This window comes from Jeotgalibacillus sp. ET6, from assembly GCF_029667115.1.
Classification (GTDB): Bacteria; Bacillota; Bacilli; order Bacillales; family Jeotgalibacillaceae; genus Jeotgalibacillus.
In genome coordinates this window covers 1-461,373 of record NZ_JARUIU010000003.1, presented here as the reverse complement: position 1 = coordinate 461,373, position 461,373 = coordinate 1, and the positions used below count along the sequence as shown (strand labels likewise).

Genomic DNA, 461,373 nt, shown 5'->3' with positions numbered 1-461,373 from the left:
ATTGAAATCCGGGAGCTTATCAAGAGACTCCCAAAAGAAACAGGCATGACGATTTTGCTTTCGAGTCATTTGTTAGCAGAAATTGATCAAATGGCAACCACGGTCGGAATCCTTAGAAAAGGGGAACTGATTTTTCAGGACTCTATTGAAACGATGAGAATGTACGCGAAGCAAACCATTTCCCTAAACGTCAGCAGCAGTGAAAAAGCATGGCGTTCGCTTCTTGCAAAAGGGATTAAGGCTGAATTTGAAAAAGGGACCATTTTATTGTCCGAACGCTCCAATGAAAAAGTGGCTCAGGCTGTGTCATCTCTTGTTCAGGATGGGTTTTCCGTTTACCGTGTGCAGGAAGAAAAAAAGTCGCTTGAGGATATTTTTCTTCAAATGACAAAAGAGGAGCAGGCGGTATGATGGGAAGGCTGATGCAGGCTGAATTTATAAAAATAAAACGAAAAGGCTTTTGGTTTCTGGCTTTTCTAGGTGCATTGGGTGTGGTAGCCATGCAAATGGTAAACTATGGCGTTCGAAAAGACTATTTATTCACACAAAGTGAGGACAGATGGGGCTACTACCTTATGAATATTCACTCGTTCACACCCCTTGCCATTGTGCTCGGGATTGTAATTTTAACTTCTTTTTTATCGAGTGTAGAAAATGAGACCAACGCATGGAAACAGATCATCGCACTTCCGGTATCCAAAAGAATGGTGTATCTGGCTAAATTCACGGTACTCGCCATTGTTCTATTTATTTCATCCTTTTTAATGGGCATCTTCACTCTTTTATACGGCCTCTATTTAGGGCTGGGTGAAGCAATCCCCTCCGCCGACTTGATGCAATACAGTTTTTATCCGTATTTTGCAAGTCTCGCCGTGTTGGCTTTCCAGCTCTGGGTGGCAACCGTCAGCCAAAACCAGGCCATTCCAATTACAATTGGGGTCGTCGGAGTGATCTTCGCTTATTCAGCCTCCGTATTGCCTGACTGGATGATCTGGAAATGGCCGTCCCTTATGAATGAGTGGAATGACCCGATGATAAATGTGTGGTGGGGCCTTGGAGCCGGTGCTTTGCTCTATTTGGCTGGAATGCTTGATTTTACAAGAAGGGATGTGAAGTAAATGCTTGCCCTTATGCAAACAGAGTGGTTTAAATTAAGAAAATCAAAAATTTCATTTATTATTCTTGCAGGTCCCTTTATCGCTTTTTTAGGGGGTTTGACAGTTGATTTTACAGAAGCTGATGCGCCGGGTGTTGAATGGTATTTGATCCTGCTGGCAACCAACTTAGCCTATGCACTATTGTTTCTGCCGTTAATCTCTGGTGTACTAGCCAGCACGATTTGCCGGTATGAGCATCAGGAAGGGGGATGGAAGCAGCTTTTGGCGCTGCCTGTAACAAGAGGGAAGGTATTTTTGTCTAAGTATCTTTTGCTTATGGCAATCGTGCTTGTTATTCAGCTGCTTTATCTGGCAGCCCTTTACAGTGTTGGATTGATTAAAGGTGTAACGGAACCTTTTCCACTCACAATTATATGGAAAAGTGTACTGGGCGGATGGGTTGCAACACTCCCTTTAGTCGCCCTGCAATTATGGCTTTCTATTCTCTTTAAAAGCTATGCTGCACCACTCACCGTGAATGTGGTGTTTACTCTTCCGGCAGTTCTTGCGATTAATTCAGAACGCTTCGGACCATATTACCCTTGGGCTCAGCCTTTTTCCATGATGTATATTTCCGGCGATCCGAACGATTTATTTTTTGTGCCATGGGAACAGCTTTTAACCGTAGTGGGTGGTAGTTTTGTAATTTTTTACCTTATGGGATGGGTGTATTTCCAAAGAAAAGCTATATAGTTTTAATGAGAGCTCTTCCGTTGCAAAATCGAAGAGTTTTTTTGTGGTTCAGGTTGTGCGGAAGGAAATCGAATGCACGAGGGAGAATATATGAGTAGAGATGCATGTGTTTATCGTGAATTCGAAAGGGTAAAATTACCATATAGAATGTTGTGATTGAGGAGTGAGTTCTTGAATAAAAGCAGGATAATGATCTGGTCCGTTTTTGCAAGTTTAGGTCTTGCGCTGCTAATCGTTTATTTAGTTGGAAATGAAGATGCTGAAAATATAGAGGCGCAAATTAAAGAGAGACAGGAGAACTTTGACACCGTCCTCAAGGAAAAGGAAACAAGTTATGGAATGCTCGTTTTTTATTCATTAAAAAAAGAGGAAAGAGGCGGCATTGGCCTGGCGCTATTTCAGGAAGAGAGTGAAGGGAATTGGGTGTATCAGGATGGAACGGCTCATCTGTCCAATTTAAACCGCCGCTCATTTCTCTCAGACTACATTGAAATCAACGATGAAACGAAAGTCGTCTACGGCTATGTACATGATTCTTCTATTAATGAGATTGATTTAGTAAAAGAGACAGAGCTTGAAAATGACACGCTAATGGTTTCGGATTCTCATATTGCCTATACCTTCGTTGAGAAAGATAAAAAAGTAAAAATTCAGCCGGTTGATAACTAGATCTGAAGCATATCAAATATTATTGCTCTGCCTGCAACCTTTATGCTCTTTATCCGTAGAAAGTAAAGAGAAAGGGGAGGGAAGAATACAAGTTTGAAATAATCGATATAGAAGGTTTTAAAGGAATCAGCAGTAAGCCGGCTTGCGATTATCACGATGTCATTCACAAGCATGCTGGAGAAGGATGGGAGCTGGTGCAGATTTTTGCACCGGGAATGGCTTCATACGGCAGTGCGTCCTACATAGAAATAATTTTTTCAAGAGAATACGGTCAAAAGTAGAGAAAAGAGGGGAATCGTGTTGGCGCAATCAAAACAAACATGGACAGAAGTAGATTCTTATATTTCAACGCATTTACATAAGGAAGATCCGGTAATGGATCATGTCCTGCAAACAAACGCTGATTCAGGTCTGCCGGCTATCGATGTAGCGCCGAATCAGGCGAAGTTTCTTCATATTATCGCTCTGATTAAAGGTGCGAGGAGGATTCTTGAGATTGGCACACTTGGCGGATACAGTACGATTTGGCTGGCACGGGCACTGCCTGAGGATGGCAAGCTGATTACGCTTGAATACAATCCGAAGCATGCTGAGGTTGCAAGAGGCAATATTGATTCAGCAGGCTTGGCTTCAAAGGTGGAGATACGTACAGGGCTCGCAAATGATTCTCTCGCAGCCCTGCATGAAGAAGGCGCAGAGCCTTTTGATCTTATTTTCATCGATGCAGATAAGGAAAATCTGCCTGACTACCTTAAATGGTCACGCAAGCTTTCAAAACCGGGCACTGTCATTATTGGTGACAATGTGGTCCGTAATGGAGAAGTTGTTAACGCGTCTTCATCTGATGCCAGTGTGCAGGGAGTGAGGCGTTATTTCGAAGAGATGCTTAGCGAAGAAGGCGTCACGTCCACTGCGCTGCAAACGGTTGGAAGCAAAGGGTACGATGGGTTTTCCATCAGTGTTGTAACGTCATAATAAAAAATCCGAATCTCTTTTTAAAGGATTCGGATTTTTTTATTGAGCAACTTCCTGCTCTGTATGTTCAATATGTGCTTCTCCCCAGCTGCACATCACATCAAGAATAGGCTTTAAAGACCAGCCGTATTCCGTTAATGAGTACACTACTTTAGGGGGGATTTGATCATAAACCAGACGATTGACTACTCCATCTGCTTCTAATTCACGCAGCTGCTGGGTCAGCATCTTTTGTGTGATGCCAGGCATGAGTCTCTTCAATTCACTTGTCCTTTTTTCCCCTTTATCCAAATGACAAAGAATGACAACCTTCCATTTTCCTCCGATTACCTCTAAAGTCGCTTCAACCGGTATATTATAAGGCATCTATTTTCTTCCTCTCTTAAAAATGTCATTTGACAAGATTCCATCATCCAGATGATCATACCATCAATTCTTAAAATTCTAAAGAACTTTATAGAATATACATGCTTTTTATATCCTATCAAATATTACCAATCATTAAGTGAATGAAGGATTTTGAGGTAAAAACCCTTAAAAGATAGGCTGTAACCCGAATAAACAGGAACTTTAAAGTACCTATAGCACTTTAAAGTACGTACTTCCTATTTTGTTTCATCCCCCTCATAATCAAATTCAGAAAGACAGCACGGCAGGCGCCGCCGGGTTTATTTAAATGAAAATTTTTATATAAGGGAGGAATTCTTTTATGAATTCTCATGCACATACAATGGATCAATCAAAGATAAAAGGAGGTTTTCCCGCTCTTATGGCATTGGCCATCAGTGCTTTTGCTATCGGGACAACTGAATTTGTACCTGTCGGATTATTATCGACGATTTCGGATGATCTGGGTATTTCGATTACACTTGCAGGTCTTCTAATCTCCGGTTACGCAATGGGAGTGGCAGTAGGAGCACCTGTATTAACGGCATTAACCAGTAAAGTAAGCCGAAAAACACTGCTTATGTCTCTGATGGTAGTCTTCATCATCGGAAATCTGGTGGCAGCCCTATCGGCAAGCTTTTTCCTTTTACTCATTGCCAGATTTATTACAGCTTTCTCACATGGTATTTTCTTTTCAATCGGAGCGACAATCGCAGCTGATTTGGTTCCCTCTCACAAACGTTCAAGTGCGATTGCCTTCATGTTTACAGGGCTTACAGTAGCTACTGTAACAGGGGTGCCGCTTGGTACGTTTATCGGACAGGCGTTTGGATGGAGAGCAACATTTTTTGGTGTGGCTATTCTGGGACTTATCGGCATGGCAGCGAGTGCCATTCTGGTCCCGAAAAATTTAAAAGAAGCAGCTCCTTCTTCATTTAGTGAACAACTGAAAATTTTAACAAACGGCCGTCTCCTTTTGGCATTTTCCATTACGGCCCTGGGGTATGGAGGAACGTTTGTCGCCTTTACGTATCTCATCCCGCTTCTTGAAAATGTAACAGGCTTCAGTTCTAAATGGGTCAGCATTATTTTACTTGCATATGGGGCTGCTGTTGCAATCGGTAATATCATAGGGGGTAAAGCAACGAATAAAAACCCGCTAAAGGCTTTGTTTTGGATGTTTGTCCTGCAAATGATTGTTCTTGTGCTTCTGACATTTGCTGCCCCCTTTAAAATAGCTGGCCTTATTGCCATTTTTCTTATGGGATTGTTTGCTTTCATGAACGTGCCCGGATTGCAAATTCTAGTGGTAAATCTGGCTGAGAAATATGTGCCTTCAGCGGTAAATGTGGCGTCTGCTTTAAATATTGCGGCATTTAACGTTGGAATTGCCATCGGATCTTTTATTGGTGGATTTGCAGTGGATGGCATCGGCTTAATCCACACCCCGTGGATCGGTGCTGTAATGGTAGCGGGAGCTGTGGCGTTGACAGCGTGGCTCCGGCGTCTGGAAACAGAATAGTGGTGAAAAGGGCTGGTGCCTGCATAGGCGGCGGTGCTTATCGAAAATAGGAGGTGAAGGTAACTCTAATAGGTTTTAGAAGGCTGAGACACCATTGTCCAGCCTTCTTTTGTTTCTAATTCTTAAAATCTCATTATCGAAGACATACTCAGAGCTAGTACTCTTGTGTAAAAAACTCTCTGGCAGGATTCCTATAAGAAATGGAAGAAAAAGAGGGATTTGATCTCCTGCTCTTGAATGACTAGAATGGAATTGAACACGTATTTTTTATCAGGAGCTGAGTAGATGACAAAAAATCGACTAGCCGTTACAGGAATTGTTCTATTAATGATCGGCTTAGCTTACTCCTCCTTTGAAGTAAGTATGAAGTATCTGCAAAGCAAAGAAGCTTCCTATATTCCACAGGAACCATACCGGAAAGAAGCCATATTAGAGGAGGATCTGCAGAGACAGGAACCCTCCAGGATGATCTCTCATATCGCACCGTCAACAGAGGAACAGAAGCTGCCGGTGGAAACGGAAAATCATTATATTGTTTATGAAAATTCTCTATTTGTTACGATGACTAATGGAGATACATGGGTTAGAGTACCGGACGACGAAACGGCGGGCTATGCAAAAATCAGCGATTACCTGGACGGGGTCTCCGCTCAGAGTGTCTATCAAAGGGATGAGAGAATAACCGTTGTCTATGGCGGCCGGGGGGTCGAAAACCTATCGTTGATTACGACTCGGGACAGTGGAGAAGTTTGGAGCGTAGGCAGTGTCCCGAGAACGGCCACTGGCGCATTGGACAAAGGGTATGATGAACTTTTTATTGATTTTTTAGAGGACGGAACAGGGTATCTTGCCGCTGTGCCGGAAGACAATGAGACTTTTTTAGCGTTTAGAAGTGTAAATAACGGTGTAACGTGGGACCCAGTCGAGAATAGAGATGAGCTTTATACAGAAATTCTAAAGCATTTTGAGCTGAGTGGGGTGTCTGAATGATTCGAAATCGAAAGATAAAATGGGTGCTGCTGGTCAGCAGCTTTCTACTGTTTTTATTTCAGGCATTGATCATTGGAATTGCAGAACCGCGCGGCTACATCCTTCTTTATGACTGGATAGTTTATCTGGTTAATTACACAATCATTGTCATGATTCTTCTCATTTATATACAAAATTCATTTATAAGATGGACGGTGCGAATGACAGCGGTCATCGTGGTCGTCAGTACAACGGTCTTTTTAGTATACAAAGGGGATGTTCATCTTGTGGTTGACCGATCAGAGGGCGGACGTCATGAGATGATTCTAAAGGAATACAGCTCAAGAAAGCAGGAAACCATCAGCTTGAAGAGAGTGGCATGGGTTTTTGGGAAACAGACGGATGTACTGACTGGAAGCTCAGACTATAAGACACTTAAGAAAGATACCTATAAAATAGAATGGCACTTCGGGGATACAGCGGTTATTACGTACCAGGCATCACCAGATAAGAATTCTCTTCAGCAGGAAGTGGTCAATTTCAGACCGTCTTCTTATGTCAGCTATCAGAATGCTGTCGTGGGTCTGATGGGGGAATGGGTGGATCGCAACCAGCCCGAACATACCCTTCAGGCTGAAGGCAGTCAATTTGTTTATGCCCGCGATGGTGAACTATTTTATTACCGGGCTGTGGATGCAGAGCAGCATGGGATTTTTGCCGTGACTCTTAAAGGCTATGAACAAAACCCGTCTTTGACTATAGTGCTAAGTCCTGAGGCGGAATTTGGCGACAATAACCTAATTGACGGTTCCATTACTATTCATCCTGTCAGCCTTGAAAGGGTGGATAAAGCCGTATTTGAGAGGGAATAGCTCTCAGGCTCCGCTTGATGTGAAGGAGAGAGTAGAGTGGATGGGGCCTCGGGGGCTAGGCACCTGTTGCGTTTTCGAGGCATATAGTAAGGGAAAACGGGAAAGCTGATGTGACGGAAGATGAAGTTTCGAAAGAAAAATACGATGTCCCTGCGCGCAAGCTTCATGATTTCATTCGTTTTATTTTTACTCTCCTCTTTTTTTAGTGTCTGGCTGATCGATAAGCGAATCGAGCCGAGCATTATGAATATTGCCGAAACCAAGACGCATGATATTGCCATTCAAGCGATTAACGAAGCGGTTTCAGAGGAAATGACCTCCACGCTCGACATTAAAGAACTGATTATTTTTCAGGAAACAAGTGAAGGAACGGCCTACAGCTTCAACCCGATTGTGTATAACAAGCTGGATAATGAAGCATCATCAAGGGTTCAGGAGTTTTTAAACAATGGCTATAAAGCAAAAGAGGCGGAGGCGGCAAATGTAAAACTTGAGGATGACATTATTTATTATATGCCGCTTGGGATGACCACCGATAATTTACTTTTATCGACACTTGGCCCAAGAATTCCAATACAGTTTGAAACCATTGGCAATGTAACGACTACGATTGAAACAACGTTGGAGGAAAGTGGAATAAATAATACGTATTTAGAAATATTCCTTGAAGTGGATGTAGAAATGAAGGTCATCATTCCCTCCATGAGCAAAACGATGGAAGTGAAAAATCTCATTAAGCTCGGGGATTTATTTCTAAAGGGGGACGTACCGGAATATTATGGCGACGTACCAGCGATCGCCAGCGGGGAAGATGGAGAATAGAAAAGAGGCTGAGACACCTTGTCCCAGCCTCCTACTTTTTATTCAGGATCGGTTTCCTGCTCAGTTGTTTTTAAGATTTCCAGTGAAACAAGCAGTGTCTGGTAGTTCTCCATTTCTGCTACTGACAGGCGATAGATTCCTTTTTGAATCGAATAGTCTGATGCATTTTCCTCATTATGGCGCTGAATCCATCCGCCAATCGTATCGATATCCTCACTATCGTCAAACTCGATACCGAACTGCTCTTCAAGTTCTTCAAGCAGCACGCGTCCGTTAATATGATAGGTCGACTCGTCAATCTGCTGAATGTCTAAGAGTTCATCCCCGTCAAATTCATCTCTGATTTCACCAACAATTTCTTCAAGGATATCTTCCATGGTCACAAGGCCGGCTGTACCGCCGTACTCATCAATCACTAATGCAATATGAAGGCGCTGGGACTGCATTTGCAGCAGCACTTCTTTTATTGTCGCGGTTTCATGAACAAACAGCAAATCATGTGTGATGTCTGCAACACTGCTGGCTACCCCATTTGCGAAATTGGTGAGCATTTCTTTCACATTGATAAAGCCAATCACTTGGTCTTTGTCTCCATTTTCTGTGACAGGATAACGGGTATATTGATGCTCGTCAAAGATCGGCAGAATTTCATCCTGGTTAAGATACTGGTCAATGGCGATCATCTGGGTTCTTGGTACCATGATGTCTTTTACAGCCCGGTCGTCAAATGCAAAAATATTGTTCAGGTAGGAAAGCTCCGTCTGATTGATTTCGCCGCCTTTATAGCTTTCCGTTACAATAATCTTCAACTCTTCTTCTGAGTGAGCCTGTTCATGACCTGCCGGCTGTACGCCAAAAGCACGTAGCAATAAGCGGGCAGAGCCGTTTAACGTCCAGATCAGGGGTTTCATAATTTGACCAAACCAGTAGAGGGGACGGGCAAGCAAAAGTGTCATTTTTTCTGCGTATTGAATCGCAAGGGTCTTTGGAGCAAGCTCTCCTACGACCACATGCAAAAATGTGACAAAAGAAAAAGCAATAATAAAGGAAGCTGTAGCAGCAACTGTAGCCGGAACATCGAAATTATCAAATACCGGATACAGCAGACGTTCAACTGTCGGTTTTCCAAGCCAGCCGAGACCAAGGGCCGTTACGGTAATGCCAAGCTGACAGGCAGATAGATAATAATCCAGGTCACTGGAGAGCTTTTTTGCAATAACGGCTGTCTTATTGCCTTCTGTGATTAACTGGTCAAGCCGTGAAGACCTTACCTTTACAACAGCAAACTCTGAACCGACAAAAAAAGCGGTCAGCGCAATTAATAAAACGAGTAAAGACAAATTCAAGACGATTATGGGATCCAATATTCTCCCTCAATAAAGAGGGATTCACCTCCGGGTTAGATTACTTTTCATTTAAAATGCTGAATAGTGCAAGTACTATTGATTACAGGACCTGTTCTTAAGTTCACCGTATGAATCAACTAAGCTTTCAATCATTCTTACACAGATGGATGGTTAAGAAGTTCAAGCTTTAGCTGGAGAATTTGGTGATTGTCCATTTCTATTACAGTCCATCGGGCTTTCTCACCATCAATTGAATCCTTTTCTTCAGGTTCATTATGCTGGTGTTGAAACCATCCGCCGATCGTATCTACATCTTCACTGTCCACAAAGTTTAGAGCAAACTGTTCTTCGAGGTCCTGAAGAAGAACACGTCCGTTAATATAATAAGTTGATGCATCCACCTTTTGAATTTCCGGGAGTTCATCCGTATCAAATTCATCTTGAATTTCTCCGACAATTTCTTCAAGAATATCTTCCATTGTCAGAAGGCCGGCAGTTCCCCCGTATTCATCGATAACAAGTGCAACATGCACCCGTTCAGTCTGCATTTTTAATAAAGCATCCTGTAAGGGAGTAATTTCATTGATCAGGACCAGCTCGTGAAGACTGTCTTCAATCGATTGCTCTCTGCGGGCTGCATAATTAGTCAGCATTTCCTTTACATTTATAAATCCTTTGATGTGGTCCTTATCCCCATCCTCTGTTACAGGGTAACGAGTGAAATGGTGTTCATTTATAACGCCAAGCAATTCTTTATGCGTCATATTTAACGTAAGAGTAACCATTTGCGTGCGGGGCACCATAATATCCTTTGCTACCCGTTCATCAAAGGTGAAGATGTTTTCCATATAAGATAATTCTGTTTCGTTAATTTCACCGCTTTCAAAGCTCTGAGCCATAATGATCTTCAATTCTTCCTCCGAATGAGCCTGTTCATGCCCGGCAGGCTGAACACCAAAGGTGCGGAGAAGCACTCTTGCAGAACCGTTCAAGGTCCAAATAAACGGGTACATGATTTTACCAAACCAATACAACGGTGAAGCAAGAAGCAACGTCATTTTTTCGGCAAACTGAATAGCAAGTGTTTTAGGAGCCAGTTCCCCAATCACGACATGCAAAAAGGTCACAATTGAAAATGCCAGTGCAAATGAGATAATGGCTGCTGCAGAACTTGGAATATTAAAGTTCTCAAACACCGGGTGTAAAATCTTCTCCACTGTCGGTTCACCCAGCCAGCCAAGTCCTAAAGCAGTGACAGTTATACCAAGCTGGCAGGCAGAAAGGTAGTAGTCTAAATCTGTAATTAATTTTTTCGCTGTAATAGCACGTTTATTACCTTCTGAAATTAACTGGTCAATTCGTGACATCCGAACCTTTACCACAGCGAATTCTGAACCGACGAAAAAAGCAGTAGCGGCGATTAGCACGGCTACGAGTACTAAGTTTAATAGTAATATACTGTCCAATGAGTTCCCTCTGAATGAGGGATTCACCTCCGGAAATTTATAATAAGGTTAAAAGCTGGGTAATGACTGTAAGTTTATTGGATAATGTAGTATAAATCATTCGTTTCTCAGATGAAGGAGCGTCCTTCAATGATTCTTCTAATTGAGTAACTTTTTGCTGCAGGCGATCGATTTCTTCCTGTACTTCAAGAAAAAGAGGCTCCTGTTCTTGAGAGCAGCCTTGCTGGAGATGCTCTGAAATTTCATCCAGGGACATTCGCTGGCTTTTTAAAAGCTTTATTCTTTCAAGCGTTTGAAGTACATTTTTTTCGTACATCCGGTAGTTTGATTCCGAACGCACTGATGATAAAAAGCCGTATCGAGTGTAGTAATCAATCGTACGGGTGGAAAGGCCGCTAAGTTTAGCAACCTGACCTATGCGAAGTAATTCCTCCCCAAGGGACAACACCTCCAAGATGCGATAGATTAAAGATACCATAGTTTTGAAAAAAGTATACAGTTCTACGTATCGGTTTTAGTAAATATTTTTTAGTAGTGGGAAAAAATGTTTGGAAAGGGCTGACAAAAGAAGTTGTCATTGGAAGATTGGGTGGGGGCAGGTAAGAGGGTAACGGTTAAGAGTGGATTGGACAATTTTTATTAGCTATAGAAAAACCTGCAGCTTGAAACCATCTCTTAGGGTTTCGTCTGCAGGTTTATTTACCTTTACTGATTAATAAGAAGCTTTACTCTTTGTTCTTCACCATATTCTACATAGTCTGCATCAGACGCAGTAGGAATACGAAGTTCGATGGTTTCCAGTTCCTGAACGGTCGATTTTTCAAGTACATAGACAAGAACTCCGTCGTGGGCCACCTGACCCAGGAATTGTGTATCAGGGTGTTCACTCATGGAGTAATCCGTTTGAAGCTGTTCCTTCGTGTTGGTGATGGCTTTTATTCCTGGAACAAAGAAATCCAAATCCTGATCTACGGTGTTTTCAAAGCCCATTGCAATGGCAAACGCATGAATTTCATCGCCAACCTCACGCTCCCATTGTGCAGCCATCATTTCATCTTTAATTTCAATCGAAACAAGTTCAACGGCATCTATTGAAAACTCAATGGGTCCAACTTCACCGGTATGACCCACTTCGGTATCCTGGTAAACGAATGTTACTTTTTGTTCTTCGTTTTCTTCTGTGTATTCTTCCTCAAGAGCACCATCTGTATCTACTTCAACCACTGCACTGCTTGAGGAGTCCTCTGATGATGTTTCTTCTGTTTCTACTGCTTCGTCAGCCGCTTCGTCAGATGACTCTTCTGCTTCTTCCGCTTCCTCTGTTTCACTGCCTTCTGCAGCTTCTTCGTTTTCTTCAGCCGTCTCTGTTTCAGGAGCTTCTTCTGCCTCAGCTGTGTTGTCCGTTTCTTCCTGTGCATCCTCTGAGCTGCAGGCGCCCAAAACCATCATAGATCCCAATAGTGCTGCCATCCAATACTTTTTCATCGTATTCCTCCTACAATATGTAATTAAAATCTATTATATAGTTCCACAGGAGTGGTTATATAAACCTATTAAAAGAAAATATTAGGAAAAAAAGAAAAATCAGGGTAGGAAAAGGAGGGAGTGAATGTGAAAATGAAGTAAGAGCTTTGATGCATGATACAAGGACGAAGAGGAGGGGAATGAATGTGCAGAAAATAGTTCAGCAGGGAGAGGATCAAACCTTGCGATCGAGACTGCTGGCTTTTCAGCAGTTTGACCGAAATTCAATGAAGGCTGAAACCGGCCAGTTTGGAAGCGCCATTTGTTTTAAGGCGGGAGGAATACCCGGGCCTTCTTTTAACAAGGTGAGGCACCTAACTGCTGAAAACAATTTAGAAGATATAGAAGCATGGTTTGGCACAACTTCTTTTCAAATTGAACTCACGCCTGATGAGGCAACCTCAGATGTATTCCGGCTGCTCCGTCAGCATGAATTTTTCCAATCTGGATTCCACGCTTCCTTTATGGGACTTTCTAAAGAAGCAGCAGAAGCAAAGCAGGAAAATTCCATTTCTATTCAGCAGCTGGGCAACGATGAATTTGAGGATTTCGCCCAAGTGTATGTAAAAAGCTTTGGACTGCCCGACAGCATTAAAGAAGGGGTAAGGCATAATAACGAATGCTTAGCGAATATCGATGGATGGTACTTTCTTAAAGCGTTGGATGGAGAGCATATTGCCGGGGTTGCAGCTCTATATGTTGAAAAAAATGTCGCAGTTCTAGCATCGTCTGCCGTATTGCCGTCCTTTAGAGGCAGAGGAATTCAGCGGGCTTTAATCCAAAAAAGAGCAGAATTGGCTAAGAAGGCAGGGGCAGCCTACATCACAAGTGAAGCTGCATTCTCAAGCGCAAGCCATAAAAATATGATCCGGTGCGGGCTGAACCTTGTCTACACAAAAGCGCTCTATGACAAGGTTACATAACAAAAATAAGCGCTCAATAAACTAGCTGTTTCTTGAGCGCCGATCCTTCTATTCATGTTGAATGATATACTGCAGTCCATCGTACGTGGTGGAAAAAATTAGGACATCTCGTTCCAGACTGGTCATCGCGGCAGCAAGGGAAGCTGGGATGCCAACAATAATGCATTTTGAACCGATTAAGCTGATGCAGTCTATTAATTTTTGAAAATAGTGGGTAACGCCATCTTCACCTACATAAACATCATGTAAACTTAAAAGGACATAATCGATCCCGTCTTTTACACAGCGCTCCAAGACGTTCGTAATAAGCAGGTCAAAACGCTCCATATCAAATTCTCCAATTAAGGGAATGGCAATGGCGTTTTTCCACACTTTTAAAATAGGAGTAGAGAGCGCCTGAATCAGTTTTTCTTTTTCTTTTTCCTCTTCAGCCTTCGTGGTAACATCCATCAGCATCACAACATAGCCTTCTATAGAATCTTTCGTTGGCATAATGGGGGTAATGACAATATCAGCGACAAACTGATTTCGAATCGTGATGCGGGAGCGGTGAGGACCTTTTAATTGTTCCATAATTTTGTGCTGATAGTCAGGACGCTGATGAAAGTGGTTCATACTCATTCCGATCATGTCCTGGCTGTCCTGCAATCCAAACAGCGGCGCGACCGAAGACAATAACTTCTTGGCATGTGAGTTCATCCACATCACTGTATATTGATTATCTGCAATAACAATCGTTTCCCCGATGCTGTCTAACGCATTAAGAGAGGTTATATTCTTAGGAATGTTTCCATATGCACTCATGTGTGATCCCCTATTCACTATAAGATCTATTAAAATGGTTATCTGATAACTTGCCATTTTCAGTATAACTCAATACAGAACGAATCTTGTAGTTTAATCCTATGACTTTAAATAAAAAACTATTTTTAGAACCATCTAAGCTGTTTTAAAGAACGGAAAGAGGATAAAAGATCCGGTTAACAGAATGAAGACTGGAAGGCTGATAAGAGGAGAGAGTGAAAAATGAATAAAACAATAAAGCAATTTGAAAAGGCTATTTCATTCATTGAACCATTAAAAAAGTATCCGGAAGCTTTCTTAACCGAACCCATCCAGGACGGAAAGTGGTCGATTAGAGAAATTGCAGGCCATCTTTATTATTGGGATAAGTATAATTTTGAAAAAATGGTGCCAGAAATGGAAGACGGCGTTCGCCTTCCTGAATTTCCTGACCATGACTGGTACAATGCAGAAGGACTGCGTTTCCTTGAAGGTATATCGGCGAAAGCTGTGATCGATTTATTTATACGGATGCGAAACGCATTGGTGGAGAAAATTTCAGCGGTAGATGAGGACTTGAGTTTTACAATAGGCAGCGGAAAACGAACATTTTCACCGGAAAGCTTTATCCGGATGTTTGTCGAGCATGATCGCCACCATTTAAAGCAGATAGAAGGAAAGGTCGATTTGCTGTGAAAAAAATAGTAGCTTTTGAAAGCGCGGAGGAGGGGGCATTATATGAACCTCTTATTTCCCGCATGATGAACCGTTTAGAAGCATATAGAAAATTCCTGGAGAAGAAATTTCGTTTAACTACCTGTCCGAAGGGAGTCATCTGGACAAGCAGCGAGCTGGCAACTGAATTCTTTTCTTCTATTCCAATTCCTGCTTATGCACGGGAGGATTTTATCTACATCACTCCTGATCTGAATGCCTGGCAGGAGCTTATGCTGCGCCAGCTGGAGGACAAAGATCTGCCTGAAGTGCGGGCATATTATGAGCAATTTAGTGAAGATGATTTGTTTGAAATTCTTGCTCATGAACTGACCCATTACATTGACTTATTTGTAGATGAGTTCGATGACGATCGGACAGACAGTATCTGGTTTGAGGAGGGCATGTGCTTCTACCTGCCACGTAAATATGGATTTTCGGAAAATTACTTTAAAAAAATCACCGAAATAGAAGGGAAACTGGCTGAGGCATTTAGCAGAGAGTATGCTCACCGGTCCCTGGATGATTTCGGTTCTGAAAGCTATCAGTCTTCTCTTTCAAGCATCATGTTTGATTACTGGAGAAGCTATTTGACTGTGTTTTCTCTCGTCCAAAGAGTAGGGGGAGATGAACAAAAACTTTTTTCTCTTTACCTCGAATGGGATCGTACCGGAAGACAAACAAGCTTAACAAAATACTTTTCTATTCATGGCTGAAAGCTTCTGCGTTGCAGAGGTTTTTTTTATGCATTTTTCTTTAAGAATGTAAAGGTAACTTGACGTAAAGGAAGCTTTACTTTATGATCGAATGACAAGGAGGTGCGAAAAATTGAAAAACCGATTGGCGGAGTATCGCAAAGGCAAATCCTTATCACAGGATAAGCTGGCTGAGCTGCTGAAGGTGTCTCGGCAAACCATTATTTCAATTGAGAAAAACCGCTATTCTCCGTCACTTCCCCTTGCATTTCAAATTGCAAGAATCTTTCAAACCACCATCGAAGATATATTTATATATGAAGAGGAGGACTGTGACTGATGACTGATTATTATCCGCGTACGTTTTTTATTGCCGGAATTTTTCTGGCGTTTTTTGGGGGCTTATTAATTTTTGCGGGGATTATGGCAGACGCTCCTCCTTTACCCGCTGCGTATATGCAGTTGGCGCTTGCCGTCGTATCTTTTTGCATGAGCTATTTGTATCCGCAATTTAAACAAAAAGATGAAAGAATGAAGGAGATACGTAAACAAGGAGTTTACTATTCTTATTTTGCTATTTTAGGCTACCTTTTTCTTTTTCTCCTTCTTCTTCAATTGAATTTGATTTCCTGGGATGCACTTCTCATCTTGAATGTGCTGTCTGCATTGGCAATTTCAACTGTGTTTGTGTCATGGGTAATTCTTGCAAAACGTTATTAACAGGAGGTGAGAAGATGGAGTGGCTGTTTCCTGTGCTGGCTCTTATAGGCTTTTTATTGCTTTTTTCAGTAACCAGGCGTAATACAAGCAATGGATCTTTATCCAAAAAAGGGTTTATTCAGTTTATGGCAGCTGCTGCAGCGCTCTTTGCAGCAGTGATCGGAATTGTTTATTTTCTCAGCTAAAAAGATTCACAGCGTAGAGAAAAAATGGTTTTGATGGGGTGCCCGAAGAAATTTTATTCAGAGGTGACGGTTGCTTGAGACTTTTGCCAGGCAAAAGAAGTCTCAACCAACCGTCCCTGCTGAAGCGTATACCTTAAATTCAGCAAACCGGTCAAATAGCCTTAAACACATTTGTCCCGCGGTTCTATTTAGAGACTTATGGGATATCCCCAATCATCTGCCCTCCCCGGTCCCCCATTCATGCATCGCTTCAAGCACAGGCTTTAATGTGCGTCCTTTTTCAGAAATGGAATATTCTACTTTTGGAGGCATTTCGTTGTATTGTGTCCGGATGATTAGTCCGTCCTGTTCAAGTTCCTTGAGCTGCTGGCTGAGCATTTTATGGGTAATGCCGGGAAGCAGTCTTCTCAGCGCATTATACCGCTGGGTTCCATCCGTCAAGACATGCCAGAGAATGACGAGCTTCCATTTTCCTCCGACTTTATTTAACGTATATTCAATGGAGCATTTCAGCTTCCCGTTTTCATCAACCTCAATTTCATGTGACACTGTATTGTTCCCTCCAATACTACCTTTTTGGATAGTATCTTCCCAAAAAGTGCATTCTATTTTGTAGAAGAATACCCGTTTATACTAAGGGAGTCAAATCAAAAAGGAGGCAGTGTTTATGACAACGTATCCAAGAAACTTTTCACATATTGGTTTATCTGTGCCAGATTTAGATGCAGCAGTAACATTCTATAAAGAGGTCTTCGGATGGTATATTCTGATGGAGCCATCACCTGTCTACAATGATGATACGCCAATTGGTCAAATGTGCCGTGACGTATTCGGGAAGGACTGGGAGGAATTTCGAATTGCCCACCTTTCAACAGGTGATAAAATTGGCATTGAATTATTTGAATTTCCTCAAAGTGAAAAGCCGGACAATAATTTCGAGTATTGGAAAACCGGCATCTTTCATTTCTGTGTCCAGGATCCGGATATTGAAGGACTGGTAAAAAAAATTCTTGCCCACGGAGGAAAGCAGCGTATGCCAATCCGTGAATACTATCCAAATGATAAGCCATATAAGATGGTCTATGTAGAAGATCCATTTGGAAATATCTTTGAAATTTATACGCACAGCTATGAGATGACCTATTCGCAAGGGGCATACTAAGGCAGCAGGTTAAAAAACCTTTCAAGCCCGGATAACCCTGATGGTCTTCAAAGCCGAAAAAAAGACATTATTTTAAGCTAATAAAACCACCAGTCGCCCTGTTTCAGGATGACGGGTGGTTTTTTAGGTTAAGCTTACTTCGTTATGATAGCCCGAAATTGAATCCTGCCTCTTCAATGGTGCCATGTTATGATAAGTCTTAAGATCTTGCCTCTCGGAAAGGAGTGCGGCCTGGTGAACATACGGCTGAATAAAAAAATCATTAAAGAAAACTGTGGAACCGTCTCCTTCAGCCGGGGGGAGGCTTTTTACCGTTCGAATAAAGTACATATAAAAAGATACAGTGACACAGCATGTGAGGCGGTTGTCTCAGCAAAAGAGGAGTTTTACGTAACCATAAACCAAAACGGTAGTGGCTATGAGGCTTCCTGCAGCTGTCCAACACTTGCTTCCTATGATAAAGACTGTCAGCATACGGCAGCTGTTTTGCTGTGGATGCTAGAAGAAGAGAAGAAGGGATCCCAGGCACTACCTGAATCCATTACGACTGAACCATCTGACCGGCATGAATTAACAGAGGGCCTGATGACACTTTTTACAGGCGAAGCTTCAAGAGGAAGCGGGCAGCAGCCTCATTTTGAAACCCGCAAAAAAATAGAAGTGCATTTCATTTTGTCTCCCATTGCGGTAAAAAAAGGGGAGAACCTGATTGCCGTTGAAGCGAAAATTGAGGACGCTCCCGTAAAAGAAATTCGTGCATTTCTTCAGCATGTAAAAGAACGGACTCCATTCAGCGTTTCATCAACCGTTATATACGACACGTCAGAGCACTACTTTGACCCCGTATCAGACGCAGTGATCTCGCAGCTGGTCGATGCGTTGAAGGATGATACCTTAAATAATGATTCTCTCTATCAAAATATGGCGAACACCGCAGGAACTCATTTAATGGCAATACCGCCTTCTGCGTGGAAAGCCATAAAACCTTCCCTATTGAAATCACCGGATGTAACGCTTGTCTACCGGAACAAGACGGTTCAAGGCCTGCAAGTGTCAGATGACAGGCTGCCATTGCAGTTTGTTTTAACAAAGTCCGAAGATGAGCGCTATCAGCTTGCGATCAACGGAATGCATGAACTGGTCCTTATGCAGCCCTATTTTGCTGTCATAGCAGACGGGGAGTGGGTTGAGCTGAAAGAAGAGGACAGCAAGCGGCTGAATGATTTAAAAAGCATGCTTGATGCGTCCAAAGCAAGCCGCATACCGGTTCCGCCAGAACAAGTCGATCTTTTTTTAGAAAAAGTAGTGCCGGGACTTAAAAAGCTGGGCGACGTTGTACTTCATGGGCTGCCTTCAGGTTCATTTGAAAAAAAACCACTGAAAGCAAAGCTGTATCTTGACCGTGTAAAGGACCGTCTGCTGGCAGGACTCGAATTCTGTTATGGTGAAGTGACGATTAACCCGCTTGAAGATCAAAAACGCTGGACCGGCTCACTTCTTGCCAGGGAGAAAGAAAAAGAAGAAGAAATCCTGCAGATGATGAAAGAAAGTGAGTTTACCGAAACGGACAGTGGCTATTATCTTCATAATGAAGCGCTGGAATATCAATTTCTGCACCATATGGTTCCTAAAATGCAAGGTCTCGTTCAGCTGTACGCAACCACAGCCATTCGAAACCGGATCTTCCGTGAACACGCACCGCCGAAAATCAGTGTAAGGATTAAAAAGGAACGGACAAACTGGCTTGAATTTAAATTTGAAATGGAAGGCTTTCCCGAAAGAGAAATCCGTGCGCTTTTGGCAGCTCTTGAAGAAAAAAGAACGTATTACCGTTTGCGCAATGGCTCTCTTTTTTCCCTGGAAACAAAGGAAATAGACGAAATCAGACGCTTTTTACATGCAGCGCCCATTCAGCCTGAAGAACTGGAAAAAGAGTTTGAAATGCCCCTGGTAAAGGGATTGCGTCTGCTTGACAGCATAGAAGATCAAAATCTCGTACAGCTGGAGCAGTCGTTCAAGCAATTCCTCTCTCAAATGGAGCATCCCGAGCAATTGACCTTTGAACTGCCGGAATCTCTTAAGCCGGTGCTGAGAGACTATCAAAAGAACGGCTACAATTGGCTGAAGCTTTTGGCGGGCTATGGCTTCGGCGGTATTCTGGCAGATGATATGGGGCTTGGCAAAACGCTTCAAAGCATTGCCTATTTAGTATCGGAGCTGCCGGTCATGCGTCAAAACAATCAGCAGGCTCTTATTGTGTGTCCGTCATCTGTTACGTATAACTGGCTGAAAGAATTTATGCAGTTTGCACCGGAGCTTGAAGCAGTTGTGCTTGATGGAAGTGCTGCTGAGAGAGAGGAAATACAAAAGGAATCCGATCCTGTCGACGTGCTGATCACTTCGTACCCCTTGCTTCGAAAAGATGTAAAGTGGTTTGAAGAAAAAAAGTTTCATACCGTCTTCTTTGATGAAGCACAGGCGTTTAAAAATCCTGTCACACAAACAGCGCGTGCGGTAAAAAGAGTGCAGGCAGACCACCGCTTTGCCCTTACCGGAACCCCTGTTGAAAATTCGATTGAAGAGCTGTGGTCGATTTTTCACGTTGTTTTTCCGGAGCTATTTCAAGGGCTGAAAGAATACAGTCATCTAACCCGTAAAACCATCGCCAGACGAGTCCGTCCTTTTATGCTACGCAGAATGAAAGAGGATGTACTGGAGGAGCTGCCGGAAAAACTGGAGCTGCTTGAATCAAAGGAACTGTTGCCGGAGCAGAAAAAACTGTATGCAGCCTATCTGGCTAAGCTGCGGCATGATACATTAAAGCATCTGGATAAAGACACACTCAGGAAAAATCGCATTAAAATCCTGGCAGGGCTGACAAGACTCCGTCAAATCTGCTGTCATCCCGCTCTTTTTGTGGATGGCTACACAGGAAAATCAGCTAAGTTTGAACAGCTTCTTCAGCTTTTAGAAGAATCGAGAATGTCAGGCAGAAGAGTGCTGGTATTTTCACAATTTACAAAGATGCTTGGCATGATCGGCAAAGAATTAACGCTGCAGGGCCGTTCCTTTTTCTATTTAGACGGCAAGACGCCATCAGATGAAAGAGTAGATATTTGCCGGAAATTTAATGAAGGGGAACGTGAGCTGATCCTGGTATCTCTGAAAGCAGGGGGGACAGGGCTGAATTTAACGGGGGCCGATACCGTCATCTTGTACGATACATGGTGGAATCCGGCAGTAGAAGAACAGGCTGCCGACCGTGCTCACCGGATGGGGCAGAAAAAAGCTGTTCAAGTGATTAAGCTCATCGCCCGGGGAACCATCGAGGAAAAAATGAACGAACTGCAGGACAAAAAGCGGCATTTAATTGAAGAGCTGATTGATCGTGACAAAAATGAATCAGCTGCGTTAACAGAGGAAGATATACGTGAACTCCTGCGCGTTTAAATCACAACGGTAAGAGCGTTTGTGAAAGCATCACTGCTCCTGGCCTGTAAAAAAGAGTTTGGGTATTACTAAAAAAGTTTACTAATGAGGGAGTATATATTTATAGGTATGAGGTGAGCGGAGCGGAGGGAGGCGACTCCTGCAAGATATGACGGCAAGCTGAGACTTTACTGGGCCTTGCCCTGAAAAGGCTCAAGCCACCGTCCCTGCGGAAAGCGTCCGGCTGAAGCGCAGTGAACCGGTCAAGGAGCCTAAAAAAAGTTTTTTCCCAGGCTCCTTTTTGGTTTAGGTAAGCTGCTGTTCAGCAAACTCACGGTACAGATCATGGTTTGCCACAAGCTCAGCGTGCGTGCCGATTCCTGTGATTTCACCTTTTTCAATAAAAATGATTTTGTCTGAGTCTACGATGGTGGAAAGTCTATGCGCGATGACAAATGTGGTTCTTCCTTCCATCAGACGCGCGAGGGCCTGCTGAACAATGCCTTCTGACTGGCTGTCGAGGCTCGCTGTTGCTTCATCCATCATCAGGATTTTAGGATCCCGCAAAAATGCGCGGGCAATTGCGATCCGCTGCCTTTGACCTCCTGAAAGCTTCACCCCGCGTTCTCCTACTTCTGTATCCAATCCCTTTGGAAATTCTCTGATAAACGGAGCAGCATAGGCCATTTCGGCTACTTCCCATAAGCGGTCATCTGTAATCTGCTCTTTTTCCTCAAGCCCGTAGCACAGATTTTCACGAATGGTTCCAGCCATCATTGGACTGTCCTGTGAAACATAGCCGATCTGACTTCTCCAGGAATCCATCGAAAGGTCTTCGATCGGGGTGTCCCCAATTAAAATTCTTCCGCTTGTCGGCTCATAAAAACGTTCGATTAACCCAAACATCGTCGTTTTCCCGCCGCCGCTTGGTCCGGCAAAGGCAACCATTTCACCCGGCTGCGCTTCAAAGGAAACACCTCTTAAAATCGGTTCATTTTCATCATATGAAAATGATACACCCTGTACACGAACCGGCTGGTTGGTGATATCGACATCAAGTCCTGTTCGTCCCTTTTCTAAAGGCAGCTCAATAATTTCAATAATCCGTTCAGTTGCTCCTTTTGCTTTTTGGAGCTGAGTGAAGAACATAGCAAAGGATGTAATAGGAAAAACAATCTGGAATAAATAAAGTAAAAAGGCGACGAGTGAACCAGTGCTCATAGAGCCTTCCGCAACACGGATTCCACCATAACCAATGATGACTACAATGACGACCATGACAACCAGGTAAATTAAAGGACCAATCATGGCGAAAATCCGCATTTCCTTTAATCCGTAAGAAAACAGCGTTTGAATTCCCGCAGTTCCTTTAGAACCTTCCGCCACCTCTGCATTGGAAGCTTTCATTAACCGAATTTCACTCAATGTCTGCTGAATACTCCCAGTAAAAACAGCTGTTTCATCCTGAAGTCCCTTGGAAATTTTATTCATTTTCTTTCCGAGGGGCAGCATGATGCCAACGGTCACAGGAACCGAAATTAACATTAACAGTGTCATTCTCCAGTCCATGAAAAGAAGAATGATAACGGCGCCAATAATCGTAATGATCCCTGTAATAAACTGAGGGAAATGCTGGGAGATCAGATCTTTTACAATCCCGGTGTCATTCACTACCCTGCTGACAGATTCTCCGCTTGCTTTTTTATCAAAATAACTGACAGGCAGCCGAATCAGCTTCTTCCACATCATTTCCCGCATGTTAGCTACAACTTTTTGACCGACATAACCAAGTAAATACGTTGAAAATCCGTCCGTCAGCGCCTGAATGATAAAAACGGCTCCGATCAATACAATTAATCCAACACTGAGCGATTCTACTGAAAATCCATCAACAAGTTCGCGTGTCAGCAATGGGATCATTAAACCGACAAGTGTGGTGACTATACTCCCGACAAGCCCGATGGTCAGTGCCGCCTTTGGTATTTTGGTGGATAATATAAGAGAAATAAAAGGCTTTAAGCTTGTTTGTTTTTCTTCCATACCATATCTCCTGACTAGATAAATTTAAACATGATTCTTTTTAACAGCTCTCATTCATCATACCTGTTTTTGTCCTCTTATTCTTCTGATTTGATTGATTCCTAACGAAAATGTGACCTTTTTTCCGCCTCTTTTCACAGGCTGTATAAATGATTCCTTTTCCATAATTGATCCTTGCATCCGCCATTGGGTTTCTTTACCATTAGCATAAGAACATTCACTGGTAAGTACAGTATCATCTGCCGATCGTCAGCTTATTCTTTGACAGGCAGCTGCAGCAAAAAAAGGGGGGAGATCCGATCATTAGTTTGGTTGATCAATTGGCATTGGTCTTAGGCTGGGGCATTATTCTTCTATTCGCCCTTCGCTTATATAAAAAGAAAGAAGAGAACGACGTTTCGATTTGGAAGGCGGTCATCGCGATCGCAGTGGGGCTTTTTTCGTTTTCAATCAATTTTCCTGTTTTCGGTGAAATAATCGGTCTGCCTATTTTTCCTCTGGGCGTATGGATGTTAATTTTTCTATTACGGAAAAGAGAATCGTCCTGGCATCGCTATCGTGCATTTGCATGGCTTGGATTTGGAGCAAATTTCGTTTTTTTAATCCTGACTTTGTTAACTATTCCTGCGCAAAGCCTGATCTATCCTGAGAATCAGCTCACTACATACATCAGCAAGATTGACGATGCTTCTCTTATCGCCCTTCATCCATCCGCTGGCAGCTCAACTCTTAATAAAGAAATTTTTGGTGAGCAGCTGGAAAAATCAAATCCCAAGTCTGTTCAAAGTGAAGAGTGGTATTACGAGACGGAGGTTGACCAGGAGATAGAAGACCGCAGCGAACGGTTTCCTTATCAGCTGGCTGGGGTTTCTGCGAAATGGGGAAGCGGATTTTCTTCTATTGTGTACATTGAAGAAGACGGCAAAGGGTTCTTGGTCACAAATGGTGCAGAGCAGCGGTATTTTCGGACGGACCAATCCATTTTGCAGGGAGGGGAAAATTAATGCGTAAAAAGTGGAAGTGGCTACTGATTGCCGTTCCCCTGATCCTGGTAACAGCCGGGGGCTTATATTATTCAGCTGTGGTAAAAAACCCGGATTCTTTTATGTCGGAGGACCGGATTATCAATGAAATCGACAGCCAGTTTCAAAATGGAAAAACACAAGAAATTTTAGATATTGATTTTTTAACTGACCGGCACGTATTTGTCCCGTTTCGTTCGGACAGAAATCAGTATGGCGTCGCTTATTGGGAGTGGAAGTTGAATGATTGGGAACTTATTTTGATCAGCTCTTCCGGAGAACCCAGTATAGTCACAACTAATGCAGGGGATCCGGCAAGTCAGTACGTCCTCTGGAATCTGCATCCGGATGACGAGGTTAAAAGGGCCGCTTTTTACCTGACCAGAAGGCGCAATTTTCAAGTTTTACAAGGAGAGCAGATGTATACTCCCCGCGTTCAAATGAAAGAAGAGATTGAATTTGAGAAATCCTATGGTTCTATGAAAATCCCTTCAGATTGGGGAACCTATATGACAAGTTATCAAGAGGCTTTAACACGGGAGGGTGGAGCGCCAGTAGACATGTTTAGTAATAATCCTCAGATGCACTTCACCTACGGGTGGATCCCTTATAACAGCCAGAATGAAATAGCGGAACTGAATCAAACAATGGGACAAAGCGGGTTTTCAAGCGGGTATTCTGAAACCATCCTGCAGCTGGATCCCTCAGAATTAGAGTCCGGCTCGGAATAAGGATAAAAGTGAAGGCGCTACTGAACAGCGCCTTCGCTTGTTTTCATTTCGTATGACGATGTGCGGGGCTTCGCTGCTTTATACCATTGATAGCATAAAATGATGATAATCATCACATCAATGGCATCCCCGCCATAATACATCAGCATACCGCCTGACTCTGCCTGTTGGGGAGCCACGCCTGCAGGGGGATTGGCATAGATATATTTCGATAAAATTCCGTGCCCGGCCAAAGCCGCAATTAAAACGACAGCCCTGTAAAGAAAGGGTGTGCGATGGCTGGCTGGATCAATATAAATCATGGAGATAGTAAATAAATATCCCGCTGCAAACACATGAAAATGGATGACAATATGTAGTAGCAGGGAATCGTGCATCGCAGAATAGAGAGTGGTTGTGTAAAGCAGCCACAGCCCTCCGATATTTAATACGGATGCTGTGATCGGATCACTTAAAAAGCGGACCGGCCGGCTTTTTAAAAGTCCGGATGTTTTTCTGCCGAGAGAAACAGGGACCGACCGCAAAAATAACGTCATGGGTGCTGAAAGGACAAGCAAAAGCGGTGCGAGCATGCCAAGCAGCAAATGGCCCAGCATATGAGCCGTAAAATCAGTATGCGCGCGCTCTGCAAGTGGGCCTGTTACAGCCGCGGCTGCACAGAGTACCCCAAGTACCCAAAGCACCGTGCGGTAATTCGGCCATTTTCTGCGCTGCCGGCTTGAAAGAATGGCGGCTGATATGTATAAAGCAATGGCCGCTGCAAAAGGAAGAAACCCTGCAAGGTCCGTCCAAACCCAGCCTGCAGCTTCGTGTGTATGATGATCATGCATATCAGCTTACTCCTCCTACATTTTTGGTCGTGTTTTTGCCACAAGATAGGCGCCAATAATGATCATCACAACTGCGGTTGCATTCCAAATCACATCATAGATCACCACATTTTCAACGTAACGGATCTGGTGGATGCGAAGCACTTTATGCTGAATGGTTCCGTCATACAGCTGAAAAATACCTGCACCTAAAAAAATACCGCCAATCCATCTTTTTTTCCAGAATGCTTTCCGCCTTCTCAGATCTGCAACTAAAAACAGTCCTCCCACAGTAGCAAACCAGCTAAATGCATGAAAAAGTCCATCGGATACCAGACCCACATCGGTTGTAGAACGATCGTAGAAATGATGCCAATGAAGCAGCTGATGAAAAACCGTTTCATCAAAAAAAGCAACAAAGCCCAGACCGACTAAAAACCCTGACCAAAAATTGCGGGCAGAATGATAAGAGCGGTCTTCATGGGCATATCTCCTATCCTTTAACGTTGTCATGAAATCTCCCTTCCCTGTTCCTCTTTTTCTTCCACTTTACCCCATATAAAAAATGTATAATCAAGATATTGCCAGAATAATTGAAAAAAGGAGTGAAAGCAATGGGATCCAGAATGATGCATCTGCTCATCTCCCACCGGGTCTCTCAGCAGATTCGAATAGAAAATAAAGCCTCCTTTATAGCGGGAGGAATTGCGCCAGATGCTGTTTCACCAAAGGAACGCTCCCATTTTTATGAGGGGGAGGTCAATGATTACTCCAGGTCAATTAACTATGCGGGATTCTTAAAAAAGTATGGCCATAACTCACCGTATCTTCTAGGCTATTATTCTCATTTAATCGCAGATGACCTGTGGCTGAAGGGCTTCTATCTGCCGTGGCTTAAAAACAGAATGAAAGCTGATTCATCCCTGTTCACCCGCTACCATCAGGACTTCGGTCTATTAAATGCAAAATTGCTTCAAGTCTATCCCTGCAGCCAGTATTTAAAAAATATATTAATGAAACCGATCCGCACAATGGACTTGGAAGAAGTGAGTCACTCACAGCTCACGGCCTTTATTCCTTCAGCTATCGAAGATTTGAACGCTGAACCTTCGTTAGCAGAAAAACCTCTGCGTGTTTTTACTGTTGATCAAATCGTGGGGTATATTGAAACGGCTGCAGATCAAAGTGTGCAAAAAATAAAACCATTAATTAACGGGTTCCAGGAAAGAGGAATACAGAATGACTGAGCGTTTAGAAGCAGTAAAAGCAGCAGAACAATTTATTAATCTGCATTATCCTCATTGTCAGGCCGCACTCTTAGCAGGAAGTGTCGTGCGAAAAGAAGCGACGGCTGCTTCAGATCTTGATATTGTGATTTTTGATCAGACAATAAAATCTTCTTATCGGTCCTCACACGTTGAAGGGGGTTGGCCCATTGAAGTATTTGTACACAGCATGGAATCCTACAAAGAGTTTTTCCGAAGTGACTGTGAACGCGCAAGGCCCTCTATGCCCAATATGGTCGCTGAGGGGCTGATACTAAAAAATAATGAGGAGCTTAGTGCGATCCGAAAAGAAGCGCAGGCACTGCTGGATAAAGGACCTGATCCTTGGGATAAAGAAACCCTAAAGCTTAAACGCTATTTTCTAACAGACGCACTGGAGGATTTAACCGGCAGCACAAGCAGGGAAGAGGATTTATTTATTGCCGGCACACTTCTTTTTCAGCTCAGTGACTTCATTCTGCGCACAAATCATCAATGGAGCGGGGATTCAAAATGGCAGATGAGGGCTTTAAAACGGTTTGATCCCGACCTTGCTGCTGAATTAGCAGGAGCATTTGATCGTTTTTACCAGAACGGGGAAAAAGAGACGATTGTACGAGTAACGGAGCGGATTTTGAAACCACATGGCGGTCTGCTGTTTGACGGGTTTTCGATAGGACAGATAGATGAATAGGAGGGTTCTCTTTGTTAAAAAACCTCCGTTTCTCACGGTTTATCAATCGATAAATAACAGAAATTTCAAACTTTCCATTGACGGGGCTATCTAGTTCGAATAACATAGTCTTTATTAGAACTATTTACCTATATATCGAGGAGAGATGTTGAAATGACAAGCTCAGTCGGAAAAAAATTAATCACAGCCTTTATTGTGGTTTCCATTATTTCTGCTGCATCCGGTGCGTATTCATTTTTCGTGATCAGAGAGATGAACCAGACCTTCACACAGGTTGCAGATACTTTTTTTGAAGCGAAGTCGTATGCCTTAAAGCTTGAAGGGGTTGTGCATGAACAAAACAATTCGTTTCGCGGGTATCTGTTAACCGGGTCGCAGGAGGATTTGGAAATATTTAATCAGTTGAACGAAGAAACAAACACCATTGCCAATGAGTTGAATCTTTTACTGGAAAATGAAGAATCCAAAGCGTTTTTGGATTCCATTATTCAAAAAAATTCATCCATGCTTGATGTCAGCAGAAATGTAACGGCGATTTATGATGCGACGCCGGAGGTTGGAATATCATTATCTACTAGTGATATGTCACCGCTCGCAGAAAAAATGGCGAATGAAGCCTCTGTATTTGTCGCAGATCTGGATGAGAAAATTAACAGCGATTTAGCAGGAGCTGCCCAAACGATGGAGCAGGCGCGCTTTTGGTCTGTTGTAATTACGCTCCTTGCACTTGCGATTGCTGTAGGAATCGGAGTCCTCTTAACTTCACGGATTACAAAGCCGTTAAAATCAATGAAAACGCTCGCTGAACAGATGGCACAGGGTGATTTAACCGACAATTCCAAACCTATGAAAGGGAAAGACGAAATTGCCGGGCTGCATCATTCCTTTCTGCAGATGAGAGATCATTTTAGAGGACTGATTCATCAAATATCCTTTAGTGCAACACAGGTCGCCGCGTCCTCGGAAGAATTACTGGCAAATGCTGAGCAGACTTCTCAGGCAACGGTGCAAACGGCCGCTTCCATCGAAGATATTTCAAAGGGCTCACATGATCAGATGAATGCATCTAATACGAGTGTACAAAGACTGGGTCTCATGACCACTGACGTTAGGGATATGTCCCAGCGATCAGAAACCATTGAAGGATATTCCGTTCAATCTCTTACTCACGCTGAAGATGGTGGACGTTTAGTAGAGGAAACCCTGAGCAATATGAATGCGATTGATCATTCTGTGCAAGCCTCCGACCAGGCCATTCAGGCGCTAACGTCAAGAGCAGATGAAATTGGAACGATATTGGATGTTATTCGCAGCATAGCCGACCAGACCAACTTGCTTGCGCTAAACGCTGCAATTGAAGCTGCACGGGCTGGCGAGCATGGAAGAGGATTTGCCGTTGTAGCAGATGAAGTACGGAAACTTGCTGAACAATCAGCCGGCTCCACTCATCAAATAAATGAATTGATTGAGGAGATGCAAAAAGAAACAGGTCAGTCTGTTCAAAAGATGAGCGATGTAAAAGAAGAAGTTACACGCGGACTTTCAACCGCAGCCAAAACGAAAGAGAAATTTCAATCTATCATTGAGTCGGTTCAATCAATGTCTACACAAATAGAGCAAATGAATCAAACGGCCCGATCCCTGTCAAACAACTCTGAGGAAGTTACCCAATCTGTTACGAATATGTCCGCTGTAGCAGATGAAACAAACAGCCATTCAGATACAGTAAGCGCTGCAGCACAGCAGACACTTGCCTCTATGGAAGAAGTCACGCAATCTGCTTCCTCACTTACAGACATGGCGGAAGAATTGCAGTCCTATGTAGGCCGGTTCATTCTTCCTCAAGAAGCAGCAGTTGGAAAAGATGATATGGAAGAAGATAATTGGAAAGAAGAAAATGGAACTGCAGATGAAACACTGGATGAGCATCATCATAAAACTGCGTAAACTAAATATAAGAAAAAAACAAGATGCGCGGTCAACTAAAAAAGTTTAAAAAATGAGGATATATTGATTACTAGTAGTAGGTGAGCGGAGCGGAAGGTGGCGACTCCTGCAGAACATGACAGCAAGCTGAGACTTCGCAGAGCGACGTCCAAGAAGGCTCAGCGCTGTCCCTGCGGAAAGCGTCTGCCTGAAGTGCAGCGAACCGGTCGCAGAGCTTGAGACCCTTTTGTCTCAGGCTCTTTACGCTTAACATTTTAATTATGTACTGCCGCTAATTGCTCTTCAATATCCGCTTCCATGTCAATAGGGTCAGATGTACACTCAAAGCGTTTGACCACCTCACCATCAGCGCTAATTAGAAACTTAGTGAAATTCCATTTGATCGAGTGGTCGTCCATCATGTATTCAGGATGTTTTTCGTTTAAAAGCGGGATGAGAACGCGGGCTACAGGATGAAATTTATTAAAGCCTTCAAATCTTTTTTGCCGGGATAAATACGTAAAAAGAGGATGAGCACCTTCGTCGCGCACTTTCACTTTTTGAAATAACGGAAATGATACACCGTAGTTCAGCAGGCAATTTGTTTCAATCTTATCGTTGGAGTCCGGCTCCTGATTATCAAACTGATTACAAGGGAATCCGGCTATAACAAACCCTTTATCCTTATACCGGTCATAAAGCTTCTGGAGGTCCTTATACTGATAGGTAAACCCGCATTTTCCTGCTGTGTTTACAATCAGCACTACTTTTCCCTTCAGGCTTTCAAGTGATTTTTCCTGTCCGTTCATGGCAAGTGCCGAGAATTCATAGATACTCATTTAGCTCACTCCGTTAATAGTATTTTAGTACCGCTACTTTAGACTTATTTAGAGTATACATTGAACCAATCTTATGTGACAAATCTAAGTGTGCAGCAAGTAAAATTAACCTAGGACTATTGGTTTGTTTTTCTAATTTATTCTTATCTAGTTGAAAAGCGGGTAATACATAAGGGTACAATCTTTTCACCGAAAAGGAGGAATTACCATGAAAAAAACAACGAAGAATATTGTAGCAGGTTCACTTATTTCAGCAGGTGCCGCAGCAGCGGTAGTGGGGTATCAGAAAATGAAAAAAACCGACCAAAATGATTTCTTAGAAGATACAGATATGCGCAACAGCAAGAAAATTGATCGTCAGGAAAGCGTTTTTGCTGAGGACACAGATAAAGAAGAAGGCCTGACTAAGCTCGATTCTGCTTATCGCGGAGAATGGCAGGCTAATGGTTTTCCTCAAACGCACGCTGAGCAGCAGGAGCTCGAAAAAGAACAGGCAGAAATCGATAATAATAAATAAAATCAACTATATATGGCTACAGAAAGCCGTCGTTCACTCCGTTAATCAGGAGCGAGCGGCGGCTTTTTTAGTCAAAAAAGTAAGCGGAATATCAATTCAAAGCTTCTTGCTTAGATACAGCACCAAATCATCATCATTTTCGCAGGCTGAATATTGTTCAGCCTGCTGGCCTCTATACCAGACTCCCGATCCGTCCGGTATGTATCCCCGCTTAATATACATCCTTTGGGCGGCGCCATAGCCTGAGTGCAGGCCTACTGCCAGTGTTATAAAGTCATGTTTTTCTTTAGAAAGTGATTCCGCTGCGTCCATGATTTTGCCGCCAATTCCTTTATTCTGAAACTTTATTAAAACGTTTAAATCAATAAGTTCGGAGAAATTTTCACTCGCGAACGGGCCCTTGTCAGCAGAAGGCAGCAAGATGGCATAGCCGGCCACCTGATGATCGATCTCAGCAACCAGTACGGTTATTTTATGGTCGTTTTGCTGCTGATAGTAATCTTCATATAACTCAACAGGCTTATGCCATCCCTGCTGTGAAAAGGCGGATACAAATTGTTGGATATCCCGTTCAATCATGGGACGAATGAGCAAATCGTCTTCCTGAAAATAAATCATAGCCACCTCTCCTTGTCATTGTGATAGTAAAGACCATTCCTAAAGCTTAAGGAAGTCCTGCAAGCTCAATTTTATCATGACAAAATTATAAAAGACTTAATTTTCGAAATATGGTAAGGTTATGGAAAGACGATCGGAAAAGGAGAAGGACGAATGTAAAAACCCCGTATAAATCATCCAACTGAATAAGGAAGAAGGAGCATTTATATGGGGAAAAAATCGTTTCGTTTCTTATGGATCGGACAGACGATGGCCAATGCCGGAGATATTTTGTTTATTGTCGGGCTGATTTCAACCATCTATCTGTTGTCGGGTTCTGCCTTACTTATGGCGCTGCTGCCATTTTTTAATATGACAGCACGGTTTATCAGTGCGCTTTTAGCCCCCTTTTTGCTTGATCGAATGCTTTTGCAGCGGTTACTGGCATTTTCTCAGATGGGAAAAACGGCCGTTCTCTTTGCGCTGGCTATTTTTTCAGGCATTTATTTAACCGAAGAGTTAATTTGGGCGCTGTTTATTTTTGTGGTGGTCATTGCATTTTTAGATGGATGGGCGAGTCCTGCCCGAAATGCCCTGATCCCGAGGCTTGTTGAAAAAGAGGAGCTCGTAAAAGCGAATAGCTTTATAGGAGTGGCGGATCAGCTTGTTCAGCTGGGCATGTGGCCGCTTGGAGCTATTTTTGCGGCATGGCTTGGGGCGCAGGAGGTTGTTTGGCTTACGGTTGGACTCTACATCTGTTCATCCTTCCTGATGGTTTTGCTTATGAAGAGCAGGGAGATAAAGAAGGCAGAAATTGAGCTGAACCAATCCAAATTTGAAGGATTTAAAGAAGGATGGGTGGCGATTGTAAAAAGCCCATTTTTATTCGTGATCAGTGTGTCGGAACTGATTGAATCCAATGCAAATGTAGTATGGATTGCCGCCATTATGTTTGTGTATGTAGCAGAGGTGCTGCAGGCAGGGGAAGAATGGTGGGGATACATTAATTCAAGCTTTTTTGCCGGTCTTTTACTTGGAGGAATTCTTGGCTTACGTTACAGTATGCGCATTGAAGAAAAGACGAGATTTTTGATTATCGTTGGTGCCTTGTTTACAGCCGCCATTACTGTGGTGTTCGCACTGATTGAAAGTCCGCTGACTGCCTTGGTCTTATCAGCTCTATTTGGTTTTTGCAGCCAGTTAAAAGGAGTGGCCCAGCAGACACTTGTTCAAAAAAGAGTCGCTGAACGGCTTCTGCCAAAGGTGTATTCAGCTCAGGAAGCGGCTTACTTTTCAATGTTCGGCCTTTCCACGCTGGGATTCGGCTATTTAACGGAAATCTACGGACCACGCTTTATCTTTTTACTTGCAGGTGGTTTGCTTTTTGCTTCGGCTGTCCTGTTAGTCGTTTTCAGGCGGCATTTAACGGATGCGGGGTCCGGTTCTGAATCTAGTCAGGTGGTGTCTTCATGAGTCTGCTTCGAAATCGGAATTTCGTCGTAATGTGGATTGAGCAGCTGGCTACGATTTTTGGAAACAGGTTTAGTGAGATCGCCATTCCCTTGATTGTTCTTCAGTTGACAGGTTCACCGCTGAACGCCGCATTAGCACTCGTTTGTCAACAGCTGGCTCCTCTGCTTTTAAGTCTTTCGGCAGGAAGCATTGCAGAGGGCAGGTCAAAGAAGAAAATAGCGATGGGAGCAGATGCTGTCAGCTTTCTGACGATGCTGCTGCTTGCGGGTATGGTGCTAATCAATGAATTGACGCTCTGGAAGCTCGGTGCTGCACTTTTTATTCTTGGAGCAGCCGGCGTATTTTTCCGGGTGTCATTTGGAGCAATGGTTCCAGGTGTGGCAGGACGCAGTCGTCTGGTGGAGGCTCATACCTATTTTGAAGGGGCAGATGCGGTAAGCACGTTAGCCGGTCCGGTTCTTGCGGGAGTGGTCCTGTCAGCTTTTGGTGCAGTATGGGCACTCGCAGTGGATGCGGTTACCTTTTTTATTTCATTTTTAGGAATATTGTTTTTAACGGTTTCCGGTACACCAAAAAAAGAAAAGAAAGAGGGGTTGACCTCAAAAGGTGATTTTTCTTTAAACGGAATCAGCTTGTTAGTGAAAAACCCTCTTCAACGGTTTGTGACGTTTAACCAGGCTGTATTAAGCTTTACTACGACCGCAATTACATTAACCGTGATCGTGTACACCTCTTCTGTGCTGGATTTTCAAGAGTGGCAGACAGGATTTGTGCTGTCTGCAGCGGGTGCCGGGAATTTGATCGGCGTTCTATTGCTGCATAAACTAAGCCGGCTGTCCTGGGGGATGCTGTATGGCGGACTGATGGGGATTTCAGCAGCAGGGATTTTTTTGATTATGGGATCCAGTCACATGTATTTCCTGGCGTTGGGCATGTTTTTATTTGATGGTGCGCTGTCTGTTGCATTTGTTATTAATGGCACGGCCAGGCAGGCCATTACACCCGATTCCTTTTTAGCCCGCATAGGAGGAGCCGGCCTTCTTCTCGGGGGAACTGCCGCAATTTGTGGAAATCTATTTGCCGGCGGTGTCTCGGAAAGTGCAGATCCAAGAGCTGTTCTGGGTGTTTGCGGCTTCCTCCTTCTTTTTGCTTCGGTGATTGCTTTTGCCTTTAAACAGGGGAAAAGAAGTGTAAGAGAATTGGAGCCGATAGCCCTGGATGAATGATAGCACGAGAATCATCGAAAAATCTTGAGAGGAATGGTTCCATGTGGTCTAACGAGCTAACGGAAAAACTCGGCATCAAGTACCCAATCATTCAAGCACCAATGGCAGGAGGCATCACCACAACGGAGCTTGTTGCTGCTGTATCAAATGAGGGAGCACTCGGCATGATTGGGGCAGGATATATGACGCCTTCATCCTTGTCCAAGCAAATCAAAGCTGTGAAAGAAAAAACCAGAAACCCTTTTGCTGTAAATCTGTTTGTGCCTGTTCCTTACGCTGCATCTAAAGGCGAAGTGGAGGATGCATACAAGGTGCTGAAGCCTTATCGGGAGAAACTGGGCCTGGGAGAAGAGGAAATTGCAGCACCTGAATATGAAAGAGATGTACAGACGTTTCAGGATTCCATCGAGGTAATAGTGGAAGAAGAGGTGGCGATTTGTTCATTCACATTTAGCCTGCCAGATCAAAGGGTGATCGAGCGGTTAAAAGAGGCGGGAGTAGTGTTGATCGGAACTGCCACCACGGTTGAGGAAGCGAAGGCGGTTGAAAAGTCAGGAATGGACATGGTCGTGGTTCAAGGAAGTGAAGCAGGGGGTCATCGGGGTCACTTTCTGAGAAAAAATGAAGAGAGTATGATCGGGCTGATGTCGTTGATTCCTCAGGCAGTCGACCATGTAGCTATTCCTGTTATTGCAGCAGGGGGCATTGCAGACGGCCGGGGGGCAAAGGCTGTACATGTTCTTGGAGGAGCTGCCGTACAAATTGGGACCGCCTTTTTAACCTGCAGGGAAAGCGGAGCAAACCCTGCTCAAAAAGAAGCCATCCTCCGTACAGGGGAAGAGCAAATGGTTATGACGCGTGCATTCTCAGGGAAATGGGCAAGGGGCATTCAAAATCAATTCATCCATGAAATGAGTGATTTTCAAGTAGACGTGCCGGCTTTTCCGATACAAAACGCGCTGACTAAAGACATCCGCCGCGCTGCATCCCAACAGATGAATACGGAATATATGTCGCTTTGGTCCGGTCAAAGTCCAAGAATGGCAAAGGAGCAGACGGTCAGGGAGCTGATCCATTCCATAACAGATCATAACTATTTCACCTGTACACACAAACGGTAATCTCGCCCTTTTTCGTAACAGTAGCGATTAATATATTGTCCAAATCTTCATTTTTGCTATGGATTTGCTCAAGCAGCCATTTGTCATCTTTGCCGCAGAGCATAAGTTCAGCTCGATTGATTTTGCCTTCTTTTACAACCATGCGCGGCAGCTCAAATGGAGACGAAGCCATTCCCATATCCGCAGGTGTCAGCGGCTGGTATTTAGGATCTGGAAAAACAGAAATAGTTCCTCCAGGCTCCCACAGTGCAAGTGCGACTTTGCTGAAGTCCTCCAGTTGTTCTTTTCGCAGTTCAGCGAGCAGACTTTCCACTGTAATGCGTGCTTTTTTTAAATGGCGGTAATAGATCTGCCCGTTTTCAATGAGCGTAATTGGCGCCGGGTCAACAAGTCTTTTCAATGGTGGGAAGTGCAGCGTTAAAAAAACGCCTGAAAGATACAGAGTGACCAGCACACTCATGGTTGTGATAGATCCAGTCATGCCCAAACCTTCGTCTGACAAAGGGTGGGCAATGATGTTCCCAATTAATAAAGCCATCACGAAATCCATGAATCTCAGCTGGGAAATGGAACGCTGCCCCATGATTTTAGCGATGAGCACAAGAAAGAAAAAACCAATGACGGCTCTAAGTCCCCACTCTAAAATGGAGAGAGATTCCTGACCGCTGAAAAAATCCATTGTACGTTCACATCCCGGAATAAAAGTGTTTTTCGTAGTGTTCCTCAAACAGCGAAAACCATTAAAAAGTAAATTCACTCCTTGACAGCTTGAATATCCTTCTATATATTGAATAAAAATGAAACGCGATGACGAGGATACGAATTTTTCTGAACGGTTTTTAGAGAGGGAGGCCATCGGCTGGGAGCTTCCTGACGCAGCAGAAAAATTTACCCCCTTTGAGCTGTATGGACGAAGGCCAGTAGTCAATACCGCAGGAGCTGCGATAAAGCTGAACAAGCCGTCACTTGATGTTAAGGAGTGACGGGAACTTGGGTGGAACCACGAGTCAAGCACACACTCGTCCCTATTTTAGGGATGATTGTGTGCTTTTTTTAATACGCTTAGTGATGAAAAGGATCTGAAGAATTGTGAACGGCTGAAAAGAGAGGGAAGCCACCGGCTGAAAGCTTCCTCGGCGCAGCTCAATTCTTTACCGCCTTGGAGCTGAAAGAGTGAACCAGCAGTAGCTCTTTCCGCAGAAGCTGCGATAAAGCTTGAATGAAGCCATTTTGATGTATTTTAAAATCAGGATGGAAAGCTGGGTGGAACCGCGGGCTGCACACTCGTCCCTTTTGTATAGGGGATGGGTGTGTTTTTTTGTTGTAAATTTTTATGAAAAGGAGAGATCAACATGGAAAAAATTCAAATTCGGTTCCCGGATGGAAGAGAGGGCAATTATCCACGCGGCATATCCCTACAGGAGGTAGCGCAGTCCATTAGTCCTCAATTAAGGAAAAATGCGGCTGCCGGGATCGTGAACGGGAAGCTGGTCGACTTGAAAAGCAGCCTTCAGGAAGATGCATCGCTTGAACTGGTGATGCTTCAATCCAAAGAAGGGGCTGAAGTGATGAGAAAGACGGCTGCACAGGTACTTGCACAGTCAATTAAACGTTTGTTTAATGGAGTAAACCTTGGGACAGGGCCTGTTGTAGAGAATGGTTTTTATTATGAAGCAGAGCTTGCAGAAACGATTTCTGTTCAGGATCTTGCCAAATTTAAAAAAGAGATGAAAAAAATTATTAATGAAAATCTGCAGATTGAACGTGAAGAAGTGTCTCGAAAAGAAGCCGAAGAGATCTTTAAAGAAGATGATCTGAAGCTTGAACAGTTAAGCGAGTTTTCAAAGGGGGAAATGATTTCGATTTACCGTCATGGAGACTTTGTTGACGTGTGTAAAGGACCTTTACTCCCCTCTACTAAAAAGATCCCTGCCTTTCAGCTCACTCATGTATCCGGAGCGTATTGGAAAGGCGACAGTTCAAATAAAGTACTGCAGCGAATATATGGCGTCGCCTTTTCATCGCAGGAGGAACTGAAGAAACATCTTCACTTTGTAGAAGAAGCCCAAAAGAGAAATCACCGCAAAGTAGGAAAAGAACTTGAGTTATTTATGTTTTCAGAGGAAGCGCCCGGGATGCCGTTCTATTTGCCAAATGGACTGGTCATACGAAATAAACTGGAAGAATTCCTGCGGTCGCTTCAATTCCAATTTGACTATGAGGAGGTGCGCACGCCGATTATGATGAACCAGCGATTATTGGAGCAGTCAGGTCACTGGGATCATTACAAAGAAAACATGTATTTTTCCGAGGTCGATCATCAGAGGTTTGCTTTGAAGCCCATGAATTGTCCTGGTGCGATGATGATCTACAGGGACTCGCTCCGTTCCTATCGTGATTTACCAATTCGCATGGCGGAGTTTGGGCAGGTGCACCGTCATGAATATAGCGGGGCGCTGAACGGAATGCTGCGCGTCCGGTCATTTTGCCAGGATGATGCCCACCTTTTTGTCACTCCGGAGCAAATAGAAGAAGAAATTGTGCAGGTGTTGAAGCTGATTGATCGCGTGTATCATACGTTTGGGTTTGACTACAGCATCGAACTTTCCACAAGGCCTTCTGACTTTATGGGAGAGGAAGCATTATGGGATCAGGCTGAAACTGCACTAAAAAATGTATTGAACACACTCAAGCTTCCTTACCGTTTAAATGAAGGGGACGGGGCTTTCTATGGTCCGAAAATAGATGTACACATTAAAGACGCACTGCAAAGAAGTCATCAATGTGCAACAGTGCAGCTCGATTTTCAAATGCCTGAAAAATTCGATCTCTCCTATATCAATGAGAAAAACGAAAAAAGCCGGCCAGTCGTTATTCACAGGGCTGTCTTTGGGTCAGTTGACCGCTTTCTCGGAATCTTGATCGAGCATTACGGAGGCGCTTTTCCTCTCTGGCTTGCCCCCGTTCAAGTAAAGATTCTCCCTGTATCCAATGAAGCGCATCAGGCGTACGCCAAAAAAGTGTTGAAGCAGCTAAAGCAGCAGGAGATTCGGACAGAGCTTGACCTTCGGGAAGAAAAACTCGGCTACAAAATGAGGGAAGCACAGCTGAAAAAAATTTCTTACCTTCTCGTGATAGGAGATAAAGAAGTGGAGAATGAGACGGTTAATATACGAGTGTATGGCCAGGAGGGAAGAAGGGAGAGTCAAGTAGAGGAATTAATGGCTGAAATGAAAAAGTTCCAGGATCTTAAACAGTAACAAAATTTAATAGCGTGATCATGATTGAACTTCCCACCCTGAATGTAAAACCAGTAAAAAGATAAAAGAATCTTTTTCTGCAACGATTCTGCACATATATAGGGTACATTAAAACGGACTAAAGAAGTGGAGGAATTTAAATGAAATTCAAAAGCAAATTCTCAAAAGGAATCATAGTCCTCAGTATAAGCGCGGTTCTTGCAGCGTGTGGGGGAGAGGAAGAAAACACGGGTGCTGGAGATGATATGAAAGAAAATATGAACCAAATGGAGGAAACAGAAAATTCCATGGATGAAATGGATCACTCAGGCATGCATATGTCAGGATCCGGCGAAGTGCCTGAGGGACTGGAAGAAGCTCAGAACCCGGCTTTTGAAGAAGGGGACACAGCCATTATTACGGAAGCTCATATGGAAGGCATGAAAGGAGCAGAGGCTGTGGTTATCGGGGCTTACGACACTATTGCTTACAGCATTTCCTATGATCCAACAAATGGCGGAGAACGTGTGAAAGATCATAAATGGATCATTCATGAAGAAATTGAAGAGGCGCAGGAAACTCCATATACAGCGGGAGATGAAGTGGAAGTCAGTGCAGACCATATGGAGGGCATGGAAGGGGCAAAGGCTAAAATTGAATCTGCTGAGGAAACAACTGTTTATATGATTGATTTCACGCTGGAATCCGGAGAAGAAGTGACAAATCACAAATGGGTTACTGAAGGTGAGTTGTCTGGTGAATAAGTACTGAATGGAACAGGTAAGAAATGTTGGCGATTCGTTTCGCAAAAATGAATCGACTCATAAATATTTGTCCTCGTTTATCTCTTCCAGGGCTGATTTTAAATAAGAAACTTTAGCAGAAAGCATCCAAAAGGAGGCAGAGCGCGATGAGTAAATATAAAGAAAACAGTATCACATTAACAGGAGCAGTCGGTCTTGGTACCGGTGTGATGGTTAGTGCTGGTATTTTTGCCTTATTAGGACAAGTAGCAGAACTTTCCGGTGTATGGTTTCCGCTAATGTTTATTGCGGGCGGTATCGCTACTGCTTTTAGTGCGTATTCTTATATTAAAATGAGTAATCATTATCCATCTGCTGGCGGGATTGGAATGTTTTTAGCGAAAGCGTACGGTGAAAAAACGATTACAGCCGCAGCTGCCTTATTAATGGCGTTATCTATGGTAATAAATCAAAGTCTTGTTGCAAGAACGTTCGGCACCTATACCCTTCAGTTGTTCGGTACAGACTCAGGAAGCTGGCTGGTACCGGCACTTGGTGTTGGTTTGTTAACCATCGCTTTTCTCATTAATATCGCAGGCAATTCGTTTATTCAGACATTCACTTCAGTTATGTCTCTGCTGAAAATTCTGGGACTCACGATTTTCGCAATTGCAGGCTTGTGGGTCTCTGGCTTTTCATTTGAACCAGCTGAAGTGGGAACCAATGCACCAAATTTGTCCGGTGCAAGTTATATTGCGGCTATTGCACTCACCATATTAGCATTTAAAGGATTTACGACAATTACAAATAGTGGAGCTGAGATCAAGGAACCGAAAAAAAATGTGGGTCGCGCGATTATGATTTCGATTGCAGTCAGCCTCTCGGTCTATCTGATCCTGGCATGGGCTGTATCCAGCAGCTTGTCCATTACTGATATTATTGAGGCTAAAGATTATGCGCTCGCTGAAGCTGCCAGACCGGCTTTTGGAGAATTAGGAGTTTGGTTTACAGTTATTATTGCAATTCTTGCTACAGTTTCCGGAATCATCGCCAGTGTCTTTGCAGTGTCCAGAATGCTTGCCATGCTGACAGACATGAAACTGATACCGCACAGACATTTCGGCATGCCAGGGAATATTCAAAAACATACACTTGTTTATACAATTGTCCTTGCCATGGCACTTACTGTTTTATTTGATTTAAGCAGAATAGCAGCAATTGGCGTAATTTTATACCTTATCATGGACATTATTGTTCATTGGGGCGTTTTAAAAAAGCTAAGAGATAAAGTGAATGCCAACCCGGGGATTGTCCTAACTGCACTATTGATAGACGGTATTGTACTTGGAGCTTTTATTTGGATAAAACTGCAGCAGGATTGGTTGATCGTTGCAGTAGCTGCAGGTATTACTATGCTCACGTTTACGGGTGAAAAGTACTTCTTGAGGTCAGGCGAAGATAAGTAAATCGAAAATATAGGCAGTTCCTTCAGGATGTCGCGGCAAGCTGAGTCTTCAGAGAGTAAACCACAGGAGGCTCAGCACCGTTTCTTCCCCAATCCCAACGCCTAAAGGGCAGTAATCCGGATACAGGCATCTGTAGATTTCAATCCTTAACGGAAGAAGATTTTAGAATAACGATTCAGAAAAGCACTGAATAGATGGTTTACCTGCATTTGTTGAAATCCAGTCCCCTCTTCAATGAATCCATTTATACCCGACGCCCCAAACAGTTTGTAAATGTCTCTCTAATGGAAATCCGGTTTTTCTCAGTTTGTCCCGCAGATTTCTTACATGTGAGTCTACTGTGCGGCCGTCTGTCCAGGCCTCGTACCCCCAAATAAGAACGAGTAGCTGTTCTCTGGAGTAGGCTCTTCCGGGATTTTTAAGCAGTTGTCCAAGTATAGAAAATTCTTTTGGCGTGACGTTAATTTGTTTTCCCTCAAAAGAAAGTTCATGTGATCCTTCGTTCCATATTAACCCTTCGCATTCAATTACTCTGGCAAAATCATCTGACGTTCTTCTGAAAACCGCATGAATTCTTGCGATTAATTCTTCTTCATCAAAAGGTTTTACAATATAGTCATCTGCACCGTGCTGAAGCCCTTTGACAATCTCTTCTTTTTCATGAAGTGCGGTGAGGAGTATGATGGGGACGTCTGAAAATCTGCGAATCTCTCTGCAGGTTTCAAAGCCATCTAATACAGGCATCATGACATCTAAAAGGATTAAGTCAGGCTCCTCTTTCTTAACAAGGGCAATGGTTTCCTCCCCGCTGCGCAGTTTGATGCATTCATATCCAAGAGGATTGAGATAAAGTTCAAGTAAATCAAGCATCCGCTGTTCATCATCTACGAGTGCGATTTTTTTCATGAGGCCACTCCTTTTAAATCAATAGTAATACGTAAGCCGGAAAGTGTATTTTCGGCTGAGATTTTTCCATCGTGGGCTTCGATGATTTCTTTCGTGATGGCAAGGCCAAGGCCAGTCCCGCCCGTTTCTCTATTCCTTGACGAATCAACCCTGAAAAATCGATCGAATAGAAAAGGGAGTGCATCTTCATTTACACCAGGTCCTTCATCTGTGACTGTAATACAATCTTGGTTGACAGTAAGTTTCACTGCTTTACCTGCAGGTGTGTATTTTAATGCGTTATCGATCAAGTTCATGATGACCTGCTCAAACCGATTTCGATCAATTTGTTTCGTAAATGCTGCACCGGTTTTTAGTTGAAGACTGATTTCCTTTTCTTCAAAGACAAGCTGCATCCTGTCAATGATATCCTGGATAAAAGAAGTCATTTCCGTTTGCTCAGGTTGAATCGTAAAACTGTTTTCTTCCATTCTGGCGAGTTCAAATAAATCCTCAATTAATCGCTGAAGACGTTGAGATTCTTCATAGATAATTCCGCCATATGCAGAGTGCTCTTTTTTTAAAAGTCCTGCATAGCCCTTAATGTACGTAATCGGTGTCCTTAATTCATGGGCAATAGATGTTAAAAAAGCTTTACGGGTATGCTGAATTTGATGGAGATCCCCAGATATTTTCGTAATCGCTCTTGCCAGTTCACCAATTTCATCCTTGCGCCTTGTTTCCGGAACGGTTATGACCTGGCCATCGCTCAGTTTTCCAGCGGCTTGTCTAATTGAGAGCAGCGGTTTAATAATAACGTGACTCAGAAAATAAAGACTGAATAGCAAAAACCCAACTGTCAGCAGGGCTGCAACAAAGAAATGACGGTTTAACTCATGTATTAATGACTGAATCTGTTCTGTTGGTTTGAGCATAATTACACTGCCCCCGCTGTTAATTTTGCTGATGCTTGCCAGAAAGGGTTCGTTTCGCCAGTCGTCTTCAACAATTCCTTCATTTTCTGATAGCCATTCATCTTTTATATGTTTAAAGGCGTTGTTGGAAGCACCTGCAACGTTTCCTTCTCCATTCATGATGACTACCTCCGTCCTTGCTTTATCCTCCATCAGGACAACATGTTCAATCGTTTTTTCATCATAATTATCCATTAGAACATCACGGTGACTGTTCCCGCGCTGGAGAAGATTTTCTAGTTCATTTTGGACCTGTTGATTAACAAGAAGGTTGTGCATCACAAACAAAGAAACAACCAAAATGACGGCTATTCCAACCAAATAAAAGAGACTGATTTTCAAAGATAATTTGTTCATTTTACTCACCCTTCCCACAAGACCAGTATACGGGTATTTTGTGCAGAAAATATGCAGAAGCAAACGGAGTTTGATTTTAGATTTTTTTAGAATTACATGAAAATAATCAAATCATGAAATAAAAGTGATATCTTTTTCTCATCAATGTGTGTGTTTATGAATATACACGATTTTGATAAAAGCCGGTGTGTAAATGACGACTAATTTTGATTGATTAGTGTGCATAGGTATTTAAAATTGCTCTTAATGGCGCACAAAAACAGAGCGTCAAATGACAGTATATCGAAAAATCTCATCGTTTCTTTCGTTTAACGGCCATTCCTTTTTCCCTTTCCACCCATGAAGCATGATTCTATCAATTTCTGACTTATTTATGTTGATAGGGAGGAATTTGGAGGGGAAATGTGGAAAGCCAAGTGGGATGTAAATTTAGTAAGAATAACGAAAAATAGGAGCGATTTAATGACCTTTTATATCTGTGAAACATGCGGGGTTCAATATGAGGCAAGTGAACATCCGCCAGAGAAATGCCTAATTTGCGAAGAAGAAAGACAATATGTATCACCTCAGGGGCAGACATGGACGACTCTTGAAGCTTTGAGAAGCGGCGATGTCTATCATAATGAAATTTTGCAGGAGGAAGAAGGGCTGTTCAGCATCACGACAACGCCATCCTTTGGAATCGGACAGACGGCTTATCTGGTTCAGGACCAAGGCTTTAATATGCTGTGGGACTGCATCACCTACATAGATGAAAAAACAAAAGAGGACTTGGTCTCAAAAGGCGGGGTCCATGCGATTGCGCTTTCTCATCCCCATTATTATTCTACTCAGGTGGAGTGGGCAGAGGTGTTTAACGTTCCGATTTACATTCATGAAGATGATCGGGAATGGGTGACAAGACCCTCTGACAGGATTATTTATTGGAAAGGAGAATCTCTGGCCTTATCAGACGGAATAAAGCTTCACCGGCTTGGCGGGCATTTTAAAGGAGGAGCAGTGCTGCACTGGTCTTCTGCCGGGCATAATGGAATTCTCCTGACAGGGGATGTCATTCAGGTAGCAGCAGACCGCAGATGGGTGAGCTTTATGTACAGCTATCCGAACATGATTCCACTGCCGGCACCAACAGTAGCAAGAATCGCAAATCAAACCGCTTCACTCACCTTCGACCGTTTATACAATGCCTTTCACCGTGTTGTAAAAGAAGAGGCAGGTCAGGCTGTGCAGCGATCAGCAAGGCGGTATATTCAAGCGTTGGAAGGCAGACGTTTTACTACATAAACGAGGTGACGGGTTGTTTAGCTACTATGGAAAACTGAGTACAGAGGTATATAATCTGACAAAGCCTCCCGGGCATTCAATCGACGGGGATATTGAGTATTACGCAGATCGGTTAAAGGGTGTAAAGGGGCAAATTCTTGAAGCAGGCTCAGGTACGGGCAGGATGCTCATCCCGCTTTTGGAAGAAGGGCTGAAGGTTGATGGCATTGATTATTCTGAGGAGATGCTTGATTCCTGCAGGGAACATTGTCAAAAAAGAGGCCTGTCACCCCAGCTATATCAAGGAGATTTAAGGGACTTTTTATTGGCTGAGACGTACGACGCAATTATTATGCCCACAGGATCCTTTGCTTTGCTCGACAGCAGGGGGGCAGCAGAAAAGGCACTATCGTTATTTTATCAGCATCTCAATTCAGGTGGCAGAGTGATCATTGATTTGTATCTTCCAGCCTCCTTTCAAGAAGGAGAAGTAACAACAACGGCTTTTGATTTAGGACAAGGAGAAGGCATTACCCTGGAAAAAAAGTCTGTTGAAACAGATTGGATCCATCAGCAAACGGTGACCTATTTAAAGTACGAAAAATGGAGCAAGGGAAGGCTGATTGACACAGAGCTTCAACAGTTCACCCTTAGATGGTACGGACTTGAAGAATTTATCATGCTGCTTGAAAGAGCAGGATTTAAAGAAATTACATGTTCAGCGGGCTACCAGTTTTTGCAGCAACCTTCCCATGGGGAGCAGGTTTTCACGTTTGAAGCAGTAAAATAGGCAGCAAGCAGACTGGGGGGGCGAGCTGGCAGAGCTTATCCCCTGCCTGGAGGAAAAGAGCTTAAAAGAGCCAGCGGAAGAATCCAATACAGGGTCTGTTTACCTATTTTTTATGCAAACGCTTTCAAATTCAACTGAATATGCTATGATTTTTGGAAGAGCTGTTGCTTACATAGAAGAAGATCATCCACGACAATGCAACCGCTTGCACTATCATATAAAAAGGAGAATGATCTGGTATGAAGCGTTTGACTGTTGTGCTGTTATCCTTTGTCTTACTGGTAAGTTTTATCGTCGCACCTCTGCTTTCGGTCCCTCAAGCTATGGCTGAAGAAGCTCCATACGATTCTGTGGTGCTAAGAGGAAGCGAAGCGCCGCTTGATTGGAGCTCAAATCAAAATCCCCTGACGTACGACGAGGAAAGCAAGACGTGGGAAAGTGCGCCGATTTCTTTAACAGGCGGGAAGAAACTGGAGTTTAAGTACGTCTATGATGGTGAATGGATGCAAGGGGATAACTTGGTCTTCACACCTGACCGGGACGGCAAATATGTCTTTATTTTTTACCCGGAAGAAGAGCGGAAAGTGGATGTCCGTCTTGCGGATGACTATGAAGGCAGCATTACGCTGCATCTAACCGTTCCCGATTCCACTCCTCAATGGGCCATCCCGACTGTGGCGACAAATTTAAATGCCTACAACTATGAATTAACATCTCTTCAAAAGGGAGAGGGCGAGAATGAATGGGTTTTAGAAATTGAAGGAAACCCTGGAGAAGAGCTGCAGTATGTGTACGGGCTTGGAGCAGAACAGTACAAAGAAAATAAAGAGGATAAGCGAACCGCTGTTTTCTCAAAAGAAGGAACAATAGTTGAGGATACAGTTGAAAGCTGGATGGCGGTTCCGATTGCGGAGAACGTTACGCATGATTTTCAGCACACCCCTTTTCTGCCAACAAAAAAGGATAATGTAACGGTTAAAACAACAGTCGAGCATTATGGACCGATTGATTCGGGGGCTTTATATTATACAGCCAATGGATCTTCTCCAAACGGGAAGCGGGGAGAGGTCACAAGGGGCAAAGTAGTTGAGTTAAACGTGGAATCAACGACAGAGCAGGCAAATGGTCTTTTCATTACCGTACTATCCGGAGTCATTCCTAAACAGCCGGATCAATCGCGTGTAAAATACAAAATTGATGTGTGGCATTCAGAGGGTGAAGGCTCTCAATTTGCGGACACAAACAGCTTTGATCAAAAAGAGGCAACAGAGTTCGCGTATTATGTAGACACCTTTCAATCACCCCAATGGGCGAAGGATGCCTCCATCTATCATGTTTTTGTAGATCGCTTTTACGATGGAAATAAAGCGAATAATGAGCCTGTGGACCCGGACCTCCCTTATGATGAACAGTTAAAAGGCTGGATGGGTGGAGATTTGGAAGGAGTAAAGAGAAAGGTCCGGTACATTCAGGAGCTTGGCTTTGATACGATCTGGATCTCGCCTGTTTTTGAAGGACCATACTCTCATGGGTATCACCCGACGGATTTTAAAAAGATCGATGAACGCTTTGGCAATGAAAAAATAATGAAGGAACTCATTACAGAGGCTCATAGAAGAAAGATGAAGGTCGTGTATGATTTTGTGCCGAACCACACCTCAAGCGGGCATCCATTCTTTGAAGATGCAAAAGCAAAAGGAGAAGGAAGTCCATTCTACAACTGGTACACCTTCACAGAATGGCCGAATCAGTACAATATGTTTTACGGTATTCCTGAATTGCCTGAATTAAATAATGATAATCTTGCAACAAGACGATATGTTTTAGGAAATGTAGTGCCCTATTGGCTTCGTCAATTAAAATTTGACGGCTTCCGTCTGGATTATGCCAAAGGGCCAAGCTACAGCTATTGGGTTGATTTTCGTCATGCGGTGAAAAAGACCAATCCAAATGCTTTTATCTTCGGAGAAGTTTGGGATACCAGAGAGAAAATTAACTCATATGCCGGAAAATTAGATGGTGCGCTTGACTTTGGTCTGGCAGATACCATGGTAAATGTCTTTGCGAAGGACCGTTCAATGACTGAGCTGAGCAGCACGATAGCAGATAATCTTTCAACGTATCCGAAAGAATATCAAATGGTCACGTTTTTAGATAACCACGATAAACCAAGATTCCTGTTTGAAGCAGGGGGAGATGTAAATAAACTGAAACTGGCTGCAGCTGCACAATTTACTTTGCCGGGCACTCCTGCTGTTTATTACGGCACAGAGGTTGGTTTGTCGCAAAGTAAAGATCATAATCTGGTTCCGGATTGGAAGGATCGCTATTACCGTGAAATGATGCCATGGAAGAAGGAAGATCAGGACCTGGAGCTGAAAGGTTTCTACCAGGATCTCGTGGCGCTCAGGAACAAGGAGCAGGCCCTGCGCACAGGCACCTTTAAAGAAATCAGTGTATCAGAGGACGTATTTGTCTATGAGCGGAGCACGAAAAATAAGAAATTTTTAGTCGTTCTGAACAAAGGGGATGCATCAGGCTTATCGCTTAATACGATCTATAATCAGTCCTCTTTAAACGGTGTAAAGCTGAGGGATGCAATGGACCGGAGAAAGTCTGTCCAACCTAAAAAAGGTGAACTGACTGTCAGGATGCCTGCCCAGTCGTTCGCAGTATACGAAGTATCAGGCAAACTCGAGCAAGCGGCTCCGGATGAAGCCAAAAAATATAAGGAAGTGATCATCAGAGGAAGCGAGCCGTTCAATTGGGAAAACAATGATTTTTCATTGTCTTATGATACCAATGAAAAAGTGTGGAAAACCAAGCCGGTCAAGCTTTCAGCAGGACATAGAGTTGAATTTAAATTTGTCAGGGACGGGGAATGGCTCGAAGGGGACAACCTGGTCTACACAGCTGAGACCGAGAAAGAATATGTATTTGTCTTTAACGCAATGGATGAAAGAAAAGTGGACGTTCGTTAAGCTGGATGGTGTTAATGAAACGGTATTCCTCAATTCAATGCAGTCGCCAGCTTCCAAGGCATTTCTACCGGTATTGTCAATAAAGGAACGAAAATTGAAGTGAAAAAGAGGGTCTGGGACAAAAGTGTCTCAGGCCCTTTGATCGGTTTGCCGGCTCCGTTCAGCTCTTACTATTGAGTAACACTGCGAGGCAGATTACTCACGTATGAATTAGTGTAATTATAACGGACAAACTAATCCTAAATAATAGTAAGGGTGATGAATTTGAAAAAAAGTGTTCTTCTTCTTTTTTTGGGTTTTTTAGGTTTCTTGACTTTTGAAATCAGTGATGACAAAGTTTCTGGAAATACAAACGATCCTCCACAACCTTTCGAGGAAATCTATACTGAAGGTGGATACAAGTCGGTAGATGCAGCAGTAGAAGATTTTGAACAACACTTTAAGCAAGAGATTAAGTTACCGCTAAGAATACCACCAATTAGCTTCACCCATTACTTTGGCAGGTTTAGTAATTTAGATGGTGAGATAAACGATACTTTGGAGGTTGTATTTATAAGTGACCAATTTCCTGACAACCATTTCAACATAGAGATTAGGCCGATTGAATATAAGATTCCGGTCGATAAGTATAAAACAAAAGTAATGAAGTTAAAAAACGGAAAAAACGCAATCTATGTTAATGATCAGAATGTTGCTTTTAACATGCTGGTCTTCGAAAGAGGTAGTTGGCAATATATGCTTAGTATTGATAAAGGTGTGTCTGATGAAGTAACACCAGAAATACTCGTTCAACTGGCAGATTCTATTGATTATTAAGTTAACGTTTTTAATAAACGGGTCGCGATAGTGAAAGAAGCCATTAGCAACCACAAAAATAGGTTGGGAAAAATCTCAAAAAGTTTAAAAAAAGAGACGGTAATGATCAATAGTAAGAGGTGAGCGGAGCGGAAGGTGGCGACTCCTGCAGGATATGACGGCAAGCTGAGACTAAACAGGGCAGCGCCTTGGAGAGGCTGAGCGCCGTCCCTGCGGAAAGCGTCCACCTGAAGTGCAGCGAACCGGTCAAGAGGCTGGGACACTTTTGTCCCTCCCTCACTACATAGTAAATAATGAAAGATTGGGAGGAAACAGCAGCTCAAATGCAGAAGTGAAAAGAAAGGCCATTTTTAAAAACAGAAAGGAGATTCGTACTTGCTCATTCAGGAACAAGCCGTAGAAATAATTAGTGACAGTTTAATCAAAGACGGCAGTGTGCAAGCCATCTTCCTGAAGGGATCGATGGGACGGGGGGAACACGACGAGTTTTCTGATATAGACCTTTATGTTCTGGTGAAGGAAGAAGAAAAGGAAGCCTTCCTATCCAGGAGGGTCAGCCATTTGAAAGCATATGGCGATATTCTTCTCTTAGATGAAGTATGGATCATCGCTCCGCAAATGATTGCTGTCTATAACGATTTATTACATATTGATTTGTTTACAGTCACCTTAAAAACGTTTACAGAAAAAGATTATTTCAGGGTTCTGTACGACCCGTTTCAACTGATGCCCTCTTTTGAATCAACACAAAGCCTTGAACGGGATTACGCAGATTTCATAAATGATATTCACGATACAGCCTGGTTCTTATTTCAATATAAGAAATCTGCGGACAGAGGAAATGATATCTGGTCCGTTCGCATGCTGATGAATGTGATGAATCATCTGTCGTATGTTCTTCTTCAAAAGTATGCACCGCATCGTGCTCAGCTCGGTCAGAAAACGATTGAAACGTCTCTTCCAACTCTTCTTGTTGAAGAGATAAGGGGAATTTTCACATACATTACACCGAGTAAGCATGCACAAGCAGCTATGTTAATCAGCCGGCTTTTAGAAAAAGAAAGAGAGTGGATCGCCTTTCATCTTGAAGACAATCGCCCGCTTCAGTGTTTTCTCAAAGAAATGATTGACTGTCATAACGGTAAATAGGCTTGAAAATTCTATTTTGCTAGAATGCAGGATTAGTATAGAAATACTTTGGCTACACTGACTAATAATAGGATGCAGGTTGACTACGATAATTTGAGAGGAGTTTTATCATGAATCAACAATTAATCAGGGTGGGAACCACTTACTTGCCGGTAAAAGATGTCCAAGGATCTGCTAATTGGTATGTAAAGAAATTAGGAGCTGAACTGAGCTATCAGGATGAAGAAAAAGCGATTCTGAATATTGCAGACCAGAGTTTTTTTCTGGTGAAATCAAAGCCGGGCCAGTCCGCAAATTTTATTGATCACTCAGGCAGGGAACGTTTTTCGATTACGTTTGAGGTGGATGGAGTAGATGCATTGAAGCAGCTTCATGCAGACTTTCAGGACCGGCATATTCCGGTTGGGGAAATAGAAGAACGAGGTCACACGGGACAGAATTTTACCTTCAGGGACCCGTGCGGCAATAAGTTTGATGTATGGAGTGAATTGAGCATTGCGTATAAAGAAAATCAAAAAATGAGCAGCTAGGCTCCGCTGGTTTGTTTTTTCATAATGACATCCAAAATATTCTTCATTTGACATGTAAAGTAAACCTGTTAGTATAAGGGCAAGCAACAAAATAACTGCATATCGTCATTCTGCTGGGGGAGCTATTAAAAGCTGAGACGGATTTTTCCGGACCCTTTGAACCTGATCTAGTTCGCACTAGCGTAGGGAAGTGGAGGCTCTTATCCGGAAGCATCTATTTTCCAGAATCGCCGCCACTTTCTCTACTGATGAGGAAGTGGCTTTTTGTTGTTCAATTATAAATCTGGGGGAGCTAATCATGTCATTTACACAGGAAATTCGCAAAAAAGCAGATCATATCTGGCAGGCAAGCTTTAATCATCCTTTTGTAAAAGGGGTAGGGGATGGAACATTATCACTTGAACGATTTCGTTTTTACGTTATGCAGGATGCCTATTATTTAACACATTTTGCAAAAGTGCAGGCACTCGGAGCTGTAAAAGCAACCGATCTTCATACCACAAACCGGCTCGCGATCCATGCACAGGGCACCTATGAAGCAGAGCTTGGCCTGCATCAGACATTTGCTGAACTTCTTCATATCACAGAAGAAGACGTGGCAGCTTTTGAACCGTCTCCTACGGCGTATGCCTATGCTTCTCATATGTACCGTGCAGGCCAGGGAAGTCTTGGAGATGTAATCGCGGGATTGCTTCCATGCTACTGGCTCTACTATGAAATCGGAGAAAGGCTGAAAATGTGTTCTCCGGACGAACCGATCTACCAGCAGTGGATTGCCACATACGGAGGAGAGTGGTTCAGAGAACTGGTAGAGGAGCAAATTGAGCGCTTGGATGAATTGGCAGTAAAAGCTTCTGAAGAAGACCGGCAGCGCTGGCTTACCCATTTTCTGATCAGCAGCCAATATGAATACGCTTTTTGGGAAATGGCTTATACACTCGAGCAGTGGCCGGTTGCAAATCCTGATCTGTTAAAGAAATAGGAGGTAAATAGAATGTGTGCTTTACAGCTGCACGTCTTATCCACAGGTGGACAGCCGCCTGCCCAATGGATTGAGATTGCGGGATATGTGCATAAGGCTGTGGATTACTTTCATATACGGGAAAAAAGAGCAACGGCTTCTCAATTGCTGGAGTGGGTGGATCTTCTTTTAAAACAGGGAGTTCCCGCAGATAAAATCGTGATTAATGACCGTGTTGACGTTGCGCTCGCAAGGGGCCTCAGCGTACAGCTTGCCTACCACAGTCTGCCGGTAGCTGAAGTAAAAAAACTGAATCCGCTTATTCGGGCAGGTGTTTCCGTTCATTCCCAAAAAGAAGCGGGTCAAGCAGCTGATTCAGGAGCAGACCTAGTGATTTTTGGCCACATTTTTGAAACGGACTCAAAGCCGGGACTTCCGCCAAAAGGGACACAAGCGCTGACCCACACAGTGGAGAGCTGTTCAGCTCCCGTCATCGCAATCGGCGGAATAAAGCCCCGTCACATTCCACTTATCAAAGGGACAGGGGCAGCCGGAATCGCAGTACAATCGGGCGTCATGAATGCGCAGGACCCACTAGCTGCCATAGCTGCCTATCGGGAGGGGGAATTCATTTGATACAGCCGGATGTAACCATCGTTGGTGCGGGAGTAATCGGGGGTTCAATCGCTTATGAACTCTCAAAAAGGGGAGCAAAAGTTTGTCTTGTGGATCAGGGAGAAGCCGGACAAAAAGCTTCAAAAGCGGCTGCCGGCATGCTTGGAGCACAGGCTGAAATGAATCTGGATTCGCCGCTTTATTCCTTTGCTCAATACAGTAAAGCGATGTTTGACGGTTTAAAAGAAGAGCTTCAGGAATGTACAGGAATCGATATTGAACTGGTTCAAAAAGGAATGATTAAGCTCGCCCGAACCCCGCTTGAACAGCAGGACTTGAAGGATCGGGCATTTCAATTACAGGAAGCAAATGAACCGTCATTTTGGCTCGAAGAAAAAGAAATACAGGAACGTGAGCCTGCGATTCAAACCGGCGGCATGGGGGGATTGTGGATACCTGGAGATGGCCATGTGAATCCATCCGCGTTATCCACAGCTTTTGTTCATGGCGCCATTTCAAATGGAGCAGAACTTCTAGACTATACACAGGTTTATTCATTGATTGTGGAAAACGGAAAAGTAAAGGGTGTCATGACCTCTGCTGGTCCAATTAAAAGCGGTCATGTGATTGTGGCCGGCGGAGCCTGGAGTGAGGAACTTTTACAGAAAACAGGTATTGGGCTGAATACGTATCCTGTAAAAGGAGAATGCTTTTCTGTTTTTTCAAAGCAGCAGCTTCTGCAATCGACCCTATTTACAGAGGGGTGTTATATCGTCCCTAAAAAAGCGGGAAGGCTGCTGATCGGCGCTACTGAAACACCGTATTCTTTCAATGAAAGAGTACAAGTGAAAGGGATCATGAGGCTCATGGAAAAAGCAGCAGGATTGCTTCCGGCCCTCAAGGAGGCAAGCTTTGAAAAATCGTGGGCAGGCATTCGCCCTCAAACAGCGGATGGTCTGCCGTATATGAGCAGACATCGGGAGCTGGATCATGTCTGGATTGCGACCGGCCATTACAGAAACGGCATTTTGCTATCAGCAGGGACCGGTGTGTATATGGCTGATCTTCTTGAAGGGCGAAAGGTAAGAGAGGACTGGCTTCAGACATTCAGTATGGAGAGGCAAATTTCTTATGCGGGGAGAGAATGAACATGAAACTGATCATTAACGGAGAGACCGTTGACGTTCCAGATAAAATCAGCGTGGTTGAAGAACTGCTGCACCACTATGAACTGATGGATCGGGTCGTGATGGTAGAGCTTAATAAAGAAGTGATTGATCATGAAGATCATAAAACACAGGCGATTGGGGAAAACGACAGCATTCAGCTTGTGCAATTTGTAGGAGGAGGATGACGGTCATGTTGAAAATAGCGGACAAAACATTTGGATCACGATTACTGCTTGGAACAGGAAAATACCCGGACTTTGAATCACAGAAGAAAGCAGTAGAAGTATCGGAAGCGGATATTCTCACGTTTTCTGTTCGGAAAATGGACATCTTTGATAAAAATCAGCCGAATCTGCTGCAGGAATTGGAGCGCAGCGACTACAGCCTGCTTCCCAACACAGCAGGAGCAAGTACTGCAGAGGAAGCGGTGCAGACTGCACGTCTGGCAAAAGCAAGCGGATTGTGCGATATGGTGAAAGTGGAAATAATCGGATGCTCCAAAACGCTGCTGCCGGATCCGGTTGAAACGCTGCTTGCGTGTGAAATGCTGCTCGATGAGGGGTTTATTGTACTACCTTATACCTCGGATGACGTTGTGCTGGCAAGACGCCTGGAGGAATTAGGCTGCCATGCGATCATGCCGGGCGCCTCACCGATCGGATCAGGGCAAGGAATCATTAACCCATTAAATCTCCAGTGGATCATTGAGCAATCCTCTGTCCCGGTCATTGTGGATGCAGGTATTGGCTCTCCGTCAGATGCGGCGTACGCGATGGAACTGGGGGCAGACGGTGTTTTATTAAATACGGCCGTTTCAGGCGCAAAGGATCCTGTTAAAATGGCGCTGGCAATGAAAAAAGCCATTGAAGCGGGGCGTTTGGGATTTGAAGCCGGCCGGATCGCTAAAAAAACCTATGCCGTTGCCAGCTCGCCTGAAGCAGGAATGATCCAAACATGAACGAAAGATATTCCCGTCAGGAACTTTTTGCTCCTATTGGCGTGGAAGGGCAAAGAAAAATCGGGGACAAGCATGTGCTTTTAATCGGTCTCGGGGCGCTTGGGTCTTCTGCTGCGGATATGCTGGTTCGGGCAGGAATCGGAAAGCTTACGATTATCGACCGTGATTATGTAGACTGGAGCAATCTCGGCCGCCAGCTCCTCTACCACGAGGAAGATGCGGAAAACCATTTGCCAAAAGCAATTGCAGCACAGCAAAAGCTCAAAAAGATCAACAGTGAAGTAGAAGTGGCAGCGCATGTCATGGATGTAACAGGCCCGGATTTAGAAGAGCTGCTTGAAAAAGGAGAGATAGATCTGATTTTGGATGGCACGGATCAATTTGACATCCGTCTTGTAATCAACGATGCTGCACAAAAATATGAGGTGCCATGGATATACGGGGCGTGTGTGGGAAGCTACGGCATGAGCTATACGATCCTGCCCGGCGACACCCCTTGCCTTCACTGCCTGCTGCAAAAACTGCCGCTGCAGGGACCAACATGTGATACAAATGGAGTGATCAGTCCAATCGTTCATGTGGTTACCGCTCATCAGGTGACAGAAGCCCTGAAATTATGTACAGGTGAACTTTCTGCACTGAGAAAAGAACTCGTAACCTTTAATCTATGGAACTATCGCCATCAGGCCGTTCGGGTAGAAAAAATGAAAAAGGACAATTGTCCATCCTGTGGAGTACATCCAACCTATCCGTTTCTTCAGCAAAAAGATGAATTTCAGCTGGATGTATTATGCGGCAGAGATACGATCCAGATTCGGCCTCTTGAAAATAATGCCCGGGATCTCGACACGCTTGAAGCACTGCTTCAGAAAAAAGAGGGAAATACAATTCGAAACGAATATCTTCTTGTGCATCAGGCAAAGCATCGGCTCGTGTTCTTTAAGGATGGAAGAGTTCTGGTGCACGGAACGAAGGACAGGGAAAAGGCCGCTATGCTTTACCAGCAGCTCATATCAACCGGATAAATTCAAGCTGAATATTTTTATTTCCTTAAAAAGGGAAAAGCAAACTAGCCACTTTTTAGAGGGATGAATGATGAGCAAAGGAAAAAATGATCACGAAGACTTGAGGGAATTCGAGAAAAAAATCCATGACTCAAAAAATTCCCCTAAAGACCAGCAGGATAAAGGCCGCGTTCCTGATCAGCAAAACCGTTTGAAAGATCAAGAGAATCAAAGAAGATAGAAAAAAACTCCTTTCCATCACGGAAAGGAGTTTTCGTTTTAAACATACTGCCGATGCAGCATGAGTCAGCCTTATCTATTTCGTATCATCTAAGATCTGCTTAAGCATATCAGACCTTTTCTTCAATTCCGGGGCAATAGAAGGCTTGATGATGACGCTGCTGGATGAGGCAGTCAGTGCAGCATAGCGTTCCCGGCGCTCTCGGATATCATCTAAATACGACTTTTTCTTCAGAATAATATCGTCCATGGGTCATCCCTCCTTTTCTTTATTATACAGCAAAATGCAATGATAGAGCAAAGTGTGCAGTTCATCCCTCATAATCTGATCAATCAGACGATCCATCTCCCGCTCTGGAAAATGGAAGGAATAGATATAAACGGTATGCAGCACTTCCATTTTGATCGCCAATGACACTTGATGATGCCTTATATCTATCTGGAATAAATCCGTTTCTTTTTCGGCCTGACATGCCTTAACGATTGCCCAATTCTGTTTTTCTGTGTCCTTAAGGGAGATCTCCTTAGGTATATCATATGTGTGATGTCCTTCCTTCAACACAAGCAGATCACCCGCTTTTTCAAAAAGACTATAGTCAGAGTAAAGATATAAAATGTCCTTTGTCACGCTGCTGTCGATTGAAGCCTGTACCAGTTTTAATGAATGATCGTAAACACTTAATAAATTGGCTAAATTGGCTTCATAAAATTCTATGTCCTTTATCAGGAGATCACGTTCTTCTGTCAATTTTTCCAGTTTTTCATAGACAGCCTTTAATTCTGTATACGCCTCGATGCCCGTTTGCTGCTCCCTTTCTAAAATGGTCCGGATAGATTCATGCAGACTGTTAAAAGAAAAAGGCGCTGTGCCGCTAAAGGATTGAAAGGACTGGTAAAGAGAAGGATGAATTGCTTTGAAAGCATGCAAATCAAAGAGTTCATCTTTAAAATCCAGCTGTCTGAAGAAGAGGACAATCACTGAATACAAATAAAGAGCAATGCCGATCGCTATGTAAAGATAAGGCTGTGCCAAAATTCCTTCTATCATCGTAATGAAACTAAGATAGCCTAGGGCGCCAAATGCAGCAATCACAATCGGTGAGGAAACAATATTCATCACTCGCTGCACTACATCATCTGTCGTGCCTTTTTTTACATAAAACGCTTTAAAAAAAGGAAGCACCATCCACGCGTACTTATTTCGGTTGCCTTCCCCTTCAAATTTTTCCTGCATGGTTCGTGTCAGATCATCTAGATCCTTCAAACGCTCCAGCATGCCTTTAATATAATGAGGATCCTGATTCATTTTTATCCCCCTCGCGCAATCTTTAGTCTACACTATTAGAGAAAAGCAGCGAACATGTCTACATAAATGGAGTTACAGCAGCTTGTTATGTACTTAATTGAAACAATTCCCTTTTCTATTGACTGTAAACGGAAATAACAGGAAAAAAGGAGGCTCTTTATGAGGCCCATTTCAAAAACACTAGGAATCATATGTAAAGAAGGCAGCGTACTGCTTGAGCAGCAAAACCGAAAGCACTCAAAAGGCACAGGGATATTTTACCGGCCATTAGGCGGCACGATCGAACTCGGAGAAAGATCGGGTGATGCACTGATAAGGGAATTTAAAGAAGAAATTGGGGCAGATATTGAAATTGATTGCTATTTGGGATGTGTGGAGTCCATCTTCCGTGTAGATGACCAAACCGGACATGAAATCATCCTGCTTTACGCAGCTTCTTTTAAGGATCCTCTGCTTTACGAGGTAGAGATGTTCCCTGTAACTGAACCGGGAAAAGAAACTGTGGCAATATGGGTTCCTTTAGAAGAACTGGGAATTGAAACGTGTATTGTGTACCCGGAGGAAACGAAAGAAAAAATCAAAGAATATATAAAAAAAGGCTGAGACACTTTGGTCCCAGCCTCGACAATCATAAAATCAAGTAGTAACAGCAGCTAGTCCTGCTTTATTTAAAAAGTTCCATGGCTGGTTAAAGTGCGGCTGGAAGAAGAAATCGACGAACCCAAGCTCATCAATGGTCATACCGGTTTGAATGCAGACACTTAGCGTATTAATGGCTTGTGTTACGTCCGCTTTTGAAATCACCTGGGCGCCGATAATCTTACGGCTATCCGGCAGATAGCTTACCTTCAGCATCACGTTTTCTGAAGTTGGCATGAATTCAGGACGGTGATGTTCGTTCACCGTGATATTTTCAATGGCAACCTCCATTCCTGCTGCAGAAGTCTCCGTTAAACCTGTGGAAGCCATGAACAGATCATATAGATGAAGACCGGATGTTCCTTGCGTGCCGACGTTTTTAGTTGTTGGTTCTATGACGTTGCGTGCAGCGAGCGTTCCCATCCGCACAGCGTTCGTAGCGAGGGGAATGTACATATGCCCGCCAGTCGGATTGTACTTCACCGCACAGCAGTCGCCTGCAGCAAAGATGTCCGGGTCGCTTGTTCTCATATATTCATCCACTTTAATGGCCCCGTTATCAAGCATCTCGACCTTACCCTGAAGCAAAGAGGTGTTAGGACGGAAGCCGACACACATAATGACAAGATCCGTCTCAACCCGGCCATTGCCTGTTACCACTACTTCTACACGGTCTTTTCCTTCAAACTTTTCTACCTTCTCACCAAGTCGAAGCGCTACCCCGCGTTCTTTGAACGTTTCCTCTACAATATCGGTAAACTCTTTATCGAGATATTTATTTAAAATGCGGTCAACACCGTCAATTAAGGTGACGTTTTTACCCGCCTGCTGGAACGCTTCAACGAGCTCAACGCCGATGTAGCCTGCTCCGACGACTGTAATATTTTGTGCGTCCTTTGCTTTATCAATAATTGTATTCGCCTGGGTGTAATTTTTAGCCAGGAGAATGTTTTCCAGGTTAATGCCTTCAATCGGCGGTGTGATCGGCCATGAACCTGTAGTCATGACAAGCTTATCGTAACGGTCAAAAGTGGTTTCGCCTGTAATCAGATTGACTGCTTCTATTGTTTTTGCCTCTGTATTAATATTTTTCACATCATGCTGGAGTTTTACATTCACGCCAAGAGCAGCAATTTTTTCGGGAGATGAATAAAACAAGCCTTTTGGATCTTCCACCACGCCGCCGACATAAAGAGCAATGCCGCAGGATAAAAAGGATACATTGTCATTTCGTTCATAAACGGTAATATCAGCATCTGGATATAACTGAGCCATATTTGTAACCGCAGCTGTTCCTGCGTGGGTACTTCCAATCACAGCTATTTTCAAGGTGAATTCCTCCTGTAATTTATATTGTGAAATACATCACAATCTCGATGTACATTCATTATAGTATGGCTCAAAAGAAAATACAATAGTTATGCTCAATATTTCACAAACTAAATTTTAAGGGTATATAAAGTTGCTTATGGAAAGAAGAATGGCAATAAAGACGGCGTTCTAGTACACTCTAGAGTAACTTTGTAAAATGCAAATAAGAAAGGAGAGGCAGTGTGCACAACTCAGGAAGAGTAACAATAACGTCCATCCCCAAAGAAAATCGATCAAACTATATGTCCTATTTAATTCAAGCAGATGAAAATCAGCAAATGATTAATACATATATAAACAAAGGAGAGCTGTTTTCAATCAGGGAAGCTGAAAACACGGTTGGCGCGGTACTCTTTATACCCGTTGATGAGCAAACCATAGAATTAAAAAATATTGCCATTGATGCTTCGTCTAGAGGAAAAGGAATAGGCAAAGCAGTCATTGAAGCAGCAATTTTGTTATTCAAAGAAAAGGGCTTCTCAACCTTGATTGTGGGGACTGCCAATTCAAGCATTGAAAATATTGTGTTCTACCAAAAGGCAGGTTTCCGAATCAGCGGTGTGCGCAAAGACTTTTTTGAGGATTATCCTGAAACGATTTATGAAAATGGAATAAGAGCATTGGACATGGTGATGTTTGAACGGAAAATCAGTGAGGAAAGAAGGCTGGATGAATAATGAAAATAATTGAAGCAGCAATAAAAGATAGGGATGGAATCGCAGAGCTTTTTAACGAATATCGCATGTTTTATGGAAAGGAATCGAATAGAAGGGATGCAGGGCTTTTCATCAAAGAGAGGCTCGAAAATCAGGATTCAATGATTTTTGCCGTACAGCAGGGGGAACAGTTTTTAGGATTTGTTCAACTGTATCCCACATTTTCATCCATTTCAATGAAGCGCGCATGGATTTTAAACGATTTATTTGTTTTGGAAGAAGCCAGAAAACAGGGAGTTGCTCAAATGCTAATGAATCAGGCCATGCAATTTTGCAAAGAAACGAATGCCTCGAGTCTTTCTCTTCAAACAGCCCCTGACAACCTAAGCGCTCAAAAATTGTATGAGAAGAATGGATTCAAACGGGAGGAGGAATTCTATACCTACTCATTAATGTGCGAATGAAGCATCAGTAATCAAGCTTTAAGCATCGTTTGTCCTAAGGCTTGACAGGGAAGGGGGAAAGAAAGAACGAAAAGGGGGGAGAACGGTGTTTTTTAATGGCTGGGAAGTAATAGGAAGAACTATACTCGTAGGTGTACTGGCGTATGCCGGGCTGATCGCAGTTCTTAGAATTTCAGGAAAACGAACCTTGTCCAAAATGAATGCGTTTGATCTGATTGTCACAGTTGCTCTCGGTTCCACGCTTGCGACGATTCTATTAAGCAAAGATGTAGCTCTGGCGGAGGGGATGACGGCCTTTTTTGTGCTTGTGGGCATGCAGTATTTGATTGCATGGCTGTCGGTCCATTCGGCTGCAGTAAGCCGTCTGATTAAGTCAAACCCTGAATTGCTTTACTACGATGGTAATTATTGCAGAGTCGTGATGAAAAAGGAGCGTGTATTGGAAGTGGAAATTTTACAGGCTGCGCGCTCAAGCGGTGCTGGTTCTTTAGAAGAAGTGAAGGCAGTTGTGCTGGAAACCGATGGCAGTATTTCGGTTATTCAAAAATCAGAAGAGCAGCATGCTTCTACAACCTTTTCGAATGTGAAGAAGAAAAAGTAAGTATAGTAAGTTAAACGGTGCCGGAGCTGCTTCCGGTACTTTTTAAAAGGAAAATAACGTTCAAAAGCGGGGATTCTATGAAGAAGTGGATAAAATATAGTTTAATGACAATAGCTGCTTTATCATTGACCGTTTTCACTGTTTTTTATGTTTGGTCACAGCAGACCTATCAAGCATCAAATGAATTGGAGGAGTTGGTTCGTCCAGACGATTGGATTGAAGAAGATGGGATTCTGACCTTTCTACCAGAGGATCCAAACGATAAAGGGGTCATCCTTTATCCCGGAGCCAAAGTAGAACCAGAGGCATACGCTTATTACGCAAAGGAACTTTCTGATGAAGGGTACCTGGTTGCCATTCCTTCGCTGAGGTTTAATTTGGCTTTACTGGACAGCAATAAAGCAGCAGAAGTAATTGCGGGACATCCGGATGTGGACACCTGGGTCATTGGTGGACATTCATTAGGCGGTGTTGCAGCAGCTTCTTTTGCGTCAGAAGAAGATCAGATAGCAGGTGTTCTGTTCCTTGCGTCATACCCTGCAGGCTCAGCTGATTTTTCAGGATCAAGTCTTCCGATGCTCTCCCTTTTTGGAGGAAACGATGGACTTACCTCAAAAGATCAAATTCAGGAAAGTAAAGATTTGCTTTCCCAATCTGCAGAGGTTTATGAAATAGAAGGAGGAAACCATGCTCAGTTTGGCCTGTATGGAGAGCAAAAAGGAGATCAGCCAGCCGCCATTTCTGCATTGGATCAGCAGAACACAATGGTGCAAATAACGTTGGAATGGCTTGAAGGAATAGAATAATGCGGTTGGCAATGAAAAGACGTGCACGAATAACCGTGCACGCCATGCTCATTTATTTATCCGATGCTTTATCTGTTAAATCATGGTGAAGTTCTACTGCAGGAACCTTCATTTTTGGAGCTTGGCCTTTTGCCTTAGGAGTTGAAACATACTCAAAATCTCCTGTTCCATCCTGAGCAGATCCCCTCGCCCATGGACCTTCTTTAGATTGTTCTCCTTCAGAGAAGTTAAACAGCTTGTACGCTTCTGATTGAGATTCCAATTCCGCTTCCGGAGGGAATGAAGCTGGAACGACTACTCCATTTTTTTCTTCCAATTCAGCAATCGCTGCCATCCACTGATACTGGTGGTAGCGGTCACGAGCAAGCATTTTGCGGAACGTGGAACGGACACCTTCGTCCTTTGTCATATGGTACAAACGCGAAACCTGTAGACGTCCCTGTGTTTCAGCATGAAGATTTGAGCGCATATCTGCCAGTAAATTTCCGCTTGAAACCATATATGATCCATTCCAAGGAACCCCGTTGGAATTAGTAGGAAGTGCACCAAGCCCGCTTACGATTAATTGCTGGGGATTCACGCCGCCCATAATCGCTGCAACATTTGGATCCTCTGCTGCTTTTGCCTGGTCCTCAGGCGATGCACCGTCAAGAAGCTGACTGATCATGGCACACACCATTTCAACATGGCCTACTTCTTCAGTAGCAATGTCCATTAATAAATCCTTGTATTTTTCTTCTCCACGGCAGTTAAATCCCTGAAAAAGGTATTGCATCATAACCGTCATTTCTCCAAACTGACCGCCAAGAACTTCCTGCACATTTTTGGCAAGCATTGGATCAGGACGATCCACTTTTACTTCATACTGCAGTTCTTTTTGATGACGAAACATGATTGAATTCCTCCTTGAAATGGATTTTACTTTTTGAAAAAAATGGATCTAGTTCAGTTTTCCCAGTATTCTTGAATTCAAACTATTTTCCAATAATAGAAACAAATGGACTAGGTGCTGTGATTAGGGGCAGGATAAAAGAACGGCTGCCGCATTTATAGATTGCGACCAGTTGAGTATTTTGTTATATTTATTACATAATAATTATTATAATCTGTAGTTCAGGAAGTGAAAGTATGATTGAAAGATACAAACCAGCCATTCATTTTAATGATGTAACCTACTCGATCGATGACAATGTCATTTTAAAAAATATCACCGGATCCTTTCCGGAGGGGAAGATTACGACGTTAGTCGGCCCATCAGGAGCGGGGAAAACGACTCTTCTTAAATTGTGCAACCATCTTATCTCAGCTGACTCGGGTGAAATTTATATTAAGGATAAATTAATAGCAAATTATGAGCCGGTTGAACTTCGCAAGCTTGTAGGGATGGCCCTGCAAAGCGCGCCGATGGCAGAAGGAACCGTGTTGGAAAATCTTAATTTGCCGTTGGCTTTGCAAGGAAAAAAACTGAATCAGGCAGATGCGGAGGAATTACTGGAGGATGTGGGACTAGGAAAAGAATTTCTCCACCGCAGCAGCAAAGAGTTATCCGGGGGACAAAGACAAAAAGTATCTATCGCCCGCACACTTGTTAATCGGCCGCAGGTGCTCCTTCTAGATGAAATTACTTCCTCGCTGGATCGGGCTTCCCTTCTTGAAATTGAAGAGTTGATCAGCAAAATTAATCAAAAATACGGAACAACCATCATTTGGATCACTCACAACCTCCAACAGGCCCTGACCATTGGAAACTATACGTGGGTAATGATGAATGGAGCTTTAATTGAAACAGGCGAAAGCAGTCTGCTTGAATCTCCTGTAAATGAAAAGGTGCGCCGCTTCGTGAAAGGAGAAGAAGAATGACCTATCTTACGCTATCCATTACGTTAATTTTTGTCCTTATTCCCTTACTCCTTTCCAAAACACTTCGTCTTGGACTTGAAAGAGATACGATCGTGGCAACGGTTCGTTCCATCATTCAGCTTTTGGCAGTAGGCTTCATTCTTAAATTTGTTTTTGATTCAGAAAGCTTATTTTATATTTTCTTAATGGTGACCTTGATGATTGTGGTAGCTACGCACAATGCCCAGCGAAAAGGAGCCTCCATTAAAGGGATTGCGTGGAAGGTGGGGCTTACACTTGTTTCAATCGAAGTATTGACGCAAAGTATCTTACTCGGCTTTCAAATTACACCGCCAACCGCTCAATACATCATTTCCATCAGCGGGATGGTGATCGGAAATTCCATGGTGCTGGCGATACTATTTTTAAATCGGTTTACATCAGAAGTAGAAGATCATCAGGATCAGACGGAGTTGGTTCTCTCTCTTGGGGGAACACCAAAGCAGGCGATTCACAGTCAGTTGATCAAATCAATCAAAGCCAGTATGATTCCTACCATTGAAAGTCAAAAAACAGTTGGACTTGTCCAGCTGCCAGGGATGATGAGCGGTCAGATTATTGCAGGAGCCGATCCGATACAGGCAGTTCAATTTCAGCTCCTCATCATGTTCCTTTTACTCACTACAGCAGCAGTTACCAGTGTAATGCTCGGTTTTTTATCGTATCCAACATTATTTAATGACAGGATGCAGCTATTGAAAAACAGATGAATAATGGGCACCTTATGAAGTGCAAAAGAGGCTTGAGACAAATCCGTCTCAGCCTCTTTACTGATTATTAATGCTTTTTATAGCAGCATTTTAAAAGCAAAACAGCCAGCAGTATGAAGATCAGGGCACCGAGGATAGCGGAGAAAAGATATACCCCGACGAAAATAGGACCAAGTGGCGGCAAAAGCGCGCTGCCAATCCAGGCCCCGATAGCACCTGCCACAATTAAACTACATAATCCGCAGTGAGGGAGGTGCTTTGCTGCACATGCAGCCACTACCCATCCAATAAATACTCCAATTACTAAAAACAAAAGAAACTCCATTCGTACATCCTTCTTTCTTTTTAATGGTCAAGGACTCAAGGACTAACTGAACAAAATAAACGGGCTAATAAAATAATTTTGGCTTAGGGTGGCTGGATTTTGGAGAGTCAAAGGACGTTAACTTTGAAGCAGGTCCTTTTTCGGATCTCACATTAGAAGTGCATTCATCCGAAAAAGCATATGGGATAAATTGTTTGAATTTCGGAGCAAAAAAATCAGCATTTCTAAACAATTCGTACGGCTGGTCAATTGCTCCATCTTTGTCCCGCTGTTCTTGTAAATGCGCAACGATTATGCCCCCGATATATCTCCCAAGCTTAAGCCCTTCATCATTATCGATTGGAAAATGAACGCCTGAATAAAGACGGCTGATGGCATCTTCTTCCGCGAATCGCTTTAACTTAGAGGATTCGCGTGGGAAAAAGTAGCTTAATACCACCTCCGCGCAGCCTGACATACTGGCATGACCGGAAGGATAAGAAGGAAAACGGGGAGTGCACAATACGGGTTGAAGTGAATGGTCGTATTGAACGGGCCTTGCAGTATCCCATTTATACTTAAGATTCCAAACTACAATCATCGTGTCATTAATGGCCATTTGAACTGCGGCAAGGATTCGCGCAGCATATACAGGGCTTACACCGTAAGTGTCAATTAAACGGTCAATGACTGGGGTCCACTGCTTTGTGGGGACACCGGATCCGTAAAAAACACCGATATTCTCCTGTTCTGTTGTTAAATGATCTAAAGCATGCTGAACAGCCTTGAGTTCTTCTTCAAAATCAATTTGATCCGGATGAAGAATGGGCAAATCAAGCCGCCTTCTGCCATCAGGATTTAAAAAGTCTCCTCGGTTATTACGTTTTAAAAACGTCAACGGCCAGTCCCCTGCAAGAGGGGTTACAGGATCTTTTGGGGGAGTTTCTTCCCCGCCATAGGGTTCCTTTGACCACTCCAAGTATTTTTTCATGTATTTCACCTCCATTCCATGTATTAGTTTATGAACGGAAGGGGGTGCAGGATTGTGTAAAAGAAGTAATTAATAAATATATCGCAGGTGAGATTCATGTCAGAGGTTGTGTATGAACTGATTTTTGATCGTGAATACTACAGATCAGGAGGTGGATACCGTGGCTCAAGATGTATTATGTGAAGTCAATAACTGTACACACTGGAAAAAAGGCAATAGATGCAGCGCTGAAGAGATATATGTTGTCAGTCATAAGGGGAAGAATGCATCAAACAGCGAAGAAACGGATTGTAAAACATTTGAACCTCAAGTATAAGGTTTTGTATAAATAATGAAATCGAGGGCGTTCCATTCCAGTGGAACGTTCTTTTTATGGCAGAAAATCCTTTATTCATGCAAATTCAGTCTATTGTTTGTTACCATAGAGACAGATTGATACGGGGGGATTTAGCATGAAAAAAGCATTAATCGGCTCTTTCTTATTCACAGGTGTGTTATTTTTAGCAGGTTGCAGCGACCCGGTTACGCCTGATGAGCGCCTTGAAGAATACATAAATTTATGGAATAATCAGGAATTTGACCAAATGTACAGTGACTATACATCAGCTGATACTAAAGAAACCTTTACAAAAGAAGAAGCGGCTGACCGCATGGCTGCACTATACGCTGATCTGGAAGTAACAGAGCTTGAAGTGACGATGCCGGATGTGGCGGAGGACGCTGAGTGGGAAGAAGGAGAACCTGCCTCATTTACCGTTCCGATCCGCTTTCAAACGCTCGCAGGTCCGGTTGATTATGAGCAGGATATAACGGTCGTATTTGAAGAAACCGAGGAAAATGAAAATTGGTTTATTCGATGGCAGCCCGCTTTAATCCTTCCTGAACTTGAAGCGGGGGATCAAGTGCGAATCGCCGACACGCCTGGTGTCCGGGGAGAACTTTTTGACCGGAATGGAAATCCGCTTGCTGTAAATGGAACAGGCTATCAAGTGGGAGCCGTCTCGGGAGAACTGACTGATGAAGCAAAAACTGAGCTGGCAGAAGAATTGTCGCTAAGCACAGAAACGATTGACGAGCAGCTCGCACAGGATTGGGTGCAAGCCGGACAGTTTGTACCATTAAAAAAAGTATCCAGTTCACAAAGAGATAAAGTCGCCGACCTGTCTGAACTCGATGGGATTACGTATCAGGAAATTGAAATGCGTGAATATCCCTATGGAGAAGCTGCCTCGCATTTAACAGGATATATTGGCGCCATTACTGCTGAACAGCTAGAAGAAATGGAGGGGGAAGGCTATACAGCAACTGATCAAATCGGAAAGCGGGGCCTTGAGCAGCTTCTGGAAGACCAGCTGAGAGCAGAAACAGGCAGAAGTATTTTGATTGAAAAAGGAGAAGAAGAAACGGTCACCGTTGCCGAGCAGCCTGCAGAAGATGGAGAAGATATCACTCTGACCATTGATGCTGAGCTGCAAAAGACAGCTTTTGAAGCAATGAAAGGGAAACAGGGAACGGCAGCTGCAGTGGACCCTGAAACGGGAGAAACACTCGTGCTTGCAAGTTCTCCAGGCTTTGATCCGGGAGAATGGTCGCTTGGGATCAGCGGAGAACGGTACACCGAGCTTTCTGAGGATCCTGACGCACCGCTATTAAATCGTTTTGCAGCAGCCTATGCACCAGGTTCCACCCAAAAAACGATCACCGCTGCGATTGGTCTTGAAGCAGGAACGCTCGATCCGGAAGAAGGCTATACAATCAATGGATTGGAATGGCAGGATGAAGGCTGGGGAGACTTTGCAGTCACACGGGTTCACGAAGCGCCAAATCCAATCGATTTAAATAAAGGTCTTGTTTTTTCTGACAATATCTACTTTGCGCGTGTAGCATTGGAAATGGGAAAAGAAACATTGATTGACGGACTGGAGAATATGGGATATGGAGAGGAACTGCCTTTCGTGTATCCGATGTCTGATTCTCAAATTTCCAATGATGGATCGATTGGTTCTGAAGGACAGCTGGTCGATACTTCCTACGGTCAGGGAGAAATGCTGACAAATATTCTTCACCTGGCTTCCATGTATGAAACGGTCGTTAATGACGGGGTAATGATGAAGCCTTTACTTTTTGAAAGTGAAGAGCAGGAAGTATGGAAAGAAGGCCTGCTGTCACCCAAACATGCAGAAATTCTACGCGGAGATTTGCGTGAAGTTGTAACAGAAGGCTTCGCAGGTCCAGCAGACATTCCAGAGGTTCAGATTGCCGGAAAAACAGGCACCGCTGAACTTAAGCAGTCCGGTGAGGAATCCGGCAAAGAAAACGGGTTTTTCGTAGCCTACAACCAGGAAGATCCAGCGTTCATCTTGGCGATGATGATTGAAGGAGTGGAAGATGAAGGCGGGAGTACGTATGTATCTGAGCTCGCTGCAGAAGTATTTCAAAATCAGTAGGTTTATGCTTTAGCTAAAAATCAGCAGGGATGTATGAAACACAATAGAAATGGCAAACTACCCTCGAGAACAAAAGGAGGGTTTCACCTATGCAAAATCAACAACAGCCAAACATGCAGCAATCGACTTCAATGTCCCAGCCGCTAAATCACGGAGGCCATGAACTGTTTGATGTCAGTGAAGTGCTATCCATGTCCATTGGGGTAATCGACCAATATACAATCTTCCGTCAGCATGTTAAAGATCAGGAATTGATGCAGATTCTTGACCACCAATTGAATTTTTTAAAGCAGGAATACAATACAACGCTTGAAATTTTTCAAACCGGTGCCAAGCCGTCGCAATCCATAAAAACGTATGATATAAAAATGGATCATGGAAATTCGACCGTTTTTGGCCTTACACAAATGCCGCCGTCAAAGCCAATCCAATCCGTCAATGAAATCAGCGATCAGTCTATTTCAGGGTATATGCTGGGTCATGTTAAATCCGGTGCTTCGCTCAAAGCCATGACAGCCCTCGAGATGACTCATCCCATTTTAAGAAGAGCTGTTGCAGACAGCGTGTCAAACTGGATAGAGATGGCCTATGAACTTTTCCTGTATCAAAACAGACATCATTATTATCAGGTGCCACAGCTATCACAAGGTGACATGCAGCAAATGATAAACGGCTATGCGAAAGCATCGGGACCATCAGGCAGCCAAATGATGCAGTAATATCAAGCTGAAGCACTAAATGCGGAGTGGCAATGAAGCTATAGTAATACGCAATCTATGAAGCCTGGGACAAATTTGTCTCAGGCTTTTTTGACCTTTTCACTGCGCTCTAAGAAGGCTTTAAGCTAAGATCCGCTCCTATCATAATTGTAGTAAAAATTCAGACAATACATTGTAAAGCGCTTCCGAATCCTCTATACTTTGTTTATCCGATACACTAAGATGGTGTGCTTAATTTTGTTATCTATAAGGAGTCTACAAACTGAGGGATGCCGTTTTCCCTCCATAGAACCAGAAATAGGATAAACAAATTGGGAGTGTGAAAAAATGGACGTAGTTACGATAGGAGATGCTATGGTCTCATTAAATCCTATGTCAAAAGGACCGATGAGGTATGTTTCAACGTTTGAACGAAAAGTAGGAGGAGCAGAGCTGAATGCGGCGATCGGCTGCTCAAGACTTGGCCTAAAGACGAAGTGGATCAGCCGTCTTGGAAATGACGAGTTTGGCCGTTACATACTAAATTTTGTGAGAGGGGAAGGCATTGACACATCTGCTGTCACGCTGGTGGACCAGTATCCGACTTCTGTCTATTTTAAGGAAATATTGGAGGACGGCAGCGGCAGGACATTTTATTACCGATCCGACTCTCCAACGACGACGCTTAAAACAGAAGACATTTCTGCCTCCATTTTTTCCGGAGCGAAGCTTCTTCATGTCACCGGAGTCTTCCCTGCTGTTGATAAAGCAAAAAATGTTGAGTTGATTAAACAGGCAGTCGTATTGGCAAAACAGGAGGGAATGCTCGTTTCCCTGGATCCTAATATACGATTAAAGCTATGGAGCAAAGAAGAGGCAAAAGCCGGTCTTACTGAATTACTGCCTTATACAGATATCCTGTTAACCGGAGTGGAAGAAGCAGAAATTTTATATGGTACGGCTGATCCTGATGAAATTATTGCCGAGAGTATCGAGCACGGCATTTCATGGATTGCTATCAAGCAGGGCGAAAGCGGGTCGATTGGCTATCATCGCTCAGAAAAGCTGGTTTCCCCCGCAGTGAAAGCGCGAAAAGTGGTCGACACGGTTGGAGCGGGAGACGGATTTGATGCCGGCTTTATCTACGGGGTGCTGAACGGATGGCCGCTCGAAAGGTCGCTGCATTTTGCTAATACAATAGGGTCAATGGTTGTCAGTGTTTCTGGAGATAACGAGGGTCTGCCTTATCTGGAGGATGTATTGGTACAGCTGGGTGAAAAAGAATCGATTGAACGATAACGCTGAGTAGCGGCAATACTCATAAAAGTGAGGAGGTAAATGATTTGAAAGCTGATGACAGATATAAGCAAAATGCTGGTGAAAAAGCAGCTTCGTTTGTTCAAGATGGAATGATCGTTGGACTCGGGTCAGGGTCCACAATGTACTGGATGATAAAAAAGCTTGGTGAAATGGTTCATAACGGACTCACCATCCAAGGCATACCAACCTCCCTTCAGACCGAAAAATGGGCAAAGGAATTCGGGGTGCCGTTAACATCTTTTGCTCAAAACCCTGTCATTGATCTGGCTATTGACGGAGCAGATGAAATCGACCCGGAATTCAGGCTGATAAAGGGTGGCGGCGGTTCTCTGGTCAGAGAGAAAGTGGTTGCTGCAGCGGCAGAAAAATGTATTATTGCGGCTGATGAAAGCAAAGTGGTCTCTGTACTTGGAACGTTTCCTTTGCCAGTTGAAGTCGTCCCTTTTGGCTTTGAAGCCACTGCACTGCAACTGCGAAAACTAGGCTGCTACCCAAAGGTGAGAAAAAAGGGAAACGAAAGGGTTAGTACCGACAACGGAAATTTTATATTAGACTGCTCATTTACAAGGATTGAAGACCCTGTCTCTCTTCACCATAAAATAAAATTGCTGACAGGAGTGGTGGATACAGGTCTTTTTCTGAACATGGCAGATGCAGTGATCATAGGCAATCAAAGAGGTGCCGAAATAATGGAGAAGCGGAGGGGCGAAAAATGAATTTACTTGAAAAATTGACAGACAGCGGGATAGTGGCGGTGGTCAGGGGATCCAAGCCTGAAACCATTATCGAGATCGCTCGTGCATTAAAAAAAGGCGGTGTTTCAGCATTAGAAATAACGGTAGAAACACCAAAGGCAATGTCAATCATTGAAAAAGCCGCCGCAGAACTTGAAGAAGAGGGAATAATCGTGGGAGCGGGCACTGTTCTTGATGCAGAAACTGCACGAGCAGCAATGTTGTCTGGCGCAAAGTTTATTTTTTCTCCTTCGTTCAATCCCGAAACAATTAAAATGACAAAACGCTATGGGGCAGTCAGTATCCCGGGAGCCATGACACCCACTGAAATTCTGAATGCCTATGAGCATGGAGCAGATATGGTAAAGGTATTTCCTGCAAATGTAGTAGGGCCTGCCTTTTTTAAAACGGTAAAAGGGCCTCTTCCTCATATTCCTCTCATGGCAACAGGCGGAATAGATCTTGATAACGCAGCGGATTATATTGAAGCAGGTGCTGAAGGATTAGGAGTTGGCAGCACTCTGGTGCCCCTGCTGCATAAGGTAACTGATCATGACAAAGAAAAAATAGCGGCACGGGCTGCTGCCTTTGTGAAGATTGTTGCCGAGACCAAAAAAATGAAATGCGCTTATTCTTAGCTTCGTTTGCTGGACGATTTCATATAAATTTGAGCATCCCTAATTCTCATTCATAATGAGCGGAAAATAGGCTCATACTTGTAAAAGTGCAGGTATTTTACTGAAAGGGTGAGGATTATGGAATGGGATTTACTATGGAAAGCCGTCATCATCGTGCTGGGAGGAACGTTTCTATTGCGGTTTGCAGGCCGAAAATCAATTTCCCAAATGACGCTGACACAGACAGTCATCATGATCGGAATTGGATCTCTTTTAATCCAGCCTTTAGCTGGTGAAAATATCTGGACTACATTACTGGTTGGAGCAGTGCTTGTGGTAACACTGGTAGGGATGGAATTTTTTCAAATAAAATCAGATGGTGTTGAAAAAGTGATAACTGGAAAATCTAAGATCATTGTTGAAAACGGATATCTTCATGTAAAGAATTTACGGAAGCTGCGCTTAACAGTGGATCAGCTTGAAATGAAATTAAGACAACAAAATGTCTCGAAAATAACCGATGTGAAATGGGCTACGTTGGAGCCAAATGGGCAGGTAGGCTTTGAATTAAAAAAAGAAGTAAAACCGATAACCTTTGCTGAATTTCAATTGCTTCAGCAAAAAATTGATCAAATTATGCAGCATCTTGGCGTTGTAAGCCATGCAAAAGACCAGAGTACAGAGAGGGCTGCTCAAGATCTTTTTTCAGAAGTTCATCAGCATGAACATTCAGTCAAGCCCCCCAGGCACTTGCAATAAAGGCTGTATAAAGAGAGTAAGGGCATGCTCCGTGAAGTCTTATTTCAGAGCTGCCCAGATCTCAGGTTATCAGGAATCAAAGAGAGCACATGCAGCCAAAGACCATTTACCCCTCATCGTATCGATAGTAATCCTGTGAATGATAGACTTCAAACCCGCATGACTGATAAAGCCCCAATGTATGCTGATGATCAGCTTGAACTTCCAGATGAATTTCCTTTTGGGAGATCGATTGTTTTTGTATGACCTGCTGCAGGGCACTGCGGCCAATGCCTTTTCCCTGATAAATTGGCAAAATAGCAAAGCCGTAGATCCACAATTGGTTGTCTGCCCGCTGAATCCGCAGCTTACCAACGCCGCTGCCTGCATGCTCAATAATGTAATTAGACTGGCCATGCTCCTGCTTTCTAAGATTCCAATGCTGTTCGGCTTCTTCTCTTGTGGTGTCAAATGCTTCGATATCGAGCCTGATTTCAAGCTCCTTATCCTCGTCCTTTGCTTTCCGAACCAGGGCTTGATTGGAAGGGGCTAATGAAACAGGCTGCCATTTCATTTGATACTCGGTAAAAGAATATGCACAAGGCAGGGTTTTTAAAAAAGCTTTCCCTGAAGACGATTCGGCTGGGGTATTTAAAAGAATCTTTGTGTATTTTTTTTGGTTGAAATAACCGGCTGCCTCTTCCATAAAAGAAGTGAACATGCCTTTTCTTCGATGATCAGGATGCACCATCCCACAAACCTCTGCCGTTAACCCAAATCCGTAGACTGCCATAAAGCCAATTAAATCCGTTTCTTTATAGCTTTTATATATTTTTAAACCATCTGGGTTGTCCATTGCGAGCCAATCTTCATTCAGCTTAAGCTGGATGTTATCCTGTTCTTCACAAATTTTCTTCAACACATCGATTTCATTCAGCTCTTTTTTACTTAACATATTGTCACGCTCCATCTTTATTAAACTCTTATTCAGTTTAATTCTATTTGCTTAAGTACTACTTTTGCATTTAGATCTACTGAAACCCAGGTTGATATATCATTCCAGACGTCCTCCAGCCGCTTCCACGAAACGGCAAAATGAATTTGGGCAATTTCTTGTTTTCGGATGGCAGGAAGCTCAACATCAAAACAAAGATCTTTTTCCATACCGACTAATCCATATGATTGAAAGGGTGGCTTAAAGGATCGGTCATGTAAAGAAAGTGGCAGAAAATCCTGAACGCTCTCACGATAAAGCAGTTTTTCTTCATCTTCGGTTCCAAGCGATAAATGCCACTTGTCATCATGCATTGTCAAGGCTTCAAAATGTTCTCCGCCACCTGGTCCAGTGTGGATATGCAGTGAAGGATTCGGGACCAACCCGGTTTTGAATCGAAACGTACGCCCGTCTTCATGCGCCTTCAGCCTCCAGATTCCCGCCATGACTTTATCTACTTGATAAGGAACCGGCACTTCACAAAGGAGGAGTTCCGCTTCAAACCCAGGCTGTTTAAATGAATGCACCATAACTCCGCTGGTGAATTGATACGTGGTCATGGGGGCATCGCGAGTTGTTTGAGAAGAATCAGCCATCCCAGCTTCAAAATAAACAGTGCCAAGAGGTGTTTCAATCCATGTCATTCGATTGAAAACTACCTGAGGGGCGTTCTTACTTGCAAATAGATTCATGGTTTAACCACCTTTTCAATTCTGAATCAGTTAGCTATCCTAATTATACTCAATATGAAAAAAGTAAACCTGTTTTTTAAACATGGTTAGTAAAGGAGGGAAAGGAATGAAGCATCCAATTGACAATAAAATGAATACGGTTTTCGTTCACGTATCGGATCTTAAAACGTCTGCTCAGTGGTACGCAAAATTATTGGGACAGGAAATAAACACGCAAGAGGTTCAGCTTCCGGTATGGAATATGAAGATACAGGGGCATACAGGACTGACCCTGGACGCGGGAAAAGACAGCAAGAAAGTCGTCACACCAAGCCCGTATCCGCTGTTTAATTTTCACACGGATAATCTTGAAAAAGCACTTCAATTTGTAATGGAAGAAATGAAAGTCGAAGAAATAGTTGAGAAAACCGAGATTAGCGATTTTTCCTATTTTTTAATTAAGGATCCGGACGGCCACTGCATTATGATTTGCACTGGGTGAAAAAGGATTTATCATATATGCGGAGCGGTAAATGGCGTACATTACCATTAAAAGATCAGAATAAAAAGAAGGATAAAAAAAGTAAAAAAAGAATGTTATTAAAGAGAAGACTAACAAAGAAGATCTAATTCAAAAAGGAGTGAAAACCTGTGGCACATTCCCTGACTAAAATAACCCCTTTTTTGATGTTTGAGGGGCAGGCAGAAGAAGCAATGAACTATTATGTTTCTATTTTTGATGATTCTGAGATTATTAATGTACAATATTACGGCCCAAATGAATCGGGAGAAGAAGGAACCATTCTGCAAGCCACTTTCTCTCTTAATGGACAGGAGTTTATATGCATAGACAGCAGTGTGAAGCACGAATTTTCATTTACCCCTGCCATCTCTTTTTATCTAAACTGCGGCACAGAAGAAGAAATCACACTTGCTTTTGATTGGCTGTCTGAAGGAGGCAGTGTGTTAATGCCTCTTGCATCCTATCCTTTTAGTGAAAAATTCGCCTGGGTCAGCGACAAGTTTGGTGTAACATGGCAGTTAAATTTAGTAAAAAATTAATCAGCTGATGCTATTAATTTTTGCAATCATTTTAAGACAAAGAATGGAGATAAGTAATTTTAGATCATAAACGACATTTTGAAAAAAATTATAGTAAGGTAGTTTTGAAAGATGGGCACGGGGTATATATTCATTGTAACCACGTAAACCGACGGTGAGGCAGCAGGGAAGTCCCGCAGGATGGAACGCTGTTTTGACGATTTGTAGTGGGAGCCAAAGACGGATTTGCTTTCTTAAAACGAGTATCATTTTTCCTTTCAAAACGGAGCCAGTGAGCCGAAAGAAAGCAAATCTTTTTCATAATAACTAATGAAATGTATGATCGAATAGATGGGCCTTTACCTGATAGGGTAAAGGCTTTTTCATATTTAAAGCGATCGTGTTTTGTCGAAAATCTTTTTAATCGACAAAACCTTTATTACAATTCTTTTGGCTTATATCCCGGGTAATAATGAATAAAAAGGGAAAATACCGACCATCTGCCTATGATAAGAGAACATTTTTTCCGGCTGAATCATTTAGTATAACATTCCACACAAGCTGTCAGTTCAAAATTAAACTCTTCTTTGTCATTTGTGTGCTGATGGATAGTTTCGTTTCTTCCTCTTTTACTCACGAAAAAGGCCCCTGATAAAACAGGGACCTTAATCAAAACATTTGGGACTGTTTACGCTAATGAACTTTTAATCGACATCTCTACAAGTGAACGCCAGCGCGCATAGGCCATTAAAACCTCAGGCGTTTTTTTAATGGAATCTACCATGTTCTGAACTCTCTTCAGCATATACGAAAGAACCTTGCTGCTCGGCTTTTGAGACAAAATTTCCTTTTCAATTGCCTTTATCGCATTGGAGATCTTATTTATATCATGATCCGAGCAGTGTTTACAGTCATTCAGGCGAGTCTCCAGTTGAGAAGAGGCAACTTTAATGCAGTTAATCACCGGCTGATCTGCAGCTTCTACACTCATTTCCTGCTCAAGCTGTTTTTGAAAATAGTTATAGTCAATCATTATAATCTTCTCCTAATCTGTATTTTAATCTTTACATACCTCTTTTTCTCTGTCTCAAAACGGGTATATTTTCCTGTTATTAATATAGTGAAATAGGAAATGTCGAAAATGATAGAATATCCCTTATTTTAGAAAAATCTTCACATGTCTATACAGCAGGAAGAGCTCTTATTGACATTAATTGAAGATCCTTCTACTATTAGTTACATAAAGTAACTGATTGGGATTTTTCGCACAAAAATATAGTTATGATAGGAGAAGTGGAAATATGACCTTTCATCAGCCACCTGCCTCTTTCGTGGGGCAAATAGAATTAATGGTTCGGGATATCGCGCGTTCTTTGGCTTTCTATGAGAGCATAATTGGACTTAAATTAATCAGCAGAGATGAAAAAAGTGCGAAGCTGTCAGCGGATGGCTCAAAAAGTATACTTTCACTTGTGCAGCCGGAGGAAGTAAAGGGAAAAGAGCCGCGTACCACTGGTCTCTACCACTTTGCGCTTTTACTTCCTGCCAGAAGTGATTTAGCTGATTTGATCGCACATTTAGTAAAGAACGGAGTAAAAATGGGCGGCTCTGATCATGGGGTAAGTGAAGCTGTCTATTTTGATGATCCGGATGGCAACGGTATTGAAGTATACAGAGACCGCTCTCATACAGAATGGGATTGGCACGATTCTCAAGTTAGTATGGCAATTGACCCTTTAAACATACAAGAATTATTGAGCGGAGAACAAAAGGAGTGGAGGAAAGTACCGGAAAAAACGGTAATAGGCCATCTCCATCTTCATGTGTCAGAGCTTGGTAAAACGCAGGAGTTTTACAAAGAAGGCCTGGGTCTGGATGTCGTCAGCCGAATTAATGGACAGGCCCTCTTCATGTCATCAGCTGGCTATCACCACCATATCGGTTTAAACACCTGGCAGGGAGTGGGCGCTCCTCCTCCATCAAAAAACAGTGTCGGACTTCATTGGTTTTCTTTTGTTGTACGCGATGAGAAGGAAAAAATGAAGACGGTCGAACGGCTGCAGAAATTAAATTATGCTGTGTATTCTAAAGATGGATGCTTTACTACACAAGATCCTTCCGGAAATCAGATAAAACTTGTTACTAATGAAGAATTCAGCCGTTAAGAAGCAAAAAAGTGAAGGGTCCTTCAGGCAGGAAATTGACTGTTGTTTGAAGAATATAGAAAGGGTACTAGTATCTAACTGTGCTTCTTCATTCACGGAGAAAGAAACATAAGGGAGGAAATGAAATGGATAAAATCAGACTCATTCCTTTTCAGGTTCAGGAAATCCATTCTGTTTCACAGCAAGCTCTGCCAGAAGGCATCAAAATGATTCAGGCTCCCGAGGTTTGGGAGGAAGCTGAGTACGGTGAAGGGCAGGTCATTGCAATCATTGACACAGGCTGTCAGTCTGATCACCCTGATCTGGCCGGGAGAATTGTAGGCGGCCGTAACTTTACAGCTGATTATGGCGGTGACCCTGAAAACTACAGTGATAATAACGGTCATGGTACGCATGTAGCGGGCACAGTAGCTGCTTCAGGCATGGAGAGTGAAGGCATTGCAGGTGCTGCTCCAAAAGCCGGGCTGCTGATTTTAAAGGTGCTGACGGGTTCAGGCAGCGGAAGCTACCAGGGGATTGTTGATGCAATTCATTATGCAATCGACTGGCGGGGTCCCAATGATGAAACGGTCTGCGCCATGTCCATGTCTCTGGGGGGACCTGCTGATCTGCCTGAGCTTCACGAGGCGGTTAAACGTGCAGTTGATGAAGGAGTTGCTGTCGTTTGTGCAGCAGGAAATGAAGGAGATAACAGACCGGATACAAATGAATACGCATACCCCGGCGCCTATGCAGAAGTGATTCAAATTGGTGCCATTAATTTCAACAGGGAGATTGCTCCTTTCAGCAACACAAACGATGAAATCGATCTGGTAGCCCCTGGGGTAAACATACATTCCACCTATTTGGATGGGCAATACGCCAACCTTTCCGGCACGTCAATGGCTACACCGCATGTTTCCGGTGCACTTGCACTGATTAAAAATATTGCTGAAAAACGTTATGAACGGCAGCTGACTGAGGCAGAACTTTATGCGCAGCTTGTTAAAAGGACGGTTCCTCTGGGCTTTCCAAAAACGGCAGAAGGAAACGGACTCCTTGCGCTTGACATCCTGGATCAATTTGATAAAGTCTTTAGAATGTATAATGCATGCTTTGGAAATACATCTGAGAGTAATAATGAAAATAACACAGTAAATGTAAGTTCGAATAGGGACAGCACGTATCGTTAATATAAGGTTAGCGCACCATAAGGCGGCGACAAAGGCAAGCTGAGACCTAAGCATAACGAAGTTTGAGAAGGGATCAAGAGTTTTCCATGCGGAAAGCGTCCGCCTGAAGTGCAGTGATCGGTTTACAGAGCCTGAGACAGTGCCTTGTCGCAGGCTCTTACTACTTCTATTCCAGCACCGGTTAACAGAGAAAAAGCTGCTGTAAGAAGAAGAAAATTAATGTGTTGACAATATACCTATAGGGGTATATAATCAATCTTGTTCAACTAAAGGAGGTACTCATCATGGACTACGATGATAAAGTAAAAAATCGAGTAAAACGAATAGAGGGTCAATTAAAAGGAATTCTGCGTATGATGGAAGAAGAGCAGGATTGTAAGGATGTAATTGTCCAGCTATCAGCTGCCCGGACGGCTATCGATCGCACGATGGGTGTTATCGTCAGCTCAAACCTGGTTGAATGTGTGCGTAAAGCAAACGAGGACGGGGAAGACACTGACGCACTTGTGCAGGAAGCAGTAAATTTACTTGTAAAAAGCCGCTAAAAATAGAAAGGTTGACAACCCTTTTTATTTAAGATAAATTATACCCCGTGGGGTAAATTAAATTTTTTTGAATACTATAATACCCGTAGGGGTAATAGGAGGAATAAATAATGTCAGAACAAAAAAAGAAAACAACTATCGTTTTATTCAGTGGCGAGTATGACAAAGCAATGGCAGCTTACATTATTGCCAACGGCGCAGCAGCTTACGATCACGAGGTGACTATTTTCCACACGTTCTGGGGATTAAATGCCCTGCGAAAGGAAGAGCTCGTACCGGTTAAAAAAGGATTTCTTGAAAATATGTTCGGGCGTATGATGCCCCGCGGCGCTGATAAATTGCCGCTTTCAAATATGAACTTTGCAGGTATGGGACCCAAAATGATCAAGCATGTGATGAAAAAACACAGTGCCATGTCACTTCCGGAATTAATTGATTTGGCAAAAGAGCAGGATGTAAAATTGGTAGCCTGCACAATGACAATGGATCTTTTAGGTCTTCATAAGGATGAGCTTGTACACGGCCTGGATTACGCTGGAGTAGCGGCTTATCTTGGAGACGCTGAAAAAGGAAATGTCAATCTATTCATCTAAAGGGAGGGTTAAAAATGGAAACAGCCTTTCTTATTGTTGCTGTACTCGTAATTGGGTTTATGTTTGTAAACAAAATGGGGTTGTTCGCCAAAGGCATTAAGCAATCCAGTACAGAAGAGCTGGAAAAAGATCTCAATCAAAAAGATAAACAATATGTGGATGTCCGGACACCTGCTGAATTTAAGCGGGGCGCAGTTCCCGGGTTTCGAAATATCCCCTTAAATGAACTGCCCAAAAGACTGAATGAATTAAAGAAGGATCAGGAAGTCGTAGTCATGTGCCAAAGCGGAATGAGAAGCATGAAAGGCAGTACCACACTTAAAAAGAATGGGTTCAGTTCGGTTACAAATATTAAAGGCGGGATGTCTGCCTGGAACGGGAAGGTGAAAAAGCAATGAAACAAATGACGCCTGCTGAGATAGAACAAAAACTTTCAGCAAATGAAGAACTCCATATAATCGATGTAAGAGAAACGGATGAAGTGGCACAAGGCAAGATTCCTGGTGCACAAAATATTCCGCTGGGACTGCTCGAGTTCCGCATGCATGAACTGGATAAAAAGAAAGAATATACGCTCGTCTGCCGATCCGGTGGAAGAAGCGGAATGGCAGCTGACCTGCTTGACCGCAATGGCTACCGTGTTGTCAATATGACAGGCGGCATGCTGGAGTGGAACGGTAAAACGGAGTAAAAACAAAGGAGGAATAGAAAATGATACAAGCAAATGAAGTGCTGGATGCAAAAGGACTCGCTTGTCCAATGCCCATCGTCAAAACAAAAAAAGCGATGAACAGCTTAGAGCCTGGCCAGGTGATTCATATTCAGGCGACAGATAAAGGCTCCACGGCTGACTTAAAGGCATGGGCCGAAAGTGCAAACCATCAGTACCTTGGAACAGTCGAAGAAGGAGATGTACTTCATCATTATCTTCGTAAAGCAAGCGGCGAAGAAAAGGCTGAAACAACACATGAGCCGACAGTATCCAACGAAGAGCTTCAGTCAGCATTACTGAAGGAAGACAGTATGGTGTTGGATGTTCGTGAAGAAGCAGAGTTTGCCTTCAGCCACATCCCCGGCGCCAAATCGATTCCACTTGGTGCACTTGATGAAAAGATAGATGGTCTTGATAAAGATAAAAATGTCTATGTCATTTGCCGTACGGGAAGCAGAAGCGATTTAGCTGCGAAAAAGTTAACCGCAGCAGGCTTTGCCAAGGTCTACAATGTAGTCCCGGGTATGAGCGGATGGAACGGAGAAACAACGTCTATATAAAAAATTTTAAAGAATATAATACGGTAGGGGGTAAAAAAATGAGTGTAACACCAATGACGGCGAAACAGCTTGCACAAAAAGTAATCCGCAAAGAACCGGTCTTTCTTTTAGATGTACGAAATCATGACAGTTTTGCGGACTGGAAAGTAGAAGGAGACAACGTTCAATCCATCAATATCCCTTATTTTGATTTGCTCGATGGGGTGGAGGATGTCATGAAAGAGCTTCCTGACGATCGGGAAGTAGTGGTGGTCTGCGCCAAGGAAGGCTCATCCATTATGGTCGCTGATCTGCTTGCTGAAGAAGGGAAAGATGTCTTTTATCTTCAGGGGGGGATGAAAGCCTGGAGTGAGCATCTAGAGCCGGTTAAAATTGGCGACACAACTCAAGGAGGCGAGATTTATCAGTTTGTGCGGATTGGCAAGGGATGTTTGTCCTATATGGTCCTTTCAAACGGGGAAGCTTCCTTGATTGATGCTACTCGCATGACAGATGTATATATTGAATTTGCTCAATCAAAAGGAGTTCAGATTAAACATGTGCTTGATACTCACCTGCACGCAGACCATATCTCCGGAGGCAGAAAAATAGCGCAGCAAACAGGAGCTTCCTATTGGCTGCCGCCGAAAGATGCGGAAGATGTTCCGTATTCCTATGAAGCATTAGAAGAAGGAAAAGAAATTACGACTGGTTCAACCACCATCCGTATACAGCCAATCTACTCACCGGGTCACACGATCGGTTCTACTTCCTTTATAGTGGACGATGCCTACTTGCTGTCGGGTGATATTCTGTTTATCGACTCCATCGGCCGCCCGGATCTTGCCGGCTTGGCTGAAGACTGGGTAGGAGACCTGCGTGAAACATTGTACAGCCGATATAAAAATCTTTCGGAAGATTTAATGGTTCTGCCTGCTCACTTTATGATTATGGAAGAAGTAAACGAAGATGGGAGCGTCGGAAGAACATTAGGGCACCTGCTAAAAGAAAATCACGGATTGAATATTGAGAGCGAAGCGGAGTTCAGGAAAAAAGTGACGGGGAATCTCCCGCCGCAGCCCAATGCCTATCAGGAAATTCGTGAGCTGAATTTAGGAAAAATCACAAAAAATGAAGAAGAGCAGCGCGAAATGGAAATTGGTCCGAATCGCTGTGCCATTCGATAATACAGGAGGAGAGTTAAAATGAACGTAACAAAAGTATTAGATGCTAAAGGATTAGCTTGTCCAATGCCAATCATAAGAACAAAAAAAGCAATGGCAGATCTTCAATCAGGAGACATCTTAGAAATCCATGCAACAGACAAAGGGGCAAAAAGTGATCTTGTGGCATGGTCTGCTTCAGGCGGTCATGAACTTTTAGACAGTGCCGAAGAGAACGATGTATTCAAATTCTGGATTAAAAAAGCATAACCGTTGCCAGAAAGAAAAAAGGGGAGGACTGATTGTTCTCCCTTTCTATTTTAAGGAGTGAGAAGCGATGGATATAGAATTTATTTTAATTATCTTTTTAATTGGCTTCGTCGGTTCTTACATCTCGGGAATGCTTGGTGTTGGGGGTTCCATAATAAAATACCCCATGCTTCTGTATATCCCGCCCCTCTTTGGTCTGGCTGCATTCAGCGCACATGAGGTCGCGGGAATCAGTGCAGTTCAGGTCTTCTTTGCAACCATTGCAGGTGTGTGGGTTTACCGCAAAGGCGGCTATCTTAATAAAAGCCTGATTGCATACATGGGAGTCAGTATTTTAATCGGAAGCTTTATTGGCGGCTACGGATCCAAGCTTATGCCGGAGGATGCCATCAATATTGTATACGGTGCACTTGCGTTAATTGCTGCTGTCATGATGTTTATCCCCAAAAAAGGCCTGGACGACGTGGCGCTGGATCAGGTCCGTTTTAATAAACCGCTGGCTGCTGCCCTTGCTTTGATTGTGGGGGTGGCTGCTGGAATTGTCGGAGCAGCAGGCGCATTTCTACTCGTTCCAATCATGCTCGTTGTACTCAAGATTCCAACTCGCATGACCATTGCCTCTTCACTGGCCATTACGTTTATCTCATCCATCGGTGCAGCCGTCGGAAAGATCACAACAGGTCAGGTCGACTATTACCCTGCACTTATTATGGTCATCGCAAGCCTGATTGCGTCACCCTTAGGGGCTATGACAGGAAAAAAAGTAAACACCAAAATGCTGCAGGTGGTCCTGGCGATCTTAATATTAGCAACCGCTGTTAAAATATGGACCGATATTTTGTTTTAATTCAGTAGAGGCTGGGGCAAAAATTAAAAAAAGTTAAAAAATGAGAATTTATTTATTAGTAGTAGTAGGTGAGCGGAGCGTCCGCCTGAAGCGAAGTGAACCGTTCGTAGAGCTTGAGACACTCTTGTCCCAAGCTCTTTTTGTGTTCAGAAATTATTGCTACCTATGTTTTGTCTTTAAAAGGGCATATTACACAAGTAGGGGGTGAGTCTTTTGAGCAATCCGAAGAAAAACAGCAAAGCGTTCGTACCGGAGCATCTGGGCACACAATCTAAAAATGCCACAAAAACAAACAAGGGAAAAATGCTGGATAAAACCGGCAAAGAACCGAACGTTACAAATGGATAAAATCAGTGGGGGGTCTTGATATGAGTAAAGGTCAACAGCATGAAGGCGAACATCGGGCAAAAATCAAAAAAATGCAGGAAATGCTAAATAATACAGAGCAAAATATCAAAGATACTGAATTCGCCATTGAGCATGCAGACACCGCAGCAGGCAGAGAAAAAAGAAGAGATAAAAATGCACAGCGTATGGAAGCTGTCGAAGATACACGCCGTGAAATAGAAGAAGAACGTTCAAATCTTTAATTTTTACTGAGGTCGGGACAAATAGTAAGAGGTGAGCGGAGCGGAAGGTGGCGGCTCCAGCAGGATATGGCGGCAAGCTGAGACTTTACAGGTCATTGCCGAAAGGCTCAAACCGCCGTCCCTGCGGAAAGCGTCCACCTGAAGCGCAGCGAAACGGTCAAAAAGGCTGAGACAGTTTTGTCCCAGCCTTTTTTCTTTGCTAAAAAGTGACTGAAACCATCATTTAGATGGTCTGAATCACTGGCTCCCATTTAGCTGTTGTTATCAAGCCTGCGATGTCCTGATGCTTCCATTCGTTCCTGAGGATGCGTATTGATCGTGCCGTCTGCCCGTTTTGAAGCAAATCGTGATTTTGCCCGCGCCTTTCCCGCTTCACCCTTCATCGTCATTTCCGGAAAATTTTTTGCTTTGTTTCTCATGCAAATTCCTCCATTCTGAAAGTAGTAAAGCCTTCTTAGTGTGGTTGAATAAAGCAGAAATATAACCATTAAAACATGGCAATAATAATCCGAATAGCAAGGCGTCCACAAGGAGAAAGTATAAGCAGGGGGGATGCAGAATGGGAAAAGACAGACAGGAAAAAAAGCTGAAAAAACAAAAGAAAGTACAGTCGGACCGGGACCAGGATCTACACTATCCTGGAGCGGCGGGCTCTGAAAAAGATGGTTCAAGGTCAAGAGTCATTGAAGAATAAGTAAAAAGAGCCGTTCCACAAAGTGTGTGGGACGGCTCTTTTTTTAACGTGCAATAAAAAACGGAAGATCCTTTGCACCAGTTAAGCGTGCATAGGTAAACAACTGCCCTTTATGGTGAATCTCATGGTCTTTTCCACTTTCAAGCAAGGCATAACCCGGCATAACAGAGCCGTAAAATTCCACTTGTTTATCGAGCTGTTCATCAGAAAGCGTTTTTAAATCAGCCAATGTTTGCTCGGTGGCAGCCTGTAAATAATCCTGGAGATCCGTAATGGACTCGAATGTTTGATTTCCAGAAGGAGGAGTCAGCTCTCCATTTTGAACGGTTTGAACAAACATGCTTGTAGAGTCTGCAATATGCTGAACCAATACAGATACAGACATCGCTTCTTCCCAAGGCTTGAAAGGAAGATGGTCGTTGTCAATAACGCCAACAAGTTCGATTAATGCCTGTCTGTGTGCCAGCCATCCTGCCATGAATTGATCGATTTTAGCCATTTGAAACCCTCTTTTCTTGTTTGAATGATAAAACCAGTATAATGCATAGAGTCTTTTTATTTCAAAAAATCTGTCCTCATTTATGTTTTTTAATAAAAGATTCGGGAATGGAAAACATAGGGAAAAGACTGGTTTTAAGAATGGCCTCCTCCATCTTAATTACCATTACAATTGTTTATCTGCTTATTACACTTTATTATTTTTTCACTAATAAATCTTTTAAGGACAGTTATTTCAGTCCAGTTCTGTTTTATAAGCTGTTTTTCGTTCTGTTGAGTTTAACGCTGGGATTTGGACTTTTATATTATTTGCTTTCGTTCAACGAACAACTATTATCCATTAATGATCCAAATGGAGATCCTGTTGAAAAAACCTTTGGCAATTTTCTTTACTTCAGTGGTGTAACGATTCTTTCTGTAGGATATGGAGACATGGTCCCCGTTGGTCCGGCGCGTTTTTTCGCTCTCATTGAAGCCAGTCTGGGATTGCTGCTGCCAACTGCTTATTTTATGAAAGCATTAAACTCTTCAAAGGATAAAGAAGAAAAGGAATAAATCATGCTAGGAAAGGGAGAGGTACCGATGGATAAATTAATACCTGTAGCTTCTGTTAAAGCGGGAGATGAACAGAATGTTGTATCGGATGTGTTTATGTATACGAATCAAGTGGTCAATCTCTTTTTCGTAACCCTCGATGCAACAGCCAACTCGTGGGTGCTGGTTGATGCAGGAATGCCTAAATCAGCTGAAAAGATAAAGAAAGAAGCAGAAGAGCGATACGGAAAAGGGACGAAGCCTGAAGCCATCATTTTGACTCATGGTCATTTCGATCATGTCGGCGGTGTGGAGGAGCTTGCTTCCGAGTGGGATGTGCCTGTTTACGCTCATTCTCTTGAGATGCCCTATCTCACCGGCAGGCAGGATTATCCTGAACCTGATCCCACGGTCGATAAAGGATTGGTAGCAAAAATGTCACCTAAACTGTTTCCCAACGAAGCGATTAATTTAGGTCAAAAAGTGCAGTCTCTGCCAGAAGACGGCTCGGTGCCGTTCATGCCTGAATGGAAATGGGTTCATACCCCCGGACATACTCCCGGCCACGTTTCATTATTTAGGGACCGGGACCGGTTTTTGATAGCGGGAGACGCATTTGTAACGGTTAAGCAGGAATCTCTTGTGAAGGTGACGATGCAAAAACTTGAAATTCATGGGCCGCCTAAATACCTCACGATGGATTTTCAGGCAGCGTGGGATTCTGTCCGAGTTTTAAATGAGTTAAATCCCTCGATTGCTGTAACCGGACACGGAAAACCGATGGAAGGGTCACAACTCACGGAAAATCTTCAAAAGCTTGTCGATGAATTCGAAACCATCGCCATGCCTGACCGGTCATAAAAATAAAGCATGTCCACACGAAAAATTCGTGTGGACATGCTTGTTTGTGTGGCTAATGATAGCCGTTTTGTCCATTTGCAGAGCTGGATGTTTTGCCTTTGGGTTTTTGCTTGCTGTTTTGCTTAGTCCCGCCGTCTTTGTTTGCCTTATTGTGTGAGCTCAATTAAATCCACCTCCTGCATGACTGCTTTTATTTTCTCCTCTTAAAAACAGAAGTATGCTGGTGAATGCAGGAAGCGGATGAAAGTGTCTAGAGCAAACAGGAATTGGCTTTAGTGATTATTTTTTCTCATCGCTTTTAAAATAAAGCTTACAATTAAAATTAAAATAATCGCGCCAAGAAGTGCTGGAATAATGGCAATATCCGCGATTTCAGGTCCAAGATCGCCTAAAATCATATCGCCGATCCAAGCTCCAATAATCCCCGCGATAATATTACCAATAATGCCTCCCGGAATGTCTTTACCTAAAATCATTCCTGCGATCCATCCAATTAAACCGCCGACAATCAGATACAATATAAATCCCATATGGTTTCCTCCTAACTTGTTTTTATGGTTTAGCATGTCCGTTCCTCCAGCAGTTATGTATATGTACATAGATCCTGCCTCAGAAGGGAACGCTATTTATATAAAAGGGGGCAATTACATGAAATCAGTAAAGAAATTTTCACTTTTTATTGGATTTATCCTGCTATTGACAGCGTGTAATATAAATGAATTAAGCGAATCGCAGAAAGAACAGCCGGGACATCAAAAAGAAGGAAGTGCCAACGTTCTTGAAAGAGACAGAGAAATTCTGGATAACCGTGATGATGGAACGGAGATTGAAGTAGATGATGGCGGAACAGAAGCGCAAAATGACCCGTGGGATGGAATTGGCGGAAAAGAAACGGATGAAGTTAGAGAATAAAATGTAAGCAGAGGCTGGGACATGATGTACAGCCTCATTCCCTTCACCTGATGGTTTTGCGGGCTGGACGCAAATTTTTCCGATTTCAGTGTAAACAATACTGGAAAATTGCCGACATTATAAAAAGGAACAAAAAACGCAAAAAGGGGTATGTGATCCATTGAATTATTTCTCAGCAGAAACGGTCATCCTAAACAACGAACCATCCAATCAGCTTTCTTTCCGCTATATAGGACCTGTTCAATTAACAGATGAATTTATTCAATTTGCTAAAGAAAACCATTTACATATTGGGTATGAAAAACAACCCTCACTCCGTTCAGCAGTGTGGAAACTGATTATAAAAAAAGAGTCAGCTTCCTCCTATGAAGTCCGTCTCCATGATCTGGAAATTGAAGATCAGTATCGCTATCCCCATGTGATATCGGTTCAGCAGCTTATGATGGAAGAGCTGGTCGTCAGCTTTGCAACGCTTAACGAAGCAAATCATTTAAAGGAGTTAATTCTTAAGGAACTTGAAGAACTCGGTGCTGCAGTAGACGGAGGCGCTCTGGGGTTAAGTAAAACAAGTTAAAAGACGAAAGCCTCTTGGCGTGCAATAAGTAAAGCAGGGGGCTTTAAAATACTGTAATATTTGCACACCCTACATCCTTCTCCCAACGCATTACCCTCTCTTACAAACCGTATTTCATCAACCCTTCTATATACCATGTGTTATTTCACAAATGTTTTTTATTTAATTGCCCTTTCACGACTGATTTTGGGTATAGATAAAGTAGGACAAAATGAAATCAGGGGGCAAAATATGAAGAAATTATCGAATGAATACATTGAAGAGGTAGTAAAAGCCTGCAGACCCTTTGCTTCAAGAGGGTCCGTAGTTGATCATATTCCCGGGCTGGATCAATCGCATCTGACAGATCTCGGGGTTACCATTGTCACACTTGACGGAGATGTGTTCTCTGCAGGGGAAGCTCATCACGACTTTTCATTTCAAAGCATCTCAAAAGTCATCTTGCTGTTGATGGCACTTGAGGATTTTGGGAAGGAAATTGTATTCCAAAAGGTGGGTATGGAGCCGACGGATGATTTCTTTAATTCGATTTCCAATCTTGAGGATTATGAAGGTCAGCGACCATACAATCCGCTGATTAATTCAGGCGCAATTGCCACCGCCAGCATGATTAAAGGAAGCACGGTGGATGAACGGTTTGAGCGCTGCCTCGATTTCATCAGAAAAATTACAGAAAACAAGAAAATTTACATGAATGAAGATGTGTATGATTCAGAAGTGAAAAATGGTGCGCGTAACAAAGCGCTTGCCTATTTTATGGAGAGTACGGGTGTGTTATCCAGTCAGGAATCTGATGACGCACTTGATTTGTATCACCGCATTAACTCGGTTGATATTAATTCACTTGCACTTGCGAAAATGGGCTGCTTTTTATCCAACCATGGAAGACTGATTGGTTCAAAAAAACAGATTATCCAGCCTGAACATGTCCGTACGGTAAAAGCGATTATGCTGTCGTCGGGAATGTATAACGAATCCGGATCATTTGGCGTGGAGGTAGGCTTTCCATTGAAAAGCGGTGTCTCCGGCAGTATAGTGGGTTCGGTTCCAGGACAAATGGGGATCGGAATTATCGGACCGGCGATAAATAAAAAAGGGAACAGCGAGGCGGGAGGACAGGCGCTTCGCATTCTTTCGAGAGACCTCAATTTAAATATTTTTCATGACAGCAATGTGAAAAATTTAGATATTAAATAAGGTTTAAACAGGCCCCTGAACCGTTTGCGCGGTATCAGGGGCCTTTTTCTTATGCCTCTAATTGAACGTTTAATTCCTTGAGTCCTCTTAATAGAAACTGATTAATCCACTGGGGCTGTTCCTGAGACATTTGAATAGAGGGAAAAGCTGTTAAAAGCGATTCCAATGCGATTTTTCCCTCAAGTCTGGCCAGAGGTGCACCAAGGCAAAAATGGATGCCAAAGCCAAAAGCCACATGTCCGGCCGGATTTCTTGTGACATCAAAGGTATCCGCGTCCGTAAACTTCTCTTCATCGCGGTTTGCCGAGCTTAAAGAAGCCAGCACAAAATCTCCCCGTTTAAGCGTTTTTCCGTGGAATTCCATGTCTTTTTCTGACCACCTGGCTGTAGAGAAATCAACAGGACTGTAAAAACGCAGTCCTTCTTCAATGGCCGGCTCAATAAGAGAATGATCCTCCTGGACGGCCTTTAGCTGATCAGGATGCTCAAAGAGGGCAAACATCGTGTTGGCGATAAGATTTACGGTTGTTTCATGACCGGCAATAATCAGGAGAACAATCATGGAGTAAAGCTCGTCCCGATTTAATTTTTCCCCTTCTTCTTCCGCTTGGAGAAGCTTGGAGATCAAATCATCTTGAGGCTGCTCTTTTCGGTCTTCAAATAACTGTGATAAGTATGCGATAAAGTCTTCTACATCTTCGGCAAAGTCAGTCGTCAGGTTATCAGAAGCTGCCAGAATGGTATTGGACCATTTACGGAATTTATGGCGGTCTTCTGTAGGTACGCCAAGCATTTCACTAATAACAATAATAGGAAGAGGGAAGGCGAAATGAGTGATCAAATCGACTGGACCATTTTGATTTTTCAGTTCAGTGATCAGCTCATTTGCAATAGCTTGCATCCGAGGCTCCAGTGCTTTGATCGTTTTCGGATTAAAAAAAGGCTGAACAAGCTTTCTGAGCCGGGTGTGATCAGGCGGGTCGGCATCAAGCATCATGTTCCGGAAGATCCGGATGATTTTTCCTTCATCTCCCTCAGCTTCAGGCGTGACAAATATTTTCGATTGATCTTTAATAAAATTTGGACTTTTAAGCAGTTCTTTTACGTGATCATATTTAGTAATCATCCAGGAAGTCTGTCCACTTTGCTGGTTCATAGCAAAAACAGGATCCGTTTTACGAAGTTGATGGTAAAACTCATAGGCACCTTTTTTAAAATTCGAGGTAAAAATTGTTTCCATCGTTTCCATCTGGTAGTCCCTCCTCTTCTATCTGTTCAAAGTATAAGGGATAGAAGAAAATGCATCAAACAAAATATGGTAATAGAGGGAGCCTTGACTATTTAATTTCTGTTTGCGGAACAGGATTTTCTCTGTATAAAACTGAGCATACAACGTGCAATTTTCAAAAGATAGGAGGATAATAGCGTACGAATTACTGTATTTAATAAACTGAAAATCATTTGACGAGCCTGGCAGCAGTCACTGACTGACAGCCGGGACTATTTGTTTTTCTATAAGAAAGGTCGCTATATATATGAATCTATTATCAGGAAGAAAACGCCTGCAGCTTGCTTTTTTGCTTGGAACGTTAGGAGCCCTTGGCCCTCTGACGATTGATATGTACCTGCCGGCGTTCCCCATGATCGCACAGGAGCTGAACACCAGCGCCTCGGCTGTTCAATTAAGCTTGACTGCCTGTTTGCTTGGTCTTGGGCTGGGACAGCTTGTAATGGGCCCGCTAAGTGATGTGCACGGTCGGAAAAAGCCGTTGATCATTGGGTTGATCTCATTTTTACTCGCATCCCTGCTCATCTCCTTTTCACCGAATATCTACTTCTTAATTGGAGCGCGCTTTCTTCAAGGATTCTCTGCAGCTGCGGGAATTGTTATCTCACGCGCCATTGTGAGAGATATGTTCAGTGGAAGAGAATTAACCAAATTTTTCTCTCTACTTATGCTTATTAGTAATCTCGCGCCAATCTTAGCGCCAATTGCCGGTGCCGGAGTGCTTTCTTTTACAAACTGGCAGGGTGTATTTATCCTCCTTGCTGTCATTGGACTTGTTTTGACAAGCACCATCTTCATCCGGTTTGAAGAAACCCTGCCTGCTGCAGAACGTGTGCCGAGCAATATCGGACAGACCTTTAAGAATTTCAAATCTCTCCTTACGGACCGCCAGTTTGCAGGCTATGCCCTTGCGCAGGGACTCATGATTGCGGGTGTATTTGCTTACGTCTCAGGAACTCCGTTTGTTTACCAGAATGTTTATGGGTTCTCGGATACCCAATTTAGTTTTCTGTTTGGAATCAATGGATTTGGTCTGATCATCGGCACCCAGCTCGTTGGCCGCCTTTCCCATGTTATAACAGAAAAAACCTTCTTGCTGATTGGTCTTTCCCAGGCCTTTATTGTGAGTACCGTCCTGGTTTTTGCTGTGCTTTTAAATGGGCCATTTATTTCGCTGGCCATTCCGTTGTTCTTTTTCGTCATGTCGATTGGCATTGTAGCCACTTCCAGCTTTTCACTTGCTATGCAGACGCAGGGACATATTGCCGGCAGTGCATCAGCGCTTTTAGGGCTGCTGCCATTCCTGCTAGGGTCTATTACAGCTCCGCTTGTGGGAATTGCCGGTGAATACACTGCAGTTCCAATGGGCTTTATTATGCTGACCACCAGCACCCTTGCTTTGCTGTCTTACTTTGGGCTTGCAAGAAGAGGAGAAAAGCTGAGAAAAACTTCATAGTGGGGATTTGAGACGATGAGTTAGTGCTTTGCAGTGCAAAAGGGGCCTGGCCCCTTTTGTCAGCTAAAGGGAACCGGCCCAGTGTAGAGGGATTGTGGGCGGAAGATGCGGTTGTTTTCGGATTGCTCGATAATGTTGGCGGTCCATCCGACCATTCGGCTCGCTGTGAAGGTTGGGGTAAATAATTCAGGTGGAAGGTCTACTGCTTTTAGGATGGCGGCAGCATAGAATTCCACATTTGTGTAGAGTTTTCTGCCTGGCTTGTAGTGATCAAGCAGCCGGAGGGCGGTTTCTTCTACAAAGTAGGCAAGGTCAAGCCATGGGTCTTCTCCTGCCAGCTGTTTGGTCATTTCTTTTAATGCTTCAGACCTTGGATCCGTTGTTTTATATACACGATGGCCAAATCCCATTAGTTTTTCCCGGTTTTCAAGCTTTTCTTTAATCCAATCCTCTGCTCGTTCTTTTGTCTGAATTTCATTAAGCATATGTGTTACTTCACTTGGAGCCCCTCCGTGCAGGGGACCCTTCATTGCACCAATGGCTCCAGCTGCACCTGAGATGAGGTCTGATTCAGTGGAGGCAATTACTCTTGAAGCAAAAGTGGAGGCATTCATGCCGTGTTCCATTGTCAGGATGCTGTAAGCGGTCAAAGCTTTCTCGTGCGTGTCCGTTGGTTTTTTGCCATGAAGCATATATAAATAGTTCGCGATGTGATGAAGGGAAGGGTCCGGTTTAATGGGCTCTTCCTTTTTTAAATGAGCCATTCTTGCTGTAATAATGGTTGGTACCACTGCTGTAGCTCCTATCGCCTGGTCAACGGTTGGCGGCCATGAGAAAAAAGAACTCTCAAGTGCAGATACGCAAGTTCGGATGACACCCATCATCGGCATTTCGGGAGGAAGCGCTTGTAAGATGCTGCTGATATGAGGAGGTAAAGTCCGGTATTCACTAAACTTTTCCTGGATTTTGAGAAGACTGTCCCCATCAGGCAGGCGGCCGTACCAAAGCAAGTGGCACACTTCTTCAAAAGAGTATTGCAAGGAAAGCTTGTTTGCTTCATGCCCCCTGTAAATTAATCGGCCATTTTGTCCGTCAACCAGACTGATGGCTGTATCGGTTGCGATCACTCCTTCAAGTCCTTTACTCCATTTTTCATTACTCATTGAAAACACTCCTTTTTTTCTGCTTAAGATAACCGTAACGTGTTTGAGTGATTATTAATAATAGTAAATTAATGAGATAATGATTAAAAAACGTAATCAATTAATTGGAGGTTTCTCTATGAATATAAGCTGGTTAAGAACTTTTATTACTGCAGCTTCTTGTGAAAATTTTCATCAGACTGCAGAGCTTTTGTATTTATCGCAGCCTACGGTTACCGTGCACATTAAACAGCTTGAAAAAGAAACGGGGATCCGGCTGTTTCAACGCAAAGGAAGAGTAGTGCGTTTAACACCAGCTGGGAAAACATTTTTACACCATGCAAAGTCAATCTTGCTAGAAGTTGAAAAGGGACAAAAGAAAATGGAGCAATTTCGACAGGGGTATAAGAAGACCTTGATACTGGCCGTTTCTCCGCTTATCGCTTCAGCGTATCTGCCGTATTGGGTGAATGTATATATGAAAGAAAATCCCCAGGTTGAAGTGATAATTAAAGTGGTGGAATCAAATCTCATTAGTGAAGAGATTGAAAAGGGAAGTGCGGATCTTGGTTTATCCAGACAGGCAACGAGCCTCCTCGGTTTGACGTGTGAGAAATTATACAGTGAACCTCTCGCAGTTGTCGTTCCACATGACGGGGATGAAAGAGAGAACGCCGCCCCTCTTGATCTGGAAGAGATTATAGAAGACTACTATCTGATTACACATAATCATCCGGAATACTGGGAAGAGGTATTGCTCAAAATGAAAAGCCTTTTTCCTTTCATAAGAACGATGAAAATATCTCAGGTTCATGTCACAAAACGTTTTATTGAGGAAAGAATCGGCTTTTCAGTCCTGCCCCGATCCATTGTACGACGAGAGCTGGCGGAAGGAAGAGTGCTTGAAGTGTTCACGGAAAAAGAGCTGAACCTGCCACTTTCAGCCACTTATTTAGTTCAAAGAGACGGGATGCAAGAGGGAGATGCATTTTTGCAGGTAGTGAGAAGATTAATTTAGATTCTAAAATAGTAAACTTGAAGGCTGCCGTGATGATCGCAGGGTTCCTGACATTGGTGTCATTGGTGTCATTGGTGTCGCAGTATGTCCTGTTTTCAAAGCTTGGATCTGATCGTACCTGCATATTTTATTGAAGATTCAAATTTAAGCTCTGACACAAAAGCATAATATCTCAGGATTCTTCAGACAGGTAAGCAGTTAATTTTCTTTGTTTAGTTTTAAAAAGCCCTAAGAATGCTAAAATCCGGACAAGTTTCATACAAATTCCCAAAAAATGTCCATAAATCGTTTTATAAAATGGTATTTAGAGGAATAGTATACTAAATGGTTTTTTAAGGAGTGTTGAATTATGAGCCGTTCTAACACAGCGATGCTGATTATAGATATGATGAATAAAATGGATTTTGAGGGTGGAGAGGACCTGCTGAAGCACAGTCTTCCGATGGTTGACCATCTCGCCGCTTTAAAGGAAAGGGTTAAAGAAAAAGAAATTCCTATTATCTATGTCAATGATAATTTTGGTCAATGGCAGGACAATGCTGGAAATATTATAGAAGAGTGCATGAAGAATCCTGGTAAAGAGGTAGTTGAAAAAATACTGCCCGAGGAAAATGACTATTTCATTATCAAGCCGAAGCACTCAGGTTTTTTTGGAACCCAGCTTGATATCCTGCTTCATCAGCTGGGCATTGATAATCTTATTTTAACCGGTATTGCCGGAGATATTTGTGTCCTGTTTACAGCCAATGATGCATATATGAGAGAGTATAATCTCTATGTTCCGAAGGATTGCATGGCATCCGAAAAAGAAAGTGATAATGAAAACGCGATTCAGATCATTAAGCGTTCTTTGATGGCGGACACGACTGCGAGCACGGAGCTTGATCTGGAGTCCTTTGTCAGCAAGGAATAAGATGCTGCTTAACTATAAAGATTCATATAACACTGTTTGCAAAAAAGAAACTTGGACGAAACTTAAATGAATTTTAAGAATGAAAAAGTATTTATCGTGAGTAGAAGGAGAGCGTAGCAGAAGGTAAGGTGGCGCCGTCCCCCGCGGAAGCGTCCGCCTGAAGCGCAGCGAACCGGTCAAAGAGCTTGAGACACTTTTGTCCCAAGCTCTTTTTTAGTGATCAATAATTATTCTCTTCTTATGGCTTAATCATGTTTAGGAAACCGTTTACCTTAAAAATTTAAAAAAGTGGTTGATTTCATTATTTAATACGCTATAATAATCATAAGTAAGCGCTTACCCTAATATATTCTATAAGAACAACGATATTTTTTTGTCTATTAGGGTAATCGCTTACTTAAACTAACGTATTAAATTAGGGGGATGGAAATGAAAAAGATTCTTGGAACGGTAGCCATGTCTGCAGCAGTGCTTGGTTTGATGGGGTGTGCTGAAGATCGTTCATCTGGAGGCAGCGGGGGAGACAGTGATGAGTTAAACTTTTGGGTATTTGGAGCGACCAATTATGAAGAACTGGCAGCTCAGTACATGGAGGAAAATCCTGATGTGAAAATTAAGGTAAACTTCACGGAAATGGGAGACTTGCATAATAACTTGTTTACAGCTGTCTCTTCAAACTCGGGTGCACCGGATATTACAATGATAGAAGTTAGTGAGATTTCTAAATTTCTAGACGCGCAGGACCGATTCCATAATTTATATGAGTTTGGAGCGGAGGATGTTAAAGGGGACTACCTGGACTGGAAATGGAATATAGCAGAAAGTACAGACGGTGAATTTTTAATGGGTCTTCCTACTGATATTGGCCCATCCGTTATGTATTACCGCAAAGACGTATTTGAAGAAGCGGGTCTTCCTACAGAGCCGGAAGAAGTACAGCCGCTCGTGAGTGATTGGGCTGGATTTGAAGAAACAGCGAAAATTATCCATGATACAACTGGAAAAATGATGGTTGATACACCTGAAACGCTATTTGCAGCGAAAAGAGATCAGGCACCAGAACAATATTTTAATACAGAAGATGAGTTGATTATTGAAGACTCTCCATATGTAAAACAGGCGTACGATGACACTGCAGAAATGATTCAACAAGATCTCGTTGGTCAAAATGCGATGTGGACACCTGAATGGGGTAACGCAATGGCTGAAGGAAGCTATGGTGCATTGCTGGCTCCGGCCTGGATGGTAGCAAGCATTAAAGGAAACGCACCGGATGCTTCAGGTGACTGGGGAATTGTTCAAATGCCTGAGCGTGCCGGTAACTGGGGCGGATCTTATATCGCGATCCCTAAAGAATCCGATCAGCCTGAAGAAGCCTACGAATTTGTTGAGTGGCTTGTAGCACCTGAAAGACAGCTTGAATCCTTTAAAGACAGCGGAATGTTCCCATCTGCACCTGAGGTATACGAAGATGAAGAATTTGCCAATACATCTGATGAGTACTTTGGCGGCTTGAATACAGCCGAAATCTTTGCTGAAGCAGCAGAATCAGTTGAACCGATCTACATGGGTAAAAATTATTCTATCGTACACGATGAGCTGATGACAGCGCTCACAAATGTGGCAAGTGAAGGAACAGATCCTCAAGACGAGTGGGACGCAGCGGTTGAACGCATCAAATCCCAGCTTGAGCGTCAATAAAGATTGGACTGAAGATCAATGCGCAGTGTGATTTTCGCATTGGTCTTCTTTCTCTTAAAGGAGGGACATCAGAATGAGTGCAGAAGCACATTCACCGAAAAGGTGGAATGAGAAACGAAAAGAATCTTTATCTGGCTACCTATTTATCTCGCCATTCTTTATTTTATTTGCCATATTCGGTTTGTTTCCTATGCTGTTCAGTTTTTATCTTGGTTTTCAGCGGTGGAATGGTTTAGGTGAGATGGAGTTTGTTGGGTTTCAAAATTTTGTATTTGTAATGGAGGATCCAATTTTTTGGAAGTCTCTGTGGAACACGATTATTATGGGTGTGCTGGGAACAGTGCCTCAGCTGATTGTAGCAATTTTTCTTGCGTTCGCCTTGAACTCGGCGCTCGTTAAGTTTCAAAGTGCATTTAGAGCTGCTTTCTTCTTGCCTTATGTAACCTCTACTGTAGCGGTTGCCATTATTTTTGGCGTAATGTTCAGCAGCCAGGACTTCGGTTTAGTCAATGTGTTCTTTAACGTAATAGGGCTGGATAGCGTGAACTGGCAGACAAATGAATGGGGCGTTAAAATTGCGATTGCTGTGATGGTATTCTGGCGCTGGCTTGGGTACAACACCATTATTTATCTTGCAGGCATGCAGGGGATTCCAAACGATTTATACGAAGCGGCTACGATTGATGGGGCGACGGTTTGGCAAAAAATCCGCTTTATCACCATTCCAATGCTTCGTCCAATTATTATCTTTACGATCTTCCTTTCAACCATTGGATCACTTCAATTGTTTACAGAACCGCTCATCTTTTTAGGCGGAAATCTGAGAGAAGAAGGAATTACGGTTGTTCTCTATCTGTGGAGAGAGGCATTTTCAAATATGGCATTTGGAACCGCTTCTGCATCAGCCATCATTTTATTCCTGATTATTATCGTATTTGCTACTGTGAATTCTCTGTTGGCGAACAAAGTATTTAAATAAGGGGGAGAGCCGAAAATGTCCAAAGTTATTTCGAAAATTAGTTTATACGCGGTTTTAGTCATTGGTGCATTACTGTCGATCTTCCCTTTTTACTGGATGTTCGTCATGGCGACCAATCACAACAGCGTGATCAATAGTGTTCCGCCGGCTTATTTACCCGGCCCTGAATTGGTAACCAACTTTCAAAATGTATTAAGCAACATTGATTTCTTCGGTGCAATTGGAAATTCCATTATTGTAGCGACTATCTCCACAATTGGTGTTCTATTCTTATGTTCACTTGCAGGATTTGCATTTGCAAAATATCATTTTAAAGGCAAGAATCTGTTGTTTGGACTTCTGCTAATTACGATGATGGTTCCGCCACAGCTTGGCCTGATTCCCCAGTACTATATTATTACGCAATTGGGATGGCTGAATGATTTAAAGGCTGTAATTGTACCGGGACTCATTGACGCATTCGGTATTTTCTGGATGAGACAGTATATTTCAAGCAATGTACCGGATGAATTGCTTGACTCAGCAAAAATCGATGGATGCTCCCGTATCCGTGTGTACTGGAATATCGCAGTGCCGATTATTCTGCCTGCCTTTGCCACTCTTGCAATCATTAAATTTATGTATATGTGGAATGATTTCTTATGGCCGCTGGTTGTATTGAGAGATGAATCTGTTCATACAATTCAGATCGCGCTTAGAGGGTTGATCGACGCTTACGTGAAGGATAATGGTATGATATTGTCAGGAACTTTCTGGGCTACAATCCCGCTTGTTCTGATCTTTCTTCTCTTCAACAGACTCTTTATCTCCAGCCTGACTCAAGGCGCGGTAAAAAGTTGATTAGCACGGGGAAGAGTACAGGAGCTGACAGTATGACTAAACGATATACCATACAGGATATAGCAGTACTTGCTGGAGTTTCTGCTGCCACAGTATCAAAAATAATGAATAACACAGGAAATATAAGCAAAGCAACGCAGGATCGGGTAAGGGCGATTATTAAAGAAACAGGCTACTCACCGACACATTCAGCGAAGAGCCTTGCTTCGAAAAAAACAAACTTAATCGGCATTGTCTACGCAGGAAAAATCAATGTCGATTTATCACATCCATTTTTTAATCAGGTGTTAAATAGCTTTAAGAGCCAGATTGGATTGTTAGGCTATGACTTTATCTTTTTCTCCAATGAACAATATAAGGGGAATTACTTATCCCGCTGCCGCCACTATAATGTGGATGGTGTACTGATTATTGCCGGGGATGACGTGGAAGATGCGATTGAACAGCTTGATCACAGCTCAATCCCCTGTGTAGGAATCGACATCGAGCTTAAAGGAGAACGGTCAAGCTATGTAATGACCAACAACCTAAAAGTATCTCATTTAGTAGTTGAATATGCATATATGAATTCCATCGAACGGGTAGGGATGATTGGTGGAACACATGATTCAAGAATTTCCATGCTACGTGAAGAGGGATTTAAAGAGGCCATGAAAAAATTCGGTCTGCTTTTGAACGATGAATGGACTGTATACGGTGATTATTATGAAGAATCCGGATACCGCCTAATGAATCAAATGATTGCAAAACAAAAAGGAAATCTTCCAGAGATGATTTTTGCTTTTTCTGATCTGATGGCGCTTGGTGCTGTAAGAGCGCTAAGAGAAAATGGCTTGCAGGTGCCAAATGATATCAAAGTAATCGGCTGTGATGACATTGAAGCATGCCGTTATTCGCACCCCAAGCTCACAACCATCCGTCAGGACAAAGAAAAGATCGGGATTCTGGCAGCAAAGCTATTAAGCGATTTAATTGATAAAAAAGGAAAAACAAGATCCTTGCTGGTTGATCCGGAATTGACAGTCAGAGAGAGCTGCGGGTTGGCTGCAGAGAAAATGTATTAAGGAGGAGTCGAAGGTGATAAAAGGTTTTTTAGGAATCATGGAAATGTTTGCGTCCTTTGTTTTGCTGAACCTCCTGCTTTTCGTGTACTCCCTTTTGATTATCACGTTTATTCCTGCACTGGCAGCGGCAATCGAAACGATGCATAAGTGGAAAAAAGAAGGATTATCTCCTTACTTTATCCATTCTTTTCATACAAGCTTCAAAAAACATGCCGGCAAAACGAGCTTAACTCTTTCAGGCATTTGGTTTGCCGGACTGACCATACTCGCAGCAGATGCCTGGCTGGCTGCCTCCTTTGTAATGGCAATGGCAGATGTCCTTTACGTCACAGCGATCCTGTTTTTCGTGATGTGGCTGTTAATGATGCCGTATATGACGGTACAGACGATGAAAACAGATTTAAATGTGATCGGAATTATAAAGAACAGCTTTTTACTGCTATGGATTGAATGGAAGAGAAGTCTTGCGATGCTGGCGATCTTCGCAGCCTGCTTAACAGGGGTCCTCATCATGCCATTTATCAGTTTGATTACAGGCAGTTTGCTCGCTATATCAATCTATTCAATTTTTATCCCAGTGATTAGAACCTACTATACAGCACCACTTCCGAGGGAGGTAATGGAATGAGTAAGATCCAATTTCCAGAAGATTTTATCTGGGGAACAGCGACAGCTTCTTATCAAATTGAAGGAGCTGCAAATGAAGGAGGAAGAGGTGCTTCTATTTGGGACACTTTTTCAAAACAACCGGGTAATGTAAAAAACGAAGACAATGGAGATGTCGCATGCAACAGCTACCATTTATATAAAGAGGATGTTGCTTTGCTAAAGGAACTTGGTGTATCCACCTATCGTTTCTCTATGGCATGGCCGCGTATTTTTCCAAATGGGGACGGCGAGCTGAGCCAGGAAGGTCTGGATTACTATCACCGTTTAGTGGACGAGCTGCTTGAACATAATATCAAACCGATGTGTACACTGTACCATTGGGATCTTCCTCAGGCTCTGCAAGACCGAGGCGGATGGGAAAGCCGGGAAACGGTTGAGGCGTTTGACCACTATGCAAAAACCGTCTTTTCATCGTTTAAAGGGAAGATTTCAACATGGATTACGATAAATGAACCATGGTGTGCATCTTATCTTTCAAATTACCTTGGAATACATGCACCAGGAAAGAAAGATTTGCAAGCAGCGACAACCATCGCTCATCATTTGATGCTTGCACATGGCCGTGCCGTTCAGTCGTTGAGAGAGATTGATGAGCAGGCGCAGATCGGCTATGCCCCCAATGCCGGATGGTCAGAAGCCTACTCTGATTCAGAACAGGATCAGCAGGCGGTCCGCCGTGCAAATGGCTGGCAGGTTGAATGGTTTATGGATCCTGTCTTTAAAGGAGAATACCCCGACTTTTTGGTCAATTGGTTTAAGGAAAAAGAAAATGTCACCGTTCCGATTCAGGAGGGCGATATGGACGTGATCTCAAGTCCGATCGATTTCGTGGGAATCAATTACTATACGGGTAATGTGGCGCGGTATGATGAAGGAAATGGTCTTTTTCATGTAGAAAACCTCGATTTTAATTATGAGCGAACAGATATAGGATGGCCGATCTACCCTGAAGGCTTCTATCAATTGCTGACATACCTGAATCAGCGTTATGGTCAGGTTCCGATCTACATAACGGAAAATGGTGCCTGCTATAACGATGGGGTTGAAAACGGAGAAGTGAAGGATGACAACCGCATCTCTTACATGAAAAGCCATATCGCAAGCGTCCACCGTGCTATGCAATCAGGTGTGAACGTAAAAGGCTATCTCGCCTGGTCACTTATGGACAATTTCGAATGGGCAGAAGGATACGATATGCGTTTTGGAATCGTGCATGTGAACTTCGATACACTCGAAAGAACAAAAAAAAATAGCTATTACTGGTACAAGAATCTGATTTCACAATCATATTTTGATTTAATCAAAGGGTAATAGTCAGTAATAGATCTTTGATTTATTACTATCTGAAAGCGGCTGGGGCAAATGTGCCTTAGTCGCTTTTAATCTTTCACAGGACTTTAAATAGGATTTGTCATCGTATTCTAAGTTCAGGTAATTTAATTGGAGTTCTTATGTTTTTTTATTCTGTAGTTCTTTACAGTTATAACGGCAAAAGCAATGTAAAAAACCCCTGCCACAACGAACATGGAAGAGTAGTAAATTTGACTGTAGAGGCTGGAGTTAAAGTCTTCCATAGCGTTTGGAACCAAAACCAAAGTAACGATTAATGTTACACCTATCAACGCTATACGATTCTTCATCTACACTCTCCTTTGGAATAAAAGGCAGCTGGAAAAAAATAAAAAGTTTAATGATGAGGCAATCTCTCTTAGTAGTATGAGGTGAGCGGAGCGCAGGGTGGCGACTCCTGCAGGATATGACGGCAAGCTGAGACTTTACAGGGCACGGCCCTGAAAAGGCTCAGCGCCGTCCCTGCGGAAAGCGTCCGCCCGAAGCGCAGTGAACCGGTCAATGAGCATCACACACAGTTGCCCAAGGCTCATTTTTTTATAGAATGATAACAAAACCCCCCATAAGAGTGAAAAGCCTGCCATTCTACCAGCTGCGATCCGATTTTATTGTTAAAGTCATCATTTCGTTGTTATAAGTTACATAGGACACGCATAAAATATACATGAGCAAGTTCTATCTATTAAAGCCATTCTACTATTCCTTTTAAATCTGTATAGACACAATCCGGCTTCAGTCCTAATTCTTCCTGCGGCAGCTCATTGCGGTTGATCCATGCTGTGTGAAAACCAAAGCTCTTGGCTCCGGAGATATCCCATCCATTTGAAGACATAAACAGCACTTCTTCACGGCGTACATTCAGCTCCTCGAGAACTTGATTATAGGAAGCGGGAGAAGGTTTAAATTGTTTGATTTTGTCCACGCTGAGAGTATCCGTTAATAAAGAAGAAAACCCTGACTGTTCTACAAGCGGCTCCAGCATATTAGGAGATCCGTTAGAGAAAACAACCAGTTTCCTGCCTTGAAGTGCGCTGAGCACCTCTTTAACTTCTTTATAGGAATCCAGCTTTTTATACGCATCCAGCAAAGTTAATTCCTGTTCATGTGAAAGCTCCTCCTGCTGTTCCTTTACAGCGTAGCGCAGAGCATCAAGAGTGACCTGATCAAAAGGTGCATATCTTCCCATCACCTGACGAAGAAAAAAATATTCCAGTTGTTTTTTTCTCCAGCCTTGGCTTATTGCTTCCCCTTTATCAGGAAAAAAATCGTCGCAGGCTTTGGTGACAGAGTGTACATCAAAAAGCGTACCGTAGGCATCAAATACAAAAGCTTTTATTTCGGGTTTCATCTATTCCAACTCCTTTATTTTGTGAAGACATTAGTTTGTTGTTCCCTATTTCAGCTTGAAAACACATTTTTAAATGAGGCTGTCGGTTTCCGTGTGAAACGGATGCAGGTTAATGCGGCCATGACTAAAATCGTGACTGGCCTAGATGAAAAAATTGAGTCGCAGGTTGTAACTTTTCGATAGGTCCGGACGTCTGTTAAGTGAGAAAAAGAAAAGGAGAAAAGGGGAAATGGAGATGAAGAAAACGGTCTTTGCTGCACTGGCACTATTTTTTACTCTTGCCAGTATCATCCTTGCATCCAATACGTTTTCTAAAATTGACCACGTAGCCATTCAGTATTGGGATCAGGATACTGGAGAGTATGGAATTCAATCATACATAACAGACAAGTCATCCCTAAAAGTGATTCGCGAGAGCTTGAATAAGGCTGCTCATGAAAAACGTCAGTCGGAAATGTCGCAGTCTGCCAATATAAAAATGACCGTGTTTTACGAGGACAATAAAGAAGAAAAGATTTATTTATGGAAAGAAAGCGGGCAGTTTACGATTTTTACAAGCGGTGATCGAGATGGTACTTACTACTTAAGTGAAGGAAAGGCGAAGGATCGCTTGGAGGAAGTACTAAAATAGTGGAAATGAACAGAAGCGGGCGGACCATCATCCGTCTTTTTTTTTTTGCGAAAATTGGGTCGCATGTTCACATATTTTTCTGACAATAACTCAGAGCTGGCAGTACTGCAGGTATATAATAGAGGGATAAAGGGGAGGGAGTGAATGGGAATGATTCTAAGACAGTCGGTGCTTTCTAAATGGTGCATTGGATTTTTGTTCTTACTGCTTAGTGCGAATATCCTGTTATACCAGCCATCCGTGCTGCAGGCGTTCACACTGGAGATTGAAAAAGGAATGGTGATCGGTTCACTGCTGGACTTCATCATTGTAGCCCCGCTGCTGGCTTACGCTGCTTTTCCCATTTCAAAAAAGCAGGCAGCTGGAATGGCGGTGCTTGGGTTACTGGCAGCTCGATTCATTATTCCAATGGAATATTTTTCTCCGTATACCGTGCTTCTCTATATAGGACTCATAGCAGAAGGCATCTTCATTCTTGTTGAAATGGTCCTGATCATATGGCTGATTCGCAAGATTCCTTTCATTAAAGCTGAGATGAAAAGGATGGATGCAGGTCCGGTGTTTTCGCTTTTGCCAGCTGTCCAAAAAATGACGAAAGACCGCTTGCTTATCCGGGTGATCCTATCAGAAGGAATGATGCTGTATTATGCCTTATTTTCCTGGAGGAGAAATCCTCCCCGTCATGAAGGAACAGTCACACTCCACAAAAACACTTCCGCGATTGCCTTTCACGTTATGATCATTCATGCCATTTTAATTGAGACCATTGGGATTCATTGGTGGCTTCATGACAGATGGCCCGTACTCTCTATCATTTTACTCTGCTTAAATATCTATTCGATTCTCCTGTTTCTCGCCGAAATTCAAATCACCCGCCTTCATCCCGTCGAGATTAAAAATGGAACGATTTATGCTGCGCAAGGTCTTATGAAACGGATTGTATTCAAGTTGGAAAATGTAGATAAAGTGGAGTGGGGCACACAGCCAGGGGGTCATGCGCTAACTTTTATGCTAAAGGATTTTGAGGAAGTGCATCCACAGGCAGTTGTTTACCTGAAAGAGCCGGTTGAAGCAACCATGTTTATGGGGAAGAAGCAGATAGTAACGGAGGTGGCTTTTCATGTAGATGAACCTGAGAGATTGAAGCGGCTGCTTGAAGCAAACCGAACAGAATCAGAATACCGCTGAAAATGAGTTTCGATCATTTACCGCGTGTTTTAGTCAGTGGGAGCAGGCGGGGCGGGAGGTGGACGCTTTAAATGCAACAGCATCCAGTCAACTCTGCTCCAGCCCGCCAGCATGATAAACTGATCCTAACCTTCTAAGTAAGCTTACATATTTTGCTCTGCTTTTATCAGTAAATTGCCTGTTAGTAAAGAAAGTCCTTCCGTCGTGTGGCTGATTTCCTGGATTGATTCCACGATTTTATCTAAATCACGCTTGTTGCGGCCAAACATGTCGAGGTAGTTTTCCATTTCTGTTTTAACTGTGAACAACCCTCTTTTTACTTCCTGCAGCTTTGTTTGAGAGTCTTTATTCGATTGGGTGATATCCTCCATTTGGGAAACGAGCTTGGTAATGCTGGCGTTATTTTTGCCAATCAGTGTGTTGATGCTGTTGCTCATCTCTTTTGAGTTTTCAGCAAGCTTTCGCACCTCGCTTGCCACGACCGAAAATCCTTTTCCATGTTCGCCGGCACGCGCTGCTTCAATCGAAGCATTGAGAGCTAAAAGATTGGTCTGGTCTGCGATCGCTTCGATTCCCTGCGTCATCCGGATAATTTCCTCAGACGTTTCTTTTAAGTCCTGTATGCCGGAAAGAGAAGTATTTACTTTATCAGTCGATTGAATAAATTGCACTTCCATTTTTTCCATCTGTTCTTCATTTTGAATGGTCAGACCGACAAGGTTTTTGCTTGTTTTTTCGGTTTGTCCCGTTTCTTCAAGAATCTGTGCCGCTCTTGAGCTGGTGTCTGAAATAGCCGCTTCAGTCTGCTCAACAGAAGCTGCCACTTCCTGACTGACCGACACAATCTCCTGCTGAAGATTAAGCCGTAAATCATTTGCTTCATTAATTTCCTGGAGCCTGGCATCCATGTACTGGTTAATCACAATCTGCGAGTCCAGATTCATCGCATGTGAAACGGCCTGTATAGCCTGCGATAACATCTCTGGCTGCTGCTGATAATGCTCAACAATCTTCGGAATGATCAGGGTGTTAAAAGCAGAGTAAGAAGCAATAAACCAGGTAACAGGAACAAAATTCCGGTTATGTGTACTGCCCATCCGCTTGCGCATTTGAAGAAAATCCTCATCCATCTTTCCGGTCAGAAGACTGCCAAAATAATCACTGAATACTTTTTTCAGCCGTTCCCGTGTAGATTGATTTTGAGCAATTTTAGCCATTTCAGGACTTTTCATCAAATGATCGAGAACGTTTTCGAGCACCTCATCAAGGATGTATTCCATGAGGGGAGCCATTTCTTTTAATGTATTTACCTGAGCCTGCGTATAGCCCATATAATATAATCTGTCAGACAGACTTTCATCTGCAGCTGCAGCAATGGCTGATTTTTCAGGAAATCCGATTGAGGCATGAAACAGCAGGGGATTCTTTCTTTCTTTCGTAAATGAAAACATAGGCTTCCTCCGATTTTCTTCTGATTACACGCTTGATGATTCAATAAAACAGAGCGCAGTATCACGTTATATTTCCAAAAATAGTATGCTATACGTGCTTTTATACTTAATATCGGAATATTTTTATCATTTTTAACCCTTTAGTAAAAGAAAGCGAAAAAAAGAGACCGGAATTTGCCGGTCTCTCTAAATTTGATTCAAACTAATTTGTTTTATTTATTTTAAATAAGTACGGCATCCTCAGGATTTCTGTTTAAACCAGCGGTAAAAGTCGCTGACATCTTCTTTGGGGACATCGGCTAATTGGCTGACATAAACAGGTTTTGAGCGATTGGAAAATTCGAGAGTTGCCACATTGAATTTTCGCTGAAGCCAGGAATGACGGACTTCAATTTGCTGAACACGCTCTTTCCGGGTTAAAAAGGTTTCATTTGAAAAGCCGCCTTTTCTCGTCTGAATAAAGTCACCGTGTCTTAGGTAGCTGGTGAACAGATAGTCCAGGACGCGGGAGGCAATGCCAAGTAAAAAGACAATCCCCGTTATCCAAATCCATTCACGCTGAAAGATAAACAAACCTGCCCCGACAATCAGCGTCCCGAAGTAAGGAGAAATAAGCTTTAAAAGCAGGACCTTTCTGGGCAGCCTTTTCATATTTTCTTCAATCTGATAATTCGGCAGGAGAATATTAGTTAAACGGTAAGCCTCTTTTTTGGCCATAAACGGATAAAGTGAATTGGTTTCCTGTTTTCCATCACCCATTTTCCCGGCACTTACCAGCTTTACCTCCGCCATATTCAGCATTCTTTTAATCAAAGATTGATGAATTGTAATCGCCTGAACTTTCTTTTTAGGAATGGAAAAGGATGAAGTAGAAAGCACACCTTTTTGGATGTAAATCCGCTGGTCATCTGCTGAGATCTCATAGTTTCCATATTTAATAACCGTCTGAACATAGCCGATCGCAACAGAGAGGATCATGGCAGTAATAAAGAGAGGGATCAGCATCCATAGATGGTCTGCAAAATAGAAAAAAATGTTTTCGGCGGATGATTCCAGACTGAAAAAATCATCAATTTGAAAGTAAACAGCCGCTAAAATAGGGAAAATAGCTAGAAAACTTAAGGAAGTAAATGCCGCCTTTAACGTATCTTTTTTAGTTGAGCGAAAGTAAAGCGTACGATTATAAGCTGTTTCTTCCATTTTTTCTTCTGTTTCTTCTGTTTCCGCTGTATTTTGGTGATTGACTGCCGTTAAAATCTGCTGGGCTTCGTCATTGGAAAGGACGGTAAACTTCACTGAAGCCTGTGCATCGCTTGTGCCGGTTTCAAGAGAAAGAGAGGTTAAGCCGAGCATACGGTGAAGAAAGTTGGTGCTCGTTTGATTGTTTTGTATCCGCTCAAAAGGAACCGTCCGCTGATTTTTAACAAACACGCCTTCCCGGAGAATAATCGATTGATTCGTAATCTGATAGGTTTGAACGAACCATTTCAAAACGATGTGGATCAATGTCCAGACTGCGAAAAAGATAAATGCGTATTTTGCCCATAAAATCCACCCGGAATTGGTTCCGGCTCTTAATACAAATAAAAACAATATAAAGAAAAAGGTATTTTTTATAAAAGAATACAGTTCAAATAACAGCCATGCTGGATGATATCGTTTCGGCTGAGTCATCATTCCTCTTCTTCCCTTTCTGAATCAGTGTCTTTCACCTTAGCAAAAACGGCGATCTGAGAGCGAAGCGCAAGAGCTTCATCCTTGTAAATGGCCGGTATCGTGTGACTGGATGTGGTCGTTCCGATTTTCACATTGTACAGATCATGCCTGCGTAAAAAAGGTCCCTGATCAGTCGTCACATACTCTACCTTCTCCATCGGAATGAGCGTGTGATACTGATTGAATCGGCCATGCTTTAACTGAACGAACTCCTCATCAATTTCATAGCGCCAGGATTTTTGAAGAAAGGATGGTTCGATAAAAATAGAGAAAATAGCTGAAACGACCATTAATCCTACTAAGATGTAAAGGGCTGTATCGATCCACCCTGCCCATTGGTAGACACTGCTGAGATAAAGAAGAACGCCTAAAATGATCAGGACGGCTGTGTGCCCTATGGTATTGGTCATCTGCCAGATTCTAATGATTTTTGAAGAAATTTTACGTGATGGTTCTGTTATATGTAAGTACATTTTTAATTCACCTCTAGTATGATGTACGGTTCAAAAGGAAAAATGTTTCAGAATTGTTAATCCTGTTAGTCCCTTATTTTAGAGAAAATTAAGAAGGGAAGTATGATACAATTAATGGAAAACATAACTGGTTGAGTCTTTCATCAAAAAATCGGGGAGGAAGCTGAATGGAGAGTCCGAAGAACGACCTGTTTCAAGAAGGATATAAGAAAGGTTTTTCTTTTGATCGTGCGTTTCAGGAAGAATTTACGCGTCAATTCATTCCTTTAACGCAAGAAACGGAGCCGGGGTTTTATCCCTTGCGTTCAGCTGCAGGCAGCTACGAAATGATCATTCCGGAAGAAACGATTATTGACAGCATGAGCTATACGCTTGCACCGAGTAAAGATTTTGAATCCTATTTATGCTATATCAATCGCGGCGATACGGGAACGGTTCATCTCAGGATTGCTTTTTTTGCAGCAAACGATCCCCGATTTGTTCCCGACTATCTTGCTATTACGCAATCTCATGCAGGCGAAAAACTGGCATTTGATAAAGTTGCGCTTGAGACAAAGGATGTATATATGGCAAGGGGGGCCGACCAGCGATCAGGTGACCTTGTAAGAACTGGATACATAGGATACGTTCAGCATACAGCTGGCAGAGGCGGAATGCAGTTTTATTATGATTTTTTCAGCAGCCCTTTGACAGAAACCCTGCATGAGGAGTTAAAAACGCGGGAAAAAGCGACGTGTCAGCACATTATGCATTCTGTCGTATTTCATTCCCAGGGCGGTGCCGCAAATGGGTCCTGAAGTGTTGTCTACTGATGGCCTGAGACTTCGTGTGCTGGAAACAGAATATGAGAATCTTCCAAAGCCCCTTTTTAAAGAAAAATTGCAGCAAATATACTATGAAGAAACCCAAACTCCTCTTGAAGCAGAAATTGGAATCCTATGGTCGTCAGAAGTGGAAGCGCTTAAACCGGATACTTCAGGCTATAACGGTACTGCCGTTCATTTTACCTCTCCGCAAATGAACCTGAATCAGCTATATATTATTTCACAGGGAACAATTGATTCAGAAGACTGGTATTACAACATCAGCTCGCTTTTTGGAGGCGGACAGGCGTACCAGGCTGTCAGTGCCCAGATCTTCATGAACCATGCTGTACGTTATTTTTGCGAGAAGTCAGGGGACATTCCGGCAGTGATAGGTCTCGCACACTCCCTCGCCCATAACAATAATGCAGCTGCTCATTTAATCAGCAATGGATTTTATAAGCTCTATAGTGTAAATGGAGCACAGCCGAGCGTCTATCAGCTGGCGATTACGGACCGGAATTTCAGAAGCGGATTAATTGAGGCGTTTCCAGAAATTCTCAAAGACCCAGCCGCTCTTTACACACTTCCTCCAGGTGAATTAACCTTGTTTGCCCAATCCTATTATGAAGAAAAAACGGAAGGAATAGACCAGCTCATATCAGAGGATGACCCTGTGTATGCAATCAGCAGCATCAGGGGATTCTTTACCACAGGAAACGTTCGCATGATGGATACCAATCCCGGAACAAGCGGCCTTCGTGCCATGGCAGAAAAAGTACCGGACAGCTTTGTCTCAAGGCTGCAGCTTCTTGCGCAGGAATACGGCGCTGCATTCAGGGAAGGAGACTTCGTGAAAGGAATAGAAGCACTAACAGGAATTAATATTGCATTATTCTCGGGTGTCCGTCATTTGCATGATGTGGTGAAAATTTATTTTACTCAATCGTCTCAAATCGATGAAATGATCCACAAGATGAACGAACGAATTCCTCCGATATTTCAATTAATCACATCCGTTACACAAAAAAGAGAGAGGATCTGGCAGGCATTCTTTTCTCATTACTTTATTACCGAGGAGCAAAAAAAGCTGCTTATCCTTGAAACAGAAAGATTTGAGGAAAATAACCAGAAGGCAATCGAAATAATTGGGAAATTGCATGCCAGAAGAGACCTAAGCACCTATCCCGTTCTGCCTGCTCAAAAAAGAGCACGCTGGATTCCCGTGACAGATCTATACTTCGGGATACGCTTATATTTTCTGGTTAAAAGAATGAGAACCAATCTGGAAAAAATGGTTAAAACGCTTACGCCTGTTTATTTAGACATTCTGCAAAGTCACACGATTGAGGAAATGCTCGTGGCGCTTGAAAAGGAAAAGCTTTTGTAAAGTGCCTGGGACAAGGTTTCTCAGGCGTCTTTTCTGGTTCACTGCGCTTCAAGTGGACGCTTTATGCTTCGCCCAACTCATTCTAAACTATGTCCCAACCTCTTTTTTCAATTTTTCTCTTTTCCTCCATGCGTATAGAGGACACTGTCTACAGGGAAAGCTTGTGAAATACACAACCCAAGATCGTTTCATTCAGCCGGTTATAATGATCTGAAAAAGGGTAAGGGAAAATAGCAGCTATACTACAGGAATGAGGGTGGAAATATGAACCGTGGAATTATTACAGCAATTTCCGCAATCGGAATTGCACAAGGTTTAAAAGTATTTACAAACAAAAAATTAACCGGAAAATGGGACTGGAAGCCACTTTTACAAACAGGAGGCATGCCGAGCTCCCATTCAGCAGGCGTAGCCTCTTTGGCAGCATACGTAGCGGCGAATCGCGGAACCAGACATATTGAAACCGCGATTGCTGTCGTATTCGGATCGATCGTAATGTACGATGCGCAGGGCGTCAGACGGCACACAGGAGAAATCGCGCGTCTGGTAAATGAACTTGAGGACCATTTTGAAGTGATCTCCGGCGACTATCCTAGTCTGGAATACACAAAACGTGAAAAGGATCTGAAGGAATTGCTCGGTCACCAGCCGATCGAAGTAGTAGGCGGTGCATTGTTTGGCATTCTTTACGGAATTGCAATCGCAAAATTCGAAGATCGAACGCTCGGCAAAATAGAAGAAGCCTTTGAAAAATAGATGGCCGACTACATAACCACAAAGCGGGAGCCTGGGACCAATATGTCTCAGGCTTTTTGGACGGATCGCTGCGCTTCTTTCGCTCATCTTTTCTCTCCAGCTAAGCTGTAAATAACCGGATCACGTTCAGTTGTGCCTTTTTTATTCCTGCGTACGAATCAATCATTCCATAAAGAATTGCCGTGAGGATGGAGGAAAGTACCAGCCAATGAAGCACGTTTAACAATTCGATGCTTGATTGACCCAGCTGATCCTGCATATAGGAGATAAATGCTGGATTAAAGAGGGCAGGCCGGCTTACGATAACCCCAAAAGAGGCAATGAACATGCCATTACGGATCAAATTAATGGATGCGAGGTGCCGTGTCCAATGTCCAATCACCCATTTATAAATGGCTAAAGCTACTTCTGTGGCAATCAATAAAATGATAAGTGGCCAAAAAGACAATAAAACGTCCTCGTTAAAAATAGGTATAGTGCTCTCAAAGCCACCTGCGCCGTTCCGTTCAAATACTGCAATGAGGTGAGAAGCATTAAAATACAGCCCCGCCAATACAGCAGTCCAGATTAATTTACCGATAATTTTTGATTTAGTGATCCTCTTCTTATTGGGAAGGGAGTAAACATCCTTTAAGTCGTCAGGACTCCAACGTGAACCAGAACCTGGCTGGGAAGAGTGATCCCTGATCCCAGCTGATTTTTCAATAAAAGCAAAAACAATTGTAACCCAAAAGAACAGCTGAGCTCCGACAACAAATGACTGTCCGACCACATTAAATGAAGTTTGAAGCAAAAGAGAAACAGGATTTATCCCCCCTGAAAACGACGTAAGAGAGAAAATGATTTGGGTCACGAGAACAACGGTTAATGTCATCATCAGTGAAAGCTTTAAAATAGATAGATAGTGCCCATAATAAGCCGGACCAATCAAAAATTTTGGTCTTCCGGTATAATTGTGGGCAAGTTTTGCGGGATCCCCGAGCTTTGATAGCTGCTTTTTAATCTCTTCCTCCGTCGAATCTTCCGAAAGCATATCCTGAATGGACGAATGCAGCTCCAATGCAATATCATCTCTGATCTTAAGAGGCAGCAGCCGGGTCACTTCATAGACATACAGGTCAATAAGATTCATTTCCTCTATCTCCTTCCAATAATTTCTGAAGCTCTAAAGAAGTTTTTTGCCATTCAGCTTTTAGCTGAGCGGACACTTGTTTTCCATAGCTGCTGAGCACATAATATTTCCTTGGCCGACTCTCGCTTGTATCCCAGGAACTCGTGACTAATTTTTGCTTTTCAAGGCGGCGAAGCAAAGGGTAAAGTGTACTTTGATCAATTGAGATCCCTGATTTCTCTAATCGCTGCACAAGTGAATACCCATATCTAGGGATTTCCAGCTGACTTAAAACCGCTAGTGTCAGCGTTCCTCGCCGCAATTCCGTGGCAAGAGAGGCAAATATTTCACTCATTCCATCACCTCTTTTCCTATAGTGTATGTCGTACACTATTAAGATATTCTCAATAATTTATTCAAGTGATAAAAAGAAGGGGATTGGGTGAAGCATCTCAATAATCTCAGGGCTTCATTTTATAGCCCGTAATGTAATTTGTTTTTCCCCATCACATCTTCGCATTTTCAGCACAAAAAACAGGATGCAAAATAATCGCATCCTGTTGGTAGTAGCTCGGTGTTGCATTATATCAAATCTTTCTTTAGATAATAGTGCTCATGGTCACGGCCGACATTTTTCAGCGTTCCGAAGACTTCGTACCCTAATTTTTCATAGAATTCACGAGCTTGAAAGCTGAGTGTGTCTACTTTAATGAAATCACAGCTTTTGGCTCGTGCGATTTTTTCTGCTTCTTTCATTAATTTGGAACCGTAGCCGGATTGACGTATTTCTTCATCCAAAATCAAAACATGAATTTCAAGCCAGTTCCAGCAGATCTCGCCTAAAAGTCCTCCGTGAACCTCGTTTTGTGCATCCTTAACAAAAAGTGAAACTTCCTCATAGCGGGCCCCAAGATCCTTTGGAAACCGGGCAAGATTATATTCATACAGCCACTTATTCACCTGGTCTTGTCCGCTTTGATTTTTTTCTCGTGTAATCTGCAAGTTCATGAGTTTTTCTCCTTTAATTCACATCGCCTAGGTAAATAGGCAAAGCTTTATTTTTTGTATAAGATGCGATTTGTTCTTTAAGAGTTTTGGGATAAATACGGTAAGAATCCATTTCAGATAAAGCTACCCACTCTATGCCTATTTGATTTGAGTCAGGGGACAGGGGCGTGGGAGAGCAGTTTTCATCCTTCAAATGGCAAATGAAATATACCTCTACCTGATGAACCTGGGAATCGAAGGCGGAATGTTCATGATTTTTGCCGATATACTCCCGGATAAACAGTACTTCGCCGATTTCGATTTCGAATCCTGTTTCTTCCATACATTCTCTTTTTAACGTTTCGTGAAAGGTTTCTCCGTGTTCCTGTCCACCGCCGGGTGAAAGATAAAAGTCACCTTCTTCATCCCTATTTTTCGTGAGTAAGACGCGTTGATTGGATAAAATAATTGCTTTAATTGAACTTCTAATCATGGGAACCCTCCATACTATTTGTAAGCGCTGTTATTTATTTTAAGTCTGAATAGTAGAAGGCACAAGTCTATTTGTAATATTTTAGTAATCAAATAAATAACCTGGGTTAATATGCCGTTAATCTTGATATTTTATAATGAATTTGAAGGAAAGAAGAGATCAATTCAATGGGATGTGAGGATGATGACGTTGCTGCATACAGTTGAAGAACAAAATTCAGACGCACAGGTCCGGCAAAAAGAACAGAAAAAATCAATTAGACAAATCACAGATGGTCTCCGGGATAAGGGAATAAACGCAAAGCTATGTAAAAGAGTTCAAGCTGTCAGCCAGTTTCAGGCGTGACAGCTTTTTGGTGTGAAGCGATATAGCTGGATAATCTGTTTCGGTCTTCGGGAAATGAGAGATCAAGTGTTTGAAACTGGGCAGCATCCTTCCACTCAATATCATAAATTAAACCATCCGGATCCTGAATGGTTTTTTTGCCGCCGGTGATGCGCACAAGAAAATAGTGAACCTCCAGCCGCAATCCGGATTCCAATAGTTCCTTTTTTGTAAATGCGGGTTTAACGATTTCTGCGGTATATCCTGTTTCTTCCTCGACTTCTCTGATACAGCATTCTTCAAAGGTTTCGCCGGCTTCTCTCCCGCCAGAAGGAACAGACCACTTCTTCTTTTCTTCCTTTGTTCCCTGCAGAACCATCAGCAATTCGCCTTTTTCATTTACACAAACCCCAGCTGCACCGTAATAGTCCGCATGTGAGTTCATTCCTCTTCCTCTCTTTCAGGCATATAAGGACAATGAATGAGCAGATAGGCAGCGATCAAGAGACCGAATGACGCAATCAAACCTCCTGCTACTAAAAAGCTTGTTATGTAGCCATTGATTTCAATATCAGATGGAAAATCGCCAATACGTATCCCCCAGGGAGTACTCGCAAAAATAAGAATAAATCCTGAAAGTATACAGATGGCGGAAATGGTGACAAGCCGTTCAAACTGGATACGCAGCATAACAAATGAGCCCCCTTTAAACGTTGAATTTTCTTTCATTATAGCATTTTTTTCCAAGATAATTCGATGAAAAAAGGAATCGACTAAAGAATGAAGGAATTGGCGGCCGGGAGTGGAAGTAGTAGAGGAGATCAGGGGATTTTGTTATGCTTAACCACAAAAATAAAAGAGGTGTTCTATATGAAGAAGATCGCATTAGTAACCGGAGCCAATTCCGGCATGGGGCTCGCAACAACCGTGGAGCTCGCAAAGCAGGGAATGCATGTTGTAATGCTGTGCAGAAATACAAGAAGAGGAAAAGTAGCCTGGATTTCAGCAAAAGAGCAAAGCCGGTCACAGGAAATCACACTCATGCAGGGTGATTTAGGTTCTTTGGAAAGCATTCGCGAGTTTGCAGAAGCATTTAAAGAAAAATTTGATCATCTAGATGTTCTTGTTAATAATGCCGGTGTGGTTTCACTTAAAAGACAGCTGACAGATGACGGATTTGAATCTCAGCTTGGCATCAATCATCTTGGTCATTTTCTTCTGACAAATCTGCTTTTGGAGGAACTGAAAAAAGCAGAGGCTGCCCGTATCGTTGTCGTAAGCTCTGGTGCTCATAAATGGGGGAAAATTGATTTTGATGATCCTCATTTTGAAAAGGGATACAATGTGGCAAAAGGGTATGGACGCTCAAAGCTTGCCAATGTTCTTTTCACAAAAGCATTGGCAAAACGTCTGGAAGGCACCAAGGTTACTGTGAACGCTGTACACCCTGGTGCGGTCGCGACCAATCTTGGCGTTGATCGGAAAACGGAGTTTGGCAAAACGGTTACCCGCGTTCTGAAGCCGTTTTTCCAAACAGCAGAGGAAGGGGCAAAAACGGCGCTGCATCTTGCTACAAGTGAGGACGTGGCAGGCAAATCAGGCCGTTATTATTACAAAATGAAAGAAGTGGACGTGTCAGAAGAAGCGAATAATGAATGGCTGGCAGAAGAGCTGTGGGGCTGGAGTGAAGAGCGGGTAGGACTTTAAACAAGAGAAAGATGGGGGACCCTGGAAATGAATGCGAAATTACTTGATTTTCCCGATCAATTTGAAACAGACCGATTAATCATCCGTTCTGCAAAACCGGGTGACGGTGTTAAGGTTTGGGGATCAGTGAACGCTTCGAGGCAGGAGCTGAAGCCTTGGCTTCCTTTTGCTTCGCATGAGGCGACAGTGGAAGAAACGGAGATTAATATAAGAGAGTCCTATATAAATTTTTTAGCGAGAGAGGACTTACGGCTTCTCGTGTTTTTAAAGGAGACAGGTGAATTTGTAGCTTCTTCCGGTCTCCACCGGATTAACTGGGACGTCCGTAAATTTGAAATAGGCTATTGGATTGACAGCCGAATGAGCGGGCGAGGCTATATGACAGAAGCAGTAGAGGGAATTGCACGCTTCGCTTTTAACTCGCTGAATGCACAACGGGTGGAAATCAGATGTGATGCAGAAAATAGTAAAAGCAGGGCAATCCCGGAGAAACTCGGTTTTAAGCTGGAAGGCATCTTGCAAAATAATGATATAAATCCTGTGACAAAAAAACTGATTGATACATGTGTATATGCCAAAGTTAGGCAGGCTGCGGACTGATGCAGACAGTTTATGTGGTATCAGGGCCGGCGGGGGCGGGCAAATCCACGATTTCAAAAGCACTTGCCCAGACCCTTGCAAGCAGCGCCCGTATCGAAGGTGATGTAGTGAATCATATGGTTGCCGGTGGATATCAGCCTCCTTGGAAAAGCGAGCGTCTGCTCGAGCTGACCTGGAAAAACATCGCTGACCTTTCACGTAATTTTGTACGCTCCGGGATGGATGTCGTAATTGATTATGTGGCCTTTCCGCAAGAGATAATTCGACTAAAACAAAGACTGAGAGAACAAGCAGAATGCAAAATAAAATATATTGTGCTGCAGGTGAAAGAGGAGGAACTGGTCAGAAGAGATCGTCTCCGTCCTGCATCCCAGCAAATGGGTCATCGTTCAATAGAATTGGCCCGTCAATTTGATGAAAATGGAATCAATCAAAAATTTATTCTGGATACAACCGAAATGTCCGAGGGTCAAGTAGATGAGATTTGTCATGAAATCCTTACAAATGATCGCTATACAATAGAAGATTAACCGTAGAAATGAGCTTTTTTTGCATGAGCAGGCTGCAAAAAAAGCTTATTTATTTTGTAAAAAAAGGAAAATAAAATAAATAAAATAAACGAAAAAAACTTAAAATTCTGTGATTAGGTTGCAGGATTTCCTTCATAAAGGTACAATTGAACTAAGTTTTCAGAATTGTTGCGGATTTGGGGGCTCAGAAATGCAGGAAATACTGCAAAAATTGGAGGAATCATATCCTTATTTAAGCGCAGGTCAAAAGAAGGTGGCACAGTTATTTTTTGAAGAACCCAGTGTGATTGCTTTTTCATCTGCTCTTGAAGCAGGAAAGCACGTCAATGTAAGCGAATCAACGGTAATCCGTTTGACGCAAAAGATTGGGTATAAGGGGTACACAGAAGCACAGCATATGATCCAGCGGAAATTGGCAGAGGAGAGATGGCGGAAGATTCAGCCTGAGAATAAAGAACTCAGCGAAGATCAGACGTTTCTTCACAACCTGCTGGATGCGGATATTGCCAATATTTCAAAACTTAAAGAATCGCTGAAAGAAGAAAGTCTATTAAAGGTTGTTGAACACATAAGCAATGCAAGAAAAATCTATGTGACAAGCAATTTTTTCAGTTTTGGTCTCGGACATTTATTTGTTCAGTGGCTCAATATGGCTCTTGATAACTCAGAGATGCTTATGCAGGGAGACACACAGTATTACCAGCAGCTGTCCAAAATTGGAGAGCAGGATTTAGTACTGGCTCTGGCTTTCCCCCGCTACACCAAAAACATTGTTGAAACCGTTCAAACCTCAAAACTGCACGGTGCAACAGTCGTCTCCATTACCGATCAGCCCGATTCACCTGTTGCTCCTTATTCGGACATCGTCTTAGAAGCAGCGATGAATTCAAATCTTAAAATTGACTCCTTCACAGCAGCACTTTCTCTTTTAACGTCTATCATGAGGTTTGTTTCGGTTAAAGATCATGACAAAGTAAATAAAAATGTCCAGCGAGTGGAGAAGCTTTACGAAGAAAAAGAAATTTTCTTTGACTCCCATCATGCAAATCGATTCTGAAAAAGGATAATCTGGTAAAGAAAAAGTCAATTATATAAAAGGGGAGATTACAATGAAAAAAATTACAATATTCGGTACAGCAGCTCTTTCTGCAAGCCTGGTTTTAGCAGCATGTGGAAGCGATGATTCAGAGGAAGCGTCAGGATCAGACGGTTCTGAAGAGGCCGGCAGTGAATTCAACCTGAAGGAAGAAGGACAACTCACTTTTGCATCAAGCGGATTGTATAAACCGTTCAACTACGAAGAAGGCGGCGAACTGAAGGGCTTTGATGTTGAAATTGGAAAGGCAATAGCAGAGCAAATGGGACTTGAGCCGAACCCGATTACAACTCCTTGGGAAACGATTTTACAAGGACTGACCGGCGAGCGATTTGATGCGATCATTGGAAGCATGGCGATCACAAACGAGCGTGCCGAGCAGGTCGACTTTTCTGATCCCTACTATTACTCTGGCGGAATGATTTTTGTGGCAGAAGGAAATGACGAAATCACGTCTGCAGAAGATCTAGAAGGAAAGAAAATCGGCGTAGTTGCCCAAAGTACGTATGATGAAGCGGCACAGGAGTATACAGAGGATATCCAGTATTACAACAGTGATGTTGTCGCGCTGAATGACCTTGAAATTGAGGGCCGTCTGGACGCTGTTATCACTGCAGACGTAGTAGGCTATGAAGCGATGGCTTCCGGTCTTGGCGTAAAAGATGTTGGCGAACCACTTTGGATCGAGCAGGCAGCCATTGCCGTAAATAAGGACAACCCTGAACTGCTTGAGGCCATCAACGAAGCACTTGCAGAAATCCAGGAAGATGGGACTTACGATGAAATTTCTACGAATCTATTTGATCGTAACCTTTTAGATGTGGATCTGGAAGGAATCGAAATTTTAGAATAACAAGTCCAATAGTTAGGAAGGTGCAGCCTCATGCCGGAGATTCTCGTAACATTATATGAAGTATTAAAACGCACGTATCCTGGATTTTTGGATGCAGTTGTCATCACCCTCCAGCTGACCGCAGTTGGAGTGGTGCTTGGCTGCTTGCTGGGACTGTTTTTTGCACTGCTTAAGCTGTCCAAGTCAAAGCCACTTCAGTGGATTGCCAATATTTATATTACAGTAATCAGAGGAACACCTTTAATTGTTCAGATTACATTTTTATATTTTGGAATTGTAGAATTTGTTACTCTATCAAACTTCTGGGCTGGTGCTATCGCTTTAGGGGTGCATAATGGCGCTTATATTGCAGAAATTTTCCGTGGTGCCATTCAGGGCATCGATAAAGGACAGTCAGAAGCAAGCAGCTCACTTGGAATGAGCAAAACACAGACCATGAAACGAATTGTGTTTCCGCAGGCTTTAAAGCGGTCTATTCCGCCTCTTGGCAACCAGTTTATCATCGCGCTGAAGGATTCTTCTCTGGTTTATGTAATTGGAGTAGCAGAGCTGTTCTCCATTGCAAACCGGGAAGCAGCACAGTCCTTCCAGCCTTTTGAAACGTATCTGGTTGTTGGACTTTATTATTTAGTTCTGGTTATGATCTTTTCGTTCCTGCTCCGTCTGTATGAAAATAAACTTGATGTTGATAAGGATTAAGGGGGAGGTCATACATGCTAACAGCAAAAAACATCCACAAGTCATTTGGTGAGCTAGAAGTGTTAAAGGGAATTGATCTACAGGTGGAGCCGCAGGAAGTGGTCGTACTTGTAGGCGTCAGTGGATCTGGAAAAAGCACTCTGCTCCGCTGCTTTAACTTTCTGGAAATGATTAATAGTGGTGAAATCATTATTGATGGCAAACAAATTAATGGAAAAAAAGATAACTTAAACAAAATACGGGCGGAAGTCGGAATGGTGTTCCAGCATTTTAATTTATTTCCGCATAAGACCGTACTGGAAAACATTATTGAAGCGCCTATTCAGGTAAAGAAAAAGAAAAAAGCGGATGCCATTAAGCACGCGAAGCAGCTGCTCGAAAAAGTTGGCCTCTCGGATAAAGCCGATGTATATCCAAGCAAGCTGTCAGGCGGTCAAAAACAGCGTGTAGCCATCGCCCGTTCTCTTGCGATGGAGCCAAAGGTCATGCTGTTTGATGAACCAACCTCCGCTTTAGACCCTGAGCTGGTCAGCGAAGTGCTTGCCGTTATGAAACAGCTGGCTGAAGAAGGGATGACCATGGTCGTCGTTACCCACGAAATGAGATTTGCAAAAGAAGTAGCTGACCGCATCATCATGCTGGATGAAGGGCGAATTATCGAATCCGCCGACCCGAAAACATTTTTCGAAAACCCATCTCATGACCGCACAAGGCAGTTTATTCAGCTGGTGGAGTAGAAGGGAAGATCATATAGAGTATTTGCACGAGTGTAACTTTCGTGCAGATACTCTATTTCTTATGCAATGCAGGCTGTAAGGTACGTGAAGATTTCTCAGCATCAAAGCAGTATTAAGTTTTGTAAAGCCAGCAGTTTGTGTTTTCGCAAATTAGGGTACTTGTGAAGACGGTATAAAAATGTACTTTCCAAAACGGACGCAATTTTCTCCGATTTAAATGGAAGGCTGGGAGGAACCAATGGACATCAGCAAATATAAAGTGGATGGCGATCAACAAGTTAAATTGAAAGAATTCGCCACATCAGAACATCACAGCATTGATGACAAAGAGCTTCGTGAAAAACAGATCCCTGATCGTGTGAAAAAATTAAAGGACCTGCACTGGCGGTTGCACGCTGAAGAGAAAAAAGGCATCGTGGTTGTTCTGCAGGCAATGGATGCGGCGGGGAAAGACGAGGCGATCAGTTATATTTTCTCCAATTTAAATGCACAGGGGTTAAAAACAACATCCTTTCAAAAACCATCAGACACCGAAAAGAGCCATGACTATCTTTGGCGCATTCGTGAAGGACTTCCTGCAAGAGGACAGGTCGGCATCCTGAATCGGTCTCATTATGAGGAAGTCATTGCACCAAGGGTACATGATTTGCTTGGTGATGAAGTCATTCCTGATGATACCGATAAAGAAAAAGTATGGTCACTGCGTTTTCGGCAAATAAATGATTTTGAGCAATATATGGTTGAAAACGGCTTTAAAGTCATCAAATTCTTTTTTAATATGTCAAAAGAAGAACAAAAAAACCGTCTGCTGGAACGTATGAAAGATCCCGAGAAAAATTGGGAGTTTTCGTTCCGTGATGTGGAAGAACGACAGCACTGGGACAGCTACCAGGAAATTTTTGAAGACATGCTGAACCATACCTCCACAGAAGCTGCACCGTGGTATATCCTGCCCGCAGATGATGAGTGGTATTCGCGTTACATTATCACAGAAGCAATGATTCAATGCCTGGAAAAAATAGATCCTCAGTTTCCGGAAATTTCACAGGAAAACCAGGACAAACTGGATAAATACATTAAGCAGCTGGAAGATGAGTAAATTCATTTAGTAAAACCAAGAAAGAAATAATGAATATATATTTATTAATAGTAATAGGTGAGCGGAGTGGAAGGTGGAGACTCCTGCAGGATATGACGGCAAGCTGAGCCTTTCCAGGGCAACGCCCTGGAAAGGCTCAGCGCCGTCCCTGCGGAAAGCGTCCACCTGAAGCGAAGTGAACCGGTCGTAGAGCTTAAGACACTTTTGTCTCAGGCTTTTTTTGTGCAAGCCTGCAGTCAAATGAGGATCAAGTCTCTAAAGTCTGGAACACTATACACTGAAAACCATAGTTTTTTCATGTTTTTAAAATGGATAAGATTTTCTTTCTGAAACGAAAGTGAACCGGTCGTTTTAAAAGAACCTTCTAAAAAGTGCGGAAACTTTCACATTAACTTCACAGGAAATTGGTAAAATAGCCGTATCAATGCGAAACGGGGAATTCACATGAGTGTGCGGAAAATAGCAGTGGTGGATGATGAAGAAACAATGAGAAATCTGATCAAATCGTTTCTGGTTCCAGAAGGCTATCACGTATATGAAGCAGCAAATGGACTGGATGCCTTAACCATCATACGCGCCGAACAGCCGGATTTGATTTTGGCTGACATCATGATGCCGTTCATGGACGGATATGCATTAACTGAAGAAATAAGAAAGACGTCTCAAACTCCGATTATATTCTTATCCGCTAAAGGAGAAGACGTGGATAAAGTTAAAGGGCTGCGGCTTGGAGCAGACGATTATGTGGTAAAGCCTTTTCATTCAGAGGAACTGCTGGCCAGGATTGAGACTGTGCTGCGAAGAACGGATCCTCATTTTAAAAAAGGAGAAGTTGCAAAAGCCGGCCCTGTCTCCCTGGATTTAACGAGTCACCGTGTATTTATAGAAGGAGAAGAAATCCGTCTGACGATTAAAGAATATAAGATGCTATCGTTGCTGGTCACGAATAAAAACAGTCTCGTGTCGAGGGAGTATCTAATGGAAACGGTATGGGGACTTGAATACAGTGGAACGGAACGCACAGTCGACACCCATATTAAAACGCTTCGGATGAAAATGAAGCAGCATGGAGAACGGATTAAAACGGTATGGGGATTAGGCTACAAACTTGAGGTGTGATGGTTGAAAAAAAGCAAATTAAATTTTAGCCGGAAAATTGTGCTGCTGCTTGTTGGCAGTGTGGCGCTGTCATTGGTTTTTTCCTTTGTCTTTTTGTACTTTTTATATAAGGACCTGTATTTAAACACGATTCGTGAATCCGTGGAATATCAGGGACAGCGGACAGCAGCCCATTACCATTACGGCGAGCTGAGCGAAGAAATTATCGAAAAAATTCACTGGTATAACGTCGTTTCGGAATATGAAGTGATCGTTGTGGATGAAATAGATGAGCTGAATGAATCCTTTCCGTACACAATTGGAAACGAGAATCTGGTGACAGAAGAGGACCGTGAATTGCTTCTTCAAGGTGATTCCATGATGAAAGAAGGCTATGTTGAAACGTTCGGAAGAGAAGTAATCGGTGCAATTTACCCGATAAATGACGGGGAGGAAGTCATTGGATTCATTTATATTTATGTCCCGCTCGCCGGTCTTTCCCAGGTGTTTGGAAGCAGTATACCGCTGCTTTTTGGAATCGGGATTCTGTTTTTTCTTGGAGTGGCATATTTAATAAGACGCATTCAAAAATCTCTTTTTCAGCCGCTGGTTTCCATACAGGACTTGTCAAAAGAAGTATCAAAGGGGAACTACGAAAACCGTATTGAGATCAGGCAGATGGACGAGATCGGGCAGATGGCTACCGCCTTCAATGAAATGAGTGAAGCACTTGAGCATCAGGAGGAACGGAAAAAAGAATTTCTGTCCAATGTGGTCCACGAGCTTCGAACGCCTTTAACGTATATTAATGGCTACACGGAAGTGCTGAAAAATGAACTGTACGCTTCTGCGGAAGAAGAAAAGCAGTATCTTGAAACGATTGAACAGGAGGTGGGGAGGCTTAAAAAGCTTCTTTCTGATTTAGTGGATTTAAATCATTTGCAGGATGATTTATTTCACTTTGACCATGAACCCATTGCTCTTGGCGGACTACTGTATGAAACGGCCGACCTGTTTAAGATCCTTGCCGCAAAAAAAGAGATTGAGATGACGTTTGATGTGGACGAAGAGCTGATTATTTTAAACGATGCCAAACGAATCCAGCAGATTTTCTATAACCTGCTGGATAATGCGGTGAAATATTCTCATCCCAAATCTATTATTTTTCTGAATTTGCACCAGGAGGAAAATGACTTCGTGTTTGAAGTGGCTAATAGGGGAGATACACTCTCAAAAGAGGAGCAGGATCGAATGGGAGAACGCTTTTACCGGACGGACCGCGCACGAAATCGGGGCACAGGTGGAACAGGGTTGGGTTTGTCGATTGTAAAAGAAATCGTACGTATCCAGAGTGGCGAATTTACTGTTAAGAGTAAAGATAACGGGCTAATCAACGTGGCAGTCAGGCTGCCTGCTCAAAAGGAGGCACAACAGGAATGAAAAAAAGACTGGCTGGGATGGTCTTAATCGTGCTGCTTAGCGGCTGTTCTCCTTTTCAGGAAAAGGGTCCGACTGTCAGTCCATTCACTTTTGTGAATCAGCACGGAGAATCCTTTGGATTTGATGAATTGGAAGGAAAGGTATGGATTGCAGATTTTATCTTTACAAATTGTGAGACCGTCTGCCCTCCTATGACCTCCACGCTGAGTGATCTGCAGGAGACGCTAAAAGAAGAGGGGCTCGAAGCAGAATTCGTTTCTTTCAGCGTGGATCCGGAAGTGGATTCACCAGAGCGCCTCAAAGGATATTTGTCTGCTTTCACAGAGGAGGATGCCAACTGGAATCTGCTTACAGGCTACACACAGGAACAGATCGAGAAGTTTGCGCTCGATGAATTCCAAACGCTGGTAAGCAAGCCGGATGAAACAGATCAGGTCCTTCATGGTGTGAATTTTTATGTGGTTGATCCTGAAGGTGTCATCGTGGAAGAACTCAGCTTTACAGATTCGAATGTAACGGAAAAAATTGTGAAGGAAGTTAAAAGGCATCAATAATTTAAGAATACTTTCACAAAAGGATGCATATGTGAAGGTATTCTTCCTTTGTTTGTTCATATACATGCCACAAATAAGTGGAAAAATCATTTTTGTGTGTTTTCTTCATAGTTATTTCACATTCTTTTTGTATGGTAGAAAAGAACAAAGGGGTACTTGCAAAATTGAATAATCCCATACAAGAAAGTGAACGATGATAGAAGAACATTAGAATGGAGAAAAAACATGAAAGAGTTAACACAGGAATACACCACTTCACCCTCACCTAAAAAAAGCAAAGCTTCCTGGTATCAGGCAGTTTGGCGCTGGCATTTTTATGCAGGTCTTTTTGCGGCTCCTTTTTTACTAATCCTTGCTTTCAGCGGGGGCGTATATCTTTTTAAACCCCAGATTGAGGGCATGCTGTATCAGGAACAATTTACTGTAAACGAAATGGGTTCTCAGGTGCTGGCCCCGGCAAGCATAACAGCAGCTGTGCAGGAAAGGTACCCTGACGCTGCTATTTCAGCCTATAAGGTGTATGAAGAAGCAGATCGAACGGTTGAAGTAGGGGTAGTGGATAACGGTGTCGCAAAATCAGTATATGTTAACCCGTATAATGGTGATGTACAGGGCGAACTGATTGCGAGCGAAAAATTCACGGAGATTTTTAAAAAACTTCATAGTGAATTAATCGTAGGAGGAACCTTTGCCAACCGGTTAGTTGAGCTTGCTGCGTGCTGGACCATTATTCTCCTGTTAACAGGTCTTTATCTTTGGTGGCCAAGAAAGTTAAAATCAATATGGGGAATTGTCCTGCCGCGTTTTAATGCAAGAGGAAGAACCTTTTGGCGCGATCTTCATGCAGTCCCGGCATTTTGGTTTTCCATTATGATTGTCATCCTGATTGCCACAGGGCTCCCATGGTCTGGTATTATGGGAGAGCAAATAAACAAGCTTGCTACTTCAACAAACAGCGGGTATCCTGCATTTGCTCATTCTTTTGGAGAAAAGCCGGCTTCCACCCTCCGTGCAGAAGAGGTAGCAGAAGATGTTCCGTGGGCCTCTCAAAACGATGCGGTCCCGGTGTCAGCCGTAGGAGAATACCAGACGATTTCCCTTGATGATGTATCCATGATTGCATCTATGGAAAATGTGGCCAAGCCCTATACAATCTCTATGCCTATGGGAGAAGAGGGAGTTTACACCATCGCCACTTCTCATTCGGTGCCTTGGGATAATGCCACTATTCATTTGGACCAATACAGCGGCGGTGTTTTGTCCGATGTGCGTTTTGCTGACTACGGAATAATGGCTCAGGGAATCACAGCGGGGATTGCGCTGCATGAAGGCAGACTCTTCGGCTGGCTGAATCAGGCACTTGGCTTACTTACATGTTTGGCCATTATCGGTATTGTCATCAGCTCCTTTGTCATGTGGAGAAAAAGAAAGCCTGATGGATTGGGTGCGCCTAAAAAGCCGATAAGTAAAAAAGCATCGCGCACGGTCTTCATTCTCATGATCGCAGGAGGAATTTTAATGCCTCTTGTAGGCGTCTCAATTTTAGCTGTAGTACTAGTTGATTATTTAGTTGTTAAAAAAATACCGGCTGTTCATAAGTGGTTTCACGGTAAAGCAGCTTAGAATAGGAAGTGTGTAAGATGAAAAAATGGATGATCGGAACCATTGCGTGTGCAGGGTTGATCTTAACTGCATGCGGAGAAGAAAGTGAACCGCAATCCCAGGAATCAGAAGCGCCGCAGGTAGTTGAAGCGGAGATAGTAATTCCCGAAGATATTCAGGTGCAGGAAGCGTCCAAGCTGCAGGTGGAAATTTCCCAGGGCGGGGAAGCAGTCGAGGATGCAAATGAAGTCATGTTTGAAATCTGGAATGATGTGAAAGGCGAAGAAAGTGAGCAGCACGAAGCTGAACATATCGGAGAAGGGGTCTATGAAATTGACTACACCTTCGAAGAAGACAGCATTTATTCTCTACAAACCCACATCACAGCAAGAGATATGCACGTGATGCCGAAAAAACAATTTACGGTCGGTGAGGTAACAGAAGAACAAATGCAGACTGCAGAAGAAAACGCTGAAAGTCAAAAAAGCAGCCATATGGAATCGGAGGACGGAGATCACAGCGGCCACGATCACTAAAGTGCTAATCTGTCTGTTGGATGGAGAAGTAAGCAGGCTTGGACACCAAAGAGTGTTCAAGCCTATTTGACCGGTTCGCTGCGCTTCAGGCGGACGCTTTCCGCAGGGACGGCGCTGAGCCTTTCCAGGGCGTTGCCCTGTAAACTCTAAGCTTGCCGTCATATCCTGCAGGAGTCGCCACCTTCCGCTCCGTTCACCTCTTACTATATATAAATACTACCACGTTTTTTAAACATTTATGAGTTTTGTCTCAACCTCTTTAACTGTATTATTCCAGCTATCTTCCATTACTATTGCCACCTTATTTTATAAACATTAACCATTATGACGAGTGATCATGTAATGCCTAGATATCCAACAACGTCCATTATCACAAATGGCGTTGGAAAAAGGTGAAAGTATATTTTAAGTTTTAATGAAATTCTCCCTCTTTCGACTAAAGCTGAGAAAAAATATAAAACTTTTTTAAAAAAAGTGATCTAAATTAAAATCCTCTCCGTTTACTTAGTGTATTGAAAAACAGAACATACTAGAAAAGGAGAGTGACGTAAGATGAAGATGAAAAAAATCGCAGCATCCGTTTTAGGTTTATCATTATTGGTACCGGCAGTAGGACAAGCACAGGAGGGGCCAACGGTAAATGACCCGGCAGCAGATTTACGGGCAGATTTGGATTACTTGCTTTCCGAGCACTTTGTTTTAGCAACGAACGCAATGGTAAAAGACTACATGGATGCTCCTGATGCAGAAGCTTACAATCAGGCACTCGATCAAAATGCGGCTGACATGACACCAGCAATCGCTTCAATCTATGGAGATGAAGGTGCAGCAGAATTTGAACGAATTTTCAGAGGCCACAATGATTACACTGCAGACATCGTAGCCGCAGCACAATCCGGGGACGAAGAAGCCCGCGCAGCTGCTGAAGATGAAGTAGAAGAATTTGTCGTTGAATTCTCAACATTCCTCGACACAGCAACAGAAGGAAATCTTCCACAGGAAGCAGCTGAAGAAGTCCTTCGCACACATGAGATGGATGTTCTATCTTTCTTTGACAGCTATGTAGCGGAAGATTACGAAGCAGCTTATGGAACATTCCGTGAAGGTTATGACCGTATGTATGATATTTCAGCAGCTTTATCTGGAGCAATTACTACACAGTTCCCTGATAAATTTGGTGATTACAAAGTAGATTCAGCTACTTCTGAGCTTCGCTCAACACTTAACAATCTAGCAGCAGAGCACCATGCACTTGCTGTAATGGGACTTAAGAGCGGAGTAGATGGCGCGCCTAACTATGACTTTGTTACATGGGCTGAAGATATGCATACACAGGACTTTAAAGCAGTAATGGCTTCTGTTTATGGTGAAGAAGGAGCAGCAGCATTTGAAGATGTTTGGACTGCAAACCATATCGAAGCAGAGGGCGCATTAGTATCTGCTTATATTGCTGAAGATGAAGAAGCAATTACAGCAGCAAAAGCTCAATTTGAAACATTCTCTACTGATTTTGGTGCATTCCTTGGTTCAGCAACTGAAGAAAACCTTCCAACTGCAGACGCTCAAGCAGCTGTATGGGGACATGAAGAGTTGAAACTTGCTTCTCTTGATGAGCACATTGCAGGAGACTATGAAGCATCTGTTAACACATTCCGTGAAGGTTATGCTTACATGTATGGTGTAGGTGAATCACTTGGAAATGCGATCGTAGCACAAAACCCTGATATGTTTACAAACACTGAAATGCCGGAAGAAATGCCAAATGCCGGTATGGGCGGAAGCCAGCAGGGATCTTCTAACATGGTATGGGTAGGCGTTAGTGCAGCAGCATCAGTACTTGCAGCAGCATTCTTCTTCCTTCGCCGTAAAGAAGAACAAGCGTAAACAAAAGATCTCACGATAAAAAATGAAAAAGGCCGGCTGAAATTCAGCCGGCTTTTTTACTTGCAAACAAAATATTCTTCTAAAAAACCAGAGAAGGCTTCGAAATATAAGAGTTGCCGGAAGCCAGTGAATCTGACTTATCCGGCAGCTTAAACCATTTAGTTCTGGCGCAGCTCCACTCTTCTGATTTTCCCCGAAGTTGTTTTGGGAAGATCGCTGATAAATTCTATTTCTCTCGGATACTTGTAGGGCGCCGTCATTTCCTTTGTATGGTTTTGCAGCTCCTTGATTAAGCCCTCATGCTCGAGTGCTTCCGGGTCCTTAAGAACAACAAACGCTTTTACGATGCTGCCTCTGATTTCGTCCGGCGCTGCAACGACTGCACATTCACGCACAGCAGGATGTTTTAAAAGGGCATCCTCTACTTCAAAGGGGCCGATCGTGTAGCCTGAGCTGATGATGATGTCGTCGCTTCTTCCTTCAAACCAGAAGTAGCCGTCCTCATCACGGGTTGCCTGATCTCCGGTTAAATACCATTCACCCCTGAATGCTTTTTGGGTTCTTTCATGGTCATTCAGGTATTCCTTGAAAAGAGCAGGGCAGTCGCGGTGAACGGCAATGTCCCCGACCTCACCCGTTTTGGCCGGCTGGCCGTGCTCATCAATAATATCAACCGGGTTGCCGGGAGTCGGTTTTCCCATAGAGCCTGGTTTGATGTCCATGCTCTGCAGATTGCAGACAAGCAGTGTGTTCTCCGTTTGTCCATAGCCGTCTCGCAGGTGGATATTAAAAGCTTCCACAAATGCCTCCATGACTGGCCTGTTCAGCGGTTCACCTGCTGAAACTGCGCTTTTTAAATGGGGAAGCTGATAAGATTTCAGATTATCTACCTTTGCCATCAATCTATATTCGGTTGGTGTACAGCATAAAACCTGGATCTTTTCGTTTTCTAAAATGGTCAGGTATGTATGGGCATCAAAGCCTCCGTTGTATACAAACGCTGTAGCACCGAGTGTGATGGTCGATAAAAATGGACTCCAAATCCATTTCTGCCAGCCGGGAGCAGCCGTTGCCCAAACAAGGTCACCTTCCTCGACACCCAGCCACTCCTTAGCAGCGGTGCGAACATGAGCGTAGCCCCAGCCATGTGTGTGAACGACTCCCTTTGGATTTCCTGTAGTACCGGAAGTATACGACAAAATAGCCGTATCATCCCGGCTTGTTTTTTCCCCTTCATAAGACGTGCTTTCCTTTGACGCAAGTTCCTCAAAGGACTGCCAGCCTTCTTCCTGTCCGCCGACAATCAGTTTTGTTTTCAAAGCGGGATAATCTCCCTGAATGGTATTCACTTCGGAAGTCGTTTTGTGAAACGCGATTATTCCTTTTGGCTCCGCATGCTCGATCCGGTACGTCAAATCTTTTTTTCGGAGCATTTCAGAGCAGGGGATGGCAATAATGCCGGCTTTTAAGCAGGCGAGATAGCTTATATAAGCTTCAGGTATACGGGGCAGAAGAATAAGAACTTTATCGCCTTTTCCAATCCCCAGCTTCTTTAAGGCAAGTGCAAACTGGTTTGTGCGCCCGATCAGTTCAGGGTACGAGACATCCCGCCGGTTTCCATCTGCATCTGTCCATTTAATCGCCATACGGGTGTCGTCCTGCGCATATTGATCTACTTCTTGTGCAATATTGTATTGTTCTGGTGCAATCAAATGTTGAAACGTCATCATCCATTCCTCCAAACGATCCCCCGTCCTCAACTGAGGCAGCAGCATCCAAGTATTTTCTTTTTCCAGCATATAACCAAATAGATATCCTTACTCTACCTACTGATTGTATCTGCTTTTAAAAATAACAGTCAAGAATGTTCATTGACTATTCTAAAAATAATGACAAATATCATTTTAGACGCATCATAAGTATCATAGGTGAAGTGTAGGTTATCTGACAGATTTTTGATACACTTGTAGAAGAATGCTAGTTTTCAGAGAAGAAGGGATATAGTTGAAAAATACAGTAACACTGGGTTTGTTTTACACAATTGGGTTAATTCTATTGTCTTTTGGAATCTCCATGATGATCCTGGCTGACTTGGGTGCAGGACCCTGGGATGCTTTATATGTCGCGCTTGTTGATCAGATTGGACTGACGGTAGGGACATGGATCTTAATTACAGGATTTGCGCTGATGGCGGTGAATGGGGCACTTATGAGAAAGATGCCAGATTTCTATGCAGTTATTACCATTTTCATTATGGGATTTTTTATTGATTTTTGGCTGCTGTTTGTTTTTGCAGAGCTGCAGGCCGCAGAGGTTCTGACAAGAAGCCTCATGCTCGGAAGTGGAATTCTGATTATCGCTGCTGGTGTTTCTCTTTATCTGCAGGCCAATTTTGCTAAAAATCCAATTGATGGATTAATGGTGGCTGTTCATGTTCGCACGGGCTTAAGCTTATCTCATTCAAAAACGGTTCTCGAGGTAGCCGTTCTGGTTGTCGCATTGCTGATCGGGGGACCAATTGGTGTTGGGACCGTTATTGTGGCGTTCGGAATTGGACCGCTGATCGGACTTTTCTTTGTTCCTGCTCAGAAAATGAAGACACGCATGCTGCTTCAGCCGGCAGTGGAGCAGAAATAATCTCGAGCCGGGGTAACAAGCAACGTAATGAAAGGCCAATAAAAGAGGCGGAAGGTGAAGGGTTTGAAAAGAAAATCGAAGATAGAACAACCTGTCGTTTCCGGAGAAATGGAGAAAGGCCGTTTCAATGACATATTTTCTGAAGAGGATCTATATCTGACTGACGTGGTAATTGAAAATGAAGTCATTGGTCCCGAGACGTTGACTGGTATAGAGCTGACGCGCGTCGTCTTTAAACATGTCATATTTGAAGAAGTGGTTTTTCCCAAGGCTGACTGGACGGACGTAGCCTTTGAGCATTGTGATCTATCAAATATTAAAATGACAAATGCATCGCTGCACCGCGTTTCGTTTCAGGAATGCAAGCTGATTGGAATTGAGATTTCCGAATCCAACTTGCTGCATATATCGGTCGACCAGTGTATGGGGACGTTAAGCAACTTCGTTGAATCCCGTTTAAAACTCGTTTTGTTCCAGGAAACCTCACTGAATAATGCAAGCTTTTATGGAAATGAATTCCTGCAGGTAGACATGGATCGCTGTGAACTTCAGGAAGCGAGTTTTATTGAAATGCCAATGAAGGGGCTGGATATCAGCACATGCAGCTTCGAAAAAATCAATGTTTCGCAAGAGCAGCTGGCAGGATGCACAGTTGCGCCGCACCAGGCCATTGAATTCTCGAAGCTTATGGGACTGAACGTAAAAGAATAATAGCTTGAACACTTAAACGCTGCCATTTTCATGGACGAGCGTTTTTTGTTTTTCATGAATGAACCACCCGTGTGCTTGCAATCAGATCGTGAACTGCCCGCTTGTCTTCTCTGAATATAATAAAGAAAACGCTGACCACAATTGAGAGGCCAAAAGTGATGTAAGACAGCAGGAATATACCTACAACCTCTCTTAAAAACATATTCAGGAACGTCAGCTTTCCATTATCCATCCGTTTAATCTTAATACCGGCCAGCCGTTTTCCAATAACATACCCTGACCAAACAAGCGGTGTGATCGTGTGGTAAAGCTTATACAGGATATCCCCGGTCCAACTATTCATACTAGTAAACGTATATTCTCCAGTAATTAAGTAAATCACAATGAAAATGGGAATAAATACAATGATGCCATCTAACAGATTTGCAAAAAGCCGGGACCAGAAGCCGGCTGGATTTGTTTCGCGATGCATGATTTTTCGCTCCTTTCTTAAAAATTTAACAGTAGGGATTGTTGCCCATAGAAATCCCCGCCTTAAGTAATAAGCGTACTATACGAAATAGGTAAATTAAAGGTTAGTATGAATATACTTACATTTGCTTTTTGCTGAATAAATTTTATAAAAAATAGTAGTGGTACGTACCTCTTTGGGCATGGTAAGATAAGCAGGGAAGATTAAGTAGAAGAGGTGTCACCATGAGAAGTGGGTTCATTATAGGAATGTTTTATTTACTTGGATTATTGCTGCTGTCGTTTGGAATCAGCACCATGATCGTTGCAGATCTCGGAGTTGGCCCGTGGGATGCTTTATATGTTGGATTATCAGAGACAATCGGCTTTACGGTTGGAACATGGGTATTTATTTTAGGAATCATCTTAATCCTGCTGAACGGCTATCTGATGAAGCGGGTGCCGGACTTTCTGGCCATTATTACGATCTTTCTGATCGGAATCTTTATGGACTTTTGGCTGCTTGTCGCATTTGCAGGAATTGAGACACTGGCGATGCCGCTCCGTGCGTTTATGCTTGCAGCTGGAGTTGCGATCATCGGTCTTGGCATTGCGTGTTATTTGCAGGCTGATTTTGCACGAAACCCAATTGACTCGCTGATGATGGCGATTCAGCACAGAACGGGGAAAAGTCTGGCTGTGTCAAAAACCATGATGGAGGTAAGTGTACTCGTACTGGCATTTTTGTTTGGCGGCCCTATTGGACTGGGTACACTACTGGTCGCTTTTTCAATGGGAGCTCTCATTCAGCTCTTTATTAAACCTGTTACGGGAATCCGCAAGCGTCTGACAAACGAACAGGAAGTCGTTTTCAATTAACAGCAGCCTCACAGTTCTAATGAACTGTGAGGTTTTTTGTGATGGTTTTTTATTCCCTTCATACAGTGATAAGAGCACTCATGTGAAGGAGGAAATGGTATGACCTTATGGATTGATGTATCCGTAACAAAACGCGAGCTGACCCTTTATGATGCCAGTGAAGTAATCAAGCGGTACCCGATTGCCGTTGGGAAAATGCTTACACCTACACCAACCGGCAACTATATGATCGTCAATAAAGAAGAAAATCCTGGAGGCCCATACGGTGATATGTGGATGGGGTTATCCAAGCCTCACTACGGCATCCATGGAACAGACAACCCTGCTTCCATAGGAACCGAAGCATCCTTAGGCTGCATCCGCATGTACAACGAAGACGCAGTTGAACTCGCTTATTCAGTCCCGCTCGGAACCAATGTGTATATTCATAAATAGTCTTTTGGGATGGTGGTGAGGTAAAGCATTAAAGGGGCCTGGCCCCTTTAATGCTTTACCTCACCATAATACTCATTTAACCAAAATCCTATTTATAGTCCGAATTACTATTAATAATTCCATTTTTTAACCGATAGGAGGGATGTAGGTATGGGTTGGAGGTGGCTGGATGAAGCTACAGAGAAAGACCTGGTGGATTGTTAGTGTAAGTATACTTGTTTATTTTATTATGTTGTTTTTGGTTATTCATCCTCGGCCATTGTATATGGTGCCCGGTCTGCTGGTCTTAGTATTGGTTCTTTCCTATCTTTTCAATAAGCTGATTGTCTCAAGGGTAGAGAATTTATCCAAACAGCTGAAGAGGATTCTGACATCAAAGGAGCTATCATCACGGCTAACCTGGTCGGGTCATAACCAGGATGAGATTCATCAGCTTGGGAGCTCGATAAACGAAATGCTGGATTCGATAGAGGAAGCGCAAAAGGAAGTAAACCAATTAGAGCGCTGTGATCCCCTTACTGGATTGCTGAATCGGTATGGGCTGCAGGAAGAATTCCATAACCGTCATTTGAATCAGCTCGGAAATATTTCGTTTTTATTTTTGGATCTGGATGGATTTAAGCGGATTAACGATTCACTCGGTCACCAAACCGGTGATGAACTGCTGAAGCAGATGACGAACCGAATGCTCGGAATGCTGCAGCATGATCAGGAACTTCTTGGACGGATGGGTGGAGATGAGTTCGTTATGATTGTTCCTGATATGAGCAAGGAAGAGCTGGTGCATCGCACGCATGAAATGATGAGGTCGCTTAAAAGTGAATATTCACTTGAGCAGGTAAAAACCTATATCACAACCAGTGTGGGGATCAGCCGCTTTCCGGAAGATGGTAATTCTTTTGAGGAGGTTTTTCAATACGCTGATATCGCCATGTATGAGGCGAAGCGAAAAGGGAAGAACCAGATTGTCTTTTACGAAGAGTTGGCACGGGATTTAGACTATAAACATGTACTTGATTTAGAGAATGATCTTAAGTTTTCACTTGATCAAGGAGAGCTATATCTGGATTACCAGCCGATCTATTCTTCAGGAGATCACCTTTTAGTGGGAGTGGAAGCACTGCTGCGATGGAATCATCCGCAAAAAGGGTTGATTCCGCCAAACCGGTTTATTCCCATCGCTGAAAATGGCGGGTTCATCTGTGATATCGGGGAATGGGTTCTAGAGCAAAGCATCAGGCAGGCAGCAAGGTGGAGAGATGCCGGTCTTGGAGAGATCGGCATCGCCATAAATGTATCAAAGCAGCAAATGAAGCAAAAGGATCGCTTTATTATGAAAATGGATAAATGGCTCAAGCAGTATAATGTCGCGCCGTCTGAGCTCCAGATCGAAATTACGGAAAGCGACATCTTTTATTATGACAATGAGATAAGGGAGTTTGCTCAGATTCTTAGAAACAAAGGAGTTCGGGTTGCGCTGGATGATTTTGGAGTAGGAACGTCCTCACTTTTTAATTTAAAGCAGCTTCCGGTAAATGTCGTGAAAATTGACCGGTCGTTTATCCGCTGTGTTCCGCAAGAATCCTTTGATACCACCCTGCTTGCAGGAATCTACCATGTGCTGGATGATCTTGGATTTGAAGTGGTGACTGAAGGAGTGGAGTCGGCCGATCAGATGGAATTTGTTTCAAACAGCAGCTCTTCAATGATTCAGGGATATTATTTCAGTCGGCCCGTATCGCCCCATCAGATTGCGCTTCTGATCCAGCAGCAGCTTGTACGGCAGGAGGCAGCTGCAGGTAAGAAAGTGTAAAAAAGGACAAAATAAAAAAATCCGGACGGACTCGAATTCTTTACTGATTTCGATGATCCGCTCGGATTTTCTTTTGCCTTGATCTTAATTGCTGTTTGCTATACCCAGTGCCTCTTCAAATTCCTCTTCAGTAGACACATTCAACCAGGAGTAAGCGCTATCGCCTTCAGGATCCTCTGCAGTGGGATCCGCTCCGTATTCATAAAGCAAAGCTGCCAGGTCATTGTTCTCATTGGCAACTGCAATGACGATCGGGTAACTGAAATCATCTGCTGCGTTAGGATCAGCACCTTCTTTAAGCAATAATTGAGCTGCCTCGTTTTGAGAGGCATACACTGCATTCATCAAAGCCGTTGAACCCCCGGGATCTGTCGCTTCAAGATCTTCTCCAGCTGCGATCAAATCCTCCATGGTTTCAAGATCTCCGGAGGAAGCAGCTTCGATTAATGGAGTAAGATCTCCGGATTCCTCCCACGCCGTTTCTTCCCAGTCACTTTCAGGAAGCAAGGAAGCAAAAACAGTAGTACCCACTGTGATGGCAAGAAGAACGGAAATATATGCGCCAAACAATCCTCCGAAAAGAAGGCCGGCCCCAACCGCGATTTTTCCGTAGTTTGGGCGGTAAAAAGGAGTAGATTCGTCATTCATAAAGGTACCAACGGATTGAATGCGTTTTGGCAAAATAGGGTGGGTGGATAAGATTTCGCTCATCCACACGGCTCCGTTGGATTCAGAGCGAATCTGTTCAAGATAGGCTTCTTCATTCACTTCACGCGCCATCAGTTTTCCTGCGCCTAAGATCGTCAGCGCACGTTTTGCTGCAGCACCGTCACCTGTCATATAGGCAGCTTCCCGGTCGCACGTATACTCGCACGAACGGCTGTAGGCCTGAGACAGAAACGGAAGAAGCTGGGCAGGCATAAGTAAAATGTTTTTCCACACATGACGCCTCTTAATATGAGAAAGCTCGTGGGCAATGATAAAGTCTAACTCTGCTGCACCTTGCTGTCTTGCAAGCTCAAAAACCTCAGAATAGAGCACCACCATGTTACGGCCGAAAAAGCGGGTGGCAAAAGCGTTTAAGGCGCCTTCTGATTGAATCACAAATACATCAGGCGTTTTCTTTAACCCCATTTTGGAGGACAGCTCCTCTACGCGCTCGTATACATCTCCGAACTGCTGATGGCTGATGCGGATTCCATTTCCGCGAATGGACCCGAGCATCATGGCATTCATGAATAGAACTACAGCTAATACCGCAAGAGCAATTCCAATCCCTACAATCGAAATAATAGCAAGAAGATAAATGATTGCGCTGTACACTGCCCCAATTACAAAATAAATCGTTTCTCTTTCTGACTTTACTGGCCCCGCCGTCATATTCCAAATACCTCTTTTCATGGTTTAATTTTACAACCCTATTTTACTTTAAGGCAGAAGGGGTGCGGGGTCAATAGAGTACGAGACAAAAAAATCCTCCACCATGCCGGTGAAGGATTGGGATGGTGAGTTTCGTTCTTTTGTTCTGTTTGTTTTAGAATCAAGCGAAGAGGTTTTCACTATATCTTCTGCCTGTACTGACCGCCTATTTCGATTAGTTAATTAAAAAGGAAAGCGAATTAAACAAATGTTTGATTGAAAGAAAATTTACTAGATTTCTCTTCTCATTGCCTTCAGCACATCAATCTCTGTAGCGCGTTTTGCCGGACGCAGACCCGAAAGAATGGTAACTAGCAAACAAATTACGACCGCTATCACAATTAGCAGAGGAGGGATGGATGAAAATTGCAGACCTGCAGGCATTTCTTCGTTAAACGCTGCTTCGAGGATCAGAGGAAGCCCAAAGTTCACCAGAATACTAATTACATAGGCGGCAGCAATGCCAATCGCCGCACCAATCAGACCGATGTAGCTGCTTTCGAGCAGAAAAATCCGCTTAATCACTTTAGGACTTGCTCCAATGGCTTTCATGATCCCGATATCCGGCGCCCGTTCTGTAACTGCCATCGTCATCGTATTATAAATGCCGATGGAGGCAATTAAAATGGCGATGGTTCCAATGAAAATCAATCCTGCTTTTGCAATGGTGAACAAGGTGTTCATTTGTTCCATTTCATTTACAATTGAGTAAGACATATACTGTTGATCTTCAAGTTGTTCGCTTACGTTTTTTACACTTTCAAGATCGCTTGCAATAACGGTAACCTGGTCGTAAGGGACTTCTTCAGCTGAAACGTCTTCAAAAGTGGAAGGATCCATTAATGCTGCGCCAGGGGTTCCGGTGAAGGCCTCCAATTCGCCAAGCAAATCGTCGGTTATGTAGACATATTGGTCCCATTCCCACTCGCGGCCAGGTGCCTTCATGACACCCACAATCTTGACATCAAATTCTTGTGTGGTTTCTTGATCACCATCTGTTTTGGCAATCTCCATCGTAAAGGTTTGCCCGATTACATCCCCATCAAATTGCAGCTCTTCTTTGATGAGTCCTTCTTCATTGTAGAATTCATCAGGATTTCCTTCTGCAGGAGTTAAGGAAGGAATAAAATGATGCCCGACCACCACCTCATTGGGCGCTTCTGGCAACCTGCCTTCCGCAAGCTCAACGCCTGAGGCAATCTCAGATGGAAAATGTGCAGCAACAGTCGGAGCATTGGCTTCAAATCCATCAATAGAATAAACCGCATCCTGCTGGACAAATTTCTGACGCGTAACCGCACGTACGCCTTCTAATTCTTCAAACTTAGCAATATCCTGGTCTGTGATTCCCTGACCTTCTTCGCTTCCCACTACCTCAATCTCGTTAATCGTTCTGTTTTCAAGCATATCGCTTACGATAGAATCATGCAGACCAAAGGCAACCGAGGCAAGGACAATTAAAAAGGCACAGCCCATTGCGGTGGCCAGGACGGTCATGAACACCCGAATTTTATTTTTTTTCATATTTTGAAGAATGAATCGAAATTGGTCTTTGATCTTCATGAAAACACCCCGCTTTCTACCATTTTTCCGTCTGCAAGTGTAATGGTCCGATGGCCGATCCCGGCTACTTCATCGTCGTGCGTGATGATCAGGAAGGTAATGCCCATTTCCTTGTTCAGCTCCTGAATAAAGCGAAGCAGATCTTCCTCTGTTTCACTGTCAAGGCTTCCTGTCGGCTCATCTGCTAAAATAAGCGGTGGCTCGAGAACGAGTGCGCGGGCGATGGAGACGCGCTGCTGCTGACCTCCGGACAATTCACTCGGGTAGTGTCCTGAAAAGTTCTCAAGGCCGACTTTTTTCAGCATCTCAATTGTCATTTTTTTTCTCGCCTGTTCACTAATGCCTTTTAAAATAAGAGGGAGTTCAATATTTTGAAATGCTGTCATACTGGGGATCAACTGAAAGTTTTGAAAGATAAAGCCCATATGCTGCAATCGAAACGCGGCAAACTCACTTTCATCAAACTCACTCACTTTTTGATCCTGAATAATAATTTCACCCTGAGTGGGACGGATAAAGCCGCTGATTAAGTTTAAAAGAGTGGATTTACCTGATCCGCTCCGGCCAACAATAGTTACTATTTCACCTGCACGTACATGAAAGGAGATATTCTCTAACACGGACAGTGAGGTTAGATCTCCTTTTTTTCCTAAAGTAAAGTGGTGGGAAAGCTGGTTAATATCAATCATTTAGTACCCTCCTTAAGGCATAATTCCATTTTTGGTGCTGATTTTGGCAAAATGAAAGAAGGGACTCATGCTCGAGTTCCCTTCTTTACTTGTTATGGCAAAGGAAGAGCGTCCTTTATAAAGTCCGGTGCATTTTCTTCAGTAAAGCTCAGTGTGGTATAGCTGCCGTTCTGCGGAACAATTACGGTGTAATCTGTTCCGGCTCCTTCCGTAACGGCAGTATAAATCGCCTGAATTTCTTCGTTATCCGTTGCGATATATTTTGGATCGGGCAGCTGGTTGATGTCCCCATTGTTATATAAGATCTCATCGTATTCCATACTCCAGTCGCCGGTCCATTCCGGTACAACAATCACACTGTCCAGCTCTTCAGGTGCGAGCATTCCTTCTGTGTAATTATTCTCCTTCAGCCATTCGATCGTATTTGTATAATCCATGTAGAGAGAGACATTTGCATGGGATTGGTATTGGTCGTCCAATCCATTAAAGTAAATGTCTCCAAAATAGTTATCGTTTGTTGAAAATTGCCAGCGGCTCGGCGTTTCCCGCACGTCTTTCTCTATGGCATCCATCAGTTCCTGGATTTGAGTCATATCTGTAATTCGAATTTCTTCACGCGAATATTGGAGAGTAAGGCTTAAATAGGTAATTTCATTATTCTTTTGCATTCTGAAAATGGGTTCATTCATCAGCTTGTATTCCTCGTTTCGCCGCAACTCTTCAGTAAGGTCAGCGACAAGTTCATACGGAACCCGGTATTCTCTTGATAATGTCCCGCCGTTTTTCAACTTATAATCAATGGAAATGGAATCGATATTGTAGGTATTTGAAACAGCCACTTCCGTGAGGGTTTCATGGATCGCAATCACCTGTTCAATACTTTCCGGACTCTCCATATACCTGACTTCAGAATCCTGATAAATATTGTTAATACTGACACTTTGCACTTCACTCGCTTCAGGTACAGCATTTTCATAAAACCCTGCAGAAAAGTTCACGGGGATGATGAGAAGAGCAACAAACACCCCATAGATCACAAACCCTTTCCAAGGCCACACAAGACGCAGTGTTTTCTGTAGGATCATTTGAAGAATGGTATACCCGATAAATGCTCCAAGAAAATAACCGACTACCGCCCAGGCAAAGTTGCCCTGCTGAATTTCACTAAAGAAAAAGCCTGCCACGAGCATAGCGAAAAAGGTCAGGACATAGAGAAATAAGTAACGGAAGAAAGGGAAGACGATGGTCTGATCCGTTGCTTCTGACGGCCTTTTTGTGTATGCGATATAAGACACAGCTGTAAACAGGGCTGCAATTAGTGTATAGATGGCATACTCCGTTAAGCTGAAAGGATCGTCCAGCAGCATCGCCAGCCGGACAAAAAACATTCCGTTTGTCATAATATTTTCAGCATAATTAGTTAGCGCAAGACCCTTTACATAATATTGAAGATTATAGAGAACAAGCACAATCAGACCGGCCGGAACAAAAATCATCAAGTACGTAAGACCTGCATGAAGAAGGCCATTACCCACAAACATTCCAATCATGATGGTAAAAATAAATAATAAAAGCACGATAAGAAAAGACAGTCCCATCCAACCGAGAATATCAACAAAATCGTAGAATTGATCATTCAAGAACGGAAGGAGGATGGCAAGCAGAGCTCCCGTTATGAGGAGGGGAGCAAGCAAGGCGGCCGTTCCCGCGAGATAGGTATTCGTTAAAATCGTCTGCCGGGTAAAAGGCAAACCGTGCATAAAATCAGTTGCTGCTTTTTTGGTGGTGAAATTGACAAGAATGATCCCCAGTAAAATAGGGAAGATCGCATACACAATCAATTGAAAGGCAAATGAAAACTCAAACACCGGATTAAACCGATCATTGTAAAAGGAAAAAGAATCTGTGAACTGTCCGCTTGCCACTCTCGTTAAATGATCGATCAGGATGCTGAGCGGAAGCATAATAATAAGAGCCAATGTGAAAAATACGGCTATCCAGGTGATGGATCGTGCCTGCTGCTGAAACAGTCCTTTATTCCACAATAAGATTCCGGATTTCATAGCCGACACCTCCCAGTTCATAAATAAATATCTCTTCTAACGTCAGCGGCAGCAAATCAAAAATGGCCGGCTGATACGTTTCTACATATGCAGTAATCTCATCCACATTTCCTTTTACGATGCATAAGACTACGCTGCCCCGTTTTTCATAATGAAGCACATCCATTCCATCCAAAAAGGTTTTGTCGGGAACCTTTTTAAAAGCGATTTGAAGCTTGTGAATATCCGTTTTCAGTTCATCCATATCCCGTTCAAATAACAGAGTGCCTTTGTGCATGATGCCGACATAATCACAAAAGTCCTCCATTTCTCGAAGGTTATGGGACGATACCAGGAGGGTGAGGGACCGGTCAGCGACATCCTGCAAGATGAGGTTCTTCATTTGCTGACGCACCACAGGGTCAAGACCATCAAACGGTTCATCAAGGATTAAAACATCAGGCATAGCAGAAAGTGTAAGAATAAACGACGCCTGGCGCTGCATTCCTTTTGACATGCGGGAAAGCTTTTTATCCGGATCCATTCGTAAATGGGAGGTCAGCTGCTTGAACCGCTTTGCATTCCAATTGGCATAAACCTCTTCGTAAAAAGAAGCCATTTGATTTAAAGACGTCTGATGAAGAAAATAGGGCTGATCAGAGATAAACAGAACCCGCTGTTTACTCTCAGGGACTTCATAGACAGGCTGATCAGAAACCGTGATGCTCCCGTGATCCTGTTTATAAATTCCTGCAATCATTTTCAGCAGGGTGGTTTTACCTGCCCCATTGGATCCGAGGAGGCCGTAGATTGAGCCTTTCCGAACGTGAAGGGAGAGATCGTGAACGGCTTGCAGATCTTCAAACTTTTTATTCACAGCAACCGCTTTAATCATTTTTATCCTCCCTTTCTGCCACTTTGACTTTTTCAATCAGTTGAATCAGCTCATCCTTTGATCCGCCAAGGAACAAAATTTCACTCACAATTTTCTCTAAATCCTGCTTCAGCATCTCCAATCGCTCCTTATTAGCATCAATCTGAAATGGTGCTACGAAACTTCCTTTGCCTGGTATGGAATAAATAAATCCTTCCCGCTCAAGCTCGCGGTACGCTTTTTGAATAGTATTGGGATTAATGGTCAGCTCCTGTGCGAGACTTCGAACGGAAGGAAGCTGTTCATCCACCTGCATGACATCACGCATCATCAGCTTCTTCAGCTGATCCATCAGCTGCTCGTATATAGGGACCCGGCTACGCGTATCTAACGTAAACATCCGCACCCTCCTCATCTAAAATGTACTATCTGTATTAGTTATTGTAATACGGTTAATACGGTTGGTCAATAGGCAGAAATGAAAATGTTTTACAATTTTTTTCGACAAATAATAGGGAAAGGGCTGGAAAACTTTTGAACTGTACGTTCCTCCTACTATATTCCTGTTCATCCATTTCATTTTAGATTTTAATTGAAAATGAATCTCATTATTATTTATAATAAACTCAACCAAAAAAAGGGAGGCCGATTAATGTTTATCCAAATGAAAACGATACAGGTTGAAGAAGGATATGCGGATCAAATGACAGAACGTTTTGCGGGTGAGGGAATTATTGAGCAACAGCCCGGTTTTATTGATTTAAGTGTTTTAAAGAAAAAGCAGCGGCGCGGTAAAGAAGAAGTACGCGTCATGATCCGCTGGGAAACCGAGCAGGGTTGGAAAGCGTGGGAAACAAGTGAGGTTCATCTTGCCGGACACCGGGAACGAAGAGGGAAACCGGGTCCTTCCTTCATTCTTGGAAGCAGCCAGGATTACTATGAAGTGCTCGGAGGAAAACAGGCGTTTCATGAGAGATAAAGCTTTGATCTCAAGAGATGACGAGGTACATAATGAGCAACGTTATGCACGTAGAGAGATTGGCAGGGAGTGGCTTGGAAGCAGTTGCTCTGGTTGAATGTGAAAAAGGACTTTAAAGAGGAGAATGAACAAGACGGGGGATCCCGTTTTTTCTTCCTTCTTGATTGAGAATGATTTTCAATTAGTAGTCTTTTTGGCCCTTGAAAGGATGAGATGATGAATAGAAAGTACAGGGAAGTTGCAGAAAAAGCATCGTTTAAGGCGTTTTTGAACAGCTATATACAGGAAGTGAAGGGTGAAAAATTTTGGCACAGAAAAGACTGGGAAGCCTGTCATGGAGCTGCCGTATCGTTTCCATCAGAAGAACTGCTGGAGGTCAAGCTGCCTAAGCACCGGTCCTGTCTGCTCGTGGAAATTCTTTACCATTCCAAAGTGGGGACGCATGAGTTTGGCGGGTTAAAGCTTTATTACAATAAGAACTGCATGGAAGCTGAAGCACTAGAGGTCATAATGCTTCTCTGTCAGGAGATGCACGTGCTTGCTGGGCATTGCTCTCATTATGATGAGCTTCTATACCGGCTGCTCGACAGCTGTCAGACGATGGCGAAGATGGTTGAGCACTCTTTAACCCGCAGCCCGCGGCCACATCCCAGCCAGACTTCATTTATTCAAGCAGAACAGTCTCTGACGTTTGGGCACTGGATGCACCCCACCCCTAAAAGCAGACAGGGAATGACGGTTTGGCAGCAGGAAAAATATTCACCGGAATTATCGGGTGTTTTTCATCTGGATTACTTTGCCGTTAACCGGGAGCTGATCAGGGAAGGGACGGCGGGTGAAAAGCCGGCCTCACAGTATGTGATTGAAATGGAAGAGGAGATCGGAGTGCTTGAGAATGAACGGCTGGTGCCGATGCATCCGCTCCAAACCCAATGGCTTCTTCAGCAGGAATGGGTAGCGGAGGCGATGAACGAAGGGTTAATGAGAGTGGCGGGGAAAAGCCGTGATACCTATTCAGCCACTTCTTCTCTGCGAACAGTTTTTCAGGAAGATAGCGAGTGGATGCTGAAATTCTCCATTCCAGTAAAAGTGACAAATTCACTGCGGGTGAATAAGCTTTCAGAGCTTGAAGCAGGTGTGATCATGGCTTCTATTTTTAAAAAGAAACGAATGGCACAGCGCTTTGACAATTTCTCTATTATTCACGATCCTGCTTATTTAACTGTTCAGCATAAAGAGAAAAAAGAGTCAGGTTTTGAAGTGATTCTCCGAAAAAATCCATTTAGCGGGCGTCGTGGTGTCTTGCCTGTCGCAGCGCTTGTGCAAGAAGCGCTTCCGGGTGAGCGTTCAGCCATTTTTCAGCTGGTACATGCGTGTAAAAAGAAAGACCAGTCCATTGAAGAAGCATCCTTGGAGTGGTTTAAAAGCTATTGGAATACGATGATGATCCCACTTATTACACTTTATGAAGAGGAGGGAATTGCGCTCGAGGCTCACCAGCAAAACTGCGTGGTGGATGTTTCATCCGGTTTTCCTGTGCACGGTTATTACCGTGATAATCAGGGCTATTATCTGGCTTCTTCTTACAAGGAGTATTTGCTCCAATTAGAGCCTGGCATTGAAGCGAGCGAAGAATTATTTTACAGCGAAACAGTTATCAAGGACCGCTTTACCTATTACCTATTCCTGAATAATCTATCTTCTGTAATCCACAGATTGGGCGCGGATGGACTAATCCAGGAAAAACAACTCATCCGCTTTGTGAAGCAGGAACTGTCTAAGCTTGAGCAGCGGTTCAATGGGGCAGGAAAGCGCTGGATTCAACATATGTTAACAACGCCATCTCTAGCCTGCAAAGCCAATTTACTGACACGTCTTCAGGATGTGGATGAACTTGAAGCAGCGAATGAAAAAGCCGTTTATATTTCCATCAGGAATCCATTCAGAGAGGAGGCAGCATATGAAAAGATGCAAAACGGATCTTCGGGTCTGCAGACAGCTCATCGAAGCGCTGTTGTTTGAAAATCTTCTTTCCTGCACAGAAAAAGAGGCGGGCGGTGGAATCCTCCATTTTCACATACCGCTTAAGGACGCAGTACTTCACTGTTCCGGGAAAAGGGGGGCATTCGGACGCATTCGGATTGAAGGGGATAGCATGCGGCTTGAAAAAGGAACGAACAGCGAAGCCATTACGCTCGACACATTGTTGAATTCAGCAGATTTTCCGTCCTCTTTTTCACTCGAGCTGAAGCAAACAAAAAAGCTGACCCAATGGAATGAGCAGCATCTTACGCAGCCAGAAAAAAGAAGCAGCCTTTCATATGAAGAGCTGGAGTCCGCCATTTGGGAAGGGCATCCCTATCACCCTTGCTTTAAATCAAGAACAGGATTTTCTCTCGAAGACCACGAGCACTACGGGCCTGAAGCCGGAAACCAGTTTGCATTAGTCTGGCTGGCTTGTCCCAAAAAAGAAGTGCGCAGATCCTTTTCCAATGAGGAGCTGTTTTGGAAAAAAGAGATAGGGCAGGTGTATGACGAGCTTATGGAGCGTTTGGTTAAAAAGGGAGGCCAAAGAAGTCAGTACTCGCTTATACCGGTTCATCCATGGCAATGGAAAGCAGTGTGTGACAAGGTAAAAGGGGCGATTTTTCTGGGAGAAGCGGCTGAATCATACAGAGCTACACAGTCCATTCGCACGCTTTGGAATACAGAGCGAAGCGAGAAAGCGCATATTAAGCTCCCGATGAATCTGACTCATACGTCATCCATCCGAACAATAGCACCACCGGCAGCCGCTGCGGCACCGGCTATTTCAGAGTGGCTGAGTTCCATTGTAAAAGCCGATCCCCTTCTCTCGATAACGACAGTGTTAGAGGAATATGCGAGTGCGTGCTGGGAGCCTGCTGAATGTGACGTCCACCCTGGTGAAATCGGCGTGATCTTCCGTGAAAGTCCGCGTTCTGTCCTGGCAGCGGGAGAGGAAGCCGTGCCGCTTAACGCCTGCAGCTTAACAGAAGGAAACGGGAAGTTATTTATTGAAAACTGGCTGAAGCAATACGGCGTGGAAAAATGGCTGAAACAATTGATTCAGATTGTTATCATCCCTATTTGGCACTTTCTAGTTCGCCATGGCATTGCCCTTGAGGCACACGCTCAAAACGTTGTGCTGATCGTAAAAGATGGCTGGCCTGCTGGAATGGCGGTTCGTGACTTTCATGACAGCATTGAGTATGTGGAATCTTTTTTAACTGAGCCCGAAAAGGCACCCCGTTTTTGGGCTATTCATCCAGATTTTAAAAAAGGAAAGCCTGACGAGTTTTATTGGATGTCTTCAGTTGAAGGACTGCGTGAATTAGTGATAGATACCTTATTTGTTTTTCATTTTACGGAGCTATCAAACGCATTGGAGCAAAAAGGAATTTTAGGTGAATCTTTATTTTGGTCATGGGTGGAGGACGCTCTTGCAGAATATGAACAGGAGCACCCTGAACTTGAAAGCAGAATAAAAGAAATTGACTATCGAAAAAAATGGATACAGGCGGAGGCTTTGCTTTCACAAAAAATAGCACCGTCCAAGCCCATTTATCATACAGTAGTAAATGTATTTGCAGATGAAAGATAAGGAGTGATCGAGATGTTTTACATAGATAAAGAGTATATTTCAATTGAAAAGGCGGAAGCGGCAGAGCGCTGGTTTTCAGCGCTCACATGGCTGAAGGAAGCCCATACACTGCGTGTCGCTGTATGTACCGAAAAGATAGAGGACTGGCTTTTATTCTGCCTGTTTATGAAAAAGAGAGGCGGATCGGTTGTGCCCCTTCACCCTTCCATGACAGAAGAAGGAGCGAGGGCCGCTGCCAAAAAAACAAATAGTCATATTCTTGTCTATAAATCGTTTATTGCTCCCATTGTTTCAGAGCGGCTGGACCGGGAGAAAGAAGGCGTACTCGTTCAAATGAGCTCCGGGACGACTGGGGAACCAAAGGTAATCGAACGGACCTGGCATTCAATTGAGGAGGAGCTGGAACAGTATGCGGCGATTTTCCCGCTTTCCCGTTCAACACCTTCCATCGTTGCCTGCCCGACGACCCATTCATATGGCTTAATCTGCGGTTTTTTTGCCACTCTAAAGCGACAGGCGATACCTGTTGTGATCACAAATCATCACCCCAAAGCGATCCTGTCTGCAGTGAAAAAATGGGATAAGGCGCTCATATACGCTGCACCAGCGCTTATTTACCCACTGGCGCAGCTATCAAAAGAAAAGCTGTTCGCCGTGATGATCTCGGGAAATCTGATGCCTGCAAAATGGTTTAACCACGTGAAGAAAGCCGTGACACATCTTTTGCAGCAATATGGCTGCTCTGAAGCGGGCTGTGTGGCGCTGCATCCATCACCGGAAAGACCCGACGCAATGGGGTTCGCCCTGCCGCATGTAAAAATAGAAGCAGGTACGGAAAATAGTCCAAGTGAGATTATTATTCATAAAAACGGCCAAACGATTTACACAAAGGATCTCGGGGTCCTTACGCAGGCAGGGGAATTAAGGTATGCCGCGAGGATGGATGACATGATTAATGTGGCAGGAATGAAGGTTTATCCTAAGGAAGTCGAAGAGATTCTGCTAGAGAATACGTCAGTACAGGAAGCAGTTGTATATAAAAAAGAAGATAAATGGACGGGAGAAAGGGTATGTGTTCAGCTGGTCGGTTCAAAGGAGCAGGAGGAGGAACTGAAGCGCTATTGCAAAACCAGGCTCGTTCCCTACCAGATTCCTGTAGAGTGGCATTTTGTCTCATCCATCGCTGCCATGCCTAACGGAAAAGTCAGCCGAAAACGATTAGGGGAGATGACGGGATGACACGAAACGAACTAAAAGAAAAGCTGTTTCATTTGCTGAAGGATGACCTTGAAGCGCCGGGCCTGCACCGGTTTAGTGAAGAAGCGAAGTTAAATGAGGACCTGTGTCTGGACTCTGTCATGCTGCTGCAGCTGATTGTGCAAATCGAGCTTGAATTGGGAGTCGAGATCCCTGATGAGCTTCTGATTCCAAAGGATTTTCAAACCGTGAGCACGCTGCTTGATTTTATTGAGAATCTACAGGCGGAGGTGAAGGAATCATGATAAAGGTACATTGCTTTGTCAGCTGTGTATGCGAGGTCATTAAAATACATCACCAAGCCGACCACCGCCCATACTATTTCGGTGTGTGGGATGCCGATTTTGATCTTTCTGAGAATTTCGTTTTATCCTATCACTCAGAAAAAATGGATCATACGTTTTTCAAGGACTGGTACAGCCTGCTGTATGGAATCTCCCTTACAAAATGGTTCAGGGAGGAAGAGACGAAAGAGCAAAATATTCAAACGCTCATTCAGCTTGTAGAAGAAAAAACACAGGACCGTCATATCATGGTGATGCTGGATTTATCGATGCTTCCTGAACGGGAAAATAAATTTCACCAAAGTCCTTTTCCCCATTATGTCATGGTTGAAGCAACAAAGCAGGCTGATAGGTGGAAGATGCTTGATCCGGATTTTCGATGGGAAGGCATACTGCCTAAGGAGAAAATTTTGGACGCGATTCGTGAACCCTCTGTAGCAGGCGGGTATTATTTTGATGCCGCTTCGATTAAAGTTCCGTCAAAAGAAACGGTTGAAGCCTACTTCCAAACCTGCATGAAGAAAACGGAAAATCCTTTGACAGATGCGATAGAAAAAATTGCAGCAGCCTATTCAAAGGGTGCAAAGAGAAATGAGCGGAAGCACCTGGCGGATGCTGTTAAACAGATTCCCGTGCTGGCCATTCGAAAATACGCCTACGAGCACGCCTTTGCGTATTTCTGGCAGCAGCTAGGACGGCCTGAAGAAACATTTGAAGCATGGTGCAACGAAATTGAAAAGCTGGTAAACGGCTTTACAGCGCTGCATTACCGGTTATTAAAATATGCGGTTACAGGTGAAGAAAAACATCTTGAACAAATCCAGGAGCAGCTTATCAAACAGCAGAAGCTGGAATTTTATATAAAAGAAGGACTGACCGACAGCTTTTCGGAGTGGCGTCACAAAATGGAGCGCGGCTCTATTTCGATAGGAGGAATGACTGGATGAAACTGTCTCTTTGTACGATTACCTATCGTCATCACCTACTATCCATGAACGACCTGGCGCTGTTTGCCAGTGCAAATGGCTTCTCGTCTATTGAATTATGGGGAATTCATGCAGAGAATCTATCCTCTCAACCAAACCTGAATGCAGAATGGCTGAAGAAGCATGGATTGACAGTATCGATGATTAGCGATTATCTTCCGCTCCATGCGCCTGTTGACGAGCTGCAACATAAAGTAATGCGTGTCCAGGAGCTGGCTGAACGCTGGCAGACCGGTCATATCCGCACCTTTGCCGGTCAAAAGGGAAGCGGTCATACAACTCCCGCTGAACGGTCCGGCATGGTAAAAAAAATCCGTCAGATCTGTCAATGGCTCGAGGGGGACCAAAAGCTGTTAATTGAAACACATCCCAATACACTCGCCGATACACTCGAGTCCACGATTTCACTGCTGCAGGAAGTGGGTCATCCAGCTTTAGCGATTAATTTTGATGTCCTTCATATATGGGAAGGGAAAAGTGATCCAGTTGAGGCCTTTTTAACATTGGAGCCAGCCATCAAGCATCTTCATCTGAAAAATATTGCTTCACGTGATCAGCTGAACGTATTTGAACCAGCCAATGTGTATGCTGCAGCAGGCGATCGAAACGGAATGGTCAGCTTATTTGAAGGGGCAGTAGATTACACCTGTTTTTTCAGAAAGCTCGCTTCTAAATTGGATTTGCTTCCGGGCAGCCTGGAGTGGTTTGGTCCAAACCCGGATCACGTACTAAAAAAAGACCGCAAAGCTATTCAGCAATTCTTGCATTATCAAAAAGCAGTTATACACATGTGAATAACTTTTCCGAACGATAGGATGTTCTGAACCATAAAAACGTGTATATGTGTATAAGTAATGTGAATAACTCTGATTATTTTAATAACTTTATTCGTCTGACGATTTTAAATTGGATAAAGTGTGGATAAGTTTTACCGGCAATCTGCATGTAATCATCAGTTAACCTCAAAAGCTGTGAAGCCAATTTCACAGCTTTTTTAGTTTGAAGTAAAATAAACCATACAAAAAGAATAGTTAACTTTACAAAAAGTAAAGTTTAGTATACATTGTAATCATACGAAAATCAGGAGGCGTGATACATGGCGATTCGGAATCGGGTTAAAGAGCTGCGCGCCAGGCATGGACTTACTCAGGGTGAGCTGGCCGATCGAGTTGGGGTAACAAGACAGACCATTGTTTCTCTTGAAAAAGGGAGCTATACACCGTCTTTACTGCTCGCAATGAATTTATCGGATGTGTTAGAAGAAAAAATAGAAACCATTTTTTATCGGGAAGGGGACGAATCATGAAAAGAGTGGTCATCGAAACCATTTTGAGTGTCATCTTTTATACACTTCTGGCCTGGGTGCTGAGTACTGCCGTTCAATTGTTCAGGAAGTTTGAGGAGTTTGAAGAAACGAACTGGTCACAGGGAGGGGAGTTTTCCTTTGAGTTTAATGTCATTCCGCTGATCATCTTCAGCTTATTTTCAGTGTTTTATGCCATTTATTCCTTTAAAACAAGAAGTACAAATAAGCGCACGATTGAGTGGATGTTTACATCTATGACCGAGTATAGCGAAGGAGACGAGCGGGAAAGCATCATTACCAGCAAAGCGACACGAGCCGGCTATTATACTTATGGGGTGACAATTCCGATATTAATGACTATTCTGGTTTTTTTACCCTTTATCAGCGATGATTTTCCAATTTACTTATTCTATATGCTTGCGGCCATCTTGAATATCTCAACCATTGTATATGGAATCGTCTGGGTTAAAGAATATAGGAAATAACTTTGGCTCTTTTCATCATAGTGCATATAATAAAACTCTTTACTGTTCACTGAAAATTCAGTATAATAATTCTAACAAGAAAACAGTTGAGTTTCTTTGTCGTACCTGATGCTTAGCCAAAAGAAGCAATTAAATAGATTCTTGGTATCATGCTGTAGGCATTTGAACTGACAGCAAAGCCGAAATGGATCGAGATATCGATTCTTTTCGGCTTTTTTATTTTGACAGCTGTTTTCAGCGCTTTCGAGGAACTAGTTAAACGATGAAATTGGGGGAAAGAAATGACAAAAACCAAAGAAATTCCTACAAAAATTCGATATGTCTTTACCCGTGTAAAAGATTCATTCGTAGAGAACGGTACGATCTATATTTCGTTTTCAGCAAGATTAACAAGAGAATATCCGCAGACAAGATATTCTAGATATGCTGATAATGACCGGATCTGGTTTGATATTCAAGAGTTGAAAGAAAGTCATGCCACCAAAAAAATGACCAGTCTGAAAGAGGGAGTATCCACTTATTTCTTGTCTGAAGACGTGTTTGATGAATTGGTCAAGCTTTCTTCCCATTGTCCTAAAGAGCTCTATCATATCACCCCTATTTTTGAAGGTACTTATTTTAAAAAATTGGCTAAATATGGATGATCGTGCTCGCATACATAGACCACTAAAAAATCAGCCCTTTTCAGGAGCTGATTTTCCGGTTATTTAACTGGAATCGTTAACTGAAACGTCGTTCCGACACCTTTTTCACTGTCAATCTCAATTCTTCCTCCAATTTTATCTACCACACTGTACACCATTACCATCCCAAGGCCTGTCCCTTCTTTTTTGGTTGAATAATACGGCTTTCCGATCAGGGAAACTTCTTCTTCTGTCATTCCTTCGCCTGTGTCTTTGATGCAGATGATGATATACCGCTTTTTAGTGAAAACATCAATAGAGAGAGTACCTCCATTTTCCTTCATGGCTTCAATCGCATTTTTGTATAAGTTAATCAGACATTGCTGAATCTGATTTTGATCAAACGTACGGCTGAGGTGATTTGTAAAGCTGAACTCCAGTTCCACCAGATGCTGGTGAGCGTATGGAACCATAATGTTGTTGACGTATTCAATTTCGCTTTTCAAGTTTGTGGTTACCATGTTTTTTGCTTGCGGCTTCGCGAAAGAAAGGAAATCGCTGATTATTTTCTCCGCTCTTTTTAATTCAGTTAAAGAATACTCAATATATACTTTATCATCTGCTTTAACGGTCTTGGATTCCTTTAACAGCTGGAGGAACCCGCTCGTTACAGTAAGCGGATTGCGGATTTCATGTGAAACACTCGCCGAAAGCTCATTAATCACATTCAGGCGTTCTGATTGCATATATTGTTCTCTTTTTTGATTGTTCGTGATGATTTTTTCAATTAAAACCAGGACGATGACAACACCCGCCACATGCACCGGTACGATATTCGCTGCAATCATCCAGTATTCTTCATTGAGCACCGGAAAAAATGCAGTGAGCGTTAAAAGATAAAAACTGACAACCAAAAAGGACGTAATCCCTCCCCAGATGATTCGTTCTTTAGGAGTTAATTGAATAAATTTTCTGCACCAGTAAGGCACAACGAGTAATACAACGGTTGAGAAAAGAAAAGACTGAATCATCCCTTCTCCGCCCAGAATAAAGCGATATCCATTTAAAAGGATATAAAGAGGAATCGCCACTTTGTAGCCTGAAAACAGGGCTGCAATGATAAATGGAATGTACCTCAGATCAAAATTAAATCCGAGCTCCATTTTAATAGGGAACGTCATGGTCAGGATTAAAGGAAAGGCAGCGAGTAAAAGAAATACACGATGGCTCCGGTAATGGCTCAGACGGTCCTCAAAGAAAATAAGATAAATTAAAACAGGCAGTAAAATAAATAAAAAGTTATTGAGCAGGGTTTCAGTCATCGTTTTCTTCCTTTCATGAATTAGTGAACATCGGGTATGGAAGAAAAAACGGTATGCACTCAATGTGCATCTAAAAAGGAGAGTCTATTCATTTCTAAAAAATAATATTCTTTAAACACTATAGTATAAGCATATAACAGGGAAGGGTTAATGCGCGACAAATTTTATTTGATTTTAATTTTTCAAAGGAGGCAGCGCGTTAATCTTAAAAAATGTACATTGAAGGTAGAAATAAATGCTCTATTTTGAAACGGTGCCGATCTGATTTAGCTAATTTCTTTTGTTCCTTCTGCATTTCAGCTATAATAAACTTTTAAGGTTTATTTTATCTGAATTTTTGGAAATTAGGAGGAAATGAATATGACTGAATCAACAGATCGTAACGCGCCCTTACGCAGTGATGTGAAGAAGCTCGGCTCCATTTTGGGCGAAGTGTTAATTCATCACGGGGGAATTTCTCTCTTAAATAAGGTAGAAGAAATAAGAGAGACCACAAAAAACCTGCGAAAAGAATACAATGAAGAAACCTATAGACACCTGAAGGAAGAAATCAGCGCGATTGAGCCGCCGATGCGTGAACAGGTAATCCGTGCATTTTCCATCTATTTTCACATTATTAATATTGCAGAGCAAAACCATCGTATCCGCCGCTTCAGGCAGTATCAGCTTGACGATGATGGGGTAATTCAGCCTGCTTCAATTGAGAGTGCGGTGGCGTACATAAAAGAAAACGATTTCGCACCGCAGGAAATTCAGCAGATCGTCAATGATCTGTCTATTGAATTGATTATCACAGCCCATCCAACCGAGGCGACAAAACGCACAGTGCTAGAAGTGCAGAAGCGGATTTCCCTTCTTCTCAGAGCGCTTGATAATCCGTATTTAACGAAAAAGGAAAGAAGAAAGTATGATGACAGTTTATTTAATGAAGTGACAGCGCTGTGGCAGACCGATGAACTGCGCCACCGCAAGCCCACTGTCATCGACGAAGTGAAAAATGGCCTCTATTATTTTGACGAAACCCTCTTTGCCGTGCTTCCTGCGATTCACCAGGAGCTCGAAGATAAACTCGAAGACTACTATCCTGACCTCGAATGGACCGTTCCTAACTTCCTTCACTTTGGCTCCTGGATCGGAGGAGACCGGGATGGCAACCCGCATGTAACTCCGGAAATTACATGGGAAACACTGGAACTGCAGCGTAAACTGACGTTGAAAAAGTACGAGCAGGCACTTGTGGACCTGATGAAGCGCTTCAGCCAGTCTATTACACGGGTAGAAGTAAGCGAAGAACTTTTCCGTTCCGTTAACGAGGAAGAACAGGTGTATTTATCAGAGGACGAAGCATGGCCGGTAGAAGGGGAAGTGTACCGGCGCAAGTTTGCAGTGATGCTGAAGCGTGTGCGTGAAGTTGGAAAATCTGAACTCGGCTATCAGGATGCTGAAGAGCTGCTGTCAGACTTGATGCTTATTAAAGAAGACGCAGAAAATCACCAGCCAGACAATCGTAAGCTGAAAACCATCCGAAAAGTCATTCGTCAGGTGCAGCTATTTGGCTTCCATCTTGCGACACTCGATATACGAAATCACAGTGGAGAGCATGAAGCCGCAATAAAAGAAATTTTACAAGTTGTCGGCATTACGGAGGACTATGCTTCTCTTCCGGAAGAAGAAAAGCTTTCCATCCTTGAAAAAGTCCTGAAGGATCCAAGACCTGTGACCCTTTTGCAGGAAGACTATTCAAAAGAAACGCAAGAAGTGTTGAAAGTCTTTCAAATGATCAAAAAAGCGCATGATGTATTTGGCAAGCGTTCAATCAATGTGTACCTGATCAGCATGACACAGTCTTCAAGTGATCTACTGGAGGTGCTGGTGCTGGCAAAAGAAGCAGGGATTTACCGCCTGCATGCTGACGGTACGATCGAGAGCAACCTGAATGTCGCTCCTCTTCTGGAAACGGTGGATGACTTGATTGCCGGTCCACAAATTATGAAAACGTTATTTGACATGGACGTTTACCGCGGTCATCTTGAAAAGCACGGCGACCATCAGGAAATTATGCTTGGGTATTCAGATGGAAGCAAGGACGGAGGTACGCTGACAGCCAATTGGAAGCTATTCAACGCCCAGCAGGAAATTCATGAAATGGCGAGAGAATACAATGTCGGCCTGAAATTCTTCCACGGACGCGGGGGTTCCCTTGGGCGCGGCGGTGGTCCGTTAAACCGCAGCATTCAGTCACAGCCTGGCGAAACACTGGGTCATGGCGTGAAAATTACCGAGCAGGGAGAGGTGCTTTCCTCCCGTTATCTGCTTGGCGACATCGCGTACCGTAATCTTGAACAGGCAGCATCTGCTCTGCTGGAAGCTTCGGCAAAAGCTATCCGGCAGTTTAAGGATGGACATGCTCTTCCTGGTGACTGGAAAGAGGCTATTACACAAAGCTCTGACGCTGCTCTAAAAAAATATCAGGATCTGGTATTTGGAGACGAGGACTTTTTAACCTACTTTAAGCAGGCCACACCGCTTGGCGAGCTGGGAGAGCTAAATATCGGCTCACGTCCAATGAGCCGAAAAGGAAGTCAGCGTTTTGAAGATCTTCGTGCCATTCCATGGGTATTTGCCTGGACGCAGTCAAGACAAATGCTGCCTGCCTGGTATGCTGCGGGTACAGGACTTCACTCATTTGCCTCACAGGGACCGGAGCAGGTGAAAACGTTGCAAGAGATGTATGAAAACTGGCCGTTCTTTAAATCAACCATCAATAATCTTCAGATGGCTCTGTTAAAAGCGGATTTAACCACCGCAGAAGAATATTTATCATTGGTGCATGACCCGGCGATTGCAAAACGAATCTTCGGGGAAATTTCAGACGAGTATGCCCTGACAAAAGAGGTGCTCCTGAAGATAACAGGCAACACTGAGCTTCTTGATCATACGCCTAATATTCAGGACAGCGTGAATCTACGAAATCCTTATGTAGACCCGCTCAATTTCCTGCAGGTTGAGCTGATCAAGAAAATGCGTGAATCTGATGATCACTCAGATGAACTGCTGACAGAAGTACTGCTGACGATCAATGGCGTTGCCGCAGGACTTGTGAACACAGGTTAATTTCTAAAGAAGCTATGCAATAACGTAAAAATCCACTTTTCAATTGAAAAGTGGATTTTTGCTGTGAGTTTTACAGCGGTTCTTCAGGTGGAGTGAATGCTGCAGAATTTGATTGCTTCGATGACTCCATCTGCTCTCTTTGAAGCTGAAGTGATTCCCGCTGTATGGAAAGCTTTTCTTCAGCCCGCTGCTCCATGCGTTTAATGACCCTCACGGCATAAACGATGATAAAAATAAGCAGGGCAAAAGGAATGAGTGTAACAAAAATCCAAAAACCCGCAAAAAGAAGTGGGAGGATTGTAACAAACCAATCGGGTTCAGATGACATGAAGTGATTACTCCTTTCTTTTTGATACACGTTTATAATAATACGAGTATCAAACTGTAAATAAATTGATTTCATTTCGATAACGAAAAAAGAACTCTAATAAAAGAATAAGGTAAATAAGAATATTTTACCATAAAAAACCGATCGTCTTTTGTTTTCAATTTACAAGAAAGATTGAATTTCTCAAATAAGTGAAAAAAATAACGGATTTTCCAAAACCAATCGTGAGTCTGTTCGTCTTTATCATGGAAGGGGGGAGGAGATGGCGCAGCAGGAGCTGGAGGAATCGCTGCACAGGCAGCTGAAGCAGATTTATTATTATTTAGTAAAGATGGGAGCAAAGCGGCAGGATGCTGAAGATGTAATCCAGGACACAGCTTACAAATTCCTGCTGTATATCGACAGCGTGCCTGTTCAAAATGTGGAGGGGTGGCTGTTTCGTGTGGCAGTAAATGGCTACTACGATCTTTCAAAGACCCGTTCAAGAAGAGAGAAAATAATATGGAGATTTTTTGATGAAGACCGGGTGGAAAAACGGACCCCTGAAGCTGCTATTATTACGAATGAAATGAGCAGTGATATACGCAGGGTGCTTGATCAGCTTAAAGTAAATCACCGGGAAATTCTCCTCTTAAAATATTCCGCTGACTTATCGCTTCGGGAAATAGGAAGTTTGCTGAACCTGAAAGAAGCCGCAGTGAAGTCAACGCTTCATCGGGCACGGGCAAGCTTTATCAAAAAATACGGGAGGGGACAGGATGACCAAAGAAACAGAGAATCCATTTGATCAAAAAAGCAATTTAGGGAATTTAGTGAAAAAAGCAAGAAGGCGTTCCGTTATCCAGACTACCATTATCGCTGTTGTCGTCAGTCTGCTTGTGGTATACGGGGGGTTAGCAGGAAGCAAGTATCTGCTGAATAAGAAAATTGAAACTGAATTTGCCGAAGACAGCTTATGGAACAGCATTCATGGAGCAAATCTACGCATGGAAGGGACATCCTACCTTTACTCCCCTTTCTCTGTCACAGCATCGACTAATTACTTTAAGTATATTGATGGGGTTCCCGTTCCGTGGGGGAAAAAGGAAACGGTTATTCCTGTTCTTGGCTCTCCTGATATTACATCTACTATGAATGCAAGCGGATACGCTCAAGTTAACAGCGATCGCATGAACACTTTTGTGAATGGTCATCGTACGATCGGATTTTTTCATCCGGAAGTAACCTACAAAGAAAAATTTGATGATCGCCGTGCACTTGAAAAAATGACAGAGGCTGACGTCGCAGAAATGGCTTTTTCATTTAACCGTGCCTATACGGAAGAAGAAGTACAGGAGGTATTTGGCGATTCGATTGCCTGGATGTGGGTGGATACATTCACAGAAGAGAGGGTTGAAGAACACTCAATGCTAAATGAACAACAATCTTTTCCCTTTCTTACTGATGGAGGAAGTGCTTTTGGATTCAGGGCTGATGGAGGAAGCGGGTCATTCATTTATTCAATTAATAGGATGATTGAGAAAGGGGGATCTTCTAAATCTACAGCTGAAGAAATTAGCAAAACCCTCACATATGGAGAGGACCGGACGCTCACAGAAGAAGATGTTGAGATTATAGGGGTCGTGGTAACAGGCTCATCGGAAGAGTTGCGTGCGTTTAACGATGAGCCGATGATTGCCGCTGCAACACTCGGAGCTACAACAAAAAACTATCTTGAAAATGACTAATTGTTTGCCAGAATCATAGTTCCTCTTCAGCGTGCATACGATTTAAAAAAACAGTTGGAGTGAGCGGGACGATGACAAGGAATCAGACAATAGGCATTTGGTTTGTGATGCTGGCAGTTGGACTAGCGGTTTTTTTCAGCCAGACCCGTGTGGAAGAAGAAAAAGCTGAAGCAGTATTTGCTCAGCTCTCTCAAACTGAACAGGCCGTCTCTCTAAAAGAAGTGCAAGTGTTCAATGAAGCGCTGCTTGATGAAGGCGCTCTATATGAACAGGTTAGAGAGGAAATGAAAAATAAAGGCTACGCTCCTTTTCGGATTATAGGGAATGCCTACACAGCCGACCGGATCGCTCTTCAAGTCCAGCTGCAGGAAAAAGCAGCCACCGCTGAAAACAAAGAAGAGATTCAATTGCTTTTTACCGAATTGATTATAAAAAATGGATTGACCCCTTCACGATTTGATATTGAAGTAAGCTCGATGAATTACTGAAAAAGCCGGTCCGTGTTGGACTGGCTTTTTGCATCTTGCATTTAATTTAAATTAAGACAAATCCATTCGACAAATATTCCCATAAACCTTTATACTATTCTTAATATTAGTAATACTTTGCCTTAATTCAAATAGAAGGAGCTGAGAAACAGATTGGCTACTTTAAGAACGATTAATTATGCAATTGCAGTGTTCGCAGCTGTATTCGGATTCTTTTATTTTTTTATATTCAAATTGACTATTTCTCAAAGTATGATTTTTTCATTTTTGGGCGTGATGACCTTATTGCAGGCTGTCCAAGGGATAAAGGAGGATAAAGCGAATAAAGTAAATTATTTCATGATACTTTGTTCTCTTCTTTTTATATCCGCTGCGGTAGTGCAAGGATAAGGAGGTATACGAGTAATAGAGATCGTAATGATAGAAATCATCCCTTGTATACTAACTGTTTTTTTTTATAACGAAAAGGAAAGAGGCTGATTGTAATCATTGCTTGGTTTAAGAAACGCAATCAAGATCCGGACATCGTGTTAAGGTATGCAAAAAAGAGGAGAGCGGACAAAGACGTTTCCTTGCTTATTCGACGGAACAAACAGGAGCTCATATCCATCAACCATGAAACTTCTCTGCCCCTGGCCAGTACCGTCAAGATCATCCTGGTGATTGAATTTGCACGGCAGGTCAGTATAGGGAAGATTGATGAGAATGAACGCGTACCAAAAGAAGAGCTGTTGAAGTTTTATCTAGAGAAAACAGACGGGGGAGCTCATGAAGAATGGATGAAGGAGTTTACGAAAGAGGACTATTCATTAAAGGAAATTGCGATTGGAATGGCTGCCTACAGTTCAAATGCAAATACAGATTTCCTGTTAAACTACCTTGGAATAGAAGAAGTGAATCAGCTGCTTGAGTCATTGAATTTACATCATCATTCAAGAATCTATCCGCTCGTTTCTTCTTTATACATAAGCAATTATGTGAAGTTCAACGAAAAAATTACAACAAAGAAAGAACTACTGTACCGTATGAAAAATATGCCCATAGAGGAATATATCCAATATTCGCTACTCATTCATAACCATATGGCAAACGAAGGAAAAAAAGAGTATATGGAAAAATTAAATCTCCATTTTGATCTGCAGAAAATCTGGTCTGACCTTCTGCCGTCAGGCTCTGCAAAGGATTATGCAAGCCTGATGGAAATGATTAATGACGGAAATGTATTTGAAGAGAAGATGCAAAGCTGTATAGAAGAAATCCTGGGGTACTCGATTTTTAAAAATGAGAAAAATAGAGAATGGATTGTGCGGGGAGGCATGAAAGGCGGATCTACTTTATTCGTGTATACATATGCTTCTTATATAACGGATAAAGACGGGAATCAAACAGAAATCATTTTTCTCTCAAATAACCTGAACGTCCTGACTTTAAGAAAACTGCAAACGAATTTTAATCAATTTGTGTTAAAGGTTTTAACAAACGGCGAGTATCGAAAGAAAATAAGCAGCGAGTAAAGTTCCAAACACCTTTGCTGCTTTCGCTGACCCTTAACGACCTGTTCGCATGAGCTTCAGCTTCCCAACATATCATGGTAAAAACCAGTAAAGGTGCTGAATGAAAATGAACAGAATTAAGGGCAGTTTACTCGCTGGACTGATCGCATTTTTCTGCGTGATTCTTGCGATTAATGCAGAAATGTATGAAACGATACTGAATATGAGCCTGCTCAGCGGACTTTTAGCGGGAACCTTTCTAGGCGTTTATTTTGGTGAAACGACTAGGCGGGGGCTGCTGGCTTCGTTTTTTATGATTTGCTTAAGCGGCGGATGTCTGGCCTTGATGGTTCCAAACTACACCTACAGCGAAGCCGCAGCTCTCGTCGGTACGACACAGCCCGGTGTTCTTGCAGGGCACGAACAGAAAAAGGTACCAGGTGATTCTCAGGCATTTTCACTGATTCAGCCTGCGTGGCATTATCATATCAGCATGAAAACGGGGGACGAGCTGGTTTCCTACCGCGTAAATCCGGTGACAGGAGATATCACACAACTAGTAAGTGAGCTATAGGAGAATGGTAAATGAAAATTAAAACGAAGAGGTTGGAAATAAGAGATTTTAACACGGAGGACTGGCGGGAGGTTTACCTTTACACCTCAAACAAAGACGTTATGACATATATGCCCGAAGGAGTTCTCTCAAAGGAAGCGGTAAAGGAATTTGTGGATAAAAACAGCGGAGAAGACGCTGAAAAATTCCCGATTATTTTGAGAGAGAATGATCAGTTAATAGGTCATCTTGTTTTTCATCCATATTTCGGAGACCATACATATGAAATTGGGTGGGTAATGAATCCCGCCTATCAAAAAAATGGCTACGCCAGTGAAGCAGCAAGGGCAGTACTTGAATATGGATTTGGCGAACTGAAGCTGCACAGGATCATTGCGACGTGCCAGCCTGAAAACGAAGCTTCCTTCAGAGTCATGGAAAAAATCGGGATGAGAAAAGAGGGCTTCTTTAAAAAATGCATTCCTCATGAAAATGGATGGTGGGACGAGTATTATTATGCCATTTTGAGTGATGAAATGGAAAATTGAAAAACACGGACAGGGAGCCCGTCCGTGTTTTCGTTACAGCTTTAGTGCATGCAATCAGTTGATTACTGAGCAAATTCAATTTTCATTGCCTCAGCCATCAGCTCAGGCATATCTGTGTTGTCAAGAAGACCGTGGAACAATCCTGATCCTGGTCCATAAGCATACACCGGTACGTCTACACCTGTATGAGCTGAAGTGGACCAGCCGACATAGGCACGTTCGCTGACAATCGTATTAATGGTCATGCCGACTTCGCCTTCAGGAGCCGTTTGAATTCTGCCTACTTCTTCTGCTGTTAACTTAAGTCCTGTGTGCTCCTGTACTACTTTGCGTGCATTGCCGCGCTTTTTGTTCAGCTGAGAAGCCATAAATTCACCAGTAGCTTCTACATTGCGAAGGATTTCAACGTTGGCATTGTATTCGTCATATCCGCCAACCGTCATGCCGCCTGTTTCGTGATCACCTGCTACGACAACAAGCGTTTTCTTGTCTTTTTTTGCGAAGGCAATGGCTTCTTCAACGGCTTCTTCAAATGCTTCTGCATCTTTCATCGCCCAGGCAGCATCATGGGCATGACCTGCCCAGTCAATCTGGCTTCCTTCTACCATAAGGAAGAAACCTTTTTTATTAGTTGATAATGTATCAATTGCAGTACTTGTCATTTCAGCCAGGCTTGGTTCTTCGGTCATTTCGCGGTCAAGCTCTGGTGCCATAGGACCGTCTGCAAACAGACCCAGTACTTTTTTCTCTTTGCCGTTCAGTTCCATCAAATCATCTTTATTTTCTACAATGGTATAGCCGTTTTCTTCTGATTCTTCAATCAAATTGCGCTCTTCCTGATTGCCCCCAAGTGATTCAGGAAGGAAATTGGACTTCCCACCGCCAAATAGGACATCCACTTCATTCGCCATTTGTAAGGCAATGGCTGCCTCGCTGCCTCTAGATGGCACATGAGAAGCAAATACAGCAGGAGTTGCATGTGTAATCGTGGAAGTTGCGACGAGTCCGGTTGATTTGCCGGCATCATCAGAAGCTTCTAAGATTGATTCCACTGTGCGGCCGTTTGGTGTCACGCCTACCATTCCGTTATTTGTTTTATGTCCTGTTGCCATAGCGGTTCCGGCTGCTGCAGAATCTGTAACCCAGTTGTCAGAGGAATTGGTTTGCATCATGCCGACAAGAAGAGGATCAAGCACCGTTTCTTCTCCTTTAAAGATGCGGTAATTTGTTGCATAGGCTGCAGAATACCCATCCGGAATCATGAAGATCACGTTTTCGATCTTTGACTTGCCCTTTGCATTTTTAGAAGGGCCTGCTTCTGCTTCATGAACATACGTAACACCTGAAACGACCATGGCTGTACACAATGCGGCTGCTGCAAATCCTTTGAACTTTTTCAATTCAATTCCTCCTATGTAGTCGAATATCTTACAATTATTAGTTTAATAGGACATAATTGAGAGAGTATAAAGAGAGTTTAAAAGATAAGTGAAGTTTAATACGAAAAGATTTCAAAAAGGGTTTCGATGTTAACTTTAACATTTAAAGGTAAATTATAATTTATTTTGGATAATAGGTAGTTTTAACCTTGTAAAAATAATGATTATTATCTATTTAGGAGGTTTGGCGATGGAGCTTCATCCGGAATTTTTAAAAGCAGTACGCTTGTATGCAAAGGAGAAGGGGGAGAACTGGCTTGCTGAACTGCCGGTTCTTATACAGTATGCTGAAGAAAAATGGGAACTGGACGTAAAAGAACCCTATGTGCTGTCGATCAATTATGTGGCGCCTGCCGTAACAAAGGATGGAACAAAAGTGGTTGTTAAGCTCTGTATGCCAGACCATGATGGGTTCAAGGATGAACTGAACGCCCTGCGTGAATTTAACGGGAAAGGCATGGTTCAGCTGCTTGATTGGGATGAGGAAAAAAGGATTCTTCTGCTTGAAAACATTTCTCCCGGCATTTCACTTGCAAATATAAAAGAGAATGAAGAAGCCTGCCGAATAGCAGCGCGCGTGATGAAGTCCCTTGCGCTTCCCGCTCCTTCAGAAACATCCATTCCGACCATGGAAGGAAGAAAGCGATCGCTTGAAAAGATCATGGTTGAGCATCCGGAAGGGGTGGGGCCGATCTCATTTCCCGTCCTAAGCAAAGCCCTTACTCTATTCTCCGATTTACTACATACAGCCGGGCCATCCTTTGTCCTTCATGGAGATTTTCATCACTTCAACGTACTTCTCTCAGGTAAAGAGGAATGGGTGGCGATTGATCCGAAGGGGCTGATTGGAGAAATAGAGTATGATCTGGTCCAGTTTCTTTTAAATTGTCTTCCTGAAGAGAATTTGGAAGTCTTTACACAGAAGAGGGTGAAGATTTTTACAGAGGAACTGGACTTAAATGAGGAAAGGCTGCTTCAGTGGGGGTTTTGCCACGCGGTCCTTGCCACCGCCTGGTCTGTTGACGAGGATGGAGGGGACAGTGAAGGCTTTTACAGGATGATTGAAGTGTTTGAAAGATTAATTGGGGAAACAGGAGCTTCATTTTAATGGAGGACAGAGTAGCAGTATGGTAAAGTAGGAGCAACTATAATAGAATGGAGGTTTTCCTTGTGACAGCATCAATCAGACTTCGATCCGACGCGTTGAAACGATAATTTCATACGTACAAGATCTCTGTTTTCGTGCAGAGTACAAGGGATTAGTCTGTCTGTTTAGAGGAAGCTTTCATAAACGTGAGGTGGAAAAGGGGGACGAATCTGCCCTCTTTTTTTCTGTTCAAAAAAAAGAAAGCGGACTGATTTACCACGTTCTGATGCACAAAACAAAACAAATGAAAAAAGGATGTGCTGAAGATGACCCTGTCAAAAAAGCGTGCAGTGGATCTTGCCGGGAAACATGGATTTAAAGTAAAGGAAGAAACGTTAACGTTTAACGAATCCGGACTGGATTTTCTGGTTGTATTCGCCACAGATGTGAATAATCAAAAATGGGTGCTGAGAATTCCTAGACGAGAAGATGTTTTTGCCTCTACAAAAAAGGAAAAAAACGCACTTGACTGGATTGAGCCAAAGATCAGTTTCGAAGCGCCAAAATGGCAGGTGTGGACAGAGGAATTAATTGCTTATAAGCAATTAAGCGGGATTCCTGCAGGAACGATTGATCCTGAAGCAAAGGCGTATAAGTGGGAGATTGATGAAAAGAATGTGTCCCCGCAGTTTACACAAAGTCTGGCAAAAGCGATGGTTTCCCTCCATCAGCTGGATCCGATTCAGGCCCAAAAAGCGGGTTTGAAAATGGATTCTGCAGAAAATCTGAGAAAAGATATGAAAGCCAGGATGGAAAAAGTAAAAGAGGAATTTGGCGTCGGTCAGACCCTCTGGGAACGATGGCAGGCATGGGTCGAGGATGAGTCTTTCTGGCCGAGGCAAATAGGCGTCTTCCATGGCGATCTGCATGCAGGACATATTCTGATTAATGAAAAGGAGCAAGTCACCGGATTCATTGATTGGACGGAGGCTGGTGCAGGGGATGTCAGCCAGGATTTTGTTGCCCATTATCGAACGTTTGGTGAGAACGAATTAAAAAAGTTACTAAGCGCTTACGAAACAGCCGGGGGTTATGTGTGGCCGAAAATGGCGGCGCATATTCTTGAGCTTGAGGCTGCTTATCCGGTGGCAATCGCAGAGTTTGCTATTAAGTCAGGGATTGAGGAATACCTGGACATGGCAAGGGCCGTTTTAGGTGTGGAAAAATAGGAATGACAGGCACTCGTATTCAAAGGAATCGTATCCTTTAAATACGGGTGCTTTTTTGCGGACTTCCGGTTTACCATAATGATTTTTCTTCATACTCATAGGTAATCCCATCTTCTTCTATTAAATAGTGCATTTCTTCTTTCTCCAGGATGGACATAAGGATGAAAGACTTGTTTACGAGATTTTGATTGTAAGTATGTAAAATGGAGTTCAGCTTTTCGGAATCAAGGGCGGGCGAGCTAACGGCAAGCATTTGATAAATCAAATCCAATTGCTCATTCAGGTAACGTTCCAGCTCTGCTGTTCGTGCATCCCCGTTGTCCATTTGCTCATGGATGAGAAAAAGAGACTGTTGAATCAACTGAACGGTTTCGGAGTCGAGTGGTCCATGCTGTGCGGAGGCGGTCAGGTAATTTACCTGATAGCCCAGTTTAGATTCTATTTCTTCTGCCTGTTGAAAATACGAATGAATCTTTTCATCTGAACCGCTGCCCTTGAAAGCTTCAATTGAAGGAAAAGGCGAAGTGGATGGGGAAAACCATGTATAAGCAGCATAAAGATTCCAGGTTAGAACTAACCCTCCAACCACCCCGCCAAGTACGAAAAATGGTTTTTTCCCTTTTCCTGCAGAATATGACTGATGTGCAAGAGAACCATCTATGTACTCCTGACTTCTCAGGCGGTTGATTTCTTTCATTTTTTTTCTAAATTCGCGCTGACGTTTGTTTAGCAAAATGCTTCTCCTATTCCTCTTCTTTTTGAGACTATTATACTGAATGAAAGTGGATAAATAAATAATAAAAACCATTTATTTCATTAAATATGTGTAAATATATTTAAAACGGATGATGTATACAAGAACCTCATTTCTCGAGCTTCGCCGTCTTTTGAAGTATAATAGTTCAAAAAGAGGGAGGGGTCATGATTGAAAAACCGCATAAAACCGGAGAATGGGCTGGAGTTTGGTCTGTATACGCTTGGAGACCATTTGCCCAATCCTTTAACCGGAGAAAGACTATCAGCAGAAGAGCGGATTCAGGAAATTATCGAATATGCCACACTTGCCGATGAGGCAGGCATTGATTTTTTCAGTGTAGGCGAAAGTCATCAGGAATATTTTGCGACGCAGGCTCATGCAGTGGTGCTGGCTGCGATTGCGCAGGCAACAAAGAAGATCAAAATCGCCAGTTCGTCTACGATTATCAGCACATCAGATCCGGTGCGGGTATATGAAAATTTTGCGACCATCGATTTGATTTCAAAAGGCCGTGCAGAAATCGTTGCAGGGCGTGCGTCCCGGGTTGGGCTTTTTGAGCTTCTGGGCTATGATGTCCGTGATTATGAAGCGATGTACGAAGAGAAGTTTGACCTGCTGCGTAAGATTAATGAAGAAAAAGTCGTGAATTGGAGCGGTGAATTCCGCGCACCTTTAAGAAAAGCTGAAGTCCTGCCGCGTCCCCAAAATGGCTCCCTGCCTATTTGGCGTGCAGTTGGAGGAACACCCGGTAGTGCAATCAAAGCAGGCAGAGCGGGCGTGCCGATGTTTCTTGCCCACTTAGGCGGCGCGGTTGAATCGTTTAAGCCATCAGTGGATGCGTATCGTCAAGCCGCTGTTGAGGGGGGATTTGATCCAGATGAATTGCCCATTGCGACAGCTGGCTTCTTTTATGCAGCCGAAACATCACAGCAGGCAGTCAAGGAAATGTATCCTCATATCAATGAGGGGATGAAAAAAACAAATGGCCAGGGCTTTCCTGAACGGCTTTTTGCTCAGGGAGCGCATCGTCAAAGTGTCATTAATATTGGCAGTCCACAGGAAATTATCGAGAAAATCCTTTATCAGCATGAGGTACTTGGAAATCAGCGGTATGTGGCACAAATTGACTTTGGCGGTGTGCCGTTCGAGCGTCTCATGAAAAATATAGAGCTCATTGGAACAGAGATTTTGCCGGCAGTTAAAAAGTACACGGCTAAAAAATAGCGAAAATCCGCAGTCCGGGTGATGACTGCGGATTTTTTTCTTCTTACAGCGAAGCGTATTTTTTCAATACGATCAGCGGCCAAATGTAATTATAGCTGGGATAATATACATAAAAGTTTCCCGGAAGTCCTGCGCCGGTCGGGTAGCGGTACGCCCAGTCTTTTGTTTTCAGCTGCCGTAATAAGGATTGCATCCCGCGTTCAATGGCGGGGGTTTTTTGCTGATGCACACTGAGCAGGGCGTCGAGTGCCCAGGCAGTTTGAGAGGGCGTGCTTGAACCGAGGGGGACATACTGCATTTCCTGGTCGCTTAAACAGGATTCACCCCAGCCCCCGTCTTCATGTTGAACTCGTTCTATAAAGGAGACTGCTGTTTTTAAGGCTGAATCCTTTTCATTCAGTCCTGCAGCAGACAGGCCGGTAACCGCTGCCCACGTTCCGTAAAGAAACGAAATGCCCCATTTCCCGTACCAGGAGCCATCGGTCTGCTGATTCTTTTTCAGCCAGCGAATGGCCTGCTGAATAGCGGAATGCTGAATAGGGAGACGCGCTTCACTGCTTAAAAATTCGAGTGTACGTCCTGTTAAATCAGCCGTGGAAGGATCAATGGCAGCATGGGAAGCACCATCCATTGGTACGAAGGTGAGCAGCTGATTGGTTTTTCCTCGTTCAAATGCCGGCCAGCCTCCGTCCTCGTTTTGCATGGCTAGAACCCAATTTAATCCCCGGTTAAAAGATTCTTTAAAAGAGAATTCAGAAGACGTGCAGGGTGAGAGTGCTCGCAAGGCAGCAGTTGTGTCATCGACGTCGGGGTGAATGGTGTTGCTGTCTGAAAAGCCCCATCCGCCGGGGGAGGCATTCTCAGCTGTCAGGATCCAGTCTCCGTATTTGTCGTGCTGATGCCTGAGCAGATAAGCTTCAGCTTTTGTCCGCTTTTTCTGAGGAAAAGAAGTATCCCGAAGCGCATGGCAAAGAAGAGCTGTATCCCATACAGTTGAAGTGGAGTTTTGAATATGCCAGCCGTTATCTGTCCGGCAGCGGTGCGTTTTCAATCCTGAGACTGCCTTTTGAATCAGCGGATGCTGCTTTGAATAACCTGCACTTAGTAAGGCATAAATCATGTAAAAGGTAGAAGAAACATAGCTGTATAATGTTCCATCTTCTTCAATTCGCTGCAGCATATAGGTGACAAGGCGCTGTCTGGCTTGCTGGTGAACGAGATGGGGGAGGCCGGCAATCGTTGAAGCTGCCTGATAAATGCCGGAAAGGAGGGAGCGGTACTGCTCATTTTCCTGCTCAGGCATTTGACGAATGTTAAAACGGCTCATATCAGGAATGTCCTTGTCGCTAAGCTGAAAACGGCTGTCTGTTAAAAGGAGAATCGGCGCCATATGCACACGGGCATAGCTGCTGAAATCGTAAAAGGAAACCGGGGAGGATGCGGGAAATAATATGAAGTGGACGGGCAGATGCATCAGGTTAGGCCACGGATATTGCCCGTGAATCGCCAGCATGATTTTCGTCATGGAATGAGCGGATCCAAGTCCGCCCTGTGCCAAAATGAACTGAGCGGCTTTTTGGGCAGCACTCTCACTTTTTGTCCAGCAGCCTGTATATAAAAGCGCAAAATACGCTTCAATGGTAGCAGAAAGGCTTCCTTGATCACCGGGATATAACGACCAATATCCCTCTGGATGCTGAAGGGAAGCAACCCGGGCACCAAGTTCTTGAATCAGATGTTGTTCTCCTGTTAAGGTTTTTAACAGCAGCATTATATTGGTGTCTGACATCAAACTGTTTTCAAAGCAAAAACGAAAACTCCCATCCGGCGCCTGATGTGTCTCAATTTCTTTCATTAACTGCCCGATTACTTCATCTAGTTGCCTCTGCATGTCCACGATCCCTCCGATCTCATCCTTTTTATTTTTATTCTATAAAATCTCTTTTATGAAAATAGCCCAAATCATTTTAATCCCATCATAATGAGGGAAAAGGTATAATAAGCGTGCAAAAGAAAACAATAACAAAACAGCTTATGAAGATGCATTTTACGCCTAATATAAATAGATATCTGCAATTGATAAGGAGGATTCGATGACACAAAGCAACGCAGGTTGGAATTTAAAAAACAGCTACAGCCGTCTGCCGTCTATATTTTTCACTTCACTTGATCCCAAACCGGTGCAATCACCGGAAATTGTTCAGTTTAACGACTCACTAGCCGAGTCACTTGGATTAAGCAAAGACGCCTTGCACAGTGAAGAAGGGGCAGCGATATTTTCGGGTAACAAGGTGCCTGAAGGGTCCATGCCGATTGCGCAGGCTTATGCAGGTCATCAGTTTGGCAATCTGACTATGCTTGGTGATGGACGTGCCCTGTTAATCGGTGAACAGATCACTCCTGAAAATGAACGAGTTGATATTCAGCTGAAAGGCTCCGGACGCACGCCATTTTCAAGAGGCGGAGACGGCCGAGCAGCACTTGGTCCCATGCTTCGAGAATATGTGATCAGTGAAGCGATGCATGGACTTGGCATCCCGACGACACGCAGTTTGGCTGTTGTGAAAACCGGGGAAGAAATCATACGTGAAACGCTGCTTCCCGGTGCTGTTATGACGCGGGTGGCATCCAGTCATTTACGCTTCGGAACGTTTCAATATGCAGCGGGTGTAGAGGAAGGTAAAGAACTGAAAGCACTCGCAGACTATGCAATTGAGCGCCATTACCCGGAGCTTGTGCACGAGGAAAACCGCTACCAGGCGTTTCTCAGAAAAGTGATTGAACAGCATGCAGCACTCATCGCAAAATGGCAGCAGGTGGGCTTTATTCACGGTGTGATGAATACAGATAATATGACGATCAGTGGGGAAACGATTGATTATGGTCCATGCGCGTTTATGGATGCATATGACCCCTCAACCGTGTTCAGCTCCATTGATGCTCAGGGGCGCTACGCCTATGGCAATCAGCCTAAAATCGGTGGATGGAATCTTGCGCGCTTCGCAGAAACACTCTTGCCGCTGCTGCATGAAGAGCAGGAAAAGGCAGTGGAAATTGCGCAGAAAGAAATTGAAGCTTATGGAAAACTCTATCACGAACAGTGGCTCAGTAATATGAGAGGAAAGCTAGGACTTTTCGGTTCAGAAGAGGGAGACGAAGAGCTGGTTGAAGAACTGCTCGGACTGATGAAAGATCATAAATCAGACTTTACCAATACATTTCGCATGCTGACAGATGGCTCAACAGAGAACGAAGGACTTTTTGCTGCAGCTGAATTTAAAAAGTGGGAAACAAAGTGGCAGGAAAGACGTAGCAGCCAGACTCAGTCGCAGGGTGAAGCGAAAAAAAGGATGCAGCAGCATAACCCGGTTGTCATCGCGCGCAATCACAAAGTGGAAGAAGCACTTGAAGCGGCTGTTCGATACGATGACTATACCGTACTCACCAATCTGCTTGAAGTGTTATCAAGCCCTTACGACTATTCAAGCAGTACACAAAGTGAATACTGCATCCCGCGGGATCCTTCAAACGGGCGATATAGAACATTTTGCGGAACTTGATGATAGTGTTTATCCATATGAAACGGAGCTTGGGACAAAAGTGTCTCAAGCTCTACGACCGGTTCACTTCGCGTCAGGCGGACGCTTTCCGCAGGGACGGCGCTGAGCCCTCCTAAAGGCTTTGCCTTAAGGGGTCTCAGCTTGCCGTCATATCCTGCAGGAGTCGCCACCGCTCCGCTCACCTACTACTAGTAATAAATATAACCTCATTCTTTAAACTTTTATGAGTTATGTCCCAGGCTCGTTTTTACATACAGTCGCCTCTTGTACATCAGACTTCAGTTTGAAATAATTGGAGCTTGTCCTATTAGGAAGGAGTGGTTCTCTTGTTTCAACAGGTTTTACAAAAGAACAGCAAACAGGTTTTTATGATTTCACAGGTTATCGTTGCAGCATTACTGGCACTTTCGGTTTATTTATTTTTCACGAAAGAAGCACCGGCAGCCAAAATACTCGCCGCCCTTTCTTTTGCAGGGAACGGGGTTTTATTTGTACTTTCGTTGATTGGAAGCTATCGAATGAAAAGGAATCATCTGTGATACTTGTAGATCTCTCTTTGATCTTCCCTTTAAATGGTATCCTCACAAATAGTCAAGTGGCTCCACAATCTCGCAAAGCTCACTTTCCTTAATAAAATTTGCTACGATAGCTGAATGAGAGGAACCGACTATGAATAAAATTCTGTCCTCTTTCAACTCTGCGAGACGCGCAATATTAGCAAAGAGGATTAAATTCCGTTCATACCACCAGCTAAGCCATTTTATGCCGACATAATAGTTTACATCTCCAATGCGCGCCCAATTAACATACATCCTATGCAGACTCTCAAGCCAGACTGGGTCGTTTAATTCCCTGTAGTACTCTATTACACTTTTGGATTCAGTTAAAGCTGGAATGGTGAGTCCATCCATTATTTCCTTGTAACGCTCAGGCTGGTTCTCTTTTGCCCACTTTTCCACTTCACCATAGCCCATTTCAGCCTCTCCCATCCAATCAACTGCATAGATCTGATTATGACCGAGCTGCTGACCGAGGCGAAAACCAATTTGATCGATCTCATTCATTTCCAGGCTGTGGGTACCGGCTTTATATTGATGGTATTGTTCGTTCAATACCATATTCTTGTCTGCTGGCATCTCCACGGCAATTTTTGTTGGTGCGAATCGTGCAATGTGGACAGTGACTTCCTCAATTTCAGTCTGTCTCTTCTTAGTATGAAGGGTTTCAATTTCAGACATATGAAAACTTCCAAGGACAAGGACCTTAGCTTTTTCTTCTTTCAACCCACTTCCTCCTTACAGAATTAAGATAAAGACATTTTTTACACTTCTTCCCCCCACATTAGCATACCATAACCATCTGACTGATGAAGCGGCATCCACATCACTACACTTGATAAATATATAATAAAAAATGATAAATATTTATTGATAATCAATAAAACTTAAGATATACTATACCCAAAATCAATAGCGAGGATGGGAACGAATGAAAAAGGGGACAATTCATTTTCTTAAGGCTACAATTATGTCGATCGCTGTTACAATCTTGCTTTTATGTATGTTTTTGCTTCCGCAGCAAGCGGAGAATGCGGCGCAACAAGCTCCTGAATTCGCCAGTTTGCAATATCCTGTTTTATTTGGCCTGTATGCGACCGTTGTTCCATTTTTTCTTGCGCTGTATCAGGCGTATAAATTACTGGATCTTATTGCGGACCGCCGCGCATTTTCATCCTCTTCAGCCGCTGCATTGGGACGGATTAAATCAAGTGCGTTTGCAATTATGCTTATCTACATAGCAGGCATGGTCATGTTGGCGATCATGAGTGCCCTGCATCCAGGCATTGCATTGGTGGGTCTGGTGATCTTATTTGCTTGTTTAACCATTGCCACCTTTACGGCCGTTCTTCAAACACTGCTAAAAGATGCGCTGAAATTAAAATCTGAACATGATTTAACGATTTGAGGTGATGAGATGGCGATTGTAATCAATCTGGATGTAATGCTCGCAAAACGAAAAATGAGCGTAACGGAATTATCGGAAAAAGTGGGCATTACTATGGCAAACTTGTCTATTTTAAAAACCGGGAAAGCAAAAGCGGTGCGCTTTTCCACTCTTGAAGCCATCTGCAAAGCGCTGGATTGCCAGCCCGGCGATTTACTGGAATACCAGCCCGAAGAAAAACAGGAAGAATCCTGAAACCAATAAAAGCCTCTTACGTAAATAGTAAAAAGTGGTGGCAAACATGGAAAATACCGTATACTTCTCAGACCAGTTTTTCTCGACAGGCAGAAAGGATATTTGGAATCGTTCGAAAGAAAAGATCGGGGTGCTTGATTTAAAAAGCGCCTTCACTTCTGGTGTTAACGTAGAAAATGCTGAGGGTGAGTTGATGGTGGAGGGAGGGTTTCCTTTCTTATCAGGCAAGTGGCTAGTCAAACAGGGGGATGGCACAGAGCTTGGTGAGGTAAAAGGGATTTTTTCCTTCTTCTCCAAAAGTTATCGCTATACAACAGATAGAGGACGTTTTGAAATAGAATCACCTGCATTTTCAAGAGAGTATCGTGTGGTGGATGAGAACGGGGAAGAAGCGGCCACATTTAAAAAGGTAAACGGATTCTTTCAGGCTCCTGCCTATGAACTAATTAACAAATCAACATCCCTTTTAACGGATGAACTGATTGCAGTGGTCATGGGGGTGAATGCAATTGAAAAAAGAAGAAATGCCGCTGCGAGCAGCGGAGGAGCACCCTCCTAATAAAAAATCCGGCTCAGATAAGACCTGAGCCGGATTTTCTGCTTGCAGAGAAACCAATCCCATTTTAGGGGAGAAGCTTAATATGAAGCGGAGTCGGTATTAAAGGATCAAAATTTAACTATTCTACTGCGCTTTGTTTGAAGTAGTGCAGTCTCATATTCTTGAGCTCAGCCACATACAGATCCCCATTCTCATCAACCGCAATATCATGTGGGATTTTCATTTGACCTTCTTTGTTTCCCCAGTCACCAAATCGGTCTAGTATCTTTCCTTTATTATCTAGTATAATTACCTGACTTGTGAGGTTTTCCTCGGCACCGTTTAAATAGTCACCGCCATCAACGACATAAATTTTACCATCAGTTCCCGCCTCTACTCCAAATGGTCTGCCGATTTCCGACATGTCCCAGTGGTCAAGATAGTTTCCTTTTTTATCAAATAGTTGGATACGAGAATTATTTCGGTCGGCTACATAGATGGTACCTTCGCTGTCACTGGAGATTCCATGAGGTAAGTTTAGTTCTCCGGGCTGATTCCCAAGGTTATTGACCTGCCATTCAAGTTTTCCATTCCTATCAAATTTTGCAATTCTTCGGTTTCTGTAGCCATCTGAAACAGCAAAAGATCCATCTTCCATTACCGTCACGTCGGTTGGTCGAGCAAAAGTATATTCATCCATTAAAACGGGGAAATTTGGAAGTGCGTTTCGAATGCGCAAACTCACTTCAGTACCCGGGTTGTAATCTGTTCCGAATGTCTGGATAAGTTCGCCTTCAGGGCTAAATTTAAATACCTTGTTTAAGGAAACATCTGTCATCCAGATATTATCTTTGCTGTCTATCTCAAGTCCGTGAGGAGATTTAAATAACCCTTCTCCCCATGTTCTTTTAACTTCCTTTGTCTCTCCGTCCAAAACGACTATAGTAGGTTCTTCAATATAGTCCTCTCCGCTGTACTCTCCATCTGCTCTGTGGAAATAATAAATATCTCCTTTAGAGTTCACTGCAACTCCACTTGCTTCCCCAGCTGCATCTTTATCTTCTTCTGATTTGGGCCAAAGTACTTCGCCTGTATATAATTCAGATTTTGAAATTTTCACCGGTTTTTCTTTAAAAATGACTTCTGATCCTCCCTGACTGAACCAAACGATTAGTCCTATCAAGCTAAGTCCAGTTAGCAGTAACACCGTTTTTTTAAACATATTGGTAATCCTCTAACAAATATAGAGTGCTCATTAAAGAGGTTAAATTATAAAAATATTTAACATTTTCTTCAATCCTAGCCTATTTCCATTTTACTTTTCAAGCGGGCTCCAAGGAAGGTTCCCTGGTGGTATTTAAATATAGGTTTTGAGGCTTACTGTGACCTGTTTTTTGTTTGCTCTCTCCTGGAACTAATTTTACAATCATTAGCAGCTGTAATGCGCATGGTAAAAGAGATCACCACTCCTATTTCTATGGAGATAAAAGATTCTAGAAGTTAGTTGTCGGCGGAATCGTGAGTATGAATATTATGCTCAAAAAAACACATCATTACGCAAGATCTAGGAATAGTTGTTCGAGAAATTGATGGAAGTATAAACGAGGTAAATTACATTGCATGGTACAATTTGCAAAATCTTTTTTTAAAATTGAGTAAAGCGGAGCGGAAGAAGAAGCTCAACAGGAAATGGCAAGAATTTAAGATTTTACAGGTCACGTCAAGATCGAATCTCTCTGGAAGCGTCGGCATGAAGAAAATGAACGGGTCAAAGAGCCTGAGATAATTTTTCCAAAGCTCATAAAAAATCCGGCTCAAGTATAACCTGAGCCGGATTTTTTTATTTCCCCAAAATAGCCATAAAAGTTTTAAAGATCAAGTAAAGAGAAAATACGATGATAGCAACAATTGCAATCCAGTTAAAAACGGGTATGAGGCTGGATAAGAATGTTCCGGCTAAAGGAACCCTTAATAATGCGAAACCGGCGATAATACCAGCGAGCAGCAGAAAAATGAATTTGTCCATTGTCATCTCCTCCTCTTTGTAGAGTGTATGAGTGAGCAGAACATTTATGTTCAAATTGTGAGAAAAAAGAAATATATACGTTATGTATTTTTCTCTATTAAACGAGTAAGATGTATGCTTCTTAAGGGAAATTATTCCTCGTAATGAAAAATATCCAGGTGCAGGCGCTTACATATTTTTACAACTTTCTGTATGAGGAAAAGAATACTGTCGACGAAATAAAACCAACAGTAAATTGATTAAAAAGGAGAGCGATGAACGATGGATATTCAAAAACAGCAGCAAAATGGCCAGCCAAACCAGACGCAGGAAAAGCAGCCGGGGATTGAATCCAAGATGGACCCTCGTCCGATTCAGCCGCTTAACTATAAAGGAAGCAATAAACTTGCCGGCCGTGTGGCATTGATTACAGGTGGCGACAGCGGAATTGGCCGGGCTGTAGCAATCGGCTACGCAAAAGAAGGCGCAAATCTCGCTATTAACTATCTTGAAGAGGAACAAAGCGATGCAGACGAGACGAAAAACCTGATTGAAAAAGAAGGGGTTCAGTGCCTGTTAATTCCTGGTGACGTGTCAGAGGAAGCGGTATGCAAAAATTTAATCGACCAAACGGTTGAGCACTTTGGCAAGCTCGATATTCTGATTAATAATGCAGCGATCCAATTTCCAACTGAAGATATTCAGGATATTTCATTTGAACAGTGGGATAAAACCTTTAAAACGAATATGTACTCTGTTTTTCACATGACAAAATTTGCGATCCCTCATTTAAAATAGGGAAGCTCCATTATTAATACAACGTCCATTAATCCATATGTAGGGAATCCTACTTTGATTGACTATACTTCTACAAAAGGTGCAATTGTCGGCTTCACACGCAGCATGGCAGCAAATCTTGTGGAAAAAGGTATTCGTGTAAATATGGTTGCACCAGGTCCGATCTGGACGCCATTAATTCCGTCTACGTTTGATGGAGAATCGGTGGCTGAATTCGGTCAAGACAATCCAATGGGACGCCCGGGACAGCCGGCTGAACTAATGGGGCCGTATGTACTGCTTGCTTCCGATGAAGGCTCTTATATGACAGGACAATGCATTCATGTCAACGGTGGCCAGTTCACATCATCTTAAGCTTGCAGAGGGGAAGGAGCCAAAAGTCCGTCCACCCAAAGGAGAGGAAGCGTATTTTACGGCAGCCCATGAAGTTGTGCTGACGGCCGGCGATCAATACACGATCCCTCCAAATACCAGACACTGGTTTCAGGCTGGAGAAGCAGGCGCCGTAACAGCTGAATATTCTTCTCCTAGCACAGACGGTCATGATGTATTTACCCATCCGGGAATTTAATGCGAAATCAGAACCCCCCTTCAATGGTGAAGGGGGGTTCGTTGTACTTCTCTTTCAAACTGCTGATAAAAATTCAAATCATTTATGGAAATTTAAACATGCTTTTTGTGAATAAGAAAGCAGGGGAATTCCAATATAAATGAAAAAAATGTAGAACACATTCAGAGAATCATAAATTACTGCGGAAAGAGCAGGGATAGTGAATTCAAAAGCGATGCTTCTATATATCTTTTTCCCATTTCTATTAGAATGCTCAATGATTTTAATTAGTATGAATTTATTTTTAACAGGGCACAATGGTTAAAAAAGGGTCAGGAGGATGTCTATGAGAAGGAACCGCTCGAACAATACATCCCCTTCTAAGCAAACAGACGGCAGCCTGGTCATCTCTAAAGATGTGGAACAAAACATCAATCAAATCAAACAATCTCTTGGGGAGCCATTTGACTTTACTAGTAAAATATATTCGTTTAAAAACACTGCTTTCGCTATCTGTTACATCGAGGGAATGATCAGTGTGGAAGACATTGAATTGAACGTGATTCTTCCACTGATGAAGTGGTTTAAAGAAAATGACGCTGCAGAAGACGTTTTAATTAAAGATTTTGAACAGCACATTCAAATTCCAAAAAAATTACAATTTACAACTGAATTCTCAGAAGTGCTTCAATTTCTTCTGAGAGGTCATGTCATTTTATTTGTTCATGCGGGAACAGAGGCGTATTTGATTTCAGATCAGCGCTGGGAAACGAGAAGCATTGAAGAACCAAGTTCTCAAACGATGGTCAGAGGACCGAGGGAAGGGTTTGTTGAAACGCTTTCGGTTAATGCGATGTTAATCAGAAGAAGGATTACGAATCCTAAATTAAGATTTAAAACATTTATCGTAGGTGAAGTCACCCAAACGACTGTCATCGTCACGTATATTGAAGGATTGGTGAACGAAGATGCTTTGAAAGTCGCCTTTCAGAGAATCACTGACTGTAAAGCGCAAGAGGTATTCGAAACGGGAATGCTGGAGGAAATGATTGAAGATAAGGGATATTCGCCTTTTCCTACCCTGGTAGATACCGAAAGACCGGATGTTGTCTGTTCGGCCCTTACTGAAGGCAAGTTAGCCATTATGATGGAAGGAACTCCTTTTGCTATAATCGGGCCGGCCACACTAATTTCGTATTTTCAGACCGCAGAGGATTATTACAATCGTTTTGATTTATCATCATTTTTACGTCTCATTCGTTTTGCCGCTTTTTGGATCGCCTTTGCGCTGCCAGCGACTTTTGTTGCACTTACAACGTACCATCAGGAATTAATTCCAACGGATCTGTTAATCAGCTTAGCTGCTCAGAGAGAGGGGCTTCCATTTCCAGCCCTCATGGAAGCGCTGATAATGGAAGCTGTTTTTGAAATTCTTAGAGAAGCCGGGATCCGTATGCCCAGACCAATCGGACCTGCTGTATCGATCGTTGGTGCCATTGTAATTGGAGAAGCCGCAGTTTCAGCGGGGTTAGTGTCTCCAGCTATCGTCATTGTCGTATCTCTTACAGCGATATCAAGCTTTGCCAACCCTTATTATTCCCTTGCAGGCTCAGTTCGTATGCTGCGCTTTTTATTAATCCTGTTCGCAGCTTCTGCAGGTATTTTCGGGATGTTTATCTTTACGATGATCATTTGCATCCATCTTGTTTCATTAAAATCATTGGGACAACCGTATATGGTTCCTTTCGCTCCTTTTTCTTTGAAAAAGCAGAAGGATACCCTTTTACGTTTTCCATTTTGGTGGAGCAAACGTAAAGAGGGAAGAAACGGGGGATGATTAAAATGAAATTTTACTCCATTATCTTTTTAACTAGTCTACTTCTCTTAGGGGGCTGCAGTGGGCGGAATGAGCTGAACGAGCTGCTGATTCTAACAGGAATGGGGGTAGATGTAGGAGAAAATAATACAGTCATCGTCACATTTCAAGCGGTAAACCCTAAAGCTCAAGCTGGCGGGGATGCTGGGGGAGGCGGAGCCAGTCAAGCTCAGAGCTATACCTTTGAAAGTGAAGGTGAAGATATCATTGAAGCCGTATTTAACGCAAGTGACATATTATCAAGAAAGCTGTTTTTTTCTCATATGTCTTCACTCCTCATTAGCGAAGAATTTGCGAGAGAACGTGGAATTCATGAAGTTTCCGATTTTCTTGAGAGGCATTATGAACTTAGAGATAGTTACTTACTTTTCATCATTAAAGAGACGACAGCTGCTGCAATATTAAATACATTTACACCGCTAGATACCTCCTCCACTAAAAATATAGAAAGTCTCACAAAAGTAACGGGAGGAACTCTAAGTTTAAAAGATGGTACTACACTTGAAAATACCATTAGATGGAGGTTCGGTGACGACAGGGATCCGGTGGTAATGGGGGTCGAAAAAGTAAATAAGCAGGAAAGCTCAACGAATACAGAAGTTTTGAATGAAATCGAAGGGAACAAAAGTTCACTGCGATTAACGGGATTAGCTTTATTTGATAAAGACTACTTAGTGGACTGGCTCTCAATGAAAGATTCGATTGCTTGGGCTATTGTTACCAAAGAATCAAAAGATGTAAAATCCTATATGGTGAAATGCCCTGATGGACAGGGAACCATAGGTTTTTTACTCAAAGAAATAGAAGTTAAAGCACAACCGAAGATCGTTGATGAACAATTGAATTATTCCATAGAATTAGAGGGACATATTAATTTACAAGGAATGGCCTGCACGATTAAATTATCCACTGAACAAGGAGTTAATGAATTACAAACCATCATTAACGAGGAAATGAAAAACACGATACAAACTGCCGTTACAAATGCCAAAGAATCCCAGTTGGATTATTATGGGATAAAGAACCTGTTATCCAAAAATCAACCCAATGAGTGGAAACAAATGAAGGACGACTGGAGTAGTTTGTATGAAAACATGGTGATTGAAATGGATGTAAACTTTTATCTGGAGTCTCCTGGTGCGAGGGTGGATAACAATGAAGGACAATAAACGAAAGCCGAAAGAAAAGCTTATTATCACCTGTGTATGGCTATTTTCCTTCGTCTATATGCTCGGTTATCTTTATAATCAGCCGGTCTTCCCTGTTACTGAAGGGCTTAAGGCTGTCTTTGAACCTATATACTACGACATGTTCGGAGGTTCATGATGAATACTCAAATCACAAAACGTCAATTGTTTATGATAGTTGTTGTTTTCATCATATTCAGCTCGATTATTATGGCGCCTGCCATCACCGTCATCGCAGCAAAACAAGATGGATGGATATCGATGCTGCTTGCTTTAATTATAGGGCTGATGTTGAACGCGCTTTATCTTTTCCTTTTAAAAAAGTATAACTATCCTTCATTATTCGAATTAATGAATCGAGCAGCAGGAAGATGGATTGGTACTTTAATAAACCTATTGATTATTTTTTACGCTCTCCACCTGGCTGCCTTGGTTCTAAGAAATTTAAGCAACTTTATGATAGCGAGCGTGATTCCCTACTCCAACCCTTGGGTGTATCAAATTCCAATTATCATCATTGTCATGTATTCAGCAGTTTTAGGCATGAAAAATTTGTTTCTATTGAATGATTTACTTTTCCCAATTGCCATTTTTCTCACGCTTTTTTCACTGATTTTAATAACCAAGGATTTCTCCTTCTTTGAACTTAAGCCCATCTTTCATTCAGCACCTTCAGAAGTTTTTCACGGTGCCTATAGCACCCTGGGCTTTCCTTTTATTGAAGTATTGATAATAGGTTCTTTTTTTCAATATGTGGAGAAAAAAGAAAAGCTGATGCGTACTTACTTATCTGGTATTGCTGCGGGCGGCCTATTATTAGTGATAACGGTATTTATCATCATTGGAAATGAGGGAGCCTATCTAGCATCAAGACAAACGTACCCAACGTTTTCAATCTTAAGGGATATTGATTTCCTTATAATTTTCGAAAGAGTTGAAATCCTGCTTGCCATCGCATGGTTGATCGGGTTGTTCTTCAAAATCGGTGTATGCTTTCTCGTGGTTATGATGGGACTAAAGCATGTATCAGGTTCCAAAACATACCGTCCCTATCTTATCCCAATTGGCATCTTAATTTGGGCAATGAGCAACCACCTTCACAAGACGGTGATGGACTTCGGTAACTTCGTAACGACAAGCTGGACGATGTACTGGTTTACTCTTTATTGTCTGGTCATAGTTGTTCTTCTAATCGGTTTAATTAGAAACAAACAAAAAAGCTTTAATTCTTAGGGGCAGCAGAAAAGTTAGGTCTATAACCATTTAAAATAAAAATCAGAAACAGCACTTGAATCCGATGAAACTTTAACAAAAGCTTCGGAGATTTGCAGGTGCTGTTTTTTCTTTTACAACGGTGAATTTAAGAGAATATAGCAAAAGAAAAAAGGGATTTTACCAGTTGTTAGGGAATAGAAGAAAAGACAATGATTAATGAGGAGGTTTCGTATGCGAAAGCTGTTTGAATACAACTGGCAGGTGCGTGAAGAGTGGTTTGATTGGTGTGAAACTGTTCCGGAGGAGGAGCTTTTAAAAGAAAGAACGGGAGGAATCGGCAGCATTTTGTATACTCTTTTTCATATTGTAGAAACAGAATACAGCTGGCTGCAGGAGCTGGAAGGAAATCCTGGAGTAGAGGAACCGCCTTTTGAAGAATACAGCAGTTTGGAGAAAGTCAGGAGATTATCAAATGAGTTTCACAAACATGTTGAGCCTTTTGTAAGAGAGTGGACAGCTGATATGGAGACGCTCAGGCTTAGGGTGCCGGATGAAGAAGATGAGGGCTTTACCTACGGAGAAGTAATGCGTCATGTGATTGCGCATGAAATTCATCATATCGGCCAGCTGTCCATCTGGTCGCGTGAGCTTGAACGTAAACCGGTATCGGCCAACCTGATTGGAAGAGGGCTGTTTGGAAAATAAATAAAAGAGCTGCAGTGTGAAAGTAAATACTTAGCAAGAGACTTAAGGAGGACAATGTGTTGTCAGGTTGGAAACAAGAGATGATCAGCACCACGCGTGGCAAATTTGAGGTATTCGTTAAAGGAAGAGGCGATCCTGTTTGTGTAACACACCATTATTCTGAGTTTAACGAGTCAGGGGATTATTTTGCGGACACCTTTTCAGATCAAAACAAAGTGTTTCTAGTAAACTTGAAAGAAGCAGGTAACTCTGACAAGGCAAAGAATCCACATGAGCTAAGTATAGTGGATGCTGTGTTGGATCTTGAAGAAATTAGGAAAGTGTATGGCTTTCCTTCATGGACGTTTGCCGGGCATTCAACGGGAGGAATGATCGGTGTTTTATATGGAATTCATTTTTCCCCTTCATTAACACGCCTGGTTCTTACAGGTGCTGCTGCGAGAAAATATACATCATCGAGTCAGTGTATTTATAATGAAAAACATCAGGATTTTAAACGAATGCAGGAGTTAATCGAGCAGTTAAAAGATAAAAACTTGGAAGATGCGGAAAGAAAAGCATTAACAAAGGAACGAACACAATTAAGTTTAGTGCTTCCTCAAAATTACGATTCGTATTTTGCCCAAAATATCACAAAAAAAATATCAGGAAGAAGATTAAACTTTTTTAGTAGAGAGCAGTTAATTTTTGATGTGACCCGGCAATTACACAGGGTTTCTGCAAAGACGACTATTCTATGCGGCAGACAGGATCTACAGTGCCCCGTAGAGTTTTCAATCGAAATGAGCGAGTTAATTCCATTTGCTGATATACATATATTTGAGCGGAGTGGACATTACCCATTTCTTGAAGAGAAAGATGCCTTTAAGGAAGTGGTAAAAAAGTATGCAGGTGCAGACAAAAGAATAGAGAGAAGGATCACAAAGTGAGCAAATTTTGGTTTTATTTTTGGATTATCGTTATTGCTATCATCGCCATTTTCACAGAAGAAATCGCAACAGTGATGATGCTGTTTTTGGTTTTGTTATCGTTGAATGCCATTCATGCTACGCTTGAGAATTTTTATGAAGATTGGAAGAGAAGGATTTAAAATGCGTTAACACAGGTAAAAAGTAGTAATGATAAAGCCCGAAACTTTAATGTTTCAGGCTTTTTGCTTATCTATTTCTGTTTAAACAGCTTAAGCCTCCATAAAAATATCCTGAAGAGACGGCTCTTCTACATGGACGCCGTATACGTCCACTTTACTCTGATTTAATGCACGTATAATTTCTGCGATCTTTTTTTCGCTGCTAACAGTTATAGAAAGACTTTGATCTTTCATTATCAGGTCTGTGCCCGCACCTTTTAGCCATTTTTTCAAAGTTTCCCTTCCTGAAGGCGAGATGGGAGAGTGTTTCATTTTCACGATCATGGTAGACCTGTAAAAGGATTTTAATTCATCCATAGTCCCGCATTTGATAATCAACCCTTCTCTCATGATGGCAACCCGCGTACAAATCTTTTCTACTTCATCCAGGTTATGAGAAGTCATAAAGATCGTTTTGCCTTGTTTCTGAAGAGAAAAGATTAATTTTTGAATGTGAATAACAGATTCTGCGTCAAGTCCGGATGTTGGCTCATCTAAAAAAAGCAGTTCAGGATCATGGATTATGGCTTGTGCAATCCCAAGCTTCTTTTTCATGCCAAAAGAATATTTCTTTGTTTTTTTGCGTACATGTTCATGCAGCCCCACAGACTTTAAAACCTCTATGCATTGTTCTTTGGACGCAGGATTTCCGGACAGATCCGAAAAAAACCGAAGATGGTCAACAGCTGACAAATTTTCGTAAAAAGTAGAGTAGTCAGGCATAACGCCGATTTTCTTTTTTGTTTCATTCCGATGTCCCCCTGCTCCAAGAATCGAAAAGGACCCGGAACTTTGATTGGCAATTCCCGTCATTATATTTATAAACGTCGACTTTCCTGCTCCGTTTCGTCCCAAAAACCCGAAAATCTCTCCTTTCTTGATTTGCAGGCTGATTCCTTTCAAAACAGCCGTCTTCCCATATGCCTTTTTAAGATCATTCGTTTCAATTGCAATCATTTAGCATTCTCTCCTTTTAAAAAGCTGAGTCGCAATACCGATTAAGGCAGCGGCTAACGGTAAAATAAATAAGTACGTCAGGTCATCCTTTGATAAGTAGTAAAAAGGCGTGATGAACTTGATCCAGCCAAACCAGCTATTGGAACCAAAGACCAGCCAAAAACTGATAATCGGAAAAGCGATGCCGACAATCACCCCTAAAAACATGGTAAAGGCGGGACGGCTGACGATGGTTGAAAGAAGAACAGTCAGAGCTATTTGATACGTAATCAGGCTCATCGTCTGACCTAAAATAAGAGGGCTGATCCGCTGGGAAAAAACACTGATTAATAGAAATGATGCGATTAAGCAAACTATCCAGAACAATAAAATTCCGAAAAACTTACCTGCTACAATAGAAGATTTAGAGGTTCTGGTGACTAAAAAACGGATGGTCCTCTCATGTGTTTCGCGGTTAATGGTATCGTGGGAGAGACCCGTCACAAACAACATACCGAATAATAAAATGAGAAGCATTAAGCCTGCAGAATAAATATTTTCCTGTTCAAAACTTGAAAGCTCTACTTCACTCAACAGGTTTCCGGAATATTTAGCTGAGTAAAAAGAGGTAAGGAATAGAATAGCGATGACGATGATAGACTTGATTGATTTAAATAAACTGAAAAACTCTCTCTTTGCGATTACATACATACATGGTTTCGTCCCTTCATCAAAGTAAACAGAAAAGGAGAAGAATGACTGAGTATGAGGTCCCTTCTTCTTTTCTCTTTTCCTAAGAATAGCATTCAATTCTTAAAGGAAACAAAGCGCTTCCTTAATTTTTCCTTAATTCCTTAAATTGAGAAAGATGGATGATAAAATAGATTAATAGAATCCTTAGATAGGGGCGTAATCATGCAGCACTCTCATTTACTGTTAGTAGACGATGAACAAGCGATTTTACATATGCTGAGTACTATTTTAAGAAAGGAAGGATTTACACAAATTGATACGGCATCCACAGCGGAAGAAGCGCTTGCATCCTGCAAAGTACATACGTACGATCTGATTTTTTTGGATGTTATGCTACCCGGCCGCAGCGGCTTTGAAATTTGCCCATTAATAAGAGAAACAACGAATGCACCCATTTTCTTTTTAACCGCACGCTCTACTGATCTGGATAAGCTTTCGGGCTTTGCACTTGGAGCAGATGATTATATTACAAAGCCGTTTAATCCCTTAGAAGTCGTAGCAAGAGTAAAGGCGCACCTTCGCCGTCACACAAGCAATACGACTGCACAACCTTCAAGGAAGGAATTTCATTTTGGGAGCCTTCATCTGGACACCTCTTCAGGCGAGGTTCGAAAAAAAGGTCGTCTGTTATCTCTCCCTGCTCAGGTGTATCAACTGTTGGTCTTCTTTTGCCAAAATCCCAACCAGCTTTTCAGTAAAGGACAATTATACGAACGAGTATGGGGAGAAGAATTTTTAGGAGAGGACAATACGGTAATGGTCCATGTTCGAAAACTGAGAGAAAAAATTGAAGATGACCCGGGACACCCAAACACGATTGTAACGGTCAGGGGACTGGGCTATAAGTTTGTGCCGAAAGCAGAACATCATGAGTCTTCATAAACATTTTCTTTTACAGTTTTTTTTACAGCTGATTTTTGTCTGTACAGTACTCGTTATTTTAACTATCGCCTTCTTTGGTTTAATTGGTTACAACGTAATGGAAGAAGAAATTATTGAAAACTTAAATGAAGCGGATCAAGATTATATTGCAAGTAATGTAAAGTCTATAGATGACAACGTAATTTTTGAGGAGAAAATAAAAGGGCTTGCAGACCTTCAGGATGGATGGCTTATGGCAGTCAGCTTAGAGGGTGAAGTGAAAGGCTCCTATCAATTATCAGAAAACAAAAGCACATTTTCAAAAAGTGAACTTGCATCCATGATGGCGCAGAATGAAGCAAATGCATTCTGGGAAATAAACGAAGATGATACAACGTATACAGTGCTTTTTGGAAAACGTCAAACGGCATCTAATTTGCTTGATTTAATTAGTAAAGAATGGGATCAAGGTGAACTAACTCTATCAAAAGAAAGTGAGGAACAACTGCAATTGCTTGGAGGATGGATTCAGGTTTTGGATGAAGGGGGAAACGAGGTTGATTTTGCTGGGGAAAAGGAACGAAACGTTTCCTATTCTCTTACTGAGCTTCTCTCCCTTGCAAAAAATGATCCTGAGACAGCTATATCCTATAACGAAGAAGCCGGACAAACACTCATCGTTGGTCTGCCGCCTTCAAAAGAGGGTGAAAGTGAAGAGAAGTTCATTAAACGTATGGGGATCGGTTTTCTCATATTTTCTTTTTTGGTGATGATGATCGTCATGATTGGAGCTTTTTGGTATGCCAGCAAATTTGCCGTACCTCTGCTCACGATCATGAAATGGATTCAAAATCTCGGAAGTGGGATTTTTGCCCAGCCAATGGATAGGCACCAGCGTTCTTTGCTGGAAAATAAAAAGGGCAAACTGAAAAGGAAGTACAGGTTATATAAGGAACTAATTACAACCCTTTCCTATCTGACGAGTACTTTAAAAGAAAATGAACAGCAGCGAAAAAGAATGACTCAGACCCGTGAGGAATGGATCAGCGGCCTTTCACATGATTTAAAGACGCCTCTGTCTTCGATCACTGGGTACGCACAGATGCTTCAGTCAGATCAGTATAGCTGGAACGAAAGTGAGGTTAGAGAATTCGCTGGAACCATGACCGAGAAATCAGCTTATATGATGAACCTCCTGGAGGATTTAACCTTGTCTTACCGCATTAAAAATCAGGCATTGAGTATTGCGAAAGAAAAAACTGATTTAAATGAGTTTGTACGCAGAACCATTATTCATTACATAAATGATCCTAATCATTATGACATCCACTTTACCTTTGAGCCTCAAAATGATGAGGCGAATGTCTTCCTAGATCCAAAGTGGTTTAGAAGAATCATGGATAATATTATCTCAAATGCCATTTCATATAATCCAAAGGGCACTACGATCAAGATCAGTGTGTCCCTTATAGATAAGCATCTGGCTGTGATTGTATTTGAAGATGATGGGGTTGGGATGGACCACCGCACGCTGGATCAGCTTTTTGAGCGATACTACCGCGGGACGAACACAAGTGACTCAGGAAACGGCAGCGGGTTGGGTATGGCAATTACTAAACAGCTCGTCAATCTTCATAACGGAACTATTAATGTCAAAAGCGAGCCAGGAAAAGGAACAACCGTCCGGATCATTTTGCCCGTTGGTGAGGAGCCGCGTGAAGCACTTGAGGCTTAAAAGATCGAATATTTATTCCGGAGTGAATCCTAACTGAAATTCAGGAGCGTTTATGTAGACCTTTCTTTAGTAATAAATGTAAAACATATATGATAAACAGTAAGAATAGATCCATGAGGAGGATTGGATGACGAAAAAAATCGTTATGATCGTTTTTGCAGGTTTAGTCGTTTTTGGTTTAGGGTTGGCAGCGGGTGTTTATTTAGTAGAGGATGAGGTGACGGCGGAGTGGTCGTTTGCGGAAGTGAATGCTGATACTACAGAAACAACCATTGCCTCAAGGTTTACAAATGGTGATCATTTAAACGAAGTAACCAATCTTACCTCGATATTTATGCAAGGTGAGCCTGTGGACGCGCACCCGGAAATTGGTGATGCTCAGCCGGATTATGTTGTCAGCTGGAACGACCCGTCTCGTAAGGTTAGAGTATTCACCTTTTATGTTTGGTTTTCAGAAGAGGGAGGCGTCTATGCCATTCGTCCATCTGATGAGACAGACGAGCCGAGGTACAAAGGATTGAATCAAATGGATGCAGAATTCATAAAAAAGATGGCGATTGAAGGCGCTTAAAGAAAAGAACAAAATGGGGCGGGGAGGTTGAAGAGTAAGTTTGTGTTGGTGCTGCTCACCATAAGTTTAGGAGTCAACCTTTTCATTTTTGGAAGATGGCTCATATTTGAACAATGGTTTGAAGCTACAGACGAAGAAAAAATTGTCTTGAGTGAAATGGTTCAAAAAACGGTGGAGAGTGAAGATTATAAGCGTTTGGCAGATAGTGAGGATGTTATTGCGATCAACACGGATATAAACAAGGTAAAGGGCGGGGTATTTCCCTATTATTTTAATGTGAGCGTACGCACAGATAAACAAACCTATCTTTTCAGCTGCAGTGATGAAGAATGCTCCGCAATGGAAGAATACGGGACAACCTACTCCATCTATAAAGATGAAAGTCCGCGTCTGCCGTTCAGTGAATAGAAATGAAATAAAATAAACGAGAAGGGCTTGAGGACATGGATGCACGGAAGGAAAAATTACAAGCGCATTGTGAAAAGGTCTTAGTTGAGTTAAAAAAGAATTATTGGAAAGAAGTCCAGTATGGGGGGACATTCAGTTCCGTGTGGAAGAGATATTCAGATGCAGTACATATCCTCAAATCAAACGGTTCAGTAAACGAAATTAACATTAGTCAATGGCTAAGACCCGTAGTCGATGAGTTAAGAGAATACCACAACCCCTTAATTGACGAAATGGATCAAGCGGAGACGCTTTATGACAGGCTCACTGAATAAGCCGGATATACGTAGAAATAGATACGGACAGAGGGATTCCATGGAAACATACGGAATATACAAAGGAAAGCAATATCCATTGGCACAAATAGACCAGCAGCTAATATTAAAGAGCACCAAAGAAGAGGCTGGATTTACGAAGTATGTGGATGTATCAGGAAAGGTACACGAAGATCTGTTTGTGAAAGAGTTTAAGAGAAAAGATCTAGAGAAGGTTTTTCAGTTAAACGATATGGCTTATTATAAAGGTGAAAAACTTGAGGTGTTAAATGTGATTAATGACGATACTGAAGAAATTGAATTGTTTACGATGGATAAACGTAAGGCTGAGAAACTCGGCTTTGTTCAACATGATAAATTATCTTTTAGGAAAACGGCAGCCAGAAAAGAAGTGGAGCTGATCAAGGAATATAAAGATATATAGTGCGTTGCAAGGAATGCAGGCAAACAAATTGACTAATCCCTTAATGCAGTTTAATATTTGATACATCAATAATTGATAGATCAATTAGTTGGAGGTGGATGCGATTGGCGGAAGAACGTGCTGGGAAAGAAAGTGTGCTGCTTCGGCTTCATGATATGAGTAAGCGGGTGGCGCCAAAGTTTGAGACGTGTATGGGAATCAGTCAGACGAGGCTTGCGATTTTGCAGCGATTAATGGAAGTGGATGAGATCAGTCAGAAGGATCTGCAGCAGCGTGTAAAGGTTGACCATGCGGCAGTAACACGTCATGTAAAGCAGATGGAGGAGCAGGGAACTGTTTCCCGTCACAAAAAAGCCGAAGACAATCGAGTTACCTTTGTTCGTTTAACAGATGAAGGGCGCAAGCGTATTGAGCATTATTGCGCGGAAAAAACGCATTTTATCAATCAATTATTTGAGGGAATTTCAGAGGAAGAATCTCATCAGCTGGACAAACTCCTTGAGAAGCTTCAGCACAACATAGAATTTATACAGAAACGGGAGATGAACTAAATGAATACAACGAAAGTAAACGACTTTAATGAAATTATTACAGGACGCCGTTCGGTCCGAAGCTACGATCCAACGGTCAAAATCAGCAAGGAAGAAATGAAGGAAATCCTGACAGAGGCTTCTTTGGCGCCGTCATCAGTGAATCTTCAGCCTTGGCGTTATCTTGTTATTGATTCACCAGAAGGCAAAGAAAAGCTTGCCCCAATCGCAAAATTTAATCAGTCACAGGTTGAAACATCCTCTGCTGTGATTGCTGTTTTTGCAGATATGAAAAGTGATGCGTATCTGGACGAAATCTATTCAAAAGCAGTAGAGAAAGGGGTTATGCCTGAGGATGTAAAAGAGCAGCAAACAACGGCCATCAGCGGCTATTTTAAAACGATGAGCTACGATCAGCTGAAAGAAATGAATTTAATTGACAGCGGACTTGTCTCCATGCAACTGATGCTGGTTGCACGTGCCCACGGCTACGATACAAACCCAATCGGCGGCTATGAAAAAGATAAAATTGCAGACACGTTTGGCATGGATAAAGAGCGCTACTATCCAGTGATGCTGATTTCGATCGGAAAGGCTGCGAACCCTGGCTACTCATCTGTGCGACTTGATGTAGACCAGATCACAGAGTGGGCGTAAACGATGATTATTACACATGTTCAATTTCAAATCATGCCCGAAAAAGAAAGTGAATTTCTGCAGGAAATCGCGTCTCTTATCGAAGCGTCGCGTAAAGAAGCTGGCAACCTTCAATATGAATTAGTGAAAAGCTTAGAACAGGACTTCACGTACACGATGATCGAAGTATGGGAGAACGAAGAAGCGGTTCAATCTCATAAAGAAAGCGGCCACTTCCAGGCATTCGTACAAAATGCACCAGCCTATCTTGCGGCACGATTAAAGGTAGAAAGCTATAAAGGAAGCTTAATTGAAAAGTAAACAAAAAACGATCGGACTTAGCGTCCGATCGTTTTTTCTGTTGATGATTTTCACCTTGTTATGTATATCTGACCTACTTACAAATCACATCTTTGCATTCTTCTTTACTTTTAGGAAAGCCTTCTTCTTCGCCGATCGAGCTAAATGAAAGCTCTCCCTGGCTGTCTGAGCTAATGCTTATGTTAAAACCTATCGTGTTCGCTCTTCCTTGGACAAAAATCCCACCCATCGGAGAATCCTCTACAGAGTCGATTTCAATCGTCTCTATTTCTTCATAATTCTTGTTTAAATAGTCTACAGCCATCGTTTCAGCTTCTTCGTATTGATCTTCGGAGTAATTATTTAAAATGGAACAACCTCCAAGAAGGCTAATGGCAGTTATAAGACATATCAATTTAATCCATCTCATGGGTGTTCCTCCATATAGGTAAGAAATGACGCTTTCTATCTCCAGTCTACAGCTGCAGCGGTTGAGCATAATAAAAGCACATAGTTACTTGCACACTTTATCAACACATTCAGGTTTCTTCTCTGGAAACCCTTCGTCTGAAGACAGTGCTCCAATGCTCATTTCTCCATCTTCTGTCGTGTCTATAAGCAAGGTGAATTCTGCATTGCTGATGGCTCCTATAACTTTAATACCGCCCATCTCAGCATCCTCTACCGATTCGATTTCCGGATTATCAGCATCCTGAAAGTTTTTAGACAGAAAATCAATCGTCATCTTTTCAGCATCACTATATTGATCGTCGCTATAAATGCGAGTATCAGCACATCCCGCTATCAGTAGTAAGAGCATTAATAAAGTAAAGTATTTTAAAAAGGACACGTCTGACCACTCCTCACTCATACCTAGGAGAACAAGTTATTTTTGCTACAAAAAAAGGTATGATAAAGAATTGCTGCTGAGGACTGCCTTCTAAAAGGTGATTCTGATTTCCTTCATATATCTTAACGAATAGGATTAACAGGTTTCTGCTTATCATTGAATTTGTATCGACGTGCTTCTGGAATGAGAGTTTGTTCAAAAAATATGTATACGAAGAATTTATCTAATCCATACCTTTTATGACTATTCACAGATCTCATTTATACATTCTTCTTTCGTTTCAGGAAATCCCTCTGATTTCATTATTCCCCCAAAGGATAGTTCTCCTTGATTGTCTGAGTCAACAGAAACACTAAATTCTATACCGTTAGCTGTGCCTCTTACGACAATTCCCCCCATTGGAGAATCTTCAGTTTCTTGAATCGTTACTTCTTTTATATTGTTGTGATTTTTATTAATAAAGTCATTTGCTATATTTTCAGCTTCTTTGTATTGATTATTAGAATAGTTATTAGTCATGGAGCAGCCTCCTAATAAAAAGAATATGAGAATGAAAATTACAGAGTATTTTGTTTTCAATTGGCAATCCTCCTTGCTTTTATTATACTATAAATAGGAAGTAGGTGAAATAAATGGATGGAGATTTGACTGAACGTATGTTAACTGACTTAGAATTAGGTCGGATTTCAATGTTTGCTTATGAAGATAACGGAGAAGTCCTTGAGCTTGCTATAGATGGAAAAATCGTAAAATGGGACATTGTAAACCAAGGCGAACTCAACGACTCCAAAACAGGTCTCCACGGCTATGTACTGGAAAAGGATGGACAGATGGTTGTCGCCTTTGAAGGGACGAAAGTGACGGACAATTTTGGCATTGATGTGGTTGAGGATCTCAATGGCATTGTCCTTGGACATCCCGATTATCCTCTTGAAGAATATGAAAGAAAATATATAGGTACGCCTTCTCAGGATGCTGCGATTGCATCAGGCTCGGCAAAGGTTTCAGGTGAAGGAACGATTATTTATTCTAATGATAACCAATTTGTATCAGCAAAAAAAGAGTTAAACAGGGTAGCGAAAGAGAATGGTTATAAAGATATGGATGAGATGGTTAAGTCGGTGGGAAAAGAAAACGTGACATTTACAGGTCATTCGCTCGGCGGAGGGCTGGCTGAATTTTTTGCAGTGGAATATGATGTTCAGGGTGTCAGCTTTGCTGCAGCTAATACATATAATCTTTTATCAGATGAAAAGAAAAAAAGAGTCGACGACGGAGCGTACAGGGAGCAGATTATTTCTTATGCCTTTCTGACCGATGCGGTGGGAACTTCGGTGGGGGGAGAACGGAAAAACGCACTGGGTTCAGTGTATTACATGAAAGAAGAATCCAATTACTCACTAAATCCCTTCAACAATCACGGACTGAAAAACTATCTGAATAAAGATCAGTTTGATGAAAATGGCTACTACCGCGGGGAAGTATTGATTGGAAAAGGAATAAGGACAGCGCTCTTGTTCTCTCCTTTATATTATAAAAATAATGGATACGGGAATTTTCCGATTGTGATTAAAACCGAATCAATGAAAAAATTAATTAAAGAGATGCAGCTGTTAATGATGGAACTCGAGAACGTGATAAAAGTAATGATTCAATTTCCGGACATGCACGATCAGACGATATCAGCTACGATTTCCTCGTTTATGGGTAAAGCCGGGACCGGTGCGTACAGTGAACTGACGGCTTCAGATGTCACAAACATCGTAAACGATTATGCCAGAAATCATGCATCACCTGCGCTTTTTTACAATGACAGTGAACATGAGAAGGCACTTGAAGAAGCAATGTTAGCGCTTGAAGATACAGAAGAACTAATCAGCAAAATGTATATGATGGCAGCTGACTTGAACAAAGCAGATCAGGTCGTAGCCAGATGGATGAACTAACTAGGGGAGGCGTCTGCCATGAGCATAATCGGTCCAGGTGGAATGAGTGAATATGAAGACGCGTTAAAAAAAGCACAGCTTCGCAGAGAACAATTAGAAGCGCTGGAAAAAGAAATCGTCAGCCGATTAGAAGAAGATGTAGCTGAAATTAAAAATTTCCTAAAGCAATGCGATTCCCTTGAAGAAAATTTCACAAAAAGCTTTCAGGTCCAGCAGGCCATCGAAACGGAATTTGACGGTCAAGCGAGAGAAGCACTTTTACTGAGATTCCAGGCCCATTACCGCTATTTATTCACAGCAGCAAATGAAATAAACCAGACAAAAGCCAGTGTTCAGCTTTATAAAGGCTGGTTCGGTTTTTGGTAGTTTGACGAATACACACCGTAATTACACTTCCCCCAATCCCCTCCCAATGCGCTAGCATTCATCATGAAAGCATCTTCACCATGACAGAAAAATTAATCCCTGTCTTCTAGGTTTTTTAAGTCGTCTTGTAAAATGTAATTTTATTCTATTAAGTTTGTGAAGTGGTGTACTTAAACTAACGAGGGAGGTTAGTTGAAGACCCAGTTGCGATATATCAATAAGTTTAATGGTTATGAAACTTCAAAAAGTGTATCAGTACATTATATAGAGGTGGGGATTTTTTGAAAAAAATAAAGGTCGCATATGTCCTTAACACGATTTTCAGTGGTTTAATCGCTATTCTCATATCTACTTTCTTTGCTGGTGGTACGATAGCAGAGAACTACACTGATGAGACTTGGGTAGCCCCAGAGTTTTTTGTGATTTTACCTATTTGGGTTTTAGGATTTCTACTAGGATTGTTTATGTATAAAAGTAAAAATCCAGGGAAATTTTTGTTTATATCTATTCTGATCACTTGGGCTTCCATTCCGCTTGGAGTGCAACTGGGATTTAGTCTAACTTCATAATATCCCTATGTCTTTAAAATCAGTTCTTAAAAAAAGGTGTGAATGCTCAACAAGAGTCGCTGCTTCTTTCACTAACGACGCAGGTTAATTCAATTAGGAACTTAGAAAGGATAAAAACTCACTTACTAAGTTCAGCTTTCTCTTTCAAAAAAATTATCTGAAAAGTGTAAATTCTACTGAAGTATTCCGTATATAAAGAAAGGAGGAAATCAAGTGTGTAGAAGAAATAAATATAAAACTTATTTCATATTCATTTTGGCTTGCTTACTGATATTTGGTTGCTCTAAGGGGGAAAGTAACGTTTCTAGTAATGCTGCCTCTCCTCCTGTATCCGACGAGAAAGCTGAGACACAAGCTGATGCAAATGAAGTGAAGGCGTCACAGGAAAAGAACATAGCATCAATAAGGGCTGTGCTTGAAACTGAATTAACCGTTCCAAACGAAAGTTACTTGCAAGTCCAACAAAATCTTTCCAATAAATATGACGAGATTTACGCAACTGATTCAGAAGAAACAGTCTATACGGCAGACCCAACCGAAGGTACTCCAGAGAGGGAAGCATATACGGAGTTCTTAAAACAAACATATGAACCTTACTTTACGGAGAACGGATTTGATTTTTACACTTCTGCTTTTGCTTTGACTTTCCATCACCTTGGAGGTCACCCTGAACCAGACTATGAAATCAGGATCCAGAACCTTAAAGTCGAGAAAAGCAATAACCCTCGAGCACCACTCGTATACAATTTTACTGTACTGATAGATTACATTCCAAAGAAGGGTGAACCGAAGCAATTTACCATGACCGGAAATGCCATTTGCCCAGAAGAAGGAAAAATTGGGGAATTGAACTTCAGGGATGATGGTGGACTCCAACAGTATATTATGGATAGTCAATTATAAATGCACTGTCCAAGTACGGTGTTTTTTGTATGCAAGTAAGGGACTTAGCCTGGCAAAAAATTTTATGCACTTATTGAGTAACATTTACAACATGCTGTTTCTTGCAGGGTCAGATCTGATTTACAGGGGATGCGCAACTATTACAAGCGTCTCAGACTCCCATCTAGCCACTGCAATGGGCGTTACAATTCTGTCTGTCATTGCGATTTGGGCTGTATTAATGAAAAAAGCGACTTCCGCGTTTAAATATATGCTGGCATCTACTCTTGCGATTATGGTTTATTTCGTATTGTCTTATCTGATTTTTATTAGTGAATGAGCTGAACCCTGGTTTAAAACACCAAGGTTTTTTGTATTCATGCGAGTGACATAACTTTTGGAAATGTGGGAAAGCTATCAGGTAGAAGCGTAGTGTCCGAGGGTCATTATACACAAGGAAGTGATGTCATATGGCGTTTGTCTGGTTTGTACTTGCTGCAGTCGTTACAATTTTTGCCGCGATGAAACTTTCTACATACGCAGACGTGATTAGTACAAAGACAGGGATGGGCGGACTGCTAGTAGGTACCCTTTTGCTTGCAGGTGCAACGTCTTTACCTGAAGTAACGACCAGTTTTTCAGCAGTATGGATTGGAAACAACGATATCGCAATCGGGAATCTGCTTGGATCAAATTTATTTAACGTGTTTATTATTGCCTGTTTTGACCTTTACTTTAGAAAGAAACAGCTGTTTTTACAGGCCAGTAACGATCATTTATTCACTGCAGGAATTGGCATGCTAATGACATTACTGATTATGATATCTTTAATCCTGCGTATTGACTATACAATTCTCGGATTTGGGATTGATTCACTGCTCATTGCAGCGATTTACCTTGCAAAAATACTGATTCTCGGACGTTTATCTCAAAATAGACAGACACTTACACAACATGAGGATCCGCTGCTAGCCAAAGTTGATTCTTCAGAAAAAATGATGTCTCTCAGATATGCTGTAATCGGATTTATCATTGCCGCGATTGTCATTATGGGTGCAGGGACAATGTTATCCATTATGGGCGATCAGATCGCCGTGATTACAGGACTCGGCTCTAGCTTTATCGGAAGCTTTCTTGTGGCGGCTGCTACCTCCTTTCCTGAAGCAGTGTCTGTATTAGTGGCTTTACGTCTGAAAAACATCAACCTTGCTGTGGGGTCAATCCTTGGAAGCAACATTTTTAATATCTTTATCATTGCAGGTGCTGATGCAGTTTATAGAGAGGGTTCGATCATGTCATCTGTTTCAAGCTCTCACTTAACGACCGCAATCGGTATTTTTATTCTTTCAGGCATTCTGACGTATGCGATTTTGAGGAAAAAAGCAGCATCCGGCTTTAAGTACATGTTGCCATCACTGCTTGCAATAGTTGTCTATTTCGTCTCATCATATCTGATTTTTATGAATAGCTGAGCAGTCGATTTAAAAAAGACGGGACATAAAAATGTCCCGGTCTTTTTGTATCTATTACTGATTTGAGTTGTTTTTAAAGTTACCTACGCTGTCCTGCACATTAGTTTTTTTTATCCTTCTTAAGATAGTAGTTGGCTATGGAATGATTTTGTAGTTTATAGTGTTATAGGGGGAATTGCTTATTTTGAAGCTGAACAGGAAGCTCGTTCACCTCCAAGATTTTTATTGAAAAGGAAAATGTAAGGTAATTTCTTGTTAAGCTAACGGATAGCATTACTTCAATAAACAATGATTGCTCTTCTTATTGATGTATTATAGTGGCATGGTATTTTAAAAAGGCCGTGATGAAATAATTAGGTTTCTATACAATAGAGATAATGAGTATTACTGGACGACGTTATATGTTATGGACCTGGAGACATATTTGACTGAAGTTAATAAATGTTTGTAACTCTTCATACTTTTAAACTTTCTGCTCATCCCCCGTATCTTTTCGTTTTCATCATTCGTTTATAAAGTAGAGACGTGCTGAAGGAGTGATTGTGATGCAGAACAACCGTGTGCATGGAGTAGTGGATTTACTGACGGAGGAAGAATTTCAAGCGCTTTATTCGAAGCTGCAGCGATATTGTCAGGGATTAGCAAGGAATCAATGGGATAGTGAGGATTTAATGCAGAATGCGTTGATGAAGCTATGGCTCCACTATGCGAACCAATCTTTGGTTCCAACTGCTTTAGTGAATAAGATGGCACGCAATGAATGGATTGATACAATTCGAAAACGCAGCAAAGAAATCCTGGAAGCAGATCTAGAAGAAAAGTTTCTGGATGATCCGATCAACAAAATTGAGGATCGTTTCGAGATCACTCAAAAATTGATAAGACACTTAACGCCGAAGCAAGTTGTTATGTATGTCTTGAAAGAGGGATTCCGTTATCAGCTCAGTGAAATTGCGGACATCTTTTCGACCACGGAGACAGCTGTAAAATCAACCATTCATCGAGCCAAACAACGCTTGATGAAACAGCAGAATGAAGAGGGCAGCCCGCTCATTGATCTTTATTGGGAGGAAGAGGAACGTGAGCGTGTTGAACACCTTCTTCACCTCTCATTTAAGAAACAGGATCCAACGGTTTTAATCGAATCTATTCCGTTCCTACACTCCTTAGTTAAAAACTCTATGCACCGCACAAAAGCTCACTCTCGTTCCTCAAGCACTGTTCTTATGGCGGCGTAATAGATTCCGCTTGAAAAAGGAGGAAGCGAAATGAATGTGACACCGTATGTCATTGAACAATCTAGTCGTGGGGAAAGGTCATATGATATTTACTCACGGTTGTTAAAGGACCGCATTATTATGGTGGGGGATGAAATTAATGACGGTTTGGCAAATAGTGTGGTGGCACAGCTGTTGTTTCTAGCAGCAGATGACCCTGAAAAGGACATCTCAATGTATATTAATAGTCCTGGTGGATCCGTAACGGCAGGCTTTGCGATCCTTGATACGATGCAATACATCAAACCAGATGTCAGGACCATTTGCATGGGGATGGCAGCTTCCTTTGGAGCAAACCTATTACTAGCTGGTACAAAAGGAAAACGTTATGCCCTGCCGAACAGTGAAATCATGATTCATCAGCCGTTAGGTGGTGCTAAAGGGCAGGCGACGGATATTGAAATATCTGCTAGACGCATTATCACCCTGCGCGAACACATAAATAAGATTATTGCGGAACGAACAGGGCAGCCCATTGAAAAGGTCGCACATGATACCGATCGTGATTATTTTATGAGTGCCGAAGCAGCAAAAGAGTACGGAATTATAGATGAAATTATTTAATCCAGTGAATGAAACAACCACTGAATAAAGTTATGATCTGCACCCCACTTGTTAGACAAACAACTAACAATTTTGGAGGTGCAGTTTTTTAGTGGTTTTTTAGGGATGAGAATAGAAACGGTTTTCAACATTAACGATGGTTTACTAAATGAAGGACAAAGGAATCTTCCCGACAGGCTTTATTAGGATTAATTCCTGTTGAACTTAGGGGTGTGTTTCTATAGCAAGAAACGCTTTTTTAAATTCAAGTAAAAGGTAGTTTAGTTCAACAAGAAGGGGATTTTGATATGGTATAGAATAAATTACTATATACAAACGATCGATTAATAACCTTAAGGCTGCTGTTAGTTAGGTTGCCGACAGAAATAAAGGATGAGGGAGGCAGTAAAATGGGGAAAGTTATTGTTCATGCGACCATAACACTTGATGGCTTTATGGCCGATCCTGACGGAGGAATTGATTGGATGTTCGGCTTTTCGTCTGTGGACGAAGATGGAGAGCTGGTAAGCAACGTGATGAAAGAATTAGGAGCCATAGTAGGTGGTGCTAACAAAACGCAGACCATTGAGGAAGGGGAGATACCGTACGGCGGTATGCTAAAGATTCCGGTATTTGAGATGACTCATGAGGCTCGTGAACCGATTGAAAGGGACGGCATCACCTATACGTTTGTCGTTGATGACATTACGCATGCAGTCGAAGCGGCTAAAGCTGCTGCCGGTGAAAAGAGTGTAGCGATTCTGGGAGGCAGCATCTCCCGGCAGTGCCTAAAGCTTGGGCTCGTGGATGAAATTCAACTACATGTAGTACCGCTGCTGCTGGGTGAGGGCATTTCATTATTTGGCGGGCTTGGACAGCAGATTAAGTTGGAGCGGATAGAAACAGCTGCCTTTGCGAGCGAAACCCACCTGCGATACCGTGTTGTAAAGTAGGTGAAATTTAATTGGATCTATTATCAAGACATTCAAATAAGATCCTTCCAAAGGTTGAATACCTTCAGTTGGTATTGACCCTCGAAAAGAAGGCGAGTAGTAAAAGGGGATGTTTATGGGTTTATTATCAGGAAAAGTTTCTTTGAGTGAATGTGAACTTAAAAATATATTAACTAAGATTAAACATGGAGATAGCGATTGGCAAGAGGTGGATCGGTTATTGATAGTCATGTCTATGCTAGAGCATATCGGCTCTACAGATGCTGAACTCCGAGATCAATTGATATATACCTCGTTTTACAGATTGATAATTGAGAGTAATCATCTAGAATCTGAACTATTAAAGGAACTATTAAATGCTTGCTTGAGTGAACTGATTTTTAAAGGAATCGGTGAAGAAGAAACAGATACAGTCTTCACAAGAGCGTTTAGTACACTTTTAATCGCATTGATTTTGTACAGAGATAATCAAGAAAATTTTTTATCATCAAGCACAGTTACTGCAATTAAGGAGAACTTAATTACATACATGAACCAGGAGAAGGATTTAAGAGGATACGTCACTGATAAAGGGTGGGCCCACAGTGTTGCACATGTAGCTGACACTTTTGGTGAATTGGTGAAAAATCCAAAGTTAAACACCGATTGCTATCCGGAAATACTAGGGACATTGTGGAACAAGATTCTAATATCCAAAACGGTCTATGTTCACGATGAAGAAGAAAGGTTAATCATACCTATACTTGAAATGCTGGATAGAGGACTGACCGTTCAAAAAATAGAAGAATTAATCCAGCACTTACCGATTAAATTAAAGAATCAAAAGGAGCAGCTAGAGAGTGAAAAGTATTGGTTCTTAGTGTTTAATGTAAAAACATTTTTAAAAAGTTTTTACATTAAAATACATAGAAATTCTAAACTACTAGCACTTCAAAATAGTATTGAACAGGCCCTATCAAAAATGTGTTGAAAAAACCCCTTACAGAATTATGTAGGGGGTTTTCCAATTACATGAGAAATCCTCCATTGGAACTAAGTTAGTATTTTCACAATCCACTAACTTTATAATTACACTTTCTCTAAAAGGATCTTTTATTTGAAAGCCGCTTAATTTCTTTTCTATGCTAATGAAGGTTATAACGTTTTAATCTGCTCGTTCAGGGAAGAACTTTTTTCAATCGCTTGTGATATACGCTCCCAGTATTACTTTTTCTTTTTCTTTGAATAGAACTCCGCTGCTTTTTTGCGGTTTCCGCATAGCTCCATGCTGCACCAGCGTCTCTTTCCTCCTTTAGATGTATCAACGAAATAGAGTTTGCATTCTTCATGATTACACTTCCGGATACGACCGGGAGAGGTGTTTTCAAAAGTAGTCATAATAGAGTCTATAATGTGGTACATTACGTGATCTTCAACCGTTGCCCCTTCAACTGTCATCTTCAATTTTTCACTTTCAGAATGGATGGCCAGGCTTACTTGCAGGCTTTCGGCTATTTTTTTCAATTTATTGGTGGTGTGGAGTGAATGCTCTTCTCCTTGTTCAATCTCAGACAATATAGTGCTACAAAGAGTACGGATGGATTCAAGCTCAACAAGTAAAGAATCCAGTACTTCCTTTTTTTCTAAAGCTGCCAGATCAGACTCTCGGAGTAGATGATTTTCTTTCAGCCATTGAAGAGCGCCTGATGCATCAGCTAAGATGTCAATCTTTTGTTTATTAGAAATGTACGTTGTATTAACAAGGTTAATCCAAGACGTCCCACCTAAAGTGAGTATTGATTGATCCATAATTTATCACCTCAGTACAATTATAACCTCTAAAAACAATTTGACAAGTTAGAAAAGGTGGTGTAGGTTAATTTATAACTTCTAAAATACTTTTTAGTGGTTATATAAAAGATTTATAAATTGGATGCTGTAAAATTGATTGACCTCTTTAGGAGTTCAAAATAAAAGGTATGAGGTGGTAATATGTTAGTTAATCATAAAACGGTTAGTGTTAAGGGCGTGGATATCTTCTATCGAGAAGCAGGTCAAAGGGGAAATCCAACCATTTTGTTGCTTCATGGTTTTCCTTCCTCTTCGCATATGTATAGAAACTTAATACCCGAATTAATGGAGGAGTTTCATGTTGTGGCACCAGATTATCCAGGGTTTGGGAACAGCGGTCAGCCGGATATAAATGAGTTCGAATACACATTTAGTAACTTTGCCTTTCTCATCAATGAATTTGTGGAGCAATTAAACTTAGAGAAATTTAGTATTTACGTACATGATTATGGTGCTCCAGTGGGATTCAGGCTGGCGTACGACCACCCTGAGCGTATCCAAGCCATTGTAACCCAAAACGGAAATGCTTATGAGGAGGGTTTACTGCCCGCTTGGGACCCTGTACGCAGCTATTGGGAAAATCCTAGTGAGGACAATAAGAACAAAATTAGATTCCTTTTATCTGAAGATTTTACAAAGTATCAATACACAAACGGTACTCGCAACCCTGAACATATTAGTCCGGATGCTTGGAATATGGATCAGTTTGTTTTAAATCGTCCCGGAAATGACGAGATCCAGCTTGCTTTGCAATATGACTATAGAAATAACGTAAAACAGTATCCAAATTGGCAGGAGTTCTTCCGGACCCACCAGCCGCCCACACTAGCTATTTGGGGCAAAAATGACATGTTTTTCGGACCAGAGGGTGCTCTGGCATTTCAGAAGGACCTTAATGACTGCGAAGTGCATTTATTGAATACTGGTCATTTCCCATTAGAAGAAGATCTGAAAACAAGCGCTATTTTAATTAAGCAGTTTTTGCAAGAACGTCTATAAGGAATAAAAAGTAGGAACCATTCATTTCACACGTAGCTAAAGTTATTGGAGTAGGAAAATAGCAAAAATAAAAGGAGTCTTGCGAATCAAATTCATTCGTAAGACTCCTTATATTTCTGGTCTGAATTGATTCATTTTGTTTAAGGATTTAACTATTTTTAAGAGTTTTATTTATGATTTTAAGAGTCATTACGGTATTGTTTAATGCCATTATCTTTCTTCAAAAATCCGATTATTAGGATTAAAATTGCTGCAACCAACCCAATAATACTTACTACATATAAAGCTATTTTGTCAGGATGAATAGGGAAGAGGTTGCTTCTTAAAATAATTCAAATCGCATTTATGCAATTGCTTAATTCTTTTGTGCAGCGCTTTCCTTCTTCACTAAAATCATCGGTTGATGAGGATGGAAAGGACCTGTACAATATCCTTATATACCAATATCTTACTAAATGATAAGAGAAGGGGTGAGGCGTATTCGAAAAATAAGAATACTGGATACGATTCAAAAAGACTATAGGAAAAGCAAAGGTTTGTTTCTCTTAAAGTTAGTGATCAATATACTGGCAGTGTATTTTGCCATTCGAGTTCTATATACAGCAATTATACTTGATAATTCTGCAGAAACTAATATAGATTACTTACTTTTCAGTATGCTTTTTTTCTTAGGGTTATCAAATACGGTTCAGTTAGTTGAAATGGTAAGGGATAAGAAAAAGGAACATTTTACGTTACTGCTTGTCTCTACGATCTTACTTTTTGGCGTTAGTGTTGCGATCTTTTTGTCTTCATCAATTGGGGGCGAGGTCTTTTAGCGAAAATACTGAAAATGCAGTGTTATGTTGAGAATTTTGAAGGGATTTCTAAGGGTTTATACGAATGATTGGGTTGAATTTTAGTCTAATCTGAAAGGTGGTTTATTTACAATGTCACAGAACAAAGAAGAGAGCAGTGACAACATAATAACGATGACGAAAGAAAAGTTTTATCTCGTTTTAGGATCCACCATCTTTCTGAGCATAGTTACTTATGGAGTAATAACACAAGTGTTAGAGAGATTATTTTAATATGATTTTGGACTGAACAAAAAGGTAATAGCAAATTGGGTTATGTGCTTCTTCTTGAACGATTAGTCTGTTTAACTGGAGATGTCATAATAGCTGTGGCTATCCTCTGTGGGATTTCTGCAGGAACGTGTAAATAGTTACATAATTTTACTAATTTATAGTTCTTAAGCCATCAAAAGCTTATGAAATTGCTTTTTTAAAAAGAGAATTTCAGCAACTCTACTTTATACATTTTATAAGTAAGATAAAGAAATTAATTGATATTTTTCACTAACTCAAAAGACTCAGTATTATCATCTTGATCCCATGAAACCGTAACATCTAATGACTTTACTTCCGTCGTATCGTCAAACACATCTTCAGGTATTTGAATTCTGAGTGGTTCATTTTCTTTATGGGATTCTGCCTCTAACCCTATTTTTCTTTGACCACGGCTAATATCAACCACGATTTCTTTCAAATTTTCTTCAGCTATTTCATTAGGTGTTAAATATAAATTAGTAATATCCGTTTCTTCATCTAAAATAATTTCTCCCTCCCAGTGATCACTTTCACCGCTGAACATCACTTCACTATTACTGTCAGTATTGTCACAAGCAGAAATCAATGCGAAGAAAATTAAAAGCAGAAAACAAGATAAAATACGTCTCACAGTTCAACCCCCTTAATACTGATCTTGTTAAAAATTGTAACATACAGTCATTTAATCATTTGCTTTATCTACCATTTAGTTCAAGATATTAGTTCAAGATACTATAGAAATAGATACCGTCTTTCTATTTAAAACAAACAGCACCGTATGAATGATCACACGGTGCTGCTGATATCCTAGTTTAACACCACAGGCTGCCAGAAATAGACGAATAGAACGATCACGAAGATGGAGAGGATATTCATCCAGAATCCGGCTTTCACCATATCGTTAATCGTTAGATAGTCCGAGCTGAAAACCGCGGCATTTGGCGGCGTTGAGATCGGCAGCATGAAGGCGCATGAAGCGGTTAATGCCACAATTGCCATTATGGGATAAGGATCAACACCAATGGCAAGAGCCAGTCCAATGCTTACCGGGAGAAGCATATTCGAAACTGCGGTATTAGACATGATTTCAGTCATAAATAGAACAATAGCAGCAAGAGCAATCAAGATGACGATGAAAGGCAAAACACCAAGTCCTTCTAATAATCCGCCGAACCATTCAGTCAGGTTTGACGATTCAAAGGCTGCAGCAAGCGAAAGACCGCCTCCAAACAGCAGCAAAATGCCCCACGGAAGCTGTTTCATATCCTCCCATATCATGAGCCCGCCCTTTTCCTGTTTCGCTGGGAAAAGAAACATAGATACAGCACCGATCATGGAGATCGAGGTATCAGACAGCGTATACGCTTCCGGCAGGAAACCGCTGGACATCCAGAGAAACCCAACGACAGAGAAAACCGTTAATACCGCTTTTTCCTCGTAAGACATCGGTCCAAGCTCTTTTAACTGATTCTTTGCAAAGTCGGAGGAGATGTCCTTTTGGTTTTCCACTTTAAATTGAATTTTGGTCATGTAGAAATACATTCCTGTAAGTAAAATAAGCGTCAGTGGAAAGCCGAATAAAAACCAGTCAAAGAACGTGACGGTGCGGTCTAAGCTGTTTGAGGCAACCGCCACAAAAACAGCGTTTGGAACAGATCCTATAATCGTTGCAAGACCGCCGATGGAAGCTGCATAGGCAACCGTCAGCAGCAGACTTTTTGCAAAGCGGTTGAGCGAGGCCTCATCAAAAAAGTTTTTCTCTTTAATTTCTTCTATTAAGGCAAGAGCAATCGGAAGCATCATGAGAGCTGTCGCTGCATTTGAAATCCACATCGACAATCCCGCGGTGGCAATAATGATTCCGAGGATGATCCGCTGACTGCCGGTGCCGACATACGATAAAATAAACATGGCAATTCTTCTATGTAAATTCCATTTCTGTATCGCGAGGGCAATTGTAAAGCCGCCCATGTACATAAAGACAATCGGATCGGCGTAGGCCATCGCTGCGGTGCTTTGATCAGCGCCGCCAGCAATCGGAAGCAAAAAAATCGGCATCAATGACGTCGCCGGAATCGGCATAGCCTCTGTAATCCACCAGGCAGCAACCCAAAGTGTGACCGCAAGTACGGCCCTCGGCTCATCCCCTAACCCCGTGATAGAGGGGATGAAATAAAAAACAGCAAACAGTAAAGGCCCTAAAAACAGCCCTATTTTTTGTCTGGTCTCCACATGATACTCCTCCTTTTATTGAAAGCGTTTGCGAAAAGGTAAAGGTACCATGTAGCTGGAAAAAAGTAAATATACCTGAATACTAGAATGATAGAGTTGCAGCGCTTAACAAAGGAGGTGCAAAAGGATGAAAGATGAAACCATATGTAATATGAAAGAGTTAGAAGAATCAATTCAAAACGTGCTTAGCATGCTGGAGAAAGAACGGCTGGAGCGGCCTGGTTCGATGGTGGAGCTCTTGATGAAAAGATATCAGACGGCGCTTGTATTGGTTAGGAAATCACAGGACGCATCAGATATAGAGTCATCAGATCTCAAAGTTATTGGAGGTGCCAGAGCCTTTTTGGACAGCAGCAGTGATTACCATCATCCGGTACTTGAAGAGATGTATAAAGTAGAAAAGATAATCAAACGATGTAACGGGGATGACGCAAGGCGGTTGTATGGCGAAAAATAGACTTTTGTTCGCACACCTGCAATCTAAAGAAGGCAAGAAGAACCAAACGGTCGATGAAAAAAACTCAACCAAATGAAGGTTGAGTTTTTTCTTAATCGATCAATTATTAATACCGGCCTCCAAGTGCGGCATCACTTGGCATGATTGCATTGATGCGTTGTAAATCTTCAGAAGTCAGTTGGACCTTTAAAGATTCGATGTTTTCTTCTAGATATTTGATGCGTTTCGTTCCTGGAATCGGCAAAGCTCCGTGAGCCATAGTCCAAGCAATAGCCAATTGGGAAGGTGTGCAATTTTTTTCCAAAGCCATTTCCTTAATCTTATCGACTAATTCCACATTTTTAGAGAAGTTTTCTGGTTGGAAACGAGGAAGACCTCGACGCACATCCGTTTCTTCCAAATCTTCATATTTTTTCAGTTCTCCTGATAAAAACCCTCTGCTTAAAGGGCTGTACGCGATAAAGCTAATACCAAGTTCGTTGACTATCGGTAAAATTTCAGATTCCACTTCACGGCTCCATAGAGAATATTCGGTTTGCAAAGCCGTAATTGGATGTGTCGCATGTGCCCGATGGATTTGCTCAGGCGTTGCTTCTGATAAACCGATCGCCCGTACTTTACCTGCCTGTACCAAATCTGCCATCGCTCCTACTGTTTCTTCTATAGGAACATTGGGATCGACACGGTGCTGATAATACAAATCGATATAGTCAACATCTAATCGCTTAAGACTCTTATCAATAGCCTCTTTAACGTAATCAGGATGGCCAAAGATGCCTTCAAAGTTTGGGCTAAACCCAAATTTGCTCGCAATAACAGCTTGTTCCCGTCGACCCTTCAATGCCTTGCCAAGTAATTGCTCGTTATGGCCATTGCCATATACATCGGCTGTATCAAGCAATGTAACCCCTAAGTCTAATGCGTGGTGAATTGTTCGAATAGACTCCTCATCATTAACTTGACCGTACAATGGTGACATCCCCATCAACCCTAATCCAATAGCTGACACTTCTAAATCGCTTTGACCTAATTTTTTCGTTTTCAACAGCAGCTCATCCTTTCCGGTATCTTTGAAAATTAAGGAATTCATCTAGTTGTAATTCCTTGTATCAAACTATACAAGTTAAAGTCTGCTTTAAGTCAAGGGGTACAATAAAATCAAAGATCCCTTGGGTTTTTTTTAAGAATAATTAAATCATAGAACGTTATTTTCCTGTTTATCTTCTCCAAATGTTTTATCGTCATCGCTAATTGCTTTTCAACCAGCTGCTTGTGATCCGTAAGTGTTTTCCTCCTTTGATCTAATGTATTATCACCAACATGATGCATTGAAAGATAATCTTTGATCGTTTCCAGCGGCATTCCGGTATCTTTTAAAGCCATGACCAGTTCCAGCCATTCCAATTCTTGTGCTTTATATACCCTTCGCCCACTGCTGTTTCGAGTTATTTTTGGCAGGATTCCTTCCTTTTCGTAAAATCGTAATGTTGATGAGGGTATATCATACATTTTTTCTACTTCATTTATAGTATACATAATGAAAACCGCCTTTTACTTAAAGTCCACTTTAATAAAGATTAATCTATTACAAGGAAAATAACAATTCTATGCAAGGCTTTTGCAACAAAACTATTGCATAAGTGAATCATTCATTGCTGTTTGTGAAAAAGCAAAACTCGTGGTGAAGAAATGCGGTACACCTATTAACAATAGAAACAACTAAAACAGGGAGTTGAAGGTTTGATTATGATGGATAGGTTATATATGAACCGGATATGGAGAGGGCAGAAGGTTGTATATGTTTGAATAACTAGATTTATATATATAATCTCCTATTTTCAATCACCTTTTAAATAGATCCTTGTTGAGAGAGTATGGGTATAATGACTTATTTTTCTAGTTTGACAGTTTCCTGATTGCCTGCCTAAACCCCCAACTATAAAATGGAAGAAATAGTCCAACTGGTAAAGGAAGTGAAACAATGTCTCAAACTGTCCGATATGATGCTGAGGCTCTGCAGACAACGATGGAGGAACGCGTGAGCCAGTATGAGAACTTCAAGGAAAAGCTGGTGGTACTGAGGGAAAAGATGTTGGCGGTCACAGAGCTGGGGGATGCGTTTGAAGGAGAAGGCGCAACCAATATTAAGAATTTATACCGTCATCAAAGTGAGATTGTGACATTATGGATTCAACTGGCAGAGCAACAGATTGCGTTTATGGGTGATGTGGGAGCAATGGCAGAGGACCGTACTCTAGGCGGCAACACTTTTATAGATGTTCCTTTTGCAGACACCGATCTCCAGACTGCTCATATCAGATCCACCCAGATGTTAAGTCTGCAGCATGAGGATTTATCCCCTATTCTGTCTGGGATAAGCGACTTGATTTCGCTTGAGCCCTACTCTCCAACCGAGATCGAAATGGCGCTTGAAGACGCCAAACATTCGCGGTTAGATACCGTGGAGACAGTAGAGGAGTACGATCAGTCGCTTGTTAGTGAATATGAACTCTCAGAAGAAGGACAAATCTATCTTTCCGGTCGCTTTAATGAACTCGTGAATGCTACGATGCAAGGAGCATCCATTGTTCCCATGTCTTTTAACGCAGCTTCCATTGAAACAGGCGAGTTGTATCAGGTAAAGGATGAAGTTCAGCAGCGGAGTGTGGACTACATTACCTATAAAGAAGAGCAGCAGCAAGTGCGTGAAGCGCAGGCAAAACAGGCAGAGCTCGACGCCCGTCCATGGTATGAAAAAGCCTGGGACACGGGAACCGTATTTGTAGGGGAAATCAGCGGATATTATGACAGCAAACGGGCTGCAACAGGAATTGACCCTGTAACAGGTGAGGAACTGTCAGAAACGCAGCGCGCTACCGCAGCAGCATTAGCCGCAGCAGGATTTATCCCCGTCGTCGGCTGGGGAGGCAGATTGTTCAAAGGTGGGAAAGCTGTCTACAACACCTCTAAAGGAGTCAATGCAGCCACTCATTCTCTGGATGCCTATAAATCAACTAAATCATTAAGCGCACTCGAAAAAACCGAGTTTGGGATCTATGGTCTCGTCAGTGCGAATGGAATGACGGAATACATGACAGGACGCGATCTGATGGGGAACGAACTGACAGATGAACAGCGGAATGCGAGTTTACTTCAAAGTACGCTTTTACTGGGTGGAACGGCATTTGCTATGAGAGGGACGACAAACGTCATCCAGGATATGAAATCTGCTGGCAGCACGATCTCATCCGGCTCTAGGCACGTCACTTCGCAACTGAGTAATGCAACTACCCATTTATCGACGCTGGCTAACCGGATCGCTCCACAGAATAGTGGGAAAGCGGAGCAGGTCGTGATGGTGAATGGTCAGAAACAACATCTGATGGACGTTGATGGTAATCCTTCAACCTCCAGTCATGCGATTGATGCAGCAGGAGATATTAAAAGAATTAGTGAAGCAGATCAAAAAAAGTTAGAAGGCTGGAACTATGCTCCTAATGAAGAGAAGTATCTAAAGTATAAAGAAACGTTTGATAATCCAAAATATTATAACCAGGAAACAGGGGATATCAACTGGCCTCCGAATGATGGTTTTGAGGGAATTCGTGAAAAGGTAAAACTAGATAAAGGTCATATCATAGATCGATACGGAAACGAAGGTGGCAAGTTTTTATCTCCACAAGGTGTTCCTTATGAACAAAGGGCTCTTGCTTTACACAGTGATGAAATGCCATATCATAAATATGTAGTTAGGCGTCCTTTTAATGTTGAAAGCGGAGACGTTGCCCCGTGGTTTGACCGACCTGGAGGGGGAACACAATATTTTACGGGTACATTCAAAGTACCAGACAAACGTACAGGCGAAATGTATGAAGCTACAGTCGAAAATTTGTTGAAATTACGATATATTAAAAAGATTGACTAAAGAGGTGATTGATATGAATATGAAGCAGGCTGCAGAACTTTTAAGTCGTGAAGGCAAATCTATGATTTATAAGAATAATTCTCTCCAGGAAGATGTTTCACCATATGATAATTACTATCAATTAAAAGAAGATGAACACAAATGGGTATATGGTTTTTGGATGGTAGAAAGACAGAACAATCCATATTTTAAAAAACAAAAAGAATTTAAGACAGAGGAAGAAGGAGCAAAATACTTCTTTTTACAGACGTTATCCACTCATTATTTTTTTAAATATATTGAAGAGTTCATTGATCAGCATCCTGAACTTGATTTAGATGGCGATACCTTTGATGAGAAAAGAATTCAAAAAGCGATGGATTTATTGTCAATTCCATCTACTTTATTAGCAAAGGATAAGAATCAAATAACAAATAGAGCAATAGTATTAGAAAAATCGGGTGATAGTCATACTGTCATTTTATTTGTAAACGACAAAGGAGAAACTGTGAAATCAACTCTTCCCATTGAAAACGATAGTGTTATGTTTTTTGCTTTCAAAACAGTCTATAGCTTATACCTGTTTGAAAACAAAGTATCTCCACTTTTAGAATCCTATAATTTGAGAGATCAATTTACAGATGAGGATATTTTTCGATTTTTCTAAGAAAAACCAACTCTAAAACATTCCTTGATCGGATAACAGCTTGTAGGATACATGATTACATAAAAGGCCAGTTCATTCATTGTGAACGGCCTTTTTTTCAAAAAGATTCCCGCGAAGTAGGTTAATCGAATAATGGTTATGAAATAATCAAAATAACATTCCTATTAAAGAGGTAAATGAATATGAATATGGAACAAGCAGCTGAACTGCTACGTCACGAAGGCATACCGATCATTAATAACAATAATTGTATTCAAGAAGAGGTTCTACCTCACTCGAATTACAGTCAGCTAAAATTAAACAAAGACAAATGGTTATATGGTGTATGGATGATTGAAAGAGAAAATAATCCCTATTTAGATGTAGAGGAAGAGTTTAATTCAGAAGACGAAGGAGCAAAATACTTCTTTATCGATCTATTATCCTCTCATTATTTCTCTAAATACGTTGAAGAATTTATGATGAACCATCCCGAGTTCGGTATAGGGAGGGATACGTTTGATGAACGTGGACTTCTTACAGCCATGTCCTTATTATCAATTCCTTCGTCTTATTTGATAAAAGATAAAAATGAAGCGAAAAACAGGGCGATTTTATTAGACAGAGATGATGACACAACTGTAATCTCGTTAGTAAATCCCAGTGGGCAAATTGCAAAATCTTCTCTTCCAATTAAAAATCACCGGGCTTTGTTTTTTGCATTTAAAGGAATCTATAAATTGTACCTATTCGAAAAGAAAGTGTCGCCGCTTTTAGAACCCTACAATTTGAGAAATGAATTTTCAGATGAGGATATTTTTTCATTCATTTTTTAGTAACAGTAGGCGTGAGTAAATGTCCACATATAAAGCTAGTTCATTCATAATCGTTTGAACTGGCTTTTTTGGGCTATACCTATGGAAATTAAAGTAATCGACGGATTAGCGTTGTAATAGATAATTAAAGTGAAGTGTTTATATTTGAAATGAGTAATGAGGTGAGTGGCTGTGAATATGAAGCAAGCAGCGGAACTTTTAAGTCAAGAAGGGATTTCAACGATTCTTAAACCTAATGTCCTTCAAGAAGAGCCCCGGCCATACGAAAGCTATTATCAATTAAAAAAGAGTGAAGAAAAGTGGCTGTACGGATTATTTATGGTTGAAAGACAAAACAATCCGTATTTAAAAGTAAGAAAAGAGTTTAACACGGAGGAAGAAGGAGCAAAATATTTCTTTATCGATCGGTTATCCTCTCATTATTTTTTAAAAAATATTCAAGAATTCATTTCGCAACATCCTGAAGTTGATATATATAGCGATACGTTTGATGAGGAGGAGCTTCAAAGAGCGATGTCTTTATTATCCATCCCTCTTTATTATCTGGCGATAGAGGAAACGAAAGGTAAGAATAAAGCAATCCGGTTAGATAAAAAGGATGATAATTACACCGTCATTTCTTTTCTAAATGATGAGGGAGAATGTGTGAATTCAACTCTCCCTATTGAAAATGAAAGTCTTCTGTTTTTTGCCTTCAAAACAATTTACAAGTTGTACTTATTCGAGAAAAGGCTGTCACCGCTTTTGGAATTGCATCATTTGAGAGACGAATTCACAGATGATGATATTGTTCTGTTTTTTTAAGAATCTTTTAAATAGGAGAAAAGACGATGTCTCAATGTGAAAAAAGTTCCGTCCAAAACCAACTGCAACTCGTATTAGATCTGGTTCAGTCAAGGATCGAGCAAACACCTCACCCGTATTATCATATGCTTGAAAAAAGAGTCATCATTGCGTCCGATCTAGTAAAGAATGAAAGGGAGGGGGAGAAGGCTTCATTAAATCTGAAGGGTGCATTACGGGCCTATTTAGAGACGAACTTGCCAGATCGTTATGATGATCCGCTTATCATTGAATTAGATCAATTAGAGGTGCTCCTGGATCAATATGCTAAGGATGGTGGATCATGAAGTTCGTTGAGCTTAAAAACACGATGTCCGATAAATACAGTGTAAAGAAAAGAGAAGGAAATGAAGAAACAGTCATCGAACTTTACCCTAATAATCCGGATGGAAGTCCTAATCTTGATGGAGGGTACCATCCGGTAGGAAACCATTCAGAGAAAGAATGGAAACTCTATGAAATTCAAAGAGATAAGAAGTTTTTAAAAGCAGTTTTTCCTCGTGAGGAACCAGGATTATTAGGGCTTTATTTAGCAGTGAAAAAAGTGTATGAACATAAGCAATCTGACTTTGACCGGGAAATGAAAAACATGTTGAGAGATATAAACAAACCTGAAGAGGGCATTGCTTTGTTAGAGCAACAGTTTGATGAAAATCTATTTTCATTTAACAAAGATACAGAGGGCGCTATTACTATTTTTCAAGAAGGTGCCGAATTTAGTGTATCCTATTGTTCCACTTTAGGAGAGTCTGTGCCGATCATGAAGAACAGGCCACTGCAGGGTGCATTTTTGGCTGCTTATAATTATTGCCAACTGCTTAACGTGTTTTCCCATCTGCTTCAGGAGTGGAAGGGACGCCTTCAATTAACAGTGGCAGAATAAGAAAAATTGAAGAGGGTTTTTATGGGGAAATAACGCTCGAATTAGACCCCAATGGAGGAAGTTTCATGCAGGAGTATAAATTAGTAAGCGATTATCGCGACAATGATCGGCTGAGAGAGAGCTTTAATCGTTTAGCACAGGAAACGTTTCAGCTGGATTTTGATCCATGGTTTGCCCATGGCTACTGGACGGACAAGTACATCCCTTTTTCTTTTATAAATGAAGAAGGGGAAGTCATTGCCAATGCATCTATTTACAAAATGACCATTGAAATGAATCAGGTCACGCACCAGGCAATTCAAATCGGGACGGTCATGACGGATAAACGATATCGTAATCAGGGGCTTGCCAAAAAGTTAATGGATCATATTCTGGAGTTGTACCAAGACAGTGTGGATTTTATTTACCTTTTTGCCAATCAATCAGTACTGGATTTCTATCCTAAGTTTGGCTTTACCCGGGCGGATGAATGCGAATACAGCGTATCCTTCAAGAACAGCCAAATAAAAGCGGGGGATAAAGAGTTGATCAAACTAAGCGTGGATCATGACCTCAAGCTGCTGGAAAGCTTCGCGAAAAACCGCTGCATCAGAAACAGTGCGATTGCCGTGAAAGATAATCCGGAACTGCTTATGTTCTATTTTCTTATCGCATTTCCTGATTCCATTTACTACTTGAAGGACCTGGAAACGATTGTCCTCATGGAGCTGGAGGAAGAAGTGCTTCATATTTTCGATGTAATTTCGCTTAAAGAGCAGGATGTACGTGAAGTGGTAAGCCGTGCAGCCGGCAAAACGACTGAACGGATTGTGTTTCACTTTGAACCTGGGGTTATTGATGGACTGAGCGTTCAGAAAAGGAAAAATGATGAGGATGAGTTGTTTTATTTATCCCAGGATTCTTTATTTGAGGGAGAATTTAAATTCCCCCTAACCTCGCATTCTTAAAATCAACCAACAGATCTAACGAAATGATGGTTGACGTCAAAAGCTCCTTATGGCAAAATAATTGTAATTTTAAGAAAAAAGGCTGAGAAGAGAAGAGTAGGCAGGGCTGCGTTGACAAAGAGAACTCCGGTTGCTGGGAAGGAGGGAGACGGGCTTGCTGAACAAAGACTTGGAGCTGCGCAGGGAATCTGTTTTAGCAGAGGATGATGCGACGGGATCTCCCGTTATAGAGATAAGGTATACGCTGAAACCTGGCCGTACCTGATGAGGTTGATATAGTGATGTATCAATAAACTGAGGTGGTAACGCGGAAACTTCCGCCCTCAAGATAATTTTATCTTGGGGGGCGGGAGTTTTTTTGTTGTACCAAAAAAGGGAGGGATTAAATTGAATCCAATATTACTGGAAGTACCGGAGAGAATCGAAACAGAGCGATTGGTGCTGCGGATGCCACGGCCGGGTGACGGAGAAGTTGTAAATGAAGCCATCCGTCATTCAATCCATGAGCTGCGGCCCTGGCTCGGGTTTGCTCAAAGCTTGCCAACTGTTGAAGAAACGGAAATCAACACACGGGAAGCGCATATCAAATTTTTATCCAGAGAAGCCCTGAGATATCTGATTTTTGTAAAAGAAACTGGAGAGTTTGTCGGTTCCTCCGGCTTTCACAACATCAGGTGGGAAATGCCAAAAGTGGAATTAGGTTACTGGATGGATACACGGATGAGCGGGAAAGGCCTTATGACAGAAGCGGTCGGGGCATTGAAGCAATTTGCTCTTTCAGAACTGGGATGCAAAAGGGTGGAAATTCAATGTGAAAAAGAAAATTTGAAAAGCCGCAACCTGGCAGAAAGGCTTGGATTTGATCTGGAAGGGATTCTTAGAAATGAAGACCTGTCTGTGGACGGGAAAAGACTGACAGACACGTATATCTATGCGAAAGTGCAGGATTGAGGAGCGCTTCACAAGATGATTAAAGGCTGCTTTTTCAGTTTTTCAACTGTCTTTAAAAGGGAAAAAGTTCTGTTTTTGTCTTAAAATAAGAGGTTCTGTCGACTCTATTTCGAAATGTTCAAACCCCCTTTATAATAGGGATAACGGGTTTGGGGGAACCAAAAAGCTAAGGGAAATCTTATAAATAGAGAAAAATAGTACGACCTTCCCTTTTGGTATGAAGTACATCAACACAACCACTAAATTCAGTAAAGGCGGTGAAGAAACATGGAAATGCGTCCTGTTAAATCTTCTCTAATTACAGCAGTCGGCTACGATCAATTTAATGAGATTCTGCGCATCCAATTTCGCACGGGGACATTCGATTATTATAGAGTGCCCAAATACATTTTTGAACACCTGATGAGCTCATTTTCAAAATCACGCTACTATGCAAGCTATATAAAAGATTCTTATACCTATTTGAAAGTGGTAAAAGAGCGGGAACTTACGTATTAGATAAAGAGAAAAAAGGTTCGCAAATGAGAGAGAGGGGCTCTCGTTTGCGGGCTTTTTTTAATTAAATTTATTCATACTGTAAAATCAATACTAACCATAAAATACATAATGTAAAAATTTTCAATATGAGGTATAGTGTTCATATAATTACTAAAAAAATGCAATATCTCCATAATCGAATGAAATAATATGACGTTTGTATTACAATATAAGGAGGCTAATATATAAATGATCAATAAAATAAAAGGAGGAATAAACTTGCACATAAATTCCTTTGTGTCGTATTTAGACCAATATAATGTGTTGTCACCAAATCATTCGAAAATTTATGACGAATATACAATAGATCCTGATAAATCTGATACATATTCTTTCACCATTAGAACTAAAATTGAAGAAACTCTAATCCAAAGATTTGAAAACAATCCTCAAAGTATCATATTGACTGGAAATGCAGGCGATGGAAAAACGAGGCTCTGCAGAATAGTCCATGATTATTTTAATGAAGAAAACCTGTTGGAATGGCCTGAAGAGGGAATTGTAGATGTGGTTTTTTCAAAAGGCAAGATTAGAATAGTAAAAGATTTATCAGAATTAAAAGAAGACATTATATATCATGAATTAACTAATCTTCAAGAATATATAAGTAACAATCATGAAAAAAATGTCTATTACTTAATAGCTGCAAATGAAGGGAAATTAACCAAGTTTTTATCTCAGTACGAAGATCTAAAGGGTCTTAGAATTGATGTCTCAAAAAGGTTTAAATCTCATGATAATAACAGTGAAAACTTTAGTATCTATAATTTGTTGAATGTTACGTCTTCTGTTTATGTGGAAAGAGTACTTGAAGAATGGAATAAAGAAGAAAACTGGTCTGCCTGTATTGATTGTTCTATGAAAAGTCGTTGCATAATCAACATGAACCATGAGCGAACTTCCCAACCATTTATACGTAATAAATTAGTAGAACAATATAAACTTTTAGATTTTTTGGATTCTCATATTACGATGAGAGAGATGCTCATTCACATTAGCTATATGTTAACTGGTGGATATACTTGTGTTGATATTTTTAATGCTGATTATAAAGAGCTCGAGCAACAAACCAAGAAGCCCTATTATGAAAACTTTTATGGGCATGGACTCGATGAAAATTCATTTGCTGAAATGAAAGCACTGAAAGTATTTAAGTCATTAGATCCTGGATTGTATTCACATTCTTCAGTTGATGATTTCATAATTAATGGGGATATCAACGGTGATAAAAAGTCAGAAGATACCCACAGAAAGTTAATAAATGACTCCTTAGATTTACAGCTTGGTTATTTTAAGAAAAAATTATCACTGTATAGAGATTATGACATGGAAAAAGACCATAAAATAATTAATGAGTGGATTCCTAAGCTGCGTAGAAAATATTTTTATGAGATGAATAGTGAAAACGAGGCTCAAGCAAATCAACTTCTACCTTTTGAATATACATCAGATTATATATCTATGTTTAACAACCCAAAAAATAGAGCCAGCTTGAAAAAGGATATTATAAATGGGTTGAATAGGGTGTTCTCAGGTAAATTAACAGAGGTATCTAATAGGTACTTGTTTGCAACTAATAAAAACTTAATGATTTATGAGCAATTCAGAGCCAGAGATATAAATATTGAAGAAGAAGAAAATAGAGAAGATTTAGATAGAATTCCGGCAAAGTTTAAAGTGGACGTTAGAGGTGAAGTGGCTTTTGATATGAATCTCGCAGTATTCGAATTTTTAATGCGGGCAAGTGGTGGGGGAACACATAATGTTCTTCAACAAGAGGCAGAAATTTTAATTGATACGTTCAAAAATGAATTGATTCGTATAAGTGAGTCAGATGAATATGACTTGAATATTTTAAGATACGACACAGATAGTGGATTGTTTATAGAAGACGAAATCAGCTTGCTATAAGGGGGGTAAATTATGGTATCGAAAAAAGAAAATCCAGAAGAGCTTTCAACTCAACTGTCTGCGAAGATCTGGGGACATAGATTTAGAGATGGACAAAAGGGTCCAGAATATGTTCTGGAATTTTTAAATGTTCTAAAAGGAACTGATTACGATTTCTCAGCATCAAATTATTCTCGAGTTCGATCTACGGGACTTAGACAGTTTATTTTTGAAGGAAATAAAGAGGGTTCTAAGGATGGAATTGTAAGTTTAACCACGGAGCAAAAGGACTCCCTCTATAAAGTTGTTGAAAATAAAGACAAATTAAATGTAATTCGTGATTTTTTCCGCAATCTGGAAATCCCCTTGACAGATGGAACGGGGAAACCAGCGAATCGCTCTTGGTATGCTAAAACACTTTACCCTTTACATGAATCATTACTATATTTTGAATTAAGAACACAAACTAAAGATGATAAAAAGACATATAGTTTTGAGAGGAATTTCTTTGCTCGTGGCGGGGAATTATATTTTCTAATGTTATCATATGGTACTGAAAATAATCGTTTACTAAGGAGTAATATCGAAGAAAGACTAAGAGAATTATTGAGCAAAAACAAGGCGATTGAAGGTGTAGTAAAAAAAATCACAAATTGTTTAGATGATAATTCTAAATTAAATAATGAGTATTATCCATTAAAAAAAGAACTAGATAGTAACAGGGAATATCCTATGTTACCTACAACAGATGATCCGATTTATGAGGAATTTGCTGAGGAATTTAGTAGATTAATCAATTTAAACATTGATATATATGAGTTATTTGAATTAATGACCAGCCTTATTACTTTTCAACTAGGACGCTATATGCTTAAAAAAAGTACAATTCATGATGAAAAAATCACTTTCTTTTTTGACTGCCTCGATGCCCAGGTTGGCCCTATACAAAAGCTTTCCTCTAAATCTTTTAGCAATAATGAACTTCTAATCAAGAATAAGTTTGAAGATTATTTTAAACATACTTTTACAAGTAAAATTTCGTCAAAGGAATTTGTTGAAAATAATTTAGCAGTGTGGAAGAATGACCCCGCTATTATCATTGATTTATTGGGGTTAAATCGACTTTCAAAAGTTAGGAAAAATAAAATCGAAAAAGTAATTCAAAAATGTAAAACCTATAGTGATGTAATGAATTATCTATTTAATACTGTAAAAGAGATAGTCTCAGACCAACTTAAAAAACATCAACTTAATATTGTAAGGGGTTTAACTAGGGATGGCGGCTATGGAGGTTTTCGAAGGGGAAGTAAATATAGGTACTATATGTCAGACACATTTATCCAGGCACTAGTTTATGCTAACCTTGATCCCCAGTCTCAGGAAGAGTTTCACACATTTTTAGAAAAAATTTATCAAAAGTACGGATTCATCATCGGTGAAATTCAAGCTAAAGAAGATGGGACATATGAAAGCTCTAAGTTAAATGTTAGTTATTTTCATAGGAATGAGTACGCTCTTAGAGAGAAATTAAGACACAATGGACTTCTAGTTGAGTATTCTGATGCAACTGCAATGATTAGAAATCCTTATGAAAAGGCAGCAGGGGTGGTGCAATAATGAGTAACTCGCATGAAATTTTAGGTAATTGGGTTTATCGAATTTTATTGGATCATTTTAATAATCAAAGAAATGAAGGCACTAGCAAACTCTTTATTAAAATAAGTGGATTAACTGAAAAAAATGTTTTATCACTGTTAGAAGAACTTAATCAAAAACAAATGGAATTAGACACATTCTATACCCCTATTATCCGAACAATTAAGGGTGTAGATGGGTATGACCACTTCAAATTAAAAGAGCATGAGACTAGTACCTGGTTAAGAAATTATACATCTACTAATCACGCTCTTATTATTGTTATAAATGAATTAACTCCAGAAGCACAGAGCTTGGAGAATCTATTTTCAATAGATGAAGGTTATTTGCTTTCGAGTACAGGTTTAAACAGCTTATATTCCTTATTGTCTGAGCGTTATAACATGGCTGTAGAAGAAATTGATACTTTACGTGATTTCTTTTCTATGTATAGCAAATTAACAGAACCTCAATTAAGGTTCATTCTGAGGTTTCTTGAAAAAGCGTTAAATCAAAATACCCCATCAATAATTGAAAAAATCCAAACCAATTTACCTGAATTGAATTTGTTTAAAGATAAAGAATTAATAATTGGAACTAAAGGAATTAAAAGACTTCGGGATAACTATTATCTGTCTAATCTTCAAAAACCTAACGGGAACTTAGATACAGAGAAGTTACTAAATAACTTATATTTGTTTGTTGAAACACACGAACAGAATAATTTTGCAGATGAACTATGGAATGGGATAAGTGGTCAAAATTTTGAAAAAGTAATGGTTGAGTTTATTAATCAAAAGAACTATGGAGCCTATGAATATGAATTCTCTACAGTGGAAGCAGCATTAAACTTTAAGACGAAATCTACTTTAACAGAAAAAATAAGAATGGCTTTAATAGACAATAATCCGAATATTTCAAAGCAAGAAAAAAATACTATAGAAGAAGGAATAAATGAAATTGATAGAAATTCTAATCCGGATGCAATTCAAGAATTCTTAGAAGAATTTGAAGAAGAGTTATCGCAGCACAAATTGGATAAAGTTATATCTCGGAGGGTGGAAAAGCTACTGCACCCTAAGGATTATTACGATATTATAGATGCCTTACAATACGAAATATTTGCTCTTATAGATGATAATTTAGAACTCATTGATAAAAGCTCAAGATTTAAATTAACTGTTAGCAATCGAAAATTAACTGAGCAGATGAGAAATACAGTTTTAGTATACTTATCAAAAATATCAAACATCACTCCTTCTATAGAATTCGATATGAATTCTGTTGATAATATTACTCTTGACGAGTCTGCTAATGAAAGTCTTTCTTTTAATTTATTGTTAATAAACAATGACAATACAATTTTAGCAACTGAAAAGTTTAAGGTAACTGGATTTGAAGAGCTGCAATTTCAACTATTTAAAGACTCAATTTTTGAAAATAAAATCCCCTACCTTAAAAATTTCCAAGAAGACGAAGTTGAACTTGTAGATGTTAAAAATGAAATTCAGCTACGTGTTCAAGGATATCTATCCATAAACGAACCAGGTGTACAGGAACATTTTGATATTTTTTCGTCTTTCCTAGATAACTATGTAGATATATTAAAGCAGTTTTTTAATGAAGGTGTTTTTTCGATAGATATTCATCGTTTAAAAACTGAACTTGATGATGTTCTTTCAGGCGTTACAACTTCAGTTGATGTAGCGAATCATATATATCGTTATATTAATTACATTGGAGCAATTGATTCTTTAGATGTAAAAGCAGGTCAGTCAGGATTTAGTCATGAAAGAATATTAACTTTACTAAATCCAATTCGGTTAATAAGTTATATTTCAAGGTTTGAAGTATTAGATAATCAAATACAAGAATGGTTTCAACGCAGTCAAGACGAAGAGTTAGAAGTTACAAATCTGGATGATTATTTAGAACACGTAAATGAAAAAACGCTAAATTTAGCTCCTAGATATTTTTCAAGTGATGGAGACGATGCTTTTTTAATAGAGATAAACGAAGTACTTGGAGAAGGGCAATTTATTTTAAATACTAAGCGATCTGACAACATGGATTACTTGTCCAATGAGTTATCAGAAGAACTAGTGAAAAGCGTTAAGAGCTACTTTGAAGTATATCCTTATGCGAAAGACGGTTTAGATATATTATTTTTGTACTGTCAAAGTGCAGATATCATAACAAAATCTATTGATTCTTTATTTAGAAAGTTTAAAGACCTCAATAAACTTAAAATTACAGTACATTCAACACAGGCAGCAATCATGCATCAAGTGATTAATCAGTGGATTAAAAAAAGAGAAGAGTTTACAAATCCAGAGGGGTTTAGTAAATTTCCCGTGGTTGAAGTTAATGTAATATCTGGAAATAAGATTAACGACATTTCTAATCAAATTGAAGCTCATATGATAGATGCAGATTTAGTAATCCTAGCTGATTATTTTGGACAAAGTAATCAGGTGAAGTATGAGTTTGATAAAATTGATTACAAAAAAACTGACAAGTGGTTGAATCTGATTTTTAAAGAACCTCTGCTTGAAACTGAGCAACTAAAACGTATATCGTATGTAAGTGAATACATGCCAAACGTTTTAAAATCTTTTTATCAGCTTCAATATATTTTCCAAAAGAAAGAAATGTTAGAGGAAGATGAGATTTTTGTCCTAAAAAATAAGATTTCTTTATCAAATTTCTCAGACAATGAGCTTATTGATTATATGCATGATAACTTTAACTGGATTATGTTTATGGATAGGTATTTAGATAAGTCCCTGTTAGAAAAGGCTTCATCTAAAGCTCAGATTATTCAATACAAATCCAAAGCTGGGGCTAATAAGAACTATAAGGTAATAGTTTCATCGTCAGAGTATATTAAAAAATTGAACTCAAATGCTCAAGATTACGAATATTATGATCGGTTAACTAAGAAGCTTTCTTTAGTTTTAAAAAGCGATAACATCGATAAAGATAAAGTGAAAGAAGCAGTGCGATATGTAAAATCAATTTCTGGAGCCTTAGTATTAAAAGCAATCGGACCTGGAAAATATTCTCATGAAATGGTCGCTACCTATTTGAGCAAAAAACATCGTTCGAAAGAATCAAGCAGCTTCCAAGTATGGGCCACATGTGATGAGCTTCCATGGTTCGGTAAAAACAAAAGAAGGCCTGACCTTGTGATTACTACTTTGCATGAAGATAACGGTGAAATCTCGTTAAACTTTGAATTATTAGAGTTGAAATTTGTTAGCCAATCAATATTCGAGAGAGAACGGTATGATGCTATAAAACAAATAGAGTCCGGAAAGAAGCTATACGAAAATCTATTCGATTTCACTAAAAATAAAGCGGATGCTGAATATTGGAGAAACGAACTAGTACACTACTTTATTGAAAAAGAAACGTATAGCCCTGAACAAGCACACCTGTTAAGAAAATTGCAGAGTGCAGAAGTTAGTACTATTAAAGTAGATATTGATACATCAATAGATGCTTATTGCTACACATCTAACCTTTATGAGAATTCTTATGAAATGGTTCAGGAGAATGTTTATAAAGACCTTTTAGATGGTGAGCATACGAATTTTATTTATAATCGAACCTTCATATTAAGTGAGTTAGGTGCAACGTATATAACTGAGCCTGACTACGAAGAACTTTCAGAACCCGATCAAAGCTTTTCGGAAAGCTTGGTCATGAAAAACCACAAAGAGGAGATAGATGAAGAGGAGGAAGCTTCTAAGCCACCGAGTGTTGATCAGAATGAAGATACAGGTTACGAGGAGAAAAAACTTCCTGAAGACAATGATGACGAGACTGGTAATAATGGTCCACCTCTAGAACAAGAACTCAATGTATTTCCTGAAGAACTTGCACTAAAGGGAGTCCAAAATCCGAAAGAAAATAGTGAGAAAGATCACACAGAGCTGAAAAGGAAATATGTATCTGTGATAGAAACAAATTACAACCAGCTTAATTACAATGTCAAAGTTAAAGAAATAATTGTCGGTTCAAGTGTGATTCGGTTTAATCTTTCATTTCCAAAGTCTATTCCTCCTGAAAAAATTATGAAAACAAAATCAAGGATTCAAATTTGGCTACAGTTGGATCAAGAACCCAACATGTTTATAGATAGGCATGGGTTAAATATTGATATTGTACGGGAAGAACCGGAGACAGTTTATTTTGAAGAATTTATGAAAATAGCTAGAGAGCAATTGAGTGGTATTGTAAAGAAAACAAACTTAGTTGCTCCATTAGGGATTGATCCACTAAACAATGTAACGTACATTGATCTTTCAGATCCTACTACACCACATTTATTGACTGGAGGCACTACAGGTAGTGGTAAGAGTGTTACACTTAATGCAATTATATTAGGGACGATGTGTTTTTATGATCCTTCAAAATTGCAATTTGTGTTTATTGATCCTAAACAAGTAGAATTTTCGATATACGAGGACTTACCACATACCCATTCTGTTGTAACAGGGATAGATGAGGCTGTTCTGACCCTCAATAATCTTGTTGAAGAAATGGAAAAACGTTATGGTTTGTTTAAAAAGGAATTTGCTAGTAATTTAGATGAGTACATCGAAGCTACAGGTATTAACATGCCAAGAATTGTTGTAGTATTTGACGAATTTGCCGATTTTATGAGCCAAGAAAAAGAAATAGCTAATCAGGTAGAAAATGCTATTCTAAGATTGGGCCAAAAAGCTAGAGCTGCAGGGATTCATTTAATCATTTGTACTCAAAATCCTAAGTCGGATATTATTAATACAAATATAAGAAATAACCTTGGTGCTAGACTAGCTTTAAGAGCTACTGATTCAATAGCGTCATCTGTTATCTTAGGAGAAGGCGGCGCAGAGAACTTAGGTGGTAAAGGCGATTTCCTAGCTAAAACCTCAAGTCAGAAAGTAACAAGAGGAAAAAGTCCATTCTTGACTCCTGTAGTTAAGCGAGCTTTATTAAAATATTTTATGAGTAACTGATCTTCTTCAAAAGATGCATCTAGATTACATTATCTAGGTGCATTCTTTTCAGAAAAAACACTTCTGGAGAAAAGCTTCCAGTAACGATAATCAAGTATACTAGAAAGTTGGTAATAAAATGGGATTTGGTCAACATCAAAGTTTTTATTTGCGGCCACAATGGTTGTATAAAGGAATGAGGGAAATTTATGATAACCCTAGATTTTTCTACGAAGATGATCACTTTGAAAAGCTAGGTGTAGGTAAAAATATGGCTAAATCAGTCAGATATTGGATGACTGCTACAAAAATTTTGGACGAGGTCAAAAAAACCAAAATAGAACATTATTTAACTGATAAAGGTTCAATTGTTTTAAAGAAAGATCCACATCTACAAAAGAACTTCACTAAAGGTTTACTACATTATTTGTTAGTAACCGATATTAATGTAGCGACTACGTGGTACTGGTTCTTTAATGTGTATAACGAAGAAGTCTTTGATAAAGCTTCATTATCAAAAGAGCTTGAAAATTGGGTGGAAGAAAAATTCAAAAGAAAAGTTTCAATAAACTCCCAAAGAAGAGATATTGATTGCTTGATAGCAACATACTTACCAAAAAACTTCAAAGACGCAACTCCGGAAGACGTGATTAGGAGCCCTTTTGAGGAATTAGGTTTGCTAGCTCAAACGATTAAAACAAATTATACGAAGATGACAATCAGTAATTTTAGTTTAAATCTTATCTACACTGTACTTCTCATATATATGGAAAAGCATGATAAAAACGAACTTAGTATAAATGAATTAGTATATTCACCTGAATTATTAGGCAGAGTCTTTCAATTTTCTCAGAGCGAAATAGTGGAAATAGTCGAAAATCTGGTGAAAGAGGGATTCCCTGTTGTGTTTACAAGGACCAACCGATTAGATATAGTTCGTATTCAAAATAAATACACTTCAATCGATTTTATCAATAAGTCTTTTGCTGAAGAGGTTTTAATATGAAAAAATTTCAACCAAGCATTAACATCAATTACGATATTGGTAAACCCGAACTCTTCGAACAGTTTGTGCCTAATGTTAACCAATTAGATATTTTAGTAGATATTATAAGCGGAGTTACTAAGAATGATAACAATACGCATTTGCTGATAGGTCCATACGGAGCTGGGAAGTCAATGGTGGGAGCATTAGCAGCTTCTATTGTAACGGCTAGGAAAAATAGCAAGTTAGTTAAAGGATTTATAAATAATGTGAGCACGGTTAGTGTGGATACTAAAAAGGTAATTGAATTTGCGGTTGATGCCAAAACGAATAAATGGATTTCTGTTTCTATCACTGGAAGAAAAGGCGAATTCTCAGAAATTATATTAGAAGCGATTACCCAATCTCTACGCAATGAAGGAATAAGTTTTTCTTTGAAGGGTGAGAGTGAAAGTATAATTAAAACAGTTTCGAATTGGGAAAAAGAGTACCCAGAAACTTTTAACAAATTTAAAGTCTACTGTTCAAGACTTAACATAGGTTTTGAAACTTTTATAACTGCTATTAAATCTGGTGAAGAAGAAGCAATTATAAAGTTTAAAAACATGTACTCACAGTTAACATCAGGAGCGGAATTTATTTCTCAAAATAAAGTATCGTTCTTAGAACAGATAAACTATTTGATTCATCAGTTAAGTAATAAAAAGATAGGTATGTTTATTATTTTTGATGAATTTGGAAGGTTTTTACAAACTGTCAATCAAGAGCAAATTTATCATACAATGCAAGATCTCCAAGATTTAGCTGAATTACTAAATAGAGTAAATAATTTTGGAGCGTTATTTATTACTCATACTGGACTTAGTCAATATGCAGCTTCAAATAATAACTTAACGACTACAGAGTTAGAAAGAGTAGAAAAACGTTTTAAAAACCATCGATTAGAAAGTGATCCATCCCTATTTTTTAGATCTGCTTTTAAAATTCTTGAAATGAATCGCGAAGACAGTGGAGCAAATCTGTTTTTAATAAAAGACTTGGAGTACTTAAGAAGTGAAATTTTAAAATATAATCTATTTCCTGAGATGACTCCCCAAGAAATTGACGGTGCAATATTAGAAGGTTGTCAGCCTATCCATCCATTAGCATTAAGATTACTGCCGACTTTATCGAATATACTCGGACAAAATGATAGAACCCTATATACATTCTTAGCTGAGATTGACAAATATTCTTTGGATTCAGAATGGTACTATGCCGATAAGCTGTTTAATTACTTTTACCCGGATGAGTCAGCATTTTATTTAATAGAGGAATTAAAATATCTAAGATCGGCCTATAGCTATCATGTATCAGAAGAAGCAATAAGAGTTATTAAATTTATGACGTTGCTAAAAATAACTAATTCTACTTTAAATATAGATGAAAACTTTTTAGCTTTTTCCCTTGGATTAAGCCAAGATACTATTAAAGGAACTATTAAAGAATTAAAGAACAAAAAACTTGTAAGATATAATCGTTTCGCATCTTCCTATGAACTATTTAGTGGATCTATTATTGAATTTGAACGACTTGTAGAGGAGTATAGGACGTCTCAAATAATTACAAATACTAATCGTGAAGATTTTATTGGTAAATTATTTTCTCAAAATTATTTTTTACCAATTGAATATAACAATGAAAAAAGCATGATTCGCTATATAGAATCCATTTTTTCTTTAGATAGATTTGAACTAAAGAAGGAAAGTACTGCTGATGGAATAGTAGTATATATATTAGATCCAGATTTTGATCCTAAATATGATTTTGAAAATTTAGAGCTTTCTAACGTAACTGATACCCTTTATTGTATACCCCTTGTGAATAGTAAGCTCCTGAAAGAGTATATAGATAAGTATATTATTTTAAATACTATGCTAAAGGATAATTTAATTCTTGAGCAAGATAAAAATATAAGAAATGAGATAGAAATTAGTATAGAAAACACACAGTATGAAATTCAAAAGATCTTGGCACCTTTAGAAGAATTTAATAATATGAAAGCAAATTGGTATTTTAAAGGAAAGCCAGTACAAGGTTTCTTTTCAAAAGAAAATTTTCAAAGCTACTTAAGTGAATGGATGTTTGAAAAATACCCGGATACTCTTGAAGTAAGAAATGAAGGCTTTAATAAGAGAAATGTTTCAAGTATTCAAAAGAAATCGGCTATAGAAGTGTTACAGGGTTTATTAAGACCTACTTTTAATGGGGAACTTGAAATAGAAGGATATGGTCCGGATTATTTAATTTATGCTTCCTTATTAAAGAATAACGGATATAGTTATGAGCATCTTGATAACTTGGAAAACGGTCAATTATTTAAAATGAGACAAGCACTCACACATTATTTAGAACATTATAATCGTGGTAAAATCAGTGATTTGTTTAGTATTTTATTAAGTGAACCTTTTGGGATGAGAAAGCCTATAGTGCCACTATTATGCATTTCTTTAATAAGAGATTATTGGAATAAGATGGCTTTCTATGCCAATGATTTTTATGTAGACCAAATGAATGCAGATTTACTGTATGACATTATTGAACAAGATGTAGATTTTTATGAATATGAGATGTATCAATTGACCAGTAATCAAGAATATGTGCTTAGGATATTAAACGAGACCTTTTTTAATAATTTGCTTCCCCAACAACCAGCAATTATATTTAGCGAGCTGCTAACATGGTTGAGAAAGCTACCAAGAATAACGCAAATAACAGAGGATCAACCTAAGGAAGTTTTATTGTTTAAGAATGCAATAAGACATAGTGAAACTGATCCTTTAGAATCTTTGAGAAGAGTTCAAGCAATAGTTGAAGAAAACTCTAATAAGGTTTTAAATCAGCTGAAAAGCTCTCTAGAAAATCATATCTTTCATTATAAAGAATCAATTAGTAACCAAGTAAAAAGTATTTTAGATGTTGATAATTGGATAACTTGGGGAGAGAATCACAAGCAATTAATTAGTGATAAACCGGTATTACGCCTTGTGCATGATAAAGCAATTAAAAATGAAGACTGGCTATCAGTATTAATTGAAAAAACTGTAGGTTCGAAAATTGAAGATTGGTCCGATGTAACTGGTGAGTCGTTCAAATCTTCCATTAATCAACTTAGCCAAATACAAAGCCAAGAAGGACAAATCACACTTTCAAATAGTGGGAGTGTACTACTAAATATTGAGGAAACTGAACTGTCTGTTAAAGGAAAGACAATTTACAGCAATCTTAATAGAGTTGTTACAGCGGGTGGTAGAAATCTATCGAAAAACGAAGTCAAATATATCTTGTACAAGATTTTAACAGAAATTGAAGAGTAGTATAATGGAAGTATTTTACGCATAAAGATAAAGCATTTTTGATGAGGATAAATTCAATAAAAATCGTCTGTTTCATCAATATGAAACAGACGATTTTTAAATTATTTTATAGGATATGCTTTAAGAAAATGAACATACACAAGGAATAGTATCATCCTTTTCGCTAAGATATTTTTCTACTCCATGTGTATCCATCAACTCTCTATATTCTTTTAGAGTGAATGCTTTACTGTTTCTCTTAAGTATTGACACATCTTTATCAAATTTTTCACGGAAACGCTCTTCCATAGCTTCCTGCTCTGCATACTGGTCAGGCCAAACGTTGTATAAAAGTGCATAATGACCTAATCCTCCTCGTACGCAGCGTCCAGCACAGTTTGCGTGGGAAAATCCTAATCCATACATTCTTGGTAATGCTATTTTCCATTCATCTCTTATAATTTTTTTTGTATCCAGGTCTTCCTTGAAAGTTTCAATCATTGGAAACCTTGTGCTTATTGCTTCAAGTGGATTATGCTCATAAAAATTTTGTAAGTTTATTGCTCTGTGTTGTTCATGAGGACCTATTCCAAAATAAAGAATAGGTTCTAAATTTTGTTCATCCCTTAGTTCTTCTAAATAAACTAATGTTTGCCTAACCTTTAATTCTTCTGAACACTTTGCCATTCTAGAATTACCTAAGAATCTTACATCATGAAACACTTCTTCAGGTGTCCTACCATCTATCCGTGTTGTAATTTCCATACCAATATACTCCGCAACTTCATCCATAAATCTATAATTATCTTCATCTTCCCACAAGGTATCTGTAAAAAATAATATACAATTTTCTTTTCCATACTTTTGAACGATATGATAAGCGATATAAGCTGAAGAAGCTCCTCCGCTAAACATAGCAACATGAACAGGTTTTCGCGAAGTATTTAAATTATCTGTTCCAGCTTTTAATATTCCCAAAGCAGAACGATCTGTGGTTTTTTGAGTTTTAACATTATTCATATTCAAATCTAAAATCACCTCTCTATTTAGTAAGGTTTACTAAATATAAAATTAGAACACATGTAGAATTATAACATTTATGTGACTCGAATTTGACAATACTGCTCATAAACTTGCTAAATTTTAGCTAATATTGAACCGAAATATTCCATAATTAGATTTTAAAAAATCTGTACAATATATCAGTTTTTAGATAATATTATGATTGATCAATCAATCAATCAAAAATAATTATAACAACCTAAAGGAGTGACTCAAAATGTCCACATCAAAAGACCAGCAGCAAAGGATGGAGCAAAAGCGGGCAAAGATTTTGGAGCAGGCTGTTCTACTGTTTTCTGAGCAGGGCTTTAATGATACGACGGTTTCGAAGGTGGCCAAGGCTTCGGGGGTTAGTTTTGGAAGTGTGTTTACCTATTTCGCGACGAAGGAGGAACTGTTTCATCATGCGGTGATGGAGCCGCTGGAGGAGCTGAAGGCGGGGGTACTGGATTTTGATGAAGAGGCAGAGGATGCGTTGGCTGAGATTGAGCGGCTGGTCGGCACTCAAATTCAGTTGTTTTCAAGACTGAGCACCTATTTGCGTTTAGTCGTCCAGGTGATTGGCCAGGAAATCCGTTTTGCCAAGCAGTTTGAGGAATTGAATGCATTCCATGATGAATTTCGCAAAAAACTTTCTTTGTTAATTGTAAAAGGACAGAAGGATGGACAGCTGGAAAAGAGTGATCCGCTATTCACTGCAGGCTCCTATATCAGCTTTTTGATGGGCATTCGCTTAACGACTGTGGATGAGCCGGATCAAGATCTTTGGGAAGAGTTTGCTCCGTTCGCCATCCGGTTATTTGGACCGATACGCTAAGCCGTAATCGGTCTGCTTTTTACCATTAAAATGATTGATCGATCAATCATAAAGAAGAGAGGTGAGCTGCTTGGACTTTTTTACGTTTAACCGAACAATTCAAATCCGGATGATCCTGCAGTTTTTAACGGTGCTCGGGACGATGTCTGTCATGCCGTATGTGGTGATCTTCTTTGCAGAGAAGCTAGGTTCTTTTGTAACTGGGTTTATGTTTATGGGGGTTATGCTCGCAAGTGTCGCCGGCGCTCTGGCAGGGGGAATTGCGACAGATCGGATGGGGAGAAAGAAGGTCATTGTGTTTTCAGAAGCAGTTGTGTTTGCTGGATTTGCAGGTATCGCAGCGGTGAACTCTCCATGGCTTGATCTCCCGTATGTGACATTTGGTTTTTTTGTTCTGGTCAATTTTTGCACAGGCTTGAGCGGTCCTGCGTACCAGGCGCTGATCGTGGACGAAACGAATCCGGATAATCGGAAAAAGGTGTACACCTTTGCCTACTGGCTGAATAATGTGGGACTCGCAATTGGCGGGATGATTGGAGCCTTTTTATTTCAGGACTACTCATTTTACCTCTTTCTCGGAGTCTCAGGGACCATTTTGTTTTCACTGGTCATGACCATCCTATTTATAAAGGACTGCTATGTGGTTCCTCAAATGGAATCCTCACCTGCCGGAAAAAAAGGATCCATTTCGAGTGTGTGGCATATTTATAAAGAAGTGCTGAAAAATCGAGCGTTTGCTGCGCTGGCCGTGGCCAATCTGCTTTTTATTTCTGTTGACGAGCAGTTGACCAATTTTATTGGCATCCGCTTATCCAATGAGATCGCAGACCCGGTTCCATTGGTTTCATTTCTTGCCGTGGAGGTGGACGGGGTCAATTTGCTTGGGATTTTAAAAACAGAGAATACATTGATCGTCGTTGCCATGTCAGGATTCATTGCGTACCTCCTAAAAAAACTCAGGGATCGTTCGGTGCTGCTTTGGGGTACGGTGCTGTATTTTCTTAGTTTTGCCGTGATCAGCTTTCATAACACGCCTATCGTTTTAATCATTGCGATGCTGATCGCAACAATTGGGGAGTTGATGCATATACCAGTGAAACAGACCCTTTTGGCCAATATGATTCCGGATCATGCAAGAGGGGTATACTTATCTCTGTACGGTCTAATGGCTGTCGGCGGTACAGCTTTCGCGGGGCTGTTTATTTTCGGGAGCGGGCTCATTTCGCCATATATGCTGACTGGATTCATGCTACTGGCAGGGGTTGCGGTGGTTGGGATCTATGGACGGCTGATGAAGAATGAGCGAAGGGAAACTGTGGCCAGCATTCAGCAAAAAAGAGCGTACAAAATCACGTAAAAGTAAATTTAATTAAAACTTTTACAAATCCTTTATAAATTGATCGAATTGTCTGATATAATAGATTTACTTTTCAGTTAGAGGAGGATGCGATCATGACAAACAGTAAAAACTTCGTAGTAAAAAAGCAGTCCGGTCACCTTAGAGTGAGTAAGTCCTCATTTGATTTACTGAAGGAACGACATGAAAAAGAAATGAATGATCTATACGAAAGGCTCCAGGAATTACTGGAGGAGTTTAAGACGTGCCATTACTTTCACGAACAGAGGGAAGTGCAATAGATACGAGCTTAGAGCCTGGGATGCACCGGGCTTTTTATTTTGGGTTTACTCGGGATTGACAACACTTTATCCTGCGTGCATACTATTGTTAAAATAATTTTACCGAGTAAATGGAGTGAACAGTCTATGAAGGATATTATGCTTTTAACCACTCTTGACCAGCTAAAAGCGCTGGCAGATCCGTTTCGGACGGAACTGATTCTGCGTTTAATGGAGAAGCCAAAGACCGGTCAGCAGCTTTCAGAGGTTTTCAATCTTTCAAGAGCGCGCATTCATTACCACCTGAAAGAGTTAGAGAAAAACAACTTGATTGAAATTGTGCACAAAGAAGAAAAGAATGGCATCGTACAGAAGTTTTATCAGGCTGTGGCAGGCGGCTTCGTACCGGATCAGTCGCTTATCCCTTATCCAGCCATGACAGAAACCGTCAGACAAATGATGGTCAGCATGCTGGAGCAATCAAAAAGGAGAATTCTCGCTGCTCCTGAAGAGTCTTTACAGGATGAGTCAAGTTCTAAGGATCCTTCAATGTGGAAGTTCAGGTCCAGTGCTTACGAGATTCATGCTAAAGAAGAAGACTTTATGGCGTGGCAAAAGAAGTTTGCAGCTTTGATGGAAGAACTTGCGGTTATACAAAGACCGGAGCCGTCTCCTGATGCTAAACTTTATTATTTTCACGTTCTCGGATTGCAAATAGAAGAAGGGGTTTTTGACGGGAAAAAAGAGGATTCTGAGTAAGGTTCTCTTTTTTTGATCAAACGGTAAAATAAATTTAACCGAATAATATTATTTATTTAAGGAGGGATAACATGAAAAAGGTCAAAGGGATGGAAGAAGGGGCAAGTGCCTCATTAGTGAAGTCAAAATCGTTTAATTTACTTTGGTTCACCACCGTAGCTTCAAGCTTAAGCCTGTCGATGTTTATGTTCATTCAGTCATGGTATGTGGTGGAAGGGCTGGGGATGGAAGCATCTCTCGGGATTGTCCTCGTTTCTTTAACCAGCATGCGGATTGTGTTTATGGTGTTTGGCGGAGTCGCTGCGGATCGCGGCAGGCAATCATTCATCATGTCTTTTTCTGATCTGTCTTTGAGTTTTCTCGTCGTTGCACTTGGGTGCATCTTTTACTTTTATTCTGACATTCCAATCTGGGTGCTTGCGGTAATTGCTGCTTTTTTTGGCGCGATGGGAGGATTGTTTGAGCCGTCCAGAGATGCTCTTTTGCCCAGAATTGTAAAAGCAGAGCAGCTTACGAAAGCAAACTCGATGCTTCAGGGGGCGATCCAGATTGCTTTGTTTACCGGCCCATTTCTCGCAGGGCTTTTGATTAACTTCTTCAGTTACAGTATTACGTTGTTTTTGATTGGCGCATTTTTATGTCTATCGGGGGTTGGGGTTTTATTTATCCGTCCCGCTGCTGAAAAGACGGCTGAACTCAAATCAACAAAACAGTCGTTTAAAGTCCAATTAGCAGAAGGATTTAGCTACACATGGAAGTCGCCTTTATTGCGAGCGCTGTTTATCATTACGATTATTGTAAACTTTTTTATATCGGGACCCTTAATGATGGGACTGCCGCTATTCGTAGAAGGAGTACTAAATGGAACTTCACTGGATTTCAGTTTGGTGCAGGGTGGTTTTACATTTGGGATGATCCTTGGTTCACTCCTTGTAGGGCTTGTGAATATGAATCAGAAAAGAGGAGCGTACGCCTTATACTTCATCGCACTTCAGGGAATCGGGATGCTCCTATTCAGCCAGACGAGCTCACTCATTGCAGCAGCAGGCATCATTGTTTTAATTGGCATGCTTTCACCTGCCATTAACATTCCGCTGATTTCTCTGGTTCAATCGTATGCAAACCAGGAAAAAGTGGGCCGTGTAATGAGTTTAATTCGTACAGGGTCTCTAGGATTAATTCCCCTCTCATACACCGTGACTTCTATGCTGTTAGCAACGGGTATACCCATTCAAACGTTGATGGCGGTGAGTTCTATGCCGTTGCTTGTAAGCGTGGCAATCTTGTATTTTTTATTTCCCGTTTTACGGTCGGCAGATTAATAAACAGCCGGGAAACTCCTGCAAGTCTTCCCATTTCAACCGTCTAAATTACCCATTTTCTATGATAAACTTAATCTATCTTTCTAGTCTTAGGAGCGAACCTCATGATACTTGATAACGACAACGGACTGCTGCTGATGCGCCATGACCATTTAGGGGAGCGGAGCTGGAGAAGTGATGAGTCGTATAAATTAATCTTTTCTCCGTTCGGCAAAGGGATGTATCAGACCCGTCACCGTGACATCTCCATTGAAAAAGGGGAATGCTTAATCATGAACCCCTTTGAAGAGCATAAGCAGCTCATCGCGGAAAAGGAAAAGTTCCTGGTGGAGCTGAAGCCATCTTTTCTAAAGGAGGCGGCGGATCAATTAAATATTCACGTGAGTCCTGAGTTTTCGATGCTTTCTTCTAAGCATCCTCAGCTGCAGCAGTGGATGACGTTTGTCCGCGATTTTTTACTGTTAAATGAAAAAGGTAACCCGGCGATCAATCCGTTTTTTCTTGATAACAGTCTGACCCAGCTTTCCATTTTGATGCTGCAATATGGAGCAGGTTCACATCAGTATGAGCTTCCTCAAATAAACAGCAGGGAACCGGTTCAAAAGGTGGTCCAGGCGTTAAAAGAAAGCTTTCGTGAAGACTGGACGCTGGATGAAATGGCGCGGACAGCCGGACTGAATAAATACCAGTTTGCCCATCTCTTTAAAGAAGAGCTTGGACTTTCACCATACTCCTGGCTGCAGCTTTACCGCCTCATTCGAAGCCAGCATGCCTTATTTCATACGAAGGAATCGATTCTATGGATTGCTCTTGAGTACGGGTTTAAGAGTGTCTCTTCCTATAATCATTTATTTAAAAAAGTATACGGAAAAACGCCTGCTGAGTTTCGAAGAATTCACGGTTTTAAAGAGTAAAGCAGTGAGACTGAATGCAATCATGAGGAGTCCGCTGCCCACCATTAATTGTTGGATCGAAATAAACGTGGCGAGCAACCCATACACCCCCAAGGAAAGAGTGTTGGAAAAATACAAGAGGACCGCATTAGAGCTGAAGGCCCGCCCCATTTTCTCTTCCGGCACAAGAGTCTGAAGAAGATAAACCCTTGCAAGACCTGCGATTGGAATCCCTACTCCAACGATGGCACAACCGATGAAAAAATGTCTAACATCATATAACAAGCCATAATAGGCAATGCCCACTCCCCAGATCACGGCCCCAATTAAATAGATTCGCAGCGTCATTTGCTTTACTACATAAGGCAAAAGAATATTGGTTAAAATCACGACACCGCCAAATACCCCTTGCAAGATGCTGTATAATTCTTCGCTTTGATTACTCATTTCTGCAAGAGCAAGCAAAAGCCCCACTTCCCAAACCCATGTGTTGAAAAAAACAGTAATAAAGGTAAACAGGAACAGCCCTCTGATCACTCTCTGTGATGTCACCCAGGCAGCAAAATCGGTTATGGAACGATAAACTGCTCTGATCGATCTTTTTCCTTCAGCCCTGTGCTCCTTCAGGTGAATTTGTGAGATACAAAGCGCGCTGATTGCATACGTTAGGGCATCCACGGTAAAAAAATGAATCGTTCCCCACACAGTTAACAGCCAAATTGTGAGCAGCGGACTGAGCACCGTAACACCGCGGGTAATGGTATCGTATAAGCTGTTCGCAATCGTCCGGTTTTCTTCATGGGTCAGAAGGGACAAACTGGCTCGGTGAGCGGGATTAAAGAAGCAGCCGATACTCTGAATAAGAAAGCTAACGATAAATAGATAGACATACGTGAGTGCACCAAAATGATAGAGGACCACAACGGAAAGGAGCAGGGGAATGCGGATGAGGTCCAGATAAATCAACAGTTTTTTCTTTGGAACCCAGTCAGCAATCACACCGCCTATCAAACCAAACAGCAAGTAGGGAAGCGTTTCTGCCATGGCAATACCTGTGACGTGCAGTCTCGATTCGGTTAAATCATAAGCTAGAAACAAAAAGGCCATCCCGGAAAGAACGTCCCCAAGTCTTGAAACCCCTCCTGCCATCAAATAATACCGTATGTTTTTATTGCGCCATATTTTTTTATACATAATCATCACCTCAAGCTCTATCATAGAGGGAGATCAGGGGAGCGTCTGTCTGATTATTGCTGTAAAAACAGACAATTTTTCTAACAGGTCAGCCTCTCTGAAATGGAAGGTGAAACCATTTTGTTCTTAAAACGTATGGTAACTATACATAGCTAAACGGATAGAAGAAGGGAGTTTTACTTCAATGATCTGGTTTCAGGCGATCATTAATATCATCCTGCCCGCTTATTTTTTATGGCGGCTGTATAAGGCCGACCATGTCAGCAGGCGTTCATGGTTTGCAGAAGCGCTATTTACAGCGATGTTTATCGGGTTTATTTTTGTCATCAGCCCATGGCATATCTACTTGTATTATTTACGTTACGTTTGGCTGCTGCTTTTTCTCATTGCAGTTATTTCATCGTATCTGAAGGTGAAGGAGAAACCTTTAAAAGGTCCAGAGAAAGATGGCAGCTACAAATTTTCAGTTGGTCTGAGTGTAGTACTCGCAGTGTACTTCGGGTTGTTTTTTACTCAGGGTCTGTCTGGTTATTTCCTTAACAGCAGTGATCGGGACGAAGCTATCGAGCTTGATTTCCCCTTAAAAGACGGCGTTTATTCTGTAGGACAAGGCGGAGCACACACAGCAATCAATTATCACCATTCGCATCCGTCCCAGGCCTATGCCTATGATATTCTTCAAATGAACGGATGGGGCTTGCGCGCGAATGGCCTGACCCCGTCTGAAAATAGCGCGTATCATATATACGGACAGTCCTTATATAGTCCCTGCACAGGAACGGTGACTGCAGCAGTGGATGAATACGAAGACATACCGCCTTTAGAGCCGCCTTCTGAGGTGGAGGAGCCAGCCGGCAATCACGTGATCATTGATTGCCAGGATACAGAGGTCCTAATCGCGCATATCAAACCGGGTACTGTTGCTGTTGAAGAAGGTAATGAGGTAGAGAGCGGTGACATTCTCGGGGAAATTGGGAACACAGGCAATACAACCGAGCCGCATCTGCATATTCACGCAGAAAGAGACGGTGAAGGAGTTCCTATCACATTTGATGGGCGGTTTTTGAAGAGGAACAGTCTTATTTTCAAATAAGCAAATAGAATATTATGTTAAAATAGAAAGTTTTTTAAACAAAACAGAACGTAAAAGTATTTTACGTTAGGAGAGGTAAGATGAGTAAGGATTATAAAAATGATATTACAAAATATCTTACAGAAGAAAAATTCAATAATTGGTGGAAGGAATGTGATAGTGGTTATAAAGAGTTATTAAAGACGTTAAATATACATGCACATGAAAAAATTACTGAAGTCTTTGAAGGGGAAAATCATATATTAAAATTTTTTTGGTATAAGCTTTTAACCAGAGAGAATATGCCAGCTCATCGTTTTGATTGTGATAAAGCCTTTTTTGGTAAACTTAATTTATCTTCCTTTTCACCGTCTGAATTAGTAAATGATTGGCAGACGAATAAAACAAGTTGGAGTCCAGATACAGCAAATTCATATGCGGAACTATTTAAACGCTTTCTCGCTTATTATTTGCCAACTATATTTCAGATTAAAGGAAATTTTAAAGACAAGATTATATTCGAACCTATTTGGACCAGTAACATTTTAAGCAAGATCAAAAGCACAAATGATAATGACTCATATGCAAAAACTAATGCAGCATTTAAAAAGTTAATAAATTGTCATTACAAAATCATTAAGTATGATAATGGGCTGAGGTTATTCAGTTATTATATCTTGTTTCAAGACGAATTGTTCCGTCAAATAAATATGAATTGTGATAAAAATGAATTGCAAATCATGCAGGATTTTGCCAGGCTAACGCATACTCCAGGAAATTTCATTTTAGTGAGTTCATCAATGGAGAATAAAAAAAAGAATAACAAATATGGTGATTTTATAGATTTATATATTAAAGATCAAAATGAAGATTTCATTAAGGGGCAACATCTAAGTATGTACAACGAACCATTATTTATAAGGCGTGAAAATCAGATTTTTCCAGATAAAAACTCTTTCATGACATGCATTGATACTCTTAATAAGAAAATTATTCAAAGAGAAAAAGAGTTAGAGAGATATTATTAGTTTCAATATGTGTGATTCTTAACTACCGTTCCTATATTAACAGATTGAACTAAGGGAGAACTAGGAAGTTGGAAAAGAAATTTCCACATGATTATCTGAATACCTTTTAATTTAGATGACTGATTTTAAAAAATAATGACCGTTTGACCTTACTCATCCGTCAGATATTAATTTAAAAAAATGACAGTAGAGTGAAAAGGGTGAAGGTATAAGGAATCTTCAGTATACATCGGTTAAAGACAAAACTGAAGTTTAGAAATGAGGCGAAATCTATCATTTGTAAGAGGTGAACGGAGCGGAAGGCGGCGACTCCAGCAGGATAAGACGGCAAGGCCCAAGAAGGCTCAGCGCCGTCCCTGCAGAAAGCGTCCGTCTGAAGCGAAGTGAACCGGTCAAAAAGCCTGGGACACTTTTGTCCCAGGCTTTATTTTATTTACCTGAAGGCGATTCTTGGATGATTTTAAGTGAATGAGTTGTGCTAGTACCAGTCTAATAAGTGGTTATTCTACTTCATCCCATTCCGGATTCCAAACCACTTCCCAAATGTGACCATCCGGATCTTGGAAATGACCGGAATATCCTCCCCAGAACGTATCATGTGCCGGGTCCGTGATGGTTGCGCCAGCGTTTTTCGCCTTGGTCATAATTTCATCTACCTCAGCTTTACTATTTACATTGTGACCAAGAGTGAATTCAGTAGGACTTGGACTGCCTGCTTGCACTTTTGTTTCATGCGCGATACTTTGGCGATTCCAAATAGCTAATTTCAGACCAGGTTGTAAATCAAAGAATGCAACAGCCCCATACTCAAATTCTTCTCCCACTATGCCATCAGTTGGGAAACCTAAACCATCACGGTAAAAATGTAACGATGCTTCAAGATTATCTACTCCGATCGTTATGACAGAAACTCTGGGCTTCATCTAGAGCCACCTCCTGTTAATTTGAAGTAATCTTATCCATATCATAAGGCCAGGGTTCGTTCATTACAACTTTAGCTCAAGCCTCCATCCCTACTGAAAGCGTCAGCCAGAAGTGAAGTGAACCGATCCAAGAGTCTGAGACTTCGGGCTCTATTTTTATGTGATGAAGATTAATGCACATTGCTCGATTGAGAACAATAAAGCAGTATGGATCGTAATCTTCATGTGTCATTTGAATGTGCCAGACAGCGGATTTTACTGGATTTGACACGTTTCTTCTAGTCTAAAAGAGGGAAAGAGTACTATTACGACTTGATGATAGGAGTATCAACTATGCTACATACATTAAAGGCAATCCCTGTCAGGACCTATATTTTAATTGTTCTGGCACTTGGAATAATAGGCGGCGGTTTTTATCTTTTTGCAGAGCTTGGTGAAGAGGTGCTGGAGAATGAAAAATTCATGATTGACCAGCATGCAGCTGACTTTGCTGAAAATCTTGCAACACCTGGAGTTACAACCTTTTTCGCATGGATAACTGAACTTGGATCAGTCTGGGCACTGACTGCAGGATCTCTTATCATGCTTGGCGTGCTGTGGTATTTTTATCAGCGCAGTAAGTGGAGAATTGTTTATTTTGTTATTGCAATGGGTGGAGTGACACTCTTAATTAGCGGGCTGAAAGCTGCTTTCTCAAGAGATCGTCCAAACATTTTAGAAGAGTATGATGGAACTGGCTACAGTTTTCCAAGTGGTCATTCCACTGCCCCAATCGTTTTTTATGGATTTATAATCTATTTGATCATCAGAAGTAAACTGAATGCCTTAGCAAAATGGCTGATCAACATCTTCCTTGGAATCTTGATTTTATTAATAGCCTTCAGTCGTCTTCCCCTCGGCGTTCATTACTTTACAGACGTTATCGGCGGGCTGACACTTGGGCTGACATGGCTGGTTACCTGTATCGCAATCCTTGAAGTTACTTTATGGCATAGAGGGAGAAGAGAAAAAAGTTTAGATAATGAAGAAAGCATTGATCGTTAGTGGATGTTAGCGAATAGGCCATAAGTAGATTAGTTGATAATTCTTCAGCGAATAGCGTGACAAATAATAGAGCTTATTTAATCCCTAAAGAATCGTAAGATTGCTCCCTTTTTGTTCAACTTGAACTGAAAGGGGGCTTTTTTAGTTAGTCAGTCATTAATACAAAACAGGGTGAGGCATAACGTATAGAAGTTTAGAAAAAGGTCCAGTATCTACCGTAAAGTAAGAGGTTGGCGGAGCGGAAGGTGGCTACTCCTGCAGAGACTTTGAAGAGCATAGCCCTGAAAAGGCTCAGCGGCGTCCCTGTGGAAAGCGTCCACCTGAAGAGAAGTGAACCGGTCCAAGAGCCTGAGTCCCCAGGCTCATAAAATCAACATTAACTTCAACAGAGGCAAAATTAAAGAGGGTGATCATCCTCTATAAGTCTTTCACGACAAAAACGCCTACGACTTCTTTTGGAGGACAAGCCCTTATACCTATAATGCAGTATGTGGAAATAACTAATTTTCAGAATAAATAGAATTAACCTCTACGATATCCTGTTATCGTGCTAAACTGTAAGTGAAACGTTTCAACTATCTAAACTATTGAGTTTGAAAGGAGCTAATGATGAAAAAATCAAAAGCAGGCGTTATGTTGTTACTGTTTATTTTATTGCTTAGTGTCATTTCACCGACAAATGTTTCAGCAGGCAACTTAGGAAAAGAAAAAGCGTTAAACGCACAATTGAAAGCGATTGCAAAAAAGACGTATCGATATTTTGAAGAAAATACCGATCCAAAAACAGGTATGACCTATGATGAGATTCGCTACACGGAAGATGGCAAAGTAGAGGCCACGCATACCTCACCTACCAATATCGGGATGTATATGATGAGTACTGTATCAGCAGAAGAAATGGGCTTCATTTCGCGAAAAGAAGCGGTTGATCGCATTCAGGTCACAGTTAATACACTAAAAGAGCTGAAGAAATGGAACGGGCTTTATTACAACTGGTATCAGACAGAGGATGGGTCACTGAAAACAGATTGGGGTCAATTCATATCTCAAGTAGATAATGGATGGCTCTCAGCAGGCTTGATCGTGGTCGGTCAGGCGTATGAAGAACTAAATGGACAAACGAGTAAGCTTGTTGAAGAAATGAATTATACAACACTATATGATGAAGAAGTTGGGCAGTTTAGAGGCGGGTATGATGTTGCAGCAGGAAAGCTGACAGATCACCATTATGGATTGCTTTACACGGAGCCTCGTGTGGCGAGCTATATTTCGATTGGTAAAGGAGACGTTCCTTCAGAGCATTGGTGGAAGATGTATCGAACAATGCCAAAGGAATGGGACTGGCAGGCACAAATACCAGAGGGATACGATCAGCAGTATGATGGCATCACGGTGTTTGAAGGACACTATGAATACAACGGTGTAAAATTTGTACCAAGCTGGGGCGGCAGTATGTTTGAAGGGCTTATGCCAGGGATTGTGATGAAAGAAAAAGACCTGGGACCAAACGCGCTCGGACTAAATAATCAGCGCCATGTAGATCTGCAAATTGACTATGCAAAAGAGATGGGATACAAAACATGGGGCTTTTCACCAGCAGCGACACCAGACGGTTACAGTGAATTCGCCGCCACGCCGCTTGGCACATCAGGTTATGATGATGGTGCAACCGTAACGCCGCATGCCACGTTTCTTGCTTTGGATTATGCCCCTAAAGAAGTGATGAAAAATATTAAAGCGTTAAAGAAATTAAATATGTACGGGAAATACGGTTTCTATGATTCTGTTAATGTAGAAACAGGTGAAATTGCAAAAGCTTATCTTGCCCTTGACCAAGGCATGATTATGGTTTCCATCGCCAATTATGTAAATGAGGGCGTCATTCGTGAGTATTTTCACCAAGATCCAATCGGTAGAAAACCGGAGGAATTACTGGAAAAAGAAGTGTTTTCTATACAATAGCTTCGTTTACAACTAGAATCTGAAGAAAAGTTACAAGAAGCAAGGACATAACTTTAAAAGGCAATATATTATTAGCAAGAGGTGAATGGAGCGGAAGGTGGCGACTCCAGCAGGTTATGACGGCAAGCTGAGACCTCGCAAGGCGAAGCCTGAAAAGGGCTCAGCGCCGTCCCTGCGGAAAGCGTCCACCTGAAGCGCAATGAACCGGTCAAAGATCCTTAGACACTTGTCTAAGGATCTTTATTTTAATTAAAACTTGGTCTTTATCATATACATTAAAGAATTCTCATTATCTGAAATGGAAAGTGAAACCATTTTTGTTTATCAATCGTAAGCATATTGTACATAGTTTGATAAGGAGATGATGCAAATGACACGTAATCCATTTTTATCTGTGTGGACACAACCAAAAGAAACCGTCCGTGAGGTGCTCGGAAATAAAGGTTTTGGGTTCACCGTTGCGGTTGCCGGTGCAGCGGGGATTGGTACAGGGCTCGTCAACGTGCAGGATTCCGGATTTGAACAATCTCTTCCGGTGGCAGTTGTGTTTTTATTGGCTGTTTTGCTTGGAGCCGCTGCAGGGATCGCAGGTGCTTTTATTGCCGGAGGGCTCTACACGATGGTGGGGAAATGGTTCGGCGGATCAGGAAATTACCGCCGCATGTTTATTGCCATGGCACCGTGCTACATTCCGCAGATCGCGATTGGTCTGGTCTATATAGTGGTGGCTTTAATTTACGGCGAGCAATTTCTTCAGGCGCCGGATCCTGATACATTCGAAATGACCACGCTGCCAATGAGCACCTATATGATTACGCTGCTTTTATCTGCGGTTTTTGGAATATGGGGCGTGGTCATTACCGCTAAAGCCATCGGGATCGTTCATGGGTTCTCAAGCTGGAAGGGCTTAGGCGTCATTTTATCGGTCGCTGCTGTCATTTTCGTTATCGTATTGATTATCGGTCTTATTGTTCTTTTTTCAATCTTATAGGCCACATTAAAAAACCTGCTGTCAAGACGTTTAAAGTGTCAGGCAGCAGGCTTTTTACATTACATAACGTACTTCTTGAAAGTGATTCATCAGCTTCTCCCAATAATCAGGAAAAATATATTCATACTGCTTAAAAACGTCGGCTGAATAGATCAGCAGCACATCAAGTGTGTGGTTTTTTCGCTTTAAATCGTACAACAGCGCGTCCGGGATCGTGTAAAAAGGATGAAGCTGATAGGGATTTAACACCTTTAGCTGGATCTGATGTTTCCGAACAAAGTCAGTCAGCTGCTTGTGCTGATAGGTGATGCTGCAGGGAGTGAATGGAACGCTGTATTCCTTATTGATTAACATAATTCCTTCCATCACAATGCCTCTCTTTCCATGTTCATGTGTTTACCTGCCAGTATGAACATCAGGGGCAGGACATAAACATGGAAGTCCTTAAAGAAGCTCCAGCTTTCTCAGTACTTTGTAATAGCCAAAAACCCCGGTATAGCCTGTTACATACTCAAGAGAAGTCCACCAGATATTCCAATTGTTTTCGTATCGGATCAGCCCCATTTGAACGAAAAACCATTCCAGTAGAGTAGAAAACAGTATGAAACCCACGATCCAGGCAAGTGAGTAAGCATAGCGCTTCACAAGATAAATGAAAATCGAGGCACAAACAGGCATCACGCCGAGCGCCATGGGCAGGGAAGCGAAATTGGTTTCTGCTGAAAAAGGATACACAGAGGCGAAGCCATAGGCAATCGTCCAGGCATCAAGAGTAAATGTCAGCACCGCTGTAATCGGTGCAATAAGTACAATGATTTTTAAATCGATTTTTAAAATAAAGAGGATGATTGCCCAGGGTACGATAAAAGCGAATAGAGTGGTAAATAACACAGTTGATCACGTCCTTTTAAGTGAGTACTCTATATAAGCAGTATTGGCTAAAAATGGCTTGAGTAGACTCATCAAGGTTTATACACATAGATAGTCTTCTTTTTTTATCTTAAAACCTGAAGGATTCTTCAGCTTGCATGTGGAATGATGGAAGAGAATGGGTGTCCAAACGGAGTGAAAGGAGGGAGAAAGAATGGGTGAAGCAAGTCAATTGCAAAAGGTGTACAACCAGACCAAATATAAGCTGGCCAATCATGGCGTGCGTAATATTCAGGTTTTACAAAAGGCATTTGAGAAAAAGAATGGGGAATTGGAAAGTGATCTGTATGGAACTGGTCAAATCATTGAAGATTTCCAAAGCAAAATGGCCTCATACCTTGGAAAAGAAGACGCCGTTTTTTTCCCCAGCGGGACAATGGCACAGCAAATTGCTTTACGCATCTGGTGTGATGAAAAAGGAGATAAAAAAGTGGCCTACCACCCGCTTAGTCATCTTGAAATTCATGAAGAAGATGGTTTAAAAGAGCTGCATCACATTGAAACGGTTCTTCTAGCGGACCGCAATCGGGTCATTGATCTGAGTGATGTGATGAATATGGAAAACGGAGTGGCAGCTGTACTTCTGGAGCTGCCGCAGCGGGAAATAGGCGGGCAGTTGCCAAGCTTTGAAACGCTCCGGGATATTTCGAAGTATTGCCGTGAAAACAATATCAGGCTGCATCTTGACGGAGCACGGCTGCTTGAAGTTTTGCCCTATTATGGGAAGACTGCCGCTGAAGTGTGTGCCATGTTTGATAGTGTTTACGTGTCTTTATATAAAGGGATTGGCGGAATTGCTGGCGCCATACTGGCAGGTGCTCAGGATTTTATCAACCAATCAAAAGTATGGAAAAGGCGGTACGGCGGTGATCTAATCAGTTTGTATCCTTATATCATCTCAGCAGACTATTACTTTGACATGCGTGCACATAAAATGGAGCAGTATTTTAGAGAATCAAAGGAAGTGGCTGACCAGTTTAATTCCTGCTACGGCATCTCTACACTCCCCGCCGTACCTGTTTCGAATATGTTTCATGTTCACATTGAATTTTCCAAAGAGCAGGTGGAACCAATCTTATTAGAGGTAGAACGGCAAACTGGAATTGGACTGACCAGCCATTTAAAAGAAATAAATAAACAGTCTTGTTATTTTGAAGTCCATATGGGAGATATGTATTCTGAGATTCCGAAAGAACTCGTCACAAGGGCATTTGACTTACTTAATCAACAAATGAAGCGAGATTTAAGCAATGAGGCAGATTATGAATAAGATCTTCTTTGGATTTCTTTTCGTATTCTTTAAAACAAATACAAGTTTCTTTGAGGATGGGACTGCGTTTTATGGTACAAATTTGGTTGGCTATAGTCTGATCTATTTTGGAGTTAAGGAACTGGGGATGAAGAATGAAAGCATACTGAAGACTCAGCCTTATGTTATTTTCATGATCGTTCACAGCATCCTCTTTTTGGGGTTAAATGGTTCAGGCAATTCACCTTTATCCATGGCGCTGGACTCGTATATGGCAGCAATCGCTTTAGTGGGGACCGGTTTTGTCATTGCAGGGATGTTTATGGTATTTGTGATTATTTCCTTTCTTCTTGAAGGGCTGGGAGATGAATTCAGTACAAGAAGGCTGAGTATTCTGTGTGCAGCTATGATGACCATCTTCACTTTAGCGGGGCTGTTTTATTTCTTTTCTCCTGAAATAGCCCAACTTTTAGTAAGTGTTCTCTTGCTTTTGAAGGTCATGTTTTTAGTCGGGTTTTATACTGTGATTCTCGGTAATAGGGAAAGTATCGCTGGGCAGGATTTAAAGGGGTGAATCAACTGTCAACCGTATGGAATACAACTGACAGATTGATTGGTGGAAGTCAGCCGGTAAAGAGAGGAATGACAAAAGCGCCGACAGCAAGCCCAGCGAGAAACAAAACAATTCCATTCAACCATTTCCTGTTATTCATTAGTTTTCCTCCTTAATTTAAGAATATAGTAATTTAATCCCCTTATGTACCAGTAATAAACCATTTTTTGTTAGGATGGAAGTTTACAGTTACTATTGGTATTTTCTTTAAATTCTATATTAATTAGATGCAAGATTCATAATGAAGGCAAGGGGGACGGCCATGATTGAGCTTGCTATAAAGATCGTTGTCTGGTGTGCGATGGTCGTAATTTTATATCGGAATATTTTTTCCGGAAACAAAAAAGAAAGCTGGACGGAAGTGGTTGATGCCAACTCAACACTTACACTGGTCCGTTTTTTGTATCTGATTGCAGGTCTGGCCATTATAAGTTCTTTTTTGTTTCAGATCGAATGGCTGAGCGTTCCTGCTTTAATAGCAATTATCGGAATTTTGATTGCCACAAAGAAGGAAAAGGAAGAAAAGGTGGTGCAAGTTCTTGCCACCGTGGTTTTTGTGGTGCTGATAATGGGCTTTTTCGTCCCAACTCACCGTGACTCTTTCCTGAAACACGTTAGTTCAAACGGAACCTACGAGTGCTTATACGACTTTGAATGTGTTAAAGTCACGTCTATTATCACTTCAGATGACTTGATAAAAACAGAGGCAGAAGTGATGCCGGTCGCGGATTACACCTTTCACTGGTACGGCATTATAGCAACTGGCTCTATGGTCATTGAAGAGGGAGAAGATCAGCAGGAAACGCTTAAAGGATTCAATATTGCAGGATTTTGGATTGACTATTAACGACGAAAGGATGGAACGGCATGTTTATGTTTTTAGTGATTGTGTTATGTGCAGGCGCAGGCTTATTTCTCGTAAGCATTGACCCTTTGCTTGGATTGACGATCGCAGGCGCGGTTGCTCTGGGGTGCTTGTTTAGAGTAATCGATCTCCTAGAAGACATACATAAGGAACTCGTTCATAAGCATGAAAAAGATGATTCCTCATATGAAAGAAAAATAAAGCATTCAGGAGGATGATGGACTGGCTAATTAAACGGAAAGGAGTAAAAAGATGGATTTTAATAGCGTATCACTCATAGGTGTTTTTCTGATCATGCTTGCGATCAGTTCGGTGTTAAACATTTTATTAAAAACGACCAGTAAATTAAATTGGATCGTGACATTCCTTTTTTGCATAAGCTTCTCGGTGGTTTTTACAGCACTTTTTAACACGAATTAAGCGGCAGAGGCTACTATGGAATAAGTTTGTGCAAGTGATTTAAGCCGGAAAGCTTGATCATCGCAGCAAGATGCTTTTCGCTCATGGGTCCAGCTGAAGTGGCTTTAGGAAGTGAAAAGAAATGAAAAATTTCTTTTTCCGGGTTGAACCAGTCCTTTCTTTTTTCAGGAGGGTGGATTTGATTGGGCCAGACGCTTGTAAGAGGGGGACTGTACAGTTTAAGAGGCGTTTTTTGAGCTGTAAACAAGTCGGGATAATAGTCTGCCCTTGAACCGGTATGCGGATTTTTTTCAGCAAACGCAGAACTTCCTTCCAAAACGTCCGTGCTTTTAAACAGTAATGTGTAGAGTGATTTTCCAATATCAATTCTTGAAGCAAGGCTTGAGAACTGCTGAACGGATAACCCGAAAAGCGCGATGCGGCCGGATTGGTCAGAAGGAAATAATATATGGGTCAGACCGAGCAGCTCCTGCATCTGAAAAGAAAAGGACTGAATGACCTTTTCCTGGAAAAATACATTTTCCATGACCTGTTTTTCTAGAAAATGCTGTTCATTTATAATGAGGGCGACTGCAAGAAGATCACGCTCGTGGCTTTTTTGTTCAATAAAAAGCTCCCAGATCGGAGTCATAAAGCTGGATACACCAAAGTGAGGAAGAAGATAGGACCAGTCTTTGCGGTCCTTTTTGCTTTTTTCATACAATAACAACTGAGGGTATGCATCTTCAAAGATCAGGTGATTGGCTTTTTCGAGGAAACGGAAAAAGACGGCTGTTTGATCATAAGACAGCAGCTGGTTAAGGATACTCTTCAAGTCGGCCATGTTCCAGCCGGCGTTTCTGGAAACCATATGGGCAAGAAAGGCCCAATGAAGTTCAGGTGTTCTGCGATAAAGGCTCCAGTAAGCGCGGGTTCTAGTGACATTATTCAGATTGAGCCGGGAGGTTTCCTTTAAAATTGTTTGGACGATGGTGGTCTCTTGTGAAGTGAGGGTGGATACTGGGGCCTTTTTCTGCCATTTCTTATTGAGCTGCAAGCGGTCATGGAGGGAGACGATCTGTATTTCTTCATGTTTTTTTGGGGATGGAAAGAACGACGCCAGCCATTTTCGTACCATCTGATCACACCTCCCATACAGTGTATGGCAGGTCTTTTCAGATCATGAGTGACAATGGTGAAAGGGATTTAAACAATCGTTTGTTTAGGGGGTGAAAGAGAGGGTTATGGGCTGGATTCCCTTCCCGGACGGCGTGCAGGAAGGGAGAGGGCTAATACAAAAACTCAAACAGGGCCGTGTCTTCTTTCATCACTTTATTCCAGTCCGTTAACTGTTCAGTCAGCTGCTGTGCCGTAAGCGATTGAACGACGTGAGCAAACACTTGCATTTTTTGCTCTGCTGTATTGGAAGGGTCCTTGTATGCCTGTTTGTAGTGAGACAGTGCTCCTGCTGATTTCTTAGCAAGCATACATGCATCTCCGGCCATCAGCAGAAATTTAACAAGAGTGAAAGGTGGAAGACCTTCTTTTTTTAACTTCTGGACTCCCTTGAATATCTCAAGAACTTCATCATGATTTCCTCTGTAGAAATGGGTAGCAGCCAGTTCATAGCTTGCGTTCAGCTGACCAATCGGATCGTTCAGTTCGGAAAACACGTTGTAGGCATACGTTACATGCCGGATGGATTCTTCATAATTTTGAAGCAGGCGGTGAACAATTCCGATATTCGTCAGGATCCCGCCTGCATTTAATAAATCGGTTGCGGCTTCATAGTAGTGCAGCGCCTTTTCATAATGCTCAAGGGCCAGTTCAAAAAGGCCTTCCCTCTTCAAGCAAATACCGAGGACCATATGGACTTGTCCCGGTTTGAATTTTATATTGGCTTCATTCGAGTTTTCAATCGCAGTCGTTAATAGCCGGATGGCAGAGCGGTGTTCTCCGATTTTGGCATGCGCCATCCCCATGCTGACCATGAGGCGGATCTGTTCGATGCCATCTATTTTATGCTTAATCACGAGTTTATAAGCCGCCTCCAAATAAAGAAAGCTTTGATCGGTTTGATCCAGCTCAATCAGCAGGTCAGCCAGTTCATTGGCACAACGGATCTTTTCATTAAATAAACGTGTCTTACTGTAAAAGCTGAAACTTCCTTCAAGAAACTGAATCGCTTCATCAGTCTCCTTTGAATAATACCGGCAATACAAACCTCTGCAATAATACAATAGCGCTTTTTCCTGCTCAGCTATCTGATCTGAAACCTTTTCCAATAAAATAAAATCAGCTTCCAGATGACGGCAGGGCTTCCGGTTTGTCAGAAGAAGCTCCATCTCGGCCAGTGTACTCGAAAGATCAATCATATCCAGAACCATTTCCCCGCCAAATAAATCGTCAAGTTCACATTGAAGCCGGACACTATATTGACGAAGCAGTGAAAGAGACGGCTTTACCAGTCCCTTTTCAATCTGACTGATTAAACTGCGATTGGAAATGCCCTTTGCCAGCTCTGCCTGTGTCAGACCCTGCAGTTTTCTATATTCTTTTAGTTTAATAACTGCCTCCATGATGCATTTCACCCCCATGTTAGGATGGTCACCCATTGCTAGATTTCCCTCTATACAGATTTTAAATCCTCTAGCATTCATTTACATAGTTTGGCAGAGAAAATGAATGAAAAACAGAGGAAAGGGTATACAAAAAATAGGGCCAAACCATAAATTCGGGAGGTCTTATGCAATAATGATTCAAACCTGAATGGAAAGCTTTAAAGCGCAGAAGGGCATCTTATTTACGTCCTTCTTATGAATGGAGGAGTTATCCATGAACATTGAACTTAAAAAAATCACAAAAGAGCAATGGGCAGAACAATCAAATGAAGAGTCAATCATACCCCAAGATGAAAATGTGAAAACCGTGTTTTTCGGAATCCACGACGAAGGTGCGAAGATTGGCACCATTTTATATGGTTATGATGATGAAATCACTAACACCTACTGGATTCACGCGATCACCATTGATGAACAGCATCAGGGAAAAGACTATGAAAAAGAGGCGTTAGCATCTATTGTAGATTGGATAAGGGAGAATTTTAAAAATTGTACAGAAATTCGCCTGAACGCTTCAAAAGACGACGACTCTGCCAACGAACTCTATAGAAACTTTGGATTTGTGCCAAGTGGAGAAGAACACGATGGTCAGGACGTTCTGTATTTATCGGTTCAAACAGCGAGTGATTAATATAACCTAAAATACACACCATTCGTCCTGAACATGAGGGATGAATGGTGTTTTTTTGTGGTTAATTTAGAGAAACCATAGTTAACCCCTGTATGGACAAACTGCTGGAAAAAAGGCAGGGAAACAACGAAGAACGTTGTAATACCAGGAGAATCTATCGTTAGTATGAGGTGAGGCAGTACCTGCGTCTACCTGAAGCGAAACGAGCCAGTCAAAGAATCTGAGTCACATAGCCACAGGGTTTTTTAGTGCATTCATGTAAACTAGAGAAAAAGGAGGCGGTTGTCATGAGAGGGCAGTCCATTTATTTGCGTCCATTCGAGGAGAGGGATGCAAAAGCGTTAACAGAGCTACAAACAAGAAATAGAAAATTTTTTGAAATGTTTTCTATGCTAAGGGAAGATTCATTCTACACTGAAAAAGCGCAGATTGAGAGAATCAAACAATTTAAACAGGATCGGGAACTGGATCTTACCTATCAATTTGGGGTATTCAAAAATGAAAACGATGAATTGGTCGGCACCATGAACCTTTTTCAGGTCATACGTGGATCGCTGCAAAATGCTGTTGTAGGATATTTTCTGGATCAGGCCCATAATGGCAGAGGCTACACAACCGAAGCCGTCAAGCTGCTCACAGCGTATGCGTTTAAAGAGCTGAAGCTTCACCGGCTTGAAGCGGGTGTGATGCCCCGCAATATTGGATCGATCCGGGTCTTAGAAAAAGCAGGTTTTCATAAAGAAGGAATCGCAAAAAAGAATGTGAAGATTAATGGCAAATGGGAGGATCATCAGGTGCTTGCGATCATTAATCCCGCTGACACTTAATTAAAACATGACAGGAATCTTCACCAAATCAATTATCCGTCCATCTTCAGCACTTCTTGCGTATACCCAAAGCTCTCCGGCAGATGTCTGGGGGCTTCGTTCAAATTGAATAGGAATAGAGAAGGTGCCGTATAAAGGTCCTCCGGCAGATGCCTGGATAGGAGATTCCCCTGTTACCATCCCGCCTGATGAATCCTTCAGCTGATAAAGAATGCTTCCTTCAAATGCCCGTGCAAAGCCTGACAGCGTTTGTCCTGCAGCCACTGTCGTTCCGGGCCTTGGTGAGGTGACAAGAATATTCCGGGAAGAAGACAGAGGAATCAGCAGATCGTACCCGGGATAGATCACGTCCGGTGACCAGCCTGGGCGATTGAGATTGGCACTGAATAATGCGGATAGTGGAATCCCGAACTGCTTTGCGATCTTAGCGAGTGTATCGCCTTCTTCAACCCGGTAAATAAAAGCGGGAACGAAAACAGGCTGATTGACATAAAGAAGATCAGGGTTCCCAATCTGAGGATTGATCCCATAAATTACGTCGACTGCAGAAGAATAATCTTGTGCAAATTGGTAGAGCGTATCACCTCCATGAACGATTCGGTAGATCACAGCAGGTCCATTTTTTTCAACGACGACCCTCTGTCCGGGAAAAATTAAGCCGGGATCTGTTATAGGAGGATAAAGGGCGTTTGCCTGCTCAATAGCAGATACACTGCTGCTGAATCGATAGGCGATGGAAGTCAGTGTATCACCGGGCTGAACCGTATAAACAAAAAAAGTATTATCCATGATGGGCATCGCAAAACGCTCCTTTTATTTAGGCTTCTTTCATTACCTTATGCAGATGAAGAAAAAATGACAAAGCTGTCTGCATGCAGTTCTCCACCCTTCGATGTGCTTGCTTTTGTTCCTTTTTAATAGGAAAGGGTAAAGAAAGGTAAATGTGTTCAAAAAAGGAGAGTTATAGGATGACTGAAACAAAAAGGCCAGTTGTGGCGCTTACAGGTGCCACTGGATATATAGGAAGTAATCTGCTTGAAAAGATCACGAAGAAAGCAGATGTGATTGCGCTGTCTAGAAGTGGCGATGATAAAGAAGATTCAGAGCATGTCACCTGGCGCTCATGTGATTTTTATTCAAAAGGTGACGCGGAAAAAGGGCTTGAAGGAGCCGATTATGCGATTTATCTTATTCACTCTATGAAGCCTTCTGCCAAGCTGACACAGGCGAAATTCGAGGACATGGATGTGATTTTAGCGGATAACTTTGCGCAGGCTGCCAAAAAGCAGGGTGTCAAACAAATCATTTATCTGAGCGGAATTGTTCCAAAGGACACCAAAGAGCTTTCCCGCCATTTAAAGAGCCGGCTGGAAGTAGAAAAAGTACTGGGGTCCTACGGGGTGCCGGTCTCAACCATCCGTGCAGGACTGATTGTGGGTCCTAAAGGATCTTCATTTCCGATTCTTTCAAAGCTTGTGAAGCGTCTTCCGTGGATGCTGCTGCCAAAGTGGACCCGGACCAAAACGCATCCAATTGCATTAAAAGATGTCATCGGCTCGTTAAAAAACAGCATTGGAAACAAGAAAGTGGAAAATAAATCAGTGGATGTCGGCGGTCCGGAGATTATGTCCTATAAAGAAATGCTGATTCAAACTGCAGAAGTAATGGGCAAAAAGCCAAAAGTGGTGGATATCCCGCTCTTAACGGTAAATCTTTCCCGTTTATGGGTAACACTCGTAACAGGTTCGCCAAAGGAAATGGCGTATCCGCTTATCGAGAGCCTGAAGCATCCTATGGTAGCCCAAGATACGATTGAGGGAATCAGCGATGGCAAAACAACATTTAAAGAAGCGGCACAGGAAGCGCTGAAGGCTGAAAAAGAAGAGGGCGCGGACAAGCCTGCATTTCTTACATCTACTCCAACAGGAAGTGACGTGCGCTCGGTTCAGCGGGTTATGCTGCCGGAGGGGAAAACAGCGAATTGGGCAGGGGAAGAGTATATGAATTGGATCTCCCGTCTTGCCCGGCCGTTCTTATCCGTAGATCTCGATGAGGATAAAAATTGTAAAATCCGTTTGTTTTCAAAAGCAGCTTCTATTTTGGAGCTGACCTACTCAAGTGAAAGAAGCACAGACACCCGTGCACTTTATCTAATTACAGGAGGACTTTTTGCCAATGTCGGTGAAGACAGCAAAGGAAGAATTGAGTTCCGCCAGATTCCCGATACGCAGGAGTGCATTATTGCCATTCATGGCTACAGACCCGCACTGCCTTGGACAATTTACAAATACACGCAAGCCAAAGTCCATTTATGGGTAATGGCCCTGTTCAAACGCCATCTTCAGCATCTGATGAAAAGCGATCAGCATGAAGAAAAAGAAGGACGCCAAAAAACAATCGCAAAAGCCTAGTGAATGCCCGTCTTTGCCTACTATGGCGGAGACGGGTTTTCTCTTCTCTATTAATCGGTACGAGTTCTTTCGTGTATAACTCTATTGATAAATATGTACACGGCGGTGATCAATAAAGGCGTCAGAAAAAGATAACTTCCGGTTCTGTACAAGGTAAGATAAGGGATCAGACTGGCCTCTCCCCATTCAAGCGCCACACGCCAGCCAAGCCCGGCAGCATTTAAAAGAAAGGTAATGGCAAAGACTTTCGGCCAGTTGTTCGTTGGATAAATCCATGCATAGAAGAGGCTGATATAAGATCCAATCACAGCCATTATGGCGAAAAAGATAAAAGAGAAGCCTTCCGTAAACGGGTGAATAAATGTAAAAAGAATGCCTCCTAAAAAGAGTAAGGACAACGAGTTAAATAAGTGCAGAAACGTACGGTTACTTGCTATAGACTGATTTTGGGGTGAGAAAATAGACATAGAAAGCCACTCCATTCCCGAATTGTCTTCTTATTTTCTCACAGATCATTATCCTTGTTCGAACTGTTTTAAAAAAACATTGAGTTCCTTTCTTTCTTTTAAAATACTTGGAATTGAAGTACTATTGAAAATTGGAGGCATCGTATGTAGTTAGTTGGAATTGCCATTTTGATTGTGCTGTATGTTACGACAAGTACAATTGAAAAATCATTAAGATCGATAGAAAAGCAGAATGAACAGGTTATTGAACTGCTCAAAGAGATAAGAGACCGATAAGGGGGAGCCACGAATGTTTGTACATAAAATTGATGAAAACCTTGAATTAAAACTGCCTCAAAAGCACGATGCTGAAGCTTTATTCCGTTTAACCGATCAGTCAAGAACCCATTTAAAGAAATGGCTGCCGTGGCTTGATTTTACAACAAAAGTGGAAGATACAGAACACTTTATTGCAGGAAGCAATAAGCTGTATATCGCCAATCAGGGGCTGAATGCGTTAATCCTTTTTAAGGGAGAGCTTGCAGGTGTTGCAGGCTACAACCAGCTTGACTGGACCAATAAAACGGCAAAAATCGGGTATTGGCTGGGTGAAGAATTTCAGGGTCATGGGATTATGACAAAGACCGCTGAGGCGCTGACACGGTATGCCTTTGAAGAGCTGAACATGAACCGGGTAGACATCCGGGCAGCAGCGGGGAATAAGAAAAGCCGGGCGATCCCGGAAAGACTTGGATTTACCTATGAAGGACAAATTCGTCAGGCGGAGTGGCTGTACGATCATTTCGTAGATCATGCGGTTTACGGGATGCTGCGGAATGAGTGGACAAGCAGGTAAGGTTGGGAAGCAAGCTGAGGGCAGACAACAAATATTATTGAATTTTAATATATGGTACTTTATACCTTTTAAATATATATATATTGTGTAGAAAGACACAAAAAAGGTAGCGCTTCTTCTCTTTAATAGGCTAAAATATAGTTAGATACAGTCGATTAAAAAGGAGAAATGTGCATGAGAGAGACGATAACGACAGTTTCAGATGAATTAGTGGTAAGGGCGCTTGAAAGCAATCTGGCAATCATCCGGTTTGACCGGGCGCAGAACGTAGCCTATGTAAATGATTTATTCGCTCAATCAATGGGCTACACGAAAGAGCAAATGATCGGCATGAACCATCGCGCCTTTTGTTTCGATGCTTTCACCAGAAGTTTAGAATACAAATCATTTTGGCGTGACCTGTGGGCGGGGATCAGTTATCAGGATAAAATTGAACGTAAAGATGCAGACGGAAACCAAATTTGGCTTGAAGCGACCTATATGCCGATTTATGACGATCAACAAAAGGTGATTGGCGTGTCAAAAGTCGCTACCAATATAACTTCGCGTCAGACGGCGGTAACCGAAATGGTAGTAGAACTGCAGGAGATGTCGGTCAAAATGTCAAGCAGTGCAGGCGAGGGAATTAAGCGAAGCGGAGAGCTTTTAACCAGCATCTCGGAAATGGCAAAGGTCTCATCCTCCAATATTCAAACACTCGCAAGCCTGCAGGAGCAATCCCAGTCAATTCAAAAGGTGGTTAACACCATTCGCGATATTGCCGCTCAAACGAATTTGCTTGCGCTGAATGCCGCAATTGAAGCCGCGCGTGCAGGGGAGCACGGAAGAGGGTTTGATATTGTGGCAAAAGAAGTGCGCAAGCTGTCAGTGCGCGTAGAAGATTCAATCATGCAGGTGCGCAATACAATGGAAGGCATTTCTAAAGAGATTAAAACAATCTCTGAGGGAATCAATCAGGCTCAGCAATCCATCACACAGGGCGAGCAGCAAATTGCCAATACGACACGTGATTTGAATGGGATTTCACAGACAGCTGCAGGTCTCGACGAACAGGCGAGAAAGCTGATGGAGATCATTTAACTAACAAAATGCCCGCCTCTGATAAAAGAGAAGCGGGTTTTTAGTTTACTCACAAACAAGAATTTCTCTGGAAAACTTCCCTTTCATCACAACACATCGGTCAGTGATGGTAAAGCCGGCTTGCGCGAGCATTTGATCAATCGATTCAATCGTGACGACGACAAGCCGCTTCGTGAAATGCCGTGCATTTACAAGAATATCAAGCTGTTCTTCCGGTGTGGCATGTGTGTATAAATTGTAGGGCATATCAATAATGGTCGCGTCATAGCTTCCGGTTACCTCATCAATCGGGCCAATGGAGACGTCGCCTGAATAGCCGAAATGGGCGATGTTTTCACGGGACCCTGTTACCACAAGCGGGTTGATGTCACGTCCCACAATGTTGATGCCCATTGAAAGAGCTTCTACAAGAACTGTTCCAATTCCACAGCACGGGTCAATGGCTGTTTTTCCATCTGGCTCTGGCACGGCGATATTGGCTGCGGCTCTTGCTGTGCGCGTACTTAATGCGGTTGAGTATTCCCGGGGTTTTTTCACGTGATTCAGCCAGACGGGTTCCGCTTTTTCATAAAGACCCAGATGCCAGCTGCCTTCACAGGGAACTAATCCAAAGAAAACATCCGGCTGGTGAAGATCCAGTTCCCCCTCTATAATCATGCCTAGATCCCGTTCAATTTGTCTTTTCTGCTCATACTCTATTTTGTCGGATCCGGTTAAATCATTGATTTTGACAAACAGCACTTTAAACGTGGAGCCGCCCATCTTTACGTCTTTTAGCTTTTGACAAAGCTCTTCAAGCGTGCTGCCTTCAAACAGCACCTGGATCCGTTCCTTCACAAAAGGACTGCGGCTTGGGTGAATGTCACGGTCTGTTTTCACTATTTTCGTCTCGGAGTGTTTGCCAAATAATGAGCGCATTTCAAGGTGGCAGAGATCTTTTTCTTCTTCATTGTAAGCATATGTATAAATAAAATCTCCTGTAGCAGGCCATTTGTTCAAATTAGTCCCATCCTTTTCGCTCTTATTTTATAAAGAGCTTTGAGGATTAGTATATCAAGATTCCGGGTGAATGGGGAAATACCTGTGGACATTGAGCAGCAGCTTTATGGGATTCAATTCATTTTAATTGTATTAGAAGGAAAAAGATGTTTATTTATGGAAATAGAAGAAGGGAAATAAAAAAAGGAGTGACTGATTATTAAAAAGACTAGAGTGATGGTTGATTTTCAACTCGAGGCAGAGGATTTTTCTTTAGAGGATGTTACAGCACGTTTAAGCATTTCCCCCACTTTAACCTATAAGAAAGGAGATCTTATCCATCATATGGAGGGATCATCTCCGCGTTTACAGCGCAGTACCCGTTGGCATTATGGAACGGAGGAAGAAGAATCAATTGATGTGAAAGTGCAGCTGGATCGGGTATTGAGCATGCTTCATGGCAAAGAAGATGTAATAAATGCGTTAAAGGAGGAGCTGAATGCAGCATGCACGATAGGGATCGTTATTTATATAGAAGAAGGAACGACCCCTGGACTCCATCTGGATCTTCCGCAGCTTAATTTTATTCACAGCATTCAGGCAGAGGTGGATGTTGACTTATATGCACACCCTTATGCTGAAATGAAATAGAATCGTTATGAAAAGAGGTGGATTGCATGAGCAGACGGACATGGGGCATTATTGGAATTGTCTTCGTGCTGACTATATTCTTTGCGATTATTGGAGCTGTGGCTTTTTTTCTTGAGTCGTGACCATAGAAAGGGAGCATTTTACCAAAGGGGCGAATCTTCCTTCGTCAGTTTGACCAGTAATGGGCTTAATAAAAACACAGTGACATAGCAGAGAAGAAGCAGCGGCAAAGACAGACTAAACATAACAAACAAAGGCAGCAGCAGAGATGGTGAGACAATCAGCATGGATGTTTTTTGCTTTGACGATGCGGTTTGAAATTGAGATTTCTTGCAATAAGGACACTTCATAGTGTTTTTAAAGGATGCAAGCCTCTTAAAGGTATCCTTCCATTTCCACTCTCTTCCGCAATACGCACAGACAGTCATATTCATTCTCCTTTCCATTCATCTTCTACTATCTTCTACGTATACTGATCTGAAAAGTTTCGTTTTTGTATGGTTGCTGTTTCCAAATTATTATTGAGAAAGGAACCGGGATAAAGTAGGATATGAGTAGGGAAAAAGGTATGAAAGGGAATGGTAAAATGAGTTCAATATCAATGAGAGATCGAATCCATTCACTGGATATGATCAGGGGGTTTGCGCTTTTTGGGATTTTGATCGCAAATATGATTGCTTTTAAGACCCCTATTTTTAACAATATGAGCAGTTTGGTTGAAGGAGAGAGTCTGCCTGAGGGGGGGCTGAACGGGGCGCTGACTATTCTGACGGCACTGCTGGTTGACGGCAAATTCTATCCAATGTTCTCGATGTTATTTGGATTAGGTTTTTATATTTTTTACTCCCGTTTAATGCAGCGAAATCTTCCGGCAACGAAGCTGTTTATGCGGCGGCTTGTGTTTTTATTACTTCTTGGAATCGTTCATCTTGTTTTTATCTGGTCGGGCGATATTCTACATACATATGCCATTACAGGATTTTTGCTGCCGCTCTTTATTCACCGTTCACCTAAAGTCATTAAAATTTGGGGTATAGCTTTATTGATTGCAGGCAGTTTATTTTTTACCCTTCTTCTGATCGGCAGCGGCTGGAGCATGGAATATACCATTGCCGAAGGGTTTGAGACGATTGAATCTCTCAAGGCCGAAGAGCTCGCAGCGGTATCGATTATGGCAACAGGCAGTTACGGGGAAATCCTGTCTTTTCGCTTTTTTAATGAAGTTCTGTTTATCTTTTTCCAGGTCCTTCTGCTAGTACCAACCATTTTGCCGCTGTTTTTAATCGGTCTTTATTTCGGTAAAACCGGCATGTTTAAGGATATCGAAGGCAATATCAAAAGATGGAAAAAGATTTTATGGCTCGGGCTTGGCATTGGCGCGCCATTAGTCGGCCTTTCAGCAGCCGTTCAATATAATGTGTTTGACTGGCCGGCATATCTAACTTCTCCAGTTGCAGAGGGCTTGAATATGCTCGGCGGGCCGCTTCTTATGCTGTTTTATGTGGCGCTTGTTGTTCTTGCAACAAGGAAATCTTCCGTTGAAAAAATGCTTATGCCGTTTGCAGCGGTTGGACGCATGGCGCTGACAAATTATTTGATGCAATCGATTATTGCGGTGATCATTTTTAATGGATACGGGTTCGGTCTTTTCGGCCAGGTATCAAAAACGCAGGGCGTAGGGATTGCGATTGTGATCTATGCGGTACAGGTGGTGCTCAGCTACTTGATTTTGAAAAAGTTTAATCAGGGTCCGCTTGAATTTATCTGGCGCAAATGGACCTACGCCGGAGCCAATAAGCAGTCTAAGGAAGCTTAAAGCAAAGAGGCAGGGATACAACTCAAAAAATGACAAGCTGAGCCTTTTCCAGGCCAACACCCTGGAAAAGGCTCAGCGCCGTTCCTGCGGAAAGCGTCCACCTGAAGCGCAATGAACCGGCCAATGAGGCTGAGACACTTTTGTCCCAGCCTCATTTTTAGAAGTATTAAGATCAATTTTACTTCTTCAATTATCATATAATGAAACTTTTATCTTATATACAAGTTTAAATAGAAGTGTGCAAAGGTATAGAAATGAAGAAGTATTTTCCATTTTAACTTCGAGTTTAAAGAAAGGAGGGAAACAAATGCAACAGGAAACAGCTTCAAATTATCCTGCAAATCACGATCACAAGGAAATGACCACCAAAAGCTGGGTTGGCACTCTTTTCTTATTAATGATTCCATTGGTCAATCTTGTGCTGCTGTTTGTATGGGGGTTCGGTTCTGAAGAAGGCCAGCGAAAAAAGTATTCCCGTGCGATGCTGATTGTAACAGGAATTCTTTTGGTCGTTTATATCGTTGTCTTAGTCCTATTCTTTATGTTAGCTGCTGCAGGAGGCTTTTCAACATCTCCTTAAAAGATTTCAGATATGGATGCGTAAAGAGGCTGGGACAAAACTCAAAAGTATTTTAAGAATGAAGAAGTATTTATCAATAGTAAGAGGAGAGCGGAGCGGAAGGTGGCGACTCCTGCAGGATTTGACGGCAAGCTGAGACTTTACAGGGCAAGGGCCTGTAGAGGCTCAGCGCCGTCCCTGCGGAAAGCGTCCACCTGAAGCGCAGCGAACCGGTCAAAGAGCTTGAGACACTTTTGTCCCAAGCTCTTTGTTTGATAGGAATCAAATCAATCGTTACTTTGGAATTTTAGCTTTATACTTTTTTCTTACCTTACTAAGTAATTCCAATTTCTCCATAGCAGGTTCTCCTAACAGCATCGCGATCCCCACGATAAGAGATTCAATAATCATCATGGGAGGCACCATTGAATGGAATTCCCATAATTCCCCGCGCCTTGCAAATAACGTACTTTCTGTCTGACGATGCAGATCCGAGTACAATCGGTCCGTCACCAATATTACAGGACAGCCCACTTCCTTTGCATAATCTACTAAAACATCTGTTTCAGGAAGTGTTTGCACAAATTGAAAGATTAATAAGACACTGCGGGAGGATAAATGAATCATGGATTCAAATAATTCATGTCCGCTTTTGGGCATTACTGTAACAGGCACTCCCAATCGTGATAAACGAAATTGTGAAAGGCAGCCAAGAGACTCAGACGGACCGGGAGCAAAGATGAATAAAGGGTCAGCACGTGAAATCAGAAGAACAGCCTCATTAAAATCTTCTCTTGATACATGCTGGTTCGTTTCAGCTAAATGATTCATTTGTTTTTGGACCATATTTGTCAGCAAATCCTGCTTCTGCACTTCTTCAACTGCGTTTTTAAGTTTATTCTCCGGAGTAACTTCGAGTTTTCTCTTCATAGCTTTTTTATACTCTTTAAAATTCATATAACCGAGAAGTGCCCAACATCTTGAAACCGTTGCAATGCTCACTTTCGCTTCATCTGCCACCTCCTGCTCTGTCATATATGCCACACTCGTCCCCCTTTTATCGAGCACCTGCGTCACGCGGAGCTGTTTCGATGTAAACTGTCCATGTTTTTTCTCCAATGAATTTTGCATGCCGATCACTCCCTTTTACTAGAGTATATCGAGGCAGTGAGAAAGGATGTAAAAAAAGTTTCATTCTTATCAAAAACTTAAATTCTTTTACAAAACCTCAATCTTATTTATATTTTCCCTTTATCTTCATTTCGTACGATAAGCATGTAAGAAAAAAGGAACTGAAAATAGGGAGGAAAAAACAATGGCAGAGTTAGGTCGGCAGCAAATTACTCAGTCTCAGAAAATGATGATCTTTATATTGGCGATGTCCCTTTTTGGACTGGCTAATTTATTCACGGAGTTACTTCCGGAGTTTACGTTTGGTCCAGTGGAATTATCTGTTTCGTATTTTGCTTTTATCCCTCTTACTCTTTGTATTTTGTTTAATCCGCTTTATGCGGCGCTTGGTGCGTCTGTTGGAGAAATTATTTTTGGCGATCTTTTAATGGGAGATTTCAGTGGTCTTGGTGAATTAGAAGGATTCATTGAATTTACACTTGCCATGTATATTGCGGGACTCCTGGTAAAAGATCCAAGAAATCGCCGCCAGGTTGGGTTAGCAGTCATTATTGGGGTGGGGATCGATCAGATGCTCAGCACCATTGTCGATATCGGAAAAGTATGGTTTGGTATTGAAGGAATCGAAGCGGTTCCTGGTCTGCCTGAAAGTATTGTGGCGATCGAGGCGTTCAGTTTTGTGAATGAAATGGTGATCTCGGGTATTTTGTTTGGATTGCTTCCTACTCTTTATTTTATTCCTAGACTATATGGAAAGATTGAGCCTTTGCTTGGAATGAAACCACGGGATGCGCGTCCTCAGGCTTCCATGACAGAATGGATTTCGCTTCGATTTGTAATTGTTTCAATCTTCTTAGGCTTTATTGCAATTGTGGCAGAGTTTATGGCTGAAATGGATATAAACTTTGCTGTATGGGAACCTGAATTCTTAGAGCAGTTTGGCTCTCAATATATCTGGCTGCCGATATCCGCTGCTGCCATTGTACTCATTATTATCGTAACCATAGCGGTTAAAATGGGGAAATCTCAAAAGAAAGTAGACTCTAAGATCGCATGACACAGGCATTGATTCAAATGAATGACGTACACTTTCGGTACCCGGGCAGTGAAGAATGGGTACTGAAAGGAGCGTCACTTGAAGTAGAAAAGGGAGAGTTTCTTGCCATCATAGGGAATAACGGCAGCGGAAAATCGACTCTATGTAAAGCAATGAATGGATTAATCCCTCATTATTACGCAGGAGACGTCAAGGGTGCAGTTTCAGTCAATGGAAAAGAGGCATTTACTAGTGCGGTGGCTGTATTGAGTCAGGAAGTCGGCTATGTGTATCAGGATTTTGAACAGCAGCTGATGCGGCCAACTGTCTTGGATGATGTAGCTTTTGCTCCTTTAAATTTTGGGAAACCGGATTACAAAGAAAAGGCATTATGGGCTCTTGAGATACTGGATTTAATGCACTTAAAAGATCAGAGCATCTGGTCGCTGAGCGGAGGTCAAAAGCATTTGACCGCGATTGCCGGCGCGCTGGCTTTAGACCCCGGGATTATCATAGTAGACGAACCGGTGGCTCAATTAGATCCTTACCATGCAAAGAAAATCTATGAAAAATTAAAAGAATTAAATGAAAAACATGGCAAAACGATTATTGTGATTGAACATCATACCGAATTTATTGCAGATTATGCACGAACTCTTCTTTTAATGAAGGACGGTCAGGTGAATTGGAAGCTGCCTGTTCATGAAGGGCTGTCGCGGGTGCAGGAGTTAATGGGACTTGGGATTTATCCTCCTCAGGTTACTCAGCTCGCTGCGGGGCTGAATGAACAGCGGAATATGTCCTACCCCATTACACTTGAGCAGGGTGTGTCATTCTTCCAGCCGATTCCAAAAGAGGTCAGGGCCTTATCTCGCCAGATGGTAAACGGTGAGAAAAATGCTTTGAAAACAATTGAAGCAGAAGACGTCTCTCATCATGTCAGAACGATGGCCGGGGATAAAAAGACCATTTTAAATAATATTTCCCTGACGTTTGGAGAGGGAGAGAAGGTCGCCCTTGTCGGAACAAATGGAGCGGGTAAAACGACGCTTCTAAAAGCGCTTGCCGGACTCTCTAGGCCCTCAGACGGAGAAATCCGCGTGGAGGGAAACCCGATCCGCAAAATACGTGTTTCAGATTTATCGGATCATGTTGCCTATGTATTTCAAAACCCTGAAGAAATGATGATTCAGGATACAGTAGAAAAGGATCTATCTTTCTTTTCACGGTCACGCGGGCGGCTGGAAAAAGATCAGGCTTTCTTGTCTGAATTGTCCACCTCGTTTAATCTGCATGATCTTTCCAAGCGGGATGCCCGTTTGCTCAGCGGAGGACAGCAAAGACGCAGCTCGATGGCGATAGGAGTGGCGATGCGGCCTATGGTTCTTTTGCTGGATGAACCAACGGCGAGTCTTGATATTGTGTCCCGAAGAGAGATGACGCGTATGCTCCACAAAACATCTGATCATTGCAAAACCGTCATTGTCGCAACGCATGATATGGAACTTGTCGCAGAGTGGGCCACACGTGTCATTGTGATGGAAGAGGGAGAAGTCATCTTTGACGGATCCCCCCGTAGCTTATTCCAGGATGAAAAAACGTGGAAAAAGGCGAATCTGCGTCCCCCTCAAATCGTGGAATTAAGTCTGCAATTAGGGTGTAAACCGGTCTTTTTATCTGTAAAAGAAATGGAAGAGGCGATGAAAGTAGGTGCAGCTCTTGAGTGCATGGCGTGAAAAGTTAAGTGTTGAGTACGTGAAAATGGAACTGATGAAAACCGCTATTGGCAATCGTGATACATTTTTAGCCCAATTGGATCCTCGAATATTAATCATCTGGTATCTTGCTGTCAGCATTGTTCCGTGGTTTACATTCAACGAGTGGATTCTGTTTACTCTCGTTGTGTTCACCTCGATTTTGGCCATCATTTCAAAGGTGAGTCCTTTAATTTTAGGTCTGCTTTCCTTTGGGGTTGTAAGTGAGATTGGCTGGATTACAGTAGTGGTGCTTTTCTTTGGGGGAGACATTACGGCGTTTCTTGCTTTGTTGACCTTTACGATGAAAATCACGATTATGTCCATTGCGAGTATTGCCGTTTTCGCAAGCATGGACCCGGAAAAGCTTAGCGACGCCTTGATCAGCTTTGGAGTGCCAGCGCAGTTTGGGTTCGGTGTTTCCTACGGCTATCGCATGCTGCCCATCCTGCTTGATGAGTATCAGCATATTTTTCAATCCTTTCTAATGCGTGGAAAGGGACCTGAGAAAAAAGGGGTCCTCGGCTGGAGAATGGCTGTTTATTACGGCAAAATCATGGTTCTGGCGTTTTATCCCATGATATTAAATGTGGCAAAACGCACGCGAACAACGGTAGAAGCATTGGAAGTAAGAGGATTTCCATATTCGCTTCACAGTAAAGAAGCGAAAAAGCAGAAGCTTTCCTATATGAAAGTCGGTGCCGGGGATCTTGTTTTTTTAGGAGGAACCATGTGTTTTCTTCTTATGATATTTTCAGGAATCCCTTATTTCACTGCTTAATTTAACCGTAAATGACTGCACACGAGGCAGATTTTATAGATAAAAGGAGCATTACGTACATGATTATTGATTTTCATACACACGCAAAGCTATCTAAAGGAATTCCTGTTGATTTAGAGGAATTTACAAAAAAGATGAATGAAGCAAAAGAGGCAGGGTTAACGGCTTTGGCCCTTACTGAACATTTTAATGCACCTGACTTTCTTAAGGTCTATGACATGCTGGACCATTCATTTCCCTATGACGGACATACCTATGATGTAAATGGACTCACCGTTTTTCCGGGAATGGAGATCGATGTAAAAGAAGTCGGACATTACCTTGTTGTTGGAAATCGTGATGACATTCGCTCGATTTCTATGGAACTGACTGCATTTACCCCAGAAGATAACTTCATTCCAATTTCGGATTTATTTAATCTGCTTGCGCCTTATAACGTGCTTAAAATTGGTGCACATCCATTGCGGAAATCGACGCCGCTCCATCACCATGATCCGGCATTGCTTAAGCAGTTTGATGCGTTTGATTTAAATGGTAAAGATCTGTTTAAAGCAGGCCCTGAAATGGAAAAGCTGGTGGCGGAATTTGCAGATCAATATGGTGTTCCGGTAGTTGGAGGAAGCGATACTCATCACTTTCTGCAATATGGAGCGATTAGCAATCGCTTCGAAGAGGTATGCAGAACGGTCGACGAGTTGAAAGAAGCGATCCGTCAGCAGCAATATCAAACCTGCATTTCTGATTGCTTAGACGTAAAAGTGCGGTCTGCTGCATTGATCAAGAAAGAATTGAAAGAGCAGATTACTATTTAAAAAAACTGCGGTATACATCCGGATGAAGCGGAGTAAACCGGGAAGGAGCGTGAGACAGTTTTGTCTCACGCTCCTTCTTAGATTTATTGAAACCAGTCTATTTCCCCAAAGGGATAAATCCGTGCTTTTACTTCTCCTAAAACCGCTTCTTCTGAAATCACTCCGTACTCCCGGCTGTCCATGCTTTTTCTGCGGTTATCACCAAGAACAAATAAAGATTTTTCCGGAACCTTAAGATAAAAATCGCCTGTTAAAGGCTCGCCAAAAAGCAGCTTTTCCTTGTTTTGTTCAAGATAGGGTTCAGAATAGGGGGTGCCGTTAATGGTAAGGATGTCTTCCTTTATTTCAATTTCATCTCCCGGCAAACCGATTACTCGTTTAATATGCTGATCGGATGATATAGGAGAGTCAAACACAATTAAATCAAATGCTTCGATTTCACTTATTTTTGAAATCACCACACGATTTTGATCTTCAAAAGTAGGCTCCATCGAAATTCCTTTTACCAATACAGGTGAAAAGAGAAAATTTCTGCAAATCAAAACAATGATAAAAGCCATCAGGATTGATTTTAGCCATGAGATCCATTCTTTTTTAGGGCTTTGCTTCAACAAATGTCCCTCCTGTTTATTAATGGGTTAATTTCAGTTAATAGGAAAAATATTCTGTTGTCAATCATCACTTCACAAATAGAGGATTTTTCCTTTTGTTAATTGAATTATTTTTTAAGTGAACTTCTTCTTGCTTTCGACAGTATAGAAAGTAAATAAACAGAAGGGGGGAGTTTGCATGGGGACAGGGTGGATTGTTTCACTGATCGTGGTTGGGGTGATGACGACTGTGATTCTCGCGATTTCCATTCCAATGGACCGCAAACATGTGGTTCGTGAAAATGGAAAAGTTAATTATAAAAAAACGAAAATATATTTGAGGTGGAATGTGTTTGATACCTTAACGCTCAGTTTATCAATATACGCTATTATCTGTGTTCAGGCGCTGAACCTTTTAGTGTCAAACGGACAGTCTGTAGAAAATGTGTATGTACAGTTTTTTACGAATCAGGCACAGGTCTGGACGCTGCTGAGCATCCTTTATTTGATCAGCCGTGTGACGATTACGCTGAAAGCAATAAAAGCGATCATGGGAGAGGACCTTGTTTGAACGTGCAGATGAGTTGATGATTGCTTATCAGCAAGGGGACATGGAGTCGCTCGATCAGCTCTATCTGCTTTTAAAAGGACCCATTTATTCATTTGTATACAGATACAGCAGAGATGAACAGCTAAGCATTGATATTGTTCAGGATACCTTTATTAAACTGCAGCGATCTAAACACCTATATAAGAGGGAAAAAGGGAAAATAAGCTCCTATTTATATCAAATTGCCTACCGCTTGATGATTGATAAGCTGAATCGGAGAAAAAAATGGAGGTCGTTTCTTCCTTTTTTAACGCCTTCTGATAAGGAGGAGGTAGATCTTGCAGACAGGATGAGCGTTCGGGAGGCGGTTGCTGCGTTGTCCGAGGTTCACAGGCCAATCGTTCTGCTATTTTATTATCACGATTTAACGCATGAAGAAATCGCCAGCGTGCTTGATATTCCAAAGGGAACGGTGAAATCCCGATTGCATTATGCCATCAAAAAATTAAAAGAAGAACTGGGCGGTGAAGAAAATGTCTCAAGATCCCTTTAAAAATGAACGATTTTTACAATCAAAGCTGGATGAGTATCATGTCAAGGTACCGGATATCCCACTGCACAGCCGAAAAAAAAGGTGGGAGCGATTTATTAATTACCTGGCTTCACCTGCAAAAAATCCCATTGATCCCATGGTGTCTACGCTAAACGGAATAATGCTTGTAAAAACTGGTCCGGTTTTATGCGGTGCAGTGCTGTCTGTTTTGCCGGTGCTGGTTTTTGTTTAGAATCGCTGACATCAAAGCAAATAATAAACCCAAATAGAACGGCCTATTAAAAGATGCGGCTATTTGGGTTTTGAGTGGAGTGTAATTGTTTTCTTTCCTCTTACATCAATTCCTAGTTGTGCGCGACAGCACTTATTTCAATAAATTGTTCAGGAAACGCCAGGTAGTTTACTCCGATCAGGCTGCCGGCAGGACGATGCTGTCCCAGATACTGCTTAAATAGCCGTATGACCGTTTCAGAATGTTTTTCCGCATGAGTCAGATAAATCTCGACATAAGCCAGGTTTGATTTCGTAATCGAAAATCCCTTCAACACACGGTCAAGGTTATCAAGTGTCCGCTGCGTCTGTTCCTCAATGTTGTTTTCTCCAACGAATACTCCTTCATTTGAATGAGAAAATTGCCCTGAAATGTATATTGTGCCATTGACGCTGTATCCTTGTGTAATCCCGTGATCCCAAAGACCATGATCGTACGTTTTCACTGCAGTCATTTATTTTTCTCTCCTTTACTTCAATATGACCTCAGTATAAAATGACCTTAAACTAAAAAATAGTACGCACTTTTTTAATAGGTACTATCTGAAAGGATAGTGGGAATATGGGGACAGCAGATTTTAAAGAGAATGGCACCGTTCATGGAACTCCTTTTGGCTATACGTTATCGGTCATAGGCGGAAAATGGAAAATGTTGATTATCTACATTCTAGCCGAGGATCAGCCGGTACGATTTAATGAGCTGAAAAGAAGAATTGGGACGATAACCTATAAAATGTTGAGTTCGCAATTGAAGGAATTGGAGAAGGATGGAATAGTGAAACGCAAAGAGTATCCTCAGGTTCCTCCTAAGGTTGAGTACAGCCTCACGGAAAAAGCAGAGACACTTCTGCCTGTGCTGGAGCACTTGTGTGAGTGGGGAGATCACAACCGTCCCCCTGAAGCAACGTGAACCGGTGAATGAGCCTGGGACCTATTTGTCCCAGGCTCATTCACATCATATGGTCAATCTGTATAAGGGTCTTTTTCCTCAGATGGCAAATCACCCAGTAAAGACATGATATTATCCTCATCGAGTACATCCTCGTAGCGTTCATGCTGCTTGTTCGGATAAACCGTCATGTTGCCTTCTAAATCAACTCCGACGAAATTTTCGTATTCCTCTGTGTACCCGTGGTTTTCTTCCCAGTCCGCATACATGTTTTCATACTCTGAAGGAGGATGTTCAAGGTCGGATGGTGAGTCTGAGCTTCCATAGCGAGCCACGTCCTGCCAGGAATCCTCCGAATCGTAGACGGCACTTTCCTGCTTTTTGCTTCGCTCTGTTTTTCTGAAATCTGCTGTCAGGATCTTTTCTTCAATTGGACGGTTACGGGATTGGTTTCGGTCTGGTGTATGGTCGACACAATAACGCGTGGCGGGCAGTGCTTCTAATCGGTCGTAGGGAATTTCCTCTGTGCACGTTATACAGCGGCCGTACATTCCCACTTCCATAGCTTGCAGCGCGGCCAAAATACCTTCAAGTTCAAACCGTTCATGTTCATTTAACGCGAGGTCTTTTTCTCTTTCGTATAATTCAGATGCCAGATCGCCCGGGTGATTGTCATAGGAAGACAGCTCCCCAACAGCGTCCTTCTGGCTTCGCTGGAGGTCAAAATGATCATTGTGCTTAAAGTGAACTTCCAGTGCTTTTTTTCTCGCAAGAAGCTCGCTTCGTAGGGCTTGCTGTTGTTGAATCGTTAACATGCTCCTCATTCCTTTACTTTTTCACTGTCTTCTTATCGTTTCCTGAAAGTTGGTTTTCACACGTGGAAAATAGACCAGCAACCTAAACAATCCCTATTTCGAATTTTTAGAAATATCATGTCGAGAAATGGTACACTTAAAGCATTATAGAAAGGGGCGGTTAATCATGAGTCATCCAATTCCACAAGCTACGTTACATGACGGTATGAAGGTGCCGGTTATTGGTTTAGGTACATATAAGTTAAAAGGAAATGAGGGTGTTCATGCGATCACGGGAGCGATTGACCACGGCTATCGTTTGATTGATTCTGCTTACAACTATGAAAATGAAGGAACGGTTGGAGAAGCAGTACGCCGCAGCACAGTTCAAAGAGAAGAACTGCTTATCACGTCTAAGCTGCCAGGACGCTATCAAGGGTATGATAACGCGGTAACTGCCATTCAGGAATCGCTGTACCGGGGAGGGCTGGATTATTATGATTTATACCTGATCCATTGGCCAAACCCGAAACAGGATCAGTATGTGGAAGCATGGCAAGCGCTAATAGATGCGAAAAAATGGGGGCTGATTCGTTCGATCGGTGTTTGTAATTTCCTTCCGGAGCACCTGGACCGATTAGAAAAAGAAACTGGCGTGCTGCCAAGCATCAATCAGGTGGAATTGCATCCATTCTTCAATCAGGCAGCGCAGAGAAAATGGCATGAGGATCATGGCGTTCAAACGCAGTCCTGGAGTCCGCTGGCGAGAGCCGCTGAGCTTATGAAAAATGAATCCATTCATTCCATTGCTTCTGCTCATCATAAAACAGTTACTCAAGTCATTTTACGCTGGCACTATCAGCTTGGAGCCATTTCTATCCCGAAATCCTCTTCGCCGGTCAGGCAGCTTGAAAATCTGTCCATTTTTGATTTTACACTTAGTGAAGGAGAGATGAGCAGGATTGGGGAGCTTTCTCATCCGGGAGGCAGGATGAACGACCAGGACCCTGCTTTTTATGAAGAATTTTAACTAAACTAAAATTGCTCACAATCATCAAATTCTGATGATTATGAGCAGCCCATTTATTTGCCTTTTGGGTAATTTCACTATGAAGTGGTGCTTAAAAGTTCACGGCAGTGCGGACATTTAGCATAATGCCTTTCCTGCTCCAGCTTTGATACGTAAGATAGATCAGTAGTAAATTCCCTCTTTTCGATAGGGGTATCAAAAAAATCACATTGAGTACCCGCGTGACTGCTATGGTGAATTCTTTTCTTTTTATGATCCACAAAATACTTCATGCAACAACCAGTCCTTTCCAATAAAAAAAACCGAAAAAGACCACAGCAGGTGTGATGCTTTTCCGGCTTTGCCAGCGGTTCAAAAGCCCGTGACATATTACCTCTTTATATTAAGATTTAAAATACGAGTAATTATATATTCTGCAGGATTGAAAACGCAAATGTTTTTCAATTAGTACAAGTATATAGGGAACGGAAGAAGGAGTAAACCTTTTTACTTCCTTGGCACTTCGATATGAATTTAATGTTGAATCAAATGGAGGGCGCGGTCTAATAAATAGATCTGGTCGTCGAGTACGATCCGTTTGCAGTTATCAGAAGGTATGGTAGATTTTAATTCTTTTAAACGGTTCAAATCTCTTTGAAATAAAAACAGTTCGTCAAAGTGTGTCATTTAACCCCTCCTGAATTCTTTGTCATCCCACTTATCTACCCACGAGTGCACCAGCTAAACAAAAATAAGAAAATTGTGTAAATAGTCGAGGGTTGTTGGTTCAAATTGGAAAATAACCAACTATGCGTTTATAGTGTATAAAACTTTTTATACACTAAATCTCGTAAGTGAATTCATTTAACCTTTTGGTAGAGGAGTGATTATATGGCTAATGTTAGTTCATTTATTGAAGAATATATAGAGAAGCATTTTGGATTGAAACCGCATGTTTCATTTGTGAACACCGACCCTTACATTACGTTAATTCATCTCCGGGATTTTTTGCTGCCCAGCGAAAAAATACTTGTAAATCAAGGGAATGCAAAAAGGGTGATGGAAACGAGAGATTTTATGATTTATTCTCTAAAATCCGAATTTTTAGAGCATGTGGGATTATTGACTGATCGACACTATAGCGAACTTTATGCCGATTGGAATCTGGAAAAAGGAACGGGCATGCTTTTAGCTGTTTCAGATTCCGGACCAAAAAATGAAACACTGACTTGGCCCGCTGAAGTGGATGAAGACACAGTACGGCAAATTTTCATGATAAACAGTATTCATACGGAAAAAAAGCCGGACTCCATTCAATACTTCTGGCTCACTGATCGATATCTTTTGATTGAGCGTTCAGGGATTATGGTGGATATCGAGAAAGAACTGATAAAAATCGGAAACGAAGAACAGCTAAGGTTAGCGAAACGGCCAATGGAGTATCAAATTCTGAGACTTTATAATTTAAATAAAGCGTTAAATAAAACCGTAGCAGAATTGTTCGTTGATTGGGATTTCCACAAAGATAAAGGGTACCATGTTTTGGTTTTAGATGAAGTTTAGTGTGGCGTACTTAAAAAACAAGATAGCAACGAGTATCAGAACAGAAGGGGGATCGATTGAATGGCTGCTGAAAAAACAATCCAAAAGGAAGTAAGCGGATATATTTCAACGCTGCTTCGTGATCATTTCGGAAAAGGACCCAGATCGGTTTATGTAACAATCAATCGTCCTTTTATCACGATTCACTTCCGAGGCTTTCTTGCACCCATGGAAAAAGTGCTGCTTCAACGCAATGAATGGAAAAGAGTGCTGGAGATTCGGGATCTGCTGGTGCAAAAGCTTCGGGAAGATATAAAAAATGAGCTTAAAAAAATAGCTGATTTGGATATTGAAGAATTTTACGCAGACTGGAACCTTGAGCTTGAAACCGGTTTTTTTATTGGAGTAATGAAGGGCGAACCTAAAGGATCCGCTTTTGACGGCCCCTCCTTTATTAATAAAGAAGCTTTTAAACAGCGAATTCGGGATGCAACAGAAAAAGCGCAAAGGATTCCAGGCAGGATAGATGCGTACTGGTTGAGTGACCGCACTGTTTTAGTGAAAAGAACAGATATTTTAGTGGGGATTGAAAAGGCGCTTATAAAAGAAGGCTATACGGAAGTGCTTAAGCTTACAAAACGGCCCATGGAACGCTCGCTTCTTGTAGAAGCCAATCTGGATGAACTACTGAACCGCAAAATAGAAGAGATTTTCCTTGACTGGGATTTTACAGAAGACTTTGGCTATGTTGGGCTGCTTCTTGAGCGTCAAAAATAATGATTTAATTAGACGCATTGATCGAGTGCGTCTTTTTGAGATAAGCGGCAAGAATCGCTTTAGCATATTTAAAAAGGAGGACCATATGAAGGCACTTTTACCCGCAGCAAAAAAAGCAGCTCAGCAGGCCGTGCTGGAAGCCGGTGCGGCAGTGAAGTTACGGTTTGACCAGACGATTAAGATACAAGAAAAAGATCAATTTGGTGATTTGGTTACAGAAGCAGATTTAATAGCAGAAAGAATCATTTTAGATAAACTATCAAGCGCCTTCCCTGATCACCAGATTCATAGTGAAGAAGCAGGGGATAACGGCCTCACAAGCGACTGGCTGTGGCAAATTGATCCACTTGACGGCACACATAATTTTGCCATGGGGTTTCCTGTATTTTCAGCTTCTGTTTCACTGCTGTATAAAAGAGAACCGGTGCTTGGAGTTACCTATGAACCGGTAGCCGATCGGATGTATACCGCTGTTTTAGGCGAGGGAACGTTTTGTAATGATAAGCGGATCAATTTAAAAATGAAAGCGGACCTCTCCCGGCTGACAGTTGCGTGGATTCAGGGTCATCAGGTGCAAAACGAACCCAAAGCAGTGCAGCTAAGACACTACATAGATGTGACGTGCAAACGAATGGTGCGTCTGTGGGCTCCGACCTTGCAGTGGGCGATGCTTGCAAAAGGAGATATTGACGGGATCGTTTTATATAACTCAGAGGGTGATGATTTATACGGCGGGTTGCTGATGGTAAAGGAAGCAGGCGGAATTGTCATTGATTTTGACGGAAATGAATTTACAGGAATGAGCAGCGAACCGTATTTAATTGCGTGTCATCCTGATCAAAAGGAGGATTTTCTACAGCTTGTACAGGAAGGGCTTCGTGACCGCATGTAGCAAATGATGGAGGTGGGACTATGGCAGCAGAACAAGATCTTATTCAAATTAGAAGCGGCACAATTCAGGATGCAGCGTCCTCACTTGTTCTTCAAAAAGCGGTGGTGTCAGAGATGAACTATCTGATTACATTGCCAGAAGAGTTGACAGGTGATTTGTCCCAATACACTGAATGGGTGGAAAAAATGATCGATCAGGACCGGGAGACGTTCATAGTCGCTGAAGTTAACGGAGAGCTCGCCGGCTGGATTGTGTTTCAATCCTCCCATCGAAAGCGGCTTGCTCATACCGGCTCTCTAGGCATGATGGTTGGAGCAGAGCACCGGGGAAAAGGCATCGGTAAGCTGTTATTAAACGCACTTCTTGAGTGGGCAGAACGGCATGAGGATATTAAGAAAGTCAGTTTAGGCGTTTTTTCAGATAACCACCGGGCCCTTTCTCTTTATAAGAAAATGGGGTTTCAGGAAGAAGGACGCAAGGTCAATGAAATCCAGCGCAGTGAAAATGAATTTATTGATGATGTGCTGCTTTACAAAATGGTCTAATGGCGGATTCAAGGGGAAATGATATGAATATATATCTGATTCGGCACGGAAAATCCACCCATACCGGCTCTAAGCGGATGACTCAGCAAGAACTGAGGGACTGGTTTGAACAGTACAACCAGGCGGGTGTAAGGGAAGAGGAAAGATATCCTCCATCGACTGTCAAACAAATTTCTCTTGCCAAAGCAGTGCTGACAAGCGATTTGAATCGGGCAATAGAATCCGCCGGCTTTCTTCAAACTGAAATTCTATTGTCGGATTCCCTATTTCGCGAGGTAGACATTCCGCATTTACCGAAAGCTTTTGACACGATTAGATTAAAAGCGCATATCTGGTCGATTATTTTACGTTCATTATGGTTCCTTGGGTATTCAAGAGAGTGTGAATCGTTGAAGGAAGCCACGAACAGAGCGGAAGAGGCAGCTCAAATGCTGATCGACCATGCTCAAAAGTGTGGAACAGTCGCTTTGATTGGCCATGGAATTTTTAACCGGCTGATTGCAAAAAAGCTCCAGGCTGCCGGGTGGAAGGGGAAAACAAGGTCAAGCCTGCGTCACTGGAGATGTTCAACGTATTCTAAACGATAGAGCAGACGTTTAAAAGGAGCGGCAGGATAATGAAACAAAACGGAATTGTGATCGAAGAATACAATCCAGAGTGGAAATTAGTTTTTCGTGAGTTGAAAAACGTACTTGAGCACCACCTTGGAGACCTTATTTTGCGAGTGGAGCATGTAGGAAGCACATCTGTAGAGGGATTAAGTGCAAAACCGATTATTGATCTTGACGTAGTTATCTCACGTAGAGAACTTCTTCCGGAAGTGGTAGACAAGCTTTCTGAGATTGGCTATTCTCACGAAGGGGATCAGGGAATCAAGGGACGCGAAGCCTTTAAACGGGCAAATTCAGCTGTTCCATATAGTGATAAAAATACCGAATGGATGGCTCACCATTTGTATGTATGTGCAGAGGATAATGAAGAATTAAAACGTCACCTGGCTTTCCGTGACTACCTGCGAGTGAATCCGGATGCATGTCTTACGTATGAGCAACTGAAGCGGGAGCTTGCCCGCACCTCTCCTAATCGCGATGTTTATACCGATGGGAAAGATGAATTTGTTCTTGCTGTCTTGAAAAAGGCTGCAGTATTATAAACTATTAAGTAAAATTTAATGCATGCATGAAGAGTGGATACCAAGAGGCTGGCCACTCTTTTTTACGTTTAATAAAAACTTTTCAGCGCAGTGCCTCGTCTAACGTAGTGAAAGGGGGAGCGAGTGTGGAAGAGATGAGCGCAGCAATGATGGAAGCAGAAGAGAAAGAAATATTGATTGATGACCTGATGAATCATTACGGACAGGATGTTTTGAAGCTGGTATATTCCTATGTCCGAAACAAAGAGCTGGCAGAGGATTTAACGCAGGATATTTTTGTGAAATGCTACAAATCACTTCATACATACAAGGGAAAGTCAGCCCTGCGCACCTGGTTGTGGAGAATTGCGATTAACCACTGCAAGGATTATATGAAAAGCTGGTACTACAAAAATGTGTGGGCAACCGAAGAAGACTATGTATTTTCAGGCACTCCGAAAGAGACCGTTGAGCAGGAAGTGATCAAACAGGACGAGGATGAAAGACTACTATCTGCTGTGATGGACCTGCCGATTGTGTACAGGGAAGTGATTTTTCTGTTTTATTATGAAGAACGGTCGATTAAAGAAATCGCGGAAGTGGTTCAAGTAAAGCAGAATACAGTGAAAACACGACTCAGAAGAGCCAAGGAACTCATGAAACAAGGATGGGAGGAGTAAAGTAATGGAGGATCGACTGAAAAAGCTTCGAAAATCGATGGAAGATACAGCATTAGGACAGCTGAATTTCTCAGCCCAGCATCGCAAAGGGGTCCATGAGAAAATCAAGGGGTCAGAAGAGAAAGACCATGCGTACTTTTCCGTGCTTCAGCTGCTGAGTACAAAGAAAACAGGGTTTGAGTTAACGCAGCTGCTTCGGTCCAGAGGGGTGCAGCGATTTGAAAACAGGGAGGGGTTCTTGTACACCTTTTTACATTCTCTGGAACAAAAAAAGGTCATTCAGGCTTCCTGGGATGAAGAGGATAAATACTATCAGCTGAGTCAAAAAGGAAGAAGAATTGTGCAAAAAGCGGAGGAAACGCCTCTAAAGAGAGCTGCCGTCTTAAAAGGCCTGATACAGGAGTGAAGAAGGATGAGTGAAAAAGGAGATCAATTTTTAAAAGAGGTCATCCATCATATTAAATCTAAAGAAGTAAAAGCTTTCGTGAAGGCAGAGTTGGATCAGCACTTAAGAAAAACATCGCAGACCTGGATGGCCAAAGGGCTGAGTGAAAACGAAGCGGAGGACAAGGCTATAGGAGGGATGGGAAGTCCGGGTAAGCTTGGCAGGGAAATGAATCACCTTCACCGCCCAAGGGTGGACTGGGTTCTTCTGTGTCTGCTTGGAGCTGCGTTGGTGCTGGGATTCCTGCCCATCTTCTCTCTTGGTACAGAGGGCTTTATGGATATGGGCCATTTTCTCCTTTATCGTGTGATTTTTGTGATTCTTGGGATCTTGACTGCCATTGGATTAATGGTAATGGACTACCGGAAGCTCATGAAAAAAGGGTGGATGTTTTACATATTCGGTAATTTCCTTTTATTTATGATCGGTACTTTTCCAAATAGGATTGTAAACGGACAGTTCCTTATTGAAGTCGGTCCTTTGACTATTGAAGCACTGATGGCCCTTCCTTTTCTTTTAATTGCGTGGGCAGCATTTTTTCATCACCAATCAATGCGACTCTGGCAGCTTGGTATTTTATCTATCATTCCTATCTATTTCTTCCTGCAAATTCCTAATCTTCACTCGCTTTTTCTTTATACGGCAATGGTGTTCATGATGGCATGGTTCAGTCCCATGGTAAAGAAAAAAGTGATGTGGATAAGCATTGTACCACTTGGTGCTGTGGTGATCGGTATGTTCGCATTCTGGTTCACTGCAGACGACTATCAACTGAGCCGGATCATGGGCTACTTAAATCCTGAGGCTTATGCTGAAGAAGAGGGCTATCTTTACCTTCATCTGCAGCAGCTTCTATCGCAGGCAGGCTGGTTTGGGGCTGAAGGAAGCAAAGAGTTTCTTAATGCGGCGCACACGGATTTTGTATTCGTCAGCCTCACCTACTATTTTGGATATGCATTCGCGATCGCTCTTTTGCTGATATTGTCGTTCATCGCGATCAGGATGATTGTTATTTCGCGGCAGCTGAAGGATACATTTGGAAGGCTTTTGCTTACAGGAAGCATGACGCTTTATGCCGTCCAGCTCATTTACAATGTGGGGATGGTTCTCGGTTTTCTGCCGCTGACATCCTTCGCACTGCCCTTTATCAGCTATGGGCTGATGCCGACTCTATTCAATGCCCTGCTCATTGGTGTAGTGCTCAGCGTTTACCGCCGAAAGCATCTGACCTTAAATGGGAACCTTATCAGGCACTGAAAAAAAGGGGTTGCGTTATTGGAGATTTTTGGCGGCACTGTAAAACTGTTTGCAATGGAAAGGAACCGTTAAGCTGAAACGCTAAAATCGGTTAGAAGAGGTTTGGGACACATGTGTCTCAGCCTTTTTTTAATGGTAATTTTAATAAATTTGGGATTTTCAGTTATAGAGTTTAGAGGAAAGGGTAGTAAAAGGTGACTTGAATATAACAGAGATAAAGGAAGTGGACATAGAATGGGGTCTCAATTAAAAGAAAATATTAAGTGGTACAGGCAGATGCCAAAAGAGGAAAAATGGCTTTATAAGTATTCAAATCTATGGATGACGCCTCTAAAATATACAGTCGTTTCCCTCCTGCTGTTTACTCTCACTGTGTGGCTTGATTTATGGCAGAATTTTGGAAGCAGGATGCCTTTTGTTCAGCCCGACTATCAGCTGACTATGACCATTTTAAGCTCTCTGACGACAGGGCTGCTTTCTCTTACTTCTTTTACTTTTTATGGAGTACTGACGGCACTGACCACCTTTTCAAGCATGTTTTCCCCGAGAATTTTGAGGAATTTCATGGTGACGAAAAAAACGCAGCGGACCTTGGGGATTTTTATTGGAAGTTTTCTTTATGTGATCCTTTGTCTCTTATTTCTTACGGAAGAAACAAGCTATTTCTTTATTCCGGTCACAGCAACCTTTCTGGCGGTCTTTTCATTGGGCGCATTTGTCGTTTTTGTTAACCACATCATTAACTGGCTGCAAATTACGAACATGACCATTGATATGAAAAACGAATCCATCAGAATTATTGGCCAATCAGCTGTAAGCGAGCTTGATGTGAATCAATTAGAAGCAGGGGCAACGGTAGAAGAACAGCTGCCAAAAGAAAAAGGCATGCCGATCCTGCTCAAGGAATCCGGCTACCTGCAATCCATCAATTTCAAGGAATTATTTGAACAGGCACAGCAGGATGATATTATCGTTCGCCTTGAGCACAAGGTGGATAATTTTATTTTCGCTTATTCTCCGGTTTTAACTTATTGGAAAACGAAGGACAGTACAGAAGAATTGGATACAGAAAAGTACATCAATATGTTTCATATAGGAAAAAAACAGCGTGAGCTTCACGATATCGAATACAGTTTGAATAAATTTGTAGAAATTGCGATTCGCGCACTCGGCAATGATGACCCAAGGACGGCTTCCGGAACGCTGTATCAGCTAGGAGATTTGCTGATAAATATTTCACAGAATGAATGCTTTACATCTTATTTAGTTGATGACGAACAAAATCTGCGTGTGATTGTAAAAAGCTTGGACTTTGATGATTATTTGCATATATCCTTTGCTTCTATCCGACAGTATGCCGGGCAAAATACGGTTGTTACCATTGAACTGATGGCTGTGATGGCAGCGGTCGCCCGGGGTGTTAAGGAACGCGATCATGATTCTGTTTGGAGTTTTGTGGAATATATTGTGAAAGGATTTAACTATCAATACCTGCACCGGCTGGATCGCAGAAGGTTTTATGAGATTCTGCAGGATATCGCCAATACGACAGGGTATACATCAGAGTATTCAAAGCTCGCTGACAAGTCGATTGCCCATTTAACCGATGAAGATGAAATTACGGACGCGAAAAGATATATTGGAAAACTTGATTAATGAAAGGTCTGCAGGGAGTGTACCCTGTGGACTTTTTTTGTATTGCCATAGAGGTTCGCAGAGTGTATACTTTTATTAACCAATGGTCAATAAAGGAGTCATCCCAATGTCCCCACGAAAAAAATCATCTTCTGAGCTGACAAAGGACAGAATCATTCAAACAGCAAGAACTCAATTTATTAAAAAGGATTTTTCTCTTGTCTCCATGAGAGAAATTGCAAAAGAACTCGGCTGCACGCATGGAGCTCTTTACTACTATTTCAAAAACAAAGCTGAATTATTTAATGCTATTGTTGAAGAAGATTTTTCCACATTAAATCAAGTGCTTGAACATACCCTTCAGGAAGAGGGGGACGATACAGAACGTCTGCATAACATCCTGCTGCGCTTTATTGAGTTTGGGCTAAATCATCAAAGCCAGTTTGAAATGATGTTTACGATTCGAAATAGTGTGTCAGATACGCAATCCGAGGCTGCGGCACTTGCAAGCTATCAGAACTTCGCTCAGGCTGTGGGCACTTTATCTCCAAGGGGCGTCAAGGTGAACGAGATCTGGTCCGCATTCTTATCCTTACAGGGTTTCGTGTCCTACTATAGTGGATTTACAGCAAATTTTAAAGAAGCTGAGGAAGCTGCCAAGGTACACGCAAAATTTATTTTAAAAGCGCTGCAATGCAGAGAGAGCTGATAAACAGATTTGGCTCTCTTCTTTTTTTACCCTTTATTGACCACTGGTTAAAAACTTGAAGGAGAGGAATACATGTATATAACCGTAACCAGACTCCATTTAAAAGGAATAAGTAAGATCCCAAAGTTCAGCTGGTATACGTACCGGTCCATTCGGCAGCTGAATAAAGCACCGGGGGTTATTTCAGCTGCCTACAGGAGTGAAGATTATTGCACTTACTGGACATTGACCGTCTGGGAGTCAGTGGACAATATGCGTGCATTCAGGAATCATGGATCCCACCTGAAAGCAATGAAAGCCTCCGGGATGCTAGCGGATGAATTGAACTACATCAGCTGGGAGGGGGACAAGATTCCTTCGTGGAGCGAAAGTATGGATAAATTACGCGACCACTTAAAAGGGCATTAACGTATTTTTTGAAAGGAGTTGAGCATTTGAATAAAATTCTCTTAAATGCAGAAGGTTTTGCAGGATTGGCTTTAAGTTTATACATCTATGGCTTTTATCAGTTCAGCTGGATTCTTTTTGTTCTTTTATTGTATTCCCCGGATGTTTCAATGATTGGATATGTTATTAATCAAAAACTCGGAGCCATTCTTTACAACGTTTTTCATACGTATGTTTTATCCATTGCGTGTGTTTTCTGCGGACTCCTGTTAACAAATCAACTTGTACTGGCCATCGGATTAATCTGGTCCGCTCATATTGGGATGGACAGAATGTTTGGATATGGATTGAAATACCCGACAAATTTTAAAGACACACATTTACATCGTGTTTGATGCCTGCAATTGAAAGTTGATTTTTTTATGTAAAAGAAAAAAGGAGCAGTGCCAGACAAATATATCAAAATGCTCACAATTTAATCGGCTAATAATTTTCCGCTCATTTGGTTATATTACCAGGGTGGAGGTGAGACCAGATGAACAAACAAAACAACCAAAACGAAAACAAACAACAGCCGCAACGCAACAAAAATCAAGATGCTCAACGCAAAAATGCAAACAATGAGCAGTATCAAACGGAATTTGGCACTGAAATGAACGCAGAACAAGCAAAAGCAAAAAGAAACCAAAAAGATTGCTAATGACAAAAAGAGCTTGGGACATAACCTGTCTCAAGCTCTTTTACCGGTTCGCTGCGCTTCAGCTGGACGCTTTCCGCAGGGACGGCGCTGAGCCTTTTCAGGGCAAGGCCCTGTAAAGTCTCAGCTTGCCGTCATGTCCTGCTGGAGTCGCCACCTTCCGCTCCGCTCTCCTCTTACTAAATACTTCTTCATTCTTTAAACTTTTTGGAGTTTTGTCCCAGCCTCTTTTTAATTTGAGCAGGATATTAATGTGTCTGGTCCTGCTTGTAGCCGATTTCCAGGGCAGCATCCATCATTTTCTGGTCCGTTTTAAACTGTGCTGAAGTGTTATGAGGATAGTAATACCCGCTGTCAATCATATAATTGGTCAGTTCATAGTGAAACTTGATTTCTTCTTCAAGCTGTTTGCTCAGTACAGCCCGTATGACAGGAGAGGCTGTTTCTGTAATGGCAAGGGCATAGGTTTTGACGCCTGTTTTTGCTGCAATCAGCATGTCTGTCGCAATGACCTGATCCGTCATAGGGGACATGCCGGACAGTTTTTCAAAAAATGAATTCATCTCGATGCCTCCTTTACTGTAAATGTTTTCGGAGCTCTTCAATTTGCCTGATCGACATCGTCACGTCCTGCTGCATCAGTTCTTTTAAAAGGGGGTCGGACACCAATCCCTGCATCACAGAGGATTTGGTCAGGCATAGGCTTTTAAAGGTCAGCAATTCATGGATTTCGAGTGATTCATGTATTCCTAAGGACTCATTCATTGAAATCACCTCACTTTTTTCCTTACTCATGTGACTGCAAGGTTCGTTCTGCGTAATTCACATCTTTTTTAAGCTGATCTGGAACGTTGTATGCGTCGTAAATCCCTCTGTCCTGCAAAAATGAATAGATTTTTTCATGATGAGAGATGGCCAGTTTTAAATCGTCTGCTAAAAACTGATGAATTTCCTCTGTTGCAGATTCTGTGATAGCAGCAGCCAGATCTTTAATGGATGCTTTTACTTCAAACAGCATATCCGCTGCGATAGCATGATCCCTTTTGCTCAGTTCGTTCTCCATATTTGTTCCTCCTCACTGCTGCATCCTGACGGCAGATGCTGAAATAAATTCACTCATTTTATTGATCGAAGCAGTCAACTGCTCGATGGAATCCTCAGCCAGTGTTTTTAACTCTTTGTCTTCAATAACCTTAACTCTTTGTTTTGCTTCATCTAAACAAGACCATTTAAAATTCAAGAGCTCTCGCAGATCCACGATTTCATGAACACCGTATCGGCTGTTTTTCACTTCCTCACCCCCTCAAAACACCTTGTTAGGTTTTGTGAAGAAAGAAAAAAATATACTCTGTAAGGGGATTAATTCAAGGTGTATTTCTTACCTCTCCGGTCATACTAACAGCAACTATGCAGTTGATCGGGGTGATGCGCATGAACTTTTTAACAGACTACCTGTTCATTCCATTTATTGTTTTTGTAGTGGCCTATCTATGCATGAGAGGGATGGGAAAAAAAGCAGCAAGTGAAATGTCCGGGATTGATTTAATGATTGTTATGATCCTCGGTACAACCATTTCTGAACCGATTGTGAGCGGGAAGATCGGTACAGCTGTCTGGTACTCCTTCCTTATCGTCCTATTTTATATCCTCTACAGCTATCTGGAATTGTTCAACTTTTTCAAACGGTGGATTACCCCCACGCCGACTGTTTTAATTGATCAAGGGAAGATAAAAATAGATGGATTGAAAAAAGAACGGATCGAGGTAGAGGAGCTTTTAGCTCAAATGAGAATCGACGGCTACACAGAAGTAAATGAAATTGCCCGTGCGACGATGGAGCAGACTGGAGAAATCAGTTTTATTCCAACTGAAAAGGCCCGCCCGCTTCAGGGAAGTGATTTACAGCTTGACCTTACACCAACCTACCTTCCAATCCCGTTAATCATTGATGGATCTGTTCAAAAGAATAATTTACACTACATCAATAAAGATCTGCCCTGGCTTGAAGGACTATTAAAGCCGCACAATCTTGAGGTGGAGAAGCTGGATTCGGTGGTCCTTGCAACCTACAATGTAAAAGGGTTTTTGGATTTGTACCGCCGGCAGGAGCAGGGAAATAGGGCTGAATAAGGTGTTAAATTTGATCAATGAACGATAAAAATGACCTTATGATAATTCATAAAGTCATTTTTTTGTTAACTCCGTCAGCTGAGCAAGAATGGATCGAAAAGGCACTTCATTTTCATGATTCTGCAGGTCACGGAAGGGGTCTCCTTCTTTTTTTAAACGCTCAAGGACAGCGGGAAGTGGAAAATGCTCCGGCCGCAGCTTTTCCGTTACTTCATGCCAGTAAAGCGGGGTGGCAATTAGCCCCTGTGGATTGCCTCTTGGTGAGTAAGGGGCAATAATGGTTTTGCCTTCATCGTGCTGCAGGTAGTCCAGATAAAGCTTATTGCCCCGGTTTTTTTTCAGCCGTTCGATCGTAAACCAGTCAGGCTCCTGTTCGAGTAAAAATTGACAAACAAATGAGGTAAACTGTCTTGTTTCCTGATAGGTAAATATATCCTCAGGCAACGGAAGATAGATCTGCAGACCTTTTCCCCCGGATGTTTTGACAAAGGAAACCAATTGAAATGAATCAAAAATTGCTTTCATTCGAACAGCCGCTTCAACGGCTAAGGAAAATTCATTTACTGAAGGAGGATCAAGATCAAAAACAATTTCTGACGGTTTGTTTGAATGAATGGTTCCAAAAGGAATATGGAATTCCAAAGCAAGCTGATTGCCAAGCCACAGAAGAGTGTCCAGGTCATTGCACAAAATATAGTCAATATCCTCTTCTTTTTTTGTTTTCACAAAATCCGGAGCATAATCAGGGCAGTTTTTCTGATAAAACCGTTCATCACCCGCTCCATGCGGATAGCGGATAACCGTTAAAAGTCTGTCCTCTAAAAGGGGAAGGAGCACAGGCGATGCAAGCTGAAGGTAAAGAAGATAATCATCCTTCCTAAGGCCTAACTCCGGCCATACCGGCTTTTCAGGGTGAGTCACTGTAACGCGTTCAGGGATGGGCAGCAGCTGTCGGAAAATGGATTGCCACGTGCAGTCATCCGGCTCTATTTCAAAATTAAATGAATGAAAGCGGGGTTCTCTCACATGCTTCCCGTCAAAATCGATGCAGTCAATATTGACGCAAATGGAAGGAGGGAGCGTCCAGATAGTGGCCGACTGTTTCTGTCCCCGGGACTGGAAAAGCTCCTGCAAGGTTTTTTCCTGTTCTGGTTCGAGGCCGTGGCGAAAGTGAACAATCTCAATTAGATCATCATTCTTCATCACTGCACCGGTAAAATAACCATTATTTTTATCCCATTGCGTGAGAAAGACGGTTATCGTTCGCCAGTTTTTTTCTTTAAGCCATTCCGTACTTCGTTTTCCGCTTTCCCATTTACTTGTTTTTCGTTTAGCTATAATCCCCTCTCCATAATGTTTCACAACAAGCTTTTTCAACGTTTCATAATGACTGAAGGTTTCTACACATTGAATTTTTTCCTTTCGATTTGCCTGGATCGTTACTGGGAAAGTCAGCTTGGAAAAAAGAGTGTGCATCCTTTCTTTTCGTTTCTCAAACGGTGAGGAAGAAAGGGGCTTGCCGCTGATCATAACAAGGTCAAACGCAGCAAAAAGACAGGAAAAGGCGCGTGCATGCTTTTGGATCGCAGATGCCGTTTTCATCCTGCCGCGCGTTTGAACGATTGAAAATTCGCTTTTGAAGGAATTGACGAGATGGACCATTTCACCGTCAAGCACGAGTGGTAGAAAAGGTTTTACCGCTTCATACCGCTCCTCGCAGAATGTAATCACTTCAGGAAACCTGTCACTCAGTTCCTTTTCATTGCGGCTGAAAAGTCTGGGTGACTTCTCCTCCCACATCAGCAGGCAGCGAAAGCCGTCATATTTGCATTCATACAGCCAGTCAGAACCCTTTTGAACCTTGGAAGCAGAGGTCAGGAGCATCGGTTTCACGGTCACACCGCCTTGTGGTTTTTTACTAGGTTTTGATGAAGATCAAAACTTCATACATAATATGGACCAAAAACCTCCATAGTAAGAAAAAAACAAGCAGGTGAAAAACATGCATACCGTCTGGAAAGGAAGCATTTCATTTGGGCTCGTTAATATCCCTGTTAAGCTTCACACCGCTACTGAAAACAAAGATATTAAACTAAGGCAGCTCCATAAAGAGTGCCATACACCGATCAATTATCAAAAGGTCTGCTCCGGCTGTGATCAAGAAGTAAAAAATGAAGACATAGTCAAAGCGTATGAGTACGCGAAAAATAAATTTGTCGTGCTGGATGATGAAGATCTTGAACAGCTGAAAAAAGAGAATGAAGACAAAGCAGTGGAAATCATCGATTTTGTTAAACTGGAAGAAATCGATCCCATTTATTTTGAGAAAAGCTATTTTATGGCGCCCGACACTGGAGGAGGAAAAGCGTATTCCCTTTTGAAAAAAGCATTGGAGGAGTCCGGCAAAATCGGCGTAGCCAAGATTATCATCCGCTCGAAAGAACAGCTTGCCGTCGTAAGGGTCTACAATGAAACCCTCATCATGGAAACCATCCACTTTCCGGACGAGGTCCGCAGCTCAAAAGACGTACCCAATGTACCGGAAGACGCAAAAATCGTACAAAAAGAACTCGATACGGCTCTGCTGCTGATCGACCAGCTTACCACGGAATTTGATCCTGATAAGTACACAGATGACTACAGAACTGCCTTAATGGAGCTGATCGAACAAAAGAAAACAGGCAAAAAAACCGTCACAGCAACCGAACGCAAACAGCCAACCACCTCAGCCAACGTAACGGAACTAATGGCTGCGCTTCAGGCATCTGTAGACAAAACCAAAAAGAAAAAACCTGCGCCTAAAAAACGGGCAGCGCCATCAAAAGCGAAGAAAAATGCTTAACTCTTAAAAAGGGGTCTGACCCCATCAGTGCGGTAACGCATCGATGGGGTCAGACCCCTTTTATGGTTTAAAGCGGTAACTCAGCCGCGCTGCCGCTTCAAAATTTGATCAGAGTGAAATGGCGAATTTTCTTCTTCGCTTACAACGCTGAAAGGATTGCCGTCAGGATCAAAAAATTCAAAGCCTTTCATTCCGCCGAAGTCTTCTATTTCAGTAGTGGTGACCCCATTTGCTATAAGGTCACGGTGCACAGTTTCAATTTCGTCTACAACAAAATTAAAGTAGACGTTTTTCTTCTTTCCTTTTATCGTGAATTCCATCGGCTGCGGTTTTTCCACCTGAACGAGTCCCAGTTGTGTCGGACTGCTGGGGAAGAACATTCCAAGTCCTTTGTCCTCACCAAATTCCCACTCGTCGATCACCGATACACCTAAATTCTTCTGGTACCATTTTTTAGATTGGTCAAGATTGGTTACAGGTATGAAAATACTGCCTACTCGAAACATCTGCCTCACTCCTTATTAATTTTCTCTTATTTAACGTTTATACTAGATGAAAAGTTACATTTCATAAATGAAAATTAATGAGGATGACGCCTATGGTCTTTCAGGAGATAGAAAGCACGATGAAGAAGCTTTACCGCTACTGCTTAAAGCTCACACGCTGTCCCTGGATGAGTGAGGATCTGGTTCAGGAGAGCATGCTGACCCTCTGCAGGATAATTAGAGAGGAACCTGAACGTGAAATAACGATGGCATTTCTGTACCGGGTCGCCAAAAATACATATGTGGATTCGCTTAGAAAAAACAGATCACGCTTGTTCCTGGATGATAGAGATGAAGCCGTCAGCACAGATTTTAATGAATGGAATGAACTGCTGGAGGTTCTTTACTCTGTGCTTCCTTTAAAGCAGGCGATGCTTGTGGCATTGAAAGACGTTTTTGGTTTTTCCTCACAGGAAATGGCTGATATGCTCAGACTCAGCAACGCAGCAGTTAAGACAGCTCTTCATCGGGCACGTATTGAGTTAAGATCTGCCAACCATACCGGTCCAGCATTAAACTTAAGTGAAGCTGATTTTAAACTGGTTTCTGAAATTGAAAACGCTTTTAAAACCGCTAATGCCTCTAAGCTGTTTGCTCTTTACCGCGTTTTGGAAGCACGGCAATTTTCCATTCAGGGAAATGCTAAAACAAGTGTCCTGTTTGTAATAGACCCTGATGGAAATACACTGGAAATCAGAGGGTAGACTCGTGTTGCAATGCTTGTAACGTTCCATTGCCATTCCCGTCTTATGGATTAGGAGGTGTAGTATGAAATTTCATACGTTTCTTTTCACAATAATCGTTTTGATGCTATCTGCATGTTCGTCAGTAAGTGAGAGTGAGCGGCCTGGTGATGCCGACATCAACAGGGAGAAGGATGTGATTGAAAGCCATGGATCTATCGAAAATATCGACCTGCTCACCCGGTTCACAGAACACGTACAGGAAGGCGAAAAGGACTCAATCAAAGTTATACAATATACCACAGAAGGAGATCCAATCATTTCACAGCTTGAATACAACCAGAAGTTGAACTATACCCTTGATACTACACATGACTCCTTTGGCAGCGGGGAGGTATACGAACACGAGTGCGACTCGATGAAGATGGAGGAGACCGCCACAGAGACAACTTATTATCTGACAGGCTGCTCCGGAGAAGGTGATAGAGAATTATTAACGGTATCTTATAATACAGAGCAGCAGGATTATTTTGCCGTTTCACTTGAAAGTCCTCACTATGAAATGAACACGAAACAAATGCAATGGATCGAAAAGTCGGAGGGTACCGAAAAAGTAACGAGTGATTTTCAGCTTTCCACTGAGCATCTAAATAAAATATATAAACAGCTTGTGTTTGCCAATTACTTAGAAGAAAAGACGTTGTCGTCTGCCTGTGATACCAACAATAATCAAACATATAAGCTCGAAGTATGGATCAATAACGGAAAAAGAGAGTTTGAATGGGCAGCATGTGACGATGGAGAAGACAGTAAAGAAATGATTGCCGTGGCTGAGCGGATCATTGCTATAGGGAAATTGGCTGGACAGCCAGAATAATTTTAAAAATCAATGCCTGATTTTTGGCGATGTCCGTTTTTCAGATACGGTAAACTACAAGAAAACCGGTTTTGTGAAAGCGAGGAAATCCAATGGAGGCTATAGAAAGAAAAAGTGAATTCTATCGGGCATTGATTGAAAAAAATAGTGAGTATGAGGGCATTTTTTATGTGGGGGTTAAAACAACCGGCGTTTTTTGCCGCCCAACCTGTCCTGCTAGAAAGCCTAAATTTGAAAACTGTGAATTTTATTTTACTGCAAAAGAAGCACTGCTTGCCTCATTTCGTCCCTGTAAAAGATGCCGACCGCTGTCGCATCCCAATCAAGTGTCTGAAGTTGTCACAAGACTTGTAGAAGCAGTGGAAGAAAGTCCTGAAAAGCAATGGAAAAGTTATCATTTCAAAGAAATGTCGATTGATGAATCTACGGCAAGACGTCAATTTAAAAAACGCTTTGGAATGACGTTTGTGGAGTATGCCAGATCAAGAAGAATGGGGATTGCGATGAAGCAGATCCGTTCAGGTGATCCGGTGATAGAAGCACAGCTTGCAGCAGGCTATGAATCGGGCAGCGGCTTTCGGGATGCCTTCTCAAGAATTATGGGAGCTCCGCCTGCTTTGGCAGAAGAAACCAAAATCCTGAAAGCTTCCTGGATCGACACAAAGCTTGGCTCCATGCTCGCCATTGCCGATGATGATGCTTTATGGCTGCTTGAATTTGTGGACCGGCGGGGACTTGAACGGGAAGTGGAAAAGCTGAGGACTAAAACAAAATCAGCGGTAATTCCCGGCACAAATCAGATCCTGCAGTCAATTGAAAAAGAGCTTCAAGTTTATTTTGCCGGGAAGCTTACGGAGTTTAAAACTCCAGTTCACTTACTGGGATCTGATTTTCAAAAAAGTGTGTGGGAAAAACTGCGTGAGATTCAGTACGGGGAGACTCAATCTTATTTTGATATTGCTGCAGCTTTGGAAAAACCAACAGCTTTTCGAGCAGTAGCGCTTGCAAACGGAGCAAACCAGCTGGCCATTATCATTCCGTGCCATAGAGTCATCCGGCTCAACGGAGAACTTGGCGGTTATGGGGGCGGTATTTCCCGTAAACAATGGATGCTGGAATTTGAAAAAAAGAACAAATAACAAATGGGGCCTGACCCCTTTCATACGTTTCAAATGTAAAGCACAGAAGGGGCCAGGCCCCTTCTGTGCTTTATTGCGTTACCTCATCACCTTGAGAAAACGATAGTGGTATGGGAAGATAGATCGGTGATTGTATTCAATATTCAAAAAAAGAGGGAGGAAGGAATGTGAAAAAGGATAAGAAGGAGAAAGTCGCTTGGAAGGTGCCGCATACGTTTGTTATTGTATTTGGAGTTGTGGTTCTTGCTGCACTGCTCACTTACTTGGTTCCGGTTGGGCAGTTTGAGACAGAAGAGGTCACTTATAGCCAGGGGGGAGAGGAATCTTCACGGACCGTGCTGATTCCGGATAGCTTTTCAATTGTCACCGATAATGAGGGTAATCAGGTTCGTGAAGGCACGAAGCTGTTTGAAGCTGGAGGAGAGGCCGGGTTTTTAAACTATGTGTTTGAAGGTCTCGTTTCAGGAGATAAATGGGGATCAGCCGTGGGGGTTGTGGCTTTTATCTTGATTATTGGCGGAGCGTTTGGAATTATCCTGCGCACAAAAGCAATTGAACAGGGAATATTGAGTGTGATTGATAAAACAAAAGGAAAAGAGATTCTGATTGTTCCGATTATGTTTTTCTTGTTTTCGCTTGGCGGTGCCGTGTTTGGCATGGGGGAGGAAGCAATTGCTTTTGCTATTATTCTTGTTCCTTTGATGGTAGCCCTTGGGTATGACGCGATAACAGGGGTCATGATTACATATGTAGCGACTCAGGTAGGGTTTGCCACTTCGTGGATGAACCCATTTAGTGTCGCGATTGCGCAGGGAGTATCTGACGTTCCGGTGCTGTCAGGTGCACCTTTTCGAATTGCGATGTGGGCTGTATTTACAATTATCGGAATCATCTTTACTTGGCGTTATGCTGCACGAATTAAAAAGGATCCGAAAAAATCTCTTTCGTATGATACGGATTCGTACTTTAGAAAACAATCGGAGTTACAAGATCTGGATGCAAAATTCACTCTGGGCCACAGTCTGGTAATCCTGACGTTAATAGTAGGGCTCGGCTGGATTATTTGGGGAGTAATCGAAAATGCCTATTACATTCCTGAGATCGCGTCTCAATTTTTCACAATCGGTCTAGTGTCCGGCTTGATTGCTGTTGTGTTTAAACTGAATAATATGAAGGTTGATGACATTGCAGAAGGGTTTGTTGAAGGAGCGAAGGATTTGCTGCCGGCTGCGTTGATTGTCGGTATGGCCAAGGGAATCGTGATTATTCTTGGTGGCGACTCGCCGGATGCACCATCTGTATTAAATACCATGTTATTTGGAGCGGGGCAAGTGATTGGTGATTTCCCTGAAACGCTGTCAGCATGGTTTATGTATGCTTTCCAATCCGTTTTTAATTTCTTTGTGGTATCCGGTTCGGGTCAAGCTGCATTAACTATGCCTTTAATGGCGCCTCTGGCGGATATTGCTGGAGTGTCACGCCAGGTAGCGGTCCTAGCTTTTCAACTGGGAGACGGATTAACGAATATTTTTGTACCAACATCCGCCGCGTTACTTGGAACACTTGGTGCAGCGAGAGTAGACTGGGGTACGTGGGCGCGTTTCATCTGGAAATTCATGCTGCTGATGATCGCGATGGCTTCACTATTTATTGTAATTGCTACCTTGATTAATTTTTAGTGAATTAAAGTAGTAAAGGGGCCTGACCGCTTTACTTTGGTCAAGGGGCCAGGTCCCTTTAGTGTGATAAAGAAAGTTACGTTGCAAACTGAAAGGAGCCTGCTGAAATGTTGAAGTTGATTCGAAATGGGAATGTGTACGCGCCGCATCCGCTTGGCAGGAAGGATTTGCTGCTGGTGGATGGTAAGATCGGGTTTATTGGAGAGAAGATCGAGCGGCCGGAAGGTTTTGTGGAGATTGAGGAAATAGACGCTGAAGGGAAAATAGTCGTTCCCGGCTTTATTGATTCACATGTTCATATAATGGGCGGCGGAGGAGAAGGCAGCTATAAGACAAGAACGCCTGAATTGCAGCTGACAGATGCGACGCTTGGTGGAGTGACAACGCTTGTGGGTGTGATAGGAACCGATGGCACGACCCGTACGATGGCGAGTTTGGTGGCCAAAGCCAGAGGACTTGAAGAAGAAGGCATCACCTGCTATGCGCACACAGGGTCCTATCAAGTGCCGGTTAAAACGCTGACAGGTACGATTGAGGATGATTTAATTTTAATTGACCGGATTATTGGTGCAGGTGAAATTGCGATTGCAGATCACCGGTCCTCGCAGCCTACGGTGGAAGAGCTTGCGAAAATTGCTTCAGCTGCCCGGATTGGGGGAATGCTTTCCGGAAAAGCGGGTATTGTCAATGTGCATGTGGGAGACAGCTATGACCATTTAGATGTGATTGAAAAAGTTGTGGAGACGACCGATATTCCGATTAAACAGTTTTATCCAACTCATATAAACCGGAATCCTCACTTATTTGAAGCAGGTATTGCTTATGCGAAAAAAGGAGGATACGTGGACTTTACGACGAGTTCGATCCCTAAGTTTTTTGAAGAAGGCGAAGTAAAGTGCAGTGAGGCGCTGAAGAGGATGCTTGAGCAAGGTGTGGATGGGTCTTTGATTACGTTTACTTCTGACGGACAGGCAAGTCTTCCGGACTTTAATGAACAGGGAGAATTTTTAGGTCTTCAGCTTGGCAAAGTAACGACGCTTTATCCTGAAGTCCGGGATGCTATTTTAAAAGAAGGTGTGGCCATAGAGGATGCTGTGCGCGTAATAACTGAAAATCCTGCAGCGATTCTTAAGCTTTCTCAAAAAGGGCAGATAAAAGAAGGAAAAGATGCGGATCTTGTGCTGCTCGACAAAGACACACTTGAGATTGATACCGTCATTTCCCTTGGACAAGTCATGGTTAAAAACGGAGAAGCGGTTGTGAAAGGAACATTTGAATAAGGTTTGTAATAGACAAGAGGAGCTATCCGATTTACAGGATAAGCTCCTCTTTTTTTATCCTGCTCGTTCGGTGAGGCCGTGTATGGACTGAATCACTGCTTCGAGTTTCGCTTCAATCCGGTGCAGCAAATAGAGAGTTACCACAATTGGAAATCCTACCTCACTAATCAGCTTAATCCACTCATCCATGCTGGTTCACTCCTTTCTATGGTCTACTCATAAAAAAAGCAGTCAGCTGTTCGCTGACCGCTTTTAGTAATAAGATAATCCCTATGCCATTTCCACGTCTTCAACGCCTCTTGCTACAACGCGTGCGCCGATAATGGCGACAAGTCCGCCTGTTGGGGTAACAAATGCGTCTTCAGCAATGATGCTTTCCATTACTGATTTGATAGCTGCCGGATCGACGGGCTCGATGGGAGAATCAATTGACAGGGTGGAAGTTGCTCCACCAGCTGTTTGAAATTGAAGTTCCAGTGATTTATTCATGTTTTCGCCTCCTTTCATTCTAACGAGTCATTAAAACTGATGGATTCCGGATGTTTCCACTCGTTCCGTGTCCAAAAGTGAATAGCTGCACAGAGAAGAAAGAGCCTGTGCGGTGTTGTGAAGCTGATCAGGTGTTGCTGTGAAACGGATGCGGCTAAGTGTCTTTCGTTTTAAAATGGGTGATCCGTTTGGCTTTAAACCGTCTTCGAAAACCAAACGAAGCTTAACATCACTGACGTTGCTAACTGCCATGGTCAATCACCTCCTTTCACCTCCTATATCGCAGCGGCGGAAAAAAAAGGACACCATAGAATACTGAATTTAAAGGAGTAGCATTTTGATGCATAGAAACTATGAACAGAGTAGAGCCATAAGTCCCGCTTTTTAGTGTTGAAAAAATAAAGAGAAAAGAAGAGTAAAAACGTACTAGAAGAGATTGCCAGTGACTCTGATTCTATGATTTAATATAAATGTAAATATTATGAATTTATGGGGGATGTAAATGAAAAGGAAATTGGTTAGCGGTTGTTTGTCTGTTTTTCTAATCTTTTCGCTTTTTTTCAGTCAGTTTGGTTCAATGGAAGTAAAAGCGGAAGTAATGGTTCCTAATGAGGAAGAAAAATTAGTACTTGGCGAAATGATGGAGGCGACATTTGAAGAAGGGGAGTTCGTTCAATGGTATACGATTGACCCATCAAAAATGGATGTCGAAGAGTTTACTCATTTTCGTATAAATCTTCAATCAGAGCAAGAGCTAAACATCACGGTGTACTCGAGTATTGAAAACGCCGTAGATAATTGGGCATTTGACCGCTATATGAATTATTCCTACATGGATGAGCCGGCAATTATTGATTTTCCTATTGCCTGGACAGGCCCCTACTACATAAAAGTAGAATCGTATGGAACCGAATATTATGAAGACGAAAAAGGAGAACTTATTGAAATTTCAGGCGGTCCTTATACGATCGGCTACGAGGGAATTACACTTTCTCCATCAGATGACATAGTTGGTGAGGAATGCACGGTCGAACTGGCTGTGGATCAAAGAGAAGAAGGAAAAGGAATATTAGCGGATTTACGTTCGATCCGTGAAGATGTTCTTGCAAAAACAAGCAAGGGGAAAGACCTGTCAGCTACTTATTACAAAGCAGCCCCATTTATCAGTACAAAAATGGTGCTGAGCAAAACAGTAAGAGATGACGTTTTCAACAACCTGGTGCAGTTAAAACCATTATTTAAAGACATAGCTGCAAATGGAAGTGCAAGCACCTATAAAATCACAAAAGAGGATCAGGATTCAATCAACGCCCTTTATTCCACTGCACTGGATTCCGTTCCTGAGTTTTTAAAAGAAGAAATTCAGAAAGCAGGTACGGGGATTGGCGTTTCTAATTTGACGAATCAAACCGTTTCTTCCATTTTATCAAAAGGCGGATACTCAACTGCTAAACCAGAGGACAATCGTCTTATTGTAAAACTGAAGGACGGAAAGAAAATCAGCAGCATTCAATCTAAAACAAAATCCTATGGTGTTCAATCGATTGAACCGCTGGCAGCGGACGAGTCTGTTTTTCCAAATATGTTCGTGCTTGAAGTAGAAGCGTCTTCCTCTTATCAGGCTTCTGCTCAATCGATGAAATCAACTGCTGCAAAACTGGACAAGCTTCCTGAAGTGGATTTTGTGGAGCCGGTTCAGCAGTATCAGGCTTTTACAGCAGATGCGCAGTACGACTACCAGTGGTCACTGGAAAATGACGGAGCTGTTCAGGGGGTAGCGGAAGCTGACATCAACTATACGGAGCTGCGCGATTTACTTGAAGGCAAAGAGCTTACAAATACATTAATTGCCGTTCTTGATACAGGAGTAGATCATACACTTGCTGACCTAAGTGACAGCGTTCAAACTGAATCAGGCTACAATTTTGTCAGCAGAAATAGGGATGCAATGGATGATTACGGACATGGAACTCATGTCGCGGGAATTATTGCTGCAGCCACTGATAATCATTACTCAATGGCTGGAATCAATCCTTATGCAGACATCATGCCTGTAAAGGTTCTTGACGCTTCAGGCGGCGGGGATACAGAGCAAATTGCTTATGGGATTAAATACGCGGTTGACCAGGGAGCACAGGTGTTGAATCTAAGCCTTGGCGGTCCATACAGCCGGGTAATCGAATATGCATTAAAATATGCTAACGACCGCAACGTGACCGTAGTGGCTGCAAGTGGAAATGAAGCATACGAAGAAGTTTCTTATCCAGCGTCATCTAAATACGCCATTGCTGTTGGATCAACGAACAGAATGGATATTGTTGCAGATTACTCGAATTATGGAGAAGGCCTTGATTTGGTCGCACCAGGATCTGATGTACCAAGTTTAATGCCAGATGGCAATGTCGTTTACCAAAGCGGTACATCGATGGCAACTCCGCATGTGGCTGCTGTCGCAGGCCTGCTGCTTTCTCATAATCCTGAATTGCTTCCTGGTGATATTGAAACCATTCTGACAAGAAGTGCTCAGGATATCGCCTTTGAAGAAAGTGATAATCCGTACCAGCCTTTTGATCCGGAGGACCCGTACTACTTTTCGGAACCAGTGGAAGGATATGATCTTGTATCAGGCTGGGGAAGATTAGATGCCTATAACGCGATCACATTTTCTGAAGATTACGATGGAAATGACGAGCTATTTGAACGAATCAGCGGGAAAGACCGTTACGAAACATCTGTTAAGGTCTCTGCTGAGGGATGGAAAAGCTCAAAACATGTGATCATTGCTGCAGGAGGAAATTATCCGGATGCACTGAGCGCAACACCATTGGCTTACAAACATCAGGCACCGCTTTTATTAACAAAAGCAAAATCTTTGCCTGACAGCGTGAAGGATGAAATTGTTCGACTAAACGCAAGCTCTGCGACAATCGTAGGGGGCGGATATGTTGTTTCACCTAATGTGGAGAAAGAATTGAAGAGTTTGGGGATAAAAAACATCAAGCGAATTAGTGGTAAGGATCGTTATGAGACATCTGTAAATGTCGCTAAAGAGCTTGGTCTGACTGAATTAGCTGTAGTTGTTAACGGAAACAGCTATGCTGATGCACTATCCATTGCACCAATTGCATCGTGGATTGGTATGCCAATTCTGTTAACAAAATCAGATACCATCCCACCTGCCTTGCAAGAATACAAAAAAACAATTGAAAATCAAACATTTATTATCGGTGGAAAATCAATTGTTAGTGATAAGGTTGCTAAATCGTTTAGGGGTGCTAAGAGATTAAGCGGGGTCAACCGTTATGAAACGAATAGCGAGATTATTGATTACTTCCACAATTTAGATAGTGTAAATATGTCAACAGTCTTTATTGCAACCGGCCAAAACTTCCCGGATGCCTTGGCGGGGTCAGCTTTTGCCGGAATAAATGGCAATCCAATCATTTTAACAAATCCTGTTAGTCCTAAACAGACGACAATTGATACAGTTTCAGGTTACGCGCATGAAACTGGAAAGTATTACGTCATTGGAGGAGAGTCTGTGCTTCCTACTTCAACCTTTGAGGCGCTTTTTGAATAAGTAAGAGAGAAAGAAGTCCTGATGAAAATCAGGACTTCTTTTTATGCATAAAAGGGTATGCTAACAGAACATTAATTTTGATGAAGCGGCGGAGGAACAAGCCACCCTTTGTCTTTGCTAAGGTTTAAAAATTTGGCTCCAAGTCTTGCTTTTTCCATGTGAAATTGCCCAAAAAGAAGAGCAATGTCCTCGCGTACGGATTGGCCTATAATTTGACTGCAGCTAACAAGACCTGCAGCAATGGCAGCCTGAACACCCGCGCATACTTCCATATCCTGAAAACGGGCGCCAGCAGGGATTTCCTCGAGTTTCGCTACCGGGCGTGCAGGCGGCGTTGGAGGAAGACCGATCCCATTTTCACGCAGAATCGTTTCAATTTGATCAATTTCATTTTCACTGACTTTGATTGCCTCATCGATTAATCGCTGCAGGTCATGATCTCCAACGTGATTCATCATCACCTGGTGTGACGCTACGCCTGCTTTTGCCACAGTTAAATAAGACCAGGTACCGAATACCTCTCCGTAATGCATCGGTTCTGTTTTAGGGTTTCCGCTTAAAATTCCCATCTTCATTCCTCCTTTTTAGTTCTCACCAAGCTTGAACGAAACAGTCTTGGTGAACCTTGTTAGCCTGCCCGTTGAATTCTAAAATATGAAGAAGATGCAGAAAAAAATGTGGTTTTTTGTGGGAAAAAGAGAGAGGTGGGAGAGAATAGTATTAAGTGTCTTCAATGGGTTAAACCAAGTACTATTTACATTTGAAATCAGGCACTTTAATATGATCATTTGAGTCCTCACCTGAATAAGCTGATTATAAAGGGCTAACAATATAGAGTGATGTAAATTGGAGAAAGGAGCAGCCTCAAAAAACTTTTCAACCTATTTTGTTGAGTACAGATTGATAGAAGATGATATAATAAATATAAGTGTTATCGTCGAATTCGCACGATTGTTCAAACTAATCGTCATATTTTGAGAAAAAATATGGCTGTTTTCATAGATTAAAAATAGAAAAATGTGTGAAGGCTTGTAAAGCATAGGTACCTCAGCATGTGACCGTGTTTGCTATATGTCCCTATTTCATGAGAATCAATCATTAAACGGAGGAAGTAAAATGAAAAAAGGAGATATTATACTCTATAATGGAGAAGAATATACCATCCTTTCAGTTGATAGTAAAAATTTTTGTGCATTAAAGCGTAAAACTCAGCCCTCAACTGTGGAGCTTGTCCACTTAAAAGACATCCGCAACTGTCAGGTTATGAGTAATATAAATTAAAATTAAATGTAAAAAAGCAGATTCCATCCATGAGATGAATCTGCTTTTTTTTATGAAATCATTCACATTATTTTATGACCATAACTGGAGCATCAATATACTTCACAAGCTTATGGCTTACACTCCCAAGCAGCATGGTCTGAAGTTTGTTCCGGCCTCTGCTGCCTACTAAAACCAGATCATACTCACGGCTATTGGCAAACGATATAAGCGTTTCGGCAGGGGATCCGTGCAGAATTTCAATTGAAACGTGGATGCCTTCCTGTCTTGCCTTTTCAGCATTTTTTTCAAGCATTTTTTCCCGTTTGTAGCGGGCGGTATCGCTATCGCCATAGTGCAGGATGTCTGATTTTGATTGATCTCCGTCTACTGCGTATACAAGATCAATATACGCATCATCATGGGAAGCACTGATCGATATTGCTTTTTCAAGTGCCCGCTCTGCATGCTCTGAGCCGTCTATTGCGACCATTAGTTTCCTCATCTTTTCCCTCCTTCCAGAATGGCTTAATGTCCGTTGTTTGATAAGCCGCCTATTTTGTTCATCAGGTCCTTACTCTCAACGTTTAACCCTTTAAAATAGACCTTCGTATTATTTTGTTTAAACTTCATTTCAATCTTATCAATCGCTCCGGCTGCTGAATCATCCCATAAATGAGCAGCAGTAAAGTCCAGTTCAACTTCATCGACTTCTTCAGAAAACTTAAATTCCTCCAAAAACTCAGTGACAGATGCAAAGAAAATCTGTCCGCGTATATAATAGATTCTTTTGGAGCCATCATTCACAAGGAGCGACATTACTTTTACTTTAGATATTTTTGAAGCAAAGAATAGTGCGCTTAAGACAACGCCGGCTAAAACGCCTTGAGATAAATCATGCGTATATACAACGACCGCTACTGTAACGACCATTACGACCACATCGGTTTTAGGCACAATATGCATAGTTTTTAGGGAAGTCCAGTCAAATGTGCTGATGGAAACCATAATCATAACACCTGCTAGAGCTGCCATAGGGATTTGCACCACAACTCCACCGAGAATGACGATTAAAAACATTAGGAAAACACCAGCTACAAGAGTAGAGAGTCTTCCTCTTCCGCCTGACTTTACGTTAATAATGGATTGCCCAATCATCGCACAGCCGGCCATTCCTCCAAAAAATCCTGTCACGACATTCGCGATTCCTTGCCCGCGAGTTTCCATATTTTTATCACTTTCTGTATCTGTCGCATCATCCACAATTGAAGCGGTTAAAAGTGATTCAAGCAGACCCACAACCGTTAAGGCAATAGCATATGGGAAAATGATCTGCAGTGTTTCAAAAGTCAGCGGAATATCAGGGATTAAAAACATTGGAAGAGTTTGAGTTAAAGCACCCATGTCTCCAACCGTACGTACCCCTATATTCATAGAAATAACGATGACTGTTACCACCACAATGGCCACTAAAGTAGAAGGAATTGCTTTGGTGAGGAGTGGCAGCAGATAAATAATGGCCAGAGTTAAAGCCACTAATGCATACATAATCCAGGATTCTCCAACAAAATGTTCAATTTGAGCCATGAAAATCAGAATCGCTAATGCATTTACAAAGCCGATCATCACTGACCTTGGGATAAATTTCATATATTTCGCCAATTTAAACACGCCTGCCAGAATCTGCAGAAGGCCGGTCAGGACAGTCGCTGCGAATAAATATTGAAGACCGTGCTCGGCAACCAGGGTCACCATTAATAGAGCCATCGCTCCTGTAGCGGCTGAAATCATCCCGGGACGTCCGCCAACGAATGCAATCACAACGGCAATGCAGAAGGATGCATAGAGGCCCACCATGGGATCCACCCCGGCAATAATAGAGAAGGCAATTGCTTCGGGAATCAGTGCCAGTGCAACTACGATTCCTGCAAGAACATCTCCTCTAACATTTCCAAACCACTCTTCTTTTGTAAAAACGCCTCTCATCTTTTTACCTCTTTCTTTTTATATTTGGTTGACTTTTGAGTCTCACAAAAGTCAGTACAAGGTTATGAGCGCATAACAAAAAACAGTGATTGTTCAGCTGCATGAAAAATAATCCTTATCTGCAGATTTAATTGTCAGAATAAGGTTCTCTATTTTAAACTCTTATGTACCCCTGGCGTTCGTGAACGTAAGGTCCAATTACTCTTCTTAAGTGAATGGACTATAAATAAAGATCCATGTACTTAATTAAGCATTGAGTGACCTGATTCGTTGAGGTAACTTGCTCTAATCTCCAAACAACTTCTCTCTCTTCAGAAAAGTCAACCGTTATGAACGAAATAAGTATACCACGATGTATGAAGATTTCAAGGGTTGGACGCTATTAAAAAACCGTGCAGGAAAAGTGGAAAAGCAGCATATTCAAATTGGAAAAGAAAGTACATTCAGTGGATAATAGGTAAATAGTATTGATTTATAAAAAGAGAAGGTGACGAATTAATTATGATAAAAGGAAACAAATTAATGATTCTTTTTGCTTATTTAACGGTAGCATTAGCTGGGGCGGTCTGGTTTCTTCATACACAGTTAGGATTTGGACAGGCAACGATTCTGTTATTGCGCAATGATGTCATGAGTACTGCAGATCAAGGGGTATTTGGTGTTTTGGCGGCTGTAACCCTTGGACTTCTTGCGGTTGCTACAGTGTTTTATAAAAAAAATCCGGAAAGCAGCTGGTTTAAACTTCTGATTACACTCACGCTTACACATGGATCGATGTTAATAATTGCTTCAGGCAATGGGTGGGTGGAATATCATTTTTCCATTTTCATGGTCATTGCATTGATTGCTTATTTTGGTTCGATTCTTATGATCGCGATCAGTACAGTAATTTTTGCCGTTCACCATTTAGGCGGGTATTTTCTATTTCCGGTTTTACTTTGCGGCACTGAAAACTATGCATTTCCTCTGCTTTTGATTCATGCTGTGTTTTTGATCTTAACCGCCGCAGCTAATAGTGCTCTTGTATACAGCAGACAGCAAAATGAAAAGGATTACAAAAAAGAACAACAGCAAAACGAGCTTCGTTTCGATGCAATTGTGTTAGAGCTTAAACAATCTTCTCAATCTTTACAGCAAATATCTTCAAGCATTGCAGCTGGAGCGGAGCAAACGAAAAGTGTCAGCTTTGAAGTGGCGGCTTCGGTGACAGATTGGATGAAGGATTCCCACAGCCAATTGACTACCAGCGGGAAAAGCCTGAGTGAGCTGGATCAATTAACCCATGCAGCAGCATCTATGCAGAACCATACAGAACACCTTTCTGCTCAAATGGAAGGTGCTGGAACGCTTGCATCAGAAGGTCAATCGGCTATTACCCAAACATCAGACCAACTAAAGAAAGTGTCTTCTATCTCAGTAAAAATAAAGAAAGAGATGAATCAATTGAGTGAGCAAATGCGGGACATTGATTCGTTTGTGGGTTCGATCCGTCAAATTGCCAATCAGACAAATTTACTGGCGCTCAATGCCTCTATTGAAGCTGCACGGGCAGGAGAAGCTGGAAAAGGGTTTGCTGTTGTTGCTGAAGAAGTGAGAAAGCTTGCGAGTCAATCAGAATCAGCAAGCAGGCAGATTACAGAGGTCGTTAAGGAAATTGAGGCAAAGAACGGTCAGATGGGAGCGCTTATTGAGGAGGAATTACTGGAAGTTCATGATAGTGAAAAGCAAATGGAACTGACGGCCTGCACCTTCGCTCAGATTCATCAGTCCATTGTGGCCGTGGATGAAAAAGTCAGTGAGCTGGCTGGTATTACTCAGACGATTCATCAGCAGGAAAAAATGATGAGGGAAACACTTCAATTATCTAAACAATATACTTCCGACGGGGCAGCCTATGCAAAAGAAATTTCAGCTACATCAGAAGAACAGCTTGCTGCAGCAGAAGAATTTACTTCCATGTCAGAGTATCTTGAACAACTGACCAAAGATCTGGGTGCGCTTACAGAAAGAATACAGTCTTTTGAACATGTCAGGTAAAATCAATGTATAAATGAATACTAATATGATTCAAAAGGTGGAATCATTCTTTTAATGTAAAGGTTCATAAGTTGTGAGATTTACTGAGTAGAGGAGTAGTTTAGAACTACTTTGATAAGCCGGGTCCTATTTCTTATTTTATCCAATAAAGCAACATGGCGGTTGCCTGTCTATCATTTTCACCCTTACAATATAGGAAAATAGTAGAAAATGATCGGAGACAATCAAGGAGGGTATGTCAGATGGATTTAGCGGGAGAGTTGAACAATTTAACGAGCAGCATAACGTCGCAGCGTACAAACATCGCTGCAGATATTCAGCGTCTGGAAACGGCGTTGAGCGATATTAAACGCGAGCAGGAGACAGGATTTGAAGAAAAGAAAACTCTGACGGAACCTGAGCTGGGAGCGTCATGGAAAGGGACCAGGGCGGATTCATTCGATGAAGACCGTGAAGCGGCGAGTGAAAAATTAGATCAAATCCTTCATTATGATTATTCCATGTATATCAGTTCAATAGAATCAAAGATTAGCACGCTGCAAAATCAAATTGCTGCCTTGACCGCTTTGGATATCGTTTCAAACGAAGCTGAAGATCTCATCAGAAAAGGGGAAGATGCAATTGACAGCGCAATCAGTAAACTGGGTGAGATCAGGAAGGGGCTTGCGTCATGGTTGTAATTAAACTGCATCATCATACTGTTACCCAGGCACTGCTTGATGTGGAGAGAGCATTGGCAGACGTGACATTGACTGCACCTCCTGTTTCCTCACTGGGGGACAATCAGCTTGCTTTTACTAAAGCATGGGAAGAACGTGAACAAGGGATTCAGGAGCTCTTGGATGCCTATCAGCAAATTGTACAAAAAACAATAGAAGATACAAAAGCGAATGTGGATCTTTTGAAGAAGCAGGATGAATCAATCATTCGCAACTAGGAAAAGGGGGAGGAGCATGTCATCAACCGTACGCTATGATGCTGAAGCACTTAAGGAGACCATGGAAGAACGTGTGAGTCAGTACCAGACATTTCGGGAACAGCTTGTCTTCCTCAAAGAAAAAATGATGGCGGTGTCCACCCTTGATGAGGCATTTCAGGGAGCAGGAGCTGATGCAATTAAGCAGTTTTTTGGTGCGCAAAGCGAAGTAGTGGATTCCTGGATTCACTTTGCTGATCTGCAGATAGCCTTTATGCAGGATGTGGGTGCAATGGGCTCAGACCGTGAGCTTGGTGCACAAACCTTTATTGATCTTCCCTTTTTAGAGCAGGAGCTTGACAGTGCACATCATCGGATTACTCAAATGATCAGTCAGCAGCATGAGGACCTCTCAGGGATATTATCCGGTATCAATGATCTGATTTCTCTGGAGCCCTATTCCCGTGAGCCGCTCGAGTTAAATTTGGATGATGCGAAAAATAAACGTCAAGATACAATTGAAACGCTTGAGGAATTGGACCAGGCGCTTGTGGAGGAATACGCAGTCTCTGAAGATGCTCAAACCATTGCCGAGGCACTTTTTATGGCAATGATGGATGCGACGGGACAAAATGGAGAATACGATCCTGTTCATTTTGATTCAGCCGCATTTGAGACCAGCGAAGCCTATCAGGTAAAAGGGGACGTGGAAAAAAACGGCCTCGAATATATTGCCCACAAACAGGAACAGCAGGCAATCAGGGAAGCACAGGCCAAACAGGCGGAGCTTGATGCACGTCCATGGTATGAAAAGGCGTGGGGCACCACTGTGAACTTAGCTGGCGAATTTAGCGGCTATTACGATTATCAGCGTGCATCAACCGGCATTGATCCTGTTACAGGTGAAGAGCTGTCAGAAAGTCAGCGCATCATAGCAGGTGGGATGGCTGCTGCAGGGTTTATTCCAATTGTGGGCATCGGAGGCCGTTTACTAAAGGGAGGAAAAGCACTATACAATACAGGGAAAAGCATGGATGCAGCTACACACGGCATTCAGACATTTAAGTCCACTAGATCCCTCAGTGCTCTGGAAAAGTCGGAATTTGGAATTTACGGACTAGTTAGTGCAAACGGCATGAGTGAGTATTTGACAGGCCGTGATATGATGGGAAATGAACTTAGCGAAGAGCAGCGGAATGCAAGTCTTCTTCAGGCTGCATTTATATTGGGAGGCAGTGCATACGCCTTAAAAGGACCTGGTGGTGCAGTGCAAAATGCAACGAATCCTGCGATAACCCGTCATGCTGATGAACCGGTTTCCGGTATTCAATCGAAGCTGATCCAAGAGGTGCCTGCTGAACAAACAAATAAATGGTGGAAAGATGAAATGGGGTACGATCAGCCCCCATATAAGCCTGGTACAAGTGTAAAAGAAGTTCAGTTGACTGAGACGACTACCTTTGTCAGGGTATATGATGGAGAAAACTCCAATATGTACGGAGGGTGGTTTATGAAAGAAGATGACGTTACAGGACTGACAGTTCATGAAATCCAGGATAAATTTGCTTTGCCGTACACTCCAAAATATCTGGCAGATCTTACATTGGAAGAAGGCACGGTTATTCGTAACGGTGTAGTAAATCCTTTGTTTGGCCATCAAGGTGGAGGAGAGCAGTTTGATCTGATGGGTCAGTACGTTGGCGACTTTGGAAATGAACGCTTAATAGGAGGAAATTGATGAATAATTTGACATACACTAAAAACGAATTAACGATACAGGGCAAAACGGTGACGCTTGAAAAAAATATTCACGAAACCAAAATGTTTAAGGATACTGTCATTGTCATTTTTACGCCAGATGGCACGCTTGATAATGTAATAGGTCTGGACATGGACGGAAATCAGCTGTGGCAGATCCAGGATCCAGGAGATGAACTAGCAGGGAAAAGAAGATTTCCATACGTCGGCATCAGCTCAGCTAATGATCAGCTTGGCGTTACTGATTTCTATGGAAGAAGATTTTTTATTGATCCTTCAACAGGCGAATTCGTAGGCAAAGATATCGTAAAATAACAGCCGCTTTGAACTGATGCTTAATCAGTGAAAAGCGGTTTTTTATGTTTAAAGGTAGTGTCTTTAATAGAGTAAAGGAGTAAGTGGCGCACCCCTATTTGCGACTATTTTTGAATGTGGTGAATATACTCAGGGGGTAAGGTGCTATGTGGGAGGTGAAAAAAATGACACACGGACATGTTCCGTTCAGGCGTTCGTATGCACCGTTTCGAGGTCCTTTTGATCCGTGTCCCCCTATTGGAGTCAAGTATTACGTAACTCCTCCGAATTTATTTATTGGTTTTCAGCCTCCAAATTTCAAACAGTTTTCAGCCATTGAAGCTCTTAGGAAGGGAACGCTTTGGGTTCCGTTCTATGATTATTATGAGAATCCCTATAAGAAAAAATAAAGGAGGTCAACTCCTATGGCGCAGCCTTTGAGCCCGGAATATTATAAGCAGCTGGAGGAAATTCAGGCAGTTGATTTTGTGATTTTTGAGCTGGTTCTCTACCTTGATACACATCCCAATGACGCTCAAGCGATTGAGCAGTACAATCATTACGCAGCTCACAGCTTAAAATTAAAGACGGAATTTGAAGCGCAGCATGGGCCTTTGCGATTCGGCATGCCGATGAGAAATAATCAAAGGTGGGAATGGAGTGAGGCTCCCTGGCCTTGGCAAGTATAGAAAATGAGGTGGGCATATGTGGACATATGAAAAAAAGCTAATGTATCCTGTTAAGGTCAGTACATGCAATCCTACGCTTGCCAAGTACCTGATGGAACAATACGGCGGGGCGGATGGGGAGCTGGCGGCTGCTTTGCGGTACTTAAATCAGCGCTACACGATCCCTGATAAAGTAATTGGATTATTAACGGACATCGGAACGGAAGAATTTGCACATTTGGAAATGATCGCCACCATGATTTACAAACTGACAAAGGATGCTACGCCGCAGCAGTTGAGAGAAGCGGGGTTGGCCGAGCATTATGTGAGCCATGACAGTGCCTTATTTTATAATAATGCTGCAGGCGTTCCATTTACCGCTTCCTATATTCAGGCAAAAGGAGATCCGATTGCCGATTTATATGAGGACATTGCAGCAGAAGAAAAAGCAAGAGCGACCTATCAATGGATCATTGATCAGTCTGATGATCCGGATTTAAATGATGGACTCCGGTTTTTGCGTGAGAGGGAAATTGTTCATTCCCAGCGCTTTAGAGAAGCGGTTGCTATGATTTCAGAAGACAGGGATCAAAAGAAGGTATTTTAAAAAATGCGTTCACACTAAAAGAAGGTATCCGGAGTCCGGTAAGCGGAACTGCGAATACCTTTTTCACCGTTATGAGCTGCCTATCCATAACCCCAGCAAAAAAATAAAGACGCTTCCGGCAATGGTGAGGCTTATATAAACGAGTGCCCTTGTATAGGAATGTTCACGCAGTAATTGAACAGCTTCCACACTAAAGGTCGAGAAGGTCGTGAACGCTCCAAAGAAGCCGACGCCAAATAACAGGTAAATGGGGTCCTGAATGGGCTGGGCTGGAATGGAACCATAAAAAAAGCCTAAAAATAGACCCAGTCCAAACGAGCCCAGAAGGTTTACGCTCAGCATAGCAGTAGGGATGACAGTGGATGGAAATTTTTCTTGCAGCAAAATTCCCATTAAATAGCGGCAGACTGCTCCCAGTCCTCCTCCAATACTCACGAGTACGAGATTCATAGGCGCTGTCCCCATTTCTCACCTAAATGCAGACCGGCAAAGGCCAAAATGATTCCTCCGAAAAGTGATATAGCCACATATATGCCTGAGTGAAAGGGTGAATAGGTGGAATTCATAAACAAGGTATCTGAAGCCAGTGTCGACATCGTCGTAAATCCGCCGCAAAAGCCTGTGCCTAAACCAAGCTTTACCCATTCTTTTGTTGGGCGGTGAATCAGAACTCCGATAAGCAGGCCAAGCAGGAAGCTGCCGGAAAGGTTTTCAAGAACGGTGGCGACAGGCAAGCCATTCCAAAATGAGAGAGTTTGAGCATTCAGGAAATAGCGGGATAAAGTCCCGAGCGCTCCGCCTGCTGCTATAGCAAGTACGTTTTTGAGTATCACGTTTTCACATCCTCCAGCATCCTCGTTTGAAATCAGTTTATCATAAAGCAGCAGGGGGAAGGCACGGCCTATTTGTTCCATACAAAAAGCCTGAGACAAATCTGCCTCAGGCTTAGTAAATGTTTATTCCGTTTTTGAATGTTCACGTACAGGGAACCAGCCAGGTGTATTGATTATTGCCTGCCAAAGCTGTTCAGGGACGACCAGTGCTTCCCGGTCGTTCACAGATAAATCTGTTCTGATTTCATTCGCTCTGTTATCCGCTGCTTTTTCAACCCATTTTGGTTCCATGATGAGTTCGCGTCCAAGAGAAATTAGAGGAACGCCTCCTGCCATTGCTTTTTCCACGTCTTCCGGTGTGTGAAGGGAACCGACTCCGATCACCGGGATTTTTTCGCCAACCCGGTCTTGAATCAGTTGAACACGGGAGGCTTTGTCTTCTGAATCGCGCATTGAACCTGCATTAAAGTCCTGAACTGAAACATGAAGATAATCGAGCTTTTCCTCAACTAAACGATCCACAAATGTCAGGGTGTCCTCCATGGTGATGCCTGGATTCTCCATTTCCTCCGGTGAAATGCGGTAGCCGACGATAAAGGAAGAATCGTCTTTTGCTGCGTTTAGCACTTCTTCTACAACTGCGAGCGGGAATGTCATTCGTTTTTCCAGCGTGCCGCCCCATTGATCGTCTCTACGGTTGGAATGAGGGGAGAAGAACTGCTGCAGCAAATACGTGTTTGCCCCGTGGATTTCAACTCCGTCAAATCCAGCTTCCATCGCCCGGCGTGTTGCCTCGCCAAATGCTTTAATAATGGATTCTATTTCACTTGACTCAAGCTCGCGCGGTGTCATCGCTCCATCGCGCAATGGCGCAACGGCGCTTGCACTCACGGTTTGATGATCAGGCAGCAGTTCTGGTGGAGCCATGCGGCCGCCGTGGAAAATTTGAAGAATGGCTTTTGCGCCTTTATTTTGTATAGCCTTTGCAAGAGTAGACAGGCTGTCGATTAACTCATCACGGTCTGCACCGATTTCGCCTGGGAAACCTTTACCGTCTGCTGTTACATTGGCACAAGCGGTAATGACCGTTCCAACGCCTTCAGATCTTTCTTCATAATAGGCAATTTCCTCCTGTGATACTTCCCCATTTTCCTTCGAAGCAAAATTCGTCATAGGAGCGAGCATTACTCTATTTTTCAGCGTAACGCCATTTTTAAATGTAAAAGGTTCTAAAAACGATGCTGTCATGATTTGTAGCCTCCTTTAATAATCAATCAGTTTTGGTACAAGAAGTAGTATACGCCGAATTGATGAGTTACAAAAGGAAACTGCCTGACGAATGGTAACCATTCAGATGGCTTACTGCGCTTTCTCGGACTAATCACCCATTTTTAACGATCCTGGATGTGATAGACTGTTTTTAACAATAGAATCGTTTCTCAAGGGTGGTCGGCACATCCCGCTGAAAAGGGGGTGATGCTGTTTGACAACGTTCGAAGGAATTATGATGATGATCGCGTTCTCAGGTCTCGTCGTTTCGATTTTGTCATTTAACAAAAAAGAATAATCCACCCTTGAGTTTGGCGGCTCAGGTGGATTATTCGTTGTCTGCTTTATGCTGCCCCCCTTAGAGGGCGTTCTATTGCCGGCGTTTGGTGTTTCGAGCACCAAGCGTCTTTTGTTTGTTAGTATATCATATTTTATATGTTAAATGAATATGTCGGCTTTCGGGCAGATTCCTATGTTTAAAATGAAGTGCACAGAGGGAAAATAAGGATATACTAACCTAATGTACAGGAGGCAGCCATGAATAAAACAAAAACATCATTGCTTTTCTTTGTCGCCGGTGTACTCTTATGGCTGATTAAGATCACGTTCGGACTTGAAACGGCCATTTGGCTGACATTCGTACTTGGAGCTGCGGGTCTGGTTTTTGCTGCAGCGGGCCGCAATTTAATCCTGATCATATGCAATGCTGCACTTATGAGCAGTGTATTTATATTAATGATTGTAGAAAATTATACAGGCTGACCCAGGCTTAGACGGTGGGTTTTACTTAAAAAGATCAAAAATGAAGCAGTATATATTAGTACAAGGTGAGCAGAGCGGAAAGCCTTCACCTGAAGCACAGAGAACCGTTCAAAGAGCTTGAGACACTTTTGTCCCAAGCTCTTTTGATTTTTAAAAATATCGGTTGATAAATCGTAATGAATATGATTTACTTAATAAAACGTAATAATTACGATTTAAAAGGAGAGAGTTAAATGGCTAAAAAGTCTAAGGTGGCAAAAGAGAAAAAACGCCAGGAAATGGTGTTAAAATATGCAGATTTAAGAAGAGAATTAAAAGAAAAAGGGGATTATGAGGCACTGAAGAAATTACCTCGTGATTCAGCAGCTACCCGCTTAAAAAACCGCTGTGAAGTAACAGGACGTCCGAGAGGCTATTTGCGTAAATTTAAAATGTCCAGAATTGCATTCAGGGAATATGCGCATAGGGGTCAGGTACCAGGTGTGAAAAAAGCCAGCTGGTAGAATTTCAATACTAGGATCAAATCGTTTAATCAATTGGAGGTGTTTAGGGTGAACCAGCATTTAATGGAGATTATGGCACGTCAGATTATAGGCGAACTGCCGGAAGATGAACGACAATTATATGAGTATATTATTGAGATGGAAGATTCTCTTGCTGCCCAATCAAGCACTTCCGACCAGTTTATGACTCTATTAGTGAAGCATTCGCCTCACCAGCAGGCTTCAGATCGATTTGGCCTGTCCTTTGAAAAAACGATGGTAAAAATGAAACAAATCGAAATGAAAATTGATGATCAGCTGGAAGAAAAAATGAAACGTGTAAAGTGGACAGATGTATCTGCGGAAGTGCTTGGAAGCAAGAGCAATAGAAGCGGCAATACGATGATTTTTCATGTTGATATGTAAAAGCAGGACAGCTTATTGAAGGGTACGGTGAAATAGGAGATGTATGATTGGATCATTATAGGTGGGGGAATTCATGGGTGCACCATTGCGGCGTCTCTTTTGAAGAACCGGAAAACCGATATCAACCGTATAAAGATCATTGATCCATATCCAGAGCCTCTCTATCAATGGAAAAAACGGACTGAAACCATTTCAATGCCGTTTCTTCGATCTCCCGGCGTTCATCATGTCGATGTTAATCCTTTCAGCTTAAAGGCGTATGGCAAACAAGAGGATAGCAAGAACGCTTTTTATGGACCGTACAGCCGGCCCTCTCTTTCCCTGTTTAACGAGCATAGTGATGCAGTTTTTCAGGAAGTGGAGTTGCAGAAGGCATGGGTAAAAGGCTGCGTAGAAAAAATAAACAAGATAAATGCTGCCTGGGAAGTCCAAATAGATACAGGGATGCGGTTAAGAAGTGAGAATCTTGTGGTCGCAACCGGAACCAACAATAAGTTATATACGCCTGAATGGGGACAGGAGCTTAATGCTTCCTATCCGAACCAGGCAGGGCATATCTTTGAGGAAAAAGTTCCTTCCTTTGTTCCTCCAGTGGCTGTAATCGGCGGGGGAATCACTGCCGCCCATCTTGTGATTAAACTGGCTAGGCTCTTTCCGGGAAAGGTCACGCAAATTGCACGTCATGAAAATCGTATTCATGATTTTGACAGCGATCCCGGCTGGCTGGGACCTAAAAATATGCGATCATTTGTACAATTGGAGTCGTATGAAAAACGAAGAAAGGTACTTACTGAGGTGCGCCATAAAGGCTCTGTTCCCCGGGAGCTTGGTTCCAGGTTAAAAAAGCTTCAAGAGGAAGGCGCCTTTGCGTTTATTTTAGATGAAGTTGATTCATGGGCAAAGAAATCGTCATCTATTCAATTGAAACTTACACACTCAAACAAAACGGCAGAGGCGAAAACGGTGCTGTTTGCTACAGGTTTTTCAAACAGTGTGATGGAAGCAGGGTGGCTGCAGGAGCTTATTCAGGAACATGAGCTTCAATGTGCGAATTGCGGTTTTCCTATTGTAGACGAATCCCTCCAATGGTGTGAGCACTTATTTGTTTCCGGGCCCCTTGCAGAGCTTGAATTGGGACCGTCCTCAAGAAATATCGCCGGCGCAAGAAAAGCAGCTGAGCGCATAGCTGGTCAAAGATAGGAAAAGTCTGAAAGGATCGTCTTATTCTCAAGAGAGAGTGAGATGATTTTTTTGGACTTTTTTTGTGCTCACTTCAAGCTTTGGTATTTGCGTCTATGATGCTAAAAAACTGAGAAAAACGTATACATCCCCTTTCAGAAGGAGATAAATAAAAGAATAAAGATGATGGAAAATAAGGATGTGAAGGTATGGGTCTAATCAAGATGCTGGGGAAGGTCCTGGAAAAGAAAGTGTCTGGTCAAAAGGGAAAGACCCAGCCTCAAAAGCAATCAGCCAAATCAAGATCTGTAAGCTTGGAAGCGATCAAACAAATGCTTAAGGATGTACAGGACGTTCAGTACAAGCCGATTCGAACGTCTGAAGGCCTTGTCACACTGATTTATTATCAATCGTTTGTGGGCACGACCGTTTTACATGAAATGGTGGTTAACCCAATCCTGCGGCATCAGGAAACCGTTATTCATGCAGCGGATAAGCTTGAGAATGATGATTTGAGTCATGTACTGAATTTAATTACCACTGGATATACAGTGATTTATCTGCATAAGCCTAATCAGTTCTATGCGCTCGAAACGTTTAGCGCTGAAAGCCGGGCGATTCAGCAGACGCAAACAGAATCTACCGTTATCGGTCCTCAGGATTCTTTTACAGAATCATTTGAGACCAATCTGTCGCTGATCAAACGACGGATCACGAATGCGGATTTAAAAAATAAGGATTATATCATCGGTACGGAAACGAATACAAAGGTCGCTGTTTTATATATTGAGCATTTAGTGAATAAGGAAGATTTGGACTGTATTTCGCAGAAAATCAACGGAACGGACTATGATGGCTTTTTGGATATATCGGTATTGAAGCAGCTGATCGAGGATCATCCGCTTTCTCCTTTTCCTCAATACAATATGACGGTTCGACCTGATATGGCTATGCAGTATTTATTGGACGGAAGAATTGTAGTACTTATGGATAACAGTCAATCGGTTATAATTTGTCCCACGTCTTTTTTTGAATTATTTGTTCCAATGGAAGACTATTACAACCGCTGGATGACCGCAACACTTCTTCGCAGTCTCCGTTTTTTTGGCTTTTTTGTCACAATTATTTTAACGCCAACCTATATCTCTGCTCTCACTTACCATCCGGAGCTGCTTCCTTTTGAGCTGCTTCTTAATCTTCAGGAATCCAGGGATCGCGTGCCGTTTCCACCTGTCATCGAAGTGCTTTTTATTGAACTGGTTATTGAAATTTTAAGAGAAGCGGGGTCCCGAATGCCAACTAAGATCGGTCAGACCATCGGTATTGTTGGCGGTATTGTCATCGGTACAGCAGCAGTTGAAGCGGGACTCATTAGCAATATGCTTGTCGTGCTGGTCGCGATTTCAGCTTTATTGTCCTTTTTGCCTTCTAATTTTCTGATGAGCAATACAAGCCGGTTTATCCGTTATGTTTTTATTTTATCTGCAGGAATGTTCGGACTTTACGGGCAAATGATTGCGCTTGCGTGGCTGTTTATTCATTTATTGAATTTAACCTCTCTTGGAAAACCGTATTTAGCTCCTGGGATCCCAAGAAAATGGACGGATCTTCTCGATAGTGTTCTTCGATTGCCAGTGGGGCTGCTGCGGTTCAAAAAAGGAATTTCTGTAGTGAAAAGAAATCGTGTTAGCCCGCTGGATGAGGAGTGAACATGAGTGGATAACAATAAGCTGAAAAAACTAAAAGGATACCACGTTGTTTTCCTTGTTCAAAACAGTATGGTAGGACTCGGACTTCTGTCTCTGCCCAATCAGTTAAGTTCAATGGGGTACAGCCAGTGGTGGCTCCCGCTGATGCTTGGAATCATAGCAAACCTGACGCTCATCCCGATTATTTGGCTGTTTTTACGCTATCCACAGGATAATATCTTCACATTAAATGAAAAAATGATTGGCAAGGTTTTAGGGAAAGCCCTTAATCTATTTTTGGTTATGTATCTGATTATTTTTATCGCCTCAATTATAGAGGGATATCTTGATTTAATCATGATTATCGCACTGCCTGACAGAACCATTACAACTCCTTTGTTTATCTTTTTTATCCTTCTGCTGTATGTGGTGCATGGCGGAATAAAATCCATCGCCCGATTTTGTGTAATGAGTTTTTTCCTGACGGTGTGGATGATCTATTTTCTTCAGTGGCCCATATTTGAGGGGGATGTTCGTCATTTATTGCCGGTTTCAAATTTCACCTTGGAAGAATTTTTACTAGCCACCCGCAATGGGTATTTTGCTATTTGTGGATATGAGCTTATTATGACGTATTTCCCCTATATTATTAACCAGAAAAAGGCATTTAAAAATGCAAGCATCGGTATTTGGATTACGATTTTAATCTATACCGGGGTAACAATCGTGAGTGTGATGTATTTTTCAGAATGGCAGATGGAAGAAGTTCTCTACCCTATTTTAAAGCTGTACAAGGCAGTTGAACTGTCATTTGCTGAACGGATTGATGTGTTGGGGATTTCTCTATGGGTATTTCTAATTCTTTCGAGTGCGGCTGCGTATTTATGGGTGGCAAAAAAGGGGATGGATGCTTTCCGTTCTAATAATAAAACGTATCATGTATATCTGATCTCTATTTGCATTTTTATATTTATCAATATTCCTTTTTCAAAAGACACCCAGGAATTGATTTACGATAATTTATTTTATTTTAAATTTGCCATTATTCTATGGCCAAATTTTTTAATTCTTCTTCATGCGGTGAAATCCAGAAGAAAGCAGGCTTCATCATGAATATACGGATTATATGGCTTATTTCCTGTTCCCTGCTTTTGATGGGATGTGCTTCTGAACTTAAACCAAGTGCAGTAGAAGATGTAGCCTTGGTGAGTTTAATTGGCATTGATTATGTAGATGAAGAGGATATGAAGGTGACGCTTGCCATTCCTCAGTTCAGCTCTTCCACAGAACAGACAAATCAAATATACACCACGCAGGCAGGCATGATCAAAGAAGCCATTGTAGATCTTTCCTCGCAGGCGGATAAGGAAATTAAATTAAACGGATTGAGAGTTGTGTTATTTAATGAAGAATTCGCGACTAGCGGAAAAATGTGGGAAGTAGTAGAGCATCTTTACCGAAATCCCGTCATTGGCGGAAATGTGTTTGTGGTGATCGTTAAAGATACGGCAGAAGGACTTCTTAATGGTGATTATCCTGATAAGCCAAGTATCGTGACGTATATGAACGCCCTTTTGAAGCCGAAGCCGCATATTATGTTCAGTCCTTTTACGACCATCCATAATTTTATGTACGCTCATTCAAACCCTGTAGTAGACATCATGGTTCCTTATCTTGAACACAAAGAGAGCATCGTTGAGCTTTCAGGCATTGCCCTATTTAAACATGACAAAATGGAAGAAGTATACTCCAGGGAAGAAGGGCAAATTATTCAGATGCTTTCCGGGGTAAGAAAAATTCCTGCTGCCACAATACCTCTCAGTTCAAACGGGGAGGAAAGAGAAGAAGTCGTGATCGACTTTCTGAATACAGAAGTTGATTACTCCTCCAACAAAGATGTAGATCATCCGGTTCTTGATATTACCATAAAATTAAAAGGCAGCATTTATGAATATCGTGGAGAAAAAGACCTCTCAAAAAGCAGTGAGTATTCCAAAATGGAAGAAGAGGTGCGAAAGTTTACTGAAGAGCAGGTGGAAGTGATTATCGATGATCTGAAGGAGAAAGGGATCGATCCTGTTGGATTAACCGAGAACTTTCGAATGTATCATCATGGAGAGTGGACTGAGGAAATGGATCAGAGGGTTCTTGAAAACATGGAGTACAATTTGAAGGTTGAAATGCAGATTTTAGCCACAGGAACTTTACGCTAAAGAGGATTTGCAGGAATTTGATGTTTCAAATAGCTCATACTACAAAGGAAGACTGTAATTGAGGTGTTGAAGAATGAAGTATATACTGCTTTTCATGGTTTTATGGTCATGGATAAGTCCTTCTGAAGAAAAAGTGGATTCATATGCATGGACTAAGCACAAACTCATTGCACACGCAGCAGGAGGAATTAAAGGAAAGGACTATACAAATAGTGAACAGGCTTTTCGCAATAGCTACAGCAATGGCTATAAGCTGATAGAAATTGATCTTTCCCTCACCAGTGATGGACATCTTGTGGCACGCCATGGCTGGGACGAGACATATGGTCAGGAGTTTAAACCGAAAAATAAAGCTCTTTCTTATAGTAAATTCATTAAGCTTCCTTACTATTTGCACTTTACCCCGCTTGACTTTGAGAGCGTCATTAAACTGATGGAGAAGCATCCTGAGATTTATGTGCTCCTTGATGGGAAGGGGACCTCCTCTAAAGACACCGAAAAGCTTTACAAGCAGGTCGGGGAAAAAATAAAGGATGTGGACCAGCGAATAGTGGAACGGCTGATCCCTCAAATGTACTACCGCGATGACATAGACATTATAAGGAGCTATGGTTTTGAGGATGTTTTGTATATTGTGGGAAGGGAAAACCACTCTCCCGAATCAATCCTCGCATTTTGTCGGAAACATGATTTGCGCGCGGTTGGCATTTCAAAAGCAAGAGTGAATGAATCGCTAGTAGAGGAACTTCACAAAAAGGGTATTGTCACCTATGTCTACACGATTAATGACTTAGATGAAATGTATACATTCTTTGAAATTGACGTGCACGGATTTTACACAGATTATGTTATTCCTGAAGAGATAGAGGAACTGGAATAGCAAAAGAAAGAAGTTGGAACAAAGTTAAACAAAATTAAAAATGAGGTAGTAACTATTAATAGTATGAGGGGAGCTGAGCGGAAGGTGGCGACTCCTGCAGTATATGACGGCAAGCTGAGACTTTACAGAGCAACGCTCTGGAGAGGCTCAGCGCCGTCCCTGCGGAAAGCGTCCTCCTGAAGTGAAGTGGACCGGTCAAAGAGGCTGAGACACTTTTGTCCCAGCCTCTAATTTTGCTGTCTTTCCCAAATGCGGAGTGAAGGATAAGGGTCAAATGCCCATTCCGTTCGTCCGTTATCTAAATACATGCCGTAATGCAGATGCGGCGGGAATTTCCCGCTTGTTCCTTCCTTACCGTAACCGGAGCTGCCAACATACCCGATAATGGTTCCGGTTTTTACAACGTCACCTTTTTTAAGATCCTTATTGAAGCTGCCCAGATGAGCAAAGTAGTGGTAGATATTGTGAATATCCCGGATGCCGACACGCCAGCCGCCATATTCATTCCAGCCCATTACTTCAATTACGCCGTGAGTAGAGGCTCTGACAGGCACTCCGTAATTTGCAAAGAGGTCGGTGCCTTCGTGAATCCGTTTGCCGCCCCACCCCCGGTTATCGCCCCAGGTGCTGCGGTAGCTGTAATTATGCTCTTTCGGAAGAGGGAAAACATGATCGTATAAATCAAGCGTATTATTTTGCTGATAAATCTTTGAGATGGTCATAATCTGACGCACCGTTTCCTCGCGTCTGTAGTACTCCCACAGAGCTATGGAGAAATTTTCTTCCGCATTTCCAAATTCACTTAAATAAGCGGCCATGGTATAAAGAACGTCCTCTACATTATTGCGATCCGCTTTTCCATCATTATTTCCATCAAGGCCTTTGCCTCCGAAAAGATCAATGGTAGCAGGGGAGGTGTCCTCTTTATTTGGATTCATGGAGCCGGCCCAGTAATCTTCATGAAATTGAATGGCAATAGAACTGTCTCTTTTTGGAATGTCATCACGGACAAGCTGAATATTTCGCTCAAACTGATCGATAGCAGCAAGGTAGTACCAGGGAATAAAGTGTTCGGTGCCGTATTGAATATAATACTCCATCCGCTCGGACAATAATTCTTCCCTGGAGGTCTTCGCCTCGGCAGACAAAGAAGAGGTGAAGAGAACAAACATTAAGATGCTGCACAAACTAAATCTTTTCACATTCAACCCTCCATAATTCCGGCTACATTTATTTTCTCCATTCTTCTTCTGTTTCATCATTCCAAATTCCGGGTTAAACGGCAGAAGAAAATCCCTTATTTTATCGGAACATGACAGATGTCATGAATAAGAGTTGACACTCATGACTTCTTTCTTTTTTGGCAAAGCTTTAAGATGAGGTCATAAGATCAACAAAAACGATTTAGCTTGGGAGGCAAATATGAGTAAACAAAAAACGGCTGAACTTAGAAAAAGTGTCTCACCTTTTGAAAAATCAGACTTTAAAGCAAGTGTCCGCCAAATGATTAATACCATTCCACCATTTTTTCTATTATGGTTTTTAGCTTATCAAAGCTTATCGATATCTATTTTACTGTCACTCGCACTTTCTGTAGTGGCTGCAGGATTCGTTGTGAGAATCTTTATTATCTTCCATGACTGCTGTCACGGATCATTCTTTAAAAATAAAAAAATTAATACAATATTGGGTACGGTTACCGGCGTCATTACCATGTTCCCTTTTGAAAAGTGGAAGAGAGAGCACTCGATCCATCACGCAACCAGCAGTAATCTGGATAAACGCGGAGTTGGAGATGTATGGATTATGACAGTGGATGAGTACGCCGCTGCTTCTTTTAAAGAACGACTGGCTTACCGTCTGTACCGCAATCCGCTAGTTATGTTCGGACTCGGTCCGCTTTACCTTTTCTTTGTAACAAACCGCATGAATCGCAAAGATGCACGCAAAAAAGAAAGAAATAATACGTATTTAACAAATGCAGCGATTATCGCTGTGTATGGCCTGATGATTTGGGCAGTCGGCTGGCAGGCATTTTTGCTGGTTCATGGTCCGGTTATGTTTGTGTCAGGCTCGCTTGGCATCTGGTTGTTTTATGTACAGCATCAGTTTGAGGACTCTTATTTTGAAGATGAATCAGAGTGGGATTATGTTAAAGCCGCAGTGGACGGCAGCTCCTATTACAAATTGCCAAAAGTGCTTCAGTGGGTAACCGGCAATATTGGCTATCACCATGTGCATCACTTAAGCCCGCGTGTTCCCAATTACAATCTGGAAAAAGCGCACGAATCCACTCCGCCTCTTCATCAGGCAACGACCATCACAATGGGATCAAGTCTTCAATCGATCCGATTCCGCCTGTATGACGAGAGCCGTAAAACATTTGTCAGCTTTAAAGAAGTGAAGCAGCGTATTAAAACAGGAGAACTGAATGTGCAGCTTAACCGTAAAATAAGCAGTGTTGAAGGAAAATAACCTTTACTTCACCCGTCCAATTGGGCGGGTGTTTTGTTTTTGGAGTTCTTTAGTGCAGTAAAGGGGCCTGGCCCCTTTACTGCACTAACGCGTTTTTTGGTATACTGAAAAAGCAGAGGAGGCTGGCTTTTTACGGTGAGTTTGCAGGGGTATTTTGATATAATATAGAAAAGAAAGGAAGGGCTTGGGTGCGTAATTGGTATAATATTTTTCCAAAGAATACGGGTTTGAATATTTACATATGGATCATTTTTTGTATGCTTCCGTTTTATTTTATTTTCAGGTCTTCTTCCTGGATTGAAATTGCGGTAGGTGTGTTAATGATTTTGCTTTTCTTCATTGCGTATAGACTGACTTTTTTAACGAAAGGATGGGTCAACTACGTGTGGGTAGGGATTGCCATTGCGATCAGTATCGCGATGACAGTCATATTCGGTTTTGTTTATTTCGCTTTATTTCTCGCGTTTATGGTGGGGAATGTTCAAAATAAAATAGGATTTTTTATTTTATATGGAATTCTTGTGCTAACGACGATTGCTACCGTGAATATCGCTTTTTTTACGCAGGACGAATTGTTTTTCTCTCAATTTCCTTTTGTGTTAATCAGTGTAATCGGCGTTATTCTTCTGCCGCTGAATTCGTATAACAGCAATAAAAGGGATAAACTCGAAACACAGCTTGAGGTGGCAAATGAGCGTATTTCCAAGCTTATTGTCATGGAGGAACGTCAAAGAATTGCCCGGGATCTCCACGATACACTTGGCCAGAAATTATCGCTGATTGGGCTGAAAAGCGACCTGGCCGGGAAGCTGATGACAGCCGATCCTGAAACAGCTAAAAAGGAAATGCTGGATGTCAACCAAACAGCCAGAACAGCTCTGAAGGAAGTGCGGGAACTCGTTTCAGATATGAGGGGCACAAAGCTTCGAGATGAGCTGGTGCATGTGAAGCAGATTTTAAACGCTGCCGGGATTGCTTTTGATATACAGGGAACAGATACTTTGCATCACACACCTTTTCTTGTGGAAAATGTTTTAAGTATGTGTTTAAAAGAAGCCGTTACAAATGTCGTAAAGCATAGTGAAGCTGACCTTTGTGAGATCAGCATCCTGCAGACATCTGAAGAAATTCGCCTCCTTATTAAGGATGATGGCAATGGTCTGGCAGAAGGTGTGGATCGTGACAACGGGAACGGTTTGCAGGGGATGAGAGAGCGTCTTGAATTTGTGAATGGTTCAATGGACATCCGTTTTGCAGAAGGTACATCATTGACGATACGGGTGCCTGTTGTTATTAAAGAATCAAAGGAGGAGTAACAATGATCCGGATTGTATTAGCTGAGGATCAGGGGATGCTGCTTGGTGCATTGGGGTCCCTTCTTAATTTAGAGGAAGATATGGAAATTGTGGGAAAAGCCAGAAATGGAGAAGAAGCGCTGGAATTAGTAAAGCAGGAGAATCCCGACGTTTGTATTATGGATATTGAGATGCCATTGATGAGCGGGCTCGATGCAGCGCTTGAACTAAAAGATCATCCATGCAAAATCATCATCCTGACAACCTTTGCAAGATCCGGTTATTTTGAGCGTGCCCGAAATGCAGGCGTCAGCGGCTATTTGCTCAAAGACGGTCCGAGCGATGAATTAGCTAATTCAATCCGCACGATCATGGAAGGCCGCCGCATATACGCGCCTGAGCTTGTTGATATGGCTTTTGCAGATGTAAACCCGTTGACCGAGCGTGAAAAACAGGTTATTGAACTCATTGCAGAAGGTAAAAACACCAAAGAAATCGCAAGCGAACTTTTTATCACAAATGGCACCGTGCGCAACTATATCTCAGTTATCCTGGATAAATTAGAGGTCAGCAACCGCATAGAAGCGATTTCCCGTTTTAAGGAGAAGGGCTGGTTTAAGTAACTGGATAGGCGTTTTTGTGACCCGGCTATTATGTAAGATTCTTTACTGCCCTGCAGGCAAACGATTTCTGTGGAAAAGGATATGAGCCTGTGCGGGCTGACCCTGCCCAGGCCGGTCCAGACATCTTTTAACTCACAGCAGCTTTGCGTTTATTTCCCCTCACCTTTCTACGCATTTGATTTTTGCTTACACATATGGATATAGCATGACCGTCTACAACATTCCCCAGAAAAATTGGATCTCAGTTGTCAGAAAGTGAAGAATCAAACCGACGATTATCACCTTGATAATCTGCCTGGGAGAACGATACAACACTCCTATCGCGGCAAACCAGAGGACCAATTCCAGTACATGTTTAATGTGAAAATACCCAATTCCAAATCCAAAAGCCTGTCTTGAAAAAACCACAATTAATAATGAGGACAAAGAAACAGCCATAAGGCTTTTTCCTCTTGCATACCAGCATAAAAAAGCCAAAAAAGGTGAAATTCCAGTTATAAAAATCCAAATCATCATATAATCTCCTAGGTAAAAACCGGCAATCAAAACGGTATAAAGATAATAGCTGCCCACCATGCCTGCAAAAAACAAGAAAACATTTAATGCAGATTTAAAAGGAGATTTGCTGTAGAGTGTGATCAGCATCGCAAGAAATATCCAAACACCTATGCGGGAAAAAAAGTTCCTCAAATCCAATACCTCCAGTAAATAAGGTAATGAATTACTGGGAGTTTCATCGAGAACCTTTGCCATTACCCCTAACAACACCCCGGCAATCAACAGCAATATGGAGTGAATCACTTTTCTTGGTTCCTGACTGAAATTAACATTTATTGATTTAACTAAAAAAACAACCATTATCTCCTCCTGTGAACTAAAATGGGAATTTTTTATTTAAGTACTATTATAAAGCAGGTTTCATTGTATTGATTATCTATTGTTATGGAAATTTCATTCTGGTCTAATGCGGATAGGCATGTTGACACATCATTCACATGTTTTCGCATATCCCGACCCGTTAAAGATGAAAATACGTTTATACTTAGGTATAATTAAAATAAACAATATGTGAATAAGTTCACAAATGATTTCATGGATGAAAATTGCTTGTTGATAGGAGAATTACTACATGAATGTCTTAAATCCTTATCTTAAACAATATAAAGGCACGCAGATCTTTTTAGTGGCCACGGCTATTTTAACTGGTTTGAGCATCATTGCTCAGGCGTATTTAATTGTGCTTGCGGTGGATCGTGTTTTTCTACAGGGTCATCCGTTTGAATCCATTGTCCCGATTCTAGGCTGGCTGGCGCTTGCATTGCTGCTGCGGGCTGCACTTACTTTTGCGAGCGGACGGGCAGGAGTCCGTATGGCGTCGAAGGTGAAGCAGGATTTTCGCCGGAGGCTGCTTGATAAGTTTTCAAAAAACCCGGTGCAGGCTTCGCTTCAGGGACAGTCGGGTCAAAAGGTAAGTGTCATGATGGACGCAGTGGATGAGATTGACAGCTATTTCAGCCGCTACATTCCGCAGGTGATCCAAACGTCCATTATTCCATTGATGATTCTGATTATTGCTTTCAGCCAGCATCTTTATACCGGCCTTCTGATGATCATTACAGCACCTTTTATTCCGCTGTTTTTCATTATCATTGGCATTAAGACGCAAAAGAAATCAGAAGAGCAATTGGATAAAATGGCGGCTTTTTCGGGTCGCTTTTTGGACACGCTTCAGGGGCTGACTACGCTGAAACTATTCGGAAGGGCCGCTAAACAGAAGGACGCGATACGCGAAAGCAGCTATGGGTTCAGAGATGCCACAATGGATGTGCTGAAGGTGGCGTTTATTTCCTCCTTAATGCTTGAGTATATTTCCATGCTGAGCATCGGCCTGATCGCGCTTGAACTTGGTCTTCGGCTTGTGGTGTTTGAAAGTGTCACTTTTTTCACTGCATTCTTTCTGCTGGTTCTGGCTCCGGAATTTTATTTAGCGATTAAAGAGCTGGGAAGCGCTTTTCATACCGGAAGAGGCAGCATGGGGGCTGCAAAAAAGATTATAGATGAACTTGAAAAGGACGACCAGCCTGTGGCGTGGGGTGAAAGACAGCTTGATGTTTCCAATCCTCCAGTTATCCACCTTAAAGAAGCAGGTTTTAAATATGGGGACAAAGGCTTTGAGCTGACAGGTGTATCTGCTGAAATCAAACCCTATATGAAAGTGGCGGTTGTGGGACGCTCCGGTTCTGGTAAATCCACTTTGCTTCATTTACTTGCCGGACTTGTGGCGCCTTCAAACGGGAGCATTGAAGTTGAACATAACCCACTATCGAATTATTCGGAAGAAGCATGGTTTAATGAAGTCAGCTATATATCACAGAAACCATATGTGTTTTCAGGCACCATTGCCCAAAATATTGCTATAGGCGGGGGCAAACAGGCAGCACGTGAAGACATAATAGCGGCTGCTCAAAAAGCAGGGATATCGCAAATGGTATCCTCTTTGTCCCAAGGCTATGATACGCCAGTCGGAGAAGGCGGACGGGGACTATCCGGCGGGGAAAAGCAGCGTTTGGCCATTGCAAGAGCATTTCTAAAAAACCCGTCCATCATTTTGTTTGATGAACCAACTACCGGGCTTGATTTAAAGACCGAGCAAATTCTTCAGGCATCCATTAAGGAGCTTTCAAAAAAATCTACAGTCATCACGGTTGCACACAGACTGCACACCATTCAGGATGCGGATCTTATTTTATTCCTTGATGACGGTGAACTGAAAGGTGCCGGCACTCATGAAGAACTTATGGATAAAGAATCTGATTATCGCAGCATGGTGTCACTGCAGCAGGGAGGGAATTCAGCATGAAGGACCTGTCCATTGTTTTGAAGGAAGTAGGGCGTGAAAGAAAAGACATTTTTATGTCCATTTTATTTGGTTTTTTGGCGGGAATTACGGCTGTCGGTTTATTTGCTTCAAGTGGATATCTGATATCTAAGGCGGCCCTGGTTCCACCTCTTTACGCATTGACAGTTATGATTGCGCTTTTGAAAATGTTCGGGCTGGCCCGAGCAGTCAGCCGGTATGGAGAGCGCCTTTATTCTCATAGAGCTACGTTTTCAATTTTGAGTAATTTAAGAGTTAATTTCTTTGAAAAGCTTGAACCTCTTGCCCCGGGCATTTATCAAAAATACAGAAGCGGAGATTTATTGGCACGGATTGTCGGAGACGTTGAAAGTCTGCAAAATTTCTTTCTGCGTGTGTATTATCCGCCCATTGTTCTGGTCATCGTTTTTTTAAGCACCATTGCTTTTACGATGTTTTTCTCCGTGTATATTGCGCTCGTTTTGGTCGTGGGACTTATGTTAACAGCTCTGGTCGTACCTGCTTATTTTGCTTTAAGCCAGCGCAAAATTGATTCCCGTGTGCGTGAACAGCGGGGAGAACTTTCGACAGAAGTGACGGAGCTTTTATATGGCTTCCGGGAGCTGAAATTGTATCAGCGTTTAGATGAAAAAGAAAATCTGCTGAAAGCTTCTTCTCAGAAATATATTCAGGAGCAGGAGCGCGAAGGGGTTCAATTGATATTCAACCAGTCAGTTAATACAGCGGTCTCCCTGATGGTTTCATGGGTGGTGCTGGCGCTTGGTGCCTATCTGGTAACAGAAGGCCAGTTTGACGGGTTGTTTTTAGCGATGTTGGTGATGATTTCTCTTACCGTTTTTGAAAATGCTACCCCAATGGCGGCTTTGCCTGGGAATCTGGAAGAAAGCAGGACTGCTTCAAACCGGCTGTATTCGGTGGTCAAAGAAGCGCCAGCAGGCACTTTAGAGCCCATCACTTCACTGCCCGAATCACAAGCGCTGTCTGTTCGTTTAAAAGAGCTTACTTATCAATTTGAAGGTGAAGAGCAGCAAGCAGTAAGTAACGTGAGTTTTTATCTTCCTGAGGGTTCAAAAACGGCGATTGTGGGTCCAAGCGGTTCAGGGAAATCAACGGTGCTGATGCTCATATTAAAAGTGCTTCAAGCAAGCGAAGGTGATCTGCAGCTGGGCGGACAATCCATTAAGCACGTAAAAGATGAGGATATCTGGTCCAAATCAAATGTCGTCCTGCAGGATAATCATTTTTTCTACGGCACCATTCGGGAAAATCTTGAGCTTGCAGGAACCGGCTTTACAGATGAAGAGTATAAAAATGCCCTTCATCAAGTTGAACTGCCTCATTTTGATCTCGACAGCGAGGTCCTTGAGCGCGGCGAAAATCTTTCCGGCGGTGAAAAACAGCGTCTTGCGATTGCCCGTGCCATGCTGAAAGGACAGCGGCTGTGGATTTTAGATGAACCTACGTCCTCGATTGATGCTCTGACTGAGCAGGTTCTGTATGAGCGTTTGTTCGAGCAGGCTGCTGATGATACGCTCGTTCTCGTGAGTCATCGTCTCACAGGTCTTGAAAAAATGGATCAGATTATAGTAATGGAAAAAGGGGAAGTCGTGGAAGCCGGATCATTTAATGAACTCATGGCTAAGCAAGGCTACTTTTATGAAATGAAACAAATTGAAAAAAGTGTTTTTGGTTAGGATCAGCATAAGAAGCGTCCGGAAAAGATCATTTCCGGACGTCTTTTTTATGGAGTGAGTTTGCCTTTGCCACGACCTTTCCACAAAACTTCTTCAAAATGATACAATCAAGGCATTGATAAATTAACGTGTCAGGAGTTTGAAAATGAGTGCAGAAGAATTTTTTCTAAGAAAACATAAGGAGCTGAAGGTTTCCCTTAATGAGGTTCAAAAAAGAGCCGTGCTGCATACGGAAGGGGCCTTGCTTTTACTGGCTTCACCAGGCTCGGGTAAAACAACCACCATTATTATGCGCATCGGCTACTTAATTGAGGTTAAAGGAATTTCACCGGAACGTATTAAAGGAGTCACCTTCAGCAAAGCATCAGCTGAAGATATGAAAAGCAGGTTTGCACGGTTTTTTCCAGCGCTTGAGCCAGTTGATTTTTCTACGATCCACTCACTGGCATTTTCCGTGGTGCGGGAGCATTGCCGGGAGCAGGGGATGGAGTACCAGCTGATTGAGGGGAATTTTGATCCTGCCAATCCGGCTGCCAACAAAAAGATGCTCCTTCGAAATCTCTTTCAAAAGCTTAACGGGGAAGCGATCACAGACGACCAGCTTGAGGAACTTTCGAGCTATATCAGCTTTATAAAAAATAAGCTGCTGCCGAAAGAAAAGTGGTCAACCGTTCCATGTGAAGTCCCGCAGGCAGAAAGAATTTTTGAGCAATATGAAGAAACAAAAGCGCAGAATGAAAAGCATCTCCTGCTTGATTATGATGACATGCTGACGCTTGCAAATGAAGCGCTTGCCTCGAATCGACGCTTATTGAAGAAGTATCAGCAAAAATACGAGTATCTTCTGACAGATGAAAGCCAGGATACCTCACTTGTGCAGCATGCTATAATCGAAAAGCTTGTGCAGCAGCATGGTAATTTATGTGTTGTAGCAGATGACGACCAGTCGATTTATACATGGCGGGCGGCCGAACCGCAATATTTACTGGATTTTAAAAAGGTTTACCCGGACGCAACCATTTTGATGATGGAGCAAAATTACCGTTCCACTCCTCAAATTGTCGAGCCTGCCAACCGGTTTATTAAACGAAATAAAAACCGGTACGATAAAAATATGTTCACTCAAAATGAGGAAGGAGATAAAATCAGCATCAAAGTGTTCCCCGATTATGAGGATCAGTCCCGCTATATTGGAAGGGAGCTTGCTTCATTAACCCATTACAATGAAGCAGCTGTGCTTTACCGGACGAATAGTTCAGCCATCCTGCTGATGAACGAACTTGACCGCGCGGATATCCCGTTTTACATGAAAGATTCAGATCAGCGGTTTTTTTCTCACTGGGTAGTGGAAGATATTCTGAATTTTATGCGGCTGACGTTTAACGATAAACGCATCGATGTTTTTGAGCAGTTTCACTCAAAGTGCAAGGGCTATATTACAAAGCAGCAGGTTCAGCAGCTCAAAGGTGTGCCTTCCCAGGATTCCGTATGGGACAAACTGATTCAGCATGTTCCATTAAAGGATTATCAAATTAAACAGGTGAAAGCATTAAAACAAACCTTTCATTTAATGAAGGACGAAGCACCCTATGCGGTGATTAAGCTGATCCGGGAGCGCGCAGGCTATGATAAGGCGCTTGAGAAAATGAGTGAGCGATTGGGCTTCTCAATGGATCATTTGAAAGATATTCTGATGACGCTTGAAGAAATTGCGCGAAAAGAAGAAACAATGAAAGGCTTCGCTGCCCGTTTAAAGCATCTGGAATCTCTGCTGAAAACATCAAAGTTCAATAAAAATCAAAACGCAGTAACCCTCTCCACCCTGCATAGCTCTAAAGGATTGGAATTTAAGAATGTTTATATGATGGATTTGATTGCCGATGTGATTCCTTCCAAAAGTGATCAAAAAGAAAGCGATGAGGGGAATAAGGAGCCAATGGAAGAAGCGGCACGATTGTTCTACGTGGGAATGACAAGAGCCCAGGAGCATCTGGAGCTCCTGTCTTACCGAATGCGCAACGGCAAGGCCACAAAACCTTCTCTATTTTTATTAAATGTGAATCACATTATCAATCCGCCGGAAGAAAAAGAAGAAGCCTCCATCCATACACGGGCGGTCCCGAAAAACCCGAATGCCCTGACAAGAGTTTCAGAGCTGGAAGTCGGCAGAAACGTCAAGCACCGGGTCTTCGGACGGGGAGAAATTCTTGGCTTTGTTGATGAGGGCCTTGAAATCCGCTTTACGAAATCAACTAAAAAGCTGTCCATCGAAATGTGCTTGACCATGGGACTGCTTGAACCGAGTGACCAGTAAATGGGCGAGAAGAACACGACTTACTCCGCCAAACCACAAAAATGGACGTTTGCTCTCATTTTCTTCTTCGCAGTTTTGCCGCTTCCCTATATGATGCAAAATCAGGCAGGACCGGCACTGTGGGTGTATATCGTTCTTTTAAGTGGAATTTTACTGCTGGGTTTTCTCCGTTTTGAGATTAAAGTGGAATCGGGAGCCCTGCACTATTCGATCCAGTTGTTCTCTAAGTCTATTTATCAACTGTCGCTTCCTCCGGAGAAAATAAAAAGAATGCTGTTTTGCCGTTTCGGCTGGACATCTAAAGGCGTGGTCATTGGATTGCAAAAAGGTTTTTCAATTCGACTCGTTCGTTTTTCGGATGCTGCCATTCAAGCTGTTTACATCTTTGCATGCGAACATGAACTTTCTGCTCATAAAACGGATGAATATGTCTCCCTTGAAAAATCAACTGCAAAAGCAAAAGAGCGACATGAAAAAAGGGTAGGAAAATAAACTTTTACTATGCGTCATCTGTTGTATGGATAATCGCAAGGGAGGATAGCAGATATGAACATCCAATTGGACGATCTTTCAGGCATTAAGATAAAGGAACTGATCAGAGAGCATCTGTCAGGGATGCTTGAGCATTCTCCGCCGGAAAGCAAGCATGCACTTGGTCTTGAAGAGCTGAAAAAATCGAATATTACGTTTTGGAGTGTGTGGGAAGAAGAGGAATTGCTCGGTTGCGGAGCATTAAAAGAGATTGACGCTCAGCATGGTGAAATTAAATCGATGAGAACGGCAAAAGCCCATTTAAGAAAAGGTGTCGCAAGAAGGCTGCTTGAGCATGCAATAGATGAATCGCGCTGCCGCGGCTATAAACGTATTAGCCTTGAAACCGGATCAATGGAAGCATTCGAACCTGCAAGGCAGCTTTATTTGCGTTTTGGCTTTACTTTCTGCCCACCGTTCAACGGGTACAAAGAGGATCCTAACAGCTTATTTATGACTAAAAAATTATCATGACGCCAGGTCTTGAATAATAAAAGCAAAAAAGCCTCCATTATGGAAGGCTTTTTTCATCGGAATGAATCTCACTATTCTTCAGCAGCTAAGGCATCTGCTTTTGTGGTGTGAACCGTTCCAAATGGATGATTGGGCGGAGCATAAATAGAGTAGAGCTTCAAAGGTGTACTTCCTGTATTAATTAGATTGTGCCAGGTTCCGGCGGGGATAAAAATAGCGGAATCATCCATCACATTGCTTTGGAATTCGACTGATTGATTGGTGGTTCCCATTTGAACAACACCATTGCCCTGCTCAATACGCAGGAACTGGTCTACGTTTGGGTGCATTTCTAAACCGATGTCTTCTCCCGGGTTAAGACTCATGAGTGTCAGCTGCAAATGGGTTCCAGTCCATAAAGCAGAACGAAAAGCATTGTTTTGCAGTGTGGCTTCGTTAATGTTTACAACGTACGGAGCGGGTCCGTAGTCGGGTAATCGGTACCATTGATCTCCAGCGTTGGAGTGGTAAGAATCATATCGGATTGTCTGGTATGGATCATTATTATAGTAACCATATGGATTATAATACATGCTAATCAGTCCTTTCCCGGCTTTATTAGTATCCTATGCTGAAGTCGGGAAGAGGTACTTAAAATAGGACCGGTTCATTTCCGCTTCGTCCGGAGGCTTTCCGCGTGGCGGGAGATGAGCCCCTTTGATGCTTTCACATCGGCATGGTCTCACCTTCCCGCTTCATCACGCAGGAGTCCCCGGTTTCCGCTGCAATGAACCTATTCTTTTGTCATTTCACTCGTACTAGTAATTTTGAACAACAGTCTACTGTTTTTTTGCAAGGAATGTATTTTTTGAAAAAGGAAAGTGGACCGGTTCATTTCCGCTTCGTCCGGAGGCTTTCCGTGTGGCGGGAGGTGAGCCCCTGTGATGCTGTCGCATCTGCTTGGTCTCACCCTTCCCGCTTCATCACGCAGGAGTCCCCGGCCTCCGCTGCAATGAACCTATTCTTTCATCATTTCATTAGGACTAATAATATTGAACAGCTGTCTACTGTTCTTTTTGTCAGTCACTGATTTTTTGAAAGAGGGAATAGGACCGGTTCATTTCCGCTTCGTCCGGAGGCTTTCCGCGTGGCGTGAGCGTGAGCCCCTTTGATGCATTCGCATCGGCATGGTCTCACCCTTCCCGCTTCTCCCCGGTTTCCGCTACAATGAACCTATTCTTTTGTCATTTCACTTGTACTTATAGAGTAGAACAACAGTGTACTGTTTTTTGGCAAGCAATGTATTTTTTGAAAAAGGGAATAGGACCGGTTCATTTCCGCTTCGTCCGGAGGCTTTCCGCGTGGCGGGAGGTGAGCCCCTTTGATGCTTTCGCATCGGCATGGTCTCACCCTTCCCGCTTCATCACACAGGAGTCCCCGGCCTCCGCTGCAATGAACCTATTCTATTGTTACTTCACTTAGCCAATAGAAAGTAAAAAAGGTTTTTCTGCGTAGGCACCAGGATTAAAAAAACCGCCGTAGATTCCATAAAGACAGAGTCCACGGCGGCTTTGCATGCTTTTAAAGTCCAAGTGAAATATATTTTGTTTCCAAGTACTCGTCGATGCCTTCATGTCCGCCTTCGCGGCCGAGTCCGCTTTGCTTGAATCCGCCGAACGGTGCCTGAGCTGCTGATGGGAGTCCGTCGTTTAAGCCGACGATGCCATATTCGAGTGCTTCAGAGATTCGGATGCCGGTTGCGATATTTTCTGTGAATACGTAAGCTGCTAGTCCGTAAATCGTGTCATTTGCCCGTTGGATCACTTCTTCCTCCGATGCAAAAGTGGTGATCGGTGCTACTGGTCCAAATGTTTCTTCGTTCATGCAGAGCATGTCGTCTGTAACGCCTGATAATACAGTCGGTTCAAAATATAAGCCTTCCCGGACGGATCCGCCAAGCTCTAGGTTTGCTCCTTTTTCTTTTGCGTCTTTAATATGCTCATTTACCTTATCCACTGCGTCCTGATTGATTAATGGACCCAGATCCACGCCTTCTTCAAGTCCATTGCCGAGCTTCAGTTTGTTAACCTTTTGGGTGAACTTTTCGGTAAATTCTTTTGCAATGGATTCATGAACATAAATGCGGTTGGCACATACACAGGTTTGACCGGCATTTCGAAATTTAGTGGCAATTACTCCATCTACCGCCTTATCAAGGTCGCTGTCTTCCATGACAATGGCAGGGGCGTGACCGCCAAGCTCAAGAGAAAGTTTTTTTACTGTATCAGCGGCGCCTTTCATTAAGGTTTTGCCTACTTCTGTTGAGCCGGTGAATGTAATTTTGCTGACCCGTTTGTCCTGTAGCCATTCTTCGCTGATTTCAGAGGATTTTCCTGTGACAAGATTGATGACGCCCTTTGGTATTCCTGCTTTTTCAGCGAGCTGAACGAGCTTGATTGCGGTGAGTGGAGTCGAGCTGGCCGGTTTGATCACAACCGTGCAGCCGGAAGCAAGTGCCGGTCCCACTTTTCGGGTAATCATCGCAGCAGGAAAGTTCCATGGTGTGATGACAGCCGTTACGCCGACGGGCTGTTTGTGTACAAAGATCCGCTTATTTTCCTTGGAGGCCGGGATCATTTCTCCATACACCCGCTTGCCCTCTTCTGCGAACCATTTTATAAAGCTGTTAGCGTAAGCAATTTCTCCCTCCGCTTCTTTCAGTGGCTTTCCTTGTTCGAGCGTCATGATTCTCCCAAGCTCCTGCGTCTCTTCCTCAATCAGTGCAGCCCATTTTAGCAGCAATTCACTTCGTTCATATGCTGTCCGTTTAGACCAGGGAAGAAACGCAGCATGGGCAGCATCGACAGCGCTCCGGGCCTCCTGTTTGCCGCCCTGGGGAACGGTGGCAAAGACTTTTTCAGTTGCAGGGTTAGTGATTTCAATCACAGGTAAATCCTGTCCTGTTTCTTTTCCGTCAATAAATAAAGAATATCGATCCAAAACGATCCACTCCTAACCTGAATTTCTTTACTATGTAAGTACCCTAATTTATTCATCTAAATCATTTTAACGTGAGTGAATGAATGTTCATTTTTAGAAAATGATGAGCTATACTATATACATAAGAGAATAGCAGGAGGCGAACGATTTTGCCGGTAGACAAAGGGGATATATTTACATGGAAGCGTACTTTCACGGAGGAAGACATCCAGCTTTTCGGTGAACTGACAGGTGATCTGGGTCAGCATCACACCGAAAAAGACGAGAATGGAAGAGTAATGGTTCACGGCTTGCTGACTGCGAGCATTGGCACAAAAATTGGCGGTGATCTGCATTATATAGCGAGAGAAATGACGAGCAGATTTCTTCGTCCAGTTTTTTCAGGAGATACGATTACATGCGAACTAATGGTGACAGATGTTCTCCCAAAAGAGGGGTTCAGTTTGGTTAATGTAACCTCCATTTACACAAATCAAAATGGAAAAGAGGTTTTATCTGCATCCAGTGAAGGAATTATACGAGACAAATAGGACCGTTTTAAGCCCAATTTTAAAAAACAGATAAAGCTGGAAGAAATATGGGTATCACGCTTTAACGGGAGGTTTTCGTAATGATTCGAAAGGCTGCGCGCGAAGATGCACGAAAAATCAGCAGGGTGAAGATCGAGGGATGGCGAGAGACATATAAAGGTTTGATTGATCAAAAATTTCTTGATGGAATGTCTGAGGACCGGTTGGCGGAAAAGTGGGAAAAAGATTTTGATGATGAACGGGCCTGTACCTGGGTGGCTGAGATCGATAACGAGATTATAGGATTTGCGATTGCAGGCGAATCAAGAGAATCAGATTTTCCTGATCACCCCTATGAGATTATGGCCATTTATCTTTTAAAGCCGCATCAAAATAAAGGAATTGGACAAATGCTTGTGTCAAAGATCATTGAAACACTTGCTATGACGGGAGACGGAGGAATTTATGTGTGGGCATTTGATGAGAACCCTTATTGTGCGTTTTATCAAAAGCTTGGCGGCACCCCGATGTCCCATCAGGTGTTGGAGATAGAAGGCAAAGGCTATAACGAAACAGCTTACGGCTGGGAAAGCCTGCGAGACATCCGGCTGTAAGCATATACTGGTTATTTGGAGGGAATCGATGGAGCGCACAGTTTACCAAGTACATTCCCTGAATGCGGGGAAAACGGAAACACTGACATTCGGCAGCAAAACCTTTGATTCAGCGATACGGAAGCGTCCGGTGAACCATCGGGTATGGGTGCATAAATTAGGGATGGAAGAGGATGAGCAGGCTTATAAAGATCATGGCGGCACAGAAAAAGCCGTTTGCCAGTATCCTTACGAATATTATAGTTATTGGAAGGACCTCCTCGGGTTTTTAGAAACAGAGGCATTGTTTGGAGAGAACTTGTCGACAATCGGTCTGACTGAGGAGAACACGCACATCGGTGATATCTTCGCCCTTGGGGAAGCCCGGCTGCAGGTAACAGAGCCAAGGCAGCCGTGCTATAAGCTTGCAGCAAAATACAATATCCCGGATCTGGTGGCAAGAATGCAGAAGTCAGGCTATACAGGCTTTATGTTCAGGGTGCTTAAAGAGGGATGGGTCTCGCCGGATGATGAGCTGATCCTGATCAGTCAGGACGAAAAGCGCATCACCGTTGCCGAGGTAAACCGGGTGAAATGGAATAAAAAGGCCTCAGCAGAAGAAGTAGAAGAAATCCTATCTGTTGAAGCCCTGTCAAAAACATTACGAGAGACGTTGAGTAAAAGAAGGAAGCTGTAATACCTGCAAAACAGGAGGCTGGGACAAAACTCAAAAAAGTTTACAAAACGAGAAACTATTTATTGGTAGTAGTAGGTGAGCGGAGCGGAAGGTGGCGACTCCTGCAGGATATGACGGCAAGCTGAGACTTTACAGGGCAACGCCCTGAAAAGGCTCAGCGCCGTCCCTGCGGAAAGCGTCCGCCTGAAGCGCAGTGAACCGGTCGTAGAGCTTGAGACACTTTTGTCCCAAGCTCTTTTAGTTATGTTTTCTTTTATTCACACAAGGGGAACAAAACATGGTAGGATGTAGAAATCAATTCTATTCGCAAAACGAAAGAAATCAGGTGTGAAGAAATGAAGGCTTCTAATGTATATATATGGCTTACAGGTCTTATGGTGGTGTGGGGCTTGAATGTAGTGGCTTTAAAGATACTCGTTCAATCCTTTGATCCGATTGCCATGACATCCATCCGGATTTTAACTGCCGGAAGCGGTGTGCTTCTGATTTTGGCTTTTATGAAAAAATGGAGGATGCCAACGCTTCGGGAATTCGGAGTAATCACAGGAGTAGGATTGTTTAATGTCGTAGGGCATCACTATTTTTTATCTATCGGTCTGACTCTTACATCAGCCGTTAATGCTGGACTCATTCTTGGCTTAATACCTATTTTAACTGCCATTGCAGCGATGATTTTCTTAAAGGCAAGGCTTACACCGTTGAAGCTCATTGGAATTATCATCGGCTTTGCAGGTGTGGCGCTCGTTGTGATGGCTGGCAGCCAGGGAGCATTTCGCGTCGCAGCAGGAGATTTATTTATTTTCATGGCTGGTCTGACTCAGGCAATTTCATTTGTACTGATTAAAAAGACTTCTACTTCGATGAGCATACTGCTTTTAACAGGCTGGATGATGATAACCGGCTCTGTGATCCTGATGGGCATCAGCTTCGCAACAGAACCTGGAGGATTTGCTTCGCTGCTTCAGGGAGAGGGTTATCAATACGCTCTGTTCTTCTCATCGGCTATTTTCGCTACTTGTCTAGGGCATATGATTTACAATAATGCCATCCGTTTGATCGGGCCAAGTGAGTCAGCTGTCTTTACGAATTTGAATTTGCTGTTTTCCATCGCAGGTGCGGCTATTCTTTTAAATGAGGATTTGTATATGGAACAGCTTTTCGGCTTTTTATTTATCGTAGCAGGGGTAGTCTCAGGAAGCGGAGCCATTGATCACTGGATCCGTTCAAGAAAAATAAAAAGGGCAGAGCTGCGTGAAAAAGCGCTCCAAACCGGCAGATATCGTCATTATTCCTAATCAGGTTTCAATTTTTTTACTATAAGACTAGGACTCTCTTACATTTCCACTCAAGGTTAAGATAAACTAAGAGTATAGGAAAAAGAAGGGAGTTTTTTTTATGGCACTGATTGATTGTAATTTCTTTTCTGAAGCGCTCGGGATCAATACGTCGATGAAGGTAATTCTTCCTCAGGATACGACCAACCAAATCGGGATGACCGGAAAAAAAGCAAAGGGTCCTTATCCGGTGCTGTTTCTTTTACATGGACTGTCTGATGACGATTCCGCATGGATCCGCAGAACTTCCATTGAGCGCTATGTATCTGAACTGGGAATCGCGGTGGTTATGCCGCAGGTTCACCGCAGTTTCTATACGGACATGGAACAGGGTCAGCGCTACTGGACCTTTATAAGCGAAGAGCTGCCGGATATTGCGAGATCCTTCTTCCCGCTTTCAGACAGAAGGGAAGACACCTTTACAGCGGGTCTTTCAATGGGCGGCTACGGAGCGTTTAAACTGGCATTACGCCACCCGGATCGATTTTCAGCTGCTGCCAGCCTGTCAGGGGTTATGGATATTGCCGGGTTTAAAAGCCGTTCAGGTGAGCCTTATCATGATTACCACTTAATTTTTGGAAACAAACAAATTGCTCAAACCGACGAAGATCTTTTCTATTTGCTGGAAAAAAGAAATCAGGAATCCGGACCGAAACCAATGCTCTTTCACTGCTGTGGAACGGATGATCACCTTTATGAGGAAAACAAACGATTCAATTATGCCTGCTCGAAAACGTCTTTTGATCATGTCTATATGGAGGACGCTGGGCGGGGGCACGCTTGGGATTACTGGGATGAAAAAATACAGGATGTCTTAAACTGGCTGCCGATAGAAAAGGGATAGTAACCGGTCAAAAATCAGCTGATGGTAATCAGGAAGATTTTTAAGCGGCATCAATGATTTTGAGGTGTAGGGTTAAATGATTAAAATTATAAACGCAGAAAAAAGCAGCAGCGATTCTGTTGTATTTCCTCCCTTCAGTATGGAGATCAAGGTCCGTGAAACAGCAGCCATTCATTCAAGTCTGAATGTACGCAGTGTGTTAATGGATATTTTTTCCGGTGGTATGTCTCTTTCCAGTGGCAGCATAGAAATATCCGGAAACAAGCTTGCTTCTGACTTTAAAAATTATAATGGCAAATTATCAGTTATGTTTCTTGAAGAGGGCTTATACGAACGATTGACGGTAAAAGAGCAAATTACATTTTGGAAAAAATTGCATTTATCTTCTCGTACTTCAGATGAAATTCTTCGTCTCGTTCAGCTCGAGCATCTAAAGAAAAAGCGAATTTCCTCCCTCACTTTTTCTGAAAAAAGGAGGGTCCACTTTGCCCGTCTTCTGCTTGAGAACAAGCCTGTACTCATTTTAGAAGAGCCTGATCAAAATGTGGACCTCGAAACAAGACGAGTGATCAAAAAAGTAACAGAGGCATTAAAAGAGGAAGGAAAAAGCATTCTTCTTTTAACCGGGAACATGGAAAGTGCATTATTTATGACGGAGCACGTACACCGTCTGGATGAAAAGGGGCTGCATAGGCTGGATGTTGAACTCGAGGAGGATGAATCCAGTGGTGAAGAAATACCTGAGAGGGAAGACCATGGGGTCAGTCAGCCTGTTCAAATTGAAAAGATTCCAGCAAAGATAAATGAAAAAATTATCTTGTTTAATCCTCCTGAAATTGATTTTGTTGAAAGCAGCGAGGGGCAGTCGAACTTGAGTGTTCAGGGGGAAGTATATCCATGTACGTTTACACTGAATGATCTTGAAAAGCGGCTCGTTCCGTTTGGATTTTTCCGTTGCCACCGCTCCTACATCGTCAATTTGCAGAAGGTAAGAGAGGTCGTTACATGGACGCGAAACAGTTACAGTTTGGTGCTTGAGGGGACAGATCGCACGACAATCCCGCTTTCAAAATTAAAAATGGCCGAATTAAAAGAGATGCTTGGCCTTAAATAGTGTTCATTCAAGGCATTTTTTGCGCTATTCAACCTCCCCGGACATCCTTTCATCGTTCTTTTAATGCAGAGTCACCCACACTTTTATAAGATGAAATCAGGAAGTGAAGGACTGAGTCCATCTTATAAAAGCAGGGGGCGTATCATGGAAAACATTATAGAAGTTAAAAGGCTGGCTAAAATTTTCGGCAATGAAACAGCATTAAAGGATATTTCTTTCGAAGTGAAAAAAGGGGAGACATTCGGTTTTTTAGGTCCAAGCGGATCAGGCAAAACAACAACTATTAAAATCCTCACCGCTCAATTAAGAGAAACAGACGGAGAAGCCTATGTCTTTGGGGTGCCTGCAGAACAAATAAAGCAAAACCATTACCGCCGCAGAATTGGCGTGTTAACCGATAATTCCGGTCTGTACAGCAGATTAAGCATTTGGGACAACCTAAAGCTTTACTGTGATTTATACGATGTGCCAGCAACGAGAATTGAAGAAGTAATCGAAATGGTGAATTTAAAAGGGGAAGAAAAGAAAAAGGTTTCCGCTCTTTCCAAAGGGATGCTGCAGCGCGTGATCCTTGCCAGATCTTTTCTGCATAAACCGGAACTTCTGTTTTTGGATGAACCAACTTCTGCTTTGGATCCGGTTAATTCCAGACATATCTACCGGGGGCTTGAGAAATTAAAAAGTGAAGGAACGACAATCTTTTTAACCACTCATGACATGAATGAAGCAGAATTGTTATGTGATCGTGTAGCTTTCCTGAACAATGGCACCATCCAGCTTCTTGAAGAGCCTAAAGTGCTGAAAAAGAAATTTGGCAATGACATGCTGAAGGTTGAATTGACAGACGGAACAGAAGTGATGATTGAAAAAGGTCCAAAAGGGGCTCAGCAATTATTCGAGTATATGAATGTGAATAAAGTAGCTGGGATTCAATCAAATGAACCAACGCTGGGTGATATTTTTATTGAAGTGACAGGGAGGAAGCTTTCATGAATCAATCCATAAAAAGGACAATGGCTATATTTCAAAAGGATTATAAGGATTTCACGAAAAATTTGTATGTTTCATCTATGATTTTTCTCCCACTTTTCCTGGCAGCGTTTTACGGGAGAATGGGTGTGCAGAGCCTTGATATGGTCTTTATGGTCTTCAACCTGACACTGACCGTTATCGCAGCGTTTACGCAATCCGCACTGATTGCAGAAGAAAAAGAGAAAAACACTCTTCGCGGACTTATGCTTTCGCCCGCAGGCACAGGTGAAATCCTAATTGGAAAGAGTCTCGTAAGCTTCCTGATATCCGCTATTGTTCTTATATTTTCAGCTTTTCTGATCGGCTATCAGCCTGAAAATGCTTTACTGATTGTGGCTGCACTGTTTGTTTCCATTCTCTTCTATTTGGGGATCGGCACTCTGCTCGGGCTAATTACACGGTCCGTTATGGAAGCATCTGTTGCTATACTGCCTGTGCTGTTATTTTTCTCATTCAGCTCTTTCGCCGTGCAGCTTTCAGACGAGTATCCTATTTTAAAGGTAGCAGAATACCTGCCGAATTCACAGCTCGTAGATCTTGGATACGCCGTTCAAAATGGGGCAGGCTTCGGGGATGGCTGGGCCGCACTATTAATTATAACCGCCTGGACAATTGGGGTCTCGGCCCTGGTTGTGGCAGTGTATCAAAAGAAAATGGTGGACAAATAATTTATAAAAAAAACAAACAAGAGCTTGGGACAAGGTGTCACAAGCTCTTTGACCGGTTCAATGTGTTTTATCATACGGCATTTTCTCCGTGAGGTCGCCACCTTCCACTAGTTCACCTGATCAGACCACTACCGACTTCATTCGATTATTTTCCGGGAAATAATCCAATTGTATAGGTAAATGTCACAAATTCAGCTTTCCTGCCTGCGGATTGTAAAATAATAGCTTAAATACTGTACAAGCGGGATTAGGAGAACAATCCAAATGCTGAGAGAAGGGAAGATTCGTTCATAAACCGGTTCAAAAGCTAAAACCAGAACGATCAATGGGACAAAGTAGGTTAAGAAAATATATGAATTTCTGCAGGCCCTAGCTGTAATGGCTCGTTCTCTTTCATCCTGCTCAGAAAATTCCGGGGGCAGGAAGAAGGATTTAAATGTTTTCTTTCGTTTGGAAAGCTTTTTCATAAGAATATAGGACATAGCGCCGAGCAGTCCGATCGCAATGAAGGGGACAAGCGGAATCTCAACTGAAAACTCTTCTGTTTGATTCCATATAAAATCTGCAAATGATTCATTGCCCTTATAAAATGCAGTCGCCAGCCAGCCTACACATAAAATAGCCAATATGTTAATTATGGTCATTACTGTACTATTATTTTTCAATATTTTCTCCTCCCAGCCAAAATAGTTCTTCCATCTTCACTTCAAATACTTCGCAGATATTCAGTCCAAGAAGCAGAGAAGGGATATAGTCCTGTTTCTCGATTGCAGCAATCGTCTGCCGCGTCACATTCACTTTTTCGGCAAGATCCTCCTGTGTCAGTTTATGAATCGCACGCAATTCCCTCACCCGATTTTTTATCAGCATACTATTATCACCTCATGTTAAATAAACTTAACATTTATACTTTTATTGTATAGTTGAGTTAACAAAATGTAAAGTCAATTTAACATAAAAATTTCAATTATTTAGTTGACTCTCACGTAACGGGATACTCTATCATGAAATCGAAGGGAGGATTTTGAATGGCGTTTAAAATAAAGGAAGTAGCTGATCTGGTTGGCATCAGTGTGCGCACACTGCACCATTATGATGAAATAGGACTTCTGATTCCAGATCAACTAAGTCAAACCGGTTATCGCCTGTATTCTGAGGAAAATCTGGAAACATTACAGCAAATCTTGTTTTTTCGTGAGCTGGATTTCCCTTTGAAGAAAATTAAAGAAATGATGAACCAGCCTGATTACAATCGTCAGGAAGCATTGGAGCTGCACAGAAAACTCCTGTTGGAAAAACATAAACGGCTTGATCAGCTGCTTTTTTCCATCGATAAAACCATTCTTCATATGAAAGGAGAGATTAAGATGAGTCAAAAGGAAAAGTTTGAAGGCTTTGATTTCAGCCACAATCCGTATGAAAAGGAAGCAAGAGAACGCTGGGGAGACGAGAAGGTTGATGAGGCGAAAGAAAAAACAGATAAACTCACGGCATTAGAACAACAGAATATGCAAAACGAAATGGAAGAGCTTTACCGGCAAATCGCCTCAGTCCGCCATGGTGCAGCAGATGGAGAGGAAGCCCAGAAATTAATCCATCAATGGTATCTTTGGTTAAACAAAGTTGGGAATTATTCGCTTCAAGCCTTTAAAGGACTTGGTGAAATGTACATGAACGATGAAAGATTCACGAAAAACATCGACCAATTTGGCGAGGGCCTCTCTGAATTTCTGCGTCAATCGATGGCTGTGTACGCAGACCGCAGAATAAAGAAAGGCAAGGATGATGTGTAAATAGCTGTTCATTAAAGAGCCTGAGGCCAGGTGGTCTCAGGTTTTTACCCCTTCCCTTTTCTGCAGCGAGAGGATTTCCGCTTTAGTCCTTCCCGGGCTCCTCCACTATGACGTCCCAGTCTGCCGCTATACCCTGCTGTAGATGCCGCCTTCTTCTCAGCCCACATGTTAACAGCATAATGTCCCCCAACCTCAGTTTCCAGGTTTCTAAAAAAAGAGAATATGCCGCACATAGTTTTTTCATGAATGTGGGAGGGTATTAGTAGGAGCAGGAAGATAGGGGGATTCGATGAAAGAGTTTGGCCGCAAGTATGGAGATTACTTTCTTTATGTAGGTTTTTTACTACTTAAATTATACTTATTCAGCCTTGCAACTACTACATATTTTAGTTTTTATATGCTAATTGTCAGTTTAGGCAGTGCTTTTCTGTTGTCTTTTTGGATTTTATCCATTGCTCCAAAAAAACGAAGATGGATGCTTGTCGGTTTCAGTGTGCTGATCAGTTTTTTGATTGTGTCAAACGGCTGGTATTACCGTTACTTCACAGATCTGTTATCCGTGTCGCTGGTAATTCAGCTACCGCAGATGGATGCAGTGGGCGGAGGGATGCAGGACATTATTCAATGGTACGATTTTCTGTTTTTTCTGGACGCACTCATCATCCTCGTTTTTCTGGTCATTAATCGGAAAAAGACAATTCCATCTTATAGCAGAAAGTCCAGAATTACAGCTCCTTTAGCCGCACTAGCAGCAGGACTTGTGTTGTTTTTTACACCGCTGCTTCTTACAAGGGACGGAGAGCTTATTGAACCAAATCCTATATCAAATTTAAAGAACTACTATCAGACAGGCATGATCGGGTATCATGCTGTAGACATTGTGAATGAGATGGATGAGGCCTGGTTTGAGGATGCGGAGCTTTCTGCTGAAGAAAAAGAAGAAATCCTCTCTTTCCAAGAAGAAAAACAGCAAGCACAGAAGACAGAAGAAGTGGATGAACTGCCGAATATCATTGTCGTTCAGCTGGAATCTTTTCAGTCTTCCGTCATTGGCCAGGAAATTGATGGTCAAGTGGTCACGCCAAATTTAAACGAGTTCAAAGATGAGTCGATCTATTTTTCCAACTTTTATCATCAAACACATGAAGGACGTACGTCAGATGCTGAATTCATTATCAACACCTCTTTTTATCCTTTAAAATCAGGATCAGTTTACACAAGATATCCCGGCCATTCCTTTGGCTCATTACCGGAAGAGCTGAGTAATGAGGGCTATGAAACTGCCGCTTTTCACGCGTTCAGACCGAATTTTTGGAACCGGGATCAAATGTATGAGAATTTTGGATTTGATGAGTTTTACAGTATTGACGATTTTCCGGATGAAAGGGAGATTGGGCTTACGCTGAATGATAAAGACTTCTTTTTAACAGGTGTTGAAAAAATGTCCGGCATGGAAGAACCATTCTACAGTTTTATGGTGGCATTAACGAGCCATACGCCCTATTCATTCCCTGATGATATGAAGACGCTCGATTTCGGTTTATTTGACGAAGAAATTCTCCGTAATTATTATCATAATGTTCATTACGTAGACAGTGCATTTGGTGCAATGAAAGAAAAATTGATTGAAGAAGAGTTATGGGACCGTTCAATGATTGTCGTATACGGAGATCATGACAGCGCATTGTTTAAAGAGGACAGAGAAATGGCGCAATATGAAAACGCAGAAACCGCTGTTGATTATTTTGAGCTCGGAAGAAAGGTGCCACTCTTTATTAAGCCGGCTTCGAGTGAAGAGGGAAGAATCGTAGAGAAAAGCGGCGGACAAATCGATGTAGCCCCAACCATTCTTTCTTTAGCCGGAATTCAGCCGGATTTCATGATGGGGACGTCTCTTCTATCTGAAGAAAAAGGAGTTACAGCCTTCAGGGACGGGTCATTTGTTTACGACGGCTATTACTATGAATCGAATCTTTGGAATGAAAGTGGAAATGGCACCTGCTATTCACTTGAGACTGAACAAAAGGTTGAAACTGATCGCTGTGCTGCGATGGTAAAGGAAGCAGAAAAGCAGCTGCAACTGTCAGATTTAATCATTAAAAAGAATGGATTAAAACAACTGGAATAAAACCCTGCTTATTTTTACCAGCAGGTTTTTCTTTCCGATTAAAAGGGCATCTAATATGTAGATAGAATGAAAGAGGTGAACGATTTGAGCAGTGCAACTACTCAACAGGCAAAAAACAAAGCTGAAGATGCGGGTGAAGAGGTAAAACCCTGGGTCAGAAGGCTCGGGAGATTCGGTTACATGGCCAAAGGTTCTGTTTATGGATTAATTGGTATTTTAGCGTTTATGGCAGCGATCGGAGCAGGCGGTGAAGCAACAGACACAAGCGGCGCGCTTCAATCACTGGCAGGAGTGGCATTTGGTGAAGTTCTGCTGTGGATTATCGGTATTGGTCTTATTGGATATATTATTTGGGAGTTTGTGCGTGCGATCATGGATCCTGAACATAAAGGAAAGGATCCAAAGGGGATCGTTACGAGAATCGGGTATTTTGTCAGCGGAATTATTTATGGAAGTCTTGCTTTCAGTGCCATTAGAATTGCCATGAATGCCGGCGGCGGTGGCGGAAATTCAGAGCAGACCATCTCTGCCAAACTGCTTCAGCAGCCCTTTGGCCAATGGATTATTGGACTGGTAGGAGCCATTATTATCGGCTATGCAGCCTACGAATTCTATAACGGATGGAAAGAGCGGTTTATGAGTAAGTTTATTTTAAAAGACATGAATCAGCATGAGAAAAAAATCGCCAGAAACTCAGGGAAACTCGGGTTAATCGCCAGAGGAGTTGTTCTGGCTATGGTTGGTTTTTTCTTTATCCAAACGGCGTATACTGCCGATCCGGATCAGTCAAAAGGATTGGATGGAGCACTTTCTGAGCTTGCACAGCAGCCTTATGGAATGATTCTGCTGGGAATCGTTGCAGTTGGATTAATTTTATACGGTATTTATGAAATTATCCGGGGAAGATATGCGCGAATGAACTTTGGGAAAAATGAGTCTTGATACGGTTTTGGTCTTAACGCTATAAACCCTCTTTTAAATTAAGATCAGTTCCACACGTTTTGAGGGGCAGAGAGCATACCCATGCTCATGTTTACTGCTTTCTTGCGCCGTGAAGAAGAAAAGAATTTGGTAAGCTTCTTTACTCTATTACACCATTCTAGTAAAATAAAGAGGCAGGAAAACAGTAGTGTTTCCGATGTATGTAAAAATGCAGCCACCTTGTCTTAATTGCAAAACCAAACATAATTATTTTATATAGCACAGTAGGTAAAATGAGCTGGACAATAGAGCTGGACATAAGCCGAAAAGAACCGCTAATGGTTCTTTTCGGCTTTTTTTATTTTCTAAATTTATACATATATGATGGGTGTCTGTGCAAATTAAAAGGCGTGTATAAAACATAAATAGAAATCAAGCAGAGATGCAGTTATAAAAAAAGGATAGGGATGGGGTCTTCGTGAATTATTTAATTGACCATGATACTAAATCAATTCACCGGACATCATTGACAGGAAGCCGCTGCGAATTCAATGCAAGTTCGCTGGATTACCGGGAATTCACTTACAGCTATGCGTATGTAGAGCAGCTTATAGAAGAAAGTTACTATAGCCTCTGTGATTTTTGCCAAAGGTAGCTGTACATTCCGTATTTGTTCTGATGGAGTAAAAAGAGAGCAAGTGGGAGATTATCAGGGAGTTTTCCCAGTTTCAAGACATTTCTTTTTTTCATTATTATCTGTACTATATAGATTAGCTGGGAGCTATTGTCTTTGTACGAGAGGAGACTTTATTTGAAGATAGAAGCAGAAACGTATTCAGAGATGGTAAGGTATGTGGGGAAACTTTTAAGAGACCATTTTGGAAAAGGACCGACGTCTATTTATATAACATATAAACAGCCTTTTATCACGATTCATTTGAGAGATTTTATGGCCCCGATGGAACGTGTGCTGATTGAACGAAATGAAATTAACCGTGTGGAAGAAACACGGGATTTAATCATGGAAAATATATTACCCATTATGAAGGCATCCTTAAATGAAATGATATCTGTCGAAATCGATAAGCTTTATTTTAATTGGTCTCTTGAAGACCAGGCAGGCATGATCCTTGGAGTAATGAACAGCGGAGACGAATCTTCGGTGCCATGGCCGGATGAGGTTGACAAAGAAGCTTTCCGGCAGGAAGTTAATCTGCTAACAAAAAAAGGTCAGAAGACTCCTGAAAAAACTGAATTGTACTGGTTAAGTGATCGTACAATCGTAGCCAAAAGACAAGGAATATTAGTGCGGATAGAAAAGGAATTAATTTCAAACGGTTATGCTGAAGAATTAGTTTTAACGAAACGTCCCATGGAAAAACAGCTGGTGCGTGAAGCGCGTCTCGAAGAAATCATGAAAAAGAAAATTCAGGAAATCTTTGTGGATTGGGATTTCGACGAGGACATCGGCTATATTGTTTTAGTAACCGATTAAACGCGTTTGTAAACCTTATATAAGATAAAAGAGGTTTGGATAAAACTCATAAAAGTTTATGGATTTATCTATAGTATGAGGTGAGCGGAAAGTGGCGACTCCAGCAGGATATGACGGTTGCTTGAGACTTTGCAGGACAAGGCCCAAAAAGGCTCAGCGCCGTCGCTGCGGATAGCGTCCACCTAAAGTGCAGCGAACCAGTCGAAGAGCTAGAGACCTTTTGTCCCAGGCTCTTTTTTGTTGGATAAGTCTATTTTTTTTTCGGGCCGGAGAGCATACGGATTCTGTCACGTTTAATAGACCAAATCACCTGCTGCACTAATGCATAAACCGGTTCTTTCTACTCTTTTTTAAAAAGACACAACCACTTTATTGCTATGAAATGGCGGATCTTTTAAAATAGAAGATATTGGATAACGACTGTTTATCTTAAATGATCTATACGACTTTTTACTATATAGATCATACAGAACATGAGGGGTGACAAGATGAACTCTGCCATTTGCTTATCACATGAAGAACTAACTGCTGCATTAGACCATTGCGGCTACGACTGTATTGCTGAGGATACACGTTCGTTCTTCAATCTCACCTCAAAGGTAGACACGGATTTTTTTGCGAAATCAGCTGGTTTCTCAAATGAACTTGAAAACATTTTTACCAATCTCAAAAAATCACATAGAAAGATTAGATGGATTCAGGAGAATGGTGTAAAGTTTATTCATTTTATTGAGGGGGAGAGCATGCTGATTCAGGAAGTGAAAAATGGAGAGCACAGATTTTCCTATCGCCCTCATAGTGAAAGTCTTTGTTCAGCTTTACAAGGGTGGTATGAATTTAAGGGCAGGAAACTTATAGACGATATGGAGTTTCTCACTATTGAGTTAACTACAGACAGTTTTGATGAGCTGCATCAGATGAGTCCTGATTATGTGAAAGAGGTAATGAAGGACCGCAGTGCCCCGCCTGCCTTTCGTCAATTTCTTTATGACTTTAATTTAAATAAGAAAGAGCTGGATAATTTCTCTTTTCTTTTTTCAAGTGAAGGAAAAATGAAATTGGAACAAGTTATTTTTTTTCTGCCAAGCGAAGAATGCGTGTGGTTTATTGACTATCAAAATGTAGAAAATGATCAAATTTTTATAAAACCATTCTTTATCCATGAGTTTTTATTCAGGCTGGAGGATCAGATTCGTCTATTTGCATCAAAGCAGGGGGTATAGCAAAAAAATACACACTCCCATTTTGCCGGAGGTGTACAAGGTATTACGAAACGCTTTGATTAGTAGGAAGCTGGATATGAAAAGTGGTACCGCAATTCTCATGGCTGTGTACAGTAAGGGTCCCGCCGTGATCAATGATGGTAGTAAAAACCTGGGTCAGACCAAGACCTGTGCCCTGTGATTTGCTTGTATAAAAAGGGGTGCCAAGCAGGTTTATTTTATCCTTCGGAATCCCCACGCCTGTATCGTGCATCTTCACATGTACGGTTTCATAGTGAACATAGTGTTCAATTGTAATTTTGCCGCTTCCTTCAATAGCTTCAATGGCGTTTTTAAACAGGTTAAAGAAAGCTTTTAAGAATAGATTCCTTTTTCCAAGTATAAATACACATGTATCTTTTAAATGAAGCTCCACTTTAATATCATAAAAGCGATCCTGAAAAAGAAGCAGGAGGGCGTCGAGCTCTTTACATAGGTAAATAGGAACAATTTCTTCTTCATAAAGGTCCGGCTTTGAAACATGTAAAAGATTTGTCAGGGTGTTGATTGCGATATTGAGTTCGCTTTTCATTGTCGTTAAGTAGGCATGAGGATGGGATTCCTCAAGCAGCTGAAGAAATCCTTTAACGGCTGTAAGAGGATTTTTAACTTCGTGTGCAATACCAGCTGCAATTTGTCCTACTGAAGCAAGTTTATCCTGATCCTTCATCCACCGTTCCGCTTCTTTTCTTTTCGTGATATCTCGAAAAACGCTTTGAATAGCCTTTTGATTTCCATACATCACTGGATTACAGTGAAGTTCAACGTCTATTCTCGACCCATCAAATCGGGTGATGGTTTCTTCTGTTTTTCTGGGCTTTTGCGTGCCATTCATCGTTTCTTCAATTCTGGTTTGAATTAATTTCTTCGTTTCTTCTTCAAATAACTCCAGCACACATGCTCCCTTTGCAGATTCCTTTGAGCATCTTAAAAAACGGGAACATGCTTCATTTACATAAAGCACTTTAAAATTGGTATGTATCATAATGTTTTCAACTGAATACTCCAAAATATCCCGGTACATTTCCTGTTGGCTCTTGGCAGAGTCAGTCTTGCTAAATGTTTTTTCCATTTTATATCCCCTTATTTGAAAGGTTTGAGGTCATGTTTTATTGAATTGAACAAACGCTTGCATATTTTAACTCCCTATTCTAAAGAACACTGTTCAAGGAAGTCTTGGAAGTTATATCAGGGGACGATGGCGGCTTCTCATAAGAATTTGTGAATGAGATTTAATTAAGAGTAGAAGCTAATCTTTTTCATATTTTATAACATTATTTAGCAATTATAAATATATTTATTTAATTTATTTTTACATCGAAAGAAAAAAGGATGATAGTAAGTAAAGAGTAGCAGTGCTCCTAATCATTTTTGAAAGCGCTTATCTTATGATACACTTTATTCAGAATAAAAAGAAAAAGGTGGGAGCAGCATGCAGGAACAAACAAGATCGATCGTTCAGCTTTCTTTAGATGCTTTGATGCAAGATTCAACGTTTATCTCTGATTTGGAAGGAGAAACGCGGCAAAAGGCATTTACTTCTTTAGCAGCCATTCTTTCCACACCCAACAAAATACATAAATCTTTTCTGCGGATTCCACTTGAGGATGGGCAGGTTGTCAGGATTCCCGCTTTTCGCGTTCACCATAATGATGCATTGGGACCTTATAAAGGAGGAATTCGGTTTCACGAGTCAGTGAATGAAGAAGAAGTTGTTAATTTAGCTTTTTTGATGACATTGAAAAACGCCCTTCATGGTGTTCCTTTTGGCGGAGGAAAAGGGGGAATTGTACTTAATCCGAGAGCAAGAACGACGAAGGAATTAAATCTTATTTCCAAAAAATATGTTCAGTATTTTGCGGATGTTATAGGTCCGGATAAGGATATCCCGGCGCCGGATGTAGGGTCTGGAGAACGTGAAATGGACTGGATGATGGCGGAATATAAAAGTATAAAACCGGGACTTCCATACAGAGGAAGTTTCACAGGGAAAAGTGTTTTAAATGGAGGATCGCTGGGGAGAAGAGAAGCGACTGGGAAAGGGGTTTATTTTACCTACCGCTATATGATGCACGATTATGTTAATAAGCACAGAGAAGATTTAGTTTCTATAAACAATCCTTTTGCCCAGACCGCTTTACAGGCTTCTAACCGGTCATTAAAAATTGCTGTGCAAGGATTCGGAAATGTGGGATCTGTAACAGCCCTCGAGGCCTTTCAATGTCCGATGCTGCCAAATAAAGTAGTAGCGGTAAGTGATCGCAACATCACATTGTTCAATGAAAATGGTCTGGATATCCCTTCATTAGTTGAGTTTTCAGCCAAAAATAAGGGAGAGCTGCCGTCATCAAGACACGCATTGACAGAAAGCGGTGTAAGGGCTGAATTGCTGGACCGCGATGAAGTTTTAACACTTGATGTAGATGTTCTGATGCTCGCTGCTCTAGAAGACCAGGTACACAGTGGAAACATGGAGAAAATAAAAGCTTCTATCCTTGTGGAAGGTGCAAATGCCCCTGTTACCGCAGAGGCAGATGAATTTTTAAATAAAAAAGGAACCATTATTATTCCGGATATCCTCGCCAACGCAGGAGGAGTAATCGTTTCTTATTTTGAATGGCTGCAAGGAAGGGAAACGCAATTTTACAGTGAGGATCAAATCTTCGTAAAGCTGTTTAATAAAATGCAGCACACGATGGATACGATCCTGCCTCAATATTTTGGCGATCCCCATTCACTCCGGCAAAACTGCTATATTCATTCGGTTATGAAGTTATCAACCATATTGTATAAGCAGGGAAAGCTGTACTAAAACATAAAGGCCGTCCTCTTACAAGCTCTGCTTGATAGAGAACGGCCTTCTATTTATAGGGAGGGGGAGTTGCTTTGAAAAAGTATTCACTGCTTTGACCTTGGCGGGGTCGTGTCCTTTGCTTGTAAAACGTTTTATTGTAACGGATTCGGCAGGTACTTGCGATAATAAGTATTTGTATTAATTTGGTGTTTTAGCGCCATTTCCCACGAGTCGTTAAGTCACCCAGACTAGTTGGCAAGGGGGCGCCAGCTTGTCAGTGCGTCTTAAACTTGTCGGGGCTGAACGAGCGCATTCAGCATCCTTGGCTAGTCGAGCTTCAGCGGGCAGGGTCTCGAGGTCATAAGCCACCCTGCCCAGCAGGCAAAGAGCGCCTGCCCGTGCATGTTGTCTTATGCTTGTCGCCCCTGAACGCCCGCTTCAGCATCCTTGGCTAGTCGAGCTTCAGGCGCTAGCCCCTCGAGGTTTTAAGTCACCCTGACTAGTTGGCAAAGGGCGGCCAGCTTGTCAGTGCGTCTTAAACTTGTCGGGGCTGAACGAGCGCCTTCAGCATCCTTGGCTAGTCGAGCTTCAGCGGGCAGGGTCTCGAGGTCATAAGCCACCCTGCCCAGCAGGCAAAGAGCGCCTGGCCGTGCAGGTCGTCTTATGCTTGTCGCCCCTGAACGCCCACTTCAGCATCCTTTAGTTCACTCGGGCGAATCCGAATCCTGATGCGTAGTCGTCGCCTGTTGCGGCTCCGTAGCCGCCTTTGATGTCAACTGATTTTGCGCGGTTTTGCAGGTTGGTGCGCAGCTGGGCATTTGACCAGTTCGGGTTTTGTGCCCAGATTTTTGCGGCAAGTCCTGCTACGTGAGGTGTAGCCATGGATGTTCCGCTGATTGTATTGTAGCCTCCGTTATTCCAGGTAGAGTAGATGGCTGCTCCTGGTGCAGAGATTTCAATATCGCCTTGCTGGATGACATAATCACCGTCTGTTGAAGCGTAGCCACGTGATGAGAAGTTGGCCACACGATATGTTCCGTTTTCCTGTCTGTTTTCAAGTGCAGCAACTGCAATCGCCTGTGGAAGTGCGCCTGGATAGCCGATTGTTCCTTGTGAGTAACCGGAGTTTCCGGCAGCAGCAACGACTAAAACTCCTCTGCTGTATGCGTAGCTCACGGCACTTGAGATTAGACTATCATTTCCTGCTGAGCCAAGAGACATATTGATTACGGTTTTCGTGCCGGTGCTTGATGCCTGGTCTGCAGCGTGACGGATGGCTGCTGCAATATCATCAGAGTAGCCTGATCCATTGTCCCCAAGTACTTTGTAAGCCCAAAGGTCCGAATCCGGTGCTACACCATATATGCCAGCTTTGTCACTTCCGCCGTCAGCAAGTGCTGACCCTGCGACGTGTGTTCCGTGGCCATTTGCATCATTACAGGTCCCATTCGTAATTGGAGTGGCACGTGTAAAGTCCTTGCATTGCTCTACTGTATTTGTTAAATCGTAATGATTTACGTTTACACCTGTATCCAGCACAGCGATATTGATCCCTTGTCCTCCTGTCGTGGAGGTTTGGTTCGCATTGTTATAGATGGCTTTTATTCCCCAAGGTGTTTGCTGCGAAGGGTATTCAGCTGCTTTCACCTCACTATTTGATGCTCTCACAGCTGTGTCTACTGTAACTTTCTGGACGCGTGTCAGTTTAACATTTTTGTTTTTTTGCAGTGCGTTAAATTGCTTTTCATTCATTTCAGTTGAAAAGCCATTCTCAGTTAATTCCCAGCGTGCTTTATGCTGACTCTTTACAGTGCTCTTGGCAGATTTGCTCACTGCTTCCACATAGACTCTAAATTTCTCGTTGCTGCCTGGAGCAGCTGATGCATCAGATGAATAAGCTGGAATTACTAGACTGGCAGTTAACAAGACACTCATGAAAAGCTTGTTGGTTCTTTTCAAATGTTTCACTCCTCTTTTTTTATGATATTTTTGTTCCTGAGACCATCCTATCAGAGCCTTCTCTACTTGTTTATTGGGAAAAATAAGCCGTATAAAGGCAGGGGGAAAGAGAGTGGGAGAGAAACCTATATATTTATTTGAATTTAAAAGAAATCAAAACAGGATAGAAGGAACGGGACTTTTCGGGTGTTTTTCATACCAAAAACTCAGAAAAACAAATTTTTATTACTTGGGAAATTTCAAAGAATTTATCAATATTTCAAGAAAAATTTATCGTAATATTTAGAATTTTAATAGACTTACCTTATGCTGAGCCTGCTATATTACCTTAAATTACTAATTTTCTTCATTTAAAGGAAGGGATAAGATAGACTAAACTCAAAGGCATAGACCAATAGATTAAGAAACGGAGGGTTTAACATGATTTATTACCCATTACTTTCAAAAGGAGAAACGATTGGAATAACCGCTCCTTCTTCCGGTGCTCCAGAACACCTGCACCCAGTCGTACGAGAGGCAGCTGAACGAATGAAAAAAAGAGGCTTCAAAACGGTAATCGGCCAGACAGTCTGGTCCCAGAATAAAGCAGCCTCAGCATCTCCAAAGCTGCGGGCAAAAGAATTTAATAGCATGATGAAGGAGCAGTCGATTCATCACATCGTTCCTCTATGGGGTGGAGAACTCTTGATTGAAATGCTGGAATACACAGATTTTAAGAAACTCGATAAAAAATGGATTATGGGATATTCAGACATAAGTGTACTGCTTCTCGCGATCACCTTAAAGACCGGTCTTGCTACTGCTCACGGACCCAATTTTGTGGATGTTCGGGGAGAAATGATGGATGAAACAACAGCAAAATGGTTGGATGTTCTTTCTACTATGGAAGGAAAATCAGTTGCACAATATGCTTCTTCCAGCTATCAAAAGGAATGGGATCATGCCAATCCAACTTCCTGCATCTTTCATTTGACTGAGAAAACAGAGTGGAAGACGATTTCAGGAAAAGAGGAATCTTTTTCAGGAAGGTTACTTGGCGGCTGCTTAGATGTCCTTCGCCATCTTGCAGGAACCCCATATGGAAATGTAACTGAATTTAGAGAACAATTTACATTGGGAGAGCCGGTAGTATGGTATTTTGAAAATGATCAAATGAATGCAGCAGAGCTGAGAAGAACGCTTGTACAGCTGAAGCTTGCAGGGTGGTTTACTGGATGCGCGGGACTATTGTTTGGCCGAAGTTCAGCCAGTGAGCCTGTGGATAATTACACTGTGGAAGATGTTTATTCGGTGCTTGCAGAAGAATTAGAGATCCCAATTGTATATGATATAGACTGCGGTCACCAGCCTCCTCAAATGACATTCGTTAACGGTGCATTTGCTGAAGTGACTGCTTCTAATGGACGGGGAAAGGTAGAACAGTTTTTTACATAAGGGTTGAAACTTTCCCCCCTTGAAAACGTATAAAGTATAAAGAAGTTAAGGGGGGAAGTTATGGATAAGCGGCCTGTATTGAACTTACCGAAAACACCTCTGGAAAAAGGGCTCAATGTGGCAGCAATTCTAATTTTTACAGCATTATTAGTCTACCTCTTCTTTCACGCTCCCTCATTGCCGGATCAGATTCCAACCCACTTTAATGCAGCAGGAGAGCCTGATGACTGGTCTTCACCATGGTTTATTTTGCTGCTGCCATTAATTGGAGTAATTCTATGGGTAGGTATGACCATATTAGAGCGTTATCCACATGTGTATAACTATCTTCGATTAACAGAAGATAATGTGAAATATCAATATCGAAATGCAAGAATGATGATCAATGTGTTGAAAAATCTTATTTTAGTCTTATTCAGTTATATAACCTTGCAATCTGCGCAAGTGGGTTTACAGCAATCAGATGGCCTTGGAACAGGTTTTATTTATGTATTTAATGGATTACTATTCGGTACGGTCCTTATATTTTTGGTTAGATCACTCAGGGAATGACAGAAACATTTTTTAGAGCTTGGGACAAAAGTGTCTCAAGCTCTACGACCGGTTCACTTCGCTTCAGGCGGACGATTTCCGCAGGGACGGCGCTGAGCCCTCCTCAGACTGCGCCTTGCGGGGTCTCAAGCAAGCGTCATATCCTGCAGGAGCCGCCACCCTCCGCTCCGCTCACCTACTACTAATAAATAGATCCTCATTTTTTAAACTTGTTTGAGTTCTGTCCCAGCCTCTTTTTGACCGATCAGGTGGGCAGGAATCATTGTGGATAACTGTACAAATTTTTGATTTTTTTTAGTATGAAGTGATAATACTCTTGTTGATGGGGAACAAAGTCTTTTTTATTCACAAATTTATCCACATTATACCGGCCGTTTTGACTCTCTTCAAAACCATTCATCCAAATTCCTTCTTTTTTCCCTTCCATTAATTCTTCAAAAGCATCAAGTTCAACTTGAAAAAGTCCCTTGACTTCACTGTCTTGAAGAGTAAACTCTACTTCTTGTGTTATCTCAAAAGAAAAGACTCTGCAAATTTCGGCGTCTGTTTCCAGACCATTCTTTAATTTTTCCTTTACTGTGCCAAGCGGTTGAAGTGAGGTGAAGGGAAGCTTGACACCCAGCTCTTCCTCAAGTTCTCTTGTCCCGTCCTCTACTGATTCAGATGAAGAAAGATGGCCTGCTGCTGTTATATCGAGAAGTGAAGGAAAATCCTTTTTTTCGGGGCTTCGAAGCTGAAAATAGAGGTAAATTTGATTTTCGGATTTTCTTATTAGCCAGCAATGAAATGTTTCGTGCAACGCTCCTACTGCATGTACCTGATTTCTGGGTAACACTCCGATTTTCTCTTCTTTTTCGTTAAATATGGACAATTGCTCTTCTTCCACAGGAAAACCTCCATCGTTTGTATGTAGGAAACATATCCAGTATATCAAACAGAGAATTATTCTTATTTCATCCTCTGTTTTTCAGCACTTCTATTCAAATGCATTTTCTTCGGAAAGATTCAACGAGATAAAAAAAGAAGAAAATGGGGTTTTTAATGTAAGAAGAAAGGGGAGGAGGGCAGAATGACAGAGTTGAAATTATCGCCGAATTGGTTCTGCGACATGGCAGGGGGCAGTTCTGATCCCTGTTATTTACGGATTTGAAAGAAGCTTTTTCTAAGTGCTGCTTAAAGCAATGAGCAGAAGAATAAATAAAATTCGTATCAGACGGTTATCTGTAATGGTTTTTAAAAGAAGTAAAAGAACAATGCCTGTTAGTGGATCATCATCCACCAGAAGAATAACGATAATATCAAGGAGACCGAGTGCCGAGTCAACAGGATCGGCAATATAATGATTATTCACCTTAAAACCAACCCTTCCATGCTTTTGTATTACTATATTGTCATGGGGGCAGAAGGGTGTTTCACGCTTCAGATTCTGTTTCCTTTTTTGCATACATAATAAAAAGACCTTCACTGGAATGTGTGAAGGCCTTTTTTCATATGAATTATTCAGATACTCGAATCGAATTGATTCCTGCACCCTGATCCATTGTTAACGCGTGTTCTAATCCCTCTGTTACTTTGCCAAACACGGTATGAACGCCGTTAAGATGCGGCTGTGGCTCATGTACAATAAAGAATTGGCTTCCGCCTGTATCTTTTCCAGCATGCGCCATGGAAAGAGAACCGGCTACATGAGTATGGGGATTTCCTGCTGTTTCACATTTAATCGTGTAGCCTGGTCCGCCTGTGCCGTTTTTATTTGGACATCCGCCCTGGCTTACAAAGCCTGGAATAACGCGGTGAAAGTTCAGTCCATCGTAAAATCCTTCGTTTGCCAGCTTTTCAAAATTTTCTACTGTACCGGGAGCTTCCTCCGGATAAAGTTCAAATGCAAGTTTGCTGCCGTCTGTTAATTCAATTGTACCTGTTTTAGACATGCGTATGTCACTCCTTAAAAAGGTTTTCTATCGATTTACATCTTACCACGTTTTCACAAAAGATAGAAATAAAAGAAAGCAGCCTATGGGTCCGGGGTGAGTTCAGCCAGAACCCATTTTATTCATGTTTAGCAGATTGAATAAAAAACCCGGGTCAGATGCCTGATCCGGGCTTTAGATAAGGTGATATATAATTTAGCTGCCAAGCTCCGCAAGGACATCTTCAATCGTCAGCCGGTTTGCAATATTGCCGGTAAGGTTCCAGTGGCTTGAATCAGTAATGTTGTACACCTGATCATTTTGAACTGCCGGAAGTCCTTGCCAAAGTGAGCTTTCCTGTAAACGGGTCAAGCCTGCTTCGTCTTCTGATGAAATAAGGAAAATGTGGTCTGCATCCAGATCCGCCATTGCTTCAAGCGAAATTGGGTTCCACGCTGCTTCCGTTTCACCAAGATCAGAAATAAATGCAGGAACGGAAATGCCAAGATCTCCGTATAAAACATTTGCAGCATGACGCTGTTCTTCAAAAATGTAGAATTGATCAGCCATTACCCATACCATTGCAGCTGATTCATCTCCGATCATTTCTTCAACTTGATCAGATGCTTCTGCCGCTGTATCCTCATAGTCCGCCAAAACTTCTTCAGCTTTCTCTTCGTTTTGTGTAAGAGTACCGATTACTTCAATCTGTTTGCGCCAGTCGGTTCCTTCTTCATCCCTAAAAACATAGGTTGGGGCAATTTCACTATATTCGTCAGCCGAGCCCTCTGACATTGCAGCCTGAGAGCTGAAAAGTAAAAGGTCAGGGTCTGCTTCAATCGTCATTTCAAGCGGCAGGTTCCATTCAATGGTTGGAACGTCGGCAAGATCATCCTGAAGATAATCTAAGACGCTGGTTCCAATGGCCCACTGAGCGGCAGGTGTAATATCAAGAGACAGCAGGCTGTCTTCCATATAAGGGGCGATAATCCGTTCAGCATCTGTTGGAATGGTTACTTCTCCTGTAGCATCTTCCAGGGTAACTTCCGCTGCTTGCTCTGAATCGGTATCTTCGTTATTTTCTGTGCCAGAATTATTCTCGTCAGCATTGGAGCATGCGCCAAAAATCAGTGCAAATGAGAACATGGGGGTATAAATAAGTGAACGCTTCTTTAGACTATTCATTTTTCTTCCTCCAGCATGTATGATTAGATGGTTCAATGGTAATGATAATCACTTTCATTTTCCGTGTCAAACGACATTTCAAGATACGGTGCTTCCCATCGGACTGCAATGTATGACAAAATACAAAATGAGTAAACGATTATATAAGAGTATGTACGGGTTTCGGGGGACTTTTAATGATGAAAAAAAAATCTTCAAATAAAAAAGCTGGGTTAAAAACATTTTTAATTCTTGCCGCCGGTCTTGTTCTTCTTTTTGCTGCTATGGTGGCTTCCCTTGCACTTGGATCTGTGCAGTATTCCATGCAAACCCTTCAGAATGCATTAATGACAGGTACTGAAACACAAGAGGGGCAGATTATTTGGGACATACGTATGCCCCGTATGCTTACCGCACTATTGGTTGGCTGCTTTTTAGCGATTTCAGGTGCATTTATGCAGACATTAACGCGTAATGCTCTGGCGGAACCAGGTCTTCTTGGCATTTCAAGTGGAGCAGCGTTTGTTTTAGTTATTGGTCTTGCACTGTTTCCGGGAATGTCAGCTGCTGGATCAACGGCAGCTGCAATGATCGGCGCTTCTATTACAATGGTTTTGATTTTAGCTCTGGCTAATTGGACCAAAGGCGGTTCTTCTCCGGTCAAGCTGGCTTTGGCCGGAATGGCGATAGGCATGTTTCTTACCTCTTTAACCACTGCGATCAGCCTTTATTATGATGTTGCGAAAAATATGAGCTTTTGGTATGCCGGTGCACTTTACACCGCTGCCTGGGGAGACGTTAAGCTTCTTTCTTTATTTGGTCTCGCTGCGATTCCGGTCCTTCTTTATTTACTCCGTCCCATGACAACCATCCGTTTTGGGGTGGATGTCGCTAGAAGCCTGGGGGTGCGGGTGAAACTGGTTCAGTTTTTCGCAGTTGTAACGATTCTGCTGCTGACTGGAAGCTCAGTTGCTGTTGCGGGGTCCATTTCATTTGTCGGACTTATCATTCCGCACATCAGCAGGATGCTGGTAGGAGAAGATTATTTTCATATGATTCCGGTATCGATGGTTCTTGGAGGACTGCTCTTAGTGCTGGCGGATCTTGGTTCTAAATTCATGAATCCTCCTTTTGAAACCTCTGTCGGTATTGTGACGGCGTTAATTGGAGTCCCATTCTTTCTCTATTTAATTAAACGCAGAGGGGTGGGGATAAAATGATGCGAAGAAAAAAACAGGTTCTGTTTGTAACGGGAACATTGCTTTTACTCATCGCTGCTGTTGCGGTTGTCAGTTTTCATCTTGGAAATGTCACACTTACAATGGAGGAAATCTTTCAGACCGTGATAGGAAATGGAGACAGCCGAAGTGAGCTTGTGCTATTTCAGATCAGGCTCCCATCCATCGTTCTCGCTATTTTAGTTGGAATGGCGATGGCGTTGTCGGGAACCATCTTGCAGGCAATTACACGAAACGAACTTGCTGACCCAGGTATTTTAGGGATTAATGCTGGAGCTGGTCTGGCGGTTGTCATTTACATTACCTTCTTTGGCACGATTAGTCAGGGGCTCTCTATCCTTGGCGCTTTCGTCATGCCGGCAATTGCGTTTTCAGGCGCCATGCTGACTGCGCTTATAATTATTCTTCTATCCTGGCGCAACGGCATGGAGTCTATACGGTTAATTCTGGTCGGAATTGCGATTAATGCCGGTCTTGGAGCTGCGCTGATTTACTTTCAACTGAGGCTGGATCCTCAGGATTTTATGCGTGCCACTGTCTGGCTTTCAGGAGATCTATGGGCTACGCAATGGGAATATGTATGGGCGGTGCTTCCCTGGTTTGCTATACTGCTTCCTTATCTTATTGTGAAATCGAATGTACTGAATATCTTAAATTTGCATGACGATCTTGCTAAGGGTCTCGGGCTTAAGTTGAATGTGGAACGGCTGAAAATGCTTTTCTGCGGGGTAGCGCTCGCCGGAATTGGAGTAGCAGTTGGAGGCGGCATTGCATTTCTCGGCCTGATTTCTCCTCATATAGCAAGAAGGCTTGTAGGGCCGGAACATCGTGCGCTCGTTCCGACAGCTGCGCTGATTGGTGCCTTTATCTTACTTCTGGCAGATACAATAGGGAAAAACCTCTTGTCCCAGCTTTCTCTTCCAGCAGGCATTGTCGTCTCCATCATTAGTGTTCCTTACTTTATTTATCTGCTTCTTCGCGTGAAGTAACATGCAGCGAAAGGTTTCTGTGCAGTTTAAAAAGGGAAAGTAAGGGAATAAACACTGGTTTTCTAAGGAGGATCTATATGGTTGAAGAAACGATGCGTGGCTTTTTCACATTTCTTGCCCACAGTAAGCCCCTGATTAAAATTGCAAGAAAAAGCGGGCTGACGCTTGGAGGTTCACATTTTGTCGGAGGTCAGGAAGTAGAGGGAATGGTGGACCAGGTAAAAGAGTTTAATCAAAAGGGTCTGGGTGTGACCGTGGATTGCCTTGGAGAACGGATTGAAGGAACAGAGGATGCAAAAGAGACGGTTAACCTCTGCTACAAGGCGATTCATGCCCTGCATGAAAACAAGTTAAAAGGGCAAATATCCCTTAAGCTGTTTTCCGTTGGCTTGGAATTAAGTGAAGAAATTGCGATTCATAATATGCGAAATATCTTAGAAGAAGCAAAAAAATACAATGTCTTTGTCACCATCAACATGGAAGAATATAAAAACTGTGAAAAAATCATCAGGGTGTTCACAAAGCTTCGAAATGAGTATGACAATGTGGGGATTGCGCTTCAGGCCAATCTGTATCGGACAGAAACAGATGTCGAAAAGCTCGATGCCCTGTCACCGGTTATCCGGTTTGTCAAAGGAGCTTATAAAGAATCGGCAGACGTGGATATGGATGATAAGTCCAATGTGGATTGGAATTATCAAAACCTTGTAAAAACGAATTTGTTAAAAGGAAATTATACACAAATAGCGACTCATGATAATGACATGATCGATTTTGTTAAGAAAACAGTGAAAGAACACAATATTCCGTTGGATCAATTTGAATTTCAAATGCTGCAGGGGATGCGCGACGAAAAACAAAAAGAGCTGGCTGAAGAAGGCTACAACGTGGTGGTGTATGTACCATTTGGGCCTGACTGGTATACCTACTTTATGAAGCGGCTCGCCGAAAGGCCGGCAAATGTCGGGTTCACAGTGATGTCTGTATTCAGAAGGTAAAACGCTTTTCTCTTAGGAATCATTTATAGCGAGCTTAACCGGCTCGTTTTTTTCTTTGCCTTAAAAAGGAATTATTTTGATCAATGATGGAAACCCTGCTAATGAAACAGATGATTTAGGAGGGTAAAGAGATGAAACTTAAATCAATTGGAATTTGCTTTTTTATTGGTGCAATACTTGGAGGATGCAATGCATTTTCCTCCATTACAGAGGATGAAGAAACCGTTACCGTCAGCGAAGAAGCTGCACCGATGATTGAAGCCGTTATGAAAGGGGCAGATGGAGAATCACTTGGTACTGCTCTAATAAATGAGACGGAAAAAGGTGTCTCTATTGCTTTAAAAGTAGAAGGACTAGAACCGGGTGAAAAAGCCATCCATTTTCATGAAAAGGGTTCCTGCGAGCCGCCGGAATTTACATCAGCCGGAGGACATTTTAATCCGGAGGGCAAACAGCATGGTTTTGATAATCCAGAAGGTTTTCATGCGGGAGATCTGCCTAATCTTATAGTGGACGAGGACGGCACGGTAGATTTGGAGCTGGTTGTCGAAGCAGTCACTTTGAAAAAGGGAGCCAAAAACTCTCTGCTGGATGAAGATGGCAGCGCATTAGTGATTCATGAGGGTCCGGATGATTACAAAACAGACCCTTCAGGAAAAAGCGGAAAACGGATTGTTTGTGGAGAAATAAACGGGTAATAAATGGTGTGATAGAAGCGGTTAACCGGATGAAAAGAAGAGGAAGGCTGGGACAAAACTCAAAAAAGTTTAAAAAGAGGATCTATTTATCAATAGTAATAGGTGAGCAAAGCGGAAGGTGGCGACTCCCTGCAGGATTTGACGGCAAGCTGAGACTTTTAGGGGCGCAGCCCTGAAAAGGCTCAGCGGCGTCCCTGCGGAAAGCGTCCACCTGAAGCGAAGTGAACCGGTCGTAGAGCTTGAGACACTTTTGTCCCAGGCTCTCTTTGACCTGTTCACTTCTTTTCTGAATAGCTTGTTTTTTGAAAAATAGTTGCTTTTACAAGATTTATATATGCAATTCTACTTATTTGTTTTATTTTAACAGGTAAAAAGGTCCTATTTTTGTTCTATTTTCCTAATAATCAGCCCTTCTGTATCAGTCCTTTTACATATTTTATAGAATTTGCAGGTTTAAAATTGATATTTTCCATTTACTTGATACAATGGAATCAGGTAAAAAAAGTTAATAAAAGGAGAGATTGAGATGTCAGGAAATATTCGCGTTACACCAGCAGAATTAGAAGCAATTGCGAGCCAGTATTTACAGGAAAGCGGCATGGCTACAGAGCAGGTTACCCGTTTGGACAACATGATCGATAATTTAATTTCGATTTGGGAAGGGCAGGCCAGCCAGGCATTTGCAGAACAATTTGAAGAATTACGCCCATCTTATGTAAGAATGTCTCAGCTTCTTGAAGAAATCTCCCGTCAGCTTCGCAGCGCATCCAATGCTTTGCAGGAAGCCGACCAAAATGTTGCCGGTCAAATCCGCAGCTAATTTCATTAAAAATTATATAACAAAAGCGGCGCTGATTCTGTAAAGATGATAGCGCTTTTTTATTGATTTGTGATAAATTCAATCCAGCAGTAAGGATGTCACTTCATATAGATGAAAGAAATAAAGAGGTGAATTGTGGATGTACATAGATGTAACGATTGATTTAAGGCACTATACCGGTGAGGTGTTTGACCTGAGGCTGTCTGATTATTATTCCGCCAAAAAGCTGGTGGATGTGGTATGGCAGGCTAAAGAGATTTCCATCCAGCCGAAAGAAGGAAGCTGGATTCGAATTGCAAACAAAAATATTCTTTTATACGGCACTCATCAGCTTTCTGAAAAAGGTGTAACCAGAGGAGACCGGATAGAAATTTTATAAGGGAGATCACGTCATGACAGAACCTTCGCACACATACCTTGAAGACCGGCTGGACGCCAAAGTGGTACATAAAGACGATCATGTATTTATTTTTCAGCAGACGAAAATAAAACTTGTCAATGAAATCGAGATTCACTTAATTAAAACGGTTCATCCCGAGCTAAAAAAAGAAATACTCTCCACAGAGGATGAAGTAACAATCACTGTGAAAGCACCGGATTCTTTTCATTCATTTTCTTCGCTGCACAAACAATCTGCGTTAGCCCGATGGACGTTTGCTTTGCGGCTTGTTCACTTTGCAGAACAGAAACGTTCAAAGCGGCTGCATCCGATCTATTCTCCTGATAATATCATCCTGGATCGCTCGAATGTTCCTTATTTGCTTCATTACGGGGTTGAGGAAAGCCTTCCGCCATATGAAAAAGACCAGGATTTACAATTTAACGAAATAAAAGCAACGATTTTGTATGCTCTGGATTCTTCGAAATCATTTAAAGATTATCTAAACCTTTATCATACTATGCAGCTGACTCCTGTTATGAAGGAGTTGCGTGAAGCAAGCGGTATAAAAGAATTAAAAGAACTATTAATCAAGCAGATTGATCAGGAGGAACAGCAGCAAAAAACATTTACCAATGTACCCAATAAAGCATGGAAAAGAAGAAAATACAGTTTAATCGGTCTTATTGCTTTGATCATCCCCTTGCTTGCTTTCAGCTTTTATTCCTATTTTTTTATCCAGCCAAGGCAGGATGCATATATAGCAGCGAATGAATATTTTATGAAAAATAATTTTAGCAGTGTAGTAGAAGAGCTTGCTCCGCACGAGCCTGAGGAAATGCCTTATGTCGTGCAATACCAGCTCGCGGTGTCTTATGTAAATAATGAAGCGCTCGGAGATAGTCAGAAAAGAACCATCTTAAATGGATTGACGCTTCAAACAGATCCACAGTACTTTTTGTATTGGAGCTACATTGGCAGAGGGATGGAAGAAGAAGCGATCGATGTAGCCCGGTCTCTTGAGGATCGTGATCTGATTATGATGGCTTTGCTGCAATATACAGAAGCCATTAAAAGAGATCCTGAACTGACTGGGGAAGAAAAGCAAATGGAGCTCGATCAAATCGAACAGGAGCTCGAGGAATACGATCAGGAAAGAGTCATGCAGGAAGAGGCCGAGCAGGAGGAGCAAGAAGAGCAGGAAGAGCAACAGCAGGACCCGGAAGAAGAACCGGCTGAAGAGGAAAACGAGGCACCAGCTGATGAGCCTGAGGATGACGAAGACGCTGAAGAGGAAAGTGACAATCAGGATGATCAGGCAGCAGCAGATAAAAGCGTGAGGGGAAATGAGGTGGTGTGATGGAGCAGATAACCGTGTATTATGGCAATCATTTTCAGCGGATCGAATTTGATCCCCACACCTTTGACCGGATCACGGTGGGACCAGGCAGGAAAGATACGCTGTCCATACAAGCCTTGCAAGGAGCTTTCTCCATTAAAAAAGAAGACGATCACATGATTCTAGTAAAAGGTGAAGAGACGGTCAGGCTTGAAATGGGTGCAGCTCATTCATTTTCATTCAGTGGGCTGTCACTGCGTGTGATTCTGGAGGAAGTACCGAGAACGAAGACATTATTCTACATTGGCGGAGAACAGGAAGTCATGATTGCCTCAAAGGAAGACGAAGAGGCTCATATCCATATCCTTGAGAACGAATGGGCCGAACTTGCTGCTGCACAATGGAAAATAGCTCAAAACGGAGAAGGGTGGGTCCTTCTGCCGTCCGGAAAAGCTCTTTATGTGAATGGGACGCTGCAAACCGCTCCGCTTCGTCTGCAAATTGGAGATGTGATTCACTGGAGCAGTGTGGAGTTTCAATTATCAGCTGAGGACAGCCTCATGATAAAAAGCAATGAAGAAGTAAAAAGCACTTTGCCCCGATTAGTGGAGCCAACCACTCAAATGAAGCAAAACTATCCGATTTACAGACGAACTCCGCGCATGGTTTACGATATGCCGGAGGAAAAGGTACAGATGACCTTTCCGAGCCAGGAGAGTGAAAATAATAATCGCGGGCTGTGGATGATGGTCCTGCCCCCTTTGATGATGCTGATGGTAATGGTAATCATTGCCTTGATTCAGCCAAGAGGACTTTTTATTATCATTTCCGCGGTTATGTTTATGACTACAATTGTTACATCGACCGTTCAATACTTTAGAGAGCGCAAAAATCATAAGAAGCGCAAAGCTAAACGATTGAATGTGTATACAAGCTATCTGCAGCAAAAAAGAGAAGAACTGAATAAGCTTGCTTCAAAGCAAAAAGAAGTTCTGCGCTTTCATTATCCTGACTTTGAACAAATGAAGTATTTAACTTCTCATATAAGCGACCGGATCTGGGAACGCACGCTGACAAGCAATGATTTTCTTCATTTAAGGCTGGGGATTGGAAACGTTCCCTCGAGCTATAAAGTATCACTCAGCAATGCCGATTTATCCAACAGGGAAATTGACGATTTGCTCGAGCAGGCACAGCAGCTTGAAAAGCATTATAAAGAAGTAAAGGACTCACCCGTCATTATCAGTCTGGCAGAAGGAGCGGTGGGGTTAATTGGGAAACAATCAGTAATGAAGGATGAGCTTCATCAAATTATCGGGCAGCTGGCTTTTGCACACAGCTACCATGACCTTCGTTTTGTTTTCATTTCTCATGAACATGAATACAAAGCGTGGGAATGGATGAAATGGCTGCCTCACTTTATGCTTCCCAACTCCTATGCAAAAGGGTTCATTTACAATGAGCAGACCCGCGATCAGCTTCTGTCTACGATTTATGAATGGATCAGGGAAAGAGAGCTTGAAGAAGAAAAAGAAGCCGTTTTTGTCCCACATTTTGTGTTTGTTGTAACGAATCAGCTGCTGATTTCTGAGCATGTCATTATGGAATATCTGGAAGGGGAATACTCTCACCTTGGCCTATCTGTTATTTTTGCAGCTGAATCAAAAGAAAACCTGAGCGACAATATCCATACCCTGGTCCGCTACATTAATGAGCAGGAAGGCGATATATTAATTAAAGAAAAAAAAGCGGTCCGCATTCCCTTTGTGATGGATGAAATGAAAAAAGAAACAAACGAGCGATACGCCAGAACACTGCGTTCACTTGACCACCAGGTTGGGATGACCAATTCAATTCCTAATTCTGTTTCGTATCTGGATTTATTTAAAGCAACAGATACAGCGGAGCTTCAAATTGACCGGCGCTGGCAAACCTCTCAATCTTCCAAATCGCTGGCGGTTCCAATTGGTTTAAAAGGAAAAGAAGATCTCGTTGAACTGAATTTACATGAAAAAGCACATGGTCCGCACGGTTTGCTGGCCGGAACTACAGGTTCGGGGAAAAGTGAATTTTTACAAACGTACATTCTATCACTGGCGGTTCACTTTCACCCACACGAGGTTGCTTTCCTCTTAATTGATTATAAAGGCGGCGGCATGGCTCAGCCGTTTAAAAACATGCCTCACTTGCTTGGAACCATTACCAACATTGAGGGCAGCAAAAATTTCAGTGCTCGCGCACTCGCCTCGATTAAAAGTGAACTGAAAAGAAGGCAGCGCCTGTTTGATCAACATACAGTCAATCATATTAATGAGTACACAAAGCTGTTCAAACAGGGCGAAGCTGAAGTGCCGATGCCGCACTTGTTTTTAATCTCGGATGAATTTGCTGAATTAAAAACAGAAGAGCCGGAATTTATCCGGGAACTCGTGAGTGCCGCCCGAATCGGTCGTAGTTTGGGGGTCCATTTAATTCTGGCTACCCAAAAGCCGGGTGGAATTATTGATGATCAAATATGGAGCAACGCGAGGTTCAGGATTGCCCTAAAGGTTCAGGATGCAAGTGACAGCAGGGAAATCCTGAAAAACCCGGATGCTGCGAATATTACTGTGACAGGGAGAGGCTATTTGCAGGTAGGCAACAATGAGGTCTATGAATTGTTTCAGTCAGCCTGGAGCGGAGCAGCGTATCAGCAGGAAACACTGGCGAATGAAGATGAGGTAGCCCTCGTCACCGATCTTGGACTCGTGCCGCTGTCATCCATTTCGACAGAAGAAGAAAAGACATCGTCTGGCATAACTGAAATTGAGGCCATTGTAGAAGAGATATCGCGTGTTCAGGAAAAGCTGGAAATCAAGCAGCTCCCGAGTCCATGGCTTCCTCCACTGCCTGCTAGGCTGGTGCTGCCTTCTGAGAAAGAAGATGCGCTGGAATTTGCTTTAGTAGATGAGCCGGAATTGCAGCTGCAGACGCCATATACATATAAATGGATGGATGATGGCAACATCGGAATCTTTGGATCTTCCGGGTACGGCAAGTCTACTACCGTTCTTACTCTTTTATTAGGATTTGCCCGGACGCTTTCGCCTGAGGAACTACATTATTATGTATTTGACTTTGGAAACGGTGCCCTCTTGCCAATTAAGCAGCTGTCTCATACTGCTGATTATTTTCAAGTTGACCAGCCTAAAAAAATTGATAAATTCCTGCGTCTGATGAAACAGGAACTGAACAGAAGAAAGCAGCTGCTGCAGCAAAAAGAAGTCAGTTCCATCAAAATGTACAATGAATTAAGTGAAGATAAGCTTCCTTTATGCTTTATTGCCATTGATAATTTTGATCTGGTAAAAGAAGAACTGCAGGATATTGATTCCCAGTTCACCCAGATTTCACGTGACGGTCAATCCCTTGGTGTGTATGTGATCTTAACTGCGACAAGAGTCAATGCTGTCCGGCAGGCGCTTCTTAATAATCTGAAAACGAAAATTATTCATTACCTAATGGACACAAGCGAAGCTTACACAATTATAGGAAAATTGCCGTTTGAGCTTGAATCTATACCCGGAAGAGCCGTTATAAAGAAAGAGCAGTCTCTTTTTACACAGGTATCTCTCCCTGTAGAAGGAGAAAGTGATTTGGAGATCTTTGAGAACATCAGAGAAGAGATTAAGCAAATCAACCATTTCTACGAAGGGGCACAGTCTCCAGCTGGCGTCCCTATGCTTCCTAGTGAACTGCCGCTTTCTGTCTTTGCAGAACGGTATATAGATGAAAGAAGCAGAGGCCTTATTCCAATAGGACTGGATGAAGAAACGGTTCAGCCTGTGCACGTGGATGTGGCAAAAGGAAATCACTGGCTTGTTATCGGGTCTTCTCAAAAAGGAAAAACAAATGTTTTACGACTGGTCCTTCATGACCTGTTAAGAGAAAAACACGAATCGATTGGTTTGTTTGATTCAATCGACAGAGGTCTATCGCGTTACGCAAAAGAAGATCAAATCACGTATATGCAGACAAAGGACCATATTGAAGAGTGGCTTTCACAAGCTGAAGGGCTGTTTAAGGAAAGAGGAGAAGAATATGCAGCTGCTCTTGAAGGACATAGAGCTGTGCCTGTGTTTACTCCGGTTGTTCTGGCAGTTGATGGAGTGGGACGTTTTCAGCAAACCATTAATCCATCCATTCAGGATAAAATTGCAGGTTTTATGAAGCAATACAGCTATCTGGGCTTCACGGTTATTGCTGCCGGTAACAGCAACGAAGTGTCCAAGGGCTTTGATTCACTTACGAGTGAATTAAAGCAGATTCGTCAGGCTCTCTTACTTATGAAGAAATCGGATCAAAATTTATTTACACTTTCCTTTACCCGAAACGAAGAAGAAGTGCTGCCCGGGTTTGGCTATTATATTAAGAACGGAAAAGAAAAGCGGATTCAAATTCCATTATTTGAAGAAGCAGAAAGGACTGTACCTCAATGACTGATCAACGAAAGCATCTGATTAAAATGCTCGGCACGATGGTCTACATTATGATTCTTCCTGTGCTGTTTTTTACCTACATTGGGGATAATCCTGAAGAGGTTGAGGAGCAATCCACAAGAGAAATTGCCATTGTTAACGAGGACATTGGGGCTGAGCAGGAAGGACTGTCTTTGAGATTTGGACAGGAAGTGTCTTCTTTAATCAATGATTCCTCCAACTTTAACTGGACAGTGGTAGGCAGGAGCGCTGCAGAAAACGGTTTGGAGAGTCGGGTTTATGACGCTGTATTTTATATTCCTTCCGACTTCTCTGAAGCGGTTCTGAATTTTAAAGACAGCACCCCAGCAAAAGCGTCAATAGAATTTGAGCTTCAACCGCAGTTAAATGCCAAAAACAGCCAGCGCGTTCAACGTGAGCTGGAATCCGCACGGAACAAAATTAATAGTGAAATGTCAACGATTTACTGGAGTTATATTGCTCAGGAGATTGAAAATGTAAAGGTTGCGTTCGAAGATATTCTTGAAAAGGAAATCGATTTTCAAGAAGCAATGAACTCCTTTTACAGCACGGGTTCCCAAACGCTTGCTGAGGAGATAAGCGATCAAAAAGAAATGCTTAATGGCTTAAAAAGCTCCATTGAGGATGGAGAAGAGGGAACCACTGAACGAATACAAACCATTGAAGAAGCAGATGAAACGCTGACTGCTTTTGTTGATAATGTAGAAGTATATAAAGAATATCAGCAGAGACAGCAGACCCTGTTAAATGAAACGCATGCAGAGAGCCAGCGCTTAATACAGGAAAGCTCATCCGAAATTTCCGCCAATCAAAATCAGGCGATGCTGTCGTATGCCGATCAGCAGGCTTCCGTTTTAGAAAATGTGGACGATATTAAAGATCAGATAAATGCAACAACGACCATTGCCGACAGCTTAAATGAAGAACGCACAGGAGCGGTCGGAAATCAGCTTCAGGAGCTTGTGGACCTGCAGGCTGTCATTTTAGAATCATACAAGCAGGATCTTTATGTAAGAAGCTTAAATCAGGTACAAGAGGTTCTGATCCCGTTAAGAAATGCCATCGTTGAAGCAGACGCTCCACAGGAACCGGAGCAGCCTGAGGAGCCGGGAGACGATGTACCGGAATTGCCTGAAGTACCCGAAGCAGCCTTGGATCTGATTGAAGATGAACGTGCGGCGCTTGGCAATACGGCGGCGGAGGTTGAAGCAGTTAAAGAAACCATTTCTCTTATATCACCGGATGTTCTTCCAGAAATGGAAGAGCTCATTTTGTCACTGGATGAAATCACGGCCTCTCTTCAAACCATTGATGCCGGTTTAGAGGAAAAACAGCAGTCTGATGCCGTTTGGCAGGAATTATTCAACGATCTTGCTGCACAGATTGACGAGTACGAACCCCCTGTTGAGGAAATAGAAGAAGAAGAGCCCGACACCTCATTTAGAGATGCCATATGGGCGATTGAAGAGGAAATTCTATCTTCAGATGTCCTGTCGGATTCCAGAAAAGCTGAGCTTAACAGCTTCTTCAACCAGGGTATTGAATCGACAAACGGGCAGAAGCTGATTTCTTATGCAAAAGCACTTGGGCAATACGCTCAGCTTGTAAATGAAATTGAAAAGACAGAAGATCCGGTTGCTGATGAGATGCTTGCAAGTGAAGACCTTATCCAAAACTATCAATCTATTTTGGCCGTTGGCGAACAAGAGCGTCAAGGATGGGAAGCGCTTAGCGGATCGGTTGTATCAGCCGGAAATAATGTAGATGATTTTTCTGTCCAGGCGGATAATTTGATGGCAAATTATGCGTCTATCATTGAAGAGCAGCAAGGACTGATTTTAGGAGAATTAGAGACGATTGTAGAAAGCTCTCAAAACCTCTCTTCTACGTTGGCAGAAGTGAATGCAGAAGAAGCGGCATTGCTAAACGGAGAAAGCGATCCGTTAACAAGAGGCTCCAATGCTCTTAGCTATCAATCCGAAATTGGAAGTGAGATCGTATCCCTTAATGGGCTGATTACGTCTCTGTCGGATCGTCAGGAAGGAGTAATTTCTTCTACGAGTGTGATGCAGGAGGAAGTTGAACGTGTTCAGCTTGAATCCAGTTTATTGAATACAAACTGGGAAGAAAATGTACTATTCACCATGAATGTAGAAGAAGATCTGAATGAAATCTTTAATAATGCAATCGTTGATGGTCAGGATAATGGGTATGTGTATGATTTCCTCTCTAATCCTGTAGCCATTTCAGGAGAAACGCTGGAAGAAGAGGTGGTTAATCTGCCTCCGGTTGTGATGCTTGTGATTTTGCTGGCGAGTGCTTTATTAATTGGATTTTTCACCCAGCATTTCTCTCTTTCACCATGGTTCATTCAGCTATCTTTATTTGGATTGCTGAATGTGGTCGTAGGGCTGATGATCAGTATTTTTGGACTGACGATTTATCCGATGCAGAATGATCAATCGATTATGTGGTCTGTATGGACAGTCATGCTTCTGATAGCTGCCTCCGGTCTGGTGTTTACCGCATTCAGTTTCAGTACAACGATTGGCTGGATTGTCACAGTGCTGTTAATGCTTTTATTCACAGCGCCATTACTTGATCTGATCCTCCCGAACTTCACGTTTGAAGATCCGATTACAAGAGTGTATCTCTCCATTCAATATGGAGCACAAAGCTTATTCCCAATGGCAGTCATCGTGCTTAGTATTATCATTGTCGTATTGGGTCTGCTGGCTTTTACCAGAAAGAGCCTAACTTCAAAGGAAGCTGAAGATCATGAAGCGGCCTAAAAGAATCATGTTTTATAGTCTGCTGCTCTTTTCGTTATGGACTGCAGCTGAGCCTGAAAGGGCATCTGCATCTATGGTGCAGCCGAACCAGTACGAAGAAAAAGAGATTAATGTAGATACGAATTATTTTCATGAGCAATCGATGCGTCAGCAGAGAGAATCGCTGTCAGAGGAAGTACTTGAGCTTACGTTTGACGGAGAAAAAACGACAAACTTTGATGAGCTGAGAGCCGGGCTGTTTCTCTCTCCCGCAAAAGAAACAAATACGATTGCATCACGTGCCCGCGAAATGGAGCTATTCTCTGAGCAAGCCGGCAGCAGTCCCCGTTATGTGGAGAATGCTCCTGAAGAAGGTTCAGGCATTAACTTTATGATTATCATTCTTGGCGGAATTATAATGGGAGCTATACTGTTAATGGTCGTTTTGCTCTTCAGATTTACCTCGAGCGGGGCAAAGTCTTCTGCCTAGTTCCTCAGTATCAACCAGCCGCTTTCCGATATGGAGAGCGGTTTTTTTGCGTGGCCATTTATGAAAAGCTTTTAGGAAAATTTGGAATAATTGAGCGAGTGTTTTATTCCAAAAGGAAGGCACACATATTCAAGGGAAAACATATTATTTTCAAGAAGGGGTGGTGAAGTTGAAAGCATATAAAAGCCCATTTGAAACTGAAAAAAAAGAATGGCAAAAAGAGCAGCGTAAAAAAAGAGCAAAAACGATTCTGACGATTTTTTCTCCCATCTTTCTATTACTGATCTGGGAATTTTTATCTCGGAGCGGGTTAGTCGATGCGAGATTTTTCCCTCCGCCCACCTCCATTGTCTCTACATTTTTCACTCTGCTGATAAGCGGGGATTTATTTGATCATATAAATATTTCTTTGTTCCGCATCTTCTTTGGCTTTCTTCTTGGCGTCATTCCCGCCGTTATCATTGGTTTATGCATGGGTTTGTACGCACCTGTACGCCACTTTGTATCCCCAATTATTATGGCGCTAATGCCGATTCCAACGCTTGCCTTGCTGCCGATCATTCTCATTATTTTCGGCATTGGGGAAGTATCGAAAGTGGTGACGATCGCAGGAAGTGTATTTTTCCCTGTTGTCATTAATACAGTGGCAGGGGTCATTTCAATTGAAAGCATTCATTTGGATGTAGCCAAAAATTACGGCGCAGGCCGCAAGGATTTTTTTCTGAAAATAGCGCTGCCAGGGGCATTGCCAGTCATGCTTGAAGGGATCCAAATGGGGCAGGCAATCGCTTTGCTGACAATTGTAGCTGCTGAAATGATGGGTGCAAGGTCAGGAATCGGTTATTTAATCTGGACCTCTTACAGTGCCTTTTTATTGAAGGAGATGTTTGTAGGGCTGATTTTGATTTCCTTCTTCGGTTATCTTTTTTCACTAATTTTAAGAGGTCTTCAAAAAAAGCTGCTTCCATGGAGGTGACAATGTGGACCAACCATCGAAAATCTCGATTCGCGAGCTGACAAAGGTGTTTTATAAGAAACAGCAGAGCGTAACCGCGATTGAGAAGATTTCTTTAGACATTAAAGAGGGCGAATTCGTTTGTCTCGTAGGACCGAGCGGCTGCGGAAAAACAACTTTGCTTCGCATTTTGGCAGGTCTTGAAACGCAAAGTTCAGGGGATTTTACGATTCATCAGCGCACTAATGATCGGCCGAGCCAGTCCATGGTTTTTCAGGAAAAAGGGGTTCTGCCATGGCTGACGGTCAAAGAAAATGTGGCATTTGGTCTGGCCATGCGCCATTTGCCAAAGGCATTCATCGATGAACGTACCACTTATTTTCTAAAAAAGGTCGGGCTTGAAAAGTTCGCAAATATGTATCCTAAGGAACTGTCCGGCGGGATGAAACAGAGGGTCAGCATTGCCAGGGCGTTTGCGAATGATCCGGAAATCCTTCTAATGGATGAGCCGTTTGGAGCGTTAGATGAACAAAATAAATATATTTTACAAGAAGAATTACTGTCGATATGGTCAGAAACCAAAAAGACGGTCCTCTTTATTACCCACAGCATTGATGAAGCTCTTTATTTAAGCGATCGCGTGCTGTTAATGAGTGCGCAGCCGGGTAAAATCATCGCTGAAATGAAATTGGATCTGCCGCGCCCTAGAAAGCTGGAGGATGTGCGCTCAGACCCTGAAATGGCTAAAAAGTTTTTGGAGATATGGAAGCATCTCCAGACTGAAGTGCAGGATTCAAGGAAGTAAAGGGGGAGATTTCGTTGAAAAAATGGATCGGCATTGCAGGGGTTTTATGTATGTTGTTGGCGGGGTGCTCAAATCCACCGGGTGGTGATGAGGGAGAAGGAGTAGACAAAGAAAATCCATCCGGTGATCTATCTCCTTTAAGCAAAAAAACAACAGTCGTCATCGCTGAGGACGGAGCTGCATCAGGAGCGGGTTTTTATATTGCAAATGAAAAGGGATACTTTGACGACTACAATATCGAAATCGAGTTTGCCACATTTGCCAATAGTGATGATATGCTGCCGGCTCTTGCATCCGGAGAAGTGGACATTGCCGGCGGTATTTCTTCTGCATCATTCTTTAACGCGATAGCGCAAGGAATTGATGTAAAAATCGTGGCAGACAAAGGTCATAATGTAGAAGGAAAATCATACTTCACCTTTGTCATCGGTGCAGATAAACAGGAGGAAATTAAGGATTACAGCGATCTGAAAGGGAAGAAGGTTGCGGTTTCTTCTCAAAACGCATTAGATGAATACATTTATTTTGATATGCTTGAGCACGCCGGTTTAGCTAAGGACGAAGTTGAATTTGTTCTGATGCCGGACTTTGGGAATATGCTTGCGGCTATTGAAAACGGATCGATCGATGCAGCTCTGCAAATTGAGCCCCTTATTACGCAGGGAATTGCAAATGGAATTCACGTACGTTTAGGTGATGCAACGGACTTTGCACCAGAAGCACAAATCGCCATGGTGTTGGGATCTCCGGATTTCATAGGCAAAGAAAAAGATGTTTCTCTCCGCTTTATGGCTGCTTATTTAAAGGGAGTAAGGGATTATAACGATGCCTTTACCAAAGGTCAGGATAAGGATGAAATTATAAACATTATGACGCAGTACACTGCGCTGAAGGATGCAGCGGTCTGGGAGGATGTATTTGTTACGGGTCTTGATCCTGATGGGAAAATGTTTATTGATAATATTCGTGAGCAGTATGAACTGTACAAAGATAATGGCGCCATTCAGGGAGAAATCGATTTTGATGAGGCGATCGATACGAAATTAACCGAAGAAGTTGTAGAAATTTTGGGGGAATATAACTAAAAGAAGGGCCCGGGACAAATGTGTCTCGGGCTTTTTGACGGGTTTCACTGCGCTTCAGACGGAGGCTTGACGTCATATCCTGCAGGGAATCGCCCAACATACTCCCCGCATATCTAACTTATAATTCAACCTGATTGTGCTGCTAAACGTTAAGCGGGTTGAGTTGGGGGGTACTGTTGAAGAAAGGGAGGAATAAATATGGCGTTTGATTATGATCTTGATTTCGATAAAATTGATTTCCGTGAGCAGCCTGAATTGTATAGGGTTGGGCGAGGAGAGCAGGGTGTATTGATGGTGGAGCCCTATAAGGGTGAGATTTTACCGCACTGGCGATTTAAAACTCCTGATATAGCGAAGGAATCCTCTGAAAAAATTTATGAAATGTTTCTTGAGTATAAAGAAAAAAATGACTTTGTGGGGATGGATATGGCCAGAAAATTTATTCAGATGGGCTATACCCGTGCGAGACGCTACGCCAACTATAAAGGTGGCAGCAAATATGATAAAGATGGGGAAATAAAAGACCGTCAAATAAATGATGAAAAAGCAGAATCAGCAGCGATTTTTGAAAAGAAGTGGATTATCGTGAGGGAAGATGAAGAATATTTAAAAGCAAAAAAAGACCATCAGAAAAAATATGGATAACGGGAAGCTTGCAGAGGGCTGCAGGCTTTTTTTATTAGGTAATATGACTTATATTTCTTGTATATGGTATAATAAAAGCATTATTCATATTAGGAGAAATGAGTGTTTTATCACATAAAAGAGTTTGATTACACCTATTTTGGAGGATGGGACATGAGGCAGGATAATGTGGAAGTCCAAAAAAAGCAGACGGAGCTTCAGGCAGAAGAAATGCTTGAGATTATGTTTGATTTTGCTGCAAAAATTGCACATGAAAATAACTTAAATAAGCTCCATTTGCTGATGGCGGATCTGGGAAAAAAATTGATACAGGCTGACCGCTGCACACTCTGGCTGCTGGATGAGGAGAAGAATTTGCTTTGGGCAAAAGTGTCTCATGGGCTGGCCAGAATTGAAGTGCCGGCTGATTCCGGCCTTGTTGGGTATGCCCTTTCCACTGGTGAACCGGTCGTTGTGGATCATGCGTATCAAGATCCCCGGTTTAATGCTGACATAGACAAAGAATCAGGCTATGTAACAAAGTCAGTTCTTTGCATTCCGATCCGTAATGATGAAGGACATCTCATTGGTGTCTATCAGGCGATTAACAAGCTGACAGAGCAAGGGAGATTTACAGAAAAAGACGTGAAGCATTTATCACTTGCTGCCTCCTATACAGGCCAGTCCATTGAAAAAGCGATGCTGCATGTGGAAATGATTGAAACGCAAAAGGAAATAATTTTTACAATGGGTGAAATAAGCGAAAACCGATCTCAGGAAACCGGCCAGCATGTGAAGCGGGTAGCAAAATATTCCCGATTACTTGCTTCTCTTTGCGGCTTAAGCGAAGAAGAATGCAATATTATTGAACTTGCTTCCCCCATGCATGATATAGGCAAGGTTTCAATCCCGGATGAGATTTTAAAAAAGCCCGGAAAATTAACTCAGGAAGAATTTGAAAAAATGAAAACCCATGCAAGCATCGGGTATGGCATTTTTAAAGGGTCAAAACGGACGATTTTAAAAGCTGCGGCTACAATCGCCCAGCAGCACCATGAACGTTGGGATGGCAAAGGCTACCCAAGTGGATTGAGCGGAGAAAACATTCATTTATATGGGAGAATAACAGCTTTAGCAGATGTCTTTGACGCACTTGGTACTGCCCGTGTCTACAAAGAAGAATGGTCTATGGAGGCGATTATTCAGTTAATAAAAGAAGAACGCGGCAAGCATTTTGATCCTGCGCTGGTGGACCTTTTCCTGAGAAATCTGGATACGTTTCTTAAAATAAAAAGCGCTTACCAGGACGGACATGCATAGTTAATCAGGAAGGGGAGAATCCTTTGTTAAAAGACAGGATTTATGTTTTTGAAAAAACATACGCACTGCCTCGTAAAAAGGTGTGGGAGCTTTTATCCAATACAGAGCATTTAAACCGCGTTTCCGGTCTTTTTTCCGTACATTTTTCACCTGCACAATTTCTTGATGATGCTATGTTCCGCTGGGCAGAGGCTAAGACGTTCGGAATTATTCCGCTAAAATGGAAGGAGTTCCCTTTCGAATGGGTGAAGGAAGAAATCTATTCAATAGAAAGAGTATATGTAAAAGGGCCGATTAAACGGCTGCTGTGGAGCATTGAATGTGCAGATCATCCAGTAGACGATGGAACAATGGGCACGAAAGTGATCGGCATAGCCAAATTTACTCCGGCGTCTCTTGCGGGGTATGCAGCTATTCCGATTGCAGGTGTACCTCCCGTCAGAAAGATTATGAACTATGTTGATTTATACCTTGCCACTCCTAAAAATAGCACGGCAGAACAGCTGCCCCAGATGACCAAATCCTTTCAGGTTGACCAGGATCGTCTTTTCCGCATTTGCGAAGAACTGGCGGAAGAAGGATTCAATATCCATCTGGTTGAACGTTTAAAAGATCATTTGCTTTTATACGGGGATGATGAGGTATTGCAGATGAAGCCATATGCCCTGGCTGAAAAATGGAACGAGGACCGAGAGCAGGTTCTGGCCTTATGTCTTCATGCCACTAAAAAAGGACTTCTTATCCAGTCATGGAGCTTAATGTGTCCAAACTGCCGGGTGCCGAAAGTGACCGTTTCCACTTTATCAAGTGTCACCAGTCAGGTTCACTGCGACCTTTGCGGGATCGACTTTAAAACAAACTTTGATCAATATATTGAAATGCGTTTTTCCGTTCATCCGGCTGTGCGAAAGGCTGCTGACCAAACCTACTGTATGGGAGGCCCTATGACCTCTCCTCATATTACTGCGCAGCATCGAATTAAACCGTCCGACCAGAAGAAGATACGAATTCCCCCATTTCAAAAAGAGATGAGGCTGAGGGTGCTGAAGCATAATCATATTGTTTATCATAGAGAGGATTGCGGTTCTTCAGTGGTATTTGGTCCAGGCGGGTGGGACAAAAATTGTATTGATTTTCCTGATCAAGGCGGGTTCCTTGAAATTAGGAACAGTACTGAAAAAGAAATTACCATTGTGTTTGAGGAAACCGTTTGGGATGAGCAGGCGGCCACAGCCCAAATGGTCACTTCCCAGCAGCTTTTCCGGGATCTTTTTTCAAAAGAAGTGCTTTCCCCTGATCAGCAGATTGGCATTGAATCCTTAACCGTATTATTCAGCGATCTTCAGGGCTCTACCTCACTGTATCAGAACATTGGGGACGCCATGGCGTATCGGCAGGTGGATGAGCATTTTGCTTATTTAAAGCAGCATATATCAAAAAACAGAGGGGCCGTCATTAAGACCATAGGCGATTCTGTTATGGCGGTCTTTAATCGATCAGACGATGCCCTTTCTGCTGCGCTTGCAATACAGGCAGGGATCAGGACCTATAACAAAGAAAAGAATACTTCTTTATCCATCAAGCTTGGATTGTTTACAGGGCCCACTATCGCAGTAAATGCTAACGATCTCCTGGACTATTTTGGTCACACGGTCAATCTTGCCGCGCGAATTCAGCAGCAGAGTGAAGGAAACGATATCGTAATAAGCCGGAATGCATGGAAGCTGCTTTCACCATTTGTTTCTCCTTTTCGGTACGAATCTTCTCAGGTGAATACCCAACTAAACGGGATAGAAGAGGAAATCACTCTTATTCAATTGAAAAATATTACGTATGCTGGAGATGCTAAAGCGAGGCAGCTGCAGGCGGCAGGCAGGAAGTAAGCGTAAGGGGTACACAAAGTACTTTAATGAAACCGTCCTCTTATAACATAAATTTAAGGGATCATCGCATACTAAGAAAGATACGAGAGTATCCTGTTTTTTATCCTGTATATGAGGTGAGTCGATGAGCACACAAGATCAATTAGATCCGCAATCTCAGAAATTCCACCACAATTGGACACGGCCAAAGCATGCGTCCTCGCAAGTGAATGGTCAGACAGAAATGTCCCAGCACGATATTAAACTGCGGAGAGTTCCGAGATCCGGACGCCGGTAAGAAGCAAGACCCGGGAAATTTTCCGGGTCTTGCTTTTTTATTCTTGTATGAAGCAAATGAATGAAAAAACAATTCTGCGAATAGGCTGGGACGTATCAAATAAATTTTAGAAACATAAGGCAGTAGAAAGGATTAATTAGAGGTGAGCGGAGCGGAGGATGCCCTGAGATATATTTTTGTTCCGGGCACTTTTTTAAATTTTAGACTCGCGTATTTAAAACATAGGCTGTATTTAAAGTTCAATGTTGTTTTTAATGGCTTCTTTCACTAACATCCTTTAGCGAAAAATCAATATTAGTTCGTTACAATCCCATCATCAAATGGAATATATTGATAGTGTGTTACTCCAAAATTTCTATACGTAATTCTTAACGAACTTATATCATTCTTTAGATTAATAACATTTAATTCTACACGTAATACCAGATGAAAATCTTCGTCAACTTGAAAAGATTTAACTTCAACTAATTCATTAAGTAACCGTTCTTTGATTGTCGTTTCTTCATCAAGCACTCCAATACTTTCAGAGCTTGAAATAAAAGGATGGATACGAATTTCATCATCCTCTTTAGTCACAATAGTTCCATCGCTTTTTACAAATTCTACCTTTTCAATAATGGGATTTCCCATACCTTCCCATCTGAAATGATAATCAAAATAATGGGCATTGCCGTCTTCAAAACGTTCCCTTCCTAACGTTGAATGACTCAATTTTGTAAATTCACCATTATGGCTTATATAGTTAAATACACCCCAAAAACCTATAATAAGAACCAAAAAAACAAGCAATACAACTATGTTTTTCTTCATAACTCTCTCCTCTTTGTTTCACTAAACTGTTCCGTTAATTTAATCAGAACATAATTATCTCGTGAACTTAGACAACCTATTTTTATCCTTTATTTCGACAATCAGGATTAAATTACCTTTATTAGCATAACCAAAATAGTAGATTAAAAGAATGCTATTGACAGAAAACAGTTTACCCCCTAAACTAAATAAGGAGATTAGTTTAGGGGGTAAACTAGATGGATAAACGACTGATTGAAGCAGTCGAATTATTTGAAGATGTGATGGTGCACGGGACTGAACGTGTTTTAAAATCAGTGGATTCACCTGTTTGGCAGGAGTATTCCCGTGAACAATTGCAGTTGATGAAAATGATCAGCAAAAACGGGGCTATGCCTGCGGGTAAGCTCGCCTCTTTACAGGGGGTACATAAAAGTGCTGTGTCAAGCCGAATCAAAAAACTCGAGGAAAAAGAACTGATTCACATTATAAAATCCTCAGAGGATCAGCGGACCAAACTGATTAAGCTGACGGAAAAGGGTGAAAAGGTTTTGCGGCAATCGGATCAGGCTGTTTATGAGTATGTGGAAAAGCTTTTTTCCGATCAGGTAACCGACGAAGAGCTTAACCAATTTGTCGTAACCTTTAAAAAAATCAGGGAAATTTTAAAATGGGAAGGTGTTTAATTCGTGAATCAGATTATTAAGTGGAGATGGCCAATCGCCATTGGTTTAGTCGTTGTAACGGTCTTATTATTTTTAATTTCACCTAATCTTACACAGCAGGCTGAGGAAGCGGGAACGTTTCAGCTGCCGGAAAATGCTGATTCTCAGCGCGCTGCTGAAATCCTGGAAAATGCCGGAGCAGGGCAGGATACGATTTCGCTTGTTTTTCCTTTAGATGAAGAATTAAATGAGGCTTCAAAGGAAGAAATCGGCGCGATTGTGGAGGAGCTTGAGCAACTCGGGGCTCCCGTAACGGATATTCTTGATCCTTTTGAAAGTGAGGAAATTGAAGACCAGCTTGTGTCGGAAAATCAGCAGACAGTTTTAGTTCCTGTTACGGTTGAAGGCACAAATGAAGAGATTATAGAACTTGTTGAAAGCATCCGATCAGACATCATTGGGGAAGAAACTACAGCGTACCTTACAGGAGAAGCTGTGATCAATAATGATGTAAATCTGAGTGCGCAGGAAGGGCTTGAGCGGACGGAAATTATCACTGTAGTGTTAATTTTTGCTTTGCTTCTTGCGGTATTCCGTTCTGTTGTGACGCCATTTATTCCACTGGTGGCAGTAGGGCTTACGTATTTGATCAGTCAATCCATCGTATCGTTTTTTATTGACTGGTTTGGCTTTCCGGTTTCCAACTATACTCAGATCTTCCTGGTAGCTATTTTGTTTGGGATCGGGACAGATTACTGCATTCTGCTTTTAAGCCGGTATAAAGAGGAGCTGTCAGCTGGGCAGCCGGTTGAAACAGCGATTGTAAATACGTATAAAACAGCGGGAAGAACGCTGCTGATCAGCGGACTTGCAGTGTTTATCGGCTTCTTTGCGATTGGCTTTGCAGATTTCCCGATATTCAAATCAGCTGTAGCGGTTTCTGTTGGAATTGCCGTGCTGCTGCTTGTTTTATTTACGATTGTTCCATTCTTTATGGCCGTACTGAAAGAAAAACTGTTCTGGCCGTCTAAAAAATCTGTTTCCCATAATGACAGTAAATTATGGACACGGCTGAGCGGATTGTCCGTTAACCGGCCGTTAATTTCCATGGCGGTCGTTGCGATTATTACCATCCCGCTGCTGTTCACCTATGACGATGATTTATCGTACAATACCGTGGATGAAATCGGCAGTGATTATGAGTCTGTTAAAGGGTTGAATGCGATTGAGGACGGCTTTGGAGCCGGGGATTCCCTTCCTGCTCAGGTGATTATTTCAAGTGATGAAGATATTATTTCAGAAGGTACTGTTCCTTATATTGAGTTAATCAGTGAAGAGATTTCTCAGGTAGAGGGTGTCGATTCTGTTCGTGCCATTACCCGGCCGACAGGAGAAGTCATTGAGGATTTCTATATTGACCGCCAGCTTGCACAGCTGACTGAAGGGCTCGATGAAGCACAAAACGGTCTTGGTGAAGTGCAGAGCGGGTTAACTGAAGTCGAAGCAGGCCTGAACGAAATAACTGGTCAGATTCCTTCAGGTGAATCTCAGGAAGGCGCTGGAGGACTTGGAGAAGCTGCTGGGGGTCTTGGGCAAATTAATGAACAGCTCGGTCTTGTTTCTCAAGGATTGCAGCAGTCTCAAAACATTCCGCAAACGGTTGAACAAATCGCTGCCATTCAGCAGCAGCTTGGAGCCGTTCAGGAAGGAATCAGCGGTGCAGCGGGACAAATTGAAGCACAAAGCGGGCAGGCAGCAGGACTTGGGGAAGGATTATCCCAGCTTGCTGAAGGTGTAAGTGCTTCAAATGAAGGTCTCACACAAATTTCTGAAGGACTTGAGAGTGCTGTCACGATTATGGAGGAAATGAGTGAAAGTGAAGCTGTCCGTGACACGGCCGTCTTTATTCCTCAAGGAACACTTGAAAGTGAAGATTTTGTTCAGGTGCTTGACCGATACGCGATAGGGGAAGAAACCGGCACAAAATTGGAAGTGATTTTAGAAGACAATCCTTATTCTCCGCAGTCCATTGAAACAGTGGAGAGAATAAAAACAACAGTGGATCGGGTTGTAGTAGACACCCCATTTGAAGATGCAGAAATTGCTTATGGAGGCATTTCAAGTATTAACAGTGACCTGGACGTTATTTCCTCCAATGACTTTACTCAGACGGTTACGATTATGCTGATCAGCTTATTTATTGTGCTGGCCATCTTATTCCGGTCATTTATAATGCCGCTGTATATGATCGGCTCGCTTCTGTTAACCTACTTTACTTCAATTGCATTTGCAGAACTAATCTTTGTGAATGTATTTGATTTTGACGGCATCAGCTGGGCAGTTCCATTTTTCGGATTTGTGATGCTTGTGGCGTTAGGCGTAGATTATTCCATCTTCCTGCTTGACCGATTTAGAGAAGAAGCACTTGGCGGGTTAAGCGTCCGGGAAGCAATGAAGGTGTCCATGGCAAAAATGGGAACGGTTATTATTACCGCTGCCATTATACTCGCAGGAACATTCGGAGCGATGATGCCTTCAGGCGTGTTAAGCCTTGTGCAAATTGCGACCATTGTAATTACAGGCCTATTGCTTTACGGATTAATTGTTCTGCCGCTGCTTATACCAGCAATTACCGTTTCCTTTGATAACGGTGTCTGGTGGCCGTTTAAAAAGAAAAAATAACCACTGAGGTTAGGTTTAAGAAGGTAGAAAATATGCAGGCTGGGACATAACTGGGGAAAAGTACTAAAATGAGGAAAAATTTATATATTAGTATGAGGTGAGTGTAGCGGAAGGTGGCGACTCCCTGCAGGATATGACGGTAAGCTTAGCCTTTACAGGGAAACGCCCTGAAAAGGCTTAAGCCCCTGTCCCTGCGGAAGCATCCGCCTGAAGCGCAGTGAACCGGTCGCAGAGCCTGAGACACTTTTGTCCCAGGCTCATTTTTAATGTCTATGCCAATTCATCCTCGTGCTTCTTTCTTCCTGAATTCAGCTGGTAAGGATTTGAAAAAATGAATTTCGGGTAAATGAATGGAAAGGGAAAGTTTCTTTAAAACCCCATTTTATCTGGAAGGATGAAATCTATGTCAACTACACATCGATTAGAAGCGAAAAACGATTTTCTGCATGGAACATTTTCAAAGGACTATGAACCAATCATGTCCATTCAATCGGGAGATTCCATTGAACTAAACACGATCGGACTGGAATGGGGCTACACTTACGAAGATGGCAAAGAAGAGAAATTTCTATCACGTGAAAATGAAGATGGGCTGGGGCATCCGCTTATTGGTCCGATCAGGATCGAAGGAGCTCAGCCCGGCATGATGCTGGAAATCAAAATAAATGATATTATCCCAAGCTGGTATGGCTGGAATGTAGCAGGCGGGGCAAATGTCTGGCATAACTCCATTGTCGGTTTAACTGAAACGCCTCAGCTTCGCGTTGACTGGGAATTGAACCGGGACACCATGACCGGAAAAGCAAAAATTGGAGACCGGTCTTTTTCTGTTCCTCTTGCCCCGTTTATGGGGATTATGGCAAATGCTCCTGCCGATGAAGGTGCACATTCCACTATTCCTCCGAGAAATTGCGGAGGCAATATTGACTGCAAAGAATTGGTGAAGGGGAGTACGCTTTACTTGCCGGTTGAAGTGGAAGGGGCTTTGTTTTCAGTGGGGGACGGTCATGCAGCACAGGGAGACGGAGAAGTTTCCGGAACCGCGATTGAATGTCCAATGGATAAAGTAGATTTGACGTTTACGCTGCACGACCAGCCCACTTTGACCATGCCGCATGCGCATACACCTTCAGGATGGGTGGCATTCGGCTTTGATGATGACCTGAACAAGGCGACTGCCATTGCGCTCGAAGGAATTCTGCAAATTATGCAGGAGAAATACAGCCTTGAAAAAACAGAAGCGATGGCTTTAGCAAGTGTGACCGTGGATTTAAGAATCACGCAAATCGTAAATGGAGTAAAAGGAGTTCACGCTGTCCTGCCACATAAGGTACTGAAAGAAGTCTAACAAATGGAAGCATGAATGCTTGCAGCATAAGCGCAGTGAATCGTTCGAAGAGGTAGAGACATAACTAAAAGAAGTTTAAAAATGATACAGTATTTATTAATAGTATGAGGTGAGCGGAGCGGAAGGTGGCGACTCCTGCAGGATATGACGGCAAGCTGAGACTTTTCAGGGCAAGGCCCTGGGAAGGCTCAGCGCCGTCCCTGCGGAAAGTGGCCGCCAGAAGCGCAGTGAACCGGTCAAAGCGCCTGAGACAAATGTGTCTCAGGCGCTTTGTTCTTTGCATAATATTTATAAATTTCCCTGAAAACAACTTGAAAGCATTCGAAATGAACCTTTCCCTTTTAAAAAAGCTTCCTTTCCAGCTTGTTTCACACTACAAATTTTTTCACTAAATCATTCAATGAATGAGCCATCTTTTGCAGCTCATGGTTTTGCTCCTGAAGCATTTCAACGGTTGCATTTTGCTGCTGGGAAGAAGCAGAGATTTCCTGAATGGTTGCGACACCTTCTTCAGAAATAGCAGCAATTTCATGTATGGATTTAATCGACTCAGTGGAAGCGGTATTTACTTCTTCCACACTGTTTACAATGGTGTCCACTTTTGAAGTAAGCTCGTTGACAGCCTGAAAAATTTGATCAAAAAGTTCTCCGCTGGTCGTGACTAGCTCCACTCCATTGCTTATTTCTTCATTATCTTTATTGTTTGATTGAAGCATGGTTGAACATTGATCCGTGATTTCTCTTAGGATCGCTGTAATCGTTGATACCGTTTCCTCAGTCTGTCCGGAAAGCTTTTGTACTTCCTGAGCTACGACCGAAAAGCCTTTCCCTGCTTCTCCTGCTCTCGCTGCTTCTATTGAGGCATTCAGTGACAAAAGATTGGTTTGATCTGCTACATCTTTAATCAGTTTAATATCTTCATTGATTTGGCTGATCTTTTCTCCTAAAAGCGTAATGCGGCCGGAGCTGACATGTCCATTTTCCTGAATTCGGTTGATTTGTGTTGAAATTTCTTTTAGTTGAGTAGAACCTTTTTCAGCAATCTTGCCTGTTTCTTTTGTGAAATGTTCAATTTGCTGCGTTTGATGAGTAACATCTCCGATTTTATCTGCCATAACAGAAAAGCCTTGTGAAATATTATCGATGTGCTGTGTACGGGTTTCAGATGCTTTGGCTTCTTCGCCTGTGCCGACCGCGATTTGTGAGGAGGCTTCAGACAATTCGTCAAATGCCTGGACCAATGTTTCACTCGTTTGATTGATTTGGCTTGAGTTTGTTTTTACGCTTCCGATGATCTGAACCAGGCTGGTGCGCATATCTTCAAAGCCAGCTGCAAGAGTCCCAATTTCATCTTGACGTTTGACGTTAATTTCCTCTGATAAATCCCCGTTGCTGATCTTCTTCAAGGAAGAGAGCAGGGATTGGATCGGCTTGTTGATCTGTCTGCCCATAAAGAAAGCGATCAGACTGCCAATGAGCAGGGAAACGGCAAGTAAAATCAATTGAAACACCAAGATTAATCCCTGCAGATCGTGGACAAAGGTTGTATCCATATCAATCCCAACCACTGCATCCGTTCCGGCCAGTGGAATAAAATATGATTTATGTACGCCCCATTCATCCTCATAAATCGAGGTTAAGACGGTTTCCTGAGAGGTGTAAGCCTGTTCCTGCTCCGGTGTAAAAGGGGACTCGATCATTGATTCCTCACTGCCATTCAGTGCAACGATGTAGTCTGTTCCTTCCTGCTTGGTCAGAACATACACATACTCAATCCCTTCTTTGCCTGAAATAAAGGAATTCAAGGACTCTGTCAGTTCGCCGCCAGCTTCTTCCGGATTTTGGATGGCATCTGAAATGAGTGCTTCGTCAAGGTCATCTGCCAAATACTGCCCGTTAATTTGAAGAATCTGATCAAATTGAGGCAGGACATGGTCATCCACAATATAATTTGTAAGATAATGAACAAAACCGAATACCAGCATACCAAGAAAAATAAACGGTACGATAAAGCTGAGAAATAATTGAGTGCGAAGTGATTTTTTTGGGTTAAGCTTTTTCATATGACAGGCTCCTTAGACGGCAGTAATTGTATATATTGAGACAAATCAAGAGAGAGCAAGTGATGAATTTCGTTCATATCCATGGATTTAAAGAATATAACCGCAAATGTCCGATCATCTGATGCGGTGATTTCACGGTATTCGAGAATATGTGAAAACTCTTTTTTGAGCCCTTCGTGATTGATTGAATGCACGAGCGATTTGCTGATGTCTGATGGCAGCTCGGCACAGAAAAATCCATATACAGCGTCATCTTTCCCGGTTAAAATTTCTGACCATTGCGGTTCCATATCTTCAAAATAGTACTCAGCACCCTTAATTCCAAATGCGTGATCACTAACATCGGTCGTTCCTGCTCCTGCAAAACGCAATGGATTTAATTCGATCGGAACAATTCCATTTTTACTGTTCCTTACTTCTAAATGAAAAGGATAGTTTACGATATTTAACTGCTTATTTAACTCTGTTAAATAGTCTGTAATCGCCTGCTTCATTTCTCGCATAATAGGAGCGGAAGTATAATAAATCCGGTCTGAAGTGTCATGCTCGTCTGCGAACATACGCTTTAAAATATTGAGAATGACCGGCTTGCCGTCGTGATTAATATAGCAATCTACTGCGTATTCATCTCCGTCGATCCACTGTTCAACGATAATTTCTTCCCCGTCCAGCACTGAATTGGAATACATGCTTTTTGACAGCAGCAAATCTGCATACAATCCCTTTACTGCAGCACCCCATTCTGACTCACGGTGAACAATGTATACACCTACGCTTGAATAGCCCTTATTTGGTTTGATCACAACCGGATAAGGGATGTTGCTTTTATCCTTCGCAAGAAGCTCTTCCATCGTCAGTAAAGCAAAATAGTAGCCGGGATTAACGGCTGATGCGAACTCCCGAAAAGCTGCTTTGTTTTTCATTAGCTTGGATGTGAGCGTAAAAGAGTGCCCTGGATGCTGTTTTTCCAAAATGGAAAGACAGCTTTCTGAGTTAGTGAGCACTTTTCCATTGGAAGGAAGTGCGAGTTTCCGCGTATCACCGCTGTAGTAGATTGGAATACTATGGTTGATTGCTGTTTGGATTAATAAAGGAGAAACAATCTGTCTATCTAAAATGAGCAAAAATTCAGCACCTCCGAATCGTAGTACTTATTTCATCGGCGGAGAGATTAAATAGTTAATATGAACTACAAAAGTACATTAATTCAGAAGATTATAAATATAAGTATTATTGAATGTGAAATGAATGGACTTGAAATGTTTAGTTGTAATCAGAAAGGAAATGAAAAGTAATAGAACTACTAATTGATAGGAGGAAATGAAAATGGGACATGAACAACTTAGTGAATTACTTCAAGCCGTACACGACTGTGCAGCAGCCTGCAACTATTGTTTTGATGCGTGTTTAAATGAAGATGATGTGAAGATGGTGAGTGAATGCATCCGGTTGGACAGAGAGTGTGCTGACATATGTGCCTTTATGGAACAGGCAATTTCCAGAAATTCTCCGTTTACCGCTCAGCTTGCCGCTTTATGCTCAGAAATTTGTGAAGCCTGCGGAAACGAATGCCAAAAGCATGCAGATCACCACGATCATTGCCGTCAATGTGCTGAAGCCTGCTTCAGATGCGCAGAAGCCTGCAGGAAAGCAGCATAAAAATCACAGACTGGGAGCTGCCGGAAAAGATTTGCAATGGTTTCCCGGCAGCTCCTGTTAATTTGCAATTAAAAAGAACACTTCCCTTTAATGGATATCCGTTTTGCGTACATGCAGGACGGATTTTTTTAAGAGCACAAAAAAGGATAGTTTTTACTTTAACTTTGTGAAAATTTAGAATTGAACAGGAAAGAAGGAGGGAATTATTGTTATGATGAATCATATAGAATAGTTCAGCTGAAAAAAGGGGGATGTTGGGCATGTCAGGGAAAGTGGTCGGTTTTGAATTAAACAGTCAGCAGCCTGAGAAATTAAAGGACTTTTATTCAACTGTCTTTGGCTGGCAGATGGAAAGCAGTTATTGGGACTACACGCCAGTGCATACAGGCAATAAGGACGACAGGGGGATTGGTGGAGGAATCGCGAAGGGTCCGGAGGAATATCCCCATGGCACAAGAATACAAATTCAAGTAGACTCTATTGATTTTACACTAAAAGAAGCAAAACGCCGGGGAGCACGCGATATGACAGAAAAAATGGAATTTGATGATTTTTGGCTCGCATATTTTACAGATCCTGAAGGGCTGGGCATCGGTTTAATTGAACAAAAGAAATAACGGAACACTAAAAAGACGGGAGGAAAAAAAGCGTGGAAATCTCGAAAGTGGAAATCTATACGGGTGATCTGAAGAAATTGAAAGCGTTCTATTTAGAAACACTTGGATTTTCCGTAATAGAGCAGGATAGGGAAAGATTTTCTGTGAGGGCGGGAACGAGCGAGCTAATGTTCATACAGAAAAGTGGAAATCCTTTTTATCATTTTGCTTTTAATATTCCTGCTCGTTATTTTCACCCTGCGAAGGAGTGGATTCGTTCAAAGGTGGAGCTGAATAAGGAAAATGGAGAAGACGAAGTATATTTCAGAGCGTTTGATGCTGATTCTTTTTATTTTGAAGATCCATGCGGAAACATTATCGAGTTTATTGGCCGCAGCGGGAACAAAAGTGAGACTGTAAACTCTTTTTCGGCAGACCAGCTTCTGAATATCAGCGAAATCAACCTCACAACGCATCAGGTCTTAAAGGCAGCGGAAGAGTTAAAAAAAGAAGGGATTCTAGGAGAAGAGAAAACGATTCATCCGCAGGAGCTGAATTTTGTAGGAGAAGGAGAAGCATTTATTTTACTCGGGCCGCCTGAACGCACATGGTATTTCTCCACACATCAGGCAGAGATTCACCCGGTAGCCATAGAGGTCAATCAAATGAAAAGAGTAGAGCTTGACAGTTCCGGGGATATTTTAATCAAAAATATAAATGGTTACTAACCAGCCTCCGTCACATATTATGAAATATCATCGCAGTTCAGGAGAGGGTGGTTGCTTTGTTAATTGGACACGTGAAGGAAATTACCCGCTATCCGGTAAAATCATTTCAGGGAGAAAGTGTGAACAAAACTCAAGTCATGGATTATGGTTTATATGGAGATCGAAGCCACGCATTTAAAGATGAATCAAGAGAAGATAAGTTTTTGACCATTACTCAATGCCGGCAAATGGCTCAATATAAAGCAGCATTTTCAGGTGCAGAATCCTTAGATGCTTTTCCTCCGCTTACTATTACTCAGCCGGATGGTGAAATAAAGCAATGGGGAGACCCTGTAATTCAGAAGGATCTTGAAGCTTTATCCGGCCGTCCGCTGAGTCTTGTACGCTATTCTCCCGGCCATGTTCCATTAGGAGCGATTGAAGAAGCACACTTGCTTATGATCACGAGCTCATCGCTGAATGAGCTTTCAAAGGTCAGGGGAGGGAATGTGGACGGCAGAAGGTTTCGTCCCAACCTCGTGATTGAGTTGCTGCAGGACCAGCCATACAGTGAAGAAAATTGGCTGGGAAAAACGCTTGTGATAGGCAAACAGGTGGAGATCCACGTAACGTCGACCTGTACGAGATGTATGATCATCACGGTTCATCCTGATAGCGCTGAAAAAGATCCCTCCTTATTAGCTGCCGTAGCAAAAGAAAGAAATAACCAGTTTGGGGTTTATGCATCCGTGATTCAAAGCGGCGAAATCCGCATGGGTGATGAAATCCGCCTGAAAGAATAGGAAGTGAAACAGTCTATGAATAAAGATCAAGATTTGTCATTTGATAAAAAAGTCACCACCATCCGGCAGCTTGAAGCCATTATAGGCGAACCAGGCAAGCTCGCTAAAAACAAGGTGATACCAGCTATTGACCGGCATTGCCGTACCTTTATTTCAAAGTCTCCCTTTTTAGTCATGTCCACATCGGATGAAAAAGGGAGATGTGACGCTTCTCCACGGGGGGATTTCCCTGGATTTGTGCATGTTTTAAATGAAAAAACGCTCATCATTCCAGAACGGCCGGGAAATAAACGGGTTGATTCTATGAGAAATCTCCTGATCAATCCAGGTATCGGCCTCCTCTTTTTTATTCCGGGTCTGGGAGAAACGCTTCGGGTTAACGGGAAAGCCCAGCTCATTCAGGATGAAGAAATCCTTTCCCAATTGGCTTTCAAAGGAAAAGAGCCGCTCCTGGCGATTGCTGTGGAAGTGGAAGAATGCTTTATTCATTGTGCAAAGGCGTTCAGGCGCTCTGGGCTATGGGATCCGGATAGCTGGCCAGCCGGGCAGGAGCTTCCATCGGCTGCGAAAATGATAATCGAGCACGCAAAGATAGAGGATCACACAACGGAACAAATGAAACAAAGGTTAGAAGATGGCTATTTAAACCGGCTTTATTAAAAGGCGCATCGTATGAAAGGTGAGCATCCATGTATACCGTTCGCAGTTTGAAAAAAGAAGAGTTTCCTTTTTTAAGAGAGATGCTCTATGAATCTATTTATATTTCCCCTAACAAACCCCCGGTAGATGAGCTTTTAGAAAAAGAGGGAATCAAAAAGTATATTGAAAACTGGGGAAGGCAGGGAGACGCAGTACTTCTGGCAGTGGACGAGCAGAATAGGCCCGCTGGAGCCATCTGGCACCGAGTGTTTTCAAAAGAGGATCCGGGGTATGGCTTCGTTGATGAAAGCATACCTGAAATCGGAATGGCAGTAATAAAGCAGGCCAGAGGAAAGGGGGCAGGCAGAGCTCTGTTAGATACCATGATCCTGTCAGCCCAAAAGCAAGGCTATAGGGGACTGTCATTAAGTGTGGATCCCGAAAATGAACCGGCTGTGAAACTCTACGAAAAAGCAGGATTTGTTAAGCAGGGAGTAAGCGGGACATCCGTTACAATGGTGAGAAAGTTGAAGATACAATAATTCCATGAGTCATCTTTCTATGTTTTGAAAGAATAATAGAATAGGAAACTGCAAATACAAACAGAAAAACATCAGAGGAGGACGTAAAATGCTAAACATAGCACTAGTAAGCAGATGGCATGTACATGCAGACGATTACGCAAAAGAAGCGATGGAAAACCCTATGATCAAGGTACAGGCTGTATGGGATGAAGATCAGGCACGCGGTGAAAAATGGGCAGAGGAACTGAATGTCCGTTTTGAAAAGGATCTGGATGCGCTTTTAGCAGATCAAACGATTCATGCTGTCATTGTGGACACACCAACGAGTGATCACGAAAGGATTATTACGAAAGCTGCCTCTTATGGCAAGCATATTTTCAGTGAGAAGGTGCTCGGACTCACTGTGGAGGAGTGCAGGAGAATCTTTGAAGCTGTTGATGAAGCGAATGTTTCACTCATGCTCTCTCTTCCCAGACTCACTGCAGGTTATTATTTACACGCTCAGGAGGTGCTGGATGAGGGGCTTCTCGGAAAACTAACGATGATTCGCTGCAGAACAGCACATAATGGAGCCGTTCCTTTTGATGGCAGTCCAAACGGCTGGCTTCCGGACCATTTTCTAAAGAAAGAGGGCACAGGAGGAGGAGCGCTGATTGATTTAGGGGCACATCCTATTTATCTGACAAACCGGCTTGCAGGTGAAGTGAAAAATGTCAGTGCCAGATATAGTCATCTTTTCAACGACGAAGTGGATGATCAGGCAGTGGTGCTGGCTGAGTATGCAAGCGGAGCACTCGGTGTGATTGAAACAGGATTTATATCAGGCGGCTATTTTGCCCTTGAACTGCATGGAACAGAAGGGGTCTATCTTATACAGGATGAAGATGTGCGGTATAAAAGCAGCCTGGTTAATAATGGTGAATGGATCTCCTCTCCTTCTTTGCCTGCTGACCTGCCCAGCGCCATGCAGCAATGGGTAAATGAAATTCTTCACGGCATCCAGCCATCCATTACGAGAGAAGATATGATTCAGCTGACCCGGGTAAATGAACTTGCCAGTCAATCCAACCTGAAGCCAAGCAAAAGCTCTACATAACTAAAAATCAAATGATTTCTTAATAAAGTCATGGTCAGAATCATGGGCCAGCAGGGAAATGAACCGGTCAAAGATACTGGGACAGAAGTGTCTCAAGATCTTTGACCGGTTCGCTGTGCTTCAGGCCGAAGCTTTCCGCAGGGACGGTTGCTCGGTACGCAACCTTCAATTTGAAATTTTTTTACCTAATTTTTTTACAGCTGATCCAGTTATACGTTTTAGTATGTATTTGCAGGTGATGCCGAAGATGTTGTTTTCAGGCTTAAAACCAAAATGGCACTGAAGAGCAAACCGACGCCTAGCCACGAAAGCATTGAAAGTGACTCTCCTACAAGAAAAACGCCAAGAAGAGCAGCTGTCAGTGGTTCAGCAAGCGACAATGTAACAGCGGTGGAGGCTTGGATATTTCTTAAGCCGGCTGCAAAAAGCAAATAGGCAATTGCTGTAGCAAAAATACCGATGTATATACTGGATGCGAGACCGTTCAACTGAGTAATCCAGCTAAGGTCATACACGAGTAAAAGCGGTAGTAAAAGCAGCGCACTGAGAGTAAATACAAATGCCACGACGGTATCTGGCGAATGAGATAGAAGCAGCTGCTTACTTACAATGGTGTATCCAGCAAAAGAGGCTCCTGCCCCAAGAGCAAGTCCGATCCCTAACGGATCCACCTGAATAGAATCCGGATTGGCGAATAGTAAAACGCAGCCTCCAATGGCTAAGACGGTAGCGGCCCACCAGCTTCTTTGAGGAGTCCGCCTGTAAAACGTCCATTCCAGCAAACCTGCAATGACAGGAGCGCTTCCAATTGCAATGACAGTCCCTATTGCGATCCCGGTTATGCTCACGGCCGAAAAAAAGAAAGGCTGATAAAAAGCCATGCATACTGCGGCGAGAAAAACCGTTTTAAACGGCCAATTTCGTATCGTCCATTTTCCCTTCAATCGTACATAAACCAATAAAAACACCCCGCCGATGGCAAGGCGGATGGTGCCGAATACCACAGGGTGAGTGCCTTCGGGCGCGAATGACTGAGCAGTCCCTGTAGTCCCCCATAAAACAGCTGCAAGTAAAACGAGCACGGCAGAAAAATTTCCCTTCATCTTATCCCTCTTTGCTTTTTAGTCATCATAGTGATTTATTTTTCAGTCGAAAAAATTTAACTGAAAACCAGCCTTGAAGAACATGCTATCAATCTAGTAAGAATATTTTAACATTTAATTCTTCTTTACTAGTATGATTTAGGAAAAGAAGAGGGAGTGGCAGATTGCTGATGAAAACATTTTCTGACCGTCGACAGGAGCTTTTTGACTATTTTAAACAAGGAAAGCTGCAGGAATTTCATAGACTTTTGCTTCAAACAGGGCAGGACTTTCCTGAGCGGATGGAAAAAATCTGCTTATGGAGAGCGTGTGCCTTCGCCAGTCAGCATGAGTATGATGCAGCCATATCAGTCCTTCAGGAAGCACTTCAAACGGGGATCTGGTGGCATCCCCAAATGTTAAAACATGATAAGGATTTACTGCCCCTTCATGATAAAAAAGAATTTACCGAAATCATTTCACAGTGTACAAAGCTCTTTGAAGAACACACACAGGATGCAAAACCAAAGCTTTTTGTTTTCGGCAGCCAGAAAGCGGATACAAGTATTTTTCCGCTCCACTGGAGAGGGGGAAATGCGGAGGATTTTTCTTCATTTTAGCTGGATGAAAAGACGGAGGCAGAGTGCGTCTTTGGATTTCCCCAATCCTCTCAGGTGTTTGGTCTGCATGCCTACTGCTGGGATGATAAAGAAAGGGCTTCACGTGAAGTCACATCTGCTTACAAAGAATTTCAGGAAAAGTACACTGCGCAAAACAGGATCGTCGCGGGTGCGTCTCAAGGGGGCTCCCTGGCGCTGGAGCTGTGTTTAAAAGGGCGTCTGCCTGATGTTGATGGGTTTATCGCTGTAATTCCGGTAATTAGAGATGAAGACCTTGAACATTCCATGCTGCCTGAAGGACAAATTGAGGGTTTAAGAGGCTGCTTAATCACGGGGGACAAGGACCCTTTTTTAAAACAAACAGTCGAGTTGCAAAAAAAGCTTGAGGAACAGGGCATTCCCTGCCAACTTGTGATTAAAAAAGGGATGGGTCATGCCCTTCCGGAGGATTTTGCGAAGGATGTGGCAGAGGCTGTTGCTTTCATTCAAAATAAAAAAAAGTTTGATGAACGATGAAGTAGATCATTAAATTCCAGGGAGTTGAGCGTAAGTGTTTGAAACACGAAGATGCAGATTAATAGAGGTTCGTATACCAGATGCTGAAGAAATAAAAGCATTGTACAGCAATCAGGAAGTGAGAAAATATCTTGGCGGAGTGCGCGAGGCAGATTCCGTTCAGGAAGAAATAAACAAAATGGTTCTTTTACGTAAACCCATTTTCTGCTGGGTGGTAAGAGAGAAACGTACAGACCGGTTTATGGGGACCCTCTCCCTCGATCCGCACCACGATGGACATGATTTTGAACTTTCCTATCAGTTTTTGCCTGAGTGGTGGGGGAAAGGGTTCGCCAAAGAGACGGTTTTGTTCGCAATAAACTATGCCTTTACTGAATTAAAGCTGAAAAAAATTGTAGCTGAAACACAAACGGCCAATGTATCCTCCTGCAAATTGCTGGAGAAATCAGGTATGAAGCTTGAAAAGATAGTAACCAGGTTTGGAGCAGAGCAAGCGCTTTATTCGATCGAAGCCGGTTGATGTGATGAAATAACGCAGCAGGGGGCAGCCTTTCGCTTGTATATCCGCAGCACAGATAACATTTAAAAGCGCATGCAGCTCTGAACGCAATTGGACCAGGAAGGCGTGCCGGGTGTTAATCCTAAAAGTGTGCAGCGGCTCCTGCATCCCTGAAATTTCGGATCACCTGGATTATAAAAAGGAAAAGCCTGAGCATAAAGCGGAATAAAGGATTGATACTGCTGACTTACGGGATCAAATTGACCGTATGGATTTACTGGCTGCATCCACGGTGCATATGGGTAGGGGAAGGGTGAAGGCATATACCAATTGGACGGGTTTTGCACATGTAAAACCTCCATGGAATCACTTTTTACTAGTGTATGCATTCAAAATGGAAGGGGAGACTTCTGCGTTATAAAGGGTAGAAATACGAACTATATTGAAGAAAACAAGCTAATTATGAGTCAGTCACATTTAAAACGACCGGTTCACCTCCACGTTTGTGGGAAATGTCCCGCAGTGGAAATGAACCGGTCTAATGCTTTAACCTGTAAAACTAGTATCCCTTATTAAAATCAACCAGATTTATAGAGGGCTTTCGGTCCTGCAAGTAGTCTTTAAGGTTTGGTATAAAGATATCTTCTATTACACGCTGGTTATAATATTCTGTCGCGCCTGAAGTGTGCGGTGTGATAATGACCTGATCCATTTCCCACAGGGGATTGTTTTCTTCAAGGGGCTCCTGCTCAAACACATCCAGGCCTGCACCTGCTATTTTATTTTCCTGCAGGGCTTTAATGAGCGCCTTTTCATTCACTGTTTCGCCTCTTCCGATATTTATAAAAAAGGCAGATTCCTTCATTGATTCAAACTGTTCAGTACTAAAAAACCCTGTTGTTTCTTTTGTAAGCGGCAATGTGTTGACGACGTAGTCACACTCGGGCAGAGCACTGGTCAATTCAGTCATGGGGATCATGGTATCAAAATATTCTTCTTCTTTCCCGCTTCTTCTAAATCCAATGACTTTCATACCGAATGCTTTAGCAATCTTTGCTGTTTCTTTCCCGATTGCTCCGGCGCCAAGCAGTCCCAGCGTTTTCCCGTGCATTTCAAGACCGAGTCCCGCATGGTGCCAGGTTTTGGATTGCTGTTGTTTAACATACGTGTGGATGAGGCGTGTTAAACCAAGCATCATGGCAAAAATCGTTTCCGAAATTGGGTTCGCATGCACTCCGTTTGCGCTCGTTACAAGCTGATTGCGTTTTTCAAACGCTTCCAGGGATAAGTTATCCACTCCGGCGCTCCAGGATTGCAGCCACTTAAGACTGGAATCCTCCGTTAGAAGCTCATCCATTTCTTTTTTCCAGCCGGCGATGATCTCAGCCTCCTGAAGATGCAGTTTCCAGCTTGATGAATCCTTGCCGGTAATAATGTTCCAGTCAGGCAAAAGAGTATGTACTTGTTCCTCAAGATTGGATGATAGGTTTTGGGTAATAATCAATGTTCGTTTAGACATAACCATTTCCTCCTTTAGGCAGCTGTTTTCATTTTATCAAATACTCCGATTTGATGAGGAGGACCTGATCTTTAGGTATATTCCCTGTTCCTGTTAAAATAAGCGGACCGATCCATGTACCTTTGAAGCAAATAGAGGAAAACCAGTTATCAAAAGCGAATGATTGGTATGGAGATACTCTGAATGGTTTCAAGTTTTAGAATCGAAATAAACATGCTCTATTGACCACTGATCTTCGGATATTTGTAGATGTCCAAAAGAAAATTGCTTTTGCTTTCGTTTATCCGTCGGCGAACCGGGATTGAATAAAACAGTGCCATTCACCTTTTTCTTAACGGGAATATGAGAGTGGCCGAAAATGAGGAGATCGGGGTTCGCATCTTTAAATTGATCCATTGCCCGCTGTTCTGTTGTTTTCCCTTTTCCATCTCCGTGAGTGACGCCTATCGTCAAGCTGCCAAAGGTTAGCCTTATCACCTTTTCAAATCGCTCGTGAAGCGGCGGTTCATCCACATTGCCTGTCACTCCGTAAAGTGGGGCGAATTTATTTAATTCATCGGCTATTGCAGCAGTTTGCCAATCACCGGCATGAATGATTGCGTCTGCCTTCTGCAGATAAGATTCAAGAGAGGGCGGGAACGTTTTAGCCATTCTGGGCATATGCGTATCAGAAACGACAATGATATTCATTTTGTTCACTCCATTCACATTACATGTTAAACTATTGTATCAATAGAATTGAAACGACATAAAGGAGATCCGAATGTATGCACCTATTTCAGGGAGAATTAACACATCAGCCAACAGATACAGTTCAACCATTTACTGTAAGACAGCTTGAACAGGAAGATGAGAGACTATTTTTTGATTTGCAGAAAGAAATTTCGGAAGGCTTGGAAAACCCTGACATGCTGCAGCCGCTTACGAAGGATGAGCTTCTGTACATACTGTCTGAGGGCGGAATCATGCTGGGTGCATTTGTGAATGAACACTTAATCGGTGCAAGAGCACTGCTCTATCCTGGTGAAGACAGTGAAAATATAGGACATGACCTTGAATTGCCTTACTATGAGCGGATGAAGGTGGTTCATCAGGAGATCTCCTTAGTACATACAGATTACCGCGGCAACCATCTTCAGCAGACCTTGGCCAAAGTGCTCATGCAGCAATTAAAATATACGAACGACTTTTTTACTCATCTTTGCTGCACGGTTTCCCCTTTAAATGTTCCGTCAATAAAAGACAAATTTTCTCAGGGTCTTATGATTGTGCAGATGAAGGAGAAATATGAAGGAATTAGTCGATATATATTTTACAAACATCTGGTAAATGACTTTCCGGTCGATACATCGTCTTATATTTATATTAGACTGGATAAAACCAGCCGTCATAAGGATTTTCTCAAAAAAGGGTACGTAGGTATATGGCTGGATCAGACCGAACTGGGTGATTGGATTGTGTTTGCAAGACTGAAAGAGAAAAATTAAAAAGTTTATATTTTGGTAAAGCGGGGAACTACAAGATTAACACATTAAATTAATTTTATAGGAGGCTTTACCATGGCACAAACTCAACAATATAATACAACGAGCACAAACACAGAGGAAAAGAACAGCAAATTGCTTAAAGGTGTTTTAATTGGAGCGGTGATTGGTGGAGCAGTCACAATGCTTGATTCTACAACACGCAAATCTGTCGCTTCCGGAGGCAGGGGCGTAAAGGATTCAACTGTAGGCCTTGTCACCAAAGTAAAAGATAATCCTTCAGAGATTAAACATGATCTGCAGGATCGGTTAAAATCTGCTGCAAGCGTATTAAAAAATGCGATGAGTGATGCTCAGAGCTTATATGAACGAGTGAACGAGGATGTTCTTCCTCAAGTGGACGAAATCAGAGAAAGTGCTTCTGATATCGTCTCAACTGCGAAAGAAACAACCGAAGGCGTTAAAGATATTGGCAGCCAGGTAGCAGAAGCAGGCAGTGAAGTAACAGGAGACAGCAACGACAGCTTATCTTCTTCTTCAACTAATTCGGCTTCTTCTAACCAAAACCGCTCTGCCAACAGCCAGTCGGGTTCTGCTAACACTGGATCGTCAGCTGGCACAGGCACGGCTACATTAAATCCTAAAAGTGCAGATACGGTAGCTGCTTCTCCAAAAGGAGATATTCCTGGAAACCGCACAAGAAGAAAATAATACAAGAAGAAACCACCTGGCCAGCTGGCAGGTGGTTTTTTTATGGCGTATGGAGAAAAAATGACTTTTTTGCATTCATTTATACTCATCTGTATCCCCAAAATTCTTCTGCAATTACATAAGGTAGGAGATAATAGTGCCGCCAACTGCACCGCTTAAAACGATTACCCAAGGTGGCAGCTTCCAGAAAACGAGCATGCTGAACAAAATCGCTGCAAAAGCAAAGTCAACAGGTTCCACAATTGAGCTTGTCCAGATTGGGAAGTAAAAGGCTGATATTAAAATGCCCACTACTGCAGCATTCACACCTGTCAACGCTCCTTTAATAGAGGAATTCTGCCGCAGCTGATTCCAAAATGGAAGAGTGCCGAGAATCAATAAAAAGGCAGGAAGAAAAATAGCGAATGTTGCAAGCAGCCCTCCGGACCAGCCATCCATTACAGCGCCTAAGTAGGCTGCAAAAGTAAATAGAGGACCGGGTACTGCCTGCGCTGCACCGTATCCTGCAAGAAAATCTTCCTGGCTGATCCAGCCGGACGGGACAAATTCACGTTCGAGAAGGGGAAGAACAACATGGCCTCCGCCAAAAACAAGCGAGCCGGCCCGGTAAAAGCTGTCGAACATAGCCATCCAGCCCCATTGAGTGGCTTCTCTCAAGATCGGCAGAAGGAGAAGTAATCCGAAAAACAAGACAAGACAAGCAGCCCCAAACTTCTTTGAAATCGGGAAAGAAAATGACTTTTTTTCCTCAGCTGGCTGCCCTTTAAATAAAAGCCAGCCGATCAACCCGGCGAGTAGAATCACAAGGATTTGTGAATACGTTGTTTGCCAGAGAAGGGTGACTGTCAGTGCGAGCAGCGCGATCGCTTTGCGGTTTAAATCCGGTGTAAGATTTTTGGCCATTCCCAGAATGGCATGAGCAACAACAGCCACAGCCACTATTTTCAAGCCCTGCAGCCATCCTGCATTACTGGCATCAAAGCCCTGCACGGCCAGAGCAAATAAAATAAGGACCAGCACCGATGGGAGAGTAAATCCGATAAACGAAACAATGCCTCCAATTGTACCGGCACGGAGAACACCAATCCCGATTCCGACCTGACTGCTTGCTGGTCCAGGGAGAAATTGACACAAGGCCACAAGATCTGCGTACGTTTTTTCATCGATCCATTTTCTACGGCGGACATATTCCTCATGAAAATAGCCTAAATGGGCGACAGGTCCTCCAAACGACGTAAGACCGAGCCTGGTTGATATAAGTAAAAGTTGAATAAGTGTTTGAAAAGTTACTCGTTCTTTCATAATCGTCTCCTAACCTTAATCATTTATTTCCTTTATAAGTTCGCTTGCTTTAACCCTTGCTTCTTCCAGTACTTTAATTCCCTTAATGGTAGCAGAATAATATTTGCGTATCTTTCCATCAGTCACCTTCTCGTGTTTTGTGACTAAACCATCCTTTTCCATGGCATGTAAAATAGGGTAGAGGGTGCCGGATGACATGGTATACCCATGCTCCTGGAGTTCCTGTACCATCCACGCGCCATAAATGGGTTCTTCTTTGGCATGATGCAAAATATGAATCTGGATAAAACCAAGAAATAGTTTGCGTAATACTTTATCCTCCAAATAGAATCTCCTCTTCCTTAATATTGAAAATCGATATCGAACTTCTACATTGAAGTTTAGCAGGGAGGGTTGTAACTGTGAAGCGTCTGGAGGAATCTTTACGAATTCTTAACTTTTCACTCTAGAAGAAGCTGCAGCGCTGTAAGTGAATGTCTTTTTAAAACGTTTTAAGGAGTGCTGCAGCATTCATCAAGAGGAGGTACCCGGAAAGTGGACGATAAACTCACGCAAAAAAAGTGACCCTGCATCTGCAAATAAGCAGATACAGGGTCACCCTCTATTCTTTGGCTGCATCGATTAATTAGTAGTCTGTGCTAAACGGACAAGCAGATGCGCAAGCTGATGGCGCTGATCTTTGTCTCCCACTTTCCATAGCTCTTGAAGAAGTTTTTCCTCGCGATTGCGTGGATCTTCGTTTTTGGATAAGTAGTCTCCAACTTTTTCTGCACCTTTAGCGAGTGATTCTTCGCCTAATCCAAGCTTTTCACCTTTAGACACCTGGTCGCCGAGATAGTTTTTAAAGCGGTCAAAATTCTGAAGGATATCTTCTTTTTTTTCATTATCAGTCTGTTGAATCTCTTTTTCTACTTTATTTTCGATACTCATGATAAAACCTCCTGATATTTCTATTTTTGGTTACATTTTATGGTTACCCGGCATGCTAAAAACAAAACCTGACGATGTGCTCTAAAAAGTGTAATATCTTCATAAAGGAAAGTACTTTATAATTCAATAAACTGATTAGGAGAAAGGTAGATACGATGATTATTCAGCTTACCGGCCAGCACGCAAAAGAGTACAGAGAGTTAAGACTGCAGGCTCTTCTGCGAAATCCAGAAGCTTTTGCAGCCAGCTACGAAGAAGAAAAGGAATTATCCATCGAAGCATTTCAAACGCGTTTGGAGCTCCCCGGATTTTTCACATTTGGTGAATGGGTTGATGAAAAACTTGTGGGGACCGTTACACTTATTCCACAGAAAAAGGAAAAACTCCGGCATAAATCAGATATTGTGGCAATGTACGTGGATCCTCAATATAGACAAAAAGGAATTGGCAGAAAGCTAATAGAAAAAGCGATTCAACAAGCGGGTGAAATAAAGGAAGTGGAACAGGTGCTGTTGACTGTAGTGGAATCCAATGCAAATGCGAAAAGGTTATACACTTCGCTGGGATTTAAACCATTTGGCCTGGAAAAAAAGGCGCTTAAACTAAATGGAGTTTATATTGATGAAGAATATATGAAACTCGAAATGAACTAAAACCAAATTCTTGTTCCCATGCCTGATTATTGCTATGTTTAAAGGACACTTTTCAACTAAATGCCATTCTCTACATAAAAAGTCGAATAGGATAAGGGGGGAGATCAATGACAGACGATCGATATTCAAGACAGGAACTCTTTCGTCCTATTGGTGAAGAAGGACAGCAATTAATTAAAAAGAAGCATGTACTGCTTGTCGGAGCAGGAGCTCTTGGTACGGGAAACGCAGAGTCTCTAGTACGCGCGGGAGTGGGCAAGCTCACTATTGTGGACCGCGATTACGTCGAAACCAGCAATCTGCAGCGGCAGCAATTATACAGCGAGCTCGATGCACAAAAAAAGCTGCCTAAAGCTATAGCAGCAAAATACAGACTTGAACAAATCAATCATGCCGTGAAGATAGAGGCGCATGTACTCGATGCCGCCTGGACTGATCTGCTGGAATTAGCAGGTGAAACAGATTTAATCCTGGATGCGACTGATAATTATGAGACACGGCTGATGCTAAACGATGTTTCACATAAACTGGGGATTCCGTGGATTTATGGAGCCTGTGTAGGGAGCAGTGGAATGACGTTTACCATTATCCCGGGCGAGACCCCGTGTTTTCAATGCTTATGGAATAAAATGCCGACTGCTGGCGGACAGACCTGTGATACAGCTGGAATTATCAGTCCGGCGGTAGGAATGGTTGTGTCCTATCAAACAGCGGATGCACTGAAAATATTGGTGGAGGATAAAGAGTCGCTTAGCGGAAAGTTAATTACATTTGATTTATGGCAAAATACACATACAGCCATTCAAGTCCGAAAGCTTAAAAGCAGCAGCTGTCCAACCTGTGGAACTGAGCCGACTTATCCGTATTTATCTGCTGAACATACAATGAAAACAGCGGTACTATGCGGCAGAGACACTGTGCAAATCCGCCCGGCTGTGAAGAAAAATCTTCATCTGCCAGATTTAAATGCAATTTTTACTACGCAAGGACTGCCTGTTCAGTACAATCATTTTTTACTGAGTGTCGAGATGAATGAAAAACGAATGGTGGTCTTTGAAGATGGACGGGTGCTCATTCATGGGACAAACGACGTCGCAGAAGCCAAAAAGATGTACCATAGAATCTTCAGCTGAGAAAAAATCCCTCTGGTCTGTTTACATGGACCAGAAGGGAAATCATTTGCAGAACGTTTCGCCTTTATGTAAGAGGGGAACAGCTGAATAGGAATAATCTTGGACTATCACTGCTTTTGGTCAGGGGCGCTGCTCCATATGCATAGCAGGAAGGGTCTGCCTGTGATAATCTCCATTTTTTCCTCCTGTTTTTTCCTTTAAAAAAGCAGGGCCGATTACCATTCCTTTATCGAGCGCCTTGCACATATCATAAACGGTTAAGGCACAAACGGATGCAGCCGTTAAAGCCTCCATTTCCACACCAGTACCTCCGGTCGTTTTGACCGTTGCAAGTATAAAAAGCTCGAAGCTTTCTTTTTTCTGCTCCCAGCTGAAGGAAATATCAACAGCACTGAGAGAAATAGGGTGGCACATTGGTATAAGAGATGCGGTCTGCTTTGCAGCCATAATGCCGGCTACCTGGGAGACACTTAAAACGTCCCCTTTTTTCATGGTTTGATTCGTAATATTTTGATAGATTTCCTGATTAACCAGTACACTGGTTTGAGCGGCTGCTGAGCGGACTGTATGCGTTTTTTCGGAGATATCCACCATTTTCGCTCTGCCCTGCTCATTAAAATGTGTAAAGTCTGCCATTGGAGCACCTCATTTACTCGTAATATTCGTTATTGTATCATGTCAGTTCAGTTAATCGCAGGTTTAAACAGTGAAGAAGGGAGAGCCGCGCAATGGTTGAAAAAAGAAAGCCTATTCCGGTGGGAGATGCGGTTAGCCGTGTAATCGCACTTGCAGGTTCAGGCAAAACAGAAAAAGTACATATTGAAGAATCATACGGCAGAACCCTTGCTGAGGATATCAAAGCTTTGCATCCCGTTCCGCCTTTTGACCGGTCCCCATACGACGGGTTTGCCATCCGGGCAGAAGATTCAACTCGTGCAACAAGAGAGCACCCTGTCACGTTTACGATTACAGAGACAATCGGTGCCGGCTTTGTCGCTTCAAAAAAAGTAAATGCGTTTGAAGCTGCAAGGATTATGACTGGTGCGAAAATTCCGGACGAATGTGATGCGGTGGTCATGCTCGAATTAACAGCCCAATCCTCGAAGGACGGGCAGGAGAGGATGTCAATCAAAAGGGCCTTTCAAAAAGGGGATAATATCTCGTTTACAGGTGAAGACACAAAAGAGGGTGAGGTGCTCGTTCAGAAAGGAACGAAAATCACACCTGGTGTAGTGGCCGTTCTGGCAACCTTTGGCTATGAGTTTGTGGAGACAGCCAAAAAGCCTTTAATCGGAGTTTTTGCTACCGGCTCTGAGCTGCTTGATGTAAGTGAACAATTGCAGCCAGGCAAAATCCGCAATAGCAATGCCTATATGACAGCTGCACAGATTAGGGCTGCCGGTGGAGAAGTCAAAATGTTTGGAAAGCTGGACGATGATCTTGAAAGCTGCTTTTCATCCATTCAGGAGGCAATAGCCGAGGTAGATATGCTGATTACTACCGGCGGCGTTTCTGTCGGGGATTTTGATTTTCTTCCCGCTATTTACGACAGGCTTGGCGCAGACGTTTTATTCAACAAGATCGCCATGAGGCCCGGCAGTGTCACAACGGTTGCTCATCTTAAAGGGAAATTGCTTTTTGGCTTATCAGGAAACCCCTCCGCTTGCTTTGTCGGTTTCGAGCTGTATGTCAGGCCGGTTATTAATCTTCGTTTATTCAAGGCAAAGCCTCATTTGTTAAAAGTGAAAGCCCGGTTATCAAAGGATTTTCCTAAACCAAATCCTTTTACACGATTTGTCCGCAGCCGGCTTTCTTATGATGAAAGAGGAGTATGGGCCGGTCCGAATGGATTTGACAAGTCAAGTGCAGTCACATCTCTTGCCGGTACAGATTGTTTTATCGTGCTGCCTGGAGGAACAAGGGGCTATGAAGAGGGAGATCACGTGGATGTGCTGCTGCTTGAATCAACTGAAGGCAGTGAATGGCCATGGGAGTAGATTTTCCGATTGTTCAAATCGTTGGCTATCAAAACAGCGGAAAAACCACTGCAGCCCAGCGGCTGATTAAAAGCGCTGCAGAAGCGGGATTCAATCTTGGAACCATTAAGCACCATGGCCATGGCGGTGAGCCTGATGGAACTCTTTCGTCAAAAGACAGCCATAAGCATATGCAGGCTGGTGCAGCCATCAGTGCGGTTGAAGGAGATGGATTATTACAGTTTAGAAACCAAAAAGGGCAATGGACTCTTGCAGAGCTGACGGCTATATACAAAGCCCTTCGTTCAGATGGCATCCTTATTGAAGGCTATAAAAAAGCCCACTATCCGAAAATTGTAATGCTTGGCAAACAGGAAGACGCTTCGCTATTAACGGATCTAACAAATATCGTACTGATCCTTCGCGAGAATACAGTGGAAGTAGAGGACCCATCCATCCCTGTTTTTTTACGAGACGAACATGAAAAATACTGTGGGTGGTTTGTCGATTTTTTAAGGGGGGGAAATTCATGTACAGGATCACTTCTCAGCCGATCGAGGTGGAAGAAGTAACAAAGAAAGTCATTCGTCCTGAGGCAGGAGCCGTTGTGAACTTTATCGGTACCGTCCGGGAGTTTACGAAGGGAAAAAAAACGCTGTCTCTTCAATACGAAGCGTACCCGGAAATGGCAGAAAAACAGTTAAAGAAAATAGGCGATGAAATAAAAGAAAATTGGCCGGACGCCGTCACTGCGATTACGCACCGGACTGGAAAGCTGGCTATTTCAGATATAGCAGTTGTCATTGCAGTCTCAACTCCTCATCGAAAGGATGCCTACTTGGCAAATGAATATGCTATTGAGCGGATCAAACAGATCGTGCCGATATGGAAAAAAGAATATTGGGAAGACGGAGAAGAATGGATAGGGGATCAGCTTGAAAAAACTCCTTATTCAAATGGGGAACCCGGGGAGGTGAAGCCCTCATGATACACATTCAATGTTTTGCACATCTAAGAGAACAGACCGGACAGGATACGATTACCCTTGATCAAACCTCACTTTCTGTGGCAGAACTACTGGCAGAACTTTCTGCACGCTATGCTATTGAGACTGAGTCATTAATGGTCGCCATAAATGAAGAATATGCTGCACCTGAAGACCGGGTATCAGAAAAGGATCGTGTGGCCTTGATTCCTCCGGTCAGCGGCGGGTAAAGGAGAGAAAAAAGTGGCAGGAAAATGTATCGGAGTTATCTTATCGGGCGGGGGTTCTACACGTTTCGGTGAACCGAAAGCGTTTGCTGAAATGAACGGCAAACCATTTTATCAGCATGCAGCAGACGCGCTTTCTCCTTACACAGAAGAAATTTTGATTGTCAGTCATCCTGATTTAAAAGACCGTTTTGAAAATGAAACGGCATATGCTGTTATACAGGATCAGGAGCCTTTTATAGGAAAAGGTCCTTTAGCGGGGATTTATGCAGCAATGCAGCAGAGGGACGCACAGTGGTATTTCGTTCTTGCCTGTGACATGCCATTTTTTGATGCGGAGGCTGCCGGCAAACTATGCAGGCATCTTTCGAACGGTATTCAAGGTGTCATTCCTTGTTCGGAAAACAGGCTGCAGCCCTTGTGTGCGCTTTATCACAGGGATACTCTGCTTCATTTAAAAAACCAATTAGCCTCGGGAAACTACCGCATGATGGAATGGATTGAGCGCTTTCATGCAAAGAATCTGTCAGAAGAAGAGTCAGGTATGAAAAAACAGGCTTTTGAAAACATAAATGATCAACGGGCATTTGAACATCTGAAAAAGAATGAATAGTATTCTTGCATTTTATTGCGTTTGAAATATGTCACAGGCGCTAAAGAAAGGAGATTGAACATGACCGATCCAGTACGGGACGTTTATTCAAGACCTCTTAGAGATATCAGAATATCGGTTACGGATCAATGCAATTTCCGTTGCTCCTACTGTATGCCGGCTGAAATTTTCGGACCGGATTTTGCCTTTCTTCCTAAAGAAGCGTATTTATCTTTTGATGAAATCTGCCAGCTTGTCCGTTCAATGGCAGAGCTTGGCGTGGAAAAAGTCCGCTTAACAGGCGGTGAGCCGCTGCTCAGAAAAGATCTGCATGAGCTGATTGAAAAACTGTATACCATTGATGGGATTCAGGATATAGCCTTGACCACCAATGCCATGATGCTTCCTAAGTATGCAGAAAAGTTAAAAGCAGCAGGACTCCAGCGCGTCAATGTGAGCATGGATGCTATTGAAGAAGACGTATTTAAAAAAATGAATGGAAGAAATGTCAGCACAAAACCGGTTTTAAAAGGAATAGCTGCCGCACTTAATGCCGGTCTTGAGGTAAAGATTAATATGGTCGTGCAAAAAGGTGTGAATGACGACCAGATCATTCCCATGGCACGATATTTTAAAGGCCGGAACATTACGCTCAGATTTATTGAGTTTATGGATGTAGGCAGCACAAATGGCTGGAAATTATCATCTGTTGTAACGAAAAAAGAGATTATTGAGCGTTTAAATGAACAATTCGAGGTAACTCCTCTTGATGAAGCCTATTATGGTGAAGTAGCAAGCCGCTACCGCTATGTCGGCACTACTTCTGAAGTAGGAGTGATTTCTTCCGTTTCAGATTCTTTTTGTTCCACTTGCACGCGTGCAAGAATATCAGCTGACGGAAGATTTTATACATGCTTATTTGCATCCCAAGGCTTTGATTTAAAAGCATTTATGAGAACGGCTTCCTCGTATGAAGAGGTGACAGAGAAAATTGCTCTTCTGTGGAACAAGCGAAAAGACCGTTATTCTGATGAACGGACGGAGGAGACCGCGAAAAACAGAAAGAAAATTGAGATGTCGTATATAGGTGGATAGCCCAAAGGCAGTACGGAATATGTTCCGTCTGTCTTTTTTACCGTTGAAATGCAGAGCGAAATTCAAACTAAAAAAACAAAGTAGGGGGAATGAAAATATGTTGTCAGATCACAGAAAAAAGTCTGCAGGACGTGTCACCTGCAAGGTTATAACCGTCAGTGATACCCGGACAGTAGAAACAGATAAAAGCGGGAAAAAAATAATTGAACTGTTGAAAGAAAATGAACATGAAGTTAAAAGCTATGAAATCGCTGCGGATGAAAAACTTCTGATTCAAAGAGCTGTTCAAAGCGGTATACAGGACCCTGAAATTGATGCAATTCTCTTAAATGGGGGAACAGGATTTTCTAAAAGAGATGTAACGATTGAATCTGTTACCCCTCTTTTAGAAAAAGAATTAATCGGGTTTGGAGAAATTTTTCGCTACTTAAGCTATGCAGAAGATATCGGTTCAGCTGCCATCTTATCGAGAGCTGTCGCCGGAACTGTAAAGGAAACAGTAATCTTTGCGATGCCGGGCTCAACGGGTGCAGTAAAGCTTGCAATGAACAAATTGATTTTACTTGAAATCGGTCATATTGTGATGGAAATTAATAAGCAGTGAGAGTGGTCAACTCCTAAAGGAATCGGAAAATTACGACAGAATCGGACCCAGTTACGTTTTAACTTATTGCTTTAGGGTAGCAAAGTAAAAAGACTGTTTTTTCAACTAAATTGCGAGGAGAGATGATCGTGCCGGATCAGAAGAGAGTCAGTATTAATGGGAAAGATGTTCATGTCGGTCAAGACCAAACCGTTCTTCAGGCGCTGACAGAGCAATCCATTGAAGTGCCGCAGGTTTGCTATCATCCAAGTCTGGGCCCTATTGAAACATGCGATACCTGTATTGTGCAGGTCAACGGGGAATTTGTCCGCTCCTGTTCTACGTCATTAAATGAGGGAGATGTAGTAGACACCGAACATAAGGATGTAAAAGAAGCTCAAGTGATCGGCATGGACCGCATTTTAAAAAATCATGAACTATACTGCACGGTTTGTGACTATAACAACGGAAGCTGCGAAATACATAATACAGTCAAAGATATGAAAATTAATCACCAAAGCATGCCGTTTGAAGAAAAACCATTTGAAGTAGATGATTCCAACCCGTTTTACCGCTATGATCCAGATCAATGCATCCTGTGCGGCCGCTGTGTGGAAGCCTGTCAGGATGTTCAGGTAACAGAAACGCTGACAATCGACTGGAATTTAAAAAAGCCCCGCGTTATTTGGGACAAGGACTCCAAAATAAATGAATCCTCCTGTGTTTCCTGCGGACATTGCTCTACTGTTTGTCCATGTAATGCCATGATGGAAAAGGGAATGGAAGGGGAAGCTGGTTTCCTCACAGGAATCGCTAAAAAGACTCTTCGTCCAATGATCGAAATAACCAAAAATGTAGAAACAGGCTACGGCTCCATTCTGGCGATTTCTGATATGGAATCTGCCATGCGTGATGAGAGAATTAAAAAGACAAAAACGGTTTGTACGTATTGCGGTGTAGGCTGCAGCTTTGATGTCTGGACAAAGGACCGCCAGATTTTAAAAGTGGAGCCTCAGGCTGAAGCACCTGCCAATGGCATCTCGACTTGTGTTAAAGGGAAATTTGGCTGGGATTTTGTCAACAGTGAAGAACGCATCACGAAGCCGCTGATCCGTGAAGGAGATGCTTTCCGTGAAGCTGAATGGGAGGAAGCTCTCCAGCTTATTACGTCTAAGTTCTCTCAGGCAAAACAGGAGCATGGACCTGACTCGATGGCCTTCATCTCTTCTTCCAAGTGTACGAATGAAGAATCATATGTTATGCAAAAGCTTGCCCGTTCCGTTATTGGAACCAATAATGTGGACAATTGCTCCCGTTATTGTCAAACTCCTGCAACCATGGGGCTTTTCAGAACAGTCGGCCACGGTGGAGATTCTGGATCCATCACGGATATTGAAAAAGCAGAACTCGTTCTCATTGTAGGGTCGAATACTGCTGAATCCCACCCCGTTCTTGCTACACGAGTTAAGCGCTCACACAAATTAAAAGGACAGAAACTGTTTGTCGCAGATCTCAGAAAGCATGAAATGGCAGACCGCGCAGATCTCTTTATCCAGCCGAAGTCAGGTACGGATATTGTATGGCTTTCTGCCGTGACCAAATACATCGTGGATCAGGGCTGGGCTGATAAAACCTTCCTTGAAAACCGGGTTAACGGTCTTCAGGAGTATGTTGCCAGCTTAGAAAAATACACAATGGAGTATGCGGCAGAGGCTACAGGGATCGATAAAGAAACCCTGATCTTTATGGCTGAACAAATCGTGGAGGTAAAAACGGTTTCTGTTTTATGGGCCATGGGCGTTACGCAGCATCTTGGAGGAAGCGATACCAGTACAGCGATATCCAACCTTCTGCTGATTACAGGCAATTACGGGAAGCCCGGCGCTGGAAGCTATCCACTTCGCGGCCATAATAACGTTCAAGGTGCCAGCGACTTTGGCAGCATGCCTGATCGTTTTCCGGGCTATGAAAAAGTTACAGATGATGCTGTTCGTGCAAAATATGAAGAAAAATGGGGAGGACCTTTACCATCCGAACCAGGTTTAAATAACCACGAGATGATTGCCGCAGTCCACTCCGGTGATTTAAAAATGATGTATTTAAAAGGCGAGGACATGGGCATGGTGGATTCAAACTTAAACTATGTTCACGAGGCCTTTGAAAAACTTGATTTCTTTGTTGTCCAGGATATTTTCCTTTCCAAAACAGCCGAATTTGCAGATGTCGTGCTGCCGGCCAGTCCAAGCTTTGAAAAAGAAGGCACGTTTACTAATACCGAAAGAAGAATCCAGCGTTTGTATCAGGTGATGAATCCATTAGGAGACTCAAAACCGGACTGGAAAATTATTCAGGAAATTGCAAACCGTCTGGGAGGAGATTGGACCTTTAATCATCCGAGCGAAATTATGGCAGAGGCAGCTTCTCTTTCTCCGCTATATGCTGGAGTAACCTATGAGCGTCTTGAAGGCTATAAGAGTCTTCAATGGCCTGTGGCTGCTGATGGCACAGATTCGCCGCTTTTATTCACAGAGGACTTCCCATTTCCGGATGGCAAAGCACGATTATTCCCTGTTGAATGGACCAAGCCGCTTGATTTCGATCAGGAATACGATATTCACGTAAACAATGGCCGTTTACTGGAGCATTTCCATGAAGGCAATATGACGTATAAATCAAAAGGCATCACCTCTAAAACACCAAAAGCATTTTTGGAGGTATCACCTGAGCTTGCAAAAGAAAGAGGGCTTGAGGATGGCACACTCGTCCGCCTCACTTCCCCGTACGGTCATGTAAAGGTAGAGTGTCTGATTACGGACCGCGTGAAAGGAAAAGAAGTTTACCTGCCAATGAATGATTCAGGAGAAGCGGCGATCAACTTCTTAACAAGCAGTCATGCAGATAAAGACACGGATACTCCGGCTTATAAGGAAATCAGTGCAAAGCTTGAGATTCTCAGACCAAAAGGGGAAAGCCCATTGCCGAGAATTAACCACCGAAACGGCAATCCCCAGCCTCAAATTGGTGTTCAAGTGGAAGAAAAATGGAAGCGTAAGGATTACATCTTCCCTGGTGATCTGGTGAAGATTAAGAAGGAGTCGAGTTACCGTGGCTAAAGCAACGAAGGTCATTCACCGTCTTCAGATAAGTGAAGAAGAGCTCCGGAAAAGTGAACTGGAATCAATTGAAAGCATGCTTCTGGCCAATAAAGAGGCGATTCAGGAAACATTTAAAATCCTGAATCACCTCCAGGACCGGGGGATTTTAGAAATGGGAACCGCGCTCCTCTCCCAGGGAGACAAGGTAATGGATATTCTGGTTAAAACAGCGGATTCTCCTGAAACAACCAACACGCTCAAAAACCTTCTGCTGATGCTTGGAACATTGGGAACATTGAATGTTCAGCAGCTAGAGCCATTAATTTTAAAAGTAAATACCGGTATCGCACGCATTTCAGAACTATCTGAGGAAGATGAGAAGGGCGGTTACTTCACCCTTCTCCGGTCATTAACTGATCCGGACGTAAAAAGAGCGATGGCCGTGGGCATTACCTTTTTAAAAGGAATTGGTGAAAAGCAGGATGACCTGGAGCGCACAACCAAAACGCCTGAGGATCAGCAGCGTGAACAAAATAATCAGGATGAATCGGACGGAGTTCAAAGAAAGGTTGGAAACGAACCGACCAGCATCCCATCAGATAAGAGTCATGACAGCAAGGGCAAGGAAGCAGAACGTACTGGCAGGAAGGGCTGGCTGATCGCAGCAGCAGGAGTATCGCTGCTCTCCATCCCTCTGACACTTGCTATTAAAAAGAAAGACCTAGTAAAAAAATAAGGCAGCAGAATCCCTTAGGGCATAGAAAAACCATGCCTTAAGGGGATGTAATTCATATCTGATCAAATGACAATGAGGCCCTCAGGCTGAAAGGAGCACAACAATGGCGAAGACAAAAAATCGGTGGCTGATTGCAGCAGCAGCTGTGGGCATTCACATTTCTATTGGTTCAGTTTATTCCTGGAGTGTATTTTCAAATCCACTTACAGAAAAACATGGATGGTCCTCAAGCGAAGTAGCACTTACTTTTAGTATAGCAATCTTATTTTTAGGTTTATCTGCTGCATTTATGGGACATTTTGTGGAGAAGCACGGTCCCAAAAAATCTGGAATTGTAGCCACTATCTTGTTTGGAATAGGTATGATTGGAGCCGGTTTCGCGGATAGTATTGGCAATCTATATCTCTTATACTTCTTCTATGGAGCACTTGGAGGGATGGGGCTTGGCATAGGGTACATAACGCCGGTTTCCACATTAGTAAAATGGTTCCCAGACCGCAGAGGATTAGCGACAGGTCTTGCCATTATGGGTTTTGGGTTTGCCTCACTAATTGCAAGTCCAATCATTGAAGCGCTGATAAATAGCATAGGAATCTCGAACACTTTCTTTCTTTTAGGTACCGTCTATTTTGTTCTGATGTTTAGTTCATCTCTGTATTTAGCCCCGCCACCTAAGAATTTCCTTCCTAAAGGGATGACGAAAGAAGAGCTGGAGGAAAAAACAACAGATAAAAAAACGGGCGACTTATCGCAGCTTACTGCAAATGAAGCAGTAAAAACCATGCGGTTCTGGGCTCTTTGGTTTATGCTGTTTATTAATGTTACTTGCGGAATCGCTATTATCGCTGTAGCCTCTCCTATGGCACAGGACGTAGCGGGGATGACGGCTGGAGCAGCTGCCCTTATGGTTGGGATTATGGGTCTGTTTAATGGCTTTGGACGGATTGGATGGGCATCTGTATCGGATTATATCGGCCGGCCGAATGTCTATACTACATTTTTCGTTCTTCAGACCGCAGCATTTTTTATCCTGCCAAATGTAACAAATGCGATCATTTTTCAGATATTAATCTTTGTTATTTTATCCTGTTACGGCGGCGGATTCGCCTCTATTCCCGCTTACATTGGCGATTTATTCGGCACAAAGCAGCTTGGCGCTATTCACGGCTACATCCTCACTGCGTGGGCAGCAGCAGGGCTTGTGGGACCAAGTGTTGTAACGCGGATTGAAGAAGCGACAAACAGCTACCAGCTCACCATGTATATTTTCGCAGGTGCGTTTGTAGTGGCCCTTGCCGTATCCCTATTAATTCGTTTAAATATTAAAAAGATACGCGATTCCAATAATAAATCAGCTGCAGCAAGCTAAAAGAGGCTGGGACAAAAACCTTGAAAATTGAAGTAGTAGTTATCAATCGTATGAAGAGAGCAGAAGGCGACGGCTCCAGCAGCAGATGACAGCAGTTCTTGCCATGCAAAAGTGCAAGCTGCCGACACTGTGGAACGCGTCTGTCTGAAGCCAAACGAACCGGTCATAGAGCCTGAGACACTTTGTCCCAGGCTCTTTCTTAAGAATACCGTAAAGGAGAATGAATATGAAAGAGCCTGTTACGTTAAACAGGAAGGTATTGAAAATTAAGAATGGGATAGCAGAATGGGTGGCAGATAATGTAGCCACTGAACAGGCTGTCACCATTAAGCTAAATGGAGAAGAATTTGTGACTATGGTGTGCACACCGGAATTCATAGAGGATATGACGGTCGGTTATCTGGCATCAGAAGGGATCATCCGATCTTTCGATGATATTAAAAGCCTTCGTCTGGATGAAACGAACGGGTTTGTGCATATCGAAAGCGACCGGATCAATCCTTTATATGAAGGTCTGCAAAATAAAAGATACCTTACCTCCTGCTGCGGCGGAAGCAGACAGGGGTTTGTCTTTGCAAGTGATGCCATGTCTGCAAAAAAAATGGTGGACCGAAACGTGAAGTTAACACCTGAAGATTGCTGCAAACTGATGAATGAAATGCAGGAGAGTGCGGGTGTATTTAAACAAACGGGTGGTGTTCACAATGCAGCTTTATGTGACACAGATGGAATAGTCCTGAGCCGAATGGATATCGGCAGACATAATGCGCTCGATAAAATCTACGGGTATTGTATGAAAAATAATATTTCGGTCAGGGATAAAGTGATTGTCTTCAGCGGCAGACTTTCCTCTGAAATATTACTGAAAGTAGCAAAGATTGGCTGTGAAATGGTTTTATCCAAGTCAGCCCCCACACAAAGAGCACTTGAACTCGCAGAGGAGCTTCAAATTACAGCAGTGGGATTTATACGCGGACAGTCTATGAATGTATATACGTATCCTGAACGAATCATCCTTGATGAAGACTGACAGTCAGATTAGCAGACTCATCAAAAAAATGTCTAATGACCCTGGTCGGTTCATTAGACATTCCTGTATAAGCGATAAATGGTTGGCAAGCTGCCTTTAATTCGTCTCAGACAGCTTGATTTCATCGTGGTCAATCGACTGAACATTATTCGCAAAAATCAGTCGCGTTCTGAAACGATAGGAGGCATGATTTTCACATTTTGCCAGAGTAGGCGGAAGGGTATAAGAAAAAGGAATCTTAGTCCAATCCTTATCGTCAATGACTTTAGACATGTAAATCGTCGTAGCCACTTCAATCATTTTTTCTGTACCGCTCTCCTTATCGAGCAGCATTAAATCACACTCAAGGCGTGACACTTTCTTCTTGCTCTTCGGTCCTTTTAAAAGAAATTCCCCTGTTATTTTTTCCCCGGGAATCATAGCATTATGATTTAAAATTAAATCAACTTTTCCTTTATCTCTGTAAATCCATTTTTTTAACGTAGTAATCATGGAAGCAATCCCATCCTTTATAGTAAAACGTATTTTTTAATCAGCAGCTCTGGTATTAGATACGCGCCAGATAGAAAAAAAGTTTCATATGTTCTAAGCAATGTCTCCTCCAGGAGTATTGCTGAGTGAACTGCCGCTTTTTAATTGTCGGAACTTTACGTAGAAAACATACGTCATAACGAAGGACAATACACCAAAAACCACAACCATCAGCTGGAGACCGATCATATCAAGCAAAAATCCTGTCAGCAGCAAGACTACCTGAAAGATCAGGCGGTCGAGCATGTTTCTGAATGAAAAGAAACGTCCGTGAAATTCCTTTGGAACACGGGTTTGAAAAATTGTGGCAGCGGTTGGGAAAAAGCAGCCGACTGAAAAGCCGAAAACAATAAACGCAACGATCGTCATAAATGGGATGTCCGCAAAATAAAGAAGGAATTGGGAAATCCCTATTATAAATGAAAATGTAAACAAAATGGCGTATGGAGAAAATTTATCCCCGAGCTTTTTAATATAAAAGGCACCGGCCATAAACGATATTCCTTCTGCTGTATAAATCCATCCTTTAATGGAAGCACTGTCCTGAATCTCACTTATATTAATAACCATTAAATTGAAGCCGCCGATAAACAGCAGTGGAATTAAAGTGAGCACCAATGTCATTAGGACAATAGGCAATCCTTTAATAATAGGGAAAACATCTTTAAAACCAGTGTTTAATTTTTTTGCTTCTTCCGGTAATGGCTTGGTGTGTTTTTCGTCAAATTTCAAAAGCCAGGTGACACCAAAGAGCAAGGCATAAGCAGCAAGGGACAGTACATATATCATAGACAGGGACATGATTGTAAGAAAGATTCCTGCAATCGCTGTTCCCAGAACACGGGAAAGTGTCGAGACGTTCATATGAATACCGTTCAGCTGAAGAAGCTGCTGTTCCTTTACAACAAGAGGGATCGCTGCCTGAAGAGCCGGAAAATAAAAAGCGGCGGACATTTGAATAAAGACAAGAAATACAACCATCCACCACACAGAGCCGGTTTCAATAGCAATAAGCATGAAAATAACACTAACGGACCGCACCAATCCTGATGCAAGCATTACCGTTTTTTTCTTCATCTGATCGGTAATTCTTCCAGCGAGCGGACCGATCGCAACACCTGCCAAAAGCCCTGCTGCTAAAATGACTGCTTTTAAAAAGTCAGAAGGAATCTTTTCCTGCATAAATTCCAAATTACCGATAATTCCAAGCCAGAGACCCACACCGGCAATAAATTCACCCGTCAGCAGAATCCAGACATTACGATTACGTATCATGACTTTACCCTCTCATTCGTTTAGCTACCCATTAGTATGATTCAATTTAGGTTCATTGTCTATGAATTCTGTCACTCAGTCCGTTAGAGCAGTAGAGAAAATAGAAAATAAAAAAGTTTAAATTCTCCATTTATTGAATTTCGTGATAAAATCTAACTATCAACAAAACTTCTATAAGCAGTACACCCAGCTTTTAAAGGAGAGAACCACATGGATAGAGACAAGTCATTATTCGAATATTTAAAAGAACATTCTGAAAAAATATCAGAAGACTGGTATGAAACAATAGAAGAAGAAGATCCTGATGCGGTATATGCCTCAAAAAACCCTGCCGTTATAAAGGGGCTTAAGAAACAGAATCTTGAATTTAACTATCTGGTCAACCGGATTTTTAATAATGAAGAAGAATACTTTTATACAGAAATTAAAAAATGGGCGAAGTCTATAGCTGAAGATAGAGAGCATCAAAAAACCCCTATACATAAAATTATCAGAGAGTTTATGAGGGTAAGAAATTTGTATCTTTCTTATATTAGAGAGTATACCTGTAAAAGCAACGATCAGGTTTCTTTAGAACGAATGGAGGAATGGCGTGATCGAATGACAAGAGCGGTTGACCATGCCCTCACATTGTTCGTTGAAGAAACATTTTTGTTATCCGAACGGCAAATCAGGTCTCAAAAAGACATGATCAATGAATTAAGCTCACCTGTCATTGTACTCCATAAAGGAGCGGCTCTGCTTCCATTAATCGGTGATATTGATACAGAGAGAGCCAGGATTATTATGGACAGCACATTATTTCAATGTATGGAAAAACAAGTGACCCATTTATTCCTGGATTTATCCGGTGTTTTAATTATTGATACAATGGTTGCCCAGCAGCTTTCCCATTTAATGACCGGTCTAAAGCTGATTGGCGTCGAAACCACGATCTCCGGCATCCGTCCTGAAATCGCCCAGACCTCTGTTCAATTGGGTATACGGTTTGAAGAGGGGACGATCAAGTCTACACTTGCCCATGCCATTTCCGAGACCATCTCAAGCCTGTAAGGGTTCAAGGCTCTTAAAGCATGGAAAAAGGACAAGCAGGAACCAATAAGAAATCTGAGTCAAGTATGTTATACTTTTTTAAATCGAGCAGCAGGAGGAATTTCCATGGATGCGATTAAGAAGATCGGAACTTTTATTGTAGAGGAAAGCTACCATTTAGCTGAGAAAATGAATGAGGATTTAGATAAAGACTTTGTTCGCTCGAGTGTTAAAGAAGAAGAAATCATTGAGTTGAACCAATGGCGGGCCGAATTTATTAAGCATCTTGGTGAGGCAGTCCGGACAAATTCGCCTCAATCCGTTTGGGACGAAGCTGAAGAATGGGCAAGACTTTCAGGAGAAGCGGCTGTTTCCCGTGGAGTTCATTTGGATGATGCAATGACTACACTGACCTCATGGCGAACGGTTATTTGGACTGCCATCAAGGAAAATCTGGAAGAGATTGCACTTTCACCTGAGCAGGTGATCGATATCAGCTTAATTATGAATCCTATTATTGATCATGCAGGTCAGGTTTTTAGTCTTGCTTATGTGAAAAACTATCAGGAAAGTATTAAAAAATCTCAAAGCACGGTACTTGAATATTCGGTTCCAGTTGTGGGATTATCCAATGATGTTGCGATTTTGCCATTGATCGGAGAGCTGGATGATGAACGGGCAAAAATATTAAAAGAGGTTGCACTTCATAAATGTCTTGAACTGCGTAATTCTACTTTAATTCTTGATTTATCCGGCGTGCCGATGGTCGATACAATGGTTGCCAATGAACTTTCACAGGTCATTGACTCGTTAAAATTAATCGGTGTCAATACCGTTCTCACAGGTCTTCGTCCTGAAATTGCGCAAGCAGTCGTTGAAATTGGCATCAAATTTGAAGGAATGACCATAAAGAAAAACCTGAAAAGTGCGATTGAGGAACTGCAAAATAAGCATAGCTTCTAAACAGCCTCCTGACTTCCCCAATAGGGAAGCAGGAGTTTTTTTATTCAGCAGTCAGTTTAAAAGCAGTCTTTAACTAGTTCAAATAGGCGATTCTTTCCTATTTTCTGAATACTCGTTATACTTACTATATACATTCCAGTGTGCGAGGAGGAAAATGGGTGAACGAAAAAACAGAAGAATGCCATCCGCTGCTGAAGGCTCAATCCATCACCTTAAGACCTATTTTAAAGATGGATGTTCCTTTATTAACGAAGTGGCTGTCAAATCCTGATGTATTACACTTTTATGAAGGACGGGACCGTTTGTTTAATGAAGAGGAAATTTTGCGGAAGTTTTTTAGAGAACTTGGAAATGAAGCAAAATGCATCATTGAATATAACGACTGCAGGATAGGTTATCTGCAGTTTTATGAGCTTGATAGCGGAACGAAGAGTTCTTATGGATATTTTAATGAAGAATTGATTGTTGGCATGGATCAGTATATTGGAGAAACGCATTACTGGAATAAGGGAATCGGCACCGGGATCATAGAGGCAGTCTCTGACTATCTTTTTTTACATAAGCGTGCTGATCGAGTAGTAATGGACCCTCATGTCAGCAACTTGCGCGCGCTGCATGTATATGAAAAATGCGGCTTTCAAAAAGTGAAGCTGTTGGAAAGGCATGAATGGCATGAAGGGGAATATCGAGATTGCTGGTTAATGGAAAAAAGACGGTCAGAAAATGGATAAACTACGGATAGTAAAAGAAAAAGAAATAAAACTAATCGGATTTCGCGTTCTGTGTGAGGGTGAAAAGTATCCGGAAAAAATTTCAAAAGCTGCAGCTGAATTAAAGAAGAGAGCAAATGAAATTCAAAATACAATAGCAGGACAGCAGCAAATCGGAGCTTTTGTGGTAAATGAACAATCAATAGAAGAGGATGGGTACTGGATCGGTATGAGAGTGTCAGCGTTTTCGAAGATTCCAGACGGGATGATCACAAAAGAAATACCTCCTCAGACCTACGCTTCGATCCTGCATAGAGGGAGTTCACAAAACATACGAAAGACATACGAAACCGCTCATCAATGGATCGAAGCACGAGGCTTAACGCGCCTGACCCAAAATTGGCATATAGAAAAATACCACGCAGTTCAAGACGGCGGGCAATTGGAAGTGGAACTTTTAAATACGATTGAAGACCCGGGAAATATAAAATAGCATTGATAGGGAGCTGGCAGGCATGGTTTCAGAAAATACGTACAATAAAGAAGAGTTTGCTTCGTTTGATCAATATTTTGAAGAAGAAATGGAAAAGGTGAATGAACAGCTGGACCAGGAAGTGTTAATTGCCATGGTTGGGGATGTTAATGCAGGAAAATCTTCTGCGATTAATAAATTGATTGGAGATGACGTTGCAGAGGTTGGTGCAAAGCCGGGGGAGACGAAGAATGTCAAACGCTATCAGTATCGTGACCGGATTTTTTTCGTGGATACCCCCGGTCTGGATGACATCGTACGGGAGCATTCAGAGGCAACGATAAAATTTTACAAAGAAGCAGACATTGTTTTGTTTTTTCTTAATGCAGCCGGAACTGTGCTGTCTGAAGGAGAAAGAAAGTCCCTGGCAGAAGTAGAGAAAATGAACTCTAACGTCCTAATCGTACTGAATAAAATTGATGCTGCTGACGAAATTCCTGAAATAGTGAGCTATATAAAAAAACATACCAACAAAAAGCATGCTGTCATTCCGGTCTCTTCTAAAACAGGAGAAAATATAGATGATCTGCGCAACAAAATGCTGGACTTGCTTAAAAAGAAAAAAAAAGACATTCTATTCGCAAAAAGTATAAAAGCAAAATCTTCAACCGCAAATAAATGGATTCTTGGCGCAAGCGGCTCCGCAGCTGCCATTGGAGCCTCGCCGCTGCCAGGCGCTGATATTATTCCCATTACGGCCATACAGGTTGGAATGATGGTGAAGCTAGCTGCACTCTACGAGAAGCCCCTATCTAAAGAACGCGCCAAGGAACTGGCGATCGCTACGGCGGCAGGAAATATAGGGAAAAGTGTATTCAGACAAATCGTAAAGACCTTCCCTGGAGTAGGGTCTGCTGCAGCGGCGAGCGTTGCCGGCACGATGACATTTTCACTAGGTCATGCAATGAAGTACGCTTACGAAAATAATATTGACCTGGACGCAGCTGCCCTAAAATCCATCTATGAGATGCTCGTTAATAAAAAAGAGAGCAAAGTGTAATATACCCGAAATTTAACTGCTTTTGCACGAGCCTGGGACCCATATGTCTCAGGTTTTTTTGTGAGTTCACTGACCCCTAAATGGACACGCTGATACCATGATAGGTCTCCTTTTTACCGCCTATCCGCCGCTGCCTGCTACGATCCTGCCTCTATTTAAGAACTTTTCAGCTATACTTCAGTATCTATTCGAAAAAATTTACATAACTAAGGGCCTGGCGGGAAACCCCTTCCCTTTCTTGTTAATAACTGTTTCAAAAGTAATGAAATCAGAAGAGATATAGGTTTAAAATACTATTATTTTATATATACTATTGTCCTATTTATTTGTTATAATTAGCCTTAGCAAATCATTTGATTTTTTTGGGGGGAACAGCTATTTTTTCATCGCTGGAATATCACCATTTTAATTTACTTTATATACTATTAACTATTTTTTTTTCGATGGGAAGCTGTATTGCAGGTATTGAGATAAGCAGAAGAGTTAAAGAAGCAACAGTCAGTAAGCAGAGGCGATTAATTTCAGGCTCTCTTTTCCTGGGACTGACATTTTGGCTTACCTATTTGTTCATGGCAGCCTCTGTGGATCTTCCTTTTTCCGTTTCAAATTATCCTATGTATATGGTTATGTACTATGTGCTTGTCACTGCCGCTTCCTATATAGCTTTATCAATGGCACAATTTGAAATAAGAAAAAAGATTCATTATATCGCTGTCAGTATGATTATTACCCTTTGTATTATTGGTGCGGATTCTTTAGGATTTTATATTTTGTTTAATGAGTTAATTGATGTGACACCCATTTTTTTAGTTGTCACCATTCTATTAACCCTGGGGACGTCTTTATCCCTTTTTCGCTTTCTTATTCAAATTACAAACGAACAATTCTCCGAAGTAGCTTATAAATGGAAGTTTTTCGGCTGCTGTTTAGCGGGTATAGCTCTTGCGGGCATTCCTTATATCATTCTGGTGAGTTTAGTGAATTTTGAAACGTTGAATGAAACTGCGTCAGAACCTTATTTATTTTTAGCCCCATTTATTTTTGTGATTGGTGCAAACCTTCTTCTTATGCTGGTTCCGGATATATATGGGGATCAGATCCTGCTGAGAAATACAAATTCGGTCCAGTCTTTATTTAATCATAATCCTTTGGCGGTGTTTTCAATTGATCTGACAGGGAAAATAATCGATGTTAACGAACAGGCAGCGGCGTTATCAGGATTTTCAAAGCAAGAGCTGCTGCGCATGTCAGTGCGGGACTTTTTCAGCAGCCCTCAAAAAGAAAAGATAAGACCCAATGTAAGTTCAATTGTAAACGGTAAAACGACAAATATTGAAACACAGATTACTAAAAAAAGCGGAGAAAAAGCTTATGTGAGAATAACTGCTACACGTACGATTATGAATGGAAAATTAATCGGTGTATTTGGAATTGTAGAGGATATTACGGACAGTAAAAATTCTGAAAAGACAATTGAATATCTGGCTTATCATGATGAATTAACCGGGCTGCCTAACAGAAGATTGGTGAAACACAAGATAAAAACTCATTTTGATTTAAACGCACCCTATGATTTACTGGTGATTGATTTTGATCGATTTAAAAGAATTAACGACACCTTTGGCCATTCATTCGGAGATCAATTGCTCGTTGAAATCAGCGAAAAGCTTATGCATTTCACTAAAGGAAACCGTTCATTACTGGCAAGATTAAGTGGAGACGAGTTTTTAATCGTGACAAATGAAGCAAATGGCAAAGAACTCTCGAACTTGATCGTAAATGGGTTTAAAAAGCCTATGACGATTAATGGGATCGAAATTGTGCTAAGTGCCAGCATAGGAATCGCTTCTTATCCACTGCACACAGAAAATGGAGAAGATATTCATATCTATGCAGACCTCGCCATGCGTGAATCAAAATCAAGAGGAGGAAATTGCTGGACAGAATATCAAACCGATTTTGCAGCAGTTTCTGAAAGTAAACTAAGTCTGGAGCACGATCTAAGAAAGGCTATTGAACAGCATGATTTGGTTGTTTACTACCAGCCTAAGTATAAGCTCATGGATTCAGCCATTACAGGAGCTGAGGCACTTTTAAGATGGAATCATCACGACCGTGGTTTTATATCGCCTGGCGTGTTTATCCCCATCGCAGAAGAAACGAAGCTGATTGTTTCTCTCGAACGATATGTGATTAGCAAAGTATGCAGACAGTTATCCCAGTGGAAGAACCAGGCCATAAACCTGGAAAGAGTATCGATCAATCTGTCCATTGAAAGTATTTTTCAGGAAGACTTTATTGATTTCATTTTAAAAACGCTAAAGGAATATGAAATTGAAGGATCCTCACTTGAATTTGAGATAACAGAAAGAATCGTAATGAAAAATGAGGAGTATGTAAACAGCACCCTGCAGAAAATGAGAAGTCTCGGGATTGAGATCAGCATTGATGATTTTGGAACAGGCTACAGCTCTCTCAGCTATTTGCACAAAATGCATGTGGATATTCTTAAAATTGATCAGTCATTCATTCATCATATTTCCACAAATAAAGCGATTATATCTGCTGTGCTTTCCATGGCGAAAAGTCTTGACCTGAAGGTGATTGCTGAAGGGGTCGAAACAAAAGAGCAGCTTGACCTGCTGAAGCGATTAGGCTGTGAAGAGGCACAGGGTTTTTACTTTTCCAGACCGGTTCCAACAGACGAGTTTGAGCAATTAATTCAGCCCGGCCGTGCGGTTTCTTAGAAACGGCAACGTCAATTTCAGATAGGTGATTAGATGAAAATAAATGGAAGAATTGCGACGATTCTGCTGACTGTTGTGATTCAAACTGTCTATGTACTTTATTACTTTATTAAAACGGGCGCTGTTGACCCGATCGGGTGGGTGGGATACCCCGTTCTAGGGGCTGTAGCCTATTTAACAGGTCTCCAGCATGATAAGGCGGTCTACTATGCTGAAAAAGATCCGTTGACCAATTTATATAACCGTCGTGCTATATTAAAAAAGATTGAGAAAAGAAGAAAAAACAGTTCGTTTCCCTATTTTGTGCTGATGATTGATTGCGACAATTTCAAACAAATCAATGACAGTCTTGGGCATGCAGCGGGAGACCGCATGCTTGAACAGACAGCGAATAAAATTACTCAGTCGCTGGAGGCAAAAGACCTGGCAGGAAGATGGGGAGGCGATGAGTTTATCATTGTTGGAGAAGCTTCAGGAATTGGGGAGTGCCGTAAAAAGGCAGAAGAATATATACGTAAACTTTCGATGCCGTCAAGCAATCAGGATCTCCCCGTTTTTTCGATAGGGTCAGCCATAGGCGAGCCGGGAGATTCGTTTGAAAAAATCGTGATTTCTGCAGATCGCGTCATGTATGAGAAGAAAAATGAACAAAAAAAGTCAGTTTTCCGTGAGCAATAATAGAATGAATCGTTTTAATGATCCGGAATATTTCCTTGACTTTTTAATGGCCTCTGGAATAGTATGAAATTAATGAAAAAACGAAAGGGTGAAGCGGGTCGATGTGGAACTAATCCTATTTTTAGAAAAACAATCGGATAAAAGATGCGTCAGAGTAGAGGGAGAAGTGTGTTCTCTTAAGCTGACAACTTTTTATCGTTCGTTTTCTGAATAGGACCGGTCCATGCACAGAACCCGTGGAAAAAGGGAGAGGTTTCTTTCTTTTTGCCGTTGTTCACCCATGCCCCCTGTTCGGAATTCGAACAGGGGGCTTTTTTGTCCCCATAATACTAAAATGGGGATGATATCATGTTGCTATTAGAAGCAAATAAACTTAAAAAATCAGTAAAAGATGTATTATTATTTGAGGCGGAACAGCTGCGGATTTATCGCGGTGATCGTATTGGCCTGACAGGACGTAATGGGAGCGGAAAAACAAGTCTTTTGTCGATTTTATCAGGGCACGCGAAAGCTGAAAGCGGCAGCATTATAAGCGATGCTTCGTGTCATCTCCTCCCGCAATTAAAGCGAACGGATACCACGAAAAGCGGCGGAGAAATTACACAGGAATATATTAATTATGCCTTATCTGTAAAAACAGATATACTTTTCGCAGATGAACCGACCACAAATCTTGATATGACAAGGCTTGCACACCTTGAACAGCAGCTGAATCGGTTTCAGGGAGCTTTAGTGCTGGTCTCTCATGACCGTAAGTTTCTGGATGCACTCTGCACGAAAATTTGGGAAATTGATGATCAGAAAATTAAAGAGTATAAAGGAAACTACACAGCATACGCCGCGTTAAAAGAGCAGGAGAAAAGGCAGCATGAAGAGGCGTATGATCAATATGTTAAAAAGAAAAAGCAGCTTGAAGAAGCGATTCGAAAAAAAGAGTTAAGGGCTGAAAGGGCAACGGTAAAACCAAAGGATGGAGGGGTACAGGCTACGAACTCCAAGCCTTACTTTGCCAAGAAACAAAAAAAGCTGCAAAAAACAGCAAGTACGCTCGAGACGAAGATCGAACAAATGGAAGAGGTTGAAAAGCCCCGGCACCATGCTCCTATAAAAATGAATCTGCCGAATGAAGAAGCGATTACCAACAGAAATGTTGTGACTGTTGACTCCTATGAACAATGGGCAGGCAGCAGGCTTCTTTACCGAACATCCCCTTTCCGAATCAGGGGAGGAGAAAAGATCGCGATCATTGGGGAAAATGGCAGCGGTAAAACGACCTTTCTTCGCAGTTTGATGGGCACAGAGCCTGAGGCATCGTTTTCACCCTCAGTAAAAGCCGGTTATTTTAGCCAAAACCTTGATATTTTAAAGAGGGACCAAACCATCCTTGAAAATGTAATGGAATCATCCGTCCATCCTCAGGATTTAATTCGTACGGTACTCGCCCGTCTTCATTTCTACAAAGATGAAGTCTTCAAGCCAATTCATGTATTGAGCGGAGGAGAACGTGTTAAAGCAGCCTTCGCCAAAGTTTTTTTGAGTGATTTGAATCTGCTGATTTTAGATGAACCGACGAATTATCTGGATATAGAAGCGGTAGAGGCGCTGGAGGAGCTTTTGATCGACTTTAGCGGCACCGTATTGTTTGTTTCTCATGACCGGCGCCTGATTGAAAAGGTGGCGGAAAAAGTAGTGGTAATAAAAGACAGTGAACTTTCACTGTTCGAGGGCGGCTATGATGAATACCAAAATGCACGTCCAAAAGCTGCTGCCGAGCGTGATTTGACCGAGGACGAACGAATGAAGCTGGAAATGAGAATATCAGAAGTTTTAAGCAGACTTAGTCTGAATCCCAGTGAGGAGCTGGATCAGGAATTTAAAAAGCTTCTCGAATTAAAAAAACAGCTAAAGTAGACGGTCTACTTCACACGCTTCGTACCCGTGGCGTAAAAATGTCGAAAATAAGGAAAGAGGATAAAATGCTGCATTTAAAATCTATCGATAAACATAACTGGGAAGATACGTTGAATTTGACTTTGAATGAAGAACAGAAAAAATCGATTGCACCGAATGTGTACTCGCTCGCACAAGTTCAGTTTCTCGACATGGCAGTTGCCAAGGGTATCTATCTTGATACCAGAATGATCGGGTTTGCTGTGTACGGCATTGATGAGGACGATGGAGAATGCTGGATCTACCGGCTGATGATAGACAAAAATTTTCAGGGTAAAGGATATGGGAAGCAAGCGGTTCATTTACTGATTGATGAGTTTGAGACGATTAAAGCAGAACATCACCAGTATATCTATATCTCGTATGAACCGGAGAATAATGGTGCACGTTTTACGTATAAGAACTGCGGGTTTGTGGAGACAGACTTGTTTGTGGATGGAGAACAGGTCGCTAAATACGCAGTAAAAAATAAAGAACAGAAAGGGTTTAAAAATACCACACAGGGTATTGAAGGTGTAAAGGCAAAATAAAAGGAGAGATTGTATGTTTCATTACACTGTCGAAACCAAACAGAGCAGTCAGGAAGCCATTCAATCACTGGAAAAGCAATTAAGCGAAGAGCAGTTCGGTGTCCTATGGCAGTTTGATCTTCAGGGGAAGCTGCAGGAGAAAGGACTGGATTTTAGTCAGCCGTATCATGTGCTTGAAGTATGCAACCCGAAAGAAGCAAAAAATGTGTTAGAACAAAACAGTCTGGCCGGTTACTTTCTTCCATGTAAGATTGTCGTGTACGAAGAAAAAGGCAGCACGAAAATCGGAATGCCTAAGCCGAGTGCGTTAGTTGAAATGCTCGAGGATGAAGAAGTTAAAAAACTGGCAGCCGATATAGAGCAGCGATTAATAAAATGTATGGATCATGCTGCGGTATAATAACGATTGAGGAAAAAGTGAAAAACAATTAATCAAAAAAAGGTTGGAACAACACTCAAAAATTTTAAATACTGAGTAAGTAATGATCAATAGTATGTGGTGAGCGGAGCGGAAGGTGGCGACTCCACAGGATATGACGGCAAGCTGAGACTTTACAGGGCAAAGTCCTGGAAAGGCTCAGCGCCGTCCCTGCGAAAAGCGTCCGCCTGAAGTGCAGTGAACCGGTCAAAGAGCTTGAGACACTTGTCCCTTGCTCTTTTTTTGTTGGTACACATTATTATATAGAAAAAACCTGCTTTTTAAAAAACTGACAGCCGATGCTTATGGCATAGAAAGAAAATTCCAACATAAACATGGAGGATGATGATATAGAAAGGGGGATCCGGCAATGTGCGGTATTACAGGGTGGGTGGATTGGAACAGGGATCTCATGAAGGAAGAAGCAGTGATGAAAAAAATGGTGCAGACGCTGGGAAAAAGAGGACCTGATGCATCAGCTGTAAAGAAAACTCCTCGTGCACTTTTAGGCCATACCCGTCTTGTTGTCGTGGATCCGGCGGGCGGTGCTCAGCCTATGAGCAGGAACAAAGGGGATACGGAATATACTCTCGTTTACAATGGCGAGCTTTATAATACAGAGGAAGTCCGTGCAGAACTGATTAAAAAAGGATATCATTTTCAATCCCATTCGGATACAGAGGTGCTGCTCACTGCTTATATAGAATGGAAGGAAGAATGTTTAAGCTATTTTAATGGTATTTTTGCATTTGCCATTTGGAATCATTCAATAGAAGAGTTATTTCTGGCCCGTGATCGTCTGGGGGTTAAGCCATTATTTTACAGACATGAAGGATCGTCTTTCCTTTTTGGCTCGGAGCTGAAAGCGATACTTGCCCATCCGGATGTAAAAACAGAAATGAATGAAGAAGGGCTTCAGGAATTGTTTGGTTTAGGGCCGGCACGTACACCAGGAAAAGGCGTATTTAAAGGGGTTAGTGAACTTCGTCCTGCCCATGCAATGGTCTTCAGACGAAATGGCTTGAAAAAATGGCGGTACTGGAATGTGAAAAGCGAAGAGCATCCACACTCTGTCGAAGAAACTGCCAAGCATGTACACGACTTATTGAAGGATGCGGTGGAGCGGCAATTAGTGGCAGATGTACCGGTATGTACATTTTTATCAGGCGGAGTCGATTCGAGTGCAATCAGCGCATTTGCTTCGAGCTTCATGCAAAAAGAAGGAAGGGGTGCCCTCAGCACCTATTCAATCGACTATGAGCAAAACAGTCACTACTTTAAAGCAAGTGCTTTTCAGCCAAACGAAGATGGACCTGCTATACAGCTGATGCAGCATTTTTTGGGTTCTGCTCATCATACCTCTGTCATGAGCAACGAACTGCTGGCACAGCGGCTTGAAGACGCCATGACTATGCGTGATCTGCCGGGAATGGCCGATGTGGATTCATCTCTCTTATGGTTCTGTGAAGAAATAAAATCTAATTTCACAGTTGGGCTGTCAGGAGAGTGTGCTGACGAAATCTTTGGCGGCTACCCATGGTTTTATAAGGAAGAAATGCTGCATGCCGGGCAGTTCCCCTGGATGAGATCGCAGAAAGAAAGAGAAGGCCTTTTAGTGCCGGAGTGGAAAAATAAACTGCATTTATCTGAGTATGCTGAAAACCGATACAAGGAAATGATCGCGGAAACCCCATATCTGGACGGGGAAACAGAGACCGAAATGCGCCGGAGAGAAATGTCCTATATTAATATGATTTCGTTTATGACAACACTGCTCGATCGTAAAGACCGCATGAGCATGGGAGCAAGCCTTGAAGTCCGTGTCCCATTTGCGGACCATCGGCTGGTTGAGTATGCGTGGAATATTCCATGGAATATGAAAATGCTTAATGGCCAGGAAAAAGGAATTTTGCGTAAAGCACTGGAAGGTACTCTGCCGCTGCAAATTTTGTACCGTAAAAAAAGCCCTTATCCAAAAACGCATCACCCTGTATACACAAAAGCAGTAACAGCCATGCTGCAGGACGTTATAAATCGTCCGTCCTCTCCAATCTTGACCTTTTTCTCTCACAAAAAACTGCAGGAACTAATTGATACGCAAGGATCTTCTTTTCAAGCACCATGGTTTGGCCAGCTCATGTCCGGTCCGCAATTGATCGCGCATTTAGTACAAATGAACAGCTGGTTTGAAAAGTACGAGGTGAAGATTGTATGAAATCGTATAGTTTGAGTACTAAAAGGCCGGGACCCATGCGTTCCGGCTTTTTTTGTGTTTACACTGCACGTCCTATAAATAGTAAAATTAAGGATGGAAAAGGAAAGATTAAACAGGTAGGGTTATTTTAAAGAGGAGGAATAGAATGTACCAATATTACAAAGGGCTGATTATAAGAGAGGGCACGTCCGGTGTGCCTGCAGAACAAGTCAAGAAGCTTTTTGAAGAGGCAGGCTGGGTCAGAGGTGTTCCAGAATGGCAGATGGAGAAATTTTCTTTACTATTTGAAAATTCCGCGTGGGCATTTACCGTCTGGAGCGGAGAAGAAATGGTGGGAATGGTACGGGTCATTTCAGATAAAATTATGGCAGGAAATATTATGGATCTTGTCGTTCAGAAAAAGTGGCAGGGAAAGGGAATAGGGCAAAAGCTTGTTTCACTTTGCGTGGCAAAACTTCCTCATGGTGACTGGTTTGCTCATACTTCTGCCGATAATTTTACCTTTTACAAACGATGCGGCTTTGAAGTGAAGGATCTAAAAAAGAATGGAACATGTGCTTATTATGGCTACATACAAGCAAAAAAAGATGGAGATCGTCTATAAAAGCTCAATAATTTTTCTGAATTTTTTGCAGCAGAGTTTACTTTTGCTCTGCTGCAAAAAAGGCTATGGTCTTATAATCAACTGGTAAAAGTGCACATCCTGCCACTGGTTAAACTTATAGCCCACCTCTTTAAAACACCCTGCAAATTCAAATCCAAATTTCTCATGAAGTCTTACGCTTGCCGCATTGCCGCCTGTGATTCCTCCGATGACAACATGGTGGTCCTGCGATGCTGCACGCTGTAAAATCTCCTTCATTAATAAATTTCCGATCCCTTTTCCCTGAAAGTCAGGAGAAATATAAATAGACAGCTCTACTGTATTGGAATACGCTTCTTTATCTCTAAAAGGGCTCAGGCTGCTGTAACCCGCGATCCTGCCATTGAGTTCTGCAACAATTAAGGGATGCCGGCCCCCGTATTTCTCAAACCACGTCTGTCTTTCTTCAAGTGTTTGTCTGCGTAAATCAAATGTCGCGACCGTTTCTTCAATGGCCTGGTTATAAATTGCTGCCATTTCTGTAAGATCCTGCTGTGATGCTTCTCGTATGCTGACCATATGAATCCCCCATTAAACAGATTTCCTTTCTTATTCTACTCTAAAGTGGCGCAGACGGACAAAGGTTTTAAAACAGGGGCTTTCTTTTCTACATAAAGGAATTCATAAAAATCTTGAAAATGCCTACTCTAATGATGTACGCATTCAGAAGAACGATGCCATTTGGCCTGTTTTTTTATGGGCAGAGTATTCAAGTGCATAACTTGTCGAAAACGGGGTATAGGAAAAGGAACTGATGACAAGTATCATACTTACACACCTTTCCTAATCACGGAAAATCGATGGATGAACGGAGATAACCGATGAACTTACAAAACTTACTACAAGAAAAAATAGGACTTCTCAGGCAATACGGTACATTGGTGGAACCTATTACCTCAATTGCATTCGATTCCCGGAATATTATAAATGGCTCTGCATTTTTTTGTATCAAAGGAGAAAATGCAGACGGACATGATTATATTGTTGAAGCGATCGAAAATGGCGCCATTCTAATCGCAGGAACAGATGCTGGCCAATTTGAAGTGCTCAGCAAAGAGTACCCTGCCTGTACCTTCATCCTCGTTCAGGATGTTCGTTATGCAATGGCTCATTTTTCTATTTTCTTTTACAATCACGTACATGAAAGTCTTCAAACAATAGGTGTAACAGGCACGAATGGAAAAACAACGGTGGCTACCTTTGTCCGTTCATTATTAAACCAGCTGGATGTGCCGGCGGGTTCAATTGGAACGAATGGCATCTGCTCTTCCAAAGGACAGATTACGTTTAAAAAAAGCACCCCGACAACGCCGGAAGCTCCTGACTTGCACCATATCTTTCAGCTCCTTAGCGAAGAGCAGGACCAGGCTGCGGTAATGGAGGTTTCTTCCATTGCGGTAGACCAGAAACGAGTGGAAGGGATTCATTTTGACATCGCCATTCATACAAATTTATCTTCAGAGCATTTGGAGTATCATAAAACCTTTGAGCATTATAAGGAAGCAAAAATGAAGCTTTTTAAACAGGCGAGCCGGTCCATCATCAACTATGACGATGAAGGCATGGGCAGAGATCTGATTAATGCGGCACAGGGTGAAGTACTGACTTACAGCTTGAAGCCATCCTCTAAAGCTGATTTAATCGCGGATAAAATCCATGTGACGGAAGAAGGGACGTCTTTTGAACTGGTATATCGGAACCGTTCATATATCGTCCATTCAACTGTTTTTGGGGATTATAATGTAGCGAACTTACTGACGGCAATCGGGGTTGGAATCTTTAATGGTTTTGACATCGAGACGATGCTTCCTGCGCTTGCACAAATTGAAAATCCGGCAGGACGCTTTCAGGTTATTGATCAGTACGGGGAAAGAAAGATTATTCTGGATTATGCCCACACACCGGTTGCTTTGGAAAATTTAATTGAAGAAGCCAAAAAACTTGATCACCGAAAGCTGATTGTTATGATCGCGGGTATAGGAATACGGGACTTTAATAAAATGCCTCTGATGGCAAAAACCATTGAAGGAAAAGCGGATAAAATAGTCGTGACGGTTGACCACCCTGGATTTTATGATCCTGAAAAAATTGTAAACCAGGTTATGACAGGATTCTCAGATCAGACAGCTTCAAACATTTATACTTCATTAACGAGAGAAGAAGGAGTCATCACGTCCCTTGAGCTTTCAGGCAATGATGACATTATCATTTTAACAAGCGGATGCATCAATGGTGCTCAGATTGTAAAAGGAAAAGAAATCCCACACTCGGATGAAGAAATCATTCAGGACTATTTTAGCGAAATTAGTTATATAGGTGAAGATACCATTGGCACTTTATACTAAAGGGCTCAAAAATAAGCTTATAAAAAATATGAAGAATGTCTTCTAAGCCCTGCTGAAGACATTCTTTTTTTATTTGATTGGAAATGGAGGGGCTGAGTCAGAGATTCAATTCGTTTGCAATCAGACGATACGATTTGAGTCTATCCGCGTGACGATAGGTATTCGTAATAATCAGGAATTCATCAATCCCATACTTTCTGCTTAGTTCTTCTAACTCTGCTTTAACCCTTGCAGGTGTGCCAACAATTGCTCTTCTCCGATTGTGAGTGATTTTTTTTTGATCCTCTTGAGATACAGTTTTTGATTTAATTTCTTCAAGCGATGGCACTTGTGTATCTCCTTTTTCTAATCCCAACAGCCACATATCCTGGCTTAATGCTATTTCTTCTGCTTCCTCTTCCGTTTCTCCGCATGCCACAAACACGCAGGCATTCACCAGTTCCTTTTCAGGCTCTTTCTTAAAGTGTTCACGATAAGCTGTAAGAGTGGCTTCCCATTTATCGGGATTTATGAAATGGCCAAATGTCAGGCCTAACCCCTTTTCTGCGGCAAGTTTTCCACTCGAGGGCGATAAACCAAGGATCCAGATAGGAGGGGCATCTCCTGCCCGTGGAGTTGCCTTGACCATTCGATAAGGATGTTGTTTAGGAAGGTCATTTTGCAGGAAGCCGATCAGATCATCCACCTGTCTGGGGAACTCGTCAAGATTATTCTCCCCTCCATCGGTTAAGGCGCTCCTTGTACGTTCTGTGCCGCCCGGTGAACGACCGATGCCTAAATCTATCCGTTCAGGGAAAAATGCCTCTAAAGATTTGAACATTTCTGCCACCTTTAAAGGACTGTATTGAGGAAGGAGCACTCCACCGGAACCAACCTTGATTTTTGAAGTTTCCGATGCAATCCGGGTTATCCAAAGTTCTGGTGAGGCGCTTAACAGCCCATTTGTATTATGGTGTTCGGCAAACCAGTAGCGGGTATAGCCCAGTTTTTCTGCTTCTATAGCCAGCTCAATTGTTTGTTCGATGGTCTTCTTTACTGTCTGACCTTTTGAAAGAGGGACCTGATCCAATATTCCAAGTTTCATCATCAAAACTCCTTGCTTTTATAGAAGTAAAATCTCGAATTTGTTCAACAAACATTTAGTAAAGAAATACTATTAGTATGCCATGTTTAAGAACAAATCTCATGCATGACGTTTTCCTGTTTTCTAAAAAAGCAAAGAGAGGAGAGGTTGACTCTGCTAGAACGATTAAGTCGAAAGTAGGTATTTCTAACCTAATTTTATAATTTTCTAAAAAGTTAGTTTGTTTGCTGGATAAATTAAGTAGGCGTTGCTATACTGTTTTTTGAAAGCCCTTACTTTTTAAAAAAATTCAAGACGATTGAAAGGAGTGGTAACCGAAAATAGTGTTGATTGCAGCTAGAGTGTTAGAGTCAAACATTTAATTTAACATCTATCCATTATTGTAGAGAAAGGAATGGTCAAATGATAAATATTGCGATTATTGGTACAGGTTCCATTGCTTCTTCCCATGTAAATGGATATAAAAAATTAAATAAAAAAAGCACGATCACTGCACTGGCGGATATCTATCCGGAGAATGCAAAAAAAATAGCTGAAGAACACCAATTAAATGTGAAGATTGTCGAGGACTACCGGGAGCTTCTTGGGGATCCGGATATTCATGCAGTATCCATCTGCACACCTCCTTTTACACATAGTGAAATTGCGATTGCCTGTTTGAAGGCAGGTAAGGATGTACTCGTAGAAAAACCGATGGCCTCTTCTTTGAAGGAGTGCGACGAAATGATTAAAGCAGCAGAGGAAAACAATAAAATTTTGTCTGTTGTTGCACAAAACCGTTTCTTAACGCCTATTATGAGGCTGAAGCATGTCCTCGAGCAGAAACTGGTTGGGAAAATTGCGCATGCTCAAGTAGATTCCTTTTGGTGGAGAGGGCACAGCTATTACGATTTATGGTGGCGGGGGACGTGGGAAAAAGAAGGAGGCGGCTGTACGTTAAATCATGCAGTACACCACATCGACATGCTTCAGTGGATGATGGGACAGCCTAAATCCGTTACAGCTGTAACGACGAATACGCTGCACGATAATGCTGAAGTGGAGGATCTGTCAATCGCTATTTTAAGCTATGATAATGGATCTCTTGCTCAGGTGACGAGCTCTGTCGTTCATCATGGTGAGGAGCAGCAGCTTATTTTCCAGGGGGAAAAAGGCCGTGTATCTGTTCCATGGAAGGTGACAGCTGAAGCAGGAAGAGAAAATGGATTTCCGCTTGAAAAGAAGAACACTGATTTTGAAAAAACAGTTCATGAGGTGTATGAAAACTACCCTGCGCTCGAATATGAAGGACACACCGGGCAAATTAATGATTTTCTGACGGCGATCGAAAATGGAGAGAGCGTTCTGGTTGACGGATCACAGGGACGCCAGACATTGGAAATTATTATGGCAGTCTATGAATCAGCAAGTACTGGACGAACCATTCAATTGCCTTTAACTGAATCCAATCTATTTTATGACCGTGCCGGTGTTCTTGAAAATGCGATCCATTATTACGAAAAAACAAAAACCGTAAAAGGCTTTGAAGATAATGAAATTACGACTGGCGGTCAATATTAGTTTCTATTTTAAGAGGAGGAATGATGAATGTCTAATCAAGCAGATGGAATGAATTACGCACCGAAAGGAAAACCAAATAAAGTAGTCGAGGATGGAGAATTTTCATTTGGCATTATCGGCCTCGACCACGGTCACATTTATGGCATGTGCTATGGGCTCACTGAAGCAGGGGGACAGCCAGTCATCGTTTATGATGAAGATGAAGAAAAAATTCAACAATTCATCAAAGCGTTTCCTCATGCGAGAGCAGCGGCATCCGAAGAGGAAGTGCTGGAAGATCAGGAAATCAAATTGATTGCCAGTGCCAGTATTCCGTCTTTAAGGGGTCCGTTAGGCTTGAGAGTGCTGGATCATGGAAAAAATTATTTTGTGGACAAACCAGCATTTACTACAAGTGAACAGGTGGAAGATGCAAAAAAGAAAACGAAAGAAACCGGCTTGAAGTGGGGGATTTATTATAGTGAACGCCTGCATGTGGAAAGTGCCGTTTTTGCAGGGCAGCTGATTGACCAGGGAGCCATCGGCAGAGTCGTTCAGGTCATCGGAACAGGGCCTCATCGTTCGAACACGAAAAACAGACCGGAATGGTTTTTTGACCCGGTATACTTTGGAGGGATTCTGTGCGATATCGGAAGCCACCAGATTGAACAATTTTTATTTTACACAGGCGCTAAGGATGCAGAAGTTCTGCATAGTAAAGTGGCTAACTATTATCATAAAAAATACCCGAAATTTCAAGACTTTGGAGATGCCACTCTTGTTGCGGATAACGGGGCCACTTTTTATTTTCGTGTAGATTGGCTGACGCCTGATGGTCTCGGAACATGGGGAGACGGAAGGGCCATTATTCTTGGAACAGAAGGCTACATCGAAATTAGAAAATACATTGATATTGCAAGAAGCCCTTCCTCGAATCATTTATATCTAGTGAATCAGCAGGGAGAAAAGCACTTTGAACTTTCTGGTAAAGTCGGTTTTCCGTATTTTGGTGAATTTATTCTTGATTGCCTGAATGGAACGGAAAATGCTATGTCGCAGGAACACGCTTTTAAAGCGGCGTCACTCTGTATTGAGGCACAGGAAAAGGCAGTAGTAATTGAGTCTTCCCAAGCCGCATCCCAAATTGGGTCCGAGTAAACTTGGAATAGAACCGACCTTTGCTGCGCATGATTGCATTTTGTGACAATGGAATTGACAGGAGAAAAGATCACCGTTAAACTTTGTTTAACTATTAAACTATTGAATATTCAAAAAACTCATTTAGATAAAGGAGGATCAGATTGACTTCTTTTATTCATGAAGATTTTTTACTATCGGGTTCGTTTGCTAAAACGCTCTACCATGATCATGCAAAATCCCTTCCTATCATTGATTATCACTGTCATCTTCCTGCGGAGGAGATTGCTGAAAACAAGCCGTTTTCCAACCTGACTCAAGTATGGCTGAATGGGGACCACTATAAATGGAGGGCGATGAGAAGCACAGGAGAAAAAGAACTTGCGATAACCGGAAATGTAAGCGATTACGATAAATTCAAGGTCTGGGCTAGAACAGTCCCGGCATGTGTCGGAAACCCATTATATCACTGGACTCATATGGAGCTTAAAAGATATTTTGATATTGATTTGCTTCTGAGTGATGAGACGAGCGATGAGATATGGAATAGATGCAATGAAATGTTATCTCAGCAGAACTTCGCCCCTCAACAATTGATTACGAGATTTAACGTTGAAATGATAGGAACTACAGATGATCCGCTGGACGGGCTTGTCTATCACCAAAAGCTGAAAAAACAGGATGATTTTAAAACTGAGGTTCTGCCCTCGTTTCGACCGGATCCTTTACTTGACGTCAGCCAGCCGGCCTTTCATCAATATGTGGATGAGCTGCAAGCAGCAACGGAAATCACGATCAGTCAATTTGATGACTTTTTATCAGCGGTGAAAAAGAGGATCGACTTCTTTCATGAAAATGGCTGCAGAGTGTCTGACCATGGGTTTGAATTTCTTCCGTTTGAAGCCTGCACGAAAGCTGAAGCCGCAGCAGTTTTTGAAAAAGCGAAAGAGGGCATACCTCTTACCGGTCTGGAAATACAAAAATTCAAAACCTACACATTGCTATTTTTAGGAGAACATTATCATTCTCTGGATTGGGTGATGCAGCTTCATATTGGCGCATTGCGAAATACCAATGCAAGAAAGTTCAATTCATTAGGTCCAAACACTGGGTTTGACTCCATTAATGATTTTCAATTGGCTAAACCGCTTAATGCTTTCCTGAACGAGTTGGATAAACACAATCAACTGCCAAAAACTATTATTTATTCATTAAATCCCATTCATAATTATATAGTGGCCTCTGCTGCCGGTAATTTTCAGGATGAAAACATTAAAGGGAAAGTACAGATGGGTTCCGGCTGGTGGTTCAATGACACTAAAGATGGAATTCTTGCTCAAATGACAGACCTTTCAAACGTAGGACTCTTAAGCAATTTTATTGGAATGCTGACAGATTCCAGAAGCTTTTTATCCTTCCCGCGCCATGAATACTTCAGAAGAATTTTATGTAATATGATCGGTGAATGGGTTGAAAAAGGAGAACTTCCACGCGATCAGCAGCTGCTTGGAAAATTGGTCGAAGACATCAGTTATTTTAATGCAAGACAGTATTTTAACGTTAAACAAACATCACCAACCGGATTTTAAGCAGGAGAAGAGAAAGGGTGAAAAAGTTGCTTGCCATAAGCGAAAGTCTGAACGGAAAAGTAGCAGTAATTACCGGGGGCGGCGGTGTTTTATGCAGCTGCATGGCCCGGGAACTGGCCAGACAGGGAATGAAAATCGTTATTCTCAACCGTACGATTGAAAAAGCCGAAAAAGTGGCTAATGATATTCAGCAGGCTCGGGGAGAAGCTCTTGCTATACAGTGTGATGTAGTGAATCCCGAAAGTGTAAGAGAAGCCGCTCAAATGGTCCTCGATTCTTACGGCGGCTGCGATGTGCTGATTAATGGAGCGGGAGGAAATCATCCGGACGGCAGCACTTCGAAAGAGACGCTTAACCGGGAGGATTTGGGTGACGAAGCCATTACCACTTTGTTTGACCTGACAAAAGAGGGGTTTGAATATGTTTTCAATTTGAATATCGTAGGCACGCTCATTCCTACGCAAGTTTTCTCAAGACAGATGATGAAAAAAGGCGGCGTCATCCTTAACATCTCTTCCATGAGTGCTCCAAGCCCGATGACAAAGGTGCCGGCCTATAGTGCGGCAAAAGCCGGAATCGAAAACTTTACAAAGTGGAGTGCTGTACATATGGCGGAAGCGGGAATCAGGGTCAATGCGATCGCACCGGGGTTTTTCCTGACCGCACAAAACCAGGCACTGCTTCAAAATGAGGATGGCACTTACACAGCTAGAACAGAGAAAATACTTGCCCATACACCAATGAGAAGACTGGGAAAACCGGAAGATTTGCTTGGTACGCTGGTCTGGCTGATTGATAACGAGGCAAGCGGGTTTGTAACGGGGATCAGTGTACCGGTCGACGGCGGCTTTATGTCCTATTCGGGTGTGTAACTGCAGGCTTTCCGTCGCTCACATGATCTGATGAAAATCCTAAGGTGAAAGGCAGATAAAGGAGAGGAAGTATGGAGAAGAAAGTTATTACATTTACTACTACCAAAAAAATGAATAAAAACTGGCAGTATTGCATTGGCACCGGGAGACTGGGACTTGCCCTGCAAAAAGAGTATCTGGACCATTTAAAACTGGTGAAAGAAAAGATCGATTTTCGTTATATACGTGGTCATGGTCTTCTGTCGGACGACATAGGAATTTACAGGGAAATGGTCATTGATGGGAAACCAGAGCCTTTTTATAATTTCACGTATATAGACCGGATTTTTGACTCATTTCTTGAAATGGGAATCCGCCCCTTTATCGAGTTTGGCTTTATGCCAGGATTACTGGCTTCAGGTGATCAAACGGTTTTTTATTGGAAGGGTAACGTAACCCCTCCAAAAGACTACGAAAAGTGGGAAAATCTGATTTATGCAGTTGTCTCTCATTTCACAGAGCGCTACGGTATCGAAGAGGTTTTAACATGGCCATTTGAAGTCTGGAATGAACCTAATCTGACTAACTTCTGGGAAAATGCGGATAAAGAAGAATATTTCAAACTGTATAAATCAACAGCACTGGCCGTTAAAAGGGTGCATCCGGACCTGCAAGTAGGTGGTCCTGCTATTTGTGGAGGGGCGGACGAATGGATTACGGATTTTCTTCTTTACTGCAAAGAAAAAGAGGTGCCGGTAGATTTCGTCAGCAGGCATGCTTACACCTCTCATCCGCCTCATAAAGTGACACCTGACTATTATTATCAGGAACTAGCAGAAAACACCGGCATGCTGGATCAGTTTAAAGCGGTTAGAAACAGGATTAAGGAGTCGCCATTTCCAGATCTTCCGTTTCATATTACCGAATATAATACATCTTACAGTCCCATTAATCCTGTCCATGATACAGCCTTTAACGCAGCTTACTTAGCCAGAATTTTAAGTGAAGGCGGAGATTACGTCGATTCCTTCTCTTACTGGACATTCAGCGATGTATTTGAAGAAGCTGATGTGCCCAAATCACAATTTCATGGCGGCTTTGGTCTGATTGCATTGAACGAAATTCCAAAACCAACCTTTCATTTATTCCATTTCTTCAACGAGTTGGGTGAAGAACAGGTTTACCGGGATGAGCATTTGATTGTGACAAAAAAAAAGAATGGAGGTCTGGCAATCGTTGCCTGGAACTTGTACAATGAAATAGAGGGTGATGGAAAGAGAACATTGTCACTGGACATTCAGCTTGATTTTTCTGAAATTTTTATGAAACGTCAACGAGTACACGAAGAAAAAGCGAATCCATGGAAAACCTGGAAAGAGCTTGGAAGACCGCGGTTCCCTGACAAAAAAATGATTCAAACTCTGCGTGAAGCATCTGTTCCGGAACTGATCACTTCAAGAGTGAATATAACCAGCACCAGCAGCCATCTCGAACTGGATCTCGAACTTTTAAAGAATGAAGTAACATTAATTGAATTGGAGCCGGTGAAAGACGAGACAGCAGCTTATCCTGAATTGGATGACCGGTTGATCACCTCAAATGTAGAAGTATAGTCATTATATTTTTTTGCTGTCAAAACTACCATTCTAGTATTCTAGAATTTCAAACTGCCGGAACAATGTGAATGGTTAACTGACAAATGTCTTATTAGGGTCCAGTTAATGACGGGGTGAGAGATGAAACGGTTTCGAAATGTTTCACGTATTAGAAAGGAACTGTCAACCAGGCTGACCCGTAATTCTCTGAGTAAAGCTTAAGCAGACCATCACGCGTCTGCCTCCTTTACTCAGAAGGTTATTATTTAACAACGGCGCAATAAAATCAGGATTATTTACAATAGTGAGGAGACCTTCAATATGAAAATTGTTTTTCGGTGGTTTGGGCAGACAGACGACAGTGTGACGCTTGATCAGATAAAGCAGATTCCCGGTTTAAGCGGTGTTGTATCGGCACTTGGAGACATTCCTGCAGGGGATATGTGGCCTTTGGATAAGATTAAGGCACTGAAAAAAGAGGTAGAGCAAAAGGGCCTTGAACTTAACGTGATTGAAAGTGTAAATATTCATGAAGATATCAAGCTCGGGCTTCCTACAAGGGACCGATACATCGAACACTATCAGGAGACCATTCGCAGCCTTGCACAGGCGGGCATTAAAGTTATTTGCTATAATTTCATGCCCGTCTTTGATTGGACCCGTTCTGATTTAGTGAAAGAACTAAAAGATGGTTCGACTGTTCTGGCTTATGAAAAAGCGAAAATAGAACAGCTTGATCCCGCTGTCTTAATTGATGCTGTTGGGGCTTCATCAAAAGGGTTCACCATGCCCGGCTGGGAACCTGAACGGTTAAAGTTAATTAAGAGCCTGCTCGAGCAATACAAAAACGTAACAGAAGAAGATTTACGTAATAATTTAAAGTACTTTCTGGAGAAAGTTATCCCGGTAGCAGAAGAGTTTGATGTCAGAATGGCCATTCATCCCGATGATCCGCCATGGTCTGTGTTCGGGCTTCCTCGTATTGTGAAAAATCGAAAAGATCTGGAGCTTATAACAGCTATGGTGGATAGTCCGTATAATGGGATTACATTTTGTTCGGGATCTTTAGGAGCGAATTCTGATAACAATCTTCCGGAGATTCTTCAATATTTCTGTGAACAAGACCGTGTTCCTTTTGTTCATTTAAGAAATATAAAAAGAAGCGACAATGGAGATTTTCATGAAACCTCTCACCGCAGCAAGGATGGATCCATTGACTTATACGACCTGCTGCACGTTCTGCACGACTTGAATTTTACAGGGTATTTAAGACCTGATCACGGCAGAATGATTTGGAATGAAGAAGCTCGTCCAGGATATGGACTGTACGACAGAGCACTCGGCATCATGTATATTCTTGGAATATGGGACAGCCTCGACAAGAAAAGTGGAGAGATGGAGAAAGGGATTTTTAAAAACATCATCCATGGACAAAATGTGAGCAAAACGATACAAGGATAAACAAAAAAGCTGTTCAAAAGTCAGTGAAAACTGATCTTTGACAGCTTTTTGTGTGTTCTAGGCATGAAAATTAATTCACTAAATCAATCTGAAGGAAATTTTCCACAGCAAATGCCGTTACACCAAGAGCAGCTGCATACGTGGAATTTTTAGAAAAGCTGATTTGCAGATCTTTTTGATGAAACCAGTGTGAATGGTCCTTGATATACTCAAGGATCGGAGCTTCAAGAAAGGCTTTTGCTGATCCCAATCGGTTTCCGATGATGACATGATCCGGGTTGAAGGTATGGATAATTGAATTGATCCCTACGCCAAGGTACATTCCAATCTCTTTAAAAAGATCCGCCGCTTCCGCGTGCCTTCCTGCAAGTGTGATCAATCCCTCAAGATCCAATTCCCTGCCGTTTTCAAGATTGCCTGCTTTAGCCAGCAAGGCTTTCTCTGATGCGTACAGTTCCCAGCAGCCGTGATTTCCGCATGTACAGTCCGGTCCATTGATATCGATGGTCATATGACCCATTTCTCCTGAAAATCCATTATTCCCCTGATAAAGACTCCCATTTAAGATGAGCCCAACCCCAATGCCAGTTCCTGCACTGACATACACAAGATTTTCTGCCTCTTTGCCTGATCCAAATCTCTTTTCCCCATAGGCACCAGCGTTTGCTTCATTCTCTATCGTTACCGGAAGAGAAAATTGATTTTCTACAATCTCTTTTAACTTGATATTTTCCCATTTTAAATTAGGTGCATGGAGAATTTCTCCGTCTTTATTAACAGCACCTGGAACACCAATTCCAATTCCAATTACCCCGTAAGTACAGGAAGGGGTGCTTTGCAGCAGACTGTTGATCAACTCAAACAGTTTGTTTTCAATCTCTTTAAAAGTGAGCTGAGAAAAATAGCTTTTTTCTTCATAAATAATCTTTCCATTTAAGTCCGTTAAGATGCCCAGAAGATAATTCACTCCGAGATCGACGCCAATGGAAAAGCCTGCTTGTCCATTAAAATAAAGCATGACAGGACGTCTGCCGCCGCTTGATTCTCCGGGACCTGATTCGTAGATTAAATTTTCTTCAAGCAATTCACTCACGAGAGAGGACACGGTGCTTTTATTCAAGCCTGTGGCTTTTGCGATATCTGCGCGGGAGATCGGTGTATTTTTCTTTATATATTGAAGGACTAATGATTTATTGCCCTTTTTTACTACGTGCTGATTCCAAGTATGATTCGTCATTTATCCGGTCTCCTTTATGAAACGTATCGTAAAAATATTTTATCATATACTTAGTTTGTTTGATAGACAAACTTTAAGTTGTCTGATAATCTTAAAGGGTAAAGACTTTTTATTTTTCCATAATGCAAAACGGTATAGGCAGACTATAGGGTTGAAAGGAGAAAAACAATGAAAAACATGTTTTTTAATGCTCATCATTCACCAATTGGCGCTTTTTCAAGCTTTACTCTCGGTTTTCCGGGTAACGGCGGCGGACTGGACTTGGAACTGGGCCGATCTCCCAGAAAAAATGTGTACATAGGACTGGAATCTTCTGAGCAGGAAGGCATCTATCAGGCTCTTCCTTTCTTCGGTACAAATGAAGATGAAAGTAAGCGCTACGATATTGAAAACCCGGATCCGGATCCTGATAAACCGGATATCATTCATCCCTTTCAAAAACATGAAGTGGAAAGAGATTTTCAACTGGGCACGGATACATGGAAAGCGGGCGACCTGACATTCACTATCTATTCTCAGGTTCATCCTGTTGAAGATCCTGAACAAGCAGAAGAAGAAGAATTAAAGCGGACGCTGGTGCCGGCTGTGCTGGCTGAATTAACGGTGGATAATACAAAAGGAAAGAAAACAAGAAGAGCGTTTTTCGGCTATGAAGGAAGTGATCCTTACAGTTCCATGAGAAGGCTTGATGATCTTCATCAGCCGATTACAGGCATAGCAGAAGGACGGCTTACGGCTATTGCAGCTCAGCAGGGAAAAGCAAAATCTGCGATGCACTTCAGCATGGAAAATATTCTGACTACCCCGCATGAAGAAAATTGGACATTTGGTCTTGGACCCATGGGAACACTCATTGTGGATGTTCCTGCAGGGGAAAAAGCGACCTGTCAGTTTGCGATCTGCTTCTACAGAGGAGGAATTGCCACGGCAGGCCTGGATACCTCCTATTATTATACAAACTATTTTTCCTGTATTGAAGACGTCGCTGCTTATGCTCTGGATAATTTTGATCTTATTAAACAAAGAGCTGTCAGCAGCAATGATCAAATCAGCAGCTCAGCCCTATCGGATGATCAGAAATTCATGCTGGCGCATGCGATTCGAAGCTATTATGGCAATACGCAGCTCCTGCTGGATAATGGAAAGCCTTTTTGGGTAGTGAATGAAGGTGAATACCGCATGATGAACACCTTTGACCTCACAGTGGATCAATTATTTTTCGAAATGAAAATGAACCCGTGGACGGTAAAAAATGAACTCGATATGTTTGTAAAGCGCTTCAGCTATGAAGATGAGGTCCGTTTTCCGAATGACGAAAAACTCTATAAAGGCGGGTTGAGCTTTACGCATGATATGGGGGTAGCCAATACCATCAGCAGACCACACTATTCGTCCTATGAGGTATATGGGATTGACGGCTGCTTCTCTCACATGACGCATGAGCAGCTCGTAAACTGGGTGCTGACTGCAGCTGCGTATGCGGAAAATACATCAGACAGCCAATGGCTGGAAGAGAACCTGTCCGTTTTAAAACAATGCTTTGAGAGCATGATCAACCGCGATCATCCGGATCCGGAAAAACGTAATGGACTGATGGGTCTTGATTCAAGCCGTGTCATGGGAGGGGCTGAGATCACGACATATGACAGTCTTGATGTATCGCTCGGCCAGGCTCGGAACAACCTCTACCTTGGCGGAAAGATCTGGGCAGCTTATGTAGCGCTTGAGCATCTGTTTACAAGGAATGGCGAGGAACAACTCGGTCAGGAAGCTGGCAGTCAGGCATTGAAAACGGCAAGCACCATTTCGTCGCATATGACAGATGAAGGCTTTATTCCTGCTGTAATGGGTGAAAATAATGACTCGCAAATTATTCCAGCGATTGAAGGACTGATTTTTCCTTACTACATGAATCTGCAGGAGGCGCTGGATCCAAACGGCCGTTTTAAAGACTACATTGCTGCCTTGAAAAAGCATTTGGAGACCGTTCTAAAAAAAGGCGTTTGTAAGTTTGAGGACGGAGGATGGAAAATTTCTTCCACGAGCAATAATTCCTGGTTAAGCAAGGTCTATCTTTGCCAGTTTATAGCGAGAGAAATATTGCAGCATCACGATGAAGACGGCGAACAAGCAGATGCAGCTCATGTCAGCTGGCTTACTCACCCTGAATTATCTGTATGGAGCTGGAGTGACCAAATTATCTCCGGTGAAATTATCGGCAGCAAATATTATCCGCGAGGCGTGACGAGCATTTTGTGGCTGGATGAAACAACTAATCAGTCCGCTGTAAAAAAGGAATCAGAAATGTCTCAAACAACGTAAAAATGTAAGCAATTACATGACAGAAAAAAGTTTAAACTAATAGGAGGAATAGAAAATGGCTTATTTTTCAAACGTAAAAAAAATTAACTTTGAAGGTGCTCAATCAAAAAATCCATTTGCTTTTAAATTTTATAATCCTGAAGAAACATTTCAAGGGAAAACGATGGAGGAATACCTTCGATTTGGTGTAGCGTATTGGCATACATTCACGATGGATGGAAGTGATCCATTCGGAGCGGGAACGATGAGCCGCCAATGGGACCGTTATACAGGAATGGATCTGGCTAAAGCGCGGGTTGACGCTTCATTTGAGTTCTATGATTTGCTGGGCGTTCCATATTTCTGTTTCCACGACCTTGATATCGCACCGGAAGGAAGCAATCTGAAAGAAACAAATCAAAACCTCGATCAAATTGTCGGGATGATTAAGGATTACATGAAGGACAGTAAAACAAAACTACTTTGGAATACATCAAATATGTTTACCCACCCGCGATTTGTTCATGGAGCAGCGACGTCAAGCAATGCTGATATTTTCGCGTACTCAGCTGCCAAAGTGAAAAAGAGCATGGAAATTGGGAAAGAGCTCGGAGCGGAGAACTACGTGTTCTGGGGCGGCCGTGAAGGATATGAAACACTGCTCAATACAGATATGAAGCTTGAAATGGATAATCTCGGACGCTTTTTACACATGGCAGTCGACTATGCAAAACAAATAGACTTTGATGCTCAATTCTTAATTGAACCAAAACCTAAAGAGCCGACTACGCACCAATACGATTTTGATGTGGCCACCGGTTATGCGTTCCTTCAATCTTATAATTTGCATGACTATTTTAAATTTAATATTGAAGCCAACCATGCGACACTCGCCGGTCATACATTTGAGCATGAACTGCGCTATGCGCGCATCAATGGACTGCTCGGATCTGTGGATGCCAATCAGGGAGATCCGCTATTAGGGTGGGATACGGATGAATTTCCGACAGATCTTTATTCTACTACTCTTGCTATGTACGAAATTATTAAAAATGGAGGTCTCGGCAAGGGAGGCTTGAATTTTGATGCAAAAGTCAGAAGGGGATCATTTGAACCGGAAGATCTATTCCATGCGCATATTGCCGGAATGGACAGCTTTGCAGTCGGCTTTAAAGTAGCTCAGAAATTAATTGAAGATAAAGTATTTGAAGATATTATTGATAACCGGTACGGAAGCTACACAGAAGGAATTGGTCTTGATATTGTAAATGGGAATACAGATTTCAAGAAGCTTGAGGATTATGCGCTTGGATTGAATGAAATCAAGCATCAATCGGGAAGGCTGGAGTCTATCAAGTCAGTGCTGAACCAATATTTGCTTCAGGCTTATGCTGAAAGATAATTAATTTGTCATATTCAGGAGGATTGCAATGAACTGCGTACTGGGAATTGACTTGGGCACGAGTGCGGTAAAGATACTATTAATCAATCAAACAGGTGAAGTGGTCAAGGAAGTTTCAAAGTCTTATCCCCTTGTACATTCCAAGCCAGGGTGGAGTGAACAGGACCCTGAAGAGTGGGTGCAAAAAACCATCGAAGGGATTTCTGAGATCACGGCTGACTTTAAAGAAGTGAGCAAAATCCAGGGAATGAGCTTTTCCGGTCAAATGCACGGTCTGGTTCTGCTTGGGGAAAACAATGAGGTTCTCCGCAACGCGATTTTGTGGAATGATGTCAGAACTACTTCTCAATGCAGGAACATTGAAGACAAAGTGGGGAAAGAGAAACTTCTCGAGATTACTAAAAACCCTGCACTTGAAGGGTTCACTCTTCCTAAGCTTTTATGGGTAAAAGAAAATGAAACGGAACTGTATGAACAAGCACATAAATTTGTGCTGCCGAAGGACTATCTTCGTTATCGTTTAACGAATCAGCTTCATGCTGAATATTCAGATGCAGCAGGCACCTTGCTGCTCGATATCGCTAAGAAGGAATGGAGCAGTGAAATAGCTCAAATTATGGGAATCGACTTGTCGCTTTGTCCGGATCTGGTGGAATCTGCAGCTCTTGTGGGAACCATCACGGAGGAAACTGCACAGCTGACAGGACTCGCAGAATCAACCAAAGTATTTGCGGGCGGTGCTGATAATGCATGCGGCGCCATTGGAGCAGGTATTTTAAAAGATGGCCTTACGATGTGCAGCATTGGTACGTCAGGTGTGGTTCTCTCCTACGAAGCCTCCTCTGACAAAGAGTTCGGCGGCAAGGTTCATTATTTTAATCATGGAAAAGAAGACAGCTTTTATACCATGGGCGTGACACTTTCTGCGGGACACAGTCTGACCTGGTTTCGGGAAACATTCGCAGTAGATCATAGTTTTGATGAACTGCTTGAGGAAGCAAAGTCCGTTCCTCCAGGCGCCAATGGACTGCTGTTTACGCCGTATCTTTCCGGAGAACGGACGCCGCATGCGGATGCTGATATTCGTGCAAGTTTTATTGGCATGAGCACTTCTCATCAACAAAAGGACTTTACCAGGTCTGTGCTCGAAGGCATTACATTTTCACTGAATGAATCGATTGAAATTTTTCGGAGTGAAGGCAAGAACATTAATAAAATCATTTCTATTGGCGGAGCTGCCAAAAGCCCGGTTTGGCTGCAGATGCAGGCAGATATATTTGATGCAGAGGTGATTCGGCTTTCCTCTGAACAGGGGCCTGGCATGGGAGCGGCTATGCTTGCCGCTTTAGGATGCGGCTGGTTTCAATCACTGGAAGACTGCGCAGAAGAATTTTTACGGGAATCGGCAGTATATCAGCCGGTGACAGAGCATGCCGCGCAGTATAAAGAAATCTTTAGCATCTACAAAAAAGTGTATGATCAGACGAGGGATCTAAATAAAGCGTTAGCCAGTCTGCGGTCAGCAGGCACTAATTCTTAAAGGATCAATCGGGTCTTGCGTCAACCAAATCTGCGAAGAAAGAAGGCTGGGACGAATCTGTTCCAGCCTTCTTTCTATTCTCTTATTCTTTTGCAGTTCTTACCGCAGCACGTATTCGGCTGAAGAGGAGGGGAAAACCTGTCGTTTAATCATTCGTAACCCGAAGACTTATGTCATAATAGGAAAGTAAGAGATTCAGAATGTTCAAGGAAGAAGGAGGAACATCCATGGCTTTACTTATTTTTGATTTAGACGGCACGATTGTGGATTCCACTGATTACTTAACAAGAGCCATCCATCTATCCATTGAGGATATGCCTCATATAGAGGAACCATCAAGAGAACGTATTCAGTCTGCATTCGGTTTGACCGGGGGAGAATTCTGGGCGAAAGTAGTCCCACAGGCTACTGCACAGGAAGTTATTATGATTCGGGAAAGAAGAAGGATCTTTTTGGAACAGCTTGTAAAAGGGAATGACATTTTATTTCCGGGTGTTCGTGAAACGCTCACAGCATTAAAAGAAGCGGGCCATACCCTGTCGACTGCATCAAATTGCGGGGAGCGCTATCTCGATATGGTCCTTGATACACAGGAGATCCGGCAGTACTTTACCAGCCCTATTTGTTTAGGATCAATCGGTGGAGAGAAAAAAGCAGATATCTTAAGCGCGCATTTTAAAGTATTTCCAAAAAAAGATGTGTATTTAATTGGCGACCGTTCGTCGGATATAGAAGCTGCTCACGCTCATAATATCCCCGTGGTGATATGTACATATGGATTTGGCCATGAAGAGGAGTGGCGGGCTGCAGACGAGAGAATCAGTGCAATTCATGAGCTGGTACCTATGTTTGCAAACTAATCTGAGAGGATGATGGCAACATGAGTTCAAAGCTGTTTTTCAGTTCGTGGAGCGGTGGGAAAGATTCTGCTCTGGCGTATTTTAAAGCGTACAAAGAAGGATTTCAGCCTGAAAAGCTGCTTACTATGTTTGAAGAAAATGCAGAACGTTCAAGATCTCACGGACTTCCACTTCATGTTCTTCAGGCTCAGGCAGATTCCATAGGCGTTCCGCTGCTGATCAAGGGAGCATCATGGGAAACATATGAAAGCCAATTTTTAAAAGCAGCTGACGAAATGAAGGAAGAGGGAATTACGCACGGTGTTTTTGGTGATATTGACCTTGAGGATCATCTGACGTGGGTTGAAAACACCTGCAAAAAAGCGGACATCACTTCCTATCATCCATTATGGAAAATGGATCGTCATGCAGTATTAAATGAGCTTATAGATGAAGGGTTTGAATGTCTTATTATTGTTGTGAAAAAGGATAAGCTTCCCGATTCGTTTCTTGGTAAAAAGATAACACGAGAAGTGATTAATGAGCTGGAGAGCTATGGAATTGATGCGTGCGGTGAAGAGGGAGAATTCCATACGGTTGTCGTAGACGGTCCAATATTTTCCCGCCCTGTACGATTGCGTTTTAACGGGGTACATGAGGAAGCCGGTTATTCGTTTGCAGATGTATCTTTACCGTAAGTTTCTATTTTCCGTGGCATTCTGTCTATAGTTGTTATTTTTACAGTTGAGAACCATTCATCAGAGCATTAAGCGTGGATATGGCCTGGTTTTTAATCAGGCCGTTCTCCCCGCTGCAGCTCCCGGATTGAGAGACCAAATCTCATTTCAAAATGAGGATAATCTTTAAAGCCATGCCAGTCGCCTCCCCAGGAAAACCCCAGATCCTTTGCGATCTCAACCACTTCCATCCAATCAGAGCGTTCATTGTTGTTTCCATCGTAGTCCATGTCCCATACAACAGACTCTTCACTTGTACGTATGGCAAAATCAATCGCCAGACCGTAATTATGGTAGGATTCTCCGCCTCTTGCATTAGTGACGATATTTCCTTCCTGGGACCTGCCCCTTTCGTATAGAGCATCTTGCTCTTCAACGGAACGAAAGCCGTCAGTGATGACAATGTCAATTTCCTGCCGGGCAGCCTGATCAATTAGTTCATTTTTCTTTTGTTCCACGATAGGGTGCAGTGCTGTTGGCATGGGTACATCCGCCAATTCCTCGCGGCGTTGATGCTCTTCTGCTAACAGCCAGATGATCACGGCAAGGACGGTAGCCAGGAAAAGCAGATTCAGACCTTTTTTCATTCGCATCTCCTTACCTTTATGAATCTATGAATAGTTTAGCATGGTGCATGGCTGTTTACGCAGGATAGCACGTAAAGTGGCTGGGAAATAACTAAAAAAGTTCAATAATAAGGCAGTATTTATTGATAGTATGAGGTGATAGGAAGGTTGAGACTCCTGTTAGGATATAACGGGTACATGAGATTCGCCGAAAAAGCTTAAGCAGCCGTCCCTCTGGAAGCGTCCGCCTGAAGCGCAGCCGAACCGGTCAAAGAGCTTGAGACACTTTTGTCCCAAGCTCTTTTTAAATCATTTAATTTAATAATTGAACGCGCTCTCCATATTTTAAGATTCGGACTACAGCCAGTCCGTCACTGTATTTTTTATCGCCAAAGCTTACAGGAAGAAGAGAAAAAGCTGCAAAATAAACGGAAAAGTAAGCATATTGATAAAAGAAAATATCGGGACCAATTACATTTGTAATAATCAGCAAATTGATCAGCAGGATAGAGCCGATATTAAAAATGACACCGCCCAGATGAACCAATGTATGTGTAAAGCGATTATTCCACTTCAAAGGTGTATATTCGCAAAAAGAATCCAGAAAATAAATAGAGTGAACTTCTATTGGACCAATACTGAAAAGCCTTCGTCCTCTCCCTAAAGAAAAGCTGGCACTTCCGCCGAAAATAATGGCAAAAAAAGAGTGGCCAAGTTGATGGACGAGCGAAACGGTAGGAAATACGATCAGAAATGACCATAAAAAAGTCCACATATCAGTTAATTGAAACATATAATCACCGTCTTTTATGAGATTGATCTTGCTTTGTTGTGTCTATATACTTGATTGTATATACAATTTTAAAATCTTCCACACTGGTGTATTCCCACTCGCAGGAAGAGAAAACATATATTGAAAAATTTATCTTTGGGTTAATTGAGAAGATTATCCTGCAGCTGGACATCCCTAATTTTTTGAAGTACGATTGAAAAAATTATTGCAAGAGAGGAATCCTGCTATTATGGATATACAAGTTGTTATTTCAACTATTTGTGTTATGGGAATCATGATCGCAATTGGTTCTTTTTTTGCTTTGAAGGTTCCCGTTACAAAGGAAGTAAAATATGTGTTAATTCTGCTCATCTTAAACGTGGCTGTCCCGGCCGTTATATTGAATGGCATATTCAGTGTGGAAATGACAGGGGAAACCCTGTCCCTGGCTGCAATGGTATTTGGTATTTCGCTGGTTTACCATATCGGCGCTTTAGGGTTAGTTTATATTTTCGCCAAACTGTTTCGATTCAAATCCATTTTTGCTTTGAAAATGACGATCCTCGGTGCATTGGGAAATACCGGATTTATCGGCATTCCGCTTGCGGCAACCATTTTTGGCGCCCCTGGGGGATTTTTGGCTGCTATTTTTGATGCGGGTCTCAGTGTAACGGTCTATACCGTGGTCATCTACCTGCTGCAGGCTGAGGGCAGGTTTCATATCAGGCAATTAAAAGCGGTGATCAATATCCCTGTTATGGCTATTATTTTCGGTATTTTAGCGGCAGTTACAGGGTTTGAACCTCCTCAAATGATCATTCAATTAACGACGATGCTCGCAGGACTTGCTGCACCTATGGCCATGCTCTATGTAGGGATGCTGCTGCCGCCTTTGCTAAAGAAAAAAGAAAATGTGTTTTTCCCGGAACTATGGTTTCCGCTTAGCTTCCGGCTGTTGATTCTTCCTCTAATCGTCATGCTGATTTTTTCATTGGTATCGTTTGATGGCTGGATTGCCAATTTAATTGTTCTGCAAGCGGCTATGCCAACAGCAATGGTGGTTGCAGTCCTGTTTTCAAGATATACAGCAGAAGAAGACACCGCCGTTGTAGCGATATTCGGCTCTACTTTGCTCAGCCTTGCGACCATTCCTCTTATTTCCTATCTAATGCTGTAGCAAGAAGAGGTTTTGATTTACACTGTAGTGGTAAAGGAAAATAGATAAATAACGGGAAGGTGTGGGAAAATGAGCAAAACAATTTTCAGAGGTTACTTTGGTACATACACAAAAGGAGAAAGCAAGGGAGTTTATTCCTTCGCACTTGACACAGAAAAGGAAGAGCTTACTTCACTTGAAGTGGCAGCTGAACTCCAAAGTCCCACCTATGTTTCAATCAGTGAAAATCAGAAGTATCTCTACGCGGTTGCACCGGGCGGTCTGGCTTCTTATGAGATCGATGCAGAAAGCGGAGGCCTGACTCCAATTAATAAAGTAGATCCAAGAGAAGGCACTCCCTGCCATGTGGAGCCAAATCCTGCAAACGAGTTTGCTGCTGCTGCAAATTATCACGATGGAACGGCGGTGCTATATAAAGTAAATCCGCAAACTGGAGAACTGATTGAGCAGCTGGATGTAGCCCAACAGGAGGGTGGAGGACCGCATGAAAGACAGGATGCCCCTCATATGCATTACAGTGGCTTCACAAAAGACGGAAAGTATTTAATTGGTGTGGACCTGGGAACCGATGAAGTTGTTACCTATGAGTATTCAGATGGCAGCCTGAAAGACGTTCAGCGTTTTGCTGCGTCACCTGGGGCGGGTCCAAGACATCTTGATTTTCATCCCAACAGTAAAATTGCTTATGTGATGACGGAATTGAGCAATGAAGTACTGGTTCTTTCTTTTGACCAAACGGATGGATCTTTTGAACTGATTCAAACGGTCAAGGCTATTCCGGAGGATTTCAAAGAAAACAGCCAGGGCAGCGCTATTCATGTTTCTTCAGACGGGCGTTTTGTGTATGCAGGAAATAGAGGACATGATTCCATTGCTGTGTTTGAAATTGATCCTGAAACCTATCAAATCAGTCTGGTGGAATACGCAGAATGCGGCGGAAACTGGCCGAGAGATTTTGTGTTGGATCCAACAGAAAAATTTGTAGTGACAACCAATGAAGAAAGCAGTAATGCAGTTCTATATAAAAGAGATGCGGAAACCGGAAAGCTCTCAGCTGCCGGCTCCACTTTACACGTTCCTACACCTGTTTGTGTGAAGTTCTTAAAGTAGAAGAGATGATCAGTAGAGCATAATAAAAACCGGATGAAATCATTTCATCCGGTTTTTATATTTTTCGGGACAATCAAAGATCTTTGTTTTTTAGAATCAAGGTCGCTCTATACGGCCTTTTGTCATTCCTTATAGCTGATCTCCCTCAATCTGAAGCAGTCTCCTCGATTCCTTCCGCTGCCAGCCCACAGAAACGAATATAGTCACGAAAAGCACCACCAATCCGAGAATGAACGGATAGATAATATTTACATCATATAGAATTCCGGCAAGTGTGGGGCCAAGAACATTCCCAATGCTCATATACGCATTATTCATTCCCATCGCAAATCCCTGTTCATTCCCTGCAAGCTTTGAAACAAGAGTAGTTAAAACAGGACGAAGGATGGAGGTAGCAAGAAAAATAAGCAGTGTGACGCCAAAAAACAAGACATAGCTTGAGGCAAACAAGGACAGGAAAAATCCGGCTGCTGCAACGCCAAGGAACATGGTAAGCACACTGCCTTCTCCTAATTTCCTTACAATCCTCTCTACGACAAATAATTGAACAACTACACTAATAATTCCTGTTGCTGTGATCATCAGTGCGATTTCAGATGGAGAAGCACCAAATTGGTTATCCACATAAAGTCCAATGACGGACTCGTAAGCCATAAGTCCAAAGCTCATAATTAACGTGATCACAAGTGGTATAAAATACGGCTTTTGAACAGAAAGCCCAAGTTTCTTTAATAAAGGATCCGGCTTCAATTCGGTTTCAATGGCAGGTGCCGTTTCCTGGCTTTCCTTCAGCATAATAACAGAAAAGATAACGGCTACCAGGGAAACCAGTGCTGAAATTAACAGCGGCATTTTCAGACCAAATTCAGCTAAAAATCCCCCAACACCAGGTCCGATCACAATACCAAGCGACATAGCAGCTGAGATATAACTGTTTCCTTTTGCTCTTTGCTCCAGGGATGTGATATCTGCCACATAAGCAAAAATCGCTGGGATTAGAAGCGCAGCACCCACTCCCCCGATCACGCGTGATGCATACAGAACCCATATGGAATCAGACCAGTAAAAGACAAACATTGAAAGAGTCAGTCCGCTAAGGCCGGCTATGATCATCTTTCTTCTGCCATATTGATCCGCCCACTTACCTGTAATCGGAGACATAATAAGCTGTGCACCGGCAAAAATTGCAATCATCAGTCCAGCAGCCGTTCCTGCTTCTCCGATGGAATTTAAATAAGCAGGAAGAATCGGAATAATGATTCCAAAGCTTCCGATGGCAATAAACATATTAATCATTAAAATGATCATTTTTTTACGTTGTTCAGATGACACGTTCATTCCTTCTTTCATGGTTTAGCATTAACCAAATAATCATACAACAATTTTGAATGCACAAACAGAAAAATGACTTGAAAAAAATTGAAAAGTTTTCTGCTGGATAATCTATTAGAGAATCGAAATATGGTATTCTATAATTATACAGTTATACATTGTTTTTTATAGATAAATATAAAAAACACCATATTCATACGAGTAAAAACCCGTTGTTATATGAAGCAAAAAAATTGTTCAAAAAAAGTCCATATTTTGAAAAGCAGGTATATCAAGGTTTTATATAGTATTATACTTATTGGTTAAAAATTCTAATTGACAAAAGCACAGTTAGATACTTTATACTAAATTAGGTCCTTAGCATTTACTCATTTTACTGGTAATAAAATGAGATTGTTAAAACGTTTTATTGATATAAGTACATATGTAGGTACCACTGCAAGAAAGGGGAAAGATGAAGTGAGAATAACCATAGACTTAGCTGTAGTTCATGTGAAACCCCGGGTAAAATCACACTTGTCCAATGTCATTCATTTTACAGATTCAAAAGAAAACAGGTTTATTTGGACAACGGCTGTTGAAAAAAACCTGGAAGCCGGACAAAAAGTGGAAGCACAAATCAGTGTAAACGAAGAACTATATGACGAAGATGGAAAATACGTGCGAATCAGCCATGTAGCGATCTTAAATCACATAGATGCACTTCGGGAATCTACGTATACGGAAAAACCGTTCAGTATCATGGATCGCCCTGGAGAAAAGAAAGTAAAACGCATGGTTCCAGACGACGAATTGCTAAATGATATTGAAAAAACCCTGTCTCTTTTAAAGAAAAAATGAGGCTAGGCCAAAATTAGGATATATTTTTCACTAGAATTAGGTGAGCGGAGAGGAAGGTGGGGACTCATGCAGGATATGAGGGCAAGCTGAGACTTTACTGGGCAACGCCCTAAAAAGGCTGAGCGCCGTCCCTGCGGAAAAGCATCCACCTGAAGTGAAGTGAACCGCTCACCGAGCCTGAGACACATTTTCTCAGGCTCATTTTTGGAGATTGACCACCAAACGAGAGAATGCCTTCACAGAAGATCGTGAAAGCATTCTTTTTTTGCTTACTTAATGATCAAGGCTTTGTTTCAACGACACGATCGGGATCATAATAAGCGGATGTATCCAGCTCACCTGTAAGTTTACTTGTCAGGACTCCTGCTGTCATACTGCCGCTCACATTTACAGCTGTCCTGCCCATATCAATTAAAGGTTCGATTGATATTAATATTCCTGCCAGTCCAATCGGCAGGTCTAAAGCGGACAATACAAGTATTGCAGCAAAAGTAGCGCCACCGCCAACGCCTGCGACGCCAAACGAGGAGATCGCAGTTATGGCCACCACAGTCAATATAAAGGATGGAGTCAATGGATTAATCCCCACAGTAGGTGCAATCATAATGGCCAGCATCGCTGGATATACTCCTGCACAGCCGTTTTGGCCAATCGACAGGCCCAATGAACCTGCAAAGTTGGCTGTTCCATCCTGAACCCCGAGCTGCTGCTGTGTTCGTATATTCATAGGAAGAGCACCTGCGCTTGTTCTTGTTGTGAAAGCAAAAACGAGAACGGGGATCGCTTTTTTAAGATAGACGATTGGATTTAATCCGGAAAAAGCAAGCAGGAGAAGATGTACGAGAAAAACAGCTGCCAAAGCTGCATAAGAAGCAGCAACAAATTCAGCCAGTGCGGCAATGGCTTGGAGATTCGTTAATGCCACAGTTTTCGTCATGACCGCAAGCACCCCGTATGGAGTTAACTGTAAAATAAGACTGACGACCTTCATCACAATCGCATAAAGTGATGCAACACCGTCAGCGAAAAACGATGCTTGAACAGACTGCTTTTCTCTTATCCCAAGATAGGCGAGTCCAAGAAAAACGGCGAATATGACTACAGCAATAACCGATGAAGGCCTTGCGCCGGTCATATCTAAAAATGGATTTGCAGGTATAAGCGAAAGCAGATGCTGAGGGAATGTGACATTTTCTACAGTTTCATATGTTTCTTCAAGCGAAGCACCACGAGCGGTTTCTGCTTCTCCCTGATCGATTTGTATGGCTTCGAGACCAAATCCGGCAGCAGATGTAATTCCAATAAGGGCTGCGACAGCCGTTGTTCCAACTAACAGTCCAACCACCAGTAGACTTATTTTCCCCAGGTTTCTAGTTAACGTCAGTCTGGTAAAAGCAGATAAAATGGATATAAAAATAAGCGGTACCGCAATCATTTGAAGAAGTTTAATATAGGAGCCGCCAATTAATTGAAACCAATCAGCCGATGTCAGTAGTACGGTTGAATCAGCAGAATAAATAAACTGAAAGACAAAACCAAGAACGATCCCGAAGCATAGACCAAGAAGCACCCGTTTGGAAAAAGAAACGCCTTTTCTTTTAAGAATGAATAAAACACCAAGAAGACCAAGAAAAATAAGCAGATTAAATAAAATCAGCACAATTGCCACTAGAAAAGCCCCCATTCAAATGAATTGTCAACAAAGCAGCATAGCGTTGATCAATCGGAAGGAAGCAGACCTCCTGTAAAGGATTAAATAGCGCACTTTAACTATATTTTTAAAATGATCGAATAGACCGGAGATTAAAAGTTTTGGGTACAAGAAATCCGGGATTATTGGTAAGATAGAGACAATATATCGTCTGAGGACGTTTATTAAATTCTTTTCATTAAGGAGCAGAGTCCATGGAAAAAACATTGATATTTGGTCATAAAAACCCAGACACAGACACAATTACTTCTGCTGTTGTCTATGCTTATCTGAAAAACCAGATTGGCAGCAATGCAGAGCCTGTAAGATTGGGAGAGATAAACGAAGAAACTCAATTTGTATTGAATTATTTTGAAACAGATGTACCCCGCTTAGTGGAAAAAGTGGCTTCTGAAGCAGACAGAGTCATTCTAGTAGATCACAACGAGCGTCAGCAAAGTGCAGATGATATTGAAGACGTGCGGATTGCGGAGGTTATCGATCATCACCGTATTTCAAACTTTGAAACAAGTGAGCCCCTCTATTTCAGAGCAGAACCTGTTGGGTGTACGGCTACGATTTTGCTGAAATTATTTAAGGAAAATCAAGTTGAAGTTCCAAAGGACATGGCAGGATTAATGCTTTCTGCCATTATCTCGGATTCTCTCCTGTTTAAATCACCTACCTGCACGGAGGAAGATATTGCAGCAGCGGAAGAACTGGCTCAGATTGCTGAAGTAGATGCTCAAGCGTATGGCCTGGACATGCTGAAAGCAGGAGCAGATATCAGCGGGAAGACGGTTGAACAGCTGATTTCCCTTGATGCAAAAGTATTTGAAATGGGTGACCATAAGGTCGAAATTGCTCAGGTGAATGCGATTGATCCTGCAGAAGTACTCAGCTTGAAGAGTGATATTGAAGAAATGCTGGACCTGGCAATCGTAGAGAAGAATTTATCTCTTTTCGTTTTGGCTGTGACAGATATCTTAAATAATGACTCAACCGTCATCGTTCGCGGAGCACATGCCAGCATCGTTGAAAAAGCCTTTAATTTGTCTCTTGATAATAACATTGCGCTATTAAAAGGCGTTGTGTCCCGCAAAAAGCAAATCGTACCGGTGTTAACGGATACGTTTAAAAATCAATAACTGGTTTAATTTTATTAAAAAATCCGAAATGAAATGATTGTAAAGCCTGGGACAAGTGTGTCTCAGGCTTTTTGGCGGGTTCTCTTCACTTCAGGTGGACGCATTTCGTCATTTCCTGATGGAGTTCGCCACCTTCCGTCCCGATACATAATGCATCAGTTTTTTTAACTTTTACAGTTATCTCTCAGCCTCATTCTTTTATGCAGGCAAAGGACTAATAAACGAGGTGTTTTACTTACACATTTCCTGGGAAATGTATGTTTATCGACACAGAAAGGGAAGATTTCACATGAGAATTCCGGAAGAACTTGCTGAATGGGGGAAAAAAAGAATTGAGCCATACTCTGCTGAGGGTTTTGTATACGGAGGAGGTCCCGAAAATCCGGCACTTATGCTTGTAGGAGAAGCACCTGGTGAAACAGAAATTCATAACGGTATTCCTTTCAGCGGAAGAGCTGGAAAAGAATTAATGAAGTTTCTGGAACGTGCAGGCCTGAAGAGGGAAGAAGTCTATATCACAAGTGCAGTAAGAAGCAGGCCGTATAAATGGAGAGAAAAAAAAGAAAGGTCCGGAGAAATCATTCAGCGCAAATACAACCGGACACCTAATGAGAAAGAGATAATGGCACATGCTCCTATCCTTGATTGGGAGATAGAGCATGTGAATCCAACCATCATTATGACGTTGGGGAATATCGGGTTAAGAAGGCTGGCAGGCAAGGATAAGAAAATAGCAGACGTTCATGGACAATTGCTGAAACAGCCGGTTCGGTGCTGCCATAAGGATGGCACATATAGTTGGACAGAAAAAGACTATCTTCTGTTTCCAACCTATCATCCTGCTTCGATCTTTTACAATCGCAGTTTGCTGGAGACGATCCACCGTGATTTTGATCATCTGGCGAAGTATATTAAGGAAATGCAAGATTCCTGAAAAGGCAGAGCATGGGTGCTCTGTCGTCATAAAATTTTCCATTTATAAGAGGAGGTATGCGACTTTTATTTCGGTTCCATGTCCATTACAACTTCGATTTCATCCGAACTGCGAGTCAATGTTTCATGGACATGCTGTTTATGCTGATCCAAATCACACCATCTGAATTCATCCTGATTCATTTCATCTAGTGGAACCACGCTAAACTCATTAAATTCCTCTGAGAAAGAAGTGAAAGTAGGAACTGTGTAGACCGAATCGATGGTGGCCACATCATTTTGCTTCTTGATATCAAACCCCATCAGCGCTCCAGTCAGACGGTCACAGTCAAGCTCCGGTACTCGGTCGTCAAAAGGTCCTGAGATAAAGTTCCCAAGTGAATAGGCCACAAGTGTTTGCTGATCATTTTGACCATCGATCCATTCAATTGGCTGCAGGACATGCGGATGGTGACCGATAATAAGGTCGGCCCCGCTTTGAGCCAGCTTGTGGGCTAATCCTGTTTGTTCAGCGGTTGGCTGCTGGTATTCTCTTCCCCAGTGGATGCCGACTGCAACGAGGTCAGCCATTTCATTGGCTCGTGCAACGTCATCAAGCAGCTGTTCTTCATTTTCAGTAAAAATATTCACGGAATGAGGGAACTCCACAGACTTGTTTGAACTATACGTTGAAGAAATCAGTGCAATAGAAATTCCGTTTCTCTCAATAATGGGGATGACATGACGTTCTTCAGTTGTAAGATGTGCCCCGCTTAATAACACATCAGGATACTCAGTACGCCAAAAATCTATATTTCTCTCAAGCCCTGAAAACTCCATATCAAGTGTGTGATTGTTTGCCAGCTGCAGCATATTAAAGCCAACATCATAATAATAGTGGCCCAGCTCATAGGGGTTGTTAAATACAAAATCACCGTCGCCAAGTCCAAAGTCGGCTCCAGTAATCGGTGTTTCCTGATTGGCGTAAGCAAAATCTCCCCGGCTGATGTAATGTTCTACATTTGAGAGCAAAGGATCAAATAAAAACGAGCCGTCTTTTTGCTCAGCATCGTAAAGGATAGGGCGTTCAACCAGCAGATCCCCTACAGCTGTAAAATGAGCGGTATCGTTCTTAATCACCTCTTCTTCCGCTGCTTCCACGACTTCAATCGTGTCGCTGCTTTCAGCGAATTCTTCTGGAGGATTTATATAGGTTGGTTCTGAAGCACACGAACTAAGGAAAACAAGAGCAGAGGCAAACAACATAACTGATTTAAATTTCAATATTCAGAACTCCATTTCTATTAAACTTAGATTATGTAAATAATGACTGCAAGTGCAAATGCCACTCTATTCTACCATTTTTAGGAGTATATTGTCATAATTAGTTTTAAAAAAATAAAAGCAGGAAGCCACCACTCTTTTTTCAGAGTCTAGAACTTGCCGGTAAAAGAACCTGTTTAGTCATAATTCATCAGCCAGAAATTGCTGTACGTTAAGAGAGCGGCAGAGGCAGACGCTCAGTCCCGTCCCAGCGGAAAGCGTCTGCCTGAAACGCATTAAATTGAAAAAAACCTGAGACATATTTTCTGTCTCAGGCTCGCATGTTTTGCTTTATTTAATGAATCAATGGACAACTTCTTTCTTCTTTAACAGCTTAATCCCGATAATGACAAGAACGACACTCAGCAGGATGGTTTGGAAATAACGGTCAAACCAGTACCAAAGGTCAATTTCAATCCATTCTCTAAACGCAGGAGCAAGGGCCGGCACGAGTCCGTTAAATAAAAGGTAGTAAATGCCGATAAAAATCAGTCCAATACCGAGCCAGCGCTTGTATTGATCAAAAAAGCCAAAAACCGGCTCATCATATAGTTCATCTTTTCCATATCGGGATGCTTTTTGCATGCCATCGAAAAAGCTGTAGAACCAGATAAGGGGGATCAAAAATAAAAATAACCCAAGGCGCAGCGCATCTAATATATAGATGGTGAAAAGGAAAGCTGCCATCAGCTGAATCCCGCGATGCTGCAAACCGAGATATAGATGGCCTGCTCCGGGAAAAATCGATAGGATTGTAGCAATTGCTGTACTTTTTTTCCCGTCTTTTCGACGCGTTTCCAGATCCTCAAGCACCGATTGATCTACCAAAGTTTCGCCCTTTTGTTTCTTTGAAAGCATCTGCATGGCATCAACAAAAGAATAAATCCAAACGACAGGAAGCAGGATGGTGAACAGCAGAAATGCATTTAATTGCAATAGAATCGTTACAAAGAAAATCATCGAGGCCATTCCGAAGAAAGCAACCATAAAAGTCAGCCCGCGATTCATTAAGCCGAGCTGGAAGTGCCCAAGCCCTGGGAAAAAGGACAGAATAATAGTGAAAAAGCGCTCAGCATCTCCCTGATAGCTAGGCAGATACCGCCGGGTGCGCGAAGGGTTCTCACCTTCTGCCCCCTGTGACCTTAATGTGTTTAAACTGATAATAATATCTAAAAAGCTGATGGCATAAATCAACAGCCCGGCAATGACCGGTGCAAGATAAAATAAATTGCTCGATAACAGGGCAGTGGCGAGCCCGCCTATAATCAGTAAGGTGATAAGAAAAAAATACAAAAATCCTCTGATCACATTTCCTATATAAACATGCCCCCAACCCGGCATGATCGAAAGTACAAATGCAATGACCGGTGACTTTGTCATTCTAATTCCTCCTTAGGTGATGGATCCATCTGACTGAAAAAGCGATCCGTTTGTTCAAGAAGGGAGGCAGTAAAGGAATGTGATTCGTTTAAAGCCTCTCCCTGTCGATCAGGTGTTTCATCAATAAAAGCTGTAAAAACTCCGGAGCCTGCCAGCATAATAGCGGCTGCTGCAGAAATTGCAAAGTGAGTGACCGTTTTATGCCAGAAGCGGATTGGAGATTTTCTGACAGTGGGATGTGTTTCATTGGACAGAATACGTTTCATGACCTCGTCTTCGACTGAAAAATCCCCGGGAGGAGAGAATGAAAGAGCTTCAACTTCATACGCTGATAAACAGTTTTCACAACTTTGAAGGTGGCTCTCCATTCTCCTCTCTGTCACTGAGTCAATTTCTCCGTGGATAAATTGTTCCCATTGCTCTTTTTTAAAATGTGTCATCGGAATTCATCCTCCCGCCAATTTTTTTTCATCCACTGTCTGCCTCGGTAAAGTCTCATTTTTACTGCAGATAACTCCAAATTATATTCCTGTGCGATTTCTTCATAGGATTTTTCATCTATGTAAAAAGCATGAATGACGACCCGATAATTTTCAGGAAGTTCTTTCAAGCGTTTACGCAGATAATCATTTCTCATTTGTTCCATAAGCCTTGCATCCAGTGACTCTTTTCCGTCATGAAGATACGGGCTCGCTTTTTCTAAATCATCGTCCCGGTCTGTGCGACGGGTTCTCTTTCGTTTCAGATCAATCGCATGCCGAACAGATATCTGCCGCACCCATGTTTTAAGCCCTTCCTGCCGGTAGCCGGGAAGAGCATGATAGATTTTCAACAATATTTCCTGAACGGCATCCTCCGCATCTTTTTCATGACGAAGCACGCCATATGCGAGTTGATAAATATAGTGCTGGTAGGAACGGATAAACAGTCTGAAAACTGAAGAATCCTGCTGGACCAGCTTTTGTACATCAATCTCCTGCACCCGTTCCACCTCCCATGCAAAAGAATTCATTTTAATAGACGCAAGAAATTAAAAAAGTACTACATGATTTTGCACGCTGCCTTCTTCAGACAGTATAAACATTTAATAAAGGAACCACAATTTAAAAAAGATGAGGTGGTATAATGAAAAGAAAAGGTGACGGAGGGATAATCCAATGAATCTGAACACAGTGATGGGGGAGCTTGAGGCACTCGGCACGGAGCAGACAAAAAAGACGTTTATGCGTCACGGAGCAAAAGAGCCGTTTTATGGTGTAAAGGTGGGGGACTTAAAGAAGTGGGTTAAACACGTTAAGAAAGATCAGGAGCTTGTGGGGGCTCTTTATGATACGGGGAATTCGGATGCTATGTATCTGGCCGGGCTTGCTGCTGATCCAAAAACGATGTCAAAAGAAACACTTGAAAAATGGGTCAAAGGGGCCTACTGGCATATGATTGCTGAATGTACGGTTGCATGGGTGGCAGCTGAAAGTCCTTATGCAGTTGAGCTTGCCAAAGAGTGGATGGCTTCTGATGAAGAAATGATTGCAGCGGCGGGCTGGAGCACATACAGCAGCTACCTTTCTATTGCTCCTGACGAAAAAATTGATGCAGATGAAGTGAGAAGACTTCTTCAAAAAGTCAGGAAGACGATCCATTCCGCGCCAAACCGGGTCCGTTATACCATGAATGGATTTGTCATAGCAGCAGGGGCTTATCTCCCATCTCTCACAGAAGAAGCGAAAGAGATCGCCGGTACCATTGGCAAAGTTCAAGTGGATGTAGGAAATACAGCGTGTAAAGTACCATTTGCTCCGACGTATATTGAAAATATAGAATCGCGTGGAAAAATCGGTGTGAAGAAAAAAACAGCACGCTGTTAGCATGTTATAACACTGCCATGTTTTAACTGTTTAAAAGAAACTGATGTGTGGTATAGTTTAAATATAAATAGATATCCCTAAAAAGGGGAGTAGCGACCGTCACCGGTTAATGAGTCGTCATTACAGTGGTCACCCACTCGGTTCATTAAGCTTTAGTAACTGCTAAAGTCCGCAAGACCTTTTTATGAGTCCTTACTTTACATGTAAGAACTCATAAAAGGGTCTTTTTTGTTTGGCTCTGACAACTGCGTAAAGTAATTTAACTGGCACAGGATCTGAGCAAACAGAATTTCTTTGATTAGAACAGGAGGAAAGAAAAATGGTATTTGTATGGTTTATTTTAGCAGCTGCTGTCACAGTTTTCGCAGCTATTAAGCTATCGCGTTATGCAGATGTTATTTCTGCAAAGTCTGCGATGGGGGGTCTGCTCGTTGGAACGTTACTTTTGGCAGGCGCCACCTCGCTTCCGGAAGTGACCACCAGTCTTTCAGCAGTTTTCATCGGCAATTCGGATATTGCCATTGGAAACATGCTCGGCTCAAATCTATTTAATCTATTTATTATCGCTGCTTTTGATTTGTATTACAGACGAAAAAAGTTATTTTTATGGGCGAGCAATGATCATATTTATACTGCAGGACTTGGACTTCTCTTAACTTTATTAACGCTGCTTGCTCTTCTTTTAAAAGTAGATTACACGATTTTAGGCATCGGAATAGATGCGTTTATTATTGCTCTTCTTTATGGAGTGGGTATGTTTGTAATAGGACGTCTTCCTAAATCTGGTATTAATCCGGAAACGGAGGTGCCAAAAGAGGATGCAGGCAGTGAAACAGCTGCTGCTTCATCTCTTACAGTGAAACAGGCAGGTGTCCGTTTCACACTTGCGGCTATAATTATTATGGGAGCCGGGAGCGTGCTTTCAATAATGGGGGATGAAATAGCGGTCGTAACTGGACTTGGCTCAAGTTTTGTTGGAAGCTTTCTAATTGCTGCAACAACATCCTTGCCTGAAGCCGTTGCAGTATTTGTCGCCTTGCAGCTTCGAAATGTAAATCTTGCCCTTGGTTCTATTCTGGGAAGCAATATTTTTAATATGCTGATCATCGCAGGCTCTGATATTTTCTATCGCGGCGGGTCTATTCTCGCTGATGTATCTGATTCTCACATTGTAACCAGTATAGCGGTTTCAATCTTGTCGGTAGTCATCATTTTGTCTATTAAACAAAAAACAGCTGCATCTACTATTGCCTATATCTGGCCTTCTTTACTCATTGTTTTAGGTTATTTTGTTTCAAGTTACTTGATTTTTGTTGGATAAAACGAAATTAAGCTAATTTGCTAAAAGCAGGCTGCTGTTTTGCTGACATGCTCTCTGGTGTCCAGTACATGCTGCGTAAAGAAATTGACGAGACAACATTGTAAAAGAGGCTGGGACAAAACTCAAAAGTATTTTAAGAATGAAAAAGTATTTATCAATAGTAAGAGGAGAGCGGAGCGGAAGGTGGCGACTCCTGCAGGATTTGACGGTTGCTTGAGACTACCCAGGGCAAGGGCCTGGAGAGGCTCAAGCCCCCGTCCCTGCGGAAAGCGTCCGCCTGAAGCGCAGCGAACCGGTCAAAGAGCTTGAGACACTTCCTTGGGAACCGACCCCCGAAAGTTAGAGTAGAAAACTAACTTTAGGGGGTCTTTTTTATGGCTAAATATAGTGAGGAATTTAAACTAAAGCTTATTAGCGAGTATCTGAATGGGGATCTCAGCTACGATTTGTTGGCAAGAAAATATCATATCCCAAG

General features: G+C 42.2%; 482 protein-coding genes, 4 pseudogenes and 1 riboswitch (1 of these 487 only partly in view). Of the genes and pseudogenes, 354 read left to right on the top strand and 132 right to left on the bottom strand.

Features of this window, described 5'->3' with window-relative positions; translation table 11 throughout:
• The 6 genes and pseudogenes from P6709_RS11180 to P6709_RS11155 form a co-directional block, all read left to right on the top strand.
• Positions 1-411: the end of an ABC transporter ATP-binding protein gene (locus tag P6709_RS11180; protein WP_278241008.1), read on the top strand. 501 nt of this gene lie to the left of the window's left edge; only the last 411 of its 912 coding nucleotides appear in the window; the start codon falls outside the window, past its left edge; the stop codon is at positions 409-411.
• Complete coding sequence (locus P6709_RS11175; protein WP_278241007.1) at positions 408-1,118, top strand: ABC transporter permease; 711 nt, start codon at positions 408-410, stop codon at positions 1,116-1,118. The genes P6709_RS11180 and P6709_RS11175 overlap by 4 nt, the downstream gene beginning before the upstream one ends.
• Complete coding sequence (locus tag P6709_RS11170) at positions 1,119-1,850, top strand: ABC transporter permease (RefSeq protein ID WP_278241006.1); 732 nt, start codon at positions 1,119-1,121, stop codon at positions 1,848-1,850.
• 171 nt (positions 1,851-2,021) lie between these two features.
• Positions 2,022-2,519, top strand: coding sequence for a hypothetical protein (locus P6709_RS11165; RefSeq protein WP_278241005.1), 498 nt, complete (start codon positions 2,022-2,024; stop codon positions 2,517-2,519).
• 95 nt (positions 2,520-2,614) lie between these two features.
• Positions 2,615-2,800: pseudogene (locus P6709_RS11160) on the top strand (DUF4177 domain-containing protein); the annotation flags it as partial.
• A 19-nt stretch (positions 2,801-2,819) separates the two neighbouring features.
• A complete protein-coding gene (locus P6709_RS11155; RefSeq protein WP_278241004.1) occupies positions 2,820-3,494 on the top strand; it encodes an O-methyltransferase in 675 nt (224 codons plus the stop codon).
• A 39-nt stretch (positions 3,495-3,533) separates the two neighbouring features.
• Here the strand turns inward: P6709_RS11155 and P6709_RS11150 are convergent, their stop codons facing one another.
• Positions 3,534-3,860: a winged helix-turn-helix transcriptional regulator gene (locus P6709_RS11150; protein WP_278241003.1), complete on the bottom strand. Its 327-nt coding sequence runs from the start codon at positions 3,858-3,860 to the stop codon at positions 3,534-3,536.
• 343 nt (positions 3,861-4,203) lie between these two features.
• Between P6709_RS11150 and P6709_RS11145 the strand changes: the two genes are divergently transcribed.
• The 4 genes from P6709_RS11145 to yunB all read left to right on the top strand — a co-directional run bounded on the left by P6709_RS11145 (position 4,204) and on the right by yunB (position 8,066).
• Positions 4,204-5,403: an MFS transporter gene (locus tag P6709_RS11145; RefSeq protein WP_278241002.1), complete on the top strand. Its 1,200-nt coding sequence runs from the start codon at positions 4,204-4,206 to the stop codon at positions 5,401-5,403.
• Between the two features lie 285 nt (positions 5,404-5,688).
• Positions 5,689-6,393 (top strand): hypothetical protein, encoded by a 705-nt coding sequence (locus P6709_RS11140; RefSeq protein ID WP_278241001.1) that lies wholly within the window; start codon positions 5,689-5,691, stop codon positions 6,391-6,393.
• Positions 6,390-7,244, top strand: coding sequence for a hypothetical protein (locus P6709_RS11135; RefSeq protein WP_278241000.1), 855 nt, complete (start codon positions 6,390-6,392; stop codon positions 7,242-7,244). Before P6709_RS11140 ends, P6709_RS11135 begins: the two co-directional genes overlap by 4 nt.
• Positions 7,245-7,364: 120 nt before the next feature.
• Positions 7,365-8,066, top strand: coding sequence for a sporulation protein YunB (gene yunB / locus P6709_RS11130; RefSeq protein WP_278240999.1), 702 nt, complete (start codon positions 7,365-7,367; stop codon positions 8,064-8,066).
• Positions 8,067-8,104: 38 nt separating this feature from the next.
• Here yunB and P6709_RS11125 read toward each other — a convergent pair whose 3' ends face one another.
• The 4 genes from P6709_RS11125 to P6709_RS11110 all read right to left on the bottom strand — a co-directional run bounded on the left by P6709_RS11125 (position 8,105) and on the right by P6709_RS11110 (position 12,363).
• On the bottom strand, positions 8,105-9,430 hold the full coding sequence (locus tag P6709_RS11125) for a hemolysin family protein (protein ID WP_278240998.1): 1,326 nt from the start codon (positions 9,428-9,430) through the stop codon (positions 8,105-8,107).
• A 137-nt stretch (positions 9,431-9,567) separates the two neighbouring features.
• Entirely contained in the window at positions 9,568-10,878 is a 1,311-nt protein-coding gene (locus P6709_RS11120; protein WP_278240997.1) for a hemolysin family protein, read from the bottom strand.
• 37 nt (positions 10,879-10,915) lie between these two features.
• Positions 10,916-11,326: a MerR family transcriptional regulator gene (locus P6709_RS11115; RefSeq protein WP_278241065.1), complete on the bottom strand. Its 411-nt coding sequence runs from the start codon at positions 11,324-11,326 to the stop codon at positions 10,916-10,918.
• Between the two features lie 257 nt (positions 11,327-11,583).
• Positions 11,584-12,363, bottom strand: coding sequence for a hypothetical protein (locus P6709_RS11110; RefSeq protein WP_278240996.1), 780 nt, complete (start codon positions 12,361-12,363; stop codon positions 11,584-11,586).
• A 185-nt stretch (positions 12,364-12,548) separates the two neighbouring features.
• Here P6709_RS11110 and P6709_RS11105 point away from each other — a divergent pair, with 185 nt between their 5' ends.
• Positions 12,549-13,325 carry a GNAT family N-acetyltransferase gene (locus tag P6709_RS11105; protein WP_278240995.1) on the top strand — a complete coding sequence of 259 codons (777 nt, stop codon included), beginning with the start codon at positions 12,549-12,551 and terminating at the stop codon, positions 13,323-13,325.
• Between the two features lie 48 nt (positions 13,326-13,373).
• Here the strand turns inward: P6709_RS11105 and P6709_RS11100 are convergent, their stop codons facing one another.
• Complete coding sequence (locus P6709_RS11100) at positions 13,374-14,129, bottom strand: RsbR, positive regulator of sigma-B (protein ID WP_278240994.1); 756 nt, start codon at positions 14,127-14,129, stop codon at positions 13,374-13,376.
• Positions 14,130-14,351: 222 nt separating this feature from the next.
• On the opposite strand from P6709_RS11100, the gene P6709_RS11095 reads away from it, so the two are divergent.
• From P6709_RS11095 to P6709_RS11075, 5 genes are all read left to right on the top strand, one after another.
• Entirely contained in the window at positions 14,352-14,804 is a 453-nt protein-coding gene (locus P6709_RS11095; protein WP_278240993.1) for a DinB family protein, read from the top strand.
• Entirely contained in the window at positions 14,801-15,538 is a 738-nt protein-coding gene (locus P6709_RS11090; RefSeq protein ID WP_278240992.1) for a hypothetical protein, read from the top strand. Before P6709_RS11095 ends, P6709_RS11090 begins: the two co-directional genes overlap by 4 nt.
• 112 nt (positions 15,539-15,650) lie before the next feature.
• The gene (locus P6709_RS11085) at positions 15,651-15,857 is read left to right on the top strand and encodes a helix-turn-helix transcriptional regulator (RefSeq protein WP_278240991.1); all 207 of its coding nucleotides are present in this window, start codon (positions 15,651-15,653) and stop codon (positions 15,855-15,857) included.
• Positions 15,857-16,237 (top strand): permease, encoded by a 381-nt coding sequence (locus tag P6709_RS11080; RefSeq protein WP_278240990.1) that lies wholly within the window; start codon positions 15,857-15,859, stop codon positions 16,235-16,237. Before P6709_RS11085 ends, P6709_RS11080 begins: the two co-directional genes overlap by 1 nt.
• A gap of 14 nt (positions 16,238-16,251) precedes the next feature.
• The gene (locus P6709_RS11075; protein WP_278240989.1) at positions 16,252-16,422 is read left to right on the top strand and encodes a hypothetical protein; all 171 of its coding nucleotides are present in this window, start codon (positions 16,252-16,254) and stop codon (positions 16,420-16,422) included.
• A 213-nt stretch (positions 16,423-16,635) separates the two neighbouring features.
• Here P6709_RS11075 and P6709_RS11070 read toward each other — a convergent pair whose 3' ends face one another.
• The gene (locus P6709_RS11070; RefSeq protein WP_278240988.1) at positions 16,636-16,971 is read right to left on the bottom strand and encodes a winged helix-turn-helix transcriptional regulator; all 336 of its coding nucleotides are present in this window, start codon (positions 16,969-16,971) and stop codon (positions 16,636-16,638) included.
• Positions 16,972-17,089: 118 nt separating this feature from the next.
• On the opposite strand from P6709_RS11070, the gene P6709_RS11065 reads away from it, so the two are divergent.
• Both P6709_RS11065 and P6709_RS11060 read left to right on the top strand, forming a co-directional pair.
• A complete protein-coding gene (locus P6709_RS11065; RefSeq protein ID WP_278240987.1) occupies positions 17,090-17,584 on the top strand; it encodes a lactoylglutathione lyase family protein in 495 nt (164 codons plus the stop codon).
• A 234-nt stretch (positions 17,585-17,818) separates the two neighbouring features.
• A complete protein-coding gene (locus P6709_RS11060) occupies positions 17,819-21,034 on the top strand; it encodes a DEAD/DEAH box helicase (RefSeq protein ID WP_278240986.1) in 3,216 nt (1,071 codons plus the stop codon).
• Between the two features lie 285 nt (positions 21,035-21,319).
• Here the strand turns inward: P6709_RS11060 and P6709_RS11055 are convergent, their stop codons facing one another.
• Positions 21,320-23,053, bottom strand: a complete 1,734-nt coding sequence (locus P6709_RS11055) for an ABC transporter ATP-binding protein (RefSeq protein WP_278240985.1) — start codon at positions 23,051-23,053, stop codon at positions 21,320-21,322.
• A gap of 308 nt (positions 23,054-23,361) precedes the next feature.
• Between P6709_RS11055 and P6709_RS11050 the strand changes: the two genes are divergently transcribed.
• Both P6709_RS11050 and P6709_RS11045 read left to right on the top strand, forming a co-directional pair.
• Positions 23,362-24,057: a hypothetical protein gene (locus P6709_RS11050; RefSeq protein ID WP_278240984.1), complete on the top strand. Its 696-nt coding sequence runs from the start codon at positions 23,362-23,364 to the stop codon at positions 24,055-24,057.
• Positions 24,057-24,806, top strand: coding sequence for a hypothetical protein (locus P6709_RS11045; protein ID WP_278240983.1), 750 nt, complete (start codon positions 24,057-24,059; stop codon positions 24,804-24,806). The genes P6709_RS11050 and P6709_RS11045 overlap by 1 nt, the downstream gene beginning before the upstream one ends.
• A 17-nt stretch (positions 24,807-24,823) precedes the next feature.
• Here the strand turns inward: P6709_RS11045 and P6709_RS11040 are convergent, their stop codons facing one another.
• Together P6709_RS11040 and P6709_RS11035 are read right to left on the bottom strand one after the other, a co-directional pair.
• A complete protein-coding gene (locus tag P6709_RS11040; protein ID WP_278240982.1) occupies positions 24,824-25,636 on the bottom strand; it encodes a cytochrome c oxidase assembly protein in 813 nt (270 codons plus the stop codon).
• A gap of 15 nt (positions 25,637-25,651) precedes the next feature.
• On the bottom strand, positions 25,652-26,128 hold the full coding sequence (locus P6709_RS11035) for a DUF2243 domain-containing protein (protein ID WP_278240981.1): 477 nt from the start codon (positions 26,126-26,128) through the stop codon (positions 25,652-25,654).
• A 101-nt stretch (positions 26,129-26,229) separates the two neighbouring features.
• Between P6709_RS11035 and P6709_RS11030 the strand changes: the two genes are divergently transcribed.
• The 3 genes from P6709_RS11030 (at position 26,230) to P6709_RS11020 (ending at position 29,521) form a co-directional block, all read left to right on the top strand.
• Entirely contained in the window at positions 26,230-26,862 is a 633-nt protein-coding gene (locus P6709_RS11030; RefSeq protein ID WP_278240980.1) for a zinc dependent phospholipase C family protein, read from the top strand.
• A complete protein-coding gene (locus P6709_RS11025) occupies positions 26,855-27,574 on the top strand; it encodes a nucleotidyltransferase domain-containing protein (protein WP_278240979.1) in 720 nt (239 codons plus the stop codon). Before P6709_RS11030 ends, P6709_RS11025 begins: the two co-directional genes overlap by 8 nt.
• 153 nt (positions 27,575-27,727) lie before the next feature.
• Positions 27,728-29,521, top strand: coding sequence for a methyl-accepting chemotaxis protein (locus tag P6709_RS11020; RefSeq protein ID WP_278240978.1), 1,794 nt, complete (start codon positions 27,728-27,730; stop codon positions 29,519-29,521).
• Between the two features lie 254 nt (positions 29,522-29,775).
• On the opposite strand, the gene P6709_RS11015 is transcribed toward P6709_RS11020, so the two are convergent.
• A complete protein-coding gene (locus tag P6709_RS11015) occupies positions 29,776-30,339 on the bottom strand; it encodes a glutathione peroxidase (protein ID WP_278240977.1) in 564 nt (187 codons plus the stop codon).
• A 208-nt stretch (positions 30,340-30,547) separates the two neighbouring features.
• Here P6709_RS11015 and P6709_RS11010 point away from each other — a divergent pair, with 208 nt between their 5' ends.
• Positions 30,548-30,856: a hypothetical protein gene (locus P6709_RS11010; protein ID WP_278240976.1), complete on the top strand. Its 309-nt coding sequence runs from the start codon at positions 30,548-30,550 to the stop codon at positions 30,854-30,856.
• Positions 30,857-30,952: 96 nt separating this feature from the next.
• On the opposite strand, the gene P6709_RS11005 is transcribed toward P6709_RS11010, so the two are convergent.
• Positions 30,953-31,474, bottom strand: a complete 522-nt coding sequence (locus tag P6709_RS11005) for a GNAT family N-acetyltransferase (protein WP_278240975.1) — start codon at positions 31,472-31,474, stop codon at positions 30,953-30,955.
• A gap of 207 nt (positions 31,475-31,681) precedes the next feature.
• Here P6709_RS11005 and P6709_RS11000 point away from each other — a divergent pair, with 207 nt between their 5' ends.
• From P6709_RS11000 to P6709_RS10990, 3 genes are read left to right on the top strand one after another with little or no spacing between them, the layout of a single operon-like run.
• A complete protein-coding gene (locus P6709_RS11000) occupies positions 31,682-32,926 on the top strand; it encodes an MFS transporter (protein ID WP_278240974.1) in 1,245 nt (414 codons plus the stop codon).
• Positions 32,923-34,152, top strand: coding sequence for an MFS transporter (locus P6709_RS10995; RefSeq protein WP_278240973.1), 1,230 nt, complete (start codon positions 32,923-32,925; stop codon positions 34,150-34,152). The genes P6709_RS11000 and P6709_RS10995 overlap by 4 nt, the downstream gene beginning before the upstream one ends.
• A gap of 41 nt (positions 34,153-34,193) precedes the next feature.
• Positions 34,194-35,273: an NAD(P)H-dependent flavin oxidoreductase gene (locus P6709_RS10990; protein WP_278240972.1), complete on the top strand. Its 1,080-nt coding sequence runs from the start codon at positions 34,194-34,196 to the stop codon at positions 35,271-35,273.
• Here the strand turns inward: P6709_RS10990 and P6709_RS10985 are convergent.
• Entirely contained in the window at positions 35,251-35,952 is a 702-nt protein-coding gene (locus P6709_RS10985; RefSeq protein ID WP_278240971.1) for a DUF421 domain-containing protein, read from the bottom strand. The two genes, P6709_RS10990 and P6709_RS10985, sit on opposite strands and share 23 nt — an antisense overlap.
• 673 nt (positions 35,953-36,625) lie before the next feature.
• Here P6709_RS10985 and thrS point away from each other — a divergent pair.
• The 3 genes from thrS to P6709_RS10970 all read left to right on the top strand — a co-directional run bounded on the left by thrS (position 36,626) and on the right by P6709_RS10970 (position 40,721).
• A complete protein-coding gene (gene thrS / locus P6709_RS10980; RefSeq protein WP_442905320.1) occupies positions 36,626-38,533 on the top strand; it encodes a threonine--tRNA ligase in 1,908 nt (635 codons plus the stop codon).
• A 140-nt stretch (positions 38,534-38,673) separates the two neighbouring features.
• Positions 38,674-39,276, top strand: coding sequence for a YdhK family protein (locus tag P6709_RS10975; protein ID WP_278240970.1), 603 nt, complete (start codon positions 38,674-38,676; stop codon positions 39,274-39,276).
• A gap of 146 nt (positions 39,277-39,422) precedes the next feature.
• Positions 39,423-40,721 (top strand): APC family permease, encoded by a 1,299-nt coding sequence (locus P6709_RS10970; protein ID WP_278240969.1) that lies wholly within the window; start codon positions 39,423-39,425, stop codon positions 40,719-40,721.
• Between the two features lie 231 nt (positions 40,722-40,952).
• Here the strand turns inward: P6709_RS10970 and P6709_RS10965 are convergent, their stop codons facing one another.
• Together P6709_RS10965 and P6709_RS10960 are read right to left on the bottom strand one after the other, a co-directional pair.
• Complete coding sequence (locus P6709_RS10965) at positions 40,953-41,627, bottom strand: response regulator transcription factor (protein WP_278240968.1); 675 nt, start codon at positions 41,625-41,627, stop codon at positions 40,953-40,955.
• A complete protein-coding gene (locus P6709_RS10960) occupies positions 41,624-42,937 on the bottom strand; it encodes a sensor histidine kinase (RefSeq protein WP_278240967.1) in 1,314 nt (437 codons plus the stop codon). Before P6709_RS10960 ends, P6709_RS10965 begins: the two co-directional genes overlap by 4 nt.
• A 462-nt stretch (positions 42,938-43,399) precedes the next feature.
• Between P6709_RS10960 and P6709_RS10955 the strand changes: the two genes are divergently transcribed.
• The 13 genes from P6709_RS10955 (at position 43,400) to P6709_RS10895 (ending at position 55,414) form a co-directional block, all read left to right on the top strand.
• Positions 43,400-44,221: an MBL fold metallo-hydrolase gene (locus P6709_RS10955; protein ID WP_278240966.1), complete on the top strand. Its 822-nt coding sequence runs from the start codon at positions 43,400-43,402 to the stop codon at positions 44,219-44,221.
• Positions 44,222-44,234: 13 nt separating this feature from the next.
• Positions 44,235-44,990, top strand: a complete 756-nt coding sequence (locus P6709_RS10950; RefSeq protein WP_278240965.1) for a class I SAM-dependent methyltransferase — start codon at positions 44,235-44,237, stop codon at positions 44,988-44,990.
• Between the two features lie 239 nt (positions 44,991-45,229).
• On the top strand, positions 45,230-47,971 hold the full coding sequence (locus P6709_RS10945; RefSeq protein WP_278240964.1) for a glycoside hydrolase family 13 protein: 2,742 nt from the start codon (positions 45,230-45,232) through the stop codon (positions 47,969-47,971).
• A 258-nt stretch (positions 47,972-48,229) separates the two neighbouring features.
• A complete protein-coding gene (locus P6709_RS10940) occupies positions 48,230-48,787 on the top strand; it encodes a hypothetical protein (protein ID WP_278240963.1) in 558 nt (185 codons plus the stop codon).
• Positions 48,788-49,162: 375 nt separating this feature from the next.
• On the top strand, positions 49,163-49,936 hold the full coding sequence (locus P6709_RS10935; RefSeq protein WP_278240962.1) for a nucleotidyltransferase domain-containing protein: 774 nt from the start codon (positions 49,163-49,165) through the stop codon (positions 49,934-49,936).
• A 110-nt stretch (positions 49,937-50,046) separates the two neighbouring features.
• Positions 50,047-50,466 (top strand): VOC family protein, encoded by a 420-nt coding sequence (locus P6709_RS10930; RefSeq protein ID WP_278240961.1) that lies wholly within the window; start codon positions 50,047-50,049, stop codon positions 50,464-50,466.
• 105 nt (positions 50,467-50,571) lie between these two features.
• Positions 50,572-50,672, top strand: a riboswitch (TPP riboswitch).
• A gap of 92 nt (positions 50,673-50,764) precedes the next feature.
• The gene (gene tenA, locus P6709_RS10925) at positions 50,765-51,448 is read left to right on the top strand and encodes a thiaminase II (protein ID WP_278240960.1); all 684 of its coding nucleotides are present in this window, start codon (positions 50,765-50,767) and stop codon (positions 51,446-51,448) included.
• Between the two features lie 12 nt (positions 51,449-51,460).
• On the top strand, positions 51,461-52,063 hold the full coding sequence (locus tag P6709_RS10920) for a thiamine phosphate synthase (RefSeq protein ID WP_278240959.1): 603 nt from the start codon (positions 51,461-51,463) through the stop codon (positions 52,061-52,063).
• On the top strand, positions 52,060-53,190 hold the full coding sequence (thiO, locus tag P6709_RS10915) for a glycine oxidase ThiO (protein ID WP_278240958.1): 1,131 nt from the start codon (positions 52,060-52,062) through the stop codon (positions 53,188-53,190). Before P6709_RS10920 ends, thiO begins: the two co-directional genes overlap by 4 nt.
• Positions 53,191-53,192: 2 nt before the next feature.
• Positions 53,193-53,396, top strand: a complete 204-nt coding sequence (gene thiS, locus P6709_RS10910; RefSeq protein WP_278240957.1) for a sulfur carrier protein ThiS — start codon at positions 53,193-53,195, stop codon at positions 53,394-53,396.
• Between the two features lie 5 nt (positions 53,397-53,401).
• Entirely contained in the window at positions 53,402-54,169 is a 768-nt protein-coding gene (locus P6709_RS10905) for a thiazole synthase (RefSeq protein ID WP_278240956.1), read from the top strand.
• Positions 54,166-55,194, top strand: coding sequence for a ThiF family adenylyltransferase (locus P6709_RS10900; RefSeq protein ID WP_278240955.1), 1,029 nt, complete (start codon positions 54,166-54,168; stop codon positions 55,192-55,194). Before P6709_RS10905 ends, P6709_RS10900 begins: the two co-directional genes overlap by 4 nt.
• 70 nt (positions 55,195-55,264) lie before the next feature.
• Positions 55,265-55,414, top strand: a complete 150-nt coding sequence (locus tag P6709_RS10895; protein WP_278240954.1) for a hypothetical protein — start codon at positions 55,265-55,267, stop codon at positions 55,412-55,414.
• A 75-nt stretch (positions 55,415-55,489) separates the two neighbouring features.
• Here P6709_RS10895 and P6709_RS10890 read toward each other — a convergent pair whose 3' ends face one another.
• Entirely contained in the window at positions 55,490-55,663 is a 174-nt protein-coding gene (locus P6709_RS10890) for a hypothetical protein (RefSeq protein WP_278240953.1), read from the bottom strand.
• A gap of 3 nt (positions 55,664-55,666) precedes the next feature.
• A complete protein-coding gene (locus P6709_RS10885; protein WP_278240952.1) occupies positions 55,667-56,719 on the bottom strand; it encodes a hypothetical protein in 1,053 nt (350 codons plus the stop codon).
• 159 nt (positions 56,720-56,878) lie between these two features.
• On the opposite strand from P6709_RS10885, the gene P6709_RS10880 reads away from it, so the two are divergent.
• Positions 56,879-57,322 (top strand): NUDIX hydrolase, encoded by a 444-nt coding sequence (locus P6709_RS10880; RefSeq protein ID WP_278240951.1) that lies wholly within the window; start codon positions 56,879-56,881, stop codon positions 57,320-57,322.
• Positions 57,323-57,355: 33 nt separating this feature from the next.
• On the opposite strand, the gene P6709_RS10875 is transcribed toward P6709_RS10880, so the two are convergent.
• Positions 57,356-58,687: an FAD-dependent oxidoreductase gene (locus tag P6709_RS10875; RefSeq protein WP_278240950.1), complete on the bottom strand. Its 1,332-nt coding sequence runs from the start codon at positions 58,685-58,687 to the stop codon at positions 57,356-57,358.
• A gap of 224 nt (positions 58,688-58,911) precedes the next feature.
• Here P6709_RS10875 and P6709_RS10870 point away from each other — a divergent pair, with 224 nt between their 5' ends.
• The 4 genes from P6709_RS10870 (at position 58,912) to P6709_RS10855 (ending at position 61,256) form a co-directional block, all read left to right on the top strand.
• The gene (locus P6709_RS10870; protein ID WP_278240949.1) at positions 58,912-59,406 is read left to right on the top strand and encodes a GNAT family N-acetyltransferase; all 495 of its coding nucleotides are present in this window, start codon (positions 58,912-58,914) and stop codon (positions 59,404-59,406) included.
• Positions 59,406-59,849 carry a GNAT family N-acetyltransferase gene (locus P6709_RS10865; RefSeq protein ID WP_278240948.1) on the top strand — a complete coding sequence of 148 codons (444 nt, stop codon included), beginning with the start codon at positions 59,406-59,408 and terminating at the stop codon, positions 59,847-59,849. Before P6709_RS10870 ends, P6709_RS10865 begins: the two co-directional genes overlap by 1 nt.
• Before the next feature lie 85 nt (positions 59,850-59,934).
• Positions 59,935-60,450 carry a DUF421 domain-containing protein gene (locus P6709_RS10860; protein ID WP_278240947.1) on the top strand — a complete coding sequence of 172 codons (516 nt, stop codon included), beginning with the start codon at positions 59,935-59,937 and terminating at the stop codon, positions 60,448-60,450.
• 77 nt (positions 60,451-60,527) lie between these two features.
• Positions 60,528-61,256, top strand: coding sequence for an alpha/beta hydrolase (locus tag P6709_RS10855; RefSeq protein WP_278240946.1), 729 nt, complete (start codon positions 60,528-60,530; stop codon positions 61,254-61,256).
• A 52-nt stretch (positions 61,257-61,308) separates the two neighbouring features.
• On the opposite strand, the gene P6709_RS10850 is transcribed toward P6709_RS10855, so the two are convergent.
• Positions 61,309-62,148 carry a manganese catalase family protein gene (locus P6709_RS10850; protein WP_278240945.1) on the bottom strand — a complete coding sequence of 280 codons (840 nt, stop codon included), beginning with the start codon at positions 62,146-62,148 and terminating at the stop codon, positions 61,309-61,311.
• 236 nt (positions 62,149-62,384) lie between these two features.
• On the opposite strand from P6709_RS10850, the gene P6709_RS10845 reads away from it, so the two are divergent.
• A complete protein-coding gene (locus P6709_RS10845) occupies positions 62,385-63,116 on the top strand; it encodes an ABC transporter ATP-binding protein (RefSeq protein WP_278240944.1) in 732 nt (243 codons plus the stop codon).
• Positions 63,113-63,865: an ABC transporter permease gene (locus P6709_RS10840; RefSeq protein WP_278240943.1), complete on the top strand. Its 753-nt coding sequence runs from the start codon at positions 63,113-63,115 to the stop codon at positions 63,863-63,865. The genes P6709_RS10845 and P6709_RS10840 overlap by 4 nt, the downstream gene beginning before the upstream one ends.
• A gap of 67 nt (positions 63,866-63,932) precedes the next feature.
• Here P6709_RS10840 and P6709_RS10835 read toward each other — a convergent pair whose 3' ends face one another.
• Positions 63,933-64,190 (bottom strand): GlsB/YeaQ/YmgE family stress response membrane protein, encoded by a 258-nt coding sequence (locus P6709_RS10835; protein ID WP_278240942.1) that lies wholly within the window; start codon positions 64,188-64,190, stop codon positions 63,933-63,935.
• Positions 64,191-64,254: 64 nt separating this feature from the next.
• On the bottom strand, positions 64,255-65,160 hold the full coding sequence (locus P6709_RS10830; RefSeq protein ID WP_278240941.1) for a vanadium-dependent haloperoxidase: 906 nt from the start codon (positions 65,158-65,160) through the stop codon (positions 64,255-64,257).
• A 160-nt stretch (positions 65,161-65,320) separates the two neighbouring features.
• On the opposite strand from P6709_RS10830, the gene P6709_RS10825 reads away from it, so the two are divergent.
• From P6709_RS10825 to P6709_RS10795, 7 genes are all read left to right on the top strand, one after another.
• The gene (locus P6709_RS10825) at positions 65,321-65,476 is read left to right on the top strand and encodes a DUF1540 domain-containing protein (RefSeq protein WP_278240940.1); all 156 of its coding nucleotides are present in this window, start codon (positions 65,321-65,323) and stop codon (positions 65,474-65,476) included.
• Between the two features lie 136 nt (positions 65,477-65,612).
• Positions 65,613-67,607, top strand: coding sequence for a penicillin-binding transpeptidase domain-containing protein (locus tag P6709_RS10820; RefSeq protein ID WP_278240939.1), 1,995 nt, complete (start codon positions 65,613-65,615; stop codon positions 67,605-67,607).
• An 89-nt stretch (positions 67,608-67,696) separates the two neighbouring features.
• On the top strand, positions 67,697-68,326 hold the full coding sequence (locus tag P6709_RS10815; protein ID WP_278240938.1) for a spore coat protein: 630 nt from the start codon (positions 67,697-67,699) through the stop codon (positions 68,324-68,326).
• Between the two features lie 327 nt (positions 68,327-68,653).
• On the top strand, positions 68,654-69,604 hold the full coding sequence (locus P6709_RS10810; RefSeq protein WP_278240937.1) for a sugar kinase: 951 nt from the start codon (positions 68,654-68,656) through the stop codon (positions 69,602-69,604).
• A 44-nt stretch (positions 69,605-69,648) separates the two neighbouring features.
• Positions 69,649-70,341 carry a ribose-5-phosphate isomerase RpiA gene (rpiA, locus tag P6709_RS10805; protein WP_278240936.1) on the top strand — a complete coding sequence of 231 codons (693 nt, stop codon included), beginning with the start codon at positions 69,649-69,651 and terminating at the stop codon, positions 70,339-70,341.
• Positions 70,338-70,997, top strand: coding sequence for a bifunctional 4-hydroxy-2-oxoglutarate aldolase/2-dehydro-3-deoxy-phosphogluconate aldolase (locus tag P6709_RS10800; RefSeq protein WP_278240935.1), 660 nt, complete (start codon positions 70,338-70,340; stop codon positions 70,995-70,997). Before rpiA ends, P6709_RS10800 begins: the two co-directional genes overlap by 4 nt.
• Positions 70,998-71,114: 117 nt before the next feature.
• The gene (locus P6709_RS10795; protein ID WP_278240934.1) at positions 71,115-71,735 is read left to right on the top strand and encodes a DUF421 domain-containing protein; all 621 of its coding nucleotides are present in this window, start codon (positions 71,115-71,117) and stop codon (positions 71,733-71,735) included.
• A 106-nt stretch (positions 71,736-71,841) separates the two neighbouring features.
• On the opposite strand, the gene P6709_RS10790 is transcribed toward P6709_RS10795, so the two are convergent.
• Together P6709_RS10790 and P6709_RS10785 are read right to left on the bottom strand one after the other, a co-directional pair.
• Positions 71,842-72,684, bottom strand: a complete 843-nt coding sequence (locus P6709_RS10790; RefSeq protein ID WP_278240933.1) for a GNAT family N-acetyltransferase — start codon at positions 72,682-72,684, stop codon at positions 71,842-71,844.
• A gap of 17 nt (positions 72,685-72,701) precedes the next feature.
• Positions 72,702-73,400, bottom strand: a complete 699-nt coding sequence (locus tag P6709_RS10785; RefSeq protein WP_278240932.1) for a hypothetical protein — start codon at positions 73,398-73,400, stop codon at positions 72,702-72,704.
• Positions 73,401-73,506: 106 nt separating this feature from the next.
• Here P6709_RS10785 and P6709_RS10780 point away from each other — a divergent pair, with 106 nt between their 5' ends.
• Together P6709_RS10780 and P6709_RS10775 are read left to right on the top strand one after the other, a co-directional pair.
• Positions 73,507-73,881: a VOC family protein gene (locus tag P6709_RS10780; RefSeq protein ID WP_278240931.1), complete on the top strand. Its 375-nt coding sequence runs from the start codon at positions 73,507-73,509 to the stop codon at positions 73,879-73,881.
• 149 nt (positions 73,882-74,030) lie between these two features.
• Positions 74,031-74,441 carry a VOC family protein gene (locus P6709_RS10775; protein WP_278240930.1) on the top strand — a complete coding sequence of 137 codons (411 nt, stop codon included), beginning with the start codon at positions 74,031-74,033 and terminating at the stop codon, positions 74,439-74,441.
• A gap of 667 nt (positions 74,442-75,108) precedes the next feature.
• Here P6709_RS10775 and P6709_RS10770 read toward each other — a convergent pair.
• Positions 75,109-75,453 carry a hypothetical protein gene (locus P6709_RS10770; protein ID WP_278240929.1) on the bottom strand — a complete coding sequence of 115 codons (345 nt, stop codon included), beginning with the start codon at positions 75,451-75,453 and terminating at the stop codon, positions 75,109-75,111.
• A gap of 268 nt (positions 75,454-75,721) precedes the next feature.
• Here P6709_RS10770 and P6709_RS10765 point away from each other — a divergent pair, with 268 nt between their 5' ends.
• From P6709_RS10765 to P6709_RS10710, 12 genes are all read left to right on the top strand, one after another.
• A complete protein-coding gene (locus tag P6709_RS10765; RefSeq protein WP_278240928.1) occupies positions 75,722-76,585 on the top strand; it encodes a VOC family protein in 864 nt (287 codons plus the stop codon).
• Between the two features lie 125 nt (positions 76,586-76,710).
• Positions 76,711-77,757 carry a S8 family peptidase gene (locus P6709_RS10760; protein ID WP_278240927.1) on the top strand — a complete coding sequence of 349 codons (1,047 nt, stop codon included), beginning with the start codon at positions 76,711-76,713 and terminating at the stop codon, positions 77,755-77,757.
• A 284-nt stretch (positions 77,758-78,041) separates the two neighbouring features.
• Positions 78,042-78,302, top strand: a complete 261-nt coding sequence (locus P6709_RS10755) for a metal-sensitive transcriptional regulator (protein WP_041055181.1) — start codon at positions 78,042-78,044, stop codon at positions 78,300-78,302.
• 110 nt (positions 78,303-78,412) lie between these two features.
• Positions 78,413-78,895, top strand: coding sequence for a DsrE/DsrF/DrsH-like family protein (locus P6709_RS10750; protein WP_278240926.1), 483 nt, complete (start codon positions 78,413-78,415; stop codon positions 78,893-78,895).
• Between the two features lie 14 nt (positions 78,896-78,909).
• The gene (locus tag P6709_RS10745) at positions 78,910-79,293 is read left to right on the top strand and encodes a rhodanese-like domain-containing protein (RefSeq protein ID WP_278240925.1); all 384 of its coding nucleotides are present in this window, start codon (positions 78,910-78,912) and stop codon (positions 79,291-79,293) included.
• On the top strand, positions 79,290-79,586 hold the full coding sequence (locus P6709_RS10740) for a rhodanese-like domain-containing protein (RefSeq protein WP_278240924.1): 297 nt from the start codon (positions 79,290-79,292) through the stop codon (positions 79,584-79,586). The genes P6709_RS10745 and P6709_RS10740 overlap by 4 nt, the downstream gene beginning before the upstream one ends.
• Positions 79,587-79,606: 20 nt before the next feature.
• Positions 79,607-80,167 carry a sulfurtransferase TusA family protein gene (locus tag P6709_RS10735; protein ID WP_278240923.1) on the top strand — a complete coding sequence of 187 codons (561 nt, stop codon included), beginning with the start codon at positions 79,607-79,609 and terminating at the stop codon, positions 80,165-80,167.
• Positions 80,168-80,205: 38 nt separating this feature from the next.
• Complete coding sequence (locus P6709_RS10730) at positions 80,206-81,333, top strand: MBL fold metallo-hydrolase (protein ID WP_278240922.1); 1,128 nt, start codon at positions 80,206-80,208, stop codon at positions 81,331-81,333.
• Between the two features lie 18 nt (positions 81,334-81,351).
• On the top strand, positions 81,352-81,579 hold the full coding sequence (locus tag P6709_RS10725) for a sulfurtransferase TusA family protein (protein ID WP_278240921.1): 228 nt from the start codon (positions 81,352-81,354) through the stop codon (positions 81,577-81,579).
• A gap of 67 nt (positions 81,580-81,646) precedes the next feature.
• Positions 81,647-82,426 (top strand): sulfite exporter TauE/SafE family protein, encoded by a 780-nt coding sequence (locus P6709_RS10720; RefSeq protein WP_278240920.1) that lies wholly within the window; start codon positions 81,647-81,649, stop codon positions 82,424-82,426.
• A gap of 213 nt (positions 82,427-82,639) precedes the next feature.
• The gene (gene sspN, locus P6709_RS10715) at positions 82,640-82,774 is read left to right on the top strand and encodes a small acid-soluble spore protein N (protein WP_278240919.1); all 135 of its coding nucleotides are present in this window, start codon (positions 82,640-82,642) and stop codon (positions 82,772-82,774) included.
• 20 nt (positions 82,775-82,794) lie between these two features.
• On the top strand, positions 82,795-83,016 hold the full coding sequence (locus P6709_RS10710) for a hypothetical protein (RefSeq protein WP_278240918.1): 222 nt from the start codon (positions 82,795-82,797) through the stop codon (positions 83,014-83,016).
• A gap of 251 nt (positions 83,017-83,267) precedes the next feature.
• Here the strand turns inward: P6709_RS10710 and sspK are convergent, their stop codons facing one another.
• A complete protein-coding gene (sspK, locus tag P6709_RS10705) occupies positions 83,268-83,435 on the bottom strand; it encodes a small, acid-soluble spore protein K (protein ID WP_278240917.1) in 168 nt (55 codons plus the stop codon).
• 140 nt (positions 83,436-83,575) lie between these two features.
• On the opposite strand from sspK, the gene P6709_RS10700 reads away from it, so the two are divergent.
• On the top strand, positions 83,576-83,710 hold the full coding sequence (locus tag P6709_RS10700; RefSeq protein ID WP_278240916.1) for a YpzI family protein: 135 nt from the start codon (positions 83,576-83,578) through the stop codon (positions 83,708-83,710).
• Between the two features lie 43 nt (positions 83,711-83,753).
• On the opposite strand, the gene P6709_RS10695 is transcribed toward P6709_RS10700, so the two are convergent.
• Positions 83,754-84,209: a DinB family protein gene (locus P6709_RS10695; RefSeq protein WP_278240915.1), complete on the bottom strand. Its 456-nt coding sequence runs from the start codon at positions 84,207-84,209 to the stop codon at positions 83,754-83,756.
• Positions 84,210-84,316: 107 nt separating this feature from the next.
• Here P6709_RS10695 and P6709_RS10690 point away from each other — a divergent pair, with 107 nt between their 5' ends.
• Together P6709_RS10690 and P6709_RS10685 are read left to right on the top strand one after the other, a co-directional pair.
• Entirely contained in the window at positions 84,317-84,763 is a 447-nt protein-coding gene (locus P6709_RS10690; RefSeq protein ID WP_278240914.1) for a potassium channel family protein, read from the top strand.
• A gap of 27 nt (positions 84,764-84,790) precedes the next feature.
• On the top strand, positions 84,791-85,603 hold the full coding sequence (locus P6709_RS10685) for an MBL fold metallo-hydrolase (RefSeq protein ID WP_278240913.1): 813 nt from the start codon (positions 84,791-84,793) through the stop codon (positions 85,601-85,603).
• 272 nt (positions 85,604-85,875) lie between these two features.
• On the opposite strand, the gene P6709_RS10680 is transcribed toward P6709_RS10685, so the two are convergent.
• Positions 85,876-86,133 carry a GlsB/YeaQ/YmgE family stress response membrane protein gene (locus P6709_RS10680; protein WP_278240912.1) on the bottom strand — a complete coding sequence of 86 codons (258 nt, stop codon included), beginning with the start codon at positions 86,131-86,133 and terminating at the stop codon, positions 85,876-85,878.
• A gap of 118 nt (positions 86,134-86,251) precedes the next feature.
• On the opposite strand from P6709_RS10680, the gene P6709_RS10675 reads away from it, so the two are divergent.
• From P6709_RS10675 to glsA, 3 genes are all read left to right on the top strand, one after another.
• Complete coding sequence (locus tag P6709_RS10675) at positions 86,252-86,515, top strand: hypothetical protein (RefSeq protein WP_278240911.1); 264 nt, start codon at positions 86,252-86,254, stop codon at positions 86,513-86,515.
• Positions 86,516-86,675: 160 nt separating this feature from the next.
• Entirely contained in the window at positions 86,676-87,089 is a 414-nt protein-coding gene (locus P6709_RS10670) for a hypothetical protein (protein ID WP_278240910.1), read from the top strand.
• Between the two features lie 231 nt (positions 87,090-87,320).
• A complete protein-coding gene (gene glsA / locus P6709_RS10665) occupies positions 87,321-88,286 on the top strand; it encodes a glutaminase A (protein WP_278240909.1) in 966 nt (321 codons plus the stop codon).
• A 49-nt stretch (positions 88,287-88,335) separates the two neighbouring features.
• Here glsA and P6709_RS10660 read toward each other — a convergent pair whose 3' ends face one another.
• Positions 88,336-89,535 (bottom strand): cytochrome P450 family protein, encoded by a 1,200-nt coding sequence (locus tag P6709_RS10660; RefSeq protein ID WP_278240908.1) that lies wholly within the window; start codon positions 89,533-89,535, stop codon positions 88,336-88,338.
• A gap of 286 nt (positions 89,536-89,821) precedes the next feature.
• On the opposite strand from P6709_RS10660, the gene P6709_RS10655 reads away from it, so the two are divergent.
• On the top strand, positions 89,822-91,030 hold the full coding sequence (locus tag P6709_RS10655; protein WP_278240907.1) for a multidrug effflux MFS transporter: 1,209 nt from the start codon (positions 89,822-89,824) through the stop codon (positions 91,028-91,030).
• A gap of 59 nt (positions 91,031-91,089) precedes the next feature.
• On the opposite strand, the gene P6709_RS10650 is transcribed toward P6709_RS10655, so the two are convergent.
• Complete coding sequence (locus P6709_RS10650) at positions 91,090-92,193, bottom strand: citrate synthase/methylcitrate synthase (protein ID WP_278240906.1); 1,104 nt, start codon at positions 92,191-92,193, stop codon at positions 91,090-91,092.
• 118 nt (positions 92,194-92,311) lie between these two features.
• On the opposite strand from P6709_RS10650, the gene P6709_RS10645 reads away from it, so the two are divergent.
• From P6709_RS10645 to P6709_RS10610, 8 genes are all read left to right on the top strand, one after another.
• Positions 92,312-93,190 (top strand): LysR family transcriptional regulator, encoded by an 879-nt coding sequence (locus P6709_RS10645; RefSeq protein ID WP_278240905.1) that lies wholly within the window; start codon positions 92,312-92,314, stop codon positions 93,188-93,190.
• 349 nt (positions 93,191-93,539) lie between these two features.
• Positions 93,540-94,103, top strand: coding sequence for an isochorismatase family cysteine hydrolase (locus P6709_RS10640; protein ID WP_278240904.1), 564 nt, complete (start codon positions 93,540-93,542; stop codon positions 94,101-94,103).
• Between the two features lie 429 nt (positions 94,104-94,532).
• A complete protein-coding gene (locus tag P6709_RS10635; RefSeq protein ID WP_278240903.1) occupies positions 94,533-95,804 on the top strand; it encodes an ABC transporter substrate-binding protein in 1,272 nt (423 codons plus the stop codon).
• Between the two features lie 73 nt (positions 95,805-95,877).
• Positions 95,878-96,783 (top strand): carbohydrate ABC transporter permease, encoded by a 906-nt coding sequence (locus tag P6709_RS10630; RefSeq protein ID WP_278240902.1) that lies wholly within the window; start codon positions 95,878-95,880, stop codon positions 96,781-96,783.
• A gap of 15 nt (positions 96,784-96,798) precedes the next feature.
• Positions 96,799-97,623, top strand: a complete 825-nt coding sequence (locus P6709_RS10625; RefSeq protein ID WP_278240901.1) for a carbohydrate ABC transporter permease — start codon at positions 96,799-96,801, stop codon at positions 97,621-97,623.
• Positions 97,624-97,655: 32 nt separating this feature from the next.
• Entirely contained in the window at positions 97,656-98,687 is a 1,032-nt protein-coding gene (locus P6709_RS10620) for a LacI family DNA-binding transcriptional regulator (RefSeq protein WP_278240900.1), read from the top strand.
• Between the two features lie 13 nt (positions 98,688-98,700).
• Complete coding sequence (locus P6709_RS10615) at positions 98,701-99,315, top strand: DUF624 domain-containing protein (protein ID WP_278240899.1); 615 nt, start codon at positions 98,701-98,703, stop codon at positions 99,313-99,315.
• Positions 99,312-100,667 carry a GH1 family beta-glucosidase gene (locus tag P6709_RS10610; RefSeq protein ID WP_278240898.1) on the top strand — a complete coding sequence of 452 codons (1,356 nt, stop codon included), beginning with the start codon at positions 99,312-99,314 and terminating at the stop codon, positions 100,665-100,667. The genes P6709_RS10615 and P6709_RS10610 overlap by 4 nt, the downstream gene beginning before the upstream one ends.
• Before the next feature lie 125 nt (positions 100,668-100,792).
• Here P6709_RS10610 and P6709_RS10605 read toward each other — a convergent pair whose 3' ends face one another.
• A complete protein-coding gene (locus P6709_RS10605) occupies positions 100,793-100,996 on the bottom strand; it encodes a hypothetical protein (RefSeq protein ID WP_278240897.1) in 204 nt (67 codons plus the stop codon).
• 392 nt (positions 100,997-101,388) lie between these two features.
• Positions 101,389-102,054: a haloacid dehalogenase type II gene (locus P6709_RS10600; RefSeq protein WP_278240896.1), complete on the bottom strand. Its 666-nt coding sequence runs from the start codon at positions 102,052-102,054 to the stop codon at positions 101,389-101,391.
• 229 nt (positions 102,055-102,283) lie between these two features.
• On the opposite strand from P6709_RS10600, the gene P6709_RS10595 reads away from it, so the two are divergent.
• Positions 102,284-102,685: a hypothetical protein gene (locus tag P6709_RS10595; protein WP_278240895.1), complete on the top strand. Its 402-nt coding sequence runs from the start codon at positions 102,284-102,286 to the stop codon at positions 102,683-102,685.
• Between the two features lie 144 nt (positions 102,686-102,829).
• A complete protein-coding gene (locus P6709_RS10590; protein ID WP_278240894.1) occupies positions 102,830-103,873 on the top strand; it encodes a beta-carotene 15,15'-monooxygenase in 1,044 nt (347 codons plus the stop codon).
• 143 nt (positions 103,874-104,016) lie between these two features.
• On the opposite strand, the gene P6709_RS10585 is transcribed toward P6709_RS10590, so the two are convergent.
• From P6709_RS10585 to P6709_RS10575, 3 genes are all read right to left on the bottom strand, one after another.
• Positions 104,017-105,324 carry a globin-coupled sensor protein gene (locus tag P6709_RS10585; RefSeq protein WP_278240893.1) on the bottom strand — a complete coding sequence of 436 codons (1,308 nt, stop codon included), beginning with the start codon at positions 105,322-105,324 and terminating at the stop codon, positions 104,017-104,019.
• 240 nt (positions 105,325-105,564) lie between these two features.
• Positions 105,565-107,001, bottom strand: coding sequence for a PH domain-containing protein (locus P6709_RS10580; RefSeq protein WP_278240892.1), 1,437 nt, complete (start codon positions 106,999-107,001; stop codon positions 105,565-105,567).
• Positions 106,998-107,513, bottom strand: a complete 516-nt coding sequence (locus P6709_RS10575; protein WP_278240891.1) for a PH domain-containing protein — start codon at positions 107,511-107,513, stop codon at positions 106,998-107,000. The genes P6709_RS10580 and P6709_RS10575 overlap by 4 nt, the downstream gene beginning before the upstream one ends.
• Positions 107,514-107,680: 167 nt before the next feature.
• On the opposite strand from P6709_RS10575, the gene P6709_RS10570 reads away from it, so the two are divergent.
• The 3 genes from P6709_RS10570 (at position 107,681) to P6709_RS10560 (ending at position 110,462) form a co-directional block, all read left to right on the top strand.
• Positions 107,681-108,310, top strand: coding sequence for a hypothetical protein (locus P6709_RS10570; RefSeq protein WP_278240890.1), 630 nt, complete (start codon positions 107,681-107,683; stop codon positions 108,308-108,310).
• A complete protein-coding gene (locus tag P6709_RS10565; protein ID WP_278240889.1) occupies positions 108,300-109,706 on the top strand; it encodes a DUF6792 domain-containing protein in 1,407 nt (468 codons plus the stop codon). The genes P6709_RS10570 and P6709_RS10565 overlap by 11 nt, the downstream gene beginning before the upstream one ends.
• Before the next feature lie 264 nt (positions 109,707-109,970).
• Positions 109,971-110,462 (top strand): divergent PAP2 family protein, encoded by a 492-nt coding sequence (locus P6709_RS10560; RefSeq protein ID WP_278240888.1) that lies wholly within the window; start codon positions 109,971-109,973, stop codon positions 110,460-110,462.
• A gap of 100 nt (positions 110,463-110,562) precedes the next feature.
• On the opposite strand, the gene P6709_RS10555 is transcribed toward P6709_RS10560, so the two are convergent.
• The 4 genes from P6709_RS10555 to P6709_RS10540 form a co-directional block, all read right to left on the bottom strand.
• Entirely contained in the window at positions 110,563-111,594 is a 1,032-nt protein-coding gene (locus P6709_RS10555; RefSeq protein WP_278240887.1) for a hypothetical protein, read from the bottom strand.
• Positions 111,581-111,928: a PadR family transcriptional regulator gene (locus P6709_RS10550; protein WP_278240886.1), complete on the bottom strand. Its 348-nt coding sequence runs from the start codon at positions 111,926-111,928 to the stop codon at positions 111,581-111,583. Before P6709_RS10550 ends, P6709_RS10555 begins: the two co-directional genes overlap by 14 nt.
• 227 nt (positions 111,929-112,155) lie before the next feature.
• Positions 112,156-112,581, bottom strand: coding sequence for a GNAT family N-acetyltransferase (locus P6709_RS10545; RefSeq protein ID WP_278240885.1), 426 nt, complete (start codon positions 112,579-112,581; stop codon positions 112,156-112,158).
• 13 nt (positions 112,582-112,594) lie between these two features.
• A complete protein-coding gene (locus tag P6709_RS10540) occupies positions 112,595-113,053 on the bottom strand; it encodes an NUDIX domain-containing protein (protein WP_278240884.1) in 459 nt (152 codons plus the stop codon).
• Positions 113,054-113,233: 180 nt separating this feature from the next.
• Between P6709_RS10540 and P6709_RS10535 the strand changes: the two genes are divergently transcribed.
• Positions 113,234-113,398 carry a hypothetical protein gene (locus P6709_RS10535; protein WP_278240883.1) on the top strand — a complete coding sequence of 55 codons (165 nt, stop codon included), beginning with the start codon at positions 113,234-113,236 and terminating at the stop codon, positions 113,396-113,398.
• On the opposite strand, the gene P6709_RS10530 is transcribed toward P6709_RS10535, so the two are convergent.
• Positions 113,379-113,822 (bottom strand): NUDIX hydrolase, encoded by a 444-nt coding sequence (locus P6709_RS10530; RefSeq protein ID WP_278240882.1) that lies wholly within the window; start codon positions 113,820-113,822, stop codon positions 113,379-113,381. The two genes, P6709_RS10535 and P6709_RS10530, sit on opposite strands and share 20 nt — an antisense overlap.
• Positions 113,819-114,067 carry a hypothetical protein gene (locus P6709_RS10525; RefSeq protein ID WP_278240881.1) on the bottom strand — a complete coding sequence of 83 codons (249 nt, stop codon included), beginning with the start codon at positions 114,065-114,067 and terminating at the stop codon, positions 113,819-113,821. Before P6709_RS10525 ends, P6709_RS10530 begins: the two co-directional genes overlap by 4 nt.
• 180 nt (positions 114,068-114,247) lie before the next feature.
• Here P6709_RS10525 and P6709_RS10520 point away from each other — a divergent pair, with 180 nt between their 5' ends.
• The 14 genes from P6709_RS10520 (at position 114,248) to P6709_RS10455 (ending at position 127,812) form a co-directional block, all read left to right on the top strand.
• Positions 114,248-115,084 carry an SDR family oxidoreductase gene (locus P6709_RS10520; RefSeq protein ID WP_278240880.1) on the top strand — a complete coding sequence of 279 codons (837 nt, stop codon included), beginning with the start codon at positions 114,248-114,250 and terminating at the stop codon, positions 115,082-115,084.
• A gap of 27 nt (positions 115,085-115,111) precedes the next feature.
• Positions 115,112-115,684: a GNAT family N-acetyltransferase gene (locus P6709_RS10515; RefSeq protein WP_278240879.1), complete on the top strand. Its 573-nt coding sequence runs from the start codon at positions 115,112-115,114 to the stop codon at positions 115,682-115,684.
• On the top strand, positions 115,684-116,214 hold the full coding sequence (locus P6709_RS10510; RefSeq protein ID WP_278240878.1) for an AAA family ATPase: 531 nt from the start codon (positions 115,684-115,686) through the stop codon (positions 116,212-116,214). Before P6709_RS10515 ends, P6709_RS10510 begins: the two co-directional genes overlap by 1 nt.
• 190 nt (positions 116,215-116,404) lie before the next feature.
• Entirely contained in the window at positions 116,405-117,271 is an 867-nt protein-coding gene (locus P6709_RS10505; protein ID WP_278240877.1) for a MurR/RpiR family transcriptional regulator, read from the top strand.
• Between the two features lie 52 nt (positions 117,272-117,323).
• The gene (locus P6709_RS10500) at positions 117,324-118,163 is read left to right on the top strand and encodes a transporter substrate-binding domain-containing protein (RefSeq protein WP_278240876.1); all 840 of its coding nucleotides are present in this window, start codon (positions 117,324-117,326) and stop codon (positions 118,161-118,163) included.
• Between the two features lie 30 nt (positions 118,164-118,193).
• On the top strand, positions 118,194-118,862 hold the full coding sequence (locus P6709_RS10495; RefSeq protein WP_278240875.1) for an amino acid ABC transporter permease: 669 nt from the start codon (positions 118,194-118,196) through the stop codon (positions 118,860-118,862).
• Between the two features lie 14 nt (positions 118,863-118,876).
• A complete protein-coding gene (locus tag P6709_RS10490; RefSeq protein WP_278240874.1) occupies positions 118,877-119,599 on the top strand; it encodes an amino acid ABC transporter ATP-binding protein in 723 nt (240 codons plus the stop codon).
• A 238-nt stretch (positions 119,600-119,837) separates the two neighbouring features.
• The gene (locus P6709_RS10485) at positions 119,838-120,698 is read left to right on the top strand and encodes a PPK2 family polyphosphate kinase (RefSeq protein ID WP_278240873.1); all 861 of its coding nucleotides are present in this window, start codon (positions 119,838-119,840) and stop codon (positions 120,696-120,698) included.
• A 444-nt stretch (positions 120,699-121,142) separates the two neighbouring features.
• Positions 121,143-121,817 carry a response regulator transcription factor gene (locus P6709_RS10480; protein ID WP_278240872.1) on the top strand — a complete coding sequence of 225 codons (675 nt, stop codon included), beginning with the start codon at positions 121,143-121,145 and terminating at the stop codon, positions 121,815-121,817.
• Between the two features lie 3 nt (positions 121,818-121,820).
• Positions 121,821-123,236 carry a sensor histidine kinase gene (locus P6709_RS10475; RefSeq protein WP_278240871.1) on the top strand — a complete coding sequence of 472 codons (1,416 nt, stop codon included), beginning with the start codon at positions 121,821-121,823 and terminating at the stop codon, positions 123,234-123,236.
• Positions 123,233-123,790 (top strand): SCO family protein, encoded by a 558-nt coding sequence (locus tag P6709_RS10470; protein ID WP_278240870.1) that lies wholly within the window; start codon positions 123,233-123,235, stop codon positions 123,788-123,790. The genes P6709_RS10475 and P6709_RS10470 overlap by 4 nt, the downstream gene beginning before the upstream one ends.
• A 225-nt stretch (positions 123,791-124,015) precedes the next feature.
• Positions 124,016-125,413 (top strand): PepSY-associated TM helix domain-containing protein, encoded by a 1,398-nt coding sequence (locus tag P6709_RS10465; RefSeq protein WP_278240869.1) that lies wholly within the window; start codon positions 124,016-124,018, stop codon positions 125,411-125,413.
• A 17-nt stretch (positions 125,414-125,430) separates the two neighbouring features.
• Positions 125,431-125,928, top strand: a complete 498-nt coding sequence (locus tag P6709_RS10460; protein ID WP_278240868.1) for a FixH family protein — start codon at positions 125,431-125,433, stop codon at positions 125,926-125,928.
• A gap of 552 nt (positions 125,929-126,480) precedes the next feature.
• Positions 126,481-127,812 carry a copper amine oxidase gene (locus P6709_RS10455; RefSeq protein ID WP_278240867.1) on the top strand — a complete coding sequence of 444 codons (1,332 nt, stop codon included), beginning with the start codon at positions 126,481-126,483 and terminating at the stop codon, positions 127,810-127,812.
• A gap of 158 nt (positions 127,813-127,970) precedes the next feature.
• Here the strand turns inward: P6709_RS10455 and mbcS are convergent, their stop codons facing one another.
• Positions 127,971-129,539: an acyl-CoA synthetase MbcS gene (mbcS, locus tag P6709_RS10450; RefSeq protein ID WP_278240866.1), complete on the bottom strand. Its 1,569-nt coding sequence runs from the start codon at positions 129,537-129,539 to the stop codon at positions 127,971-127,973.
• A gap of 277 nt (positions 129,540-129,816) precedes the next feature.
• Between mbcS and P6709_RS10445 the strand changes: the two genes are divergently transcribed.
• Together P6709_RS10445 and P6709_RS10440 are read left to right on the top strand one after the other, a co-directional pair.
• On the top strand, positions 129,817-130,449 hold the full coding sequence (locus P6709_RS10445) for a YczE/YyaS/YitT family protein (protein ID WP_278240865.1): 633 nt from the start codon (positions 129,817-129,819) through the stop codon (positions 130,447-130,449).
• A gap of 54 nt (positions 130,450-130,503) precedes the next feature.
• Complete coding sequence (locus P6709_RS10440) at positions 130,504-131,160, top strand: pentapeptide repeat-containing protein (RefSeq protein ID WP_278240864.1); 657 nt, start codon at positions 130,504-130,506, stop codon at positions 131,158-131,160.
• 52 nt (positions 131,161-131,212) lie between these two features.
• Here P6709_RS10440 and P6709_RS10435 read toward each other — a convergent pair whose 3' ends face one another.
• The gene (locus P6709_RS10435; protein WP_278240863.1) at positions 131,213-131,632 is read right to left on the bottom strand and encodes an RDD family protein; all 420 of its coding nucleotides are present in this window, start codon (positions 131,630-131,632) and stop codon (positions 131,213-131,215) included.
• Positions 131,633-131,856: 224 nt separating this feature from the next.
• On the opposite strand from P6709_RS10435, the gene P6709_RS10430 reads away from it, so the two are divergent.
• The 3 genes from P6709_RS10430 to P6709_RS10420 all read left to right on the top strand — a co-directional run bounded on the left by P6709_RS10430 (position 131,857) and on the right by P6709_RS10420 (position 134,737).
• Positions 131,857-132,489, top strand: coding sequence for a YczE/YyaS/YitT family protein (locus tag P6709_RS10430; RefSeq protein WP_278240862.1), 633 nt, complete (start codon positions 131,857-131,859; stop codon positions 132,487-132,489).
• A 99-nt stretch (positions 132,490-132,588) separates the two neighbouring features.
• A complete protein-coding gene (locus tag P6709_RS10425) occupies positions 132,589-132,924 on the top strand; it encodes a L,D-transpeptidase (protein ID WP_278240861.1) in 336 nt (111 codons plus the stop codon).
• Positions 132,925-133,093: 169 nt separating this feature from the next.
• Positions 133,094-134,737, top strand: coding sequence for a putative bifunctional diguanylate cyclase/phosphodiesterase (locus P6709_RS10420; protein WP_278240860.1), 1,644 nt, complete (start codon positions 133,094-133,096; stop codon positions 134,735-134,737).
• A gap of 84 nt (positions 134,738-134,821) precedes the next feature.
• On the opposite strand, the gene P6709_RS10415 is transcribed toward P6709_RS10420, so the two are convergent.
• The 6 genes from P6709_RS10415 to P6709_RS10390 form a co-directional block, all read right to left on the bottom strand.
• The gene (locus P6709_RS10415; RefSeq protein WP_278240859.1) at positions 134,822-136,117 is read right to left on the bottom strand and encodes a M48 family metallopeptidase; all 1,296 of its coding nucleotides are present in this window, start codon (positions 136,115-136,117) and stop codon (positions 134,822-134,824) included.
• A 270-nt stretch (positions 136,118-136,387) separates the two neighbouring features.
• On the bottom strand, positions 136,388-137,719 hold the full coding sequence (locus P6709_RS10410) for an ABC transporter permease (protein WP_278240858.1): 1,332 nt from the start codon (positions 137,717-137,719) through the stop codon (positions 136,388-136,390).
• Complete coding sequence (locus tag P6709_RS10405) at positions 137,716-138,408, bottom strand: ABC transporter ATP-binding protein (RefSeq protein WP_278240857.1); 693 nt, start codon at positions 138,406-138,408, stop codon at positions 137,716-137,718. Before P6709_RS10405 ends, P6709_RS10410 begins: the two co-directional genes overlap by 4 nt.
• Positions 138,409-138,500: 92 nt before the next feature.
• Positions 138,501-140,471, bottom strand: coding sequence for a DUF6449 domain-containing protein (locus P6709_RS10400; protein ID WP_278240856.1), 1,971 nt, complete (start codon positions 140,469-140,471; stop codon positions 138,501-138,503).
• A complete protein-coding gene (locus P6709_RS10395; RefSeq protein WP_278240855.1) occupies positions 140,443-141,345 on the bottom strand; it encodes an ABC transporter ATP-binding protein in 903 nt (300 codons plus the stop codon). Before P6709_RS10395 ends, P6709_RS10400 begins: the two co-directional genes overlap by 29 nt.
• Positions 141,338-141,724, bottom strand: coding sequence for a GntR family transcriptional regulator (locus tag P6709_RS10390; protein ID WP_041055344.1), 387 nt, complete (start codon positions 141,722-141,724; stop codon positions 141,338-141,340). Before P6709_RS10390 ends, P6709_RS10395 begins: the two co-directional genes overlap by 8 nt.
• A 252-nt stretch (positions 141,725-141,976) precedes the next feature.
• Between P6709_RS10390 and P6709_RS10385 the strand changes: the two genes are divergently transcribed.
• The 10 genes from P6709_RS10385 to P6709_RS10340 all read left to right on the top strand — a co-directional run bounded on the left by P6709_RS10385 (position 141,977) and on the right by P6709_RS10340 (position 150,887).
• The gene (locus P6709_RS10385; RefSeq protein ID WP_278240854.1) at positions 141,977-142,303 is read left to right on the top strand and encodes an antibiotic biosynthesis monooxygenase; all 327 of its coding nucleotides are present in this window, start codon (positions 141,977-141,979) and stop codon (positions 142,301-142,303) included.
• 216 nt (positions 142,304-142,519) lie between these two features.
• Entirely contained in the window at positions 142,520-144,325 is a 1,806-nt protein-coding gene (locus P6709_RS10380) for an IucA/IucC family protein (protein ID WP_278240853.1), read from the top strand.
• Positions 144,264-145,925, top strand: a complete 1,662-nt coding sequence (locus P6709_RS10375; protein WP_278240852.1) for an IucA/IucC family protein — start codon at positions 144,264-144,266, stop codon at positions 145,923-145,925. Before P6709_RS10380 ends, P6709_RS10375 begins: the two co-directional genes overlap by 62 nt.
• Positions 145,926-145,937: 12 nt before the next feature.
• Positions 145,938-147,164, top strand: coding sequence for an AMP-binding protein (locus P6709_RS10370; RefSeq protein WP_278240851.1), 1,227 nt, complete (start codon positions 145,938-145,940; stop codon positions 147,162-147,164).
• On the top strand, positions 147,161-147,427 hold the full coding sequence (gene asbD / locus P6709_RS10365; RefSeq protein WP_278240850.1) for a petrobactin biosynthesis protein AsbD: 267 nt from the start codon (positions 147,161-147,163) through the stop codon (positions 147,425-147,427). Before P6709_RS10370 ends, asbD begins: the two co-directional genes overlap by 4 nt.
• The gene (locus tag P6709_RS10360; protein WP_278240849.1) at positions 147,424-148,413 is read left to right on the top strand and encodes a DUF6005 family protein; all 990 of its coding nucleotides are present in this window, start codon (positions 147,424-147,426) and stop codon (positions 148,411-148,413) included. The genes asbD and P6709_RS10360 overlap by 4 nt, the downstream gene beginning before the upstream one ends.
• Entirely contained in the window at positions 148,410-149,246 is an 837-nt protein-coding gene (locus P6709_RS10355; protein ID WP_278240848.1) for a sugar phosphate isomerase/epimerase family protein, read from the top strand. The genes P6709_RS10360 and P6709_RS10355 overlap by 4 nt, the downstream gene beginning before the upstream one ends.
• A gap of 302 nt (positions 149,247-149,548) precedes the next feature.
• A complete protein-coding gene (locus tag P6709_RS10350; RefSeq protein WP_278240847.1) occupies positions 149,549-149,758 on the top strand; it encodes a helix-turn-helix transcriptional regulator in 210 nt (69 codons plus the stop codon).
• Positions 149,755-150,243 (top strand): hypothetical protein, encoded by a 489-nt coding sequence (locus P6709_RS10345; protein ID WP_278240846.1) that lies wholly within the window; start codon positions 149,755-149,757, stop codon positions 150,241-150,243. Before P6709_RS10350 ends, P6709_RS10345 begins: the two co-directional genes overlap by 4 nt.
• Positions 150,244-150,524: 281 nt before the next feature.
• Positions 150,525-150,887, top strand: coding sequence for a hypothetical protein (locus P6709_RS10340; protein WP_278240845.1), 363 nt, complete (start codon positions 150,525-150,527; stop codon positions 150,885-150,887).
• A gap of 59 nt (positions 150,888-150,946) precedes the next feature.
• Here the strand turns inward: P6709_RS10340 and P6709_RS10335 are convergent, their stop codons facing one another.
• The gene (locus P6709_RS10335; RefSeq protein ID WP_278240844.1) at positions 150,947-152,188 is read right to left on the bottom strand and encodes an ATP-binding protein; all 1,242 of its coding nucleotides are present in this window, start codon (positions 152,186-152,188) and stop codon (positions 150,947-150,949) included.
• Positions 152,189-152,548: 360 nt separating this feature from the next.
• Here P6709_RS10335 and ppc point away from each other — a divergent pair, with 360 nt between their 5' ends.
• The gene (gene ppc, locus P6709_RS10330; RefSeq protein WP_278240843.1) at positions 152,549-155,302 is read left to right on the top strand and encodes a phosphoenolpyruvate carboxylase; all 2,754 of its coding nucleotides are present in this window, start codon (positions 152,549-152,551) and stop codon (positions 155,300-155,302) included.
• Between the two features lie 70 nt (positions 155,303-155,372).
• On the opposite strand, the gene P6709_RS10325 is transcribed toward ppc, so the two are convergent.
• Positions 155,373-155,630, bottom strand: a complete 258-nt coding sequence (locus P6709_RS10325; protein ID WP_278240842.1) for a hypothetical protein — start codon at positions 155,628-155,630, stop codon at positions 155,373-155,375.
• Between the two features lie 262 nt (positions 155,631-155,892).
• Between P6709_RS10325 and P6709_RS10320 the strand changes: the two genes are divergently transcribed.
• The 6 genes from P6709_RS10320 (at position 155,893) to P6709_RS10295 (ending at position 160,439) form a co-directional block, all read left to right on the top strand.
• Entirely contained in the window at positions 155,893-156,417 is a 525-nt protein-coding gene (locus P6709_RS10320; protein WP_278240841.1) for an RNA polymerase sigma factor, read from the top strand.
• Positions 156,389-157,357, top strand: a complete 969-nt coding sequence (locus P6709_RS10315) for an anti sigma factor C-terminal domain-containing protein (RefSeq protein WP_278240840.1) — start codon at positions 156,389-156,391, stop codon at positions 157,355-157,357. The genes P6709_RS10320 and P6709_RS10315 overlap by 29 nt, the downstream gene beginning before the upstream one ends.
• A gap of 71 nt (positions 157,358-157,428) precedes the next feature.
• Positions 157,429-157,845, top strand: coding sequence for a hypothetical protein (locus tag P6709_RS10310; protein WP_278240839.1), 417 nt, complete (start codon positions 157,429-157,431; stop codon positions 157,843-157,845).
• Positions 157,846-158,372: 527 nt separating this feature from the next.
• The gene (locus tag P6709_RS10305) at positions 158,373-159,359 is read left to right on the top strand and encodes a serine hydrolase (protein ID WP_278240838.1); all 987 of its coding nucleotides are present in this window, start codon (positions 158,373-158,375) and stop codon (positions 159,357-159,359) included.
• Between the two features lie 106 nt (positions 159,360-159,465).
• The gene (locus P6709_RS10300) at positions 159,466-159,912 is read left to right on the top strand and encodes a hypothetical protein (protein WP_278240837.1); all 447 of its coding nucleotides are present in this window, start codon (positions 159,466-159,468) and stop codon (positions 159,910-159,912) included.
• A gap of 11 nt (positions 159,913-159,923) precedes the next feature.
• Positions 159,924-160,439, top strand: a complete 516-nt coding sequence (locus P6709_RS10295) for a GNAT family N-acetyltransferase (RefSeq protein WP_278240836.1) — start codon at positions 159,924-159,926, stop codon at positions 160,437-160,439.
• Between the two features lie 62 nt (positions 160,440-160,501).
• Here P6709_RS10295 and P6709_RS10290 read toward each other — a convergent pair whose 3' ends face one another.
• Positions 160,502-161,839, bottom strand: a complete 1,338-nt coding sequence (locus tag P6709_RS10290; protein WP_278240835.1) for an alkaline phosphatase — start codon at positions 161,837-161,839, stop codon at positions 160,502-160,504.
• Positions 161,840-162,068: 229 nt separating this feature from the next.
• Here P6709_RS10290 and P6709_RS10285 point away from each other — a divergent pair, with 229 nt between their 5' ends.
• Both P6709_RS10285 and P6709_RS10280 read left to right on the top strand, forming a co-directional pair.
• Entirely contained in the window at positions 162,069-162,986 is a 918-nt protein-coding gene (locus tag P6709_RS10285; RefSeq protein WP_278240834.1) for an aminoglycoside phosphotransferase family protein, read from the top strand.
• Positions 162,987-163,291: 305 nt separating this feature from the next.
• The gene (locus P6709_RS10280; protein ID WP_278240833.1) at positions 163,292-164,194 is read left to right on the top strand and encodes a macrolide 2'-phosphotransferase; all 903 of its coding nucleotides are present in this window, start codon (positions 163,292-163,294) and stop codon (positions 164,192-164,194) included.
• A gap of 70 nt (positions 164,195-164,264) precedes the next feature.
• On the opposite strand, the gene P6709_RS10275 is transcribed toward P6709_RS10280, so the two are convergent.
• Positions 164,265-164,927 carry a hypothetical protein gene (locus tag P6709_RS10275; protein WP_278240832.1) on the bottom strand — a complete coding sequence of 221 codons (663 nt, stop codon included), beginning with the start codon at positions 164,925-164,927 and terminating at the stop codon, positions 164,265-164,267.
• A gap of 192 nt (positions 164,928-165,119) precedes the next feature.
• Here P6709_RS10275 and P6709_RS10270 point away from each other — a divergent pair, with 192 nt between their 5' ends.
• Entirely contained in the window at positions 165,120-166,175 is a 1,056-nt protein-coding gene (locus P6709_RS10270) for an LLM class flavin-dependent oxidoreductase (protein ID WP_278240831.1), read from the top strand.
• 43 nt (positions 166,176-166,218) lie between these two features.
• Here the strand turns inward: P6709_RS10270 and P6709_RS10265 are convergent, their stop codons facing one another.
• Positions 166,219-168,066, bottom strand: a complete 1,848-nt coding sequence (locus P6709_RS10265; RefSeq protein ID WP_278240830.1) for a terpene cyclase/mutase family protein — start codon at positions 168,064-168,066, stop codon at positions 166,219-166,221.
• A gap of 202 nt (positions 168,067-168,268) precedes the next feature.
• On the opposite strand from P6709_RS10265, the gene P6709_RS10260 reads away from it, so the two are divergent.
• Both P6709_RS10260 and P6709_RS10255 read left to right on the top strand, forming a co-directional pair.
• The gene (locus P6709_RS10260) at positions 168,269-169,735 is read left to right on the top strand and encodes a protein adenylyltransferase SelO (RefSeq protein WP_278240829.1); all 1,467 of its coding nucleotides are present in this window, start codon (positions 168,269-168,271) and stop codon (positions 169,733-169,735) included.
• A gap of 326 nt (positions 169,736-170,061) precedes the next feature.
• A complete protein-coding gene (locus P6709_RS10255) occupies positions 170,062-170,274 on the top strand; it encodes a hypothetical protein (protein ID WP_278240828.1) in 213 nt (70 codons plus the stop codon).
• 42 nt (positions 170,275-170,316) lie between these two features.
• Here the strand turns inward: P6709_RS10255 and P6709_RS10250 are convergent, their stop codons facing one another.
• Positions 170,317-171,018, bottom strand: coding sequence for a DUF5694 domain-containing protein (locus P6709_RS10250; RefSeq protein ID WP_278240827.1), 702 nt, complete (start codon positions 171,016-171,018; stop codon positions 170,317-170,319).
• Between the two features lie 205 nt (positions 171,019-171,223).
• Between P6709_RS10250 and P6709_RS10245 the strand changes: the two genes are divergently transcribed.
• The 3 genes from P6709_RS10245 to P6709_RS10235 are packed head-to-tail and all read left to right on the top strand — an operon-like array spanning position 171,224 to position 172,493.
• Positions 171,224-171,700: a DUF2975 domain-containing protein gene (locus P6709_RS10245; RefSeq protein ID WP_278240826.1), complete on the top strand. Its 477-nt coding sequence runs from the start codon at positions 171,224-171,226 to the stop codon at positions 171,698-171,700.
• A gap of 9 nt (positions 171,701-171,709) precedes the next feature.
• On the top strand, positions 171,710-171,934 hold the full coding sequence (locus tag P6709_RS10240) for a helix-turn-helix domain-containing protein (protein ID WP_278240825.1): 225 nt from the start codon (positions 171,710-171,712) through the stop codon (positions 171,932-171,934).
• A 46-nt stretch (positions 171,935-171,980) separates the two neighbouring features.
• The gene (locus P6709_RS10235) at positions 171,981-172,493 is read left to right on the top strand and encodes a hypothetical protein (protein ID WP_278240824.1); all 513 of its coding nucleotides are present in this window, start codon (positions 171,981-171,983) and stop codon (positions 172,491-172,493) included.
• Positions 172,494-172,611: 118 nt separating this feature from the next.
• On the opposite strand, the gene P6709_RS10230 is transcribed toward P6709_RS10235, so the two are convergent.
• Entirely contained in the window at positions 172,612-173,694 is a 1,083-nt protein-coding gene (locus tag P6709_RS10230) for a peptidyl-alpha-hydroxyglycine alpha-amidating lyase family protein (protein WP_278240823.1), read from the bottom strand.
• Positions 173,695-174,312: 618 nt separating this feature from the next.
• Positions 174,313-174,498, bottom strand: a complete 186-nt coding sequence (locus P6709_RS10225; protein ID WP_278240822.1) for a hypothetical protein — start codon at positions 174,496-174,498, stop codon at positions 174,313-174,315.
• Positions 174,499-174,759: 261 nt separating this feature from the next.
• Between P6709_RS10225 and P6709_RS10220 the strand changes: the two are divergent.
• The 9 genes and pseudogenes from P6709_RS10220 to P6709_RS10180 all read left to right on the top strand — a co-directional run bounded on the left by P6709_RS10220 (position 174,760) and on the right by P6709_RS10180 (position 181,898).
• Positions 174,760-175,629, top strand: a pseudogene (locus P6709_RS10220) (SDR family oxidoreductase).
• Positions 175,630-175,648: 19 nt separating this feature from the next.
• Positions 175,649-175,846, top strand: a pseudogene (locus tag P6709_RS10215) (D-lyxose/D-mannose family sugar isomerase); the annotation flags it as partial.
• Positions 175,847-176,171: 325 nt separating this feature from the next.
• Positions 176,172-177,662 (top strand): spore germination protein, encoded by a 1,491-nt coding sequence (locus P6709_RS10210; RefSeq protein ID WP_278240821.1) that lies wholly within the window; start codon positions 176,172-176,174, stop codon positions 177,660-177,662.
• Complete coding sequence (locus P6709_RS10205; protein ID WP_278240820.1) at positions 177,659-178,870, top strand: Ger(x)C family spore germination protein; 1,212 nt, start codon at positions 177,659-177,661, stop codon at positions 178,868-178,870. The genes P6709_RS10210 and P6709_RS10205 overlap by 4 nt, the downstream gene beginning before the upstream one ends.
• On the top strand, positions 178,857-179,027 hold the full coding sequence (locus P6709_RS10200) for a hypothetical protein (RefSeq protein ID WP_278240819.1): 171 nt from the start codon (positions 178,857-178,859) through the stop codon (positions 179,025-179,027). Before P6709_RS10205 ends, P6709_RS10200 begins: the two co-directional genes overlap by 14 nt.
• Positions 179,027-180,121, top strand: a complete 1,095-nt coding sequence (locus tag P6709_RS10195) for a GerAB/ArcD/ProY family transporter (protein ID WP_278240818.1) — start codon at positions 179,027-179,029, stop codon at positions 180,119-180,121. Before P6709_RS10200 ends, P6709_RS10195 begins: the two co-directional genes overlap by 1 nt.
• A gap of 213 nt (positions 180,122-180,334) precedes the next feature.
• Positions 180,335-180,808 (top strand): DinB family protein, encoded by a 474-nt coding sequence (locus P6709_RS10190; RefSeq protein WP_278240817.1) that lies wholly within the window; start codon positions 180,335-180,337, stop codon positions 180,806-180,808.
• Positions 180,809-180,867: 59 nt separating this feature from the next.
• Positions 180,868-181,737, top strand: coding sequence for an alpha/beta fold hydrolase (locus P6709_RS10185; RefSeq protein ID WP_278240816.1), 870 nt, complete (start codon positions 180,868-180,870; stop codon positions 181,735-181,737).
• A complete protein-coding gene (locus P6709_RS10180; protein ID WP_278240815.1) occupies positions 181,734-181,898 on the top strand; it encodes a hypothetical protein in 165 nt (54 codons plus the stop codon). Before P6709_RS10185 ends, P6709_RS10180 begins: the two co-directional genes overlap by 4 nt.
• A gap of 90 nt (positions 181,899-181,988) precedes the next feature.
• Here P6709_RS10180 and P6709_RS10175 read toward each other — a convergent pair whose 3' ends face one another.
• Positions 181,989-182,894, bottom strand: coding sequence for an ABC transporter ATP-binding protein (locus P6709_RS10175; RefSeq protein WP_278240814.1), 906 nt, complete (start codon positions 182,892-182,894; stop codon positions 181,989-181,991).
• Positions 182,895-183,584 carry an ABC transporter permease gene (locus P6709_RS10170; RefSeq protein ID WP_278240813.1) on the bottom strand — a complete coding sequence of 230 codons (690 nt, stop codon included), beginning with the start codon at positions 183,582-183,584 and terminating at the stop codon, positions 182,895-182,897.
• 204 nt (positions 183,585-183,788) lie between these two features.
• Between P6709_RS10170 and P6709_RS10165 the strand changes: the two genes are divergently transcribed.
• From P6709_RS10165 to P6709_RS10125, 9 genes are all read left to right on the top strand, one after another.
• The gene (locus tag P6709_RS10165; protein WP_278240812.1) at positions 183,789-184,508 is read left to right on the top strand and encodes a response regulator transcription factor; all 720 of its coding nucleotides are present in this window, start codon (positions 183,789-183,791) and stop codon (positions 184,506-184,508) included.
• Positions 184,495-186,222 carry a sensor histidine kinase gene (locus tag P6709_RS10160; protein ID WP_278240811.1) on the top strand — a complete coding sequence of 576 codons (1,728 nt, stop codon included), beginning with the start codon at positions 184,495-184,497 and terminating at the stop codon, positions 186,220-186,222. Before P6709_RS10165 ends, P6709_RS10160 begins: the two co-directional genes overlap by 14 nt.
• 127 nt (positions 186,223-186,349) lie before the next feature.
• Positions 186,350-186,793 (top strand): hypothetical protein, encoded by a 444-nt coding sequence (locus P6709_RS10155; protein WP_278240810.1) that lies wholly within the window; start codon positions 186,350-186,352, stop codon positions 186,791-186,793.
• 27 nt (positions 186,794-186,820) lie between these two features.
• Entirely contained in the window at positions 186,821-187,201 is a 381-nt protein-coding gene (locus P6709_RS10150) for a hypothetical protein (protein WP_278240809.1), read from the top strand.
• Between the two features lie 35 nt (positions 187,202-187,236).
• The gene (locus P6709_RS10145) at positions 187,237-187,515 is read left to right on the top strand and encodes a hypothetical protein (protein ID WP_278240808.1); all 279 of its coding nucleotides are present in this window, start codon (positions 187,237-187,239) and stop codon (positions 187,513-187,515) included.
• Positions 187,496-187,939, top strand: coding sequence for a hypothetical protein (locus tag P6709_RS10140; protein ID WP_278240807.1), 444 nt, complete (start codon positions 187,496-187,498; stop codon positions 187,937-187,939). The genes P6709_RS10145 and P6709_RS10140 overlap by 20 nt, the downstream gene beginning before the upstream one ends.
• Positions 187,940-188,094: 155 nt before the next feature.
• Entirely contained in the window at positions 188,095-188,490 is a 396-nt protein-coding gene (locus P6709_RS10135; protein WP_278241063.1) for a MarR family winged helix-turn-helix transcriptional regulator, read from the top strand.
• The gene (locus P6709_RS10130; protein ID WP_278240806.1) at positions 188,491-189,126 is read left to right on the top strand and encodes a nitroreductase family protein; all 636 of its coding nucleotides are present in this window, start codon (positions 188,491-188,493) and stop codon (positions 189,124-189,126) included.
• 3 nt (positions 189,127-189,129) lie between these two features.
• Positions 189,130-189,426, top strand: a complete 297-nt coding sequence (locus P6709_RS10125) for a putative quinol monooxygenase (protein WP_278240805.1) — start codon at positions 189,130-189,132, stop codon at positions 189,424-189,426.
• 73 nt (positions 189,427-189,499) lie between these two features.
• On the opposite strand, the gene P6709_RS10120 is transcribed toward P6709_RS10125, so the two are convergent.
• From P6709_RS10120 to P6709_RS10110, 3 genes are all read right to left on the bottom strand, one after another.
• Positions 189,500-189,835: a hypothetical protein gene (locus tag P6709_RS10120; RefSeq protein WP_278240804.1), complete on the bottom strand. Its 336-nt coding sequence runs from the start codon at positions 189,833-189,835 to the stop codon at positions 189,500-189,502.
• An 84-nt stretch (positions 189,836-189,919) separates the two neighbouring features.
• Positions 189,920-190,255, bottom strand: coding sequence for a hypothetical protein (locus P6709_RS10115; RefSeq protein ID WP_278240803.1), 336 nt, complete (start codon positions 190,253-190,255; stop codon positions 189,920-189,922).
• Between the two features lie 243 nt (positions 190,256-190,498).
• On the bottom strand, positions 190,499-190,774 hold the full coding sequence (locus P6709_RS10110; RefSeq protein ID WP_278240802.1) for a hypothetical protein: 276 nt from the start codon (positions 190,772-190,774) through the stop codon (positions 190,499-190,501).
• Between the two features lie 113 nt (positions 190,775-190,887).
• Between P6709_RS10110 and P6709_RS10105 the strand changes: the two genes are divergently transcribed.
• The 10 genes from P6709_RS10105 to P6709_RS10060 all read left to right on the top strand — a co-directional run bounded on the left by P6709_RS10105 (position 190,888) and on the right by P6709_RS10060 (position 199,233).
• A complete protein-coding gene (locus tag P6709_RS10105; protein ID WP_278240801.1) occupies positions 190,888-192,201 on the top strand; it encodes a lipase family protein in 1,314 nt (437 codons plus the stop codon).
• Positions 192,202-192,219: 18 nt separating this feature from the next.
• Positions 192,220-192,567 carry a hypothetical protein gene (locus tag P6709_RS10100; RefSeq protein WP_278240800.1) on the top strand — a complete coding sequence of 116 codons (348 nt, stop codon included), beginning with the start codon at positions 192,220-192,222 and terminating at the stop codon, positions 192,565-192,567.
• A gap of 281 nt (positions 192,568-192,848) precedes the next feature.
• Entirely contained in the window at positions 192,849-193,136 is a 288-nt protein-coding gene (locus P6709_RS10095) for a hypothetical protein (RefSeq protein ID WP_278240799.1), read from the top strand.
• Positions 193,137-193,349: 213 nt separating this feature from the next.
• On the top strand, positions 193,350-194,039 hold the full coding sequence (locus P6709_RS10090) for a hypothetical protein (protein WP_278240798.1): 690 nt from the start codon (positions 193,350-193,352) through the stop codon (positions 194,037-194,039).
• Positions 194,040-194,103: 64 nt separating this feature from the next.
• Positions 194,104-194,358, top strand: a complete 255-nt coding sequence (locus tag P6709_RS10085; protein WP_278240797.1) for a hypothetical protein — start codon at positions 194,104-194,106, stop codon at positions 194,356-194,358.
• A gap of 130 nt (positions 194,359-194,488) precedes the next feature.
• Entirely contained in the window at positions 194,489-195,490 is a 1,002-nt protein-coding gene (locus P6709_RS10080; RefSeq protein WP_278240796.1) for a sodium:calcium antiporter, read from the top strand.
• Between the two features lie 545 nt (positions 195,491-196,035).
• On the top strand, positions 196,036-196,728 hold the full coding sequence (locus tag P6709_RS10075; RefSeq protein WP_278240795.1) for a sigma-70 family RNA polymerase sigma factor: 693 nt from the start codon (positions 196,036-196,038) through the stop codon (positions 196,726-196,728).
• Between the two features lie 30 nt (positions 196,729-196,758).
• Positions 196,759-197,331 (top strand): ATP-dependent Clp endopeptidase proteolytic subunit ClpP, encoded by a 573-nt coding sequence (gene clpP / locus P6709_RS10070; protein WP_278240794.1) that lies wholly within the window; start codon positions 196,759-196,761, stop codon positions 197,329-197,331.
• A 389-nt stretch (positions 197,332-197,720) separates the two neighbouring features.
• Positions 197,721-198,263, top strand: coding sequence for a dihydrofolate reductase family protein (locus tag P6709_RS10065; RefSeq protein WP_278240793.1), 543 nt, complete (start codon positions 197,721-197,723; stop codon positions 198,261-198,263).
• 115 nt (positions 198,264-198,378) lie between these two features.
• On the top strand, positions 198,379-199,233 hold the full coding sequence (locus P6709_RS10060; protein ID WP_278240792.1) for a DUF2785 domain-containing protein: 855 nt from the start codon (positions 198,379-198,381) through the stop codon (positions 199,231-199,233).
• A 233-nt stretch (positions 199,234-199,466) separates the two neighbouring features.
• On the opposite strand, the gene P6709_RS10055 is transcribed toward P6709_RS10060, so the two are convergent.
• Positions 199,467-200,051, bottom strand: a complete 585-nt coding sequence (locus P6709_RS10055; RefSeq protein WP_278240791.1) for a CGNR zinc finger domain-containing protein — start codon at positions 200,049-200,051, stop codon at positions 199,467-199,469.
• 183 nt (positions 200,052-200,234) lie between these two features.
• On the opposite strand from P6709_RS10055, the gene P6709_RS10050 reads away from it, so the two are divergent.
• The gene (locus P6709_RS10050) at positions 200,235-201,092 is read left to right on the top strand and encodes an alpha/beta fold hydrolase (protein ID WP_278240790.1); all 858 of its coding nucleotides are present in this window, start codon (positions 200,235-200,237) and stop codon (positions 201,090-201,092) included.
• 536 nt (positions 201,093-201,628) lie between these two features.
• On the top strand, positions 201,629-201,910 hold the full coding sequence (locus P6709_RS10045) for a hypothetical protein (protein ID WP_278240789.1): 282 nt from the start codon (positions 201,629-201,631) through the stop codon (positions 201,908-201,910).
• A gap of 505 nt (positions 201,911-202,415) precedes the next feature.
• On the opposite strand, the gene P6709_RS10040 is transcribed toward P6709_RS10045, so the two are convergent.
• Positions 202,416-202,814 carry a hypothetical protein gene (locus tag P6709_RS10040; RefSeq protein ID WP_278240788.1) on the bottom strand — a complete coding sequence of 133 codons (399 nt, stop codon included), beginning with the start codon at positions 202,812-202,814 and terminating at the stop codon, positions 202,416-202,418.
• 176 nt (positions 202,815-202,990) lie between these two features.
• The gene (locus P6709_RS10035) at positions 202,991-204,415 is read right to left on the bottom strand and encodes an SLC13 family permease (RefSeq protein ID WP_278240787.1); all 1,425 of its coding nucleotides are present in this window, start codon (positions 204,413-204,415) and stop codon (positions 202,991-202,993) included.
• A gap of 127 nt (positions 204,416-204,542) precedes the next feature.
• Here P6709_RS10035 and P6709_RS10030 point away from each other — a divergent pair, with 127 nt between their 5' ends.
• Positions 204,543-204,872 carry a hypothetical protein gene (locus P6709_RS10030; RefSeq protein ID WP_278240786.1) on the top strand — a complete coding sequence of 110 codons (330 nt, stop codon included), beginning with the start codon at positions 204,543-204,545 and terminating at the stop codon, positions 204,870-204,872.
• 106 nt (positions 204,873-204,978) lie between these two features.
• Here the strand turns inward: P6709_RS10030 and P6709_RS10025 are convergent, their stop codons facing one another.
• Together P6709_RS10025 and P6709_RS10020 are read right to left on the bottom strand one after the other, a co-directional pair.
• Entirely contained in the window at positions 204,979-205,917 is a 939-nt protein-coding gene (locus P6709_RS10025) for an aldo/keto reductase (protein ID WP_278241062.1), read from the bottom strand.
• A gap of 113 nt (positions 205,918-206,030) precedes the next feature.
• The gene (locus P6709_RS10020; RefSeq protein ID WP_278240785.1) at positions 206,031-206,408 is read right to left on the bottom strand and encodes a MerR family transcriptional regulator; all 378 of its coding nucleotides are present in this window, start codon (positions 206,406-206,408) and stop codon (positions 206,031-206,033) included.
• 445 nt (positions 206,409-206,853) lie between these two features.
• Between P6709_RS10020 and P6709_RS10015 the strand changes: the two genes are divergently transcribed.
• From P6709_RS10015 to P6709_RS09950, 14 genes are all read left to right on the top strand, one after another.
• Positions 206,854-208,797: a T7SS effector LXG polymorphic toxin gene (locus tag P6709_RS10015; RefSeq protein WP_278240784.1), complete on the top strand. Its 1,944-nt coding sequence runs from the start codon at positions 206,854-206,856 to the stop codon at positions 208,795-208,797.
• 13 nt (positions 208,798-208,810) lie between these two features.
• Positions 208,811-209,443, top strand: a complete 633-nt coding sequence (locus tag P6709_RS10010; protein ID WP_278240783.1) for a hypothetical protein — start codon at positions 208,811-208,813, stop codon at positions 209,441-209,443.
• A gap of 182 nt (positions 209,444-209,625) precedes the next feature.
• Positions 209,626-210,258 (top strand): hypothetical protein, encoded by a 633-nt coding sequence (locus tag P6709_RS10005; protein ID WP_278240782.1) that lies wholly within the window; start codon positions 209,626-209,628, stop codon positions 210,256-210,258.
• A gap of 171 nt (positions 210,259-210,429) precedes the next feature.
• A complete protein-coding gene (locus P6709_RS10000; RefSeq protein ID WP_278240781.1) occupies positions 210,430-211,062 on the top strand; it encodes a hypothetical protein in 633 nt (210 codons plus the stop codon).
• A 26-nt stretch (positions 211,063-211,088) separates the two neighbouring features.
• On the top strand, positions 211,089-211,388 hold the full coding sequence (locus P6709_RS09995) for a hypothetical protein (protein ID WP_278240780.1): 300 nt from the start codon (positions 211,089-211,091) through the stop codon (positions 211,386-211,388).
• Positions 211,385-211,984, top strand: a complete 600-nt coding sequence (locus P6709_RS09990) for a hypothetical protein (RefSeq protein ID WP_278240779.1) — start codon at positions 211,385-211,387, stop codon at positions 211,982-211,984. Before P6709_RS09995 ends, P6709_RS09990 begins: the two co-directional genes overlap by 4 nt.
• A gap of 65 nt (positions 211,985-212,049) precedes the next feature.
• Positions 212,050-212,931 (top strand): GNAT family N-acetyltransferase, encoded by an 882-nt coding sequence (locus P6709_RS09985; protein ID WP_278240778.1) that lies wholly within the window; start codon positions 212,050-212,052, stop codon positions 212,929-212,931.
• 387 nt (positions 212,932-213,318) lie between these two features.
• Positions 213,319-213,882, top strand: coding sequence for a GNAT family N-acetyltransferase (locus P6709_RS09980; RefSeq protein WP_278240777.1), 564 nt, complete (start codon positions 213,319-213,321; stop codon positions 213,880-213,882).
• 267 nt (positions 213,883-214,149) lie between these two features.
• Entirely contained in the window at positions 214,150-214,380 is a 231-nt protein-coding gene (locus tag P6709_RS09975; protein ID WP_278240776.1) for a KTSC domain-containing protein, read from the top strand.
• Between the two features lie 228 nt (positions 214,381-214,608).
• Positions 214,609-216,330, top strand: a complete 1,722-nt coding sequence (locus tag P6709_RS09970; RefSeq protein WP_278240775.1) for a hypothetical protein — start codon at positions 214,609-214,611, stop codon at positions 216,328-216,330.
• Between the two features lie 12 nt (positions 216,331-216,342).
• On the top strand, positions 216,343-217,926 hold the full coding sequence (locus P6709_RS09965) for a hypothetical protein (protein ID WP_278240774.1): 1,584 nt from the start codon (positions 216,343-216,345) through the stop codon (positions 217,924-217,926).
• Positions 217,926-222,953, top strand: a complete 5,028-nt coding sequence (locus tag P6709_RS09960) for an FtsK/SpoIIIE domain-containing protein (protein ID WP_278240773.1) — start codon at positions 217,926-217,928, stop codon at positions 222,951-222,953. Before P6709_RS09965 ends, P6709_RS09960 begins: the two co-directional genes overlap by 1 nt.
• A gap of 118 nt (positions 222,954-223,071) precedes the next feature.
• Positions 223,072-223,938, top strand: a complete 867-nt coding sequence (locus P6709_RS09955) for a DUF4007 family protein (protein WP_278240772.1) — start codon at positions 223,072-223,074, stop codon at positions 223,936-223,938.
• Positions 223,935-227,273 carry a hypothetical protein gene (locus P6709_RS09950; RefSeq protein WP_278240771.1) on the top strand — a complete coding sequence of 1,113 codons (3,339 nt, stop codon included), beginning with the start codon at positions 223,935-223,937 and terminating at the stop codon, positions 227,271-227,273. Before P6709_RS09955 ends, P6709_RS09950 begins: the two co-directional genes overlap by 4 nt.
• Positions 227,274-227,393: 120 nt before the next feature.
• Here P6709_RS09950 and P6709_RS09945 read toward each other — a convergent pair whose 3' ends face one another.
• A complete protein-coding gene (locus P6709_RS09945) occupies positions 227,394-228,272 on the bottom strand; it encodes a phosphoadenosine phosphosulfate reductase domain-containing protein (protein WP_278241061.1) in 879 nt (292 codons plus the stop codon).
• A gap of 259 nt (positions 228,273-228,531) precedes the next feature.
• On the opposite strand from P6709_RS09945, the gene P6709_RS09940 reads away from it, so the two are divergent.
• The 6 genes from P6709_RS09940 to P6709_RS09915 all read left to right on the top strand — a co-directional run bounded on the left by P6709_RS09940 (position 228,532) and on the right by P6709_RS09915 (position 233,743).
• Positions 228,532-229,131 (top strand): TetR/AcrR family transcriptional regulator, encoded by a 600-nt coding sequence (locus P6709_RS09940; protein ID WP_278240770.1) that lies wholly within the window; start codon positions 228,532-228,534, stop codon positions 229,129-229,131.
• A gap of 70 nt (positions 229,132-229,201) precedes the next feature.
• On the top strand, positions 229,202-230,488 hold the full coding sequence (locus P6709_RS09935) for an MFS transporter (protein ID WP_278240769.1): 1,287 nt from the start codon (positions 229,202-229,204) through the stop codon (positions 230,486-230,488).
• A gap of 95 nt (positions 230,489-230,583) precedes the next feature.
• A complete protein-coding gene (locus tag P6709_RS09930) occupies positions 230,584-230,769 on the top strand; it encodes a hypothetical protein (RefSeq protein WP_278240768.1) in 186 nt (61 codons plus the stop codon).
• Positions 230,770-230,895: 126 nt separating this feature from the next.
• Positions 230,896-231,507, top strand: coding sequence for a winged helix-turn-helix domain-containing protein (locus P6709_RS09925; RefSeq protein WP_278240767.1), 612 nt, complete (start codon positions 230,896-230,898; stop codon positions 231,505-231,507).
• Between the two features lie 71 nt (positions 231,508-231,578).
• On the top strand, positions 231,579-232,829 hold the full coding sequence (locus P6709_RS09920; protein WP_278240766.1) for an MFS transporter: 1,251 nt from the start codon (positions 231,579-231,581) through the stop codon (positions 232,827-232,829).
• Positions 232,830-232,933: 104 nt separating this feature from the next.
• On the top strand, positions 232,934-233,743 hold the full coding sequence (locus tag P6709_RS09915) for a helix-turn-helix transcriptional regulator (protein WP_278240765.1): 810 nt from the start codon (positions 232,934-232,936) through the stop codon (positions 233,741-233,743).
• Here the strand turns inward: P6709_RS09915 and P6709_RS09910 are convergent.
• Positions 233,678-234,916, bottom strand: coding sequence for an MFS transporter (locus tag P6709_RS09910; RefSeq protein WP_278240764.1), 1,239 nt, complete (start codon positions 234,914-234,916; stop codon positions 233,678-233,680). The two genes, P6709_RS09915 and P6709_RS09910, sit on opposite strands and share 66 nt — an antisense overlap.
• A gap of 184 nt (positions 234,917-235,100) precedes the next feature.
• Here P6709_RS09910 and P6709_RS09905 point away from each other — a divergent pair, with 184 nt between their 5' ends.
• Positions 235,101-236,009: a M23 family metallopeptidase gene (locus tag P6709_RS09905; RefSeq protein WP_278240763.1), complete on the top strand. Its 909-nt coding sequence runs from the start codon at positions 235,101-235,103 to the stop codon at positions 236,007-236,009.
• Positions 236,010-236,089: 80 nt separating this feature from the next.
• A complete protein-coding gene (locus tag P6709_RS09900; RefSeq protein ID WP_278240762.1) occupies positions 236,090-237,016 on the top strand; it encodes a hypothetical protein in 927 nt (308 codons plus the stop codon).
• Positions 237,017-237,516: 500 nt separating this feature from the next.
• Here the strand turns inward: P6709_RS09900 and P6709_RS09895 are convergent, their stop codons facing one another.
• Positions 237,517-237,939, bottom strand: coding sequence for a VOC family protein (locus P6709_RS09895; protein WP_278240761.1), 423 nt, complete (start codon positions 237,937-237,939; stop codon positions 237,517-237,519).
• A gap of 333 nt (positions 237,940-238,272) precedes the next feature.
• On the opposite strand from P6709_RS09895, the gene P6709_RS09890 reads away from it, so the two are divergent.
• The 3 genes from P6709_RS09890 (at position 238,273) to P6709_RS09880 (ending at position 241,936) form a co-directional block, all read left to right on the top strand.
• Complete coding sequence (locus P6709_RS09890) at positions 238,273-238,983, top strand: phosphatase PAP2 family protein (RefSeq protein WP_278240760.1); 711 nt, start codon at positions 238,273-238,275, stop codon at positions 238,981-238,983.
• A gap of 609 nt (positions 238,984-239,592) precedes the next feature.
• Entirely contained in the window at positions 239,593-240,945 is a 1,353-nt protein-coding gene (locus P6709_RS09885) for a glucoamylase family protein (RefSeq protein ID WP_278240759.1), read from the top strand.
• A gap of 370 nt (positions 240,946-241,315) precedes the next feature.
• Positions 241,316-241,936 (top strand): YIP1 family protein, encoded by a 621-nt coding sequence (locus P6709_RS09880; RefSeq protein ID WP_278240758.1) that lies wholly within the window; start codon positions 241,316-241,318, stop codon positions 241,934-241,936.
• Positions 241,937-241,990: 54 nt separating this feature from the next.
• Here P6709_RS09880 and P6709_RS09875 read toward each other — a convergent pair whose 3' ends face one another.
• Positions 241,991-242,302 (bottom strand): hypothetical protein, encoded by a 312-nt coding sequence (locus P6709_RS09875; protein ID WP_278240757.1) that lies wholly within the window; start codon positions 242,300-242,302, stop codon positions 241,991-241,993.
• 78 nt (positions 242,303-242,380) lie between these two features.
• On the bottom strand, positions 242,381-242,827 hold the full coding sequence (locus P6709_RS09870; RefSeq protein ID WP_278240756.1) for a CBO0543 family protein: 447 nt from the start codon (positions 242,825-242,827) through the stop codon (positions 242,381-242,383).
• A 193-nt stretch (positions 242,828-243,020) separates the two neighbouring features.
• Here P6709_RS09870 and P6709_RS09865 point away from each other — a divergent pair, with 193 nt between their 5' ends.
• The 5 genes from P6709_RS09865 to P6709_RS09845 all read left to right on the top strand — a co-directional run bounded on the left by P6709_RS09865 (position 243,021) and on the right by P6709_RS09845 (position 246,013).
• Positions 243,021-244,136, top strand: a complete 1,116-nt coding sequence (locus P6709_RS09865; protein WP_278240755.1) for a threonine aldolase family protein — start codon at positions 243,021-243,023, stop codon at positions 244,134-244,136.
• Positions 244,129-244,689, top strand: coding sequence for a hypothetical protein (locus P6709_RS09860; protein ID WP_278240754.1), 561 nt, complete (start codon positions 244,129-244,131; stop codon positions 244,687-244,689). The genes P6709_RS09865 and P6709_RS09860 overlap by 8 nt, the downstream gene beginning before the upstream one ends.
• A 301-nt stretch (positions 244,690-244,990) precedes the next feature.
• Positions 244,991-245,575 carry a hypothetical protein gene (locus tag P6709_RS09855; RefSeq protein ID WP_278240753.1) on the top strand — a complete coding sequence of 195 codons (585 nt, stop codon included), beginning with the start codon at positions 244,991-244,993 and terminating at the stop codon, positions 245,573-245,575.
• Between the two features lie 20 nt (positions 245,576-245,595).
• The gene (locus tag P6709_RS09850) at positions 245,596-245,811 is read left to right on the top strand and encodes a hypothetical protein (protein ID WP_278240752.1); all 216 of its coding nucleotides are present in this window, start codon (positions 245,596-245,598) and stop codon (positions 245,809-245,811) included.
• A gap of 34 nt (positions 245,812-245,845) precedes the next feature.
• Positions 245,846-246,013 carry a hypothetical protein gene (locus P6709_RS09845; protein WP_278240751.1) on the top strand — a complete coding sequence of 56 codons (168 nt, stop codon included), beginning with the start codon at positions 245,846-245,848 and terminating at the stop codon, positions 246,011-246,013.
• Positions 246,014-246,026: 13 nt separating this feature from the next.
• Here P6709_RS09845 and P6709_RS09840 read toward each other — a convergent pair whose 3' ends face one another.
• Positions 246,027-247,130: a DUF2515 family protein gene (locus P6709_RS09840; protein WP_278240750.1), complete on the bottom strand. Its 1,104-nt coding sequence runs from the start codon at positions 247,128-247,130 to the stop codon at positions 246,027-246,029.
• Positions 247,131-247,281: 151 nt separating this feature from the next.
• A complete protein-coding gene (locus P6709_RS09835; protein ID WP_278240749.1) occupies positions 247,282-248,571 on the bottom strand; it encodes a helix-turn-helix domain-containing protein in 1,290 nt (429 codons plus the stop codon).
• 256 nt (positions 248,572-248,827) lie between these two features.
• Here P6709_RS09835 and P6709_RS09830 point away from each other — a divergent pair, with 256 nt between their 5' ends.
• Positions 248,828-249,244 carry a GNAT family N-acetyltransferase gene (locus P6709_RS09830; protein ID WP_278240748.1) on the top strand — a complete coding sequence of 139 codons (417 nt, stop codon included), beginning with the start codon at positions 248,828-248,830 and terminating at the stop codon, positions 249,242-249,244.
• Positions 249,245-249,531: 287 nt separating this feature from the next.
• Positions 249,532-250,071, top strand: coding sequence for a GNAT family N-acetyltransferase (locus tag P6709_RS09825; RefSeq protein WP_278240747.1), 540 nt, complete (start codon positions 249,532-249,534; stop codon positions 250,069-250,071).
• Here the strand turns inward: P6709_RS09825 and P6709_RS09820 are convergent, their stop codons facing one another.
• Positions 250,072-250,869 carry a LysM peptidoglycan-binding domain-containing protein gene (locus P6709_RS09820; protein WP_278240746.1) on the bottom strand — a complete coding sequence of 266 codons (798 nt, stop codon included), beginning with the start codon at positions 250,867-250,869 and terminating at the stop codon, positions 250,072-250,074. It lies immediately after the preceding gene.
• A gap of 170 nt (positions 250,870-251,039) precedes the next feature.
• On the opposite strand from P6709_RS09820, the gene P6709_RS09815 reads away from it, so the two are divergent.
• Positions 251,040-252,482 (top strand): NAD(P)H-binding protein, encoded by a 1,443-nt coding sequence (locus tag P6709_RS09815; RefSeq protein ID WP_278240745.1) that lies wholly within the window; start codon positions 251,040-251,042, stop codon positions 252,480-252,482.
• A gap of 50 nt (positions 252,483-252,532) precedes the next feature.
• Here the strand turns inward: P6709_RS09815 and P6709_RS09810 are convergent, their stop codons facing one another.
• Positions 252,533-252,949, bottom strand: a complete 417-nt coding sequence (locus P6709_RS09810; protein ID WP_278240744.1) for a hypothetical protein — start codon at positions 252,947-252,949, stop codon at positions 252,533-252,535.
• A gap of 289 nt (positions 252,950-253,238) precedes the next feature.
• Between P6709_RS09810 and P6709_RS09805 the strand changes: the two genes are divergently transcribed.
• On the top strand, positions 253,239-253,784 hold the full coding sequence (locus P6709_RS09805; protein WP_278240743.1) for a GNAT family N-acetyltransferase: 546 nt from the start codon (positions 253,239-253,241) through the stop codon (positions 253,782-253,784).
• Between the two features lie 174 nt (positions 253,785-253,958).
• Positions 253,959-254,864: a methyl-accepting chemotaxis protein gene (locus P6709_RS09800; RefSeq protein WP_278240742.1), complete on the top strand. Its 906-nt coding sequence runs from the start codon at positions 253,959-253,961 to the stop codon at positions 254,862-254,864.
• 45 nt (positions 254,865-254,909) lie between these two features.
• Here P6709_RS09800 and P6709_RS09795 read toward each other — a convergent pair whose 3' ends face one another.
• Positions 254,910-255,863 (bottom strand): TRM11 family SAM-dependent methyltransferase, encoded by a 954-nt coding sequence (locus P6709_RS09795; protein ID WP_278240741.1) that lies wholly within the window; start codon positions 255,861-255,863, stop codon positions 254,910-254,912.
• A gap of 216 nt (positions 255,864-256,079) precedes the next feature.
• Between P6709_RS09795 and P6709_RS09790 the strand changes: the two genes are divergently transcribed.
• Positions 256,080-256,493, top strand: coding sequence for a DUF4279 domain-containing protein (locus P6709_RS09790; protein WP_278240740.1), 414 nt, complete (start codon positions 256,080-256,082; stop codon positions 256,491-256,493).
• Between the two features lie 140 nt (positions 256,494-256,633).
• On the opposite strand, the gene P6709_RS09785 is transcribed toward P6709_RS09790, so the two are convergent.
• A complete protein-coding gene (locus P6709_RS09785) occupies positions 256,634-256,921 on the bottom strand; it encodes a TIGR04104 family putative zinc finger protein (RefSeq protein ID WP_278240739.1) in 288 nt (95 codons plus the stop codon).
• A 158-nt stretch (positions 256,922-257,079) separates the two neighbouring features.
• Between P6709_RS09785 and P6709_RS09780 the strand changes: the two genes are divergently transcribed.
• Positions 257,080-258,309 (top strand): DUF418 domain-containing protein, encoded by a 1,230-nt coding sequence (locus tag P6709_RS09780; protein ID WP_278240738.1) that lies wholly within the window; start codon positions 257,080-257,082, stop codon positions 258,307-258,309.
• 307 nt (positions 258,310-258,616) lie between these two features.
• Complete coding sequence (locus P6709_RS09775; RefSeq protein ID WP_278240737.1) at positions 258,617-258,889, top strand: hypothetical protein; 273 nt, start codon at positions 258,617-258,619, stop codon at positions 258,887-258,889.
• Between the two features lie 273 nt (positions 258,890-259,162).
• Here the strand turns inward: P6709_RS09775 and P6709_RS09770 are convergent, their stop codons facing one another.
• Complete coding sequence (locus P6709_RS09770) at positions 259,163-259,999, bottom strand: MurR/RpiR family transcriptional regulator (RefSeq protein WP_278240736.1); 837 nt, start codon at positions 259,997-259,999, stop codon at positions 259,163-259,165.
• A 184-nt stretch (positions 260,000-260,183) separates the two neighbouring features.
• Between P6709_RS09770 and P6709_RS09765 the strand changes: the two genes are divergently transcribed.
• The 4 genes from P6709_RS09765 to P6709_RS09750 are packed head-to-tail and all read left to right on the top strand — an operon-like array spanning position 260,184 to position 264,382.
• On the top strand, positions 260,184-261,056 hold the full coding sequence (locus P6709_RS09765; RefSeq protein ID WP_278240735.1) for a cell division protein FtsQ: 873 nt from the start codon (positions 260,184-260,186) through the stop codon (positions 261,054-261,056).
• On the top strand, positions 261,053-262,771 hold the full coding sequence (locus P6709_RS09760; protein WP_278240734.1) for an ABC transporter ATP-binding protein: 1,719 nt from the start codon (positions 261,053-261,055) through the stop codon (positions 262,769-262,771). The genes P6709_RS09765 and P6709_RS09760 overlap by 4 nt, the downstream gene beginning before the upstream one ends.
• Positions 262,746-263,570, top strand: a complete 825-nt coding sequence (locus P6709_RS09755) for an energy-coupling factor transporter transmembrane component T family protein (protein WP_278240733.1) — start codon at positions 262,746-262,748, stop codon at positions 263,568-263,570. The genes P6709_RS09760 and P6709_RS09755 overlap by 26 nt, the downstream gene beginning before the upstream one ends.
• A gap of 59 nt (positions 263,571-263,629) precedes the next feature.
• Positions 263,630-264,382 carry a PHP-associated domain-containing protein gene (locus P6709_RS09750; protein WP_278240732.1) on the top strand — a complete coding sequence of 251 codons (753 nt, stop codon included), beginning with the start codon at positions 263,630-263,632 and terminating at the stop codon, positions 264,380-264,382.
• 83 nt (positions 264,383-264,465) lie between these two features.
• On the opposite strand, the gene lepB is transcribed toward P6709_RS09750, so the two are convergent.
• Positions 264,466-264,993: a signal peptidase I gene (gene lepB / locus P6709_RS09745; protein WP_278240731.1), complete on the bottom strand. Its 528-nt coding sequence runs from the start codon at positions 264,991-264,993 to the stop codon at positions 264,466-264,468.
• Positions 264,994-265,171: 178 nt separating this feature from the next.
• Between lepB and P6709_RS09740 the strand changes: the two genes are divergently transcribed.
• Genes P6709_RS09740 through P6709_RS09730 form a run of 3 tightly spaced genes read left to right on the top strand, consistent with a single transcriptional unit; the run spans position 265,172 to position 266,307 of the window.
• A complete protein-coding gene (locus P6709_RS09740) occupies positions 265,172-265,543 on the top strand; it encodes a group-specific protein (RefSeq protein WP_278240730.1) in 372 nt (123 codons plus the stop codon).
• Positions 265,544-265,559: 16 nt separating this feature from the next.
• Positions 265,560-266,075: an RNA polymerase sigma factor gene (locus tag P6709_RS09735; protein ID WP_278241060.1), complete on the top strand. Its 516-nt coding sequence runs from the start codon at positions 265,560-265,562 to the stop codon at positions 266,073-266,075.
• Entirely contained in the window at positions 266,056-266,307 is a 252-nt protein-coding gene (locus tag P6709_RS09730) for a hypothetical protein (RefSeq protein WP_278240729.1), read from the top strand. The genes P6709_RS09735 and P6709_RS09730 overlap by 20 nt, the downstream gene beginning before the upstream one ends.
• Positions 266,308-266,419: 112 nt before the next feature.
• Here the strand turns inward: P6709_RS09730 and P6709_RS09725 are convergent, their stop codons facing one another.
• Positions 266,420-266,800, bottom strand: a complete 381-nt coding sequence (locus P6709_RS09725) for a RidA family protein (protein WP_278240728.1) — start codon at positions 266,798-266,800, stop codon at positions 266,420-266,422.
• Positions 266,801-266,907: 107 nt separating this feature from the next.
• Here P6709_RS09725 and P6709_RS09720 point away from each other — a divergent pair, with 107 nt between their 5' ends.
• Positions 266,908-267,255 (top strand): winged helix-turn-helix transcriptional regulator, encoded by a 348-nt coding sequence (locus P6709_RS09720; protein ID WP_278240727.1) that lies wholly within the window; start codon positions 266,908-266,910, stop codon positions 267,253-267,255.
• A gap of 53 nt (positions 267,256-267,308) precedes the next feature.
• Here P6709_RS09720 and P6709_RS09715 read toward each other — a convergent pair whose 3' ends face one another.
• A complete protein-coding gene (locus P6709_RS09715) occupies positions 267,309-268,049 on the bottom strand; it encodes a TraR/DksA C4-type zinc finger protein (RefSeq protein ID WP_278240726.1) in 741 nt (246 codons plus the stop codon).
• Positions 268,050-268,215: 166 nt separating this feature from the next.
• Here P6709_RS09715 and P6709_RS09710 point away from each other — a divergent pair, with 166 nt between their 5' ends.
• The gene (locus P6709_RS09710; RefSeq protein ID WP_278240725.1) at positions 268,216-269,058 is read left to right on the top strand and encodes an aldo/keto reductase; all 843 of its coding nucleotides are present in this window, start codon (positions 268,216-268,218) and stop codon (positions 269,056-269,058) included.
• Between the two features lie 513 nt (positions 269,059-269,571).
• Here P6709_RS09710 and P6709_RS09705 read toward each other — a convergent pair.
• A complete protein-coding gene (locus P6709_RS09705) occupies positions 269,572-269,724 on the bottom strand; it encodes a hypothetical protein (RefSeq protein WP_278240724.1) in 153 nt (50 codons plus the stop codon).
• Between the two features lie 204 nt (positions 269,725-269,928).
• On the opposite strand from P6709_RS09705, the gene P6709_RS09700 reads away from it, so the two are divergent.
• The 14 genes from P6709_RS09700 to P6709_RS09635 all read left to right on the top strand — a co-directional run bounded on the left by P6709_RS09700 (position 269,929) and on the right by P6709_RS09635 (position 279,738).
• A complete protein-coding gene (locus tag P6709_RS09700; protein WP_278240723.1) occupies positions 269,929-270,600 on the top strand; it encodes a Na-translocating system protein MpsC family protein in 672 nt (223 codons plus the stop codon).
• A gap of 60 nt (positions 270,601-270,660) precedes the next feature.
• Positions 270,661-271,356, top strand: coding sequence for a DUF2294 domain-containing protein (locus tag P6709_RS09695; protein WP_278240722.1), 696 nt, complete (start codon positions 270,661-270,663; stop codon positions 271,354-271,356).
• A gap of 85 nt (positions 271,357-271,441) precedes the next feature.
• Positions 271,442-272,248, top strand: a complete 807-nt coding sequence (locus tag P6709_RS09690) for an inositol monophosphatase family protein (protein WP_278240721.1) — start codon at positions 271,442-271,444, stop codon at positions 272,246-272,248.
• Positions 272,249-272,268: 20 nt separating this feature from the next.
• Positions 272,269-272,793 carry a GNAT family N-acetyltransferase gene (locus P6709_RS09685; RefSeq protein ID WP_278240720.1) on the top strand — a complete coding sequence of 175 codons (525 nt, stop codon included), beginning with the start codon at positions 272,269-272,271 and terminating at the stop codon, positions 272,791-272,793.
• Between the two features lie 23 nt (positions 272,794-272,816).
• Positions 272,817-273,380 carry a phosphoglycerate mutase family protein gene (locus P6709_RS09680; RefSeq protein ID WP_278240719.1) on the top strand — a complete coding sequence of 188 codons (564 nt, stop codon included), beginning with the start codon at positions 272,817-272,819 and terminating at the stop codon, positions 273,378-273,380.
• Between the two features lie 29 nt (positions 273,381-273,409).
• Positions 273,410-273,946, top strand: a complete 537-nt coding sequence (locus P6709_RS09675) for a GrpB family protein (RefSeq protein ID WP_278240718.1) — start codon at positions 273,410-273,412, stop codon at positions 273,944-273,946.
• A 125-nt stretch (positions 273,947-274,071) separates the two neighbouring features.
• Positions 274,072-274,605 carry a sigma-70 family RNA polymerase sigma factor gene (locus tag P6709_RS09670; protein WP_278240717.1) on the top strand — a complete coding sequence of 178 codons (534 nt, stop codon included), beginning with the start codon at positions 274,072-274,074 and terminating at the stop codon, positions 274,603-274,605.
• 4 nt (positions 274,606-274,609) lie between these two features.
• Complete coding sequence (locus P6709_RS09665) at positions 274,610-275,011, top strand: PadR family transcriptional regulator (protein ID WP_278240716.1); 402 nt, start codon at positions 274,610-274,612, stop codon at positions 275,009-275,011.
• Between the two features lie 6 nt (positions 275,012-275,017).
• The gene (locus P6709_RS09660) at positions 275,018-276,307 is read left to right on the top strand and encodes an FtsW/RodA/SpoVE family cell cycle protein (RefSeq protein WP_278240715.1); all 1,290 of its coding nucleotides are present in this window, start codon (positions 275,018-275,020) and stop codon (positions 276,305-276,307) included.
• A 234-nt stretch (positions 276,308-276,541) separates the two neighbouring features.
• The gene (locus P6709_RS09655) at positions 276,542-277,963 is read left to right on the top strand and encodes a DUF2254 domain-containing protein (protein ID WP_278240714.1); all 1,422 of its coding nucleotides are present in this window, start codon (positions 276,542-276,544) and stop codon (positions 277,961-277,963) included.
• Between the two features lie 106 nt (positions 277,964-278,069).
• Positions 278,070-278,651 (top strand): TetR/AcrR family transcriptional regulator, encoded by a 582-nt coding sequence (locus tag P6709_RS09650; protein WP_278240713.1) that lies wholly within the window; start codon positions 278,070-278,072, stop codon positions 278,649-278,651.
• A gap of 72 nt (positions 278,652-278,723) precedes the next feature.
• A complete protein-coding gene (locus tag P6709_RS09645) occupies positions 278,724-279,059 on the top strand; it encodes a hypothetical protein (protein ID WP_278240712.1) in 336 nt (111 codons plus the stop codon).
• Positions 279,060-279,085: 26 nt separating this feature from the next.
• The gene (locus P6709_RS09640; protein WP_278240711.1) at positions 279,086-279,433 is read left to right on the top strand and encodes a DUF4260 domain-containing protein; all 348 of its coding nucleotides are present in this window, start codon (positions 279,086-279,088) and stop codon (positions 279,431-279,433) included.
• Between the two features lie 140 nt (positions 279,434-279,573).
• The gene (locus P6709_RS09635) at positions 279,574-279,738 is read left to right on the top strand and encodes a hypothetical protein (RefSeq protein WP_278240710.1); all 165 of its coding nucleotides are present in this window, start codon (positions 279,574-279,576) and stop codon (positions 279,736-279,738) included.
• A 245-nt stretch (positions 279,739-279,983) separates the two neighbouring features.
• Here the strand turns inward: P6709_RS09635 and P6709_RS09630 are convergent, their stop codons facing one another.
• Genes P6709_RS09630 through P6709_RS09615 form a run of 4 tightly spaced genes read right to left on the bottom strand, consistent with a single transcriptional unit; the run spans position 279,984 to position 281,026 of the window.
• Entirely contained in the window at positions 279,984-280,298 is a 315-nt protein-coding gene (locus tag P6709_RS09630) for a spore coat protein (protein ID WP_278240709.1), read from the bottom strand.
• A gap of 13 nt (positions 280,299-280,311) precedes the next feature.
• Positions 280,312-280,500 (bottom strand): hypothetical protein, encoded by a 189-nt coding sequence (locus tag P6709_RS09625; RefSeq protein WP_278240708.1) that lies wholly within the window; start codon positions 280,498-280,500, stop codon positions 280,312-280,314.
• Positions 280,501-280,522: 22 nt separating this feature from the next.
• Positions 280,523-280,798 (bottom strand): spore coat protein, encoded by a 276-nt coding sequence (locus tag P6709_RS09620; protein WP_278240707.1) that lies wholly within the window; start codon positions 280,796-280,798, stop codon positions 280,523-280,525.
• A gap of 12 nt (positions 280,799-280,810) precedes the next feature.
• Positions 280,811-281,026, bottom strand: a complete 216-nt coding sequence (locus P6709_RS09615) for a hypothetical protein (protein WP_278240706.1) — start codon at positions 281,024-281,026, stop codon at positions 280,811-280,813.
• A 140-nt stretch (positions 281,027-281,166) separates the two neighbouring features.
• On the opposite strand from P6709_RS09615, the gene P6709_RS09610 reads away from it, so the two are divergent.
• Positions 281,167-281,865, top strand: coding sequence for a DUF421 domain-containing protein (locus P6709_RS09610; RefSeq protein WP_278240705.1), 699 nt, complete (start codon positions 281,167-281,169; stop codon positions 281,863-281,865).
• A 54-nt stretch (positions 281,866-281,919) separates the two neighbouring features.
• Here the strand turns inward: P6709_RS09610 and P6709_RS09605 are convergent, their stop codons facing one another.
• Positions 281,920-283,758, bottom strand: a complete 1,839-nt coding sequence (locus P6709_RS09605; RefSeq protein ID WP_278240704.1) for a DNA ligase D — start codon at positions 283,756-283,758, stop codon at positions 281,920-281,922.
• Positions 283,759-283,867: 109 nt separating this feature from the next.
• Between P6709_RS09605 and ku the strand changes: the two genes are divergently transcribed.
• A complete protein-coding gene (gene ku / locus P6709_RS09600; protein ID WP_278240703.1) occupies positions 283,868-284,707 on the top strand; it encodes a non-homologous end joining protein Ku in 840 nt (279 codons plus the stop codon).
• Between the two features lie 80 nt (positions 284,708-284,787).
• On the opposite strand, the gene P6709_RS09595 is transcribed toward ku, so the two are convergent.
• Positions 284,788-285,213: a VOC family protein gene (locus P6709_RS09595; protein WP_278240702.1), complete on the bottom strand. Its 426-nt coding sequence runs from the start codon at positions 285,211-285,213 to the stop codon at positions 284,788-284,790.
• Positions 285,214-285,305: 92 nt separating this feature from the next.
• On the opposite strand from P6709_RS09595, the gene P6709_RS09590 reads away from it, so the two are divergent.
• The 5 genes from P6709_RS09590 (at position 285,306) to iadA (ending at position 290,910) form a co-directional block, all read left to right on the top strand.
• Entirely contained in the window at positions 285,306-285,956 is a 651-nt protein-coding gene (locus P6709_RS09590) for an RNA polymerase sigma factor (RefSeq protein ID WP_278240701.1), read from the top strand.
• A 64-nt stretch (positions 285,957-286,020) separates the two neighbouring features.
• Positions 286,021-286,812 (top strand): DUF4362 domain-containing protein, encoded by a 792-nt coding sequence (locus tag P6709_RS09585; protein ID WP_278240700.1) that lies wholly within the window; start codon positions 286,021-286,023, stop codon positions 286,810-286,812.
• 92 nt (positions 286,813-286,904) lie between these two features.
• Positions 286,905-287,951 carry a bifunctional transcriptional activator/DNA repair enzyme AdaA gene (locus P6709_RS09580; RefSeq protein ID WP_278240699.1) on the top strand — a complete coding sequence of 349 codons (1,047 nt, stop codon included), beginning with the start codon at positions 286,905-286,907 and terminating at the stop codon, positions 287,949-287,951.
• Positions 287,952-288,118: 167 nt separating this feature from the next.
• Positions 288,119-289,630 carry a putative basic amino acid antiporter YfcC gene (gene yfcC, locus P6709_RS09575; RefSeq protein WP_278240698.1) on the top strand — a complete coding sequence of 504 codons (1,512 nt, stop codon included), beginning with the start codon at positions 288,119-288,121 and terminating at the stop codon, positions 289,628-289,630.
• A gap of 107 nt (positions 289,631-289,737) precedes the next feature.
• Positions 289,738-290,910 carry a beta-aspartyl-peptidase gene (gene iadA / locus P6709_RS09570; protein ID WP_278240697.1) on the top strand — a complete coding sequence of 391 codons (1,173 nt, stop codon included), beginning with the start codon at positions 289,738-289,740 and terminating at the stop codon, positions 290,908-290,910.
• A gap of 54 nt (positions 290,911-290,964) precedes the next feature.
• On the opposite strand, the gene P6709_RS09565 is transcribed toward iadA, so the two are convergent.
• The 3 genes from P6709_RS09565 to P6709_RS09555 form a co-directional block, all read right to left on the bottom strand.
• Entirely contained in the window at positions 290,965-291,099 is a 135-nt protein-coding gene (locus tag P6709_RS09565) for a YvrJ family protein (protein ID WP_278240696.1), read from the bottom strand.
• Between the two features lie 81 nt (positions 291,100-291,180).
• Positions 291,181-291,399 carry a DUF2922 domain-containing protein gene (locus tag P6709_RS09560; RefSeq protein WP_278240695.1) on the bottom strand — a complete coding sequence of 73 codons (219 nt, stop codon included), beginning with the start codon at positions 291,397-291,399 and terminating at the stop codon, positions 291,181-291,183.
• A gap of 30 nt (positions 291,400-291,429) precedes the next feature.
• Entirely contained in the window at positions 291,430-291,651 is a 222-nt protein-coding gene (locus P6709_RS09555; protein WP_278240694.1) for a DUF1659 domain-containing protein, read from the bottom strand.
• 250 nt (positions 291,652-291,901) lie between these two features.
• Here P6709_RS09555 and P6709_RS09550 point away from each other — a divergent pair, with 250 nt between their 5' ends.
• Positions 291,902-294,979: a cell wall-binding repeat-containing protein gene (locus tag P6709_RS09550; protein ID WP_278240693.1), complete on the top strand. Its 3,078-nt coding sequence runs from the start codon at positions 291,902-291,904 to the stop codon at positions 294,977-294,979.
• 71 nt (positions 294,980-295,050) lie between these two features.
• Here P6709_RS09550 and P6709_RS09545 read toward each other — a convergent pair whose 3' ends face one another.
• The gene (locus tag P6709_RS09545; protein WP_278240692.1) at positions 295,051-295,548 is read right to left on the bottom strand and encodes a DUF3231 family protein; all 498 of its coding nucleotides are present in this window, start codon (positions 295,546-295,548) and stop codon (positions 295,051-295,053) included.
• Positions 295,549-296,095: 547 nt separating this feature from the next.
• On the opposite strand from P6709_RS09545, the gene P6709_RS09540 reads away from it, so the two are divergent.
• Complete coding sequence (locus tag P6709_RS09540) at positions 296,096-296,260, top strand: hypothetical protein (protein WP_278240691.1); 165 nt, start codon at positions 296,096-296,098, stop codon at positions 296,258-296,260.
• Positions 296,261-296,327: 67 nt separating this feature from the next.
• Here P6709_RS09540 and P6709_RS09535 read toward each other — a convergent pair whose 3' ends face one another.
• Positions 296,328-296,744 carry a universal stress protein gene (locus P6709_RS09535; RefSeq protein WP_278240690.1) on the bottom strand — a complete coding sequence of 139 codons (417 nt, stop codon included), beginning with the start codon at positions 296,742-296,744 and terminating at the stop codon, positions 296,328-296,330.
• Between the two features lie 23 nt (positions 296,745-296,767).
• Positions 296,768-298,225: a SulP family inorganic anion transporter gene (locus tag P6709_RS09530; RefSeq protein ID WP_278240689.1), complete on the bottom strand. Its 1,458-nt coding sequence runs from the start codon at positions 298,223-298,225 to the stop codon at positions 296,768-296,770.
• A gap of 501 nt (positions 298,226-298,726) precedes the next feature.
• Between P6709_RS09530 and P6709_RS09525 the strand changes: the two genes are divergently transcribed.
• The 8 genes from P6709_RS09525 (at position 298,727) to P6709_RS09490 (ending at position 304,505) form a co-directional block, all read left to right on the top strand.
• Positions 298,727-300,262, top strand: a complete 1,536-nt coding sequence (locus P6709_RS09525) for a methyl-accepting chemotaxis protein (RefSeq protein WP_278240688.1) — start codon at positions 298,727-298,729, stop codon at positions 300,260-300,262.
• 242 nt (positions 300,263-300,504) lie between these two features.
• A complete protein-coding gene (locus P6709_RS09520) occupies positions 300,505-300,942 on the top strand; it encodes a YwqH-like family protein (RefSeq protein ID WP_278240687.1) in 438 nt (145 codons plus the stop codon).
• Positions 300,933-301,199, top strand: a complete 267-nt coding sequence (locus tag P6709_RS09515; protein WP_278240686.1) for a YwqI/YxiC family protein — start codon at positions 300,933-300,935, stop codon at positions 301,197-301,199. The genes P6709_RS09520 and P6709_RS09515 overlap by 10 nt, the downstream gene beginning before the upstream one ends.
• A gap of 16 nt (positions 301,200-301,215) precedes the next feature.
• Positions 301,216-302,916, top strand: coding sequence for a ribonuclease YeeF family protein (locus P6709_RS09510; RefSeq protein WP_278240685.1), 1,701 nt, complete (start codon positions 301,216-301,218; stop codon positions 302,914-302,916).
• The gene (locus P6709_RS09505; protein WP_278240684.1) at positions 302,916-303,251 is read left to right on the top strand and encodes a hypothetical protein; all 336 of its coding nucleotides are present in this window, start codon (positions 302,916-302,918) and stop codon (positions 303,249-303,251) included. The genes P6709_RS09510 and P6709_RS09505 overlap by 1 nt, the downstream gene beginning before the upstream one ends.
• A 164-nt stretch (positions 303,252-303,415) precedes the next feature.
• Entirely contained in the window at positions 303,416-303,640 is a 225-nt protein-coding gene (locus P6709_RS09500) for a spore coat associated protein CotJA (RefSeq protein WP_278240683.1), read from the top strand.
• 15 nt (positions 303,641-303,655) lie between these two features.
• Positions 303,656-303,919: a spore coat protein CotJB gene (locus tag P6709_RS09495; RefSeq protein WP_278240682.1), complete on the top strand. Its 264-nt coding sequence runs from the start codon at positions 303,656-303,658 to the stop codon at positions 303,917-303,919.
• A 16-nt stretch (positions 303,920-303,935) separates the two neighbouring features.
• On the top strand, positions 303,936-304,505 hold the full coding sequence (locus P6709_RS09490) for a manganese catalase family protein (protein ID WP_278240681.1): 570 nt from the start codon (positions 303,936-303,938) through the stop codon (positions 304,503-304,505).
• A gap of 69 nt (positions 304,506-304,574) precedes the next feature.
• Here P6709_RS09490 and crcB read toward each other — a convergent pair whose 3' ends face one another.
• The 3 genes from crcB to P6709_RS09475 form a co-directional block, all read right to left on the bottom strand.
• Positions 304,575-304,955: a fluoride efflux transporter CrcB gene (gene crcB, locus P6709_RS09485; protein WP_278240680.1), complete on the bottom strand. Its 381-nt coding sequence runs from the start codon at positions 304,953-304,955 to the stop codon at positions 304,575-304,577.
• Positions 304,952-305,338: a fluoride efflux transporter FluC gene (locus P6709_RS09480; protein ID WP_278240679.1), complete on the bottom strand. Its 387-nt coding sequence runs from the start codon at positions 305,336-305,338 to the stop codon at positions 304,952-304,954. Before P6709_RS09480 ends, crcB begins: the two co-directional genes overlap by 4 nt.
• Before the next feature lie 123 nt (positions 305,339-305,461).
• Positions 305,462-306,586 (bottom strand): NADH-dependent flavin oxidoreductase, encoded by a 1,125-nt coding sequence (locus P6709_RS09475; protein WP_278240678.1) that lies wholly within the window; start codon positions 306,584-306,586, stop codon positions 305,462-305,464.
• Positions 306,587-306,821: 235 nt separating this feature from the next.
• Between P6709_RS09475 and P6709_RS20535 the strand changes: the two genes are divergently transcribed.
• From P6709_RS20535 to P6709_RS09435, 9 genes are all read left to right on the top strand, one after another.
• Entirely contained in the window at positions 306,822-306,905 is an 84-nt protein-coding gene (locus tag P6709_RS20535) for a putative holin-like toxin (protein ID WP_408606141.1), read from the top strand.
• Between the two features lie 239 nt (positions 306,906-307,144).
• Positions 307,145-307,369, top strand: coding sequence for a hypothetical protein (locus tag P6709_RS09470; protein ID WP_278240677.1), 225 nt, complete (start codon positions 307,145-307,147; stop codon positions 307,367-307,369).
• Between the two features lie 233 nt (positions 307,370-307,602).
• The gene (gene rpsN / locus P6709_RS09465) at positions 307,603-307,872 is read left to right on the top strand and encodes a 30S ribosomal protein S14 (protein ID WP_278240676.1); all 270 of its coding nucleotides are present in this window, start codon (positions 307,603-307,605) and stop codon (positions 307,870-307,872) included.
• 48 nt (positions 307,873-307,920) lie between these two features.
• On the top strand, positions 307,921-308,277 hold the full coding sequence (locus P6709_RS09460; protein ID WP_278240675.1) for a hypothetical protein: 357 nt from the start codon (positions 307,921-307,923) through the stop codon (positions 308,275-308,277).
• A gap of 39 nt (positions 308,278-308,316) precedes the next feature.
• On the top strand, positions 308,317-309,477 hold the full coding sequence (locus P6709_RS09455; protein WP_278240674.1) for an FAD-dependent oxidoreductase: 1,161 nt from the start codon (positions 308,317-308,319) through the stop codon (positions 309,475-309,477).
• Between the two features lie 188 nt (positions 309,478-309,665).
• Positions 309,666-311,165, top strand: a complete 1,500-nt coding sequence (locus tag P6709_RS09450; protein WP_278240673.1) for a spore germination protein — start codon at positions 309,666-309,668, stop codon at positions 311,163-311,165.
• Positions 311,166-311,171: 6 nt separating this feature from the next.
• Entirely contained in the window at positions 311,172-312,257 is a 1,086-nt protein-coding gene (locus tag P6709_RS09445) for a GerAB/ArcD/ProY family transporter (protein ID WP_278240672.1), read from the top strand.
• Complete coding sequence (locus P6709_RS09440; RefSeq protein ID WP_278240671.1) at positions 312,254-313,357, top strand: Ger(x)C family spore germination protein; 1,104 nt, start codon at positions 312,254-312,256, stop codon at positions 313,355-313,357. Before P6709_RS09445 ends, P6709_RS09440 begins: the two co-directional genes overlap by 4 nt.
• Before the next feature lie 73 nt (positions 313,358-313,430).
• Positions 313,431-314,237, top strand: a complete 807-nt coding sequence (locus tag P6709_RS09435) for a glycerophosphodiester phosphodiesterase family protein (RefSeq protein ID WP_278240670.1) — start codon at positions 313,431-313,433, stop codon at positions 314,235-314,237.
• Positions 314,238-314,464: 227 nt separating this feature from the next.
• Here the strand turns inward: P6709_RS09435 and P6709_RS09430 are convergent, their stop codons facing one another.
• Positions 314,465-315,409: a M23 family metallopeptidase gene (locus P6709_RS09430; protein ID WP_278241059.1), complete on the bottom strand. Its 945-nt coding sequence runs from the start codon at positions 315,407-315,409 to the stop codon at positions 314,465-314,467.
• Between the two features lie 250 nt (positions 315,410-315,659).
• Between P6709_RS09430 and P6709_RS09425 the strand changes: the two genes are divergently transcribed.
• The 3 genes from P6709_RS09425 to P6709_RS09415 all read left to right on the top strand — a co-directional run bounded on the left by P6709_RS09425 (position 315,660) and on the right by P6709_RS09415 (position 318,630).
• Complete coding sequence (locus tag P6709_RS09425; protein ID WP_278240669.1) at positions 315,660-316,712, top strand: fatty acid desaturase; 1,053 nt, start codon at positions 315,660-315,662, stop codon at positions 316,710-316,712.
• A 188-nt stretch (positions 316,713-316,900) separates the two neighbouring features.
• Positions 316,901-318,028, top strand: a complete 1,128-nt coding sequence (locus P6709_RS09420) for a sensor histidine kinase (RefSeq protein ID WP_278240668.1) — start codon at positions 316,901-316,903, stop codon at positions 318,026-318,028.
• 2 nt (positions 318,029-318,030) lie between these two features.
• Positions 318,031-318,630, top strand: coding sequence for a response regulator transcription factor (locus P6709_RS09415; RefSeq protein WP_278240667.1), 600 nt, complete (start codon positions 318,031-318,033; stop codon positions 318,628-318,630).
• 213 nt (positions 318,631-318,843) lie between these two features.
• Here the strand turns inward: P6709_RS09415 and P6709_RS09410 are convergent, their stop codons facing one another.
• Positions 318,844-319,488, bottom strand: coding sequence for a hypothetical protein (locus P6709_RS09410; RefSeq protein ID WP_278240666.1), 645 nt, complete (start codon positions 319,486-319,488; stop codon positions 318,844-318,846).
• A gap of 271 nt (positions 319,489-319,759) precedes the next feature.
• On the opposite strand from P6709_RS09410, the gene cydD reads away from it, so the two are divergent.
• The 5 genes from cydD to P6709_RS09385 all read left to right on the top strand — a co-directional run bounded on the left by cydD (position 319,760) and on the right by P6709_RS09385 (position 326,521).
• Positions 319,760-321,490, top strand: a complete 1,731-nt coding sequence (gene cydD / locus P6709_RS09405) for a thiol reductant ABC exporter subunit CydD (protein WP_278240665.1) — start codon at positions 319,760-319,762, stop codon at positions 321,488-321,490.
• Positions 321,487-323,202, top strand: a complete 1,716-nt coding sequence (cydC, locus tag P6709_RS09400; RefSeq protein ID WP_278240664.1) for a thiol reductant ABC exporter subunit CydC — start codon at positions 321,487-321,489, stop codon at positions 323,200-323,202. Before cydD ends, cydC begins: the two co-directional genes overlap by 4 nt.
• Before the next feature lie 145 nt (positions 323,203-323,347).
• Positions 323,348-325,516, top strand: a complete 2,169-nt coding sequence (locus P6709_RS09395) for an ATP-dependent helicase (protein ID WP_278240663.1) — start codon at positions 323,348-323,350, stop codon at positions 325,514-325,516.
• Positions 325,517-326,008 carry a hypothetical protein gene (locus P6709_RS09390; RefSeq protein WP_278240662.1) on the top strand — a complete coding sequence of 164 codons (492 nt, stop codon included), beginning with the start codon at positions 325,517-325,519 and terminating at the stop codon, positions 326,006-326,008.
• 54 nt (positions 326,009-326,062) lie between these two features.
• Complete coding sequence (locus P6709_RS09385) at positions 326,063-326,521, top strand: GNAT family N-acetyltransferase (protein WP_278240661.1); 459 nt, start codon at positions 326,063-326,065, stop codon at positions 326,519-326,521.
• A gap of 71 nt (positions 326,522-326,592) precedes the next feature.
• Here P6709_RS09385 and P6709_RS09380 read toward each other — a convergent pair whose 3' ends face one another.
• Positions 326,593-327,093 carry a cupin domain-containing protein gene (locus tag P6709_RS09380; protein ID WP_278240660.1) on the bottom strand — a complete coding sequence of 167 codons (501 nt, stop codon included), beginning with the start codon at positions 327,091-327,093 and terminating at the stop codon, positions 326,593-326,595.
• A gap of 988 nt (positions 327,094-328,081) precedes the next feature.
• Complete coding sequence (locus P6709_RS09375) at positions 328,082-329,500, bottom strand: NAD-dependent succinate-semialdehyde dehydrogenase (RefSeq protein WP_278240659.1); 1,419 nt, start codon at positions 329,498-329,500, stop codon at positions 328,082-328,084.
• 149 nt (positions 329,501-329,649) lie between these two features.
• On the opposite strand from P6709_RS09375, the gene P6709_RS09370 reads away from it, so the two are divergent.
• From P6709_RS09370 to P6709_RS09335, 8 genes are all read left to right on the top strand, one after another.
• A complete protein-coding gene (locus tag P6709_RS09370; protein ID WP_278240658.1) occupies positions 329,650-330,030 on the top strand; it encodes a MaoC family dehydratase in 381 nt (126 codons plus the stop codon).
• Positions 330,031-330,110: 80 nt separating this feature from the next.
• Complete coding sequence (locus P6709_RS09365) at positions 330,111-330,623, top strand: GNAT family N-acetyltransferase (RefSeq protein ID WP_278240657.1); 513 nt, start codon at positions 330,111-330,113, stop codon at positions 330,621-330,623.
• A gap of 28 nt (positions 330,624-330,651) precedes the next feature.
• Positions 330,652-331,299: an MOSC domain-containing protein gene (locus P6709_RS09360; RefSeq protein WP_278240656.1), complete on the top strand. Its 648-nt coding sequence runs from the start codon at positions 330,652-330,654 to the stop codon at positions 331,297-331,299.
• Between the two features lie 335 nt (positions 331,300-331,634).
• Entirely contained in the window at positions 331,635-332,594 is a 960-nt protein-coding gene (locus P6709_RS09355) for a DMT family transporter (protein WP_278240655.1), read from the top strand.
• Between the two features lie 100 nt (positions 332,595-332,694).
• Positions 332,695-333,477 carry an alpha/beta hydrolase gene (locus tag P6709_RS09350; protein WP_278240654.1) on the top strand — a complete coding sequence of 261 codons (783 nt, stop codon included), beginning with the start codon at positions 332,695-332,697 and terminating at the stop codon, positions 333,475-333,477.
• 76 nt (positions 333,478-333,553) lie between these two features.
• Positions 333,554-334,591: a LytTR family transcriptional regulator DNA-binding domain-containing protein gene (locus P6709_RS09345; protein ID WP_278240653.1), complete on the top strand. Its 1,038-nt coding sequence runs from the start codon at positions 333,554-333,556 to the stop codon at positions 334,589-334,591.
• Positions 334,592-334,735: 144 nt separating this feature from the next.
• The gene (locus tag P6709_RS09340; protein ID WP_278240652.1) at positions 334,736-335,584 is read left to right on the top strand and encodes an ABC transporter ATP-binding protein; all 849 of its coding nucleotides are present in this window, start codon (positions 334,736-334,738) and stop codon (positions 335,582-335,584) included.
• A complete protein-coding gene (locus P6709_RS09335; protein WP_278240651.1) occupies positions 335,581-336,291 on the top strand; it encodes an ABC transporter permease in 711 nt (236 codons plus the stop codon). Before P6709_RS09340 ends, P6709_RS09335 begins: the two co-directional genes overlap by 4 nt.
• A 191-nt stretch (positions 336,292-336,482) precedes the next feature.
• Here the strand turns inward: P6709_RS09335 and P6709_RS09330 are convergent, their stop codons facing one another.
• Positions 336,483-336,956 (bottom strand): hypothetical protein, encoded by a 474-nt coding sequence (locus tag P6709_RS09330; RefSeq protein WP_278240650.1) that lies wholly within the window; start codon positions 336,954-336,956, stop codon positions 336,483-336,485.
• Entirely contained in the window at positions 336,946-337,161 is a 216-nt protein-coding gene (locus tag P6709_RS09325; RefSeq protein ID WP_278240649.1) for a helix-turn-helix transcriptional regulator, read from the bottom strand. The genes P6709_RS09330 and P6709_RS09325 overlap by 11 nt, the downstream gene beginning before the upstream one ends.
• Before the next feature lie 158 nt (positions 337,162-337,319).
• Here P6709_RS09325 and P6709_RS09320 point away from each other — a divergent pair, with 158 nt between their 5' ends.
• From P6709_RS09320 to P6709_RS09300, 5 genes are all read left to right on the top strand, one after another.
• Positions 337,320-338,084, top strand: a complete 765-nt coding sequence (locus tag P6709_RS09320) for a MerR family transcriptional regulator (RefSeq protein ID WP_278240648.1) — start codon at positions 337,320-337,322, stop codon at positions 338,082-338,084.
• 289 nt (positions 338,085-338,373) lie between these two features.
• The gene (locus P6709_RS09315) at positions 338,374-340,212 is read left to right on the top strand and encodes an LTA synthase family protein (RefSeq protein ID WP_278240647.1); all 1,839 of its coding nucleotides are present in this window, start codon (positions 338,374-338,376) and stop codon (positions 340,210-340,212) included.
• A gap of 84 nt (positions 340,213-340,296) precedes the next feature.
• Entirely contained in the window at positions 340,297-341,154 is an 858-nt protein-coding gene (locus P6709_RS09310) for a DUF1206 domain-containing protein (protein WP_278240646.1), read from the top strand.
• Positions 341,155-341,944: 790 nt separating this feature from the next.
• Positions 341,945-342,628 (top strand): Na-translocating system protein MpsC family protein, encoded by a 684-nt coding sequence (locus tag P6709_RS09305; RefSeq protein WP_278240645.1) that lies wholly within the window; start codon positions 341,945-341,947, stop codon positions 342,626-342,628.
• Between the two features lie 488 nt (positions 342,629-343,116).
• On the top strand, positions 343,117-343,851 hold the full coding sequence (locus P6709_RS09300; protein ID WP_278240644.1) for a hypothetical protein: 735 nt from the start codon (positions 343,117-343,119) through the stop codon (positions 343,849-343,851).
• 43 nt (positions 343,852-343,894) lie between these two features.
• Here P6709_RS09300 and P6709_RS09295 read toward each other — a convergent pair whose 3' ends face one another.
• Positions 343,895-344,962, bottom strand: a complete 1,068-nt coding sequence (locus P6709_RS09295) for a two-component system sensor histidine kinase NtrB (protein ID WP_278240643.1) — start codon at positions 344,960-344,962, stop codon at positions 343,895-343,897.
• A gap of 360 nt (positions 344,963-345,322) precedes the next feature.
• Here P6709_RS09295 and P6709_RS09290 point away from each other — a divergent pair, with 360 nt between their 5' ends.
• Complete coding sequence (locus tag P6709_RS09290) at positions 345,323-346,702, top strand: Glu/Leu/Phe/Val family dehydrogenase (protein WP_278240642.1); 1,380 nt, start codon at positions 345,323-345,325, stop codon at positions 346,700-346,702.
• A gap of 681 nt (positions 346,703-347,383) precedes the next feature.
• On the opposite strand, the gene P6709_RS09285 is transcribed toward P6709_RS09290, so the two are convergent.
• Positions 347,384-348,643: a S8 family peptidase gene (locus P6709_RS09285; RefSeq protein ID WP_278240641.1), complete on the bottom strand. Its 1,260-nt coding sequence runs from the start codon at positions 348,641-348,643 to the stop codon at positions 347,384-347,386.
• 420 nt (positions 348,644-349,063) lie between these two features.
• Here P6709_RS09285 and P6709_RS09280 point away from each other — a divergent pair, with 420 nt between their 5' ends.
• Both P6709_RS09280 and P6709_RS09275 read left to right on the top strand, forming a co-directional pair.
• Positions 349,064-350,077 (top strand): S66 family peptidase, encoded by a 1,014-nt coding sequence (locus P6709_RS09280; RefSeq protein WP_278240640.1) that lies wholly within the window; start codon positions 349,064-349,066, stop codon positions 350,075-350,077.
• Positions 350,078-350,137: 60 nt separating this feature from the next.
• Positions 350,138-350,629, top strand: coding sequence for a DUF1648 domain-containing protein (locus P6709_RS09275; protein ID WP_278240639.1), 492 nt, complete (start codon positions 350,138-350,140; stop codon positions 350,627-350,629).
• Between the two features lie 259 nt (positions 350,630-350,888).
• Here the strand turns inward: P6709_RS09275 and P6709_RS09270 are convergent, their stop codons facing one another.
• The 4 genes from P6709_RS09270 to P6709_RS09255 all read right to left on the bottom strand — a co-directional run bounded on the left by P6709_RS09270 (position 350,889) and on the right by P6709_RS09255 (position 353,724).
• Positions 350,889-351,515 carry an NUDIX hydrolase gene (locus P6709_RS09270; RefSeq protein ID WP_278240638.1) on the bottom strand — a complete coding sequence of 209 codons (627 nt, stop codon included), beginning with the start codon at positions 351,513-351,515 and terminating at the stop codon, positions 350,889-350,891.
• Positions 351,516-351,791: 276 nt separating this feature from the next.
• Complete coding sequence (locus P6709_RS09265) at positions 351,792-351,980, bottom strand: hypothetical protein (protein WP_278240637.1); 189 nt, start codon at positions 351,978-351,980, stop codon at positions 351,792-351,794.
• A gap of 145 nt (positions 351,981-352,125) precedes the next feature.
• Complete coding sequence (locus P6709_RS09260; protein WP_278240636.1) at positions 352,126-352,560, bottom strand: peptidylprolyl isomerase; 435 nt, start codon at positions 352,558-352,560, stop codon at positions 352,126-352,128.
• Between the two features lie 195 nt (positions 352,561-352,755).
• The gene (locus P6709_RS09255; RefSeq protein WP_278240635.1) at positions 352,756-353,724 is read right to left on the bottom strand and encodes an ABC transporter substrate-binding protein; all 969 of its coding nucleotides are present in this window, start codon (positions 353,722-353,724) and stop codon (positions 352,756-352,758) included.
• 176 nt (positions 353,725-353,900) lie between these two features.
• Here P6709_RS09255 and P6709_RS09250 point away from each other — a divergent pair, with 176 nt between their 5' ends.
• The 17 genes from P6709_RS09250 (at position 353,901) to P6709_RS09170 (ending at position 374,873) form a co-directional block, all read left to right on the top strand.
• Positions 353,901-354,923 carry a FecCD family ABC transporter permease gene (locus P6709_RS09250; protein ID WP_278240634.1) on the top strand — a complete coding sequence of 341 codons (1,023 nt, stop codon included), beginning with the start codon at positions 353,901-353,903 and terminating at the stop codon, positions 354,921-354,923.
• Positions 354,920-355,930 carry a FecCD family ABC transporter permease gene (locus tag P6709_RS09245; RefSeq protein WP_278240633.1) on the top strand — a complete coding sequence of 337 codons (1,011 nt, stop codon included), beginning with the start codon at positions 354,920-354,922 and terminating at the stop codon, positions 355,928-355,930. The genes P6709_RS09250 and P6709_RS09245 overlap by 4 nt, the downstream gene beginning before the upstream one ends.
• Before the next feature lie 77 nt (positions 355,931-356,007).
• Positions 356,008-356,928: a proline dehydrogenase family protein gene (locus P6709_RS09240; RefSeq protein ID WP_278240632.1), complete on the top strand. Its 921-nt coding sequence runs from the start codon at positions 356,008-356,010 to the stop codon at positions 356,926-356,928.
• A 131-nt stretch (positions 356,929-357,059) separates the two neighbouring features.
• Complete coding sequence (locus P6709_RS09235; RefSeq protein WP_278240631.1) at positions 357,060-357,626, top strand: superoxide dismutase family protein; 567 nt, start codon at positions 357,060-357,062, stop codon at positions 357,624-357,626.
• Between the two features lie 526 nt (positions 357,627-358,152).
• On the top strand, positions 358,153-358,446 hold the full coding sequence (locus tag P6709_RS09230; RefSeq protein WP_041055860.1) for a WXG100 family type VII secretion target: 294 nt from the start codon (positions 358,153-358,155) through the stop codon (positions 358,444-358,446).
• Between the two features lie 139 nt (positions 358,447-358,585).
• Positions 358,586-358,825: an EsaB/YukD family protein gene (locus tag P6709_RS09225; RefSeq protein ID WP_278240630.1), complete on the top strand. Its 240-nt coding sequence runs from the start codon at positions 358,586-358,588 to the stop codon at positions 358,823-358,825.
• Between the two features lie 13 nt (positions 358,826-358,838).
• Positions 358,839-360,185 (top strand): type VII secretion protein EssB, encoded by a 1,347-nt coding sequence (gene essB / locus P6709_RS09220; RefSeq protein WP_278240629.1) that lies wholly within the window; start codon positions 358,839-358,841, stop codon positions 360,183-360,185.
• Positions 360,185-364,642, top strand: a complete 4,458-nt coding sequence (gene essC, locus P6709_RS09215) for a type VII secretion protein EssC (protein ID WP_278240628.1) — start codon at positions 360,185-360,187, stop codon at positions 364,640-364,642. The genes essB and essC overlap by 1 nt, the downstream gene beginning before the upstream one ends.
• The gene (esaA, locus tag P6709_RS09210) at positions 364,639-367,455 is read left to right on the top strand and encodes a type VII secretion protein EsaA (protein WP_278240627.1); all 2,817 of its coding nucleotides are present in this window, start codon (positions 364,639-364,641) and stop codon (positions 367,453-367,455) included. The genes essC and esaA overlap by 4 nt, the downstream gene beginning before the upstream one ends.
• Positions 367,442-367,924, top strand: coding sequence for a type VII secretion protein EssA (gene essA / locus P6709_RS09205; protein WP_278240626.1), 483 nt, complete (start codon positions 367,442-367,444; stop codon positions 367,922-367,924). The genes esaA and essA overlap by 14 nt, the downstream gene beginning before the upstream one ends.
• Before the next feature lie 169 nt (positions 367,925-368,093).
• Positions 368,094-368,900, top strand: a complete 807-nt coding sequence (locus P6709_RS09200) for an ABC transporter permease (protein ID WP_278240625.1) — start codon at positions 368,094-368,096, stop codon at positions 368,898-368,900.
• Positions 368,901-368,904: 4 nt separating this feature from the next.
• Positions 368,905-369,684 (top strand): ABC transporter ATP-binding protein, encoded by a 780-nt coding sequence (locus P6709_RS09195; protein ID WP_278240624.1) that lies wholly within the window; start codon positions 368,905-368,907, stop codon positions 369,682-369,684.
• 14 nt (positions 369,685-369,698) lie between these two features.
• The gene (locus P6709_RS09190; RefSeq protein WP_278240623.1) at positions 369,699-370,769 is read left to right on the top strand and encodes an ABC transporter substrate-binding protein; all 1,071 of its coding nucleotides are present in this window, start codon (positions 369,699-369,701) and stop codon (positions 370,767-370,769) included.
• A 198-nt stretch (positions 370,770-370,967) separates the two neighbouring features.
• A complete protein-coding gene (locus tag P6709_RS09185) occupies positions 370,968-371,414 on the top strand; it encodes a DUF4385 domain-containing protein (RefSeq protein ID WP_278240622.1) in 447 nt (148 codons plus the stop codon).
• A gap of 102 nt (positions 371,415-371,516) precedes the next feature.
• Complete coding sequence (locus P6709_RS09180; protein ID WP_278240621.1) at positions 371,517-372,713, top strand: HD domain-containing phosphohydrolase; 1,197 nt, start codon at positions 371,517-371,519, stop codon at positions 372,711-372,713.
• 23 nt (positions 372,714-372,736) lie between these two features.
• Complete coding sequence (locus P6709_RS09175) at positions 372,737-374,596, top strand: adenylate/guanylate cyclase domain-containing protein (protein WP_278240620.1); 1,860 nt, start codon at positions 372,737-372,739, stop codon at positions 374,594-374,596.
• 124 nt (positions 374,597-374,720) lie between these two features.
• Positions 374,721-374,873 carry a YpzG family protein gene (locus tag P6709_RS09170; RefSeq protein WP_278240619.1) on the top strand — a complete coding sequence of 51 codons (153 nt, stop codon included), beginning with the start codon at positions 374,721-374,723 and terminating at the stop codon, positions 374,871-374,873.
• 294 nt (positions 374,874-375,167) lie between these two features.
• On the opposite strand, the gene P6709_RS09165 is transcribed toward P6709_RS09170, so the two are convergent.
• Positions 375,168-375,683: a hypothetical protein gene (locus tag P6709_RS09165; protein ID WP_278240618.1), complete on the bottom strand. Its 516-nt coding sequence runs from the start codon at positions 375,681-375,683 to the stop codon at positions 375,168-375,170.
• Between the two features lie 218 nt (positions 375,684-375,901).
• Between P6709_RS09165 and P6709_RS09160 the strand changes: the two genes are divergently transcribed.
• The 3 genes from P6709_RS09160 (at position 375,902) to P6709_RS09150 (ending at position 380,357) form a co-directional block, all read left to right on the top strand.
• On the top strand, positions 375,902-376,348 hold the full coding sequence (locus P6709_RS09160; RefSeq protein WP_278240617.1) for a MarR family winged helix-turn-helix transcriptional regulator: 447 nt from the start codon (positions 375,902-375,904) through the stop codon (positions 376,346-376,348).
• Positions 376,349-376,351: 3 nt separating this feature from the next.
• Positions 376,352-379,009 (top strand): MMPL family transporter, encoded by a 2,658-nt coding sequence (locus tag P6709_RS09155; RefSeq protein WP_278240616.1) that lies wholly within the window; start codon positions 376,352-376,354, stop codon positions 379,007-379,009.
• 403 nt (positions 379,010-379,412) lie between these two features.
• A complete protein-coding gene (locus P6709_RS09150; RefSeq protein WP_278240615.1) occupies positions 379,413-380,357 on the top strand; it encodes an acetamidase/formamidase family protein in 945 nt (314 codons plus the stop codon).
• 368 nt (positions 380,358-380,725) lie between these two features.
• Here the strand turns inward: P6709_RS09150 and P6709_RS09145 are convergent, their stop codons facing one another.
• Together P6709_RS09145 and P6709_RS09140 are read right to left on the bottom strand one after the other, a co-directional pair.
• A complete protein-coding gene (locus P6709_RS09145) occupies positions 380,726-382,420 on the bottom strand; it encodes a methyl-accepting chemotaxis protein (RefSeq protein WP_278240614.1) in 1,695 nt (564 codons plus the stop codon).
• Positions 382,417-383,544, bottom strand: coding sequence for an ATP-grasp domain-containing protein (locus P6709_RS09140; protein ID WP_278240613.1), 1,128 nt, complete (start codon positions 383,542-383,544; stop codon positions 382,417-382,419). The genes P6709_RS09145 and P6709_RS09140 overlap by 4 nt, the downstream gene beginning before the upstream one ends.
• A gap of 202 nt (positions 383,545-383,746) precedes the next feature.
• On the opposite strand from P6709_RS09140, the gene P6709_RS09135 reads away from it, so the two are divergent.
• The 7 genes from P6709_RS09135 to P6709_RS09105 all read left to right on the top strand — a co-directional run bounded on the left by P6709_RS09135 (position 383,747) and on the right by P6709_RS09105 (position 388,444).
• Positions 383,747-384,079, top strand: a complete 333-nt coding sequence (locus tag P6709_RS09135; protein ID WP_278240612.1) for a four-helix bundle copper-binding protein — start codon at positions 383,747-383,749, stop codon at positions 384,077-384,079.
• A gap of 260 nt (positions 384,080-384,339) precedes the next feature.
• Complete coding sequence (locus P6709_RS09130; RefSeq protein ID WP_278240611.1) at positions 384,340-384,696, top strand: VOC family protein; 357 nt, start codon at positions 384,340-384,342, stop codon at positions 384,694-384,696.
• Positions 384,697-384,728: 32 nt separating this feature from the next.
• On the top strand, positions 384,729-385,403 hold the full coding sequence (locus P6709_RS09125) for a VOC family protein (RefSeq protein ID WP_278240610.1): 675 nt from the start codon (positions 384,729-384,731) through the stop codon (positions 385,401-385,403).
• A 56-nt stretch (positions 385,404-385,459) separates the two neighbouring features.
• Positions 385,460-386,185, top strand: a complete 726-nt coding sequence (locus P6709_RS09120; RefSeq protein ID WP_278240609.1) for an MOSC domain-containing protein — start codon at positions 385,460-385,462, stop codon at positions 386,183-386,185.
• Between the two features lie 15 nt (positions 386,186-386,200).
• Positions 386,201-386,845, top strand: a complete 645-nt coding sequence (locus P6709_RS09115) for a pyridoxamine 5'-phosphate oxidase family protein (RefSeq protein ID WP_278240608.1) — start codon at positions 386,201-386,203, stop codon at positions 386,843-386,845.
• Between the two features lie 29 nt (positions 386,846-386,874).
• A complete protein-coding gene (locus tag P6709_RS09110) occupies positions 386,875-387,366 on the top strand; it encodes a GNAT family N-acetyltransferase (protein WP_278240607.1) in 492 nt (163 codons plus the stop codon).
• Positions 387,367-387,454: 88 nt separating this feature from the next.
• The gene (locus P6709_RS09105; protein ID WP_278240606.1) at positions 387,455-388,444 is read left to right on the top strand and encodes a Gfo/Idh/MocA family protein; all 990 of its coding nucleotides are present in this window, start codon (positions 387,455-387,457) and stop codon (positions 388,442-388,444) included.
• Positions 388,445-388,662: 218 nt separating this feature from the next.
• On the opposite strand, the gene P6709_RS09100 is transcribed toward P6709_RS09105, so the two are convergent.
• Complete coding sequence (locus tag P6709_RS09100; RefSeq protein WP_278240605.1) at positions 388,663-389,547, bottom strand: EamA family transporter; 885 nt, start codon at positions 389,545-389,547, stop codon at positions 388,663-388,665.
• A 170-nt stretch (positions 389,548-389,717) separates the two neighbouring features.
• Here P6709_RS09100 and P6709_RS09095 point away from each other — a divergent pair, with 170 nt between their 5' ends.
• Genes P6709_RS09095 through P6709_RS09085 form a run of 3 tightly spaced genes read left to right on the top strand, consistent with a single transcriptional unit; the run spans position 389,718 to position 391,182 of the window.
• Positions 389,718-390,146: a TPR end-of-group domain-containing protein gene (locus tag P6709_RS09095; protein WP_278240604.1), complete on the top strand. Its 429-nt coding sequence runs from the start codon at positions 389,718-389,720 to the stop codon at positions 390,144-390,146.
• Between the two features lie 54 nt (positions 390,147-390,200).
• Positions 390,201-390,662: an alpha/beta hydrolase gene (locus P6709_RS09090; RefSeq protein ID WP_278240603.1), complete on the top strand. Its 462-nt coding sequence runs from the start codon at positions 390,201-390,203 to the stop codon at positions 390,660-390,662.
• A 34-nt stretch (positions 390,663-390,696) separates the two neighbouring features.
• The gene (locus P6709_RS09085) at positions 390,697-391,182 is read left to right on the top strand and encodes a GNAT family N-acetyltransferase (protein ID WP_278240602.1); all 486 of its coding nucleotides are present in this window, start codon (positions 390,697-390,699) and stop codon (positions 391,180-391,182) included.
• A 538-nt stretch (positions 391,183-391,720) separates the two neighbouring features.
• Here the strand turns inward: P6709_RS09085 and P6709_RS09080 are convergent.
• Together P6709_RS09080 and P6709_RS09075 are read right to left on the bottom strand one after the other, a co-directional pair.
• Entirely contained in the window at positions 391,721-392,680 is a 960-nt protein-coding gene (locus tag P6709_RS09080) for a D-2-hydroxyacid dehydrogenase (RefSeq protein WP_278240601.1), read from the bottom strand.
• Between the two features lie 189 nt (positions 392,681-392,869).
• Entirely contained in the window at positions 392,870-393,370 is a 501-nt protein-coding gene (locus tag P6709_RS09075; RefSeq protein ID WP_278240600.1) for a metallophosphoesterase family protein, read from the bottom strand.
• A gap of 77 nt (positions 393,371-393,447) precedes the next feature.
• On the opposite strand from P6709_RS09075, the gene P6709_RS09070 reads away from it, so the two are divergent.
• Together P6709_RS09070 and P6709_RS09065 are read left to right on the top strand one after the other, a co-directional pair.
• Complete coding sequence (locus tag P6709_RS09070; RefSeq protein ID WP_278240599.1) at positions 393,448-394,167, top strand: GNAT family N-acetyltransferase; 720 nt, start codon at positions 393,448-393,450, stop codon at positions 394,165-394,167.
• A gap of 72 nt (positions 394,168-394,239) precedes the next feature.
• The gene (locus tag P6709_RS09065) at positions 394,240-394,875 is read left to right on the top strand and encodes a YtxH domain-containing protein (RefSeq protein WP_278240598.1); all 636 of its coding nucleotides are present in this window, start codon (positions 394,240-394,242) and stop codon (positions 394,873-394,875) included.
• Between the two features lie 114 nt (positions 394,876-394,989).
• Here P6709_RS09065 and P6709_RS09060 read toward each other — a convergent pair whose 3' ends face one another.
• The 3 genes from P6709_RS09060 to P6709_RS09050 all read right to left on the bottom strand — a co-directional run bounded on the left by P6709_RS09060 (position 394,990) and on the right by P6709_RS09050 (position 397,107).
• Entirely contained in the window at positions 394,990-396,177 is a 1,188-nt protein-coding gene (locus tag P6709_RS09060) for a chromate transporter (RefSeq protein WP_278240597.1), read from the bottom strand.
• A gap of 15 nt (positions 396,178-396,192) precedes the next feature.
• The gene (locus tag P6709_RS09055; RefSeq protein WP_278240596.1) at positions 396,193-396,501 is read right to left on the bottom strand and encodes a PadR family transcriptional regulator; all 309 of its coding nucleotides are present in this window, start codon (positions 396,499-396,501) and stop codon (positions 396,193-396,195) included.
• 297 nt (positions 396,502-396,798) lie between these two features.
• Positions 396,799-397,107 carry a DUF3243 domain-containing protein gene (locus P6709_RS09050; protein ID WP_278240595.1) on the bottom strand — a complete coding sequence of 103 codons (309 nt, stop codon included), beginning with the start codon at positions 397,105-397,107 and terminating at the stop codon, positions 396,799-396,801.
• Between the two features lie 155 nt (positions 397,108-397,262).
• Between P6709_RS09050 and P6709_RS09045 the strand changes: the two genes are divergently transcribed.
• Together P6709_RS09045 and P6709_RS09040 are read left to right on the top strand one after the other, a co-directional pair.
• A complete protein-coding gene (locus P6709_RS09045) occupies positions 397,263-397,760 on the top strand; it encodes a GNAT family N-acetyltransferase (RefSeq protein WP_278240594.1) in 498 nt (165 codons plus the stop codon).
• Between the two features lie 107 nt (positions 397,761-397,867).
• Entirely contained in the window at positions 397,868-398,893 is a 1,026-nt protein-coding gene (locus P6709_RS09040) for a ThiF family adenylyltransferase (RefSeq protein ID WP_278240593.1), read from the top strand.
• Positions 398,894-399,013: 120 nt separating this feature from the next.
• Here the strand turns inward: P6709_RS09040 and moaC are convergent, their stop codons facing one another.
• The gene (gene moaC / locus P6709_RS09035) at positions 399,014-399,529 is read right to left on the bottom strand and encodes a cyclic pyranopterin monophosphate synthase MoaC (RefSeq protein WP_278240592.1); all 516 of its coding nucleotides are present in this window, start codon (positions 399,527-399,529) and stop codon (positions 399,014-399,016) included.
• Positions 399,530-399,621: 92 nt separating this feature from the next.
• Between moaC and P6709_RS09030 the strand changes: the two genes are divergently transcribed.
• From P6709_RS09030 to fdhD, 11 genes and pseudogenes are all read left to right on the top strand, one after another.
• Positions 399,622-400,890 carry a molybdopterin molybdotransferase MoeA gene (locus P6709_RS09030; protein ID WP_278240591.1) on the top strand — a complete coding sequence of 423 codons (1,269 nt, stop codon included), beginning with the start codon at positions 399,622-399,624 and terminating at the stop codon, positions 400,888-400,890.
• Complete coding sequence (mobB, locus tag P6709_RS09025) at positions 400,875-401,441, top strand: molybdopterin-guanine dinucleotide biosynthesis protein B (RefSeq protein ID WP_278240590.1); 567 nt, start codon at positions 400,875-400,877, stop codon at positions 401,439-401,441. The genes P6709_RS09030 and mobB overlap by 16 nt, the downstream gene beginning before the upstream one ends.
• Positions 401,399-401,857: a molybdenum cofactor biosynthesis protein MoaE gene (locus tag P6709_RS09020; protein ID WP_278240589.1), complete on the top strand. Its 459-nt coding sequence runs from the start codon at positions 401,399-401,401 to the stop codon at positions 401,855-401,857. The genes mobB and P6709_RS09020 overlap by 43 nt, the downstream gene beginning before the upstream one ends.
• Entirely contained in the window at positions 401,854-402,084 is a 231-nt protein-coding gene (moaD, locus tag P6709_RS09015; protein WP_278240588.1) for a molybdopterin converting factor subunit 1, read from the top strand. The genes P6709_RS09020 and moaD overlap by 4 nt, the downstream gene beginning before the upstream one ends.
• Before the next feature lie 13 nt (positions 402,085-402,097).
• Positions 402,098-402,694 (top strand): molybdenum cofactor guanylyltransferase, encoded by a 597-nt coding sequence (gene mobA, locus P6709_RS09010; protein ID WP_278240587.1) that lies wholly within the window; start codon positions 402,098-402,100, stop codon positions 402,692-402,694.
• Positions 402,695-402,754: 60 nt separating this feature from the next.
• Positions 402,755-403,768 carry a GTP 3',8-cyclase MoaA gene (gene moaA / locus P6709_RS09005; protein WP_278240586.1) on the top strand — a complete coding sequence of 338 codons (1,014 nt, stop codon included), beginning with the start codon at positions 402,755-402,757 and terminating at the stop codon, positions 403,766-403,768.
• Positions 403,769-403,865: 97 nt separating this feature from the next.
• Complete coding sequence (locus P6709_RS09000; protein WP_278240585.1) at positions 403,866-404,372, top strand: MogA/MoaB family molybdenum cofactor biosynthesis protein; 507 nt, start codon at positions 403,866-403,868, stop codon at positions 404,370-404,372.
• Positions 404,373-404,500: 128 nt separating this feature from the next.
• Positions 404,501-407,464 (top strand): formate dehydrogenase subunit alpha, encoded by a 2,964-nt coding sequence (fdhF, locus tag P6709_RS08995; RefSeq protein WP_278240584.1) that lies wholly within the window; start codon positions 404,501-404,503, stop codon positions 407,462-407,464.
• Positions 407,457-407,999, top strand: a pseudogene (locus P6709_RS08990) (DUF1641 domain-containing protein); the annotation flags it as partial. The gene fdhF and the pseudogene P6709_RS08990, both read left to right, overlap by 8 nt.
• Positions 408,000-408,285: 286 nt before the next feature.
• Complete coding sequence (locus P6709_RS08985; RefSeq protein ID WP_278240583.1) at positions 408,286-409,551, top strand: L-lactate MFS transporter; 1,266 nt, start codon at positions 408,286-408,288, stop codon at positions 409,549-409,551.
• Between the two features lie 226 nt (positions 409,552-409,777).
• On the top strand, positions 409,778-410,581 hold the full coding sequence (gene fdhD / locus P6709_RS08980) for a formate dehydrogenase accessory sulfurtransferase FdhD (RefSeq protein ID WP_336618995.1): 804 nt from the start codon (positions 409,778-409,780) through the stop codon (positions 410,579-410,581).
• Positions 410,582-410,677: 96 nt separating this feature from the next.
• Here the strand turns inward: fdhD and P6709_RS08975 are convergent, their stop codons facing one another.
• A complete protein-coding gene (locus P6709_RS08975; protein ID WP_278240581.1) occupies positions 410,678-411,073 on the bottom strand; it encodes a sporulation protein in 396 nt (131 codons plus the stop codon).
• A 93-nt stretch (positions 411,074-411,166) separates the two neighbouring features.
• Complete coding sequence (locus P6709_RS08970; RefSeq protein ID WP_278240580.1) at positions 411,167-412,387, bottom strand: MFS transporter; 1,221 nt, start codon at positions 412,385-412,387, stop codon at positions 411,167-411,169.
• Between the two features lie 210 nt (positions 412,388-412,597).
• On the opposite strand from P6709_RS08970, the gene P6709_RS08965 reads away from it, so the two are divergent.
• The 12 genes from P6709_RS08965 (at position 412,598) to P6709_RS08910 (ending at position 425,766) form a co-directional block, all read left to right on the top strand.
• Positions 412,598-413,440: an STAS domain-containing protein gene (locus P6709_RS08965; RefSeq protein ID WP_278240579.1), complete on the top strand. Its 843-nt coding sequence runs from the start codon at positions 412,598-412,600 to the stop codon at positions 413,438-413,440.
• 105 nt (positions 413,441-413,545) lie between these two features.
• Positions 413,546-414,382 carry an STAS domain-containing protein gene (locus P6709_RS08960; protein WP_278240578.1) on the top strand — a complete coding sequence of 279 codons (837 nt, stop codon included), beginning with the start codon at positions 413,546-413,548 and terminating at the stop codon, positions 414,380-414,382.
• 158 nt (positions 414,383-414,540) lie between these two features.
• Positions 414,541-415,113 carry a GNAT family N-acetyltransferase gene (locus P6709_RS08955; RefSeq protein WP_278240577.1) on the top strand — a complete coding sequence of 191 codons (573 nt, stop codon included), beginning with the start codon at positions 414,541-414,543 and terminating at the stop codon, positions 415,111-415,113.
• On the top strand, positions 415,106-415,585 hold the full coding sequence (locus P6709_RS08950; protein WP_278240576.1) for a GyrI-like domain-containing protein: 480 nt from the start codon (positions 415,106-415,108) through the stop codon (positions 415,583-415,585). The genes P6709_RS08955 and P6709_RS08950 overlap by 8 nt, the downstream gene beginning before the upstream one ends.
• 22 nt (positions 415,586-415,607) lie before the next feature.
• Positions 415,608-416,624, top strand: a complete 1,017-nt coding sequence (locus P6709_RS08945; protein ID WP_278240575.1) for a GTPase — start codon at positions 415,608-415,610, stop codon at positions 416,622-416,624.
• Between the two features lie 443 nt (positions 416,625-417,067).
• A complete protein-coding gene (locus P6709_RS08940) occupies positions 417,068-419,371 on the top strand; it encodes a sensor domain-containing protein (RefSeq protein WP_278240574.1) in 2,304 nt (767 codons plus the stop codon).
• Between the two features lie 33 nt (positions 419,372-419,404).
• Positions 419,405-420,049: a GGDEF domain-containing protein gene (locus P6709_RS08935; protein WP_278240573.1), complete on the top strand. Its 645-nt coding sequence runs from the start codon at positions 419,405-419,407 to the stop codon at positions 420,047-420,049.
• A 348-nt stretch (positions 420,050-420,397) separates the two neighbouring features.
• Positions 420,398-421,960 carry a ribosomal protection-like ABC-F family protein gene (abc-f, locus tag P6709_RS08930; protein ID WP_278240572.1) on the top strand — a complete coding sequence of 521 codons (1,563 nt, stop codon included), beginning with the start codon at positions 420,398-420,400 and terminating at the stop codon, positions 421,958-421,960.
• A 65-nt stretch (positions 421,961-422,025) separates the two neighbouring features.
• Entirely contained in the window at positions 422,026-422,529 is a 504-nt protein-coding gene (locus P6709_RS08925) for a GNAT family N-acetyltransferase (RefSeq protein ID WP_278240571.1), read from the top strand.
• A 13-nt stretch (positions 422,530-422,542) separates the two neighbouring features.
• On the top strand, positions 422,543-422,929 hold the full coding sequence (locus P6709_RS08920; protein WP_278240570.1) for a DUF302 domain-containing protein: 387 nt from the start codon (positions 422,543-422,545) through the stop codon (positions 422,927-422,929).
• A 388-nt stretch (positions 422,930-423,317) separates the two neighbouring features.
• Positions 423,318-425,162 (top strand): asparagine synthase (glutamine-hydrolyzing), encoded by a 1,845-nt coding sequence (asnB, locus tag P6709_RS08915; RefSeq protein ID WP_278240569.1) that lies wholly within the window; start codon positions 423,318-423,320, stop codon positions 425,160-425,162.
• A gap of 145 nt (positions 425,163-425,307) precedes the next feature.
• Complete coding sequence (locus P6709_RS08910) at positions 425,308-425,766, top strand: GNAT family N-acetyltransferase (protein ID WP_278240568.1); 459 nt, start codon at positions 425,308-425,310, stop codon at positions 425,764-425,766.
• 63 nt (positions 425,767-425,829) lie between these two features.
• Here P6709_RS08910 and P6709_RS08905 read toward each other — a convergent pair whose 3' ends face one another.
• Positions 425,830-426,324: a GNAT family N-acetyltransferase gene (locus P6709_RS08905; RefSeq protein ID WP_278240567.1), complete on the bottom strand. Its 495-nt coding sequence runs from the start codon at positions 426,322-426,324 to the stop codon at positions 425,830-425,832.
• A 302-nt stretch (positions 426,325-426,626) separates the two neighbouring features.
• On the opposite strand from P6709_RS08905, the gene P6709_RS08900 reads away from it, so the two are divergent.
• Positions 426,627-428,150, top strand: coding sequence for a UDP-N-acetylmuramoyl-L-alanyl-D-glutamate--2,6-diaminopimelate ligase (locus P6709_RS08900; protein WP_278240566.1), 1,524 nt, complete (start codon positions 426,627-426,629; stop codon positions 428,148-428,150).
• A gap of 97 nt (positions 428,151-428,247) precedes the next feature.
• On the opposite strand, the gene P6709_RS08895 is transcribed toward P6709_RS08900, so the two are convergent.
• Positions 428,248-429,234 carry an LLM class flavin-dependent oxidoreductase gene (locus P6709_RS08895; RefSeq protein WP_278240565.1) on the bottom strand — a complete coding sequence of 329 codons (987 nt, stop codon included), beginning with the start codon at positions 429,232-429,234 and terminating at the stop codon, positions 428,248-428,250.
• A gap of 402 nt (positions 429,235-429,636) precedes the next feature.
• Between P6709_RS08895 and P6709_RS08890 the strand changes: the two genes are divergently transcribed.
• From P6709_RS08890 to uxuA, 6 genes are all read left to right on the top strand, one after another.
• Positions 429,637-430,794 (top strand): Gfo/Idh/MocA family protein, encoded by a 1,158-nt coding sequence (locus P6709_RS08890; protein ID WP_278240564.1) that lies wholly within the window; start codon positions 429,637-429,639, stop codon positions 430,792-430,794.
• 27 nt (positions 430,795-430,821) lie between these two features.
• Positions 430,822-431,931 (top strand): Gfo/Idh/MocA family protein, encoded by a 1,110-nt coding sequence (locus P6709_RS08885; RefSeq protein ID WP_278240563.1) that lies wholly within the window; start codon positions 430,822-430,824, stop codon positions 431,929-431,931.
• Between the two features lie 143 nt (positions 431,932-432,074).
• Positions 432,075-433,499, top strand: a complete 1,425-nt coding sequence (uxaC, locus tag P6709_RS08880) for a glucuronate isomerase (RefSeq protein WP_278240562.1) — start codon at positions 432,075-432,077, stop codon at positions 433,497-433,499.
• A gap of 26 nt (positions 433,500-433,525) precedes the next feature.
• Positions 433,526-434,371, top strand: coding sequence for an SDR family oxidoreductase (locus P6709_RS08875; protein ID WP_278241058.1), 846 nt, complete (start codon positions 433,526-433,528; stop codon positions 434,369-434,371).
• 71 nt (positions 434,372-434,442) lie between these two features.
• Entirely contained in the window at positions 434,443-435,963 is a 1,521-nt protein-coding gene (locus P6709_RS08870; protein WP_278240561.1) for a GH39 family glycosyl hydrolase, read from the top strand.
• A 303-nt stretch (positions 435,964-436,266) separates the two neighbouring features.
• A complete protein-coding gene (gene uxuA / locus P6709_RS08865; protein ID WP_278240560.1) occupies positions 436,267-437,406 on the top strand; it encodes a mannonate dehydratase in 1,140 nt (379 codons plus the stop codon).
• 70 nt (positions 437,407-437,476) lie between these two features.
• Here the strand turns inward: uxuA and P6709_RS08860 are convergent, their stop codons facing one another.
• Positions 437,477-438,643 carry an ROK family transcriptional regulator gene (locus P6709_RS08860; protein WP_278240559.1) on the bottom strand — a complete coding sequence of 389 codons (1,167 nt, stop codon included), beginning with the start codon at positions 438,641-438,643 and terminating at the stop codon, positions 437,477-437,479.
• A 168-nt stretch (positions 438,644-438,811) separates the two neighbouring features.
• On the opposite strand from P6709_RS08860, the gene P6709_RS08855 reads away from it, so the two are divergent.
• The 5 genes from P6709_RS08855 (at position 438,812) to P6709_RS08835 (ending at position 445,423) form a co-directional block, all read left to right on the top strand.
• On the top strand, positions 438,812-440,965 hold the full coding sequence (locus tag P6709_RS08855) for a glycoside hydrolase family 52 protein (RefSeq protein WP_278240558.1): 2,154 nt from the start codon (positions 438,812-438,814) through the stop codon (positions 440,963-440,965).
• Between the two features lie 55 nt (positions 440,966-441,020).
• On the top strand, positions 441,021-442,346 hold the full coding sequence (gene xylA, locus P6709_RS08850; RefSeq protein WP_278240557.1) for a xylose isomerase: 1,326 nt from the start codon (positions 441,021-441,023) through the stop codon (positions 442,344-442,346).
• Between the two features lie 28 nt (positions 442,347-442,374).
• Entirely contained in the window at positions 442,375-443,886 is a 1,512-nt protein-coding gene (gene xylB, locus P6709_RS08845) for a xylulokinase (protein WP_278240556.1), read from the top strand.
• 227 nt (positions 443,887-444,113) lie between these two features.
• On the top strand, positions 444,114-444,746 hold the full coding sequence (locus P6709_RS08840; protein WP_278240555.1) for an HAD family hydrolase: 633 nt from the start codon (positions 444,114-444,116) through the stop codon (positions 444,744-444,746).
• Between the two features lie 20 nt (positions 444,747-444,766).
• Positions 444,767-445,423, top strand: coding sequence for a diphthine--ammonia ligase (locus P6709_RS08835; protein WP_278240554.1), 657 nt, complete (start codon positions 444,767-444,769; stop codon positions 445,421-445,423).
• Positions 445,424-445,515: 92 nt separating this feature from the next.
• On the opposite strand, the gene P6709_RS08830 is transcribed toward P6709_RS08835, so the two are convergent.
• Complete coding sequence (locus tag P6709_RS08830; RefSeq protein WP_442905318.1) at positions 445,516-446,055, bottom strand: M15 family metallopeptidase; 540 nt, start codon at positions 446,053-446,055, stop codon at positions 445,516-445,518.
• A 286-nt stretch (positions 446,056-446,341) separates the two neighbouring features.
• The gene (locus tag P6709_RS08825) at positions 446,342-446,821 is read right to left on the bottom strand and encodes a hypothetical protein (protein WP_278240552.1); all 480 of its coding nucleotides are present in this window, start codon (positions 446,819-446,821) and stop codon (positions 446,342-446,344) included.
• Positions 446,822-447,050: 229 nt separating this feature from the next.
• On the opposite strand from P6709_RS08825, the gene P6709_RS08820 reads away from it, so the two are divergent.
• Together P6709_RS08820 and P6709_RS08815 are read left to right on the top strand one after the other, a co-directional pair.
• Positions 447,051-447,977: an AEC family transporter gene (locus tag P6709_RS08820; protein ID WP_278240551.1), complete on the top strand. Its 927-nt coding sequence runs from the start codon at positions 447,051-447,053 to the stop codon at positions 447,975-447,977.
• A gap of 69 nt (positions 447,978-448,046) precedes the next feature.
• Entirely contained in the window at positions 448,047-449,087 is a 1,041-nt protein-coding gene (locus P6709_RS08815) for a lactonase family protein (RefSeq protein ID WP_278240550.1), read from the top strand.
• A gap of 129 nt (positions 449,088-449,216) precedes the next feature.
• Here P6709_RS08815 and P6709_RS08810 read toward each other — a convergent pair whose 3' ends face one another.
• Positions 449,217-450,419: an MFS transporter gene (locus P6709_RS08810; protein WP_278240549.1), complete on the bottom strand. Its 1,203-nt coding sequence runs from the start codon at positions 450,417-450,419 to the stop codon at positions 449,217-449,219.
• A 459-nt stretch (positions 450,420-450,878) separates the two neighbouring features.
• On the opposite strand from P6709_RS08810, the gene P6709_RS08805 reads away from it, so the two are divergent.
• Complete coding sequence (locus P6709_RS08805) at positions 450,879-451,259, top strand: hypothetical protein (RefSeq protein WP_278240548.1); 381 nt, start codon at positions 450,879-450,881, stop codon at positions 451,257-451,259.
• A 280-nt stretch (positions 451,260-451,539) separates the two neighbouring features.
• Here the strand turns inward: P6709_RS08805 and P6709_RS08800 are convergent, their stop codons facing one another.
• Positions 451,540-452,943 (bottom strand): L-cystine transporter, encoded by a 1,404-nt coding sequence (locus P6709_RS08800; protein ID WP_278240547.1) that lies wholly within the window; start codon positions 452,941-452,943, stop codon positions 451,540-451,542.
• Positions 452,944-453,164: 221 nt separating this feature from the next.
• Between P6709_RS08800 and P6709_RS08795 the strand changes: the two genes are divergently transcribed.
• On the top strand, positions 453,165-454,097 hold the full coding sequence (locus tag P6709_RS08795) for a manganese-dependent inorganic pyrophosphatase (RefSeq protein ID WP_278240546.1): 933 nt from the start codon (positions 453,165-453,167) through the stop codon (positions 454,095-454,097).
• A gap of 289 nt (positions 454,098-454,386) precedes the next feature.
• Positions 454,387-455,031: a uracil-DNA glycosylase gene (locus tag P6709_RS08790; RefSeq protein ID WP_278240545.1), complete on the top strand. Its 645-nt coding sequence runs from the start codon at positions 454,387-454,389 to the stop codon at positions 455,029-455,031.
• Between the two features lie 65 nt (positions 455,032-455,096).
• On the opposite strand, the gene P6709_RS08785 is transcribed toward P6709_RS08790, so the two are convergent.
• The 4 genes from P6709_RS08785 to P6709_RS08770 all read right to left on the bottom strand — a co-directional run bounded on the left by P6709_RS08785 (position 455,097) and on the right by P6709_RS08770 (position 458,694).
• Positions 455,097-456,293, bottom strand: a complete 1,197-nt coding sequence (locus P6709_RS08785) for a CapA family protein (RefSeq protein ID WP_278240544.1) — start codon at positions 456,291-456,293, stop codon at positions 455,097-455,099.
• A gap of 342 nt (positions 456,294-456,635) precedes the next feature.
• On the bottom strand, positions 456,636-457,712 hold the full coding sequence (locus P6709_RS08780; RefSeq protein WP_278240543.1) for a hypothetical protein: 1,077 nt from the start codon (positions 457,710-457,712) through the stop codon (positions 456,636-456,638).
• The gene (locus P6709_RS08775) at positions 457,709-458,152 is read right to left on the bottom strand and encodes a zf-HC2 domain-containing protein (protein ID WP_278240542.1); all 444 of its coding nucleotides are present in this window, start codon (positions 458,150-458,152) and stop codon (positions 457,709-457,711) included. Before P6709_RS08775 ends, P6709_RS08780 begins: the two co-directional genes overlap by 4 nt.
• Entirely contained in the window at positions 458,149-458,694 is a 546-nt protein-coding gene (locus P6709_RS08770; protein ID WP_278240541.1) for a sigma-70 family RNA polymerase sigma factor, read from the bottom strand. Before P6709_RS08770 ends, P6709_RS08775 begins: the two co-directional genes overlap by 4 nt.
• A 175-nt stretch (positions 458,695-458,869) precedes the next feature.
• On the opposite strand from P6709_RS08770, the gene P6709_RS08765 reads away from it, so the two are divergent.
• Both P6709_RS08765 and P6709_RS08760 read left to right on the top strand, forming a co-directional pair.
• Positions 458,870-459,577: a DNA alkylation repair protein gene (locus P6709_RS08765; RefSeq protein ID WP_278240540.1), complete on the top strand. Its 708-nt coding sequence runs from the start codon at positions 458,870-458,872 to the stop codon at positions 459,575-459,577.
• Between the two features lie 319 nt (positions 459,578-459,896).
• Entirely contained in the window at positions 459,897-460,898 is a 1,002-nt protein-coding gene (locus P6709_RS08760) for a sodium:calcium antiporter (protein WP_278240539.1), read from the top strand.
• Positions 460,899-461,373 lie beyond the last annotated feature (475 nt).

Excerpts from the sequence above, each read along its gene's own strand:
- P6709_RS09435 (WP_278240670.1), top strand. The coding sequence starts at position 313,431 with ATGAAGTATATACTGCTTTTCATGGTTTTATGGTCATGGATAAGTCCT.
- P6709_RS10640 (WP_278240904.1), top strand. The coding sequence starts at position 93,540 with ATGAGCCGTTCTAACACAGCGATGCTGATTATAGATATGATGAATAAA.
- P6709_RS09275 (WP_278240639.1), top strand. The coding sequence starts at position 350,138 with ATGGATAAGCGGCCTGTATTGAACTTACCGAAAACACCTCTGGAAAAA.
- P6709_RS09165 (WP_278240618.1), bottom strand. The coding sequence starts at position 375,683 with ATGAAGAAAAACATAGTTGTATTGCTTGTTTTTTTGGTTCTTATTATA.
- P6709_RS10510 (WP_278240878.1), top strand. The coding sequence starts at position 115,684 with ATGCAGACAGTTTATGTGGTATCAGGGCCGGCGGGGGCGGGCAAATCC.
- P6709_RS09725 (WP_278240728.1), bottom strand. The coding sequence starts at position 266,800 with ATGACTGCAGTGAAAACGTACGATCATGGTCTTTGGGATCACGGGATT.
- P6709_RS11005 (WP_278240975.1), bottom strand. The coding sequence starts at position 31,474 with ATGATTTATTTTCAGGAAGACGATTTGCTCATTCGTCCCATGATTGAA.
- P6709_RS10260 (WP_278240829.1), top strand. The coding sequence starts at position 168,269 with ATGACACAAAGCAACGCAGGTTGGAATTTAAAAAACAGCTACAGCCGT.
- P6709_RS09950 (WP_278240771.1), top strand. The coding sequence starts at position 223,935 with ATGAAAAAATTTCAACCAAGCATTAACATCAATTACGATATTGGTAAA.
- P6709_RS10850 (WP_278240945.1), bottom strand. The coding sequence starts at position 62,148 with ATGTTTCGTCATCAAAAAGAACTGCAGTATGAAGTAAAAGTGGATCGT.
- P6709_RS09910 (WP_278240764.1), bottom strand. The coding sequence starts at position 234,916 with ATGTATAAAAAAATATGGCGCAATAAAAACATACGGTATTATTTGATG.
- P6709_RS09845 (WP_278240751.1), top strand. The coding sequence starts at position 245,846 with ATGGATTTTAATAGCGTATCACTCATAGGTGTTTTTCTGATCATGCTT.
- P6709_RS10060 (WP_278240792.1), top strand. The coding sequence starts at position 198,379 with ATGGGTTTATTATCAGGAAAAGTTTCTTTGAGTGAATGTGAACTTAAA.
- P6709_RS10795 (WP_278240934.1), top strand. The coding sequence starts at position 71,115 with ATGGAATGGGATTTACTATGGAAAGCCGTCATCATCGTGCTGGGAGGA.
- P6709_RS10810 (WP_278240937.1), top strand. The coding sequence starts at position 68,654 with ATGGACGTAGTTACGATAGGAGATGCTATGGTCTCATTAAATCCTATG.
- P6709_RS09810 (WP_278240744.1), bottom strand. The coding sequence starts at position 252,949 with ATGTCTATTTTCTCACCCCAAAATCAGTCTATAGCAAGTAACCGTACG.
- P6709_RS08885 (WP_278240563.1), top strand. The coding sequence starts at position 430,822 with ATGTCTAATCAAGCAGATGGAATGAATTACGCACCGAAAGGAAAACCA.
- P6709_RS11170 (WP_278241006.1), top strand. The coding sequence starts at position 1,119 with ATGCTTGCCCTTATGCAAACAGAGTGGTTTAAATTAAGAAAATCAAAA.
- sspK (WP_278240917.1), bottom strand. The coding sequence starts at position 83,435 with ATGAGAAACAAAGCAAAAAATTTTCCGGAAATGACGATGAAGGGTGAA.
- P6709_RS08925 (WP_278240571.1), top strand. The coding sequence starts at position 422,026 with ATGCTGCATTTAAAATCTATCGATAAACATAACTGGGAAGATACGTTG.
- P6709_RS09665 (WP_278240716.1), top strand. The coding sequence starts at position 274,610 with ATGGAGGATCGACTGAAAAAGCTTCGAAAATCGATGGAAGATACAGCA.
- P6709_RS09525 (WP_278240688.1), top strand. The coding sequence starts at position 298,727 with ATGATAAAAGGAAACAAATTAATGATTCTTTTTGCTTATTTAACGGTA.
- P6709_RS10605 (WP_278240897.1), bottom strand. The coding sequence starts at position 100,996 with ATGAAGAATCGTATAGCGTTGATAGGTGTAACATTAATCGTTACTTTG.
- P6709_RS10770 (WP_278240929.1), bottom strand. The coding sequence starts at position 75,453 with ATGATTGACTATAACTATTTTCAAAAACAGCTTGAGCAGGAAATGAGT.
- P6709_RS11015 (WP_278240977.1), bottom strand. The coding sequence starts at position 30,339 with ATGAGTATCTATGAATTCTCGGCACTTGCCATGAACGGACAGGAAAAA.
- P6709_RS09135 (WP_278240612.1), top strand. The coding sequence starts at position 383,747 with ATGGGACATGAACAACTTAGTGAATTACTTCAAGCCGTACACGACTGT.
- P6709_RS09760 (WP_278240734.1), top strand. The coding sequence starts at position 261,053 with ATGACACAGGCATTGATTCAAATGAATGACGTACACTTTCGGTACCCG.
- P6709_RS09470 (WP_278240677.1), top strand. The coding sequence starts at position 307,145 with ATGAATAAAACAAAAACATCATTGCTTTTCTTTGTCGCCGGTGTACTC.
- P6709_RS10945 (WP_278240964.1), top strand. The coding sequence starts at position 45,230 with ATGAAGCGTTTGACTGTTGTGCTGTTATCCTTTGTCTTACTGGTAAGT.
- P6709_RS10315 (WP_278240840.1), top strand. The coding sequence starts at position 156,389 with ATGACCAAAGAAACAGAGAATCCATTTGATCAAAAAAGCAATTTAGGG.
- P6709_RS10155 (WP_278240810.1), top strand. The coding sequence starts at position 186,350 with ATGACGAAAAAAATCGTTATGATCGTTTTTGCAGGTTTAGTCGTTTTT.
- P6709_RS08890 (WP_278240564.1), top strand. The coding sequence starts at position 429,637 with ATGATAAATATTGCGATTATTGGTACAGGTTCCATTGCTTCTTCCCAT.
- P6709_RS09020 (WP_278240589.1), top strand. The coding sequence starts at position 401,399 with ATGTACAGGATCACTTCTCAGCCGATCGAGGTGGAAGAAGTAACAAAG.
- P6709_RS10550 (WP_278240886.1), bottom strand. The coding sequence starts at position 111,928 with ATGAGTGAAATATTTGCCTCTCTTGCCACGGAATTGCGGCGAGGAACG.
- P6709_RS11140 (WP_278241001.1), top strand. The coding sequence starts at position 5,689 with ATGACAAAAAATCGACTAGCCGTTACAGGAATTGTTCTATTAATGATC.
- P6709_RS10580 (WP_278240892.1), bottom strand. The coding sequence starts at position 107,001 with ATGATGACTCAGCCGAAACGATATCATCCAGCATGGCTGTTATTTGAA.
- P6709_RS09100 (WP_278240605.1), bottom strand. The coding sequence starts at position 389,547 with ATGAAGGGAAATTTTTCTGCCGTGCTCGTTTTACTTGCAGCTGTTTTA.
- P6709_RS09610 (WP_278240705.1), top strand. The coding sequence starts at position 281,167 with ATGAACTTTTTAACAGACTACCTGTTCATTCCATTTATTGTTTTTGTA.
- P6709_RS09770 (WP_278240736.1), bottom strand. The coding sequence starts at position 259,999 with ATGCAAAATTCATTGGAGAAAAAACATGGACAGTTTACATCGAAACAG.
- P6709_RS10885 (WP_278240952.1), bottom strand. The coding sequence starts at position 56,719 with ATGAATCAGGATCCTCATTATATTAAAGGCATGCTGGAGCGTTTGAAG.
- P6709_RS08855 (WP_278240558.1), top strand. The coding sequence starts at position 438,812 with ATGAAAAACATGTTTTTTAATGCTCATCATTCACCAATTGGCGCTTTT.
- P6709_RS09925 (WP_278240767.1), top strand. The coding sequence starts at position 230,896 with ATGAAGGATATTATGCTTTTAACCACTCTTGACCAGCTAAAAGCGCTG.
- P6709_RS09750 (WP_278240732.1), top strand. The coding sequence starts at position 263,630 with ATGATTATTGATTTTCATACACACGCAAAGCTATCTAAAGGAATTCCT.
- P6709_RS09650 (WP_278240713.1), top strand. The coding sequence starts at position 278,070 with ATGTCCCCACGAAAAAAATCATCTTCTGAGCTGACAAAGGACAGAATC.
- P6709_RS09450 (WP_278240673.1), top strand. The coding sequence starts at position 309,666 with ATGGGTCTAATCAAGATGCTGGGGAAGGTCCTGGAAAAGAAAGTGTCT.
- P6709_RS09835 (WP_278240749.1), bottom strand. The coding sequence starts at position 248,571 with ATGGAGGCAGTTATTAAACTAAAAGAATATAGAAAACTGCAGGGTCTG.
- P6709_RS10370 (WP_278240851.1), top strand. The coding sequence starts at position 145,938 with ATGTTTTACATAGATAAAGAGTATATTTCAATTGAAAAGGCGGAAGCG.
- P6709_RS09625 (WP_278240708.1), bottom strand. The coding sequence starts at position 280,500 with ATGAATGAGTCCTTAGGAATACATGAATCACTCGAAATCCATGAATTG.
- P6709_RS08790 (WP_278240545.1), top strand. The coding sequence starts at position 454,387 with ATGAGAATTCCGGAAGAACTTGCTGAATGGGGGAAAAAAAGAATTGAG.
- P6709_RS10395 (WP_278240855.1), bottom strand. The coding sequence starts at position 141,345 with ATGATTAAAGCGGTTGCTGTGAATAAAAAGTTTGAAGATCTGCAAGCC.
- P6709_RS09900 (WP_278240762.1), top strand. The coding sequence starts at position 236,090 with ATGAGTAAGGATTATAAAAATGATATTACAAAATATCTTACAGAAGAA.
- P6709_RS10735 (WP_278240923.1), top strand. The coding sequence starts at position 79,607 with ATGATACAAGCAAATGAAGTGCTGGATGCAAAAGGACTCGCTTGTCCA.
- P6709_RS10625 (WP_278240901.1), top strand. The coding sequence starts at position 96,799 with ATGTCCAAAGTTATTTCGAAAATTAGTTTATACGCGGTTTTAGTCATT.
- P6709_RS10020 (WP_278240785.1), bottom strand. The coding sequence starts at position 206,408 with ATGTATACTATAAATGAAGTAGAAAAAATGTATGATATACCCTCATCA.
- P6709_RS09855 (WP_278240753.1), top strand. The coding sequence starts at position 244,991 with ATGATTGAGCTTGCTATAAAGATCGTTGTCTGGTGTGCGATGGTCGTA.
- P6709_RS09945 (WP_278241061.1), bottom strand. The coding sequence starts at position 228,272 with ATGAATAATGTTAAAACTCAAAAAACCACAGATCGTTCTGCTTTGGGA.
- P6709_RS09765 (WP_278240735.1), top strand. The coding sequence starts at position 260,184 with ATGGCAGAGTTAGGTCGGCAGCAAATTACTCAGTCTCAGAAAATGATG.
- P6709_RS10470 (WP_278240870.1), top strand. The coding sequence starts at position 123,233 with ATGAAAAAAAGACTGGCTGGGATGGTCTTAATCGTGCTGCTTAGCGGC.
- P6709_RS09915 (WP_278240765.1), top strand. The coding sequence starts at position 232,934 with ATGATACTTGATAACGACAACGGACTGCTGCTGATGCGCCATGACCAT.
- P6709_RS09060 (WP_278240597.1), bottom strand. The coding sequence starts at position 396,177 with ATGAAAGAACGAGTAACTTTTCAAACACTTATTCAACTTTTACTTATA.
- P6709_RS10230 (WP_278240823.1), bottom strand. The coding sequence starts at position 173,694 with ATGTTTAAAAAAACGGTGTTACTGCTAACTGGACTTAGCTTGATAGGA.
- P6709_RS09895 (WP_278240761.1), bottom strand. The coding sequence starts at position 237,939 with ATGAAGCCCAGAGTTTCTGTCATAACGATCGGAGTAGATAATCTTGAA.
- moaD (WP_278240588.1), top strand. The coding sequence starts at position 401,854 with ATGATACACATTCAATGTTTTGCACATCTAAGAGAACAGACCGGACAG.
- P6709_RS09540 (WP_278240691.1), top strand. The coding sequence starts at position 296,096 with ATGAAAAAAGGAGATATTATACTCTATAATGGAGAAGAATATACCATC.
- P6709_RS10540 (WP_278240884.1), bottom strand. The coding sequence starts at position 113,053 with ATGATTAGAAGTTCAATTAAAGCAATTATTTTATCCAATCAACGCGTC.
- P6709_RS10485 (WP_278240873.1), top strand. The coding sequence starts at position 119,838 with ATGGACATCAGCAAATATAAAGTGGATGGCGATCAACAAGTTAAATTG.
- P6709_RS08870 (WP_278240561.1), top strand. The coding sequence starts at position 434,443 with ATGGAGAAGAAAGTTATTACATTTACTACTACCAAAAAAATGAATAAA.
- P6709_RS09520 (WP_278240687.1), top strand. The coding sequence starts at position 300,505 with ATGGATTTAGCGGGAGAGTTGAACAATTTAACGAGCAGCATAACGTCG.
- P6709_RS09735 (WP_278241060.1), top strand. The coding sequence starts at position 265,560 with ATGATTGCTTATCAGCAAGGGGACATGGAGTCGCTCGATCAGCTCTAT.
- P6709_RS10285 (WP_278240834.1), top strand. The coding sequence starts at position 162,069 with ATGGAGCTTCATCCGGAATTTTTAAAAGCAGTACGCTTGTATGCAAAG.
- P6709_RS10415 (WP_278240859.1), bottom strand. The coding sequence starts at position 136,117 with ATGACGGCGGGGCCAGTAAAGTCAGAAAGAGAAACGATTTATTTTGTA.
- P6709_RS10585 (WP_278240893.1), bottom strand. The coding sequence starts at position 105,324 with ATGTTTTCATTTACGAAAGAAAGAAAGAATCCCCTGCTGTTTCATGCC.
- P6709_RS09880 (WP_278240758.1), top strand. The coding sequence starts at position 241,316 with ATGACACGTAATCCATTTTTATCTGTGTGGACACAACCAAAAGAAACC.
- P6709_RS09325 (WP_278240649.1), bottom strand. The coding sequence starts at position 337,161 with ATGCTGATAAAAAATCGGGTGAGGGAATTGCGTGCGATTCATAAACTG.
- P6709_RS10295 (WP_278240836.1), top strand. The coding sequence starts at position 159,924 with ATGAAAATTAAAACGAAGAGGTTGGAAATAAGAGATTTTAACACGGAG.
- P6709_RS09360 (WP_278240656.1), top strand. The coding sequence starts at position 330,652 with ATGGAGCGCACAGTTTACCAAGTACATTCCCTGAATGCGGGGAAAACG.
- P6709_RS10110 (WP_278240802.1), bottom strand. The coding sequence starts at position 190,774 with ATGACTAATAACTATTCTAATAATCAATACAAAGAAGCTGAAAATATA.
- P6709_RS09245 (WP_278240633.1), top strand. The coding sequence starts at position 354,920 with ATGATGCGAAGAAAAAAACAGGTTCTGTTTGTAACGGGAACATTGCTT.
- P6709_RS10650 (WP_278240906.1), bottom strand. The coding sequence starts at position 92,193 with ATGAGTAATGAAAAATGGAGTAAAGGACTTGAAGGAGTGATCGCAACC.
- P6709_RS09645 (WP_278240712.1), top strand. The coding sequence starts at position 278,724 with ATGTATATAACCGTAACCAGACTCCATTTAAAAGGAATAAGTAAGATC.
- P6709_RS11010 (WP_278240976.1), top strand. The coding sequence starts at position 30,548 with ATGAAAAAAACAACGAAGAATATTGTAGCAGGTTCACTTATTTCAGCA.
- P6709_RS10920 (WP_278240959.1), top strand. The coding sequence starts at position 51,461 with ATGTGTGCTTTACAGCTGCACGTCTTATCCACAGGTGGACAGCCGCCT.
- P6709_RS10610 (WP_278240898.1), top strand. The coding sequence starts at position 99,312 with ATGAGTAAGATCCAATTTCCAGAAGATTTTATCTGGGGAACAGCGACA.
- P6709_RS10500 (WP_278240876.1), top strand. The coding sequence starts at position 117,324 with ATGAAAAAAATTACAATATTCGGTACAGCAGCTCTTTCTGCAAGCCTG.
- P6709_RS08945 (WP_278240575.1), top strand. The coding sequence starts at position 415,608 with ATGGTTTCAGAAAATACGTACAATAAAGAAGAGTTTGCTTCGTTTGAT.
- P6709_RS10350 (WP_278240847.1), top strand. The coding sequence starts at position 149,549 with ATGGCGATTCGGAATCGGGTTAAAGAGCTGCGCGCCAGGCATGGACTT.
- P6709_RS09255 (WP_278240635.1), bottom strand. The coding sequence starts at position 353,724 with ATGAATAGTCTAAAGAAGCGTTCACTTATTTATACCCCCATGTTCTCA.
- P6709_RS08905 (WP_278240567.1), bottom strand. The coding sequence starts at position 426,324 with ATGGTCAGCATACGAGAAGCATCACAGCAGGATCTTACAGAAATGGCA.
- P6709_RS10120 (WP_278240804.1), bottom strand. The coding sequence starts at position 189,835 with ATGAGATGGATTAAATTGATATGTCTTATAACTGCCATTAGCCTTCTT.
- P6709_RS10685 (WP_278240913.1), top strand. The coding sequence starts at position 84,791 with ATGGATAAATTAATACCTGTAGCTTCTGTTAAAGCGGGAGATGAACAG.
- asnB (WP_278240569.1), top strand. The coding sequence starts at position 423,318 with ATGTGCGGTATTACAGGGTGGGTGGATTGGAACAGGGATCTCATGAAG.
- P6709_RS09495 (WP_278240682.1), top strand. The coding sequence starts at position 303,656 with ATGGCGCAGCCTTTGAGCCCGGAATATTATAAGCAGCTGGAGGAAATT.
- P6709_RS09955 (WP_278240772.1), top strand. The coding sequence starts at position 223,072 with ATGGGATTTGGTCAACATCAAAGTTTTTATTTGCGGCCACAATGGTTG.
- P6709_RS08830 (WP_442905318.1), bottom strand. The coding sequence starts at position 446,055 with ATGCGAATGAAAAAAGGTCTGAATCTGCTTTTCCTGGCTACCGTCCTT.
- P6709_RS10970 (WP_278240969.1), top strand. The coding sequence starts at position 39,423 with ATGAGTAAATATAAAGAAAACAGTATCACATTAACAGGAGCAGTCGGT.
- P6709_RS09740 (WP_278240730.1), top strand. The coding sequence starts at position 265,172 with ATGGGGACAGGGTGGATTGTTTCACTGATCGTGGTTGGGGTGATGACG.
- P6709_RS09425 (WP_278240669.1), top strand. The coding sequence starts at position 315,660 with ATGAGTAAACAAAAAACGGCTGAACTTAGAAAAAGTGTCTCACCTTTT.
- P6709_RS09110 (WP_278240607.1), top strand. The coding sequence starts at position 386,875 with ATGTATACCGTTCGCAGTTTGAAAAAAGAAGAGTTTCCTTTTTTAAGA.
- P6709_RS10720 (WP_278240920.1), top strand. The coding sequence starts at position 81,647 with ATGGATATAGAATTTATTTTAATTATCTTTTTAATTGGCTTCGTCGGT.
- P6709_RS10145 (WP_278240808.1), top strand. The coding sequence starts at position 187,237 with ATGGATGCACGGAAGGAAAAATTACAAGCGCATTGTGAAAAGGTCTTA.
- P6709_RS10880 (WP_278240951.1), top strand. The coding sequence starts at position 56,879 with ATGAGGCCCATTTCAAAAACACTAGGAATCATATGTAAAGAAGGCAGC.
- P6709_RS11135 (WP_278241000.1), top strand. The coding sequence starts at position 6,390 with ATGATTCGAAATCGAAAGATAAAATGGGTGCTGCTGGTCAGCAGCTTT.
- P6709_RS09320 (WP_278240648.1), top strand. The coding sequence starts at position 337,320 with ATGGCGTTTAAAATAAAGGAAGTAGCTGATCTGGTTGGCATCAGTGTG.
- P6709_RS10195 (WP_278240818.1), top strand. The coding sequence starts at position 179,027 with ATGAATACTCAAATCACAAAACGTCAATTGTTTATGATAGTTGTTGTT.
- P6709_RS09715 (WP_278240726.1), bottom strand. The coding sequence starts at position 268,049 with ATGTTAACGATTCAACAACAGCAAGCCCTACGAAGCGAGCTTCTTGCG.
- P6709_RS09075 (WP_278240600.1), bottom strand. The coding sequence starts at position 393,370 with ATGAATATCATTGTCGTTTCTGATACGCATATGCCCAGAATGGCTAAA.
- P6709_RS09040 (WP_278240593.1), top strand. The coding sequence starts at position 397,868 with ATGACAGACGATCGATATTCAAGACAGGAACTCTTTCGTCCTATTGGT.
- P6709_RS09065 (WP_278240598.1), top strand. The coding sequence starts at position 394,240 with ATGGCACAAACTCAACAATATAATACAACGAGCACAAACACAGAGGAA.
- P6709_RS10560 (WP_278240888.1), top strand. The coding sequence starts at position 109,971 with ATGAACCGTGGAATTATTACAGCAATTTCCGCAATCGGAATTGCACAA.
- P6709_RS09970 (WP_278240775.1), top strand. The coding sequence starts at position 214,609 with ATGATCAATAAAATAAAAGGAGGAATAAACTTGCACATAAATTCCTTT.
- P6709_RS10660 (WP_278240908.1), bottom strand. The coding sequence starts at position 89,535 with ATGGAAACGATGGAAACAATTTTTACCTCGAATTTTAAAAAAGGTGCC.
- abc-f (WP_278240572.1), top strand. The coding sequence starts at position 420,398 with ATGTTGCTATTAGAAGCAAATAAACTTAAAAAATCAGTAAAAGATGTA.
- P6709_RS09335 (WP_278240651.1), top strand. The coding sequence starts at position 335,581 with ATGAATCAATCCATAAAAAGGACAATGGCTATATTTCAAAAGGATTAT.
- essA (WP_278240626.1), top strand. The coding sequence starts at position 367,442 with ATGAAGCGGCCTAAAAGAATCATGTTTTATAGTCTGCTGCTCTTTTCG.
- P6709_RS10210 (WP_278240821.1), top strand. The coding sequence starts at position 176,172 with ATGAGAAGGAACCGCTCGAACAATACATCCCCTTCTAAGCAAACAGAC.
- P6709_RS11175 (WP_278241007.1), top strand. The coding sequence starts at position 408 with ATGATGGGAAGGCTGATGCAGGCTGAATTTATAAAAATAAAACGAAAA.
- P6709_RS09080 (WP_278240601.1), bottom strand. The coding sequence starts at position 392,680 with ATGTCTAAACGAACATTGATTATTACCCAAAACCTATCATCCAATCTT.
- P6709_RS10900 (WP_278240955.1), top strand. The coding sequence starts at position 54,166 with ATGAACGAAAGATATTCCCGTCAGGAACTTTTTGCTCCTATTGGCGTG.
- P6709_RS11020 (WP_278240978.1), top strand. The coding sequence starts at position 27,728 with ATGACAAGCTCAGTCGGAAAAAAATTAATCACAGCCTTTATTGTGGTT.
- P6709_RS10955 (WP_278240966.1), top strand. The coding sequence starts at position 43,400 with ATGACCTTTTATATCTGTGAAACATGCGGGGTTCAATATGAGGCAAGT.
- P6709_RS10085 (WP_278240797.1), top strand. The coding sequence starts at position 194,104 with ATGCACTTATTGAGTAACATTTACAACATGCTGTTTCTTGCAGGGTCA.
- P6709_RS10205 (WP_278240820.1), top strand. The coding sequence starts at position 177,659 with ATGATTAAAATGAAATTTTACTCCATTATCTTTTTAACTAGTCTACTT.
- P6709_RS10595 (WP_278240895.1), top strand. The coding sequence starts at position 102,284 with ATGGAGATGAAGAAAACGGTCTTTGCTGCACTGGCACTATTTTTTACT.
- P6709_RS10400 (WP_278240856.1), bottom strand. The coding sequence starts at position 140,471 with ATGAAATCCGGAATCTTATTGTGGAATAAAGGACTGTTTCAGCAGCAG.
- P6709_RS10545 (WP_278240885.1), bottom strand. The coding sequence starts at position 112,581 with ATGAACTTGCAGATTACACGAGAAAAAAATCAAAGCGGACAAGACCAG.
- P6709_RS10865 (WP_278240948.1), top strand. The coding sequence starts at position 59,406 with ATGAAAATAATTGAAGCAGCAATAAAAGATAGGGATGGAATCGCAGAG.
- P6709_RS11150 (WP_278241003.1), bottom strand. The coding sequence starts at position 3,860 with ATGCCTTATAATATACCGGTTGAAGCGACTTTAGAGGTAATCGGAGGA.
- P6709_RS10190 (WP_278240817.1), top strand. The coding sequence starts at position 180,335 with ATGCGAAAGCTGTTTGAATACAACTGGCAGGTGCGTGAAGAGTGGTTT.
- cydD (WP_278240665.1), top strand. The coding sequence starts at position 319,760 with ATGAATGTCTTAAATCCTTATCTTAAACAATATAAAGGCACGCAGATC.
- P6709_RS10410 (WP_278240858.1), bottom strand. The coding sequence starts at position 137,719 with ATGAAGATCAAAGACCAATTTCGATTCATTCTTCAAAATATGAAAAAA.
- P6709_RS11095 (WP_278240993.1), top strand. The coding sequence starts at position 14,352 with ATGAATAAAACAATAAAGCAATTTGAAAAGGCTATTTCATTCATTGAA.
- P6709_RS09695 (WP_278240722.1), top strand. The coding sequence starts at position 270,661 with ATGGCTGCTGAAAAAACAATCCAAAAGGAAGTAAGCGGATATATTTCA.
- P6709_RS09260 (WP_278240636.1), bottom strand. The coding sequence starts at position 352,560 with ATGTCTAAAACAGGTACAATTGAATTAACAGACGGCAGCAAACTTGCA.
- P6709_RS10695 (WP_278240915.1), bottom strand. The coding sequence starts at position 84,209 with ATGGCTAAAATCGATCAATTCATGGCAGGATGGCTGGCACACAGACAG.
- P6709_RS09965 (WP_278240774.1), top strand. The coding sequence starts at position 216,343 with ATGGTATCGAAAAAAGAAAATCCAGAAGAGCTTTCAACTCAACTGTCT.
- P6709_RS10005 (WP_278240782.1), top strand. The coding sequence starts at position 209,626 with ATGAATATGGAACAAGCAGCTGAACTGCTACGTCACGAAGGCATACCG.
- P6709_RS10700 (WP_278240916.1), top strand. The coding sequence starts at position 83,576 with ATGGGAAAAGACAGACAGGAAAAAAAGCTGAAAAAACAAAAGAAAGTA.
- P6709_RS09635 (WP_278240710.1), top strand. The coding sequence starts at position 279,574 with ATGAACAAACAAAACAACCAAAACGAAAACAAACAACAGCCGCAACGC.
- P6709_RS10280 (WP_278240833.1), top strand. The coding sequence starts at position 163,292 with ATGACCCTGTCAAAAAAGCGTGCAGTGGATCTTGCCGGGAAACATGGA.
- P6709_RS10135 (WP_278241063.1), top strand. The coding sequence starts at position 188,095 with ATGAGTAAGCGGGTGGCGCCAAAGTTTGAGACGTGTATGGGAATCAGT.
- P6709_RS10820 (WP_278240939.1), top strand. The coding sequence starts at position 65,613 with ATGAAAAAAGCATTAATCGGCTCTTTCTTATTCACAGGTGTGTTATTT.
- P6709_RS10565 (WP_278240889.1), top strand. The coding sequence starts at position 108,300 with ATGGGTCCTGAAGTGTTGTCTACTGATGGCCTGAGACTTCGTGTGCTG.
- P6709_RS09170 (WP_278240619.1), top strand. The coding sequence starts at position 374,721 with ATGAGCACACAAGATCAATTAGATCCGCAATCTCAGAAATTCCACCAC.
- P6709_RS10050 (WP_278240790.1), top strand. The coding sequence starts at position 200,235 with ATGTTAGTTAATCATAAAACGGTTAGTGTTAAGGGCGTGGATATCTTC.
- mobB (WP_278240590.1), top strand. The coding sequence starts at position 400,875 with ATGGCCATGGGAGTAGATTTTCCGATTGTTCAAATCGTTGGCTATCAA.
- P6709_RS09995 (WP_278240780.1), top strand. The coding sequence starts at position 211,089 with ATGTCTCAATGTGAAAAAAGTTCCGTCCAAAACCAACTGCAACTCGTA.
- P6709_RS11035 (WP_278240981.1), bottom strand. The coding sequence starts at position 26,128 with ATGACAACGTTAAAGGATAGGAGATATGCCCATGAAGACCGCTCTTAT.
- P6709_RS10725 (WP_278240921.1), top strand. The coding sequence starts at position 81,352 with ATGAACGTAACAAAAGTATTAGATGCTAAAGGATTAGCTTGTCCAATG.
- P6709_RS09590 (WP_278240701.1), top strand. The coding sequence starts at position 285,306 with ATGGTCTTTCAGGAGATAGAAAGCACGATGAAGAAGCTTTACCGCTAC.
- P6709_RS09690 (WP_278240721.1), top strand. The coding sequence starts at position 271,442 with ATGAAGGCACTTTTACCCGCAGCAAAAAAAGCAGCTCAGCAGGCCGTG.
- P6709_RS11075 (WP_278240989.1), top strand. The coding sequence starts at position 16,252 with ATGGAGTGGCTGTTTCCTGTGCTGGCTCTTATAGGCTTTTTATTGCTT.
- P6709_RS10340 (WP_278240845.1), top strand. The coding sequence starts at position 150,525 with ATGACAAAAACCAAAGAAATTCCTACAAAAATTCGATATGTCTTTACC.
- P6709_RS10765 (WP_278240928.1), top strand. The coding sequence starts at position 75,722 with ATGACCTTTCATCAGCCACCTGCCTCTTTCGTGGGGCAAATAGAATTA.
- P6709_RS09130 (WP_278240611.1), top strand. The coding sequence starts at position 384,340 with ATGTCAGGGAAAGTGGTCGGTTTTGAATTAAACAGTCAGCAGCCTGAG.
- P6709_RS10620 (WP_278240900.1), top strand. The coding sequence starts at position 97,656 with ATGACTAAACGATATACCATACAGGATATAGCAGTACTTGCTGGAGTT.
- P6709_RS10990 (WP_278240972.1), top strand. The coding sequence starts at position 34,194 with ATGTGGTCTAACGAGCTAACGGAAAAACTCGGCATCAAGTACCCAATC.
- P6709_RS10635 (WP_278240903.1), top strand. The coding sequence starts at position 94,533 with ATGAAAAAGATTCTTGGAACGGTAGCCATGTCTGCAGCAGTGCTTGGT.
- P6709_RS10460 (WP_278240868.1), top strand. The coding sequence starts at position 125,431 with ATGAAAAAATGGATGATCGGAACCATTGCGTGTGCAGGGTTGATCTTA.
- P6709_RS10975 (WP_278240970.1), top strand. The coding sequence starts at position 38,674 with ATGAAATTCAAAAGCAAATTCTCAAAAGGAATCATAGTCCTCAGTATA.
- ku (WP_278240703.1), top strand. The coding sequence starts at position 283,868 with ATGCATACCGTCTGGAAAGGAAGCATTTCATTTGGGCTCGTTAATATC.
- P6709_RS08940 (WP_278240574.1), top strand. The coding sequence starts at position 417,068 with ATGGGAAGCTGTATTGCAGGTATTGAGATAAGCAGAAGAGTTAAAGAA.
- moaA (WP_278240586.1), top strand. The coding sequence starts at position 402,755 with ATGACCGATCCAGTACGGGACGTTTATTCAAGACCTCTTAGAGATATC.
- crcB (WP_278240680.1), bottom strand. The coding sequence starts at position 304,955 with ATGAATCTCGTACTCGTGAGTATTGGAGGAGGACTGGGAGCAGTCTGC.
- P6709_RS10740 (WP_278240924.1), top strand. The coding sequence starts at position 79,290 with ATGAAACAAATGACGCCTGCTGAGATAGAACAAAAACTTTCAGCAAAT.
- P6709_RS11080 (WP_278240990.1), top strand. The coding sequence starts at position 15,857 with ATGACTGATTATTATCCGCGTACGTTTTTTATTGCCGGAATTTTTCTG.
- P6709_RS09530 (WP_278240689.1), bottom strand. The coding sequence starts at position 298,225 with ATGAGAGGCGTTTTTACAAAAGAAGAGTGGTTTGGAAATGTTAGAGGA.
- P6709_RS09550 (WP_278240693.1), top strand. The coding sequence starts at position 291,902 with ATGAAAAGGAAATTGGTTAGCGGTTGTTTGTCTGTTTTTCTAATCTTT.
- P6709_RS09815 (WP_278240745.1), top strand. The coding sequence starts at position 251,040 with ATGACTGAAACAAAAAGGCCAGTTGTGGCGCTTACAGGTGCCACTGGA.
- P6709_RS10710 (WP_278240918.1), top strand. The coding sequence starts at position 82,795 with ATGAGTAAAGGTCAACAGCATGAAGGCGAACATCGGGCAAAAATCAAA.
- glsA (WP_278240909.1), top strand. The coding sequence starts at position 87,321 with ATGAAGAAATTATCGAATGAATACATTGAAGAGGTAGTAAAAGCCTGC.
- P6709_RS10065 (WP_278240793.1), top strand. The coding sequence starts at position 197,721 with ATGGGGAAAGTTATTGTTCATGCGACCATAACACTTGATGGCTTTATG.
- P6709_RS09675 (WP_278240718.1), top strand. The coding sequence starts at position 273,410 with ATGAAACAAAACGGAATTGTGATCGAAGAATACAATCCAGAGTGGAAA.
- P6709_RS09115 (WP_278240608.1), top strand. The coding sequence starts at position 386,201 with ATGAATAAAGATCAAGATTTGTCATTTGATAAAAAAGTCACCACCATC.
- P6709_RS09225 (WP_278240630.1), top strand. The coding sequence starts at position 358,586 with ATGTACATAGATGTAACGATTGATTTAAGGCACTATACCGGTGAGGTG.
- P6709_RS10590 (WP_278240894.1), top strand. The coding sequence starts at position 102,830 with ATGGGAATGATTCTAAGACAGTCGGTGCTTTCTAAATGGTGCATTGGA.
- P6709_RS09295 (WP_278240643.1), bottom strand. The coding sequence starts at position 344,962 with ATGGAAAAAACATTTAGCAAGACTGACTCTGCCAAGAGCCAACAGGAA.
- P6709_RS09045 (WP_278240594.1), top strand. The coding sequence starts at position 397,263 with ATGATTATTCAGCTTACCGGCCAGCACGCAAAAGAGTACAGAGAGTTA.
- P6709_RS09705 (WP_278240724.1), bottom strand. The coding sequence starts at position 269,724 with ATGACACACTTTGACGAACTGTTTTTATTTCAAAGAGATTTGAACCGT.
- clpP (WP_278240794.1), top strand. The coding sequence starts at position 196,759 with ATGAATGTGACACCGTATGTCATTGAACAATCTAGTCGTGGGGAAAGG.
- P6709_RS09280 (WP_278240640.1), top strand. The coding sequence starts at position 349,064 with ATGATTTATTACCCATTACTTTCAAAAGGAGAAACGATTGGAATAACC.
- P6709_RS10465 (WP_278240869.1), top strand. The coding sequence starts at position 124,016 with ATGAAAGAGTTAACACAGGAATACACCACTTCACCCTCACCTAAAAAA.
- P6709_RS08920 (WP_278240570.1), top strand. The coding sequence starts at position 422,543 with ATGTTTCATTACACTGTCGAAACCAAACAGAGCAGTCAGGAAGCCATT.
- P6709_RS09990 (WP_278240779.1), top strand. The coding sequence starts at position 211,385 with ATGAAGTTCGTTGAGCTTAAAAACACGATGTCCGATAAATACAGTGTA.
- P6709_RS09865 (WP_278240755.1), top strand. The coding sequence starts at position 243,021 with ATGGGTGAAGCAAGTCAATTGCAAAAGGTGTACAACCAGACCAAATAT.
- P6709_RS09535 (WP_278240690.1), bottom strand. The coding sequence starts at position 296,744 with ATGAGGAAACTAATGGTCGCAATAGACGGCTCAGAGCATGCAGAGCGG.
- P6709_RS09070 (WP_278240599.1), top strand. The coding sequence starts at position 393,448 with ATGCACCTATTTCAGGGAGAATTAACACATCAGCCAACAGATACAGTT.
- P6709_RS09150 (WP_278240615.1), top strand. The coding sequence starts at position 379,413 with ATGTCAACTACACATCGATTAGAAGCGAAAAACGATTTTCTGCATGGA.
- P6709_RS09030 (WP_278240591.1), top strand. The coding sequence starts at position 399,622 with ATGGTTGAAAAAAGAAAGCCTATTCCGGTGGGAGATGCGGTTAGCCGT.
- P6709_RS09440 (WP_278240671.1), top strand. The coding sequence starts at position 312,254 with ATGAATATACGGATTATATGGCTTATTTCCTGTTCCCTGCTTTTGATG.
- P6709_RS08765 (WP_278240540.1), top strand. The coding sequence starts at position 458,870 with ATGAATCTGAACACAGTGATGGGGGAGCTTGAGGCACTCGGCACGGAG.
- P6709_RS08935 (WP_278240573.1), top strand. The coding sequence starts at position 419,405 with ATGAAAATAAATGGAAGAATTGCGACGATTCTGCTGACTGTTGTGATT.
- P6709_RS10080 (WP_278240796.1), top strand. The coding sequence starts at position 194,489 with ATGGCGTTTGTCTGGTTTGTACTTGCTGCAGTCGTTACAATTTTTGCC.
- P6709_RS09185 (WP_278240622.1), top strand. The coding sequence starts at position 370,968 with ATGGCGTTTGATTATGATCTTGATTTCGATAAAATTGATTTCCGTGAG.
- P6709_RS10520 (WP_278240880.1), top strand. The coding sequence starts at position 114,248 with ATGAAGAAGATCGCATTAGTAACCGGAGCCAATTCCGGCATGGGGCTC.
- P6709_RS09410 (WP_278240666.1), bottom strand. The coding sequence starts at position 319,488 with ATGGTTGTTTTTTTAGTTAAATCAATAAATGTTAATTTCAGTCAGGAA.
- P6709_RS09620 (WP_278240707.1), bottom strand. The coding sequence starts at position 280,798 with ATGGAGAACGAACTGAGCAAAAGGGATCATGCTATCGCAGCGGATATG.
- P6709_RS10265 (WP_278240830.1), bottom strand. The coding sequence starts at position 168,066 with ATGCAGAGGCAACTAGATGAAGTAATCGGGCAGTTAATGAAAGAAATT.
- P6709_RS10175 (WP_278240814.1), bottom strand. The coding sequence starts at position 182,894 with ATGATTGCAATTGAAACGAATGATCTTAAAAAGGCATATGGGAAGACG.
- P6709_RS09630 (WP_278240709.1), bottom strand. The coding sequence starts at position 280,298 with ATGAATTCATTTTTTGAAAAACTGTCCGGCATGTCCCCTATGACGGAT.
- P6709_RS09565 (WP_278240696.1), bottom strand. The coding sequence starts at position 291,099 with ATGGATGAGTGGATTAAGCTGATTAGTGAGGTAGGATTTCCAATTGTG.
- P6709_RS09160 (WP_278240617.1), top strand. The coding sequence starts at position 375,902 with ATGGATAAACGACTGATTGAAGCAGTCGAATTATTTGAAGATGTGATG.
- P6709_RS10570 (WP_278240890.1), top strand. The coding sequence starts at position 107,681 with ATGGAGAGTCCGAAGAACGACCTGTTTCAAGAAGGATATAAGAAAGGT.
- esaA (WP_278240627.1), top strand. The coding sequence starts at position 364,639 with ATGACTGATCAACGAAAGCATCTGATTAAAATGCTCGGCACGATGGTC.
- P6709_RS09790 (WP_278240740.1), top strand. The coding sequence starts at position 256,080 with ATGGTTGATTTTCAACTCGAGGCAGAGGATTTTTCTTTAGAGGATGTT.
- P6709_RS10125 (WP_278240805.1), top strand. The coding sequence starts at position 189,130 with ATGATTATTACACATGTTCAATTTCAAATCATGCCCGAAAAAGAAAGT.
- P6709_RS10240 (WP_278240825.1), top strand. The coding sequence starts at position 171,710 with ATGGCGATTGTAATCAATCTGGATGTAATGCTCGCAAAACGAAAAATG.
- P6709_RS10785 (WP_278240932.1), bottom strand. The coding sequence starts at position 73,400 with ATGAATCTATTTGCAAGTAAGAACGCCCCTCAGGTAGTTTTCAATCGA.
- P6709_RS11030 (WP_278240980.1), top strand. The coding sequence starts at position 26,230 with ATGGGATCCAGAATGATGCATCTGCTCATCTCCCACCGGGTCTCTCAG.
- P6709_RS10535 (WP_278240883.1), top strand. The coding sequence starts at position 113,234 with ATGATGACGTTGCTGCATACAGTTGAAGAACAAAATTCAGACGCACAG.
- P6709_RS08860 (WP_278240559.1), bottom strand. The coding sequence starts at position 438,643 with ATGACGAATCATACTTGGAATCAGCACGTAGTAAAAAAGGGCAATAAA.
- P6709_RS09660 (WP_278240715.1), top strand. The coding sequence starts at position 275,018 with ATGAGTGAAAAAGGAGATCAATTTTTAAAAGAGGTCATCCATCATATT.
- P6709_RS09000 (WP_278240585.1), top strand. The coding sequence starts at position 403,866 with ATGTTGTCAGATCACAGAAAAAAGTCTGCAGGACGTGTCACCTGCAAG.
- P6709_RS09365 (WP_278240657.1), top strand. The coding sequence starts at position 330,111 with ATGATTCGAAAGGCTGCGCGCGAAGATGCACGAAAAATCAGCAGGGTG.
- P6709_RS09345 (WP_278240653.1), top strand. The coding sequence starts at position 333,554 with ATGATTAAAATTATAAACGCAGAAAAAAGCAGCAGCGATTCTGTTGTA.
- P6709_RS09800 (WP_278240742.1), top strand. The coding sequence starts at position 253,959 with ATGAGAGAGACGATAACGACAGTTTCAGATGAATTAGTGGTAAGGGCG.
- P6709_RS10055 (WP_278240791.1), bottom strand. The coding sequence starts at position 200,051 with ATGGATCAATCAATACTCACTTTAGGTGGGACGTCTTGGATTAACCTT.
- P6709_RS10430 (WP_278240862.1), top strand. The coding sequence starts at position 131,857 with ATGAGAAGTGGGTTCATTATAGGAATGTTTTATTTACTTGGATTATTG.
- P6709_RS09975 (WP_278240776.1), top strand. The coding sequence starts at position 214,150 with ATGGAAATGCGTCCTGTTAAATCTTCTCTAATTACAGCAGTCGGCTAC.
- P6709_RS09095 (WP_278240604.1), top strand. The coding sequence starts at position 389,718 with ATGAAAACATTTTCTGACCGTCGACAGGAGCTTTTTGACTATTTTAAA.
- P6709_RS10995 (WP_278240973.1), top strand. The coding sequence starts at position 32,923 with ATGAGTCTGCTTCGAAATCGGAATTTCGTCGTAATGTGGATTGAGCAG.
- P6709_RS09560 (WP_278240695.1), bottom strand. The coding sequence starts at position 291,399 with ATGAATAAATCACTGGAACTTCAATTTCAAACAGCTGGTGGAGCAACT.
- P6709_RS08900 (WP_278240566.1), top strand. The coding sequence starts at position 426,627 with ATGAACTTACAAAACTTACTACAAGAAAAAATAGGACTTCTCAGGCAA.
- P6709_RS08815 (WP_278240550.1), top strand. The coding sequence starts at position 448,047 with ATGAGCAAAACAATTTTCAGAGGTTACTTTGGTACATACACAAAAGGA.
- P6709_RS09105 (WP_278240606.1), top strand. The coding sequence starts at position 387,455 with ATGCTAAACATAGCACTAGTAAGCAGATGGCATGTACATGCAGACGAT.
- P6709_RS10420 (WP_278240860.1), top strand. The coding sequence starts at position 133,094 with ATGAAGCTACAGAGAAAGACCTGGTGGATTGTTAGTGTAAGTATACTT.
- P6709_RS09380 (WP_278240660.1), bottom strand. The coding sequence starts at position 327,093 with ATGTATTATAATCCATATGGTTACTATAATAATGATCCATACCAGACA.
- tenA (WP_278240960.1), top strand. The coding sequence starts at position 50,765 with ATGTCATTTACACAGGAAATTCGCAAAAAAGCAGATCATATCTGGCAG.
- P6709_RS10555 (WP_278240887.1), bottom strand. The coding sequence starts at position 111,594 with ATGAATCTTATTGACCTGTATGTCTATGAAGTGACCCGGCTGCTGCCT.
- P6709_RS10845 (WP_278240944.1), top strand. The coding sequence starts at position 62,385 with ATGATTGAAAGATACAAACCAGCCATTCATTTTAATGATGTAACCTAC.
- P6709_RS10745 (WP_278240925.1), top strand. The coding sequence starts at position 78,910 with ATGGAAACAGCCTTTCTTATTGTTGCTGTACTCGTAATTGGGTTTATG.
- essB (WP_278240629.1), top strand. The coding sequence starts at position 358,839 with ATGACAGAACCTTCGCACACATACCTTGAAGACCGGCTGGACGCCAAA.
- P6709_RS09555 (WP_278240694.1), bottom strand. The coding sequence starts at position 291,651 with ATGGCAGTTAGCAACGTCAGTGATGTTAAGCTTCGTTTGGTTTTCGAA.
- P6709_RS10755 (WP_041055181.1), top strand. The coding sequence starts at position 78,042 with ATGGACTACGATGATAAAGTAAAAAATCGAGTAAAACGAATAGAGGGT.
- P6709_RS10225 (WP_278240822.1), bottom strand. The coding sequence starts at position 174,498 with ATGGACAAATTCATTTTTCTGCTGCTCGCTGGTATTATCGCCGGTTTC.
- P6709_RS10300 (WP_278240837.1), top strand. The coding sequence starts at position 159,466 with ATGAACAGAATTAAGGGCAGTTTACTCGCTGGACTGATCGCATTTTTC.
- P6709_RS09230 (WP_041055860.1), top strand. The coding sequence starts at position 358,153 with ATGTCAGGAAATATTCGCGTTACACCAGCAGAATTAGAAGCAATTGCG.
- P6709_RS09885 (WP_278240759.1), top strand. The coding sequence starts at position 239,593 with ATGAAAAAATCAAAAGCAGGCGTTATGTTGTTACTGTTTATTTTATTG.
- P6709_RS11045 (WP_278240983.1), top strand. The coding sequence starts at position 24,057 with ATGCGTAAAAAGTGGAAGTGGCTACTGATTGCCGTTCCCCTGATCCTG.
- uxuA (WP_278240560.1), top strand. The coding sequence starts at position 436,267 with ATGAAAATTGTTTTTCGGTGGTTTGGGCAGACAGACGACAGTGTGACG.
- P6709_RS09475 (WP_278240678.1), bottom strand. The coding sequence starts at position 306,586 with ATGACAGCATCGTTTTTAGAACCTTTTACATTTAAAAATGGCGTTACG.
- P6709_RS09875 (WP_278240757.1), bottom strand. The coding sequence starts at position 242,302 with ATGGAAGGAATTATGTTAATCAATAAGGAATACAGCGTTCCATTCACT.
- essC (WP_278240628.1), top strand. The coding sequence starts at position 360,185 with ATGGAGCAGATAACCGTGTATTATGGCAATCATTTTCAGCGGATCGAA.
- P6709_RS10455 (WP_278240867.1), top strand. The coding sequence starts at position 126,481 with ATGAAGATGAAAAAAATCGCAGCATCCGTTTTAGGTTTATCATTATTG.
- P6709_RS09785 (WP_278240739.1), bottom strand. The coding sequence starts at position 256,921 with ATGACTGTCTGTGCGTATTGCGGAAGAGAGTGGAAATGGAAGGATACC.
- P6709_RS10515 (WP_278240879.1), top strand. The coding sequence starts at position 115,112 with ATGAATGCGAAATTACTTGATTTTCCCGATCAATTTGAAACAGACCGA.
- P6709_RS08775 (WP_278240542.1), bottom strand. The coding sequence starts at position 458,152 with ATGACACATTTTAAAAAAGAGCAATGGGAACAATTTATCCACGGAGAA.
- P6709_RS08820 (WP_278240551.1), top strand. The coding sequence starts at position 447,051 with ATGGATATACAAGTTGTTATTTCAACTATTTGTGTTATGGGAATCATG.
- P6709_RS08960 (WP_278240578.1), top strand. The coding sequence starts at position 413,546 with ATGGATGCGATTAAGAAGATCGGAACTTTTATTGTAGAGGAAAGCTAC.
- P6709_RS11145 (WP_278241002.1), top strand. The coding sequence starts at position 4,204 with ATGAATTCTCATGCACATACAATGGATCAATCAAAGATAAAAGGAGGT.
- P6709_RS10890 (WP_278240953.1), bottom strand. The coding sequence starts at position 55,663 with ATGGACGATATTATTCTGAAGAAAAAGTCGTATTTAGATGATATCCGA.
- xylA (WP_278240557.1), top strand. The coding sequence starts at position 441,021 with ATGGCTTATTTTTCAAACGTAAAAAAAATTAACTTTGAAGGTGCTCAA.
- P6709_RS10790 (WP_278240933.1), bottom strand. The coding sequence starts at position 72,684 with ATGGAGCGTGACAATATGTTAAGTAAAAAAGAGCTGAATGAAATCGAT.
- P6709_RS10940 (WP_278240963.1), top strand. The coding sequence starts at position 48,230 with ATGAATTTGAAAAAAAGTGTTCTTCTTCTTTTTTTGGGTTTTTTAGGT.
- P6709_RS08800 (WP_278240547.1), bottom strand. The coding sequence starts at position 452,943 with ATGGGGGCTTTTCTAGTGGCAATTGTGCTGATTTTATTTAATCTGCTT.
- P6709_RS10750 (WP_278240926.1), top strand. The coding sequence starts at position 78,413 with ATGTCAGAACAAAAAAAGAAAACAACTATCGTTTTATTCAGTGGCGAG.
- P6709_RS09545 (WP_278240692.1), bottom strand. The coding sequence starts at position 295,548 with ATGGGAATTTTAAGCGGAAACCCTAAAACAGAACCGATGCATTACGGA.
- P6709_RS10390 (WP_041055344.1), bottom strand. The coding sequence starts at position 141,724 with ATGTTTACGTTAGATACGCGTAGCCGGGTCCCTATATACGAGCAGCTG.
- P6709_RS09290 (WP_278240642.1), top strand. The coding sequence starts at position 345,323 with ATGCAGGAACAAACAAGATCGATCGTTCAGCTTTCTTTAGATGCTTTG.
- P6709_RS09580 (WP_278240699.1), top strand. The coding sequence starts at position 286,905 with ATGGAGGCTATAGAAAGAAAAAGTGAATTCTATCGGGCATTGATTGAA.
- P6709_RS10655 (WP_278240907.1), top strand. The coding sequence starts at position 89,822 with ATGAATCTATTATCAGGAAGAAAACGCCTGCAGCTTGCTTTTTTGCTT.
- P6709_RS09805 (WP_278240743.1), top strand. The coding sequence starts at position 253,239 with ATGTTTGTACATAAAATTGATGAAAACCTTGAATTAAAACTGCCTCAA.
- xylB (WP_278240556.1), top strand. The coding sequence starts at position 442,375 with ATGAACTGCGTACTGGGAATTGACTTGGGCACGAGTGCGGTAAAGATA.
- P6709_RS10480 (WP_278240872.1), top strand. The coding sequence starts at position 121,143 with ATGAGTGTGCGGAAAATAGCAGTGGTGGATGATGAAGAAACAATGAGA.
- P6709_RS09720 (WP_278240727.1), top strand. The coding sequence starts at position 266,908 with ATGGGGACAGCAGATTTTAAAGAGAATGGCACCGTTCATGGAACTCCT.
- P6709_RS10675 (WP_278240911.1), top strand. The coding sequence starts at position 86,252 with ATGAAATCAGTAAAGAAATTTTCACTTTTTATTGGATTTATCCTGCTA.
- P6709_RS10200 (WP_278240819.1), top strand. The coding sequence starts at position 178,857 with ATGAAGGACAATAAACGAAAGCCGAAAGAAAAGCTTATTATCACCTGT.
- P6709_RS10320 (WP_278240841.1), top strand. The coding sequence starts at position 155,893 with ATGGCGCAGCAGGAGCTGGAGGAATCGCTGCACAGGCAGCTGAAGCAG.
- P6709_RS11055 (WP_278240985.1), bottom strand. The coding sequence starts at position 23,053 with ATGGAAGAAAAACAAACAAGCTTAAAGCCTTTTATTTCTCTTATATTA.
- P6709_RS11025 (WP_278240979.1), top strand. The coding sequence starts at position 26,855 with ATGACTGAGCGTTTAGAAGCAGTAAAAGCAGCAGAACAATTTATTAAT.
- P6709_RS09820 (WP_278240746.1), bottom strand. The coding sequence starts at position 250,869 with ATGCCCATCATGGATAATACTTTTTTTGTTTATACGGTTCAGCCCGGT.
- P6709_RS09860 (WP_278240754.1), top strand. The coding sequence starts at position 244,129 with ATGAATAAGATCTTCTTTGGATTTCTTTTCGTATTCTTTAAAACAAAT.
- P6709_RS09890 (WP_278240760.1), top strand. The coding sequence starts at position 238,273 with ATGCTACATACATTAAAGGCAATCCCTGTCAGGACCTATATTTTAATT.
- P6709_RS10105 (WP_278240801.1), top strand. The coding sequence starts at position 190,888 with ATGGATGGAGATTTGACTGAACGTATGTTAACTGACTTAGAATTAGGT.
- P6709_RS08795 (WP_278240546.1), top strand. The coding sequence starts at position 453,165 with ATGGAAAAAACATTGATATTTGGTCATAAAAACCCAGACACAGACACA.
- P6709_RS10385 (WP_278240854.1), top strand. The coding sequence starts at position 141,977 with ATGTTTATCCAAATGAAAACGATACAGGTTGAAGAAGGATATGCGGAT.
- P6709_RS09395 (WP_278240663.1), top strand. The coding sequence starts at position 323,348 with ATGAGTGCAGAAGAATTTTTTCTAAGAAAACATAAGGAGCTGAAGGTT.
- P6709_RS08970 (WP_278240580.1), bottom strand. The coding sequence starts at position 412,387 with ATGATACGTAATCGTAATGTCTGGATTCTGCTGACGGGTGAATTTATT.
- P6709_RS10630 (WP_278240902.1), top strand. The coding sequence starts at position 95,878 with ATGAGTGCAGAAGCACATTCACCGAAAAGGTGGAATGAGAAACGAAAA.
- P6709_RS11110 (WP_278240996.1), bottom strand. The coding sequence starts at position 12,363 with ATGAAAAAGTATTGGATGGCAGCACTATTGGGATCTATGATGGTTTTG.
- P6709_RS10355 (WP_278240848.1), top strand. The coding sequence starts at position 148,410 with ATGAAACTGTCTCTTTGTACGATTACCTATCGTCATCACCTACTATCC.
- P6709_RS09250 (WP_278240634.1), top strand. The coding sequence starts at position 353,901 with ATGATGAAAAAAAAATCTTCAAATAAAAAAGCTGGGTTAAAAACATTT.
- P6709_RS10345 (WP_278240846.1), top strand. The coding sequence starts at position 149,755 with ATGAAAAGAGTGGTCATCGAAACCATTTTGAGTGTCATCTTTTATACA.
- P6709_RS08825 (WP_278240552.1), bottom strand. The coding sequence starts at position 446,821 with ATGTTTCAATTAACTGATATGTGGACTTTTTTATGGTCATTTCTGATC.
- P6709_RS09315 (WP_278240647.1), top strand. The coding sequence starts at position 338,374 with ATGAAAGAGTTTGGCCGCAAGTATGGAGATTACTTTCTTTATGTAGGT.
- P6709_RS09515 (WP_278240686.1), top strand. The coding sequence starts at position 300,933 with ATGGTTGTAATTAAACTGCATCATCATACTGTTACCCAGGCACTGCTT.
- P6709_RS10835 (WP_278240942.1), bottom strand. The coding sequence starts at position 64,190 with ATGGAGTTTCTTTTGTTTTTAGTAATTGGAGTATTTATTGGATGGGTA.
- P6709_RS10505 (WP_278240877.1), top strand. The coding sequence starts at position 116,405 with ATGCAGGAAATACTGCAAAAATTGGAGGAATCATATCCTTATTTAAGC.
- P6709_RS10375 (WP_278240852.1), top strand. The coding sequence starts at position 144,264 with ATGAAAAGATGCAAAACGGATCTTCGGGTCTGCAGACAGCTCATCGAA.
- P6709_RS10490 (WP_278240874.1), top strand. The coding sequence starts at position 118,877 with ATGCTAACAGCAAAAAACATCCACAAGTCATTTGGTGAGCTAGAAGTG.
- P6709_RS10690 (WP_278240914.1), top strand. The coding sequence starts at position 84,317 with ATGGAAAACATAGGGAAAAGACTGGTTTTAAGAATGGCCTCCTCCATC.
- P6709_RS09355 (WP_278240655.1), top strand. The coding sequence starts at position 331,635 with ATGAAGGCTTCTAATGTATATATATGGCTTACAGGTCTTATGGTGGTG.
- P6709_RS09685 (WP_278240720.1), top strand. The coding sequence starts at position 272,269 with ATGGCAGCAGAACAAGATCTTATTCAAATTAGAAGCGGCACAATTCAG.
- P6709_RS09510 (WP_278240685.1), top strand. The coding sequence starts at position 301,216 with ATGTCATCAACCGTACGCTATGATGCTGAAGCACTTAAGGAGACCATG.
- P6709_RS09680 (WP_278240719.1), top strand. The coding sequence starts at position 272,817 with ATGAATATATATCTGATTCGGCACGGAAAATCCACCCATACCGGCTCT.
- P6709_RS11065 (WP_278240987.1), top strand. The coding sequence starts at position 17,090 with ATGACAACGTATCCAAGAAACTTTTCACATATTGGTTTATCTGTGCCA.
- P6709_RS08835 (WP_278240554.1), top strand. The coding sequence starts at position 444,767 with ATGAGTTCAAAGCTGTTTTTCAGTTCGTGGAGCGGTGGGAAAGATTCT.
- P6709_RS10600 (WP_278240896.1), bottom strand. The coding sequence starts at position 102,054 with ATGAAACCCGAAATAAAAGCTTTTGTATTTGATGCCTACGGTACGCTT.
- P6709_RS10525 (WP_278240881.1), bottom strand. The coding sequence starts at position 114,067 with ATGCTGCGTATCCAGTTTGAACGGCTTGTCACCATTTCCGCCATCTGT.
- thiS (WP_278240957.1), top strand. The coding sequence starts at position 53,193 with ATGAAACTGATCATTAACGGAGAGACCGTTGACGTTCCAGATAAAATC.
- P6709_RS09780 (WP_278240738.1), top strand. The coding sequence starts at position 257,080 with ATGAGTTCAATATCAATGAGAGATCGAATCCATTCACTGGATATGATC.
- P6709_RS09350 (WP_278240654.1), top strand. The coding sequence starts at position 332,695 with ATGGCACTGATTGATTGTAATTTCTTTTCTGAAGCGCTCGGGATCAAT.
- P6709_RS09455 (WP_278240674.1), top strand. The coding sequence starts at position 308,317 with ATGTATGATTGGATCATTATAGGTGGGGGAATTCATGGGTGCACCATT.
- cydC (WP_278240664.1), top strand. The coding sequence starts at position 321,487 with ATGAAGGACCTGTCCATTGTTTTGAAGGAAGTAGGGCGTGAAAGAAAA.
- P6709_RS09595 (WP_278240702.1), bottom strand. The coding sequence starts at position 285,213 with ATGTTTCGAGTAGGCAGTATTTTCATACCTGTAACCAATCTTGACCAA.
- P6709_RS11100 (WP_278240994.1), bottom strand. The coding sequence starts at position 14,129 with ATGAGTGCATATGGAAACATTCCTAAGAATATAACCTCTCTTAATGCG.
- asbD (WP_278240850.1), top strand. The coding sequence starts at position 147,161 with ATGACACGAAACGAACTAAAAGAAAAGCTGTTTCATTTGCTGAAGGAT.
- P6709_RS10530 (WP_278240882.1), bottom strand. The coding sequence starts at position 113,822 with ATGAACTCACATGCGGACTATTACGGTGCAGCTGGGGTTTGTGTAAAT.
- P6709_RS10170 (WP_278240813.1), bottom strand. The coding sequence starts at position 183,584 with ATGTATGTAATCGCAAAGAGAGAGTTTTTCAGTTTATTTAAATCAATC.
- P6709_RS09775 (WP_278240737.1), top strand. The coding sequence starts at position 258,617 with ATGCAACAGGAAACAGCTTCAAATTATCCTGCAAATCACGATCACAAG.
- P6709_RS10335 (WP_278240844.1), bottom strand. The coding sequence starts at position 152,188 with ATGACTGAAACCCTGCTCAATAACTTTTTATTTATTTTACTGCCTGTT.
- P6709_RS09700 (WP_278240723.1), top strand. The coding sequence starts at position 269,929 with ATGGCTAATGTTAGTTCATTTATTGAAGAATATATAGAGAAGCATTTT.
- P6709_RS09985 (WP_278240778.1), top strand. The coding sequence starts at position 212,050 with ATGCAGGAGTATAAATTAGTAAGCGATTATCGCGACAATGATCGGCTG.
- yunB (WP_278240999.1), top strand. The coding sequence starts at position 7,365 with ATGAAGTTTCGAAAGAAAAATACGATGTCCCTGCGCGCAAGCTTCATG.
- P6709_RS10075 (WP_278240795.1), top strand. The coding sequence starts at position 196,036 with ATGCAGAACAACCGTGTGCATGGAGTAGTGGATTTACTGACGGAGGAA.
- P6709_RS09340 (WP_278240652.1), top strand. The coding sequence starts at position 334,736 with ATGGAAAACATTATAGAAGTTAAAAGGCTGGCTAAAATTTTCGGCAAT.
- P6709_RS10930 (WP_278240961.1), top strand. The coding sequence starts at position 50,047 with ATGAATCAACAATTAATCAGGGTGGGAACCACTTACTTGCCGGTAAAA.
- P6709_RS08760 (WP_278240539.1), top strand. The coding sequence starts at position 459,897 with ATGGTATTTGTATGGTTTATTTTAGCAGCTGCTGTCACAGTTTTCGCA.
- P6709_RS10495 (WP_278240875.1), top strand. The coding sequence starts at position 118,194 with ATGCCGGAGATTCTCGTAACATTATATGAAGTATTAAAACGCACGTAT.
- P6709_RS10435 (WP_278240863.1), bottom strand. The coding sequence starts at position 131,632 with ATGCATCGCGAAACAAATCCAGCCGGCTTCTGGTCCCGGCTTTTTGCA.
- P6709_RS10905 (WP_278240956.1), top strand. The coding sequence starts at position 53,402 with ATGTTGAAAATAGCGGACAAAACATTTGGATCACGATTACTGCTTGGA.
- P6709_RS09300 (WP_278240644.1), top strand. The coding sequence starts at position 343,117 with ATGAACTCTGCCATTTGCTTATCACATGAAGAACTAACTGCTGCATTA.
- P6709_RS10030 (WP_278240786.1), top strand. The coding sequence starts at position 204,543 with ATGAAAGATGAAACCATATGTAATATGAAAGAGTTAGAAGAATCAATT.
- ppc (WP_278240843.1), top strand. The coding sequence starts at position 152,549 with ATGACTGAATCAACAGATCGTAACGCGCCCTTACGCAGTGATGTGAAG.
- P6709_RS09830 (WP_278240748.1), top strand. The coding sequence starts at position 248,828 with ATGAACATTGAACTTAAAAAAATCACAAAAGAGCAATGGGCAGAACAA.
- P6709_RS09240 (WP_278240632.1), top strand. The coding sequence starts at position 356,008 with ATGGTTGAAGAAACGATGCGTGGCTTTTTCACATTTCTTGCCCACAGT.
- P6709_RS08780 (WP_278240543.1), bottom strand. The coding sequence starts at position 457,712 with ATGACAAAGTCACCGGTCATTGCATTTGTACTTTCGATCATGCCGGGT.
- P6709_RS09930 (WP_278240768.1), top strand. The coding sequence starts at position 230,584 with ATGACAAACAGTAAAAACTTCGTAGTAAAAAAGCAGTCCGGTCACCTT.
- P6709_RS10245 (WP_278240826.1), top strand. The coding sequence starts at position 171,224 with ATGAAAAAGGGGACAATTCATTTTCTTAAGGCTACAATTATGTCGATC.
- P6709_RS09730 (WP_278240729.1), top strand. The coding sequence starts at position 266,056 with ATGTCTCAAGATCCCTTTAAAAATGAACGATTTTTACAATCAAAGCTG.
- P6709_RS10325 (WP_278240842.1), bottom strand. The coding sequence starts at position 155,630 with ATGTCATCTGAACCCGATTGGTTTGTTACAATCCTCCCACTTCTTTTT.
- P6709_RS08975 (WP_278240581.1), bottom strand. The coding sequence starts at position 411,073 with ATGATTACTACGTTAAAAAAATGGATTTACAGAGATAAAGGAAAAGTT.
- P6709_RS08950 (WP_278240576.1), top strand. The coding sequence starts at position 415,106 with ATGGATAAACTACGGATAGTAAAAGAAAAAGAAATAAAACTAATCGGA.
- P6709_RS09840 (WP_278240750.1), bottom strand. The coding sequence starts at position 247,130 with ATGGTACGAAAATGGCTGGCGTCGTTCTTTCCATCCCCAAAAAAACAT.
- P6709_RS09940 (WP_278240770.1), top strand. The coding sequence starts at position 228,532 with ATGTCCACATCAAAAGACCAGCAGCAAAGGATGGAGCAAAAGCGGGCA.
- P6709_RS09710 (WP_278240725.1), top strand. The coding sequence starts at position 268,216 with ATGAGTCATCCAATTCCACAAGCTACGTTACATGACGGTATGAAGGTG.
- P6709_RS09490 (WP_278240681.1), top strand. The coding sequence starts at position 303,936 with ATGTGGACATATGAAAAAAAGCTAATGTATCCTGTTAAGGTCAGTACA.
- P6709_RS09585 (WP_278240700.1), top strand. The coding sequence starts at position 286,021 with ATGAAATTTCATACGTTTCTTTTCACAATAATCGTTTTGATGCTATCT.
- iadA (WP_278240697.1), top strand. The coding sequence starts at position 289,738 with ATGTTGAAGTTGATTCGAAATGGGAATGTGTACGCGCCGCATCCGCTT.
- P6709_RS09655 (WP_278240714.1), top strand. The coding sequence starts at position 276,542 with ATGGGGTCTCAATTAAAAGAAAATATTAAGTGGTACAGGCAGATGCCA.
- P6709_RS09385 (WP_278240661.1), top strand. The coding sequence starts at position 326,063 with ATGAACATCCAATTGGACGATCTTTCAGGCATTAAGATAAAGGAACTG.
- P6709_RS10310 (WP_278240839.1), top strand. The coding sequence starts at position 157,429 with ATGACAAGGAATCAGACAATAGGCATTTGGTTTGTGATGCTGGCAGTT.
- P6709_RS10165 (WP_278240812.1), top strand. The coding sequence starts at position 183,789 with ATGCAGCACTCTCATTTACTGTTAGTAGACGATGAACAAGCGATTTTA.
- P6709_RS10815 (WP_278240938.1), top strand. The coding sequence starts at position 67,697 with ATGCAAAATCAACAACAGCCAAACATGCAGCAATCGACTTCAATGTCC.
- P6709_RS10680 (WP_278240912.1), bottom strand. The coding sequence starts at position 86,133 with ATGGGATTTATATTGTATCTGATTGTCGGCGGTTTAATTGGATGGATC.
- P6709_RS10760 (WP_278240927.1), top strand. The coding sequence starts at position 76,711 with ATGGATAAAATCAGACTCATTCCTTTTCAGGTTCAGGAAATCCATTCT.
- P6709_RS09850 (WP_278240752.1), top strand. The coding sequence starts at position 245,596 with ATGTTTATGTTTTTAGTGATTGTGTTATGTGCAGGCGCAGGCTTATTT.
- P6709_RS10130 (WP_278240806.1), top strand. The coding sequence starts at position 188,491 with ATGAATACAACGAAAGTAAACGACTTTAATGAAATTATTACAGGACGC.
- P6709_RS10840 (WP_278240943.1), top strand. The coding sequence starts at position 63,113 with ATGACCTATCTTACGCTATCCATTACGTTAATTTTTGTCCTTATTCCC.
- P6709_RS08965 (WP_278240579.1), top strand. The coding sequence starts at position 412,598 with ATGGATAGAGACAAGTCATTATTCGAATATTTAAAAGAACATTCTGAA.
- P6709_RS10800 (WP_278240935.1), top strand. The coding sequence starts at position 70,338 with ATGAATTTACTTGAAAAATTGACAGACAGCGGGATAGTGGCGGTGGTC.
- P6709_RS09390 (WP_278240662.1), top strand. The coding sequence starts at position 325,517 with ATGGGCGAGAAGAACACGACTTACTCCGCCAAACCACAAAAATGGACG.
- P6709_RS09825 (WP_278240747.1), top strand. The coding sequence starts at position 249,532 with ATGAGAGGGCAGTCCATTTATTTGCGTCCATTCGAGGAGAGGGATGCA.
- P6709_RS09960 (WP_278240773.1), top strand. The coding sequence starts at position 217,926 with ATGAGTAACTCGCATGAAATTTTAGGTAATTGGGTTTATCGAATTTTA.
- P6709_RS10645 (WP_278240905.1), top strand. The coding sequence starts at position 92,312 with ATGAATATAAGCTGGTTAAGAACTTTTATTACTGCAGCTTCTTGTGAA.
- P6709_RS08840 (WP_278240555.1), top strand. The coding sequence starts at position 444,114 with ATGGCTTTACTTATTTTTGATTTAGACGGCACGATTGTGGATTCCACT.
- P6709_RS08910 (WP_278240568.1), top strand. The coding sequence starts at position 425,308 with ATGTACCAATATTACAAAGGGCTGATTATAAGAGAGGGCACGTCCGGT.
- P6709_RS10100 (WP_278240800.1), top strand. The coding sequence starts at position 192,220 with ATGAGCATAATCGGTCCAGGTGGAATGAGTGAATATGAAGACGCGTTA.
- fdhD (WP_336618995.1), top strand. The coding sequence starts at position 409,778 with ATGAAAGAGCCTGTTACGTTAAACAGGAAGGTATTGAAAATTAAGAAT.
- P6709_RS09235 (WP_278240631.1), top strand. The coding sequence starts at position 357,060 with ATGAAACTTAAATCAATTGGAATTTGCTTTTTTATTGGTGCAATACTT.
- P6709_RS10965 (WP_278240968.1), bottom strand. The coding sequence starts at position 41,627 with ATGAAAAAAATCGCACTCGTAGATGATGAACAGCGGATGCTTGATTTA.
- P6709_RS09505 (WP_278240684.1), top strand. The coding sequence starts at position 302,916 with ATGAATAATTTGACATACACTAAAAACGAATTAACGATACAGGGCAAA.
- P6709_RS10360 (WP_278240849.1), top strand. The coding sequence starts at position 147,424 with ATGATAAAGGTACATTGCTTTGTCAGCTGTGTATGCGAGGTCATTAAA.
- P6709_RS09050 (WP_278240595.1), bottom strand. The coding sequence starts at position 397,107 with ATGAGTATCGAAAATAAAGTAGAAAAAGAGATTCAACAGACTGATAAT.
- P6709_RS10830 (WP_278240941.1), bottom strand. The coding sequence starts at position 65,160 with ATGAAAAAATACTTGGAGTGGTCAAAGGAACCCTATGGCGGGGAAGAA.
- P6709_RS10235 (WP_278240824.1), top strand. The coding sequence starts at position 171,981 with ATGGAAAATACCGTATACTTCTCAGACCAGTTTTTCTCGACAGGCAGA.
- P6709_RS10855 (WP_278240946.1), top strand. The coding sequence starts at position 60,528 with ATGAAGAAGTGGATAAAATATAGTTTAATGACAATAGCTGCTTTATCA.
- P6709_RS08985 (WP_278240583.1), top strand. The coding sequence starts at position 408,286 with ATGGCGAAGACAAAAAATCGGTGGCTGATTGCAGCAGCAGCTGTGGGC.
- P6709_RS10015 (WP_278240784.1), top strand. The coding sequence starts at position 206,854 with ATGTCTCAAACTGTCCGATATGATGCTGAGGCTCTGCAGACAACGATG.
- rpsN (WP_278240676.1), top strand. The coding sequence starts at position 307,603 with ATGGCTAAAAAGTCTAAGGTGGCAAAAGAGAAAAAACGCCAGGAAATG.
- P6709_RS08895 (WP_278240565.1), bottom strand. The coding sequence starts at position 429,234 with ATGAAACTTGGAATATTGGATCAGGTCCCTCTTTCAAAAGGTCAGACA.
- P6709_RS10425 (WP_278240861.1), top strand. The coding sequence starts at position 132,589 with ATGACCTTATGGATTGATGTATCCGTAACAAAACGCGAGCTGACCCTT.
- P6709_RS10380 (WP_278240853.1), top strand. The coding sequence starts at position 142,520 with ATGAATAGAAAGTACAGGGAAGTTGCAGAAAAAGCATCGTTTAAGGCG.
- P6709_RS09430 (WP_278241059.1), bottom strand. The coding sequence starts at position 315,409 with ATGTTTGTTCTCTTCACCTCTTCTTTGTCTGCCGAGGCGAAGACCTCC.
- P6709_RS09905 (WP_278240763.1), top strand. The coding sequence starts at position 235,101 with ATGATCTGGTTTCAGGCGATCATTAATATCATCCTGCCCGCTTATTTT.
- P6709_RS10140 (WP_278240807.1), top strand. The coding sequence starts at position 187,496 with ATGACAGGCTCACTGAATAAGCCGGATATACGTAGAAATAGATACGGA.
- P6709_RS09500 (WP_278240683.1), top strand. The coding sequence starts at position 303,416 with ATGACACACGGACATGTTCCGTTCAGGCGTTCGTATGCACCGTTTCGA.
- P6709_RS10160 (WP_278240811.1), top strand. The coding sequence starts at position 184,495 with ATGAGTCTTCATAAACATTTTCTTTTACAGTTTTTTTTACAGCTGATT.
- P6709_RS11000 (WP_278240974.1), top strand. The coding sequence starts at position 31,682 with ATGGGGAAAAAATCGTTTCGTTTCTTATGGATCGGACAGACGATGGCC.
- P6709_RS10780 (WP_278240931.1), top strand. The coding sequence starts at position 73,507 with ATGAAGCATCCAATTGACAATAAAATGAATACGGTTTTCGTTCACGTA.
- P6709_RS10895 (WP_278240954.1), top strand. The coding sequence starts at position 55,265 with ATGAGCAAAGGAAAAAATGATCACGAAGACTTGAGGGAATTCGAGAAA.
- P6709_RS09920 (WP_278240766.1), top strand. The coding sequence starts at position 231,579 with ATGAAAAAGGTCAAAGGGATGGAAGAAGGGGCAAGTGCCTCATTAGTG.
- P6709_RS10730 (WP_278240922.1), top strand. The coding sequence starts at position 80,206 with ATGAGTGTAACACCAATGACGGCGAAACAGCTTGCACAAAAAGTAATC.
- P6709_RS09415 (WP_278240667.1), top strand. The coding sequence starts at position 318,031 with ATGATCCGGATTGTATTAGCTGAGGATCAGGGGATGCTGCTTGGTGCA.
- P6709_RS10575 (WP_278240891.1), bottom strand. The coding sequence starts at position 107,513 with ATGTACTTACATATAACAGAACCATCACGTAAAATTTCTTCAAAAATC.
- P6709_RS10960 (WP_278240967.1), bottom strand. The coding sequence starts at position 42,937 with ATGAACAAATTATCTTTGAAAATCAGTCTCTTTTATTTGGTTGGAATA.
- P6709_RS10010 (WP_278240783.1), top strand. The coding sequence starts at position 208,811 with ATGAATATGAAGCAGGCTGCAGAACTTTTAAGTCGTGAAGGCAAATCT.
- mbcS (WP_278240866.1), bottom strand. The coding sequence starts at position 129,539 with ATGACGTTTCAACATTTGATTGCACCAGAACAATACAATATTGCACAA.
- moaC (WP_278240592.1), bottom strand. The coding sequence starts at position 399,529 with ATGGCAGACTTTACACATTTTAATGAGCAGGGCAGAGCGAAAATGGTG.
- P6709_RS09145 (WP_278240614.1), bottom strand. The coding sequence starts at position 382,420 with ATGAAAAAGCTTAACCCAAAAAAATCACTTCGCACTCAATTATTTCTC.
- thrS (WP_442905320.1), top strand. The coding sequence starts at position 36,626 with ATGGAAAAAATTCAAATTCGGTTCCCGGATGGAAGAGAGGGCAATTAT.
- P6709_RS10405 (WP_278240857.1), bottom strand. The coding sequence starts at position 138,408 with ATGATTGATATTAACCAGCTTTCCCACCACTTTACTTTAGGAAAAAAA.
- P6709_RS11040 (WP_278240982.1), bottom strand. The coding sequence starts at position 25,636 with ATGCATGATCATCATACACACGAAGCTGCAGGCTGGGTTTGGACGGAC.
- P6709_RS10985 (WP_278240971.1), bottom strand. The coding sequence starts at position 35,952 with ATGGATTTTTTCAGCGGTCAGGAATCTCTCTCCATTTTAGAGTGGGGA.